The organism is Acidobacteriota bacterium, from assembly GCA_016712445.1.
Lineage (GTDB): Bacteria > Pseudomonadota > Alphaproteobacteria > Caulobacterales > Hyphomonadaceae > Hyphomonas.
Genome location: JADJRB010000001.1, coordinates 1,553,346 through 1,997,657, shown reverse-complemented (window position 1 = coordinate 1,997,657; position 444,312 = coordinate 1,553,346). Strand labels below are relative to the sequence as shown.

The 444,312-nt window shown below is 64.8% G+C and carries 438 protein-coding genes, 1 tRNA gene, 1 other RNA gene and 3 pseudogenes (2 of these 443 running past the window's edge); 173 read left to right on the top strand and 270 right to left on the bottom strand.

The window, feature by feature from the left end; genetic code table 11:
- On the bottom strand, positions 1 to 1,011 hold the 5' portion of the coding sequence (locus IPK75_10140; GenBank protein ID MBK8198721.1) for a dihydroorotase. Its footprint begins 330 nt before the window's first position; 1,011 of the gene's 1,341 nt are visible here — the first part of the coding sequence; it begins with the start codon at positions 1,009 to 1,011; the stop codon falls past the left edge of the window.
- 120 nt (positions 1,012 to 1,131) lie between these two features.
- On the opposite strand from IPK75_10140, the gene IPK75_10135 reads away from it, so the two are divergent.
- From IPK75_10135 to IPK75_10105, 7 genes are all read left to right on the top strand, one after another.
- The gene (locus tag IPK75_10135; protein ID MBK8198720.1) at positions 1,132 to 1,674 is read left to right on the top strand and encodes a biotin transporter BioY; all 543 of its coding nucleotides are present in this window, start codon (positions 1,132 to 1,134) and stop codon (positions 1,672 to 1,674) included.
- Positions 1,675 to 1,705: 31 nt separating this feature from the next.
- Positions 1,706 to 2,524 (top strand): folate-binding protein YgfZ, encoded by an 819-nt coding sequence (locus IPK75_10130; protein MBK8198719.1) that lies wholly within the window; start codon positions 1,706 to 1,708, stop codon positions 2,522 to 2,524.
- Complete coding sequence (locus IPK75_10125) at positions 2,517 to 3,098, top strand: DNA-3-methyladenine glycosylase I (protein MBK8198718.1); 582 nt, start codon at positions 2,517 to 2,519, stop codon at positions 3,096 to 3,098. Before IPK75_10130 ends, IPK75_10125 begins: the two co-directional genes overlap by 8 nt.
- Positions 3,095 to 3,304: a hypothetical protein gene (locus IPK75_10120; protein MBK8198717.1), complete on the top strand. Its 210-nt coding sequence runs from the start codon at positions 3,095 to 3,097 to the stop codon at positions 3,302 to 3,304. The genes IPK75_10125 and IPK75_10120 overlap by 4 nt, the downstream gene beginning before the upstream one ends.
- Positions 3,301 to 3,576 (top strand): hypothetical protein, encoded by a 276-nt coding sequence (locus IPK75_10115; protein MBK8198716.1) that lies wholly within the window; start codon positions 3,301 to 3,303, stop codon positions 3,574 to 3,576. The genes IPK75_10120 and IPK75_10115 overlap by 4 nt, the downstream gene beginning before the upstream one ends.
- A gap of 106 nt (positions 3,577 to 3,682) precedes the next feature.
- Complete coding sequence (locus tag IPK75_10110) at positions 3,683 to 4,804, top strand: beta-ketoacyl-ACP synthase III (GenBank protein MBK8198715.1); 1,122 nt, start codon at positions 3,683 to 3,685, stop codon at positions 4,802 to 4,804.
- A gap of 125 nt (positions 4,805 to 4,929) precedes the next feature.
- Entirely contained in the window at positions 4,930 to 6,687 is a 1,758-nt protein-coding gene (locus tag IPK75_10105) for a glycoside hydrolase family 9 protein (protein MBK8198714.1), read from the top strand.
- A 10-nt stretch (positions 6,688 to 6,697) separates the two neighbouring features.
- Here IPK75_10105 and IPK75_10100 read toward each other — a convergent pair whose 3' ends face one another.
- Complete coding sequence (locus IPK75_10100) at positions 6,698 to 6,847, bottom strand: hypothetical protein (protein MBK8198713.1); 150 nt, start codon at positions 6,845 to 6,847, stop codon at positions 6,698 to 6,700.
- A gap of 140 nt (positions 6,848 to 6,987) precedes the next feature.
- Here IPK75_10100 and IPK75_10095 point away from each other — a divergent pair, with 140 nt between their 5' ends.
- From IPK75_10095 to IPK75_10085, 3 genes are all read left to right on the top strand, one after another.
- Complete coding sequence (locus IPK75_10095; GenBank protein MBK8198712.1) at positions 6,988 to 7,626, top strand: HD family hydrolase; 639 nt, start codon at positions 6,988 to 6,990, stop codon at positions 7,624 to 7,626.
- Positions 7,623 to 8,570: an NAD regulator gene (locus IPK75_10090; protein MBK8198711.1), complete on the top strand. Its 948-nt coding sequence runs from the start codon at positions 7,623 to 7,625 to the stop codon at positions 8,568 to 8,570. The genes IPK75_10095 and IPK75_10090 overlap by 4 nt, the downstream gene beginning before the upstream one ends.
- A gap of 75 nt (positions 8,571 to 8,645) precedes the next feature.
- Positions 8,646 to 9,725 carry an alpha/beta hydrolase gene (locus tag IPK75_10085; GenBank protein MBK8198710.1) on the top strand — a complete coding sequence of 360 codons (1,080 nt, stop codon included), beginning with the start codon at positions 8,646 to 8,648 and terminating at the stop codon, positions 9,723 to 9,725.
- Between the two features lie 18 nt (positions 9,726 to 9,743).
- Here IPK75_10085 and IPK75_10080 read toward each other — a convergent pair whose 3' ends face one another.
- From IPK75_10080 to IPK75_10025, 12 genes are all read right to left on the bottom strand, one after another.
- Positions 9,744 to 11,159, bottom strand: a complete 1,416-nt coding sequence (locus IPK75_10080; protein MBK8198709.1) for an insulinase family protein — start codon at positions 11,157 to 11,159, stop codon at positions 9,744 to 9,746.
- Positions 11,159 to 12,508, bottom strand: a complete 1,350-nt coding sequence (locus tag IPK75_10075; GenBank protein MBK8198708.1) for an insulinase family protein — start codon at positions 12,506 to 12,508, stop codon at positions 11,159 to 11,161. The genes IPK75_10080 and IPK75_10075 overlap by 1 nt, the downstream gene beginning before the upstream one ends.
- A gap of 43 nt (positions 12,509 to 12,551) precedes the next feature.
- A complete protein-coding gene (locus IPK75_10070) occupies positions 12,552 to 13,046 on the bottom strand; it encodes a DUF3035 domain-containing protein (protein MBK8198707.1) in 495 nt (164 codons plus the stop codon).
- Positions 13,047 to 13,087: 41 nt separating this feature from the next.
- Positions 13,088 to 13,606 (bottom strand): signal peptidase II, encoded by a 519-nt coding sequence (gene lspA / locus IPK75_10065; GenBank protein MBK8198706.1) that lies wholly within the window; start codon positions 13,604 to 13,606, stop codon positions 13,088 to 13,090.
- Positions 13,607 to 13,663: 57 nt separating this feature from the next.
- Positions 13,664 to 16,642: an isoleucine--tRNA ligase gene (locus tag IPK75_10060; GenBank protein MBK8198705.1), complete on the bottom strand. Its 2,979-nt coding sequence runs from the start codon at positions 16,640 to 16,642 to the stop codon at positions 13,664 to 13,666.
- Between the two features lie 203 nt (positions 16,643 to 16,845).
- Positions 16,846 to 17,367 (bottom strand): YbjN domain-containing protein, encoded by a 522-nt coding sequence (locus tag IPK75_10055; GenBank protein ID MBK8198704.1) that lies wholly within the window; start codon positions 17,365 to 17,367, stop codon positions 16,846 to 16,848.
- A gap of 111 nt (positions 17,368 to 17,478) precedes the next feature.
- Entirely contained in the window at positions 17,479 to 18,405 is a 927-nt protein-coding gene (gene ribF / locus IPK75_10050; protein ID MBK8198703.1) for a riboflavin biosynthesis protein RibF, read from the bottom strand.
- The gene (locus IPK75_10045; GenBank protein ID MBK8198702.1) at positions 18,405 to 18,836 is read right to left on the bottom strand and encodes a MaoC family dehydratase; all 432 of its coding nucleotides are present in this window, start codon (positions 18,834 to 18,836) and stop codon (positions 18,405 to 18,407) included. The genes ribF and IPK75_10045 overlap by 1 nt, the downstream gene beginning before the upstream one ends.
- A 59-nt stretch (positions 18,837 to 18,895) precedes the next feature.
- Positions 18,896 to 19,747: a TIGR01459 family HAD-type hydrolase gene (locus tag IPK75_10040; protein MBK8198701.1), complete on the bottom strand. Its 852-nt coding sequence runs from the start codon at positions 19,745 to 19,747 to the stop codon at positions 18,896 to 18,898.
- A 33-nt stretch (positions 19,748 to 19,780) separates the two neighbouring features.
- Positions 19,781 to 20,344 carry a hypothetical protein gene (locus IPK75_10035; GenBank protein ID MBK8198700.1) on the bottom strand — a complete coding sequence of 188 codons (564 nt, stop codon included), beginning with the start codon at positions 20,342 to 20,344 and terminating at the stop codon, positions 19,781 to 19,783.
- Positions 20,345 to 20,413: 69 nt separating this feature from the next.
- Positions 20,414 to 21,808: an EAL domain-containing protein gene (locus tag IPK75_10030; protein MBK8198699.1), complete on the bottom strand. Its 1,395-nt coding sequence runs from the start codon at positions 21,806 to 21,808 to the stop codon at positions 20,414 to 20,416.
- A 156-nt stretch (positions 21,809 to 21,964) separates the two neighbouring features.
- The gene (locus tag IPK75_10025) at positions 21,965 to 22,798 is read right to left on the bottom strand and encodes a fumarylacetoacetate hydrolase family protein (GenBank protein MBK8198698.1); all 834 of its coding nucleotides are present in this window, start codon (positions 22,796 to 22,798) and stop codon (positions 21,965 to 21,967) included.
- Positions 22,799 to 22,909: 111 nt separating this feature from the next.
- Here IPK75_10025 and IPK75_10020 point away from each other — a divergent pair, with 111 nt between their 5' ends.
- Positions 22,910 to 24,565, top strand: coding sequence for a DUF262 domain-containing protein (locus IPK75_10020; GenBank protein ID MBK8198697.1), 1,656 nt, complete (start codon positions 22,910 to 22,912; stop codon positions 24,563 to 24,565).
- On the opposite strand, the gene IPK75_10015 is transcribed toward IPK75_10020, so the two are convergent.
- From IPK75_10015 to IPK75_10005, 3 genes are all read right to left on the bottom strand, one after another.
- Positions 24,562 to 25,938 (bottom strand): PepSY domain-containing protein, encoded by a 1,377-nt coding sequence (locus IPK75_10015; GenBank protein ID MBK8198696.1) that lies wholly within the window; start codon positions 25,936 to 25,938, stop codon positions 24,562 to 24,564. The genes IPK75_10020 and IPK75_10015 overlap by 4 nt on opposite strands.
- A 3-nt stretch (positions 25,939 to 25,941) precedes the next feature.
- Positions 25,942 to 27,948: a TonB-dependent receptor gene (locus IPK75_10010; protein ID MBK8198695.1), complete on the bottom strand. Its 2,007-nt coding sequence runs from the start codon at positions 27,946 to 27,948 to the stop codon at positions 25,942 to 25,944.
- A 75-nt stretch (positions 27,949 to 28,023) separates the two neighbouring features.
- On the bottom strand, positions 28,024 to 28,428 hold the full coding sequence (locus IPK75_10005) for a DUF2946 family protein (GenBank protein ID MBK8198694.1): 405 nt from the start codon (positions 28,426 to 28,428) through the stop codon (positions 28,024 to 28,026).
- 177 nt (positions 28,429 to 28,605) lie between these two features.
- Between IPK75_10005 and IPK75_10000 the strand changes: the two genes are divergently transcribed.
- The 6 genes from IPK75_10000 to IPK75_09975 all read left to right on the top strand — a co-directional run bounded on the left by IPK75_10000 (position 28,606) and on the right by IPK75_09975 (position 31,137).
- Positions 28,606 to 29,373 carry an SDR family oxidoreductase gene (locus IPK75_10000; protein ID MBK8198693.1) on the top strand — a complete coding sequence of 256 codons (768 nt, stop codon included), beginning with the start codon at positions 28,606 to 28,608 and terminating at the stop codon, positions 29,371 to 29,373.
- A complete protein-coding gene (locus IPK75_09995; GenBank protein MBK8198692.1) occupies positions 29,373 to 29,744 on the top strand; it encodes a tRNA-binding protein in 372 nt (123 codons plus the stop codon). The genes IPK75_10000 and IPK75_09995 overlap by 1 nt, the downstream gene beginning before the upstream one ends.
- Positions 29,741 to 29,887 (top strand): hypothetical protein, encoded by a 147-nt coding sequence (locus tag IPK75_09990; protein ID MBK8198691.1) that lies wholly within the window; start codon positions 29,741 to 29,743, stop codon positions 29,885 to 29,887. The genes IPK75_09995 and IPK75_09990 overlap by 4 nt, the downstream gene beginning before the upstream one ends.
- A complete protein-coding gene (locus IPK75_09985; protein MBK8198690.1) occupies positions 29,871 to 30,227 on the top strand; it encodes a PaaI family thioesterase in 357 nt (118 codons plus the stop codon). The genes IPK75_09990 and IPK75_09985 overlap by 17 nt, the downstream gene beginning before the upstream one ends.
- A gap of 64 nt (positions 30,228 to 30,291) precedes the next feature.
- Positions 30,292 to 30,669, top strand: coding sequence for a hypothetical protein (locus tag IPK75_09980; protein ID MBK8198689.1), 378 nt, complete (start codon positions 30,292 to 30,294; stop codon positions 30,667 to 30,669).
- A gap of 117 nt (positions 30,670 to 30,786) precedes the next feature.
- The gene (locus tag IPK75_09975; GenBank protein MBK8198688.1) at positions 30,787 to 31,137 is read left to right on the top strand and encodes a hypothetical protein; all 351 of its coding nucleotides are present in this window, start codon (positions 30,787 to 30,789) and stop codon (positions 31,135 to 31,137) included.
- On the opposite strand, the gene queA is transcribed toward IPK75_09975, so the two are convergent.
- The 6 genes from queA to ssb all read right to left on the bottom strand — a co-directional run bounded on the left by queA (position 31,131) and on the right by ssb (position 38,011).
- Positions 31,131 to 32,201 carry a tRNA preQ1(34) S-adenosylmethionine ribosyltransferase-isomerase QueA gene (gene queA / locus IPK75_09970; protein MBK8198687.1) on the bottom strand — a complete coding sequence of 357 codons (1,071 nt, stop codon included), beginning with the start codon at positions 32,199 to 32,201 and terminating at the stop codon, positions 31,131 to 31,133. The two genes, IPK75_09975 and queA, sit on opposite strands and share 7 nt — an antisense overlap.
- A gap of 50 nt (positions 32,202 to 32,251) precedes the next feature.
- Positions 32,252 to 33,133 (bottom strand): peptidylprolyl isomerase, encoded by an 882-nt coding sequence (locus IPK75_09965; GenBank protein MBK8198686.1) that lies wholly within the window; start codon positions 33,131 to 33,133, stop codon positions 32,252 to 32,254.
- A complete protein-coding gene (gene coaD, locus IPK75_09960) occupies positions 33,130 to 33,627 on the bottom strand; it encodes a pantetheine-phosphate adenylyltransferase (protein ID MBK8198685.1) in 498 nt (165 codons plus the stop codon). Before coaD ends, IPK75_09965 begins: the two co-directional genes overlap by 4 nt.
- 38 nt (positions 33,628 to 33,665) lie before the next feature.
- Entirely contained in the window at positions 33,666 to 36,467 is a 2,802-nt protein-coding gene (gyrA, locus tag IPK75_09955) for a DNA gyrase subunit A (protein ID MBK8198684.1), read from the bottom strand.
- Between the two features lie 175 nt (positions 36,468 to 36,642).
- Positions 36,643 to 37,500, bottom strand: coding sequence for a class D beta-lactamase (locus IPK75_09950; GenBank protein ID MBK8198683.1), 858 nt, complete (start codon positions 37,498 to 37,500; stop codon positions 36,643 to 36,645).
- Between the two features lie 28 nt (positions 37,501 to 37,528).
- Positions 37,529 to 38,011 carry a single-stranded DNA-binding protein gene (gene ssb, locus IPK75_09945; protein ID MBK8198682.1) on the bottom strand — a complete coding sequence of 161 codons (483 nt, stop codon included), beginning with the start codon at positions 38,009 to 38,011 and terminating at the stop codon, positions 37,529 to 37,531.
- Positions 38,012 to 38,234: 223 nt separating this feature from the next.
- Between ssb and uvrA the strand changes: the two genes are divergently transcribed.
- A complete protein-coding gene (uvrA, locus tag IPK75_09940; protein MBK8198681.1) occupies positions 38,235 to 41,195 on the top strand; it encodes an excinuclease ABC subunit UvrA in 2,961 nt (986 codons plus the stop codon).
- A gap of 9 nt (positions 41,196 to 41,204) precedes the next feature.
- Here the strand turns inward: uvrA and IPK75_09935 are convergent, their stop codons facing one another.
- Together IPK75_09935 and IPK75_09930 are read right to left on the bottom strand one after the other, a co-directional pair.
- Complete coding sequence (locus IPK75_09935) at positions 41,205 to 42,185, bottom strand: hypothetical protein (GenBank protein MBK8198680.1); 981 nt, start codon at positions 42,183 to 42,185, stop codon at positions 41,205 to 41,207.
- Between the two features lie 54 nt (positions 42,186 to 42,239).
- The gene (locus IPK75_09930) at positions 42,240 to 43,052 is read right to left on the bottom strand and encodes a hypothetical protein (GenBank protein MBK8198679.1); all 813 of its coding nucleotides are present in this window, start codon (positions 43,050 to 43,052) and stop codon (positions 42,240 to 42,242) included.
- An 81-nt stretch (positions 43,053 to 43,133) separates the two neighbouring features.
- Here IPK75_09930 and trmFO point away from each other — a divergent pair, with 81 nt between their 5' ends.
- Positions 43,134 to 44,561 (top strand): methylenetetrahydrofolate--tRNA-(uracil(54)-C(5))-methyltransferase (FADH(2)-oxidizing) TrmFO, encoded by a 1,428-nt coding sequence (gene trmFO / locus IPK75_09925; GenBank protein MBK8198678.1) that lies wholly within the window; start codon positions 43,134 to 43,136, stop codon positions 44,559 to 44,561.
- Here trmFO and IPK75_09920 read toward each other — a convergent pair.
- The 3 genes from IPK75_09920 to IPK75_09910 all read right to left on the bottom strand — a co-directional run bounded on the left by IPK75_09920 (position 44,548) and on the right by IPK75_09910 (position 47,245).
- The gene (locus IPK75_09920; protein ID MBK8198677.1) at positions 44,548 to 45,855 is read right to left on the bottom strand and encodes a sorbosone dehydrogenase family protein; all 1,308 of its coding nucleotides are present in this window, start codon (positions 45,853 to 45,855) and stop codon (positions 44,548 to 44,550) included. The genes trmFO and IPK75_09920 overlap by 14 nt on opposite strands.
- Positions 45,856 to 45,995: 140 nt before the next feature.
- Entirely contained in the window at positions 45,996 to 46,379 is a 384-nt protein-coding gene (locus tag IPK75_09915) for a hypothetical protein (protein MBK8198676.1), read from the bottom strand.
- A gap of 215 nt (positions 46,380 to 46,594) precedes the next feature.
- Positions 46,595 to 47,245 (bottom strand): squalene/phytoene synthase family protein, encoded by a 651-nt coding sequence (locus IPK75_09910; GenBank protein MBK8198675.1) that lies wholly within the window; start codon positions 47,243 to 47,245, stop codon positions 46,595 to 46,597.
- Positions 47,246 to 47,311: 66 nt separating this feature from the next.
- On the opposite strand from IPK75_09910, the gene IPK75_09905 reads away from it, so the two are divergent.
- Both IPK75_09905 and IPK75_09900 read left to right on the top strand, forming a co-directional pair.
- Positions 47,312 to 47,920 (top strand): superoxide dismutase, encoded by a 609-nt coding sequence (locus IPK75_09905; protein MBK8198674.1) that lies wholly within the window; start codon positions 47,312 to 47,314, stop codon positions 47,918 to 47,920.
- 36 nt (positions 47,921 to 47,956) lie between these two features.
- On the top strand, positions 47,957 to 48,652 hold the full coding sequence (locus IPK75_09900; protein ID MBK8198673.1) for a zinc ribbon domain-containing protein: 696 nt from the start codon (positions 47,957 to 47,959) through the stop codon (positions 48,650 to 48,652).
- 6 nt (positions 48,653 to 48,658) lie between these two features.
- Here IPK75_09900 and IPK75_09895 read toward each other — a convergent pair whose 3' ends face one another.
- Entirely contained in the window at positions 48,659 to 50,110 is a 1,452-nt protein-coding gene (locus IPK75_09895) for an SUMF1/EgtB/PvdO family nonheme iron enzyme (GenBank protein MBK8198672.1), read from the bottom strand.
- 279 nt (positions 50,111 to 50,389) lie between these two features.
- Here IPK75_09895 and IPK75_09890 point away from each other — a divergent pair, with 279 nt between their 5' ends.
- The 3 genes from IPK75_09890 to IPK75_09880 all read left to right on the top strand — a co-directional run bounded on the left by IPK75_09890 (position 50,390) and on the right by IPK75_09880 (position 53,314).
- The gene (locus IPK75_09890) at positions 50,390 to 52,060 is read left to right on the top strand and encodes a DEAD/DEAH box helicase (GenBank protein MBK8198671.1); all 1,671 of its coding nucleotides are present in this window, start codon (positions 50,390 to 50,392) and stop codon (positions 52,058 to 52,060) included.
- Positions 52,061 to 52,081: 21 nt separating this feature from the next.
- Entirely contained in the window at positions 52,082 to 52,855 is a 774-nt protein-coding gene (locus IPK75_09885) for a sterol desaturase family protein (protein ID MBK8198670.1), read from the top strand.
- Positions 52,856 to 52,927: 72 nt separating this feature from the next.
- The gene (locus IPK75_09880) at positions 52,928 to 53,314 is read left to right on the top strand and encodes a VOC family protein (protein MBK8198669.1); all 387 of its coding nucleotides are present in this window, start codon (positions 52,928 to 52,930) and stop codon (positions 53,312 to 53,314) included.
- Positions 53,315 to 53,359: 45 nt separating this feature from the next.
- Here IPK75_09880 and IPK75_09875 read toward each other — a convergent pair whose 3' ends face one another.
- Entirely contained in the window at positions 53,360 to 54,796 is a 1,437-nt protein-coding gene (locus IPK75_09875) for a coniferyl aldehyde dehydrogenase (protein ID MBK8198668.1), read from the bottom strand.
- A 167-nt stretch (positions 54,797 to 54,963) separates the two neighbouring features.
- Here IPK75_09875 and IPK75_09870 point away from each other — a divergent pair, with 167 nt between their 5' ends.
- Both IPK75_09870 and IPK75_09865 read left to right on the top strand, forming a co-directional pair.
- A complete protein-coding gene (locus IPK75_09870; GenBank protein MBK8198667.1) occupies positions 54,964 to 55,764 on the top strand; it encodes an enoyl-CoA hydratase/isomerase in 801 nt (266 codons plus the stop codon).
- Between the two features lie 95 nt (positions 55,765 to 55,859).
- Positions 55,860 to 56,348 carry a DUF3291 domain-containing protein gene (locus IPK75_09865; GenBank protein MBK8198666.1) on the top strand — a complete coding sequence of 163 codons (489 nt, stop codon included), beginning with the start codon at positions 55,860 to 55,862 and terminating at the stop codon, positions 56,346 to 56,348.
- Here IPK75_09865 and IPK75_09860 read toward each other — a convergent pair.
- Genes IPK75_09860 through IPK75_09840 form a run of 5 tightly spaced genes read right to left on the bottom strand, consistent with a single transcriptional unit; the run spans position 56,345 to position 59,974 of the window.
- Positions 56,345 to 56,719 (bottom strand): TfoX/Sxy family protein, encoded by a 375-nt coding sequence (locus IPK75_09860; protein ID MBK8198665.1) that lies wholly within the window; start codon positions 56,717 to 56,719, stop codon positions 56,345 to 56,347. The genes IPK75_09865 and IPK75_09860 overlap by 4 nt on opposite strands.
- Positions 56,719 to 56,985 (bottom strand): DUF3253 domain-containing protein, encoded by a 267-nt coding sequence (locus tag IPK75_09855; GenBank protein MBK8198664.1) that lies wholly within the window; start codon positions 56,983 to 56,985, stop codon positions 56,719 to 56,721. Before IPK75_09855 ends, IPK75_09860 begins: the two co-directional genes overlap by 1 nt.
- Entirely contained in the window at positions 56,969 to 57,577 is a 609-nt protein-coding gene (locus IPK75_09850; protein MBK8198663.1) for a hypothetical protein, read from the bottom strand. Before IPK75_09850 ends, IPK75_09855 begins: the two co-directional genes overlap by 17 nt.
- 1 nt (position 57,578) lies before the next feature.
- Positions 57,579 to 58,814 carry a beta-lactamase family protein gene (locus tag IPK75_09845; protein MBK8198662.1) on the bottom strand — a complete coding sequence of 412 codons (1,236 nt, stop codon included), beginning with the start codon at positions 58,812 to 58,814 and terminating at the stop codon, positions 57,579 to 57,581.
- Positions 58,814 to 59,974 (bottom strand): acyl-CoA dehydrogenase family protein, encoded by a 1,161-nt coding sequence (locus tag IPK75_09840; GenBank protein ID MBK8198661.1) that lies wholly within the window; start codon positions 59,972 to 59,974, stop codon positions 58,814 to 58,816. The genes IPK75_09845 and IPK75_09840 overlap by 1 nt, the downstream gene beginning before the upstream one ends.
- 113 nt (positions 59,975 to 60,087) lie before the next feature.
- Between IPK75_09840 and IPK75_09835 the strand changes: the two genes are divergently transcribed.
- Positions 60,088 to 60,516 (top strand): PaaI family thioesterase, encoded by a 429-nt coding sequence (locus IPK75_09835; protein MBK8198660.1) that lies wholly within the window; start codon positions 60,088 to 60,090, stop codon positions 60,514 to 60,516.
- A complete protein-coding gene (locus IPK75_09830) occupies positions 60,513 to 61,304 on the top strand; it encodes an SDR family oxidoreductase (protein MBK8198659.1) in 792 nt (263 codons plus the stop codon). The genes IPK75_09835 and IPK75_09830 overlap by 4 nt, the downstream gene beginning before the upstream one ends.
- Here IPK75_09830 and IPK75_09825 read toward each other — a convergent pair.
- From IPK75_09825 to IPK75_09810, 4 genes are all read right to left on the bottom strand, one after another.
- A complete protein-coding gene (locus IPK75_09825) occupies positions 61,301 to 63,943 on the bottom strand; it encodes a M1 family metallopeptidase (protein ID MBK8198658.1) in 2,643 nt (880 codons plus the stop codon). The two genes, IPK75_09830 and IPK75_09825, sit on opposite strands and share 4 nt — an antisense overlap.
- 42 nt (positions 63,944 to 63,985) lie before the next feature.
- The gene (locus IPK75_09820; GenBank protein MBK8198657.1) at positions 63,986 to 64,600 is read right to left on the bottom strand and encodes a glutathione S-transferase; all 615 of its coding nucleotides are present in this window, start codon (positions 64,598 to 64,600) and stop codon (positions 63,986 to 63,988) included.
- Between the two features lie 25 nt (positions 64,601 to 64,625).
- Positions 64,626 to 66,563: a TonB-dependent receptor gene (locus IPK75_09815; protein MBK8198656.1), complete on the bottom strand. Its 1,938-nt coding sequence runs from the start codon at positions 66,561 to 66,563 to the stop codon at positions 64,626 to 64,628.
- A gap of 185 nt (positions 66,564 to 66,748) precedes the next feature.
- A complete protein-coding gene (locus IPK75_09810) occupies positions 66,749 to 68,044 on the bottom strand; it encodes a nucleoside transporter (protein MBK8198655.1) in 1,296 nt (431 codons plus the stop codon).
- 204 nt (positions 68,045 to 68,248) lie between these two features.
- Here IPK75_09810 and IPK75_09805 point away from each other — a divergent pair, with 204 nt between their 5' ends.
- Together IPK75_09805 and IPK75_09800 are read left to right on the top strand one after the other, a co-directional pair.
- Positions 68,249 to 69,424, top strand: a complete 1,176-nt coding sequence (locus tag IPK75_09805; GenBank protein ID MBK8198654.1) for a hypothetical protein — start codon at positions 68,249 to 68,251, stop codon at positions 69,422 to 69,424.
- Positions 69,425 to 69,499: 75 nt separating this feature from the next.
- On the top strand, positions 69,500 to 71,041 hold the full coding sequence (locus IPK75_09800) for a peptidase S10 (protein ID MBK8198653.1): 1,542 nt from the start codon (positions 69,500 to 69,502) through the stop codon (positions 71,039 to 71,041).
- Between the two features lie 19 nt (positions 71,042 to 71,060).
- Here the strand turns inward: IPK75_09800 and IPK75_09795 are convergent, their stop codons facing one another.
- A complete protein-coding gene (locus tag IPK75_09795; GenBank protein ID MBK8198652.1) occupies positions 71,061 to 71,414 on the bottom strand; it encodes a GIY-YIG nuclease family protein in 354 nt (117 codons plus the stop codon).
- A gap of 318 nt (positions 71,415 to 71,732) precedes the next feature.
- Here IPK75_09795 and IPK75_09790 point away from each other — a divergent pair, with 318 nt between their 5' ends.
- Positions 71,733 to 72,302, top strand: coding sequence for a hypothetical protein (locus IPK75_09790; protein ID MBK8198651.1), 570 nt, complete (start codon positions 71,733 to 71,735; stop codon positions 72,300 to 72,302).
- Positions 72,303 to 72,370: 68 nt separating this feature from the next.
- On the opposite strand, the gene IPK75_09785 is transcribed toward IPK75_09790, so the two are convergent.
- Positions 72,371 to 72,739 carry a VOC family protein gene (locus tag IPK75_09785; GenBank protein MBK8198650.1) on the bottom strand — a complete coding sequence of 123 codons (369 nt, stop codon included), beginning with the start codon at positions 72,737 to 72,739 and terminating at the stop codon, positions 72,371 to 72,373.
- A 140-nt stretch (positions 72,740 to 72,879) separates the two neighbouring features.
- Between IPK75_09785 and IPK75_09780 the strand changes: the two genes are divergently transcribed.
- Both IPK75_09780 and IPK75_09775 read left to right on the top strand, forming a co-directional pair.
- Positions 72,880 to 73,803 carry an SDR family NAD(P)-dependent oxidoreductase gene (locus tag IPK75_09780; GenBank protein MBK8198649.1) on the top strand — a complete coding sequence of 308 codons (924 nt, stop codon included), beginning with the start codon at positions 72,880 to 72,882 and terminating at the stop codon, positions 73,801 to 73,803.
- A gap of 55 nt (positions 73,804 to 73,858) precedes the next feature.
- Positions 73,859 to 74,224: a Kazal domain-containing protein gene (locus tag IPK75_09775; protein MBK8198648.1), complete on the top strand. Its 366-nt coding sequence runs from the start codon at positions 73,859 to 73,861 to the stop codon at positions 74,222 to 74,224.
- Between the two features lie 36 nt (positions 74,225 to 74,260).
- Here IPK75_09775 and IPK75_09770 read toward each other — a convergent pair whose 3' ends face one another.
- The 32 genes from IPK75_09770 to IPK75_09615 all read right to left on the bottom strand — a co-directional run bounded on the left by IPK75_09770 (position 74,261) and on the right by IPK75_09615 (position 92,816).
- Entirely contained in the window at positions 74,261 to 74,470 is a 210-nt protein-coding gene (locus IPK75_09770) for a hypothetical protein (GenBank protein MBK8198647.1), read from the bottom strand.
- Between the two features lie 25 nt (positions 74,471 to 74,495).
- Positions 74,496 to 75,092, bottom strand: coding sequence for an HD domain-containing protein (locus tag IPK75_09765; protein ID MBK8198646.1), 597 nt, complete (start codon positions 75,090 to 75,092; stop codon positions 74,496 to 74,498).
- Positions 75,093 to 75,187: 95 nt separating this feature from the next.
- Positions 75,188 to 76,252: a hypothetical protein gene (locus IPK75_09760; protein MBK8198645.1), complete on the bottom strand. Its 1,065-nt coding sequence runs from the start codon at positions 76,250 to 76,252 to the stop codon at positions 75,188 to 75,190.
- A 256-nt stretch (positions 76,253 to 76,508) separates the two neighbouring features.
- Positions 76,509 to 77,720, bottom strand: coding sequence for an RtcB family protein (locus IPK75_09755; GenBank protein MBK8198644.1), 1,212 nt, complete (start codon positions 77,718 to 77,720; stop codon positions 76,509 to 76,511).
- Positions 77,721 to 78,086: 366 nt separating this feature from the next.
- Positions 78,087 to 78,506 (bottom strand): 50S ribosomal protein L17, encoded by a 420-nt coding sequence (gene rplQ / locus IPK75_09750; protein MBK8198643.1) that lies wholly within the window; start codon positions 78,504 to 78,506, stop codon positions 78,087 to 78,089.
- 44 nt (positions 78,507 to 78,550) lie between these two features.
- Complete coding sequence (locus IPK75_09745; protein MBK8198642.1) at positions 78,551 to 79,579, bottom strand: DNA-directed RNA polymerase subunit alpha; 1,029 nt, start codon at positions 79,577 to 79,579, stop codon at positions 78,551 to 78,553.
- Between the two features lie 60 nt (positions 79,580 to 79,639).
- On the bottom strand, positions 79,640 to 80,029 hold the full coding sequence (rpsK, locus tag IPK75_09740) for a 30S ribosomal protein S11 (GenBank protein ID MBK8198641.1): 390 nt from the start codon (positions 80,027 to 80,029) through the stop codon (positions 79,640 to 79,642).
- A 12-nt stretch (positions 80,030 to 80,041) separates the two neighbouring features.
- Positions 80,042 to 80,410 (bottom strand): 30S ribosomal protein S13, encoded by a 369-nt coding sequence (rpsM, locus tag IPK75_09735; GenBank protein MBK8198640.1) that lies wholly within the window; start codon positions 80,408 to 80,410, stop codon positions 80,042 to 80,044.
- A 148-nt stretch (positions 80,411 to 80,558) separates the two neighbouring features.
- Positions 80,559 to 81,128, bottom strand: a complete 570-nt coding sequence (locus IPK75_09730) for an adenylate kinase (protein ID MBK8198639.1) — start codon at positions 81,126 to 81,128, stop codon at positions 80,559 to 80,561.
- Positions 81,125 to 82,477, bottom strand: coding sequence for a preprotein translocase subunit SecY (gene secY / locus IPK75_09725; GenBank protein MBK8198638.1), 1,353 nt, complete (start codon positions 82,475 to 82,477; stop codon positions 81,125 to 81,127). Before secY ends, IPK75_09730 begins: the two co-directional genes overlap by 4 nt.
- 90 nt (positions 82,478 to 82,567) lie before the next feature.
- Positions 82,568 to 83,047, bottom strand: coding sequence for a 50S ribosomal protein L15 (locus tag IPK75_09720; protein ID MBK8198637.1), 480 nt, complete (start codon positions 83,045 to 83,047; stop codon positions 82,568 to 82,570).
- A gap of 51 nt (positions 83,048 to 83,098) precedes the next feature.
- Entirely contained in the window at positions 83,099 to 83,284 is a 186-nt protein-coding gene (rpmD, locus tag IPK75_09715) for a 50S ribosomal protein L30 (protein MBK8198636.1), read from the bottom strand.
- 16 nt (positions 83,285 to 83,300) lie between these two features.
- Positions 83,301 to 83,903 carry a 30S ribosomal protein S5 gene (rpsE, locus tag IPK75_09710; GenBank protein MBK8198635.1) on the bottom strand — a complete coding sequence of 201 codons (603 nt, stop codon included), beginning with the start codon at positions 83,901 to 83,903 and terminating at the stop codon, positions 83,301 to 83,303.
- Positions 83,904 to 83,916: 13 nt separating this feature from the next.
- Positions 83,917 to 84,279 (bottom strand): 50S ribosomal protein L18, encoded by a 363-nt coding sequence (gene rplR, locus IPK75_09705; GenBank protein MBK8198634.1) that lies wholly within the window; start codon positions 84,277 to 84,279, stop codon positions 83,917 to 83,919.
- A gap of 4 nt (positions 84,280 to 84,283) precedes the next feature.
- Complete coding sequence (gene rplF, locus IPK75_09700; GenBank protein MBK8198633.1) at positions 84,284 to 84,895, bottom strand: 50S ribosomal protein L6; 612 nt, start codon at positions 84,893 to 84,895, stop codon at positions 84,284 to 84,286.
- Between the two features lie 12 nt (positions 84,896 to 84,907).
- Entirely contained in the window at positions 84,908 to 85,303 is a 396-nt protein-coding gene (gene rpsH, locus IPK75_09695; protein ID MBK8198632.1) for a 30S ribosomal protein S8, read from the bottom strand.
- A 15-nt stretch (positions 85,304 to 85,318) separates the two neighbouring features.
- Positions 85,319 to 85,624, bottom strand: a complete 306-nt coding sequence (rpsN, locus tag IPK75_09690; protein ID MBK8198631.1) for a 30S ribosomal protein S14 — start codon at positions 85,622 to 85,624, stop codon at positions 85,319 to 85,321.
- A gap of 19 nt (positions 85,625 to 85,643) precedes the next feature.
- Positions 85,644 to 86,198, bottom strand: coding sequence for a 50S ribosomal protein L5 (gene rplE / locus IPK75_09685; protein MBK8198630.1), 555 nt, complete (start codon positions 86,196 to 86,198; stop codon positions 85,644 to 85,646).
- Positions 86,191 to 86,508 carry a 50S ribosomal protein L24 gene (rplX, locus tag IPK75_09680; GenBank protein ID MBK8198629.1) on the bottom strand — a complete coding sequence of 106 codons (318 nt, stop codon included), beginning with the start codon at positions 86,506 to 86,508 and terminating at the stop codon, positions 86,191 to 86,193. The genes rplE and rplX overlap by 8 nt, the downstream gene beginning before the upstream one ends.
- 2 nt (positions 86,509 to 86,510) lie before the next feature.
- Positions 86,511 to 86,879, bottom strand: a complete 369-nt coding sequence (rplN, locus tag IPK75_09675) for a 50S ribosomal protein L14 (GenBank protein MBK8198628.1) — start codon at positions 86,877 to 86,879, stop codon at positions 86,511 to 86,513.
- Positions 86,876 to 87,121: a 30S ribosomal protein S17 gene (gene rpsQ, locus IPK75_09670; protein ID MBK8198627.1), complete on the bottom strand. Its 246-nt coding sequence runs from the start codon at positions 87,119 to 87,121 to the stop codon at positions 86,876 to 86,878. Before rpsQ ends, rplN begins: the two co-directional genes overlap by 4 nt.
- Before the next feature lie 10 nt (positions 87,122 to 87,131).
- Entirely contained in the window at positions 87,132 to 87,332 is a 201-nt protein-coding gene (gene rpmC, locus IPK75_09665; GenBank protein MBK8198626.1) for a 50S ribosomal protein L29, read from the bottom strand.
- Between the two features lie 3 nt (positions 87,333 to 87,335).
- Positions 87,336 to 87,752 (bottom strand): 50S ribosomal protein L16, encoded by a 417-nt coding sequence (rplP, locus tag IPK75_09660; GenBank protein MBK8198625.1) that lies wholly within the window; start codon positions 87,750 to 87,752, stop codon positions 87,336 to 87,338.
- A 6-nt stretch (positions 87,753 to 87,758) separates the two neighbouring features.
- Positions 87,759 to 88,496 carry a 30S ribosomal protein S3 gene (gene rpsC, locus IPK75_09655; protein ID MBK8198624.1) on the bottom strand — a complete coding sequence of 246 codons (738 nt, stop codon included), beginning with the start codon at positions 88,494 to 88,496 and terminating at the stop codon, positions 87,759 to 87,761.
- Positions 88,496 to 88,885 (bottom strand): 50S ribosomal protein L22, encoded by a 390-nt coding sequence (gene rplV, locus IPK75_09650; GenBank protein ID MBK8198623.1) that lies wholly within the window; start codon positions 88,883 to 88,885, stop codon positions 88,496 to 88,498. Before rplV ends, rpsC begins: the two co-directional genes overlap by 1 nt.
- A gap of 2 nt (positions 88,886 to 88,887) precedes the next feature.
- Positions 88,888 to 89,166 carry a 30S ribosomal protein S19 gene (gene rpsS, locus IPK75_09645; protein MBK8198622.1) on the bottom strand — a complete coding sequence of 93 codons (279 nt, stop codon included), beginning with the start codon at positions 89,164 to 89,166 and terminating at the stop codon, positions 88,888 to 88,890.
- A gap of 15 nt (positions 89,167 to 89,181) precedes the next feature.
- Positions 89,182 to 90,012, bottom strand: coding sequence for a 50S ribosomal protein L2 (gene rplB, locus IPK75_09640; GenBank protein MBK8198621.1), 831 nt, complete (start codon positions 90,010 to 90,012; stop codon positions 89,182 to 89,184).
- Between the two features lie 18 nt (positions 90,013 to 90,030).
- Positions 90,031 to 90,330, bottom strand: coding sequence for a 50S ribosomal protein L23 (locus IPK75_09635; GenBank protein ID MBK8198620.1), 300 nt, complete (start codon positions 90,328 to 90,330; stop codon positions 90,031 to 90,033).
- A gap of 4 nt (positions 90,331 to 90,334) precedes the next feature.
- Entirely contained in the window at positions 90,335 to 90,982 is a 648-nt protein-coding gene (gene rplD / locus IPK75_09630; protein MBK8198619.1) for a 50S ribosomal protein L4, read from the bottom strand.
- Positions 90,982 to 91,740 (bottom strand): 50S ribosomal protein L3, encoded by a 759-nt coding sequence (rplC, locus tag IPK75_09625; protein ID MBK8198618.1) that lies wholly within the window; start codon positions 91,738 to 91,740, stop codon positions 90,982 to 90,984. The genes rplD and rplC overlap by 1 nt, the downstream gene beginning before the upstream one ends.
- Entirely contained in the window at positions 91,740 to 92,060 is a 321-nt protein-coding gene (gene rpsJ, locus IPK75_09620; GenBank protein ID MBK8198617.1) for a 30S ribosomal protein S10, read from the bottom strand. The genes rplC and rpsJ overlap by 1 nt, the downstream gene beginning before the upstream one ends.
- 219 nt (positions 92,061 to 92,279) lie before the next feature.
- Positions 92,280 to 92,816, bottom strand: a complete 537-nt coding sequence (locus tag IPK75_09615) for a DUF2059 domain-containing protein (GenBank protein MBK8198616.1) — start codon at positions 92,814 to 92,816, stop codon at positions 92,280 to 92,282.
- Positions 92,817 to 93,013: 197 nt separating this feature from the next.
- Here IPK75_09615 and IPK75_09610 point away from each other — a divergent pair, with 197 nt between their 5' ends.
- On the top strand, positions 93,014 to 93,541 hold the full coding sequence (locus IPK75_09610) for a VOC family protein (protein MBK8198615.1): 528 nt from the start codon (positions 93,014 to 93,016) through the stop codon (positions 93,539 to 93,541).
- Between the two features lie 81 nt (positions 93,542 to 93,622).
- Here the strand turns inward: IPK75_09610 and tuf are convergent, their stop codons facing one another.
- From tuf to IPK75_09545, 13 genes are all read right to left on the bottom strand, one after another.
- Positions 93,623 to 94,813: an elongation factor Tu gene (gene tuf, locus IPK75_09605; protein MBK8198614.1), complete on the bottom strand. Its 1,191-nt coding sequence runs from the start codon at positions 94,811 to 94,813 to the stop codon at positions 93,623 to 93,625.
- 36 nt (positions 94,814 to 94,849) lie between these two features.
- On the bottom strand, positions 94,850 to 96,976 hold the full coding sequence (fusA, locus tag IPK75_09600) for an elongation factor G (protein MBK8198613.1): 2,127 nt from the start codon (positions 96,974 to 96,976) through the stop codon (positions 94,850 to 94,852).
- Between the two features lie 86 nt (positions 96,977 to 97,062).
- A complete protein-coding gene (gene rpsG / locus IPK75_09595; GenBank protein MBK8198612.1) occupies positions 97,063 to 97,533 on the bottom strand; it encodes a 30S ribosomal protein S7 in 471 nt (156 codons plus the stop codon).
- Positions 97,534 to 97,548: 15 nt separating this feature from the next.
- Positions 97,549 to 97,920 carry a 30S ribosomal protein S12 gene (locus tag IPK75_09590; protein ID MBK8198611.1) on the bottom strand — a complete coding sequence of 124 codons (372 nt, stop codon included), beginning with the start codon at positions 97,918 to 97,920 and terminating at the stop codon, positions 97,549 to 97,551.
- A gap of 429 nt (positions 97,921 to 98,349) precedes the next feature.
- Positions 98,350 to 102,561, bottom strand: coding sequence for a DNA-directed RNA polymerase subunit beta' (gene rpoC, locus IPK75_09585; GenBank protein ID MBK8198610.1), 4,212 nt, complete (start codon positions 102,559 to 102,561; stop codon positions 98,350 to 98,352).
- A 125-nt stretch (positions 102,562 to 102,686) separates the two neighbouring features.
- On the bottom strand, positions 102,687 to 106,820 hold the full coding sequence (gene rpoB, locus IPK75_09580; protein ID MBK8198609.1) for a DNA-directed RNA polymerase subunit beta: 4,134 nt from the start codon (positions 106,818 to 106,820) through the stop codon (positions 102,687 to 102,689).
- A gap of 153 nt (positions 106,821 to 106,973) precedes the next feature.
- Positions 106,974 to 107,354 (bottom strand): 50S ribosomal protein L7/L12, encoded by a 381-nt coding sequence (rplL, locus tag IPK75_09575; protein MBK8198608.1) that lies wholly within the window; start codon positions 107,352 to 107,354, stop codon positions 106,974 to 106,976.
- A 60-nt stretch (positions 107,355 to 107,414) separates the two neighbouring features.
- On the bottom strand, positions 107,415 to 107,930 hold the full coding sequence (gene rplJ, locus IPK75_09570; GenBank protein ID MBK8198607.1) for a 50S ribosomal protein L10: 516 nt from the start codon (positions 107,928 to 107,930) through the stop codon (positions 107,415 to 107,417).
- A 394-nt stretch (positions 107,931 to 108,324) separates the two neighbouring features.
- Positions 108,325 to 109,017 (bottom strand): 50S ribosomal protein L1, encoded by a 693-nt coding sequence (rplA, locus tag IPK75_09565; GenBank protein ID MBK8198606.1) that lies wholly within the window; start codon positions 109,015 to 109,017, stop codon positions 108,325 to 108,327.
- 5 nt (positions 109,018 to 109,022) lie between these two features.
- On the bottom strand, positions 109,023 to 109,469 hold the full coding sequence (rplK, locus tag IPK75_09560) for a 50S ribosomal protein L11 (protein ID MBK8198605.1): 447 nt from the start codon (positions 109,467 to 109,469) through the stop codon (positions 109,023 to 109,025).
- A gap of 193 nt (positions 109,470 to 109,662) precedes the next feature.
- Complete coding sequence (locus IPK75_09555) at positions 109,663 to 110,526, bottom strand: M48 family metallopeptidase (protein MBK8198604.1); 864 nt, start codon at positions 110,524 to 110,526, stop codon at positions 109,663 to 109,665.
- A gap of 127 nt (positions 110,527 to 110,653) precedes the next feature.
- Positions 110,654 to 111,745, bottom strand: coding sequence for a hypothetical protein (locus IPK75_09550; GenBank protein MBK8198603.1), 1,092 nt, complete (start codon positions 111,743 to 111,745; stop codon positions 110,654 to 110,656).
- Positions 111,742 to 113,154: a hypothetical protein gene (locus tag IPK75_09545; protein ID MBK8198602.1), complete on the bottom strand. Its 1,413-nt coding sequence runs from the start codon at positions 113,152 to 113,154 to the stop codon at positions 111,742 to 111,744. The genes IPK75_09550 and IPK75_09545 overlap by 4 nt, the downstream gene beginning before the upstream one ends.
- Positions 113,155 to 113,250: 96 nt before the next feature.
- Between IPK75_09545 and IPK75_09540 the strand changes: the two genes are divergently transcribed.
- Genes IPK75_09540 through IPK75_09530 form a run of 3 tightly spaced genes read left to right on the top strand, consistent with a single transcriptional unit; the run spans position 113,251 to position 116,667 of the window.
- A complete protein-coding gene (locus tag IPK75_09540) occupies positions 113,251 to 114,069 on the top strand; it encodes an RNA methyltransferase (protein ID MBK8198601.1) in 819 nt (272 codons plus the stop codon).
- A complete protein-coding gene (locus IPK75_09535; GenBank protein ID MBK8198600.1) occupies positions 114,069 to 114,959 on the top strand; it encodes a class I SAM-dependent methyltransferase in 891 nt (296 codons plus the stop codon). The genes IPK75_09540 and IPK75_09535 overlap by 1 nt, the downstream gene beginning before the upstream one ends.
- A gap of 19 nt (positions 114,960 to 114,978) precedes the next feature.
- Complete coding sequence (locus tag IPK75_09530; GenBank protein MBK8198599.1) at positions 114,979 to 116,667, top strand: tetratricopeptide repeat protein; 1,689 nt, start codon at positions 114,979 to 114,981, stop codon at positions 116,665 to 116,667.
- Between the two features lie 63 nt (positions 116,668 to 116,730).
- Here IPK75_09530 and IPK75_09525 read toward each other — a convergent pair whose 3' ends face one another.
- Complete coding sequence (locus tag IPK75_09525) at positions 116,731 to 118,779, bottom strand: S9 family peptidase (GenBank protein MBK8198598.1); 2,049 nt, start codon at positions 118,777 to 118,779, stop codon at positions 116,731 to 116,733.
- Positions 118,780 to 118,903: 124 nt separating this feature from the next.
- Between IPK75_09525 and IPK75_09520 the strand changes: the two genes are divergently transcribed.
- Entirely contained in the window at positions 118,904 to 120,541 is a 1,638-nt protein-coding gene (locus IPK75_09520; protein ID MBK8198597.1) for a sulfotransferase, read from the top strand.
- A 182-nt stretch (positions 120,542 to 120,723) separates the two neighbouring features.
- On the opposite strand, the gene IPK75_09515 is transcribed toward IPK75_09520, so the two are convergent.
- A complete protein-coding gene (locus tag IPK75_09515; protein ID MBK8198596.1) occupies positions 120,724 to 123,921 on the bottom strand; it encodes a TonB-dependent receptor in 3,198 nt (1,065 codons plus the stop codon).
- 256 nt (positions 123,922 to 124,177) lie between these two features.
- On the opposite strand from IPK75_09515, the gene IPK75_09510 reads away from it, so the two are divergent.
- Entirely contained in the window at positions 124,178 to 124,729 is a 552-nt protein-coding gene (locus tag IPK75_09510) for a hypothetical protein (protein ID MBK8198595.1), read from the top strand.
- A 767-nt stretch (positions 124,730 to 125,496) separates the two neighbouring features.
- Here IPK75_09510 and IPK75_09505 read toward each other — a convergent pair.
- The 5 genes and pseudogenes from IPK75_09505 to IPK75_09485 all read right to left on the bottom strand — a co-directional run bounded on the left by IPK75_09505 (position 125,497) and on the right by IPK75_09485 (position 130,075).
- Positions 125,497 to 125,853: pseudogene (locus IPK75_09505) on the bottom strand (DUF3667 domain-containing protein).
- 24 nt (positions 125,854 to 125,877) lie between these two features.
- Complete coding sequence (locus IPK75_09500; GenBank protein MBK8198594.1) at positions 125,878 to 127,506, bottom strand: peptide ABC transporter substrate-binding protein; 1,629 nt, start codon at positions 127,504 to 127,506, stop codon at positions 125,878 to 125,880.
- 150 nt (positions 127,507 to 127,656) lie between these two features.
- Positions 127,657 to 128,568: an MBL fold metallo-hydrolase gene (locus tag IPK75_09495; GenBank protein MBK8198593.1), complete on the bottom strand. Its 912-nt coding sequence runs from the start codon at positions 128,566 to 128,568 to the stop codon at positions 127,657 to 127,659.
- Positions 128,569 to 128,605: 37 nt separating this feature from the next.
- Complete coding sequence (locus IPK75_09490; protein MBK8198592.1) at positions 128,606 to 129,544, bottom strand: hypothetical protein; 939 nt, start codon at positions 129,542 to 129,544, stop codon at positions 128,606 to 128,608.
- Between the two features lie 120 nt (positions 129,545 to 129,664).
- Complete coding sequence (locus tag IPK75_09485; protein ID MBK8198591.1) at positions 129,665 to 130,075, bottom strand: TIGR01244 family phosphatase; 411 nt, start codon at positions 130,073 to 130,075, stop codon at positions 129,665 to 129,667.
- Between the two features lie 140 nt (positions 130,076 to 130,215).
- On the opposite strand from IPK75_09485, the gene IPK75_09480 reads away from it, so the two are divergent.
- The 4 genes from IPK75_09480 (at position 130,216) to IPK75_09465 (ending at position 132,972) form a co-directional block, all read left to right on the top strand.
- Positions 130,216 to 131,181 carry an ABC transporter permease subunit gene (locus IPK75_09480; GenBank protein MBK8198590.1) on the top strand — a complete coding sequence of 322 codons (966 nt, stop codon included), beginning with the start codon at positions 130,216 to 130,218 and terminating at the stop codon, positions 131,179 to 131,181.
- Positions 131,181 to 132,092 carry an ABC transporter permease subunit gene (locus IPK75_09475; GenBank protein MBK8198589.1) on the top strand — a complete coding sequence of 304 codons (912 nt, stop codon included), beginning with the start codon at positions 131,181 to 131,183 and terminating at the stop codon, positions 132,090 to 132,092. The genes IPK75_09480 and IPK75_09475 overlap by 1 nt, the downstream gene beginning before the upstream one ends.
- Positions 132,093 to 132,160: 68 nt before the next feature.
- The gene (locus IPK75_09470) at positions 132,161 to 132,316 is read left to right on the top strand and encodes a hypothetical protein (protein MBK8198588.1); all 156 of its coding nucleotides are present in this window, start codon (positions 132,161 to 132,163) and stop codon (positions 132,314 to 132,316) included.
- A 251-nt stretch (positions 132,317 to 132,567) separates the two neighbouring features.
- Positions 132,568 to 132,972 carry a hypothetical protein gene (locus IPK75_09465; GenBank protein ID MBK8198587.1) on the top strand — a complete coding sequence of 135 codons (405 nt, stop codon included), beginning with the start codon at positions 132,568 to 132,570 and terminating at the stop codon, positions 132,970 to 132,972.
- 85 nt (positions 132,973 to 133,057) lie between these two features.
- Here the strand turns inward: IPK75_09465 and IPK75_09460 are convergent, their stop codons facing one another.
- Positions 133,058 to 133,456, bottom strand: a complete 399-nt coding sequence (locus IPK75_09460; protein ID MBK8198586.1) for a VOC family protein — start codon at positions 133,454 to 133,456, stop codon at positions 133,058 to 133,060.
- 167 nt (positions 133,457 to 133,623) lie between these two features.
- Here IPK75_09460 and IPK75_09455 point away from each other — a divergent pair, with 167 nt between their 5' ends.
- Positions 133,624 to 134,463 (top strand): neutral zinc metallopeptidase, encoded by an 840-nt coding sequence (locus IPK75_09455; protein ID MBK8198585.1) that lies wholly within the window; start codon positions 133,624 to 133,626, stop codon positions 134,461 to 134,463.
- A gap of 13 nt (positions 134,464 to 134,476) precedes the next feature.
- Here the strand turns inward: IPK75_09455 and pepF are convergent, their stop codons facing one another.
- The 5 genes from pepF to IPK75_09430 all read right to left on the bottom strand — a co-directional run bounded on the left by pepF (position 134,477) and on the right by IPK75_09430 (position 142,988).
- The gene (gene pepF / locus IPK75_09450; protein MBK8198584.1) at positions 134,477 to 136,420 is read right to left on the bottom strand and encodes an oligoendopeptidase F; all 1,944 of its coding nucleotides are present in this window, start codon (positions 136,418 to 136,420) and stop codon (positions 134,477 to 134,479) included.
- Between the two features lie 151 nt (positions 136,421 to 136,571).
- Positions 136,572 to 138,497 carry a hypothetical protein gene (locus tag IPK75_09445; protein ID MBK8198583.1) on the bottom strand — a complete coding sequence of 642 codons (1,926 nt, stop codon included), beginning with the start codon at positions 138,495 to 138,497 and terminating at the stop codon, positions 136,572 to 136,574.
- 22 nt (positions 138,498 to 138,519) lie between these two features.
- Positions 138,520 to 140,523: an RNA polymerase sigma factor RpoD gene (rpoD, locus tag IPK75_09440; protein MBK8198582.1), complete on the bottom strand. Its 2,004-nt coding sequence runs from the start codon at positions 140,521 to 140,523 to the stop codon at positions 138,520 to 138,522.
- Positions 140,524 to 140,592: 69 nt separating this feature from the next.
- Positions 140,593 to 142,458 carry a DNA primase gene (locus IPK75_09435; GenBank protein MBK8198581.1) on the bottom strand — a complete coding sequence of 622 codons (1,866 nt, stop codon included), beginning with the start codon at positions 142,456 to 142,458 and terminating at the stop codon, positions 140,593 to 140,595.
- 59 nt (positions 142,459 to 142,517) lie between these two features.
- Entirely contained in the window at positions 142,518 to 142,988 is a 471-nt protein-coding gene (locus IPK75_09430; protein ID MBK8198580.1) for a GatB/YqeY domain-containing protein, read from the bottom strand.
- Between the two features lie 185 nt (positions 142,989 to 143,173).
- On the opposite strand from IPK75_09430, the gene carA reads away from it, so the two are divergent.
- From carA to IPK75_09415, 3 genes are read left to right on the top strand one after another with little or no spacing between them, the layout of a single operon-like run.
- Positions 143,174 to 144,331, top strand: coding sequence for a glutamine-hydrolyzing carbamoyl-phosphate synthase small subunit (gene carA / locus IPK75_09425; protein ID MBK8198579.1), 1,158 nt, complete (start codon positions 143,174 to 143,176; stop codon positions 144,329 to 144,331).
- A gap of 8 nt (positions 144,332 to 144,339) precedes the next feature.
- A complete protein-coding gene (locus IPK75_09420) occupies positions 144,340 to 145,020 on the top strand; it encodes an SOS response-associated peptidase (protein MBK8198578.1) in 681 nt (226 codons plus the stop codon).
- Positions 144,968 to 145,540 carry a GNAT family N-acetyltransferase gene (locus IPK75_09415; GenBank protein ID MBK8198577.1) on the top strand — a complete coding sequence of 191 codons (573 nt, stop codon included), beginning with the start codon at positions 144,968 to 144,970 and terminating at the stop codon, positions 145,538 to 145,540. Before IPK75_09420 ends, IPK75_09415 begins: the two co-directional genes overlap by 53 nt.
- A 9-nt stretch (positions 145,541 to 145,549) precedes the next feature.
- Here the strand turns inward: IPK75_09415 and IPK75_09410 are convergent, their stop codons facing one another.
- Entirely contained in the window at positions 145,550 to 146,140 is a 591-nt protein-coding gene (locus IPK75_09410; protein ID MBK8198576.1) for a TetR family transcriptional regulator, read from the bottom strand.
- Positions 146,141 to 146,300: 160 nt separating this feature from the next.
- A complete protein-coding gene (locus IPK75_09405; protein MBK8198575.1) occupies positions 146,301 to 147,374 on the bottom strand; it encodes a radical SAM/SPASM domain-containing protein in 1,074 nt (357 codons plus the stop codon).
- Between the two features lie 212 nt (positions 147,375 to 147,586).
- Here IPK75_09405 and IPK75_09400 point away from each other — a divergent pair, with 212 nt between their 5' ends.
- Together IPK75_09400 and IPK75_09395 are read left to right on the top strand one after the other, a co-directional pair.
- Positions 147,587 to 148,849 carry a CHASE3 domain-containing protein gene (locus IPK75_09400; GenBank protein ID MBK8198574.1) on the top strand — a complete coding sequence of 421 codons (1,263 nt, stop codon included), beginning with the start codon at positions 147,587 to 147,589 and terminating at the stop codon, positions 148,847 to 148,849.
- Positions 148,850 to 148,862: 13 nt separating this feature from the next.
- On the top strand, positions 148,863 to 149,255 hold the full coding sequence (locus IPK75_09395; protein MBK8198573.1) for a response regulator: 393 nt from the start codon (positions 148,863 to 148,865) through the stop codon (positions 149,253 to 149,255).
- A 145-nt stretch (positions 149,256 to 149,400) separates the two neighbouring features.
- On the opposite strand, the gene IPK75_09390 is transcribed toward IPK75_09395, so the two are convergent.
- Positions 149,401 to 150,372: a M48 family metallopeptidase gene (locus IPK75_09390; GenBank protein ID MBK8198572.1), complete on the bottom strand. Its 972-nt coding sequence runs from the start codon at positions 150,370 to 150,372 to the stop codon at positions 149,401 to 149,403.
- 105 nt (positions 150,373 to 150,477) lie between these two features.
- Between IPK75_09390 and IPK75_09385 the strand changes: the two genes are divergently transcribed.
- The 5 genes from IPK75_09385 to IPK75_09365 all read left to right on the top strand — a co-directional run bounded on the left by IPK75_09385 (position 150,478) and on the right by IPK75_09365 (position 156,688).
- A complete protein-coding gene (locus IPK75_09385) occupies positions 150,478 to 151,212 on the top strand; it encodes an MBL fold metallo-hydrolase (protein ID MBK8198571.1) in 735 nt (244 codons plus the stop codon).
- A 74-nt stretch (positions 151,213 to 151,286) separates the two neighbouring features.
- Entirely contained in the window at positions 151,287 to 151,625 is a 339-nt protein-coding gene (locus IPK75_09380) for a hypothetical protein (GenBank protein ID MBK8198570.1), read from the top strand.
- A gap of 154 nt (positions 151,626 to 151,779) precedes the next feature.
- Positions 151,780 to 155,058, top strand: coding sequence for a carbamoyl-phosphate synthase large subunit (carB, locus tag IPK75_09375; protein ID MBK8198569.1), 3,279 nt, complete (start codon positions 151,780 to 151,782; stop codon positions 155,056 to 155,058).
- A gap of 71 nt (positions 155,059 to 155,129) precedes the next feature.
- On the top strand, positions 155,130 to 155,603 hold the full coding sequence (gene greA / locus IPK75_09370; protein MBK8198568.1) for a transcription elongation factor GreA: 474 nt from the start codon (positions 155,130 to 155,132) through the stop codon (positions 155,601 to 155,603).
- Positions 155,604 to 155,614: 11 nt separating this feature from the next.
- Positions 155,615 to 156,688 carry a mitochondrial fission ELM1 family protein gene (locus IPK75_09365; protein ID MBK8198567.1) on the top strand — a complete coding sequence of 358 codons (1,074 nt, stop codon included), beginning with the start codon at positions 155,615 to 155,617 and terminating at the stop codon, positions 156,686 to 156,688.
- A gap of 2 nt (positions 156,689 to 156,690) precedes the next feature.
- Here IPK75_09365 and IPK75_09360 read toward each other — a convergent pair whose 3' ends face one another.
- The 9 genes from IPK75_09360 to IPK75_09320 all read right to left on the bottom strand — a co-directional run bounded on the left by IPK75_09360 (position 156,691) and on the right by IPK75_09320 (position 165,107).
- Positions 156,691 to 157,524: a hypothetical protein gene (locus IPK75_09360; GenBank protein ID MBK8198566.1), complete on the bottom strand. Its 834-nt coding sequence runs from the start codon at positions 157,522 to 157,524 to the stop codon at positions 156,691 to 156,693.
- Between the two features lie 53 nt (positions 157,525 to 157,577).
- A complete protein-coding gene (gene mnmA, locus IPK75_09355) occupies positions 157,578 to 158,759 on the bottom strand; it encodes a tRNA 2-thiouridine(34) synthase MnmA (GenBank protein ID MBK8198565.1) in 1,182 nt (393 codons plus the stop codon).
- A gap of 88 nt (positions 158,760 to 158,847) precedes the next feature.
- Positions 158,848 to 159,690: a protein-glutamate O-methyltransferase CheR gene (locus IPK75_09350; GenBank protein MBK8198564.1), complete on the bottom strand. Its 843-nt coding sequence runs from the start codon at positions 159,688 to 159,690 to the stop codon at positions 158,848 to 158,850.
- 70 nt (positions 159,691 to 159,760) lie between these two features.
- Complete coding sequence (locus IPK75_09345) at positions 159,761 to 160,126, bottom strand: response regulator (GenBank protein MBK8198563.1); 366 nt, start codon at positions 160,124 to 160,126, stop codon at positions 159,761 to 159,763.
- A gap of 92 nt (positions 160,127 to 160,218) precedes the next feature.
- Complete coding sequence (locus IPK75_09340) at positions 160,219 to 160,896, bottom strand: hypothetical protein (protein MBK8198562.1); 678 nt, start codon at positions 160,894 to 160,896, stop codon at positions 160,219 to 160,221.
- 79 nt (positions 160,897 to 160,975) lie between these two features.
- Positions 160,976 to 161,209, bottom strand: coding sequence for a hypothetical protein (locus tag IPK75_09335; protein ID MBK8198561.1), 234 nt, complete (start codon positions 161,207 to 161,209; stop codon positions 160,976 to 160,978).
- Between the two features lie 44 nt (positions 161,210 to 161,253).
- Positions 161,254 to 161,601 (bottom strand): YdbL family protein, encoded by a 348-nt coding sequence (locus IPK75_09330; GenBank protein ID MBK8198560.1) that lies wholly within the window; start codon positions 161,599 to 161,601, stop codon positions 161,254 to 161,256.
- Positions 161,602 to 161,624: 23 nt separating this feature from the next.
- A complete protein-coding gene (locus tag IPK75_09325) occupies positions 161,625 to 161,816 on the bottom strand; it encodes a YnbE family lipoprotein (GenBank protein ID MBK8198559.1) in 192 nt (63 codons plus the stop codon).
- A gap of 75 nt (positions 161,817 to 161,891) precedes the next feature.
- Positions 161,892 to 165,107 (bottom strand): YdbH domain-containing protein, encoded by a 3,216-nt coding sequence (locus IPK75_09320; GenBank protein MBK8198558.1) that lies wholly within the window; start codon positions 165,105 to 165,107, stop codon positions 161,892 to 161,894.
- A 452-nt stretch (positions 165,108 to 165,559) separates the two neighbouring features.
- Between IPK75_09320 and IPK75_09315 the strand changes: the two genes are divergently transcribed.
- The gene (locus IPK75_09315; GenBank protein ID MBK8198557.1) at positions 165,560 to 166,822 is read left to right on the top strand and encodes a M23 family metallopeptidase; all 1,263 of its coding nucleotides are present in this window, start codon (positions 165,560 to 165,562) and stop codon (positions 166,820 to 166,822) included.
- Between the two features lie 113 nt (positions 166,823 to 166,935).
- A complete protein-coding gene (locus IPK75_09310; protein ID MBK8198556.1) occupies positions 166,936 to 168,309 on the top strand; it encodes a M23 family metallopeptidase in 1,374 nt (457 codons plus the stop codon).
- 9 nt (positions 168,310 to 168,318) lie between these two features.
- Here the strand turns inward: IPK75_09310 and clpB are convergent, their stop codons facing one another.
- From clpB to IPK75_09275, 7 genes are all read right to left on the bottom strand, one after another.
- Entirely contained in the window at positions 168,319 to 170,937 is a 2,619-nt protein-coding gene (gene clpB / locus IPK75_09305) for an ATP-dependent chaperone ClpB (protein MBK8198555.1), read from the bottom strand.
- A gap of 174 nt (positions 170,938 to 171,111) precedes the next feature.
- Positions 171,112 to 171,858 carry a DUF4167 domain-containing protein gene (locus IPK75_09300; protein ID MBK8198554.1) on the bottom strand — a complete coding sequence of 249 codons (747 nt, stop codon included), beginning with the start codon at positions 171,856 to 171,858 and terminating at the stop codon, positions 171,112 to 171,114.
- A 209-nt stretch (positions 171,859 to 172,067) separates the two neighbouring features.
- Complete coding sequence (gene prmC / locus IPK75_09295; protein ID MBK8198553.1) at positions 172,068 to 172,934, bottom strand: peptide chain release factor N(5)-glutamine methyltransferase; 867 nt, start codon at positions 172,932 to 172,934, stop codon at positions 172,068 to 172,070.
- Positions 172,931 to 173,779, bottom strand: coding sequence for an aspartyl protease family protein (locus IPK75_09290; GenBank protein ID MBK8198552.1), 849 nt, complete (start codon positions 173,777 to 173,779; stop codon positions 172,931 to 172,933). The genes prmC and IPK75_09290 overlap by 4 nt, the downstream gene beginning before the upstream one ends.
- A gap of 10 nt (positions 173,780 to 173,789) precedes the next feature.
- Positions 173,790 to 174,863 (bottom strand): peptide chain release factor 1, encoded by a 1,074-nt coding sequence (gene prfA, locus IPK75_09285; protein ID MBK8198551.1) that lies wholly within the window; start codon positions 174,861 to 174,863, stop codon positions 173,790 to 173,792.
- Positions 174,864 to 174,901: 38 nt separating this feature from the next.
- Entirely contained in the window at positions 174,902 to 175,345 is a 444-nt protein-coding gene (locus IPK75_09280) for an MAPEG family protein (protein MBK8198550.1), read from the bottom strand.
- A 36-nt stretch (positions 175,346 to 175,381) separates the two neighbouring features.
- On the bottom strand, positions 175,382 to 176,674 hold the full coding sequence (locus tag IPK75_09275) for a hypothetical protein (protein MBK8198549.1): 1,293 nt from the start codon (positions 176,672 to 176,674) through the stop codon (positions 175,382 to 175,384).
- A 110-nt stretch (positions 176,675 to 176,784) separates the two neighbouring features.
- On the opposite strand from IPK75_09275, the gene IPK75_09270 reads away from it, so the two are divergent.
- Both IPK75_09270 and IPK75_09265 read left to right on the top strand, forming a co-directional pair.
- A complete protein-coding gene (locus IPK75_09270; GenBank protein MBK8198548.1) occupies positions 176,785 to 177,384 on the top strand; it encodes a DUF1214 domain-containing protein in 600 nt (199 codons plus the stop codon).
- Entirely contained in the window at positions 177,384 to 177,917 is a 534-nt protein-coding gene (locus tag IPK75_09265; protein ID MBK8198547.1) for a DUF1254 domain-containing protein, read from the top strand. The genes IPK75_09270 and IPK75_09265 overlap by 1 nt, the downstream gene beginning before the upstream one ends.
- Positions 177,918 to 177,920: 3 nt before the next feature.
- On the opposite strand, the gene ispG is transcribed toward IPK75_09265, so the two are convergent.
- From ispG to IPK75_09245, 4 genes are all read right to left on the bottom strand, one after another.
- Positions 177,921 to 179,054 carry a flavodoxin-dependent (E)-4-hydroxy-3-methylbut-2-enyl-diphosphate synthase gene (ispG, locus tag IPK75_09260; GenBank protein ID MBK8198546.1) on the bottom strand — a complete coding sequence of 378 codons (1,134 nt, stop codon included), beginning with the start codon at positions 179,052 to 179,054 and terminating at the stop codon, positions 177,921 to 177,923.
- A gap of 68 nt (positions 179,055 to 179,122) precedes the next feature.
- Complete coding sequence (locus IPK75_09255) at positions 179,123 to 180,007, bottom strand: DUF4115 domain-containing protein (protein ID MBK8198545.1); 885 nt, start codon at positions 180,005 to 180,007, stop codon at positions 179,123 to 179,125.
- 191 nt (positions 180,008 to 180,198) lie between these two features.
- Positions 180,199 to 182,469 carry a phosphoenolpyruvate--protein phosphotransferase gene (gene ptsP / locus IPK75_09250; GenBank protein ID MBK8198544.1) on the bottom strand — a complete coding sequence of 757 codons (2,271 nt, stop codon included), beginning with the start codon at positions 182,467 to 182,469 and terminating at the stop codon, positions 180,199 to 180,201.
- Between the two features lie 23 nt (positions 182,470 to 182,492).
- Positions 182,493 to 183,740, bottom strand: a complete 1,248-nt coding sequence (locus IPK75_09245) for an aspartate kinase (protein ID MBK8198543.1) — start codon at positions 183,738 to 183,740, stop codon at positions 182,493 to 182,495.
- 93 nt (positions 183,741 to 183,833) lie between these two features.
- On the opposite strand from IPK75_09245, the gene ubiG reads away from it, so the two are divergent.
- Together ubiG and IPK75_09235 are read left to right on the top strand one after the other, a co-directional pair.
- Positions 183,834 to 184,610: a bifunctional 2-polyprenyl-6-hydroxyphenol methylase/3-demethylubiquinol 3-O-methyltransferase UbiG gene (gene ubiG, locus IPK75_09240; protein MBK8198542.1), complete on the top strand. Its 777-nt coding sequence runs from the start codon at positions 183,834 to 183,836 to the stop codon at positions 184,608 to 184,610.
- Positions 184,547 to 185,218 (top strand): DUF924 domain-containing protein, encoded by a 672-nt coding sequence (locus IPK75_09235; protein MBK8198541.1) that lies wholly within the window; start codon positions 184,547 to 184,549, stop codon positions 185,216 to 185,218. The genes ubiG and IPK75_09235 overlap by 64 nt, the downstream gene beginning before the upstream one ends.
- 11 nt (positions 185,219 to 185,229) lie before the next feature.
- Here the strand turns inward: IPK75_09235 and IPK75_09230 are convergent, their stop codons facing one another.
- A complete protein-coding gene (locus IPK75_09230) occupies positions 185,230 to 186,612 on the bottom strand; it encodes an MFS transporter (GenBank protein MBK8198540.1) in 1,383 nt (460 codons plus the stop codon).
- A gap of 121 nt (positions 186,613 to 186,733) precedes the next feature.
- Between IPK75_09230 and IPK75_09225 the strand changes: the two genes are divergently transcribed.
- Entirely contained in the window at positions 186,734 to 188,227 is a 1,494-nt protein-coding gene (locus IPK75_09225; GenBank protein ID MBK8198539.1) for a M20/M25/M40 family metallo-hydrolase, read from the top strand.
- A gap of 70 nt (positions 188,228 to 188,297) precedes the next feature.
- Here IPK75_09225 and IPK75_09220 read toward each other — a convergent pair whose 3' ends face one another.
- The 6 genes from IPK75_09220 to IPK75_09195 form a co-directional block, all read right to left on the bottom strand.
- Positions 188,298 to 188,699, bottom strand: a complete 402-nt coding sequence (locus tag IPK75_09220; protein ID MBK8198538.1) for a hypothetical protein — start codon at positions 188,697 to 188,699, stop codon at positions 188,298 to 188,300.
- A 239-nt stretch (positions 188,700 to 188,938) separates the two neighbouring features.
- Entirely contained in the window at positions 188,939 to 189,892 is a 954-nt protein-coding gene (locus tag IPK75_09215) for an Hsp33 family molecular chaperone HslO (protein ID MBK8198537.1), read from the bottom strand.
- 36 nt (positions 189,893 to 189,928) lie between these two features.
- Positions 189,929 to 190,864, bottom strand: coding sequence for a radical SAM protein (locus tag IPK75_09210; GenBank protein MBK8198536.1), 936 nt, complete (start codon positions 190,862 to 190,864; stop codon positions 189,929 to 189,931).
- Between the two features lie 67 nt (positions 190,865 to 190,931).
- Positions 190,932 to 191,858 (bottom strand): ornithine carbamoyltransferase, encoded by a 927-nt coding sequence (gene argF / locus IPK75_09205; GenBank protein ID MBK8198535.1) that lies wholly within the window; start codon positions 191,856 to 191,858, stop codon positions 190,932 to 190,934.
- A gap of 166 nt (positions 191,859 to 192,024) precedes the next feature.
- The gene (locus IPK75_09200; protein MBK8198534.1) at positions 192,025 to 192,279 is read right to left on the bottom strand and encodes a GlsB/YeaQ/YmgE family stress response membrane protein; all 255 of its coding nucleotides are present in this window, start codon (positions 192,277 to 192,279) and stop codon (positions 192,025 to 192,027) included.
- A gap of 80 nt (positions 192,280 to 192,359) precedes the next feature.
- Positions 192,360 to 192,680, bottom strand: coding sequence for an antibiotic biosynthesis monooxygenase (locus tag IPK75_09195; GenBank protein ID MBK8198533.1), 321 nt, complete (start codon positions 192,678 to 192,680; stop codon positions 192,360 to 192,362).
- A 140-nt stretch (positions 192,681 to 192,820) separates the two neighbouring features.
- On the opposite strand from IPK75_09195, the gene IPK75_09190 reads away from it, so the two are divergent.
- Genes IPK75_09190 through nspC form a run of 3 tightly spaced genes read left to right on the top strand, consistent with a single transcriptional unit; the run spans position 192,821 to position 195,675 of the window.
- Entirely contained in the window at positions 192,821 to 194,035 is a 1,215-nt protein-coding gene (locus tag IPK75_09190; GenBank protein ID MBK8198532.1) for a saccharopine dehydrogenase family protein, read from the top strand.
- Between the two features lie 6 nt (positions 194,036 to 194,041).
- A complete protein-coding gene (locus IPK75_09185; protein ID MBK8198531.1) occupies positions 194,042 to 194,551 on the top strand; it encodes a hypothetical protein in 510 nt (169 codons plus the stop codon).
- Complete coding sequence (gene nspC / locus IPK75_09180; GenBank protein ID MBK8198530.1) at positions 194,548 to 195,675, top strand: carboxynorspermidine decarboxylase; 1,128 nt, start codon at positions 194,548 to 194,550, stop codon at positions 195,673 to 195,675. The genes IPK75_09185 and nspC overlap by 4 nt, the downstream gene beginning before the upstream one ends.
- 12 nt (positions 195,676 to 195,687) lie before the next feature.
- Here the strand turns inward: nspC and IPK75_09175 are convergent.
- The 9 genes and pseudogenes from IPK75_09175 to IPK75_09135 form a co-directional block, all read right to left on the bottom strand.
- Positions 195,688 to 196,641: pseudogene (locus tag IPK75_09175) on the bottom strand (IS630 family transposase).
- Between the two features lie 76 nt (positions 196,642 to 196,717).
- On the bottom strand, positions 196,718 to 197,224 hold the full coding sequence (locus tag IPK75_09170) for a LuxR family transcriptional regulator (GenBank protein ID MBK8198529.1): 507 nt from the start codon (positions 197,222 to 197,224) through the stop codon (positions 196,718 to 196,720).
- A gap of 204 nt (positions 197,225 to 197,428) precedes the next feature.
- Complete coding sequence (locus tag IPK75_09165; protein ID MBK8198528.1) at positions 197,429 to 200,092, bottom strand: AAA family ATPase; 2,664 nt, start codon at positions 200,090 to 200,092, stop codon at positions 197,429 to 197,431.
- Positions 200,093 to 200,333: 241 nt separating this feature from the next.
- Positions 200,334 to 200,729 (bottom strand): GFA family protein, encoded by a 396-nt coding sequence (locus IPK75_09160; GenBank protein ID MBK8198527.1) that lies wholly within the window; start codon positions 200,727 to 200,729, stop codon positions 200,334 to 200,336.
- 3 nt (positions 200,730 to 200,732) lie between these two features.
- Complete coding sequence (locus IPK75_09155; protein ID MBK8198526.1) at positions 200,733 to 201,239, bottom strand: hypothetical protein; 507 nt, start codon at positions 201,237 to 201,239, stop codon at positions 200,733 to 200,735.
- A 221-nt stretch (positions 201,240 to 201,460) separates the two neighbouring features.
- On the bottom strand, positions 201,461 to 202,669 hold the full coding sequence (locus IPK75_09150; GenBank protein MBK8198525.1) for an aspartate aminotransferase family protein: 1,209 nt from the start codon (positions 202,667 to 202,669) through the stop codon (positions 201,461 to 201,463).
- A 415-nt stretch (positions 202,670 to 203,084) separates the two neighbouring features.
- Positions 203,085 to 203,816 carry an ATP phosphoribosyltransferase gene (locus IPK75_09145; protein MBK8198524.1) on the bottom strand — a complete coding sequence of 244 codons (732 nt, stop codon included), beginning with the start codon at positions 203,814 to 203,816 and terminating at the stop codon, positions 203,085 to 203,087.
- A complete protein-coding gene (locus tag IPK75_09140; GenBank protein MBK8198523.1) occupies positions 203,813 to 204,931 on the bottom strand; it encodes an ATP phosphoribosyltransferase regulatory subunit in 1,119 nt (372 codons plus the stop codon). Before IPK75_09140 ends, IPK75_09145 begins: the two co-directional genes overlap by 4 nt.
- Entirely contained in the window at positions 204,928 to 206,421 is a 1,494-nt protein-coding gene (locus IPK75_09135; protein ID MBK8198522.1) for a histidine--tRNA ligase, read from the bottom strand. The genes IPK75_09140 and IPK75_09135 overlap by 4 nt, the downstream gene beginning before the upstream one ends.
- A 408-nt stretch (positions 206,422 to 206,829) precedes the next feature.
- Here IPK75_09135 and chrA point away from each other — a divergent pair, with 408 nt between their 5' ends.
- The gene (gene chrA, locus IPK75_09130; GenBank protein MBK8198521.1) at positions 206,830 to 208,128 is read left to right on the top strand and encodes a chromate efflux transporter; all 1,299 of its coding nucleotides are present in this window, start codon (positions 206,830 to 206,832) and stop codon (positions 208,126 to 208,128) included.
- 137 nt (positions 208,129 to 208,265) lie between these two features.
- Complete coding sequence (locus IPK75_09125) at positions 208,266 to 209,315, top strand: TerC family protein (protein MBK8198520.1); 1,050 nt, start codon at positions 208,266 to 208,268, stop codon at positions 209,313 to 209,315.
- 135 nt (positions 209,316 to 209,450) lie between these two features.
- Here IPK75_09125 and IPK75_09120 read toward each other — a convergent pair whose 3' ends face one another.
- Positions 209,451 to 209,927 (bottom strand): PaaI family thioesterase, encoded by a 477-nt coding sequence (locus tag IPK75_09120; protein ID MBK8198519.1) that lies wholly within the window; start codon positions 209,925 to 209,927, stop codon positions 209,451 to 209,453.
- Between the two features lie 82 nt (positions 209,928 to 210,009).
- Between IPK75_09120 and IPK75_09115 the strand changes: the two genes are divergently transcribed.
- Positions 210,010 to 210,789 carry a hypothetical protein gene (locus tag IPK75_09115; protein ID MBK8198518.1) on the top strand — a complete coding sequence of 260 codons (780 nt, stop codon included), beginning with the start codon at positions 210,010 to 210,012 and terminating at the stop codon, positions 210,787 to 210,789.
- Positions 210,790 to 210,801: 12 nt separating this feature from the next.
- On the opposite strand, the gene IPK75_09110 is transcribed toward IPK75_09115, so the two are convergent.
- The 3 genes from IPK75_09110 to IPK75_09100 all read right to left on the bottom strand — a co-directional run bounded on the left by IPK75_09110 (position 210,802) and on the right by IPK75_09100 (position 212,586).
- Positions 210,802 to 211,674, bottom strand: coding sequence for a MaoC family dehydratase N-terminal domain-containing protein (locus IPK75_09110; protein MBK8198517.1), 873 nt, complete (start codon positions 211,672 to 211,674; stop codon positions 210,802 to 210,804).
- 82 nt (positions 211,675 to 211,756) lie between these two features.
- Positions 211,757 to 211,933 (bottom strand): rubredoxin, encoded by a 177-nt coding sequence (locus tag IPK75_09105; GenBank protein ID MBK8198516.1) that lies wholly within the window; start codon positions 211,931 to 211,933, stop codon positions 211,757 to 211,759.
- The gene (locus tag IPK75_09100; protein MBK8198515.1) at positions 211,930 to 212,586 is read right to left on the bottom strand and encodes a TetR/AcrR family transcriptional regulator; all 657 of its coding nucleotides are present in this window, start codon (positions 212,584 to 212,586) and stop codon (positions 211,930 to 211,932) included. Before IPK75_09100 ends, IPK75_09105 begins: the two co-directional genes overlap by 4 nt.
- Before the next feature lie 98 nt (positions 212,587 to 212,684).
- Here IPK75_09100 and IPK75_09095 point away from each other — a divergent pair, with 98 nt between their 5' ends.
- Positions 212,685 to 213,959, top strand: a complete 1,275-nt coding sequence (locus IPK75_09095; GenBank protein ID MBK8198514.1) for a cytochrome P450 — start codon at positions 212,685 to 212,687, stop codon at positions 213,957 to 213,959.
- Here the strand turns inward: IPK75_09095 and IPK75_09090 are convergent.
- A complete protein-coding gene (locus IPK75_09090; protein ID MBK8198513.1) occupies positions 213,937 to 214,644 on the bottom strand; it encodes a phosphatase PAP2 family protein in 708 nt (235 codons plus the stop codon). The two genes, IPK75_09095 and IPK75_09090, sit on opposite strands and share 23 nt — an antisense overlap.
- A complete protein-coding gene (locus IPK75_09085) occupies positions 214,641 to 216,005 on the bottom strand; it encodes an AarF/ABC1/UbiB kinase family protein (protein MBK8198512.1) in 1,365 nt (454 codons plus the stop codon). The genes IPK75_09090 and IPK75_09085 overlap by 4 nt, the downstream gene beginning before the upstream one ends.
- A 194-nt stretch (positions 216,006 to 216,199) precedes the next feature.
- Between IPK75_09085 and IPK75_09080 the strand changes: the two genes are divergently transcribed.
- The 6 genes from IPK75_09080 to recF all read left to right on the top strand — a co-directional run bounded on the left by IPK75_09080 (position 216,200) and on the right by recF (position 222,173).
- Positions 216,200 to 216,982, top strand: coding sequence for an enoyl-CoA hydratase (locus IPK75_09080; protein MBK8198511.1), 783 nt, complete (start codon positions 216,200 to 216,202; stop codon positions 216,980 to 216,982).
- A 118-nt stretch (positions 216,983 to 217,100) separates the two neighbouring features.
- Positions 217,101 to 217,364 (top strand): 30S ribosomal protein S20, encoded by a 264-nt coding sequence (gene rpsT / locus IPK75_09075; GenBank protein MBK8198510.1) that lies wholly within the window; start codon positions 217,101 to 217,103, stop codon positions 217,362 to 217,364.
- A gap of 525 nt (positions 217,365 to 217,889) precedes the next feature.
- Positions 217,890 to 219,323, top strand: coding sequence for a chromosomal replication initiator protein DnaA (locus tag IPK75_09070; protein MBK8198509.1), 1,434 nt, complete (start codon positions 217,890 to 217,892; stop codon positions 219,321 to 219,323).
- 194 nt (positions 219,324 to 219,517) lie between these two features.
- Complete coding sequence (locus IPK75_09065; GenBank protein MBK8198508.1) at positions 219,518 to 220,639, top strand: DNA polymerase III subunit beta; 1,122 nt, start codon at positions 219,518 to 219,520, stop codon at positions 220,637 to 220,639.
- Positions 220,640 to 220,734: 95 nt separating this feature from the next.
- Entirely contained in the window at positions 220,735 to 221,037 is a 303-nt protein-coding gene (locus tag IPK75_09060) for an antibiotic biosynthesis monooxygenase (protein MBK8198507.1), read from the top strand.
- 23 nt (positions 221,038 to 221,060) lie between these two features.
- Positions 221,061 to 222,173 (top strand): DNA replication/repair protein RecF, encoded by a 1,113-nt coding sequence (recF, locus tag IPK75_09055; protein ID MBK8198506.1) that lies wholly within the window; start codon positions 221,061 to 221,063, stop codon positions 222,171 to 222,173.
- On the opposite strand, the gene IPK75_09050 is transcribed toward recF, so the two are convergent.
- Genes IPK75_09050 through IPK75_09040 form a run of 3 tightly spaced genes read right to left on the bottom strand, consistent with a single transcriptional unit; the run spans position 222,082 to position 224,848 of the window.
- Complete coding sequence (locus IPK75_09050) at positions 222,082 to 223,203, bottom strand: alpha/beta hydrolase (GenBank protein MBK8198505.1); 1,122 nt, start codon at positions 223,201 to 223,203, stop codon at positions 222,082 to 222,084. The genes recF and IPK75_09050 overlap by 92 nt on opposite strands.
- Before the next feature lie 33 nt (positions 223,204 to 223,236).
- Positions 223,237 to 223,698 carry a MarR family transcriptional regulator gene (locus IPK75_09045; protein MBK8198504.1) on the bottom strand — a complete coding sequence of 154 codons (462 nt, stop codon included), beginning with the start codon at positions 223,696 to 223,698 and terminating at the stop codon, positions 223,237 to 223,239.
- A gap of 4 nt (positions 223,699 to 223,702) precedes the next feature.
- Positions 223,703 to 224,848, bottom strand: a complete 1,146-nt coding sequence (locus IPK75_09040; GenBank protein ID MBK8198503.1) for a twin-arginine translocation pathway signal protein — start codon at positions 224,846 to 224,848, stop codon at positions 223,703 to 223,705.
- A 122-nt stretch (positions 224,849 to 224,970) separates the two neighbouring features.
- Here IPK75_09040 and IPK75_09035 point away from each other — a divergent pair, with 122 nt between their 5' ends.
- From IPK75_09035 to IPK75_09020, 4 genes are read left to right on the top strand one after another with little or no spacing between them, the layout of a single operon-like run.
- On the top strand, positions 224,971 to 226,077 hold the full coding sequence (locus IPK75_09035; GenBank protein ID MBK8198502.1) for an S-(hydroxymethyl)glutathione dehydrogenase/class III alcohol dehydrogenase: 1,107 nt from the start codon (positions 224,971 to 224,973) through the stop codon (positions 226,075 to 226,077).
- Positions 226,077 to 226,544 carry a GFA family protein gene (locus IPK75_09030; protein ID MBK8198501.1) on the top strand — a complete coding sequence of 156 codons (468 nt, stop codon included), beginning with the start codon at positions 226,077 to 226,079 and terminating at the stop codon, positions 226,542 to 226,544. The genes IPK75_09035 and IPK75_09030 overlap by 1 nt, the downstream gene beginning before the upstream one ends.
- A gap of 30 nt (positions 226,545 to 226,574) precedes the next feature.
- Complete coding sequence (locus IPK75_09025; protein MBK8198500.1) at positions 226,575 to 226,952, top strand: VOC family protein; 378 nt, start codon at positions 226,575 to 226,577, stop codon at positions 226,950 to 226,952.
- On the top strand, positions 226,953 to 227,264 hold the full coding sequence (locus IPK75_09020) for a hypothetical protein (GenBank protein MBK8198499.1): 312 nt from the start codon (positions 226,953 to 226,955) through the stop codon (positions 227,262 to 227,264).
- On the opposite strand, the gene IPK75_09015 is transcribed toward IPK75_09020, so the two are convergent.
- Positions 227,265 to 228,356, bottom strand: coding sequence for a glutathione S-transferase (locus IPK75_09015; protein MBK8198498.1), 1,092 nt, complete (start codon positions 228,354 to 228,356; stop codon positions 227,265 to 227,267).
- A 132-nt stretch (positions 228,357 to 228,488) separates the two neighbouring features.
- Here IPK75_09015 and fghA point away from each other — a divergent pair, with 132 nt between their 5' ends.
- Together fghA and IPK75_09005 are read left to right on the top strand one after the other, a co-directional pair.
- On the top strand, positions 228,489 to 229,328 hold the full coding sequence (gene fghA / locus IPK75_09010) for an S-formylglutathione hydrolase (protein MBK8198497.1): 840 nt from the start codon (positions 228,489 to 228,491) through the stop codon (positions 229,326 to 229,328).
- A 5-nt stretch (positions 229,329 to 229,333) separates the two neighbouring features.
- Positions 229,334 to 229,855: a DsrE family protein gene (locus IPK75_09005; protein ID MBK8198496.1), complete on the top strand. Its 522-nt coding sequence runs from the start codon at positions 229,334 to 229,336 to the stop codon at positions 229,853 to 229,855.
- A gap of 3 nt (positions 229,856 to 229,858) precedes the next feature.
- Here the strand turns inward: IPK75_09005 and hemN are convergent, their stop codons facing one another.
- Positions 229,859 to 231,214 (bottom strand): oxygen-independent coproporphyrinogen III oxidase, encoded by a 1,356-nt coding sequence (hemN, locus tag IPK75_09000; GenBank protein MBK8198495.1) that lies wholly within the window; start codon positions 231,212 to 231,214, stop codon positions 229,859 to 229,861.
- A gap of 147 nt (positions 231,215 to 231,361) precedes the next feature.
- Here hemN and IPK75_08995 point away from each other — a divergent pair, with 147 nt between their 5' ends.
- Both IPK75_08995 and gyrB read left to right on the top strand, forming a co-directional pair.
- Entirely contained in the window at positions 231,362 to 233,422 is a 2,061-nt protein-coding gene (locus IPK75_08995) for a DEAD/DEAH box helicase (GenBank protein ID MBK8198494.1), read from the top strand.
- A 163-nt stretch (positions 233,423 to 233,585) separates the two neighbouring features.
- On the top strand, positions 233,586 to 236,030 hold the full coding sequence (gyrB, locus tag IPK75_08990; protein ID MBK8198493.1) for a DNA topoisomerase (ATP-hydrolyzing) subunit B: 2,445 nt from the start codon (positions 233,586 to 233,588) through the stop codon (positions 236,028 to 236,030).
- Between the two features lie 147 nt (positions 236,031 to 236,177).
- Here the strand turns inward: gyrB and IPK75_08985 are convergent, their stop codons facing one another.
- Positions 236,178 to 237,074, bottom strand: coding sequence for a VOC family protein (locus IPK75_08985; GenBank protein ID MBK8198492.1), 897 nt, complete (start codon positions 237,072 to 237,074; stop codon positions 236,178 to 236,180).
- Between IPK75_08985 and IPK75_08980 the strand changes: the two genes are divergently transcribed.
- Both IPK75_08980 and trxB read left to right on the top strand, forming a co-directional pair.
- Positions 237,012 to 237,977 (top strand): cation transporter, encoded by a 966-nt coding sequence (locus IPK75_08980; protein ID MBK8198491.1) that lies wholly within the window; start codon positions 237,012 to 237,014, stop codon positions 237,975 to 237,977. The genes IPK75_08985 and IPK75_08980 overlap by 63 nt on opposite strands.
- 129 nt (positions 237,978 to 238,106) lie before the next feature.
- Complete coding sequence (trxB, locus tag IPK75_08975) at positions 238,107 to 239,075, top strand: thioredoxin-disulfide reductase (GenBank protein ID MBK8198490.1); 969 nt, start codon at positions 238,107 to 238,109, stop codon at positions 239,073 to 239,075.
- Positions 239,076 to 239,261: 186 nt separating this feature from the next.
- Here the strand turns inward: trxB and IPK75_08970 are convergent, their stop codons facing one another.
- Positions 239,262 to 240,026, bottom strand: coding sequence for a hypothetical protein (locus IPK75_08970; GenBank protein MBK8198489.1), 765 nt, complete (start codon positions 240,024 to 240,026; stop codon positions 239,262 to 239,264).
- A gap of 70 nt (positions 240,027 to 240,096) precedes the next feature.
- Between IPK75_08970 and IPK75_08965 the strand changes: the two genes are divergently transcribed.
- Both IPK75_08965 and IPK75_08960 read left to right on the top strand, forming a co-directional pair.
- On the top strand, positions 240,097 to 241,224 hold the full coding sequence (locus IPK75_08965) for an NAD(P)/FAD-dependent oxidoreductase (GenBank protein MBK8198488.1): 1,128 nt from the start codon (positions 240,097 to 240,099) through the stop codon (positions 241,222 to 241,224).
- Positions 241,225 to 241,281: 57 nt separating this feature from the next.
- A tRNA-Met gene (locus tag IPK75_08960) sits at positions 241,282 to 241,358 on the top strand.
- 141 nt (positions 241,359 to 241,499) lie between these two features.
- On the opposite strand, the pseudogene IPK75_08955 reads toward IPK75_08960, so the two are convergent.
- Together IPK75_08955 and IPK75_08950 are read right to left on the bottom strand one after the other, a co-directional pair.
- Positions 241,500 to 242,507 (bottom strand): annotated as a pseudogene (locus tag IPK75_08955) (site-specific integrase).
- A gap of 420 nt (positions 242,508 to 242,927) precedes the next feature.
- The gene (locus IPK75_08950) at positions 242,928 to 243,395 is read right to left on the bottom strand and encodes a CopG family transcriptional regulator (GenBank protein ID MBK8198487.1); all 468 of its coding nucleotides are present in this window, start codon (positions 243,393 to 243,395) and stop codon (positions 242,928 to 242,930) included.
- Between IPK75_08950 and IPK75_08945 the strand changes: the two genes are divergently transcribed.
- A complete protein-coding gene (locus IPK75_08945) occupies positions 243,394 to 243,672 on the top strand; it encodes a hypothetical protein (GenBank protein MBK8198486.1) in 279 nt (92 codons plus the stop codon). The two genes, IPK75_08950 and IPK75_08945, sit on opposite strands and share 2 nt — an antisense overlap.
- 12 nt (positions 243,673 to 243,684) lie before the next feature.
- Here the strand turns inward: IPK75_08945 and IPK75_08940 are convergent, their stop codons facing one another.
- Entirely contained in the window at positions 243,685 to 245,313 is a 1,629-nt protein-coding gene (locus IPK75_08940; GenBank protein MBK8198485.1) for a DUF3363 domain-containing protein, read from the bottom strand.
- Between the two features lie 265 nt (positions 245,314 to 245,578).
- Positions 245,579 to 246,067: a DUF2840 domain-containing protein gene (locus tag IPK75_08935; protein MBK8198484.1), complete on the bottom strand. Its 489-nt coding sequence runs from the start codon at positions 246,065 to 246,067 to the stop codon at positions 245,579 to 245,581.
- A 479-nt stretch (positions 246,068 to 246,546) separates the two neighbouring features.
- Between IPK75_08935 and IPK75_08930 the strand changes: the two genes are divergently transcribed.
- Positions 246,547 to 246,981: an NUDIX domain-containing protein gene (locus tag IPK75_08930; protein MBK8198483.1), complete on the top strand. Its 435-nt coding sequence runs from the start codon at positions 246,547 to 246,549 to the stop codon at positions 246,979 to 246,981.
- A gap of 526 nt (positions 246,982 to 247,507) precedes the next feature.
- Here the strand turns inward: IPK75_08930 and IPK75_08925 are convergent.
- From IPK75_08925 to IPK75_08910, 4 genes are all read right to left on the bottom strand, one after another.
- On the bottom strand, positions 247,508 to 249,307 hold the full coding sequence (locus IPK75_08925; GenBank protein MBK8198482.1) for a hypothetical protein: 1,800 nt from the start codon (positions 249,305 to 249,307) through the stop codon (positions 247,508 to 247,510).
- Entirely contained in the window at positions 249,300 to 250,283 is a 984-nt protein-coding gene (locus IPK75_08920) for a hypothetical protein (GenBank protein ID MBK8198481.1), read from the bottom strand. Before IPK75_08920 ends, IPK75_08925 begins: the two co-directional genes overlap by 8 nt.
- Positions 250,284 to 250,984: 701 nt before the next feature.
- A complete protein-coding gene (locus tag IPK75_08915; protein MBK8198480.1) occupies positions 250,985 to 251,929 on the bottom strand; it encodes a nucleotidyl transferase AbiEii/AbiGii toxin family protein in 945 nt (314 codons plus the stop codon).
- The gene (locus tag IPK75_08910) at positions 251,926 to 252,531 is read right to left on the bottom strand and encodes a type IV toxin-antitoxin system AbiEi family antitoxin domain-containing protein (GenBank protein ID MBK8198479.1); all 606 of its coding nucleotides are present in this window, start codon (positions 252,529 to 252,531) and stop codon (positions 251,926 to 251,928) included. Before IPK75_08910 ends, IPK75_08915 begins: the two co-directional genes overlap by 4 nt.
- A gap of 586 nt (positions 252,532 to 253,117) precedes the next feature.
- Here IPK75_08910 and IPK75_08905 point away from each other — a divergent pair.
- The gene (locus tag IPK75_08905) at positions 253,118 to 255,346 is read left to right on the top strand and encodes a patatin-like phospholipase family protein (GenBank protein ID MBK8198478.1); all 2,229 of its coding nucleotides are present in this window, start codon (positions 253,118 to 253,120) and stop codon (positions 255,344 to 255,346) included.
- A gap of 96 nt (positions 255,347 to 255,442) precedes the next feature.
- On the opposite strand, the gene IPK75_08900 is transcribed toward IPK75_08905, so the two are convergent.
- From IPK75_08900 to IPK75_08885, 4 genes are all read right to left on the bottom strand, one after another.
- Positions 255,443 to 257,062: a response regulator gene (locus IPK75_08900; GenBank protein MBK8198477.1), complete on the bottom strand. Its 1,620-nt coding sequence runs from the start codon at positions 257,060 to 257,062 to the stop codon at positions 255,443 to 255,445.
- A gap of 91 nt (positions 257,063 to 257,153) precedes the next feature.
- Positions 257,154 to 257,756, bottom strand: a complete 603-nt coding sequence (locus IPK75_08895; protein ID MBK8198476.1) for an ATP-dependent Clp protease proteolytic subunit — start codon at positions 257,754 to 257,756, stop codon at positions 257,154 to 257,156.
- 127 nt (positions 257,757 to 257,883) lie between these two features.
- The gene (gene recQ / locus IPK75_08890; GenBank protein ID MBK8198475.1) at positions 257,884 to 259,719 is read right to left on the bottom strand and encodes a DNA helicase RecQ; all 1,836 of its coding nucleotides are present in this window, start codon (positions 259,717 to 259,719) and stop codon (positions 257,884 to 257,886) included.
- A gap of 49 nt (positions 259,720 to 259,768) precedes the next feature.
- On the bottom strand, positions 259,769 to 260,530 hold the full coding sequence (locus tag IPK75_08885) for a hypothetical protein (protein ID MBK8198474.1): 762 nt from the start codon (positions 260,528 to 260,530) through the stop codon (positions 259,769 to 259,771).
- A gap of 174 nt (positions 260,531 to 260,704) precedes the next feature.
- On the opposite strand from IPK75_08885, the gene IPK75_08880 reads away from it, so the two are divergent.
- Both IPK75_08880 and IPK75_08875 read left to right on the top strand, forming a co-directional pair.
- Positions 260,705 to 261,400 (top strand): pirin family protein, encoded by a 696-nt coding sequence (locus IPK75_08880; protein MBK8198473.1) that lies wholly within the window; start codon positions 260,705 to 260,707, stop codon positions 261,398 to 261,400.
- Positions 261,401 to 261,499: 99 nt separating this feature from the next.
- Positions 261,500 to 261,970 (top strand): hypothetical protein, encoded by a 471-nt coding sequence (locus tag IPK75_08875; GenBank protein ID MBK8198472.1) that lies wholly within the window; start codon positions 261,500 to 261,502, stop codon positions 261,968 to 261,970.
- Here IPK75_08875 and IPK75_08870 read toward each other — a convergent pair.
- The 6 genes from IPK75_08870 to queC all read right to left on the bottom strand — a co-directional run bounded on the left by IPK75_08870 (position 261,967) and on the right by queC (position 266,986).
- Positions 261,967 to 262,701 (bottom strand): DUF1211 domain-containing protein, encoded by a 735-nt coding sequence (locus tag IPK75_08870; protein MBK8198471.1) that lies wholly within the window; start codon positions 262,699 to 262,701, stop codon positions 261,967 to 261,969. The two genes, IPK75_08875 and IPK75_08870, sit on opposite strands and share 4 nt — an antisense overlap.
- Positions 262,698 to 264,020 carry a mechanosensitive ion channel gene (locus IPK75_08865; GenBank protein ID MBK8198470.1) on the bottom strand — a complete coding sequence of 441 codons (1,323 nt, stop codon included), beginning with the start codon at positions 264,018 to 264,020 and terminating at the stop codon, positions 262,698 to 262,700. The genes IPK75_08870 and IPK75_08865 overlap by 4 nt, the downstream gene beginning before the upstream one ends.
- Positions 264,021 to 264,120: 100 nt before the next feature.
- Positions 264,121 to 264,336 carry a hypothetical protein gene (locus IPK75_08860; protein ID MBK8198469.1) on the bottom strand — a complete coding sequence of 72 codons (216 nt, stop codon included), beginning with the start codon at positions 264,334 to 264,336 and terminating at the stop codon, positions 264,121 to 264,123.
- Between the two features lie 918 nt (positions 264,337 to 265,254).
- A complete protein-coding gene (locus IPK75_08855) occupies positions 265,255 to 265,680 on the bottom strand; it encodes a 6-pyruvoyl tetrahydropterin synthase family protein (GenBank protein MBK8198468.1) in 426 nt (141 codons plus the stop codon).
- A complete protein-coding gene (gene queE, locus IPK75_08850) occupies positions 265,635 to 266,282 on the bottom strand; it encodes a 7-carboxy-7-deazaguanine synthase (GenBank protein MBK8198467.1) in 648 nt (215 codons plus the stop codon). The genes IPK75_08855 and queE overlap by 46 nt, the downstream gene beginning before the upstream one ends.
- Positions 266,279 to 266,986, bottom strand: a complete 708-nt coding sequence (gene queC, locus IPK75_08845; protein ID MBK8198466.1) for a 7-cyano-7-deazaguanine synthase QueC — start codon at positions 266,984 to 266,986, stop codon at positions 266,279 to 266,281. Before queC ends, queE begins: the two co-directional genes overlap by 4 nt.
- A gap of 231 nt (positions 266,987 to 267,217) precedes the next feature.
- Here queC and IPK75_08840 point away from each other — a divergent pair, with 231 nt between their 5' ends.
- Together IPK75_08840 and IPK75_08835 are read left to right on the top strand one after the other, a co-directional pair.
- Positions 267,218 to 270,121: a TonB-dependent receptor gene (locus tag IPK75_08840; GenBank protein MBK8198465.1), complete on the top strand. Its 2,904-nt coding sequence runs from the start codon at positions 267,218 to 267,220 to the stop codon at positions 270,119 to 270,121.
- Between the two features lie 120 nt (positions 270,122 to 270,241).
- Positions 270,242 to 271,378, top strand: a complete 1,137-nt coding sequence (locus IPK75_08835; GenBank protein ID MBK8198464.1) for a PQQ-dependent sugar dehydrogenase — start codon at positions 270,242 to 270,244, stop codon at positions 271,376 to 271,378.
- 84 nt (positions 271,379 to 271,462) lie between these two features.
- On the opposite strand, the gene IPK75_08830 is transcribed toward IPK75_08835, so the two are convergent.
- Genes IPK75_08830 through IPK75_08810 form a run of 5 tightly spaced genes read right to left on the bottom strand, consistent with a single transcriptional unit; the run spans position 271,463 to position 275,059 of the window.
- Positions 271,463 to 271,876: a transcriptional repressor gene (locus tag IPK75_08830; protein ID MBK8198463.1), complete on the bottom strand. Its 414-nt coding sequence runs from the start codon at positions 271,874 to 271,876 to the stop codon at positions 271,463 to 271,465.
- A gap of 16 nt (positions 271,877 to 271,892) precedes the next feature.
- Positions 271,893 to 273,092 (bottom strand): YcaQ family DNA glycosylase, encoded by a 1,200-nt coding sequence (locus IPK75_08825; GenBank protein MBK8198462.1) that lies wholly within the window; start codon positions 273,090 to 273,092, stop codon positions 271,893 to 271,895.
- Complete coding sequence (locus tag IPK75_08820; GenBank protein ID MBK8198461.1) at positions 273,089 to 273,625, bottom strand: methylated-DNA--[protein]-cysteine S-methyltransferase; 537 nt, start codon at positions 273,623 to 273,625, stop codon at positions 273,089 to 273,091. Before IPK75_08820 ends, IPK75_08825 begins: the two co-directional genes overlap by 4 nt.
- A gap of 42 nt (positions 273,626 to 273,667) precedes the next feature.
- Entirely contained in the window at positions 273,668 to 274,555 is an 888-nt protein-coding gene (locus IPK75_08815) for a dienelactone hydrolase family protein (GenBank protein MBK8198460.1), read from the bottom strand.
- 48 nt (positions 274,556 to 274,603) lie between these two features.
- Positions 274,604 to 275,059, bottom strand: a complete 456-nt coding sequence (locus IPK75_08810) for a GNAT family N-acetyltransferase (GenBank protein MBK8198459.1) — start codon at positions 275,057 to 275,059, stop codon at positions 274,604 to 274,606.
- A gap of 95 nt (positions 275,060 to 275,154) precedes the next feature.
- On the opposite strand from IPK75_08810, the gene IPK75_08805 reads away from it, so the two are divergent.
- The gene (locus IPK75_08805) at positions 275,155 to 276,450 is read left to right on the top strand and encodes an Hsp70 family protein (protein MBK8198458.1); all 1,296 of its coding nucleotides are present in this window, start codon (positions 275,155 to 275,157) and stop codon (positions 276,448 to 276,450) included.
- An 82-nt stretch (positions 276,451 to 276,532) separates the two neighbouring features.
- On the opposite strand, the gene tsaB is transcribed toward IPK75_08805, so the two are convergent.
- The 9 genes from tsaB to IPK75_08760 all read right to left on the bottom strand — a co-directional run bounded on the left by tsaB (position 276,533) and on the right by IPK75_08760 (position 286,145).
- Positions 276,533 to 277,141, bottom strand: a complete 609-nt coding sequence (gene tsaB / locus IPK75_08800) for a tRNA (adenosine(37)-N6)-threonylcarbamoyltransferase complex dimerization subunit type 1 TsaB (protein ID MBK8198457.1) — start codon at positions 277,139 to 277,141, stop codon at positions 276,533 to 276,535.
- A 45-nt stretch (positions 277,142 to 277,186) separates the two neighbouring features.
- A complete protein-coding gene (locus tag IPK75_08795; GenBank protein MBK8198456.1) occupies positions 277,187 to 277,786 on the bottom strand; it encodes a malonic semialdehyde reductase in 600 nt (199 codons plus the stop codon).
- Positions 277,787 to 277,841: 55 nt separating this feature from the next.
- Positions 277,842 to 278,414, bottom strand: a complete 573-nt coding sequence (locus IPK75_08790) for a NifU family protein (protein MBK8198455.1) — start codon at positions 278,412 to 278,414, stop codon at positions 277,842 to 277,844.
- A 47-nt stretch (positions 278,415 to 278,461) separates the two neighbouring features.
- Positions 278,462 to 279,550 carry a hypothetical protein gene (locus tag IPK75_08785; protein MBK8198454.1) on the bottom strand — a complete coding sequence of 363 codons (1,089 nt, stop codon included), beginning with the start codon at positions 279,548 to 279,550 and terminating at the stop codon, positions 278,462 to 278,464.
- Between the two features lie 134 nt (positions 279,551 to 279,684).
- Positions 279,685 to 280,155: a copper chaperone PCu(A)C gene (locus IPK75_08780; GenBank protein MBK8198453.1), complete on the bottom strand. Its 471-nt coding sequence runs from the start codon at positions 280,153 to 280,155 to the stop codon at positions 279,685 to 279,687.
- An 80-nt stretch (positions 280,156 to 280,235) separates the two neighbouring features.
- Positions 280,236 to 281,270, bottom strand: coding sequence for a tryptophan--tRNA ligase (gene trpS, locus IPK75_08775; protein MBK8198452.1), 1,035 nt, complete (start codon positions 281,268 to 281,270; stop codon positions 280,236 to 280,238).
- Between the two features lie 25 nt (positions 281,271 to 281,295).
- Positions 281,296 to 282,852, bottom strand: a complete 1,557-nt coding sequence (gene murJ, locus IPK75_08770) for a murein biosynthesis integral membrane protein MurJ (protein MBK8198451.1) — start codon at positions 282,850 to 282,852, stop codon at positions 281,296 to 281,298.
- Between the two features lie 22 nt (positions 282,853 to 282,874).
- Positions 282,875 to 285,724, bottom strand: coding sequence for a [protein-PII] uridylyltransferase (locus IPK75_08765; GenBank protein MBK8198450.1), 2,850 nt, complete (start codon positions 285,722 to 285,724; stop codon positions 282,875 to 282,877).
- 52 nt (positions 285,725 to 285,776) lie between these two features.
- Positions 285,777 to 286,145, bottom strand: a complete 369-nt coding sequence (locus IPK75_08760) for an EthD domain-containing protein (protein ID MBK8198449.1) — start codon at positions 286,143 to 286,145, stop codon at positions 285,777 to 285,779.
- A gap of 104 nt (positions 286,146 to 286,249) precedes the next feature.
- Between IPK75_08760 and IPK75_08755 the strand changes: the two genes are divergently transcribed.
- Positions 286,250 to 286,456 (top strand): hypothetical protein, encoded by a 207-nt coding sequence (locus IPK75_08755; GenBank protein MBK8198448.1) that lies wholly within the window; start codon positions 286,250 to 286,252, stop codon positions 286,454 to 286,456.
- On the opposite strand, the gene IPK75_08750 is transcribed toward IPK75_08755, so the two are convergent.
- From IPK75_08750 to IPK75_08715, 8 genes are all read right to left on the bottom strand, one after another.
- Positions 286,453 to 287,688: an acyl-CoA dehydrogenase family protein gene (locus IPK75_08750; protein MBK8198447.1), complete on the bottom strand. Its 1,236-nt coding sequence runs from the start codon at positions 287,686 to 287,688 to the stop codon at positions 286,453 to 286,455. The genes IPK75_08755 and IPK75_08750 overlap by 4 nt on opposite strands.
- Positions 287,689 to 287,758: 70 nt before the next feature.
- Positions 287,759 to 288,499: a tRNA pseudouridine(38-40) synthase TruA gene (gene truA, locus IPK75_08745; GenBank protein ID MBK8198446.1), complete on the bottom strand. Its 741-nt coding sequence runs from the start codon at positions 288,497 to 288,499 to the stop codon at positions 287,759 to 287,761.
- A 31-nt stretch (positions 288,500 to 288,530) separates the two neighbouring features.
- Complete coding sequence (locus IPK75_08740; protein ID MBK8198445.1) at positions 288,531 to 288,803, bottom strand: hypothetical protein; 273 nt, start codon at positions 288,801 to 288,803, stop codon at positions 288,531 to 288,533.
- A 12-nt stretch (positions 288,804 to 288,815) separates the two neighbouring features.
- Positions 288,816 to 289,322, bottom strand: coding sequence for an N-acetyltransferase (locus IPK75_08735; GenBank protein MBK8198444.1), 507 nt, complete (start codon positions 289,320 to 289,322; stop codon positions 288,816 to 288,818).
- The gene (locus IPK75_08730) at positions 289,319 to 290,266 is read right to left on the bottom strand and encodes a methionyl-tRNA formyltransferase (protein MBK8198443.1); all 948 of its coding nucleotides are present in this window, start codon (positions 290,264 to 290,266) and stop codon (positions 289,319 to 289,321) included. The genes IPK75_08735 and IPK75_08730 overlap by 4 nt, the downstream gene beginning before the upstream one ends.
- A 42-nt stretch (positions 290,267 to 290,308) precedes the next feature.
- Complete coding sequence (locus IPK75_08725; protein ID MBK8198442.1) at positions 290,309 to 290,839, bottom strand: peptide deformylase; 531 nt, start codon at positions 290,837 to 290,839, stop codon at positions 290,309 to 290,311.
- A 43-nt stretch (positions 290,840 to 290,882) separates the two neighbouring features.
- The gene (rmuC, locus tag IPK75_08720; protein ID MBK8198441.1) at positions 290,883 to 292,220 is read right to left on the bottom strand and encodes a DNA recombination protein RmuC; all 1,338 of its coding nucleotides are present in this window, start codon (positions 292,218 to 292,220) and stop codon (positions 290,883 to 290,885) included.
- A 155-nt stretch (positions 292,221 to 292,375) separates the two neighbouring features.
- Positions 292,376 to 293,350: a nitronate monooxygenase gene (locus IPK75_08715; protein MBK8198440.1), complete on the bottom strand. Its 975-nt coding sequence runs from the start codon at positions 293,348 to 293,350 to the stop codon at positions 292,376 to 292,378.
- A 134-nt stretch (positions 293,351 to 293,484) separates the two neighbouring features.
- Here IPK75_08715 and IPK75_08710 point away from each other — a divergent pair, with 134 nt between their 5' ends.
- The 4 genes from IPK75_08710 to IPK75_08695 all read left to right on the top strand — a co-directional run bounded on the left by IPK75_08710 (position 293,485) and on the right by IPK75_08695 (position 296,326).
- The gene (locus IPK75_08710; protein ID MBK8198439.1) at positions 293,485 to 293,934 is read left to right on the top strand and encodes a MarR family transcriptional regulator; all 450 of its coding nucleotides are present in this window, start codon (positions 293,485 to 293,487) and stop codon (positions 293,932 to 293,934) included.
- On the top strand, positions 293,931 to 294,899 hold the full coding sequence (locus IPK75_08705; GenBank protein MBK8198438.1) for a nucleoside hydrolase: 969 nt from the start codon (positions 293,931 to 293,933) through the stop codon (positions 294,897 to 294,899). Before IPK75_08710 ends, IPK75_08705 begins: the two co-directional genes overlap by 4 nt.
- Positions 294,892 to 295,503, top strand: a complete 612-nt coding sequence (locus IPK75_08700; protein MBK8198437.1) for a class I SAM-dependent methyltransferase — start codon at positions 294,892 to 294,894, stop codon at positions 295,501 to 295,503. Before IPK75_08705 ends, IPK75_08700 begins: the two co-directional genes overlap by 8 nt.
- Positions 295,504 to 295,588: 85 nt before the next feature.
- Positions 295,589 to 296,326: an alpha/beta hydrolase gene (locus IPK75_08695; protein MBK8198436.1), complete on the top strand. Its 738-nt coding sequence runs from the start codon at positions 295,589 to 295,591 to the stop codon at positions 296,324 to 296,326.
- A gap of 57 nt (positions 296,327 to 296,383) precedes the next feature.
- Here IPK75_08695 and IPK75_08690 read toward each other — a convergent pair whose 3' ends face one another.
- On the bottom strand, positions 296,384 to 298,990 hold the full coding sequence (locus IPK75_08690; protein ID MBK8198435.1) for a response regulator: 2,607 nt from the start codon (positions 298,988 to 298,990) through the stop codon (positions 296,384 to 296,386).
- A 176-nt stretch (positions 298,991 to 299,166) separates the two neighbouring features.
- Between IPK75_08690 and IPK75_08685 the strand changes: the two genes are divergently transcribed.
- Together IPK75_08685 and IPK75_08680 are read left to right on the top strand one after the other, a co-directional pair.
- Positions 299,167 to 301,026, top strand: coding sequence for a DUF885 domain-containing protein (locus tag IPK75_08685; protein MBK8198434.1), 1,860 nt, complete (start codon positions 299,167 to 299,169; stop codon positions 301,024 to 301,026).
- Positions 301,027 to 301,055: 29 nt separating this feature from the next.
- Positions 301,056 to 301,676 (top strand): YceI family protein, encoded by a 621-nt coding sequence (locus tag IPK75_08680; GenBank protein ID MBK8198433.1) that lies wholly within the window; start codon positions 301,056 to 301,058, stop codon positions 301,674 to 301,676.
- Here the strand turns inward: IPK75_08680 and IPK75_08675 are convergent.
- Together IPK75_08675 and dksA are read right to left on the bottom strand one after the other, a co-directional pair.
- Positions 301,663 to 302,745: a FliM/FliN family flagellar motor switch protein gene (locus IPK75_08675; GenBank protein ID MBK8198432.1), complete on the bottom strand. Its 1,083-nt coding sequence runs from the start codon at positions 302,743 to 302,745 to the stop codon at positions 301,663 to 301,665. The genes IPK75_08680 and IPK75_08675 overlap by 14 nt on opposite strands.
- 282 nt (positions 302,746 to 303,027) lie before the next feature.
- Complete coding sequence (gene dksA, locus IPK75_08670) at positions 303,028 to 303,474, bottom strand: RNA polymerase-binding protein DksA (GenBank protein MBK8198431.1); 447 nt, start codon at positions 303,472 to 303,474, stop codon at positions 303,028 to 303,030.
- A 230-nt stretch (positions 303,475 to 303,704) separates the two neighbouring features.
- On the opposite strand from dksA, the gene IPK75_08665 reads away from it, so the two are divergent.
- Positions 303,705 to 305,060, top strand: a complete 1,356-nt coding sequence (locus tag IPK75_08665) for a hypothetical protein (GenBank protein MBK8198430.1) — start codon at positions 303,705 to 303,707, stop codon at positions 305,058 to 305,060.
- A 58-nt stretch (positions 305,061 to 305,118) separates the two neighbouring features.
- On the opposite strand, the gene IPK75_08660 is transcribed toward IPK75_08665, so the two are convergent.
- The 3 genes from IPK75_08660 to flbT are packed head-to-tail and all read right to left on the bottom strand — an operon-like array spanning position 305,119 to position 306,476.
- Positions 305,119 to 305,769 (bottom strand): MarC family protein, encoded by a 651-nt coding sequence (locus IPK75_08660; GenBank protein ID MBK8198429.1) that lies wholly within the window; start codon positions 305,767 to 305,769, stop codon positions 305,119 to 305,121.
- Between the two features lie 12 nt (positions 305,770 to 305,781).
- Positions 305,782 to 306,096, bottom strand: coding sequence for a hypothetical protein (locus IPK75_08655; protein ID MBK8198428.1), 315 nt, complete (start codon positions 306,094 to 306,096; stop codon positions 305,782 to 305,784).
- Entirely contained in the window at positions 306,096 to 306,476 is a 381-nt protein-coding gene (gene flbT / locus IPK75_08650; protein MBK8198427.1) for a flagellar biosynthesis repressor FlbT, read from the bottom strand. Before flbT ends, IPK75_08655 begins: the two co-directional genes overlap by 1 nt.
- A gap of 409 nt (positions 306,477 to 306,885) precedes the next feature.
- On the opposite strand from flbT, the gene IPK75_08645 reads away from it, so the two are divergent.
- Both IPK75_08645 and IPK75_08640 read left to right on the top strand, forming a co-directional pair.
- Positions 306,886 to 307,767 (top strand): MoxR family ATPase, encoded by an 882-nt coding sequence (locus IPK75_08645; protein MBK8198426.1) that lies wholly within the window; start codon positions 306,886 to 306,888, stop codon positions 307,765 to 307,767.
- 50 nt (positions 307,768 to 307,817) lie between these two features.
- On the top strand, positions 307,818 to 308,564 hold the full coding sequence (locus IPK75_08640) for a hypothetical protein (GenBank protein ID MBK8198425.1): 747 nt from the start codon (positions 307,818 to 307,820) through the stop codon (positions 308,562 to 308,564).
- Positions 308,565 to 308,571: 7 nt separating this feature from the next.
- On the opposite strand, the gene IPK75_08635 is transcribed toward IPK75_08640, so the two are convergent.
- Together IPK75_08635 and IPK75_08630 are read right to left on the bottom strand one after the other, a co-directional pair.
- Complete coding sequence (locus tag IPK75_08635; GenBank protein ID MBK8198424.1) at positions 308,572 to 309,324, bottom strand: DUF2270 domain-containing protein; 753 nt, start codon at positions 309,322 to 309,324, stop codon at positions 308,572 to 308,574.
- A 39-nt stretch (positions 309,325 to 309,363) separates the two neighbouring features.
- Positions 309,364 to 310,140 carry a hypothetical protein gene (locus tag IPK75_08630; GenBank protein MBK8198423.1) on the bottom strand — a complete coding sequence of 259 codons (777 nt, stop codon included), beginning with the start codon at positions 310,138 to 310,140 and terminating at the stop codon, positions 309,364 to 309,366.
- Between the two features lie 120 nt (positions 310,141 to 310,260).
- On the opposite strand from IPK75_08630, the gene IPK75_08625 reads away from it, so the two are divergent.
- From IPK75_08625 to IPK75_08615, 3 genes are read left to right on the top strand one after another with little or no spacing between them, the layout of a single operon-like run.
- The gene (locus IPK75_08625; GenBank protein MBK8198422.1) at positions 310,261 to 311,442 is read left to right on the top strand and encodes a VWA domain-containing protein; all 1,182 of its coding nucleotides are present in this window, start codon (positions 310,261 to 310,263) and stop codon (positions 311,440 to 311,442) included.
- A 49-nt stretch (positions 311,443 to 311,491) separates the two neighbouring features.
- Positions 311,492 to 312,394 carry an alpha/beta hydrolase gene (locus IPK75_08620; protein ID MBK8198421.1) on the top strand — a complete coding sequence of 301 codons (903 nt, stop codon included), beginning with the start codon at positions 311,492 to 311,494 and terminating at the stop codon, positions 312,392 to 312,394.
- A 17-nt stretch (positions 312,395 to 312,411) separates the two neighbouring features.
- Positions 312,412 to 313,197 (top strand): crotonase/enoyl-CoA hydratase family protein, encoded by a 786-nt coding sequence (locus IPK75_08615; GenBank protein MBK8198420.1) that lies wholly within the window; start codon positions 312,412 to 312,414, stop codon positions 313,195 to 313,197.
- A gap of 3 nt (positions 313,198 to 313,200) precedes the next feature.
- On the opposite strand, the gene IPK75_08610 is transcribed toward IPK75_08615, so the two are convergent.
- Genes IPK75_08610 through IPK75_08600 form a run of 3 tightly spaced genes read right to left on the bottom strand, consistent with a single transcriptional unit; the run spans position 313,201 to position 316,050 of the window.
- A complete protein-coding gene (locus IPK75_08610) occupies positions 313,201 to 314,910 on the bottom strand; it encodes a DUF2207 domain-containing protein (protein MBK8198419.1) in 1,710 nt (569 codons plus the stop codon).
- Positions 314,910 to 315,473, bottom strand: coding sequence for a LemA family protein (locus IPK75_08605; protein ID MBK8198418.1), 564 nt, complete (start codon positions 315,471 to 315,473; stop codon positions 314,910 to 314,912). The genes IPK75_08610 and IPK75_08605 overlap by 1 nt, the downstream gene beginning before the upstream one ends.
- A 52-nt stretch (positions 315,474 to 315,525) precedes the next feature.
- Positions 315,526 to 316,050 carry a GNAT family N-acetyltransferase gene (locus tag IPK75_08600; protein MBK8198417.1) on the bottom strand — a complete coding sequence of 175 codons (525 nt, stop codon included), beginning with the start codon at positions 316,048 to 316,050 and terminating at the stop codon, positions 315,526 to 315,528.
- A gap of 258 nt (positions 316,051 to 316,308) precedes the next feature.
- On the opposite strand from IPK75_08600, the gene IPK75_08595 reads away from it, so the two are divergent.
- Complete coding sequence (locus tag IPK75_08595; GenBank protein ID MBK8198416.1) at positions 316,309 to 317,562, top strand: TCR/Tet family MFS transporter; 1,254 nt, start codon at positions 316,309 to 316,311, stop codon at positions 317,560 to 317,562.
- Between the two features lie 61 nt (positions 317,563 to 317,623).
- Here the strand turns inward: IPK75_08595 and IPK75_08590 are convergent, their stop codons facing one another.
- On the bottom strand, positions 317,624 to 317,893 hold the full coding sequence (locus IPK75_08590) for a hypothetical protein (protein MBK8198415.1): 270 nt from the start codon (positions 317,891 to 317,893) through the stop codon (positions 317,624 to 317,626).
- Between the two features lie 140 nt (positions 317,894 to 318,033).
- Between IPK75_08590 and IPK75_08585 the strand changes: the two genes are divergently transcribed.
- Positions 318,034 to 318,564 (top strand): HAD family hydrolase, encoded by a 531-nt coding sequence (locus IPK75_08585; protein MBK8198414.1) that lies wholly within the window; start codon positions 318,034 to 318,036, stop codon positions 318,562 to 318,564.
- Between the two features lie 170 nt (positions 318,565 to 318,734).
- Entirely contained in the window at positions 318,735 to 319,094 is a 360-nt protein-coding gene (locus IPK75_08580; GenBank protein MBK8198413.1) for a hypothetical protein, read from the top strand.
- A gap of 4 nt (positions 319,095 to 319,098) precedes the next feature.
- Here the strand turns inward: IPK75_08580 and IPK75_08575 are convergent, their stop codons facing one another.
- The 8 genes from IPK75_08575 to IPK75_08540 form a co-directional block, all read right to left on the bottom strand.
- Positions 319,099 to 319,536 carry an EVE domain-containing protein gene (locus tag IPK75_08575; GenBank protein ID MBK8198412.1) on the bottom strand — a complete coding sequence of 146 codons (438 nt, stop codon included), beginning with the start codon at positions 319,534 to 319,536 and terminating at the stop codon, positions 319,099 to 319,101.
- Positions 319,536 to 320,234 carry a DUF533 domain-containing protein gene (locus tag IPK75_08570; protein ID MBK8198411.1) on the bottom strand — a complete coding sequence of 233 codons (699 nt, stop codon included), beginning with the start codon at positions 320,232 to 320,234 and terminating at the stop codon, positions 319,536 to 319,538. The genes IPK75_08575 and IPK75_08570 overlap by 1 nt, the downstream gene beginning before the upstream one ends.
- Before the next feature lie 63 nt (positions 320,235 to 320,297).
- Positions 320,298 to 321,119 (bottom strand): DUF3445 domain-containing protein, encoded by an 822-nt coding sequence (locus tag IPK75_08565; GenBank protein MBK8198410.1) that lies wholly within the window; start codon positions 321,117 to 321,119, stop codon positions 320,298 to 320,300.
- Positions 321,120 to 321,123: 4 nt separating this feature from the next.
- Entirely contained in the window at positions 321,124 to 321,750 is a 627-nt protein-coding gene (locus tag IPK75_08560; protein ID MBK8198409.1) for a class I SAM-dependent methyltransferase, read from the bottom strand.
- On the bottom strand, positions 321,750 to 322,469 hold the full coding sequence (locus IPK75_08555) for a hypothetical protein (GenBank protein ID MBK8198408.1): 720 nt from the start codon (positions 322,467 to 322,469) through the stop codon (positions 321,750 to 321,752). Before IPK75_08555 ends, IPK75_08560 begins: the two co-directional genes overlap by 1 nt.
- Positions 322,470 to 322,597: 128 nt before the next feature.
- The gene (locus tag IPK75_08550; GenBank protein ID MBK8198407.1) at positions 322,598 to 323,383 is read right to left on the bottom strand and encodes a sulfite exporter TauE/SafE family protein; all 786 of its coding nucleotides are present in this window, start codon (positions 323,381 to 323,383) and stop codon (positions 322,598 to 322,600) included.
- A gap of 10 nt (positions 323,384 to 323,393) precedes the next feature.
- The gene (locus tag IPK75_08545) at positions 323,394 to 323,711 is read right to left on the bottom strand and encodes a hypothetical protein (protein ID MBK8198406.1); all 318 of its coding nucleotides are present in this window, start codon (positions 323,709 to 323,711) and stop codon (positions 323,394 to 323,396) included.
- A complete protein-coding gene (locus IPK75_08540) occupies positions 323,708 to 324,031 on the bottom strand; it encodes a helix-turn-helix transcriptional regulator (protein MBK8198405.1) in 324 nt (107 codons plus the stop codon). The genes IPK75_08545 and IPK75_08540 overlap by 4 nt, the downstream gene beginning before the upstream one ends.
- A gap of 75 nt (positions 324,032 to 324,106) precedes the next feature.
- Between IPK75_08540 and IPK75_08535 the strand changes: the two genes are divergently transcribed.
- The 3 genes from IPK75_08535 to IPK75_08525 all read left to right on the top strand — a co-directional run bounded on the left by IPK75_08535 (position 324,107) and on the right by IPK75_08525 (position 326,665).
- Positions 324,107 to 324,973, top strand: coding sequence for an MBL fold metallo-hydrolase (locus IPK75_08535; GenBank protein MBK8198404.1), 867 nt, complete (start codon positions 324,107 to 324,109; stop codon positions 324,971 to 324,973).
- Between the two features lie 67 nt (positions 324,974 to 325,040).
- Entirely contained in the window at positions 325,041 to 325,943 is a 903-nt protein-coding gene (locus IPK75_08530) for a DMT family transporter (GenBank protein ID MBK8198403.1), read from the top strand.
- Positions 325,943 to 326,665, top strand: a complete 723-nt coding sequence (locus IPK75_08525; GenBank protein MBK8198402.1) for an N-acetylmuramoyl-L-alanine amidase — start codon at positions 325,943 to 325,945, stop codon at positions 326,663 to 326,665. Before IPK75_08530 ends, IPK75_08525 begins: the two co-directional genes overlap by 1 nt.
- Here the strand turns inward: IPK75_08525 and IPK75_08520 are convergent.
- Positions 326,635 to 327,495 carry a YihY/virulence factor BrkB family protein gene (locus IPK75_08520; protein MBK8198401.1) on the bottom strand — a complete coding sequence of 287 codons (861 nt, stop codon included), beginning with the start codon at positions 327,493 to 327,495 and terminating at the stop codon, positions 326,635 to 326,637. The genes IPK75_08525 and IPK75_08520 overlap by 31 nt on opposite strands.
- Before the next feature lie 359 nt (positions 327,496 to 327,854).
- Here IPK75_08520 and IPK75_08515 point away from each other — a divergent pair, with 359 nt between their 5' ends.
- The 4 genes from IPK75_08515 to IPK75_08500 all read left to right on the top strand — a co-directional run bounded on the left by IPK75_08515 (position 327,855) and on the right by IPK75_08500 (position 330,583).
- Positions 327,855 to 328,433, top strand: coding sequence for a hypothetical protein (locus IPK75_08515; protein ID MBK8198400.1), 579 nt, complete (start codon positions 327,855 to 327,857; stop codon positions 328,431 to 328,433).
- Positions 328,434 to 328,520: 87 nt separating this feature from the next.
- Positions 328,521 to 328,895, top strand: an RNA gene (gene rnpB, locus IPK75_08510) — RNase P RNA component class A.
- Between the two features lie 165 nt (positions 328,896 to 329,060).
- Positions 329,061 to 329,684, top strand: a complete 624-nt coding sequence (locus tag IPK75_08505; GenBank protein MBK8198399.1) for a TetR/AcrR family transcriptional regulator — start codon at positions 329,061 to 329,063, stop codon at positions 329,682 to 329,684.
- Positions 329,685 to 329,872: 188 nt separating this feature from the next.
- Positions 329,873 to 330,583 (top strand): TetR/AcrR family transcriptional regulator, encoded by a 711-nt coding sequence (locus IPK75_08500; protein ID MBK8198398.1) that lies wholly within the window; start codon positions 329,873 to 329,875, stop codon positions 330,581 to 330,583.
- On the opposite strand, the gene IPK75_08495 is transcribed toward IPK75_08500, so the two are convergent.
- From IPK75_08495 to hflK, 10 genes are all read right to left on the bottom strand, one after another.
- On the bottom strand, positions 330,496 to 331,512 hold the full coding sequence (locus tag IPK75_08495) for a threonine aldolase (protein ID MBK8198397.1): 1,017 nt from the start codon (positions 331,510 to 331,512) through the stop codon (positions 330,496 to 330,498). The two genes, IPK75_08500 and IPK75_08495, sit on opposite strands and share 88 nt — an antisense overlap.
- Before the next feature lie 9 nt (positions 331,513 to 331,521).
- Positions 331,522 to 332,274, bottom strand: coding sequence for an SDR family oxidoreductase (locus IPK75_08490; GenBank protein MBK8198396.1), 753 nt, complete (start codon positions 332,272 to 332,274; stop codon positions 331,522 to 331,524).
- Positions 332,271 to 333,260 carry a sodium:calcium antiporter gene (locus IPK75_08485; protein MBK8198395.1) on the bottom strand — a complete coding sequence of 330 codons (990 nt, stop codon included), beginning with the start codon at positions 333,258 to 333,260 and terminating at the stop codon, positions 332,271 to 332,273. The genes IPK75_08490 and IPK75_08485 overlap by 4 nt, the downstream gene beginning before the upstream one ends.
- Positions 333,261 to 333,472: 212 nt before the next feature.
- Complete coding sequence (locus tag IPK75_08480; GenBank protein ID MBK8198394.1) at positions 333,473 to 333,886, bottom strand: arsenate reductase ArsC; 414 nt, start codon at positions 333,884 to 333,886, stop codon at positions 333,473 to 333,475.
- A complete protein-coding gene (arsB, locus tag IPK75_08475; protein ID MBK8198393.1) occupies positions 333,883 to 334,920 on the bottom strand; it encodes an ACR3 family arsenite efflux transporter in 1,038 nt (345 codons plus the stop codon). Before arsB ends, IPK75_08480 begins: the two co-directional genes overlap by 4 nt.
- Positions 334,917 to 335,291 carry a helix-turn-helix transcriptional regulator gene (locus IPK75_08470; GenBank protein MBK8198392.1) on the bottom strand — a complete coding sequence of 125 codons (375 nt, stop codon included), beginning with the start codon at positions 335,289 to 335,291 and terminating at the stop codon, positions 334,917 to 334,919. Before IPK75_08470 ends, arsB begins: the two co-directional genes overlap by 4 nt.
- Before the next feature lie 67 nt (positions 335,292 to 335,358).
- The gene (locus IPK75_08465) at positions 335,359 to 336,810 is read right to left on the bottom strand and encodes a Do family serine endopeptidase (GenBank protein MBK8198391.1); all 1,452 of its coding nucleotides are present in this window, start codon (positions 336,808 to 336,810) and stop codon (positions 335,359 to 335,361) included.
- Between the two features lie 90 nt (positions 336,811 to 336,900).
- The gene (locus IPK75_08460; protein MBK8198390.1) at positions 336,901 to 337,101 is read right to left on the bottom strand and encodes a DUF2065 family protein; all 201 of its coding nucleotides are present in this window, start codon (positions 337,099 to 337,101) and stop codon (positions 336,901 to 336,903) included.
- 12 nt (positions 337,102 to 337,113) lie between these two features.
- Positions 337,114 to 338,010, bottom strand: a complete 897-nt coding sequence (locus IPK75_08455) for a protease modulator HflC (protein MBK8198389.1) — start codon at positions 338,008 to 338,010, stop codon at positions 337,114 to 337,116.
- Complete coding sequence (hflK, locus tag IPK75_08450) at positions 338,010 to 339,179, bottom strand: FtsH protease activity modulator HflK (protein MBK8198388.1); 1,170 nt, start codon at positions 339,177 to 339,179, stop codon at positions 338,010 to 338,012. Before hflK ends, IPK75_08455 begins: the two co-directional genes overlap by 1 nt.
- A gap of 189 nt (positions 339,180 to 339,368) precedes the next feature.
- On the opposite strand from hflK, the gene IPK75_08445 reads away from it, so the two are divergent.
- Positions 339,369 to 340,574: an Mrp/NBP35 family ATP-binding protein gene (locus IPK75_08445; GenBank protein ID MBK8198387.1), complete on the top strand. Its 1,206-nt coding sequence runs from the start codon at positions 339,369 to 339,371 to the stop codon at positions 340,572 to 340,574.
- 77 nt (positions 340,575 to 340,651) lie between these two features.
- On the opposite strand, the gene IPK75_08440 is transcribed toward IPK75_08445, so the two are convergent.
- Together IPK75_08440 and IPK75_08435 are read right to left on the bottom strand one after the other, a co-directional pair.
- The gene (locus IPK75_08440) at positions 340,652 to 341,572 is read right to left on the bottom strand and encodes an SMP-30/gluconolactonase/LRE family protein (protein MBK8198386.1); all 921 of its coding nucleotides are present in this window, start codon (positions 341,570 to 341,572) and stop codon (positions 340,652 to 340,654) included.
- 82 nt (positions 341,573 to 341,654) lie between these two features.
- Positions 341,655 to 342,185, bottom strand: coding sequence for a dihydrofolate reductase (locus IPK75_08435; protein MBK8198385.1), 531 nt, complete (start codon positions 342,183 to 342,185; stop codon positions 341,655 to 341,657).
- A 162-nt stretch (positions 342,186 to 342,347) separates the two neighbouring features.
- Here IPK75_08435 and IPK75_08430 point away from each other — a divergent pair, with 162 nt between their 5' ends.
- Positions 342,348 to 343,019: a hypothetical protein gene (locus IPK75_08430; GenBank protein ID MBK8198384.1), complete on the top strand. Its 672-nt coding sequence runs from the start codon at positions 342,348 to 342,350 to the stop codon at positions 343,017 to 343,019.
- A gap of 54 nt (positions 343,020 to 343,073) precedes the next feature.
- Here IPK75_08430 and aqpZ read toward each other — a convergent pair whose 3' ends face one another.
- A complete protein-coding gene (gene aqpZ / locus IPK75_08425) occupies positions 343,074 to 343,754 on the bottom strand; it encodes an aquaporin Z (GenBank protein MBK8198383.1) in 681 nt (226 codons plus the stop codon).
- Between the two features lie 163 nt (positions 343,755 to 343,917).
- On the opposite strand from aqpZ, the gene IPK75_08420 reads away from it, so the two are divergent.
- On the top strand, positions 343,918 to 344,490 hold the full coding sequence (locus tag IPK75_08420; GenBank protein ID MBK8198382.1) for a hypothetical protein: 573 nt from the start codon (positions 343,918 to 343,920) through the stop codon (positions 344,488 to 344,490).
- Between the two features lie 3 nt (positions 344,491 to 344,493).
- Here IPK75_08420 and IPK75_08415 read toward each other — a convergent pair whose 3' ends face one another.
- Positions 344,494 to 345,288: a thymidylate synthase gene (locus IPK75_08415; protein MBK8198381.1), complete on the bottom strand. Its 795-nt coding sequence runs from the start codon at positions 345,286 to 345,288 to the stop codon at positions 344,494 to 344,496.
- Positions 345,289 to 345,449: 161 nt separating this feature from the next.
- On the opposite strand from IPK75_08415, the gene IPK75_08410 reads away from it, so the two are divergent.
- The 4 genes from IPK75_08410 to IPK75_08395 all read left to right on the top strand — a co-directional run bounded on the left by IPK75_08410 (position 345,450) and on the right by IPK75_08395 (position 350,527).
- Positions 345,450 to 347,270, top strand: a complete 1,821-nt coding sequence (locus IPK75_08410) for a pilus assembly protein TadG (protein ID MBK8198380.1) — start codon at positions 345,450 to 345,452, stop codon at positions 347,268 to 347,270.
- 33 nt (positions 347,271 to 347,303) lie between these two features.
- Positions 347,304 to 348,839, top strand: coding sequence for a hypothetical protein (locus IPK75_08405; GenBank protein ID MBK8198379.1), 1,536 nt, complete (start codon positions 347,304 to 347,306; stop codon positions 348,837 to 348,839).
- A 49-nt stretch (positions 348,840 to 348,888) separates the two neighbouring features.
- Complete coding sequence (locus IPK75_08400) at positions 348,889 to 349,533, top strand: CDP-alcohol phosphatidyltransferase family protein (protein ID MBK8198378.1); 645 nt, start codon at positions 348,889 to 348,891, stop codon at positions 349,531 to 349,533.
- Between the two features lie 235 nt (positions 349,534 to 349,768).
- Positions 349,769 to 350,527: a murein L,D-transpeptidase gene (locus IPK75_08395; protein MBK8198377.1), complete on the top strand. Its 759-nt coding sequence runs from the start codon at positions 349,769 to 349,771 to the stop codon at positions 350,525 to 350,527.
- A 6-nt stretch (positions 350,528 to 350,533) separates the two neighbouring features.
- Here IPK75_08395 and IPK75_08390 read toward each other — a convergent pair whose 3' ends face one another.
- Together IPK75_08390 and serB are read right to left on the bottom strand one after the other, a co-directional pair.
- Complete coding sequence (locus IPK75_08390; GenBank protein ID MBK8198376.1) at positions 350,534 to 351,004, bottom strand: NUDIX domain-containing protein; 471 nt, start codon at positions 351,002 to 351,004, stop codon at positions 350,534 to 350,536.
- Positions 351,005 to 351,012: 8 nt separating this feature from the next.
- Positions 351,013 to 351,876 (bottom strand): phosphoserine phosphatase SerB, encoded by an 864-nt coding sequence (gene serB / locus IPK75_08385; protein ID MBK8198375.1) that lies wholly within the window; start codon positions 351,874 to 351,876, stop codon positions 351,013 to 351,015.
- A gap of 119 nt (positions 351,877 to 351,995) precedes the next feature.
- Here serB and miaA point away from each other — a divergent pair, with 119 nt between their 5' ends.
- The 7 genes from miaA (at position 351,996) to IPK75_08350 (ending at position 358,497) form a co-directional block, all read left to right on the top strand.
- Positions 351,996 to 352,946 carry a tRNA (adenosine(37)-N6)-dimethylallyltransferase MiaA gene (miaA, locus tag IPK75_08380; GenBank protein MBK8198374.1) on the top strand — a complete coding sequence of 317 codons (951 nt, stop codon included), beginning with the start codon at positions 351,996 to 351,998 and terminating at the stop codon, positions 352,944 to 352,946.
- A gap of 190 nt (positions 352,947 to 353,136) precedes the next feature.
- The gene (locus tag IPK75_08375; GenBank protein MBK8198373.1) at positions 353,137 to 354,930 is read left to right on the top strand and encodes an acetolactate synthase 3 large subunit; all 1,794 of its coding nucleotides are present in this window, start codon (positions 353,137 to 353,139) and stop codon (positions 354,928 to 354,930) included.
- Between the two features lie 37 nt (positions 354,931 to 354,967).
- Positions 354,968 to 355,657, top strand: a complete 690-nt coding sequence (locus IPK75_08370; GenBank protein MBK8198372.1) for a hypothetical protein — start codon at positions 354,968 to 354,970, stop codon at positions 355,655 to 355,657.
- Complete coding sequence (gene ilvN / locus IPK75_08365) at positions 355,654 to 356,223, top strand: acetolactate synthase small subunit (protein ID MBK8198371.1); 570 nt, start codon at positions 355,654 to 355,656, stop codon at positions 356,221 to 356,223. The genes IPK75_08370 and ilvN overlap by 4 nt, the downstream gene beginning before the upstream one ends.
- Positions 356,220 to 356,861, top strand: coding sequence for a hypothetical protein (locus IPK75_08360; GenBank protein MBK8198370.1), 642 nt, complete (start codon positions 356,220 to 356,222; stop codon positions 356,859 to 356,861). The genes ilvN and IPK75_08360 overlap by 4 nt, the downstream gene beginning before the upstream one ends.
- Before the next feature lie 56 nt (positions 356,862 to 356,917).
- Positions 356,918 to 357,937 carry a ketol-acid reductoisomerase gene (gene ilvC, locus IPK75_08355; protein MBK8198369.1) on the top strand — a complete coding sequence of 340 codons (1,020 nt, stop codon included), beginning with the start codon at positions 356,918 to 356,920 and terminating at the stop codon, positions 357,935 to 357,937.
- Between the two features lie 2 nt (positions 357,938 to 357,939).
- Entirely contained in the window at positions 357,940 to 358,497 is a 558-nt protein-coding gene (locus IPK75_08350) for a GNAT family N-acetyltransferase (protein ID MBK8198368.1), read from the top strand.
- Here IPK75_08350 and IPK75_08345 read toward each other — a convergent pair.
- A complete protein-coding gene (locus IPK75_08345) occupies positions 358,494 to 359,174 on the bottom strand; it encodes a lysozyme (protein MBK8198367.1) in 681 nt (226 codons plus the stop codon). The genes IPK75_08350 and IPK75_08345 overlap by 4 nt on opposite strands.
- Before the next feature lie 73 nt (positions 359,175 to 359,247).
- Here IPK75_08345 and IPK75_08340 point away from each other — a divergent pair, with 73 nt between their 5' ends.
- Positions 359,248 to 359,733 (top strand): polymer-forming cytoskeletal protein, encoded by a 486-nt coding sequence (locus IPK75_08340; GenBank protein ID MBK8198366.1) that lies wholly within the window; start codon positions 359,248 to 359,250, stop codon positions 359,731 to 359,733.
- A gap of 5 nt (positions 359,734 to 359,738) precedes the next feature.
- Here the strand turns inward: IPK75_08340 and IPK75_08335 are convergent, their stop codons facing one another.
- The gene (locus IPK75_08335) at positions 359,739 to 360,332 is read right to left on the bottom strand and encodes a sel1 repeat family protein (protein ID MBK8198365.1); all 594 of its coding nucleotides are present in this window, start codon (positions 360,330 to 360,332) and stop codon (positions 359,739 to 359,741) included.
- Positions 360,333 to 360,476: 144 nt separating this feature from the next.
- Between IPK75_08335 and IPK75_08330 the strand changes: the two genes are divergently transcribed.
- The 3 genes from IPK75_08330 to IPK75_08320 all read left to right on the top strand — a co-directional run bounded on the left by IPK75_08330 (position 360,477) and on the right by IPK75_08320 (position 363,947).
- On the top strand, positions 360,477 to 361,448 hold the full coding sequence (locus IPK75_08330; protein MBK8198364.1) for an SDR family NAD(P)-dependent oxidoreductase: 972 nt from the start codon (positions 360,477 to 360,479) through the stop codon (positions 361,446 to 361,448).
- Between the two features lie 59 nt (positions 361,449 to 361,507).
- Positions 361,508 to 362,251, top strand: coding sequence for a TVP38/TMEM64 family protein (locus IPK75_08325; protein ID MBK8198363.1), 744 nt, complete (start codon positions 361,508 to 361,510; stop codon positions 362,249 to 362,251).
- Positions 362,252 to 362,396: 145 nt separating this feature from the next.
- A complete protein-coding gene (locus IPK75_08320) occupies positions 362,397 to 363,947 on the top strand; it encodes a 2-isopropylmalate synthase (protein MBK8198362.1) in 1,551 nt (516 codons plus the stop codon).
- Positions 363,948 to 363,950: 3 nt separating this feature from the next.
- Here IPK75_08320 and IPK75_08315 read toward each other — a convergent pair whose 3' ends face one another.
- The 12 genes from IPK75_08315 to rpmI form a co-directional block, all read right to left on the bottom strand.
- Positions 363,951 to 364,238 (bottom strand): HPr family phosphocarrier protein, encoded by a 288-nt coding sequence (locus IPK75_08315; GenBank protein MBK8198361.1) that lies wholly within the window; start codon positions 364,236 to 364,238, stop codon positions 363,951 to 363,953.
- Positions 364,238 to 364,648 (bottom strand): PTS fructose transporter subunit IIA, encoded by a 411-nt coding sequence (locus IPK75_08310; protein MBK8198360.1) that lies wholly within the window; start codon positions 364,646 to 364,648, stop codon positions 364,238 to 364,240. Before IPK75_08310 ends, IPK75_08315 begins: the two co-directional genes overlap by 1 nt.
- 99 nt (positions 364,649 to 364,747) lie before the next feature.
- Complete coding sequence (locus IPK75_08305) at positions 364,748 to 365,578, bottom strand: 4-hydroxy-tetrahydrodipicolinate reductase (GenBank protein MBK8198359.1); 831 nt, start codon at positions 365,576 to 365,578, stop codon at positions 364,748 to 364,750.
- On the bottom strand, positions 365,575 to 366,348 hold the full coding sequence (locus IPK75_08300) for an ion transporter (GenBank protein MBK8198358.1): 774 nt from the start codon (positions 366,346 to 366,348) through the stop codon (positions 365,575 to 365,577). Before IPK75_08300 ends, IPK75_08305 begins: the two co-directional genes overlap by 4 nt.
- Positions 366,349 to 366,375: 27 nt before the next feature.
- Entirely contained in the window at positions 366,376 to 368,769 is a 2,394-nt protein-coding gene (locus IPK75_08295; GenBank protein MBK8198357.1) for a phenylalanine--tRNA ligase subunit beta, read from the bottom strand.
- Positions 368,766 to 369,305: an ASCH domain-containing protein gene (locus IPK75_08290; GenBank protein ID MBK8198356.1), complete on the bottom strand. Its 540-nt coding sequence runs from the start codon at positions 369,303 to 369,305 to the stop codon at positions 368,766 to 368,768. Before IPK75_08290 ends, IPK75_08295 begins: the two co-directional genes overlap by 4 nt.
- Positions 369,242 to 370,318: a phenylalanine--tRNA ligase subunit alpha gene (gene pheS, locus IPK75_08285; protein ID MBK8198355.1), complete on the bottom strand. Its 1,077-nt coding sequence runs from the start codon at positions 370,316 to 370,318 to the stop codon at positions 369,242 to 369,244. The genes IPK75_08290 and pheS overlap by 64 nt, the downstream gene beginning before the upstream one ends.
- A gap of 77 nt (positions 370,319 to 370,395) precedes the next feature.
- Positions 370,396 to 371,439, bottom strand: coding sequence for an SMI1/KNR4 family protein (locus tag IPK75_08280; GenBank protein ID MBK8198354.1), 1,044 nt, complete (start codon positions 371,437 to 371,439; stop codon positions 370,396 to 370,398).
- 86 nt (positions 371,440 to 371,525) lie between these two features.
- On the bottom strand, positions 371,526 to 372,275 hold the full coding sequence (locus IPK75_08275; protein MBK8198353.1) for a DUF4253 domain-containing protein: 750 nt from the start codon (positions 372,273 to 372,275) through the stop codon (positions 371,526 to 371,528).
- 172 nt (positions 372,276 to 372,447) lie between these two features.
- Positions 372,448 to 372,609, bottom strand: a complete 162-nt coding sequence (locus tag IPK75_08270; GenBank protein MBK8198352.1) for a hypothetical protein — start codon at positions 372,607 to 372,609, stop codon at positions 372,448 to 372,450.
- Positions 372,610 to 372,621: 12 nt separating this feature from the next.
- Positions 372,622 to 372,984, bottom strand: a complete 363-nt coding sequence (gene rplT / locus IPK75_08265; protein ID MBK8198351.1) for a 50S ribosomal protein L20 — start codon at positions 372,982 to 372,984, stop codon at positions 372,622 to 372,624.
- 44 nt (positions 372,985 to 373,028) lie between these two features.
- On the bottom strand, positions 373,029 to 373,229 hold the full coding sequence (rpmI, locus tag IPK75_08260) for a 50S ribosomal protein L35 (protein ID MBK8198350.1): 201 nt from the start codon (positions 373,227 to 373,229) through the stop codon (positions 373,029 to 373,031).
- Between the two features lie 577 nt (positions 373,230 to 373,806).
- Here rpmI and IPK75_08255 point away from each other — a divergent pair.
- Entirely contained in the window at positions 373,807 to 376,644 is a 2,838-nt protein-coding gene (locus IPK75_08255) for a class I SAM-dependent DNA methyltransferase (GenBank protein MBK8198349.1), read from the top strand.
- An 84-nt stretch (positions 376,645 to 376,728) separates the two neighbouring features.
- Here the strand turns inward: IPK75_08255 and IPK75_08250 are convergent, their stop codons facing one another.
- Positions 376,729 to 377,895: an acyl-CoA dehydrogenase gene (locus IPK75_08250; protein ID MBK8198348.1), complete on the bottom strand. Its 1,167-nt coding sequence runs from the start codon at positions 377,893 to 377,895 to the stop codon at positions 376,729 to 376,731.
- Positions 377,896 to 378,047: 152 nt separating this feature from the next.
- The gene (locus IPK75_08245; protein MBK8198347.1) at positions 378,048 to 378,590 is read right to left on the bottom strand and encodes a translation initiation factor IF-3; all 543 of its coding nucleotides are present in this window, start codon (positions 378,588 to 378,590) and stop codon (positions 378,048 to 378,050) included.
- 183 nt (positions 378,591 to 378,773) lie between these two features.
- Here IPK75_08245 and IPK75_08240 point away from each other — a divergent pair, with 183 nt between their 5' ends.
- Positions 378,774 to 381,275 (top strand): zinc-dependent metalloprotease, encoded by a 2,502-nt coding sequence (locus IPK75_08240; GenBank protein MBK8198346.1) that lies wholly within the window; start codon positions 378,774 to 378,776, stop codon positions 381,273 to 381,275.
- On the opposite strand, the gene IPK75_08235 is transcribed toward IPK75_08240, so the two are convergent.
- Complete coding sequence (locus IPK75_08235) at positions 381,272 to 381,922, bottom strand: TetR/AcrR family transcriptional regulator (protein ID MBK8198345.1); 651 nt, start codon at positions 381,920 to 381,922, stop codon at positions 381,272 to 381,274. The genes IPK75_08240 and IPK75_08235 overlap by 4 nt on opposite strands.
- 111 nt (positions 381,923 to 382,033) lie before the next feature.
- Here IPK75_08235 and IPK75_08230 point away from each other — a divergent pair, with 111 nt between their 5' ends.
- Complete coding sequence (locus IPK75_08230) at positions 382,034 to 383,263, top strand: HlyD family secretion protein (GenBank protein ID MBK8198344.1); 1,230 nt, start codon at positions 382,034 to 382,036, stop codon at positions 383,261 to 383,263.
- 1 nt (position 383,264) lies between these two features.
- Entirely contained in the window at positions 383,265 to 384,851 is a 1,587-nt protein-coding gene (locus IPK75_08225; GenBank protein ID MBK8198343.1) for a DHA2 family efflux MFS transporter permease subunit, read from the top strand.
- 12 nt (positions 384,852 to 384,863) lie between these two features.
- On the opposite strand, the gene IPK75_08220 is transcribed toward IPK75_08225, so the two are convergent.
- Positions 384,864 to 385,868, bottom strand: coding sequence for a glycosyltransferase family 9 protein (locus IPK75_08220; protein MBK8198342.1), 1,005 nt, complete (start codon positions 385,866 to 385,868; stop codon positions 384,864 to 384,866).
- Positions 385,869 to 385,915: 47 nt separating this feature from the next.
- On the bottom strand, positions 385,916 to 387,058 hold the full coding sequence (locus tag IPK75_08215) for a glycosyltransferase (protein MBK8198341.1): 1,143 nt from the start codon (positions 387,056 to 387,058) through the stop codon (positions 385,916 to 385,918).
- Positions 387,059 to 387,131: 73 nt separating this feature from the next.
- On the opposite strand from IPK75_08215, the gene IPK75_08210 reads away from it, so the two are divergent.
- A complete protein-coding gene (locus IPK75_08210) occupies positions 387,132 to 387,896 on the top strand; it encodes an alpha/beta hydrolase (protein MBK8198340.1) in 765 nt (254 codons plus the stop codon).
- A gap of 88 nt (positions 387,897 to 387,984) precedes the next feature.
- Positions 387,985 to 388,746 carry an FkbM family methyltransferase gene (locus IPK75_08205; protein ID MBK8198339.1) on the top strand — a complete coding sequence of 254 codons (762 nt, stop codon included), beginning with the start codon at positions 387,985 to 387,987 and terminating at the stop codon, positions 388,744 to 388,746.
- 12 nt (positions 388,747 to 388,758) lie between these two features.
- Here the strand turns inward: IPK75_08205 and IPK75_08200 are convergent, their stop codons facing one another.
- Genes IPK75_08200 through IPK75_08175 form a run of 6 tightly spaced genes read right to left on the bottom strand, consistent with a single transcriptional unit; the run spans position 388,759 to position 393,557 of the window.
- On the bottom strand, positions 388,759 to 389,574 hold the full coding sequence (locus IPK75_08200; protein MBK8198338.1) for a protein phosphatase 2C domain-containing protein: 816 nt from the start codon (positions 389,572 to 389,574) through the stop codon (positions 388,759 to 388,761).
- Positions 389,575 to 389,579: 5 nt separating this feature from the next.
- Positions 389,580 to 390,407, bottom strand: coding sequence for a 2,3,4,5-tetrahydropyridine-2,6-dicarboxylate N-succinyltransferase (gene dapD, locus IPK75_08195; GenBank protein MBK8198337.1), 828 nt, complete (start codon positions 390,405 to 390,407; stop codon positions 389,580 to 389,582).
- A gap of 4 nt (positions 390,408 to 390,411) precedes the next feature.
- Positions 390,412 to 391,158, bottom strand: a complete 747-nt coding sequence (locus IPK75_08190) for a pyrimidine 5'-nucleotidase (protein MBK8198336.1) — start codon at positions 391,156 to 391,158, stop codon at positions 390,412 to 390,414.
- A complete protein-coding gene (locus IPK75_08185; GenBank protein ID MBK8198335.1) occupies positions 391,148 to 392,182 on the bottom strand; it encodes a DUF1036 domain-containing protein in 1,035 nt (344 codons plus the stop codon). Before IPK75_08185 ends, IPK75_08190 begins: the two co-directional genes overlap by 11 nt.
- Positions 392,157 to 393,053: an acetylglutamate kinase gene (gene argB, locus IPK75_08180; protein ID MBK8198334.1), complete on the bottom strand. Its 897-nt coding sequence runs from the start codon at positions 393,051 to 393,053 to the stop codon at positions 392,157 to 392,159. The genes IPK75_08185 and argB overlap by 26 nt, the downstream gene beginning before the upstream one ends.
- Before the next feature lie 45 nt (positions 393,054 to 393,098).
- Positions 393,099 to 393,557, bottom strand: a complete 459-nt coding sequence (locus IPK75_08175) for a GNAT family N-acetyltransferase (protein ID MBK8198333.1) — start codon at positions 393,555 to 393,557, stop codon at positions 393,099 to 393,101.
- A gap of 174 nt (positions 393,558 to 393,731) precedes the next feature.
- Here IPK75_08175 and IPK75_08170 point away from each other — a divergent pair, with 174 nt between their 5' ends.
- Positions 393,732 to 395,849: an acylase gene (locus IPK75_08170; protein MBK8198332.1), complete on the top strand. Its 2,118-nt coding sequence runs from the start codon at positions 393,732 to 393,734 to the stop codon at positions 395,847 to 395,849.
- Positions 395,850 to 395,859: 10 nt separating this feature from the next.
- Here IPK75_08170 and IPK75_08165 read toward each other — a convergent pair whose 3' ends face one another.
- From IPK75_08165 to rpmH, 4 genes are read right to left on the bottom strand one after another with little or no spacing between them, the layout of a single operon-like run.
- Positions 395,860 to 396,498 carry a YihA family ribosome biogenesis GTP-binding protein gene (locus tag IPK75_08165; GenBank protein ID MBK8198331.1) on the bottom strand — a complete coding sequence of 213 codons (639 nt, stop codon included), beginning with the start codon at positions 396,496 to 396,498 and terminating at the stop codon, positions 395,860 to 395,862.
- Entirely contained in the window at positions 396,499 to 398,319 is a 1,821-nt protein-coding gene (gene yidC, locus IPK75_08160) for a membrane protein insertase YidC (GenBank protein ID MBK8198330.1), read from the bottom strand.
- A gap of 52 nt (positions 398,320 to 398,371) precedes the next feature.
- Positions 398,372 to 398,740, bottom strand: a complete 369-nt coding sequence (rnpA, locus tag IPK75_08155) for a ribonuclease P protein component (protein ID MBK8198329.1) — start codon at positions 398,738 to 398,740, stop codon at positions 398,372 to 398,374.
- 48 nt (positions 398,741 to 398,788) lie between these two features.
- Complete coding sequence (gene rpmH / locus IPK75_08150; GenBank protein ID MBK8198328.1) at positions 398,789 to 398,923, bottom strand: 50S ribosomal protein L34; 135 nt, start codon at positions 398,921 to 398,923, stop codon at positions 398,789 to 398,791.
- Positions 398,924 to 399,080: 157 nt separating this feature from the next.
- Here rpmH and IPK75_08145 point away from each other — a divergent pair, with 157 nt between their 5' ends.
- The 6 genes from IPK75_08145 to IPK75_08120 all read left to right on the top strand — a co-directional run bounded on the left by IPK75_08145 (position 399,081) and on the right by IPK75_08120 (position 404,681).
- On the top strand, positions 399,081 to 399,911 hold the full coding sequence (locus IPK75_08145; GenBank protein ID MBK8198327.1) for a DUF547 domain-containing protein: 831 nt from the start codon (positions 399,081 to 399,083) through the stop codon (positions 399,909 to 399,911).
- Positions 399,912 to 399,915: 4 nt separating this feature from the next.
- Positions 399,916 to 400,638, top strand: a complete 723-nt coding sequence (locus IPK75_08140; protein MBK8198326.1) for a TVP38/TMEM64 family protein — start codon at positions 399,916 to 399,918, stop codon at positions 400,636 to 400,638.
- Positions 400,631 to 402,064, top strand: a complete 1,434-nt coding sequence (locus tag IPK75_08135; GenBank protein ID MBK8198325.1) for an FAD-dependent oxidoreductase — start codon at positions 400,631 to 400,633, stop codon at positions 402,062 to 402,064. Before IPK75_08140 ends, IPK75_08135 begins: the two co-directional genes overlap by 8 nt.
- A gap of 58 nt (positions 402,065 to 402,122) precedes the next feature.
- Positions 402,123 to 403,541: a HAMP domain-containing histidine kinase gene (locus IPK75_08130; GenBank protein MBK8198324.1), complete on the top strand. Its 1,419-nt coding sequence runs from the start codon at positions 402,123 to 402,125 to the stop codon at positions 403,539 to 403,541.
- Positions 403,538 to 404,185, top strand: a complete 648-nt coding sequence (locus tag IPK75_08125) for an RNA pseudouridine synthase (GenBank protein MBK8198323.1) — start codon at positions 403,538 to 403,540, stop codon at positions 404,183 to 404,185. The genes IPK75_08130 and IPK75_08125 overlap by 4 nt, the downstream gene beginning before the upstream one ends.
- Before the next feature lie 67 nt (positions 404,186 to 404,252).
- Positions 404,253 to 404,681 (top strand): hypothetical protein, encoded by a 429-nt coding sequence (locus tag IPK75_08120; GenBank protein MBK8198322.1) that lies wholly within the window; start codon positions 404,253 to 404,255, stop codon positions 404,679 to 404,681.
- An 8-nt stretch (positions 404,682 to 404,689) separates the two neighbouring features.
- Here IPK75_08120 and dacB read toward each other — a convergent pair whose 3' ends face one another.
- The 3 genes from dacB to hrpB form a co-directional block, all read right to left on the bottom strand.
- Positions 404,690 to 406,084, bottom strand: coding sequence for a D-alanyl-D-alanine carboxypeptidase/D-alanyl-D-alanine-endopeptidase (dacB, locus tag IPK75_08115; GenBank protein MBK8198321.1), 1,395 nt, complete (start codon positions 406,082 to 406,084; stop codon positions 404,690 to 404,692).
- A gap of 125 nt (positions 406,085 to 406,209) precedes the next feature.
- Positions 406,210 to 407,352, bottom strand: a complete 1,143-nt coding sequence (locus IPK75_08110; protein ID MBK8198320.1) for an aspartyl/asparaginyl beta-hydroxylase domain-containing protein — start codon at positions 407,350 to 407,352, stop codon at positions 406,210 to 406,212.
- Between the two features lie 109 nt (positions 407,353 to 407,461).
- A complete protein-coding gene (gene hrpB, locus IPK75_08105; protein MBK8198319.1) occupies positions 407,462 to 409,903 on the bottom strand; it encodes an ATP-dependent helicase HrpB in 2,442 nt (813 codons plus the stop codon).
- 112 nt (positions 409,904 to 410,015) lie between these two features.
- Between hrpB and IPK75_08100 the strand changes: the two genes are divergently transcribed.
- A complete protein-coding gene (locus IPK75_08100) occupies positions 410,016 to 411,329 on the top strand; it encodes a dicarboxylate/amino acid:cation symporter (GenBank protein MBK8198318.1) in 1,314 nt (437 codons plus the stop codon).
- 4 nt (positions 411,330 to 411,333) lie between these two features.
- On the opposite strand, the gene IPK75_08095 is transcribed toward IPK75_08100, so the two are convergent.
- Complete coding sequence (locus IPK75_08095; protein MBK8198317.1) at positions 411,334 to 413,775, bottom strand: PAS-domain containing protein; 2,442 nt, start codon at positions 413,773 to 413,775, stop codon at positions 411,334 to 411,336.
- Positions 413,776 to 413,993: 218 nt separating this feature from the next.
- On the opposite strand from IPK75_08095, the gene IPK75_08090 reads away from it, so the two are divergent.
- Entirely contained in the window at positions 413,994 to 414,551 is a 558-nt protein-coding gene (locus tag IPK75_08090; protein MBK8198316.1) for a hypothetical protein, read from the top strand.
- A gap of 50 nt (positions 414,552 to 414,601) precedes the next feature.
- Positions 414,602 to 415,534: a UDP-N-acetylmuramate dehydrogenase gene (murB, locus tag IPK75_08085; protein ID MBK8198315.1), complete on the top strand. Its 933-nt coding sequence runs from the start codon at positions 414,602 to 414,604 to the stop codon at positions 415,532 to 415,534.
- On the opposite strand, the gene IPK75_08080 is transcribed toward murB, so the two are convergent.
- A complete protein-coding gene (locus tag IPK75_08080; protein ID MBK8198314.1) occupies positions 415,531 to 417,810 on the bottom strand; it encodes a TonB-dependent receptor plug domain-containing protein in 2,280 nt (759 codons plus the stop codon). The genes murB and IPK75_08080 overlap by 4 nt on opposite strands.
- A 41-nt stretch (positions 417,811 to 417,851) precedes the next feature.
- Here IPK75_08080 and IPK75_08075 point away from each other — a divergent pair, with 41 nt between their 5' ends.
- From IPK75_08075 to IPK75_08050, 6 genes are all read left to right on the top strand, one after another.
- Positions 417,852 to 418,760, top strand: a complete 909-nt coding sequence (locus IPK75_08075) for a D-alanine--D-alanine ligase (protein MBK8198313.1) — start codon at positions 417,852 to 417,854, stop codon at positions 418,758 to 418,760.
- Positions 418,761 to 418,804: 44 nt separating this feature from the next.
- Positions 418,805 to 419,632: a cell division protein FtsQ/DivIB gene (locus IPK75_08070; GenBank protein ID MBK8198312.1), complete on the top strand. Its 828-nt coding sequence runs from the start codon at positions 418,805 to 418,807 to the stop codon at positions 419,630 to 419,632.
- Complete coding sequence (ftsA, locus tag IPK75_08065) at positions 419,632 to 420,942, top strand: cell division protein FtsA (GenBank protein ID MBK8198311.1); 1,311 nt, start codon at positions 419,632 to 419,634, stop codon at positions 420,940 to 420,942. Before IPK75_08070 ends, ftsA begins: the two co-directional genes overlap by 1 nt.
- A gap of 97 nt (positions 420,943 to 421,039) precedes the next feature.
- Positions 421,040 to 422,455 (top strand): cell division protein FtsZ, encoded by a 1,416-nt coding sequence (gene ftsZ, locus IPK75_08060; GenBank protein MBK8198310.1) that lies wholly within the window; start codon positions 421,040 to 421,042, stop codon positions 422,453 to 422,455.
- A gap of 184 nt (positions 422,456 to 422,639) precedes the next feature.
- Positions 422,640 to 423,551 (top strand): UDP-3-O-acyl-N-acetylglucosamine deacetylase, encoded by a 912-nt coding sequence (locus IPK75_08055; protein ID MBK8198309.1) that lies wholly within the window; start codon positions 422,640 to 422,642, stop codon positions 423,549 to 423,551.
- 116 nt (positions 423,552 to 423,667) lie between these two features.
- Complete coding sequence (locus tag IPK75_08050; GenBank protein ID MBK8198308.1) at positions 423,668 to 424,501, top strand: outer membrane protein assembly factor BamD; 834 nt, start codon at positions 423,668 to 423,670, stop codon at positions 424,499 to 424,501.
- A 12-nt stretch (positions 424,502 to 424,513) separates the two neighbouring features.
- Here IPK75_08050 and ligA read toward each other — a convergent pair whose 3' ends face one another.
- Together ligA and IPK75_08040 are read right to left on the bottom strand one after the other, a co-directional pair.
- Positions 424,514 to 426,619: an NAD-dependent DNA ligase LigA gene (gene ligA, locus IPK75_08045; protein MBK8198307.1), complete on the bottom strand. Its 2,106-nt coding sequence runs from the start codon at positions 426,617 to 426,619 to the stop codon at positions 424,514 to 424,516.
- The gene (locus IPK75_08040) at positions 426,616 to 428,301 is read right to left on the bottom strand and encodes a DNA repair protein RecN (protein MBK8198306.1); all 1,686 of its coding nucleotides are present in this window, start codon (positions 428,299 to 428,301) and stop codon (positions 426,616 to 426,618) included. Before IPK75_08040 ends, ligA begins: the two co-directional genes overlap by 4 nt.
- Before the next feature lie 119 nt (positions 428,302 to 428,420).
- Here IPK75_08040 and IPK75_08035 point away from each other — a divergent pair, with 119 nt between their 5' ends.
- The 4 genes from IPK75_08035 to IPK75_08020 are packed head-to-tail and all read left to right on the top strand — an operon-like array spanning position 428,421 to position 431,261.
- Positions 428,421 to 429,122, top strand: coding sequence for a DUF2459 domain-containing protein (locus IPK75_08035; GenBank protein ID MBK8198305.1), 702 nt, complete (start codon positions 428,421 to 428,423; stop codon positions 429,120 to 429,122).
- Positions 429,115 to 430,239 (top strand): alpha-L-fucosidase, encoded by a 1,125-nt coding sequence (locus tag IPK75_08030; protein MBK8198304.1) that lies wholly within the window; start codon positions 429,115 to 429,117, stop codon positions 430,237 to 430,239. The genes IPK75_08035 and IPK75_08030 overlap by 8 nt, the downstream gene beginning before the upstream one ends.
- Entirely contained in the window at positions 430,236 to 430,469 is a 234-nt protein-coding gene (locus IPK75_08025) for a hypothetical protein (GenBank protein ID MBK8198303.1), read from the top strand. Before IPK75_08030 ends, IPK75_08025 begins: the two co-directional genes overlap by 4 nt.
- Positions 430,470 to 430,481: 12 nt before the next feature.
- Positions 430,482 to 431,261 carry an SDR family oxidoreductase gene (locus IPK75_08020; protein ID MBK8198302.1) on the top strand — a complete coding sequence of 260 codons (780 nt, stop codon included), beginning with the start codon at positions 430,482 to 430,484 and terminating at the stop codon, positions 431,259 to 431,261.
- Here the strand turns inward: IPK75_08020 and IPK75_08015 are convergent.
- Positions 431,258 to 433,069: an aminopeptidase P family protein gene (locus IPK75_08015; GenBank protein MBK8198301.1), complete on the bottom strand. Its 1,812-nt coding sequence runs from the start codon at positions 433,067 to 433,069 to the stop codon at positions 431,258 to 431,260. The genes IPK75_08020 and IPK75_08015 overlap by 4 nt on opposite strands.
- 167 nt (positions 433,070 to 433,236) lie before the next feature.
- Here IPK75_08015 and IPK75_08010 point away from each other — a divergent pair, with 167 nt between their 5' ends.
- Positions 433,237 to 433,413 carry a hypothetical protein gene (locus IPK75_08010; GenBank protein MBK8198300.1) on the top strand — a complete coding sequence of 59 codons (177 nt, stop codon included), beginning with the start codon at positions 433,237 to 433,239 and terminating at the stop codon, positions 433,411 to 433,413.
- Between the two features lie 123 nt (positions 433,414 to 433,536).
- Here IPK75_08010 and IPK75_08005 read toward each other — a convergent pair whose 3' ends face one another.
- A complete protein-coding gene (locus tag IPK75_08005) occupies positions 433,537 to 434,394 on the bottom strand; it encodes a 50S ribosomal protein L11 methyltransferase (GenBank protein ID MBK8198299.1) in 858 nt (285 codons plus the stop codon).
- A 137-nt stretch (positions 434,395 to 434,531) separates the two neighbouring features.
- On the opposite strand from IPK75_08005, the gene IPK75_08000 reads away from it, so the two are divergent.
- Positions 434,532 to 434,897: a PRC-barrel domain-containing protein gene (locus IPK75_08000; protein ID MBK8198298.1), complete on the top strand. Its 366-nt coding sequence runs from the start codon at positions 434,532 to 434,534 to the stop codon at positions 434,895 to 434,897.
- A 61-nt stretch (positions 434,898 to 434,958) separates the two neighbouring features.
- On the opposite strand, the gene IPK75_07995 is transcribed toward IPK75_08000, so the two are convergent.
- The 3 genes from IPK75_07995 to IPK75_07985 are packed head-to-tail and all read right to left on the bottom strand — an operon-like array spanning position 434,959 to position 437,590.
- Positions 434,959 to 436,182, bottom strand: a complete 1,224-nt coding sequence (locus IPK75_07995; GenBank protein ID MBK8198297.1) for an amino acid permease — start codon at positions 436,180 to 436,182, stop codon at positions 434,959 to 434,961.
- Positions 436,179 to 437,210 carry a Rieske 2Fe-2S domain-containing protein gene (locus tag IPK75_07990; GenBank protein MBK8198296.1) on the bottom strand — a complete coding sequence of 344 codons (1,032 nt, stop codon included), beginning with the start codon at positions 437,208 to 437,210 and terminating at the stop codon, positions 436,179 to 436,181. Before IPK75_07990 ends, IPK75_07995 begins: the two co-directional genes overlap by 4 nt.
- Complete coding sequence (locus tag IPK75_07985) at positions 437,210 to 437,590, bottom strand: DUF1330 domain-containing protein (protein MBK8198295.1); 381 nt, start codon at positions 437,588 to 437,590, stop codon at positions 437,210 to 437,212. The genes IPK75_07990 and IPK75_07985 overlap by 1 nt, the downstream gene beginning before the upstream one ends.
- Positions 437,591 to 437,780: 190 nt before the next feature.
- On the opposite strand from IPK75_07985, the gene IPK75_07980 reads away from it, so the two are divergent.
- The 5 genes from IPK75_07980 (at position 437,781) to IPK75_07960 (ending at position 439,838) form a co-directional block, all read left to right on the top strand.
- Entirely contained in the window at positions 437,781 to 438,062 is a 282-nt protein-coding gene (locus tag IPK75_07980) for a TM2 domain-containing protein (GenBank protein ID MBK8198294.1), read from the top strand.
- 58 nt (positions 438,063 to 438,120) lie between these two features.
- Positions 438,121 to 438,594 (top strand): VOC family protein, encoded by a 474-nt coding sequence (locus tag IPK75_07975; GenBank protein MBK8198293.1) that lies wholly within the window; start codon positions 438,121 to 438,123, stop codon positions 438,592 to 438,594.
- The gene (locus tag IPK75_07970; GenBank protein MBK8198292.1) at positions 438,591 to 438,926 is read left to right on the top strand and encodes a winged helix-turn-helix transcriptional regulator; all 336 of its coding nucleotides are present in this window, start codon (positions 438,591 to 438,593) and stop codon (positions 438,924 to 438,926) included. Before IPK75_07975 ends, IPK75_07970 begins: the two co-directional genes overlap by 4 nt.
- Complete coding sequence (locus IPK75_07965; protein ID MBK8198291.1) at positions 438,923 to 439,378, top strand: SRPBCC domain-containing protein; 456 nt, start codon at positions 438,923 to 438,925, stop codon at positions 439,376 to 439,378. Before IPK75_07970 ends, IPK75_07965 begins: the two co-directional genes overlap by 4 nt.
- An 82-nt stretch (positions 439,379 to 439,460) precedes the next feature.
- Positions 439,461 to 439,838: a DUF4345 family protein gene (locus IPK75_07960; protein ID MBK8198290.1), complete on the top strand. Its 378-nt coding sequence runs from the start codon at positions 439,461 to 439,463 to the stop codon at positions 439,836 to 439,838.
- Here IPK75_07960 and IPK75_07955 read toward each other — a convergent pair.
- Positions 439,820 to 440,317, bottom strand: coding sequence for a GFA family protein (locus IPK75_07955; GenBank protein MBK8198289.1), 498 nt, complete (start codon positions 440,315 to 440,317; stop codon positions 439,820 to 439,822). The two genes, IPK75_07960 and IPK75_07955, sit on opposite strands and share 19 nt — an antisense overlap.
- A gap of 115 nt (positions 440,318 to 440,432) precedes the next feature.
- Between IPK75_07955 and IPK75_07950 the strand changes: the two genes are divergently transcribed.
- The 5 genes from IPK75_07950 to IPK75_07930 form a co-directional block, all read left to right on the top strand.
- Positions 440,433 to 440,729: a hypothetical protein gene (locus IPK75_07950; protein ID MBK8198288.1), complete on the top strand. Its 297-nt coding sequence runs from the start codon at positions 440,433 to 440,435 to the stop codon at positions 440,727 to 440,729.
- Positions 440,730 to 440,775: 46 nt separating this feature from the next.
- Entirely contained in the window at positions 440,776 to 441,714 is a 939-nt protein-coding gene (locus IPK75_07945) for a peptidylprolyl isomerase (protein MBK8198287.1), read from the top strand.
- 6 nt (positions 441,715 to 441,720) lie between these two features.
- Complete coding sequence (locus IPK75_07940; protein ID MBK8198286.1) at positions 441,721 to 442,191, top strand: hypothetical protein; 471 nt, start codon at positions 441,721 to 441,723, stop codon at positions 442,189 to 442,191.
- A gap of 252 nt (positions 442,192 to 442,443) precedes the next feature.
- On the top strand, positions 442,444 to 443,748 hold the full coding sequence (locus IPK75_07935; GenBank protein MBK8198285.1) for a hypothetical protein: 1,305 nt from the start codon (positions 442,444 to 442,446) through the stop codon (positions 443,746 to 443,748).
- Positions 443,749 to 443,875: 127 nt separating this feature from the next.
- A protein-coding gene (locus tag IPK75_07930; protein ID MBK8198284.1) for a ribonucleotide-diphosphate reductase subunit beta crosses the window boundary here: on the top strand, positions 443,876 to 444,312 show its 5' portion. 598 nt of this gene lie beyond the right edge of the window; only the first 437 of its 1,035 coding nucleotides appear in the window; it begins with the start codon at positions 443,876 to 443,878; the stop codon falls past the right edge of the window.

Below are 444,312 nucleotides of genomic sequence, written 5' to 3'. Positions count from 1 at the left end.
CGTCAGCATCACCGGCACGAAGGTCTGCACGCCCGGCATGCCGGAGGGCGAGGCCGGATAGGGCCGCATCTTTTCTTCAATCGTGTGCGGCGCATGATCCGTAGCCAGAACATCAACGATGCCGGCATTCAGCGCGCGCCACAGCGCGTCCCGGTGGCGGGCCTCGCGCACGGGCGGGTTCTGCTGCGCGAAGCCCTTCAGCCGGTCATAGCAATCTGGCGCCGCAAGCGTCAGGTGGTTCGGCAACACTTCAACGCTGGCAACATCCTTGGCATTGACCAGCAGCTCCATTTCCTCGGCGGTGGAGATATGCAGCACATGGATGCGCTTGCCGGTCTTGCGCGCGAGGCGCAGCAGGCGGCGCGTCGACGAAACCGCCGCCTCGACATCGCGCACGACAATGTGGCTGTTCCAGTCACCGGTCACCGCCAGCGGGCGGCGCTCCTCAAGGCGGTACTCGTCCTCCGAGTGGAACGCGGCCCGGCGCTTGATGGCGCGCAGTACGGCTTCGACGCCGGCATCATCCTTGATCAGCAGGTCGCCCGTCGAAGCGCCCATGAACACCTTGACGCCGCAGCAGCCTTCCATGCGCTCCATCTCGGCCAGCAGGCCGACATTGTCGTGCGTGGCGCCGGCGTAGAAGGCATGGTCGGTGTCCATGCGCCCCTTCGCGCGGGCGAGCTTGTCGAGCATTGCGTCCGGCGTGATGGTCGAGGGGTTCGTGTTCGGCATCTCGAAGACGGCGACCACACCGCCGAGCGCAGCGGAGCGCGCTTCGGTTTCGAGATCGGCCTTGTATTCGAGGCCGGGCTCGCGGAAGTGGACCTGGCTGTCAATGACGCCGGGCAGGATATGCAGGCCAGCCGCTCCGTAGATTTCACCGGCGGCCGCCTTCGAGAGATCGCCGATGTGGGCAATGCGTTCGCCGATCACGCCGATATCGGTCTGGGCGGCGCCGCCGGGGGTCACAACCGTGCCGCCGCGCAGGATGAGATCAAATACCTGTGTCATGGGCGCCCTTATGCGCCGCACGGAGGCAGATGTCATCCGCAACCCGCCGTAGGCGCTGCACCGGGTTGACCGGCGGTTGGGAGGCGCACACAAGGAACCGCTACCAGACCGGAGCCTCCCATGTCCCAACTCGCCCGCCCGCTCAGCCACCCTGTCCTGCGCCCGGTCCTGATCGGCCTGTCAGGTATCGCCGTGCTGACGATGTCGTCCTACGTGGCACTGCCGATGGTGCCGGTTCCGGTGACGCTGCAGACGCTGGCCGTGGTGCTGATGGGCGCCGTCCTGGGCCCGCGCGCGGGCGCTGCCATCGTGCTCGCCTGGCTGGGCCTCGCACTCGCGGGCGCACCCGTGCTGGCGGGCGGCAAGGCCGGGCTCCTCGCCTTTACCGGGCCGACGGCGGGCTACCTGATCAGCTTCCCGGTGGCCGCCTTCCTTGCGGGCTACCTGCCGAAAGGCCAGACGCTGGCGGGCCATGGCCTGCGGTTCGCCGGGTTCATCGGCCTGCACGCGGTGATTCTGACCGCCGGCTGGGCCTGGCTCTCGAACTTCGTGGGACCGCAGGTGGCCATCGCGTCGGGCGTTGTGCCCTTCCTTGCCGGCACGCTGCTGAAGAGCGCCCTCGCGACAGCCGTGATCGCCGCAAAGGGCACGCTGAAGGGCTGACGCCGCACCGCGAAGCGCCTAGATAGGGCGCATGCCTTTCCCGAACCGCGCCATCCTTCGCCTGACCGGCCCCGACACGCTCGCCCTTCTGGAGCGGACGGTGACTCACAAGGTGGCCGACTGGCGCGAGGGCGAGATGCGCTATGGCGGTCTGCTGACGCCGCAGGGCAAGGTGATCGCCGACTACCTCGCCAAGCGGACGGCCGACGGCGTGTTGATCGATGTGCACGAGGAGGCCGCCGACGACCTGTTGAAGCGGCTGAAGATGTTCCGCCTGCGCTCGGCGGTCGAGATCGTCCGCGACGAGGGACTGGCGGCGGTTTCGGACAAGAGCGGCGATGATGATCCGCGCAGCCTGAAGCTGTTCTGGCGCGACATTGTCCCGGCGGGCTCCGTCAGCGGCGATGTGGATCCGGCAACCTGGAATGCAGCCCGCATCAAGGCCGGCGTGCCGGAATGGGGCGCGGATTACCGCGCGGCGGAAGTGTTCCCGACCGACATCAACATGGACCTGATGGCCGGCATCGACTACCGCAAGGGATGCTTCGTCGGACAGGAAGTCGCGAGCCGGATGAAGCGGCGCGGGAAAATCCGTAAGCGGACGGTACGCGTGACCGGAACGGGTCTTGCCAGGGGCGCGCCGCTCCTCGCGGCTGCGGAAGTCGGCACTGTAACAAGCGTTGACGCGACCGGCGAGCACGGGCTCGCGCTTGTTCGGCTCGACCGAGTGAAGCAGGCGATGGACCAGTCGCTCGCCTTCAACTGCGCCGGCAGCGCCGTCACATTTGATCTTGAACAATGGGCTCTCGACGAAATGTCGGCCCTCGCCAATGAGGGCGCCGATGACTGAAACGCCGTATTGCGGCTGGGCGCCGCTGAGCGACAAGCTCTACCGCGATTACCATGACGAGGAATGGGGCGTGCCCGAGCGCGACCCGCGCGCGCTCTGGGAGAAGCTGCAGCTCGACGGCATGCAAGCGGGCCTCAGCTGGATCACCATCCTGCGCAAGCGCGAAAGCATCCGCGCCGAGTTCGACGGATTCGATCCGGAACGCCTCGCCCGCTGGACGCCGAAACGCGCCGCCAAGGCACTGGAGAATCCTGGCATCATCCGAAGCCCCAAGAAGATCGAAGCCGTGATCGGCAACGCGCAGGCCTATCTCGACATGCACGCGGCCGGCGAAGATTTCTCTGAGTATTGCTGGAGCTGGGTGGGCGGCAAGCCTGTCATCGGCAAGTGGAAGAATTTCCGCGAGGCGCCAACCTTTACGGACTGGTCGGAGCGGATGTCCAAGGACCTGAAGAAACGCGGCTTCAAGTTCGTCGGTCCGACAATCGTGTACGCATGGGCGCAGGCAGTTGGCATGGTCAATGACCATGAGGTAAGCTGCCCCCGGCACAGGGAGTTGAGGGATCGCCGATGAAGAAGATGATGATGATCGCCGCCGTGGCGCTGATGGCGGCGACGGGCGCCTGCCGCACCAGCGAACCGGTCGCCGCTTACGCCAATCCGGTCGAGGCCTGCGAAGGCAAGGCGACGAAGGAAGCGCAGGACGAGTGCATGCAGAACATCGTTGCCGACGTACGCGCCTCGGTGAAGCGCGAAGCCGAGCGGAAGCCGCCGCGGTGATCCGCTTTCCGGCAGCGCTGGCCGCCCTGGCCGCCCTTGCAAGCCTTGGCGGTTGCCAGACCTGGAAAGACCAGGCCGATGCTGAAGCGCTGGCGGCCTGCGCCCGTATCGCCGATCCGGACAAGCGCGAGACCTGCCAGACCGAAGTGATGACAGCCTATGGCGACGCCGAACGCGACCGGGCGCGCAAGCAGAGCGAGGCGCAGCAGGCCGCCGAAGACCGCGAAGCGCTGCGCAAGGCGTACGGCATCCCGAAACGGGCGGTCCAATGACACGCGCGCGGTTCTTGGCGCCGGGCAGAACGCGGGCTAGTGGATAGTCACGGAAAAGATACAGGAACGCGCAGGCCCCAAACGGCGCGCGAACGGAGAAAAAACCTTGAGCAATCCCGTGATCTCGGCGACCGGCCTCTGGACCCCGCCCCATTCAATCTCCAACGCCGAACTGGTTGCCAGCTACAATGCCTGGGCTGACAGCTGGAACCGCGAGAACGAGGCGGAGATCAAGTCCGGCCTGATGGATCCGAAGATCCATTCCTCGGTGGAGTTCATCGAGAAGGCATCCGGCATCAAGTCTCGCTATGTCGTCGACAAGGAAGGCGTGGTCGATCCCGATGTGATGGCGCCCCGTATTCCGGAGCGGCCGAATGAGCAGATTTCAGTGCTTGCCGAAATGGCCGTGTTCGCGGCCCGGGATGCGATGAAGGCGGCTGGCCGTGCGCCGGAAGACATCGGCGCAGTGATCTGCGCGGCGTCAAACATGCAGCGCGCCTACCCCGCGATGGCGATCGAGGTGCAGGATGCACTCGGCATTGAGGGCTTCGCGTTCGACATGAACGTCGCCTGCTCGTCGGCGACCTTCGGCATCCAGACCGCCGCAGACTTCGTCCGCGCCGGGCATGCGAAATCGGTGCTGATGGTGAACCCGGAAATCTGTTCGGGCCACCTGAACTTCACCGACCGGGATAGCCATTTCATCTTCGGCGACGTTGCGACCGCCGTGCTGATCGAGGCCGAGGAGATTGCGCCCAAGGTGCACTGGCAAATCCTCGGCACGAAACTGAAAACCCAGTTCTCGAACAATATCCGCAACAATTTCGGCTTCCTGAACCGGACCGCGCCGGAGGGCATCAATGCACCAGACAAGTTGTTCGTGCAGGAGGGCCGCAAGGTGTTCAAGGAAGTGGTGCCCATGGTGGCCGAGATGATCGGCGAACACATGCAGGAACTCGGCCTGACGCCGGCCGGCGTGCGCCGCATGTGGCTGCACCAGGCGAACGCCAACATGAACCGGTTGATTGCCTCGAAAGTGCTTGGCCGCGAGGCAACGGAAGACGAGAGCCCGACCGTGCTCGACACCTACGCCAATACCTCGTCGGCGGGCTCGATCATCGCGTTCCACAAGCACGCCAGCGACATCAAGCCCGGCGAAAAGGGCCTCATCTGTTCGTTCGGCGCCGGGTACTCCGCAGGCACGGTGTTCGTGCAGCGCGCAGGATGACGCGGCGCGCCGCAAGCTTCGCAGTCCTCTGTCTTGCAGGTCTGACGGTCGCTTGCGGCAAGCCTCATTCTGACGCGGTTGTCCCGCCGCCCCGCCCAGCAGATGCGGTGCCGGCCGGGCCCATAGTGCTAGACCAGTTCGGCTACCGGCCCGGCGATCCCAAGACCGTCCGTGTGCGTGAACCGGTGCGCGGCTTTGATACCGCCTGGTCGTCAAAGCCCCGGCTGACCTATTATGTCCGCGATGCCGCCACGAACGAGCCGGTCCGTTCCTTTTCACTCGAGCCTGAAGAAGGCGACGCCGAGGACCAGCTGTCCGGCGACCGGGTGTGGACGCTCGACATCTCGCGCATTTCCGAGCCTGGCGAGTACATCGTCACATCCGGTGACGGCGCGCAGGCCTCTGCGGCTTTCTCGGTTCGGGACTCAGTCTACCGGCCGGTGTTTCGCGAAGCTTTCCGGACCTTCTTTTACCAGCGCGCCGGTTTCGCCAAGTCGTCGCCCGCCGCCGGTGAAGGCTGGACTGACGCGGCAAGCCATCTCGGCAAAGGGCAGGATGCCGAGGCGCGCCTCTACTCTGCGCCGGGAAACGCCGCCACTGAACGCGACCTGCATGGCGGGTGGTTCGACGCCGGAGATTATAATCAGTACACGAACTGGACAGCGGACCAATGCCGCACACTGCTGCTTTCATATGCGGAGAATCCCGGCGCCTGGGGCGATGATTTCGGCATTCCCGAAAGCGGCAATGCCGTGCCGGATGTTCTGGATGAAGTGAAGTGGGGGCTGGACTGGCTGCTGCGCATGCAGAATGAGGATGGCTCGGTTCTCTCGGTGCTCGGCCGCGATACGGCAAGCCCGCCCTCCGCCGCCAAGGGTCCAAGCCGGTATGGCCCGGCCAGCACATCGGCCACCCTGTCGGCCGCGGGCACCTTCGCCCTGGGGTCCCTGCTGCTGCGCGACAATCCTTCGCCTGCCCTCGCCGCCTACTCCCAAAGGCTCGAGAAGGGGGCGATTGCCGCCTGGCTGTGGGCCGAGGCCAATCCCGCCGTGACCTTCTACAACAACGACAAGTCCGCCGGTTCGGAAGGTCTTGGCGCCGGGCAGCAGGAAATCGATGCCGAATACCTGAATGGCAAGCGCTATGCCGCCGCCGCTTATCTCTCGGCCCTGACCGGAGACGAAGCCTACCTTCGCGAAATGGATGCGGCCTTCGCTGAAACGCAGATGGTGACCAGCGGGCTCGTCGATGCCTACCGTTATGAAGTGCAGGATGCCGCGCTGTTTGTGGCGCGCCAGCCCGGCATGCCGCCGGAGGTGCGCGCCTACTATGCCGAGATTTTCAGCCGCCGCCTCAGCGGCGATGCGGCGCCGGGCTACGGTGTGCCGGTCGACGCGCTCCATTGGGGCAGCAACGGCGTCATGGCGCGCACGGGCACGCTCTATCTCGACGCCGCGCGCCTGTCCGGAGACGCCGACCAAGCGGCGAGGCTGACCGCCCGGGCGCTCGACTATGTGCATTACCTGCACGGCGAGAACCCGCACGGCACGGCCTACCTGACCAATATGGGCGCGTTTGGCGCCGAGCGCTCAGTGATGAAGTTCTACAGAAGCTGGCACACCGAGACGCCGATCCCCGGCTTTGTCGTCGGCGGACCGAACCCGACCTATGACTGGGATGCCTGTTGCCCGGAAAGCTGCGGCAATGCGCAGCTCAACGCGGCCTGCGGAACGAGCCGGTTGTCACCGCCTCACGGGCAGCCGCCGCTGAAATCCTATCTCGAGTTTGATGACGGCTGGCCGCTGAATTCCTGGCAGATCTCGGAAAACTCGAACGCCTACCAGGCCGCCTACCTGCGCTTGCTCGCGAATTTCGTGGATTAGGCTGAAGCCTCTATTCCTCGAAGTCTTCGGTGAACATGTCGCCCCACAGGGCCCGGCGGCTGGCGCGCACGGCTTCCACCACCACGACCAGCGTACCGCAGGCCAGCATCAGCATGGCGAAGGTCTGGCCGGAAAAGAAGTGGAGGAAGGCTTCGGTCATGGGTATCGGGGCTCGCCTGTTGCGTGCGACCGTTATGCGCCAAACGCCTTAATGCGGCATTGGGGAATGGTGTCTGCAATGCGGCGAGTTTGTAAGCGGATCGCCGTGGTTTGTTTACCCGTGCTACCAATCCCTTAAAGATGCCCCGATGGAGACCCCACGTGAAGCGATCTGTTAAGCCGCCCCGCGTCTGGCAGCGGATGTTGTCTGGCCGGAGGCTGGACCTCGCCCATCCTTCGCCGATGGATATCGAGATCGAGGACATCGCGCACGGTCTTGCCCGTGTGGCGCGGTGGAACGGCCAGACGCGCGGCGAACATGCCTTTTCGGTGGCCGAGCATTCGGTGCTGGTCGAACGGCTGGTGCGCTGGCTGGAGCCCGGTCTCGGCCCTGCCGAATCGCTGACGGCCCTGCTGCATGACAGCCCGGAATACGTGATCGGCGACATGATCTCGCCGTTCAAGGCGATCCTTGGCGAAAGCTACAAGGGCGTCGAGGCGCGCCTTCAGGAAGCGGTGCATATCCGCTTCGGCCTGAAGCCGGTGACGCCGGCCACACTGAAGAAGGTGATCAAGCGCGCCGACAATATCTGCGCCTGGTTTGAAGCGGTGCAGCTCGCCGGGTTCACGCCGGCGGAGTCCGACGGCTTCTTCGGCAAGCCGCCGGAAGGGCTGGAGCTTGCCCTTACCCCCTTGCCGCCGACTGAGGCGCAGGCCTTGTTCCTGGCGCGGTTTGGCGACATCCAGTCGGCCCTGCTGCGCCATGAGGCTGCCCGATGAAGACGCCCCGCCTGTTGATCGGCCTGTCGGCCGTGATGGTTGCCCTGAAGGACGGCGAACCGCACGTGCTCGTGACGCGCCGGGCGGGCGGCGAGGACGCGCTGCCGTTCGGCCCGTTCGATCCGCTGAACCATCGCACGTTCGACCTTTCCCTGCGCGGCTGGGTGCGCGAGCAGACAGGTTTCGAAATCGGCTATGTCGAACAGCTCTACACGTTCGGCGACAAGGACCGCGAAACGCCGGAAGACAGCCTGACTGACATTCCGACCGACACGAGGGTGATCTCGATCGGCTACCTCGCCCTGACCCCGGAAGCGCGGCCGGCCGGCGCCGCATTCGGCGCGCGGTGGCAGGACTGGTACCATTATTTTCCGTGGGAGGATCACCGGGTGCGCCGGCCTGCCTTGCTTGAGGCCGAGATCGCGCCGCGCCTGCGGACCTGGGCAGCCGGTAACGCGCGGCGTCTCGACCGGGCGCGCACGGCGTTCGGCCTCGACGGCGCGCGCTGGATGGAAGAGCGGGTGCTGGAACGCTATGAGCTGCTCTACGAGGCGGGCCTTGTGGGGGAATGCGCGCGGGATGCGGGCTTGCCGGAAGGCGGCCTGAGGCTCGGCAGCATGATGGCGTCGGACCACCGGCGCATCCTCGCGACCGGCCTGTCGCGCCTGCGCAGCAAGATCAAGTATCGTCCCGTCGTCTTCGAACTGCTGCCGGACCGGTTCACCCTGTCCGCCCTGCAGCGCTCGGTGGAAGGCATCCTCGGCCTGCAGCTGCATACGCAGAATTTCCGGCGCGCACTCGACAAGGCGCAGCTTGTGGCCGGGACCGGCCAGATGGAGACCGGCACCGGCGGGCGGCCCGCCGAACTCTTCAGCTTCCGGCGCGACCATGCGAGCAGCATCTCGGCGCCGGGTCTCGCGACGCCGCGGAAGTCTGCGGACTGAGATTTTTCTCTCAAGGCTGTGCGCGCTGCATCCAGATGACCTGCCGGGTGCATCTTGAAGCGAAAGGGGACCTTCATGCGCGTCTTGAAATGGATTGCACGGGCGGTGCTGTCAGTGATGGCATTGGGCGCAGCCGTGGTCGCAGTACTGGCCTTCTGGCCGGTGACGCCGACCGTGTCAGCGATTGAGCCACGCGAGTCGACCCGGTACTGGACGATGCAGGGCGGTTACCGGATCGCCTACACGCACATTGTTTCTTCGGGCACGCAGCCGCCGATTGTATTTCTTCATGGCGGGCCTGGCGGTTACGTTCACTCGAGCATGATTGGCGAGCTGACGCGCCTGCGCGATCTCGGCCATGACGTTTATCTCTATGACCAGAGCGGGTCCGGCCTTTCGGACCGGCGGGCACGGCCGAAGGACACGACCTTCGACAGCCATGTATCGGACCTGGATGAAATCATCGCGCACCATGTGAACGCCGAGCGCGTGATCCTGATGGGTCATTCATTTGGCGGCACAATCGCGGCGCATTTTGCGGCGCGACATCCGGACCGGATTGCAGCGCTGATCCTGAGTTCGCCGGGCGACCTGAAGCCGAACCTCTATGACGACGAGGGGCGTTGGGTGAATGAAGTGCGCTACCCGCCGCCGCCGGAACTGAAGTTCATCGATACGTCAGCGACGCTGGATCACGATACCAGCCTGACGCGGTTGCCGTTCCGGGCAATCGTGTCGATGGCCCTCGCGCAAGCCTTCAATGTGAAGTTTGCGCCGGATTCCGAAGTGGACGCGGCGCTCAATACGATGGCCAGCAAGTTTACGCGAAGCATGGTCTGTGACGGCGCCAATGTGCAGCCCGAAGAGGGCGGCGCCGGTGCGTATAGCCGGATCGGCGTGAACTTCTTCCCGGACGATTTCCGCGATCCGCGTCAGGACATGCAGGGCATGCTGGCGCCTGTTCTGGTTCTCCACGGACAGTGCGACACGATTCCGTATGAGGCCGTGGCGGAATATGCGGCGCTCTTTCCGAACGCTGAGTATCAGATGATCGAGCGGGCGGGCCACGAGCTCTGGTGGGACCAGCCGGACGCTTACGAAGCCGCGTTGCGCCAGTTTCTCGTGAGGACGGACGGCGGCGCGGCGGGAGACTAGATCCGCCGCGCCCCGTACCTATTCTGCGAGCGCGGGCGCCGCGATGCCTTCGGGTTCACCGACGATGATGAAGGAATAGCGATCCGGGCTGAGATAGGCGTTCGCCACCCGGTTCACGTCTTCCAGCGTCACCGCCTTGATCAGGTCATTGCGGCGATCGAAGTAGTCGACCCCGAGATCGTCCTGGCGCACGTTCATCATCTGGCTGGCAATCTTGGCATTCGAGTCGAAGCCGAGCGGATACGAGCCGACAAGGTAGGCCTTGGCGTCGGACAATTCCTGCTCCGTCACGCCGCCATCGATGAAGGCCTGCAACTCATCCTTCACGCCAGCGACGAACTCGCCCGCGCTTTCGTTCTTGGTCTGGCCGCCGCCGGACCATGTGAGCAGCATCGGGTTCGGGTCGAGGCTCGTCGACACGCCGTAGGTGAGGCCTTTCTGCACGCGCAGCGTCTTCATCAGACGGCTCTCGAAACCGCCCCCGCCGAGCGTGTAGTTCAGGACGTAGGCGGGGAAGAAATCCGGATTGGTGCGGTCGATGCCAGGGCCGACAAAGCGCACGAGGCTTTGCGGCTGCGGCAGGTCGATCACGACTTCGGTCACCGGCGCAGCCGCAACGTCAACCGGCGCGACCTCCGGGATGGTCGCCGTTTCGGCGAGGCCAGCCGCGACTTCGTCGACCAGCGGTGCGAGTTCTTCCGGTGAGACGGCGCCCACGGCCGTGACGATCAGGCGATCACGGGTCATCAGTGTGCGCATGTGTTCGCGGGCAAGCGCCGGCGTGAGCGCCGCCAGGCTTTCAGCGGTCGTTTCGCGCGCGAACGGGTGGTCGGGATAAAGCGCCTGAGCGGTGGCGCGCCAGGCGAGGTAACCTGCGTTCGTCTCGCGTGTCTGGAGGCCGACTTCCTCCTCACGCAGGAAGCGCTGGAACGGGCCTTCGTCAAAGCGCGGCGCGGCGAAGGCGGTCGCGACCAGCGCCATCGCGTCGTCGGCATTGTCGGTCAGCGACGAGACAGAACAGCTGGTCCATTCGGCGCCAGCCGTGCAACCGAAGCTCATGTTGAGGTCTTCCATCGCAGTCTGGAATGCCAGCGAGTCCAGATCGCCCGCGCCTTCGTTCATGCTGTAGGCCACGACTTCGCCCAGTCCTTGCATGCCAGCCGGATCGGCCGCGGCGCCGCCCTTCCAGGCCATCTCGACCGCAAGGATCGGAATGGACGGCTCGGATACCAGCCACACCGAAACGCCGCCCGGCGTGACGAACTGCTGGATCGTGGCGAACTCGCCTTCATGCACTGTGACGGCCAGTCCGGGCTCCGCCGGCGCGGCCAGCTCAGCCGGTTCAGGCTTGCCCTGGAACCATCCGTGAACGGTCGAACAGCCGGAAAGCACCGAGAGGGCAACCGCCCCGAGAAGAAGTTTGGTCGTAGGCATCAGAGGTCTCCCTCAGCCGGCAGAAGGTGGGCTTCGATATAGTTCTTGTCCGGCGCGAACACGGCGCGAACCGCGGCAATGGCCTCCTCAGGCGTCACCGCCCGCACCTCGTCCGGATAGGCCAGCAGCTGGTCCACGGTGCCGCCGATCGCCAGCCATCCGCCGAACAGGTTCGCCATGCCGGACTGGCTGTCGCGGGCATAGATGGCATCCGCCGCCAGCTTGTTGCGGGCGCGCACGACTTCGGCCTCGGTGAAGCCTTCGGCCAGCACCTTCTCGACTTCCGTCATCAGCGCCGTCTCCAGCGTTTCCAGCGACACGCCCGGTGCCGGGCTGGCCGAAAGCACCGCGGGGCCTTCGTCGTGGAGGGACGTGTAGCCATAGGCATTCGCGGCGATGGCGACCTGCTGTTGCTCCACCAGCGACTGGTAAAGCCGGCTGGTCATGCCGCCGCCAAGGATCTCGAGCCCGACTTCCAGCGCCAGGGTTTCCTTCGGCTGGCGAAGCTGGGAATAGCCGAGATAGTAGCGGCTCCAGCTGGGCTGGCGCACTTTCGGGTCGGCATGTTCCAGTGTCAGCGTTTCGCTGAGCGGGGCGACCGCGCGCCACTTGCGCTCGGTCGGCGGCGTTCCGCTGCGGGGGATGACGCCGTAGTTCGCTTCAGCCAGCGCGCGCACCTCGTCCGGCGTCACATCGCCCGCGACCACCAGGATGGCATTCTCCGGGCTGTAATAGTGCTGGTAGAAATCGAGACCGTCCTGCGGGGTGAGCGCGGCAACCTCGTCCATCTTGCCGATGACCGTGATTTCGTAGGGGTGTCCCTTCCAGATCTGCGACAGCACCTGTTCCTGCAGGATCACGCCGGGATTGTTGTCGATGCGCTGGCGGCGCTCTTCCTTGACCACGTCGCGCTCGGAAATGAACGGGCCCTTGGGATCGTCGTTGATGATGAGGTTCACCATCCGCTCGGCTTCAAGTTCCATCATCTTGCCGAGCTGCGGCTTGGCTACGCGCTCGTAATAGGCCGTGTAGTCCCAGCTGGTGAAGGCGTTCAGCTGGCCGCCCGAGCGCTGCACGATGGACGTGAACTCTTCCGGGCCGATATTCTTGGTTTCCTTGAACATCACGTGTTCGAACAGGTGCGCGATGCCGGACTTGCCGGGCGCCTCATCGACCGCGCCGACCTTGTACCACACCATATGGGTGACGACGGGCGCGCGGTGATCGGGGATCACCACCACTTCCATGCCGTTGTCGAGCGTGAACGTCGAGGGAGTCCAGACTGCCTCCTCTGCGACTGCGTGGGAAGCAAACAGGGCGAATAGCCCGGCGGCGAGACTCCGTTTCATGGACGTTCTCCGGGTTGGTACGAAAGGCTTTAGTGTCGGACCCTCAGGTCCCGGGCAACCGGATACGCGGGCCGCCGCTGGTACGTTCGATGGTGACTGCCTGGTCGCCGGTGGCGTTGTCGGTGGCGGCCGAGGTGGCATCCTCCGCCTTGTCCTTGCGCCAGAAGAAGATGCGGTCCGAGACGGTCGATGACTTGCGGATCGACTTGGTCTCTTCGTAATCGACCTGCGCACGCACCGCAGAATTGGCGGCATTGGCGCCAGCAGCAGCCACGAGGGCCTTTTCCGACGCACTGGCATCCTGGCCATGGGTCGTGCCGAAAGCCGTCGTCACGCCGGTGGTGGCGGCTTCGACTTCAGCGGGTGTGGTGGTGCCCGCCGCCGGCGGGCGCAGGCTGTATTCCGGCGGCACGCTTAGCGGCGCCTTGGTGACCACGCGGAATTCGTTCGGGGTCGCGCCGCCGTTACCGGAGGACGTGCAGGCCGATGTCGCGGCCAGGGCGGCGCCAGCGGCGAGAATGAGGAGAGACTTCTTCATGGGCTGGGGCAGATCCGTTTCTGGAGGGCTGAGGGCCGGTCTTAGTGGCTGTTAGCCTGTTTTGGCCGGGAAAGTAAGAACTGGTCAACAAACAGAAGCACCGCGCCAACCGAGATGGCCGCATCTGCAATATTGAAGATCCAAGGGAAAAACAGGCCATTGGCATCGATGAAATCGACCACGGCGCCGAAGCGGACCCGGTCGATCAGGTTGCCGAAGGCCCCGCCGATGACGAGGGCGAGCGCCAGCCTCAGCCAGCGGCCTTCGGCCCGCAGCAGCCAGACGAGGAAGCCGATGGCGATGGCGAGCATGACGGCGGCGAGGATCCAGCGGCCGATTCCGTCCGACTGGAACAGGCCGTAGCTCATACCGCGGTTCCAGGTCATCGTGAAGTCGAGCGGCCCCGACAGAGGTATCCGGCCGCACATCTGCGGGTCTGCAAAGCACGCCGAAGAGTTGAAGCGTGGTTCTGCAAGCACGAGCCACTTGCTCACCTGGTCGGCCAGCACCACGAACGGCACCAGAATGTATGGCCAGGCGGATTGTATCGACAATTTCATGCGGCTGAGATTGCAGACCGGGCCGGGGGGATCAAGCGTTTGTGTGCAGGCATGGCCTCATCCCGCCGCCTTGTCCCAGGCCTTCACCGCCAGCGCATCGCGCGGGGTGATGTCCGGGAAGGCCGGATTGGCGGTGGCCGGGTCGAAATATTTCCAGCTGCGCCGGCATTTCACCCCCGAAGCCTTCTGCGGTAGGACCCAGATGCCGGGCGAATCGTCGAGCGCAAAGGCGCCCGCTGGCCCTGCGGCCGCCTGAACCAGTTCGGCCCCGGACGTGATGAACACGTCGCCGGCGTCCTCGCCTTCAAACGCTGCCACGAGCGCGGCGTCCGCGATCACCACCTTCGGCGCCGCTTCGAGCGAGGCGCCGATACGCTTCTCGCGGCGTTCGACTTCGAGGGCGCCGGTGACCACGCGGCGGACCTTGAAGATTTTCTCCCAGCGCGCGGCGAGCGCCGCATCGCGCCAGGCGGCGGGGGTTTCCGGAAAGAGCAGCAAGTGGACGGAAGGCGCCGAGCCTTTCAGGTGGCTTTCGCCAAAGGCTTCGTCGGTCGTGAACGGCATGACCGGGGCGAGCCAGCAGAGCAGCCGTTCCATGACAGCGGCCATCACCGTGCGGACCGCGCGGCGGCGATTTCCGTAGACGGAGGTTTCAGCGTCCCAGGCTTTCGCCGTGACGAAGGACGGGTCGCAATAGAGTGCGTCCTTGCGGATGTCGAAATAGACGGCCGAAAGCTCGACGTTCACGAAGTTCACGATCGCGGTCATCACGCGTTTGAAGTCGAACACCTTGAACGCGGCGCGCACCTCGCCGTCGAGTTCGGCGAGTCGGTGAAGGATAAAGCGTTCGAGGCCCGGCATGTCCTTGGCTTCTATGACTTCAGCGGGCGTATAGCCGTCCAGCGCGCCGAGCAGGTAGCGCAGCGTGTTGCGCAGCTTTCGGTAGGTCTCGATTGTGCCTTTGATGATCTCATCGGAGATGCGGGTATCGTCCCAATAGTCGGCAGAGGCCGTCCAGAGGCGGAGGATTTCGATGCCGTGCTGCTTCTGGAACTCGTCCGGCTCGATCGTGTTGCCGATCGACTTCGACATCTTCTTGCCTTCGGCGTCGACCACCATGCCGTGCGTGACGACCTTCCTGTAAGGCGCCATGCCGCGCGTGGCGCAGCTTTCCAGCAAGGACGACTGGAACCAGCCGCGGTGCTGGTCGGAGCCTTCCATGTAGACATCCGCCTGCCCGGTCGCGTTATCGATGATGCCCCGCTTGCGCAGCGCGAAAGCGTGCGTCGTGCCCGAGTCGAACCAGACGTCGAGCACGTCGGTGACCTTCTCCCAGCCATCTGGCGAGACGCCGGTGCCGGCGAAGAAGTCTGCGTCCGGTGTGGCGAACCATCCGTCCACGCCCGTCTTCTCAATCGCCGCCTTGATGTTCGCATTGAGCTTGTCGGCCTGGTCCCTCGACAAGGCCGCAGTGTGCGGCTCGCCCTTGGCGTTCACGAACAGCGTGATCGGCACGCCCCAGTTGCGCTGGCGCGAGATCAGCCAGTCCGGACGGCTCTCGACCATCGCGGAGAGACGGTTGCGTCCCGTCGCCGGGAAGAATTCCGTATCCGAGATCGCCTTCATCGCCAGTTCGCGCAGCGTCTTGCCGGCATGCACCGGCTTGTCCATCGCGATGAACCATTGCGGCGTGGCGCGGCGGATGACCGGCGCTTTCGAGCGCCAGGAGTGCGCATCGCGGATCGTCGTCATGCCGCGCGCGAGCAGGTTTCCGCTCTCGGCGAGGAGGCGGATCACCTCATTGTTCGCCTTGCCCGCCTCGCCGCGCTTCTTGCCAGAGGTGACGATGATGTCGAGACCGGCGAGGGGCGCAGGCACTTCATCCGTATAGCGACCATCCGGATCGACGATCTGGCGGATTTCCTGCGTCGTGTGACCCGTCGCCACCCAGACCTCGAAGTCATCCTCGCCGTGAGCCGGCGCCGTGTGCACGAAGCCTGTGCCGGCATCTTCCGTGACGTGGTCGCCGGCAAGCATCGGGATGCGATGGGCAAAGAAGGGCGCAAGGGCATGCAGCGGATGGCGCAGTCCCTCGCGCAAGTCGGCGGGGTTGATGTCGACCACCCGCGACCAAGCCTTGGCTTTTGCCGCCGTCAGCGCGTCCGCGGCCAGCTTGTCGGCGAAGATCACCTTGTCACCGCGCTTCACATACGGCGCAAAGCCAAGCTCTTCCTCCGACATCACATCAGTGACCTCATAGAGGCCATAAGAGATTGCCGGATTGAAGCTGACCGCTTGGTTGGCAGGGATCGTCCAGGGCGTGGTTGTCCAGATCACGACGCTGGCATCTGAATCGACGACCGGAAACTTCACCCACACCACGGGCACCTTGCGGTCGTGGTATTCCACTTCCGCTTCGGCGAGCGCCGTGCGTTCCACCGGCGACCACATGATCGGCTTGGCGCCGCGCACGAGGCCGCCTTTCATCGCCATGTCGAGGAATTCGGAGACGATCATCGCCTCGCTGTCGAACGCCATCGTGAGGTAGGGATCGTCCCATTCGCCTTCGATGCCGAGGGCGCGGAATTCCTTGCCCTGCACCTTCACCCAGTGTTCGGCATAGGCGCGGCAGGCCGCGCGGAACTCGTCGGCGGGAACCGAATCCTTCGGGCGGTTCTTGGAGCGGAACTCCTCCTCCACCTTCCATTCGATCGGCAGGCCATGGCAGTCCCAGCCCGGCAGGTAGGAGGCATCGAAGCCCTGCATCTGGTGCGAGCGGACGATGATGTCCTTGATGATCTTGTTGAGCGCCGTGCCGAGGTGGATGTGGCCGTTGGCGTAGGGCGGGCCGTCATGCAGGATGAAGGGCGCGCGGCCCTTGGCGGTCTCGCGGAGCTTGGCGTAGAGACCCATCGCGTCCCAGCGCTTGATCCATTCGGGCTCGGCCTTGGGCAGGCCAGCGCGCATCGGGAACTCGGTTTTGGGCAGGAACAGCGTGTCGCGGTAATCGCGTTCAGTCGCAGCAGTATCGGTCATCTTCGGTCAGGTCTTCGTCAGCGGATAACGGGAATGGGCGAGCGGCCTCAGGCCAAACGGGCTTACCCGGCCGCAGCTGAACAAAGGGTTCAGCCGGCAGCCGGGCCGCTAATTCGTATGGTCTGGATCGCCCGGGTCCGTGTCATCGGGCAGCGGTTACCACGCCGCCCCCGGCCCTGTCACCCCACCGGGGCGCGGCGCGGTTACCAGTCGTCGCCGTCCGGCGCATAGTCGCCGACTTCCCAGATATAGTCGGCCGCCTGCGGGGCGATCGCCAGCAAGTTGGCAAGGTTGTCCTTGATGTTGCGCACGGTCATGCCGCCATCCAGGATGACGTAGCGCGTGATGCCGACCGTCGGCGTCGCGCCGTCATAGCCATCCGGCGAATACCAGGCCGATGTTGCCGCCCACATCAGGTTCACGTCGTTGATCCGCTCCAGCGTCTCGGTGCCGTCCGCGTCGTAGCGAACCTGCATGTTGATGCCGAGGCAGCCATCGGTGCCCTCCACTTCGCAGGCCGTGCCGAGCAGGTTGAAGATCAGGCCGGTCTCGGCCTCATCGGTCGCCCGGATCGAAATGGCACCGTCATCGCCAGTGCTGTTGATGGTATAGCCTTCCTCGGCGAGGATGCGCTGCAGGTCGGCCAGCTTGACCGATTTGACGATGGCGTTGTCGTCCGCAAAGGCGGGCGTGGAGGCGGTGGCCAGGATGGCCAGAGTTGTCAGAAGGCGGCGCATGGATTCCCTCCCCTTGGGCTGCTCAATACCGCCAGCATCCTCCCGTTTTCCAGCCTTGTGAAGGGCGGCGAAGCGGTCAGATTGCGGAATTTTTATGTTTCAGCCGGGCGTTGCCAGGATTGCGCGCGCCTCGGCCGCATCCTTGTGCATCTGCTCCACCAGCAGGTCCAGGTTCGCAAACTTCAGTTCCGGCCGCAGGAACGCAACCAGCTGCACTTCCAGTTTCTTGCCGTAGATGTCGCCCGAAAAGTCGAAGATGTGGGTCTCGAGCAGCGGGTCGCGCAGGCCCGTCGTCGGCGTGCGCCCGAAATTGGCAACGCCCGGGCGCCAGTCCTTTTCGCCTTCAATCCGGGCGCGAACAGCATAGACGCCGTGTTTCGGATGGATCAGTTCGCCGAGTTGGAAGTTGGCCGTGGGAAAGCCGAGTTCGCGGCCGTTCTTCTCGCCGCCTTCCACCACGCCGTCAGCAATCCAGGGGCCGCCCAGCATCGCAGCCGCGATTTCGGGCTCGCCCGCCATCAGCGCCTGCCGGATCGCAGTAGAAGAAGCCTTGGCGCCGTACCCTTCGACCTCCTCGACAATCGTCACGCCGAACCCCAGCGCCCGGCCAAGGCTCGAGAGGCGCTGCGCATGGCCCATCCGGCCACGGCCGAACCGGAAGTCGAACCCGACCGATACGTGCGTCACCTTCAGCCCGTCGACCAGCACGGCCCGCACGAAGCCTTCATCAGTCATCGCCGCCATTTCGCCATTGAACGGCAGCTCGAACACCGTCTGCGCCCCGGCCGCCAGGATCGCCGCATTGCGCCGCTCTGGCCGGAAAATACGGAACGGAGGGTCGCCCGGCCTGAAGTAGGCGCGCGGCGGCGGCTCGAAGGTCGCCACCGAAAACCGGCCCTGCCCGGCGAGCCGGGCGGCTTCCATCACGGCGCGGTGGCCATCGTGCAGCCCGTCAAAATTGCCAAGCGCGATCGAGGCGCCCTGCGCGCCTTCCGGTAGTCCGCGGTAGTCGGCGTAGACCGCCATCACTTCCCTCGGCTTGGAGCCACCACTTCGGCCTCGCCGCTGATCACGCGCTTGCCCTCGACAATGCACTCGATCTTCAGCGTCACGCGGTTGCCCCGGTCCTGCTTCTCGGCCACTTCGGCCCGCACCGTCACGACATCCCCGATGTGGACCGGGCGCTTGAAGCGCATCGACAGGCCCACGAAGATGGCGCCCGGACCCGGCAGGTTGTTGCCCAGGATGCCGGAAATATAGCTGGCGGTCAGCGCGCCGTGGGCGATCCGCTTGCCGAAGATGGTGCCGGCGGCAAACTCGTCCGACATGTGCAGCGGATTGAAGTCGCCTGACACTTCCGCGAAGCGCTGGATGTCATTCTCGGTGATCGTGTGCACGGTCTCGTGCGACTGGCCGATCTGCAGGTCTTCATACTTGAAACCGCTGAACTGGGTCATGCCTTGAGGGCTCCTGAATTCTTGTCTGTTTTTTCCGTTACACGGCGCACCGCGCGGCGTCACCATCTGAGTCCTGTCATGGCGAAAGTGGCCTGTTCCCCGTAATCGGCGAGCAAATCCGTAACTTCTGCCTGAAAATTGGCCCCGTGCTGCTTCAGCCCCGTGCCGACATAGAGGCTGTCAAAGCCCTGCAGGCGCGCGCCGCGCACGTCGGTCGCCGGGCTATCGCCGATGCAGAGAATGCGCTGCGGGGCCCGGTTGAGCGCCGTCAGGCGCTGGATCGCCAGCTGGTAGATCGGCGCGTAGGGCTTGCCGGGATAGATCACCTGGCCGCCGAGGTCCTCATAGATCGCTGCCAGCGCGCCGGCGCACCAGTAGAGCTTGCCGCCTACGCGCACCTGCTTGTCCGGGTTGGCGCACAGCATCGGGATGCCTTTGGCGACCGCCGCGGCCAGCTCGGCCCGGTAGTCCTCCGGCTGGTCGTTCACCTGGTCGCGCAGGCCGATGCACAGCAAGAGGTCGGCCTTGTCATTGTCGATGAACCGGTGGCCCAGCCCCTCATACAGAAACCGGTCATGCTCCCAGCCCTCGTCACCGCCCATGCGCCAGACGCTCATGTCCGGCCGCGCGGCCAGTTCGGCCCGCGTTGCATCGCCCGACGAGACGCAGAGGTCGAAGGCGTCCATCGGCACGCCAAGCGGCTCGAAATAGCGAACGACCTGAGCGTCCGGCACCGGGGCGTTGGTGATCAGGCTCACCTGCCCGCCCCCGGCGCGGAACTTCACCAGCGCCTCGCACGCTTCGGCGAAGGCCGCGCGGCCGTTATGGATCACGCCCCAGACGTCGCAGAGGATCGTATCATAGCGGCTGGCGATGCCGGCAAGGCCGGCAGGAAAATCGGGTGCTGTCATGGCGCCGGGGCGTAGGCTGGCCGGCCCGCGCGGTCAATCACCCAGCCCGCAGGCGTCCGCCGGCAGCGGGTTCAGCACCCATTGCACGGCTGTCGGGATCGATACCGACTGCGGCAGGAAACATCCGCGCAGGCGGTAGACGACGCCCGGCGACTCGTCGGTCATCTCCGCCGGATCGTAGTCGCAGCTGAGCAGGTTTGCCGGGTGGTCCACCGGCGTGCCGAGGCGCACCGACATCAGCATGTGGTTCGAGCCCGTCGGCACCGACACTTCGCTCACGTCCACCGGACCGAACCCGCACTCGCCGACCGGCTCATACAGCCCGTCCGCGCCAACCGCGTTCAGCTGCAGCGGTGGGCGGATCGTCAGGTCGAGCAGCACCGGCACGCGGTCCATCAGCGGATCGAGCGCCGCCGGCGGCAGGTCGTTGCCTTCTTCCGGCAGCGTTCCGGTAATGCCGACATAAGCGATGCGCGCCTCGGCGACCGATATTGGCGAGGCCTGCGCGGGGGCGGCGAGCTCGGTACTGGCCGGGGCGATCACGCAGGCAGCCAGCAAACCGGCCAGTCCTGCGGCGACAAGGGTATAGGGTTTCATCGATGCGCATCCTCCCACTGGACGCGCTAAGCAGGCCTGCAAACTTTGGCTAAATCAAGCCGGCCCCGTTCAGCCGAACTTCGACAACCGGTCGATCAGTTCCTGCGGCGGGGCGGTGTCGTCCATCAGCGACGACTTGATCGGGCGCGGCGGACCGAAGATATGGCCCTGGCCATACGGCACTTCGAACTCGAGGATTTCCAGCACGCTCGCCTCATCCTCGATCTTCTCGGCAACAAGCGTGATCGCATAGCGAGACAGGACCGCGCTGACTTCCGTGCCTTCGATGCGGCGATTGATGTTCGACACCGGCCGCTGGCCATGCGGGTCGCGCAGCTGCTCGATCAGCATCGCGCAGTTCATCTTGACGAAGCGGACTCCGGCGCCCTGCAGGCGCGGCAGGTCGAGCGCGAGGCTTTCGACATGATCGACCGAGAAGCGGAAGCCGAGCGCCGCGAGCTTTTCCATGTTCGCGCGCATGGTCGGCGAGCGGATCTCGAACTTGTCGGCGGGCAGCTCGAAGATCACCGCGCCGGACAGGTCGCGGTTCTCGGTCATGTAGTCCAGCACGATGGGGAACAAGGCCGGGTCTTCGAGAGACGAGGCGGAAATGTTGCAGAACACGCCGACGCGGCGGTCACGCTCGGCCAGCTTGCGCACGATCTGCACGCAGCGGAACAGGGTCAGGTTGTCGATGATGCCCATCAGGTTGGCGCGCCGGCCGGCATCCAGGAAGTCAGCCGGCAGGATCAGCGACCCGTTGGCCCGGCGAAGGCGGGTCAGGCCTTCATAGAAAGTCACACGGCGCTGCGGCAGTGACACGATCGGCTGAAGGTGGAGGTCGACCCGGCCGTAGTGGAGTGCCTCGCGAACATCGCGCAGGATGGCATCGTCCACCGCATTGGCGTGTTTCTGCGCCGGGGTTTCGACCAGCTTGTTCTCGAAGCTGCGGGTCAGCCGGTCGATCAGGCCTTCCAGTTGTTTCATTTCCTTGACCAGCGCATCGCGGCGCTCGGTCAGCTCGATCTTCACGGTCTGCTCGACCGCATCCGTCCGCGCTTCGACCACGTTCACCGTGCGGATAACGTTGGTGAGGTCTTTTTCGATCGTGTTCAGGCGGTCATCGAGCTTTTTCGAGGAAGCACCGGCCCGCGCGAGGATATGGACCTGCCCGAGCACGGCCGTGGTGATGGCGCCGCCTGCGATCGAGAGCGGGAGTCCCACAGCGGTCAGGCTGAAGAGTCCATAGCCCACGCCCGCGCCGGCGGCGAGGTATACGAGGAACAGCAAGAACGTCATCAGACCAGCACCCGGAAACTTCTCATCAATCTTAAAATTATGGCCGAAATGGTTAACGAATTGCTCGGAAGTGGCTTGATTTGGCCCTGCCCGCAACCCGGTCACAAACCGTTGCCATAACGCAACACGCCGCCAATTCTTCTGCCGCCACGGCACATCCGGCATGGACCACAACGCCTACAGGCGATTAACAAAGGCTTAAGCCTCGTTAAGACGCGCCGGTCCGCGGCCACTATTGGCCGGAGCGGGGGCGTCTCGGGGGAGACAGGGGCCCTGTTCGCAAGGATGGGGCCCTGTCGTTCCTCCCCGGCCAGCAGCGCCTCAGCCGATACGCGCCGTCTGGGGTTCCTCCACAACTTTGTTTTCGATCTCCCCGATGCGGTCGATCTCGACCCGAACGGTGTCGCCCGCCTTCAGCCATTTCGGCGGCGTGTGGCCAGCGCCGACGCCCGCCGGGGTGCCGGTATAGATGACGTCGCCGGGTTCCAGCGTGAACGCCGCCGTCAGGTGCTCGATCTGGGCAGCAATGTCGTGGATCATCAGCGAGGGGGTCGCCGTCTGGCGCAGTTCGCCGTTCACGAAGGTGCGCAGCTGGAGGCCGGAGATGTCGCCCGCCTCATCCGGCGTCACCAGCGCCGGGCCGAACACGGCATGCGTATCGAACCCCTTGCCCATGATCATCGTCTGGCTCGCCCGTTGCCAGTCACGCACGGAATAGTCGCAGCCCACGCAATAGCCCGCCACGATCTCCATCGCGCGGGCACGGGGCACATGCCGGCCGTGCTTGCCGATCACCACCACGAGCTCACCTTCATAGTCGAGCTGGGACGAGACCTTCGGCAGGTGCACATCATCGAACGGGCCGTTGACCGCTGTGACCTGCTTGTTGAACCACTTCTGCACTTCGGGTTTCGACGCATCGACGAAGCTGACGCTTTCAGCCGCGTGGGCCGCATAGTTCACACCGATGCCGAGGATCTTGCCCGGCCGCGCCACCGGCGCCAGCAGGCGAACATCCGCCAGTGCCACCGGCGCGCCCGCCGGCGCGCCGGCGAGCGCCTCAGCCAGCGTATCGCCGGCCACCGGCCGGATCGTGTCGCCCTCGAGACGGCCATAGCCCGTCTTCCCGCCTTGCCTGAATCGCACCAGCCGCATGCGTTACTCTCCCGTCACACTCTACCGTGAATTACCTTGCCAACCGTTCATGTCTCGTTGTGATCGCGTTTGGCAAGGGCTAGGGAGAGGGCCTTGTAGAGGGGTAAAGGCATGCATCTCGGAGTCCGGGCGCAGGAAAGCTCTTTGAGCGACGTCTTCGCGCCGGGCGAGAAGCTGCGCATGCCGCCCTATCAGCGCAGCTATTCCTGGGGCGAACCCGAAGCGCTGGAACTGCTCGGTGACCTTCTGGAAGCGACCGAAGCCCAGATTCCGCACTTCATCGGCGCCGTCGTCTTCGTGCACGGCGACGAGCCCGGCATCCTTGAGATCGTCGACGGCCAGCAGCGACTGACCACCCTCACCATCCTGCTCTGCGTGTTGCGCGACCTCGAGAGCGACAAGGACCGCGCCAACGCGCTGAACGCCCTGATCGCCGACGAAGCCCGACCGATTCTCGGCGAAGGCGCCAACTGGCGCATCGCCCTCAACTACCAGGACGGCGCCTTCTTCCGCGACACGCTGCAACGGCCCGGCGCCACGCTCGCTCTGGATTCCGACCCCGGCGAAAGCGAAAGCCAGACGAGGATGCTGGCCAACGCCGCCGCCTTCCACAAGGAACTCGGCGAGATGACGCCGGAGCAGCGCCGCGCGCTTGCCGAGATCGTCACCAAGGGCTGTGCCCTCGTACGCGTCGTCGTCGACAACAAGGACCAGGGCTTCAAGGTATTCCGTGTGCTGAATACACGCGGCAAGGAGCCCGGCGCCCACGACATCATCAAGACCGAGCTCTTCCAGCGCGCAAGGTTTTCCTCCGCCGATGCCGCCCGCTACGCCGAACGCTGGGCAGAACACGAAGCCACGCTTGGCGGCAATGCATTCGACGACCTGCTGCGCCAGATCCGCACCATCTTCGACCGGGGCACCCGGGGCGACATCGTTGCCGCCTTCCAGAAAGGCGCGCTCGCAAAGATCGACGCCCGGAAGTTCCTCGACGAAATGCTGCCCGCCTATGTGCGCGCCTATCGTCAGATCGAGACGGCGCAGCTGGAGGAAGGCCCGCGTTCCGAAGCGATCGCCAACTCGCTCCACCAGATGCGTGCACTGGAACAGCACAATTGGCGCGCGCCGGCCCTGCATTTCCTGGCGGAACGCGGCGCGGACGACCCGGCCGCGCCCGAATTCTTCTCGAACCTCGAACGCCTCGCCTACGTCATGCAGCTGCTGGTGCACGACCGCGACCAGCGCAGCCGCCGTTTCGCGCGCGTCACCGAAGCCGTGCGCAACGACCGCGTGCTGCTGTCGAAGACGGGGCCGTTCGCCATTTCGCGCGACGAAGGCAAGAAGACACGCGAGCGCCTGATCGGCCGGTTCGCGACCTTCGGTCAGCGCCGGGCGATTGCGCTTCGCCTGTGCGCCGCGCTCGCAGGCGGCAAGACAATCCCGCCGGAATCGGATGCGACGGTGGAGCATGTCCTGCCCCGCACCATCCCGGAAGACAGCCACTGGCTGAACACCTGGCCTGACGTGACCAAGCGGCGCGAGCAATGCGACACGATCGGCAATTTCGTGCTGCTGACCACGAAAGTGAACCAGAAGGCGGACCGGCTGGACTACCGCGCCAAGAAGGAAATCTACTTCAATGGCGGCGGCGGCCAGGAGTTTGCCCTGACCCGCGACCTTATGGAACAGGACGCCTGGACCCCCGAGATTGTCCGTAAGCGGACGGAAAAGCTGGCCGGCATCCTCGCCGACGCCTGGGGCATCTAGGCGTTAGCTCGGCGCAGGCGCCCTGCTGCGTTGACGCCGGTGTCGACCAGCAGCGCAATCAGCAGCGTGAGACCGGCCATCGGCAGGAACACGGCCAGCACCGCAATCAGCACGACGACGCCCGCGGCGAGCTTGCGATCTGCCGGCAGGGGCGGCGTACCAAGCCGGCCTTTCGGTCGCCGGCGCCACCACATGATCCCGCCCGTCAGGCTCAGCAGGAGAACACCCAGCGCCGCGATGACACCGACCGCCTGGTTCAATGGCCCGAACAGGGCACCCTCGTGGAAGGCCGTACTCTGCGCAACGAAACGGTCGACCGGATTGTGGTCCGCAAACGAAATCCGCATGATCTCCGCACCGGTCCATTGATCATAATGCACCGTCACCCGGCCCGCGCGCGATGCGCCTATCGAGCGTAAGGTCCACACGCCATTCTCTCCGCGAGGCGGCTGTATCTCCACCGGCGGCTGATAAGCCTGCGGGCCCGCAATCTGCATCACCTGCTCGAGCGGCAGCCGCTGTACACGGCTACCCGGCATGCCTGACATAATGTCCGTGACCGGATCCTCGCCCCCTGTGCTCCAGAGCTCGCCGCCCGTCTGGTGCATCGAATGGTCCGCATGCGGATCGGAGGATTCGAGCGTCACGAACCACTCCTGCCCCGGTGCCTCGAGACCCGCGAACGCCTTCACCCGCTTGAACCCGTCGCCCCAGACCTGCGTCCACGGGAGTCCTGACAACAGGAGCGCAAGGATCAGCCCGCCGATCCAGGCGCCGCCCATCCCGTGCACCTTCCGCCATGTCTCGCGGCGGCCGTTCCGCGCCGAAAAATCGGGCACGAATACGCGCCACCATGGCAGCTGCCTCGGCCACCAGAGGTACACGCCTGTGACGATCAGGATCACGAACCAGCTCGCCATCGTCTCCACCACCAGCGAACCCCGGTCGCCGCCAAGGAGGGTGCCGTGGATGCGTTTGATGAAGTTCATGAACCGGTCCGGCGTGCGCGTCTGGTGAAGCACCTCGCCGGTCGACCGGTCAACCCAGAGCGTGTGCACCCCGTCGGCGCCCCGCAGGTCGAACTCGATCGTCGGGTCGCCCGCCGCCGACGGCGCGACCAGTTTCGCGAGACTTGCGCCGGGATAGGCTGCACGTGCAGCGTCCAGCAGCGTATCGGCCGCCAGAGGCGCGGCGGCCAAAGGCCCCGCCCGCGCATTGATGCGCGCCTCGACCGCGGCGTCGAATTGCGGCTTGAACAGATAGATCGCCCCGGTGATCGCGAGAATCACGGCGAACGGGATCACCACGAGCCCGGCAAAGAAGTGCCAGCGCCACACGCGGTGCTGGAGCGTGGAACGTGCGGCGCTGGCCATGGCTCAGAACCTCGCGCGGATACCGCCGAACACGCCGCGGCGTTCGACCGGATAATAGATCGCCGAAGCCGGCGATGCCACGATCACGGCCGACACGTCACCGGCGGCGTCTTCGTCAGTGAGGTTGCGGGCATCGAGGAAAAGGTCGATCTTGTCACTCGCCTTCCAGCTGGCGGTGAGGCCGAACAGTGTGTAACCGTCCGTCTGGACCGAGTTGACATAATCCGACCACGGACCCTCGGGCACCCATTCCAGGTTCGGCGCCAGCGTCAGGCGCGGCCCCGCATAGCGCAGTTCGGCGCGGTACACCTGCTCCGGAATGACCGGCAGCGTGTTGTCGCCATACTGGGCGTCGCCATCGAACTTGAAGTCCGAGTACTGGTAGACCTGGCGCAGGCTGATGCGGTCCGTGAGGTTGAGGCCGAGCGCCGCCTCGATGCCGTTATGGATGGTCTTGTCCGCATTGAAGGTCGAGGCCGGAATGTCCGGTCCCACTGTGAACTGCAGCATCTCGCCGTCGAGCTTCGCCGAGTAGAGCGACACATCCCACTCCGCGATGCCGGCCGCGCCGCGCGAACCGACTTCGGCCGTCCACGCCGTCTGCGCGTCCACCGGCACAAATGACGCGACCTGCGCGACTTCTCCGAAGCCGGGGAACTCCGCCGAACGGCTGTAGTTCGCATAGAACTGGATGTCCGGTGCCGCCTCATAGAGCAGCCCGAACTTCGGCGAGACTTCTTCGAAATCGGCCGTCCCGAAGGCGGCCGCCGGCAGCACCTGGGTCTGCTCGCGCTTGCCTTGCGCGGCAATCAGGCCGGCGATCAGGGTCATCTTTTCGGTCGCGCGCCAGCGGCCTTCCGCATAGACGTTCGCCGTCCAGGCTTCCTGATCGGCTTCGAAGGTCAGCGCCCCGCGTGCGCCGCTGAGGTTCACATATCGCTTCGCATCGGTCTCGCCCTCACGGGCATCGAAGCCGACCGTGGCGGCGAACCGCTCGCCGGCCCACTCATACCTCGCCCACGCACCGCGATCGAGCGACTGGTAGTCGATGACCTGGAAGATCGGGTGGTAGAGCTCCTTGGAGTTCACCCACACACCGACTGCCAGATCGCCTTCGCCGAGATCGAACCGCGTCTGGTTCTGCACACGGATCGAATTGATGTCGCGCGCCTGGTCGCCCGCGAAGTTGCCCTTCGTCGGATTGTTCACGGCGTCGGAAAGGTTCAGCGCGCCGGGCAGTTCCTGGTTGATGTTGTTGAGGCTGAGATAGAACCGGGTTTCAATGGCATCGGTCACGTCGTACCCGACATTGCCCTGAAAACGATAGGACTGGCGGCCCGCGTGATCCCGGTCGCCGCTCGACGTGTCGGCGCTGACGGCGCCCCACGCATCCCACTGGCCTTGTTCCATGCCGCCTGAAACCAGGCCGCGCAGCGTCTCGAAGCTGCCCACGTCCCCGCGCACATAGAGGCCCGGCGCTGTCTCGCCTGTCGGCGTCACGCCATTGATTGCGCCGCCGAGCGTGCCCGACCCGAACCGCAGCGCATTGGCGCCGCGATAGACTTCAAGGTGGTCGAAGAAGATCGGCTCGAGTTCCTGGAAGTCGCCATTGTCATCGGCGAGGTTGATCGGCGCGCCGTCCTGCAACAGCGTGAGCCCGCGCATGTGGAAGCCGCGGCTGAGACCCGAGCCGCGGATCGAGAGGCGCACTTCCTGGCCATAGCGAGGCTGCAGGTAGACACCCGGCGAGAAGGCCAGCGTGTCGCGCAAGGATACGAGAAAGCGGTCGGCATAGTCCTCGTGGGTCACGACGTCTGCACCGCCTGGGGTCGCGGCGACTTGCCGTTCGGCCTCGCTGGCGAGCGCCGTGGAGGTGACGATGATGGTGTCCTCAACGCGGACCTGGTCCTCGCCGGCCTCTTCCTGGGCAAGGGCCGGCTGGCCGAAGGCGAGTGAAAGGCTGAGGGCGGAAAGGCTCACCGCGGAGCCGGAAAAAAATTGCGATTTCATTGGGATAGCTTTTCGTGAACAGACTCCGGACGCGCAGCGTCCGGCCAATATCCTTCGGGCGAAGGACGGCTGGGATCAGGCGTTCACGAGGGCGGGCGGCGCGCGGGAGCCGACAGGCGGACCGCGCGGGACCTGCGCGAAGCGAACCTCGAAGCGCGGCGCAGTTTGGGCTGCGGCGCGGCCTTGAGGCGCTGTGAGGACCACCGGCTCGGGCAGCGTGGCCGAATGGGCGAGCACGCAGGCCGGGCAGTCGTGGTCCATGTCCGTGGAGTCGGACTGTTTCTTCTGGATGAGGCGGGCGAGATCAACGCCGACGCCTGAAACCGCGGCCATGTCCTGTTCGGGCATGGCGCACAGGATCGCGGCCATGTCGGGACGGCTGGTCGAGGCCGCAGCCATCGCGCCGGGCATCAGCGATTGCGTCGCCAGGGCGAGCAGCGCCAGCATGCGCGCAATCGGTTTTACAAGGCGTCCCCACATGCGCCCCTCCTACCACGGACAATCCCGCCCGGCAGTATCAAAGTTGCCGCAGGCGAATTCGGGCGCGAGAGTCGCCCCGCGAGCGGTCAAATTCCCCTCGCGGCACCCCTAGCCGATGCGTCCCGCCTCCCCTAGGGTCAGCGCTTGAGAATAATTAACTAAATCAGGGAGGGCCGCATGAGCCTGTTCGATCTCAAGGGAAAATCCGCCATCATCACCGGCTCGTCGCGCGGCATCGGCCGAGCCATCGCCGAAGCCATGGCCGACCAGGGCGCCCGCGTCGTGATCTCCTCGCGCAAGCCCGGCCCGTGCGAGGAAGTCGCCGCCGGCATCAACAAGAAGCATGGCGATGGCACCGCCATCGCCATCCCGGCCAACATCTCCTCGAAAGAAGACCTGCAGGCGATGGTCGACGAGACCAACAAGTCCTTCGGCAAGGTCGACATCGTCGTCTGCAACGCTGCCTCGAACCCCTATTACGGCCCGATGTCCGGCATCACGGACGACGCCTTCACCAAGATCCTCCAGAACAACATCATCTCGAACAACTGGCTGATCCAGATGTGCGCCCCGCAGATGCGCGAGCGCAAGGACGGCGCGGTGATCATCGTCTCGTCCATCGGCGGCCTGCGCGCCTCGCCCGTCATCGGCGCCTACAACATCTCGAAAGCGGCGGACTTCCAGCTCGCCCGAAACCTCGCCGCCGAATTCGGCGCCGACAATGTCCGCGTCAACTGCATCGCCCCCGGCCTGATCAAGACCGACTTCGCCAAGGCGCTCTGGGACAATCCGGAAACCCTGAAACGCTCCCTCGCGGGCACCCCGCTGAAGCGCATCGGCGACCCGGAAGAAATCGCCGGCGCCGCTGTTTATCTCGCTTCGAAAGCGGGGTCGTACATGACCGGCCAGATGCTCGTCGTCGATGGCGGCGCCACGGTCACCTGATGCATCTTGTCGATCCGCCGGAAAACCCTCCGGCGCTTGAAATCGCTTTCGAGGATTTCCGCCGCGTGGATATCCGTATAGGGACAGTGCGCGCCGCCGCCCCGCTCGAAGGCGCGCGCAAGCCGTCGATCCGCCTCGTCATCGATTTCGGCCCCGGCATCGGCGAGCGGAAAAGCTCCGCGCAGATCACCGCCCACTATGCGCCTGAGGCGCTGGTCGGCCGGCAGGTCGCTGCCGTCGTGAATTTCCCACCGCGCCAGATCGGCAAGTTCATGTCGGAAGTCCTCACCCTCGGCTTTGCCGACACTGCTGGCGAGATCGTCTTGTTCTCGCCCGACCAACCCGTTCCCAATGGAGCCCGCCTCGCATGAGCCGCACCGAACTTTCCGCCCAGCAGTCCGCCTTCTTCGAACGCCTGAAAGCCGGCACCTGGGATTTCCCGCCCGGTATCCGCAACATGGGCATCCGGCCGGACCTCTGGCTGAAGGAAGTCTCTTATGGCCGCGTCTTCTAACCAATGGCCCAATACCGGCGACCGCGACATCCAGACCGAACGCGTCTTCGGTGGCTGGGTCGCTGGCCTCTCGGACCATATCGTCTCGATGACGATGGCAAGCGCGCTCGACGATGGCGAATGGTTCACCACGATGGAACTGCAGACGCGCATCCTCCGGCCAGTGCCCCACGGCCTGATCAGCATCGAAGGCCGTCTCGTCAGCCGCGGCAAGACAACCGGTCTCGTGGAAGCCGACTGGCGCGACGAGAAAGGACGCCACCTTGCGCGCATCACGGCGGCCAAGGCGATCCGTTCGATGGCAAGAACTGCGCCCCGGCGGTTGAACTCGAAAACCTGACCGATTTTTAATGGAATGAAGCGTCACCGCTTGCGTTGATCGGATATCCGCAATGGAGGCGAATATGAAAAATCGCATCAAATATATTGCTGTAGCGGCCGCCACTGGCCTCGCGGCCTCGCTCGCGGCCCTGCCTGCCAGCGCCCAGCTGCGCGTTGGGGTCGGCCTGCCGGATGTCGATGTAGACGTCGGCGCTCGCACCGATGTGCGCACCGAAACCTACGTCTATGACGGCTATCAATCCGGCCATTGGCACACCCATGGCCGCGTTCACCGTGACCACTACTGGGACGCCCGCTATCGTGGCTATGATTGCTACGACGCTTTTCAGTACACGTACGAAGACGGCCGCCGCGTCCGTTATGACAGCACGTTCTGTTATGACGACCGCGGCCGCCCCTATGAGGTGCGCGATACGCGCGTGGTGGTCCGCGTCCGCTGAACCCCGCGCTCGGCTCCGCGCCTGGATCCCCGCGTCGCCCCCCCGGCGCGGGGATCAACCTGCCGCTAACACAAGAGCTGCCTTGACCCTGCCATTCACATCGCTAGGCAGATCGCCATGATCGAAGCACTGAACAATACGCCCGGTGTCAGGAACGCCCTGCTTGATATCGAAGACAAGTTGCGCGAACGCGGCTTTCTCGTGCGCCTCACCGCCGACCCGGAATCCGACGTCACGCTCCATTATGCGGAATGGGGCGAAGGCGATGAACGCGGCCCCTGGCTCGTCATCGCCGTCGACAGCCCGGCCGCGCCGGAGGGTATCGGTACCGAAGAGGCCGAGGAACTGTCCGACTATGTCAGCGACAAGGTTGCCGATGCGAGCTCCGATTGGCCGGCTGATGCCGTGGACCTGCTCGGCGCGGTGCTCGGACAGGTCGTTCTGGTCAACGGATTGAAAGTCTACTGACGCGGCGCCTGAGGCAGGAGCAGGCAGGCATCTCCGTAGGAATAGAACCGGTAGCCCTCGCGGATCGCGTGTGCATAGGCGGCCTGCATCACATCCGTTCCCATCAGTGTACAGACGAGCATGAACAGGCTCGATCCCGGCAAGTGGAAGTTCGTCACCAGCGCGTCCGTCGCGCGGATCCGGTCGCCGGGCTTCAGGAAAATCTCGGTCGGCCCGGTCGCCGCATGCACGCGGCCGTCAATTTCTGCGCAGCTTTCCAGCGTCCGCATGGCGGTGGTGCCCACCGGCACGATCCGGTGTCCGCTCGCCCGCACGGCGTTCAGCGCCTCCGCGGTCTCGGGCGTTACCCTGCGCCATTCCGCATGCAGACGGTTCTCTTCGATCTGGCGCTCCTCGAGCGGCTTGAATGTGCCGAGCCCCACATGCAGCCGCACCCGCTCGCAGAGGATACCGGCCTTGCTGATCTCGTCGAGCAGGCGCTGCGTGAAGTGAAGCCCGGCCGTCGGCGCCGCCACGCTGGCCGCTTCCTCACCGGCAAAGCACGTTTGGTAGGTTTCCCGGTCCTTCGCATCGGCGGGCCGGCGCCGGGCAATGTAGGGCGGCAGCGGCATCGCGCCATGCGCGTCCAGCGCCGCTTCCAGCGCGGCGCCCTCGCGGTCGAATGTCAGCTCGATCTCGCCGCCTTCCCGCCGCCCGGACAGCTCGGCTGCAAACCCGTCGGCGAAGCGGATGCCATCGCCTTCCTTCAGCCGCCGCCCCGGCCGCGCGAGCGCCAGCCAGCGCCGCCCGTCAAGCCGCTCGACCAAGTTCACGTCGACCTCGACATCCCGGCTCACCCCGTCGCGCGCCGGACGCACGCCTTTCAGCGCCGCCGGCAACACCCGCGTATCGTTGAAAACCAGCATGTCGCCGGCCGACAGGTAGCGCGGCAGGTCGCGCACATGCGCGTCTTCAAGCCGCCCGTCGCCGTGCACCACCAGCAGGCGCGCGGCATCCTGCGGCTCGGCCGGCCGCAGCGCGATCAGCGCTTCGGGCAAATCGAAATCGAAATCAGAAAGGTTCATCCCCGCGCTCATCGCGCGCGCGGGGCCTGTGCGTCAAGCGCCCGGCCCAGCTACTTCACGATTGCCGGAATCGCCGGCAGCTCGCACACGTCCACCTCACCCCGGGTCGCAAGCTCCGCCTTGAACGCATCCGTGTCCGTGCGCAGCACCCAGGCCTTCGGCCGGGACTTTTCCGGAATGTCGGCGGCAATCTTGATCGAGGTCAGAAGGTCGGGATCGGTCACCTCGCCGCTGCCCGGCGCGCCCTTCTTGAGCGCCTTCACGACCGCCTGCCCTTCGATCACCCGGCCCCAGGCCGTGTAGTTCTTGTCGAGATGCGGCGAGTGTTCGCGCATCAGGAAGAACTGCGTGTCCGCCGAATTCGGGTCATCTGTGCGCGCGGTCGACAGCACGCCCTTGCAGTGGGGAATGTAGGTTGAAACCAGTCCGTCCACGGACATTTCCGAGAAGAAGGCCGGCTGGCCCGACATCGGGAAACCTTTCATGTAGCCCGAACGGCCGGTATCTTCAGGCCCGATCACGGCATCCCAAGGCATCGCAGCCACATCGCGGCGGAACATGAATTCGCCCGGAATGCCCGGCCAGCCCGGATCCTTGCCCATCTTCGTCCACACGTCGCCGCCCTGCGCCATGAAGTCGTCGATCACGCGGTGGAAAGTCGTGCCGTCAAGGTCGCCCGACTGGATCAGTTTGGTGAACTGCGCGAAGTGCTTCGGCGCCGCTTCCGGCAGCGCCTCGACAAGGATGCGGCCCTTGGTCGTTTCCATCACGATCAGGTTTGCGGGGTCCACGGCGCGCCAGGCGGCGGCGTCCGGCGTTCCGGCGCCCGCATCGGCGGCCACTGTCCACGGCGCCGGCTCGGTGACTTCGCCGCATGCCGGCAGCACCAGCCCGAGAAGGCCGGCTGCAATTCCAAACGCTACACGTTTCATTTTCCGTACTTCTCCAACAGCGCCCGTTTCACGTCGGGCGTCACAAACGGTGTGATATTGCCGCCGAGGCTCGCGATTTCCTTCACGAGCCGGGAGGCCACCGCCTGATGGCGAACATCCGCCATAAGGAACACGGTTTCAATGTCGGGATTCAGTTGCTCGTTCATCGCGGTCATCTGGAACTCGTATTCGAAGTCCTGGACCGCGCGCAGGCCGCGCACGATGATCTGGGCGCCGCAGGCCTCGGCAAACTTCATCAGCAGGCCGTGCATCGGCATGACCTTGATTTCCGCCAGTCCCGGCCCGTTCAGGCGCGCGCATTCGGCCTTCACCATCGCCACCCGTTCGTCGAGCGTGAACAGCGGCTTCTTGGACTCGTTCACCGCCACACCGATGATCAACTCGTCGACCAGCTTCATGGCCCGGCCGAAGATGTCGATATGGCCATTGGTCGGCGGGTCGAAAGTTCCCGGGTAAAGTCCTACTCGGCGCAACTGCAGCCCTCCTGTGGCCTGTAATTTCCGTCGGCCTCTCAGCCCGGTGTGTCCTCGGCTTTATCCATACCGGCTTCGCTGTCTTCGACAAGCCGGGCGACCGAAACAACCTTCTCGTCGCCATTGGTGCGCAGCACCCAGACGCCGCCGGTCGATCGCCCGGCAATGCGGACCTGGTCCACTGGCGTGCGGATCAGCTGGCCCGCATTGGTCACCAGCATCACCTCGTCGCCGTCGCCCACCGGGAAGGATTGCGCGACCTTCTTGACCGGACCGCCCTTCTTGTCGCGGCCCCAGATGTTCTGCGCCACGAGCCCCTTTCCGCCGCGCCCGGTGACCCGGTAGTCGTAGGCGGACGAACGCTTGCCCATGCCGTCATCGGCGACGGTGAAAATGAATTCTTCGGCTGCGCCAAGCTCCGCGATGCGTTCCGGCGAAAGCGCCGCTTCCGCCACGGCTTCCTCCTCGTCCTCGGAGACCTCTTCCTCCTCGCCCGTTGCCGCCCGGCGCATCGCCGCTGCATGCTTCAGGTAGGCGCGCGCCTCTTCGGAGGTCACATCCATATGCCGCAGGATGCCCATCGAGATCACCTCGTCGCCGTCGGCGAGGCGGATGCCGCGCACGCCGGTCGAATCCCGGCCCGCGAACACGCGCACTTCGGTCACGTCGAACCGGATGCACTGGCCGAGCGCCGTCGTCAGCATCACGTCTTCCTTGTCGGAGCAGACCTGCACCGACACGATTCCGTCGCCGTCATCGAGCTTCATGGCGATCTTGCCGGCGCGGTTGACCCGCACGAAATCGGCCAGCTTGTTGCGGCGCACGTTGCCGGAGCGTGTGGCGAACATCACGTCCAGATGCTCGGCCGCCTTCTCGTCTTCCGGCAGCGGCAACACGCTTTCGATGCGCTCGTCTGCCGCCAGCGGGAAGATGTTGACCAGCGCCTTGCCGCGCGAAGTCGGCCCGCCCACCGGCAGGCGCCAGACCTTCTCCTTGTAGACAAGACCCGCCGACGAGAAGAACAGGATCTCCGTATGCGTCGTGGCGGTGAACACGCGGACGATGAAGTCCTCGTCCTTCATCGCCATGCCGGAGCGTCCCTTGCCGCCGCGGTTCTGCGTGCGGTAGGCGGCCAGCGGCGTGCGCTTGACGTAGCCGCCATGCGTCACGGTCACCACCATGTCCTCGACCTCGATGAGGTCTTCGTCGTCCATGTCGACGCCGCCCTCGGTGAAGGCAGACCGGCGCGGCACGGCAAACTTGGTCTTCACGTCGGTCAGCTCACCCTTGATGATCTCTAGGATCTTCGTCCGGGAGCGGAGGATCGACAGGTATTCGGCAATCTTCTCGGCGAGGCCCTTGGCCTCGTTGCCGATCTCGTCGCGGCCGAGGCCGGTGAGGCGGTGCAGCGGCAGGTTCAGGATCGCGCGGGCCTGTTCATCCGACAGGTAGATCGTGCCATCTTCAGGGCCGCGGCGCGTGCGCCGGTCAGCGATCAGGTCGATCAGCGGGCCCATGTCCTGCTGCGGCCAGGCCTTCTCGAGCAACCGCTCGCGCGCCGTCGCCGGGTCCGGCGAATGGCGGATGATGCGGATGATCTCGTCGATGTTGGCAACCGCCAGCGCCAGACCGACCAACACGTGCGCCCGGTCACGCGCCTTGCCCAGTTCGAACTTGGTGCGCCGGACGACCACTTCCTCGCGGAAGGCCACAAAATACTCGAGCACCTTGCGCAGGTTCATCAGCTCGGGCCGGCCGCCATTCAGCGCCAGCATGTTAACGGCAAACGAGCTCTGCATCTGGCTGAACCGGTAGAGCTGGTTCAGCACGACATCGGCGCTGGCATCCTTCTTCAGCTCGATGACCACGCGGATACCGTTGCGATCGGATTCGTCGCGCAGGTCGGAGATGCCTTCGATCTTCTTCTCGCGGACCAGTTCGGCGATCTTGGTGATCATCGCCGCCTTGTTGACCTGGTAGGGAATCTCCGAAACGATGATCGCTTCGCGGTTGTTCTTCGCCTTCTCGATCTCCGTCTTGGCACGAACAATCACGCTGCCGCGTCCCGTCAGCAGCGCCTTGCGGCTGCCCGACAGGCCCATGATGAGCCCGCCCGTCGGAAAGTCCGGCCCCGGAACAATGTCACACAGCGCGTCTTCGCTGATCGCCGGATCGGCAATCAGCGCGAGCGTCGCGTCAATGATTTCGCCGAGGTTGTGCGGCGGAATGTTCGTCGCCATGCCCACCGCGATGCCGCTGCCGCCATTGACCAGCAGGTTCGGGAACTGCGCCGGCAGCACCACCGGTTCCTTCTGCTGGCCGTCATAGTTCGGCTGGAAGTCGACCGTGTCCTTGTCGAGGTCTTCGAGCAGGTAGGTCGCCGGTTTCGACATCCGGCTTTCGGTGTAGCGCATTGCCGCCGGCGGATCGTTGTCGATCGAGCCGAAGTTGCCCTGGCCGTCGACCAGCATCACGCCCATCGAAAACGGCTGCGCCATGCGCACCAGCGCGTCATAGATCGCGCTGTCGCCGTGCGGGTGATAGTTACCCATCACGGCGCCGACGATGTTGGCGGATTTCTTGTACGGCTTGTCCGGCGTGTTGCCGCCCTCGTTCATCGCGTAGAGGATCCGCCGGTGCACCGGTTTCAGGCCGTCGCGCACATCCGGCAGCGCCCGGCTGACGATCACGCTCATGGCATAGTCGAGGTAGGAGGATTTCATCTCCGACTCGATGAAGATCGGCTCGATCCCGTCTTGCTGGCCTGGCGGATTGCCCGCACCGCCCGCACCATTCTCGGGGGTTTCCGGCTCGTCCGGAGGGGTCGTGGGGTCGCTCATGGGAAGGCCTTCTGCATGTCCCGGAGGCCGCCTCGAACGGGGGCTCCGAATCGCCATTTTTCGTTGCTTTCCAGCCTAGCAGCCGGGGGGCGCCGGGGCTACCGTCCGGGGTCCGAAAAATGCAGTAAACACGGGGCCTTTGCGACGATTTCCACAGGCCGCGCCAGCCACTTCGTCACGGCCCGGACAACCGCTCGGGCAGCGCCCCGATTTCGCGCAAGACCGCCTCGGCGCCGGCCCGCCGCTTCGGTGCATCCCCGGCACCGCCCGGCATGTCCATGTTCAGCGCGAACACGTAGGTGCCCGGCGCCTCGCCGCCCGCCTGCTCCACCCAGCCGACGAACCAGCCGATGTCCATCTCGCCCGCCACGCTCTTCCAGCCGGTCTTGCCGTACATCACCCAGCCCGGCCCGCCTTCCAGCTGCATCATCGGCACCGCCAGCTCATAGGTCCGCGCCGACAGCGGCAGGGTCCGCCGCGCCAGCCGCGACAGGAACGCCACCTGCTCAGCCGCCGAAATCGCCAGCGGACCGTCCAGCCAGTAGCGCGTCAGCGCCTCCGGTCCGCCGATCTCGGCATTGCCATAGTCGAACGCCTCAAGCCCCGCCGAGAGCCGCTCCGCGCCGATCCTCGGCACGACGATCTGGTAGACCCAGACGGCCGAGCGCTGGAAGGCCGTGGCAAAGTCCATGTCCTCGTTCCAGGTCGCGAGCCAGCGCTCCGTGCCGTCCCACTCGAACATGTCCTCGGGCCCGTTGACCGCGCCCGTCTCGAAGGCCAGCAGCGTGTGCGGCACTTTCGCGGTCGAAGCCGGCGTGAACCGCTGGCTAACTCTCGGCCCGCCGACGGTCCAGGTCTTGCCGTCCTCAAGCCGGTAGATCACCAGCGCCGCCGCCGACGGGTCGACGCCCTCGGCCGCCAGCACCCGCGCCAGCGGCGCCCCGGTCAACCCGGCATGCGGCACCGCGGTCACGCAGCCAGCCAGCACCAGCAGCAGGAGACCTGTGAGATAGCGGTAAAGGCGTCCAATCATGGCTGGCTCCGCCCGGTTTCAGGCCCTGCTAGAACGGGATCTCGTCGTCGAGATCCTGGTTGAAGCTTTCCTTCGGCCCGCTCATCTGACGGCTGGAGCCGCCACCGGAATAGCCCATGTCGCGGCCACCGCCGCCGCCGCCCGCGCCGCCGCCTTCGCCGCGACCGTCCAGCATCACCAGCGTCGCGTCAAAGCCCTGCAGCACGACTTCGGTCGTGTACCGGTCGTTGCCATCCTTGTCCTGCCACTTACGGGTCTGCAGCTTGCCCTCGATGTACACCTTCGAGCCCTTCTTGAGGTAGCTCTGGGCGACCTTCACCAAGCCTTCCGAGAAGATCGACACGGCGTGCCACTCGGTCTTTTCCTTGCGTTCGCCGCTCGCCTTGTCGCGCCAGGTCTCGGAGGTCGCGATCCGCAGGTTGCACACCTGCCCGCCATTCTGGAACTGCTTCACCTCAGGGTCCGCCCCGAGATTGCCGATCAGGATCACCTTGTTCACTGAGCCCGCCATGAGGACCTCCGTTTTCTGTTTCGCTATCGATTCGAACGCTTCTACGCTTTTGCCGTTGCCCTGTCGCCTCACGGGCGATGAATTCCACCGGCGCTTTCAGGTGCTGCGAAAAGCAGCTTGCCGCACATGTTCATATTTTGTTCTTGTCGTCAATCTGGACTCGCGCCACACATAGCGCCTAGCAATCCTTCCCAGCCTTTTCTCCCAGCGAGCAGAACGCCCCATGGCCGAATCCCCCTTCATCCGCGTGCGCGGCGCCAAGGAACACAACCTCAAGAACATCGACGTGGACATCCCGCGCGGTGAGCTTGTGGTGATGACCGGCCTGTCCGGCTCCGGCAAATCCTCGCTCGCCTTCGACACGATCTATGCCGAAGGCCAGCGCCGCTATGTCGAGTCGCTATCGGCCTATGCGCGCCAGTTCCTCGAGCTGATGCAGAAGCCGGATGTGGAATCCATCGAAGGCCTGTCGCCCGCCATCTCGATCGAGCAGAAGACCACCAGCCGCAACCCGCGCTCCACCGTCGGCACGGTCACCGAGATCTACGACTACATGCGCCTCCTCTGGGCGCGCGTCGGCGTGCCCTATTCGCCGGCCACCGGCCTGCCGATCGAAAGCCAGACCGTCAGCCAGATGGTCGACCGCACGCTGGAGCTGCCCGAAGGAACCCGCCTCTACCTGCTCGCCCCCATCGTCCGTGGACGGAAGGGTGAGTTCCGCAAGGAATTCGCAGAGCTTCTCAAGAACGGCTACCAGCGCGTCAAGGTCAACGGCGAGTTCCACGAACTGGAAGACCCGCCAAAGCTCGACAAGAAGTACAAGCACGACATCGACGTCGTGGTCGACCGGATCGTCGTCAAGGCCGGCATGGAACAGCGCCTCGCCGAAAGTTTCGAGACCGCGCTCTCCCTCGCGCAGGGTATCGCGGTGGCCGAATATGCCGACCTCGCCGCCGGCGAAACCGAGCCGAAGCGCGTCACCTTCAGCGCCAATTTCGCCTGCCCGGTCTCCGGCTTCTCGATTCCCGAAATCGAACCTCGCCTTTTCTCCTTCAACAATCCGTTCGGCGCCTGCCCGTCCTGTGACGGCCTCGGCGAGCAGCTGAAGATCGACGTGGCGATGGTCGTGCCCGACAAGGATCTCGGCCTGATGGACGGCGCCATCGCGCCCTGGGCGAAGACCACTTCGCCCTACCAGACGCAGACGCTGCAAGCCCTGGCCGCCCACTACAAGTTCGACCTGACGAAGCCGTGGAACAAGCTGCCCGAGAAGGTGCAGGACATCATCCTCTTCGGCACCGGAGATGAGGAAATCCAGTTCATCTATGATGACGGCATGCGCACCTACAAGACGAAGAAGACCTTCGAAGGCGTCATCCCGAATCTCGACCGGCGCTACCGCGAAACGGACTCGGCCTGGGTGCGCGAGGAAATCGCGCGCTTCCAGTCCGCCGCGCCTTGCCCGGCCTGCGGCGGCAAACGCCTGAAGCCGCAAGCGCTCGCGGTGAAGATCGCCGGCCTCGACATCTCGCAGGCCGGAGACTTCTCCATCCGCAAAGCGGGTGACTGGTTCGGCGGCGTCGCCAAGACGCTGACGAAACAGCAAAAAGAAATCGCCGCGCGCATCCTGAAGGAGATCAACGACCGCCTCATCTTCCTCAACGATGTCGGCCTCGATTACCTTTCGCTCGGACGCGCCTCCGGCACCTTGTCCGGCGGCGAAAGCCAGCGCATCCGGCTCGCCTCGCAGATCGGCTCCGGCCTCACCGGCGTGCTTTACGTGCTCGACGAGCCATCGATCGGCCTGCACCAGCGCGACAACGAGCGCCTGCTCGAAACGCTGAAACGCCTGCGCGATCTCGGTAACTCCGTCATCGTCGTCGAACACGATGAGGACGCGATCCTCACCGCCGACCACGTCATCGACATGGGACCCGCCGCCGGCGTGCATGGCGGCGAGATCATCGCCGAAGGCACGCCCGAAGAGATCCTGAAGAACCGCAAAAGTCTGACGGCGGACTATCTCAACGGCACGCGCGAAATCGCCATCCCGAAACGCCGTCCGGTCACCAAAGGCTCTCGCAGCCTCGTGCTGAAAGGCGCCACCGGCAACAACCTGAAGAACGTCACCGCCTCGATTCCGCTCGCCACGTTCACCTGCATCACCGGCGTCTCCGGCGGCGGCAAGTCGACGCTGATCATCGAAACGCTTTACAAGGCGCTCGCCCGCAAGCTCAACGGCTCATCGGATTCGCCGGCGCCGTATGAAAGCCTCGACGGCCTGCAGCATCTCGACAAGGTCATCGACATCGACCAGTCGCCGATCGGCCGCACGCCGCGCTCGAACCCCGCCACCTATACCGGCGCCTTCGGCCCGATCCGGGACTGGTATGCCGGCCTGCCCGAAGCGAAGGCCCGCGGCTACGCGCCCGGCCGGTTCAGCTTCAACGTCAAGGGCGGTCGCTGCGAAGCCTGCCAGGGCGACGGCGTGATCAAGATCGAGATGCACTTCCTGCCGGATGTCTACGTCACCTGCGAGACTTGCAAGGGCAAGCGCTACAACCGCGAGACACTGGAAGTCCTGTTCAAGGGCAAGTCGATTGCCGACGTGCTCGACATGACGGTCGAAGACGGCGCCAAGTTCTTCGTCGCCGTGCCCGCCATCGCGTCCAAGCTCGATACGCTGAACCAGGTCGGCCTCGGCTATGTGAAGGTCGGCCAGCAGGCGACCACGCTGTCCGGCGGCGAAGCCCAGCGCGTCAAGCTCGCCAAGGAACTCTCCAAGCGCGCCACGGGACGTACACTGTACATCCTCGACGAGCCGACCACCGGCCTCCACTTCGAGGACGTCAAGAAGCTGCTCGAAGTGCTGCATGAACTGGTCGATGCCGGCAACACCGTCGTCGTCATCGAGCACAATCTCGACGTGGTCAAAACCGCCGACTGGGTGCTCGACCTTGGCCCCGAAGGCGGCGATGGCGGCGGCAGGATGGTTGCTACCGGCACGCCGGAAGACATCGCCGCCAACAAGGAAAGCCATACCGGCCGCTTTCTCGCCGAAACCTTCCGCCGTCAGGACGAGCGCCGCGCCGCGCGCAACCGCCGCGAAAAACCGGCTGCCAAATCCGAGCCGTCCGAGAAGAAGCCTGCCCGCAAGTCCAAGGCGGGCGCCAGCGCGAAGTAACCGGGCGGGCTAGTCGAACGCGCCGACCTGTTCGGCCTCTTCGACGCCGCCGCGCGGGTCATGCCGCACGGCCAACGCCGCCGGTCCGCCAACAACGTGCTGCAGCAGGCCCTGCAGGAACAGCGCCACAAACATGTAAAAGCCCATCGGCACCATGAAGCCGGCGGAGAAAATCAGTGAACGGATATCTTCGCCGCGCTCGGCGGCATTGGAAAACGACGCCATCGCGGGCATCAACACCAACTGCGCCACACCCGAGATCACCTGGCCAATCAGGCTGCCGACCACAGCCAGGATCACATAGGCACCCAGGATCGGCCAGAACCGGCCGCGCGAGACATTCCAGGCATCGAAAAAGCGGATGCGCTTCTCTTTCAGCGTCAGCCCGAAGCAGGGCGCCAGCCGCGTCGCGAGGAACACATAAACCGGCAACATGACCAGCGTCACGCCGAACGCCCCCAACATCTGCATTGCCGCCCGGTTCGAGAATTCCGGCGAGTTCAGCACGTCCGGGTTGTTGATGTTGGCGAAGATTGACCAGAACGTGGATCCCACCACCAGAAACATCGGTATCGCCACAACCACAAACCCGATCAGACCGTAGAACAGGCCGACCACCATCATCCGCAGCTCGTCAGCGCCAAACCCCAGCGAAAAGCCTTCACCGCGGATGTAGCGCCGCTGCGAGGCCGTTTCGAACATCGCCCAGATGATCCAGCTCACCAGTCCGGACACCGCGGCCCAAGGCAAAAGGCGCGCAAAGCTTGCCATGATGGCGGCGAATTCCTCGTCCGGATCGGTCGAGCCTTCGATACGCTCGACCGTCGAAATCCAGGCCGTCATGTCGCCGGCGGCCAGGAAGCCGATCACGCCGAACACGGCGAGGAACAGGGCGGCATAAGCCAGGCCGAACAGCCAGGGAAAAGTCGCGATATGCGGCGCGTTGAATGGCCAGCTTAAGGCCCGCTCGAAAGTGAATCCCCGGATCACGCAGCATCCTCCGGCCAACCGTCCGGGAAGCCTAACCGCGTTTGCCCTGCCGCATCAATCCGCCATCGCGCCCGCCGCCTGCTCCGGCTTCAGGCGCCGGTAGGCGCCCACCGCCATTGCGTGCCCCGCGGCGAGGAAGGGCAGGAAGAGCAAGATCCCTGCCGCGCCTTCAATGAAGACGCCGGCCGGCGTGTCCGCCACCACCGACCGCAGCGCGAGGTTGGCGGCAAATCCCAGCGCGAATGGAACAAGATGCGTCGCCGCCGCTACAAGACCGAGCTTCGCCACATGGCCCTTCGTCCAGCCAAACGTGCGGAACACATGCGCCGTGCCCCGGTCGACGGTCGCAGCCCCCATCGTTGTCAGCCGCAGCGCAAACCAGGCGAGGCCGCCGAACGCCGCCAGGCAGGCCAGCACGAACGCGGCGCCATACATCGACGGCAACAGGTCCGCCGTAGCCGCCAGCACCTGTTCGGCGCCTGAGTCCTTGTCGAGTACGAACGTGCCCTTCGCCTGAATGAGGATCCCCTGAAGCAGGTTCAGGAAGGGACCGATGAACACGATCAACACAAAGAAGAAGAAATAAACGGCAAGGTTTGCATGCGCGAGCGCGAGGAAACCGCCCGGACGCGGTCCGAGCAGCGTCTGGTACATGCCGCGCGACAGCTGCACGCCTGCCAGGAACGCCGCGATCGCCAGCACCAGCGAGGCCCAGAACGCCGCCGTGCCCGGCCAGTGGAGGCTCACGCTATAAGCCCCGCCCGCCAGCGCGAACAGCACGGCCCACGGCCAGTTCGGCACCAGGACGCCGAGGCTCTGTCGCCAGCTTTCGAGCATGAGGGTGCGGGCAGGAATACGCGTCGTCATCGGCCAGACAGGTAAAGCCCTGCTGCCGCCGGGGCAAACGCCATCTTGACGCGCCCGGCTCCCGTGGCCCATGTCCCGGCCATGACCCTGAAACCCATCCACATCATCGGCGGCGGCATGGCCGGCTCCGAAGCCGCCTGGCAGATCGCCTCGGCCGGCGTACCCGTCGTCCTGCACGAGATGCGCGGCACGCGCGGCACCGATGCCCACCAGACCGACAAGCTCGCCGAACTCGTCTGTTCGAACTCCTTCCGCTCCGACGACCACACGTCCAACGCCGTCGGCGTGCTGCACGAGGAAATGCGCCGCGCCAACGGCCTGATCATCACCACCGCCAAGGCCCACCAGGTTCCCGCCGGCAGCGCGCTCGCGGTCGACCGCGAAGGCTTTGCCGAGGCCGTTACCGCGAAACTCGAAGCGCATCCGCTGGTCACGATCGTGCGTGAGGAAATCGCCGGCATTCCGCCCGAGGACTGGGACTCGGTTATCGTGGCGACCGGCCCGCTGACATCCATCGCGCTGGCCGAAGCGATCCGGGCGCACACCGGCGAAACCGACCTCGCCTTCTTCGACGCCATTGCGCCGATCGTGTATTTCGACTCGGTCGACATGACCAAGGCCTGGCGCCAGAGCCGGTATGACAAGGCCGGCCCGGGCGGCGACACGGCCGCCTACATCAATTGTCCGATGACGGAGGAAGAGTATAACCGCTTCCTCGATGCGCTCCTTGCCGCGCCCAAGACCGAGTTCCGGGACTGGGAAAAGAACACGCCGTATTTCGAAGGCTGCCTGCCCATCGAGGTGATGGCGGAGCGCGGCCGGGAGACGCTGCGCTTCGGGCCGATGAAGCCAATCGGGCTCACGGATGCACACAACCCGACGGTCAAGGCACATGCGGTCGTGCAACTGCGGCAAGACAATGCGCTCGGCACGCTGTGGAACATGGTCGGCTTCCAGACGAAGCTGAAATATGCCGCCCAGACGGAAATCTTCCGTATGATCCCCGGCCTTGAAAAGGCCGAGTTTGCCCGGCTCGGCGGAATCCATCGCAATACCTTCCTGAATTCCCCGAAGCTGCTGGACCGGCAGCTCCGTATGAAGACGATACCGCGCCTGCGGTTTGCCGGGCAGGTCACCGGTGTTGAAGGATATGTCGAGAGCGCCGCGATGGGCCTGCTCGCCGGACGCCTTGCTGCGGCCGAACGCCTTGGCCGCCGCCTCGATCCGCCGCCGCCGACCACCGCGATGGGCGCGCTTGTGGCGCATATCACGGGCGGCCACCTTGCCGACGGCCAGACCTTCCAGCCGATGAACGTCAACTTCGGCCTGTTCCCCGACATTGAGGACTATTCAAAGACCGGTCCGGACGGCAAACGCCTTAGGGGCAAGGACAAGGGCAAGGCAAAGAAGATGGCGCAGGCCGTCCGCTCACTGAGCGATTTCGATGCCTGGCTCGCCGGCGAGACCGTCAGCGCAGACGCTGCGTTCCAGGCCGTCAGTTCGGCGTGACCCTCCAGATCCGGTTGCCCACATCGTCCGCGACCAGCAGCCCGCCCCTCTGGTCGACTTTGACGCCGACCGGGCGGCCACGCGCTTGGTCTTCAACGAGGAAGCCGGTGAGCACCGGCTGCGGGTTGCCACTGGGGCCATCCGCGCCGAAGGGAACGAAGATCACTTCATAGCCGCTTCGCGGATCGCGGTTCCATGACCCGTGCTGGCCGATGAAGGCGCCGGCGCCGAAGCTGGACGCGAGGCCCGCGCCCTTGCCGTCGGTCACGTCGAGACCGAGCGAGGCGGTATGGGCGCCGAGGGCATAGTCCGGCGCGATGGCCGCGGCGACGAGCGAGGCATCCTGCGGTGCGACGCGCGTATCCACGTTTTGGCCGAAATAGCTGTAGGGCCAGCCATAGAAGGCGCCTTGCTTCACGGAAGTCAGGTAGTCGGGCACGAGGTTGTCACCGAGCTCGTCGCGTTCGTTGACGACGGTGTAGAGCAGGCCGTGGGAGTCGAAATCCATGCCGACCGGATTGCGCAGGCCGGATGCGTAGACCTTGCCTTCGCCGGACGCGAGATCGATTTCCCAGATTGCGGCGCGTCCTTCTTCGGCTTCCATGCCGTTTTCCGCGATGTTGCTGTTCGAGCCGACAGCGGCGTAGAGTTTTGTGCCATCCGCGCTCGCAACGATGTTCTTGGTCCAGTGATGGTTGATCGGTCCGCCCGGCAACTTGAACACCGTTTGCGGGGTGGCCGTGTTGACGTCTTCACCTTCCGTGTACGGAACGGAGACAATGGCATCGGCATTGGCGATGTAAAGCGTGTCGCCGACGAGCGCCATGCCGAAGGGCGACATGAGATTGGTGAGGTAGGCGGTATGCACGTCCGCGGCGCCGTCGCCATCCGTGTCGCGCAGGAGCGAGACACGGTCCGGGCTGGGCACGGCCGCGCCGGCTTTCGTCATCGCGCGCTTCATGAAGAAGCCCCGGATGCCGCCGCCATCTTCGGGGCGCGGCGGCGCGTTGGTTTCGGCGACGAGGATGTCGCCATTCGGCAGCTCATAAATCCAGCGCGGATGATCGAGACCTTCGGCGAAGGCCTTCACCGCGTAGCCCGGAGCGGCAACGGGCTTCTCGCCGTCTTTCCAGGCGCGCGCTTCTGCGACCTTCACGGTGGGAATGAGCTTGGACTGGGGCTCGGGCAACTGCGGCGCGGTGCCGAAAACGGTTGCGACGGGGGCAGGCTTTTCGAGCTGGCAGGCTGCGCTCAAGACGAGCAGCGCGGCGGCGCAGGGAAGCGCGAGTTTCATGCGCTCATTTCCTTTTGGTTGCCGCAACCAACGTGAGGAGCCGGAAAAGGTTGCCTGCGGCAGCACGGGCGTCCGGTCGCAGCGGAAGCTGGCCGGTGTCGGGACTGAATTCCGGAACCGGCGCTCGCCGGGCTGGTGCGCTAGGAGGAATCTGGATCGAGGCCGAGGCAGGCCGCCTCGGCGCGCGGCGAGGGATCACCTTCCGAAAGGTGCAAAGGCGTGCCGTGCGGCGCGCCCGGGCCGAGGCATGCGGGAACGGACGTGAACCAGACGGGATCGTCGAAGCGGGGGCGGACCAGCGCAAACGGGTCTGCGGTGGGCACTTCGATCCGGTCGCCGCGATACGCAATCGTGACACCGCCCCACCAGGTGACGGCGAGCAGGAAGCAGGTGAGTTTCTCACGCTGAAGGGCAAGCCAGGCGCGCTTCAGCTGCCAGTACAGGACCGGCCAGAAGAACGGATGCACGCGGTCGAAGAATCTTCGGAAGTGCACGTCGTTCCGGATGCGGAGGAAAGCCGACATCTGCGGAGGATAACCCCAGGCGTTGTCCCGCCGGATTGGTGATGCGGAAAAAAGTTCAAAGTGCCGGCCCTGCGGCGTGCGCCGGTGCGCTGCGACTGTTGCAGCGGCAGGAAAACAGGGCCGCAGGCAGACGCTGCAAAAATTCGGCGCAGGGCGCGCGAACACGTCCGGTTTTGTTGCACAAGGCGACGCGGGCGCAACCTTTTCCGGCGCGCTCAGACCTCGCCGGTGTTCATCGCCTTCATGATGGAAAAGCGTTTGGACAGCGGGTTCGGGCGCTTGCCTTCGCAATACAGTTTGCGCAGGCGGAAATGCGCGATTGCCGGGCGCAGCGGCTTGGGGGCGGGCGAGACATGCGGGCCGAAGGCATGCCCTGCCTGGCGCCGCACCGCGGCATAGGCGGCCGAGACGCCGCGGATCTCTTCCGCCCAGTTGTGCACGGGGATCAGGATATTGGCGGCGGTCAGCGCGATCCAGGCTTCCGGTTCCTTGGTGCGGTCCTGGTCCACGAAGGCGGACTGGTAGCCATCGACCAGTTTCTGCAGGGCGCCGGTCTTCAGGCGTCCGGCCGCCACTTCCTCGCCGATGGCCATGCACACGTCGTGGCTGCGCGCGGCGCGTCCGGCGTCGATCTCGCTGATGGCTTCGCGCCACCACTGGAAACGGATGAGGCCGAGCGTCTCCTCGCTCACCACTTCCTGCACGCGCGCCAGCTCGTAGTTCAGCGCGTAGAGCGCCACCAGGGCGCGGCGCTGGGAGGCGGGGGCAAACCGGCTGGAAATCCAGCGATCCTCGTCGACGCGGCGCACGCGCTTGTCGATCTCGTCCCAGGGAGTCTTGGTCAGGGGTCTGGTCTCGTTTGACATGGACCCCATATGTGCGAAACCGCTGCGAAGCGAAAGACATCAAAACCTGCGAAAGGACCTTTGCCCATGGCCTTCACCCTGCCCGACCTGCCCTATGCCCGCTCTGCCCTGGCGCCGCACATCTCCGAAGAGACGCTGAATTTCCACTACGGCAAGCACCATCAGGCCTATGTCACCAACCTGAACGGCCTCGTGAAGGACACCCCGCTCGAGAAAGCCTCGCTGGAAGAAGTCATCAAGGATTCCGCCGGTGACAAGGCGAAAGCCGGCATCTTCAACAACTCGGCGCAGGTCTGGAACCATACGTTCTACTGGCACTCGATGTCGCCGGATGGCGGCGGCAAGCCGAAGGGCAAGATTGCCGAGCTGATCGAGCGCGACCTCGGCGGCTATGACAATTTTGTAAAGGAGTTCAAACAGGCCGGTGCGACGCAGTTCGGTTCCGGCTGGGCCTGGCTGTCGCTGAAGAACGGCAAGCTCGTGATCAGCAAGACGCCGAACGCCGAGACGCCGCTGACTGAAGCCGGCACGACGCCGCTGCTGACCATGGATGTCTGGGAGCACGCCTACTACCTCGATTACCAGAACCGCCGCCCGGACTATATCGACACCTTCCTGTCGAGCCTCGTGAACTGGGATTTCGCGAACCAGAACCTGGCTGACGCCGGCGCCTGAAACGGTTAGGCTCCCCTCTCGGATTCGGAGAGGGGAGTGACCCGCATGTTCTGTACACAGTGCGGAAAAGAGGCGCGTCCGGAGCACATGTTCTGTGCCGGATGCGGCGCCGCGCTCGCGCGGGAGACGGCCGCGCCGATGGGGCTGACGGGCGCCGCGCCCGCGCCGCCGGCGGCGCCCGGCCCGCCGCTGGAAGACTGGCGCGAGACCACCAATTACCGCACCGTGCTGGCGCATCCCGACGTGAAGGCGCTGGTCGCCGAAGCCTCCAAGGCGAACCGCGCCGGCATGAGCGCCGACGAGTTCATGAAGCTCGCGCAGCCGATCCTGAATGCGGCCGGCTCCGGCGGCGTGCCGATGAAGCTGATCTCGGACATCGCCACCCCCATTTATGCGAAGATGGGCGTCAAGATCGGCAAGGACGCCAAGAACGGTTACTCGACCCCGTTCGGCCGCGTGCTGGCCGCGATCCTGTGTTCGATGGCCAGCCGCAGCCAGACACTGGTGTCGGTGCAGGAAGGCGCCGATGGCTGCGTGGTGCAGGCGGAGGTGCCGTCAAGCATCACTACCGGCAAGGGCAAGCTGACCCTCACGCTCGAGCGCAAGGCGGAAGGCACCCTTGTCACCAGCGCGGTCGTGTTCGAGGGCCAATCGTCCGACTGGGGACGATCCAAGCGCGTGCTCGACGAGCTACATCAGGACATCCTGAACTACCGCACGCTGCAGCCCTGAGCGCCGTCAGGGCTGGGCGGCGACGCGGAAACCCGTCACGTCGTCCCGCACCGCCGAATCGTTGCGGGCCCGCGCTGCGATGCGCAGCTCGGCGGGGCTGGACTTGTAAGACCCTCCGCGCAGCACCCGCAGCTTGCACGCGGCGACTTCCACCGCGCGGCCGTCCAGCGGCGCATTGGCGAACGTGTTCACATAGCAATCCTGCACCCATTCGCGCACGTTGCCGGAGACGCCGGTGAGACCGAGGGCGTTGGCGGGCAGATCTGTCACCGCGATCGGCGCATCGCCGGCGGCCGCCTTGTCAGCCTCATAGAGCGCGCCCCACCAGAAGGGTGTCCCGGTGCCGGCACGCGCGGCAAATTCCCACTCCGCCTCGCTCGGCAGCCGGTAGACGCGGCCTGTCTTCTGCGTCAGCCATTTGGTGTAGGCCTGCGCATCCTTCCACGACACTTTCGCCACGGGCTGGGCGCCGCGGCCCTGTGTGCCTGCGGTTGGCGAATACCCACTGCAGCCGCCATCGGCGACACAGGCGTCCCACTGGTCATAGGTGACCTCCGTGGACGCAATCGCATAGGGCGCCATCGCGACCTTGCGCTGCGGGCCTTCCCAGGCATTGCGCGCGAGCTCTTCATCCGGCGCGCCCATCAGGAACGTGCCGCCGGGTATGTTGATCATGTCCGGGCACATGTCGCATTCGCGGAATGTGACCGGCCCGGCTTCGGCGACCGGCTCGGCGACGGGTTCCACGGCGGCGGCCGGCGCTTGCTCCGCAGGCGGAGGAGGTGTTTCGGCAGCGGGCTGCTCGGCAACCTGGGTGGTCGTCGCTTCGGCGGACGAGTTGGACGCGGCGAGCGCCGAGAGCTGGTTCAGCACGGGGGCGACAAGGTCTGGCCTCAGAATGTAGATTCCGGCGGCACTGACCAGACCGAAGAGGAAAGTCAGTGTCACCGCCGTCAGCATGCCGCCGCCGGAGCGCTTTTCCTTGCGCTTGGCCGGCTTGATGCGCTTGCGGGATTTTGACGGCGCCGGGCCGCCGCGGCTTTCACTGCCCTTGGAAGGGGCGGGCGTGGCGGCGAGACGTTTCTTGATGACTTCGATGAAGTTGAGCCAGGCCGGATCGTTCCGGTCCCCGGCCCAGCCAGACAGGTCGGTTGTCTGGATCAGTTCGAACATGACCGGCCGGTCGCAGGCCTCGATCATCAGGGGGACGAGCGTGTTCTTGCGGGCGCCGATGGTCGCCTCGGCGCGCACCCAGCGCGACTTTACCGAGCGGCTGGACCAGAGCACGACCACGGCGCGCGCCTTGTGCAGGCGGTCTTCCGTGATTTCGTCGTAGTTTTCACCGGCCTGGAGGTTCATGTCCATCCAGACATCGAACCCCTCCGCGATCAGCCCATCGACGATGACCTGGGCCGTTTTCAGGTCCTCGCGGTTGTACGATACGAATATTTCCGACATAGGTCCCCACCTCGCCGGCTCCGTCCGGCGCGCAAGAAAGCGCCGGAATTTGCACGAGTGCAAGAGGCCGGTGCTTGTTTCTGCAATGGTAGTGCCTATTTCGCCTGAAGCGTGGGCTATACGGCACTCATAAAATGCAGTATGGGCCGCTTCTATGTTCCGGGCATGGGATTCGCCCGGCTGCAGTCCGTTGGGTCATGGGGACCTTAAGGACGCAGGACGAGCGCCGCCAATACGGGCGGCCAGGCAAATCAACCAGACATCCCGGAGACGACCCCTTTGACTCAGACTCAAGTGACTTTCGCTGATCTCGGCCTGGCCGAGAACATCCTCAAGGCCGTGACGGAATCCGGCTACACGATCCCGACCCCGATCCAGGCCGAAGCCATCCCGCACATCGCCATGGGCGGCGACGTGACCGGCATTGCGCAGACCGGCACCGGCAAGACGGCAGCCTTCGTGCTGCCGATGATCCAGCGCCTTTCCACCGGCCGCGCCCGCGCCCGGATGCCGCGCTGCCTGATCCTCTGCCCGACGCGCGAGCTTGCGGCGCAGGTTGCCGAGAACTTCGAGAAGTATGGCAAATACCTCAAGCTGACGATGGCGCTGCTGATCGGCGGTGTCAGCTTCAAGGAACAGGAAGTGCTGCTGCAACGCGGCGTGGACGTGCTGATCGCCACGCCCGGCCGCCTGATGGACCAGTTCGACCGCGGCAAGCTCCTCCTGATGGGCGTCGAGACGCTGATCATCGACGAAGCGGACCGGATGCTCGACATGGGCTTCATTCCCGACATCGAGAAGATCTGCTCGAAACTTCCGCCCGGCCGCCAGACGCTGCTGTTCTCGGCGACCTTCCCGAGCGATATCCAGCGCCTTGCGAAGACCTTCCAAAAAGATCCGAAGAAGATCGAAGTGGCGCGCCCGACCGACGCTGCCAAGACCATCACCCAGCACGTCGTTCATCTGCCTACGAACGATGGCAAAGCCCGCCGCACGGCGCTGCGCCGCGTGATCGAGTCCTGCAACGTGAAGAACGGCATCGTGTTCTGCAACCGCAAGGTTGAGGTGGACATCGTCGCCGCCTCGCTGACCAAGCACGGCCACGACGCCGCGCCGATCCACGGCGACCTGCCGCAATCCGTGCGCTCCGATACGCTGCAGCGCTTCCGCGATGGTTCGCTGAAACTGCTCGTCGCCTCGGACGTCGCCGCACGCGGCCTCGACATTCCGGATGTCGGCCATGTGTTCAACTTCGGCCCGCCGCCGAAAGACGAAGACTACATCCACCGCATCGGCCGCACCGGCCGCGCAGGCCGCAGCGGCGAAAGCTACACGCTGGTCTCGCCGGGCGATGAAAAATCCTGGGGCTTCGTGCTCAAGATGATCAAGCAGGACGTGAAGGAATTCATGCCCGAGGGCCTGCTCGAAGAACTGAAGGACCTTCCGCCGGAAGAAAAGCGCGACCGCGGCGACAAGCGCGGTGGACGTGAGCGCGACCGGGGCCGGGGTGGCCGCGGCGAACGCGGTGATCGCGGTGATCGCGGCCCGCGCCGCCGGGAGCGCAGCGAGGATGCGCCAGCCGCTGTGGAAGCCGTTGCCGCGGAAACCGTTGTCGCTGAATCGGACGAAGCCGTTGTTGCGGAGGCACCTGCTGCCCGCGAGGATGCACCGAAACGGGAACGCGGCCCGCGCGGCGGCAGACGCCGGGATCGCGGCGACGCACCGCGCGGTGAGCGCAGCGAGCAACCGCGCGCGGAGCGCCCCGAGCGCCCCGAGCGCTCTGATCGCACCACCGAGCGCACGGAACGCACCGACCGCGACCGCAGCGAAAAGCGCGACCGCCCGCAGCGCGACTTCAAGCGCAAGGACGACGACCTGATCCTCGAGCCGGCACCGGACCGCGTCAAAGGCTTCGGCTCGGACGTTCCCGGCTTCCTGAAGAAGCGCTGATCCACACGGGCGGCATATCGTTTGAGTTCCGAAACGATCCTCCGCCTTTGCCTGACGCTTGGCGGACTGAGCCTGTTCGCCCTGCTTGAAGCCGCTTTTCCTGCCCGGGCCCGCGTCCTGCCGCGCCTCGGGCGCTGGATCACCAACCTGTCACTCGGCGGCGTCTCGTCGCTGGCCGTGCGCCTGATGGGTCCGGCGACGGTGGCCGGCGCGGCGCTGGCGGCGGGCGAGGCGGGCTTTGGCCTGTTCAACCAGCTCACGCTGCCGGCCTGGCTTGTCGCCTCGCTCGTCCTTGTGCTGATGGACCTCGCCGTTTGGGCGCAGCACCTTGCCATGCACAAGGCGCCGCTGCTCTGGCGCCTGCACCGCGTGCACCATGCCGACCGCGACCTCGACGTGACCAGCGGCCTGCGCTTCCACCCGTTTGAGGCGGCCGTTTCGATGGCGTGGAAAGCGGCCGTGGTGTTCGCCCTCGGCGCGCCGGTAGCCGCAGCGCTCGGATACGAGATCCTGCTCGGCCTGATGGCCCTGTTCACGCACGCCAACGTCCGCCTGCCCGGCCGGCTTGAACGCGCCTTGCGGCTGGTGGTCGTGACGCCGGAGATGCACCGGACGCACCACTCCATCCTCCGTGCCGAGATGGACTCCAACTATGGCAATGCCCTGTCCCTCTGGGACCGCGTGTTCCGCACCTACACACCTGCCCCTCAAGGCCCGCTCGTGCTGGGCCTCGGCGGCGGACAGGATGCGCAAGGCGCGAGCCTGCGCGGCATGCTGTGGATGCCGCTCGCCTAGCGCGCGGCCGGGCGGTTGACGCCGCTACCGGAAAGGCAGTTGATGCGGGCGGATCAGCCAAGTGAGGTCGCGATGCCGGTATTGGGAATTGGGGGCGTGTTCTTCCGCGCCGAGAATCCGGAGGCGCTGGGCGCCTGGTATGACCAGCACCTTGCCGTGGGCGCCGGACACAACGGCACCGGCACCAAGGTCGCAGACGAGTGGTTCTGGCAAGTCGAATCCGGGCCGGTCGTGTTCGCGCCGTTCAAGGCGGCGACCGATTACTGGCCGGCGGGAAAGTCCTACATGCTGAACTTCCGCGTCAGCGGTCTCGACGCCCTGCTCGCCTCCCTGCGCGCAGCCGGTATCGCGGTCGAGACGCGCAAGGAATGGGACACGCCGGAGACCGGACGCTTCGCCCGCGTCCACGATCCCGAGGGCAACCCGATCGAGCTGTGGGAGCCCCCTTCCGGGGACTGACGGAATTTCGGGGCGGCGCCCTCCCGGGGGAGGGCGCCCTTCCGTCTACTTCTTCATCCGGCCTTTGACCTGCGCGCGGTACTTGTCGCCGTAAGGCGGACGCATCATCGCCAGCAACTCGCTGCCGGTCTGGGTGTAGATCGCCTTCTTGTGGCTGAACTCCAGGAAGCCGTCGCGGCCATGGTAAGAGCCCATACCGGCCGGGCCAACGCCGCCGAAAGGCAGGTCTTCCTGTGCCACGTGGAAAATCACGTCATTGACCGTCACGCCGCCGGACGTGGTGTTGTTCAGTACAAGGTCTTTCTCGGCGGCGTCCTCTCCGAAGTAATAGAGACCGAGCGGACGCGGATGGGCGTTGATGTAGGCGACCGCATCCTTGGCATCGTTGTAGGACTTGATCGGCAGGATCGGCCCGAAGATCTCGTCCTGCATCACCTTCATGTCGTCGGTCGGATCGACGATGATGTGCGGCGGAATCTTGTGGTGCGGCTGCTGGGCGAAATTCTCCGCCTTCGGATTGATCTCGATCACCTGCGCGCCCTTGGACCGCGCGTCTTCGAGATAGCCCTGGATCCGGTCGAAGTGGCGCTGGTTGATGACCGAGGTGTAGTCGTCATTGTCCTTCAGGCCGGAGGCATACATCGTCTCGACCGCGCGGGTTGCGGCGCCGACGAATTCCTGGGTCTTTTCCTTCGGCACGAAGGCATAGTCCGGCGCGAGGCAGATCTGGCCGGCGTTCAGCGTCTTGCCGGCCATGATGCGGTTGGCGGCTTTCTGCATGTCGGCCGAGCGGCCGAGGATGACCGGCGACTTGCCGCCAAGCTCAAGTGTGAGCGGCACGAGATTGTCGGCGGCGGCGCGCATGACATGATGTGCAATCGAAGTCGCGCCGGTGAACAGGATGTGGTCGAACGGCAGTTTGGTGAATTCCGCGCCCGCGTCCGGGCCGCCGGTGACGACGACGCATTCTTCCGGCGAATAGTATTTCGCGATCAGCTCCTTCATCAGCTGCGAGGTCGCCTCGGTGAATTCCGACGGCTTGATCATCGTGCGATTGCCTGCCGCGAAGATGCCGGCGAGCGGCGTGAAGGTCAGGTTGACCGGGAAGTTCCAAGGCGAGAGCACACCGATCACGCCCTTAGGCTGGTACTGCACTTCGGCCTTGGAGCCGAGCAGGCCGAGCGGGAACTCCACCTTGCGCTTCTCGGATTTCATCCACTGGGCCAGGTGTTTCTTCGCGTGTTTCAGCGCGCCGATGGAGCCGGCGATGTCGGTGAGGTTCGACTGGTCTTTCGAGCGGTGGCCAAAGTCCGCACACATCGCATCGTTGAACGCATCACCATGCGTGGCAAGCAGGTCGATCGACTTGTCGAGCCACTCGATCCGTTTGGCGACAGACGGAATGCCGTCGCGCAGGTGAGCGGCTTTCTGCTTGTCGAGCAACGCGCGCATTCCGGTGCCGGGGGTGCCGTCGAGGGCCATGACGAATCTCCAAGTGTGACGTGTGAACCTGTAGCGTTGTAAACAGTGTAGCGCCTGTTCAGCGTTTGCGCCATTCCCCCGGGCAAGCCTTGCCCCTGCGTGAGGCGTTCACGGGGTGGGTCAATCGCGGTAATTCAGGCCCAATTCGACACAAGGGAGACCGCCGGATGGCCAAGTACGAGAAGATTTCCTACGAGCGCGACGGCGACATCGCGGTCATCGCCTTTGATGACGACAAGACGCTGAACGCTTGCGGCGTCGATACGGCCATCGAACTGCTGCACGCCTTTGAAGTCGCGGCCGCCGAGGCGCGTTGCACGATCCTCACCGGCAAGGGCCGCGGCTTCTGCTCCGGCGCAAACCTCGGCGGCATGGGATCCGGCCCGTCGATCGCGCATCCTGATTCGCAGCCAGATGCCGGCAAGGCGCTCGATGCGTTCTACAATCCGCTGGTTACCGCCATCCGCGAACATCCCCATCCGGTGATCACTGCCGTGAACGGGGCCGCCGCCGGTGTCGGCTGCGCGATCGGCCTGATGGGCGATCTCGTGATCGCCGGGAAGAGCGCCTACTTCCTCCAGGCTTTCCGCCGCATCGGCCTCGTGCCGGATGGCGGCTCCAGCTACCTGCTCGCCAAGACGATCGGCCGCGTGCGCGCCATGGAGATGGCACTTCTGGGTGAAAAGCTGCCGGCCGAAACGGCGATGCAATGGGGCCTCGTCAACCGCGTGGTCGAGGATGCCAAGCTGATGGAGACGGCGAAGGAATTTGCCCAGAAGCTCGCTACCGGTCCGACCGTGGCGCTGTCGCTGGCGCGGCAGTGCATCTGGGACGCCTGCGACGACGATTTCGGCGCCGCCCTGCACAATGAGCGCATCGCCCAGCGCACGGCAGGGCGCACATCCGACTTCCGCGAAGGCGTTTCCGCCTTCCTGCAGAAGCGACCCGCCGAGTTCAAAGGCAAGTAACTTCAGATTGCAGGCCGGAATTTCGTTTCCCTTAAAGATTACGAAACTCATTTCAGGATACGGTTCGCCCCGGATGGATATTCGGGGCGGACGCCATGGACTACAGGCTGGTGCACTTCAATTGCGCGCGCCCAATGGGAAAGTTCGACTTCAGCAATGAATTCGTTCAGGTTTTTGTCGCGCTGCTGCCCCGCATTTTCAAGGACGGCGACGCGTTCGAGGGCCTCGTCCACCACGACCACGGCCTGCGCTGCCCGGATGGCAGCTGGCGCGGATTCACGAATGCGTTCCCGTATCCGCCGGAATGGCGCGCGCCGGACATCTCCACCCTCGCCGTCTGGCGCTCGATGGAAGACCTGAAGGCCTTCAGCCACAATGGCCGCACCCACCCGCCCGGCATGCGCCGCCTCGCCAACGAGATCGACCGCAGCGACGGCCCCGGCTTCGTGATGTGGTGGGCCCCGAAAGGGGAGCGCTTCACGCTCGAGGATGGCTGGCAACGCCTGCAGCACCTGCGCCAGCATGGCTCGTCCGAGTACGCCTTCTCGCTGGAGCAACCGGCCCGCCGGCCGGCGGTGGCCTAGACCTTTTTCCGCTTCCTTGGCGGCGGCGCCTTCAGCTTCGCTTCTCTCGCAACGCCGAGTGCCTTGCGTCCCCAGGTCACTGCTTCATCCGCGTCGTCGAGCGCCGAAGATGGCAGGCTGACATAGCCGAGATCGATCTGCTTGCTGTCGGAGGGACGCTCCCAGACGAACGGGTAGCTGCCTTCCTCGGTCAGCGCGGCGCGCAAGGCCGGGTCCGCCTTCAGGAAGATCGTGTCATCCGCCAGCAGCGCGAACATCACGCCGTCCTGCCAGACGCCGGCGCCGCCGAACATGCGCTTGATCGTGACCGGGCCGAGGCCGTGGAAGAGTTCGGCCACGAACTCGTGGAACGGGTCCGGCGCCTTTGCCATCAGGCCGGCAGGCCGAGCCGGTAAACGCCCTTGAACGTATCCGGGTCATCCACCGGTTTGCCTTTCCGGTAGATCGCGATGGCACCTGCCTTGTGCAGGCGGATCGCTTCGGCGCGCACATCCTTCAGCACACGCACGAAATTCTCCGGGCTGACCGCCTTGGCGGCGTCTTCCGGCGCAATCGTCTTGCCCGCGCCTTTGGCGGCGGTAAGCGAGAGGATTGCTTCCCGGACCGAGGCTGGCTTTGCTTCAGTCATTTTCTCCATACATCTCTCTCAGCGTCTGATCAATCAAGCTAAGTCTCTGCTTGTCCTCGGGAGACAACGAAAAGCGATACTTTAACTGCTGCACCTCTCCGCGGAGGACGGCTGCATGCAGAACCGGCGGGATAAGGGTACCAACGCAGCCTGCATAATCTTTCCAAGCTGCATCCCAAAAACGTTCATCAAGACCGGCCGATGACCCTCCGTATGGGTCGTTTTCAAGATAGGATTTGTGATACGTCAGCAGAAGATTCGTGGACCGCTCCAGATTATCCAGTGCGCTCGCGGGGTAGTGAAGCATTCGCGCGAGCACAACAATGTCGGTGCGAATGAGGAATTCGCGATAGCCGTCACCGTGCACATCAGGGCTGTTTCCCGAGAAGCCCGAATTGCAGCCAAAAAGGCATGGATCGCCATTCGGTCCAAGCTCGGCAAGGTAGTCTTTTTCGAAAGCTACAAATCCCGATCGGTCAAACTCCGCGATCAAATGATGATAGCGCGAGAGTAATTCTGGTTGCCTCAGCGCCTGTCCGTAAGCGGACAATGCTGCCGGTAGCATCGTCGTTATGCAGAGGAGAAACCGAAGCCAAGTCATCTCACCAGTCAATCGCCGCGTAGACGAGTTGCTGGAATTGCATCCGCATCGGATAGGTGGAGGATGGCATCAGCTGCGTGGCCTGGATGGCGATGATCTCTTCCTCGGAATCGATCCAGAAGAAGGTCGAGGCCAGCCCGCCCCAGCTGAACGTGCCATTGCTGCCCGGCTGGCGGGTCTGCACATAGTCCGTCACCACCGAACCCCCGATGCCGAAGCCGACGCCGTCGGCCATGACTTCGGTGAAGGCCGAGCGGCCCATGCTGCGCATCGTGTTGCCATCTGGCAGGTGATTCTGGTGCATGAACTCCCAGGTCTTGGGGCTGATGATGCGTGCGCCGTCCAGCGTGCCGCCGCGCATCAGCATCAGCGCAAAGCGGTGATAGTCCCGCATGGTGGAGACAAGTCCGCCGCCGGCGTTCAGCAGGTTCGGGCGTTTCGCATAGAGCTTGGAGGCCGCGCCGGCCGGATCGGCGAGGGTCGTCTCGCCGGTCTGCGCGTCTTTCTGGTAGCAGGCCATCAGGCGGTGGATCTTCTCGGGCGGCACCCAGAAGTCCGTGTCCTGCATGCCGAGCGGTCCGAAGATACGCTCCTTGAAGAATTCGTCGAGCGGCTGCCCGCTGACAATCTCGACAATCGCGCCGAGCACATCAATCGAATGGCTGTAGCGCCATTCCGTACCCGGAGAGAAGGCCAGCGGCAGCTGGCCGATCTGGCGCGCCATGTCCTGCAGCGTGTCTTTCGGGTGGCCGACCTTTTCGCGGCGGTAGATCTCGTCGGTTTCATCCTGGAACAGGAAGCCATAGGTGAGGCCGGAGGTGTGGGTGACGAGATCGAGCACCTGCATCTCGCGGTCGGGCTTGCGCAGTTTCGGCGCCGCGGCGGTGCCGCCGTCCCAGACCATCGCGTTCTTGTATTCGGGAATGTAGCGGCTGACCGGATGGTCGAGCCGCAGCTTGCATTCCTCGACCAGCATCATGATGGCGAGCGTCGTGATCGGCTTGGTCATCGAATAGATGCGGAAGATCGTGTCCGGACCAATCGGCTTGTCGCCGCCCATCTCGGTCGTGCCGGTATAACTCTCATGCGCAATCTCACCACCGCGCGAGACCAGCAGGCCCATGCAGGGCAGCTTGCCGGTGTCGATGTAGTTTTCCTTGAAATAGCCAGGCATCGCCGCGAGGCGGTCTGCATTGAGGCCGACTTCGTGCGGGTCTGTGGGGTCGTGTTCGAACATCAGAGGTTTCCTGTCTTTGCGGCCCGGGCCAGTTCCCGGGCAATGATGATCTGCTGTATCTGGCTGGTGCCTTCGTAGAGGCGGAAGATGCGGACGTCTCGGTAGAAGCGCTCGATGCCGTAATCGGTGACGTAGCCTGCGCCGCCGAAGATCTGCACGGCGCGGTCGGCCACACGGCCGCAGGCTTCGGTGGCGAAGAGCTTGGTGCACGAGGCAAGCATGGTGACATCCTCGCCCGCATCGCGGCGGCGGGCCGCGTCGAGGATCATGCATTCGGCGGCATAGGTTTCCGCCTGCGAATCCGCGATCAGCGCCTGCAGCATCTGATGCTCGAAGATCGGCTTGCCGAACTGTTTGCGCTCCAGTGAATAGTTCACCATCTCGCGGATCAGGCGCTTGGAGACGCCGGTGGCGACCGCCGAAATGTGCAGCCTGCCCTTGTCCAGCACGCTCATGGCGACCTTGAAACCTTCGCCTTCCTTGGCGATCATGTTGGCGGCAGGCACGCGGGCATTCTCGAAGATCACGTCGCAGATATGCGCGCCCTGCTGGCCCATCTTCTTCTCGGGCACACCGACCGACAGGCCCGGTGTGTTTCGTTCCACGATGAAGGCTGAGACGCCCTTGGCGCCCGGCTCGTTCGGGTTCGTCCGTGCCATGACGGTGAAGAGGTCCGCCTTGTTGGCATTGGTGATGTAGCGTTTGGTGCCGTTGAGAATGTAATGGTCGCCGTCGCGCGTGGCTTTCGTCTTCAGGCCTGCGGCGTCGGAGCCCGCTTCCGGCTCGGTCAGCGCGAAGCTGGCGATCAGGTCGCCCGAGGCGATGCCCGGCAGCCATTTCGATTTCTGCTCGTCCGTGCCGAACAGGATCAGCGCCTGGCTGCCGATGCCGATATTCGTGCCGGCCACCGAACGGAAAGCCGGGGAGGTCTTGCCGAGCTCGAACGCCACCAGGCATTCGGTTTCCATGTCGAGATCAAGCCCGCCATACTCCTCGGGCACGGCAATGCCGAACAGGCCGAGGGCCTTCATCTCGTCGATGACGTGCTGCGGCACCGCGTCTTCCTCGCCCACCTGCGCCTCGACCGGCACACAGGTCTCGGTCACGAAGCGGCGCACCTGTTCGATCAGCGCGGCGCGGGTTTCGGCGTCAAAGGCCATCGGTGTCGTCTCCCGGTTTTCGTTTCTGGCGCCCACTTTATGCCGCAACGGCACGCTTGTCGAAGGGGGCCGTAAGGGTATGGTTGCCGCAGCCAGAATGACAGGGAGTGAGCATGCCACCGGTGACCGTCGAAACAGGGGAATGGGCCGGCTGGGCCAACTGGCCAGACGAACCGTTCGAAGCTCAGACGGCCGGACCATTCTACTACAGGGTTGACGCGGCAGGACCGGTCGCCGCCTTTCGCGCCGAACGCAAGCATATGAACGGCGCCGGCGTGATGCATGGCGGCTGCCTGATGACGTTCGCCGACTTCGCGCTGTTCGCGATCGCCAACGACGTAATGAATGGCGGCTATGGCCTGACGGTCGCCTTCACTTCGGAATTCCTCGACGGCCCCAAGGAAGGCGAACTTGTCGAGGCGCGCGGCGAGGTTCTGCGAGCCGGTGGCTCGCTGGTCTTCGTCCGGGGTATCGTCACATCAGAAGGCCGCCCCTGCCTGAACTTCTCGGGCACACTTAAAAAACTGAGGAAACAGCCATGAGCCAACAGCCGCCCTATCAAGAACTTTCGCGCTCCATCAAAGGCAAGACCGCGCTGATCACCGGCGCAGCCAGCGGCATGGGCCGCGCGACCGCCCACCTGTTCGCCCGCGAAGGCGCGAATGTCGCCGTGACCGATCTCAAGCAGGAAAACGTCGACATCGTCGTCGAGGAAATCAAGGCGGCTGGCATCAAGCATGTGAAGGGCTGGGCCCTCGATGTGGGTGACGGCGCCGCGATCAAGCGCGTCGTCGACGAAGCAGCCGCGCACTTCGGCGGCATGGATATTCTCGTGAACAATGCCGGTTTCGCCATTCCCGGCCAGGTCGGCGAGGAAAGCTACGAGGACAGCTGGGGCCCGAGCATCAACGTGATGCTGACCTCGCACCAGCGCGCCATCCGCGCCGCCTTGCCGTACATGCGCAAGAATGGCTGGGGCCGCATCGTCAACATCGCCTCCACGGAAGGCCTTGGCGCAACGCCCGGCAACTCGCCCTATGTCGCCGCCAAGCACGGCGTCATCGGCCTGACACGCGGCCTCGCGGTGGACCTTGGCCGCGAAGGCATCACGGTCAACTGCATCTGCCCCGGCCCGATCAAGACCGGCATCACGGCGGGCATTCCGGACGAGCACAAGGAAATCTACGCCAAGCGCCGCGTGCCGCTGCGCCGGTATGGCATTCCGGAAGAGGTTGCCAACATGACGCTGTCGCTGGTGCTGCCAGCCGCGAGCTTCCTCAACGGCGTGCACATCCCGGTCGATGGCGGGCTGACGATCAAGAACGCCTAGCGCGCAAAGGCCGTGCGGGCAGCCTCCGCCTGCACGGCGCACAGCGACAGGTATTCCTTGGTCTCGGCGAGCGACTGCGCATGACCGGTTGCCAGCGCGGCATGCTCCGTAAACAGAGCGTCGAGTTCAGGAACGATGGCCGGGTCGCAGAAAACCCTGGCAAGGCGCGGCGTTGCCCGGCGAGACTGGGACGGGATCACCGCCAGGAAGGCCGGGAAGTCCGACTTGAGCCGCGCCCAGGTCTTCGCCCGGTGGAGCGGATTGGCCATCAGGCTTGAGGCGATCGAATAGCTGGCATTCGGCCCGAGTGTGCCGTCGATCATCAGGTCTTCGGCGCTGCGCGCGAGGTCCGGCTGCACCACAGCGCCGATCGCGTCCGCCACCGCCTGCGTGAACGCCGCATCGTCGATTTGCGGGCGCGCTTCGAGCACGGCGCCGAAAGCTTCCGCGCCGCCGTCGGCAAAAGCCACCCGCAGCGCCGGCAGGTATTCGTCGCTCGAAAGGCCGCCCGCGCCGCTCAGGAAAGTATCCAGCCGGCGCCGGAGCTCGCTGCGCGCCGCAGTGTCGTGCAACGTCAGGGCACGGAACGCTGCGAGACGTGCCTCAAGCTCGGCGCCGGTGGCCGCCATCTGCGTGTCCAGCCGCGCGGAGATCGCGGTGCGCAAGTCGCGCGCGGCGGGTGACATGCCAAGCTGACGCAACAAGTGTTCCGCGTCCGCAAAGGCCGCCGCGACGACCGCGGCATCGGGGTGCGAAAATGCCGGCATCAGGATCGCCAGCCACGCGTCCTTCTCCATCCCGCCCGCATTGAACGCGGCCTCGGCCGAGTCGAGCGCCGCCAGCGCCTCGGCCGCCGGCAGGCGCGTGAACGCTTCGCCGAGCGCCGACCAGCCCTCGGCCGGCAGGTTGAACCGGTAATAGCCGGCACCGTCCGCATTCGGAACAATCAAGGAAGGGCACATTGCGCCCTTGAGCCGCATCACATCGCTCGCCGTCTCCAGCAAGGTGCACGACCGGCCACTGTTGGCGCCGTCTTCCCACGCGACGCATACAGGGATCGTCCAGAGCGCAGCCGGGTCGATCCCGGATCCCAGCGGCTTGTAGCGGCTTTGCCGCAGCGCGATTTCCGGCCCGGTCGCCTTGCAGGTCAGGGCAGCTTCGACGACCGGCACGCCGGGCTTGGTCACGAAGCTCTCGAACACCCGGCCGATCGCCGGCTCACCCGTCGCCTCGCTGATCGCTTCGAAGAAATCCGCGCTGTCCGCATTGCCGTCCGCAAACCGGGCGATGTAGCGCCCGAGCGCCGGCCGGAAGCGTTCCGGCGTGAAATACTGGTCCACCATGCGGATCACCGCCTGGCCCTTCGAATAGGTGATCGCGTCATACGCGCTGCGGATATCCTCGTTGCGCAAGACCGGCCCGGCCACGGCGCGCGCACTGGCAAGACTGTCGGCGCTCATTGCGCTCAGCCCGTCAACGACCGAGCCGACGCCATTGTCGCCGTCCGGCATCAGCAAGGCCAGCACCGCCGACTCGCTCCACACCGCAAAGCTCTCCTTCAGCCAGAGATCATTCCACCAGGGCGGCGTCACGAGGTTGCCGAACCACATATGCGCAATCTCATGCACATGCAGTTCCGTCAGTGACCGGATGAAAGCCGGCCCCGCATTCGGCGGCTTCAGGATGCGGCTCTCGCGGTAGGTGATCGCCCCCGCCAGCTCGGTCGCGCCCGACGGCCACTCGGGCGCCGCGACGAGGTCCAGCTTCGGATAGGGATAGGGCTCGCCCAGCATCTCCTCGAACGCGCGCACCACCGATGGCGTCAGCGCCAGCGCATAGCCGAGCTCCTCGCCCTTGCCGGCCCGCGCATAGCCGGTCAGCGGAACTTCGCGCCGGCGCACACCGTTCGCCGGTATCGCCGGCCGCTCCACCCGGTCGAACTCGCCCACTGATGCCGAGAGCAGGTAGGTCGGCAGGGGCCGCGTCGGCGCGAACCGGATGGTCTCAAACCCCGCCCGCGCGGGCGCACGGCTCACTTCCGGCGTATTGGCAATCGCATGCATGCCGGCCGGCACGGTGATCGACAGTTCGAAAACGGCCTTGAACGCGGGCTCGTCAAAGCCGGGCAGGAACCGGCGCGCTTCGGTACTCTCGGATTTCGCCAGCGCATAGAACCGTCCCTGCGAGCCGACGCGGAACAGGCCGGCGAGGCTCGTGTTGAACGGCGCCTCATAGTCGACCGCCAGCGTCACGCGCCGCGCTTCAAGCCGCCTCGGAAACCCGACCCAGACGACGCCCATGCCCGGCATCTCGGTCCAGGTGGCCTCCACCGTCTCGCCGCCCGCCGTCGCGGTCACCGCGCTCACATGCAGCCCGTCGCCGTGCAGCCAGAGGCCGGTCGCCGCGCCCTGCATGCGGATGTCGATTTCGACATGCCCGCTGAAATGCGTCTCGCGCGGGTCCAGATCCAGCTCTGCGCGGTAGGCTTCAGGACGCGCGATGCCCGGTAGGCGTCCGGCCGGCGCGGTGAGGGCCAGTTGCTGCGGCGTCACATCGCGCACCGGCAGCGTCCAGGCCGAGCGCTGGGCGCAGGCTCCCAGCACGAGCGCGAGCAGGCCGGCGAGACAGGCACGCATCATCTGCCGTTTCCTCCGTCTGCGGACCAGCCGGACCGCACCGCCCTAGCCCGCGAATCCCCGCGCCGTCATCGCCTCATGCCACCGCCCGAGATTGGGAAGTTCCTTGTGCGGCGCCCATTTCATCACCCGCGTGAAGCCGCACGTGATGTAGAGCGTGATGTCGGCAATCGAGAACCGGTCGGCGGCCACGAAGTCGTGGCTCGCAAGGTGCTCGTCGAGCCGCTCTGCCATCTTGCGCGCCGCCTTCTCGCTCTTGGCCGCCGCTTCGGCGCTCTGCGGCACTTCCAGCGGCGCCATCGCCGGATGCGCGTTGCGGAACCAGCCGGCAAACTGGATGAAGAACATCAGCTCCACCCGCCGGTCCCACATCTCGATCAGGGCCTTCTCCTTCGGATCGCGCCCCATCAGGTTCGGCTCGGGGAAGATGCCTTCGAAATAAGTGCAGATCGCGCGGCTCTCGGTGATGTTGGTGCCGTCATCCATGATCAGCGCGGGCACCTGCGCATACGGCGACACTTCTCGGTAGCCTGACTGCTTGTGCTCCTGCTTCATGATCGAGATCTCTTCCAGCTCGACCGCATCCAGCTTGCCCTTGGCGCGCAGGAAATAGACGACGCGGTCCGGGTTCGGCGCCTGCGGGCTGTGATAAAGCTTCATCGTGTCCTCCTCGGAATTTTCTGGCTCAGAATTTCTTTTTGATGCCGAAGGTCGCGCTCAGCGGCTCTCCGGGGAAATAGCGCTCATTGCCGAAGGCCACATCGGCACGGTCGGCATAGGCCTCATCCGTCAGGTTACGGACGATCAGGTAGGCCTGAAGCGTATCCGACACATCCCAGCCCGCCCGCGCGCCAAGCACCGTATGACCGGGATAGGTCACCGTGTTGGCAGGGTCGGTGAAATATTCGCCCACATGTTCCAGCGTCAGCGACAGCTCCAGCGTTTCCAGCGCCTGCCAGTCAAGGCGCGCATCCGCCATCCATTCCGGCGCCGTGTCGATCCGGTTGCCGTCCACGATCCGCTCCAGCGCAGCCACTACCGGCCGGTTGAACGTGTAGGTCTGGTCGCTCCAGGCAACATTGCCGCCCACGCTCAGCGTCCGGGAAATCTTCAGGTCGGCCGCCGCCTCGATGCCCACATGCCGCGTTGATCCGTCCACCACGTTCAGACCGTCGGAATCCCGGAAGAAGAAGTTCTCCTTGTCCATCCAGTAGGCAGAGACCTCGTAGGAGAGGTGGTTGTACAGCGCGTCGCCGCGTATACCGATCTCGACGCTGTCCAGCGTTTCAGCCTTGATCTCGCCCGGCACCTGCAGGTTCTGCAGGCGGTAAAGGTCGGACACCTGCGGCGCACGCGCCCCGCGTGCATAGTTCGCATACAGACTGTAGGCGCCCCGGTCCCAGACCAGCCCCAGCTTGGGCGTCACGAAGCTGAAATCATCGGAGCGGTCTGCCGGCACATTGAACCGGCCATTGATGTCGGCCGGCGCGCGCGTGTCATAGGTATAGTCATGCGTCTCGCCGCGCAGGCCGGCGAGCAGGCGCAGGTCATCCGTCAACGCGATCTCGGCCTCGCTCCACAGCGCAAGCACCTGCGTATCCACAACATAGTTGTAGTGGACACCTTGAGGGAAGGCGGGGCTCGGATGCGGATTCGGCTGCACTTCCTTCAGGTAGCCCGAGGCAAAGTCCGTATCGGCGCCGAATCGCCAGTCGATGCGCCCGTCCGTGTCCAGATCATAGCGCACCATCAGGCCGCCGCCCGTATGGGCATTCTTCTCGACGCCGCCATAGGGCAGGAAGTGCTGCGAGAACACCATGCCCTGGCTGTGCAAGTTCGGCGTCAGCACCAGCCTGCCCGGCCCCAGCGCGCGCTCCAGCCGGAGAGCGGCGCGCGCCGACCAGGCATCGCGGTAGGCTTCCGGATTGGGATTCGTTTTCGCGAGGTCGCGGTCCTCATAGGCGCGCGGGCCCTGAATGAAACTTGCGGTCTCCTGGTTGAGGCTCGAGGCGGAGGCCCAGGCCGTGATGTCCCAGTCGCCCGCCGATTGGCGCGAGAGCAGGGACAGCTTCTGCTGCTGGCTGCCCGTCGCATCGCGCCAGCCCTTGTCGTCGAGCAGCGAAAGGTTCAGCCGCGTACTGTCTCCAAGGCCCACCGAGGCATCGCCGCGCCAGCGGTCCAGCGTGCTGTAGCTTCCCCGCACGAAGGCTTCGTCACCGGGCGAGGGCAGGATGACATTGACCAGTCCGTGTACGGCGTTCGAGCCATATTTCGCACTGCCCGGCCCGCGGATGATCTCGATGGCCTCGGCGATCTCCAGGTGCGGCTCGATCAGGCTGTTGACGTTGCCGAACGCAGGGGAGCGGACGGGGACACCGTTCTCGAGAATCAGGAAGCTTCCCTGCCCGGCCCCGCCGCTGAGCACCGGCGAGCGGATCGCGATCAGGTGCTCCTGCCCCGAATTCATCTGGATATTGACACCCGGCGCCTGGTTCAGAATTTCGGCGGGCCGGTCGGCCGCGGTGTCAGCGATCGTCGCGGCGTCCAGCACCGCCCGCGCGCCCGGGCTGCCCACCTTGCGATCCCCCCAGACCTCGACCGAATTCAGACGAAGATCTGCGATGATGATCGGTGCGTCCTGCGCCGTGCCCGGGCCGGGCGCGCAGCTGCCCGAACACGCGCAGGGCGGCGTCGTCACCGCTTCACATTGCGCCAGCTGGTCCTCCGTCTCCGGAACATCCTGCGCGGCGGCTGGCGGCGCAAGAGCCGCCAGGGCGGCGGCGAGCCCGAAGACCCAGTCAGCTCGCCTCACCCATGCACTCCTGCGAACAGCTGGTACGGCAACGCGCCGACGACCGCCGCCGAAAGGCACGTCGCCAGCGTGCCCGCAAGCAGCGTGCGCCAGGCGAGCGAGAGAAAGTCATCGCGCCGGTCAGGCTCCACGATCGACAGGCCGCCGATCAGGATGCCCATCGAGCCGAAATTGGCGAAGCCGCAAATGGCGTGCGCCGTGATGATCCGCGTGCGCGGGTCCATCGCATCGACCGGAATGTCCGCCAGCTGGATGAAGGCCACGAACTCGGTCAGCACGGTTTTCACGCCCATCAGCGAGCCGGACTTCGCCGCCTCGTCCCACGGCACGCCGACCATGTACATCAGCGGCGCGAAGATCCAGCCGAGGATGCGCTCGATCGACAGCGGCGCGCCGAGCACGTCCGGGAAAGCGCCGAGGCCGGCATTCACCAGCCAGAGCAGGGCAAGCGCCGCGATCAGCATGGTCGCAATGTTGAACACGATCTTCAGCCCGTCCGTCGCGCCGGTCGAGAACGCATCCATCGTCGAGGCATAATTGAAGTCCGGATTCTGCACGCGCTGGTCGGCCGGCGTCGTCTCCGGGATCATCGTCAGCGCCACGGCCACAGCGGCCGGCGCGGCCATGATCGAGGCCGTCAGCAGCTGGGCCAGCGGGTTGGCCATCTTGCCTTCCAGGAATGCTCCGTACACGACCAGCACCGAACCCGCGATGGTGGCAAAGCCCGCCGTCATCATGATCAGCAATTCAGACCGCGTCATGCCTTTCACATAGGGCCGGATCAGCACCGGCGCCTCGGTCATGCCCATGAACACGTTGGCCGACACTGCCAGCGAGGTCGCCCCGCCGAGGCCCATCGTGCGGCGGAACACCGCCGCGAAACCGTTGGTGATCCAGCGCAGGATGCGCCAGTGCCAGAGGATCGCCGACAGCGCCGCCACCACGATCACGATCGGCAGGATCTGGAAGAAGAACAGCGGCGGCGCAAACCCGCCGATCAGCTCACTCGCCGCCACGTTGTCGCCGACATAGCCGAACACGAATCCCGTGCCGGCGCGCGTCGCCGCCTGCAGGCCGCCGACCACGTCGTTCGCCTTGAACAGCACCTGGCGCACCACCGGAATGCCGAACAGGATGAGCGCGAAAGCAAACTGCATGAGCGTTGCGCCCAGCACGATCTTCCACGGGAACAGGCGCTTCTTCTCGGACAGCACCCAGCAGATCGCGTAGATCACCAGGATGCCGAGCAATGCGCGGCCATTGTCCCAACCCCATTCAAATCCTGCCGGCATCGTTCCCGCACCTCCCTGATGATGAGCGCCCGGCCAATGGCTTAGCCGCCGGGCTCCGGCTTGGAAAGCAGGCAATGCCTGCCCGCCGTCTTTCGCGCCGGGGCTGCATCACGGCGCCGCCCTAGCCCACCGGGCGAGTTGCGTTGACGCGGCGCAGGGATTGCAGGACGCCTCGTTCACCGGCTCTGGAAGGATCCCCACCCCATGCCACGGCGGGCCATATGGTTGACGGCAATCCTGCTCGCCGCCTGTTCGGCGGAAACCCCGCCCGTGCGCGCCGCGCTCGCCGGCGACCGCAGCGCCGAAACACCCGCCGCCGCGCCTGAGCGCGACCTCGCCGCCGAAGCGCGCTCTTTCTTCCTGGCCCAAGCCGAACTCCTCCTCGCCGGCGCTGACCCCGCCGCCGATCCGCACCTGTCTGACGCCCTGCGCGCCATGGGCCGCGACGACCTCGCTGGCCCCGGCGACGGCGCCCGCAACGCTTGCCCGCGCCAATGGGTCGATCCGGCCGAACTCGTCGCCCAGTCGGCCACCGGCAGCCGCATCCTCATCATCGAAAGCAACCGCCACGCCCCGGCCCAGACCGCTTTCCTCGAAACCCTCGTCCGCCGCCTCGCGCGCGATGGCTTCACCGCCTTCGCCGACGACGGGCTCACGCTCGGCCCCGCCGGGTCCGGCCATCCGGACGTGCTGCTTGTCTCCGAAGGCCTCGTCACCCGCGATCCCGGCCACGGCCGGCTGCTGCGCACCGTCAAGGCGCTCGACCTTCAGCTCGTCGATGCCGGCATCTGGTGGCGCAGCGCACGCGAGCTGTCGGAACTCCCGCCGGAGGTCCTCCTCTCGCAGCGCCAGACGGCCCTCGCCCTGCAGGTCAGCCGCCGCGCCTTCGAACGCAATCCGGATGCCCGCGTCATCATTCACACCGAACAGGCCGCCAGTCCCGACGCCGCCGCCGCCTTCAAGACCGCCGTCGCCTCGCTCACCGGGCACCACCCGCTGCTTATCGCCCTCACCGACTGCGCCTCGCCGGGCGCCGCCCCGGCCTTCCTTCCGGGCTTCGGCGACGGCGGTGGCCCCGGCGACGCCGCCGACCTCGTCTTCGCAGTGCCTCAGGCCCCCGACATCGGCGGCCGCCGCGCCGCCGGCCAGCTGCGGGCAGAGCGCCTCGTGGCGGTGCCGTCCGGCTTCCTGCCCGCCGGCCAGCCCGTGCTGGTCGAGGCGCGCCGCGACGGCGATCCCGCCCTCGCCATCCCGGAAGACCGGCTGATGCTGTTTCCCGGCGACCGGCTCCCGCTGGTGCTGCCGCCCGGAGACTACCGGATCGAAGCCTGGACCCGCGATGGCCCGCTCGCAGATCCGTTCGCGGTGGAAGTGACCTGACCGGTGTTTGACGTGCGCGCCCGACAGGGCATAGGTTTTACCTTGAAATTCAAACAACTGGAGACGGGGCAGCAAATGAAGATACGGGCAGGGATGCTGGCATTGGCCATGGCTTTCGCGCTACCGGCCTTCGCCGCGCCGGACGAGACGACGCCCGCCGCCGCCGAGAAACCCGACAAGCCGATCCCCGCGCCGCTGATGTTCCGCAGCACCCACACGGGCACCTTCGGCGGACAGAAGATCACCTACCGCGTCGAGGCCGGCGAAACCCAGATCAAGGGCGAGGACGACGAGCCCGCCGCGAGCCTCTTCACCATCTCCTACATCCGCGAGAACGCGCCCGGCCCCCGCCCCGTCTCGTTCGTGTTCAATGGCGGCCCCGGCTCGGCCTCCGTCTGGCTGCACCTCGGCCTGCTCGGCCCGAAGCGCGTCAAGGTCGCCAGCGACGCCGATGCCGATGATGGCGCCGCCCCCTATACGCTGCTCGACAACCCCCTCTCGATCCTCGACGTCACCGATCTCGTCTTCGTCGATCCCGTCGGCACCGGCTACAGCCGCACCATCGGCAAGGGCGAGGACGCGGATTACTGGAACGAAGACGGCGACGGCGCCTCGATCGCCGAACTGATCCGCATCTGGATCACCGACCACCAGCGCTGGAACGCGCCGAAATACCTGATCGGTGAAAGCTTCGGCACCACCCGCGCCGCCTATCTCGCCAACCGCATGGTCAACGGCGAAGTCGACATCGCGCTCAACGGCCTCGTTCTGATCTCGCAGGCGCTGGACTATGAAGGCTCGACCTCCGCGCACGACAACATCTATTCCTACATCACCTACCTGCCGAGCATGGCCGCCACCGCCCAGTATCACGGCAAGGCCGGCGCCGGCGTCGAGCAGGCCGCCTTCCTCGCGGACGCACGCGCCTTTGCCCGCGACGAATACGGCCCCGCCCTGATGAAAGGTGCGCAGCTGAAGCCCGCCGAACGGGCCCACATTGCGGAGCGCCTCGCCTACTTCACCGGGCTCGACCCCGCCTATATCGAGACGTCCGACCTGCGCATCCTGATGGACCGCTTCCAGAAACAGTTGCTGCGCGACAAGGGCGTCGCGCTTGGGCGGCTCGACGGGCGCTATCTCGGCGACGAGGCGGATGACGCCGCCGAAAGCCCGGCTTCCGACGTCTCCGGCTATGCCATCGGTTCGGCCTATTCGGCGTTGATGCACCACTACCTGTCCGCCGATCTCGGCGTGAAGATGGACCGACCCTACATCCTTTCCAGCGACGCGGCCGGCGAGGGCTGGAACTACCGCGACGTGCCGGAAGGCGAATACTGGGAGCCGCACTACCTCAATGTCGGGCGCCAGCTCAGCACCGCGATGCGCGTCAACACCGCGATGAAAGTCTTCGTCGCCAATGGCTTCTTCGACATGATCACGCCCTTCTTCGACGCGGAGATCACCTTCGCACGCTACGGCATCCCGCAGGACCGCGTGGCGATGACCTACTACCAGGCCGGCCACATGATGTACCTCAACGAAGGCGCCCTCTCCGCCCTCGCGGCCGACCTGCGCGCCTTCTATGCTGGCAAGCTGGAAGACTCCCGGCCAGACTAACCGGGCTTCGCCTCTCCGCTCATCCCGGCGAAAGCCGGGAACCAGGCTGGCTACGTTGCCAACGCGTCAGTTCTGTTTCTTCGGGCACCCATTCCATCATAGCGTCGAACAGGTCCTGCCAATGCGGGTTCTCGCGTTCGATCAGGACCAGCTTCCAGTTGCGCTTCCATTCCTTGATCTGACGCTCGCGCATGAAAGCCGAGTCGCGCGTATCGTGCGCCTCACACCAGACCAAACGGTTGCAGCCATACTTGCGCGCAAACCCGGGCAAGTGACCGCCGCGATGCTCCCACATACGGCGCGCAAGATCATCTGTGTGCCCCGTATAGAGCGTGCCGTTGCGCTTGTTCGTGATGATGTAGGTGTAGAACATGCGTTAGAACATATCATGAACATTGGGTGCGTAAACAAGTTTCTGGTTCCCGGCTTTCGCCGGGATGAGCGGGAAGTGAGCGCAGTCCCGTCGAAAATGAGGTGTATCCTTCGCCTTGGGTCCGCTCACCCCGGCGAAAGCCGGGAACCAGGCTGGCCCGCAAGGCTGTCCGGAGCGCTGAAACGCGTTGCACTCGTTCCGGCTTGCGCAACAGAATTGCTGCAGCCCGGAAACAAAATACCGAGCCGTATCAACACGTTGCAAAATAGTGCCGCGCCGCCAATCCGGCCGGGTCCGCAGCGGCGGTATTCTCTCCCGATGCTCCACGGCGGCCCCTCCCTCGACGAACTCTGGCGGCTGGCGGCCCGGCATCACGGCGCGCTGAAAGGCTTCGTGCTGCGCATGGCCGCCCGGTGGACCGACCCCGCCATCCGGCGCACCGCCAACCATGGCATCGCGGTCCTCACGGCAATGATCCGCCGCCTGCTCCACCTGCTCGCGCTCGAGGTCGACCTCGGCCCGCTCGCGCCCCGCGCCGCCTTGCCGCCCATCGCGCGCCTCGCGCCGCCGCGTGCGCGCCGACACAGGCTGCGTCTCGGCGATATTCCCCGCGATCGGTGCCGGCGTGACAGGAACCCTGCCGCCAACCCCGAGACGCCAGACTTCGCCCGCGCGCGTCTTCTCGAACGCCTCGCCGTGTTGGCAGACGCCTACCGCGCCCGCCACCGCATCGCCCGCCGTCTAGCGCGCCGCGCTCAGTCTGCCGCCTTGCGCCGGCGCGAACGCGCCTTGCCGCCTGCCCTCCATGTCCGCATCGCCAGCGGCTTCACGGACGTGCTGGACTATATAGATGAGGCCATCGCGTCGAAGGCGCGCGCCCCGCCATGAGCCAGGCCGCAAAGAAAATCCCTCCAGCCAGCGACCGGAGGGATCTTCGAGCTGACGGACGATCCGCCCTAGCCGAGCTTGCAGACGCAGATCTTGTTGCCGTCCGGATCACGGAAATACGCGCCGTAGAAGGTCGGCATCCGGTTGCCGGGCGCGCCTTCATCGGCGGCGCCGAGGCTGATCGCCTTGGCGTACACCTTGTCGACCGTTTCCTTGTCCTTCGCGGCCAGCGCCGGCATCACACCATTGCCGGCCGTCGCTGCGTTCTTGTCGTAGGCATCGCCGATCGCCAGCATCGGCTGGCCGGGTCCCACGCCGTAGAACTGCAGGCGGTCATTCGCGAAAAAGCGCTTGGCGCCCATTTCGCCGAGCACCGCATCATAGAATGCAAGCGCCTTCTCTTTATTGTTGGTACCGAGGGTCACATAAGCGAGCATGGTTTCCTCCCTTTTCGCTGGCGTCAGCAATCATGCCGCAGCCCGGCCAGCAAGAGGTGACGCAGCGGACATGCTTGACGTTGACGTGAACGTCTGGTGTGACACCGCCCAAATCGTCCAACCGACCCTAGGAGTTCCCCATGTCCGAGATCCGTTTTGACGGCCGCGTCGCCATCGTCACCGGCGCAGGTGGCGGCCTTGGCCGCGCCCACGCGCTTGAGCTCGCCCGTCGCGGCGCAAAAGTCGTGGTCAACGATCTCGGTGGCGCGCGCGATGGCTCCGGCGGAAGCTCGGCCGCCGCTGAAGCGGTGGTGAAGGAAATCGAAGCCTTCGGCGGCGAAGCCATCGCCAACGGCTCGTCGGTTTCGGACGTCGACGGCGTCAAGCGGATGATCGACGACACGATGGCCAAATGGGGCCGCATCGACATCCTCATCGCGAACGCCGGGATCCTGCGCGACAAGTCGTTCTCGAAAATGACGGTCGACGACATCGATCTCGTGCTCGCCGTTCACCTGCGCGGCTCGTTCCTGCCGATCCACGCCGCCTGGGACATCATGAAGGCCCAGAATTACGGCCGCATCGTCGTGACGACTTCTTCGACCGGCCTCTATGGCAACTTCGGCCAGGCCAACTATGGCGCCGCGAAACTCGGCGTGGTCGGCATGATGAATACGCTGAAAATCGAAGGCGCGAAAAACGACATCAAGATCAACGCCGTCTGCCCGATTGCTGCAACCCGCATGACCGAAGACATCATGAACGAGCAGATGCTGTCGGCGCTCAAGCCCGAATACGTGACGCCCGGCGTCATCAACCTGGTCAAGGAAGATGCCCCGACGGGCATGGTCCTGTCGGCGGGCGCAGGCGCCTTCTCGATGGCCCGCATTGTCGAAACCGCCGGCGTGTTTGTCGGTGCCGGCGACGCGCTGACGGCCGAGGCCGTTGCCGCGAAGTGGGACCAGATCACGGACGTCAATACCACCCGCCCCGCCTTCAAAGCTGGCGGCGAGCATGGCCAGAACATCTTCTCGGCCGTCGCCGCCGCGACCGCCAAGGGCTGAGGCTTGCCAAAATCGGGCGCGGGTCGCAGGCTGACCTGAAACTTGGAGGACCGCCATGCGACTCGCCCTGATTGCCCTTTCCCTGACGCTGCTTTCGGGCTGCGCCCTCTGGAAGAAGCCGGCTGAAACGGTGGAGGCCGACGCCGGAAACATCAGTCGTCCCGTCGCCGCCGCCGGCGAAATGTGTGGCGGGATAGCAGGCATCCAGTGCGCCGAAGGCCTCGCCTGCTATTTCGAGGAAGGTGCGTGCCACAAGATCGCCGATGCGGCGGGCAAATGCGCGGCTGCGCCCACAATCTGCACACGGGAATACATGCCGGTCTGCGGCTGTGACGGAGAGACCTACAGCAATCGCTGCGAAGCCCGCGCACGCGGGGCCAGTGTCGCTTATGTCGGAGAATGCCCCGAAAGCGGCAGCTGATTTTCCGAATGAAATCCGGGCGCTTGGGCCGGAAGCTCAGGAATTGCACGCTTCGCCATCGACCGGTTCGGGTTTGCGGCGACGTGTTTCGTCAGGCAGCCGGTCCAGCCTGCTCCGTTCGGTTGGCAAGATCGGACCGCCATCGTCATCATCCCGCCCGTCATCGCGCGGCGGAGGGCGGTTCCGGGTCGAAAACGCATAGAAGACCGCGGCGACAAGCAGGGCAAGGACGAGAAATTTCAGCATCGCGCCCTTGCCCGGTCACATCAGGTTATTTCTGCATTGCCTTGAGATACATCGAGTTCTTCGGCGCAGCGAACAGGCGCTCCACCATCGGGATGAAGAATTCGAGCGGCTCGCTCTCATAGTCCGGATCGAACGCCGCCTGGTCGTAGAGATGGCAGAACTGCGCGCAGTATTCGAAGTGCGGGCTGTCGCGGAACTGGTCGCGCATGTTCCGGTCGAGGCCGAGATGGTGGAAGAAGTAATAGCCCTGGAACGCGCCGTGATTGGCGACCATCCAGAGATTGGCCTCCGACACGAAGGGCTTCAGGATCGCGGCGGCCACATCCGGGTGATTGAAGCTGCCGAGCGTATCGCCAATATCGTGCAGCAGGGCGCAGACCACATATTCTTCATCCCGGCCATCTCGATGAGCGCGGGTCGCCGTTTGAAGCGAGTGGGTGAGCCGGTCGACCGGAAAACCACCGTAATCGCCATCAAGCAGCTTGAGGTGATCGATCACACGCTTGGCGAGCCCCTTGTTGAAGCCCTTGGCGTGCTCGGCGATGATGTCCCAGTCTTCCTTCGTGCCCTCCAGCATTTCCCGGAACTGTGCGTGTTCGCCAACCTTGTGACCGTCTGCCATGTCGTTTCCTCCGTTGCCGAAGAGACTAACGCGGAATGAAGGCGGTGCAAAGCAGGAGCCCCGGGGCAATGCCCCGGAGCTCCCCATCTTTGACGTCAGTCCCAGAGGTTTCCGAGACCGAGCTGCGAGCGCCAGCTGACCGGCTGGGCCGGTGCCACATTCGCCGGCGTGTCGTCGGCGCGGTCTTCGAGGCGCCGGTGGAGCCAGCCCCAGGATTCACCGGTGCGGACACCTGCTTCACGAACGGCCACGACAATTGCCATCAGGGCCTCGTCGCCGAGGTCAATGTTGTCGCGCCCACGCGCTTCGGCAAGTCGCCAACCGGCGGGGTCATGACGAAGTGCCACGGCGGCTGGTCCGCCTTCACCTCGCCAGATGAACACCGCCATCCGGCCCGAAGCGATGTCGACCACAAAGTCCCGCAGGCAGTTGCGGAACTCGAGGGCCGTCGCCGCGAGCAGGTTGAGGCGGCCAACCAACTGGAATGGCGGCGGCAGCATCGGCGCCGCCGGCGTGACGGCGAACGCTTTCGGCGCGATCACCTCGCGAGCCATTTCGAACAGCGCCGCCCGGCCGGGAGCCCGGCCAAAACGCTGTGCGAGTTCGCCGCTTGATGCCTCGCCCCGCACCCGAAGGGCGATTGCCCAGGCGGCTGCAAGGTCGGCCACGGCTGCTTCGTCCGCACCCAGATGGGTTACGATCGAAGCCTGGCGGAGCGGCGGCGGCAAGGCCGCCACAACCGCCAGCGTGGCGGGCTGCAAGGCTTTCATGTGCCGGATGAGGACGCAGGCCTCGGCCTCGCCAAACAGGGCGAGGAAGCGGCTGTAATCCTCCGCCGGCCACAGGACTTCGCCCATTCGGCCGAGGGCTTTCATCAAGCCGCCCGGCGCATCATGGCCGAAAAGTTCGGCCGCGAGGTCGCCGTCGCGGGCCCGTGCGACCATCCATTCGACATGCGCCGGCGAACTGTCCGGGCGGCTGGCGAGGATGGCGGCCGCATGGCGGCGTGCAGCCGGGAGCGCGAGGAATTCCCCGTGCGGCGCCGGCCAAAGGCGTGCAATTGCCTCCGCGTGCTCCCCTGCAAGGAAAGCAAGCAGCGGCGAAACCGGCTGTACACGAACTTTCCCGTGCATGGCCGGAAGGGTCATGGGCGTGCCCATGATCCACCTCCTTCTACTTTCATCAGGACGCGGAAGGCCAATGGCCGCGCGCCGCTCAGTTGCGATTCAGGATCGTCAGGCGGCGCCCGGCAAACGCGCGGGAGCCGCTGACAGCGCTCCCCGGTTTGAAGGGGAGCAGGTATGTATCTCGATACTCTGCTTCATCTTGTGTTCCATTGTTGGTCTGAAGGGCGATCCGTCTACGGATGGATCGCCCTTCAGCGAAGCGGCGTAATGCCGGAGGTGCGGCAAGTTGTCAACCTTTAACACAAACAACCTGTTTCAGCGTGTGGACGACGTCCACGAGATCCGCCTGCGCACCCATGACGGCGTCGATGTCCTTGTAGGCCATCGGCGTTTCGTCGATCACGCCTGCGTCCTTGCGGCATTCCACGCCCGCCGTGGCGGCGATGTGGTCGTCCAGCGTGAAGGTGCGCTTGGCTTCGGCGCGGCTCATCGTGCGCCCTGCCCCGTGGGAGCAGGAGCAGAACGAGTCTGCGTTGCCCTTCCCGCGCACGATGAAGGACTTCGCCCCCATCGAGCCCGGGATGATGCCAAACTCACCTTTGCCGGCGCGCACGGCGCCTTTCCGGGTGACCCAGACATCGGCGCCGAAGTGATGCTCCCGCTCCACATAGTTGTGGTGGCAGTTCACTGCGGACTTCTCCAGCGTGAAAGCCGGCAGCACCTCGCGCATGGCCATCAGCACACGGTCCATCATCACTTCGCGGTTGAGACGGGCATAGTCCTGCGCCCAGCCGACGGCTTCCACATAGTCCGTGAAGAGATCTTCGCCCTCCACGAAGAAGGCGAGATCCTTGTCCGGCACGTGGTAGCCGAGCACCCGCTTCTCCAGCGCCTCACGGGCTTCCTGGATGAAGTAGGTGCCGAGGATGTTGCCGGTTCCGCGCGAGCCCGAATGCAGCATCACCCAGACACGGGCCTCCTCGTCGAGGCAGAGCTCGATGAAGTGGTTGCCGCCGCCGAGCGTGCCGAGCTGCTTCGCGAACATCGTGCGCTGGATGCGCTTGTGTTTCGCGAGCACCTTGTCGAGACGCTCATGCAGCCCCGAATTGCGCAGCGCAGTCGCCGCGCGCGCCGGGGTGTCCTTGTGGTTGCCGCCCGGGCCGTTGCCCACCGGCACCTTGCGTTCGATCTGATCACGGACGGCCGCGAGGCTGTCCGGCAGGTCGTTAGCCGTGAGGCTGGTGCGCATTGCCATCATGCCGCAACCGATATCGACGCCGACCGCGGCCGGAATGATCGCGCCCCTGGTCGGGATCACCGAGCCCACAGTTGCGCCGCGCCCGAAATGAACATCCGGCATCACCGCAAGGTGCGAATGCACGAACGGCAGGCCGGCGACATTCTCCAGCTGCTCGCGCGCGGCCTCTTCGACGGCCACGCCCTTCACCCAGGCCTTGATGCGCCCGCCAGCAAAGGATTCGAAGGCTTCAAACTCTTCCATCGTATTCCAGCTTCCTCCCGGAAGCTCCTCCTGTTCAAGCCCTCCGCGCGGCCCCATCCGGTTTCCAGACATGAAAAAACCCTCCGGGCGAAACGCGCGGAGGGCGGCAAAAGACCCGTCAGGGCCCCGGGACTGATCGTCAGCCCCTATCCAGCAACCTCCATGCGGAAACGCGCACGACCTGTCTCGCAGGCCGCGCCTTTTCCTGGCTGAAATAGGTACCGGCAGGACATCTGCGGGCGCTCCGTTGCTGAATGGAGGCGCCGTATGATGGAAACGGATTCCGGCGTCAACCGGAAAAACGAAACGCCCCGGAGGATCTCTCCGGGGCGCACTGATTTCCTTGCGGAAAAATCCTTGGGCGGATTATTCGCCGGCTTCGAGCTCAGCCTCGTGGCGGGCCTTGTCGGCGGCGCCTTTGGCGGTCTCGTCGCGGTCGACCAGCTCGAGCACGGCGATCGGGGCGTTGTCGCCCTGACGGAAGCCGGCTTTCAGGACGCGGGTGTAGCCGCCATTGCGGTTCTTGTAACGGTCGCCCATCACGTCGAACAGCTTGCGGACAGCGTCCTCGTTGCGGACGGTCGAGATCGCCTGACGGCGTGCGGCCAGGTCGCCCTTCTTGGCCAGCGTGACGAGCTTGTCCATGATCGGCGCCATTTCCTTCGCTTTCGGAAGGGTGGTGACGATCTGCTCGTGCTCGATCAGGCTCGCCGCCATGTTGGCGAACATCGCCTTGCGGTGCGAGGTGGTCTTGTTGAGCTTGCGGTGTGCAACTTGGTGGCGCATGGCGGTTTCCTTCCGAGGTGGTCAAGCCCCGGTCATATACTGGGCTAGATGTGGTCGTCGTATTTCTTGGCGAGGCCTTCGATGTCTTCCGGCGGCCAGTCCGGCACTTCCATGCCGAGGTGCAGGCCCATGCCGGCGAGAACTTCCTTGATCTCGTTCAGCGACTTGCGGCCGAAGTTCGGGGTACGGAGCATTTCCGCTTCCGACTTCTGGATGAGGTCGCCGATGTAAACGATGTTATCGTTCTTCAGGCAGTTTGCCGAACGCACCGACAGCTCAAGCTCGTCGACCTTCTTGAGGAGAACCGGGTTGAAGCCCAGGTCCGTCTCGTCGGCCGAACCGCCGGTTTCGAGGGTCGGCTCTTCGAAGTTGATGAACAGCTGGAGCTGGTCCTGCAGGATGCGCGCGGCATAGGCCACGGCGTCTTCCGGCGAGACCGAACCATCGGTTTCAACGTCGAGGGTCAGCTTGTCATAGTCGAGCACGGTGCCTTCGCGCGTGTCTTCGACCTGGTAGCCGACGCGGCGGACCGGCGAATAGATCGCGTCGATTGGGATATAGCCGATGGGCGCGTCTTCCGGACGGTGCGAATCGGCGGCGACATAGCCCTTGCCGGTCGCGATGGTGAATTCCATGCGGACTTCGGCGCCGCCGTCCAGCGTGCAGATCACGTGGTCGGGGTTCAGGATCTTCACGTCGCCCGAGGTTTCGATCTGGCCGGCTTTGACTTCGCCCGGGCCTTTCGCGCGAAGCACCATGCGCTTCGGCGTTTCCGATTCCATGAAGATGGCGACCTGCTTCAGGTTCAGCACGATCGTCGTGACGTCTTCGCGAACGCCCGGAATGGCCGAGAATTCGTGGACGACGCCGTCGATCTGCACGCCGATGATGGCGGCGCCTTGCAGCGAGGACAGGAGAACGCGGCGCAGGGCGTTGCCCAGCGTCGTGCCGTAGCCGCGCTCGAGCGGCTCGACGACGAGCTTGGCCTTGCGCTTGGAGTCGTAGCCGGCCTGGACGACAGGGCGGTTCGGACGGATCAGCACTTTCCAGTTGCGGTCATTCACGTTGGTCATTCGGTTTCCTCGGAGGGAACGCCGCGCCATTGGAGGCGCAGCAAGGGGTATCGTTCGAAACTAGACGCGGCGGCGTTTCGGCGGGCGGCAGCCGTTGTGCGGGATCGGCGTCGTATCGTTGATGGCGGTGACGGTCAGGCCGGCAGCCTGCAGGGCACGCAGGGCGCTCTCACGGCCCGAACCCGGACCGCGCACGCGCACTTCAACCGTCTGGAGGCCATGCTCCTTGGCTTTCTTTGCAGCGTCTTCAGCAGCCATCTGGGCGGCGTAAGGCGTCGACTTGCGCGAGCCCTTGAAGTCCATGACGCCCGACGACGACCAGGAGATGGTGTTGCCTTGCGCGTCGGTGATGGTGACCATCGTGTTGTTGAAGCTCGAGTTGACGTGAACAACACCCGAGGTGATGTTCTTGCGCTCTCTGCGGCGGATACGGTTTGCTTCGCGGGCCATGGGGGTTCAGTCCTACTTCTTCTTGCCGGCGATCGGCTTGGCCGGGCCCTTGCGGGTGCGGGCGTTGGTGTGGGTACGCTGGCCGCGGACCGGGAGTTTCTTGCGGTGACGCAGGCCGCGGTAGCAGCCGAGGTCCATCAGGCGCTTGATGTTCATCGACGTCTCGCGGCGCAGGTCGCCCTCGACCATGTAGTCGGCATCGATCGTTTCACGGATCTTGATGACTTCTGCGTCGGTCAGCTGGTTGACCCGGCGCGATTCCTCGACGCCGACCTTGTCGCAGATCTCCTTGGCGAAGGCCGGGCCGATGCCATGGATGTAGCGCAGCGCGATGATGACGCGCTTGTTAGTCGGAATGTTTACGCCTGCAATACGGGCCAAAGCCGTTTCTCCTCAAGCGGATGATCAAACATGAAATGCGCGCCAGCCGGGTGAACTACCCGTCGCGCGCACCGGCGGTTAAGCCTGAAGCTAAGAAACGAGGCTTATAGCCGCGCTTTTTCGCCCGTCAACAGAAGAACTGTGCGGTTCAGGCCGATTGTTTCAGGGCCGCATCAATTGCTGCGGCGACCTCCTCGATTGACCCCATCCCGTCGACTTCAACGAGAACGCCGCGTTCCGCATAAAGCGGGACCAGCGGGGCCGTATCTTCGTAATATCGCTCGAGTCGGCGGGAAAAAGTGGCCGGATTGTCGTCCGCCCTTCCCTGTTCCTCGAAGCGTTTGGTGACTCGGGCGAGCAGACGTTCATCGTCCACCCGCATGCGGATCACCAGATTAACCTGTTCATCCCGCGATTGCAGCAGGCGGTCCAGGGCCTCGGCCTGCCCGATGGTGCGGGGAAAGCCGTCAAAAATGAAGCCCGGCGCGCCGGCGCGGGCTGTAAGCTGTTCGGCGATCAGGTCGATCACGATCTCGTCCGAGACCAGACCACCCTCGTCCATGATACGGGCGACCCGGGTGCCGAGCTCGGAGCCGGAGGCCCGGGCGGCGCGCAGCATGTCGCCGGTGGACAGCTGAACGAAACCGCGACCTTCAACAAGCCGCTTGGCCTGCGTTCCCTTGCCGGCCGCAGGCGGTCCAAACAGGATCAGATTCACTTACGCTTGCCCCCGAGCTTCGACTTCTTGATCATTCCCTCATACTGGTGGGCAATCAAGTGCGACTGAATCTGCGTGACCGTGTCCATGGTGACCGAAACCACGATCAGCAGCGAGGTGCCGCCGATGTAGAACGGGATCTGCGGGAAATAGCGGCGCAGCAGTTCCGGCAGGATACAGATGAAGAGCAGGTAGAGCGAACCGATGGTGGTGAGGCGGGTCAGCACGTAGTCGATGTAGGCGGCGGTATTGGAGCCCGGACGGATGCCCGGGATGAAACCGCCATACTTGCGCAGGTTGTCCGCAGTTTCCTGCGGATTGAACATAATCGACGTGTAGAAGAACGAGAAGAACAACACGAACACCGAATAGGTGATGATGTAGGCCCATGAGCCCGGCGAGAAGTTCGCCGCGAGCCAGCCGAGCGCGCCGGAGGCGACATTGGTGTTCTCTGCGGCGTTTCCGCCAAGGAAGCCGACGGCCGTGAGCGGCAGCATCAGCAGCGCGCTGGCGAAGATCGGGGGGATGACGCCTGCGGTGTTGATCTTCAGCGGCAGGAAGCTGCGCTGGCCCTGGGCAAAGCCCTGGCTCTGCTGGCGCTTGGGGTAATGGATGATCAGGCGGCGCTGCGAGCGTTCCATGAACACGATGAACACGATCAGGCCCAGCAGCATCACAACGATGGCGAGGATGAAACCGATGTCCACCGACGTGGTGCGCGCCTGCGCGACGAGGTTGTAGATCGCGCGCGGAAGCTCGGCGACGATGCCGGCGAAGATGATCAGCGAGATACCGTTGCCGATGCCGCGGGCGGTGATCTGCTCACCCATCCACATCAGCAGCATGGTGCCGCCGGTCAGCGTGACGACGCCGGTGAGGATGAAGAACCAGGAGGAAATGCCTTCAAGCCGGACCGCCGCGAGGCCGCCCGAGATGGCGAAGGACTGCACCAGCGCGAAAACCAGCGTCAGGTAGCGGGTGTACTGGTTGATCTGCTTGCGGCCGGCTTCGCCTTCCTTCTTGAGCTTTTCAAGCGTGGGCGAGGCGGTCGTCATCATCTGGATGATGATCGAGGCCGTGATGTAGGGCATGACGTTGAGGGCGAAGATGCCCATGCGCTCGACCGCGCCGCCGGCAAACAGGTTCATGGAGCCGAGAATGCCGCCCGCCTGGCTCTGGAAGAGGCTGGCGTACTGGGCCGGGTCGAGGCCCGGCAGCGGAATGAACGTGCCGAGACGGTAGAGGACCAGGATACCTAACGTGAAAAGGATCCGCGCCTGCAGGTCCTTGGCTTTCGCAAACGTCCCGAAATTGAGATTGCGGGCCATTTGTTCGGCAGCATTCGCCATCGGCTACACGAGCCTCCCTGAAAGACGTTCGCCGCCAAAGATCGGCGGCGAGGTATGGTTTGTGAAGGGGTGTCGAACAATACCCCCGGATTATTCCGCAGCTTCGTCTTTGCTCGGACCGGTCAGCGTGACCGACCCGCCTGCCTTTTCGACGGCTTCAACAGCAGCCTTGGAGGCGCCGGTGACCGTGATTTTCAGCTTTTCCGGGACATCGCCCTTGGCCAGAAGACGCACGCCATCGAGCGGCTTGCGCACGAGGCCGGCAGCCACGAGGCTCGCTTCGGTCACATCCGACGCGTCCAGCGTGCCGGCGTCGATCGCCTTGGCGATGCGGCCGAGGTTGACCCAGGCGTAGGATTTCGTGCCCGGCGCGGTGAAACCACGCTTCGGCAGGCGCATGTAGATCGGCATCTGGCCGCCTTCGAAGCCATTCACGGCCACGCCGGAACGGGCGTGCTGACCCTTGACGCCGCGACCGGCCGTCTTGCCCTTGCCGGAACCGACGCCGCGGCCAACGCGCATGCGCTTCTTGGTGGAGCCTTCAGCGGGAGAGAGGTCGTTGAGTTTCATGACACTGGACTTTCGAATGCGGTTTGGAAGGGCCGGAGCGCGCGGGACGCCTTATTCGCCGACGACTTCCACGAGATGGGAGACCTTGCGGATCATGCCGCGCACTTCGGGCGTGTCGACAAGTTCCTTGCTGCGGCCAATCTTGTTCAGGCCGAGGCCCTGCAGCGTCTGGCGCTGGTCAGGCTTGCGGCCGATCGGGCTGCCGATCTGGCGGACGGTGAGTTTCTTCTGAGCCATGTGACCCTAATCCTTCTCAGTTCGCCGAGTCGGCCATGCCGGCTTCGGATGCGCCGTCAGCGCGGCGGCCGACAACGTCCTGGACCTTGAGGCCGCGTTTCGAAGCCACCGAACGCGGGCTGGCCTGCGTCTTGAGGGCATCGAAGGTGGCGCGCACCATGTTGTACGGGTTCGACGAGCCGATCGACTTGCCGACGACGTCCTGGACGCCGAGCACTTCCATGACGGCGCGCATCGGACCACCGGCGATCACGCCCGTGCCCGGAGGGGCAGCGCGCAGGACCACCTTGCCGGCGCCGTGACGGCCGTTGCCGTCATGGTGCAGGGTGCGGCCTTCGCGAAGCGGGACGCGGACGAGGTTGCGCTTGGCTTCTTCGGTCGCCTTGCGGATCGCTTCGGGAACCTCACGGGCCTTGCCCTTGCCGAAGCCGGCGCGGCCCTTCTGGTCACCGACCACCACGAGGGCAGCAAAACCGAAGTTCTTGCCGCCTTTCACGGTTTTCGCGACGCGGTTGATACCAACCAGCTTGTCAACGAGTTCAGAGGCTTCCTCGTCACGTTCGCGCGGATTCTCGCGATCGCGGCGACGGCCCCTCTTCTCTCCTCTTTCCTCAGCCATCAGGCAAACTCCTTCAGAATTTGAGGCCGCCCTCACGGGCGGCGTCTGCCAAGGCTTTCACCCGGCCGTGGAACATGTAACCGCCGCGATCGAAGACAACGTCCTCGACACCGGCTTTCTTGGCGCGCTCTGCGATGGCCTTGCCGACCAGTGCGGCCGCGGCCATGTCGCCGCCCGTCTTCGACGAGCCGAGAACGTCTTTCTCAAGCGTCGAGGCCGAGGCGAGCGTGATGCCCTTCTCGTCGTCGATCAGCTGGACCGAGATGTTCTTGTGGCTGCGCGAGACCGACAGGCGCGGAAGGCCTTCGGCGACCTTGCGGAGTTTCGTGCGGACGCGCTGGGCGCGGCGTTGCATCTTATCGCGTGACGTCTTCATGGCGTTACTTCTTCTTGCCTTCCTTGCGGCGCACGTATTCGCCCTGCAGGCGGATACCCTTGCCTTTGTACGGCTCTGGCGGGCGGAACTTCTTGATCTCGGCAGCGACCTGGCCAACGGCCTGCTTGTCAGCGCCGGTGATCACGATCTCGGTCGGCTTGGCCGAGGCGAGCGTGATGCCCTTCGGCGCCTTGAAGATCACGTCGTGCGAATAGCCGAGCGCGAGTTTCAGGTCCGTGCCCTGCATCTGCGCGCGGTAACCGACGCCGACGAGTTCGAGCGTTTTCGAGTAGCCCTTGGTGACGCCTTCAACCAGGTTGTTGGCGCGGGCGCGGGCCGCGCCCCACTGGGTGCGGGCGTTCGGGTCGAGCGATTCGGCCAGCGTCGGGGCGCGTTTGCCCTTGGCTTTCGCCGCTTCGATCACGTCGTTCGCGGCCTTCATCAGGTCGGCGCGCGGCATGACCGAAAGCTCGTTGTTCTCGAACTTCGGCGTGATGACTTCCGGCAGCACGAGCTCAAGCTCGCCCTTCGGGCCTTTTGCCTTGATCTTCTGTCCACTGACCGAAACCGTAGCGCCGGCCGGAATGGTGATCGCAAGTTTTCCAATACGTGACATCGAACTTGCCTCCTAGAATACGCGGCAGAGCACTTCGCCGCCGACATTCTTGGCGCGCGCAGCGTTGTCCGACATGACGCCCTGCGAAGTCGACAGGATCGAGATGCCCAGACCATTGCGCACGAGCGGAATGTCAGAGACCGAAGAATAGACGCGGCGGCCGGGCTTCGAGATGCGCTTGATCTCGGAGATGACCGGCTGGCCTTCATAATACTTGAGTTCGATCTCGAGGGACTTGTGACCGTCCTTCTCGATTTCAGTGTACCCGCGGATGTAGCCCTCGAGCGCGAGCACATCGAGCACGCGGCCACGCAGCTTCGAGGCGGGGGTCACGACTTTCGTCATGCCGCGCATCTGGGCGTTGCGGATGCGGGTCAGCATATCACCGAGGGGATCAGAAATGTTCATGTCTTCCCTCCTCTCCTACCAGCTGGATTTCACGAGGCCGGGAACCTGGCCGCGCGAGCCGAGCTCACGCAGTGCAATCCGCGACATCTTAAGTTTACGATAGTACGCACGCGGACGACCGGTGACTTCGCAGCGGTTACGCACGCGGGTCGGCGCGGAGTTACGCGGCATCTGGGCGAGCTTGATGCGCGCCTTGAAGCGTTCTTCCAACGACAGGTTCTCGTCCATCGCGGCCGCTTTCAGGGCGGTGCGCTTGGCAGCGTAACGCTCGGCCATCGCCTTGCGCTTGTTGTTCTTCTCGACTGCGCTCTTCTTTGCCATCTAAGCAGATCTCCTGGCGCTAATTACGGAACGGGAAGCCGCACTCGGCGAGGAGTGCCTTGGCTTCTTCGTTCGTTTCGGCGGTGGTGCAGACAATGATGTCCATGCCGCGCACTTCATCCACCTCGTCATAGTTGATCTCCGGGAACACGATGTGTTCCTTCATGCCCATGGCGTAGTTGCCACGGCCATCGAAGCTCTTGCCGTTCAGACCACGGAAGTCTTTCACGCGCGGAAGCGCGATCGTGGTCAGGCGGTCGAGGAACTCATACATCCGGTCGCGGCGAAGCGTGACCTTTGCACCGATCAGCATGCCTTCGCGCAGCTTGAAGCCGGCGATCGACTTGCGGGCCTTGGTGGCCACAGGCTTCTGGCCCGCGATGCGCTCCAGCTCAGCCAGGGCCGACTTGATCTTCTTGGAGTCGGAGACGGCTTCGCCCACGCCCATGTTGATCACGACCTTGTCGAGCTTCGGAACCTTCATCGGGTTCGAGTAGTTGAACTGCTCCTGCAGCTTCGCCCGGATCTCTTCCCGGTACTTCCGCTTGAGGCGGGGTTCATATGCCTCAGACATCGATCGATTCCCCTGAGCGTTTTGCAAAGCGCGTCTTGCGGCCATGCTGGTCAATCTTGAACCCGACGCGGACGGCTTTGCCGTCGCGCGGGTCGACATGCGCAACGTTCGACACGTGGATGGCGGCTTCGAACGACTTCATGCCGCCCGGATCCATCTGCGTCGGTTTCTGGTGGCGTTTCACGACGCCGACGCCGCGCACCACAACCTTGTTCTCGTCGACGAGCACCTTGAGCACTTCGCCCTGGGTACCCTTGTCCTTGCCCGAGATGATGACGACGGTGTCGCCCTTCTTGATCTTCGCAGCCATGACTACAGCACCTCCGGTGCCATGTTGGCGATCTTCACCTGGTTCTTCGCGCGCAGTTCACGCGGAACAGGTCCGAACACGCGGGTGCCGATCGGCTCGCCGTTGTTGTTGATGAGGACGGCAGCGTTCGAGTCAAAGCGGATCGTCGAGCCGTCAGCGCGGTTGATGTCTTTCGACACGCGCACCACAACGGCCTTGCGGACGTCGCCTTTCTTGACGCGGCCCGTCGGGATCGCTTCCTTGATCGAAACGACGATGATGTCGCCCACCGAGGCGTAACGGCGGGCAGCGCCGCCGAGCACCTTGATGCACATCACGCGGCGGGCGCCCGAGTTATCGGCGACGCGCAGGTTTGTCTGCATCTGGATCATGCTTCGGTCCCTTCATCGGTGACGAGTTCCCAGCGCTTCAGCTTGGACTTCGGCGCGCACTCGCGGATGGTCACGGTCTGCCCTTCGACGGCAACATTGCCTTCGTCATGGGCGTGGTAGCGGTTCGACCGGCGAACGATCTTCTTCATCACCGGATGGGTGAAGGTACGTTCGATGCGGACGATGGCGGTCTTGTCCTGCTTCGCGGAAACAACGACGCCTTTCATGGTACGTTTGGGCATGGGTGTCTCCTTACGCCTTTCCAGCCTGGGCTTTTTCGCGAAGGATCGTCTTGATCCGTGCGATGTCGCGGCGGACTTCCGTCGCGCGGCCGGTCTTTTCCAGCTGGCCGGTGGCCGCCTGGAAACGCAGGTTGAACTGTTCTTTCTTCAGCTTCACGAGCTCTTCACCGAGCTGGTCAGCCGATTTGGCTCTCACGTCAGCAGCTTTCATGGCTCAGATCCCCTCGATGCGCTTGACGACTTTGGTCTTGATCGGAAGCTTGGCGGCTCCCAGCGACAGCGCCATGCGGGCGATGTCTTCCGGCACGCCGTCGATCTCGAACAGGATACGGCCCGGGGCGACGCGGGCGACCCAGCGGTCGACGCCGCCCTTGCCTTTACCCATACGCACTTCGATCGGCTTCGCGGTGACCGGAACATCCGGGAACACGCGGATCCAGACCTTGCCCTGACGCTTCATCTCGCGGGTGATGGCGCGGCGCGTGGCTTCGATCTGGCGCGCGGTGACGCGCTCCGGCTCAAGAGCCTTCAGGCCGAACTCACCGAAAGCCAGCGTGAAGCCGCCTTTCGATTGCCCGCTGATGCGGCCCTTGAAGGCCTTGCGGAATTTGGTTCGCTTCGGTTGACGCATGACTGGTTACGCTCCGGCAGCTTGCGCGCCCGAGGCCGGGCCGCGCTGGTTGGCGTTGGCGCGTGCGCGCGACTGGCCCGAGGTCTCAAGACGCTTGTCCTGGGCCATCGGATCGTGCTCGAGGATCTCGCCTTTGTAGACCCAGACCTTCACACCGATGATGCCATAGGTCGTCGACGCTTCGGCGGTGCCGTAGTCGATGTCGGCGCGCAGCGTGTGCAGCGGCACCGAACCTTCGGCGTACTTCTCGGTACGGGCAATCTCGGCGCCGCCAAGACGGCCCGAAACGACAACCTTCACGCCTTCCGCGCCGAGGCGCATGGCGGACTGGATCGAACGCTTCATGGCGCGGCGGAACGAGGCGCGGCGCTCGAGCTGGCGGGCGATGTCGTCGGCGATCAACGTGGCGTCGATTTCCGGCTTGCGGATTTCAACGAGGTTCACGCGGACTTCGTCCGTCGTCATCGAGGCGAGTTCCTTGCGGAGCACTTCGATGTCGCCGCCCTTCTTGCCGATCACCAGGCCCGGACGGGCGGTGTGGATCGTGATGAGGCATTTCTTGTGCGGACGCTCGATGATGATCTTCGAGATGCCGGCTTGCTTCAGCTTCTCGCGGATCGACTTGCGGATCGCGAGGTCTTCATGCAGCAGGCGGCCGAAGTCGGAGCTGTCAGCATACCAACGGCTGTCAGACGTACGGTTGATGCCCAGGCGAAAGCCGATCGGATTAACTTTCTGACCCATTATGCGGCCTCCGCAGTCTGGCTGACGTCCCGCAGGACGATGGTGAGTTGGGCGAACGGCTTCTGGATCGGCGCAGCGCGGCCTCGGGCGCGGGCCCGGATGCGCTTCATCACCAGGTTCTTGCCGACATGGGCTTCCGCAACGACCAGGCTGTCGATGTCGAGGCCGTGGTTGTTGTCAGCGTTCGCAATGGCGCTTTGCAGCAGCTTGCGAACGTCCTTGGCCGGACGTTTCGGCGAGAACTGCAGCTCGGCGAGCGCGCGCTCGACCTTCAGGCCGCGGATCTGCTGAGCCAGCAGGTTCAGCTTCTGCGGGCTGGAGCGGTACATACGCAGCACGGCGCGCGACTCGTTCGCGGCCTGCTTCGGAGGATTCTTGGCCTTTGCCATGACTACTTCCGCTTCGCTTTCTTGTCTGCGCCGTGGCCGTAGTAGGTACGGGTCGGAGCAAACTCGCCAAACTTGTGGCCGACCATCTCTTCCGAGACGGTGACCGGGATGAACTTGTTGCCGTTGTGGACCTGGAAGGTCAGGCCAACGAATTGCGGCAGGATTGTCGAACGGCGCGACCAGGTCTTGATCACGGCGCGCTTCTCGGACGAACGGGCGTCTTCTGCTTTCTTCAGCAGGTAGCCATCGACGAACGGGCCTTTCCAGACAGAACGGGGCATGTCTCGCGGCTCCTCTTAGCGTTTCGCGTTGCGGCGACGGATGATCAGACGATCCGTAGCCTTGTTGGTGCGGGTCTTGGGACCGCGGGTTTTCTTGCCCCACGGGGTGACCGGGTGACGGCCGCCCGAGGACTTGCCTTCACCACCGCCGTGCGGGTGGTCGACCGGGTTCATGACGACGCCGCGAACGGTCGGGCGAACGCCCTGGTTGCGGGTGCGGCCAGCTTTCGAGCTGACTTCGTTCATCTTGTCCGGGTTCGAGACGGCGCCGATCGTAGCCAGGCAGGTGTCGAGCACCATGCGCAGCTCGCCCGAGGCCAGCTTGATCTGGGCGTAACCGGAGTCGCGGCCGACGAGTTGGGCATAGGTGCCGGCGGAGCGGACCATCTGCGCGCCCTTCTGGGGCTTCAGCTCGATATTGTGGATGATCGTGCCGACCGGGATCGACTTCAGCGGGAGCGTATTGCCCGGCTTGATGTCGGCGGTGGCCGACGTGATCACGGTGTCGCCGACTTCAAGGCGCTGCGGCGCGATGATGTAGGACAGCTGGCCGTCTTCGTACTTGATCAGGGCGATGAAGGCCGTGCGGTTCGGGTCATACTCGAGGCGCTCGACAACCGCCGGGACGTCCCAGCGGTTACGCTTGAAGTCGACCTTGCGGTACAGGCGCTTCGCGCCGCCGCCCTGGTGGCGCACAGTGATGCGGCCCTGGTTGTTGCGGCCGCCCTTCTTGTTGAGACCCTCGGTGAGCGCCTTGACCGGATCGCCCTTGTGCAGGGTCGAGCGGTCGACCAGCACGAGCTGGCGGCGGCCGGGCGAAGTCGGGTTGAATGTCTTCAGTGCCATATGCTTCGTCCCTCTTCCTTACAGGCCCGTCGAAATGTCGACAGACTGGCCTTCAGCGAGCGTGACGATGGCTTTTTTCACGTCAGAGCGACGGCCGAGGAAACCCCGGAAGCGTTTCGTCTTGCCCTTCTGGACCAGGGTGTTGACCTTCGTGACGCTGACCTTGAACAGGGCTTCGACAGCTTCCTTGATCGCAGCCTTGTCCGCCGTCGGCGAGACTTCGAAGACGATCTTGTTCTGCTCAGCGACGAGCGTGGATTTCTCGGTGATCAGCGGACGGCGGATCACGTCGTAGTGGTGCGGTTTCACGTCAGCCATGGTCTCAGGCCTCCACTTCTTCCTGGACGCCGTCGAAGCGGGCTTTGATGCCCTCTGCGGCTTCCTTGGTGATCACGAGCGTGCGGCGACGCAGGATGTCATAGACGTTCAGGCCGGCGACCGGCAGCACGTCGATGTTCGGGATGTTGCGCGCGGCGCGGGCGAAATTCTCGTTCACTTCAGCGCCCGAGATGATCAGGGCGTTCTCGATGCCGAGCCCCTTGAACGCGTTGACCAGGTCTTTCGTCTTGCCGGCAGCCATCTCTGCCTTGTCGATGACCAGGATGTTGCTGTCCTTGGCTTTCGACGACAGGGCGTGCGCCAAGGCCATCTTGCGGATTTTCTTCGGCAGGTCGTGCGCATGGCTGCGAACGCGCGGGCCGTGGGCTGCACCACCACCGACGAAGATCGGGGCGTTGCGCGAGCCGTGGCGGGCGCCGCCCGAGCCTTTTTGCTTGATCGACTTTTTCGTCGTGCGGTTCACTTCCGAACGCGACTTGGCCTTGTGGGTACCGGCCTGACGGCGGGCGAGCTGCCAGCGCACGGTGCGCTGCAGGATGTCGCCGCGGATTTCGTCGATGCCGAAAATCGCGTCGTCCAGCTCGATCTTGCCGGCAGCCTTGCCGGCCAGGGTTTTAACTGAGAGTTCCATTAGCCTTCACCCCCGGCGGTCAGCTTTTCCGGTGCCTTGAACGAGCCGGCTTTCGGCGCGTCGGCGTGCAGCGGCTTTTTCACTGCATCACGGATTTCAACGAATGCATCGTCGTGACCCGGGACAGCGCCCTTCACGAGGATGAGGCCGCGCTCGACATCAATGCGCACAACCGTGAGGTTCTGCGTGGTGACGCGCTCGTCGCCCATATGGCCGGCCATTTTCTTGTTCTTGAACACGCGGCCCGGATCCTGGCGCATACCGGTCGAGCCGTGCGAACGGTGCGACAGCGACACGCCGTGGGTGGCGCGCAGGCCGCCGAAGTTCCAGCGCTTCATCGGACCGGCGAAGCCTTTACCGATGGTCATCGCGGTGACGTCGACCTTCTGGCCCTCGACGAAGTGGTCGGCGAGAACGGTCGAGCCCACTTCCGGCAGGTCGCCGGAGACGCGGAATTCCTTGAGCTTCAGCTTCGGCGCAACGCCGGCCTTGGCGAACTGGCCGCGCAGCGCTTTCGCGGTGCGCTTGGCTTTCTTTTCGCCGGTGCCGAGGATGACAGCCTTGTAGCCGTCGGTACGGGTGACTTCCCCGCCCTTCTTGGTGGTGACGGTGCGCGCCTCTTCAGTGCGCACGCCGACGACCTGGCAGCCGTCGAGCGACAGCACGGTCACCGGGATGTGACGGCCATCGGCGCCGAACACGCGGGTCATGCCGACCTTGCGTGCGAGGACGCCGGAACGTGCAGCTGGCTGAGCCATTAACGGCCTCCCTCGAGTTTGATCTCGATGCCGACGCCGGACGACAGGTCGAGCTTCATCAGCGCGTCCACGGTCTGCGGGGTCGGGTCAACGATATCCAGGATGCGGGTGTGCGTGCGGATTTCGAACTGGTCACGCGAAGCTTTGTCGATGTGCGGTGACCGGATGACCGTGAAGCGCTCAATGCGTGTGGGCAGCGGGACCGGACCGCGGACTTCAGCGCCGGTGCGCTTCGCCGTGTTCACGATTTCCTTTGCCGACATGTCGAGCGCGCGGTGATCAAAGGCTTTCAGCCTGATCCGGATATTTTGTTTTTCCATCTTGCTTCCGTCCGCGCAAAACACTTAGGCCCTGGGCGCGCAGCTCGTCAGCTTCGAGCGGCCCGGGGGCTTCGGTAGGGTTAAATTGTCAGTTTCGAGGGAGCGTTCGCTCTTCAAAGCGCAGCCTTCCCGGCGAAGTGGGGCTTCTAGTTGAGAGAATCGGCGGCGTCAACCGCCGTTAAGGGGGAATCTGCAGGGCTGGACCGGCCCGCCTGGCCGCTATTCTGACAGGAAGGTCCTGATCTCTGATTTGGTGGAGGAAAGCGTGCCGGCGGGCCATTCCTCGGCGGCGATTGCCGCATTCATGAGCCGGGCGGCTTCAGCCGCGATCGGGCCTGCGATGGTTTCGGCCAGTTTCGTGGTTTCGCGCGTCAGGGTGGGTTGCGCCTTAACCCATTCCTCTCCTGATGGGGTTTCGAGAAATGACCGGAAGTCCGCCAATCCCTGCGGGGACATCGAGTGCACGTAGGCGGATGCCATTTCTTCGCGCATGCCCTCCGTCAGCAAGGGAATCATTTCCGCGAACAGCATCGACCCCATCACCTCCGCCGCGTCTTCGCTCAGCAGCTTACCGGCTTTCGCCGCCTCGTTCTGGAAAGTTGCTACAGAAAGATCTGAAAGCGCCTCGAAGGCCGCTCTAAGAACGTCTTCCGTGACCGTGTATTCCACGATCGCCTGCGCATCCTCTCGCGGACCGGCCGAAGCCACAGGGACGGCAAAGGCGAACAAAAGTACCGGAGCTATCAGCGCGCGCATCGGGGTCCCCTCTCTCGATTCAGGCAAGCCTAGTGATCGCGCGAAACTATTGCAACTTCCCGGCCCCGCTTCCAAACCTGCCCTTTCGTTTTAGGTGGCGGGGACTCGACAAAGGCGTTCATAACTTGTGGACGGTTTGTGGAGTGCTTCGGGGGCCCTTCCGGGGCTCCCGGCGCAAGCAGGAGGGACGCAGCGTAATGAGCCGCATTTTCGGGAAAGTCTGCCAGAACGGCTATGTCGTGCGCGACATCGAGGCGGCCATGGACCACTGGATCCATGTGATGGGCGTCGGCCCGTGGTTCTACATCGAGGACGTCAAGACCGACTGGTTCCGGCACCGGGGCGCCCCGTCCGACGTGAAGATGAGCATTGCTCTGGCCAATTCGGGCGACCTGCAGATCGAACTCATCGAACAACGCAATGCAGCACCTTCAATGTACAAGGAATTCCTCGATTCGGGCCGGGAAGGCCTGCAGCATATGTCGTACTGGACCGAGGATTTCCAGAGGGTCTACGACAAGGCGCTCGGGCTTGGGTACCGGATTGGCCATGAAGGATGCATCGGCGGCGAGAAAGGCCGGTTCGCCTATTTCGACACCGAGGCCCATCCGGGCACCGTCGTGGAGATCTCCGACATCAGCGGCACCAAGGGGCGCACCTTCGCCCACATCCGGAAAGTGGCGGAAGGCTGGGATGGCAGCGATCCGATCCGGATCATCAAGTAACCCTTCCCCGCTCGCTTCTCCCCCCAAAGCAAAAAGGCCGCCCTTGTGGGGCGGCCTTTTCCGTTCGGCTTCTTGCGAAGCTTACTTCTTAATCTCGGAGACAACGCCGGCGCCGACGGTGCGGCCGCCTTCGCGGATGGCGAAGCGCAGGCCCTTGTCCATGGCGATCGGGTTGATCAGCTCGACGTCCATCTTCACGTTGTCGCCCGGCAGGACCATTTCCTTGTCGGCCGGCAGTTTCACGATGCCGGTGACGTCCGTGGTGCGGAAGTAGAATTGCGGACGGTAGTTGGTGAAGAACGGCGTGTGACGGCCGCCTTCTTCCTTCGTCAGGATGTAGGCCTCGGCTTCGAACACCGTGTGCGGCGTGATCGAGCCCGGCTTGCAAAGCACCTGGCCGCGTTCCACGCCTTCGCGCTCGACGCCGCGCAGCAGCGCGCCGATGTTGTCGCCGGCCTGGCCCTGGTCGAGCAGCTTGCGGAACATCTCGACGCCCGTGCAGGTTGTCTTGACGGTCGGGCGGATGCCGACGATCTCGATCTCTTCACCGACCTTGATGATGCCCTGCTCGACGCGGCCGGTCACAACCGTACCGCGGCCCGAGATCGAGAACACGTCTTCGACCGGCATCAGGAACGGCTTGTCCAGCGGACGCTCAGGCGTCGGGATGTAGGTGTCGACCGCTTCCATCAGCGCAAGAATCGCCTTCTCGCCGATTTCCGGATCGCGGCCTTCAACGGCGGCCAGCGCCGAGCCCTTGATGATCGGGATGTCGTCGCCCGGGAAGTTGTAGGACGAGAGCAGGTCGCGCACTTCCATCTCGACGAGCTCGAGCAGCTCGGCGTCGTCGACCATGTCGACCTTGTTGAGGAACACGACGAGGGCCGGCACGCCGACCTGGCGGGCAAGGAGGATGTGCTCGCGCGTCTGCGGCATCGGGCCGTCAGCTGCCGAACACACCAGGATGCCGCCGTCCATCTGGGCCGCGCCGGTGATCATGTTCTTCACATAGTCCGCGTGGCCGGGGCAGTCGACGTGCGCATAGTGACGGTTGGCCGTCTCGTACTCGACGTGCGCCGTGTTGATCGTGATGCCGCGCGCTTTCTCTTCCGGCGCCGCGTCGATGTCGGCGTAGTTCTTCGCCGTCGCACCGCCGGATTTCGCCAGGATGATCGTGATCGCTGCCGTCAGCGTCGTCTTGCCGTGGTCAACGTGGCCAATCGTGCCAATGTTCACGTGCGGCTTCGTACGCTCAAACTTTGCCTTGCCCATAGGGCCTCTCCTTTGTTCTGAACTTGAGGGACCCGGTTACGAGCCCGAGACTTCCTGGATGATTTTCTGCGCTTCGGCGCGCGGGACTTCGTCATAGTGATCGAACAGCATGGTGAACTGTGCGCGGCCTTGCGACATGCCCCGAAGGTTGGACACGTAGCCGAACATGTTGACCAGCGGCACCATCGCCGTGATGGCCGTGGCAATACCGCGGGCTTCCGAGCCCTGGATCTGGCCGCGGCGGGAGTTCAGGTCGCCGATCACGTCGCCCATGTAGTCTTCAGGCGTCACGACTTCGACCTTCATGATCGGCTCCATCAGGCGCGGATCACCCTTGCCTTTCAGCTCGCGGAATGCGCCGCGGGCCGCGATTTCGAATGCCAGCACGCTGGAGTCGACATCGTGGAAGGCGCCGTCAACGAGACGGGCGCGGAAGTCGGTCACCGGATAGCCGGCGAGCAGGCCGTTTTCCTTGGCCATTTCGAGGCCCTTGGACACGCCAGGGACGTATTCCTTCGGAACCGCACCGCCAACGATCGCGCTTTCGAACACGAAGCCCGAGCCGGGCTCCAGCGGTTCGAACTCGAGCTTGATACGCGCAAACTGGCCGGTACCGCCCGACTGTTTCTTGTGTGTGAAGTCGACGGTTGCGGCGCGGCCGAGCTTCTCACGGTAAGCCACCTGCGGCTGGCCGATATTGGCCTCGACCTTGAACTCGCGCTTCAGGCGGTCGATCAGGATGTCGAGGTGAAGCTCGCCCATGCCCTTCATGATCGTCTGGCCGGATTCGAAATCCGTCTCGACACGGAAGGACGGGTCTTCTGCAGCGAGGCGCTGCAGACCGACCGACATCTTTTCCTGGTCAGCCTTGGTTTTCGGCTCGACGGCGATTTCGATCACCGGCTGCGGGAAGGTCATCGTTTCGAGCACGACCGGCTGGGCCGGATCGCAGACCGTGTCACCGGTCGTGGTTTCCTTCAGGCCGGCGAGCGCCACGATGTCACCTGCGAAGGCTTCCGTGATCTCGTCCTGCTTGTTGGCGTGCATCATGACCATGCGGCCGACGCGCTCTTTCTTGCCTTTGGTGGCGTTCAGGAACGCATCGCCTTTCGACAGCTTGCCCGAATAGATCCGGGTAAACGTCAGCGTGCCCATGTAGGGGTCGTTCATGATCTTGAATGCCAAGCCGGCAAACGGCTGGTTGTCATCGGCCGAACGCGAGATGTTGCGCGTCTCGGTCTCGTCGCCGGGCTTGAAGCCCATGTAGGCCGGCACGTCGAGCGGGCTCGGCAGGTAGTCGACCACGCCGTTCAGCATCGGCTGGACGCCTTTGTTCTTGAACGCCGAGCCGCACAGGATCGGGACGAACTTGAGGCCAAGCGTTCCCTTGCGGATCAGGCTGCGGAGGGTCGGCACGTCCGGCTCGGAGCCATCCACGAGGAAGGCTTCCATGACCGCATCGTCCATCTCGACAGCGAGTTCGATGAGCTTCGCGCGCCATTCGTTGGCTTCGGCCTGCATGCTTTCGCGGATCGGCTTCAGAACCCAGCTCGCGCCGAGGTCTTCGCCTTCCCAGACCCATTCCTTCATGGTGATCAGGTCGATGTGGCCTTCGAGGCTGCTCTCGGAGCCGATCGGCAGCTGGATCGGCGCAGGCGTCGCGCCCGTGCGGTCGCGGATCATCGAGACGCAGTTGTAGAAATCGGCGCCGATCTTGTCCATCTTGTTGACGAACACGATCCGCGGCACGCCATAGCGGTCAGCCTGGCGCCAGACGGTTTCGGTCTGCGGCTCGACACCTGCGTTACCATCAAGCAGAACGACGGCGCCATCGAGCACGGCGAGCGAGCGCTCGACTTCGATGGTGAAGTCAACGTGTCCGGGCGTGTCGATGATGTTGAAGCGGAACTTCGGCGATTGCGCGGTGGAGCCGTCCTCGGTGCGTTCCCAGAACGTCGTGGTCGCAGCCGACGTGATCGTGATGCCGCGCTCCTGCTCCTGCTCCATCCAGTCCATGGTGGCAGCGCCGTCGTGGACTTCGCCAATCTTGTGCGACTTGCCGGTGTAATACAGGACGCGCTCTGTGGTCGTCGTCTTGCCGGCATCGATGTGGGCGATGATGCCGAAATTCCGGTAGCGCTCCAGCGGGTATTCGCGGGCCATGGGATAAACCTTCGTGTTCTGTGTTCCAGGAGTCGAGAGCAGCGCGCCCGGGCGAGTTGCTCATCCGCCCGGACGGTTGGTGCTGGTTACCAGCGGTAGTGGGCGAATGCCTTGTTGGCGTCCGCCATGCGGTGCGTGTCTTCGCGCTTCTTCACGGCGTTGCCGCGGCCTTGCGAAGCATCCATCAGCTCACCAGCAAGACGCTCACGCATCGTGTTCTCGTTGCGGCCCGCAGCTGCAGCGGCCAGCCAACGGATGGCGAGGGCCTGACGGCGCTCGGTGCGGACTTCGACCGGAACCTGATAGGTCGCACCACCGACCCGGCGCGAGCGCACTTCGACGGAAGGCGCTACAGCTTCGAGGGCATTGTGGAAGACCTCGATCGGGTTCTTCTTCGAACGGGTCTCGACCAGCTCGAACGCGCCATAAACGATGCGTTCGGCGACCGACTTTTTGCCGTCGCGCATGATCTGGTTCATGAATTTCGAGACCACGAGATCCTTGTATTTCGGATCCGCAAGGACTTCGCGCTTCTCGGCTTGGTGACGACGGGACATGAGCCTCTGGACCTCTTACTTCGGTTTCTTCGCGCCGTAGTGCGAGCGGCGTTGCTTACGGTTCTTGACGGGTTGGGTATCCAGGGCGCCGCGCACGATGTGGTAGCGCACGCCCGGAAGGTCTTTCACGCGGCCGCCGCGGATGAGCACGACCGAGTGCTCCTGCAGGTTGTGGCCTTCGCCCGGGATGTAGCACAGCGATTCAAATCCGGAGGTCATCCGCACCTTGGCCACTTTGCGAAGTGCCGAGTTCGGCTTCTTCGGGGTCGTGGTGTAGACGCGCGTACAGACACCGCGGCGCTGCGGGCAAGCCTTGAGGGCCGGAGTCTTCGTACGGGTGCGCTTGGGTTCGCGCGGATTGCGGATCAGCTGCTGGATTGTGGGCATTCGGGCCTACTGTCTCTTCATACGTTTGGCCCGGGGGCCGATAATGAAAACTGCCCCGAAGGCCTGAACTGGCTTCCGGGACGGCGGGAAATTGGGGGCCAGATTGACCGGTGCGTTGCGGCAGCCGGTGCGGTTTGCAGGCAAGGCGCCCGTTTACCTCTCTGACGATTTGCGGGCGTGTAGACTCGCGCGGGCGTCGCGTCAAGGGCGGCAGGCTGCAAACGGGCCCGCTGATTCACCCTTCAGAAGGGTAAAATTCCGCGCCAGCTGCGGAAACACATCCAGGCGATCAGGGCGATGGCCGCCGCGGCGCACCCTGCCCCGGCCAGGTCGGCTTTCGAGAAGTTCATCTGGACCCCTCCCGGGCATGAAAAAGCCTGCCAGAACTGGCAGGCTTTTCCGGTTTGTTCAAGCACGCGACGGGGCCGTTCAGGCGTCCGTCTTGTCCGGTGCCGGCAGGCCGGTGAGCACGAGGGTCTCTTCGGCCTTGGCCATCGCGGCAGCCCGTTTCGCTTTCAGCTTCGCATCGCGCTCGGCGGCCACACGGCGGTACTGGCGGATGCCACCACCGGTACCGGCCGGGATGAGGCGGCCGACAATGACGTTCTCCTTGAGGCCTTCGAGCGTGTCGACCTTGCCCTGGACGGCCGCTTCGGTCAGCACGCGTGTCGTTTCCTGGAACGAGGCGGCGGAGATGAAGCTCTTCGTCTGGAGCGAGGCCTTGGTGATGCCGAGCAGCAGCGGCGTTGCCGTCGCTTCCACCTGGTCCTTCTTGCGCGAACGGCGAACGGCCTCGTTGGCCTCCTCGAACTCGCTGACGTCGATGTGCTCGCCGACGATGAACGGCGTGTCACCGCCATCGACGATCTCGACCTTCTGCAGCATCTGGCGAACGATCACCTCGATGTGCTTGTCGTTGATCGGCACGCCTTGCAGGCGGTAAACCTTCTGCACTTCGTCGATCAGGTAGTTGGCGAGCGCTTCCACGCCGAGCGTCGACAGGATGTCCTGCGGCGCCGGGTTGCCGTCCATCAGGAATTCGCCGCGCTTGATGAAATCGCCATCCTGGACCGCAAGGTGCTTACCCTTCGGAACCAGGTAGTCGATCGGGGCACGCCCCTCTTCCAGCGGCACGATCGTGACCTTGCGCTTGTTCTTGTAGTCGCGGCCGTATTCGACGCGGCCATCAACGTCAGCGATGATGGCGTGGTCTTTCGGACGACGGGCTTCGAACAGTTCTGCCACGCGCGGCAGACCGCCCGTGATGTCGCCGGTCTTGGCACCGCCCGTGGTGACGCGCGCGAGCGTGTCGCCGGGCTCGATCTTGTCGCCGTCGGAGACGGAGAGGATCGCGCCGACCGAGAGCACGTAGGACGCGGTAGAGCCGTTCGGCAGCTTTACCGGCTTGCCGGACTTGTCGACGATCTGGATCGACGGCTTGAGGTCGTTGGCCTTGGAGGTCGAACGCGGGTCGATGACGACGCGGGCCGAGATGCCGGTCGCTTCGTCGGTCTCCTCGCGGACGGTGAGACCGTCCGACAGGTCGACGAAGCGGGCTTCACCGGCGACTTCCGAGACGATCGGCTGGGCGAACGGATCCCAGTCGGCCAGCAGCATGCCGGCCGTGACCTTCGCGCCGTCCTTGACCATCAGGCGCGTACCATAGGCCGGGCGGAACGACTGGCGCGTGCGCCCTTCGGCGTCCACGATCTCGACCTGCATGCGGCGGCCGACGACGATGATCGTCTTGTCCTTGCGGGTCACGAACTCGCCGTCCACGAAGCGGACCGTGCCGTCGAAGCTGGCTTCCAGCGACGACTGGTCGGCCACCTGGGCCGCGCCGCCGATGTGGAAGGTGCGCATCGTGAGCTGCGTGCCGGGTTCGCCGATCGACTGGGCGGCGATGACGCCGACCGCTTCACCGCGGTTGACCGGCGTGCCGCGGGCAAGGTCGCGGCCATAGCAGGCCACGCAGATGCCGTTCTTGGCTTCGCAGGTCAGGGCCGAGCGGGCCTTGACGCGGTCAACCGACGCCGCCTCGATGGCGGCCGCCACGTCTTCGTCGATATAGGTGTTGGCCGGGATGACGAGCTTGCCATCGGCGCCCTTGACGTCTTCGGCCGTGACGCGGCCGAGCACGCGCTCGCCGATCGAGACGATGACGTCGGCGCCTTCCATGACGGCGGCAATGTCGATGCCCTTGCTGGTGCCGCAATCATCCTCGTTGATGATGCAGTCCTGCGCGACGTCGACGAGGCGGCGGGTCAGGTAACCCGAGTTTGCCGTCTTGAGCGCCGTATCGGCCAGACCCTTGCGGGCACCGTGCGTCGAGTTGAAGTACTCGAGAACGGTGAGGCCTTCCTTGAAGTTCGAGATGATCGGCGTCTCGATGATCTCGCCCGATGGCTTGGCCATGAGGCCGCGCATACCGGCGAGCTGCTTCATCTGGTTCTTCGAACCACGAGCACCGGAATCGGCCATCATGTAGATCGAGTTGACCTGCGCCTTGCGGCCGGCCGTGGCGGCCTGGGCCTTGGAGGCCGAGTCCATCATGGCGTCGGCCACCTTGTCCGTACACGTGGACCAGGCATCGACGACCTTGTTGTACTTCTCGCCGCGCGTGATGAGGCCATCCGCATACTGACGCTCGTATTCGGACACGAGTTCCTTGGTCGCGTCGACCAGCTTCTTCTTCGCTTCCGGGATGACCATGTCATCTTTGCCGAAGGAGATACCAGCCTTGCAGGCTTCCTTGAAGCCAAGCTCCATGACCTTGTCACAGAAGATGACCGTCGCCTTCTGGCCGCACAGGCGGTAGACTTCGTCGATGATCTTGCCGATCGCCTTCTTGGTGAGGACGGTGTTGACGAGGTCCGGGCCGATGCCCAGCGCGCGCGGCAACAGGTTCGCCACCATGAAGCGGCCCGGCGTCGTGTCGATCACGTAGCGGCGCGGTTTGCCCTCGGCGTCGATGCCGTCATAGAGCGCCTTGATCTTCGTGTGCAGAGAGATCAGGCCGGCATCGAGCGCATGCTCCATTTCGGCGAGGTCGGCGAACTTCATGCCCTCCCCCGGCTCGCCCTTCTGGTCGAGCGAGAGGTAGTAGAGGCCGAGGATGATGTCCTGCGACGGCACGATGATCGGCTTGCCGTTGGCCGGCGAGAGGATGTTGTTGGTCGACATCATCAGCACACGGCATTCCAGCTGGGCCTCGAGGCTCAGCGGCACGTGCACGGCCATCTGGTCGCCGTCGAAGTCTGCGTTGAACGCGGCGCAGACGAGCGGGTGCAGCTGGATGGCCTTGCCTTCGATCAGCTTCGGCTCGAACGCCTGGATGCCGAGACGGTGCAGCGTCGGCGCGCGGTTGAGCAGCACCGGGTGCTCGCGGATGACCTCGTCGAGGATATCCCAGACTTCCGGCTTCTCTTTCTCAACGAGCTTCTTGGCAGCCTTGACGGTGCCGGCGAGACCTTTCGCGTCGAGGCGTGCATAGATGAACGGCTTGAACAGCTCGAGCGCCATCTTCTTCGGCAGGCCGCACTCATGCAGCTTGAGGTTCGGGCCGACCACGATGACCGAGCGGCCCGAATAGTCGACGCGCTTGCCGAGAAGGTTCTGGCGGAAGCGGCCCTGCTTGCCTTTCAGCATGTCGGAGATCGACTTCAGCGGACGCTTGTTGGTGCCGGTGATCGTGCGGCCGCGGCGGCCGTTGTCGAACAGGGCGTCCACCGACTCCTGCAGCATCCGCTTTTCGTTGCGGATGATGATGTCCGGCGCGCGAAGCTCCATCAGGCGCTTCAGGCGGTTGTTCCGGTTGATCACGCGGCGGTAGAGGTCGTTGAGGTCCGACGTCGCGAAGCGGCCGCCATCGAGCGGCACCAGCGGACGCAGGTCCGGCGGGATGACCGGGACGACCGTGAGGATCATCCATTCCGGCTTGGCTTTCGACTGCAGGAACGACTCGACCACTTTCAGGCGCTTGGAGGCCTTCTTCGTCTTCAGTTCCGAAGTCGATGCCTTGAGGTCGTCACGCAGCTGGTCTGCGAGGACCGGCAGGTCGAGCGACTTCAGGATCTCGCGGATGGCTTCAGCGCCGATCAGGGCGGTGAACGCGTCTTCCCCAAGACGGTCCTGGGCATCCATGTATTCTTCTTCGGTGAGCAGCTGTTTCGGCTCAAGCTCGGTGAGGCCCGGCTCGATGACGACATAGCTTTCAAAGTAGAGCACGCGCTCCACATCTTTCAGCGGCATGTCGACGAGCGTCGCGATCCGGGACGGCAGCGACTTCAGGAACCAGATGTGGGCGACCGGCGCGGCGAGGTCGATATGGCCCATGCGCTCGCGGCGAACGCGCGCCAGGGTGACTTCCACGCCGCACTTCTCGCAGACGATGCCGCGATACTTGATGCGTTTGTACTTGCCGCAAAGGCACTCGTAGTCCTTCGTCGGTCCGAAGATCCGGGCACAGAACAGGCCGTCACGCTCCGGCTTGAACGTGCGGTAGTTGATGGTCTCGGGCTTCTTGATCTCGCCGGAAGACCAGGACTTGATCTTCTCCGGGCTCGCAATCGAAATACGGATCGCCTCGAAAGTCGGGGCGGGCGTATTCTGGTTGAACATGTTGGCGACGTCCTGGCGCATCGGGGTCTGCTCCTTGGGGTGGGCGTTTGGAGGCTTCGGCCTCCTGCCCTGGTAAATCCGGTATCAGGCTCGGCCCCACTCGCAGATCCGGACTGCGGGCGGGGCCTTAACTCTAAGCGACGCGATTATTCGGCTGGCACCGATGCCTCGCTGTCGGCTTCTTCGCCATTCTCTTCGAGAAGTTCGACGTTGAGGCCGAGCGAGCGCATTTCCTTGACCAGCACGTTGAAGCTCTCCGGGATGCCGGCTTCGAAGGTATCGTCGCCGCGGACGATTGCTTCGTAGACCTTGGCGCGGCCGGCGGTGTCGTCCGACTTCACGGTGAGCATTTCCTGCAGCGTGTAGGCGGCGCCGTAAGCCTCGAGGGCCCAGACCTCCATCTCGCCGAAGCGTTGGCCACCGAACTGGGCCTTGCCGCCCAGCGGTTGCTGCGTGACGAGCGAGTAAGGGCCAGTCGAACGGGCGTGGATCTTCTCGTCCACGAGGTGGTGCAGCTTGAGAAGGTACTTGTAGCCAACCGTGACCGGACGCGTGAACGCGACACCGGTGCGGCCGTCGTAGAGGCGGACCTGACCCGACGTGTCGAGACCCGCGCGGGTCAGCATGTCGTTGATGTCTTCCTCACGGGCGCCGTCGAACACCGGCGTTGCCATCGGCACACCGTTGCGCAGGTTGCCGGCGAGTTCGACGATCTCTTCGTCCGTCTCCGGAAGTTCCTGATCCTTGCCATAAGCCGTCACGAGCGCCTTCTTGAGGCCCTTCATGTCCTGCTTCTGGTGGAACTCGTCGAGCGCCTTGTCGATGATCCGGCCGAGGCCGCGGCAGGCCCAGCCCGTGTGCGTCTCGAGGATCTGGCCAACGTTCATCCGCGACGGCACGCCGAGCGGGTTGAGCACGATGTCGACCGGGGTACCGTCCTCGAGGAACGGCATGTCTTCGCTCGGGTTGATCTTCGAGATCACACCCTTGTTGCCGTGACGGCCGGCCATCTTGTCGCCCGGCTGCAGCTTGCGCTTCACGGCCAGGAACACCTTGACGACTTTCATCACGCCCGGAGGCAGGTCGTCGCCGCGCTGGACCTTCTCGACCTTGTCGTTGAAGCGGGCTTCGAGTTCGCGGATCGACACGTCGAACTGTTCGCGCAGGGCTTTCAGTTCGGCCTGGGCCTTCTCCGATTTCAGCTCGATGTCCCACATCTGCTTCTCGGACAGCTCTTCAAGCGCGCCGGCCGTGATGCGGCCAGGCTTGAAGCCTTTCGGGCCGGCAGCGGCTTCCTTGCCGGCCAGCAGTTCGTGCAGGCGGGCATAGGTGTTGCGCTCGAGGATCGATTGCTCGTCCTCTTTGTCTTCCTGCAGCTGTTCGATCTGCTCACGCTCGATCTGGAGCGCGCGCTGGTCCTTGTCGATGCCGTGACGGTTGAAGATGCGGACATCCACGACCGTACCGGAATCACCCGGCGGCACGCGCAGCGACGTGTCGCGCACGTCGGAAGCCTTCTCACCGAAGATGGCGCGCAGGAGTTTTTCCTCCGGCGTCATCGGGCTTTCGCCCTTCGGCGTGACCTTGCCGACGAGGATGTCGCCCGCCTTCACTTCGGCGCCGACGGCAACGATGCCGGCTTCGTCGAGGTTGCGCAGGGCTTCTTCGCCAACGTTCGGGATGTCGCGCGTGATCTCTTCCGGACCAAGCTTCGTATCGCGGGCGGCGACTTCGAATTCCTCGATGTGGATCGAGGTGAACACGTCGTCTTTCACGATACGCTCGGAGATCAGGATCGAGTCTTCGAAGTTGTAGCCGTTCCACGGCATGAACGCGACGAGCACGTTGCGACCAAGAGCCAGCTCACCAAGATCCGTAGACGGACCATCGGCGATGATGTCCATCTTGGCAACCGTGTCGCCGACCTTCACGATCGGGCGCTGGTTGATGCACGAGTTCTGGTTCGAGCGGCGGAACTTCGCGAGACGGTAGATGTCGACGCCCGACTTCGAGCCGTCGAGGTCTTCCGTTGCGCGCACCACGATGCGCAGCGCGTCGACCTGCTCGACCACCCCTGCCCGGCGGGCAACGATGGCGGCGCGGCTGTCGCGGGCGACGACCGCTTCCATGCCGGTGCCGACGAACGGCGCTTCCGACTGGACGAGCGGCACAGCCTGACGCTGCATGTTCGAGCCCATGAGCGCGCGGTTGGCGTCATCGTTCTCGAGGTATGGGATCAGCGAGGCGGCGACCGAGACGACCTGTTTCGGCGAGACGTCCATGTACTGGATCTCGTCCTTCGAAACCATCGTCGCTTCGCCGGCAACCCGCGCGTTGACGAACTCGTTCTGCAGTTCGCCCTTGGCGTTCACGGTCGCGTTGGCCTGAGCGATCTTGTAGATCGATTCCTCCATCGCCGAGAGGTACACGACTTCGCTGGTCAGCTTTGCTTTCTGGACCTTGCGGTACGGGCTTTCGATGAAGCCGTACTTGTTCACGCGGGCATGCGTCGCCAGCGAGTTGATCAGGCCGATGTTCGGACCTTCCGGCGTTTCGATCGGGCAGATGCGGCCATAGTGCGTCGGGTGAACGTCGCGCACTTCGAAGCCGGCACGCTCGCGCGTCAGGCCGCCCGGGCCGAGGGCCGAGAGACGGCGCTTGTGGGTGATCTCGGAGAGCGGGTTGGTCTGGTCCATGAACTGCGACAGCTGCGAGGAGCCGAAGAATTCACGTACGGCGGCCACAACCGGTTTCGCGTTGATCAGGTCGTGCGGCATGACCGTGTCGATATCGACAGCGCCCATGCGTTCCTTGATCGCGCGCTCCATGCGCACGAGACCGATACGGTAGTTGTTTTCCATCAGCTCGCCGACCGAACGGACGCGGCGGTTGCCGAGGTTGTCGATGTCGTCGACTTCGCCTTTACCGTCTTTCAGGTCGAGGATGACCTTCATCACGCCGATGATGTCGTCGTTGCGCAGCACGCGCATCGAGTCTTCCGCCGACTCATATTCCTTCACGGCGACCGACAGGCGCATGTTCATTTTCACGCGGCCAACCGCCGAGAGGTCATAGCGCTCGGAATCGAAGAACAGCTGGCCGAACAGGGCGTCTGCGGCTTCCTGCGTCGGCGGCTCGCCGGGGCGCATGACGCGGTAGATGTCGGAGAGCGCTTCGAAGCGGTTCTCGTTCTTGTCGGCTTTCAGCGTGTTACGCAGCCAGGGGCCACGGCCGCCCGCGTCGATGTCGAGCACTTCGATCATCTTGAGGCCGTAATCGCGCATTTCGGCGATTGCCTCTTCCTCGAGCGTGTCACCGGCTTCGCCGAAGATCTCGCCGGTTTCGAGGTTCACGACATCGCGCGCCAGGAACTTGCCGATCAGGGCTTCCGACGGAACGAGGATCTCGTCCGTGCCGCCTTCGGAGATGCGCTTCGCCTTGAGCGCGGTGATCTTCTTGCCGGCTTCGGCGACAACCTTCTTCGACTTCGCGTCGACGAGGTCGTATTCCGGCTTCACGCCGCGCCAGGCATCCGGGCGGAAGCTCGTGATCCATCCCTTCTTGTCGAGGCGGAAGATCGAGCGGGTGTAGAACTCGTCGAGGATCTGCTCGGTGTTGAAGCCGAGCGCGTAGAGGATCGTCGTCGCCGGCAGCTTGCGCTTGCGGTCGATGCGGATGTTCAGGATGTCCTTCGCGTCGAACTCGAAGTCGAGCCACGAGCCGCGGTACGGGATGATGCGGGCCGCAAACAGCAGTTTGCCGGACGCGTGGGTCTTGCCCTTGTCATGGTCGAAGAAAACGCCCGGCGAACGGTGCATCTGCGAGACGATGACGCGCTCGGTGCCGTTGACGACGAACGTGCCCTTCTCGGTCATCAGCGGGATGTCGCCGAGATAGCATTCCTGCTCTTTCACTTCCTTGACGGAGCGTGCGCCGGTTTCCTCGTCCACGTCGAACACGACGAGCTGGAGACGGACCTTGAGCGGCGCCTGGTAGGTCAGGTCGCGCTGCATGCACTCTTCAACGTCGAACTTCGGCTGTTCGAATTCGTACGAAACGTATTCGAGGGTGGCGCGTTCGGAGAAGTCGGTGATCGGGAAGACCGATTTGAAAACGCCGCCGAGGCCATCATCCGTGCGGTTTTCGCGCGGGGTGTTCATCTGGAGGAACGCTTCGTAGGACTCGCGCTGAACCTCGATCAGGTTGGGCATTTCGATGGCTTCGGGAATGCGGCCGAAGTTTTTGCGGATACGTTTCTTTTCCGTGAAGGAGAGTGCCATCCCAAGTTCCCATTTTTTCGGCGCCGCCCGGTGGAAGCGGCAAGCCGGAGTTTGAAACGCGAGCACGCGGCGGCCCCACAAGGAGACCGCCGCGCTAATCCACTACAGACGGCGCCTCGCGCGAACACCGTCCGGATACACGCCCAAGGGCGCTTACTTCAGTTCGACTTTGGCGCCTGCGTCTTCGAACTTCTTCTTCATCGCTTCAGCGTCAGCTTTCGAGACGCCTTCTTTCACGGTCTTCGGAGCGCCTTCGACGAGGTCTTTGGCTTCTTTCAGGCCGAGCGCCGGAACGACTTCGCGCACCAGCTTGATGACTTCGATTTTCTTGCCACCAGCGTCGGTGAGCACGACATCGAACTCGGTTTTCTCTTCAGCAGCAGCAGCCGGGGCAGCACCGCCGCCAGCAGCGGCAACGGCGACCGGCGCAGCGGCCGAGACGCCCCACTTTTCTTCGAGCAGTTTCGCGAGTTCAGCCGCTTCGAGAACGGTCAGAGCCGAGAGGTCTTCGACAATCTTTTCGAGATTTGCCATGGTTGTATGTCCTGTTGTTTGGTTCGGTTGATAAGGTCGTTGGTTGCGAAAACGGGCGGATTAGGCAGCGTCTTTCGACGCGTAGGCCGCCACCACGCGGGCCAGCTGCGACGCCGGAGCCTGGATGACGCCAGCAACTTTCGTTGCCGGAGCCTGCAGGAGGCCGATGAGCTTGCCACGCAGTTGGTCGAGAGAGGGGAGTTTCGCGAGCGCTTCGACGCCTTTGGCGTCCAGCACTTGCTCACCCATCACCGCACCGATGATCACGAGTTTGGAATTTTCCTTCGCAAACTCGTCAGCCGCTTTCGCAGCCGACACCGGGTCCGGAGAATAGGCGATCGCCACAGGGCCCTGGAACAGGTCCAGTGCCTTGTCGCCACCCGTTCCGCCGAGGGCGATCTTCGCCAGGCGGTTCTTGACCACTTTGAAGTGCGCGCCGTCCTTGCGGAGCAGGCCACGCAGCTTCGTCATTTCCGCGACGGTCAGACCGGTATAGTGGGTCACGACGACCACACCCGACCCTTCGAACACCCCTTTCAGGGTATCGAGAGCCGCGCTTTTTCCAGCTTTATCCATTGCGGGTCTCCATTGAGGCGCCCGGACCATCCGGCCGCCCTAGGTGTTCGCCTTCTGCCTTGCGGCTTCCAGCGCCTGCCCAGGGATTGGCCTGCCCGATGCGCCCTTTCCCGGAAAAATCCAGAAAAAACCGAACCGTATCTACGCCTCACCCCGTCTGCATAGGTGGCCTTGCGGCCCTTGGCTTTCCAGGAAGGAATGGCCTATGGTCTGTGACAGGAAACGGGAGTCCCCCGAATGCACATCGGTGAACTCCCGTCAAGCGGCGGGCATTAACGCTTTTTCCACCGGGCCGCAACCCCCTCAGCGCTTTTTTATGCGGCAAGAAAAAACCCGGCCCGCGCAAGGCGCAGGCCGGGCTTCTTCAATGTGGTGCCGTTGCGGCAGCCCAGGCTCAGCCCTTGGCTTCAGCCAGGTCGATCGTCACGCCGCCGCCCATCGTGGACGAGAGCGAGATCTTGCGCACGAACGTGCCTTTCGCGCCCGACGGGCGGGCCTTGACCAGCGCCGAGAGGAACGCGTTGACGTTTTTCTCGATGTCGGCCTGCGAGAAGCTCGCCTTGCCGACGCCGGCATGCACGATGCCTGCCTTTTCGACCTTGAACTCGACGGCGCCGCCCTTGGCGTCCTTGACGGCCTGGGTGACGTTCGGGGTGACCGTGCCGACTTTCGGGTTCGGCATCAGGCCGCGCGGGCCGAGCACCTTACCGAGACGGCCGACGAGGCCCATCATGTCCGGCGTAGCGATGACGCGGTCGAAGTCCATGAAGCCGCCGTTGACCTTTTCGAACAGGTCGTCAGCACCGACGATGTCGGCGCCGGCTGCGAGGGCTTCCTCGGCCTTCTTGTCCTTGGCGAACACGGCGACGCGGACGTTCTTGCCGGTACCGGCCGGCAGGTTGACCACGCTGCGGACCTGCTGGTCAGCATATTTCGGGTCAACGCCGAGGTTCACGGCGAGTTCGATCGTCTCGTCGAATTTCGCCTTGGCGTTCGACTTCACGAGCTTGACGGCTTCGGCGATCGTGTAGGTCTTGGTGGCATCGATCGTCTGCTCGATGGCGCGGGTACGTTTTCCTTTGGCCATGGTGCTTACTCCTCAACCCGCAGGCCCATCGCGCGGGCAGAGCCGGCGATGATCTTCGAAGCGGCTTCGAGATCGTTGGCGTTGAGGTCGTTCATCTTGACCTTCGCGATTTCACGGACCTGGTCCATCGTGACCTTGCCGGTCGACTCGTGGCCCGGCTTTTTCGCGCCCGAGGCCGGTTTCTTGCCGAGTTTCAGGCCAGCGGCCTTTTTCAGCAGCACCGAGGCCGGCGGCGTCTTGGTGACGAAGGTGAACGACTTGTCCTGGTAATACTGGATCACGACCGGGATCGGGATGCCTTCTTCAAGACCTTGGGTCTTGGCGTTAAAGGCCTTGCAGAATTCCATGATGTTGATGCCGCGCTGGCCCAGGGCGGGGCCCACGGGCGGCGACGGGTTGGCCTTGCCGGCCGGAATCTGGAGCTTGATCTGCCCCAGCAGTTTCTTAGCCATTTTGTCCTCACAACGTTGGCGAAGGGGCGGTGGTCTTTCGATCCGCCCGGTTGAATCGAGGCTCCGCGGTACGGCTGGCGCCTCCCGCAGAAGCGGCGCGTATGGCCCAAAGCCCCCGCCCGGTCAAGCATCGCCATGAAAAACCCCGGACGGCGGGGCCATCCGGGGCAATTCGGGGTTTGCGGGGTGCAGCCTAGATCAGCGCATAGCCCTTGGCGTTGATGTAGTTGCGCAGCTCTTCGGCGCGCCGCACCGGATCCGGGTGGGTCGACATGAACTCGGGCGGGCGCTGGCCTTTCGACTGGGCGTCCATCAGCTCCCACAGCCGCACTGACTGTTTCACGTCATAGCCGGCGTTGTGCATGTAATCGACGCCGAGCTTGTCCGCCTGCAGTTCATGCTTGCGGCTGTAGGGCAGCACCACGCCGAACTGCACAGCGGCGCCGCCAAGGGCGCCGATCGTGGTGCCGTATTTCGAAAGCGTTTCCGACGAGGCGACGGCGATCTGGCCGGCCATCAGGCCAACCTGCGCGGCGGTCGACACCGACAGGCGCTCGGCGGCATGCTTGCCCACGACGTGACCCGTCTCGTGGCCAAGCACCGAGGAGAGCTGGTCGTCGTTCTCGGTCAGTTCGGTGATACCGCGATACACGCCCACACGGTTGCCCGGCATGACGAAGGCGTTGACGTCGTCGGTGTCGAACACGGCGACATCCCAGTTGTCATTCGGGTTGATGTGGCCCTGCGCGACGGCGCCCTTCACTGTGCGGTCCCACACATTGAGCACGCGGCTCTTGAGCTTGGAATTCGACGTCTGCGGCGTCTGGGTCTTCATGTCGGTCCAGGCGGTGGCCGCCATGCTGGCCACTTCGGCATCCCCGAAAAGCAGCAGCTGGCTGTCGCCCGTCGCCGCGTTGGTGGCGCAGCCCGTCACGAAGGGAAACACGCTGCCGGCGGCAAGGCCCATGATGATGCCGCGCCGCGACAGGTGCACACGCGGCGCATTTGCGAGCAACGCGCTGTCGAACTTTTCTCCGAACTCGATTTCACGCGACATGGGGTCCGTCTCCTGTGACCAGCTTCTGCGGCAAGCCTAACGCCTGCCATGGTAAATGCAAAGCGGCCTGCCGGGTTGCAACAAGGTTAGGACCCGGGGCGTGAACCCGTTCTGAATGGCGCCGGCCTCAGGCGTCGGCGGCTTCATCCACCAGCACGGCGGCCTGCTCCACCCAGCCCTCCCGCGTGATCCGGCCGGAAAAGCTCAGGTAGTCATCGACCCAGGCAACATTCTCAGGCGTCCAGTCTGCAATCTGATCAAAATGATAGATGCCGAGACTGTTCAGCACATCCTGAATCTTCGGACCGATTCCACCAATCAGCGTGAGGTCAGCCGCCGCGCCTTCTACCGGCCGCTCGAGCGCGACGGGGCGCACGCGCGCAATCTGCCCGGTAGCGGCCGCTTCGGCGCGCTCATCGGCTTCTTCCAGCTGATCGAGGATCGTCTCGGCGGCGCGCTTGGCAGGCGCGGCTTCACCGGAAGCTGGCGGCGCGTCCGCGTTGGCATCACCTTCGAAATAGGCGAGGCGACCTTCGAGGAACCGCACGCGCCAGCGCAGGCGCGCGATCTCTTCCTCCACCGGTCCGGTCGACTCCGCTGCAGCCGCTGGCGCCGGCGGCGCCTCGGCGACGGGCTCCGGCGCGGGGGCTGGAACAGCCGCCAGCTCAGCCTCGAGCCCCTTCACCCGCGTGCGCAGGTAATCCACTTCCCATTCAAGCTTGGCCGTATCGACCGGCGTCGCGACCTCCACAGGCGCCGCGACCGGTGCGGCGGGAACCTGCGCTTTCGCAAGTTCGGATTCGAGATGCACGACGCGGCTTTCCAGGTGGCGGTTGCGCCAGACCAGCGTCTCTTCGACCGGCGCGGCGGCAGCTGCAGCAGCCGGCGCGGCCGCAACCGGCGCAGCCGATTTCAGTGCGTCGATCTCAGCCGACTTGCGCGCCAGTTCGGCGGTCAGCGATTCAACCTTGCGGGCAAGGATCGGATCCGGCGCAGCCGGCGCCGGCGTGTCGCCGTTCGCGAGCTTGCGCTGCGCCGCGAACAGGCGCTCGATCTCGTCCTTCGCTTCGCCGAGTTCGACCTTCACCATATCGCGCTCGACCATGGCCTGGCGCATCTTGCCCGACAGCAACATGCCGCGAATCGACCAGCCGAGCAGCAGCGTCACGACCCCGGTCGCCGCCAGGGCAATCCACATATGTGCCAACAGCCACGTCATTGTGCACTCCGCTCCCGTACCGTGAATTCCGGCCGCCGGTCCGAAGGCCCGGCAGCCCGAATGTCCATACCCTCGACCGCCGCAAGGGAGCCATAGCCGATTGCAGCAATCCGGGGCCGCGCCATCCCTGCCCGCTCGATAAATCCTGCCAGAGCGGCAGCCCGCGCCTCGGCCAGCGCGTCGCCTTCCACATCAATGTCGAAGGCGCCGTTCGGCGCACACTCGCCCGCCATGCGCGCCAGCGCGTCGAGCCCTTTGGCGCTGTCGCGGCTGAACTCCGCGCGGCCCGGCACAAAGCTGATCGCCGGGCTCGCGAGCATCTCGTTGATCGCGTCGGCGCACCCGGCCGGCGTGGCCCACTCCGGCGCTGAAGGTGCAGCCGGCTCGGCGTTCGCCGCCAGCACGAACCGCCAACGCCCGGCCGCCCGCACCATGTCCTCGTGAAGGAATTGCAACGTGCTCGCCGGCGCCGTGCCTTCGAACGTGAAACCGTTGACCGCCGGGTCAAACGTCATCACGCCGTCGCTGAAGTCCGCAAGGTGGCCGAGCCCGGCCTTTGCGCCGTCGATCCAGCCTTCTGCCGGCGTATCCGCGGTGACCATTTCATCGCGCACCTCGCCGGCAAAATCTCGCCGCGCCGCGCTGATCAGAGACCGCCGTTCATTCTCGCCCGGCACGGAACCAGACAGCACGAGCGCGTCACCGGTCCGCGTGGCTAACCAGAGCGGCTGCCCCCGGATCAGCGCCACGCCCCGGAACGGTCCGGCGACGGCCGTCGTCGTCGCCGTCAGGCGCGCCCGCAGCGTATCGTCGCCGACGTTGCCGCGTACGGTCAGCACATGATCCATCAGCCTCGCATCGCCAGCGTCCAGCTCGGCAACCTGCCGGATCGCCAGTTGCGCGATGCCTTGCCAGTTACCCGGCGGCACACCGGTCGCCATCAGCATCCGGTCTTCCACCGCGCCGCCGGACACCGTCTCTGCTTCCGCCACCAGCGCGGTCCGCACAGCCTTCGAAGGCACATGTCCGCCCAGCACCAGGCCGCCCGTGGGCAGCTTCTCCACCGTCCAGCTGTAGGGCCGCACCGCGTCAGCCGGATGCACCCGCGTCTCGACCTGAGCCACCCCACCGAACAGCAGCCCGCCCTTGCCACTGCTGCGCAGCACCGTTCGGGCAGCATCTTCGACCGCATCTTCGGACGGTGCGGCGCCGCTCAGGATCGCCGTCTGGCCGTCCATCTCAACACGCGCCCAGTCAATGCCCTCGCTCAGCAACGCCTGCTGCGCCCTTGTTTCAAGGCGCTTTTCCAGGTCAGCGGCGCTATGGGGGGATTGGTTCACGCCCCACCACAGGATAAAGGGCAGCGCGAGGAGTGAAATAAGGCCCGTGAGGTAGTCAAGCAGGCGCACGACGTCGCTGACCTCCCGTAACCATTGTCCCTGTCCCGAGGGATGCCCTATCCGTTAACGCATCGCAAGACTCCAGCCCACAGGCGCCCGCCCCTGATGAAACGCCCGCCAGAAACCCTGACAAGCCCGTCAAACCCGCTCATCAAGGCCCTGAAAGGCCTCGAGCGGAAGAAAGAGCGCACGGAGACCGGCCTCTTCCTCGCCGAGGGCGCGCGGATCGTCGGCGAAGGCCTGGCGCGCGGCTGGACCGCCGAAACTGTCGTGATCGCTGCAGACATGGCCGAGCGGCCCCAGATCGCCGCGCTTGCCCGTGAGGCGGAGAAAGGCGGCGCCCGCGTGGTGCTCGCCCCGGAACGGCTGATGTCGAAGATCACCCAGAAGGACAACGCCCAGAGCGTCGTGGCGGCCTTCCACCAGCGTCATCTGGCCCCGGCCGACCTGCCCACCCCCAAGGCGGGCGCGCCGCTTTATGTGGCACTCTATGAAGTGCGCGACCCCGGCAATCTCGGCACCATCCTGCGCACAGCCGACTGCGCCGGCGCCAGCGGTGTCATCCTCATCGGCACCTGCTGCGACCCTTACAGTTTCGAGGCTGTCCGCGCCTCGATGGGCTCGCTGTTCGACATGCCGTTCGCGCATGCCTCGTTCGAGGCTTTCGAAACCTGGCGCCGCGCCCGGCGCCTCACCGTGTCGGCCGCTTCGGTCAACGGCACCGTGCGCCACGATGCAGCGCCCTTTCAGGGTCCGTCCGTCATCCTGATGGGCAACGAGCAGGCCGGCCTGCCCTCGGCGGTCGAAGCAACCTGCGACCAGCTCTGCCTGATCCCGATGCGCGGCGGCGCCGACAGCCTGAACCTCGCCCAGGCGACAGCCATCATGGTCTACGAAGCCTGGCGCCAGCGGGGTTATGCCTGATGAAAACCGAGACCCGCCTGCTGGTTGCCGACGACTGGGAAGACTACGCCCTGCTCGATTCCGGCCACCTGCAAAAGCTCGAACGCTTTGGCAGTCAGACCGTCATCCGCCCGGACCCGCAGGCCTTCTGGAACCCCGCCCGACCCGCGCAGGGCTGGAAAGCCGATGCGCGCTTCTCCGCGAAGGGGCCGGACGAAGATGGCGCCGGCCAATGGGAGGTGCTGAACGCGCGCGCGCCCGACACCTGGCCGATGCGCTGGAACGGTCTCACCTTCTCGACGCGCCGCACGGCCTTCCGCCACATGGGCGTGTTCCAGGAACACTCCGTACACTGGCGATTTGCGCAGGAGCGGATCCGCGCCGCGAAGCGACCGGTTAAGGTTCTGAACCTGTTCGGCTATACCGGCATGATGTCACTCGCTTGCGCGGCCGCAGGCGCTGAAGTCGTGCATCTCGACGCCAGCCCCAAGTCGAACGGCTTTGGCAAGGAGAACCAGTCGCTCTCAGGCCTCGACGACCGGACGATCCGCTGGATCGCCGATGACGCCATGAAGTTCGTCGCGCGCGAGCAGCGCCGCGGCAGCAAATATGACGCCGTCGTGCTTGACCCGCCGAAGTTCGGTCGCGGCACCAACAACGAGACCTGGCGTTTCGAGGAAGACCTGCCTGCCCTGCTCGACGGTGTACAGGCGCTGCTGAGCGACAACCCGCTGTTCGTCATCGCCACCGTCTATGCCGTTCGCCTGTCCTATCTCGCGCTGGCCCAGACCCTCGCCGATCGCATGTCGCCTTACGGCGGCATCATGGAACAGGGCGAGATGGCCTTGCCGCAAGCCGGATCGGAACGCCTGCTGCCGACCGCGCTTTATGCCCGCTGGCGGGCGGGCTGACCTGCGCTAGACTGACCCGATGTCCAACGCGCCCAGCCCGCTCGAACGCCAGGCTCTTGCCCGCCTCAAGGCAGGCGACGCCGCCGGTGCGGAAACGGAGATCGCGTCCCTGCTCGCAGGCGCGTCAGGACCGGCGCGCCAGCGTCTCACCGAAGCGCTCGCCGAAGCCCGCTTCGCGCAAGGCTACGCGCTCGAAGCTGCCCGCGCACTTGAGTCCGCCGGCAACGACCCGCGCGTCGCGCTCCGGCGCGCCTTCATGTTGGTGCAGGCCGGGAAGTTTCCGGCTGCCCTCGCTGCGCTGGCCGCCTTGCCCGCATCGGCCCGGCAAGGCTTCGACTTCTGGTCCCTGAAGGCTGACGCCTTGCGCCAGACAGGCCGGTGGCATGACGCCGCCGACGCGGCCGCGCGCGCGCTGAAGGCGAATCCGTCGAGCCGCAACATGACCCTGATCCGCGCCGCGGGGCTCGGCCATGGCGGCGAGTGGCGCGAGGCAGCGCCGCTGTTCGCGAAATATGCAGACTTTCCGCCTGCCATCGAAATGCACGCCGGCGCGCTGGTCGGTTCCGGACGGACAGCTGAGGCTCGCGCGCTGCTTTCGTCCGCCCTCGAACGGTTTCCGGCCGATGCCAGCCTGCACCGCGCCCTCGCGATGATCGCCTGGATGGCGGGCGAGAAGAAAACCTTCGCATCAGGCCTGATCGCCGCCTCCGATGCCCGCCCTCAGGACATAGGCCTCGGCATGGCGGCGGCGGACCTCCTGCGCCGCGCTGGCCAGCTCCCGGACGCGCTGGGCAGGCTCGACCGGCTGCGCGCCGCTTTCCCGATGCCTCATCTCGACAGCGCGGCAGCGATCGTACTGTCGGCGATGTCGCGCCATGCCGAAGCTGCTGCGCTGGCGCGCCGGTCCGCCGCGCAGGCACCTCGCGTGGACTGGATCCGCCGCAATGCAGCCTGCGTGCTGATGTCGGCCGGCGACCCGCTGGGCGCGCGCGCTCATTCGGAATGGGGACTGTCGCTCGATCCCGGCGATCAGGAATGGATCGCTATCGACGCGGTCGCGCGCCGGGCCAGCGGCGACCCTGCTTACCGCGTGCCTTACGACTACGACCGTTTCGTGCAGGCGTTCGATCTCGAGCCGCCGGAAGGCTATTCGACCACGGACGACTTTATTGCGGCGCTCGCCGCACGCCTGCGCGAGCTGCACGGGTTCAGCAACCATCCGCTCGACCAGTCGCTTCGGGGCGGGTCGCAACTGCAGCTGAACCCGGATGTGCCGCAGGACCCGCTGGTCGAGAAACTGTTCGACGCCTTGAAAGGGCCGATCAACCGCTACCTCGCCGCGCTGGGCCACGATGCTGGCCACCCGTTCCTTGCGCCGAACACAGGCAAGTGGCGGATGCAGGGCGCCTGGTCCGTGCGCCTCGTGCAGGGCGGCAGCCATGTGAACCACATCCACCCCGAGGGCTGGATATCAAGCGCATTCTACGTCGTCGTGCCCTCGTCGGTCCGCCCGGAGAGCAATTCGCAGGAGGGCTGGATCACATTCGGTGCGCCCTACTTCCCTGTCGAAGGACTGGCCGCCGAACACGCCGTCTGCCCGAAAGCTGGCAGGCTCGTTCTCTTCCCCTCCTACATGTGGCACGGCGTGAATGCCTTCAACGAAGACGCTGAACGTATCAGCGTCGCTTTCGACCTGGTGCCGGAATGAAAAGGCCCACCCGTCCGTAGGCGGAAGGTGGGCCCATTCAGTCAATCGTCGCAAATCGCCGGATCAGGGCGTCCAGCCGGGTCCGATGTTCCGGTCGAAGAAGTCCTTGCCCTTGGTCAGGACCACCTTCCAGTCATCGCCCTGGTCGGGGCGCAGGTAGTGGTCCATGTCCTCGATCTCGACATATTCGTAGGGCTTTTTCGCGCGCTTGAGCGCCGCCACCATGTCGCGCGACTGTTCGACTGGCACCGTATAGTCCAGTTCGCCATGCACGATCAGGATCGGCATGCCCACCTGGTCAGCGTGGCGCTTGGCCGAATACTTGTCGAGCTTGGCGGCGTCGGCGTTCGGATCGCCGATCGCTTCCGCCCAGTACTTGTAGCTGCTGCCTTGCTTGCCGCCCTGTTCCTTGCGCACCCAGGCCTGCATGTCGCGCAGGTCCGACACGCCGGCGCCGGCCAGCGAGCATTTGTAGAGGTCGGTGTCGCGGTAGCTGGCCGTGAAGGCGACATAACCGCCATGCGACCAGCCCGCGATGCAGATGCGGTTCGGATCGGCGATGCCCTTGGCGATCAGGTCCAGCGTGCCGTCATTGATGTCTTCCTGGATCAGCTGGCCCCACTGGCCCTGACCGGCTTCCACCCAGCCGCGACCGCTGCCCGAACCGCCGCGGAAGTGCGGTTGGAACACGGCATAGCCTTGCGAGGCCCAATAGCCCGCGAGCGGATCGAAGCCCCAGACATCACGCGACTCCGGCCCGCCGTGCGGCAGCACGATGGTCGGCAGGTTGCGCGTCTCGGAGGTCGCCCCCGGCGGCAGCCAGAGATAACCCCACATCGCTGTGCCATCCTTCGCCGCGTATTTGACGACGCTGGACGTCGGCATCAGCTCCGGACTGGCAACGGTACGCGCCGTCTGGAACAACTCAAGCGCACGGGTCTTGGTGTCGTAGATATAGAACGTGCCGGGGTCCTGCGGCCCATCCGTGCTCACCAGCAGGCTTCCATTGATGTTGCCACCAGGCTCCAGATACACATTGTGCCCTTCGCCGATCGCATCTTCGATTGCCAGCCAGTGCGATGCAAAGGTCTCGTCGCTCGGCAGGCAGCGGACCTTGTATTCGATATAGCAGGCGCCGATCACGGCCGACGTCGACGGATCCCGGATGACGGTGCTGACGTCCCACAGATCGTTCGTGTACAGCGCTTCGTCGAATTTTCCGGTGCTGGTGTCGTACACGTACAGGCCTGCCGTGTCGCGTTCCGGCGTGCGGGCGCGCACGATCGCGGTGTCGGGGCGCGGGCCGCGTCCGAGGCCCTGGAAATCGGCGCCGGAGTTTGCGTTGTCGGCGCCCATGTAGCGGGTGATCTCGATCCACTTGCCGGAGGCATCCCTGCGGAACCAGGCAGACCCCTTGCCGCTGGCCACCGAATCCACCCGCATCACCGGTTTCATGTTGCTGTCGACGAGCCAGCCCGACGTCTTGCTGCTGCCGGTTTCGACAAGCGTATAGGCTCCCGTGCGCACATTGACCTTGCGCAGCTGCGTCCCGCCGGTCGACGGCGTGCGCATCAACACGTGATCCTTGTCGTCAGGCAGGCTGTTGTCGATGCCGGCGCTCAGCCAGCGCGGAAACCCTTGCTCTGCCGCCGGATCGTAGAGTGAAACCAGTCCGGTGCCGTCGAGGTTGGATGCATAGACGCGAGAAACAAAACGAAAGCCTTCGTCGCTGTCTTCTTCCTTGACCGGAACGATGGTCGATTTGCCCTGAACGATTTCAAATTTCTGCTGAAGCACGAAGAGAAGCCGGTCATTGCCCTTGAATTGCACCGAGCTCAGCTCAAGGTTCTGATCCGCGCGGGCGCGCTGGATCGGCTTGGTGGTCCCGGTGGTCCGGTCATGGATGATCAGCAGGTCACCGTCCTTGTCGCGCAGCACGCCGGCGACATACCGCCCGTCCGGCGACAGGGTCGGTGCCCGGAACGTGTCATAGCCGACGAACATGTCGACCGTCGCGCGGGCCGGTTCTGCCTGGGCCGGCGCGACGATCGCCGCGCCCATGGCCAGGGTTGCGAGTGCAGCCATAGCTGCGCCAAGCCGTTTCACGTGCATGAGGATAGCTCCCGCTAGAGATAGATGTTTCAACGCCCTTTGAGGGTAGATAATCGGTCGCGTTCCCCTCCCGTCAAGGAGTTTTGGTAGTGACCCCGCCTGCCGCCTCCGCTAACACACCGGCATGAGCTTACCCCCCGGAACCCGCACCCTCGCCATCACGCCTGCAAATGCTGCAGCGGTGCTGAACGAAGGCCAGGCGCGCCTGCGCCGCGGCGACCTGCCGGGCGCAGCTGACATTGCGCAGGCCGTGCTGGCGGCCGCGCCGCGCCATCCGGATGCCTGGGTGCTGCTGTGTGCCGCCTTGATGCGCATGGGAAGCGGCGACGACGACCGCGCACTGGGCGATGCGCTGAGGGCGCTGCCGCCATCCAGCCCCGCCTACACGCTGCTGGCCATCGAGCGCTGCCGCGTGCTCGCAAACCGCGGCCGCTGCGGCGAGGCGGTTGAACTCGCCCGCCAGGTCAGCGGGAATGCTTCGCTGAGCCCGCGCCAGCACGATGTCCTGTCGAATGCCTACACCAGTTGCGGCCTCTACGAGGAGGCGCGCTCGCATGCCGACATTGCCGTTCGCCACATGCCGCAGGACGCCGCCGCACTTTACAACCGTGCGCTCGCGCAGCGGTACCTGGGTGATATCGACGACGCGATCTCCGGTTTCGAGCATCTGCTGACGCTCCATCCCGGCCATCCGCTCGCCCACTTCTCGCTGGCCGACTGCCGCAAGTGGACCGCCGAGCGGAACCATATCGACCAGCTGCAGGCGGCCCTGCGCGCGCCGGGCGGACACGACCTCGACCGCACGCGCCTGCTCTATTCGCTCTTCAAGGAAGCGCATGATGCCGGCGATCGCACCCTCGCCTGGTCGTCCCTGACAGAAGGCGCCCGGCTGGCCAACCTGGCTGCGCCCTTCCCGCTCGAAGACCGGCGCGCCTATGCCGAAGGCCTGATGCGGCAATTCACCGGCGGCCTCGATCAACGCACCGAACCGGCCGACGGGCTGATCCCGATCTTCATCGTCGGCCTGCCGCGTTCCGGCACCACGCTGGTCGAGCGCATCTTTTCGGCGCATCCGGAAGTCACCGATCTCGGCGAGACGCACGGCCTCGCACTGGCAATCCGCGATGCGCTGAACCTGCCGCGGTTCGGCGATCTCGACCTCGCCAGCGTCGGCAGCATGGACAATGTCGACTGGAACCGGGTCGCCCAGAACTACCTGCGCAGTTTCGAGTATCGGGGCGTAACCACCCGTTTCTTCACGGAAAAGCTGCCGCAGAACTACCACCTCGTGGGCGCCATGCGCCGGGCGTTTCCGCAGTCGCGCATCGTGCATCTGCGGCGCGCGCCGATGGATTCGCTGTTCGGCGCCTACAAGATCCTGTTCGGCGAGAGTTCCTACACCTGGTCCTACCGCTTCGAAGACCTCGCCGCCGCTTATGGTATCTACCGTCAGCTGACGGATCATTGGCGCCGCGAACTGGGCGATGTCTTCGTCGAGGTCACGCTTGAACGGTTGATCGCCGATCCGGACACCGAGATCCGCGCCCTGCTTGCAAAGTCGGGCCTGTCTTTCCACGAGGACTGCCTCGCACCCCACAAGGCCAAGGGCGGCGTGTCGACGGCGTCGAGCGCGCAGGTGCGCAATCCGATCAACAGCCAGGGCGTCGGCGCCTGGAAAACCTATCGCGACGAGTTCGAGCCTTTGCGCGCCCGTCTTGAGCAGGCCGGGTTCGTGGACGCTGCCGGCGATCCGGTCTGGTAGCCTTCCGAAGGCCCGCTCCGCGCTAGCCGGAGCACTGCATCTCCCCATCCCCGCACTGAGGCCGCGAGACGGCGCCCTCCGGCACGCCTTGCTGTGGCCTTGCCGGAGTCGAAGGCGACGTCCGGGCAAAGAAAAAGGGCGGCAGGTTTCCCTGCCGCCCCTCTGTCTGGATCGACTGAAGCTTAGAACTTCAGGCGGGCCTGGATCGAGAACGTCCGGCCGATGACCCACGGAGCGTAGAGCGCTGCGTCGGTGTTGGCCTGGTCGAACGTACCGGTGATCGTCTGCGGCGGGAACTCGTCCGTGATGTTCGAGATGTTGCCGACGAGACGGAAGCGGTCCGTGACGTCCCAGGCGATCGAGCCGTCGAAGTTCGACAGCGCCGGGGTGTCCGGAGCGCCGGTACCATCGAACGTACCACCCGGATAGTCCTGAGCCAGGCTCGGGACGTAGTTGTGACGGAGCTGGAAGGTCCAGTCGTCGAGGCGGTAGTCAACCGTGGTGATCGTCTTGTACTCCGGCGTGGCCGAACCGATACCGGCTTCCGTCGTGCCGACGAAGTCCGTGCCGTTGACTTCCCACGAGTCGGTGAGGGTCAGCAGCAGGTTGACACCAAGGGTACCCGGAAGCGTCGAGACAACTTCGTCAAGGCCGAGTTCGTAGTCGAGTTGGATATCCCAGCCCTTGATCTCCGTCTCGCCGAGCGAGTTGGTGAGCGAGGTGTTCACCGACGTGATCTGGCCGGTGGCCGGGTCACGGATGATCTGTTGGCAATCCGAAGCCGACTGCGGGGTGGCACCGAGGCCGCCGTAGCAGGAGTTCAGGATCGTCTGGGCACCACGCGACACGATCGCGTCCGTCAGCTTGATGTCGAAGTAGTCGACGGTCGAGCGGAAGGTACCAGCCGGCAGGAAGTCGGGCTCGAACACGAGACCGATCGTGGCCGTCTCACCGGTTTCAGGCGACAGGTTCGGGTTACCGAACGCGAAGGCCTGGACCTGAGAGCTGCTGGCGGCGAAGGTCGGCGCCACACCAACCGGGACGAAGCCGCCGCCGATGTTGCCGTTGCCGGTGCAGAAGGCGAGCAAGGCCGGGTTGCCGGCAGTCTGGCCCGAGCGGCAAGGCTCGACGAACGACGGGAAGCCCTGGTCACCGGCCTGGAAGGATTCCAGGGCCGAAGGAGCACGGGCTGCCTTGTTGTAGACGCCGCGGAAGCGGAGCCATTCAACCGGTGCGTAGCGGAAACCGTACTTGTACGATTCGATGCTGCCGACCGTCGAGTAGTCCGAAGTCCGGTAGCCGAGGTCGACCGAGAGCTCTTCAGCGCCCGGCAGGTCGGCGAGGATCGGGATCGAGACCTCGGTGTAGGCTTCGTAGACATCCAGGGCGCCATTGATGTCCTGAACGGCGTTGAAGCCGGCGATCTCACCGCGGCGCTGGGCATCGTCCACGCGCAGGCTCACGTCGTCCTGGCGGTATTCGACACCCACAACCGCTGCAACTTCACCAGCCGGCAGCTTGAACAGCGGACCGCGGATGAAGCCCGAAAGGGCGGTTTGCTCGATCGACTGCGACGTCTGCACGTTCGTGCGGATGAAGCTTGCCGATGCGGCGCTCGGCGTCAGTCCCGGCGGGCCGAAGATGTCGACGTTCACGCAGCCCGGCAGGCGAGCCGAAGCCGGCACGTTTGCGCAACCTGCAACGCCCTGGAGCAGTGCAACCGTGTTGACGTTGTTTTCCAGCGTCGCGTTGAACTGACCCTGGCCCCAACCGGCCGAGAAGTTCCACTCCCAGTCGTCGGTGATGTTGCCGTCGAAGGTGACGCGGCCGATCAGGTTCGAGTTGATGAACTCGCCGGTACGCGGACCGACGCCGTTCGAGCGCCAGGCGTAGGTGAAGTTCGCGCCGGGGGTCGGACGCGAGTTGAGGGCAGCCGACAGATCCGGGTGCGGATCGTCTGCGGTGCCCACGATGCCGTCAGCACCGGCGATGGCCGGGGACGAAACCGGGATCGACAGGCCGGTGACCGGCGTAGCAGCCAGCTGGACCTGCGTGATCGAGCGCACATAAGACAGGAAAGTCTTCATGTGGATCGAGTCGGTCACGTCATAGTTCCCGAACGTCTGAATGCCGAAGCGCTCAGCCGGAAGGTAGATGTAGTTGTCTGGCGCGTAGTTGTATCGCGAAGATCCGCCGTCGCGCAGCGGGACGGCACAGGGGCCTGAACCGAAGTAAGGCGTCAGCTGACCCTGGTCGTTGAACGAAAGGTTGGCGTTACCTGCAACAACCGCTCCGGCGGTGGCCGGGTTGCAATCCGTGTTTGCCGCGCCGAACTGGCCAGAAAGCACCGGGTTGAGGTTGAGGTTGTTCGGGTCACCAGCCTGCCAGCCGGTAACCAGCGGGTTTGCGTCAGCGCCACCGAACGGGTTCGAAGCGCTGTTGGAGATCGAACCCCAGGGCGGCGTTGCCGAACCACCACCGACGAACGTGCCGGCGAAGTTGACCTGGTTGGCGTTGGCCGGAACAGCCAGGAGCGCCGCGCGAGCTGCGAGGTACTCTTCGAGGCTGTCTGCCGCGATCACGCCGGTGTAACGGCCCGACGAGGTCGAGTAGTCGTACTGGTAGCCGTACACGAGGGCCTGAGCGACGCGCGAGTAGTCGTACTGGCTCTGGAACACGCCGTCGCGGTTGAAGTACGACGCGTAGGCAACCATGTTGCCTTTGCCGTTGTCGAAGTTGCCGCCGAACAGGAAGTCAGCGGTTTCGTACTGGGCGTTGCCATCGAAGCCGCCGCCGCCACCGATGGTGACTTGTGCGCCTTCGTAGTCGTCTTTCAGGATGAAGTTGACGACGCCGGCGATGGCGTCCGAACCGTACACGGCCGAGGCGCCGCCGGTCACGACTTCAACGCGGTCGACGAGGCCGGCCGGGATGGAGTTCAGGTCAACCACGCCAGTGGTCGAGGAACCCGGCACGCGCTCACCATCGACGAGCACGAGGGTACGTGCCGGGCCGAGGCCGCGAAGGTCGATGGTTGCGAAGTCTTCACCGCCCGAGTTGTTCGAGGTGACGGTGTTACCCGGGATCACCTGCGGCAGCTCGTTCAGCAGCGTTTCGAGGGTCAGGGTGGCGTTCAGTTCGATCGCTTCCGACGTCACCGACGTGACCGGGCTGATCGCCTGGAAGTCGGCGAGCGCAAGACGCGAACCCGTGACCGTAACTTTTTCCTGACGGGCTTCCGTCTCGTCTGCAGCCGGCGCAGTCGTTGCTACCGGCTCATCCTCTGTCTGTGCAATCGCCGGCAGTGCGGCAGACGCGATCAACGCACCCGCAAACACCGAAGACGTAAGAAGACGTGTCTTCCAGTTCTTCTCGCTCACCTGAAACCTCCAATGTGAAATAAAGAGTTCCCGCCCCTCGCGGGCAATCCGACTCCCCGGAGCCAGACCTTGCGTTTTAGTAACGATACCGGTCAGGGGGCCGTCAATGCCGGGATTCCGGAAAATGTGGCGAATTGGTGCAAGTGTGACACAAAGGCATCAGTCTTTGTTGCGATATGCGGCCCGATCGTGCATCGGCTTGCCTCTCGCGCTATGAAGGCCGGAAAACGTGACCAGATCCTGTCAGGAGCCAGCAATGAAATTTCCGCGTACCGCCGTTGGTCTTGCCATGTCTGCGGTGTTTTCTGCCTCGCTTGCCGCCAACGCGGAAACGAAGTCGCCGCGCCCCACCGATACGCTCTACGTCTGCGCAAGCGAGACCGACGACACCGCCCGCCTCGCCTGCTTCGACAAGGCCGTGGCGGACCTCAAGGCCGCTGAAAATGCAGGAAAAGTGAAGACAGTCGATGTCGCGTCGATCGAGAAGATCGAACGCGAATCGTTCGGCTTTTCGCTGCCCTCGCTGACCGAGGTGTTCCGCCGCGACCAGCCGGACGGCCAATCCCTGTCGCAGCCGGTCGACGAGGTCGAACTGGCGATTGCCTCAATTTCGGTCAACCGCGTCACGAAGAAGGCGCTGATCAAGCTGGAGAACGGCCAGGTCTGGGAACAGATCGATTCGACCGAGCTGCCGCGCTCGAAAGTGCGCAAGGCCAAGATGGCCGCCATCAAGAAGGCCTCGCTCGGCAGCTTCATGATGGTCATCGATGACAGCGGCGCCGGCATCCGCGTCCGCCGCATCGCCTGAAGCTGACCCTAGGTCAGGAAAAAGCTGAGGGCCACCAGCCCGGCGGCCAGCAGTGACAGCGCGACCAGGGCGGCGATCAGCAGCACGAAGGCGCGCAGAAATGACAGGATATGCCCGGTGTCATACGTGACCCGCAGCATCCGCATCAGGTAAATGAACACGATCACGAACGACAGCCCGCCCGCAAAGGGGGCGATGACCGGCCAGGCGACCGAGGCGAGAATCAGCACCGTCGCCAGGATGTGGACGTAAGTCTGGAAATGCAGGCCCGTGATCAGGTGATCGTAGAAATATCGCTTGCGGTGCCAGCCATAGGAAACCGCCAGCAGCATCGAGAAGATCGGCAGGAACAGCAGCGTGAACCGGGGCGCCCATTCCTTCAGCCTAGTGCCGAACCGCTCCTGGTTCTCGTAGAAGTTCGCGAACCGCTCGGCGGTCGCCTGCGCCGTGGCGAGCTGCGCCGGCGTCAATTCGGGGCTCGCCTCGGCGACCGAGGCGCGCAACGCTTCGCGGTCGACCGTGCCGTCTTCCCTGATCACCATCTGCGCGACCGAATCGGCGGTCTCGACCCCGTCGCGCACCTGTTCCAGCTGCGCCCGCCGTTCCGGCGTCAGGTCATCGCGCGCAAGTTCGGCTTCGAGCGCCGCGCGGTCCAGCTCGCCCGCAATCTTGAACCGCTGGTCGCCCATCACGACAAATTCGCCCTGCGGCTGGTCGCCGGGCGTGAACTTCATCTCCTTCAGCCACGGCTGGTGTTCCAGCGTTGTGAACAGCGTCAGGAAGAAGATCACCGACGACAGCAGGAACAGGCGGAACGGCGGCACGAACCGCGCCCGCTTTCCGTCGATGTACGCGCGCGTCATCCGGCCCGGCCGGAACATCAGGAGCGGCAGCGATTTCCACAGCCGCCCGTCGAGCGAAAACATATCCGCCACGCTCGAGCTGACGAGATCCCAGACCGGGCGATGGAAGTCCGTCCCCAGCTGGCCGCAGTTCGAGCAGAAGCGGACCTCGATCGGCGTTCCGCAGTTGCGGCACAACACACCCGCCTCAACCGGATGGTGCGTGCCGCCATCGAGCCCGCCTACCGAAGCCAGGCCACCAGCTTCGACCTCATGCTCCATGCTTCCCTCCCCCGGGAATGAAGATCAGGGGGACTTCATACCGTCCCGGCAGAGGAAACGCGAGCGGTGGTTATCCTTCGCATTGTCCACCCAACCGGTCAGCGTCGGGTCGACAAGGCTCTGCGTCACCTGCACCCACATCGGCGTGATCGGATACTCGTCGAGCATCAGCGCTTCAGCCTTCGCGAAGATCTCCGCGCGTTTGGCGATGTCGAGTTCCTGGTTCGAGGCGTTCAGCAGCGCGTCGTATTCGGGGTTGTTGTACTTGCCGTAGTTCTGCTGGCCGGTCGTCGACTGCAGCAGGTAGAGGTAGTTGATCGGATCGTCGAAATCCGCGAGCCAGGCCGCATCCGACACCTGGAAATCGGTCTGGCGCAGGCGGGCATACAGCACCTTCGTATCCTGCTTGACGATCACCGGCTGCACCCAGGGCGCAATCTCGGCCCAGTTCTGCTGCGCGACCGGCGCGACTTTCGGGTTGTCGCCGGTGGAGCGGTGGATGAATTCGAACTTCAGCGGCTTGGACGGGCCGAAGCCGGCTTCCTCGAGCAGGCGCTTGGCCTCCGCCATACGCTCGGCGCGCGGCGTGTCCTTGAACGACACTTGCGGGCGCGGCACGTCATAGTTCGATATGCCGGGCGGCACCAGCGCATAGGCCGGCTGGAAGCCCGGTGTCAGCACGTTGCGCACCATGAATTCGCGGTCGAGGGCGAGCGACAGCGCCTTGCGCACGCGCACGTCATCGAATGGCGGCTTGGTCTGGTTGAACGACCAGTAGGTCGTCAGCAGGCCCGGCGAGGTGTGCACCCAACCCGGGAACTTCACTTCCAGCTCCGCTTTGCGCGGGCCGGAGAAGACGTTGTTGATGTCGAGTTCACCGGCCGCGATCTTGTTCTCGTAGGCCGCTTCGTTCTCGATCTCGAAATAGGCGACCCGGTCGAAGCAGGCCTCTGCGGCGCCGAACCCGGTCGGGTTCTTGTCGGCGACAAGCTGGTCACCCGTGCGCCAGTAGGCGAGCTTGTAGGGACCGTTGACGACAATGTTCTCGGGCTGGATCCAGGCGTCGCCAAACTTCTCGACCGCCTGGCGCGGCACCGGGAAGGTCGTGTAGTGCGACAGCAGGCCCGGCAGGTAGGGCGCGGGATAGTTCAGCGTGATCTCGAGCGTCTTGTCGTCGATCGCGCGGATGCCGAGGTCTTCCGGCTTCATCGTGCCGTTGTTGACCGCTTCGGCATTCTTCACGAGCCAGAGCATCGAGGCGTATTGCGACGCGATCACCGGCTCCTGCAGGCGGCGGAAGGCGAAGACGAAGTCACCTGCCGTGACCGGGGCGCCGTCCGACCAGACGTAGTCGCCGAGATGGAAGGTCCAGACCGTACCGGTCGGGTCAGTCTCCCAGCTGGTCGCCATGCCGGGCACCGGCTTGCCGTCCGCGCCGTCGGTGGTCAGGCCGATGAACATGTCGCCGATGACGATGTTTTCCCATTGCGCCGAAGACTTGTGCGGGTCGAGCGTGTCCACCTTGGCCGAGATGCCCCGGCGAAGGGTCGGCACATCGCCCGGTTTTTCCTTCGCACCGCCGCCGCAGGCAGCAAGGGCGAGCGCGGCAAGGCCGAGCATGGACGCGGTGATCACCGAACGGCGTGTTCTCATGGGAAGCAAACTCCTGATCGCAAATGGCGCGGGGCTGAGTGAATTCAGCCCGCCTCGCCGGAAATGACGAAAATTCTGGCCCCTTGCTGCCAGAGGCGCGCAAGATTGCAAAGCCTTAAGACAGGCCGATGAACAGTGGCTGACTGCGGCTCAGGCGCGCGCCGTGACCAGTTCGAAGCGCGAGCGCACGGTCGGCGCGCTGTCGGGCGTCACCACCACGCCGCGCGAGATCAGGTCCAGCATGTGGCCCAGCACGCTCATTGCGGCGGCCGGGTGCAGCCGCAGGTCCACGTCCTTGTACATGCGCGCGACCATGGCCGGGATCGAGGTCTCGCCGCCGCGCAGCTCGGCCAGGATGGCCGCTTCGCGCGCTTTGCGGTGGGCGCCGTACTCGGTGATGAACGTGTCGACGAAGTCGCGCCCCCGAACGGGATCGCCATGGGTTGGCCAGAGGATGTCGAACTGGCGCGCGTGCACCTTGTCGAGGCTGCGCATGTAGTCGCCCATGTTGCCGTCCGGCGGCGCGACCACGGTCGTCGACCAGCCCATGATATGGTCGCCGGTGAAGCAGGCATTCTCTTCGCGCAGGCCGAAGCAGAGATGGTTCGCCGTGTGGCCCGGCGTCTCGATGACATCGAGCGTCCAGCCGGGACCGGACAGCACGTCCCCGTCCCCGACCCGCACATCCGGCGTGAAGCCGAGGTCGTCGGGGCTGCCGAGTTCGTCTTTCGCGGTGTGGATGCCGCAATCCTTCGCGTAGGTCTTGCAACCGGCCCATTCGGCGAGCGGCGCCGCGAGCGGAGAGTGGTCCGAGTGCCCGTGGGTGACCAGCACATGGGTGATGCGCTCACCCGCGAGCGCCGCCTTCAGCGCCTCGAAGTGTTCTGCCAGCATCGGGCCCGGATCGATCACCGCGACCTCTCCCTTGCCGACGATGTAGACACCGGTGCCAACATACGTGAACGGGCCGGGATTGTTGGCAATCACGCGGCGGATCAGCGGGGACACCTGGTCGACGCGGCCGTATTCGAACTCGATGCCGCGGACGTAAGGAATTGCCATGCGCTCAGAAACCTTCAGCTAACGGACGAGCGGCCTGCTATCGTTTCTTCGGCGCGAACGTTTCGGCGAAAGCCCGGGCCATGCGCCGCGTTGCCCGCAGCTTGCTTCCGAGTTTCAGGGCCACTGGCGGGCCCATGTCCGTCTTGTTCGCGTCGACGATGTAGATTCGTCCTGTCGACCGATCGCGTAGGACATCCACCCCGCCCCAGTCGAGCCCGATTTCAGCAGCGAAGGCCTCGATCACGCGTATTTCATCAGCGGAGTAGCAATTCTTGGGCTCGTCGAGCAAAACTTGGACATTCTCGTTGAGAAAGCGGCGCTCGAGCGGGCGGCGCTTGCGGAACACGATGATCGGGGTGCCGCCAACGAGGCAGCAACGCAAGTCTTCGACGAGGCCGCCGGCAATCTCGTTGTCGATCAGGCGCTGGTAGGCCTTGCCTTCGACCGGCTCGTCGAGCGGGCCTTCGATCACGCGGCCGTCATGCGCGGCATTCAGTTCCGACTTTTCCACCATCCGTCCGGCAAAGGTGCGCGGATTGACGGCGAGCGAATATCCGCTGGCGGCTTCGAAGGCTTCGGCGACCCGCGTCTTCGAGATGTCGGTACAGCCGAAATTGATCAGGCGTGCGCCGGGCTTGATCGACGGCGTGACGTGCGAGGCTTCGGTCGAATCGTCGAACTGCATCACGATGTCGGCCTGGGCGACATCGTCCACCAGCTTCGCGCCGGAAACGTGGAATACCGACCAGATGAAATACCAGGGCCGCGGCTTGTCGGGATGGAAGGCGATGGTCGGGCGCTTGTGCCCGGTGATCAGGCGCCAGGTGCGCCAGTTCTGGACGAAGAAGTAGAAGCAGAACCAGGTGAAGATGCTGTGCAGCAGGGCCAGGTCCGGCACGATGCGGGCGCCGGTTTTCTTGACCAGGATAACGCCTTGGTCGAGCTTGAAATCGCTGGTCCACAACCGGCCTGACATTCACACTCTCCCGTTATCCTGCCCTCGGCGGCCGGAAACTTTTTGCGCGCTGACGCGTTACACGCGTCACGCCCCCGTTCAAGTCAAGTTTTGCCGTGCAACTGTCACAGCGCCGCCGCCTTAGAGCAGTTCCCTGAGGCTGGAAAGATCGTAACCGGCCCCGGCGGCGGCGTCGATGATGTCCTCCCCGGCGCCCTGTCCGGCATGTACCAGCGCCCAGGCCGTGATCGAGCGCGTGCCGGTCCGGCAATAGGCCAGCACCGGCTGCGGCGCTTCGTTCAGGATATGTCCCATCCGCTCGACAATTTCGGGCGTCGGCGCGCCGGAAAACGGCAGGGCGGCGAATGTCAGGCCGAGGGATTCGGCTTTCGCGCGAATCTGGCCCATGCGCGGCTGGTCAACGCCGCCTTCCCCGTCCGGGCGGTTGGCGATCAGCGTCTTGAAGCCGGCTTTGGCGACGGCCTCGATATCCGCTTCTGAAAGCTGCGGGGCGACCGCGAAATCGGGCGTTACCTGACGGATGTCGGCCATGAGAGTCCTGTCCTTGTATGCAGCGTGTCGCTTGATCGCTTCTGTTCTCTAGCTAAGGAATGTATTGCTCCCTGCCAAGCGGGGCATGGCCGCCCGGCCAATCAACCTGCTGTGACCAGAGGCTTTTTCCTCACGTGATGATGCTGCAACGCGCATTCCGCCGGATTCCGTGGGGCTATACGCTCCGGCGGCTCCTGATCGCGATCCCCACGATGCTGGCGATCATCAGCGTCGCCTTCCTGATGATGCGCGCCGCGCCCGGCGGGCCCTTCGACGGCCAGCGCAAGCTGCCGCCCGAAACCGAGCGCGCGATCGCCGCGAAGTTCGGTTTGGACAAGCCGCTGCACGAACAATACCTCAATTATGTCGGCGGCGTGATCCATGGCGATTTCGGCCCCTCCTACAAAACCCTCGGCAAGAGCGTGAACGACCTGATCGCCGACGGCCTGCCGGTCTCGCTGACCATCGGCGTGCTGACCATGGTCATCTCGCTGATTGTCGGCACGCTGCTCGGCGTGTTCGCGGGGCTCAGGCAAAACTCGGCGACAGACTACGGCGTCATGGGCATCGCGATGGTCGGCATATCGGTGCCGAGTTTCGTCATCGGGCCGCTGCTGATCCTCGTCTTCGCGCTCGGCGCCGGCATCTTCGCCGTTGGCGGCCTCGGCACCTACCCGAACATCGGCATGACCTGGCACAACATGACCCTGCCGGTGCTCACCCTCACGCTCGCGCAGGTCGCCATCATCTCGCGCCTGATGCGCGCCTCGACCATCGAGACCATGCGCGCCAACCATATCCGCACCGCACGCGCCAAGGGCCTCAGCGAATGGCAGGTGATCACCCGCCACGCCCTGCCCTCCGCGCTGCTTCCGCTGATCTCGTATGCCGGCCCGGCAATGGCCCGCGTGATGACCGGCTCTGTGGTGATCGAGAAAATCTTCGGCCTGCCCGGCCTCGGCTCCTACTTCGTCGATGGCGCGCTGAACCGTGACTACACGCTCGTGATGGGCGCCATCATCGTCTATGCGGGCTTCATCATCATCCTCAATCTCGTGGCCGACATCCTGTACGCCATGCTCGATCCCAAAGTGAAATACGACTGATGGCGCACCTCGATCCGGTTCTTGATCCGACGGGCCGCGTCGAAGCGGTGACGCAGGCCATCCAGGGTGGCCGCTCGCTGTGGGACGACGCCCGCGCGCGCCTGTTGCGCAACAAGGCGGCGGTGTTCTCGATGATCCTGTTCGGACTCATCTCGCTGGTCGCCATCATCGGACCGATGGTCTGGGTGCACGACTACCGCACCATCTCGGACCTGCGCACCATCGCGCCGACCTTCGAGAACATGCACATCCTCGGCACTGACCTGCAGCGCCGCGACCTGTTCGCCCGCCTGCTGATCGGCCTTCGCATCTCGCTGCTGGTCGGCATCGTTGCCACCGCGGTCAGCCTGTTCATCGGCGTCACCTGGGGCGCCGTGGCCGGTTATCTCGGCGGCCGCATCGACAACTTCATGATGCGGATCGTGGACGTGCTCTACGCCCTGCCTTTCATCTTCTTCGTCATCCTCCTGCTGACGGTCTTCGAGCGCAACATCGTGCTGATCTTTGCTGCCATCGGCGCGATCGAATGGCTGACCATGAGCCGCATCGTGCGCGGCCAGACGCTGTCGATCAAAGGCAAGGAATTCATCGAAGCAGCCCGCGCCGCCGGCGTCTCGCGCCGCGACATCATCCTGCGCCACATCCTGCCGAACGTGATCGGCCCGGTCGCCGTGTATGTGACGCTGACCATCCCGGTGGTCATCCTTGCGGAGAGTTTCCTGTCCTTCCTCGGTCTTGGCGTGAACGAACCGCTGACCTCGCTCGGCGTGCTGATCTCCGACGGCGCCAAGCTGATGGAAGAAAAGCCGTGGATGCTGATCGCGCCTGCCGTCACCATGTCGGTGACGCTGCTCTGCCTCAACTTCATCGGCGACGGCCTGCGCGATGCGCTCGACCCGAAAGAGCGCTAGACCCGCGTTCACGGCGCATTCACCCGGCTGGGCGCATACGCCCGCTCCGGTCTGAAAGGAGGGCTCACATGGCGAATTTCAAACGCAAGGGCCCGAAATCGACCCGCGCCGGCTGCCTGTTGTGCAAACCGCACAAACGTCAGGGCGCCAAGTGCACCCACACCTTCCGCGACACCGCCAAGCGCACCTTCGCCGCCGAAGACATCCGCACTGGCGGCGACTGAGCGACGCGGCAGACCGAAGCCCATCCCGAGCTGAAAACCGTTGCGCAAGTTTCGCCTTGCGCAACAAAATCAGCCCGCTTCGCCCCGCCTCGAAATTTTATTTCCCGTGTCATCCCGGTGAAAGCCGGGACCCGGACCTGCTGTATCTGCTGACCATCGCGCGGATGCCGGCGCCCGGCAGTCGGACGCGCCCTTGAAAAACTTGCCCCCTCCCAATCCGGCGGGGTCCGTAGCGGATTTATACTCCGCCGATGTCCACCTTCCTCAGCATACGGAACTACGTGTACTTCCGGCATCTCTTCGATGCCGTGCACCCGTTCTTCTGGCCGGTCCTCTACTGGCAGCTGAAGGCGGCCTGGATTTCCCTCCAGCGCGAAAAGCTCACCGGCGTGATGCTCGCCGTCACCTGGTGGGGCGGCGTGCGCATCGTCTATCGCGGCGACCGGATCGAAACCCCGAAGCACGATCCCCTCGCGCCGCTCCGGCCACGCTTTGACGACCCCATCTGGTCCACCCGCCTCCCGGCCTGCCTCGACATTGAAGCAACCTGCAACGCCCCCCTCTCCCGCTTCTCGGGGGCTTGTCGGGACCAGCGATCGCACTGCGATCGCCCCGGCAAGGAATCATGGCCCCTTTTGTTCCCTAATACCTCGTAGGCCATGACGAAATCCCGCCTCACGCCATCCACGCCGGACAGCCCCGCTGCGCCGGACGCTTCTGCTGACTGAATCACGTGCGGCGCTAGCTCGTCTCTGCCACGCGCCACGGAGGGAACCGACGGTTTTGCCCCGCCACATAAAGACACACACGGTTGCCCGCCGGATCCCGGAACCAGGCTTCCGTCCAGCGCCAGTCTTTCCTCTCCGGCTCGCCGAGCGGATGGATGCCGTTCATGCAGCGCCCGCCCACCTCGATGAACACGTCCTTCACTTCGAAATAGACCGCAGGCCAATCGGTCGTCAGCGGCGCATCGACCTGATGGATCGACAGCGTGGCGGGCTCTTCGCCGTCCTCGGCCGGACATTCAAAACGCGCATAGCGCGGCGGCGAATCGACGATCAGCTTGAGGCCGAAGCGCTGCCACCAGCTGACGCTGGCGGCGTAGTCCGTGCACGGCAAGGTCACCTGGTTGAGGCGCATGGAACGTCTCCTGATCGCTCGGCGTTGTGATCTCGTATGCGAAAGGGGCTGATGGCAAGGCCTTCCGCAAATTCCTCCCGCGCAGAATGGCTGGCTCTTGCCGCCCCAATGGCGGTAAAAGGGTAAGGGCAACAGCGCAGGCGCGCCTGCTTTCAGGGAGACGACCGATGAAATGGCAAGGCGGACGCCGCGGCGGCAATGTTGAAGACCGGCGCGGGCTTGGCCCCGGCGCAGCGGCCGGCGGCGGCCTCGGCGTCGTGCTGGTCGCTCTGATCGGCTATTTCGTGTTCGGCATCGACCCGCAGCAGACCCAGTCGGTGCTCGGACAGGCCACCTCCTCCGAACAGCAGGCCGGTGTCGAAGGCACGCCGGAAGACCAGGCCGGCCTGTTCGTGGACGTCGTGGGCGCCAACATCAACGACGTGTGGAGCGCGTCGCTGCAAGGCTACACGCCGCCATCAGTCGTGCTTTACGAGCAGGGCACGAATACCGGCTGCGGCTTCGGTCAGGCCGCGATGGGGCCTTTCTACTGCCCCAACGACCAGACCGTGTATCTCGACCTCTCCTTCTGGCAGGAGATGGAAGACAAGCTCGGCGCCTCAAGCGCAGAATTTGCGAGGGCTTACGTGATCGCCCACGAGTTCGGCCACCATGTGCAGACGCTGACCGGCGCTTCGCAGCGGGTGCAGCAGGCGCAGCAATCCGCGCGCAGTCAGGAGGAGGCGAACCAGTATTCGATTGCGCTTGAACTGCAGGCCGACTGCTATGCCGGCGTCTGGGCCGCGCGCGCGTCCGACGCCTCCGGCGGGGCGGTGGCGCTCGAACGCGGCGACATGGAAGAAGGCCTGAAGACCGCGCAGGCAATCGGCGACGACATGATCCAGAAACGGATGCAGGGCAAAGTAACCCCCGAAGCCTTCACGCACGGCACGGCGGCGCAGCGGATGGAATGGCTCGGCCGCGGCTACCAGACCGGCGACCCGAACCAGTGCAACACGTTCAAGTAGCTGGACGGCGCCCCTACTCCTCGTCGAGCAGGGCTTCCATCCTGTCCATGATGTTGTTCATGCGGCGCACAACGGCCTGGTAGGCGTCGGGCTTGGTCATGTCGAGGCCGGCCTCGTTCATCAGGATGTTGTGCGGATAGTCGGAGCCGCCCGCCTTCAGCACGTTGATGAAGTTGTCGCGCACCTTGTCATCGCCGGCGAGGAACTGCTCGGAGAACCAGGCCGCGCCTGATACCGACGTGGCATACTGATAGACATAGAACTCGTAATAGAAGTGCGGAATGAAGGCCCATTCGACCGCATACGCATCATCGATGGTCATCACGCCTTCGGCTTCGCCGTGATACTTGCGCAGCAGTTCGCCATAGATCTCGGTGAGCTTGGCGCCGGTCAGCGGCTCGTCGCGCTCGGCGGCTTCGTGGATCGCCAGTTCGAATTCGCCGAACATTGTCTGGCGGTAGAACGTGCCGCGCAGGCTCTCGAGCGCGTAGCCGAGATAGTAGAGCTTCTCTTCCTTCGTCTGCGCATTTGCGATCATGTACTCTTCGAGCAGGATCTCGTTGATGGTCGAGGCCATCTCCGCGATGAAGGTCGAGTAGCCGGCATTCTCGAACGGCTGCTCGGACTTCGCGAGCATCGTGTGGACGGCGTGGCCCCACTCATGCGCGAAGGTCGACAGCGAGTCGTAGTCGTCATTGTGATTCAGCAGGACGTACGGGTGCACGTCATAGGCGGAGCCGGACATATAAGCCCCGGTTTCCTTGCCCTCCTGCGGATAGGCATGCATCCATTGCTCGGCGAGACCTTCCTTGAGGAGGCCGAGGTACTCGTCGCCGAAGGGCTTGAGGGCTTCGAGCGTGATCTCCGTCGAGCGCGGAATGTCGAAGGTGCCGGTGTCGGCCTCGATGATCGGCGGGTAGATGTCGTAATAGCGCAGGTCTTCCACGCCGAGCATCCGTCCACGGAGCTTCAGGTAGCGGTGGAACACCGGCAGGGCATCGTTCACCTGCGTCACGAGCTGCGTGTAGATTTCCGGCGGCAGCGCGTCGTCGTCCATGTTGCGTTCAAGGACAGACGTGTAGTTGCGCGCTTTGGCGCGGAAGATGGCGGACTGGACCTGCGCGTTCAGCGTTGCGCCCATGCCGTTCTCGTACTGCTCCCAGGCAGCCCAGAACGTGTCGAACACGGCCTTGCGATCGTCGCGGTTGGCCGCGCCGCGATAGCGCGAATAGCCCGCCTGGTTGAGCTTCACTTCGGTGCCGTCGGCGAGCGTCAGCGACGGCCACGGGATCGAGGCATTGGCAAACAGGCTGTAGATCTGGTTCGGCTGCGACAGGGCGAGCCCCGCCTGCGCGAGCAGCGCTTCGCCCTTGTCATCCAGCGTGTGCGGCGCGCTGCGCAGCGTGTCCTCGAGGCTGAACTTGAAATCGGCGAGCGCGGGCTCGGCTTTGAGATAGGCGTTCACCTTTTTCTCGCCGAGCTTCAGCACTTCGGGATCCATCCAGCTCGTCGCCTCCCCCAGCGACTGGAACAGGTTCTGCGCCTTGCCGAAGCGCTCCTGCGCGGTGGCGTCGCGTTGGTCCTCGTCATTCTTCAGCGACGCGTAGGTGTAGAGGCGGACGGCATCCTTCGCGACGTCCGAGGTCGTGCGGTACACCGTCGCCATCTGTTTCGCGCTCTTGCCGAGCGTGCCCTTGAAGGCAGGGATTTCCGCGATGCGGCCCTGCACGTCGGCATAGGCGGCGTCCCAGGCTTCCGGCGTTTCATAGAGGTCAGTCAGGTCCCAGACGACGGGTTCGCGCTCCACCGGCGCCGGCGCTTCGGCGACGATTTCTGCCGCGACAGGAACCTCTGCAACCGGCGGCGCTTCGGCCGGCGCAGTGGCGCAGGCGCCCAGCGCGATGAGGACGCCGGCAGCGGCCGTCGACTGCAGGAATCGGGAAAAATCACGGATCATGGCACCTGCCCCAACTTATCGTTTATCGAGAAACGGACAGGACCACGGAAAGCCCTTTTCCACAAGAGTGTTCCTCGGCAAACAGCCGCCTTCACCCTTGTTCGGTGTCCGCGTGAACCACTTGAATCCGGTACGCGACACCCGGAACCGGTCATCCCTTTGCTCGATCCCTGTTTCTGTGCATCCAATTCAACAGGGAACTTACCCAAGAAAGTTCGGCGCCCGTTTCGCCAGCGAGACCTCGGATTACATCGGCATTAGTCAGACAAAAACTCCACACCGCATTCAAAAGAGTGGACAGTTCCGTCACCGCCATCACACCGGGAGCACTGGTTACAACGGCATGAGAGACTATCGCGGCACCTGCGACACCTAGTGGGGTGGTAACCAGCTTGCCCATCGCAACGACGAGGTTGGTGTTCGCGCTCCGCGCAACATCCAAAGACCGTTCAGGGTGGCGGCCAGATCCAATGTCCTCTATCGCGTCGCTAAGTATTTCTTGGCTTTCTCGTTCAACGAGATTTTTTGCATCTTTGATAGCGAGAATGAACGCTCGAGCTTGAGATTTGTATTCCGCGACTTGCGCTTCAGTTTGATGGTATTCCCTAGACCTCGATACAAGGGTTCGTCCTCTTTCCGTGCCCATCACCATGGGGCCGTGAAGCGCGATCACACTGTCCAGAGCTTCGCCTATCATTATACCCTGATCGGGCAAGTCTCCGTTCCTAATGTCCCGATCTATACGGACCTTCGCGTTCTCCAACCTGACACCTTGCGCAAATACCTTATCAATTGAAACTGAATGCGATGAAACATCGATCGCGGAACGATACCGATCGACAATCTGTACAAGGAACTTAAACGCATTGGACCCTTCGCACGAATTTTTCAGATCATCCAACGCTTGTAGTAACGCTTCTTTTGATAGCTCGAATTCTTGTTGGTCGTGCGCACTCGGAGTACCACTATCGGCGATTTGAAACTTCGCACCAGGACCGGGCTCGAAGCTTAGCCCAGGGCTTTGGTCCGGAATAAGCTCTGCGATGTCTTGCTCGATGGAATCGCGACGGTCATGAGGATCAACCCACCTCCTATGCGCATAAACTCCTCTATCGATCCGTTGAATTCTTCCGTCAGCTGTCAATTCGTTCAATCGTCCGCGCACTGAGGGCACAACGACTGTAAAGCCATCAGCTTGAAGCGCATCTCTTACCTCTTGGATGGTCGCGGGTCGATCAATGTCCTCGAGGTAGTGTTCAATGTAGGACGCAAGCGAGCCAGTGTCTGGCTCGGTTATTGAAAGCAGGCTGGCAATGACACGATCTGGCTCGCCTACCCAAAAATCGTGGGGCTGTTTAACGATTTCCCCGTCAACCGCGCTTCCAAAAATGCTGCCTGATCTTCGCTTGCCGCCAGCTTGAAGGATGTCACGATACCAATTGATCCAAAACAACCAAGCTGTGTCATATTTTCTCATCGTAACTTCAAGATCGCGAAGCTGATGCTCCGCCTCTTGAAAATATGCCCAAGCCTCGGGACGCGACTTGTCTAGCCACAAAGGCAACGCCGCCAGCGACTGTGTAGATTCCTGATCAACTAGAAAACTTGCATCCCTTGCCATCTCTTCGAAAAGAGCTAGCGAACTAAATTCAGAGGGCACCGCTGATCTAGTGTATTCAAACAGGCGATCAATGTTGGCGAACTCTCGTTCAGCAATGTATTTAGACGCAAAGTAGAGTACGCCCCCGGCGGAATGGGGTAGTAATTCGGGACCAACATTTTTTCCAAATACGTCTGACGCTGCTTGGCTCAGTAAATCCGCAGCGTCTCGAAACTTTGTTCTTGCCACGCCACGCGAAACTTGGGTTTGGCGCCACAAGCAAATAGCAACGTGAAAGCACTGAAGCAAATATGCCTTCGCAAAACGTCCGTTCGGATCGTTCCTAGATTTCGCGCTGAAAGTCATAGGCAAGACACGTAATGCGTGCCTCGCAATCACAAAATTTGCCCGCTTCGGATCAGTTCCCGCGGCCCAAGTCACGAAATCGTTCGGCGAGGTGAAGTTGAATTCCGTCAAACTTCACCCCGTCGAAAAATAATCAGGTATCCAGGAAGCTGCGGAGCTTCCGCGAGCGGCTCGGGTGCTTCAGCTTGCGCAGCGCCTTCGCTTCGATCTGGCGGATACGTTCGCGGGTAACCGAGAACTGCTGGCCGACTTCTTCCAGCGTATGGTCCGTGTTCATGCCGATGCCGAAGCGCATACGCAGGACGCGTTCCTCGCGCGGCGTGAGCGAGGCGAGGACGCGGGTCGTCGTCTCGCGCAGGTTCGACTGGATCGCGGCGTCCACCGGAAGCAGGGCCATCTTGTCCTCGATGAAGTCGCCGAGGTTTGAATCCTCGTCGTCGCCGATCGGGGTCTCCAGCGAGATCGGTTCCTTGGCGATCTTGAGAACCTTGCGGATCTTCTCGAGCGGCAGGCCCAGCTTCTCGGCCAGTTCTTCCGGGGTCGGCTCGCGGCCAATCTCGTGCAGCATCTGTCGCTGTGTACGGATGATCTTGTTGATCGTCTCGATCATGTGCACCGGGATACGGATCGTGCGGGCCTGGTCCGCGATGGACCGGGTGATCGCCTGGCGGATCCACCAAGTGGCATAGGTCGAGAACTTGTAGCCGCGGCGGTACTCGAACTTGTCGACCGCTTTCATGAGGCCGATATTGCCCTCCTGGATGAGGTCCAGGAACTGCAGGCCACGGTTGGTGTATTTTTTCGCGATCGAGATCACGAGGCGGAGGTTGGCTTCCACCATCTCCTTCTTCGCGATGCGGGCTTCGCGCTCGCCTTTCTGCACCGTCTGCACGATGCGGCGGAAGTCGTCGATCGGGATGCCGATCTCGGTCGCGATCTCGGTGATCTCGCCGCGGACTTCTTCGATCTCGTCGCCCTTGCCGTCGATCAGGCGTTTCCACTTGGCGGAAATGCCGTGCACGCGCTCGGCCCAGTTCGGCTCAAGCTCGCAGCCGATATAGTTCTCGAGGAATTCCTTGCGCGGCACGCCGTGCGCGTCGGCAAGGCGCATCAGCTTGCCCTCAAGGCCCATCAGCTTCTTGTTGATGGCGTAGAGCTGCTCGACCAGCGCCTCGATACGGGCGTTGTTGATGTGGATCGTCTTGAGGTTCTCGACGATGATCAGCGACAGGTCGTCATACTCGTGCTGCGCCTTCGGCGTCAGGTCCTTGCCTTCGAGACGGCGACCGACGAGACGGTCCTGCAGCTTGCGGAAGCGTCCGAAGCTGTCAGCGATCTCGTCGAGCTTAGCGAGCACGCCTTCGCGCAGTTCGCCTTCCATCGCCGACATCGACATGGCGGCGGCGTCGTCTTCCTCTTCCTCTTCCTGCTGTTGCTGGCGCAGGCGTTCGGCTTCGACCTCGTCGATCTCTTCCTGGCTCTGGCGCTTCTTGCCCTTCACGGGCGGCGCAGGCTCGGGGGCTTTCTCCTCGATGACTTTCGGCTCCGGCGGCGGGTTTTCCGCGCCGTAAGTCGCTTCGAGATCGATGAGGTCGCGCAGGAGGATGCGCTCGTTCATCAGCTCGTCGCGCCACACCATCATGGCTTCGAAGGTCAGCGGGCTTTCGCAGAGGCCGCGGATCATCGCATCGCGGCCGGCTTCAATCCGTTTCGCAATGGCGATCTCGCCCTCGCGCGACAGGAGCTCGACGGCGCCCATCTCGCGCAGGTACATCCGCACAGGATCGTCGGTACGGTCGGAGCCGCGCGCGTTGCCTTTCTTGGCGAGGACTTTCTTGTCCTCGAGCTTTGTCAGGGCCTTGCCCTGCTCCTCGGCTTCTTCTTCCGTCTCGACGACGGCAATGCCCATCTCGGAGATCTGGGACATCACGTCCTCGATCTGATCCGAGCTCATGTCGGCATCGGGCAGCAGCTGGTTGATCTCGTCATGGGTGATGAAGCCGCGCTTCTGGGCGCGCTTCAGGACCTTCTTGACGTCTGTCGCATTGAAATCGACAAGCCCGCCTTCGGTTTCCTTGTCGTCTTCACCCTCACCGTCACCGGCCGTGTTTTTCTTCTTCTTGGTGGCTGTCGCCATATTTCAGTCTCTCCCTGACGAAGGGGGCCGCCTCTTGCCGCCCTGCGTCCGTTGCCTGTCGCCGTTCCGTCAGCTGTCGCCGCGCTTTCCTGCTGCCTCGTTCATGCGGGCCTTGAGGGCCCGTCGTTCCGCGACCATTTGGTGCCGTCTCCGCCAACCTGAAGGCGACGTCGAGGCTCCCCCGCTCGCATCATCCATGCCAGAGCCGGGGTTTTCCTGGCCGGGACGTCCATGTGCCACATACTGCTCGAGGGCGATCAGCCACTCCCGTGCCTCGGGCCCATCGGCCGCTATCTGAGACGTTACGGGATAATCTTTGAGCAAACTGGCAGCACGCATGTACCCAGTTTGCGTTAAATGGGCGGTCAGCCCTGCCCGGTCAATAGGCTTTCCCGCATTTGCGAAGTCGAGCAGCACATCGCGGATTTTGGCGACATCGGCGTCGGCCAGCGCACATTCCGCGAGCGTTTCGGTGCCGAGGGCCAGCAGGAAGGGGCTGTCGATGGCGCGCACGAGGGCGCCGAGGCCACGCAGCTTGGCGGGCGGGCCCTGTTTCAACTCGGCCTGGGCGGGCTCGCCTTCCGCGGGAACCTGTCCCGAACCGGGCCTGCCCTTCCTGTAGCTGTTACTACGCTTTGCGTCCCGCAGCGCCCACATGTGATCGCGCAGCCGGGCCTTCAGGTCGCGCTCATAGGCGGCTCTCACCGCGCCGTGGCGGATGTGGGCGCACGCGGCCATCAGGCGAGCTTCGAGGCCGGCCTGGCGCTCGGGCGTGTCGAGCGGTTCGGCTGCCAGTTCGCGCCGCCAGAGCAGCTCAGACAAGGGCAGCCGGTTCTGCAGCTGGTCGTGCATCGCCGCGGCGCCGCGCGCGCGAATCAGGTCGTCCGGGTCCATCCCGTCCGGCAGCAGCACGAAGAAGACCGACCGGCCCGGCTCGACGAACGGCAGCGCCCGGTCGAGCGCGCGGTAGGCAGCGCCGAGGCCGGCCTTGTCGCCGTCGAAGCACATCACCGGCTCGGGGCCGGCTTTCCAGATCAGCTGGAGTTGCTCCTCGGTGAGCGCCGTGCCGAGCGGCGCGACCGCCTGGCCAAAGCCGGCTTCAGCGAGCGCGATGGCGTCCATGTAGCCTTCGCAGACGATCAGGCCGCCGCCTTCGCCGCCGCCAAGCGCCTCGCGGGCAGCGCGGTAGCGGTAGAGAATGGTCGACTTGTGGAAGAGTTCGGTATCGCCCGAGTTCAGGTATTTCGGCTTGGCGTCCGGGGTCAGGCCCCTGCCCCCGAAAGCGATGACGGCGCCGCGCACATCGGTGATCGGGAACATCAACCGGCCGCGGAAGAAGTCGAACGGCTCGCCGCCCTTGTCGCTTTCGCGGATCAGGCCGGTCTCGATCAGTTCCTTGTCGGTGAAGCCCAGCTCATGCAGGTGCGCGCGGGTACGCCGCCAGTCGTCCGGCGCGTAGCCGAGGCGGTGGCGGCCCCAGGCGGCGGGATCGAGGCCGCGGGCATCGAGATAGGCGCGCGCCGCCGTGCCTTCGCTGGCGCGCAACCGGTCTTCGAACCAGCTGGCGGCGGCTTCGCAGGCGGCCACCAGACGCTTGCGGTGATCGTATTCCTCGGCGGCCTGCGGGCTCGCCTTGGGCAATTGCATCCCGGCTTCTTCGGCCAGTTTCTCGACGGCTTCCATGAAGGACAGCCGCTCGGTTTCCATGATGAAGTTGATGACGTCGCCGCCGGTACCGGAGGAGAAGCACTTGAAGATGCGCTTCTGGTCGTTGACGTAGAAGCTCGGCGTCTTCTCGTTGGTGAAGGGCGAGAGGCCCACCCACTCCTTGCCCTTCTTGGTGAGCTTCACCTTGCGGCCGATCACGTCCGATGGACGGATGCGCGCTTTCAGCTCCTCCACGAAGCCGTCAGGAATGCGGACGCCCTGGCTCATGAATTAACCTTAGCGCGGGCGTGGCCCACGCGGAACGGCTGAAATGTAGACGCGGCGGGTTACCGGGCCCGGGTGAGCATCGTGCGGACCGCCTTGCCGGCGCTCGCAGCCTCGATCAGTCCGGGATAACGCTCCTTGAGCGCCGTAACGGCGCGGCCAAGGTCTGTGAGCTTGGTGGCGCCGATGTCCTCGATCACCTGCTTCACCGCGATGTCCAGCGCCTTGCCGGCCAGAGGCTTGGGCAGGTATTGCTGGATGATCGCGATTTCCTCGCGCTCGCGGATGGCGTCTTCGATACGGCCTTCGTCGTCATGCTCGTCAGCGGAGGCTTCGCGCTGGGCGACCAGCGTTTCGAGCACGCGGCGCACGTCTTCGTCCGGACAGCCTGCCCCCTGGCCCCGGCCGCGCGCGCAGACGTCCCGATCACGGATCGCGCATTCGATCAGACGCAGGGTTGCCCGCTTCGTCTCGTCGCCGATGGATTCGGATTCGTCCTTGAGTGCCTGTAGAATGCGGGCCCTGAGCCCCATACATGCTGACACGTCTTCGCGGCCCATGCCGTCCTATGCCTTTCTACACCCGCATGCCCAGCACTTTGCTTGACGATGCAGAGACTCAGCCCCAATAAGCGGCCAAGTTTTAGCCAGACTGGTTAACGGCAAGTCAACCAGACTGAACGCGCTGAGGTAATCCTTCCGTGAGCAAGAATCAAGATATGGACTCAGCCACAGGCGCCCTTGCGCTGGCAGATGGAACCGTATTCGCCGGGCACGGCGCGGGCGCGGTCGGCATGCGCACCGGCGAGCTCTGCTTCAACACGGCAATGACCGGCTACCAGGAAATCCTGACCGACCCGTCCTATGCCCAGCAGCTGGTGCTGTTCACCTTCCCGCATATCGGGAATGTCGGCGCGAACCCCGAAGACAATGAAGACTCGACCGCCCCGGCCGCCGACGCCGCCCGCGGGGCGATCTTCCGGGAGCCGATCACGGCGCCATCCAACTGGCGCGCCACCGAGGATTTCGGCGTCTGGCTCGCCCGCAAGGGCATCGTGGGCCTCTCGGGCGTCGACACGCGCGCGCTGACCAAGCGCATCCGGGAACTGGGCATGCCGAAGGCTGCGATCTGCCACCAGCCAGAGGGCAAGATCGATTTCGACGCGCTGGTCGCCGCCGCCAAGGCCTGGGCCGGCCTAGACAATGCCGACCTTGCGGCGGACGTGGTGCAGGACGAGTCGTTCGAACACACCGAAGGCCTTTGGGCGCCGGGCGCCGGGCATGCCGCGATGGGTAATGCCGAGTTCCATGTGGTGCTGGTCGACTTCGGCGTGAAGAAGAACATCCTGCGCAATCTCGCCAGCGCCGGCATCCGCGCGACCGTGCTGAACGGCGACGCGAGCGCGGCGGACATTCTTGCCCTGAACCCCGATGGCGTGGTGCTTTCGAATGGCCCCGGCGATCCGGCGGCCACCTATGTGCGCTCCGGAGAAATGATCCGCACCCTGATCGCCAAGGGTATCCCGATCCTCGGCATCTGCCTCGGCCACCAGATGCTCGCCCTCGCGCTCGGCGCGAAGACGATGAAGATGGCGCAAGGCCATCACGGCGCGAACCACCCGGTGAAGGACCTCGCGACCGGCAAGGTCGAGATCGTCTCGATGAACCACGGCTTCACCGTGGATGTCGATACGCTGCCGCCGGGCGTGGCGGAGAGCCACCGGTCGCTGTTTGACGGCACGAACTCGGGCCTCGCCGTGGAAGGCAAGCCGATCATCTCGGTGCAGCACCACCCGGAAGCCTCACCCGGCCCGCAGGACAGCTTCTACCTGTTCGAGCGATTTGCCGGCCTGATGCGCCAGCACCGGGGCAAGTAGGCCCGCAGATGTGCGGCCGCTTCTTCCGCGAGGGTGTGACCTGGGCTGAATACTACGCCGCGCTCAACATCATGGACGAGCCACCGGAGGGCGTGGAGCCGCCGCCGGCCACCTACAATGCCGCGCCGACGCAGATCCATCCGATCGTGCGCCTGAACGAGGTGACTCGCGCGCGTGAAATGGTGCCGGCGCAATGGGGGCTGGTGCCGTCCTGGTGGACAAAGCCGCTGTCGGAGAAGAAGTTCACGACCATCAATGCGCAGTCCGAGACGGCGGCGGAGAAGCCGGTGTTCCGCGGCGCTTTCCGGCACAAGCGCTGCCTCGTACCGATCAGCGGCTATTACGAATGGTCCGTGAGCGGAAAGACCAAGACGCCATTTGCCTTCAAGCTGAAGAACCGCCGCTGGTTCTGTGTGGCGGGGTTGTGGGACGCTGCCCTGATCGATGGCTCGGAACTGCAGACCTTCACGATCCTGACGACGAAGCCGAATGACTTCACCGCCGGTATCCATGACCGGATGCCGGTGATCCTGTCGCCGGAAAACTATGGCTGGTGGCTTGATCCGGCGAAGGGCGATCCCACGCCCCTGTTCGAGCCCTTCCCCAACGAAGACATGATGGCCTGGCCGATCGGCAATGCGGTCGGCAACGTGCGCAACAATTATCCTGAACTCCTGGAAGAAGTCTGATCCCTTGCTCGAAATCCGGCCCGTCATCCATGGCGACCTGCCCGCCCTGTCGGCACTGGCCGCGCAGACCTTCAGCGAGACGTTCGCACATCTCTATTCTCCGGAAGACCTGAACGCATTTCTCGATGCATCGTATGCGCCTGAGAAGCTGGCAGCGGAAATGTCCGGCGACGGACAGTTCTGGCGCATCGCCTGGGACGGCAGCACACCGGTTGGCTACGTGCAGGCCTGCCCCGTCGGGCTGCCGCATGCGGAGGCTGATCCGTCCTGCCAGGGCGAACTGAAGCGCATCTATGTGACGGCCTCCCACCACGGACGCGGGCTTGGCGGCGAGTTGCTGGCACTGGCGCTCGATCACCTGTCCGCGCGCTACGGCGACGCGCCGCAATGGATCGGCGTGTGGAGCGAGAACCACCGGGCGCAGGCGATCTACAAGGCGCAAGGCTTCAAGAAGGTCGGCGAGTACGGGTTCAAGGTCGGCGCGACGACCGACCGCGAGTTCATCCTGCGCAAGGGCTGACGCCCGCTTTCAGTGAAGTCCGCGCAACAGGCGTTCGAAGGTTTCAAACGCCTGATCGGCGGTGATGACAGGGTGTTCGGCCGACATGGCAAACCCGGCGCCGTTCAGCGCCGACTGCAACATGATGCCGGCCGGCCGGGCAAGCTCGATCGGGAAATGCCCCTGTTTGGCGAGGAATTCCGTTCCCCGGGTCATGTTATCGCTGCCGAGCTCGAAATCGAGCCTGTGCCAGCGCTCCATGCCGAGAACGGCCGGGCCATCGACCAGTACAATCCGCTGGTAGTCCGGGCGGGCGCACCAGTCGAGATACACCCGGCAACCGGCCAGGAAGGCGGCATAGACGTCCGTGCGCGAGCGGCTGGCGACGGCCTTGACCCGTGCCTCGGCATCCATTTCGATCTGCAGCTGTCTCCAGACTTCGAGAAAGACCTCTTCCTTCGAGTCGAAGTGGTGGAAGAGCGCGCCCTTGGTTACCCCGGCCGCCTCGACAATCGCGGCGATGCTGGCGCCGGCATAGCCGTTTTCGGCAAACAGGCCGCGGGCCGCGGCGAGAATTGCCTCACGCGTTTCGGCAGCCTGTTCAGAGGTGCGTTTGGCCATGCATTTGCCCCTTGAGGCACTTTCATACCAGTGGTATGAAAAATGCGTAACTGCTTCTCTCGCAGGCACAGACAGCTTTTTTTCAGCTCACTTACAGGTTGCAGGCTGGGTGGGGCCCGTTCGCGGGACCGGACTGCACCGATAACCGCGCAAGCTGCCCTCAAGGCGCCGCTTGCGCGGTTTTCTTTTGTGCGAGCCGCGCGGTACGCAAGGCGGCGAGGTCGGCGGAGAGATGCTCCTCGAAATACCGGTCGCAGCCGAGACAGGGATTGGTGACCGTGCGGCCAGCGCCGTCGACCGAGGACGACTTCGCCCGGAACGCATCCCGGCTCCAGCCGCTGGCGAGGCCCATACCTTCAGGATCGCCCTCGTTGAGGGCGCGGATGGCCGGAAGGGCGGCGACACTGCCGAGGATGTCACCGAGGCGCTCTTCCGCAAGCGAGCCAAGAGGCGCTTTCGTCTTGAGGCAGCAGGGATAGATTGAACCGTCCGGCTCGACCGCGATTTCGCTGCCGGCCTCGTGCATCTTCAGGAAGTTTTTCGCGCCGGACCAGCGCGCGCAGAAGTTCGTCGAATACCCCGCATTCGACAGCCCGTTCGCCCAAGCCCGCCCACGCGGCCAGAGTTCGCCGATCCACAGATCTTCCTGCGCTCCGAAGAACAGGAAGGTCGGCTCGCCGCTGCGCGGGCGCGCGGCGGGATCGGGGGATTTGAGCTTGTCGCTCTTCGCGCCGCCCAGCGAGACCTCGCGCACGCCGCGCTCCGCCATCATCGCGCGGATACGATCCATGAAGCGGAACTTGCGCTCGCCCTTCATGCCGGAGTGATAGTCGTCGATCGAGGCGATCGCGATGGTGGTGACGCCGCGGGCGAGCATGTCGTCGAGATAGGCAAGTTGCAGCACGTCGCCGGTGGTCTGCATCGACAGGCGCGGCGGCGCCTCGGGCCAGCGCCGGCGGATCGCTTCGAGCACCGGATAGAACAGCTCCTCTCGCACCCCGTCGATCAACAGCTCCCCACCTGCCAGGATCAGGGTTGTGGGCTGGCGAACGCCCGCTGCGTCGGTCCAGGTCATGTCATCCGGGAGATTGGCGAGGATGGCGTCGTAGGCGCGCCTTCCTTCACCCACGACCGCGTCGAGCGCGCCCCGGACATAGGGACGGAAGCGATCATCATAGCAGTGCACGCATTTTCGGTGGCAGGCCCAGGTCAGCACCCAGTAGATCGATTGCATGCCATGTCCCCGTCGGCTCGGTGGCCATGCTACCGGGCGCCGCCGGCTTGTCGAGCGCAGGTCGCGCAATCGTGACGGCGCGGGCGTCCGGCTCAAACTCAAAAAAATCTTCCAATCGCCGGGAACCCTTCTGTTGCCGGCGCGTTGAGGCAGAAATTCGGGTCTACATGAAGTCACACGTTTCCCTTTTGGGCGCCTTGCTCCTGGCATGCTTGGCGGCCTTCACCGCGAGCGTGGTGATGGTGCTGCTTGCAGCGGGCGCAGAAGAGAGCCTGCGTGAGCAGTCGCTCAAATCGCGCGAGGTCCTGGCGGAACTCAGCCAGCTGCAGACCCAGGCCCTGGAAGCCGAAACGGGGCAGCGCGGCTACCTCCTGACCGGAGAAGACGTGTATTACCAAGGCTACCAGTCAGGCGTCGAAAACCTGCAGGCGCGGCTTGGCACATTTGAGGCGCTGATCGCGCCGCGCATCTCGCCGTCTCAGCAGGAGAACCTCGCCGCACTCAAACGCGTGTCGGAGGCCAAGACCTCCGAGCTCGCGCAAACCATCCAGCTGTTCCGCACAGGCGACGCGCAAGGCGCGCTCGAACTCGTGCGCACCAATTCCGGCGCCGCGCTCATGGCCGAGTTGCAGGCAGTTACGGCCCAACTGGTCGCCGAGGAAGAGACTATCCTGGCCACATCGCGGGCGAAGGCGCTCGAAATGCGCAAGATGCGGGCCTGGGCGATGTCGCTTCTGGCCGCTTTGGCGCTGGCCGGGTTCGGTCTCGCCTACCGCAACCTGCGCCGGGCGCAGAAGCTGGACCGGGTGGAACAGCATGCCCTCGAACTGGCAGATGAGCGCGAACGCACGGACCTGCTGGCGCGCGAACTCAGCCACCGCGTCAAGAACCTGTTCTCGATCGTTCAGTCGATCATCAGCGCCACGGCGCGTCAGGAAACCGATGTGCGCGTTGCCGCCGCGAAGATCCGCGAGCGGGTGCATGCCCTTTCGCGGGCCCATTCGCTGACGACCTCGCTGGACCTGCAGCAGCAGACCTCCGTGGAAGAACTGATCGCCATGATCGTTGCAGCGCAGGCGACCGGAACGAGCACCCTGACAGCGGAGGGCCCGCCGGTCATCGTGACCGCCCAGCATGTCACCCCACTCGGCATGATCCTGCACGAACTGACCACCAATGCGGTCAAGTACGGCGCCTGGTCGGCCGATGGTGGTCACATCAACGTGAACTGGGCTGTTGGCGACACTGTAAAGGGGCGCGAAATGACCCTGAAATGGAAGGAGATTTGCGTGGCGGACGCGAATCGCGGTCCTGTCGGCGAAGATGGCTTTGGCAGCCGTATGATCAATTTGTCGCTGGCCCAATTGTGCGGCAAAAGCGTTCGGGACTGGAACCCGGCAGGCCTGCAAATAAGTCTGGTACTGCCAATCGATAATCACGGTGCGTTGAAGGGCCGGAACGCACCCGAAGATTGATAGTTATGTCAGCATGCTCAAAGAAAAGAAAATCCTGATCGTCGAAGACGAAGCGCTGATCGCCTTTGATCTGGAAGATGTCGTGCTGAGCCGCGGCGCGCGCGCGTCCGTGTGCCTGGACCTCGAAACGGCCCTGGCGGAAGCCGAAGCCGGCGAATACGACGTTGCGATTCTCGACTATAACATCAGCGGCCGGACGGTCCTGCCGGTGGCGGACACCTTGCAGCGCAAGGGTATCCCGTTCGTGTTCAACACGGCGATGGCGGATTTCGTGAACCTCTCCGGCCGGTATGAGGGCGCTTATGTCTGCCGCAAGCCGGTCAACGAGAAGGAACTCGTAACCGCCCTGGAGGAGTTGATCACCACCCGGCCAGGCGGCACTCCACCGGAACACGCCGGCGCGTAACGGCACGGCCGTGCGGCGTTGCATGTTGTTCAGGTTCGCCCCGCTAGACCCCTTCCCAAGGGTGGGGGGCGCACGCGTCTCCCGATTCAGGGGAATGGCCCTTGAGCGGCCTCCGCGTCACCGCGGGGGCCGTTTTCCGTTCCGCTCAGCGTAGCGGACCGCAGCGGGATTCGTACTCGGCAATCGCGTCCGGCATCCACTTGCGGAAATTCTCGGCGCGCGTTGCTGAGGCGGGGTGGGTGCTCATCCATTCCGGCGGGCGCTGGCCGCCGCCGATTTCGCCCATCCGCTCCCAGAGCTCCGGCGCCTCGCGCGGGTCGTAACAGGCACGCACCAGCAGATCGAGGCCGATCTTGTCGGCCTGCGTCTCGTGCTCGCGCGAAAAGGCGAGGAAGCCGCCCTGCGCCGCTACACCAAAGGCCTGCATGACGACCTGCTGCTGCGTGGCGCTCATGTCGCCGAGGCCGACGGCGACTGCCATCTGGCCGACTTGCAAGACCTGCTGGGTGCTCATCCGCGCGGCGCCGTGGTGTGCAAGCGCGTGACCGATCTCATGGCCCATGACGACCGCGAGTTTGTCGACATCGCGCACATCGTCGAGCGTGACGCGGTTGTCGTAGTTGCCGGTGATGTCGAGGATGCCGGTATAGACGGCGACGTAGCCGCCGGGCAGGCAGAACGCATTCGGCGTCGCTGAGTCGACCACGTAATAAGTCCAGTCGAACTTCTTCACGACCTCAGGCATGTCGTAGCCCTGCGCGCGGTATTCGTTCTCGAGTTCGAGCGCTGCGGCCTGCAGGCGCGCACCGATCTCGCGCACCGTTTCGGTCAGCGTGCGCGAATCGCCGCGGCAACTGGCTTCGTCGGCGCACAGCACCGCGTTGCCCTGCCCCTGTTCCTGCTGGAGGATCTGAAGATAGGATTCGGCGCCGAGCTTGACCTCCTGGTCGATGGACAGGGTGTTCAGCTGTCGCTTGCCCGGGGCGAACGGCACGTCCTTCTGGTTGGCCTGCCAATAGATGAAGATGCCGGCCAGGGCGACCAGCAGGATGCCGAAGCGTCCGCCCAGAACGTCGCCAAGGCCGTTCGAACGAATGCGATCACCTGCACGGTCCATTCAAGTCTTTCCCGGCGCCCTCGCCCAAGCGGATTTGATAACCGAGCGGCAGGAGGAGGGAAAGCGGGTTTGCGAACGGCCGCCGGCGTCGCTATGTCTGGACGCATGAGCGAACAGACCCCTGCCGCGAAACTCGAAATCCGGATCATTCCGGTGACGCCGCTGCAACAGAACACATCGATGATCTGGTCGAGCGAGACGAAGGAAGGCGTGTTCGTCGATCCGGGCGGCGACATTGACCGGTTGATGGGCGCGGCCGAACATTTCGGCGTGAAGATTGTCGCCGTATGGCTGACGCACGGGCATCTTGATCACGCGGGCGCGGCCACCCAGGTGGCCGAACGTACCGGTTGCCCGATCATCGGCCCCCACAAGGACGACCAGTGGCTGCTCGACGAGATCGAAGCGCAGGGTGCGCGCTATGGCATCACCGACGGCAAGAACGTGACGCCTGACCGCTATCTGGAGGACGGCGACGTGCTCGAACTCGCCGGCAACAAATTCGGCGTGGCGCATTGCCCCGGCCATACGCCCGGCCATGTCGTGATCTACAATCAGGAAGGCGCCCTGGCCTTCGTGGGTGATGTGCTGTTCCGGGGCTCGGTCGGGCGCACCGATTTTCCGCGCGGCAATCACCAGCAGCTGATCGATTCCATCACCGGCAAGCTCTGGCCGCTGGGCGACCAGATGCGCTTCGTTCCCGGGCATGGTCCGATGTCCACCTTTGGTCAGGAACGTCAGGACAATCCCTTCGTCGCAGACGTGGTGACCGGCTATGCAGGAACGGCGCGCGATGACGTTGACATGATCAGTCAACGATTGGCCAAGCGCTGGACCTGACAACCTTGCAATAGACCGGAACCGCCTTTGCGGCCGGACGTTTCTTTCCCACGAACAGAGGAAAGGAGCGACCCATGTTGGTTTACCTCAAGATTGCCGCCGTTGGCGCAACTGCGCTTGTTCTGGGCGCGTGTACGTCCACAGGCGTGACCGAACGCAATGCCGCCTATGGCGCCGCTGGCGGCGCGATTGCCGGCGCCGTGATCGGCAACAATGTCGGCGACGGTGATGCCGGACAGGGCGCTGCGATCGGCGCCGTTCTCGGCGGCGCGGCCGGTGCAGCCAAAGGCTGCTCGGAATCGGAAGACTGCGACCTTCCGGGCGTGAAGGACCAGGAAGACGAACGCGACTCGGATGGTGACGGCTACGCCAACGCCTATGACCGCTACCCCTACGACAGCCGCCGCTGGTAACCCCCACTTTCCAGCAGGGCTGTGAGTGTCCCCGCTTGCTCCGGCAGGCGGGGACATTTCTTTTGACGCAGGTCGCTGGCCAGTCCAGCGCTTGCCCCCGGCCCCGACTCCCCGCTATACGCCAGCCGTTTGACCGCCCCGAGGAGAGAGCCCCATGCCGAAGCGCACAGATATCTCCTCGATCCTCGTTATTGGCGCCGGCCCGATCATCATCGGGCAAGCCTGCGAGTTCGACTATTCCGGCGTGCAGGCGGTCAAGGCGCTGCGCGCCGAGGGCTACCGCGTCATCCTGGTGAACTCGAACCCGGCAACGATCATGACCGATCCGGAGCTGGCGGACGCGACCTATATCGAGCCGATCCTGCCGGAGATCGTCGAGAAGATCATCGCCATCGAAAAGCCCGACGCGCTGCTGCCGACGATGGGCGGACAGACCGCGCTGAACTGCGCGCTCGACCTCCACCATGCGGGCATTCTCGAGAAATACGGCGTCGAGCTGATCGGCGCGAAAGCGGAAGCCATCGAGATGGCCGAAGACCGCAAGCTGTTCCGCGAGGCGATGGACCGGATCGGCCTCGAAAACCCGCGCGCCGCAATCGTCGCCTCGCCGGAGATCCGCGGGCCCGACGGTCGCATCAAGGGCTATGACCGGATCAGCGGCCTGAAGGCTGCGATGGACGCACTCGACTCGGTCGGCCTGCCGGCCATCATCCGCCCCGCCTTCACGCTCGGCGGCACCGGCGGTGGCATCGCGTACAATGTCGAGGAATATGAAGAGATCTGCCGCTCCGGCCTCGCCGCGTCGCCGAACGCGCAGATCCTCGTCGACGAGAGCTTGCTGGGCTGGAAGGAATACGAGATGGAAGTGGTCCGCGACACGGCGGACAACTGCATCATCATCTGCTCCATCGAGAACATCGACCCGATGGGTGTGCACACCGGCGATTCGATCACCGTGGCGCCGGCGCTGACGCTCACCGACAAGGAATACCAGGTGATGCGCAACGCCTCGATCGCGGTGCTTCGCGAGATCGGCGTGGAAACCGGCGGCTCCAACGTGCAGTTTGCCGTGAACCCGAAGGACGGGCGCCTGATCGTCATCGAGATGAACCCGCGCGTTTCGCGGTCGTCGGCGCTGGCATCGAAGGCGACCGGGTTCCCGATTGCCAAAGTCGCCGCGAAACTGGCGGTCGGGTACACGCTGGACGAACTCGACAACGACATCACCGGCGTGACCCCGGCGTCGTTCGAACCGACGATCGACTATGTCGTCACCAAGATCCCGCGCTTCGCCTTCGAGAAATACAAGGGCGCCGAGCCGGTGCTGACGACCGCGATGAAATCGGTCGGCGAAGCCATGGCCATCGGGCGCAGCTTCCAGGAAAGCCTGCAGAAGGCGCTCTGCTCCCTCGAGACGGGGCTCTCGGGCCTCAACGACATGCCGTTCGAGACCGAATCCGCGCTGCGTCAGGCGCTGGGTGTTCAGTCCCCGGACCGTTTGCGCGTGATCGCCGAAGCCTTCCGCATGGGCCTGAGCGTTGAGGACGTGCAGGCCGTGACCTCGTTTGACCCCTGGTTCCTGCGCCAGATCGAGGACATCGTGAAAACCGAAGCCCGGATCAAGGCGAACGGCCTGCCGCGCGACAAGGCCGAGCTGATCGAGCTCAAATCGAAGGGGTTCTCCGACAAGCGGCTTGGCGAACTGGTCGGGCAAGCCGAAGGCTGGGTGCGGGGCCTGCGCCATTCGCTCGGCGTGCGCCCGGTCTACAAGCGGATTGATACGTGTGCGGCCGAGTTTGCCGCCAAGACGCCCTACCTCTATTCCACGTACGAACACGCCGCCTTCGGCCAGTCCGCGCCCGACTGCGAGGCGAAGCCCTCGACGCGCCAGAAGGCCATGATCCTCGGCGGCGGCCCGAACCGGATCGGCCAGGGTATCGAGTTCGACTATTGCTGCTGCCACGCCGCCTTTGCGATGGATGACCTCGGCATCGAGTCGATCATGGTCAACTGCAACCCCGAAACGGTGTCGACGGACTATGATACGTCCGACCGCCTCTATTTCGAACCCCTGACCATCGAGCACGTGCTCGAGATCGTGCATGTCGAACAATCGGCCGGCGAGCTGCTCGGGCTGATCGTGCAGTTCGGCGGGCAGACGCCGCTGAAACTTGCTGGCCCGCTCTATGGCGAGAAGGTTCCGATCCTCGGCACGACGCCTTCGTCGATTGATCTCGCCGAGGACCGCGAGCAGTTTGCGCGCCTGCTCGATGATCTCGGCATCCAGCAGGCGCCGTCGCGCACCGCGCGCAGCGTCGAGGAAGCCGAAGTGAAGGCCAACGAGATCGGCTACCCGGTCATGCTGCGCCCCTCCTTCGTGCTCGGCGGCCGGGCCATGGAGATCGCCCGCACCGACGAGGACCTGCGCAAGTTCGCCGCCGAAGCGCTGCTGGTTTCCGGCGACCAGTCGCTGTTCATCGACCGCTACCTGTCGGACGCCATCGAGGTGGATGTCGATGCCATCTGTGACGGCCGCGACGTGCATGTGGCCGGCATCATGGAACATATCGAGGAAGCCGGCGTGCACTCGGGCGATTCGGCCTGCGCGCTGCCGCCGTTCACGCTGAGCCCCAGCCTGCAGGGCCGGCTTGCCGAGCAGACCATTGCCCTCGCCCGCGCCCTGAATGTCCGCGGCCTGATCAACATCCAGTTCGCGGTGAAGGGTGAGGAGATCTACGTCCTCGAAGCCAACCCGCGCGCCAGCCGGACCGTGCCCTTCGTGGCAAAGGCGGTCGGCGCACCGATTGCCGCGATTGCCGCCAAGGTGATGGCCGGCCGTCCGCTGACGGACTTTGACCTGCGCAACGCAAACCCGCGCCGCATCGCGATCAAGGAAGCCGTGTTCCCGTTCGCCCGGTTCCCCGGCGTCGATCCCCAGCTTGGCCCGGAAATGCGCTCGACCGGCGAGGTCATGGGCTGGGACGACGATTTCGGCATGGCCTTCCTGAAGAGCCAGCTCGGCGGCGGCATCCGCCTGCCGTCGGAAGGTACCGTGTTCATCTCGGTGCGCGACGACGACAAGCCGGGCGCGGTGGAAGCCGCCCGAAACCTTTCCGACATGGGTTTCACCATCCTGGCGACCAGCGGCACGGCCGCGCACCTGGAAGCCGAGGGCATTCCCGTGAAGCGGGTCAACAAGGTGCTGGAAGGCCAGCCACATATCGTTGATGCGATGATCAACGGCGACGTACAGCTGGTGTTCAACACGACCGAAGGCGCCGCCTCGCTCGCCGATTCCGGGTCCATCCGGCGCACGGCCGTGGCCCGTAAAATCCCTTATTTCACAACGCTTGCCGCTTCGATTGCCTCGGTTCAGGCGATCGCCAGCATGAAAACACAGGAAATCTCGGTTCGCGCCTTGCAAACCACCTGAGACAGCCCCACTTGACGCGATTGTTTTTTGAAACCACGCTTTTTAGCCGCGCAAGATGAGGGAAACTCACGATGGAACGCATACCGATGACTGCCGAGGGGCATGCCGCGCTTCAGGCTGAGCTGAAGGTGCTCAAGTCTGTCGAGCGTCCGACCATCATTGCGGCCATTTCAGAAGCGCGTTCGCACGGCGACCTGTCAGAGAACGCTGAGTACCACGCCGCGAAAGAGAAGCAGAGCTTCATCGAGGGCCGCATCAGCGAGCTCGACGACAAGCTTGCGCGCGCTGACATCATCGATGTCACCAAACTCGGCGGCAAGAAGATCCGTTTCGGCGCGACCGTCACGATCATCGACGTCGATTCCGAAGAGAAAGCCACGTACAAGATCGTCGGCGAAGACGAGGCGAACGTGAAAGAGGGCAAGATCTCGGTGACCTCGCCGCTGGCCCGCGCCATGATCGGCAAGGAAGAAGGCGATGAAGCCGAAGTCTCGGCGCCGTCCGGCGCACGGGCCTACGAGATCGCGAAAGTCGTTTATAAGTAAGGAGCACGCCCATGGGGCTGCCCACGAGGACGCTCGGGCCTTCCATCTGGGCGGTCTCGGATGGCCGCGCCGGCAATGCGTCGCAGGTGCGCGCGCTGGTCCAGGCGCTCGGCGAACCCGGCCGCTGGCTGCGGATTGCGCACATCACCGGCGCCGCACACCGCGCCGAGCCGATCGTGCTGAGCCCGCGCGCACCTTGGACCTGGCTGCCGGCGGACCGCTGGCCCGCGCCGCTCGCGTCTCTCCCCGCGCCGCAGCGCGGGCTTCTTTCGCCGCCCTGGCCGACAGTCTGGATCGCAGCGGGCCGGCGCTCGGCTGCCTTCACCAAACTCGTCCGTGAACGGTCGGGTGGCCAGACCTTCACCGTACAGATCCTGGATCCCTATATCGACGCCTCCAACTTCGACATGCTGGTGGTGCCCGAGCATGACGGGCTGCGCGGCCCGAATGTCGTGACGACCGTCGGCTCGCCCGCCTATTTCGGCGAGGACATGCTGGAGACGGCCGGCCAGGCCTTCGCGCCGCTGGCAGACGAAACCCGCCCGACCGCGATTGTGGTACTCGGCGGAAATTCCAAGGTGCACACCTTCACGCCCGCCGCCGCAGACCGTCTCGACGCCCAGTTGCGTGCGCTCGCCGCGCAGGGCTGGCGCCTTCGGCTGACAACGTCCCGCCGTACACCGATCGAGATCGTCGCACAGTTCCGGAAAATGGCGGATGAAACAGGCAGCGAATTCTGGTCCGGCCCCCAGGATGGGCCGAACCCCTATCTCGCCTGGCTGATGTTCTCCAAGGCTGCCATCGTCACGGAAGACAGCGCCAACATGCTGTCGGAAGCGGCCTGGCATGGCCTGCCCGTCCACATCGCACCGCTCGAAGGCAAGGGCGCGAAGTTCACCCAGCTGCATGACAGCCTCATCAAGCACGGCGCCGCGCGCCACTTCACCGGCGCGCTCGATCAGTGGACGTACGAACCGCTGCGCGAGGCCGACAGGGTGGCCGACCTCATCGTCGCGAAGCTGCTGGAGCGCTTTCCCGCCCCGGCCTTTAGCGGCGGCGCTGTAGCGCCGGACTGGCTGGATTAGGGTCAGCCTTTCAGCAGCTCGCTGCGGATCTCTTCAAGCAGGGCAAGTTCCTCGGCGCGCACGTCGCCGTCGGCGAGCATCACCTCATTGCACGCCGCGAGCACATCCAGCTGCGCCTGCGCCGGGCGAGCGTTCACGTCGTCGATCGAGGCCCTGATTTGCTCCGGCGTGGGCCGCAGGCGGCGGATGAAGCCCTGCAGCATGTGCAGGCGGTGCGCGTCGATGTCGATGCCGTAGGTCGTCGCGCGTTGGCGCGCATAGGCCACGATCGCTTCGGATTCGGTGAGCGAGACCTGCCCGTCGCTCTCCGACATCGCGACCAGCAGGGTCAGCTCATGCCGCAGCTGTTCCCGGAGGAGGCTGTAGGTCTGGTCGGCAGGCGGCCAGGTGGCGATGACGGTTGTTCCCTCCGACGCGAGCAGCCGGGCATCGACGGGGTCCAGCCCGAAGATTTCCGCCAGGAAGGTCGCCGGCGGCTCGTGCCTGTCGCCGTTGATGTCGACACAATAGCGGATCCGGTCGGCCTGGAATCCCATCATCTTGCGCGTTTCGGCGCACCGCGCGACCAGCAGGATGCGCAGGTCGGACGTGCGCTTGAGCGCGCGCATGACGATGCGCCGCGAACTATGGACGCCCTGCGAGTTGGTGTACCCGATCACGAAGGTCTGCCCTTCCGAATTGGCGCTTTCCGACAGGGCATCGGCGGCGTCATGCGGCTCGTCCGCATCGAGGATGCGGGTCGGAAGGTCCGGCTCGAACCGCACGTCCAGCACGGGCGCGCCCTGCGCCTCTGCCTTGCGCAGCAGGAATTCCGACAATTGCGAACTCAGGCCCATGGTTACCCCCGCACTGCTCGGCCGGACGCTACCCAGCGAAGCTGCAGCGTCAACTAAATTCCCGCCACCCGCTCATCCGCCGGCAGCGCCTGCGCGATGAAACCGCCGCCGAGGATGCGTGTGCCGCCGTCCGGGTCATACAGCACGGCCGCCTGGCCGCGCGCGACACCTTCTTCCGGCACATCGAAAAACACCGCAGGCTGGCCGCTTTCATAGCCGAGATGGCCGGGCACGGGCGGACGGGTCGAGCGAACGCGCACCAGCACGCGCGCGCCGGCGCCGGCCGCGGCGAGCAGGTCGCCCTTCCCCAGCCAGTTGAGTTCTTCGAGCAGCAGGCCGCGCGTCATCAGCGCCTCGCGCGGGCCGACAAGCACACGCCGCTTCGGCGCGTCGATCTTCACCACGAACAGCGGATCGCCCACGGCGACGCCGAGACCGCGTCGCTGGCCGATCGTGTAATTGATGACGCCTTCATGGGTGCCCAGAACGCGCCCGTCGAGATGCACGATCTCGCCTGCGCGGCCTGAACCGGGGCGCAGTTTCTCGACGACCTTGGCGTAGGAGCCTTCCGGCACGAAGCAGATGTCCTGGCTGTCCGGCTTGGCAGCGACCGGCAGCGCAAACCTTTCGGCGAGCGCGCGAACCTCCGTCTTCGGAAGGTCGCCGAGCGGAAAGCGGATATAGTCCAGCTGCGCGCGCGTCGTCGCGAACAGGAAATAGGACTGGTCGCGGCTCGCATCGCGGGCGCGGTGAAGTTCCGGGCCATGCGGCCCCTCTGCGCGGCGAATGTAGTGCCCCGTGGCGAGGCAATCGGCGCCGAGCTCCTTCGCGGTGCGCAGGAGGTCCGAGAACTTGACGGTCTGGTTGCATCGGATGCACGGGATCGGCGTTGAGCCTGCGAGGTAGGTGTCGGCAAAGTCTTCCATCACCTGCTCGCGAAAGCGCGACTCGTAGTCGAGCACATAGTGCGGGATGCCGATCTGGTCGGCGACGTTGCGCGCGTCGTGGATGTCCTGCCCGGCGCAGCAGGCGCCCTTCTTCTCGATCGCGGCGCCATGGTCATAGAGCTGCAGCGTGATGCCGATCACGTCATAGCCTTCCGCTTTGAGCATCGCGGCAACCACGGACGAATCCACGCCGCCGGACATGGCAGCGACCACGCGGGTCATGTGGGGCGGCTTGGCAAACCCAAGCGAGTTCAGGCGGCCTTCAGGCCACGTCGTATCGGTCGTCATCTCTCACTCCCACCGGGTTCAAGGCCCGGAGCAGCTGGCTGGAAGCGGCGCATATAGGGGATATTGTGCGCGAACGCGAGAGCAGGCCTCAGGCGGCGCTGGCCTTGGCGTTGGCAGTGCCGGCAGCGACCCAGCCGAGGCGCACGTCGCTCGCCGGCTCGAGACGGTCGGTGAGGCTGAACAGGCTCTCGCCGTCGCCGAGCACGATCAGACCGCCGGGCGCGAGCTGGTTGGCAAGGCTTTCGGCAACCCGGGCGCGCGCTGACCGCGCCATGCCGGAAAGGACATTGCGGCAGAGAATGATATCGAACTTGCCGAGACCGCCGGCCGGTTCAAGCAGGTTGTGCTGGCGGAAACTGGTACGCGTCCGCAGCGCTTCGGACGCCTGCCAGTCGCCGGAATCAAGGCGCGTGAAGTGTTTCAGCAGCCGCTGGATCGAGAGGCCGCGCTGGACTTCGTAGTGATTGAAGGTGCCGACACGGGCCTTCTCGGTCGCCTGCTTGCACAGGTCGGTCGACAGGATTTCGATCTTGGCACCGGTGAGTCCGACCGGAAGGTCGTCCTCCAGCAGCATCGCCAGCGAATAGGCTTCCTGCCCCGTGCTGCCGCCGGCGCACCAGAGCCGGATGCGGCCCGTAGGCGAGGCGGTCACGCGCTCCGGCAACTTGCTGCGCACGAGGGACTCCAGAGACCCCTGCTCGCGGAAAAACCAGGTGTCGCGCGACAGCAGCGCAGAGGCCACTTCGGCGCGGAAAACAGGATTTTGCCGGGACTCGAGGCAGTGGACGAGATCGTCAAGGCTGCCGAAGCCTTCGCGGCGGGCAATGCCGGCGAGGCGGGCCTCCATGAGGTAGGCTTTCGACGCCGGAATCGCCTGGCCTGAGGCGTTCAGGGCCAGGTCCGCGAGGGCGTTGAATACGGTGTCCTGCATACGCTGCTCCGGCGGGAGGCTGCGGGCGCCTCAAAAGTTACCGTTAGGCCGCCCAATGTTAAGAAAGGCTTCAAATGAGGCCGACTTCGGCAAATTTGCTTTCCAGGATATCGGCATCGAACGGCTTCATGATGAACTCGTCAGCGCCCGAGCGCAGGGCTTCCTGGATGTGGCCGGCGTCGTTCTCTATCGAACAGAAGACAACGCGCGGCGCCTTGCCGCCGTCTTCCCGGCGCAGCGCCTTGACGAAGTCGATGCCGTTCATCACCGGCATGTTCCAGTCGAGTATGACGGCGTCCGGCATGGATTCCCGGCACATTTTCAGCGCCTCAGAGCCTTCGGCCGCTTCGGTCACTACAAAGCCGAGGTCGCGGACAATCCTCGACGCAACCTTCCTGACAACCCGCGAGTCGTCCACGATGAGGCACGTCTTCATGGGGCGAATATCCGCTGGACCTGAGTTTCCTACACCCTGAGGGGTGCCTCAGAGATATTAACAAACCCTGACCGGAATGTTTACGTTTTGGCTCAGGAAGACTGCTGGCGCAGGCCCGTAGCCATGAAAACGACGCCGTCCGGCGTGGTTTTGGCATGCAGAGTGCCGCCAAGCCCGTCGCAGGTCAGTTTCGTGAACAGCGGCTGGATATTTTCCGGGCGCCAGCCGTTTTCGGGCTCCTCGCCGGCGAGGCCCTTGGCCACGTCTTCCTTCAGAACCACCCGGTCTCCCTTGCAGGTGACCACGACATTCTTCACGCCGCCTTCCTCGCGCACCCGGATATGGATGACGCCGCCGCGCACCGTGGCGGTCAGACCAACCAGGACAAGGTTCATGATCAGCCGGGCATGGCCATAGCCAAGCTCGGTCGTGGCAAGGTCCCACTCGAGGCTCGGCTTCTGGAAGCGGACATAGTCGTCGGTGAGCTTCTTGAACTGATGGGCATCGGCGGTGCCGGGCTGCAGGCCCATCGAGCCGAAGGCATAGCGCAGGAACTGCAGCGTGGCCGCGACGCTCTGGGCGCCTTCCCGCAGCGTGCGCTCGCTGTGCGCCTTTTCTTCCGGGCTGCCGGGGCTGTCGAGCATCTCCAGCGACAGCGACATGGTCGCCGCCGGCGAGACGATGTCATGACATAGGCGTGCGGCGAGGTATGCCGCGAAGCGCGCGTGATCGAGGTTCATCGGTTTCAGCCCGTCTTTGGATCCAGCCATGCCTCAGAATCGGGTGCTCCGCCCGGCGTGTCAATCAAGCCTGAGTGACAGGATGTTAACAGACCCGCCGAAACGCTGGTCAGCTGCCCGGCGGCGGGTCGATATCGTCGTGCCCGTGGCGGGAGCTGTAGAAGCTGAGGGCGAACAGGCCGACCGAGAGGCCGAGGGTCAGGACGCCGCCGAGGATGTAGGCAAACCAGCCATGGCCGGACAGGCTGGAGCCGATGCCGCCCCAAAACTGCGTCGCGCCCCAAAGGAGCGCCCCGAGGGCCACGAAGGCCGCGAATATCCAGAAGATGTGTGTGCGTGTCATGCGCCCGCCAAGCTAAGGCCCGGCGGGCGCGACACAAGCCAAAATTACTTCTGAGCCCAGACGCCCGAAGCGTCCATGAAGTACTCACCGGGCTGCAGCTTCGCGATCTGCTTCTCGCCGGCCAGCTGGGCGACGATCTGCACGGTCGTGTTGTTCTCGCTGGCGGTCTTTTCATAGACCGCGCGGCGGCGGTTGTTGATGTCCTGCACCTTGCGGGTGACAGCAGCGTCGGCCGAGCTAACCACACCGAGGTAGCCGTCGATGCGCTCGCCGACCTGGCCGGCCGAGATGGCGGCGTCGATCTGCGGATCGCCGGCCGAGGCGGTCGGGGCGAAGGCAAAGGCCGCAAAGGCCAGGCTGATACTGATGAGAAGGGTGCGAATGGCGGTCATTGGATGTCTCCCCGGCGTCGCGGTCAGAACAGGTCTGGGTTGGACGAAATCAGGTCTTCAACCTCGCGGTCGAGCTGAATTCGCACGGTCTGGTCGATCTTCACATTGAGATCGATCTTGATCGGCTTGTCGGATGGCTCGATCCGCACGGTAGGCGTGCAGGCCGCCAGAGCGGCGGCGCTTGCCGCGACAAGCAGGATGCGTTGGTAGGCCATGACGGCAGACTCCTGTTTTCCAGACGAGACAATGACACGGCCCGGCTTAACGTCAATCGACCGGCCTGTTGCCCGTCATTCAGCTGGCGGGTCCTGAGCGGTTTTCGCCTCCTCGGCGCGCTGGGTATTCAGCAGTTCGATCGTGGCATCGATGACATCCTGCTGGCTGACGAGGCCGAGATTGTTCTCGATCAACTTTCCGATCGGAAGGTCGAAGCCCATCGCGAACTCGAACGCCTGCCCGGCGGGCAACGTCATCTTGTTGCCGAGCGGCAGCGGCTTGATGTTCTCGCCGGCCAGCAGCAGGTCGGCGCGCATGTCGCCGGCGAGGTCGCCGCTGATGCCGATCTCGAGCACGTTGAATTTCAGGTCGCGCAGCGCGTCGAAAGCGAGGCTGGCATTCGCGTCCTGCCCGGCTGCGGCGTCCACGGCGCCGCCGGTATAGGACAGCCGGCCGCCAGGGTCGTCGGCTTTCAGGCGCGCATCCTTGATCAGCACACGGTTGGCCTTGAACTCGATCGGGAACGAGCCGCTGACCGTACCGGTCGCCGTCGTGTCCGGCACCTTCAAGACCTCGACCAGCTGCGACAAATCAATCTTGTCTGCTGTCACGCTGACAGTCTGCTCGTTCAGGCCGCCGGCCAGCGCCCAGTCGAACGGCGCGATCGCGAGCTTGCCGCCGCCGAACGGGAAAGTCACCGTATCGAGGTGCAAGGTCTCGCCTTCGCGCAGGTCGAACACGATCCGTCCGTTCGTGAGCGGAATACCCGGATTGACGCTCGCCAGCCTGAACTCCTGCGCGGGCGACGTGCTGAGCCCCATCAGGTCTTCGAAATAGACGCGCCCGTTGACGCCCGTCACCCGGCCGAGGCGCGTAGTCTGGAATCCGAAATCGCGCACCTGTACGACAGCCGTCCCTGCAATGTCGCCGCCCTCGATGACGAAACGCGCATCGGTGGCGAGACTGCCGGATGCTTCGGTGAAAAGACCCGTGAGCCGCCCCGAGATCATGTCGGGCTGCAGCGCGCCGGGCCGGAAGTTGATGGCGCGCGAAATCACCGAGGCCGTGCCGTCCAGCTTGATGATGTCGAGATCGACCGCCGCATCGGCGAGCGGCACCGACTGCGCCTTCAGCACAAGTGGGCCGGTCATCCTGAGCCGGTTGTCGCCGATCGTGCCGGCGAATTCAGACGTGATCGGTGCATAGATCGGGTCTTCATTGAGATCCGTGATCAGCACGCCGGTACCGGATACCTTGCCCTCGACACCCGAGGCCGCGCTGACCCCGTCGAACGAGAATGCGCTGGCCGACACGTTGGCCGGGATGAGGGTGCCGCCGAATTGTGTCTTGCCGAGGCGGGCCGCGATGGCGGCGGGCCCAGACCCGGTGCGGATGTCGATGCGCGGCGAGCCGCCGGCAATCGTCAGTGTACGTTCGCCCAGCGTCAGCGGCAGGTCGAGCCCTTCGGCGCGCACTGTCAGATCGAATCCCTTGGCCGCCGACCAGTCGATCGCGGCGCCCGCGAGGTTCAACGTTCCGGCGCCCGATTCCATGGTGAACGGCAAGGACACAGCGCCGAGCACGGCCGATCCGCCGGGAACGGGCCCCTGCCGCATGAACCGTCCGTTCACGGGACAGACGCTGAAATCGGCCGGCGCCAGCGCAATGGCACCCAGCGTCAGGCCTTGCGTGTTGATGGCGAGACACGGCGCTCCGGCAGACTGCACGCGCCAACCGGTATCGTCGCGCGCAGCGTCCAAGCCGCCCTTCAGCGTCGTGCGGGCGAGATTTACGCCGCCGACTTCACCGGCAAACGACAACTGCCCTTCCCCGGTAAGCACGAGTTCAGCCGGCACGTTCTCAAGCCGGATGCCGCGCAGTCGCGCGGCGAGCGTCCGTCCGCCCACAGACCAGCTGTCCAGATCAAAAGCATCGGCCTGCAGCGTGACGCTGCCCGGCGCGGCCCTGAACGCCGCCACATCCAGCGCGACCGACGGCGCGCCACCGCCGCTGAGGGCGATTTCGCCTTGCGCCAGCAGTTGTTTCGGCGTCACCCGCACCCATGGCGTGCCGGTATCCGGCGTCACCGTCAGGCGAAGGCCCGACGCTGCCTGCAGCGTGGCGGCATCCTTCGCGGAAACGGAGACAAACTTGCCGTCCGTCTCCGCGAGGATGGCCACCTCGGCATCAAACTTCGACAAGGCCCGGTCCAGCGCGGCGCGCAGCGATCCAACGTGTGCGGACAATACGCCCGGCAGGCTGAACGCCTCGCCCGCACGCGCCCGCAAGTCGGCGTCCAGCGCGGCGCCGGTAACCGACAGCTGGCCGTCGAAAGCGGCCGCGCCGGACGCCTGACGTGACATCTCGCCGGCCAGCGCGATCGAGGTGGCCGATCCGGCCGGCCCGGTCGCGATGCCGGTCTCCGCGATCAGCGGACCCGAGACGACGCCTTCCCTGCCGGACAGCTGCCCGTTGAAGCGAGCCTGGTCAAACGTGTAACCGCCAACGGTCAGGCTCGCAGCATCCCCTTCAAACAGTGCGCCCGCCAATTCGGTGAGAAGGCTGGCCGGTTCGCTCCCCGGAAGCGATGTGAAATCGACGCTGCCATTGGTGCGGATGTCCGTCGCCCGCAGGTCCGGGGACGCAATGCGCGCGGCGCGCACGGACCATTCGAAGGCCGCCGGCTGGCTGGCATCTTCGTTCAGGTCGCCGCGCGCAATCAGGTCGAATCCGTCGAGGCTGTAATCGGACACCGACGCCTGGTTCACCGTGAGGCCGAGTTCGGCCTGCACGACGCCGTTGACCGCCCGGACGTCCAGCCGCCCGCCGGCAATGTCTGCCCGCGCGAAGGGGTTGGAAAGCTCGCCGGCGTCCAGTTTGACCGAGAGGGACCCGTCGCGCGGCAGCGTACCCGTGAAATCCAGCGTCGCGCCCGTGCGACCGGCCGGCGTGTCGAGTTCGATCCGGGCACCGCGAATGTCGACCGGCGGCGCCGGGCCGCCGCCTCCGCCAGACTGCGCGAGGCTCTCAAGCCCGCCAAATTTCAGCCCGCGCGCATCCAGTGTGCCGCGCAGGGCGAGGCCGTTAACCGTGATGCCCGTGACTTCAGGCGTGAACAATCCGGTCCAGCGCAGCGTGGCGTGCACATCGCTCGCCTCGGCCGGCACCGCGCTACCAGCCGATACCTTGAGCGCCGTGACCGAGATGCCGGAGGCGTCCAGTTCGGTGAATTTTGCGTCACACTGCAGGTCGCGCTCGGCGCACCAGGCCGCCAGGGCCTGCTCCGCCACGGGTTTGCGCAGGAACCAGAGCAGCGCCGATCCGCCCAGAAAAACAAAGAGGAATCCGCCAAAAACATACCAGCCGCGACCCGCACGGCGCCTCGTCGCAGGCTCCGCGGGCGTCGCCTGCTCAGGAGTGTCCTCATGCGTCACTGGATCGACCGGCTTGCTTCTTGCTTTTACTAACGCATAAAGTCCTAACTTGGCACCTGACTCTTACGCCTTGAATTCTTGAATCCTTAAGCGGGACGCGAGACGATAGGGCGTGAAGTCAGCGCGTCTGCCCATCGGCCGGGGGGCGTCAGAAGGACAGGAACCCATCTGTGACTCCCTATGAGACGCCTGACAGCGCTGAACCCGAAGCCGGCGCCGCCGCCGCGAAAACGGGCCTGTCGCAAGGCGTGAAAAGCCTGATCGTGCTGGGCGTGCTCGGCAGCGCCTCGGCCATTGCCGGCCTGGTGATGGCGGGCCGCAGCAACGTTCCGTTCGTCGAAACCGCGAGCGCAGCCACCCCCATTCCGCTCGCCGCCCGCCTCGTCTCGGCATGGGATGTCGTGGACGAAAACCCGCTGCAGCACGTCTCCGGAAAGCTTGAACGCAACGAAACCCTCACCGGTCTGCTCACCCGGCTCGGCGCCGATGCGCGCGATGCCAACGCTGCCCTTCACACGCTCAACGGTTCCGACATCCTCGACAGCCGCCGCCTCCTGCCCGGCAAGACACAGGCGGAAGCCTGGTTCGACGGCGCCGAACTCTCGGCCGTCTCCGTGCGCGCCGGCGCCGACAGCAGCCTTCTGATCACCCGCAACGGTGAGGACGGCTGGTCTGCCACGCCGCTCTACGCCAAGCTCACGCCCGGCTATAAACGCGTCGAGGCAGAGATCGACACGTCGATTTATTCCGCCGCCCTCGCGCTCGGCGCCGAAGACCAGCAGGTCGCCGATTTCGCCGCTGCCTTCGCCTACGACATCGACTTCCAGCGCGAGATCTATCCGGGCGACCGCTTCGAAATCCTGTTCGAAACCGCCTATGACGAGCGCGGCAACCGCGTGCGCAATGGCGAAGTGCTTTACGCAGCGCTGAACGGCAAGGCCCTGAAGCGCGGCTTTTATCGCTTCACGCCTTCGGACGACGACGTCGCCGACTATTTCGACGAGAAGGGCGAAAGCGCGACCAAGTTCCTGATGAAGACGCCGATCAACGGCGCGCGCATCTCGTCCAGCTTCGGCAAGCGCAAGCACCCGATTTCCGGCTATACCAAGCTGCACAAGGGCACCGACTTTGCCGCCCCGACCGGCACCCCGGTCTACGCCGCCGGCAACGGCACGGTCGAGCGCGCCAGCCGCTATGGCGGCTATGGCAATTACGTGAAAATCAAGCATTCCGGCGGCTACCAGACCGCCTACGCCCACCTCTCGCGCTACGGCAAGGGCATAAAGGCCGGCAAGAAGGTGAAGCAGGGCGACATCATCGGCTATGTCGGCTCGACCGGCGCCTCAACCGGGCCGCACCTGCACTACGAAGTCTACGTCAAGGGCGAGCCGGTCAACGTCATGTCGCTGAAGCTGCCCAACGGCCGCAAGCTGACCGAAGACCCGGCCATGCTCGCCGAATTCATGGCCTACAAGGCCAAGGTTGACGCGCTGCGGGCCGCCGAAGGCGCCGAAATCACCCCGGCCCTGCTTGTATCAAACTCTGACGTTGCGGCCCCGACCACGCCGTAGAACCGCGCCTGCAGCGCGAGAATCCCCAGTGCCCTCGCCAGTGAGGGGAATCTGGCCCCGAACTTGCTCAGCCCGTGCTTGAAGGCCTGGTCTTCACGCAACGAGGTTAATGCATGGCCCAGCAAAAGCCGCAGACCCCCGCCGCCGTGCGCCGCCTCGAGTCGCCCTACCGGTGGCTTGAGCGCTTCGGCGCGCTAGCCGTGATCGCCGTGATGGCCGGCCTGTTCCTGATGGTGCGGGCAGAGCCTTCGCCGGACTCCGGGTCATCCGCATTCGCCGTGACCGATTTCCGCATGGATGCCCCGGCCGATGTGACGTCGGCACGCACCGGGCGGATCACGGCCAACGTCGCGACCGCCGATGCGCTGGAAGTGCTGGGCGCCTCGGCCGCCGATGCTTCGGCTGCCGCAGCCGCCCTGCGCGAGGCCGCGCCGACGCGGAACGCACGCCTGCGGCCCGGCTCCAACTTCATCGCCTATTTTGACGATTCGACGGGTGAACAGCCGCCTATCCTCGCCGGGGTCAGCATACGGATCGATCCGAAAACCACCCTCGCCGCCACGCGCCGCGAGGATGGCACCTTCTTCGCGAGCCTCCTGGCAGCGAAGACCACGACGGCGCTGCATCGCATTTCCGGCGTCATCGACACCAACCTCGCGGACGCCATTCACGCCGAAGGCGGCACGCGCGGCCACGCAGAGACATTCGCCAGCCTGTTCCCGGAAGACCCCGAGCTCGCCCATGGCGGCCGCAAGGGCGAGCGGTTCGATGTCGTGATCGAGATGATCGCCGACGAGCGCGGCAATTTCCTCGAAGCCGGCGATCTCGTGTTCGCCGCCTTCAACGGCCAGAAAGCCGCAGGCAGCTGGTACCGTTTCACGCCCGAGGATTCCGGCATGCCGGAATTCTTCAACCGCAACGGCGTAGCCGGCGACGAATTCCTGGTGCGCGATCCCGTCCGCGGCGCCGAGATCAGCTCTGGATTCGGCAACCGCATCCACCCGATCACCGGCGACATGCTGCTGCATGCTGGCGTCGACTTCCGCGCGCCGGTCGGCACGCCGATCCGCGCCGCAGGATCCGGCCTTATCACCGACATGCGCTGGGGCGACGGCTATGGCTGGTTCGTCCGCATACAGCATGAACGCGGCTTCGAGACGGTGTATGCCCACATGTCGGCCTTCGCCGACGGCCTGACGCCCGGGCGCACCGTGATGCGCGGCGATGTGATCGGCTATGTCGGCTCGACCGGCTCCAGCACCGGCGCCCACCTTCACTACGAAGTGCTGCGCAATGGCAGCTATGTGAACCCGATGACGCTGGAACTGCCTACGGGACGCGATCTCTCCCGCAACGCGTCGCTCTTCGCAGCCTTCAAGGTGCAGCGCGATGCCATCGACGCAGTCCGCGGCGCCGCGCGTGAGGAAATCCAGCTGGCAGAACAGCGGGCGGACATTGCTGCCCGCCCGCCTGCTCGCCTTCCTTGAACAAAGGGATCAGTTCAAGGCCGACTTGCCCTTGGCAAACGAATTCGGCACGCCGTTGATCGACAGCGCGTCGCCCTCGACGCCGACATGGATCGTCTCGCCGTCGAGGATGCGCCCTTCCAGCAGCAGCCGCGCGAGCGGATCCTGCAGCTCCTTCTGGATCACCCGCTTGAGCGGGCGCGCGCCGTAGACCGGATCGTACCCGCGGGCAGCCAGCCAGTTGCGTGCTGCCAGCGTAAGGTCGAGCTTCATCTTCCGGTCACGGAGCAAGCCTTCGAGGCGGCCCATCTGAATATCCACGATATGGTCGATCTCGCCGCGGCCGAGCCGTTTGAAGAAGACGATCTCGTCGATCCGGTTGATGAACTCCGGACGGAAATGCCGGCGGATGGCTGACATCACGTGTTCGCGCACCGATTCAGACACGTCGCCTTCCTCGCCGCTCGCCAGCGCATCCGCGCCCAGGTTCGACGTCATGATGATGATCGTGTTCTTGAAGTCGACCGTACGCCCCTGTCCGTCCGTGAGGCGGCCATCATCCAGCACCTGCAACAGCGTGTTGAATAGATCCGGATGCGCCTTCTCGACCTCGTCGAACAGCACGACCTGGTAGGGCCGGCGCCGGATCGATTCCGTCAGTACACCGCCCTCATCATAGCCGACATAGCCCGGAGGCGCGCCGATCAGGCGGGCGACCGAATGCTTCTCGGAAAACTCCGACATGTCGAGCCGCAGGATGGCGGTGTCGTCGTCAAACATGAATTCAGCGAGCGCCTTGGTCAGCTCCGTCTTGCCGACACCGGTCGGGCCGACGAACAGGAACGAGCCGATCGGACGGTTCGGATCCTGCAGACCTGCCCGCGCGCGGCGCACCGCGTTCGAGACAGCCAGCAAGGCATCATCCTGCCCGACCACGCGCTTCATCAGCGACTCTTCCATCCGCAGCAGCTTGTCGCGCTCGCCTTCCATCATCTTGTCGACCGGGATGCCGGTCCACTTGGAGACAACCGCCGCGATATGCTCAGGCCGGACAACTTCGGAGACGAGACCGCCATCGGCGTCGCCCTTGCCTTCGACTTCGGCGATCAACTTTTCCAGTTGCGGGATGGTCGAGAACTTCAGCTCGGACGCCTTCGCGAGGTCGCCCTGGCGCTGCGCTTCGGCCATGTCGGAGTAAGCCCGGTCGAGCTTTTCCTTCGCCGAGGCCGCGCCTTTCAGCTTGTCCTTCTCGGCGCCCCAGGCGGTCGAGAGTTCACGCGAGCGCGTATCCAGTTCGGCAATTTCGCCCTCAAGGTTCTTCAGCCGGTCCTGCGACGCGGCGTCCTTCTCCTTCTTCAGGGCTTCCGCCTCGATGCGAAGCTGCAGGAGGCGCCGGTCGATCTCGTCGAGTTCTTCCGGTTTCGAGTCGACCTGCATGCGCAGGCGTGCGGCAGCCTCGTCCATCAGGTCGATGGCCTTGTCCGGCAGGAAACGGTCCGTGATGTAGCGGTTCGACAGGCCCGCGGCCGAGACGATCGCCGCATCCGAGATCCGCACGCCGTGGTGCGCCTCGTAGCGGCCCTTCAGGCCACGGAGGATCGAGATCGTGTCTTCGACTGTCGGCTCATCGACATAGACCGCCATGAACCGCCGGGCGAGCGCCGGGTCGCCTTCCACATGCTTGCGGTACTCGTCCAGCGTGGTTGCGCCAACGCAGTGGAGTTCGCCGCGTGCAAGGGCCGGCTTCAGAAGGTTCGACGCATCCATCGCGCCTTCGGATTTGCCGGCGCCGACCAGCGTGTGCATCTCGTCGATGAACAGGATGACGCCGCCTTCGGCCTGCGTGACTTCGGTCAGGACGGCTTTCAGCCGCTCCTCGAACTCGCCGCGGAATTTCGCGCCCGCAATCAAGGCGCCCATGTCGAGCGCGAGCAGGCGCTTGCCCTTCAGGCTTTCCGGCACGTCGCCGTTGACGATGCGCAGCGCGAGGCCCTCGGCAATCGCCGTCTTGCCGACGCCGGGCTCGCCGATCAGCACGGGGTTGTTCTTCGAACGGCGCGACAGCACCTGGATTGCGCGGCGGATTTCCTCGTCGCGGCCGATGACCGGATCAAGCTTGCCTTCCCGCGCATCCTTGGTCAGGTCGCGCGCATATTTCTTCAGGGCCTCATAGCCTTCCTCGGCATTCTGGCTGTCGGCGGTGCGGCCCTGGCGCAGCTGCGCGATGGCGCCTTCGAGCGATTTCGGGGTCACCCCGGCATTCTTCAGCGCTTCGGCCGCGGGATCGCCCGAAAGGCCGGCAATCGCCAGCAGCAGCCGCTCGACGGTCACGAAGGCGTCGCCAGCTTTCTTGGCGCCCGCTTCAGCCTCCTGGAAAAGTTTCGCGCCCGCCTGTTCAAGCCGCAGGCCGCCTGCCCCGGCGCCGGAAACCTTCGGCAATTTCGCCAGCGCCGCATCGACGCCCTGCACCGCCAGCTCCGGCCGCCCGCCGCTCGCGCGGACAAGGTTCGCGGCCAGCTGGTCGCGGTCGTCAAAAAGGGCCTTCAGTATGTGGGCAGGCGTCAGCACCTGGTGGCCGCCGGCGAGCGCCTGTGTCTGCGCCGCCTGGATCAGGCTGCGCGCACGTTCTGTGTACTGTTCGATATTCATGTGTGTCTCCCCTTTGAAAGGCAGATGGATGTGATGGACCGGGCCCCGCTCAGCGGCAGCCCTCATGTTGCAACGGATTTGGGGAGGCGGCCGCCCGCGCGCAAGTTACCTTGCGCAAATGAAACGCCCCGCCGGTGAGGGCGGGGCGCTATCACTGCGTCGCAGGAAAACTACCTAATCGGTGGTCTCGGCGGGTGTGCCCTCTTCCGGGGCCGACTTGCGCCGTCCGCGGGCGAGCGTCTTCATCACGCCGTCTGTCTCCGAAACGGCCTCGACCGGCTCGCGCGGCGGGCGCGGTTCGCGGGCGGGGCGATCCTCGCGCGGCGCACGCTCCTCGCGGGGCGCTGCACCTTCCTCGCGCGGACGGTAGGGCTTGCGGCCGCGCCGGCCACGATCGCCGCGCGCTTCGGCGGGCGCCGATTCGCTGGCTTCGGCTTCTTCGCGGTCATCGTCATTGTCGATCACGCGCAGCGAATCGCCGTCGTCATCATCGTTACGGCGCGCCGGCGCGGTGGTGACAACTTCGGCTTCACCCGAATCGCTGTCCACCGTTGCGGCATCGTCATTGCCGCCGCCGCGCGGATCGCGGTCCGGGCCGCCGCGATTGTCGCGGTCATCGCGCGGGCCATTGCCGTTGCGGTTCTGTTGTTGCTGCCCGCCCTGTTGCTGGTTGCGCGCCTCGTTCTGCTTGGCCACGATGCGCTGGTAATGTTCCGCATACTGGAAATAGGCTTCCGACAGCACCCGGTCGCCGCTCGTATGCGCATCGCGCGCGTATTGCTGGTATTTCTCGAGAACCTGCTGGGCCGAACCGCGGATCTTCACGTCCGGGCCGACACTCTCGAAGTGGCGGTTCGGGTTGTTGAAGGCGTTCTGCTGATTGCCGCCTGGGCGCCTGTTGCGACCGCGTGAGCGTTTCATATGGATCTTGTGTCCTGTGTTCGTAAACCAGCTGTCACCGGCAAGCCAAGTTTCGAATGGTCATTTTGCTTGCAGGCGGGATTGGGGATTGGACGCTGCCGTTTCCACCGAACCCGAACGAAGGCAGCGTTAATTATCCGCCTCTTCGGCAGACTGCCCCTCGCTGGAAATTGTTCTACTGTGTATCGCGCGGCCCGCCAAGCGGAAAATCAGCCAACCGGGCCCGGCGCGCGGCCCCATACACAGCGATCATTCCCTCCCAGATCAAGGCTGTGTGCCAGATCGGCAAAGCCTTCCGCCGCGAGCATGCCCAGCACGGCCGCCCGCTGGTCATGGCCGATCTCGAGCACCAGCGGCGCCTCCGGTCGCATGCCAGCCGCCGCCAGCCGGATGATCTCGCGGTAGGCGTCCAGCCCGTCCGGGCCGCCGTCCAGCGCCGCCGCCGGGTCGTGCGCCCGCACTTCCGGCTCGAGCGCGGCGATTTCGGCCCGCGCGATATAAGGCGGGTTGGAAACGATCAGGTCCGCCTCGCCCCATCCGGTCCAGGCCGTCCAGCTTCCCTCGAACACGTCGGCGCGCGCCGTGAGCCCGAGCGCAGCGAAATTCTCCCGGGCGAGGCTCGCCGCGCCCGGGCTTGCCTCGACACCGACCCCGCGCGCCAGCGGACGCTGGGACAGGATCGCCGCGAGCAGGCAGCCGGTGCCGGTCCCGAGATCGGCGACGCGAACCGCTTCGCCTTCCGGCAAGAGGTCCAGCGCCGTCTCGACAATCAGTTCGCTGTCCGGCCGCGGGATCAGCGCGCGGGGATCGGTCAGGATTTCGAGACCGTAGAAGCCTGTACTGCCCGTGATGTGCTGCAGCGGTTCGCGCGCGAGACGCCGCGCGACTCCCGCCTCGAACACATCCTGCACCGCTCTCGGCACGGGCGAAGCGCCCGCCGAAATCAGCGCCGCGCGCGTGTCACCAAACGCGCCAAGCATCAGCAGCATCGCATTCTGGCGCGGTTCCGAAATGCCGGCTTCACGAAAGCGGGCAGCCGCATCCCGGAGCAGGTCGTCGAAGGTCGGCGCCGTCACAGCGGCTCGAGCCAGAGCTTGTTCTGTGCGAAATCGATGGTCATGCGGAAATCGCGAAGGATGGATAGGCCGACATTCGCCTGCGCCCCCTCGTCCTTCGGATTGACCGCAGCGGTGACGCCCGTCAGCGTGCGTCCACCGATCTTCAGCATCCCGACACGGACGATCGTGCGCTCGACCGGTCCGCCGATGCCGCCGCCCTCCTTCGTGCCGATCACCCTCGCAGGATCCAGCAGGCCGGCTGCTTGCGCAAAGGGCCGGCTCAACAATACCTCGTTCCCGTTGCCGAGGTCGAAATCCGCCATCACCTTGCGGCCATCGATCTCCACCTCGAACTGCTTGATGCCATCTGCGTCGGTGAGCGGCATCTCGGCGCCGGCCGGTTCGATATCGCGCGAGACCTGCTTCAGCGATCGGCGCGCCACGTCAAGTTCGAACCGTCCGGCATCGAACAGTTCTCGCCCGAGCACCATTGCCACCGGCTGGCCAACCACACGCTCTGAAATATCCGTCAGGTCGAGGATGGCAACGGCTTCGGGCTGCAAGGTCTGACCCGCGGCCTCGATCGTGACGCCTTCGGCAAACTGCACGGACTGTGTCCCGGCACCGCTGCCCTTCATTTCGTCGGCGCCGAAGGCGGCCAGGCGCGCGTCGGCGGCAAGCCGGGTGTCGATCAGCGACATTTCCGCGCCGGAATCGAGCAGCGCCTCGCTCGCCGTACCGTTGACCGTCACCGGAAGGAACATCCGGTTTCCATCAACGCGCAATCCGGGCGCCGCCTCGGGCGCGCTGGCGCAGGCCGCGAGCAGCAGGGCTGCGCCGAGGGAAACAAGACGTGCCCGCATAAAGGCCTCCTCAGCCCGCCTCCATCGCCGCAAGCTTGCGCGACTGGTCTTCCGTGATCAGAGCTTCAACCACATCATTCAGCTTGTCGCCGGACACGATCCGGTCGAGCGAGTAGAGCGTGAGACCGATCCGGTGATCGGTCACGCGGTTTTCGGGATAGTTGTAGGTGCGCACCTTCTGGCTGCGATCGCCCGTGCCGACCATGCTGGCGCGGGCCTCGGCGCGCGCGCTGTCGCGCTCGTGGCGCAGCTTTTCGTAGAGGCGGATCTTCAACTGGTCCATCGCCTTCTCGCGGTTCACGTGCTGCGATTTCTCGGAGCTCGTCACCACGATGCCGGACGGAAAGTGCGTGATGCGCACCGCCGAGTCTGTCTTGTTGACGTGCTGGCCGCCAGCGCCGGAAGCGCGCATTGTATCGATACGGATGTCTTCGGCCTTGATGTCGATCTCGATATTGTCCGGCGCGGGCAACACGGCCACCGTCGCCGCGGAGGTGTGGATGCGCCCCTGCGTCTCGGTCGCCGGCACACGCTGCACCCGGTGCACGCCGCTCTCCCATTTCATCCGTCCGAACACGCCGTCGCCCGACACGTTCGCGATGATCTCCTTGTAGCCCCCCGCTTCGCCTTCGGAGACGTCGACGATCTCCACCTTCCAGCCGTTCAGCTGCGCGTAGCGCATGTACATGCGGTAGAGGTCGCCCGCGAACAGCGCGGCCTCGTCGCCGCCTGTGCCGGCGCGCACCTCAAGCACCACGTTGGCGGCGTCATCGACATCCTTGGGCAGGAGGAGGATCTGCATTTCCTGTTCGAGCACCGGCAGGCGCGCCTTCAGGTCGTCGACCTCCATCTGCGCCAGGTCGGCCATCTCGGCATCCCCGGATGAAGCCAGTGCCAGCGCCTCGTCCAGCCCCCGCCGGGCGGACATCAGTTCGCGCGCCTTCGCCACGATCGGGCGAAGCTCGGAATGCTCCTTGGACAGGGTGATGATTTCCTTGGAGTCGGAGGTCGCGCCCATTCGGGCCTCGACCTCCTCGTACCGGTCGATCACCTGCTGGAGGCGTGTCAGGGAGAGGGAGGCCATGGCCGCCCTTTAATCCGGTTTTACGCCGCTTGGAAGCCTCAGTTCAGCGGTGGCATCGCGAGCACGCGCAGCGCTTCCTTGCCGGCGAGGAAGAAGAGGCAGAACGATGCGGCCGCGAAAACGAGGAAACGCAGCGCCACTTTGCCGATCACCACCTGCACGATCGAGTGGAGCACCCGCAGCCCAACATAGATCCAGGCCACCAGCCCCGCCACGTTGTCGTTGCCCCCGGTCAGCGCCATGAAGAACATCAGGGCGTAGAAGATCACCGGCTGCTCGTGCAGGTGATTGTAGTTGTCGGCCGCAGATCGCACATGCGCCGGCAGCTTGTCGCCATACGTGCCGGGATGGCGCGCATCGTCCGGGTTGATCCCCGCCTTCGCGAACGCCGGCAGGCGCAGGGCATACATCCAGACCCACATCACGCAGGTCCACAGGACCAGCGCCAGCACGGGCTTCAGGAAATTCACGTCGATCGTCATGGCTCAGCCTCCCAACTGATTGTTGCCGGGAAAGGTCTATCGGGAGGTGCCCGTGGCTTGCAACTCGCCTTCGAGCGCCGCCGAGGCCGGCGCGCCGCGCACCTCGAGGAACCGGATGAAGGCGTCGATGTCTTCCTCGACGATGCCGTGCCCGCCGGGCCGCAGCCACCAGCTGATCCCTGCGGACGGGTCAAAGCTGCGCATCCCCTCCCCGTCGAGGCCTTCCACACCGTAAGCCTCCCACATCGCGCTCGCCGCCTTGGCAGCCCGGTAGCTCGAATTGGGATCGGACCAGACATCCCGGCGTCCATTGCCGAGGAACAGGTGACGCGGCGCGACCAGGGCGAGCAGGAGGTGCTGGTCATACGGCAGCAGTGACGGATTGACGGCATATTTCTGCGCGCCGGGCGCCAGCCAGTGCGGATAGGTCTTTGCCATCCGCGCCAGCGTCTCACCCGAACCGGACCGAGACAGCGACGCGCCGGCAAATCCGGACTGGTGCGCCACCACCGCCTCAATGCGCGGATCCCACGCCGTCGCCAGCAAGGCTGACTTGCCGTGCCGCGAATGTCCCATCACCGACGTGTGCGAGGTATCGACACGCGGATCATGCTCCAGCACATCCATCGCCGCCGAGAAGGCGAAGGCCCAGGCCATCAGCGTGCTGGTCGGGTTCACGTCGCCGCCGAGGTTCGCCATCGCCTGCGGCGCGCGCCCAGCGCTGTCGGGAATGAAGTCGCCGGCATGGAAGCTCGCATACACGAAGCCCGCATCGAAATACCGGTCGACCGGCACCTCGGCGATATACTCGCCGAACAGGTTCGTGATGAGGAAATTCGCCATCGGCCCGATCTCCCGCGCCGTACACGGATCACCATCCTCGCTGGTCACCGCCTCACCGGGGAACGACGCGCAATTCGAACTGAACGTCTGGCTGATCACCAGCGGATTGGCCATCGCCGCCGCCGGGAACGCCGCCACCAGCTGGAAGGTCCGCGCGCCCGGCCCGTCGCCGATCGTCACATCAATCTCCTCCAGCGAGCCGCGTCCGCCCAGGAAATCCGGATTGATGATGCGCCAGTCGCCCGCCGACACCTTGAGCCCCTCGGGCCACGGGCCGTAGAGCGTGTCCTCCAGCACCTGCATCGCCTCGGCGCGGCCCTCGGGCGTCATCAGGCGGTCGATGTCAAGTTCGGGCACCGGCGCCGGTTTGTTGTCGGTCTCGAGGCTCGCATAATTCAGCCCCAGCATGGTGCAGCTGGACGCGATCAGCAGCATGAAGCCCGCCAGCAAGGTCAGGCCTGTCCATTTCAATACCCGCAAGATCATCGTGTTCGCCCGCTTCCTCGCTGCGGCCCAGTGCTAACGGGTTCTGGCCGCCGCGCCCAGCCCCGTTCGGGGCGTCTTGCGTCTTCTGCGGCTCACGATAGCGTGTAGCCATGAAGCTTGTCAGCGCCCTCGTCGGTCTTGTCCTTGGCGGCCTTTGCGGCCTTGCCGCGGCGCTCTACGCCGCCGGCATGCTTGGCCCGGGCGCTGCTTTCGGGGGCCAGATAAATGCCAGCGGCTGGCACAGCGACTGGACCATCGGGTCGTCCGCGGCCAATCCCTGGACCCGGGCCCGAGTCGCGCGCCACGGCCTGCTTGCCCTCACCAAGGCCGAAGCCGTCTATTTCACCCGCAACACCGATTCCGCCGGCGCGCGCCTCGAGGAAGCCTGCACCTACCGCGTCTCGGGCGGCGCCCTGCCCGCCCAATGGTGGTCCGTCACCCTCTACAACGCCGAGAGTTTCCTGCCGGACAATACCGACAATGCCCTTTCCTATGACCAGACGGATGCAGCCGCCGCCGGCTCTGCGGACGGCTGGTCTTTCACCATCGCCGCTTCGCCCGCCAAGGGCGGCTGGGTATCGAGCCGCAATGCCGGACAGTTCGACCTGACGCTGCGCCTCTACAAGCCCACCGCAGAACTGATTGAAGCGCCGGAAACCGTGCTCAAGCCTCCGGTGATCGAGAAACTGTCCTGCGGGGAGGCCGGCTGATGCGCATACCCTTCATCGGCCTTGGCGCGTTCCTCGCCGGTTTCCTCGCCGTCCACTTTCTGTTGCTCGGCGCCCTGCCCGGCAAGATCATGTCGAAGGCGCGTGACCGCATGGGCGGCGCCGGTGTCGAACTCCACCAATGGCGCATGAACCCGCGCGTCACGCCGCAAACCCAGACCATCGTGCGCCCGTCGCCGGATCTCGCCTACGCGATCTGCCTGATCGACGTGTCGCAAGGCCCCGTCACGATCGCCGTTCCGACCTGGCCGGAATATGGCTCGCTCTCGGTGTTTGATGCGGACACGGACAATGTCTACGCCGGCTCGCTGGACGCCCGTCTGCCGGGCGCGGCCGGGGTGCGAACCCTCGTCGTGGCCCTCGACGGACAGGAGGTCGCCGTGCCGGAGGGCGCCGATCTCGTCACCCTTGAAAAGCCCGAAGCCCTTGCCTTGATCAGGCGTCTAGCGCCCACGCAGGGCCTGTATGATGCTGCCGCCGCTCTAATGCCGGCCAGCACCTGCGGCCCGGCCTGACGCCTATTCCGCAGGAACTTGCTCGGCCTCGCGCTGCGCCTTCATCCGCGCAGCCTTTTCCTCGACCAGCTGGACGATATGCTCGACCATGTCGGCGTTCGACACGTTGTGGTCAGCCCGTCCGTTCACGAACATCTTGCCGCTTTCCTTGCCGCCGCCGGTGAACCCGAGATCGGTCATCGCTGCCTCGCCGGGACCGTTGACCACGCAGCCAATGATCGACAGCGAGATCGGTTCGGAAATATGCGCCAGCCGCTTCTCCAGCGTGTCGACCGTCGTGATCACGTCGAAACCCTGCCGCGCGCAGGACGGGCACGCGATGATGTTGACGCCCCGCGTGCGCAGGCCGAGCGACTTCAGCATCTCGTAGCCGACCTTCACTTCCTCAACCGGGTCGGCCGACAGCGACACGCGGATCGTGTCGCCAATGCCGGCCCAGAGCAGCGAGCCCATGCCGATGGACGACTTGACGGTGCCGGTGCGCAGGCCGCCCGCCTCCGTGATGCCGAGATGCAGCGGCGCGTCGGTCGCCTCCGCCAGCAACTGGTAGGCCGCCACCGTCATGAACATGTCGGAGGCTTTCACCGAGATCTTGTACTCGTGGAAGCCGAGGTCATCGAGGATGCGCGCATGGTCCAGCGCGCTTTCCACCATCGCATCCGGACACGGCTCGCCATACTTCTCCAGCAGGTGGCGCTCGAGGCTGCCACCATTCACGCCGATGCGCATCGAACATCCGTTCGCCCGCGCCGCCGCAACGACTTCCTTCACCCGCGCCTCAGACCCGATATTGCCCGGATTGATCCGCAGGCACGCAGCGCCGGCATCTGCCGCCTCGATCCCGCGCTTATAATGGAAATGGATGTCCGCGACGATCGGCACCGGGCTCGCCTTGCAGATCGCCTTCATCGCCGCCGTCGATTCCGGCGTCGGGCAAGAGACGCGCACGATATCGGCGCCGGCTTCCGCCGCCCGCAGGATCTGCGCGATGGTGGCGTCCGCGTCCTCGGTCGGCGTGTTGGTCATGGTCTGCACCGCAATCGGTGCATCCCCGCCGATCAGCACATTGCCGACGCGGATCTGGCGGGATTTGCGCCGGTCGATGTTGCGCCAGGGGCGGATCGGATTGTGGCTCATGGCGTCAGGCGCCCTCGCGGCTGGTGTTCCGCCCTCATGTGGCGCCCCCGCGCCCCCGCGTAAAGGGTTCAGCGCGTGGCGTTGCCGTTTGCCGCAGCCGTTTCGGCCACGGTCGGGGCAGCCATTTCAGCGGCATGGGCCAGCTGGTCATCTACGCTCATCGAGAAGACCTGCGCTCCGTCCGGGCCGAGCGGGCCCACGACCACGTCGCCGACGCGCCATTCGAACGCGCCGCCATTGCGGGCCGAAACGGTCCAGCCCGCCTTCAGGCGCGGGAAGTAATTCTCGCCCTCGGCCATAGTGCGACTGAGGAAGATGGTGCCATCGGCGCCGCGCACTTCCAGCCAGGCCTGGCGCACCGCCACGATTTCCAGCGGCAGGTCGGCCGGCGCGGCTTTCACCGTTCCGACATCGGCAAACAGGCTGTCGCGCGCGCCGCTGACGGCCACGACGCTGGGCGAGACGACCTCTTCCGGCCCTTTGCTCATCATCAGGGCGACGGTCACACCGCCGGCCACGAACACCAGCACCGCGCCGAGCGCCGCCGCCAGGATCGGTAACCGGCTCTTGGTCTTCTGGATCTGGCCGATTTTCGGCACCGGCGCCGAGGTCTTCACTTCGTCGACCGCGCCGCACTCCTTGGTGTAGCGCTGGACGACCTCCTGTTCCGGCAGGCCGAGAAATTTCGAATAGGCGATCAGGTAGGGCACGAGATAGCCCTTGGCGATGGTCTGCAGTTCCATCCGCTCGATGGCCATCAGGAAGTTCTCGCGGATGCGAGACTCCCGGGCGATGTCACCGAGGTCAAGCTGAAGAGCCTCGCGGACCCGGCGCAGCACCTGCCCCATGCGGAGCGCTTCGCCTTCATATTCGCCCGAACGGAAGATCGCATCGGCCCGGTCCCGGCGCCCATAGGCATCGAGCTGTTTTGCCGCCTCTGGCGAGATCGGCATTACATTCGAACGGTTCGTTCCGTTATCTTCCACCCGCGTCTCTTTCTCGGGTTGTCCGTTTTCCGGCTCAGGCGAAACATGTTGTGCCATAGTCTACCAGTCTCACTGACCAAAGATGCCACCAAATGAAATCGGGGCAAGTTCCGGTCCAAACCCTACGTAAGACCGGCCCGCGACCGCCGCAACTCGCTTTAGCTGTCGGCGGTGTCGATCCCATGCTCCGCCGCAAGTGCTAACACTTGGTTACGGAACGAACCGTTCGGTTTGTCCATGCAGGCAAAAAGCCGGGTCCGGAAGGCGTTGAGGTCGACCGTGCGCAGGGCCTGCTTGACCGGTCCGATGGCAGAGGCCGCCATCGACAGGCTGGTATAGCCGAGCGCCGCAAAACACAGCGCCACGGGCGGCGACGCGGTCGCCTCGCCGCAGACCGACAGGCGCGTGCCCTGCGCCTTGCAGACTTCTGCCACCATTTTCAGGTAGCGCAGCGCCGCCGGGCTGACGAGATCGTAGCGTTCACTGACCGACGGCGTCATCCGGTCGGCCGCGAAGAAGAACTGCAACAGGTCGTTGGTGCCAACCGACAGGAAGTCTACCTCGCCCGCCAGGTCCTGCATCGAGAAGCCCAGCGCCGGGGTTTCCAGCATCACGCCGACTTCCAGCTTCGAGGGCTGCTTGCCGGTCTTTTCGGCGGTCCAGGCGACTTCGCTCAGCAGCAGCGCCTTCGCCTGCCGGTATTCCTCCGGCACCGTCACCATCGGGAACATCACCGTCAGCGGTCCTTCGCCAGCCGCCCGCACGAGCGCTCTCAGCTGGCGCCGGAACAGGCCTTTCTGGTCGAGCGCAAAGCGGATCGACCGCCAGCCGAGCGCCGGGTTCTCCTCGCGCTGCAGGTTCAGCGCCGGCAGCACCTTGTCCCCGCCGAGATCCAGCGTCCGGAACACGACCGGCCGCCCGGCAGCCCTGTCCAGCACCCGCTTGTAAAGCGCGATCTGGTCATCCAGCGGCGGCAAGGTTTCGGAAACAAGGAACTGGAACTCGGTCCGGAACAGGCCCACACCGTCGGCCCCGGCCTGGTCCAGCATGTCGAGATCGAGGTCGAGACCCGCGTTCAGCATCAGCGCGACGGTCGTGCCGTCCAGCGTTTTCGCCGGCAGGCCCTTCAGCTTGGCATATGCCGCCTGCCGCTCGGACCGCAGCCCGACCCGCGCCTTGTAGGCGTCATAGACCACATCGTCCGGGCGGATATGAACGCTGCCATCTTCCGCATCGACGATGAGATAGTCGCCCTGCTCGATCATGGTGGTAACGTTGTCGATACCGCCGATCGCCGGGATGCCCAGCGCCCGCGCCACGATCGCCGCGTGCGAGGAAGCCGCCGCTTCCTCCATCAGGATGCCCTTCAGGCCGGCCTGCGCATATTCCAGCAGTTCCGCCGGACCCAGCCGGCGCGCCACGAGGATGCTTTGCTCGCCGGCTTCCTTCGGCTTGCCCTCTTCCCCGCCGAGCACGCGCAGCAGCCGGTTGTCGAGGTCTTCAAGGTCGTGCAGCCGCTCGCGCAGGTAGGGATCGCGCGCACTCTGCATCCGTGCCCGGTGTTCGCGCCGCGCGCGGTCGACCGAAGCTTCCGCCGAAAGGCCGGACCGGATGCCTTCATGCAGTTTCTCGGCCCAGGACGTGTCATAAGCCAGCAGCCGGTAGGCTTCCATCACGTCGCGCGGGTCCTCGCCGAGCGCGGCGCCGTCGATCAGCATCATCCGGTCGATCGAGGCCCGCAGGTCCTTGAGGCCGGTGTTCAGCCGGTCGGCTTCGGCCGCCTGGTCCGCCGCAAAGAACTTCGCTGCCGGCACGACCGGATCGTGCAGCAGCGCACGGCCATATCCCAGCCCCTCGCAGAAGATGCGGCCCTTGAGATTCCCCCCGGCCGCCGCACGCGACCGCCGGTCGCTGCTGGCCTGCTGCGCCGGCTGCAGCGTCAGGGTATGGACAATCTCCGCCAGCACCATCGCGATGGTCTGCAGCGTGTCGACTTCTTCCTCGCGGTAAGTCCGCTCGGTCTGGTTCTGCACGACCAGCACGCCGGTCACTCCGCCGGTGCGCAGGATCGGCACGCCGAGGAAAGCGTGGAACGGGTCCTCCCCCGTCTCCGGACGGTAGGAAAACGACGGATGGCGCGGCGCATCCTCGATCGCGATCGGCTCGGCCGTTCGGGCCACGAAGCCGACGAGGCCTTCGTGCGCCTCAAGCCGCGTCTTGCCGACCGCTTCCGGCTTCAGGCCTTCGGTGGCGATCAGCAGCAGCGCGCCGCCTGGCTCGCGCTGGTAGATCGAGCACACGTCGGCGACCATCGTCGTCGCGATGAGGCGCACCACGTGATCCAGCCGCGAACGTGTGTCCCCGTCCTCCGCCATCACCTGGCGAAGGTTGTTCATGAGCACACGGGTGGCCGGCATATTGTAAGGCATGATCTCCCGGATGGGATGGCGGATCATTCCGCGTCGAGACCGAAGGCCGTATGAAGGGCCCGGACGGCCAGTTCTGTATAGGGCGCGGCGATCAGGACGGAAATCTTGATCTCGGAAGTTGAGATGACATCAATGTTGATGCCCTTTTCCGACAGGGCCGTGAACATTTTCTCGGCAACCCCGGTATGGCTCTTCATGCCGACGCCGATGATCGAAATCTTGGAGACATCACGCACGACTTCCAGCCGCTCGAAGCCGACGTCGGCCTTCAGCTTGCCGAGGGTTTCCTGCGCGAACGGGCTGTCGCGCTCCGTGCAGGTGAAAACGAGGTTCGCCTTCGAGGCTTCGCGCGAGCTGGCCTGCACGATCATATCGACATTGACGCCGGCCTTGGCCAGCGCCGAGAAGATCTTCGCCGACGAGCCCGGCTTGTCGGGCACGCCGTAGAGCGTGACCTTGGCTTCGTCCCGCGAATAGGCAACGCCGCTGACAACCTGCTTTTCCACGATTTCTTCCTCTGCACAGACAAGCGTTCCGGGGGATTCCTCGCCGGGCTTCACGAAGCTCGACAGCACCCGGACCGGAACATTGTGGTTCATCGCCAGTTCGACCGACCGCGTCTGCAGCACCTTGGCGCCGAGCGAAGCCATCTCCAGCATCTCTTCATATGAAATCTTGTCGATCCGGCGCGCCTTCGGCACCATCCGCGGATCGGTCGTGTAGACGCCGTCGACATCCGTATAGATGTCGCACACCTTGGCGCCGAGCGCGGCCGCGACTGCCACGGCGCTCGTGTCCGAGCCGCCCCGGCCGAGCGTGGTCACACGGAAATCATCGGTCACGCCTTGGAAGCCGGCCACCACGGCGATCTCGCCGGCGTCCACCGAGTCCGGCAGCGAGGAATCGTCAAACCCCATGATCCTGGCGCGGCCATGGCTGTCATCGGTCTTCAGGCGCAGTTGCCAGCCCAGCCAGCTGCGTGCCTTCAGGCCCCGCCGGCGCAGCGCCAGCGCCAGCAAGCCTGCCGTCACCTGCTCGCCGGACGCCACGACCACGTCATACTCGTCGTCATAGAGATGCCGCGGCAGATCCTTGCCGGCCGCGCCGTCGGCCAGGGCGACCAGCTTGTTGGTCTCGCCCGACATCGCCGAGACGATCACGGCCATGCGTTCGCCCTTGGCAGCCCGCGCCGCCACGATTTCCGCAACGTTGGCAATCCGGTCCAGGTCGCCGACCGACGTGCCGCCGAATTTCAGTACCGTGCGCGCCATTTCGCCCCAACCGACTATGTGCCCCGCCCGGGGCGTCCTATATCGGCCCCTCTAGAAGAAAGTTCGGCGCGGATCAAACAGGATTGCTAAACGATGGCTGGAACAATTGACGCGCCCGGCGGGCCGCCTGTCACCCCGAGCATCGATCCGGCCGAGGTCGCCAAGTTCTCGGCCATGGCCGCGGACTGGTGGAACCCGCACGGCAAGTTCAAACCGCTGCACCGGTTCAACCCGGTGCGCCTGAAATTCATCCGCGAAACGGCCGAGCGGCATTTCGGCCTCACGGCCGGCCAGCGCACGCCGCTCGCCGGCCTGCGCCTGCTCGACATCGGCTGCGGCGGCGGCCTCGTCTGCGAACCGATGACCCGGCTCGGCGCCTCGGTCACCGGCGTCGATGCATCGGAGGCGAACATCAAGACCGCCCTCACCCACGCGTCCGAACAGGGCCTCGGGATCGACTACCGCGCCGGCACCGCCGAAGGCCTGCTTGCCGCGGGCGAAGCGCCGTTCGACATCGTGCTGAACCTCGAAGTGGTCGAACACGTCGCCGACCCCGCGCAGTTCCTCGCCGACACCGCCCGCCTCGTGAAACCTGGCGGGCTGATGATCGTCGCAACCTTGAACAAGACGGCCAAGGCGCTCGCCACGGCCGTCATCGGCGCCGAGTATATCCTCGGCTGGTTGCCGCGCGGCACGCATGACTGGTCGAAGTTCCTCGACCCGGAAGATGTCCGCCGTCCGCTCGCCGGCGCGGGCATGGACATCGTGGACACTATCGGCGTCGTGTTCCAGCCGCTGTCCGGCCAATGGAAACTCGCAGGCGACACGTCGGTCAACTACATGGTCGTCGCCCGGAGGCCGGCAGCGTGAGCGCTCTGCCCTCCCCGGAAGCGGTGCTCGATTTCTGGTTCGCAGATGCCGCCCGAACGCCGGAAGGCCTCGCTGCGCAGAACAAGTTGTGGTTTCGCGGCGGTGAAGCATTCGACCGTGAACTGACGGAAAAATTCCTCCCTTTGCTGGAAGCGCTTGCCGGCGGCCCGCTCGCGGAAGACTGGGCGGCACGCGGCCAGCACGGACGCCTCGCAGCCATCATCGTGCTCGACCAGATGAGCCGGAACATCTTCCGCGGCACCGCGCGCGCCTTTGCGCAGGATCCGCTGGCGCTGCAGCTTTGCCGTGAGGGCCTTGAACTGCGCGAAGACAATCACCTGTCCGAAGCCGAACGCGTCTTCTTCTACCTGCCGCTCGAACATTCCGAAGACCCGGCCGACCAGGCCCGTTCCGTCGCCATGTTCACCGCCATCGCTGAAGATGCGCGACCGGGCTTTGACGGCTTCGCCAAAACCACGCTCGATTATGCCCGCGAGCATGCCAAGGCGATCGAGGACTTCGGACGCTTCCCTCACCGCAACAAGATTCTCGGCCGTGCGAGCACGCCGGCGGAACTCGAATGGCTCGCCGAAGGCGGCGGTTTCTGAACCGATTGGCGTCAGATGATCGGCACGTCGTCGGGAACGACCTTGAGTTCCGGATCGAGCTTGCGCGCCGTTTCGGCCTGCACTTCGCGGGTCAGCGGATAGCCCCGGGCGAGCTGGCCGGCGATCACGTACAGGATTCCCGGCAGGAGCCCGAAGATCAGGACCAGTCCGAAAATGGCGCTGTCGGTATTTTCCTCCCCCGGACGGAACCGGGCGAGCTGGCCGACGAGCAGGTAACCAACGCCGAAGGCGAGACTTGAGCCGACCTTGTTGAGGCTGGTCAGCAAGGCGTAGTAGAGCCCGGCCCGGCTCTCGCCCGACTCGGCTGCCTTCATCTCGATGATATCCGCCGTCATGGCACGCGCCAGAAAGATCGGTGCGCTGAAGGGAATGCCCGCGACCAGCGAAGCGATCAGGAAAGACGTGAAATTGCCGGCCGGCGCCAGCGGAATGAAGGCGATGAAGCAGATGCCCGACATCGTCACCGCCGCGAAATACGCCGTGCGCTTTTCCGTCTTGCGCGCCAACCAGAGCCAGAAGGGCAAGGCCAGCACCGCCATCACGAAGAACAGCATCAGCGCGAGACTCGTCTGCGCATCGTTTGCGCCAAAGGCATATTCGGCGACGAAGAGGTAGTTGGACGCGGTCACCGCAATCGCCGTCGCGCCGATCAGCTCCATGCTCAGCAGCCGCGCGAAGACCGGCTGGCGTAGCGCGTCGACGATCGGTTTCAGCTCGAACTTCTCGATGACATGCGACTCCCCGCGCATCGGCGGATCGGGCACGAAGACGCAGGCGAGCACGGCCACAACCGGCAAGGCGATGATGAGAATCCAGCCCATGACGGCGACCTGCCCGAACCTGTCCGTGTGCACACCGAGAACCGACAGCAGCAGCGGCACCGCGAGCAGGAAGAGCATGGCAACGACCGAGATGATCTCCGGCCACAGGAATAGGCGCGAGCGGTCGTCGTAATCGGCCGCGAGCGCCGGGACCCAGGCCGCGCGTGACGTCTGCAGGATCGTGAAGCCGACATAGAAGATCAGCATCCAGATGATGAAATAAGCGGGGCCCGCCCCTTCCGGCGGCATGTAGACGAAGAAGGTCGACAGGCCGAGCACGGGAACGGCGAGCAGGATCCAGTGGCGCACGCGGCCGAGCGGACTGCGATACCGGTCGACGAGATAGCCCATGATCGGATCGGTCAGGATGTCCCAGAACCGCAGGAGCATGAACAGAAGGCCGGTCAGCGCCAGGCCGAGGCCGACTTCGTTGGCGTAGAGCGGCGCGAGGTAGACGCCTACCGGCAGGCCAACCCCCGCAATCGGGATGCTGAGCGACGAGAAGGCGAGCACTCGCGGAAAGGAAAGGCGCGGCGAAGGAGGCTGGGGCATGGCGGCACACTGCCCTCAGCGAAGTTGACGGCCAAGTCATTTATTTGATCCCTGATCGCTTGACGGCGGCGCAATCGCGCGCCCACGATCTGGCAACAACAAATCGGGAGGCCGGGGGAACATGGTCCGGAATATCATCATCGGCGTCGTGGCGGCGCTCGTCCTGTTCATCGGGGTGATCCTGTACAACACCTTCAACTACGGCGCCGATCCGGTCGGCGGCCGCGTCGACCTGCCAGAGCCGCCCGCCATCTCGGCGGACACCGGCGCGCAGCACCTCGCCGAGGCCATCCGGTTCAAGACCGTGACGCTGGCGAGCGGTGATCCCCGCCCCGGTCAGGAAGGCGAATGGCTGGCGCTTCATGCCTGGCTGGAAACGACCTATCCGGCCGCGCATGCGGCGATGAAGAAGGAACTGGTGCCGGATACGCTGACGCTGCTTTACACCTGGGAGGGTTCGGATCCGTCGCTGAAACCGCTGCTGCTGATGGCGCACCAGGATGTCGTGCCGGTGAACATCGGCACCGAAGGCGACTGGACCGGCGGGCCGTTCGATGGCGAGATCATCGACGGCTATGTGTATGGCCGCGGCGCGATCGACGACAAGGGATCGCTGGTCGGCCTGATGGAAGCGGCTGAAGCGCTGGCCGCCTCCGGCTTCAAGCCGAAGCGTACCGTGCTGTTCATGTTCGGGCATGACGAGGAAGTCTCCGGGTCCGGCGCGGAAGCCGGCGTGGCGTTGCTGAAGGCGCGCGGCGTCGAGCCCGAGTTTGCGCTGGATGAAGGGTTCATGGTGATCAATCCGTCGCCCCTTTCGGGCAAGCCGATGGGATTCATCGGGATCGCCGAAAAAGGGTATGTGACGCTGGATGTCGTGGCGACCGGCGCAGGCGGGCATTCCTCGACGCCGCCGCGCGATTCGGCGGCGGTGCGCCTTGCCCGTGCAGTCGTGGCACTCGACGAACACCAGATGCCGTCCGACCTGTCGAAGCCTCCGATCTCGGACATGTTCAAGGCGGCGGGCAAGGACATGCCGTTTGCGCAGCGCATGGCATTTGCCAATCTCTGGCTGTTCAAGGGCCTCATCGATGACCAGCTGGCCGGCGTCGCGGCCGGCAATGCGATGATCCGTACAACGACGGCACCGACCATGCTCACCGGTTCGGCCAAGGAGAACGTGCTGGCGCAGCGTGCGACGGCAACGGTGAACTTCCGTATCCACCCCAATGATTCCGAAGAGGCGATCATCCAGCATGTGAAGGACGTGACGAAGGACATCGACGGCATTGAAGTGGAAGTCGGCAAGAACGGGATCCGCGGCAAGGGCGCCTCGAATGTTTCGCCGACCGACAACCGTGCCTATTCGGTGCTGGCCAGTGTGGCCGAGGCCACCCTGCCCGGCGCGCCGGCGGCGCCCGGGCTGGTGCTGGGCGCGACCGATGGACGGTATGCCGAGGCGATCACGCCGAACGTCTACCGCTTCGCGCCATCGGTGCTGACGCCGGATGAGCTGACCGGTTTCCACGGCACCAACGAGCGCACGAGCGTGGAGAACATGGGACACCTGGCGCGCGGCTATGCGCAGATCATCCTGGCAATGGACGCGCCGGAGTAGCACCAGCGGCCGGCGCAGCGGGGCTGGCCGGTGTTAGAGGATGGTGTTGCAGGGCGGGGTTCACCTCGGCCTACGGGGGACGGGCGTCGAGGTTGGGGCGTGTGATCAAGCCCCCCACCGTCACGCGCTGCGCGCGCGCCACCTCCCCCGCGTTGCGGGAGAGGGGTGCGTTGCAGGTTGCTTCGATGTCCAGACAGGCCGGGAGGCGGGTGGACCAGATGGGGTCGTCGAAGCGTGGCTTGAGCGGGGCAAGGGGGTCGTGCTTTGGGGTTTCGATCCGGTCGCCGCGATAGACGATGCGCACGCCGCCCCACCAGGTGACGGCGAGCATCACGCTGGTGAGCTTCTCGCGCTGGAGGGAAATCCACGCGGCTTTCAGCTGCCAGTAGAGCACCGGCCAGAAGAACGGGTGCACGGCATCGAAGAGATGCCGGAAATACACGTAGTTCCGTATGCTGAGGAAGGTGGACATCGGCGGAGTATAGATCCGGTGCGAGCCCCGCCGGATTGGATTGGCTGAAAATAGTTCTGGTGTGGACGGTCGTGTAGACGTCCATGCGTGCGCGCGTGCGAAAAATTGCAAGCAGGAACAAGGAAGTCTGGGTCCCGGCTTTCGCCGGGATGACACGGGAAAAAGTTCCGGATCAAATGCGGGCGGGCCCGGATTTTGTCGCACAAGGCGAAACTTGTGCAACGTTCCCGCAGGCGGGATCAGTTCACCGGGCCGGTCACTTCGGCGATGCCGATGGTGTAGTGGCGGGCGCAGAACTGGCAGTCGATGGACAGCGTGCCATCCGGTTCCACGAGATCGCGCAGCGATTCGTCCGGCATTTGGCGCAGCGTGCTGACGAGACGTTCCTGGTTGCAGGTGCAGCGGTCGGCGACCGGCATCGCGCCTTCGAGGGTTACGCCCTGCTCGTGGAACAGCCGGTAGAGCAGTTCCGTCACCGGCAGGCCGGTGTCGGTCAGTTCGCCGGCGGTCAGGGTGGCGAACAGGGCTTCGGCCTCGCGCCAGCCTTCGTCGGTTTCGCCGCGCGCGTCGTCGCCGGCGATGCGCTGGATCAGCATGCCGCCGGCGACCCATTCGTCGCCCGACTTGTCGATGGCAAGGTTGATGCGCGAGGGCACCTGTTCGGACATGGCAAAGTAATCCTCCGCACACTGAGCGAGGGTTGCCTTGTTCAGCGGCACGATGCCCTGGTAGGGCTGGATGTCCGGATTGTCCTGCACGAGGATCAGCCCGAGCCGGCCGGTGCGGCCGAACAGCTGCGGCATGTGCGGCTCGCCGCCCTTGTTGACGCGTTCGAGATTGGCCCAGCCTTCGGCATTGTAGCGGGCATAGCCGCGCACATTGCCGTTGGTGTTGTATTCGCCGACCAGCATGGTCACCGGGCCGTCGCCTTCGGCCTGCACGAGGATCTTGCCCTCGAATTTCAGGGACGCGCCGACCAGCGCCGCCAGCATCACCGCTTCGCCGAGGATATGGGCGAGGTGGGGCGGATAGTCGTGCCGCGCCAGGATCGGCGCGAGGCTGCCGGCGCCCATGCGCACCACGCGGCCACGGATGGGGCGGCCTTCGATCTGGAAGGTGGCGGCGAAATCGCCGGTTTCGTGGGCAGGTCGGGTCATGGGGCGGGCCTCAGGGGGGCTTTCAAGTGGCCCCATGTGGCAATGAAGCCGCGGCAGGGCAAGGGCCTGCGGTCAGGCCGAGCAGCTGGCGCCGCCGAGCACGCAGAAGCTGGCGCACCAGGGATGGTTGAGCTTGACCGGCGCGGCGGTGGCTTCGGCGAGCGTGCCGCCGAGGTCGAAGGCGGGGTCGTCCACGAGCAGGGTGCAGGCCAGCACGCGCGGCCCCGGCGCGCCCTTGCGGCGCACGACCATGCGCTGGCTGGCGCACATGATGCTATCGGGCGCCTTGTTCAGGATACCCCAGCAGGCGGTGGTGATTTCCGGCGGATCGGCGCGGGCGATCATCTCCGGGAAGAGGACGAGCTGTTTCGGATCGGCGGCGTCGAGCGCGAGGCTCAGGGCGGCGATGAGGGCGCGGTAGCCCTGACGGGCGGCGGGCTCGTCCTCGTGCAGGGCCTTGCGGCCCGCGAGCGCGAGAGGGATGTTGTTGGCGGCCAGCCAGCGGAGGCCCTCGCAGGCCTCGGCGAAGGCCCCCTGCCCGCGTTCGGCATCGTGGACGACGGCGTCGTGCGAGTCGAGCGAGACGCGGATGGTCATCTTGCCGGGAAACCGGACGGCGAGGTCTGCGAGGCCGGCCTGCACGCGCGGGCGCATCATCGGGCGCATGGCATTGGTCAGCACAAGGAGCGTGTGGCCGCGCGACAGAGCAGCTTCGAGGATGGCGATGATCTCGGGCGCCATGAACGGCTCGCCGCCGGTGATGCCGATTTCGGCGGGGGCAGTGAGTTCGCCGAGATAGGACTCGACGTCCGCGCGGGTCAGGTAGACCAGCCGGTCGTTGGTCGGGCTGCTTTCGATGTAGCAGTTGGCGCAGGTGATGTTGCAGAGCGTGCCGGTGTTGAACCAGAGCGTCTTCAGGCCGGACCAGGCGACACTGGCGCGGGTTTCTCCCTTTGCCGTGATGTCGGGATCGGAGAATTTCTGGGTCGGGATCAGGGTATCGGCCATGCCGCAAGCCTAGGCGGACGCGGCGGCGCCGCCAAGGGGCGCGCGGGAATGTGAACGGCCGGCGGGCTTACTTGCCCAGGCACCAGCGCAGGATCGCCTTCTGGGCGTGCAGGCGGTTTTCCGCTTCGTCCCAGACGAGGCTGGCCGGGCCGTCGATGACTTCGGCGTCGACTTCCTCGCCCCGGTGGGCGGGCAGGCAATGAAGGAATTTTGCCCCGCCATTGGCGAGTTCCATCAGCTCGTCGGTGACGGCGAAGGGTTCGAGAATTTCGAGGCGGCGTTCGGCGTCAAGGTCGCCCATCGAGACAAACGTGTCGGCAATGACGACATCGGCGCCGGCGACGGCTTCTTCAGCAGTCTCGAACAGCTCGATGCGGCCTTGCAGCTCGGTGGCGATCTCGAGGTCGTCCTCATCGGGCGCGTAGCGGGCGGGTGTGCCGATGGCGAGCGAGAAGCCGAACTTGGCGGCGGCATGGATGAAGCTGGCGCAGACATTGTTGCCGTCGCCGACCCAGGCGAGGCGGGCGCCGCGCAGGGTGAGGCCGTGCTCTTCCAGCGTCATCAGGTCCGCCATGATCTGGCAGGGGTGCGAGCGGTCGGACAGGCCATTGATGACCGGGATGGACGAAGCTTCGGCGAAGGATTCGATGTCGGTATGGTCGTTGGCGCGGATCATCACGGCGTCGACATAGCGCGACAGCACGCGGGCGGTGTCCTCAACGGTCTCACCCCGGCCGAGCTGCATGTCGCCGGCGGATGTGGTGATCGAGGAGCCGCCGAGCTGGCGCATGGCCATGTCGAAGGAGAAGCGGGTGCGGGTGGAGGCCTTCTCGAAGATCATCGCGAGGGTATGCCCGTCGAGCGGGGCGCCGGCATCGATACGGCCCTTGGTCCAGCCCGCGCGGGCTTTCTTCATGGCATGGGCCTGGTCGAGGATGGCGCGGAGTTCGGCGCTCTCCAGGGGCCAGAGATCGAGGAAATGGCGGATCGTCATGGGCGGGGCCCCCGCAAAAACAAGCGGGCGACATAGCCTGATACGCCGCGCCTGTCATTATGTTGCTTAGCGGGAGGGGAATCGGGGTGCCTCCACCCGCTCCGCCGCGCTGGCACCGGGAAGGAATCGCCGCGCAGGGAGGGGTGGAGGTCTTGGGCCGGATGGCTCAGGCGCGTTTGACGACGCGGATGATCAGGAGCAGCACGATGGCGCCGAGCGTGGCGTAGAGGATCGAGCCGAGGATACCGCCGCCGATGCCTAGGCCGATGGCCGGGAACAGCAAGCTGGCGATGAAGGCGCCGAGGATACCGACGATGATGTTGCCGACCAGGCCAAAGCCATAGCCTTTGACGACGACACCGGCGAGCCAGCCGGCAATGGCGCCGACAAGCAGGATGATGAGAAGGGCTTCGACTGTCATGTGTGTCTACTCCGTTGGGGATCAGTTACGATCCTGAAACGCGCGACACGCGATTTGGATGCAGGACGGCGCCTGCCGCGTCAGAAGCCGTAGGCCCGTTCGATGCGCACAATGCGGATATGGTAGGCCGAATACCAGGTCTCGCGGCCCCGGCGCTGGGCTTCCAGGTGCTCGGCATTCTGTTTCCAGGCGCGGATGTTCTCGTCGCTGTCCCAGTAGCAGATGGTGATCTCGGCATTGCCGTCGGCCTGGGCGCTTTCATAGCCGAGGAAGCCCGGCTGCTGGTGGGCGAGTTCGACCATGCGCATGGCCATGGACTCGTAGGTGTCGACCTCCTTGCCGCTCTGCACGGCCGTGAAGATGACGGCCCAGTAGGGCGGCGCGGGTGTCTTGGCGATCACTGGACGGTCTCCCCCGGAAATGAAGCTGTCATTGTGTCATGGCAGGGCAGGTCCTATCTAGCCCCCCTTCTAGAACCCCCGGCCAAACTGTCCTAAGGGAGGCCAACCCTTTCAACGCTTTCCCGGAGTTTCGCCCAGTCATGGACAATGTGCTTATCATCGGTGCCGGCGCAGCCGGCTCAGTCGTCGCCAAGAAATGCGCGATGGACCGCGAGACGTTCAAGCACATCACCCTCGCCTCGCGCCGCATCGAGAGCTGCGAGAAGGTGGCGAAGGATTGCGTGACGCCGATCGAGATCGCGCAGGTGGACGCCGATGACGTGGCTGCGACCGTGGCGCTCATCAAGAAGGTGAAGCCGGACCTCGTGATCAACATGGCCCTGCCCTACCAGGACCTGCCGATCATGGATGCCTGCCTTGAGGCCGGCGTCTCCTACATGGATACCGCGAACTATGAGCCGCGCGACGTGGCCAAGTTCGAATACTCCTGGCAGTGGGCCTATCAGGACAAGTTCAAGAAGGCGGGCCTGACGGCCATTCTCGGCTGCGGCTTCGATCCGGGCGTCTCCAACATCTGGTGCGCCTACGCGCAGGAACACCTGTTCGACGAGATCGAGTATATCGACATCGTGGACTGCAATGCCGGCGACCACGGCAAGACGTTTGCCACGAACTTCAATCCGGAGATCAACCTGCGGGAAGTGACGCAGGACGGGAAGTACTGGAAGAACGGCAAGTGGATCGAGATCCCCGCGCTCTCCATCAAGACGATGGTGGACTATCCGGAAGTCGGCCCGCGCGCCTCTTACCTTATCTACCATGAGGAAGAGGAAAGCCTGGTGAAGAACATCAAGGGCCTGAAGCAGATCCGCTTCTGGATGACCTTTGGCGAGGCCTACATCAAGCACCTCGAAGTGTTCAAATCGATCGGGCTGATCAGCCTCGAGCCGATCAAGCACAAGGGCATGGACATCATCCCGATGGAGTTCCTGCGCGACCTGCTGCCGGCGCCTTCGTCGCTGGCCGAGAACTATACCGGCAAGACCTCCATCGGAGTGATCGTCCGTGGCCGGAAGGATGGCAAGCCGGTGTCCAAGATGCTCTACAACGTCTGCGACCATGCCGAGACCAACAAGGAAGTCGGCGCACAGGCCGTGTCCTACACCACGGGCGTGCCGCCGGTTTCCGGCGCCGCCATGTTCTTCCGCGGAATCTGGAAAGGCCCCGGCGTATTCAACGTGGAACAGTTCCCGTCAAAGCCGTTCCTCGATGATGTGGCGACGCGGGGATTGCCGACGACGATCATGGACATCGAGGCCGGCGATCAGGACGAATTGTTTGAGGTGGTGACTTAGGACGCGATGCCCGAAAGCGACGAAGAGAATCGCAAGAACCACTCACGAGGCGCGTACTTCTTTGTGCTTCTTCTCGGAGCGCTATTTGTATTCTCTGGCAATTCTTATCTGAATTCGGCGGCAAAGCCCGTCTCAGGTATTGAGCGAAGTGGCACGCTAGTTGGCGCTAATAATTCTCAGGGTTCGCGCGGAATGCACAACAATACGACATTGGTGATCCAATCGCGCTATGGGAAGCGAGAACAGTTTGAAGTGAAATCATCGATGCGACTGCGTGAAGTAAGTCGAATTCGCGCCAAGGCTAGGGACCTGATAGGCAGCAAGATCATCTACACTGTTGCGCCTTATGGAAACGAGCTTCTTGCCGCACGCACGATAGATGGCGTCGAAATCGTATCACGTTCGCACACGACCGAAGCCAAGCAATTTACCGGCTGGGGAATGGCTGTTGGGGGCTTCGGATTGATGATTTTGAGCGTACTTGGATTGGCGAACCTTGACCGGAAGAAGACATGACAAAAATCAACACCCCCTGCTTCGTCCTCGACACCGCTCGCCTCCGGAAGAACCTGGAGACGGCGAAGCGTGTGCGCGAGGAGGCGGGCTGCAAGGTGCTTCTGGCCACCAAGGCTTTCGCCATGCCGGCGACGTTCCCGCTGATGCGGGACTATCTCGATGGCACCACCGCTTCCGGCGAGCATGAGGCGATCATGGGCGCCGAGGAGTTCGGTAAGGAAGTCCACGTCTACTCGCCCGCCTATACCGAAGACGAAGTGCGGCGCCTGACCAAGGTGGCGCAGCACATCTACTTCAATTCGTCCGAACAGCTCGCCCGATTCGGCGACATTGCGCGCGACGCCGGTTGCAAGGTCGGCCTGCGGGTAAACCCCGGCTACTCCAATGCCACGCTGGGCGGCGACCTTTACAATCCATGCGCGCCCGGCAGCCGGTTCGGCGAAGTGTCGGCGATGCTCGACAGCGTCGACTGGTCAGGCGTCGACATCTTCCATGTCCACGCGCTGTGCGAGAGCCTGCATGAAGGCTCGGTCGGGCTGATCGAGTTCGTGGCCGAGCATTTCGGCAAATATATCGGGCAAGTGTCGGCGGTGAACTTCGGCGGCGGGCATTTCCTCAACAAGCCCGGCTATGACGTTGCCAAGCTGATTGCGGCGATCAAGGCGTTCAAGGCCCGCTTCAAGGTCGAGGTCGTGCTGGAGCCGGGCGCGGGTCTCGTCGTGAATACCGGTGAGCTTCATTCCACCGTGCTGGCGCTGCACCACAATGACGTGCACCTCGCGATCATGGACGCCTCCGCCTCGACCCACATGCCGGACGTACTGGAAGTGCCCTATCGTCCCGACATTACCGGCGCGGGCATGCCGGGCGAGTTCGCCCACACCTACCGGCTTGGCGGCAAGACCTGCATGACCGGTGACGTGATCGGCGACTATTCCTTCCCCGAGCCTCTGAAGCCCGGCGACCGCGTCACCTTCACCGACCAGATGCACTACAGCTTCGTGAAGACGAACACGTTCAACGGTACACCGCTGGCAAACCTTGCGGTGCGCTGGGAAGATGGGCGCGTCGAGATGCTGTCGGACTTCGGGTACGAGGAGTTCCGGCGGCGGCTGGGGCGCTAGAGCATCGCGCTTTCATTTGGACGCATAGCCCGCGGCTTTGAAGAAGTTCCAGCATTCGGCTGGTGTGAAGAGCTTGCAGATATCACCGATGGCGTCATTGAGGTCCTCAAAGGTTCGGGCGGCGGCGGCGCGGAGATGGGCTTTCAGCTTTGAGAAAGCCATCTCGATCGGGTTGAGGTCGGGAGAGTATTTCGGCAGGTAGAGGAACCACGCGCCACGTTCAGCGAGGGCGTCTTCGGCGCGCTGGCTGTAGTGGACGCTGAGATTGTCGAGGATGACGACATCGCCGGGTGAGAGTGTCGGGGCGAGCTGGGTCTCGATGTAAACTTCGAACGCAGACCGGTTCATGGCGCCTTCGACGACCCAGGGCGCCGTGAGTTCACCACAGCGCAGGCCTGCAATGAACGTCTGTGTACCCCATTTCCCGAATGGCGCCGTTGCTTTCAGACGCTTCCCGCACAGAGACCGTCCGCGAAGACGGCACATGTTAGTCTTCACGGATGTTTCGTCGATGAAGACCAGACGACCGGGTTCGGCCTGCATCGCGGGCTGACGGTAGTGCTTCCAGTCCGCCCGGGCGGCTTTCACATCAGCGCGTTCTTGCTCCGCTGCCAGAAGCGCTTTTTTTATATGTGAACCCGGCCTGGCAGAGCACCCGGGAGAGCGATGCCGGTGCCGCCGTCACCCCGTGCTCCGACGCCAGCCGGCGCGCCAATTCCGGCATCGTCCGTCCGGCTGCGCCTCAACCTCGCCAATCAAGAAATCCAGATATGGCGCCAGCTTGGCGTGCCGCCGGCCACCCACAGGGCGAGGCGTGACGCTCCCCGTCTCCTGCCACAACTTCAGCAGCTTCACCGCAAAGCTGGGGCTTACCCCAAACTGACGTGCCGCGGCCTGCCGTGAGTTGCCCCGCTCAACAAACGCCACCACTCGGCGACGAAGATCCTTCGAATATGCCTCAGCCATGAGCCACCTCCTGAAAGAAGTGAATCACAACCCGCTCAAACTGGGAATCTTTGATTCTGCGTGACCGCGCGACGCTCTAAGGCTCCAGGTCCGGCAGCAGGTCCTCGAGAAAATACGCCGACAGTTCGTTGCGGCCGGCGAGATCGCCCTTGCGGTAGATGGCGCGCGCCTGTTCGCGGACGGTGCGCTCGCTGGTCTTGCGCAGGTCTGCAATATGCTGGAGCGACAGCCCCTTCAGAAGCAGCAGGCCGACCTCGGCTTCGGCGTCCGACAGGCCCCAGGCCGAGAATTGCTGATGGATGGCGGCGCCGAGCCCTTTGACCAAGGTGCGGTTCTGATCGCGCCAGTGGCTGGCGTCGGCCCGGGCTTGCCTGAGCGCCCTGCGCAGGCGCCGGGTACGCCAGATCATCACGCCGAAACCGATCAGCGCGGTTAACAGGATGGCCGCTTCCACCACAAGATGACTGAGCTGCGCGCCCTCGTGGGTGTCCATCACGATATCGGTCGCGATGAGCACCGAAATCGCGCCGAAAATCGTGGCTGCGCCGAAGGCGCCGAGCCGGCTGCCTACGTCATCCGACATGAAACAACCTCCTGTTCCGGCAGTTTCGGAGACCCGTCATAAGACGTATGGACCCCCCGGCCCATTGCCTAGATCACCGCACCTGCCGGCTGGCAGTCCGATATGGCGGCACTCCGCGTTACCCAGCGCGCGAGCGTCCCCCCCCTTTCCAGGGTCGTGTCCCCTATTTAGAAGATCCTGGAAGCGGACTGCCCGCCCGGCACGCTAGCCGGCGTCCGGCCCGAGCAGCCAGGGCTCAGTCTGCAGGCGCAGCATGACCGCCATCCGGTTCGGCGCATTCAGCTTGGCGAGAACCGAGGAGACATGGTGCTCGACCGTGCGCGGCGAGCGCGCGAGGGCGTCCGAGATTTCCCGGTTGGTAAATCCCTTCACCAACAGGCGCAGCACGTCCTGTTCGCGGCGCGTGAGGCCGAGTGGATGGTCGCGCGCCGCCGTCGAGGCGCCGCGGCGCGGACGCGGCAAGGCAGCGGCGAGACCGCGCTCTGCCGCCCGCCGGCGACCATGCGCCGCCGCCGCTTGGGCGCCCATGGCCTCCAGCTCGCGCACCGCAGCGCCGAGTTCTGAGGGGTCGCTGCTCTGCAGGCGCACCAGCGCTGCGGCATAGGGCATCGAGAGCGCTTCCCAGGCGGCGGCCGCGCCGGCAATGTCGCCGTCCAGTTCGCGCCGGAAAGGCTCCGGCAGGTCGTTATGGCGCACCGCGCCGGCATCGGTGCCGTAGCGGCGAGCCCAGACGGCGCGCTCGCCGAGGTTCCAGGCATGGCGGTCATCTTCGGACAGCGCCAGCAAGGCGGCTAGGTGTTCCCGGCCCGCATCAAGGTCGTCGGCGAGCCAGGCCTGTTCTATGAGCGTCAGGCGGGCGGGCACGATATGCTGCAGCTCGTCCGTGGCGAGCGCGCTGGCGAAGGTTTCGTCCACCAGCGCGCCGGCATCCGGCGCCCCCATGCGCATCCGGGCACGCGACAGCACGTGCAGGGCCGGCAGGCGCATGACGAGGGTCTGGTCCTTCCGGTCAAGCGCGCCGCGCGAGATCGTCTCGGCATCGTTGAGGCGTCCCTGCTCCAGACGCAGCAGCGCCTGCCGGCCGGAGAGGTAATAGGTCCAGGAGTCCAGATCGTGCTCGACGTCGAAGGCGATGCCTTCGGAGAGGACACGTTCGGCCAGATCGAAACGCCGGAACTCCACCGCATATTCGGACAGGTTGGTGTAGGCGCGGGCGGCATGTTCGTGGAGGCCGTTGGCGAGCGACACCCGCAGGCTTTCGGCCAGCAGGGCCTCGCCTTCGGTGCGTCCGCGGAAGACCAGCGCCGTGCCGATATTGTTCAGCGCATGGGCGCGCAGTTCCGGGTTCGGGAACTCTGCCTCGAGGTCAAGCGCGCGTTGCCCCCAGGCGACCGCGTCGTCCATCTGGTCGTTCAGCATGTGCAGCTGGGAGCGCAGCGAATAGGCCATTGCCTGCTCGGCCGAGGGCGGCATGTTCTCGAGGACACGGATGGCCTGGTCGGCGAGGCGGGCCGCTTCCGGCGCTTCGCCCCGGTACCAGTGGAGGCGCGACAGCCAGCGCAGGTTTTCGCCGACCTTGTCTGGACGGCCCAGAAGGCGCCAGAGCGTGATCGCATGGCGGCGTGCATCGAGCACGTCATCGTCAATGCGGGCCGCAAGGCCGCTTTCATACGCCCAGCTTTCGTAGAGCGTCGCAGCGGTTTCGGGGCCGGCCTCGTCGACGAACCTGAGCGCTGTGGCGAGGTGGGCCGCCGCTTCGCGGTGCGCGCCGCTGGCGGCCGCGCGGGCGGCGGCTTCCGGTGCGATCGCGAGCACCGCTGGGCCGTCCAGCGCGCCGGCAGCGTGGTGGACCATCTGGTCGAGATGCGCTGCGCCGCCGAGCGCGCGCAACGCTTCGAGGATGCGCGCATGGTGCGCCCGCCGGGCGGTCGCTGGCACGCGGTCAAGCGTCGCCTGACGGGCAATCTCGTGACGAAAGCGCAAGTCACCTGACGCGGACGCTTTCAGGATGCCGCGACCGGTCAGGTCGTCAATCAGGTTGGCCGCCTGGCCGGGCACGAGCTGGTGGACGAGCTCGGCGGGTACGGCGGCCGGCACGACGCTGATCAGTTCGAGAAGCTCGCGGGCGGACGCCTCCAGCCGCGACTGGCGCAGGGTGACGGCTTCGCGCACCGAACCCGGCGGCCGGTCGGCGGCGGCGGCGCGCGCGGCCAGCATCTCGCTCACCTTGAAGGGGTTGCCGGCGGTCGCGTCAAACAGCCAGTCGCCGGCGAAGCCTGCTTCGCGCGCGAGATTGGCCACGGTCTTGGACGACAGGGGCGACAAGGGAATTTGCGCGACGTTGCCGGCGGGCAGGTCCCGGATCGCGGCGGTCAGGGGATGGGTCTCGCCGGTTTCGTTGCCCCGGAAGGTGACGACCAGCAGAACGGGCAACAGTGCGACGCGCCGGCCGAGGAAGCGCAACAGGTCGAGCGTGGCGTGGTCGGCCCAGTGGAGGTCTTCCCAGACCAGAAGGGTGGGACGGCCGGCATCGCTGAGCGCGTCGAGCACGGCCGCGTTGAGGGACTGACGGTCACCGCCGCTGTGCAGCAGCGCCTCGACGGCAGGTCCGAGCTGGCCGGCCATGTCCTGCAGGGGACCGAGCGGGCGGGGCGTGAACAAAGCATCGCAGCCGCCGCTGCCCGCCCGCCAGGGGGCCGGCAGCGATGCCTGGAATCGCCGCACGAGCGTGGTCTTGCCGATCCCCGCTTCACCCGACACAAGGGCGACGTGGCCGCGCCCGCTGCTGGCCGAAGCCGCCAGCGCCGCCAGCCGGGAGAGCTGCTTGTCGCGCTCGATCCGCCCAATCCTTTCCGCCTGAAGCCGCATTTGAAGCTGCGCTGCCGGTGCCGATGCACCTGCCTCGAGGCAACTTAGGTCACCAAATCCTTGAGGAAACCCCGAAATTTGGAAATCCATGACCTCAAATTTAGGTAAGATCACGGAAGCGCAGTCGTTTCAACCTGAGTAGGTTCAGGCTGCGGGTGAAGGGACGCACGCGCTACATCACGGGGGCAGGCTCAGCTCTCTGCCTGCCCCCGCTCTTTCCAGGGGCAAACCGACACGCACATCAAGCTTCGCGGGGGCCGGGCCAGGCGTCCCGCGCATCGTCAGGTTTCAGGCTCATGCCCTTGCCTTCGGCTTGGCGGACTACAATCCCGGCGGGGTCAAAGCCGTGCAGGCAGTTGACGTTGATCCCATAGTGATCCGGCATCGCGCGCTTCTTGTGGAACGGATAGATGCCGCATCTCGAGCAGAAGAAATGCCGGGCCACGCGGGTGTTCCAGTTGTACTCGCTGAGCACGTCGGCGCCGGTCAGCAGTTTGAACCGGTCCTCATGCACACTGGTCATCAGCGCGTTCTTCATGCGGCAGAGCGAACAGTCGCAGCGATAGAGGTCCGTCATCTCGGCCGTGATCCGGAACGTCACGGCGCCGCAGTGGCAGGAGCCTTCGAGGACGCGCATGGCTTAGACCAGTTGCGGCGGCAGAAGGTCTTCAAGGAAGTAGGCGGCCAGCTCATTGCGGCCGGCCAGACCGCTCTTGCGATAGACCGAACGCGCCTGTTCGCGCACCGTGCGTTCGCTCGTCTTGCGCAGGTTCGCAACCTCCTGCAGCGAAAGGCCCTTGAGCAGAAGCAGGCCGATTTCGCCTTCAGCATCCGACAGGCCCCAGGCCTGGAACTGGCGCGAAATCGCAGCGCCGAGCCCCTGCACCAGCGACCGGTTTTCTTCCTGCCAGCGCCGGGCATCCTGGCGGGCCTCGTTCAGGGCCTTGCTGAGGTGCGTGATGCGCCAGGCGCCGAAGCCGAGGCCGAGGAAGGACATCACCAGCTTTATGGCTTCGACGAAAAGGTGACCCGGCGTCTGGCCACTTACAATATTGAACGCCATGTCGAGCACGACGAGGGCCGCGATCACGCCGAACAGGAAAATCGTGGCCCAGGAGCTCCTGCGCTCGTTTCCATCCACTGTCATGTCAGGCTCAAACCTCCCGAAAACCGCCGCCCGCAAAAAGGGCAACGATAGCTTGCAACCCGAGTCACAACCGAACCGTGACCCGGCCAATGGCCGGGTGCTCCGCTCAAGTCGGAGGTGTCTCCCATCCGCGCCTGATCCAGCACCGTACGCCCGTCCGTTTCAGACGAGCGCCCCACAGGCACTGGCGGCGGGGCGGCGCAGCCCCGCACGCAATTCCTTCAACCCGGCGCCCACTCCGTCAAGGCAGCATCGAGCACATTGATCGCTTCACGCACGTGACCATCCTCGATGACCAGCGGCGGCGCGAGGCGCAGCACGTTTGCACCGGCCACGCCGACCAGCAGGTTGGCATCGCGGCAAAGGCCCTGCAGGCTTTTCGGGTCCGCCTTCAGCTTGATGCCCGTCAGGAGGCCCTTGCCTGTGACCGCCTCGACCTTGTCGGGATGCGTGTCGGCGAGGCTTTTCAGGCCCTGCGCCAGCACACCCGAGACGCGGCGGACTTCAGCCAGGAATTTCTCGTCGGAGATGATGTCCCAGACGACATTGCCGACCGCCATGGCGAGCGGGTTGCCGCCATAGGTCGAGCCGTGGCTGCCGGGCTGCATCGGTTCGCCGACGGCCTCGGTCATCAGGCAGGCGCCGAACGGAAAGCCACCGCCAATGCCCTTGGCGGCGCAGAGGATGTCCGGCTCGACACCGTCCGCCCACTGATAACCCCAGAGCTTGCCGGTGCGGCCCATGCCGCATTGCACTTCGTCAAAGATCAGGAGGATGCCGTGTTCGTCGCACAGCTGGCGCAGGCCCTTGATGCAGGCTTCCGGCATGGCGCGCACGCCGCCTTCGCCTTGCACGACCTCGACGAAGATCGCGGCAGCGGTCGGCGCAGCAGCGGCTTTCTTCAGCGCGTCATGGTCGCCCCATTCGAGGTGCACGAAGTTTGGCAGTTTCGGGCCGAAGCCTTCCAGGTATTTCGGGTTGCCGCCGGCGTTGATCGCGCCGATCGAGCGGCCGTGGAAGGCGCCGGTGAAGGTGATGATGTCGAGGCGATCGGGATTGCCCTGCGACCAGTGGAACTTGCGCGCCGACTTGATGGCGCACTCGACTGCCTCGGTGCCCGAGTTGGTGAAGAAGACCCGGTCGGCGAAGGTGTCGCGGCAGATCTTGTCGGCGAGTTCTTCCTGGCCGCGCACGCGGAACATGTTGGAGGTGTGCCAGAGCTTGCCGGCCTGGTCGCGCAGGGCTTCCACGAGCTGCGGGTGCGCGTGGCCGAGCGCGGTGACAGCGATGCCGGCGATGAAATCGAGGTAGCGGCGACCGTCTTCGGTGAAGAGGTAGGCGCCCTGGCCCTCCACAAACACTTCCTCGGGCGGACGGTAGACCGGCAGGATGTGCTGGCGGGGGTCCTCGTGGAAATTGTCCTCTGGCATCGGCGCGGCTCCGGAAATCCTTGGGGTGCGGGAAGCGGCCACGCTTGGGGCGCTACGGCAACCAAGTCAACTCAGGCCACAGGATTACGTCGAATTAATCGAATCCATGATCGAATAACAATAAAATGTATTGACGTTTTTCGATATGGTCTTATTGTTAATCGTGAAGCCGGGTTCTGGACGCCAAGATCCTCCAACGCCCCTCGACTCCCCTGAAGTCTTGACCAACGGAACCCGGCCTTTCCCACACGGCAGGCCGAACCGGGGATTTTTCCGGATAACGTCTCGCGATGTCAGGGAAGCCGGAATGAAAAAGAGGCGCAGCGCCGTAGCCGGCTAGCTGCGCCCCTCCACCGTTTGCAGCGTTTCCTCCCAGAAACTTGCCTACCCATACGGCAACGAATCCCGAGTTGTGTCAAGAATGTGTCGAAACATTTTTTCGGAAATCGTGATCGCCCTGCGACAATGCGCCGGTCAGAACTGCCCGTGCAGCTTCTGCAGAAGGGCTGAAATGTGCCCGAACGGACGTGGCAAACGCCGCTTCACTGGTCAATATAAGGCCGTCACGCAGAATTTTTAGCGCATTTGCCTTCAAAGTTGCGCCGGTGGTCGTGATGTCAACGATCACGTCCGCGGTGCCGGTCGAAGGGGCTGCTTCCGTGGCCCCCGCGCTTTCGACGAGCCGGTATTCCCCGACCGATTTCTGGGCGAAAAAGCGCCGGGTCAGGCGCAGGTATTTCGTCGCGACGCGCAACCGGCGGCCATGCGCCTTGCGGAAGGCGGCGCCGGCAGCTTCGAGGTCGGCCATGGTGTCGACATCGAACCAAGCCTGCGGCACGGCGACGACCACATCTGCGCCGCCGAAGCCAAGACGCCTGAGGACGCGGAAATCCTCCGGGCCATCCGGGGAGAGGTCGTTCAGCAAGTCTTCGCCGGTGACGCCGAAGTGCAGGCTGCCATCGATCAGGCCTTCGGCGATCTCGCGGGCGGACAGGAGCCGCACCTCGGCGTCCAGCCCTTCGATCTCGGCCGTGTAGCCACGCTCGCCGCCAATCTGGCGGAGCGGATGGCCGAGGCCGGCGAGCCAGGCTTCGGTCTGTTCCTTGAGGCGCCCCTTGGAAGGGATCGCAATCGTCAGCCGGGTCATTCCCCTGCCCTCCGCACACGCACCATCCGGTCCGGTCGCACGACACCGCCGATGCCAGTGGCTGAAACCTTCCCGCCTGAGAGACCGGCGATCAAACCGTCATAGCGACCACCTGCGGCGACCGGTTGTGCGGGCGAAAGCCCTTCCGCCAGCACTTCAAAGACGAAGCCGTCATAATAGGTGAAGCGCCGCCCGAACCCGGCGCGGAATGTCGCCGTGCGCCGGTCACCGGGCACGAGCGCGAGGATCTTTTCGACCCGCGCCGCGAAGGCCGAGAGCGCGGCGTCTGCGCCGCTGAGGCCATGCGCGCCGGCGAGCGCCGTGAGTGCGGCGGGGGCGTCCGCGAGCGGGCAATCCACCTCGCGCAGCCCGAGCAGGACCGCGCGGGCCGCCACCGGCAAGCCGCCCGCCTCGATGGCGGCGCGCCGGGCCCGCAGGCCATCGGCGATTTCGGCGAGGCTGCGGGCGCCGATCAGCGGCACATCGCGCGCGGCGAGCACGGTGCCGAGCGCGGCTTCGGCATCCGGCGCGTCGAGGGCGGAGAGAATGTCCGTATCCAGAGGACGAGAGGCGGCGTCCAGCACCGCGCGCACGCCGCCTTCCTGACGGAAGGCACGCTTCAGGAGGTCGGTCGTGACCGGCGGCAGACCGAGCGCATCGATGAAGGCGGGAAAGACCGCGAGGTCGCCGGTGACGATGGCGCTGGGACGGACGCCGCAGGCCTCAACTGCGCGGTGCACCAGCGCGAAGAGTTCGGCGTCGGCGGCGGGATCGGCCGGATAGCCAAACCGCTCGAGACCGACCTGCGTGAACTCGAACGGGTCGTCCGGCGCGGCCGGCAGGCGGAAGGCGCGCGCCGCATAGGTATAGGTCTTGGCGGACGGGCCGCCTTCCAGCCGCACCGCTTCGCGCTGCGCCACCGGCAGCGTCAGGTCCGGCCGCATCGCCATTTCCGCGCCGCGATTGTCAGTGAAGACACAGAGACGCGCGCGCACGGCCTCGCCGGAGAGCTCCAGCGGAATGTCCGCAGGCAGAACATAATCGGGGTCGACCGGCGTGCCACCTGCGGCTTCGAACACCGCGCGGGCGACCGCCACAAGCGCGTCATGGTTCATGTCTGGGCCTCGACGATGGCGCGCACGGCGGCAACCATCCCGGCACGCGGCACTTCGATCTGGCCGGGGCGCGCCTCGCGGTATTCTTCGTTGGATGAGATGGCCTTCGCCTTCAGCGCGCCCATCTCGAGATCCTTGATCGTGACGGTGCCCTTGGCGACTTCGTCGCCGCCGACGATGACCACGGCGGGCGAATTGCGGCGGTCGGCGTATTTCATCTGCGGGCGCATGCCGGAGGCGCCCATGTAGGCTTCTGCGCGGATGCCGGCGCGGCGCAGTTCGGCGGCAAGGCCGAGCGCAAGGCCGGGATTGTCCTTGTCCAGATTGAGCACGACGACCGGGCCATCGAGCTTCGCGCCCTCCCCCATGATGGCAAGCGCGGCGGCGAGCCGCGAGATGCCGATGGAGAAGCCGGTCGCGGGCACGGTCTCACCTGTGAAGCGCGCGACGAGATCGTCATAGCGCCCGCCGCCACCGATGGAGCCGATGCGGTAGGTCTTGCCGTCGTCGCCGGTGACTTCGCGCAGCAATTCGGCTTCGAAGACCGGGCCGGTGTAATATTCCAGTCCTCTGACCACGGACGGATCGATCTTCACATCGTCTTCCGGCGCACCGAGCGCTTCCAGGGCGACGGCTATGGCTTCCAGTTCGGCGAGGCCTGCCTTTCCTTCCTCGGTGAAGCCGGCGGCTTTCGCGAGATTCGCAAGCGTGACCGCGCGCGTTGCGGCGCCTGCTTCGGCGAAGGCGAGAACGCGCTTGACCTCTTCCGCGCCAAGGCCTGCGCCCTTGGTGAAGTCGCCGCTCTCGTCCTTGCGGCCCGCGCCGAGCAGGTCCGCGACGCCGGAGGCGCCGAGCCGGTCGAGCTTGTCGAGCGCGCGCAGGATGGTCAGTCGCGCGGAAGGGCTTTCCGCGCCGACCGAGTCGAGCACGCCATTGAGCAAGCGCCGCGTATTCACACGCACCACGAACTCGCCGTCCCTCATGCCGATGGCGCGCAGCGCTTCAGCGCCCATCGCGATCATCTCGGCATCGGCATGGAAGCCGGGCGCGCCGACGGTATCCGCGTCGCATTGCCAGAATTCGCGGAAACGGCCGGGGCCGGGTTTCTCGTTGCGCCAGACCGGACCGGCGGCATAACGCCGAAATGGGCGGCCGAGCGACTGGCCTGCCTCTGCCACGAAGCGGGCGAGCGGGGCTGTCAGGTCATAGCGCAGTGCCATCCACTGTTCGTCATCGTCCTGCAGGGCGAAGACGCCGGCGTTCGGGCGGTCATCATCGGGGAGGAACTTGCCGAGGGCGTCGGCATATTCGAAGGCGCTTGAGTCAAAGGCCTCGAAGCCCCACTGGCGATAGACACCCGTGACGGTTTCCACGAGCCGGGCCTGAGCATGGATCAGCCCTTCCCGCTTGTCGGGAAAGCCGCGCGGTTTGCGGGCGAGATCCTTGCCGGTGAGGGGCGCGGGGGCGGGCGGGTTGGCCTTGTCGCTCATGGTCTTTGCAGGTCCTGTGTCAGGCTGAGCCCGCTTAGACGGCGCGGGCCGGAATGGGAAGGCGGCGCGTCGATGCGGCGCGGGACCGGGTTTCGGCCTGCCTCATCTGGATCGGTTCTGGAAGGGGAACACTAATCAGAGGCGCAGCCGGACCGGTTCGCGCCTCGACGGCGCGTTAGGCGTGATGGTGGGCGTGGTGCGAGCTCGTGTTCATTGGCCGCGCGGATACGCAGCCAGAGCGGCAAAGTCAACCATAGCCGAATTAACCGGACGCTTCAGCCGCAGCGCTTGCGAACGCCGCGGTTCCGGCTAGATATCGGCCCTGCGGGCTTCGTGGGCGCCCGGTCAGGCGCCTGCGCCCAAGCCCCACTCGATGGCCTGTCGGCCGTGAGTGTGGAGACTTGAAAGATGACGACCCCCGCCCCTTCCTTGCGCGAGCTTACTGCCGCCAGCTTCCGGATCGGATGCCTCGGCTTCGGCGGGCCCGCCGGACAGATCGCGCTGATGCACCGCATCTTCGTCGACGAGAAGAAGTGGCTCAGCGAGGCGGAATACCTGCACGCTCTCAATTACTGCATGCTGCTGCCGGGGCCGGAAGCGCAGCAACTGGCGACCTATGCCGGCTGGCGGCTGCACGGCGTGCGCGGCGGCGTGATTGCCGGAGCGCTGTTCGTTCTGCCGGGGGCGCTGGTCGTGTTCGGGCTGACTTGGCTCTATGCGACGCTCGGCACCACGCCGATCGTCAGCGCGCTGTTTTACGGCATCAAGGCGGCCGTGATCGGTTTCATCCTCGAGGCGCTTTGGAAGGTCGGCAAGCGGGCGCTGAAGACGCCCGGCGATGTGGCGCTGGCGCTGCTGGCTTTCTTCGCCCTGTTCCTGTTCGCGCTGCCGTTTCCACTGGTGATCGCCGCGGCGGCCGCGATTGGCCTTGCACGGAGTTTCGGCGCGCCGATCAGGCCGGCGTCGGAGGCGACTGGCGCCGCGCCCAAAGCCGGACGTGCTTTCGCCACGGCACTCGGTTGGGCGGCCGTCTGGGCCGCGCCGGTGCTGGCCGCGTTCGCCCTGCTCGGGCCGGACCATGTCCTGACCCGCGTGGGCATCCTGTTCTCGAAACTGGCGCTGGTCACTTTCGGGGGCGCCTACACGGTGCTGGCCTATCTGCAGCAACAGGCCGTAGAAGCGGAGGGCTGGCTGACGGCGCCGCAGATGATCGACGGGCTGGGACTTGCCGAGACAACGCCGGGGCCCCTGGTGCTGGTCAACCAGTTCGTTGGCTTCATGGCTGGTTGGCAAGCCGAAGGCGGCGGGCTCGGGCTCGCGGCGCTGGCCGCGCTGATGGCGAGCTGGTGCACCTTCGCCCCCTCGTTTGTCTGGATTTTCGCGGGCGCGCCATTCTCCGAAACCCTGCGCCGCAGCCGGTTCGCGGCGGGCATGTTGTCGGCGATCACGGCCGCCGTGTTCGGGATCATCGCCAAGATCGCGCTGGTGTTCGGGTTCGCCGTGCTTTTCCGGGAACAAGGCGCAATGCACCTTCCCGGCGGCGGGTCCATCATGCTGCCAGAGCTTGTGACGCTTGACCTGCTGGCGGCAGCCATTGCGACCGCCGCCGCCATCGCGCTGATCCGCTTCAAGGCCAACATCCTGGCCGTGATCCTGACCTGCGCGATCGCGGGACTTGTTCGCCTCGCCCTGCCCCCGGGTGCTTGACGCCGCCGGGGGCAAGCCTATCTTCCGAGGCGCACTTGGAACCGGGCCCCTCTGGTACCTGCGGCGGCAGGTATGATGTCGGATCCCTCACGGATATTGCGCTGACGCGGCGCGCCTTTCCGGACACCTGCGAACCCATGCCTGAATTCCTGACGGTTGCGTATGCCGGCCAACCCCTTTGGCTATGGCTGGCTTTTCTTTCACTGATCTGCGCCCTTCTCTGGGTCGACCTTGGCCTTCTGAACCGCAAGGACGCGGTCGTCTCGCCGGCGAAAAGCGCCATCATGTGGGCCTGCTTTGCCTCGCTGGCCGTGGCCTTTGGCGCCTACATCTACTTCGCTTATGAGCCTGACCCTGCATTCTACAACGACCCTGAAAACCTGAACCTTCAGGCGACAGTGCAATTCGCCACCGGCTACCTGCTCGAGACGGCGCTGGCCTTCGACAACATCTTCGTCATCGGTCTCGTGTTCACGTTCTTCGCGGTGCCCCGCGAGTACCAGCACCGGGTGCTGTTCTGGGGCATCCTTGGCGCGATCGTCTTCCGGGGCATTTTCATCTCGCTGGGCGCTGCGGTGGTGAACGAGTTCACCTGGGTGCTGTATTTCTTCGCGGCCTTCCTCGTGTTTACCGGCGGCAAGATGCTGCTCTCGGGCGGCGGCGATGACGACGAGATGGATCTCAACGACAATGCGGTGCTGAAATTCCTGCGCAAGCGGATGCGGGTGACCGACACGATCGAGAACCACAATTTCCTGGTCCGCAAGCCGCACCCGGTTACCGGCAAGGCCGTGGTCTGGGCGACGCCGTTGTTCCTGTGCCTGCTCATGGTGGAAGCCGTCGACATCATCTTTGCGGTCGACTCTGTGCCTGCAATCTTTGCCGTCACCCGTGATCCGTTCATCGTCTACACGTCGAACATCTTCGCGATCCTCGGCCTTCGCTCGATGTATTTCATGCTGTCGGCGGCCGTGGAGCGGTTCAAGTACCTGAAGTACGGCCTGTCGCTCGTGCTGGTGCTGATCGGCCTCAAGATCTTCTGGAACTTCCTGCTCTACAAGGAACTGCACGTCGTGCCCTACCTTGAGCCGCAATGGTCGCTGATCCTGACGGTTGCCCTGCTCGGCGGCGCGATCCTGTTCTCGCTGTGGAAGACCGGCGGGCAAGAGAAAGCGCCGCTGGGCTGAGCCCCCCTCCGTCAGTCCGCTTTGCGGCCTGCCACCTCCCCCGCTTCGCGGTGGAGGATAAGGGGGGCTTGATGCCTCGTCATCCTCCCCCGTTTACGGGGGAGGTGTCCGCGAAGCGGACGGAGGGGGAAGTCCCTAGGCCTTCGCCTTCGCGGCTGCCGCTTCGCGCATCGGGGCGCCGTCGCGGCGCGGGATGATCTTGAAGATGCCGGTGCCGCGCATGATCGTCTTGTCGCCGGTCCAGATACGGCCTTCGACGGTGATGACATCGTCCTGCTGGCCGACCACGACCCCGTCGCCCTCGACGAAACTGCCGAGCGGGGCGCCGGCGAGGAAGTCGCACAGGAGGCGGACGGTGACCCACCAGGTGTCCTCGTCATTCTCGACGGCGCCGCCCCAGGCCATGTCGGCGAAGGTCATCAGCATGCCGCCATGCGCGTTGAGCATGCCATTGGTGTGATACTCCTCGACCCGGAAGGCGCGGGTCAGGCGGCCGTTCTCGCGCTTCTCGAACAGGGGGCCAATCTGGCGGCCGAAGCCGCGGTGCCAGGCGAGTTGGGTATAGCCGGGCGGCAGTTCGGTGGTTTGGTATCGGTTGAAATCATCGGTCATGCCGGGCGGGATAAACCCGTCCGCAGGCAGACTGCAAGGGATGCCTTGAATTTGCCATCTGAGATCGCGAAGCATTGTCGCCATGATCCGGGGACTCATCGCTACGCTATTCGCTGCCGGCCTGCTTGCCGCAACCGCCTCGGCCCAGGTCCGGGCGCGCGACAACGCGGTGGTTTCCGCCTCGGTACTGGGCGCGCGGGAAGCGCTGGACGCCTGCGGCGGGCGCGACCTGCTGGACGTGATCGTGCCGGACGGCCCGTTCCTTGACGCCTGCAAGTTCCACGACGCCTGTTACCGCTCCGGGGCCCTCGACCAGGGCGTGTGCGACGCCGACTTCCTGGCCGACATGCGCGAGGCCTGCGACGCCCACTATGACAAGGCTTCGGCAAGCGGCAAGCACGCGGCCTGCGAGATGGCGGCTTACACCTACTATCGGGCGGTGAATTCCCGGTTCGGTTCGATGCTCTATCCGCGCGGCGTTACCGAGGGCCAGTTCGGCGCCGTGACGCAGACAGTCAGCGCCGGGCTGAACGGCACGCATCACCTCGAAGCCTGCGCCGAGGCGCGCAATGCGTCGAACCGCAAGCTGCGCTTCTTCATGACGCTGCACGACGCGAAGGGCAAATGGGTAGCCACCGCGCCCGGCGTCTCTTCGCTGTCCCTGCAGCCCGGCGAGTCAAAGACGCTGTGCGCCGGCACCTCGCTGTCCTGGTTCCGCAGCGCCGACAATATCGGCGCGGCCTATGCGCTAACCCTGAAGGTCGACGACCCGTCGACGCTGAACCCGTTCGGCGACCTGATCGATGTTGACCGGATGGACTGCGAGACCGACAGCGGAACCTGCCGGCGCGTCACACGCTAGGCGCCCGGCGCCTCAAGCAGCGTACTCGACCCCGCCATTGTTCAGCACGATGCGTCCGTCGCCCGCGACGGTCTGGAAGATCGCCTTGCCTGCGCCGTCCTTCCAGACGCGGATCGTCAGCACTTCGCCCGGCAGCACTGGCGACGAAAAGCGGCCTTCCATTGCCTTGAAGCGCGCGGGCTCATTGCCGCACAGCGCCGATAGCAAGGCGCGGCCCGTGAAGCCATAGGTACACAGCCCGTGCAGGATCGGCCTCGGGAATCCTCCGACATCGGAGAATTGCTTGTCCGAATGGAGGGGATTGCGGTCGCCGCTCAAACGGTAGAGCAGCGCCTGGTCTGGCCGGGTCTGGTAGGTGACCGACACGTCCGGCTCGCGTGCCGGCGCCTCGTTGGTTTTGGCGGACGGGCCGCGGTCTCCGCCGAAACCGCCCTCACCCGTGATGAACACCGCCGAGGTCAGCTCGAACAACGGCTTGCCATCCGCCACGAGGGTCGCCTCTGCCTTGGTCGCGATCACCGCGCCCTTGCCCTTGTCGTAGATGCCGGTGATCTCATCGACGAGCGAGATTTCGCCGGCGACCGGAATGGGCCGGTGCAGACGCAGTCCCTGCTCGCCGTGGACCAGCATGCGCGGATCGTAGGTGCCGGCATTCGACACGGCGCTCTTGCCGCCATCGGCATTGAAGCTGGACAGCACGCAGAAGGTCGGCAGGACTTTCTGGTCGACGCCCATCGTGTTCTCGGTCGTGAATTCGAGCTCCGATCCGACGGGGTCGGCCACGCCGCAGCCCACGCCGAGCGCATAGAGGAGCGCGTCGCGCGAATCCCAGGCCCACTTGCGGGGCGTTCCTTTAGATCCGACGGCGGCGGGATTGACGGGCATGGGCTTCCTCCTGCGGTTTTTCTGGTTTGCGCCATTCAACAGGACGAGGCAGGCGCCGACAATCGCAAAGGCCGCCTGCGCGTCAGATTTCGATCATGTCGAACTCGGCCTTCGGCGTGCCGCAGAGCGGACAGATCCAGGTGTCCGGGATGTCAGCCCAGCGCGTACCGGGCGCGAGGCCTTCGTTCGGGTCGCCATGTTCCTCTTCGTAAATGTAGCCACAGGTCCTGCATTGCCAGGTCTTGTAGGGATCGCTCATCGGGCCGTCTTCCGTGTCGTGGTGGAGAGGTGTTCGCGTAGCGACTCGACCAGCGCGTCGCGGACGGGGCCCGGATCGAAGCCGGGATCGATCAGGCACTGCATGCGCAGCCCGAGCAGGCTGCAGCCCGTCATCAGCGCTTCGGCGTCCGCGTCGACGGCCGCCCGGATGTGGCCGCTCGCCTGTCCCCGTTCGATGAAGCCGCGAATGAGGACACGCTCGACTTCGTGCGATTCCGCAAAGGCAGGCCGCGTGTCCTGCCGGTCGGCGACGGACGCGGACAGGAGCATGAAATAGGCATCGGCCTCCGGCGATGCGCGCAGGCTTTCGCAATGCAGGCGGATGAAGGCGACGAGCGCGGTCAGGCCGTCCATGTCCGCAACATGCACCGCTTCCAGGATTTCGGTCTGCCAGTCGTGCAGGTAAGCGATGACCGCACGGATAAGCCCGTCCTTCGACCCGAATCGCTGCGTGACGAGGCCGCGGGAAAAGCCAGCACGCTTGCCGATCGTTTCGAACGTCGCCGCCGCAACGCCTTCCTGGGCCACAACCTGTATCGCCGCCGACAGGAGTTCGCGCTCCGACCGGTCGCGGCGTTCGGCCTGTGTGAGGCGCGCGCCCGTGCTGTCACCGGAAGGCTTTACGGTCGTCATGTCGCACACCTAACATAGTTGTTGGCTGTATAGCAAGTTTGTAGTATCGATCTCCGCAAGCGGCCCGAAGATGGACCGCTCCATCTGGGAGGACTGACGTGACCATACCTGCCGAGATCGCCCGCGATGTGATCGACCCGAAAGCCTATGCTGACTGGGACCGCTCGCACGCCGCCTTTGCCTGGCTGCGCAAGAATGCACCGCTCGATGTGGCCGAAGTCGAAGGCTTCGATCCGTTCTGGGTGGTCTCGCGGCATGCCGACATCCTCACGGTCGAGCGTCAGAACGATCTCTTCCACAACGAGGACCGCTCGGCGACCCTGACCACGATCGAATCCGACAAGCGCGTCCGCGAAATGATGGGAGGATCTCCTAACCTGCTGCGATCGCTGGTTCAGATGGATAATCCGGACCATGCGCAGTATCGCCGGCTGACGCAGGCTTGGTTCATGCCGCAGAACCTGCGCAAGCTGGAAGACCGTATCCGCGAGATTGCGCGCGGTTTCATCGACAAGATGGCATCGCACGGCACCGAATGCGACTTCGCACGCGACGTGGCGTTCCTGTATCCGCTGCACGTGATCATGGAAGTGCTCGGCGTGCCGCCAGCCGACGAGCCGCGCATGCTGAAGCTGACGCAGGAGCTGTTCGGCACGCAGGATCCTGACGTGAACCGCTCGGGCAAGGAAATGGATGATGCCGCCGAAGCGCTGAACATGATCAACGCGACGGTGCTCGACTTCATGACCTATTTTAACGCGATGACTGAAGACCGCCGCAAGAACCCGCGCGAGGACCTCGCGAGTGTCATCGCCAACGGCGCCGTCTACGGCCAACCGCTAGGCCATCTGGAAGCGATGAGCTATTACATCATCGCGGCGACCGCCGGACATGACACCACATCGAACACGACGGCCGGAACGCTCTGGGCGCTCGCGGAAAACCCGGCGGAGTTCAGGAAAGTGAAGGACGACCCGTCTCTGATCCCGAGCCTGATCGAGGAGTCGATCCGTTGGGAGACGCCGGTGAAGCACTTCATGCGCACAGCGACCGCCGACACGGAAGTTGCTGGACGCAAGATCCGGAAGAATGACTGGCTTTTCCTGTCCTATCCTTCCGGCAACCGGGATGAAGCGGTGTTCGACGATCCGTTCTCCTTCAAGGCTGATCGCTCGCCGAACAAGCACGTCGCCTTCGGGTATGGCGCACACGTCTGCCTCGGCCAGCACCTCGGCCGCATGGAGATGCGCGTGTTGTGGGAAGAACTCCTGCCGCGCCTTCAATCGGTCGAGCTGAACGGCACGCCGCGCCGCACGCAGGCAAACTTCGTCGCCGGCCCGAAGGAAGTGCCTATCCGGTTCCGGATGACTTGACCTGCGGCGCGCCAATGCGGCGCAGCACCAACCACCATATCGCCGCCCAGGCGGCGCCGAGGCACCAGCCGGCGAGCACATCGGTCGGCCAGTGGACGCCGAGATAGACGCGGCTGATGCCGACCAGCAGCGTGAGCAGGATCGCGCCGCCAAGGACAAAGGCCTTGATCCGGCGGTCCGGCTGCGCCCGCGCCATAAGCGCACCCAGCGTCAGGAACGCGATCGCGGCCTGCGTGGCATGGCCGCTCGGAAAACTTGAACTGGCTGCGTGGGTGAGATGATCGACAAGGTCCGGCCGCGCCCGGTCGAACCCCCACTTCAGCAGGCTGGTCAGCAGCGCGCCGGATCCGACGGCGGCCACGACGATACCCGCCGTGACATAATCCTTGAGGACGATCCGGTAGATCGCGGCGCCGAGCGTCAGCAGCGTGAGGACGGTATAGCCGCCGAGTGCCGTGATATCGATCATCGAATTGAGCAGCCAGTCCGGCCCGATCGGCGTTGCCGGATTGTCGGGCAGGCGCAGCCAGGTCAGCACGGCATGGTCGAAGGCGTGTGTCTCGTTCTCGGCCACCTCATCTGCGATACTGGCAAAGCCCCAGAGGCCGAACGCGATGACACCGAGCAAGGCGATCGGGCCGACTTCGCGCAGCGAAGCGAGCGAAAGCCAGGCCGGGCGCTTCATGCGAGTCCGGCTGCATTCAGCGCGGCGGCCTGGCGGGCTGCGACCGCTTCAATCGAGAACCCGTCGAGGCTATCCTCAAACAGGCGATGGAAATTGAGCTCCGCGCCGAGGCGCAGATAGGCGGCGCCCAGACCGATGGCGGCGCGGTCCATGAAGACGAACTCGCGGGGGATCTTCACCGGCCCCTTCTCCTTGAGGAGCTGGCGGACACGGAAGGCTTCCTTACGCCCGTATTCACCGGCGGTGACGCCGTCTGCGACCGTGCGAACGCGGTCGTCGATGATCGGGCCATAGATGAAGCGCGCCCAGACGTTGAGCACCTCGACAAGATCGCGCGACAGGTTCTGGAAGCCCCAGGTTTCATAGGCAGCATACGCGGCATCGAAGTCATCGTTCCGCATGGCGCGGTAAAGATCGACCACGCCGCCGACGAACTTCGCCGGAAAGATGCGCACGCAGCCGAAATCAAGCAGGTTGATGCCGGTGCCGCCGCCGGTGACCTGATAGTTGCCGAGATGCGGGTCGCCGTGGATGACAGCGTAGGAGTTCATCGGTCCCCACCAGGTCCAGAACAGCATTTCGGCAATCCGGTTGCGGGTCTCCTGGGGCGCGGTTTCGAACTTGTCGAGCTTGTCACCGCTGAGCCAGCTCATGGTCAGCAACCGCTCCGTGGACAATTCGGGCACCGGCGCCGGACAGGTGACAAAGTCCTTGTCCGCAAGCATGGCCCGGTAGAGCGCCATGTGCTTCGCCTCGCGCGCATAGTCGAGTTCCTCGCGCAACCGGTCGGTGATCTCGTCGACCATCGCGTCAGGGTCGATGGAGCCGTCCATGCGCTTGAACATGCCGAGCAAGGTGCGCAGCTGGCTCACATCGGACTCCACCGCGCTGGCCATGTCCGGGTATTGCAGCTTGCAGGCGACATCGCGGCCATCATGCAGCGTCGCACGGTGGACCTGGCCCAGCGAAGCGGCATGAGAGGCCTCCTTGCCGAAGCTTGCGAACCGGGTCTCCCAGCCCGCCCCCAGCTCGGCCCGCATCCGGCGCTTCACGAACGGCCAGCCCATGGCGGGCGCCTCGGCCTGCAGCTGTGCGAACTCGGCCGCGTATTCGGCGGGCAGCAAGTCGGGCACGGTGGACAGGAGCTGCGCGACTTTCATCAGCGGGCCCTTCGACTTGCCAAGGGCAGCAGCCAGGGCTTTTGCGATGCGCTGATCGCCTTCATCGCCGCCAAACAATGACTGGGCGGCGAAGGCGAGCCCGGCGCCGGAGAGGTTGGCGCCGACCTTGGCAGTGCGCGCGAGGCGGCCGGTGAGGCGGTTGCGTTCGGGGTCGGCCGGCTGGGAGGGCTTGTCGGTCATGCTGCGGATATAGAGTGGGGCCAGCAGCTTGCACAGGCTGCGGCGGCGGACCGCGTGACTCCGGTTCCGGGTTGGCGTATAGCGCCGCGAGTTTGCCACATTTACCGAGGCCTGCCCTGCTCCATCGCCGTTGTTCGCACCTGCCGGACCCTTCGCGTTAACGCAGCTCCCTCACCTCCCCCCGGAAAGCGCCCATGTCTTACAAGACCCTGATCACCGAGACCGACGCGGAAGACGGCTTTGCCGTCATCCAGATGAACCGGCCAGAAAGCCTGAACGCGCTCAGCGAGGAGTTGATGTCCGAGTTGTCTGCGGCCTTCGACAGGTTCGAGGCCGATGACAGCGTGCAGTGCATGATCCTGACGGGTTCGAAGAAGGCCTTCTCCGGCGGCGCCGATGTCAAGGAAATCCAGGCGAAGACCTTCCCGCAGTCCTACTACGAGGACTTCATCACGCGGAACTGGGAACGCGCGGCGCGCACCCGCAAGCCGCTGATCGCGGCGGTGGCCGGCTACGCCATCGGCGGCGGCTGCGAACTGGCGATGATGTGCGACATTATCCTCGCCGCGGACAATGCCCGTTTCGGCCAGCCGGAGATCCGGCTCGGCGTGATGCCGGGCGCAGGCGCTACCCAGCGCCTGACGCGGGCGATCGGCAAGTCGAAAGCGATGGAACTGTGCCTCACAGGGCGAATGATGGAAGCCGTCGAGGCTGAGCGCTGCGGCCTGATCAGCCGGATCGTGCCGGCCGACGACCTGATGGAAGAAGCGCGCGACCTCGCCCGCACCATCGCCCTGATGCCGCGCGCCGCCGCGATGATGACTAAAGAGGCGGTGAACGCCGCCTACGAAACCCCGTTGTCACAGGGCATCCAGTTCGAGCGGCGCCTGTTCCAGTCGCTGTTTGCCACCGATGACCAAAAAGAAGGCATGAAAGCCTACATCGAGAAGCGGACGGCGCACTTCAAGGATCGCTGAAATACCCCGCCGAACGGCTGCGTTTGGGCGATTATCGCGGTTGACGCCTACCCGCCGTTTATGTATCTCCCCGCCTTCGGCCTGACGGGGGACTTTCCCGGGGCTCCAGGAGTTTACCATGGCGAATACCAAGTCAGCCAAGAAGATGGTGCGCAAGATTGAAGCGCGCACCGAGGTCAACAAAGCCCGCCGCTCGCGCGTGCGCACCTATGTCCGCAAGGTCGAAGAGGCCATTGAATCGGGAGACAAGGCTGCTGCTGCCGAGGCCCTGAAGGCTGCACAGCCGGAAATCATGCGCGCCGTGACCAAGGGCATCGCCCACAAGAACACGGCCTCCCGCAAGGTTTCGCGCCTTTCGGCCCGCGTCAAGGCAATGGCCTGAACGACATTTCTGCCCCGCTTTGGCGGAGGAAGCGCAGAGCCCGCCGGGACATCCCAGCGGGCTTTGTTTTTTTGTCCAAGGCGTCAATTTTTATGACCCGGTTGGCCGCGGCCAACGCGCGCGAATTCCTACCTAAGGATGAGAGCAGGTTCGTCAAAAAGTGACGCTGTGGCCTGGCTGCAAAGGTGCCATTAAAAACCGAGTTTTCCACAGGCGAATATGGATGTTTGCGGTTGACAGAACTTCTGCGAACAAAAGCGATCAGGCGCTCACAAAAAGAATTTTTTGGGGTCCAAGCGCATGAATTTCCTGCGCATTTTTTTGGTCAACACGGTAATTGCGGCGTTCAAAAAAAAGAGGGACTTGTAATGAATTTCTGTGCCGAATACCTTCTCCCTCGCCAGCTAATTTCGTCCCGGTAAAGAGTATTTTAGAGTTGCAGGCGGGGGCCTGCCGGGAACGTCGAGTGCGAGTTGGAAAGAGCGATCAAAACTAGAAACGGGGTCGGTGATGGACCGAAAGAGATTGTTTGCTTCTCGCGTTAATCAGGGAACACAGGAACCACCCGGCGGCGGTACGCCGGGCCAGCGCGTCTGGGAAGACGTGCAGACCGTTCTTGAAACCAGAATTCCGCAGGAAGAATTTGTCCGCTGGATCGCGGACCTGCGCCTCGTGGCCGAAGTCGACGGTGAAATGCTGCTCGCAGCGCGTGATCCCGTTGCGCTTGACCGCGTTGATACGCGCCACAAGCGCGAGATCGAACGCCTGTGGGCTTCGATGGACCCGCATGCGCGCACGATCAAGTTGATCTGTTGGCGGACGGCTCCGGCGGAGCTGCGCGACCTGATCGGCGACCCGTGGTCTGAGACAGCGGACGTCGAAGCTGATGCTTCGGTTGATGCGGCCGCTCCGGCTGCAGGCCCTGCGCTGACATTCGACAACCTTGTGGTCGGCGCATCCAACCAGATTGCTGCGGAAGTTGCGAAACGGATCGCTGCGGGCTTGCCCACCGGCACGCCGATCACGCTGATCTACGGGCCGCAGGGCGTGGGCAAGACGCACACCGTGCTCGGGCTGAAAGCGGAAGTCGCGAAACGTGACCCGAAGCGCAAGGTTGTCTACCTGACCGCCGAAGAGTTCATGTCGGCCTATCTGGACGGCGTGAAGGCGCGCGACACCAGTGGCCTGAAACGCCGGCTGCGCACGGCGTCGATCCTGATCGTGGATGACCTGCACCGCATCGCCGGCAAGCCGGGCACCGAGAACGAGCTCTACCAGAACATCCGCGAAGTCACCGGCAATGGCGGCCAGGTGGTGCTGGTGGGCGACGCCGCGCCGGGCGAGACCGTAGGTTTCGGGCAGCGCATGCGCAGTGAGATCAAGGGCGCGACCGCGGTCGAGATCGGCTTGCCGGATGCCAACATGCGCCGCGAAATCCTTACGCGGCTGGCCACCCACATCACGGCCAGCCACCCTGAATTCCTGCTTGGGGATGACATGATCCAGAAACTCAACGCCGGCATCCGCGGCCCGGGCCGTGAACTCACCGGCGCCGTGTGGAGCCTCTTCACCGAAGCGGGCTTCGGTGAAGAGACGCCGACCATGGACATGCTGGAGCGCGTCATCCGCCGCCATGCGGGCGAACAGCGCGAGCCGACGATCGACGTGATCAAGAAGGCGACGCTGAAAGTGTTCCCGATTGCGCGCGCCGACCTCGAAGGTCCGAGCAAGATGCAGGCTTATGTCTATCCGCGTCAGGTGGCGATGTACCTGTGCCGCACGATGACCCGGAAGTCGTTCCCGCAAATCGGCCGCGCCTTCGGCAAGCGTGACCACACGACCGTTCTGTATGCGTTCCGGCGCATCAAGCAGACGCTCGAAAGCGACACGCGGCTGGTTGATGACATCGCGCGCGTCGAGGCGACCGTGCTCGACATGCTCGACGCCGGTCAGACCTGAGGCAGCCGCCGGTGCGGATCGCCCGCCGCGCGCGACCCGCTTGGCTTTTGCCTGAACTTGTTTAAGGGTCTCCAGCCCGCTTCCGGAAGGAGGCGGGCTGATTCCCCGCTCGCGCTGGGAACAGGCTTTCGCGGAAACTAGAAAAACAGGATTGGGGAAGCTGGCTGACAGCTTCCGTGATGGACGGACCCGACATGAAACTGACAATCGAACGCGGTGCCCTTCTCGATGCGTTGAGCCACGTGCAGAATATTGTCGAGCGCCGCACGACCATCCCCATCCTTTCGAACGTGCTGCTGCAGGCGACCAAGGGTGCGCTGCGCCTGACCGCCACCGACCTCGATATCGAGGCGATCGACTCCGCCGATGCGAAGGTGTCGCGCGAAGGCTCGGTGACCGCACCAGCCGGCACGCTGTTCGACGTCGTCCGCAAGCTGCCCTCGGGCGCTGAAGTGATGATGGAGCTGAATGCCGAAACCCAGCGCCTGGTGCTGACCGCCGGGCGCTCGCAGTTTGAGCTGCCGACGCTGCCCGCCGCCGATTTCCAGACCATGACGAGCGACGAAGGCGGCGTTCAGTTCAGCCTCGCGGCGGCCGACCTCGCGCGGCTCATCGACAAGACACGTTTCGCGATCTCGACCGAAGAGACGCGGTATTACCTCAACGGCGTGTTCCTGCATGCCGCCAAGAATGACGCCGGCAAGCCGGTGCTGCGCTCGGTGGCCACGGACGGTCACCGCCTCGCCCTCGCCGAACTCAAGGCGCCGAAGGGCAGCGAAAAGCTGACGGGGGTGATCGTGCCGCGCAAGACGGTCAACGAGATCCGCCGCCTGATCGACGGTCGCCCCGATGATGTCGCGGTCGAAATTTCCGACACCAAGATCGTCGTGCGCGCCGGCCGCGCGGTGCTCACCTCCAAGCTGATCGATGGTTCGTTCCCGGACTATGCGCGTGTCATCCCGAAGGGCAACGACAAGAAGCTCACGGTCGACAACAAGGCCTTTGAAGCCGCTGTCGACCGCGTCTCGACCGTCTCTGCAGAGCGCTCGCGTTCGGTGAAGATGAGCCTCGCAGATGGCCGCCTCACGCTGGCTGTGAACCATGCCGAAACCGGCGCGGGCAACGAGGAAATCGAGGCCGACTACGCGTCCGACCCGATGGAGATCGGCTTCAACGCAAAGTACCTGCTCGACATCGCAGGCCAGATCGAGGCGGACGCCGCCGAGTTCATGTTCAATGACCCCGCTTCCCCGGCGCTGGTGCTCGACCCATCCGACGAGTCGGCGCGCTATGTGCTGATGCCGCTGCGCGTCTAGGCGTGACACCGGACCGGCGCACGTTCATCGGTTCGTCATTGGCCTTTGCGGCGCTCGCGGGTGCGCCTGCCTGCGGACAGACCAAGGAGACCGCAATGTACGGCTTGATCGGAAAGTTCACGGCAGCGGACGGCAGACGAGACGAACTCATCGGATACCTGCTCGAAGGCCTGCGCGATATGCCCGGCTGTCTCAGCTACATCGTCGCGCGCGACCCGGCCGATGGCAATGCGATCTGGGTCACCGAAGCCTGGCAGGATGCCGAGAGCCATGCGGCGAGCCTGTCCCTTCCTTCCGTGCAGGAGGCGATCCGCAAGGCGCGTCCGTTGATTGCGGGCATGGAAAGCATTGCCGAAACCCAGCCGGTCGGGGGTCACGGCCTCTCCGCCGAAGGCTGACGGCTTCAACCGGCGAGCCGCCCATGACCGCCCTTACCCGTCTGGTCCTGACCGATTTCCGCAACTACCAGAGCCTCGCGCTGAAGCTGGATACGCGCCCTGTATGCCTCTACGGCCCGAACGGTGCGGGCAAGACGAACCTGCTTGAGGCGGTCAGCCAGCTCGGCCCTGGCCGCGGCCTGCGCACGGCGCAGCTTGGAGAGATGACCCGGCACGGCGCACCGGGTGGCTGGACGATTTCCGCCACCCTCGACGACGAACAGAAGATCGGCATCACGCTCGACAGCGCCGGCCCGGCCAAGCGCAGCGTGCGGATCGACGGCGCGCCGGCGAGCCCTGGCGACCTTGCCGAACGCCTCAGGCTGATCTGGCTGACGCCGGCGATGGACGGCGTCTTCCGGGGCGGCGCGTCCGACCGGCGGCGCTTTTTCGACCGGCTCGTGATGGCGCATCAGCCGTCGCATGGTACCGCGTCCTCGCGCTACGAGAAAGCGCTCGCCGAACGCAACGCGCTGTTGGAACGCGGGCATGTCGATCCAGCCTGGGCCGATGCGATCGAAGCGCGCCTCGCCGAAGCGGGCGCCGAGATCGCGGTGAACCGGGCGCTCGTGCTCACCGACCTGCAGGCCGCCATCGATGCGCGGCCGGAAGGGCATTTTCCGAAGGCGGACCTCGCCTTGCTCGGCGATGCGGAAGCGGCCGCGCTGAAAGGCGAGGATTTCCGTACCATCTTCGACCTGCTGGTGGACGCCTACCGCGCCGGACGACGACGCGACATCGGTGCCAAGCGTACACTCAGCGGCCCGCACCGCTCTGACCTCGCCGTCATCCACCGTCCGTCCGGCTCACCGGCGGGCGAGGCTTCCACGGGCCAGCAGAAAGCCCTGCTGATCGGCCTGGTTCTGGCGTCCGCGGAAGCACTGTCATCAAGCGGCGCAGGCCCTGCCCCGCTCCTACTGCTCGACGAAGCGGCAGCTCATCTCGATCCCGACCGGCGCGCCGCCTTGTTCGCAGAACTCGCCGCGATGAATGGCCAGGCCTGGCTCACGGGCACCGACGCGTTCTTATTCGAGACATTCGGCACGGCTGCCCAGTTGGTACGCGTGGAACTAAATTCGGCGGATGTTCAACCTTGAAATTGCGAATGTCGTCGTCGACTTCGGCGGCGGCGGTGCCGTCATCTTCCGGCACCGGTGCGGCGGCCGGTTCGGGTTCGGGCTCGAACCAGGCAGCTTCCTGCTCGAACCAGCCGGTGAGCACCGGGTTCACGTCTAGATGCCGCTTGTAGTTGAGGCCGTGATCGCCGCCTTCAATGATCTGGATCTTGGCCGAAGGAATGGCGGCCCGGAGCGCATCGGCGCTTGACAGGAGGACCGTCGGGTCGGCGTCGCCGAACACGGCGGCGACCGGCAGGCCCGTGCGCCCCAGCGCGGCGTAAGTGTCTTCGCGGCCCTGCATCGGGAAGTTACGGAATGTGGAAAGCAATGCGCGACCGTAGCCGCGGTATTTCATCTGCTCACGGACATCTCCCTGAAGCCGGTTTTCTGGCTCCAGGCCTGCTTCGTCATACTGGGGGTCGCCGGCAATCGCATTCATTGCAACAAGCCGCCACAGCCAGTCGCCCAGGACCGGCGTGCGCAACAGCGATGCCTGGAAGCCGTCGGTCCCGGCCACGTCAAAACCGGCCGGCACGAACAGGAACACGCGGGCCACCCGTTCGGGATGACGCACCGCGAACTCTGCGACGATCGGGCCGCCCATCGACAGGCCGACCAGCCCGACCGGCTCCTTCACGTTGAGGGCATCGAGCAATGCGAGGAGTTCCCAATCGTAGAAGTCCACATCGTAGCGCGAATCCGGGCGGTCGGACCAACCCCGGCCTAGATGGTCGAACTGCAGCACACGAAAGCCCGCATCGCGCAGCGCCGCCGCATTCTGGTCGAAGATGAAACCCGGCGTGGAATAGCCATGCACCAGCACGACCAGCGGCGCCCCTTCCCGCCCACTGAACCGGTAGTGTATCTGCGCGCCAGGCAACTGCACGAATTGTCCGGGCGCGCGGGCGCGTTCAATGTCGTCAAGCGGTTTCAGGTCACGCCCGGCCCAGGACCAGCTCGCCCACATGGCGAACGCAAGAATGCCCAGCCCCCACAATACCCACTTCATCCCGCCCTCCCTGATGGCGCAAGAATGAAAGGATCAGCGGTGCGTGTCGAGCCAGTTCCTCAGGTGCGCGAGTGCCGGGAGGATTTCGCGCGCGAGCGCAGGCGGAAAGCCTTCCGGCAGGCCGGCCAGTTCGGGCCCCAGCGCCTTCAGGGATGCCTCACGCGCGGCGCGCCCTTCCGCCGACAGGAACACGCGCTTCGAGCGGCCATCCGCCGTATCCGGATCAATCCGCAGGAAGCCCTTGGCCTCAAGCTTCTGCAGGGTGCTGGTCATCGTGCCCTTGGTTACCTGGAAGGCCGTTGCCAGCCGCGCCGGGGTCCAGCCATCCCCGAGCCGGACGCAATGATTGAGCAGCGAAAACTGTGCGACCGTCAGTCCATGTGGCAACACGCGCTGGAACCGGCTGGCCGAAAGCTGAGCGATGATGCCGATCTCGTTGAACAGCTGGAAGTAGAGGGCGTCCGTGTCGGTCGGCGGCGTCGGCTTGGCGGGCATGCATTCAATCCATCAGGAGCGGTTCGAGACCGCGTCGGGGCGCGGCGATGACTGGTTTGGCATAACCGGTACGTACCAGCATCTGAAGCCGCTTTCCGCCCCCGATCAGATCGTGGACTTCGGCGAACAGGCCGGCCATCTCTGGATATTCCTGCAGCGACTGGCTCCACGGATGAATGGCAAGGCCAAGCGCCGGTGCCTGCAGGGTGAGGCGCATGTACGCCCGCCCGGCTGCCAGCTCATCCTCGCGCGCCTGGCCATCATTCGTGAGCCATACGAACGCGCGTGCAGACGCGGCCCGTGCGCGAAACATGTCGAGGCCTTGCCGGAAAGCTGCAGACGTCGGGTCCGCCAGCGCCTCACGGCTCATCATTCCGGTCAGCTTCCCTGCGGCGAACAGCGGACCTTCGAACGACAGTCCGTCGCGATGCGCTTCCACCTCCCGCGCGCCGATGCGCATCACGTCGATGCTTTCCTGCATGGTGGCTGGGGTGAGGGACTCCGCTTCGTGGGCGCGCCACGTGAGGCTGCGCAGCTTGGCCGCAAGTTCGTCGTTGCCGCAGGCATGCGCCGCCGCGCCGAACACGGTGCCGGCCGCCACCAGCGCGGCAAGCTTTTCCGGTTCGACATCGCGCGCCGCGTAGACTTCGCGGTTGGTGTGCCGGGCAAGCACGCCGCGGAACAACGCGTCCGGGACGGCAGCGTCAGGCGTGAATTCCACCTTGGCGACCGGGCGCGCATCGAGCCGGCCTGCCACCGCGGGCGAGCCTTCGGGAAAGGGCGTGATGTCGGCGCGGTAGCCGTCTTCGGCCGCCGCGAGGCTCAGGAGCTCGAGGAACGTGCCGAAGCCAATCGTGATTTGCCGGTCAAAGGGATCGGTTGCCGGCAAGCGGCGATCGAGGTCGCAAAACAGGGTGAGGCTGTTCGTCCCGTCGAGCCGGACGAGCCAGGGCTGCCGGTTGTGCGGGTTTGGCGCCAGCAGGGCATAGGACAGGAACCGCCGGCGGAATTCTTCCGGTTGGCCTGCCTCGCGCCAGGCCTGGCGCGCCGCGTGCGACGGCTGGTTGGCCGCCACGAAGCCGCCGGCGCCCGCCGCCGCGAGCACCACGCCGCCCCCGATCAGTTTCAAAATTCCGCGACGGTTTGCCATTGGCACACTCCAAGGTCGTTTGATGCCAAACTATTTAGTTTGATGTCAAACCTTTGTCAACCCGGCGGGTGGACCCCCGCCCCGGAGCGGACTAGGTAAGGCGCAAAGCAAGGAGTCCGCCCATGAAAACCCGCGCCGCCGTAGCCTTTGAAGCCAAGAAGCCGCTCGAGATTGTCGAGCTGGACCTTGAAGGACCGAAGGCCGGCGAAGTGCTGGTGGAAATCATGGCGACGGGCATCTGCCACACCGACGCCTACACGCTCGACGGGCTCGACAGCGAAGGCATCTTCCCGTCGATCCTCGGCCATGAGGGCGCCGGCATCGTGCGCGAGGTGGGCGCAGGCGTCACCAGCGTGAAGCCGGGCGACCACGTCATCCCGCTCTACACACCGGAATGCCGCCAGTGCAAAAGCTGCCTCTCCGGCAAGACGAACCTCTGCACCGCGATCCGCGCCACGCAGGGCAAGGGCCTGATGCCGGACGGCACGAGCCGGTTCTCCTACAAGGGCCAGACGATCTACCACTACATGGGTTGTTCGACTTTCTCGAACTTCACCGTGCTGCCGGAAATCGCCGTCGCAAAGATCCGCGAAGACGCGCCATTCGAGAAAGCCTGCTATGTCGGCTGCGGCGTGACGACCGGCGTGGGCGCGGTGGTGAACACGGCGAAGGTGCAGGTCGGCGAGAATGTCGTCGTCTTCGGGCTCGGCGGCATTGGTCTCAATGTGATCCAGGGCGCACGCATGGCCGGCGCCGACAAGATTGTGGGTGTCGACATCAATCCGTCCAAGGAAGAATGGGGCCGCCGCTTCGGCATGACCCACTTCGTCAACCCGAAGGAGGTGAAGGACGTCGTCGCCCATCTCGTCGAGCTGACCGACGGCGGCGCGGACTATTCCTTCGACTGCACCGGCAACACGACCGTGATGCGCCAGGCCCTCGAATGCTGCCATCGCGGCTGGGGCACGTCTGTCATCATCGGCGTGGCGGAAGCGGGCAAGGAAATCTCCACCCGCCCCTTCCAGCTGGTCACCGGGCGCAACTGGCGCGGCACGGCCTTCGGCGGCGCCAAGGGCCGCACGGATGTGCCGAAGATTGTCGACTGGTACATGAGCGGCAAGATCGAGATCGACCCGATGATCACGCACGTGATGACCCTCGACAAGATCAACGACGCGTTCGACCTGATGCACGAGGGCAAGAGCATTCGGAGCGTAGTGGTGTTTTGATGGACGAGTGGCGCCTTCCCTGGACTGCCAGCTGCCTTTGCGGGCAGGTGAAGATGCGTGTCACGAAGGCACCACTGGTGTCGATGGCTTGCCATTGCACCGGCTGCCAAAAACTGACGAGCGGACCGTATTCTCTATCGCTACTATTGCCCGCGGATGGCTTCGAGGTGACCGAAGGTGAGCCCGTCACCGGCGGGCTGCATACCGAGAACCAGCAGATGTTCTGTCCGCACTGCAAGAACTGGCTGTTCACCCGGATGCCGAACCTGCCTTTCGTGAACTTCCGCCCGAGCATGCTGGACGGCGGCAACTGGACGCGCCCGATTATCGAAACGATGACCCGCGACCGCCTTCCCTTCGCGACAACCGGCGCCGAATTCAGCTTTGACGGCTTCCCTGCGCCGGAAGACTATGCGCCTGCTATGGCGGCCTTCGCCGATCACGGCTCCCGGCCGCCTGCCCCCTGACTTTCTGAACAACAACTGGAGGAAACGAAAATGTACAGCCATATGATGGTGGGATCGAACGACATCGACCGATCCAAGAAATTCTATGATGCCCTGTTCACGTCTGTCGGCGGAAATGCCGGCATTACGGACCCCAAGGGCCGCCTCGTCTACATCCACAATGGCGGGATCTTTCTCGTCACCCCGCCGATCGACGGGAAGTCGGCGACCAGCGGCAATGGCATGACCATCGGCTTTGCCATGAACGACACCGCGCAGGCTGATGCCTGGCACAAGGCCGGCGTCGCAGCCGGCGGCACCGCCATCGAAGACCCGCCGGGCTGGCGCGAAAACCCCGGCTCGCGCCTCTACCTCGCCTACCTGCGCGATCCGGACGGCAACAAGCTCTGCGCCTTGCACCGCGGCTAGGTGCCGGAATGGCGTGACTCCGATGCACCGCCGGACCTTTCGGCGGTGCATTCGGCGCCCATCCGCTGGGTGATCGAGCAGGCGCTGGCCGAAGGCAACCGCCTCGTCTCGCTCGCCCCGTGGACCAAGGCGCTCGTCGCCCATATGCACGGCGCGCTGACACCGGAGCTCAAACAGCGCGCGCTTGAGAGCTGGCGAGGCCTCGAATGGTACGAAGACGCCGGCTCGCCGCACAACCAGCCGGACGAGGGCTTCACTGATAACGGCTTCGCCGTTTCCTTCCCGCGCCCCTGGCCTGCCTCCCGGCCTTGATCAGGCGAGCGCAAGCCGGTTGCTGGTCCGCGTCAGCCGCTTGGGCAGGCGGAACGATTTGAGCGGCAGCCCGCGAACCCTTTCCAGCAAGGCATCCGCCCGGGCCCTCGCGCCCGCATCCATCGCATCATAGGCGTCCGTCACGGCCTGCATGCGCAGCAGCGGGAAGGTGCGTGCCTGCGCAGGTCCGCGCCGGTCCTCGATGTCGATCCAGATCTCGCCGAGCGAGCGCGGCACGAACGCGCCGGGCGTGACTGTATCGGCCCAGGCGCCAAACAGTTTCACGGTCTCTTCGAGCGCGGGAAATTGCTCCTTCATCTGGCGCGCCAGGATCGGCTCCAGCGTTTCAGGCACGGCGTCACCGGCGAGCAGTTCGCCGCCGCCCTTCCCGCCCGCCTGCATCCGCTCCACCCAGTCCGCCACCCTTGGCGCGACGCACTTCATCAGCTCGCCGGACGTAGGGTCGCGGTAGAGATGCGCATAGAGCGGTCCGTAGAGCGCGAAGTCCGCAAGACAGGGCCGGCCACCGAGCGCGTAGGGGTGCACCTCCAGATGGCGCGAGAAGTCCGCAAGGAAACGCTCGTAGGAAAGTTCAATGCCCGGGATGGTCTCCTCGCTGACTCCCAGCACCGGCAGTGCGCCCTTGAAACGCTGGCCGTTCTTTTTGCCGATCTCATACTGCTCGGGCTGGCTGGCCTCCGGCGCCGACAACGCCCCGAATTCGGCATAGGCCCAATCTTCATTGAAACTCCAGCGATAGTGCATCGCCGGAATCACCAGCCACTCGTCGGCGTAGAGGTGCAGGAGTTCGGCCACGAAACGTTGCAGGGGCGTCTGCGGGATCGCAGGCGGCGCGAGCCTTTCAGCGTGCTCCACGTAGTCGATGATCTCGGCGCTGTCCTGCACGATCGTGCCGTCCGGCGCCTTCACAACCGGAATGACGGGCCAGCCGACATTCGGCAGGATGATGTCGCGGTAGGCGGCCTGGGTCGCCACCTGCTCGGCGAAAGGTACGCCTCGCCAGGCGAGATAGGCACGCACCTTGCCGGTGAAATAACTCACTTCTGCGCCGTACAGCGTGTATTCGCCCATGCCTTGCTCCGATCCCTCCGGATTTTCCCCCGTCATGCGAAAAGCACACGCCGGGCGCAAGCCCACTTCCTTGACTTCGCTGCCGCCGCGGGGTCAGAAACGCGCCTCCCCGCCGCAGACTGGAGCGCCGCCATGTCCCTCACCCTCGTCTCAGCCTGGAAATCATTCGGCGGAAAATTGTCCGTACACGACCATGAGAGCGCGCTGCTCGGCTGCACCATGCGCTTTGCCGTCTATACGCCGCCGCAGGCCGCGCATGGACCCGTGCCGGTGCTGTGGTATCTGTCGGGGCTCACCTGCACCTGGGCGAACATGATGGAGAAATCCGGCGTGCAGGAGCATGCTGCCCGCCACGGCCTGATGATCATCGCGCCCGACACCTCCCCGCGCGGCGAGCATGTACCCAACGACGACGCCTACGATCTCGGCCAGGGCGCGGGCTTCTACCTCACCGCCACGCAGGACCCATGGGCGAAGCACTACAGGATGGACCAGTACATCACGGACGAACTGCCGGGCCTGATTGTTGCAAACTTCCCTGCCGACTTGACGCGCCAGGGCATCTTCGGCCACTCGATGGGCGGCCACGGCGCGATCACGCTGCATCTCAAGAATCAGGATACCTACAAGTCCTGCTCGGCCTTCTCGCCGATCACATCGCCTGCCCGCGTGCCCTGGGGCGAGAAGGCGTTCTCCGCCTACCTGGGACCGCCCTCGATCGCATGGGAGCAGTACGATTCCACCGAGCTCGTGAAGGAGCGCCAGTCCAAGGCGCTGATCCTCATCGACACCGGTACGGCAGATACATTCCTCGAGCGCGAACTGAAGCCGGCGATCTTCATCGACGCCTGCGAGACGAACGGCCAGCGCCTCGATTACCGTCTGCGAGAAGGCTATGGCCACGACTACTATTTCATCGCCACATACATGGACGAACACATCGCCCACCACGCCGCCGCCCTGAAGGAATGACCCCGATGAAGAACGCTGTCTGTGCCTTTGCTGCCCTCCTGCTTTGCCTGCCAGCATTCGCCGGGCCGGAAGATTTCATTCCGGGGCCGCGCGTTCCTTCCTATGGCAAGACGGCCATCGTGCCGGGCGCGGCGCTGCCAGCCGGTGCGCGGTTCAAGGTGGCTTTCGACGTTTCCGCTGCGAGCGAAGCGGGCGAAGTCAACCGAAGCCTCGACAGCGCCGCCCGCTTTCTCAACATGCACGCCCTTGCCGGTGTGTCCTCCGAAGATGTCTCCGTCGCCATCGTCGTGCACGGACCGGCGGCCATGGACCTCGTAAACGACGCGAAACGGGGCGAGCCGAATCCCAATGCCGCGTTGATCTCGGAGCTCCTCGCAGCCGGCGCCACGCTCCAGCTCTGCGGGCAGACGGCGGCCGCACGCGGCATCACCCAGGACGACCTGCTGCCGGGCGTCACGCTCGCGCTGTCGGCGATGACCGCGCACGCCCTGCTGCAACAGGACGGCTACACCCTGAACCCGTTCTAGCGATCAGACCGCCTTGGCATGACGCGCCGCGCCGCCGGTCACCGGCGTTCGCCCGTCAAAGCACTGCGCCACGGTGCGCAGGAAATGCCGCGCAGCGGGCGGCACGCTGACGCGCTGGCCATCAACTTGGCAAAGCCCGGCAGGCACCAGCGCGCGGGCTTTGGCCAGCGCAGCGTCAAGGCTACCCTGCGGCGCGCCCGTCTCGCGGCACACCTCGCCGGCATCCACCGACATCTGGCACATCAGCACTTCGATTGCGCGCCCGCGAAGCCGGTCGTCGCCCGTGATCGCCACGCCGCGTTCCACCGGCAGCCTGCCGGCGGCAACCGCTTCGCCCCACGCCCTGCGGTCTTTCAGGTTCTGGACAAATCCCTCGCGGAACTGCGAGATCGACGTTGCCCCCAGCCCGATCAGCGTCGCATGCGGATCATCCGTGTACCCTTGAAAATTGCGGCGCAATTGTCCGTTGCGGGCAGCAACCGCCAACGGGTCATCGGCACGGGCGAAGTGATCAAGCCCGATCTGCAGGTAGCCCGCCGCGCGAAGGACCGCCGCCGCAGCGTCCGCCTGCTCGAACCGGGCCTCAAGTCCGGGCAGCGCCGCGTCGTCGATCGCCTTCTGGTGCTTGGCGAACCACGGCACGTGCGCATAGCCGAATACGGAAATGCGGGCAGCACCGGCTCCGGCGGCGAAGCGCGCGGCGGTGACGACGTCCTCCGTCGTCTGGTGCGGGAGGCCGTACATCAGATCCATGTTGATTGAACCGATCCCGGCGGCGCGCAAGTCGCGCACGAGGCGGGCCACCATGTCCGGCGGCTGGATACGGTTGACCGCAGCCTGCACCGCCGGCGCGAGCGTCTGCACGCCCAGGCTCGCGCGCGTGACGCCCGCCGCCGCCAGTGCCTCGACCTGCCCCTCGTGCATCGTGCGCGGGTCAAGTTCGACCGCGATCTCCGCATCTGGCCGCAAGCCGAAACTGCCGCGCAGCGCCGTCACGATCGCGGCAAAGTCGGCCGCGTTGAGCGCATTCGGCGATCCCCCGCCGAAATGCAGGTGACCGATACCGGCATGCGGCCCGAGCGACCGGGCCCACAGCTCGATCTCCGCTTTCAGGCGGCCGGCATATTCACCGACCCGGCGATAGCCGTTCGGCACGCTGGTCGCGCAGCCGCAATACCAGCACAGCGTTTCGCAGAACGGGATGTGCACATAGGCCGAAATCGCCTCGCCGGGCGCCACAGAGCCAGCCCAGGCGCGCGCTTCCGCTTCGCCCGTTTCGGGCGTGAAGTCCGCCGCGGTCGGATAGCTCGTATAGCGCGGAACGGCGCGGGCGGCGTGGGAAAGCCAGTTCGGGTTCATGCTCGCCCGCTTACACGTCCCGGTGCGGGAAAGGGCTACGCACATTTCCCTATTCGCGCCGCGAATGCCTGTTGCAGCGGCAGGTTGGGCATAGCCGCCCGGCTTCAAACGTGCCAATAGGCCCGCTTGACGCCCGAAAGCCCCTGAATGACCCTTCCCGATACGATCCCCGCCGCGCTCGCAGGCGCGCTGTCCGCACGCGGATATACCACCCTTACCCAAGTCCAGGCCGCCGTGCTCGCGTCGCACCTTGCCGGCAAGGACCTGCTCGTGTCTGCCCAGACCGGTTCTGGCAAGACCGTGGCCTTCGGCCTCGCAATGGCGGATGACCTGCTTGCCGGCGAAGACACGCTGATGCCGGCCTCCTCGCCGCTCGCGATCATCGTGGCGCCGACACGCGAGCTGGCCATGCAGGTCGCACGCGAACTCGGATGGCTCTACGGCAATGCCGGCGCCCGTCTGGCCACCTGTGTCGGCGGCATGGACATGCGCGACGAACGCCGCGCGTTGGAACGCGGTGCCCATATCGTCATCGGCACGCCGGGGCGCCTCGGCGACCACATCAAGCGCGGCTCGCTGGTCACCGGCGGCGTGCGCGTTGTCGTGCTCGACGAAGCCGACGAGATGCTTGACATGGGATTCCGCGAGGAACTCGAGCTGATCCTGCAGGACACGCCGGACGAGCGCCGTACACTGATGTTTTCCGCAACAGTGCCGAAAGGTATTGCCGCCCTCGCCGCGCGCTACCAGAAGAACGCCGAGCGCGTCACCACAGACGCCGAGAAGAGCCAGCACGTCGACATCGAATACAAGGCCATGCTCGTCGCCCCCGGCGATGAAGAGAATGCCATCGTCAACATCGTGCGCCATTCGGATTCCGAAAGCGCGCTGGTCTTCTGTTCCACCCGTGCCGCCGTCAACAAGCTGATGAGCCGCATGGGCAACCGGGGCTTCCCGGTCGTCGCCCTGTCGGGCGAACTGAGCCAGAAGGAACGCTCCAACGCGCTGCAGGCCCTGCGCGACGGGCGCGCCCGCGTCTGTATTGCCACCGACGTTGCCGCCCGCGGGCTCGACCTCAAGAATCTCGGCCTCGTGATCCACGCGGACTTGCCGCGCGATCCGGCCACCTTGCTTCACCGCTCCGGCCGCACCGGGCGCGCGGGCCGCAAGGGTGTCAGCGCCATGCTGGTGGCGCCCAAGGCCCGCCGCCGCGTCGAACGACTGCTGCAGGACGCGAAGATCTCCGCCAGCTGGGGCAAGCCGCCCTCCGCCGACGAGATCGCGCGCCAGGATGATGCCCGCCTCCTCGCGGACCCCGCCCTGTCTGATCCGGCCAACGACAACGAAGCGGCCCTCGTCGAGCAACTGCTGGCCCAGCATGGCGCCGCGGCGGTGGCCGCCGCCTTCATCCGCGCCAAGCGCGAAGGCCGTTCGGCGCCGGAAGACCTGCGCGAGGTCGACGACCGCGCCAGTGACCGCCGCGAGCGCGCGCCCCGCGCCGACTGGGACCGCCCTGAACGTGGCGAGCGGCCTGAGCGCGCCCCGCGCCCTGACCGGGAGGACCGCCCGCCGCGCGAGAAACGTCCGCGTACGGAGCGCGCCGACATTCCGGGCGCTGTCTGGATCGCTATCAACGTGGGCCGCAAGAAGAATGCTGATCCGAAATGGTTGCTGCCGATGCTGTGCAAGGCAGGCGGCCTTGAGCGGGACGATATCGGCCAGATCCGTATCAATTCCGGCAACACGCATGTGGAGCTGACACAAGCGGGCGCCGAGCGCCTGTTCACGAAGACCGGCGAGTCCGGCCGCCTTGAAGGCAGCCTTCAGGCCTTCCCGCTGCCTGGCATCCCGGAACCCGAACCTTTCTCGTCCGATGCTCCGCCGCGCCGCGAACGCCGTGAGGAGGCGCCGCGCGCGCCCTACCGCAAGGAACGCCCCGCCCGCGCGGACCGCCCGCCGCGCGAACGCGGCCACGACGAAACCCCGCCGCCGCGCGCCTTTGCGCCGTCGGACTATGTCGAGGACGACCGCTCGAAAGGCGGCAAGCCGGGCAAACCCTATCCGAAAACGGGCGGCGGCAAGGGCGGATTCAAGGGCAAGCCAGCCCACGCCAAGGGCCCGAAACCGGCTTACAAGGCCGGCCCCAAATCGGGCAAGAAACCCGGCGGAAAACCTGTCAAATACAAGCCGGCAGGCGGCCCGGGCTGAGCAGGCTCGATCGGGCCTGAGATTTACCGCGTAAAGTACTGATAAAAAAGGCTTTTTGTAGAGCCTTTGCGCACTGTAAAATAGCCGGCCTGTCCGTTCCCTTGGGGACGAAAATCCCCTATATTCCGGGTACTTCTGAGAATCACCCGAGAAAGAATTTCCCATGGCGGATGACACGGTCCCCGAGGCCCCCGAAGAGGGCGGCGAAGGCGCATATGGCGCCGATTCCATCAAGGTCCTGAAAGGCCTCGACGCCGTGCGCAAACGCCCCGGCATGTACATCGGCGACACCGATGACGGCTCGGGCCTCCACCACATGATCTACGAGGTGGTCGACAATGCGATCGACGAAGCCCTCGCCGGCCATGCCGACCGCGTCACGGTCACGCTCTACCCGGACGGTTCTGCCGAGATCACCGACAACGGACGCGGCATCCCCGTCGGCCTGCACGCCTCGGAGGGCGTTTCCGCCGCCGAAGTGATCATGACCCAGCTGCACGCCGGCGGTAAGTTCGACCAGAACTCCTACAAGGTGTCCGGCGGCCTTCACGGCGTCGGCGTGTCCGTCGTCAACGCCCTGTCCGACTGGCTGGACCTGACCATCCACCGCGAAGGCTATGAGCACTTCGTCCGTTTCGTCGATGGTGGGCGTGTCGAGGCACCGCTGGTCAAGCGCGGCAAGTCGCCCAAGCGAGAGAACGGCAAGGACTATACCGGCACCGCCGTGCGCTTCCTTGCGTCGACGTCGACCTTCACGATGACCGACTATGACCGCAAGACGCTGGAACACCGTCTGCGCGAACTCGCCTTCCTGAACTCCGGCGTGAAGATCATCTTCCGCGACGAGCGCGAAGCCGAGTCCTACGAGATCATCCTGCAATACGAAGGCGGCGTGAAGGCCTTCGTCCAGCATATCGACCGCCAGAAGACCTCGCTGATTGGCGAACCGGTCTATGTGATCGGCGAAAAGGACGGCATCACGGTCGAAGCCGCGCTCGAATGGACCGACAGCTATCACGAGTCCGTCCTCTGTTTCACCAACAACATCCCCCAGCGCGACGGCGGCACCCACCTGGCCGGCTTCCGCGGCGCGCTGACACGCATCATCAACAAGTATGCCAACGAAACCGGCATTGCGAAGAAGTCGAAGGTCGAAATCTCCGGCGATGACGCGCGTGAAGGACTGACCTGCGTACTGTCGGTGAAGGTGCCGGACCCGAAATTCAGCTCACAGACGAAGGACAAGCTCGTCTCGTCCGAAGTGCGCCCCGTAGTCGAAAGCCTGATCGGCGAGAAGCTTGGCGAATGGTTCGAGGAGAACCCGAAAAAAGCCGTGCAGATCATGGAGAAGATCGTCGAAGCCGCCGCCGCGCGCGAAGCCGCCCGCAAGGCGCGCGAACTGACGCGCCGCAAGTCGGCGCTCGACATCACCTCCCTGCCCGGCAAGCTGGCTGACTGCCAGGAGAAAGACCCGGCGAAATCCGAGATCTTCATCGTCGAGGGTGACTCGGCCGGCGGCTCCGCCAAACAGGGCCGCAGCCGCGACAACCAGGCGATCCTTCCGCTGCGCGGCAAGATCCTCAACGTCGAGCGTGCGCGCTTCGACAAGATGCTCTCGTCCGATCAGGTCGGTACACTGATCATGGCGCTCGGCGCCGGGATCGGGCGCGACGAGTTCGACATCAACAAGCTGCGCTATCACAAGATCATCATCATGACCGATGCTGACGTGGACGGCGCGCACATCCGCACGCTGCTGCTGACCTTCTTCTATCGCCAGATGCCCGAGATCATCGAGCGCGGCTTCCTCTACATCGCCCAGCCGCCGCTCTACAAGGTCACGCGGGGGCGTTCCGAGCGCTACGTGAAGGACGATGCGGAGCTTGAAGCCTATCTGATCGAGGAAGGCACCAGCGGCGAAACGCTGATCCTTTCGGACGGCACCCAGATCGGCGGCGAAGACCTGCGCGACCGCGTGCGCCAGGCCGCAAACTTCCGCGCCAGCCTCAAACGCCTCGCCCTTCGCGCCCCGGCAGAGCTGATCGAGCACGCGGCCCTCGCCGGAGCGCTCGCCCCGAACGCCGACGCCGCCGAAGCGAAGCTGACGGCCGAGCGCCTGAACCGTCTCGCCGAGGAAGGCGAAGACACCTGGGAAGGCCGCTTCGTGGAAGGCGCCCTCGTTCTCCAGCGCACCGTGCGCGGCGTCGACGAGACCGCTGTGCTGCCGCCCTCGCTGATCGCCAGCCAGGATGCCATCCGCCTCGCCGAGCGCGCTGCCGGCCTTGCCGACCTCTATGGCCAGCCGGCCATCCTGCGTCAGGAGAAGGGCGGCGAAATCACCGTACACGGACCAGCCAGCCTGCTCGGCGCGGTGCTGGAATCCGGCCGCAAGGGCCTGAAGGTCCAGCGCTACAAGGGCCTCGGCGAAATGAACGCCGACCAGCTCTGGGAAACCACGCTCGATTCCAACGCGCGCACATTGCTGCAGGTGAGGGTCGACCATGCCGACGAGGCAGACGAACTGTTCACCAAACTGATGGGCGACGTGGTGGAACCCCGCCGCGAGTTCATCGAGGAGTTCGCGCTGGAAGCCGAGGTGGACGTCTAGCTTCAAGCCCCTCACCTCCCACCGCTTCGCGGTGGGCCCCTCCTCTCACGGAGGGAGAGGGGTGAGGACGGTCGCGCTTCGCCTCTTGCCCCTCTCCCGCCACGCGGGAGAGGAGGGAGCGCCCGCAGGGCGCGGAAGGTGAGGGGCTTACTTCCCGAGCACCAAACCCACGCCGCCCACGGTCGCGGTATGCCCCGCCACATCACATCCCGCCGCCGTCGCCCGCGCCAGTGCCGCGCCCACATCCGGCACGCTCACGACAAACTGCACAATCCGCTCCTCCGTCCCCTGACGGAATTCCAGCACCGCGTCCTCGAGAGTCACCACGCCAAGCTTCGCCTTCACACCCAGCGCCTCGGCCCAGCGCGACGCCATCAATTCCGGCTCGGCGCAGGCGATCACCGCGCCGGTCAGCTTGCCGCCCGAGGCGCGCTTCTCCCAATCCGGCCCGCCCCAGCGCCAGCTGCCCGCCGGGCGCGCCTCGTCAATCGAAACAATCGCCGCGCCCACATCCGCCGGGTGCAGATGGCTTGCGGAAATATCCGGCAGGTCGATGTTCCAGACGCGGCGTATCTTCAGCGCGTCCGCCCGCGCCCGCGCCGCGGCGAGATCGTCCGTCTGGAAGATCGCCATATAGCCGCCCTCCCCGCCGCGTCCGAGGAAGCGCCCGGCCGGCGCCGTTAGCGCGGTTGGCACCACCACTTCGAGGAACTGGTCGCCGATCGCGAACACGCGGTTGACCAGCCCGAACTCGCCCACCCCGGGATCAATGAACGGCTCGCCCAGCCCCAGCACGTCCGACAGCGTCTGCGCCACATCCAGCGTATGCGCGGCAATCACCAGCTGCCGCAGGCGAACCTTGGCCATGTTTTCCTCCCGGGCACTGTTGTCCGTGCCTCGGCGGCGAGCATAAGCGCAGTTGCTGCGTAATGCTATCACGCCCCGGTTGACCTTCGCGTGCCGGCGCGGCACCCCGGCCCGATGCACGATCACACCCATGCCCCGCACGACCACGATCACGACCATGACCACGATCATGGCCATACGCACAGCCATGACGCCGACATGTCCAGCGCTGACGCCCGCCGCCGCGTTGTCCTGGCTGCGCTGCTGACCGGCGGTTTCATGCTGGCCGAGGTGATCGGTGGCCTCGTCTCCGGCTCGCTCGCGCTGCTGGCCGATGCCGCCCACATGCTGACCGACGCCGGCTCGCTGATGCTCGCCTGGCTTGGCTACAAGCTTGCCGCCCGGCCGGCCGACCCCGGCCGCAGCTTCGGCTTCGCCCGCATGAAGGTGCTGGCCGCCTTCACCAACGGCGTACTGCTCATCCTGCTGGCGCTCTGGATCGTCTGGGAGGCTGTCGCCCGCCTGCTCGCGCCGGTGGAGGTTGCCGCACCCCTGATGCTCGGCGTCGCCGTGCTTGGCCTCGTGGTCAACGTGATGGCCTTCGCCATCCTGCACGGCGGCAACCACAAGGACGACCTCAACCTGCGCGGCGCGCTCTGGCATGTCGCCGGCGACCTCCTCGGCTCGGTCGCCGCCATCGTCGCGGCAGGCCTGATCCTGTGGCAGGGCTGGACCATCGCCGACCCCCTGCTCTCGATCCTCGTCGCCGGTCTCGCCCTGTTCGGCGGTGTGCGCATCGCCCGCGAAGCCGGCCATATCCTCATCGAGGGAACGCCCACCGGCCTGGAAGCCGGAAAAATCATCGCGGACCTGAAAGCCCATGTGCCGGGCGTTGCGGACGTGTCGCATGTCCACGCCTGGGCGCTCACCGAATCGCGCCCGCTGGTGACGCTTGAAGTCGTCCCTGCCCCGGGCGCCGACGCCGAATCGGTGCGCCGTGCGGTGAAGGCGCGCCTGGCCGCCGCCTTCGGCGCGTCCCACGCCACCGTCGAACTGCTCACAGCGGGCGCCGCAGAGCCTTCAAATTGCACCGATTCCTGAGCGCCGCCGCGCCGGGATGCCGCAATAGCCCTGCTTCACGTTGATATGAGCCGCGCGGCGCTTTAAGCCTCCCGCAGACGGCCCCATATGGCCCTCCGATACACGAGACACGCGGCGCGGGAGCTCCACATGACCGACACACGGCACGCAGAAATCCTGATCATCGGCTCAGGCCCCGCCGGCTGGACCGCGGCCATCTACGCCGCCCGCGCGCTGCGCGATACGCTGGTCGTCACCGGCGCGCAGCCGGGCGGCCAGCTGACGATTACCACCGAGGTGGAAAACTATCCGGGCTTCGCAGAAATCCAGGGCCCCGAGCTCATGGTGAAGATGCAGGAGCACGCTGAAAAAATGGGCGCCAAGGTCGCCAGCGACCATATCGCCAGTGTCGACTTCGACGTGCGCCCCTTCCGCGCCGTCGGCGACAGCGGCACGGTCTACACCGCCGACGCCGTGATCATTTCGACCGGCGCGCAGGCGAAGTGGCTCGACCTTCCGTCCGAGCAGAAATTCAAGGGCTTCGGCGTCTCCGCCTGCGCCACCTGCGACGGCTTCTTCTACCGGGGCCGCGAAGTGATGGTCATCGGCGGCGGCAATACCGCCGTGGAGGAAGCGCTGTTCCTCACCAACTTTGCCTCCAAGGTAACGGTCGTCCACCGCCGCGACCATTTCCGCGCCGAGAAGATCCTGCAGGACCGCCTGTTCAAGAATCCCAAGGTCGAAGTTATCTGGGACACCGCGCTGGAAGACGTGCTCGGCGACGAGCAACCGCTGGGCGTCACCGCTGCGCGCATCAAAAACGTCAAGACCGGCGCCACGCGCGACATTCCCGTCCACGGCATCTTCATCGCCATCGGCCATGCGCCGTCTACGGAGCTTTTCGTGGGCAAGCTGCCGATGCGCGCCAACGGCTACCTGATCACCGAACCCGGCTCGCCCCGCACGGCCATCCCCGGCGTCTTCGCCGCCGGCGACGTCACCGACGAAACCTACCGCCAGGCCGTCACCGCCGCCGGCATGGGCTGCCAGGCCGCCCTCGACGCCGAACGCTGGCTGACGGAACAGGCGGCGCATGCAGAGGCCGTCGCGGCGGAGTAGCGGCGTAGGGCGGGTTTATCCCGCCACCACCTATCCCACAATGCGCCCTCATCCTGAGCGAAGTCGAAGGATGGGCGAAGCAGAACAGCACCTCGGCCCGGCTCGTCCTTCGACTTCGCTCAGGATGAGCCGTCCAAACCGGTGCTGACGATGCGCCAGCTCGCTACGGCGGGATTTCATCCCGCCCTACAGCATTCCCAGCGCCGTCTTCTCGATCTCACGCGCCTTCGCGGTCTGCACAACGTCCAGCAGCGCGGCCGCCCGGCCTTGCATCACGCGGTCAAGCTCCGTCTGCGGATCAATCGCCAGAGCCGCCTGCAGCTCGGCCTCGATCTCCCTTTGGTACTTCTTCGCGTCGAATGCGGCGAGCGCCCGCGCCCACTGCCAGCGCAGGCCCGGATCGGCCGGCGCAATCTTGACCGCTTTGGCATAATCCGTCCGCGCGGCCTTGAGGCTCGCGCCGACGATCGCCGCGCCGAGCGAGCCCGCGCGCCGGTGCACCTCGACATGCCACACCGCCAGGAAGCCCAGCGCATAATGGTTGTCCGGATCGTCCTCCAGCACACCTTCAGCCAGCGCCTTGGCCTTTGGTCCGTACCCGGACTCGTTTGCCTCGCTGAGGCTCATCGGCCGGGTCAGCAGCGACAGCGCAATCGCCTTCTGCAGCCGCCCCTCGACATGCCCGGCGTCCAGCGTGATCGCCGCGTCGGCCGCCGCCAGCGCTGCCTTGATCGTGGAGGTGTCCGGCTCGCCCGCGCCACACACTGTCTTCGCCAGCAGGGTGCGCGCGCGCAGCGCCTGCGCGTCCGCCGTCAGCGTACTGGCGGTCTCGGCCAACACCGCGTCATACCGCCCGTCCCGGAACGCGGCATTGGCCCGCGCCATGTCCGCGAACGCTGCCAGGGGCGAGCACGCGAGAAAAGCGACGAGAATCAAGCTGCGCCGTGTCATGCGCCCTGATAATAGACCGGCAAGGTGCTTCCGGCGAGAGTGTTGGCGGAAGATATGAGAGCAGGCCCTCATGGCGGACAGTTTTGAAGCAGATGTGGTGGTCATCGGCGCCGGCGTGATCGGCCTTGCCGCCGCCCGCGCCCTCGCCCGGGCGGGGCGCGAGGTCATCGTGCTGGAGGCAGAAGACCAGATCGCGATGCACACGTCGTCCCGCAATTCGGAAGTCATCCATGCGGGGCTCTATTATGCCAAGGGCAGCCTTAAGGCCCGCCACTGCGTGCAGGGCCGCCGGATGCTCTACGCCTATCTCGATGCGCACGGTGTCACGGTGAAGCGCTGCGGCAAGCTGGTCGTCGGCGTCGGCGACGAAGCTGAGGGCCTGCCAGCGATCATCGCCCGCGCCGAGGAAAACGGCGTGGAGGAGCTACGCCTGCTCGACGGCGCCGGTGCCCGCAAGGTCGAGCCGGCGCTCAGTGCCAACGTCAAAGGCGCCATCCAGTCGCCGGTCTCCGGCATCTTCGACAGCCACGCCTATTTCCTCGCCCTGCAAGGCGAACTGGAGGACGCCGGCGGCTCCATCGCGTTCGGCACGCCGCTCCTCTCCGGCGCGGTCGAGACCGGCCATGTCCGGCTCGAAACCGGGGGCGCGACGCCCGCCACCATCCTTGCCCGCACGGTCGTCAACGCCGCCGGCCATTTTGCCATCCGCGTCGCCTCGCTGATCGAAGGCCCGCACACGGCTCACCTGCCTGAGCCGCACTATGTCAAAGGCAGCTATTTCACGATCCAGGGCCACACGCCGTTCAGCCGCCTGATCTACCCGATGCCGACCGCCTCCAGCCTCGGCCTGCACCTGACGATCGACCTCGCCGGGCGCGGCAAGCTGGGTCCGGATGCCGAATGGCTCCCGGACGACGCTCGCCCGCCCTTCGACTACCGGGTCGATCCCGCCCGCGCCAAGCTCTTCCATGCCGAAATCACCCGCTTCTGGCCAGGCCTCACGCTGGAGCGCCTCAGCCCGGATTATGCCGGGGTGCGGCCCAAACTGGTGCCCAGGGGCGCCCCCTCCGGCGATTTCCGCATCGAAGGGCCCGAAACCCATGCCAGCCCCGGCCTGATCAACCTTCTCGGCATCGAAAGCCCCGGCCTGACCTCATCCCTGTCGATTGCCGAACATGTCGCGGAGCTGGCCGCCTAGGGCGCTTGCACCGGCCCGTTTCCCTGTGTATCAGGCGCCTTCGCTGACGCGGCGAACGGTTCGGTAGCTCAGCTGGTTAGAGCGCGCGACTCATAATCGCGAGGTCGAGAGTTCAAGTCTCTCCCGAACCACCACCCACCGACTTGATTTTCTTGATCTTTTATCCGCTCGATCAAGAACTCGGAGATCGAACTAACACGCAACTGACACGCAACGCGCTGCAGGAAGTCGTCGATTGCTGCGGTCGATTTGAAAAGATACGTCGGATCGAACGGTGCGTAGATCTCGGTCGTGCTGACATCGGGACTCCTGTGGCCGAGCTGCGCGGCGACTTCCCAGGCCGGAACGCTGCTCTTGCGCAGCCAGCGCGCCATCGTGTGCCGGATGCCATAGGGCTGAACCTGATCGTCCATTTCCAGCTTCGCCCGAACCGTGCGCCAGGCCGTGCGAATGCTCGCCACGGGCGCACCCCGAAACTCGATGACGCGGCCGGACCGCGACCGCCTCGACTGTGCCTGGAGCCACGGCTTCAGACTCGGCGGCAGCTTGATCGTCGGACGGAACTTCAGGGTCTGTTCCCGCTTGTCCGGATTAAGGTGGATCAGGTCGTTGGCAAAATCGACCTGATCGAAGGTCAGGCCGAGGACCGCCTCGTTCCTGCCCGTCGTTGCGATCATCAGGATGATGAAAGCCTGAAGGTGATACTCCGACGCTTCGATCAGCCGCGCGACTTCGGGAACATCGAGGGGTCGCCCCTTTGGCGGCGGCTTCGGCACCTTGATCAGTTCGATATAAGGCACAGACGCAATCTCTCCGCGTTTCCACGTCCAGTTCAGCGCCGCCTTGCCGATCGTGAGCACCTGCCGCCTTGTGCTGGGCCCAAGACGGCGGTCGCTGCGCAGGTACTTCTGAAAGGCTTGCTGGCGAGGCATCTGGCAGGCCTCTTCGACCGTCGCAGCGCCGTGAAAGTCGAGCCAGAAACTCAAAGCGCGTTGGATGTTTCCGCTGCTCCGGATTGTTGAACCATAGTGTTCGAAGTATCGCGCGAAAACTTCTGCCAGCGTCGCGTCGGCCGGCTTTTCATCCTTCTTGGCGTGGTTCAGCACGAACCAGTCGGTCAGCGCCTGACGGGCTTCGTTATGATCCGTTGTGCCGAGGCTAACGCGCTTTGTCTGTCGATCCTCGAGATCAAACCAGGTGCGGCACCAAGCTTGGGAGCCGCGCCGTTTGGAAAGCCAGAAGTCTCCGAGCTGGAATTCCCGGTCATTTGAGTATCGGGGCATGATTTTTCCTCCACGGCCTGCAGCAGGAAATCGATGAGCTGATAGCCGAAAAATCCGATCTTGCGGGGCGAGATACGGACAAAGGCGATGCGCCTATCTGCACGCAAACGCCGCAAAGACACAAGCGACGTGTTCAAGGTGGCGGCCGCATCGGTTTCGGAATAACGACCAAAAAGCGAAATGCCGTGCGCCTCAGCAATCGCTTTGTGGAACTCCGAAAAAACCGGCGGCTCGCTCATCTGATCTTCAAGCGCCCTTCCCCGCGTATCCCGGAGCCGCATCGCTCCCGAAGGATGAGCCTGGACGGCGGGTCTGGCAAGGGACGCCCCGGCTTCTGCCCTTGCCAGACCCGCCGTCCAGGATCAGGGGCGCGCAAGGAGGCGGCGCCGGAAACGCGTTTCACGGTGGGCGGAGCAACCTTCAACGACTTGTCCCCGGAACGACTTCTGTCTGCGCCGATTTCGGCTTTGCAAAATCATCCTCGCTGAAGATTGCATCGGCGAGCGCCTCGCCGAGAAGCTTGCGTCCCGGTGCGAGACGGCGTTCGAGCTGGCTTCGATAGAACTCGAATGCGGGCGTAGTCTCGACGACGGCCTGGTTCATCGCGGCTGGCGAGAGCCGTGGCCCGTAGGCGATCTGATAGCGCATCGCGAGATCGCAGAGCTCCATCAGCGACTGCTGGTCGCGCTCCATGCGCGCGAGGCGCCGGTTCATGTCATCGAGGCGCTTGATGAGCAGCGCATCGCGCTCATGCTCGATGGCAGAGGAGAAGAAGTATTTGAGCGCCGCTTCGATGACGGCGGATTTTGACCAGCCTTTCTTGGCCCCGGCTGCAGAGACCTTGGCGTCAAGCGTGGCATCGAGATAGCAGATCGCGCGGGACTTCATGAAGCGCCTTTCTGGCGATGGACGCCATCAGGAAATGCGCGTCTTCACGGCTTGTCAAATCAGCGCCGCGCGAGTGGCAACGACCATTTTCGCGCGCCGTGACTGTCAAGTGTGCGTGCAGGCCATTGCCAGCAAGGCCGTGCATTTCGCGGCGCAATCCGGCGTTTCGTTCTCGCTGAAGATTTTTTTGACTGCTTTGGCCTTCAATGCGCAGCGGGTCGCAAAAGGTCTCAGATTTCGAGAACGCAGGCGAAATCGGGCGTGCGATCTCGCCTGAGAGGCGCCGCTGTCAGCGGCCAAGACCGAGGCTGCGCTGACTCATGCGGCTGATCGACAAGTCACGTTCGATGGTCATCGCAATTTGAGTGTAGCGCCGGTGTTCGAACTCCGGCTTCCAGGGCACAAGCGAAAACTCCAGGTCTCGCTCCACGACGGCGAAGCGCCCGGCCTGGCTCGTGAACTCGCGTTCGAAGTAACCCTCAAGTTCCTCTCCCGGCTTCGCAGGCCGATAGGCCATGCCCATCTCTGCCGCGATGCGGGCGCCTTCGGTGTGCATGGCTTCCCAATCGAGCTTCGCGAGCAATTGCGCGTCCGGAAGCTCGCGAGGCTGAACGAGCCCGCGCCGGACAAGGTCGGCGTGGCGGTCACGGGCGGCTGACAAGAACTCCGCCCCGAGGCCTGCGCGTGAGGCGTCGAACGTTTGCTTTCCGGCTAGCCACTCATCGAGCATCGTTCGCCCGGCTGCTTTGACCTGCTCGCCGAGCGGTGGGACCGAACCCAGCCGTCCGATCGAGTCGGGTTTGATCCTCACCCATTCGCCGGACTTCAGATCCTTGTCACCAGCGAGCTGGAAATGATGCACACGGCCATCGAGACCATCGACCAGCGCGTAGACGCTGCCGGTGTGTTCATTGGCGAGGCCCATCGCAAACACCCGGCCCACGACATCCCGGCGCTTCGCCTGCGCATCAAAATTGAAACCTTCGGCGCGGTTCGGGCCCACTTCGCGCAGATGCACCCGGATGCGCGCCTGCGCGACGTCCTGCTGCTCCAGTCTCGAGAGGGAATCGATGAGGTCGGGTTTGAGCTGCCAGCGCCCAGCGCCTGCGCGCTCGGCGAGGCCAAGTCGTTCCAGAACTTGCAGCCTGGCGCGATAGTGCATCCGGCGGCGCCAAACATCGGCGAGGTCAAGCGTGCTGCTGGCGCGGCTCTGGCGCATCATTTGCCGGTCGAGATTTGTCACGCGCCGGGCCGGGATCGCGCGGTTGATCTTGAACTCGATCTCCTCGGCGGTTTCGAGGCCAAGTTCGCGGGTCAGGATTTGGCTGGCGCGGGCCCGGATGCCGGACGAGATGTAGTCCCGGTCCATGACCAGGTCGCGGCCATCGTCCCGCACGCCGCGCATCAGGATATGGGAGTGCGGATGATCGGTATTGTGATGATCGACCGCGATCCAGTCGAGCCGTGTGCCAAGATCGGATTCCATCTCCCTTACCAGCGAACGGATAAAGGGCTTGAGGTCTGACAGCTGATCGCCATCTTCCGCCGAAACGATGAAGCGGAAATGGTGGCGATCCTCAGCGCCGGCCTTGAGCCAGTCCTTGCCATCCACGCCGTCGCTTGACCCATTGTAGAAATCAGCGCGTTCGCCGCGCTCGCCGGCACCCTCGCGCTGCAGGTAGCCGAGATGCGCACGCTGGAGAGCCAGCCCCTTGCCACTAAGGCCCACAACGCGCGCCTTGATGACGGCGCGGCGCGTGCCCTGCCACGCTTGGAACTTCGGCGTAGACCTTCGGCGCAATGACCCGCCGGATTTGCCGATCCGGCGCAGCTGTGATGCGAGGCTGCGCGGCGGCGCCGCATTGTCCCGGGCAATGCGGCCAAGCCTTGGCCGGAACTCATCGTTTGTTTCGCTCAACTCGCGCCTGCCTTTCCTGCTGCAGGGACATTGAAAGGCGGCACGGCGCAACGCAACAGGGCGCCAATGCGCCAAGCCAAACGACTCGCGCGTGTTCTGCAGTATCTGCCGTGCAAAGAATTTTTTCGGCGACTCGCGCCGAGGTCGTCAACGACTCGCACGGTCCTGAAGCGGCGTCACCAGAAAGCGAGCCCGCAGGGCCCAACTTCTTTATCTTGCATTAAGCCGCTTCTCTTTCCGCACCCCTGACACCGCCTTTGACGCCTCAGAGGCCAGAGCGCAGTTCCTGTGCGATGCGCAACGCTTTGAAGCCCGCCGCATCATAAGCATCGGGCTCGATATTCTGCTCAATGCAGAGGTGCAAATGCCGCCAGTAATCGGGGGCGATATCTGGCAATTCCTGCTGCTTCTTGAGGCCGCCGATCATAGTCAGAGCGCGCACCACCCGGGTCTTTCCGAAGGCATGGAGGAGCAAAGCCGCCGCCGGTTCGACGCCCGGAATCTTCGTTATTTCAGTGCCCGTGTCGGCCGCTTGGCAGACCACAATCCGCCAGGTCTGCGTGCCATATCCATCACCGCGCCAGCGCACAAAGCCGAAAACCTGACCCGGAACGAAGCAGACAAGCTCACAGCCCGGCGCAAACGGGAACCGTTTTACTGGCACGCCAAACACCAGCCGGTCACGCGCCTTGAGCTTTGCTTCTCGCAGGCGAACGCGCGTCAAAGGGCACGACGGAACAGGGCCGGTTTCCATGTGGGGCGGTGTGCAAGTCTTGAGCCGTTGCACGAGCAATTCAGGCCCCTAAAAGTTCGGCAGTTGGAAGCGCCACCCTTCTTTGCTGCAAGACTTCCGGGGAGATGGGGTAAGGTCGCCATCCGAAAATGGCCGGTCAATTGACGCCACCTGAGGCGGATCTGCCCCAGTATTTGAAGGCGGCCACAGCGGTCCCTCCTCCGGCGCCGCCGTCAAACTCTGGTGCCAACCGATGTGCATCCCTGCCCGCCCGCCGAACGGCCGTTGTTGAGACCGCGAATGGCACGACTCTGGTGACCGTCTACGACTGTCGTTGGCTAAACGGACATCCTGACCGTAAGCGTCCGACCTTCGCCGTCGAGAAATGTACGAGTCAGGAGTTGCTCTGATCGTGCAGGGTTTCACGACTGCGCTTCGATATTATAAGCGGCAATCAGCCTCCTCTAACACGATGCGGAGGCGCCCGAGGAGACAATGTGATGGGTGCAGTTGTAGAGGTGGCTGTTGGCATTTTAGTCGATGAGACTGGTCGGGTTCTTCTCGGCCTAAGATCGCCTCAAAAGGCGGCTTGGCCCAACTGCTGGGACGCGATCGGGGGGCGGCTTGAAACAGGTGAAAGCCCGGCTTTAGCGTTGGCTAGGGAGTTAGAAGAGGAAATAGGCATCTTGCCTACGATCACGAAATTCCTAGGATCAAGCGATGAACCAAGTACAGGCGGGAATTCCTTGCTGCGGCGCCACATCTTCGCTGTTGCTGAATGGCTCGGTGGCGATCCGAAGAATGTCTGTGATGAGCACACGGAATTGAGGTGGTTTTCCAACTCTGATATGAATTTGGAGGAAAACCTCGCCTTCAATAGTATTATTGGCGATGCCGGACGCGCGGTTGCTTTTTCTCGGTCTCGGCGATCATGAATAATCTTAGATCGTGGCGTCTCCATTCCCAGTGTTTTCGCCAAATCGTTCAATCACGTCATCGATGACGCAACCCATCTCCACGGAAGCAGTTCATCGATCCGGTTGATGGGATGTGACCTGAGCCCTGATCGGTCCCTCATTCAAGCCGAGGATGTGGCGGCAATCCGTCGTTCGGCCAGATGCGGCCTATGACCGTTATCGGCGATGTCCCGCCTGGCGGCGCTGAGTCGGTCGGACGACAGGATTGGATCGACCTTGCCAGTCGCCCTCAGAGCGATCAGAGCTATCGTGGCCTTAAACCGCCGGTCGCGACGCAATGAGACTTTGGCCCGACATTCACGAGGCAGATCACTTTCTCTCCGCCACAACTGCGGCTTCATGTTTTTTCTGGTTTGTCGAAGTCGAACTTGTCGCCAATCAGTTTGAAGCTTACCCTGAAAATTCAGGATCTGCCCGGTTCGTCCGTTCCTGAAGCGAGTGTTCTCCGAACACGCCCCTTAAGGGGCCGCTAAAGCGGCTTACTTTATGCCTGAAACGAGTCTTGTCCCGAGGCAGCGGGGCAAGGCTCACCCATTAGTGTCTTTAGTCGTTCGAATGCTTCGATACGCAACGGGATTGATTTGGCCCGGTTGATCTCAATGATGGCGAGGGTTTCAGAGTATTTGGTTTCATGACGGCGCTCGATTAGAGATTGGCGCACAAAGCCATTGGGGCCGTCGGAGTCGAAATCTAGGGAACGTAAGTCGGACATCGACTTGGCCATTCTGATCGAAACTCTGATAGGAATATGAAGATCGCCGATTTGCCTGCAAACTACATAATGGGACGTATCTCTGAACGGATTTGCGGCATCGCCAATGCTGCGATTTCGGAACCTCTCAATCCTGTCAGAGTAGAGCCAGTAGCGGCCAGGTTCCAACCATAAACCATGGTGTGTATATGCCTCGAATTTAAACGATCCCATCGCATTTGAAGCTTGGGAGGCAAGTTTCTCAAAGATGTCGTCGGAGCTTTCTATTGGCGCCGAGAAATGAACGGAATCGATGTTTACGTAGCAAATGCGAATTCCTTCTCCCAGAGCGAGGATTTTTTCCATAAGTTCCAGCAGCATTATGCGACCTCGAGCGACGATCCTTTGGCCAAGCACAAAGCACGATGATCTGTCGTCTGGAAGTGTGGCGCTGACTTCGACCCCATTTAGCGAGTGCGTTACTGCCACTCCTCTGTTTCGTCCCATCCATTGTTCGGTTGCTGCGTGAGGTTCATCTGCTAACGGAGCAATACCATAGGAGTCTTTGAGGAAAGCGATTGCTTCCAAATTGTCGCTAAAGCGAACGGTTTGTCGCTCCGGCCTGCTAGAACATGATGACAAAAGAGTCGCGCAGAATTTCTCTCGATCTGCAAGTGGCTTGTTGCCATGGCTACGGTAAGACTGGCGCTTCGCAAATAGCCTGCGAGCTTCTTTAGCCAGCGGATGCGAGACCACTTCGTCGCCGATTACCGCGTCAACCAAATAAACGTGGTCGAAGTGGCGAGCAAAATACCGAACCTCGAATTCGTTCAGATCGACATCTACCGACTCCTCAAGGGATGCTCGAAGTCTCCGTCCACAGAAGAAAGTTCTGAATGGGTTGTGGTCTTTGATGAAGCTCGAGTTAGGCCCGCTCAATCGACAACGATAAAGCCCACACGAAAGCTGCTCGCCCGGCATGTAAGCGCGATCAATCACCTCGTGTCTAAGCGATGAGGGATTGGGAAAACCTTCCTGCATGCAGGCGGGGTACATGGCATTGATGTCGATTGCGATCACGCGACGATTGGCGTGGCGTTCCTCCAATACAAACACATCTTGAATCGGCACATGCCAGGCAAAGTAAAAGCGCGAATCCAGTGAGCTTTTCTGCCTCAGCGAATTACATATCGTGTTCCACCGCCTGTCACAGTATGCAGCCGCGGGTTCGAGAGTTGGGCCGTACTTTCTTTGGATTTCTTTCAGGCTCGCAAAACCGATTCTGGAATCGGGGACATAGGATCTACTCGGAAGCCAAGGGTACTCATCCTCAAGAACAGCAGGTGGGCGCACCCCAGGGTTTGCGAGTGCCATGTTGTCAGCTTCACGCCTCGTCAGGGTGACATAAGATCTCTCGGGCATATCGCGGAAGGCTTCGATAGGACGCGTGCCGTTTGCATCAGTAATTGTAGTCTCGTCGGCGGCAATAAGGTGATGCTGAGTTGTTTCGCGATGCTTGCGCTTTCGCAGAAGGGTCAGTCCCGGCGAAACTCTGTCCTGTACCGGTCCATGGAAGCGGTATACCCTACTCACGGCTCGTTCTCAGCGTTCGCTCAGCAGCATACCGGTACGCCGTTCGCCGCATGAGCAGCACACCGCAATGCGCAAGTGCCAGCTCATTTAGGGCGGTTTCACGGGTTAGCTCTTTGTTCAGCCCAAAGTGGCTGATACCACGTTCAAGGCCATAACGTATTGCAATCGGAAACAACTCCGTGAGCGGCCGAAGATGGCGCAGCCGCCAGTTGCGAATTAAGCGACGGCTCGTCGAATGACTCAAAGTTTCTTCAGCCTTTCTAGCTTTGGAGTATGCGGCAGAAAGCTCCGACAGCGCGGTGAACGAGTTGAGCTGAATCTCAGCTACCGAGAAATGCAATCGAGACAAAGATAGGATCAAACGGGTTGCCTCACGGTCGAGGGGTTGCGCCGTAGCGTGTTCAGCGTCCCTGCGAGCGATCTCGTGAAGCAGCGACTGAACCATTCCGGCGCGTCGATAAGCCGTATCGCCCTTTAAGCTGGCAGCTGCTTGCAAGACGTCTTCAATCTGCTTGTTATACTGTTGCGGTTTCCGGATGCCTTGCCCGCTCAGGTATTGATAAAGCAGAGCTTTCAAACCTAACGGAAGGCTTGCGGTTTGCGCAGAAGGGATTGGGACGCCCTCCCAGCGTGCATATCGAATTATTGCATACCGTCGACCTAGTGACAGGAGCGCTCTGACCAACAGTGCTTCGAGTTCCTGATTCGAGGTATACGTGTTCAAAGCAGTCCCAGCCTGCCGCAAGGCCCACTGCCACTCGCCGGGTTCAACCCCTCTTTGCTCAAGCGAACCTGGAGAGACGGCCTTACCATCGAATAGCGCTAGTTCGCCTATCGCATCGAAATCTGCTCGACGCCTTCTTGCCTCTTCTTCCCGACTCCACTCGTCGTTGATCGCGCCGAAATCGACGTAGTCATCCAGATCACCAACCCAGATCAGATCGCCACTCATTATGCGATCATCGATATTACTCATCGGATGGCGCTATCCAGATTGCACACAGGCAAATCATTCAATCCTCAAAGACGTTTATGGCCTCTAGGTAGGGGCAAGCTGACAACATACTGTGTTATTGTCGACGCCTTCTGGGCTGTCCAGAAATACCTTGATTTGGCAAGAACAAGCCGTCGTGAGTGGCATGCGAAGATCCAGCGGAGTGATGTCAGCGGAACCGGGTCTTGAGGCGGCGGACCAAGGTCGCTAGCCTTGGAAATGCGCAAGAACCCATTCCGCTACTTCAAGACCTCGCCCGAGATCAGTCTAGTTTGCGGCGATGATTTGGGTCCTTGTTCCGCTATCGCTAACTGCGCCGAATAATTAAATGATTGTGGCGGCGAACGTCTGATTCCGGCGATGAATTGCCTGATAGCGAAAACCAGCGTCTGACTGCCCTCCCCCCGATATCAGCCATTGGACAGGTTGGATTATCGGCCAGCTCCTACCTGGCGGCGGTGACGCGCCCGAATGATCGGAGCCGACTTGGCCAGATCTCTGCCTTCGCAATCATCCAAATTCCGTCGGCGAGCTGTCGCCAGTCCGAAGATTCGGATGCGAGTTCGACTGAGTCAGATATCGCATCCCTTTCAAGGGGGATGATCCCCAAAGGCGGTGATCCGGAGAACGCTGCTGAACACTGTGTCCGGCCTCATCGAACGGACTTCCCCAGTTCATTCTCTCTAAGCGTCTTTCGCAGGACCTGTCGGCTTCGTCCAAGGGCCACCTTGCGGCCATTGCTGTGAAGACATGGTGGTGGTGGCGTCCGGCGAAAGCAACGGCGTCACGAATGTCGCTATGAAGCCGACCAGCTCAGGAAACGGCGCGGGCGGCACTGCAATCGCCGTGCGTTTCAAAAACGCATTCCACTGGGTTTGCTTGCTCGCGTCCAGCGAAAATCCGTCGGTGAGCGCGAATGGCGTCTCCCCGGAAAGCGCAGACTTCCGCCGCGAAAACGTCGCCGCAACGGCTGCAGAAAGCGTTGCGCCATCGAAAGCAAAAGTTTTGGCGATTACCCAGAGATCGAAGAAGTCCTTCATGCGGGTGTTGCGCACACCGAGCGTTACCAGCGCTTCCAGCTTTTCGGCGACAACCGTTTCCGGTGGATAGGCCTTCACGACGGCTGACGGGAAGTCCAGCAGCGACGGGTACGTCACCTCGGTAGCCTGCGGCGTGACGGCGTCGCCGAAACCGATGTCGATCTGGATTGGGAGGCGTGCGTTCGCTATCATTGCGGTCAGCGTGACACGTACGCCGCGATAGTCTTCTTCATCGCGGGCGCTTTCGGCGCGAACGCTGGCGGCTTCGTAGGTCACGCCATCGCCCGCCACGGCGAGATCGCAGAGCGTCTTGAATATCGTGGCCATGCGTTCGGGTGCGGGTTCGCCCTGGCCAAGCAGGTCGAGATCGCCGGTGCTGCGATACGGCACCGGCGCCCAGAGCGAAAACAGCATCGCGCCTTTGAGAATGAACTGGTCGCGGTAGCCCGATTGCGCAAGACGATAGATCAGGCGTTCGATAGCGAAGCGCGTCATCAGAAGCTGCGCGTTCTCGCCGCGCTGGCGCGCATAGTCGGTCAGTCGGGCGCGCACCGAAGCGCCCACGTTCTTGAGCGGCGGCCGCGTCATGGCAGGTTTTCCAGATAGGGACGCATAACCGTCGCGACTCGGTCAGCCACGGCGCAGCGCCATATCTCATCGGTTGTGGCGCGCTTGCGACGCAGCGCGTCGCGGAGCGCTTCGAGCGCGACATCGAGCCCCACTTTCGAGCGATGCTTGAAACAATCGGCCACCGTTTTGGCGGGCGTCGTGATCGGCACAGATACGCCGTCGATGCGATGATGCTTGATGCCGGCGGTGAGCGCCTCGCCACTGGCGCGTATGATCTTGAGGCGCACCGGCGGCTTTGTCGGCGCCCAAGCCTTAGACGGCATTAGCATCCAGACGGCATGCGGCGTCTGCGTGGTGAGCCCATGGAACTGGAGCGCGGAGAGAAGCGCAACAACGCCGGACGGTGCGGCCTTTGCGGCTTCGGCCAGACTGTGTTCGGCGGAGTGTTCGGCATTGGCGAGTTGGTAAAGTCCGCGCGAAGGCTGCGTCAGCGCGCCCTCCTCCACCAGACGGCGCAGCGTCATCCGTGGAATGCCCTGGGCCTCGAAGTCGCGCGCACGCCCGACCCCCTGCTCCTGAGCAAGGGCAATTGCGCGATCCTTGTTCGACTTAGCGGCCATGGCGAGCATGTTACAATTTCTAGGTACTCTCATGCAAGCGCCTAGTTTTTGTAACGACGCCTACGCGCGAGAGACGATTGAAGAAGGAAAAACCGACTTCTGAACTTCGACGAAAGCGCCTCGTTGGGATCGCAGGGCGGTCACCCTCAAAGCACGACTTATGAGCGATGAAACCTGACCGCGAGTATGCTCGGAAACTAACACGCAACTAACACGCAAACCTGCCAGAATCGGCGCCAAATTCGTGTTTTTGCCCGACCTCGCGATTCATCAATCTCGCGCCAAACTAACACGCAACTAACACGCAAACCCTGATTTTGAGCGGTTTTGCGTGTTAGTTTGTGATCACGAGCGGCGTCCAACGCTTTGTTTTTATTCTTCTTTATCTTCTGCAGTTTTGTCTTTTTCAGACTCATAATCGCGAGGTCGAGAGTTCAAGTCTCTCCCGAACCACCAACAGCCGTTGGCGCCCCTTTCAAACCCGTATTCGCGCCGCTTTACAGTGCGGTAACGCCGCCTTAGCCGCCGCGCCGTATCTTTCCATGTCCGGCGCTTCCTGCTTTCTGGCGGGCCTGAGGAGAGTTTCATGCCCCTGTTCCCTGTCCGCCGTTCCGCCCTCCTCCTGCTGGGCCTGGTCACACTTGGCCTGATGCCGGCAGCGCTGGCGCAGGAAGCCCTCCTTCCCGAGGAGGCGCCGCGCCCGCCGAAGATCGCCCTCGTCCTCTCCGGCGGCGGCGCGCTTGGCATTGCCCATGTCGGCGCGATCCAGGAACTGGAACGCCTCGGCATCCGGCCGGATATGATTGTCGGCACCTCGATGGGCGCCGTCATCGGCGGCCTCTACGCCTCCGGCATGGACGGGGCGGAACTCGAAGCGGCCGTCAAGGACGTCAACTGGGCCGGCGTCTTCACGCCCCAGACCGACCGGGACAAGCTGACCTTTCGCCAGAAGCAACAGCAGGCAGATTTTCCGGGCACCGCGAGCCTTGGCGTCTCCGCCGCCGGCATCCTGCTGCCAACTGGCGCCGTGCCGGATCAGGCCCTGATGAAGGAACTGCGGCGCCTCACGCCTGCCCGCACCAGCCTCGAGAATTTCGACAGCCTCGAAATTCCCTTCCGCGCGGTCGCCACCGACATCGCCACCGGCGAAGCCGTCGTACTCGGCTCCGGCGAGCTGCCTATGGCGATGCGCGCCTCCATCTCGCTGCCCGGCGTCTTTCCGGCGGTGCGCCATGAAGGCAAGCTGCTGGTCGATGGGGGCCTTGCCGCCAACGTACCGATCAAGGTGGCGCGCGACATGGGCGCCGATATCGTCATCGCGGTCTGGACACCCAGCGAGCTCATCCCGGAGGAGAAGATCGGCTCGGTCGTCGACGTGCTTGCCCAGACCGTCAGCCTGCTGATCCTCACCAATGAACGCGCCGAGATCGCCTCGCTCACGGACAAGGACCTCCTTGTACAGATCAATACAGCCGGCTTCAATCCGACTGCCTTCACCCGCAGCGGAGAGCTGATCGAGGCCGGGCGTACCGCTATGCAGGCCGAGACCGGCCGCCTTGAAACGCTGGCCGCCAGCCGGCCCGCCATCGCCTATGCCGACAAGGGCGCGTCCGACAGGCCGGTCATCGGGTTCCTCCGCATCGAGAATTCCTCGCGCCTCGACCAGTCCCTGCTCGAGGGCAAGGTGATGGACCTCGTCGGCAAGCCCGCCGACACTGCCGAGATCGACGAAGCCCTGGACCGCATTTACGCGCTCGGCCCGTTCGAGCGGGTCGACTATGCCTTCGAGGAGAAGGATGGCCAGACCGGCCTCGTCGTGCGCGCGGAGGACGTCGTGCCGGATGCGGGCCGCGTGCGTTTCGGCCTGATCGTCGAGAATGATTTCAACACCGAGTCCGACGCGGCAATCTCGCTCGATTTCCGCTCCCCGGCACTCGATTCCTATGGCTCCGAAATCCAGGCGCGCGCCACCCTCGGCGATTTCAACGAGATTGCGGCGGAGTATTTCCGCCTGCTCGATTCGCGCCAGAACTGGTTTGCCTCGGTGCGCGGCGAGGTCCAGAACCGGCCGGTGAACGTCTATTCGTCACGCGGCTTCAAGGAAGCGGGCTACGACCTGACCTACGGCCTCGCCGGTGTCGATACGGGCTACCAGTTCGGCAATGTCGGCGAGTTGCGCCTCGGCGTCGAGGTGGGCGCGGGCCGCGCCAAGCTGAACGAAGGCTTCGCGCCCCTGGCGGAGATCGATATCGAAATCGGCCGCCTCATCGCTTCCGGTGCCTATGACACGCTGGACGATCCCTTCTTCCCCCGCGAAGGCTTCCGCGCAGGCGCGCGCTATGTGCAAGGCTTGGAAGCCATCGGCGACTCTGCGGACTTCCAGACTGTCAGCGCCTCGGCGCTCACCGCGCGCAGCTTCGGGCCCAACACTCTGATCGCCTCGCTCGCCGCCGGCCAGCGGATCGACGGCGACGCACCGCTCGACGCACTCTACCGCGTCGGCGGTCTGTTCAGCCTATCGGGCTATCGCAAGGAGGAACTCGCGGGCGAGAATTACTTCGCCTCGCAGCTGATCTATCGCCGCCGCCTGATGGGCGATTCCGAACAACTCTTCGGTGTGCCGCTCTATATCGGCGGCTCGGCTGAGCTTGGCGATGTCTGGCAACAGGACCGCGATTTCGAAACAGGCGAGTTGCGTTTCGGTGGCAGCGTTTTCCTTGCTGCAAGTACAGCCTTCGGCCCGATCTACCTCGCCTTCGGACGCTCCGAGGGCGGACGGCAATCAGCCTATCTGCTCATTGGACGGACGTTCTAGAGCAAGCGATCTGACGGAATCAAATCGCTTGCTCTAGTTTTTTGATTTGTCGCAAATTCTTGCGCTCAACCGGTGCCCACTTGAGCGGAAATTGCTCTAGGCCCCTGCTGCCCGCTTCGGCTGGCCGCTGGAGATCAGGATGTCGGCCAGCGTCGCCACCAGCGGGCGGGGGCGGATCGGCTTCTCGATCAAGCCCGAGAATCCGGCGCGGTCACAAGCGGCGCGACGTTCGGGGCTCGCGTCGGCCGTCACGGCCACAACCGGCGTCAGCATGTTGATACCATTACCCATCCGCGCGGCGCGCAGCACGGCTTCGCCGCCGCCATGCGGCATGTGCACGTCGGTCAGGATCACCTGGTAGCGCCGCTGGCCCACGCGCGTCACCGCCGCCGCCGCATCCACCACCGTCTCGACGCGCCAGCCGGCGGCGATCAGCGCCTCGCGGATTACGAAGGCGCTCGCCTCATGGTCTTCCGCCAGCAGCACTTCGCCGAGATCGAACCGCGCCGCGTTACCTTCCGGCTTGTTCTCGACCGCAAGACGCGGACCGGCCTTGATCACCGGCAGCGCGACGGTGAACACGCAGCCGCCGCCCGGATTGTCGGAGAGGATTATTTCGCCGCCGAGGCGGCGTGCCAGGCTGCGCGCAATCGCGAGGCCGAGGCCGCTTCCGGAGAAGGCGTCTGCGCTTTCGGATTGCTCGAAGGCCTCGAACAGGCGCGCTTTGTCAGCGTCGGAAATGCCTCGCCCGGTATCGGCGACGCGCATGGTCAGCATCAGACCGTCCGGGGACGGAGAGGTTGCCAGCGTGACGGTCACCTGGCCGCGATCGGTGAACTTCATCGCATTGCTGACGAGGTTGAACAGGATCTGGCGCAGGCGCCCGGCATCGCTTTCGATACGCGGCTCGGCGCCGGTGGCGACGCCGATGCGCAGGCTGACGCGCTTCTCGTCGAACTGCGGCAGCCAGAGGTCGCGTGTCTCGACGGCGAACTGACGCAGCTCGATCGGATGTTTTGTGATCGCGAGCTTGCCTGCGTCGATGCGCGAGAGATCGAGCAGGTCCGTCAGCAGGCGCTCGAGGTGCTGGCCGCTCTGCGAGATGGTCTTGGCGAGGCGTTTCGGCTCGCCCGGCGGCAGCTGGGTATCGAGCAGGTCAGCGACACCCATTATGCCGGTCAGCGGGGTGCGGATCTCGTGGCCGATGAAGGCGAGCGTGCGGGCGCGCGATTCCGAGAGGCGGGTCAGCTGGCGCTGAATCTCGTCCATCTTGCGCTGGGCATTCTGCTGGGCGCGGGCGCGCTGGGCGTTCTCTTCCGCCACGGCCTTGAGCAGCATGGCCGGCGAGACGATGCCGGCATAGGCCCCCTGCTCCATCACGATCACGCCCTCGGTCAGCGCGCTGGTCGACTGCTCGGCCGCGCTCTTGGCGATCAGCGCGGCGGGTGTGTTCCCCTGCGCGACGACCGGCTGCGCACCGACAAGGTGGGTGACCGAGCGGGCGGCATACACATCACGCCCGTTTGGCCCGGCCAGCGCCTCGGTCAGACGGAGCCGCGTAACGAGGCCGTAGGTTGCCTCGTCGCCTTCGGCGAGACGCACGGGGATCGCGAACAGGGCCGCATCGGACAGGAACAGGGAAAACGCGGCAGCCGCCGTCGTCGCTGGCGTGACCGGGGTCACCGGCAGCGCAATATCCTTCAGGCGTACAGGCATGAATGTGCAGGCACCCGGTTATGGTTAAGGGTGAAGCATCACCCATAAACCTTACCGGGAGGCAAACATTACCCGCGCGGGGGATGCGCCGTCAGGTGATCTCGCTGCGATGGCGGACGATCTTGCCGACGAGACCGTAGGCCATGGCCTCTTCCGCGCTCATCCAGAAGTCACGGTCCGTGTCCTTCTTGATCTGCTCGAGGCTCTTGCCGGTGGCGTCTGCGAAGATCTGGTTCAGGCGCTGGCGCATCTTGATGATCTCACGGGCCTGGATTTCCACATCCGTGGCCTGGCCGCCGACGCCGCCGCGCGGTTCGTGCAGCAGGAAACGGGTGTTCGGAAGCGCGAAACGGTTCTCTTTCTTCGCGGCCGAGTAGATCAGCGCGCCGGCCGAGGCGACCCAGCCGGTCCCGAGGATTTTCACAGGCGCCTGCACAAACTTGATCATGTCATGGATCATGTCGCCGCTCTCGACATGGCCGCCGGGCGAGGACAGGACCAGCAGGATCGGGTCCTGGCTTTCGGAGGAGAGGGCTAGCAGGCGTTCGGAAATGCGCTGGGCCTGCTTGAAGTCGATGCCGCCCGTCAGCAGGACGGTGCGGGCCTTGAACAAGGCAGCCTCAAGGAAGGCGTTCGGCTCCGTGGTCGGGCCTTTTTCTTTGTCATCTTCGTCGTCGAGGCGGAAAGGGGTCATGCGGGCTCCGGAGAGGGGAATCTGTCCATTGGAGCCTATAGGTGCGGTGCCACGGGCTGCGGGTCAAGGCGCGCCCCGCACTATTCCCCAGCCGCCGCGCGCGCAGGGGTTAACGCAGGGTCAGCCGTCAGGCCGCTTCCTTGATTATTCGGGCGACATCGCCGGCATAGGCCTGTGCCTTCTTCTCGCCCACGCCGCTGATCTCGCGCAGCGCTTCGGCGCTCAGCGGCTTTTCGCGGGCGATCTCGGCCAGCGTGCGATCGTGGAAAATCACATAGGGCGGCACGCCGCGCGTCTTGGCGAGGTCCGTCCGCCACTGGCGCAGCGCGTCGAACACAGACTGGTCACGCGCCGAAAGGTCCGCCATGACGGCGGCGCGGGCCGCGCCCTTCGTTTTGGTGTGCTTGCGGGGCGCGCCGACATCCTCCCGCAGGCTGACCGTGCGCTCGCCCCGGAACAGGGATTTCGCCTCCTCCGCATCCGGAACAATCACCACGGGGCGCATCGCCTCGCCGCCTTCGGCGATGAGGCCCTCGAACATCAACGCATCGAACACCCTGTTCCAGCCGGGCTTGGGCAGGTCCTTGCCGATGCCGAAGGTGGAGAGTTTCGACAGCTCCGTATCGAAATCATCCTTCGCCTCGCCGAGCAGGTGCTGCACAAGTCGCCCGCGCCCGATGCGCTGGCCGCAGCGCAGCACGGCGGACACCGCCATCTGCGCCCAGCGCGTCGCATCATGGCTGGCGCCAAGTTCTCCCCGGCAGGCATCGCAGACGCCGCATGGGTCGACTTTCTCCTCACCGAAATAGCGGCGCACGGCGCCCCGGCGGCATTCGTCACTGTTGAAAAAGGCGAACAACTGGCGCGTCTTTGTTAGCTGGACGCGTTTCACTTCGTCGGGTGCATCGCTCGAATACGTCCATTGCAGCGAGCGGTTCATGTCAGCGGGGCCGAACAGCGCGACACCTTCGGCCGGCTCGCCGTCGCGGCCCGCCCGGCCGACTTCCTGCCAGTAGGCTTCCAGCGTCTTCGGCGGATCGGCATGGATGACGAAACGCACGTCGGGCTTGTCGACGCCCATGCCGAAGGCGACGGTCGCGCACATAACGCGCCCTTCCTCCAGCAGGAACTGTCGCTGGCGCGCGGCGCGGATACTGGCATCAAGCCCGGCATGATAGGCGAGCGAGGGTACGCCGGCCCTCTCCAGCGCCTCGGCAACATCTTCGACAGCGCTGCGGGTGGCGGCATAGACGATGCCGCTCGATCCGGCGCGCGCCTTGACCAGCTGCACCACGCGCTGCGTGCGATTGCCCGCCTTCGGTTCGGCGGAGAGGGTGAGGTTCGGGCGGTCGAAACTTGCGACGTGTACGGACGGGTCGGTGAGGTCCAGCTGCGCCAGGATATCTTCCCGCGTGCGGGCGTCGGCGGTCGCCGTCACGGCGAGGCGCGGAACGCCCCGGAACAGGCCCTTGAGGCGGCCCAGCGCGCGGTAGTCCGGGCGGAAATCGTGGCCCCACTGGCTGACGCAGTGCGCCTCGTCCACCGCGATCAGCGAGATGTTCATCTGAGCCAGCCGGTCGGCGAGATTGGTGCCTAGGCCTTCCGGCGAGACATAGAGCAGGTCCATCTCGCCGCGCTCGGCCGCGCTCAGCGCGGCGCTACGGGCGTTGAAGTCCATCGAACTGTCGAGCCGTTCGGCGCGCACGCCGACCTGTTTCAGCGCGTCCACCTGGTCAGCCATCAGCGCAATCAATGGTGAGACGACGAGGCCGCAGCCCTCGCGCAGTAGCGCCGGGATCTGGTAGCAGAGCGACTTGCCCCCCCCTGTGGGCAGCACCGCCAGTCCGTCACGGCCCGCCAGCACATCCGCAATCACGTTCTCCTGCAGGCCGCGGAACGCATCATAGCCATAGACGCGCTTCAGCAGCGCGCGGGCATCTTTCAGGGTGGGGGCGGCAGGCATCGGGGTGTTGTGAAGGGGTGCGTGAGTCGCGGCAAGGGGCCGCCTGCGCCTAGTCCACGAAGTCGATGCGGTTGGGGTGGATCACGTAACTCCAGGTGCGCGCCTGCCGGCGCTGGGTTTCGGCGGCGACGAACTGCACAATGTCATCACGTTCTGCGAGCGGGCGGCCGGTCTCGCTTTCCCATTTCTCCGGTGTCGGTACGTCGATGCTGAAGTGCACGCCGCCGCCGCACATCTCGTGATAGAATTTGAGGCGGAGGCTGCCTTCGATGTAGATGATCGTGCCGGCCCGGACGTTGCCCTCGAATTCGAGGCGGCGGGTGAAGCGCGCGGTGAGCTTTTCCAGCGCTTTGGCGCGCAGCTGGAGATCGTGGTTCGGAAGCACCTTGCCGCTGCCATCGCGGTAGACGATCGGCTGGCCATCGGATTTCGGGACCGGCGGCGGCTCCGGCGCGGGCGGGGCGACGCCCTCCTCCAGCTTCGTCAGGCTGAGTTCGTGCGACCAGCCTTCGCGGTGGGTGATCTCGACGAAATAGTCCCCCGGCAGCCAGGGATGCGTGTCGATCAGGATCTGCACGCGGCCGTTGAGGCGGCTGGTCAGCTCGGCTTCCTCCACCCGTCCGCCGGCCGGGCCCCGGATGCGGAAGGTGCGGTAGCCACTGTGTCCGTCCTGCGGCAGCCAAAGGATCAGCTGCTGACTGCCCGGATAGTGAACGAATTTCGCGGTCAGGAGCGGCGTGCCTGCCGGCGCCGCCCGGTTCACCGGGGCGCCGAGCACGATCTGGCCTTCATGACCGATGCTGTCCGACATGTCCCCTCCGCGCCGAGCACCCCGGGATACCAGTTCGTGCGCCGTTTGTCGCCGTATCGGCCTTTCGCCATTCATGCGCAGCCTGCATGAATGTCATCGCTTCAGCGCCCTTCTCTGCCAGGCCTTGCCTGCGCATATACCGCTCAACAGCAACCCTTCCGATGGAGGCCTTCGATGATTGACATTCGTCCGTTCGACAAGCTGGGCCGGTTCCGCAATGACTGGCTCAATGCCCACTACCATTTCTCGTTCTCGCAATTCTACGATCCCGCCCGCATCCAGCACGGCGCCCTGCGCGTCTGGAATGATGACGAGATCGAGCCGCGCACCGGCTTTCCGCCGCATGGCCACGACTCGATGGAGATCATCACCTATGTCCGCAAGGGCGCGATCACGCACAAGGACTCGCTCGGCAATACCGGCCGCACCGAGGCCGGTGACGTGCAGGTAATGAGCGCGGGTTCCGGCATCCAGCATTCCGAGTGGAATGCCGAGGATATCAAGACCGAGCTGTTCCAGCTCTGGATCCTGCCGCGCAATCGCGGCGGCAAGCCGAACTGGGGCGCGCGTAAGTTCCCGAAGGGCGACCGGTCCGGAAACTGGGCCGTGCTGGCCTCGGGTGACGGCGACGGCGATAGCCTGCCGATCAACCAGGACGCCAAGGTGCTCGGCGCCACAATCAAGGCCGGCGAGACGCTGACCTATACGCTGCCCGAGGGCCGGTATGGCTATCTCGTGGTCGCGGACGGCGAAGTGACACTCAACGGCAACCGGCTCGGAACCCGTGACGGCGCCGCCATTTCGGGCGGTGAGACGCTGACCCTTGAGGGCATTAACTCGGCCGAGCTGGTGCTGGTCGATACGATCTGAGATGGGTCCTCACGCGCCCGTGACTTCTTCCTGCGGCCGATCACTGGTAGAGTCCGGTGGTCGGCTGGCTCAGTCCCAGTCCTGAACAGGAGTGATGCGATGAGACATTTTCTGGCAGCAGCCCTGCTTGTTGCGGTCGCGGCGCCGGTCGCGGCAGCGGCGGAAATCAATGTGGCCTACGCTCCGGAGTTTTCCGAGAAGCTCGCCGATGACTATGGCGAGCGCGAAGGCGTGTATCTCAGCGAGCGGGTCCGCGAGGACCTGGAGCGTGCGCTGACGAAATCCGGCGTGGACGTGGCGCGCATCGACGTGACCATCCTCGATGCCAAGCCTTCGCGCCCGACGTTCAAGCAGGCCGGCGACGAGCCGGGCCTAGACCTGCACCGCTCGGTCAGCGTCGGCGGAATGAAGCTGTCGGCGGTGACCTATGACGCGGCCGGCAATGCCTCCGAGCCATTTGAGTACAAGTGGTTCGAGACCGACATCACGCAGGCGGGCCTCACAACGTGGCATGACGCGCGCCGCGCCTCGAGCCGGTTTGCCTCGCGCTACGCCAAGTCCCTCGACTAGTCATTCGCCGCTTCGGCCTCGCTGCCTTTCGGCAGCGGGGTGAGCGCGGTGGCAATCATGGCGAACGGCCAGATCAGGCCGAGGCCGAAACCGGCAAAGCCGTTGAGCGCCGTGAAGCCTGCCAGCAAGAAGACCAGCAGTGATGCGGCGATGCGCGCGAAGTGGACATACAGCGTCCGGCGCGTCAGCACCTTTTCTTTTGGCGACAGGCCGATCTCGGCGGCGAGACTGAGGACGCGCGCGTACATCAGGGCGATGGTCAGGTAGATCGCACCGAAGCCGGCGGCGAAAAAGGCGAGGATGATGCCGGACTCGCGGTAGCCGACCTCCATCTCGACGATCCGCTCCATCTGTCCCGCCTGCAGGAGGACGAAGCCGAAGAGGCTATCGAACACGAATCGCAGCGGATAAGCGATGTAGAGGATGAGCAGCAGCAGCGCCGTGTTCAGCACGATGATGCGGCCGTCGGCGACGGCGTAGCGGCGGAAGAATATAAAGTGGTCGTTCCAGATCGAGACCAGCATCGCGAAGCCGGCGGCGATCGGGATGATGGAGATGAGATAGCCGGTCAGGTCGTCGAAGGTGCGGATATTGCTGCTCGCCGAGACGAGGATGCCGAGCGCGAGGGCGAAAATGATGTCGGAGAGGTTCTCGATCCGGAGAACCTCGGTGGTGCGCCAGGTAAACTGCGGGTCATGGTCGCGCGTCTGGACAATCTGCTCACGGATCATTTTTCCGCGTCCCCTTCCGCCTCGCCCTTCTCGATCCGCACGGTGAGGGTTTCGGCCGATTTCAGGAACAGGTCGCGCTGCGGATGCGGGACCTTGATCTCGTGGCGCTCCAGCGCCGAATGGACTTCCCAGACATAGTCCGCCATCACCCTCTGCGGCTTCAGCACGGCCTCGTCCGTGAGCCAGACGATCAGCTCGAAATCGAGACGGAACTCGCCGAAGCGCACGAGCCAGACCTGCGGCTTGCGCTCGCCCTGGTCATCGAAAGTCCAGGGCAGCCGGGCGGCGGCCTCGAGGCCGGCCTTTTCCACCAGTTCCTTGGACGTGCCATAGGCCACGCCGAAAGGCACATGGATGCGGCGCTTGGCATCGGCATGCGTCCAGTTGATCAGCTGGTTCTTGATGAAGGCTTCGTTGGGGACGATGATGTCGATATTGTCGTTGGTGGTAAGCACCGTCGAGCGGAAGTTGATCTCCTTCACGAGGCCCGAGAGCCCGCCCTGCAGTTCGATGAAGTCGCCGACCTTCAGCGTCTTTTCCATCAACAGGATGACGCCGGAGATGAAGTTCGAGAAGATCGACTGAAGGCCGAAGCCGATGCCGACGCCGAGGGCGCCGGAGAAGAAGGTGAGCGCGCCGAGGTTCACGCCGACAAGGTTCAGCGCCACGATGAAGGCGATGATGATGGCGACGCCCTTCAGCGTCTGCCCGAGCAGGCCGCCGACCGAGGGCGGCAGGTTCGGCGAACTGCGCATCTGCGACTGGGCGAGGTTGCCAATCAGCCAGCCGAGCCAGAGCGCGAAGGCGGCCAGCGCGAGACTCGTCAGCAGGCGGAGCAGCGTGATCTCGGCGGTGCCGAAATGCAGCACGACCGATTCGAGCCCTGCCCCGACCGGGCCGAGCCAGCCGACGATATAGAGCGCCGCGATGATCCAGAGGCAGAGGGCGATGGTCTTCGAGACGAAGCCGCGCCGCATGCTGGCGGTGGCGATCTGCACGGCCATCCAGGCCGTCAGCAGGCTGATGGCGATGTGCAGCGAGCGGCTGCCCATGCCAGAGGCCTCGAACGCCGCCGTAACGCCGACCAGGAGCAGCGCCGTGAAGGCCGGCCAGAGCATACGCAGGACGGCGACGAGCGCGAGGAGGACGAAGTCGATACGTCCGCGCGCCTCGGCAGCCGCCATCAGGCGCTTGCGCGGGAAGCGCGAGATCACGTAGGCGAGCCCCGCGGCGATGACGATGGCGATCAGCTGCCAGATCGTGTCCGGCGAGGCGAGATCGGCCAGCGCTTCGCGGCTCCAGCCGCTGACCACGCGCATCAGCCGCTCCAATGCCGGGACGGCGGCCGGGAATGGCGCGGAAAGCTCCTGGAACAAACGGCCCTCGCAAGTCTGGGGGATTCGGCGGTGTGGCCTGACCTTACCGGGCGCCTTTCTTCGCGCAACCCTTGGCGGGCCGTGAGGCGGGCGCGCGGCGGCGCGGATCCAGAAGCGCGTCAATGGCAGCGGGGGTGCGGGCGCGTTCGAGGCGGGCGCGGACGTGCTTTGGCACGCGCAGAAAGCGCAGCATCCACAGATGGATGCTGGGGTCCATCCGGCTGAGGGAGAAGCGGCGGGCGTAGCGGCGGTGGGGCATTGGGGGTGGTCCTTTTTGTATTCGAGATGGTCTTGTGCCTCGCCCCACCCTAGCCCTCCCCAAAATGGGGAGGGGACCTGTCGCATTCGGGGCGAGTGAGCTTTGTCCGAGTTGCAACCGGTCCCCTCCCCATTTTGGGGAGGGCTAGGGTGGGGCCGAGGCAAGCACCAACATCCGGGCCGGCAGAGCCGTCCGGGTACGGAGAGAGTGGAGCCGTGCGCGGCGGACGCGGCCTTGCGTCCGGGAAGAGAAAGAAGGGTGGCATTGGACGCAACACGTCCGCCGCGCCCGCTCCGGGTTTCGGGCAGTTCTCGGGATGACTTCGGCGCCGCCAGGTCTTGACAGCTTACCCGTGCGGACCTCGGCAACCGAGGTGGTCAGACGGGATTCTCTACCGGCTTTTGGACCGGCTCACCTGGATCGACGTCCCTAGAGGCCGTGCACGCCGTTACCTCGTGCGCAGCCCCAAACCGGGGCGGTCTGCCTGGCCAACCGGACGGTACGGTGCGGCTCCTGCCGGGCAGATGAGGGGGAGATTACGCTGGCCGGGGATGCAGCAGGGTTCGTTTCCTGTGAAAAAATCCTCGCGCTTGTCATCCCGGCGAAAGCCGGGACCCAGAGGGGTTTGTTTTGCTTGAAGTTATGGGTCCCGGCTTTCGCCGGGATGACAGGGAAAAAGATGGTGCGAATGGGGGCTGAGGGGCGCGAGATGTAGGCGTAAGCGGAAATCTACGCCTACGTCTCCCCTGTTTCCCGGCTCTAAGTTTACAGCGTCACCCTCGACCGGCGCAGCCGGTCTGAGGGCCTATCCCGGGAACGCCCCTCATCTGCAACAGCCGTCGCGAATGTTGAGAGGGTTGGAGATGGGCCCTCAGATGGCCTGCGGCCATCGAGGGTGACGCATAAGGGAGTGGTGGTTCAGGGTTTCAGGACCAGTTCGCAGCGCTCGTTGAGGCTTGGCCTTGCGATGGCGACGCGGGCGAGGCCCGGGAGGTGGGGACGCAAATCGGCGGCGGCCCAGAGGCAGAGGCGTTCGAGGGTCGGGACTTCGAGGCCCTCGATCTCGTTGAGGAGGCGGTGGTCGAGCTTGGCGGCGGTTGCCTCGAGGCAGGTGGTGAGATGGGCGAAGTCTTCGACCCATTGCTCGCCGGGTTTCACGATGCCGGCGACGGTGGCTTCCAGGCGGAAGGAATGGCCATGGATCGAGCGGTAAGGATGGCCCTCGGGCTTGCCGCCCATGTAGTGCGCGGCCTCGAAGGTGACCGCCTTCGAGATCTCGAACACCTGACCTTCGGCGCTCAAGGCAGACCGGTCAGTTTGTGGGTTTGCAAGCTCAGTCGCCATCTTGGATTCTTCAAGCAATAGTCCGCGGTTGCCGCAACGTGAGACACGCCCGGCCCGTCGTCCCTCGGTTGGAGGAAAAAGTGCTGGAAGTCCAGTGATACAAAGCGATCCGGCTGCGCTTCGGGCTCGTCCTGGGGATAGATCAGCTTCAGTTCGCTGCCGGAGGTCAGCGCGAGCGGGGCGTTGGCCTTGGGGCTGACGCAGATCCAGTCGATGGAGGCAGGGGCCGGGAGCGTGCCATTAGTCTCGATAGCGATTTCGAACCCAGCCTCGTGGAGCGCGTCGATCAAGGGTTCATCGAGCTGCATCAGCGGCTCGCCGCCGGTGCAGACGACATAGGGTTTGCCGCCGGGGGCGGCGTTGGCGGTCCAGAGGGCGGCGACATGCGCGGCGAGCGTGGGCGCCTCACGGAACTTGCCGCCGCCCTCCCCGTTCGTGCCGACGAAATCGGTGTCGCAGAAGCGGCAGACGGCGGCGGCGCGGTCGCGCTCGAGGCCGCTCCAGAGATTGCAGCCGGCAAAGCGCAGGAAGACAGCGGCGCGGCCCGTGTGGGCGCCTTCGCCCTGCAAGGTATAGAAGGCTTCCTTGACCGAGTAGGTCATCGCGCGGCCTGCCAACGGTCCCAGCCGCTGGCGCGCAGCTCGCAGGCGGGACACGTGCCGCAGCCATAGCCCCAGGCGTGGCGGTGGGTGCGGTCGCCAAGATAGCAGGTGTGGGTGTGTTCGGTGACCAGGCGGACGAGCGTGTCGCCGCCGAGCGATTCGGCGAGGGCCCAGGTGCCGGCCTTGTCGATGTACATGAGGGGGGCCTCGATGATGAGGTCGCACTCAAGGCCGAGCTGCAGGGTCTTTTCCTGCGCTTTCAGCGTCACCGCGCGGCAGTCGGGGTAGCCGGAATAGTCGGTCTCGCACATGCCGCCGATCAGGACGGAGGCGCTGCGGCGCAGGGCGAGGACGCCGGCCAGGGTGAAGAAGAGGAGGTTGCGGCCGGGCACGAAGGTGGAGGGGAGGCCATTGGCCTGCATCTCGATCTCGACCTCCTCTGTCATCGCGGTCTGGCCGAGGGATTTGAGGACGCCTGCGTCGAGCAGGTGGTCCGGGCCCAGACGGGCGGCCCAGCCGGGGAATGCGGCGGTCAGGCGCTCGCGGAACACATCCCGGCAGGCGAGTTCGACCCGGTGGCGCTGGCCATAATCGAAACCGACCGTCTCGACATGGGCAAACCGCTGCAGCGCCCAGGCGAGGCAGGTGGCGGAATCCTGGCATCCGGAAAAGAGGACCAGCGCGGTTTCGGGCGTTTCGGGCATCTGCGGCGTCTAACAGGCCCTCCGGGGGCGGCCAAGCCATCCCGGCGGAAGCCGTCACATTTTTGACACCCCGGCAAAGTGTTTGCCCCCTCCCCCGGCGAGACCAATTGACACGGCCCGGTTCCTGCACTTGTGTTGCCATTGAAGCGGTCCCACCAAAGAGGACGGCTCGTATAATCATCAACAGAATCGGTGACCTGCACACAGCGGCCCGAGGGGAGGAAAATTAAAATGACCCGGAACTTTAACTCGAAATCCGTCTTGCTGGCAGGCGCCTCCGCGCTTGTCCTCACGATGTTTGGGCCGATGGCGGTCGCCCAGGAAGAGACTGCGCCCGATGAATCGCGGCGCCTCAACACCGTTACGGTGACCACGCAGAAAACCGAACAGTCCATCCAGGACGTTCCGATCGCCGTTTCGGCGTTCGACGAAGAATCGCTGAACAAGCTTCAGCTGGCCGGCGGCCCTGACCTTGTGAAGTCGATTCCGAACGTCTCGTTCACCAAAGGCAACTTCGAGGGCTACAACTTCAAGATCCGCGGCATCGGCAACGACGCTGTGGCCACGTCAGGTGATGCCGGCGTCGGTGTTCACCAGAACGACGTGCCGCTGACATCGAACGCCCTGTTTGAAGCCGAATTCTACGACATGGAACGTATCGAGGTCCTGCGCGGACCGCAGGGTACGCTCTACGGCCGCAACGCGACCGGCGGTGTGTTCAACGCGATTACCGCCAAACCGGTGATGGAAGAGTTCCAGGCCAACGTTTCTGCAACGGTCGGCAACTACGACACCGCCAAGTTCCAGGGTATGATCAACGTGCCAATCGGCGACAAGATCGCTGTCCGCCTCGCGGGCAGCAGCCTCGAGCGCAGCGGTTATGCCACCAACACGGTGACTGGCAATGACATGGATGACCGCTCGCTGTACGGCATCCGTGCCTCGGTTGCGTTCGAGCCGACAGACCGGCTTCGCGCACTGCTGATTTATGATCACTTCGAAGAAGATGACAGTCGCATCCGTTCGGGCAAACAACTCTGCAAAAAGGACCCTCTGAAAACCTCGTTTGCCGGCATTGGGATCACGCCCCTTGACCAGCTGGTGACCTCGCTGGGTTGCCAGGAAGCGCCGCTTGACGAGATGAACGACCGGGTGAACTCGGTTGCCACGCTCGGCGGCGGTCTCGGCATCATCGCAGGCCTGCTGAACGGCGACGCCTTCCCGGCGCCGGTCAATCCGAACCTGCGCGAAATCGAATCGGCGTTCGACCCGCAGTACCAGGCCGAACAGACACTAATCACCGGCAAGCTCGAATTCGACCTGACCGACTCACTGCTGCTGACCTATCTCGGCAGCTATAGCGAGAACTCGGTGCTGTCGTTTGAGGACTATAACAAGGTCGCGCCGACAATTGCGTTCAATACGACGCCAGGCCCCTTCTACGTTTTTGGTGGCACCCCATTGGCGCCGCTGTACGGGGCCCTTTTCCCGGGCGGCGTGGTGAGCGATCCACAACTTGGCGCTGCAAATATCTTCCGCACGTTCGATGTCTCGGGCGGCGAGTCCGAGCAGACCTCGCACGAACTGCGCCTCCAGTCAGCCTGGGACGGCCCGTTCAACTTCAACCTCGGCGCCATTGCCGTCGACCTTGAAGTGTCCGACCCGGCCGGTCCGGGCGACGGGTACTACGTGCTCTCAAACTCGCTGACGTCTCTGGCTCAGCTCAACAATGCGGCCCTCCAGGCCAGCGGCGGCGCTGCCAGCATCTTCGGCGGACCTGTCGTGGTCGACGATGGCACGGGCGGTATCCCGGCCTTCGGCGGCTCGCTGGTCGGCGATGGCGGCAACTACTTCCGCTCGCTCTCGCCTTACCGCCTCGAATCTTTCGCCGTGTTCGGTGAAGGCTATTATGACATCTCCGACTCGTTGAAAGCGACCGTCGGCCTGCGCTATACGAGCGACAAGAAGGAACAGGACATTGTTCCGTCCATCCTGTTTGGTCCCGGCGCCACGCTTGGGGCGACGGGCCTCCAGGAAGCGGAATTCGAAGAAGTTACCGGCCGCGCCGGCTTCGACTGGTCGCCGGATCTGAGCTTCTCCGAAGACACGCTGCTCTACGCCTTCTACTCACGCGGCTATAAGGGCGGCGGTATCAACCCGCCCCAGCCGACTGGTGCGAACCTCTTCCCGCTGACTTTCGAACCGGAGTTCATCAACTCCTACGAAATCGGTGCGAAGAACTCGCTGGCAGGCGGCGCGCTGCAACTCAACGCAACGGGCTTCCTCTATGACTATAAAGGCTACCAGATCACGCAGATCGTGAACCGGGCCTCGGCGAACTTCAACATCGATACCCAACTGAAGGGCTTCGAGTTTGAATCGATCTGGAACCCGGTCTCAACCTTTGTGGTCAATGCCAATATCGGCCTGCTCGACTCCGAGATCCAGGACACCTGGAGCATCGACGTGCTCGACCGCACGAACGGCCGCGCGGACCTGGTCACGCTGAAGAACGCTTCGACCTACTCGAGCTGCGTTGTTTCGGCTCAGGGCTATGCGACCGTTCTCGGCGCCATCGCTCTCGGCGCCCTGCCGGATGGCTCGACCCGCGGCATCTGTAACGGCGCCCTGGCGGCCGGTGCAGGCGGCACGGCAAACCTCGAAGCCCTTCTCGGTTTGACGGGCCAAACGGTCTCCGTGACGAATATCGACGGCTCGACCAGCACCGTTTCACTGCTGACGACCACGGACGGCGATGCCAAGGATCTGGACGGCAACTCGATGCCGGGTGCTCCGGAATCGACCATCAACTTCGGTGCCGAATACACCTGGGAGCCGGGCGCGTTCGGTAACTGGGGCCTGACTGCCCGCGCTGACTATTACCGTCAGTCGGACAGCTTCAGCCGCGTCTACAATACCGGCCGTGACGAGCTGTCCTCGTGGGACAATCTCAACGTCTCGATCACTCTCTTCAACGACGAGAACGGTGTGCGGGTTGAGGCGTTCGGCAAGAACGTTGCCAACGAGCAGGTCATCACCGGCGCCTATCTGACGGACGACTCCTCGGGACTGTACACCAACATCTTCCTGACCGAGCCGCGCACCTACGGCGTGTCGGTGTCGAAGACCTGGTAACAGACGCTTCAGCGTCACATCATCAGGGGGCGGCCTTTCGGGGCCGCCCCTTTTTCATTGGCGAGGGACGCGGGACGCATTATGCCTGTGGCCATTCCCGCCCTGAACCGGAGCTGCGCCATGAGATTCACGACCCGCCTGCCCCTGATTGCCCTGATCGCGTCGGTCGCGGCCTGCACCGAACCGGTGGAGCCTTCGGTGCCCATCGCCGTCAGCGAAACCAAGGTGAAGCTCGAGCCGGTGGTCAGCGCAGAGCAGCCCTGGGGCATGACTTTCCTCGCCGATGGCGGCCTGCTGTTCACCGAGAAGGAAGGCGGCCTGAAATACCTCGCGCCCGGCGCGGCGGCCTCTGCGCCGGTGACCGGCCTGCCGCAGGCACTGACGGCCGACCAGGCCGGCTATCTCGGCATCGCGCTCGACCCGGACTTTGCCGCCAGCCGGCTGGTCTATGTCTCGCTCTCGTCCGGCACGCCGGAAGCCAACTCCACGCTCGTGGTGCGCGGCCGCCTCAGTGATGACCATACGGCCATCGAGAATGTCGAGGAGCTGTTCCGCGGCGACCTGCGCGATACGACCTATCACTATGGCTCGCGCCTTGCCTTTGGGAATGACGGCACGTTGTTCGTGACCATTGGCGAAGGCTTCAAGTATATGGAGCTCGCGCAGGACCCGAAGACGACGCATGGCAAGATCATCCGGATCAATCCGGACGGCTCGATCCCGGCAGACAATCCGTTTGCGGACGGCACCGCCGGCAATCCGGCGGTCTGGTCCTATGGCCACCGCAACATGCAGGGCATGTATTATGACACGGTGTCCGGCACGCTGTGGGAAACCGAGCATGGCCCGAAGGGCGGCGATGAACTGAACATCATCACCAAGGGCGCAAACTATGGCTGGCCGAAGATCACCTATGGCGTGAACTATGACGGCACGGTGATCACCGACAAGACCGAAGCCGAAGGCATGCAGCAGCCAGAGACCTACTGGGTGCCGTCGATCGCCTCCTCGGGCCTGACGATGCTGACCAGCGATGTCTATCCGGGCTGGAAGGGCGACCTTTTTACCGGCGGCATGAACGGGCCGGGCGGACTCGTCCTTGTACGGATCGATCTGGAAGGCGGCAAGGTCGTCGGCAAGGAAGACCTGCTGAAGGACGAATATTCGATCCGCGACGTAGTGCAGGGTCCTGACGGTTATCTCTATATCGCAAGCAAGGATTTCGACGGCATCTTCAAAGTGGTGCCGGAGGAATAAGCCGAGCCGCTTGTGAATGCGGAAACGCCGCGCCGGGGGAAACCTGGCGCGGCGTTTTCATGTCCGGCAACGGAAAAGGCGGGGCTACTCGCCATCCTTGAGGGGAATGCCGTAAAGCTCGAGCCGGTGATCGACGAGGCGGTAGCCGAGTTTGCGGGCGATTTCTTCCTGCAGCTTCTCGATCTCGGCCGAGTGGAACTCGACGACGTCGCCGGTCTTCACGTTGATCAGGTGATCGTGGTGTTCTTCCGGAACTTCCTCGTAGCGCGCGCGGCCATCGCGGAAATCATGCGCCTGGATGATGCCGGCATCCTCGAAGAGCTTCACGGTGCGATAGACCGTGGCGAGCGAGATGGAGGCGTCCAGCGAGTTGGCGCGGCGGTGCAGTTCTTCGGCGTCGGGATGGTCATCGGCGACGGAGAGGACGCGCGCGATGACGCGGCGCGGCTCCGTCATGCGGAGGCCTTTTTCGATGCAGAGCTTTTCCAAACGGTCCATGGCGGGTGTTTTGCCCTCACCTTCCCCGAATGTCCATATTGGCGCCGTCTATCCAGACGATATCGGTGACATTCGCCAACCGGGCGAACCGGGCAAGCTCGGCCTCGAGCTTTGCTTCGCGCGGGCCCGTCCAGGCGATGCCGGGCTCCAGCCAGAGTTTGTCGATGGTGAGTGTGCCTGCGGCGCGGTCCGCTTTCGCGCAGAGGCGGCCGATCATCCGGTCGCCTTCCAACAGCGGGAACACGTAATAGCCCCAGATGCGCTTTTCGGCGGGCACGAAGATCTCGATGCGGTAGTCGAAGCCGAACAGGCGCTTCAGGCGCGCGCGGTCGCGGATGACGGGATCGAAGGGGCTGAGGATGCGCAGGCGTGAAGTGGGCGCCTCGGCGGCGTCGAGACGGACTTCGATATCGGCCGGGGCAAGCGCGCGCGACCAGGCGCCGTCGGCCGATTCGATCTCGACGGGGACGAGGTCTTTCTGCGCGGCGGTCCAGGCCTTCACCTCTTCGAGGTCGGCCGCAGCCCAGAAGCGCTGGATGTCGCCCTCTGTGCCAAAGGCGAGGCGGCGGATCGCTTCGCGGCAGAGCCAGTCAACCTGTTTGGCATCCGGCGGCTCTTTCGCCTTCAGGTGCGGGTGCGGGATGACGCGCTCGGTGAGGTCGTAGAACTTGGTGAAGTTCTCGCGGTGGGACGTCGAGAGCTCGCCAGCATACCACATGTAATCGAGCGAGAGCTTGTGCGGCGGGCGGCGCCACATCTCGCGCTTGCCGATGACCTTGGTGTCGAAGGCGTGCGAGGAGAGCGGGCCTTCGGCGCGTATGCGTTCGCGGATTTCGGCGCGGCCTTCAGGGCCGTGATAGCCGGCGTGCCAGTCCCAGCCTTTCACGCGCGCTTCCATGCGGCGGAACTGGCGGCGCCAGTTGGGATAGAACTCGATCGGAATGACCGAGGCGTCGTGCGTGAAGTGTTCGAAGACGGCGCGCTGGTCTTTCAGGAGTTTGACGAGCATCGGCTCGCGGTAGTTCTGGTTGCGGCTCCAGAGGATATGGTCGTGGGCGCGGGCGACGACGCGGATGGAGTCGAGCTGCACGAAACCGAGCTTGTGGATGGTGGCGGCGAGATCGAGCGGGCCGGTGGGCGTGGCGGCGAGGCCCTGGGCATCAAGCCAGAGGCGCCGCGCATCGCGGTTGCGGATTTTCAGCGGTGCGCCCGTCATTCGAAGAGGGCCAGCTGGCCACCATCGAGGTGGACGCCTTCGCGGGCGAGCAGCGCGGTCTTGGTGCGCGGCCCGCCTGGCGCGGAGAAGCCGCCGAGCTTGCCGTCTGAGGTGAGCACGCGGTGGCAGGGCACGATGAGGGGCCAGGGATTGCGGCCCATCGCCATGCCGACCGCGCGGGCGGCGCCGGTGTCCGCGCCAATGCGGCGGGCGAGGTCGCCATAGGAGACGGTTTCGCCCCAGGGGACGTCGCGCAGGGCGCGGTAAAGGGCGGCCTCGAAATCCGAGATCCCGGCAAAATCGAGGCCGACGTCGTCGAAGCGGACGGCCTCGCCTCCGAGGAAGGCGCGCAGGGCGGCGATGGTCGCCTTGATGTGGGCAGGCGCATCGGATTCGGGGACAAGCGCGGCGCCGGGCTGCACGGCCTTCGCGGGGCTTTCCGCGAAGGGGCGCACGCGAGTCAGGCCCGCCGCCGTCCAGCCGAGGCCGCAGAGTCCGGCGGGCGTGTCGAAGGTGGTGGCCGACTCGAACATTTGGGGAACATCTGCCAGATTCCCCCGCCTGTCCAGAGGGGATCAGGCGAAATGCTTGGCGAAGAAATCGAGCGTGCGGCCCCACGCTAAAGCGGCGCCTTCGGGGTTGTAGCGGGGCGTCGTGTCATTGTGAAAGCCGTGCTCGACGCCCTCGTACATGTGGACCTCGTAGGTCTTGCCGGCGGCGTCGAGCGCAGCCTTGTAGGGCGGCCAGCCGTCGTTCACCCGCGTGTCGTTGCCCGCGAGGTGGATTTGCAGGGGCACTTCAGCCTTCGCGGCCTCTTCGGCTGTGGGCCAGCCGCCATAGTAAGGCACGGAGGCCTTCAGCCAGGGCTGGTGGACGGCCATCAGGTTGGTGATGGCGCCGCCGAAGCAGAAGCCGGTAGAGGCAATCTTGCCATTCGTGTACGGATGATCTCGCAGGAATTCGGCGGCGGCCATGAAGTCCGCGAACATCTCGGGATTCTTGCGCTGGGCCTGCAGGGCGCGGCCGTCATCATCATTGCCGGGATAGCCGCCGAGGGGATAGAGCGCGTCCGGGCCGAAGGCGACATAGCCGGCCTTGGCGGCGCGGCGCACGACATCGCGGATGTGCGGATTGAGGCCGCGGTTCTCGTGGACGACGACGATGCCCGCGAGCTTGCCCTTGGCCTTTGCGGGGCGGACGAGATAGCCGGACATCTCCCCTGCCCCGTTCGGAGACTTGTAGGTGACGGTTTCCTCGATGAGGTCGGTCTCGCCTTCGGCGGTCTGGGCGCGGCCATAGTCCGGCATCACGCAGGCAGCGAGCATCGAGACGGTGAGGCCGCCGACGGCGTAGGTCGAGAGCTTGGAGAAGAAGGCGCGGCGCGACAGGTCGCCGTGGCAATAGGCGTCGTAGAGCGTGAAGACTTCCTGCGGGATTTCGATTTTCTGCTCGGTGTCGGCCATTTGGGTCTCCCTCGTTTCGGGAGAGTATAGCCCGGCTTGCGCGCGCGGCTACCCGGAGAGGAAGCGCGACATCAGCAGGGCATCGACCGGGGCTGCGCGGCCAGCCGCGTAATAGCCCTTGCGGCGGCCATCGAGGGTGAAGGCGAGCCGGGCGTAGAGGTGGCGGGCGGGGGCGTTGTCTTCGGCGACCTCGAGCAGGAGGCGCGTATTGCCTGCGGCGGTGAGCGGGGCGAGCGCGGCCTCGATGAGGCGGCGGCCATGGCCCGCGCCGCGCCGGGCGGGATCGGTGGCAATGGTGAGGAGTTCGGTGTCGCCGGCGGCGGACTGGAACAGGGCGAAGGCGATCAGGGCGCCCGCGTCCTCGATGCCGAGGGCGAGCCCATTCGGGGCGATGATCTGCGAAGCGATGGAAGCCGCGCTCCAGGGGTCCGGAAAGCCCTGAGCATGCAGCGCCGCGGCGGCGGCGGCATCGCTTTCAACAAGGGCGCGCGGGGCGAGGGTCATCAGCATCCGGAGTCAAAAGGCGTCGGTGCGGGGTTGATCCGCACCCCGCGCGCCTGCTAGTTCGCCTGCCCTTTCCTCCCGCACAAGTCCCCAACATGACCCAGGCCACTTCCACGCTCGGCCTCGACTTCGGCACGACCAACAGTGTTGCCTCGCTGGCGCGGCCGGATGGCAGCGCCGAGGCGATGACCTTCAGCCATGGCGGCGAAAGTTTTTCGGCCTGCCGGTCGGTACTGTGCTTCTGGAAGGACGAAGAGGCGAGCGGGCGCGCGATGATGGAGATCGGCCCTTGGGCCATCGACCAGTTCCTCGAACTCGGCGGGGATTGCCGCTTCATCCAGTCGTTCAAGACCTTTGCAGCGAGCCCCTTCTTCCAGTCGACCACGATCCACAACAAGGCCTGGTATTTCGAAGACCTGCTGGCGGCCTATCTGCGGCGCCTGTCGGAACGAGCGGGCGCGCGTTGGCCCAAACAGGTCGTGATGGGGCGCCCCGTGCAGTTTGCGGGCGCGCAGCCGGACGAGGCGCTGGCGCGCACGCGCTACGAGACGGCGCTGAAGCGGCTCGGTTTCGAGACGGTCCATCACGTTTACGAGCCGGTGGCGGCGGCCTTCTTCTATGCGCAGCGCCTGACCGCGCCCGCGACCATCCTGGTGGCGGATTTCGGCGGTGGCACGAGCGACTTCTCGATCATCCGGTTTGACCCGCGCGGCGGCAAGCTGCGCGCCGAGGCGTTGTCGCATGCTGGCATCGGCATTGCGGGCGATGCGTTCGACCAGAAGATCATCGAGCATGTGGTGGCGCCGCTGTTCGGCAAAGACTCGACCTTCCGAAGCGGCGACAAGACGCTTCCCGTACCGGTGTCGTTCTACACGCGGTTTGCGCAATGGAACCAGTTGTCGATCATGCGGCACACGAAGGATTTTGCGGATCTGGTGAAACTTGAGACAGTGTCGAACGCGCCGCGGCTGATCCGCGCCTTCATCGACTTTCTGGAGGCGGACGCGAGCTACCTGCTCTACCGGGCGGTGGCGCAGGTGAAGATGCAGCTGTCGCAGGGCGCAGACGGGCGGTTCCTGTTGGAGGCAGGCAGGCTGAACCTCGACCGCACGATCACGCGCGCCGAGTTCGATGGCTGGATTGGGGATGATGTGCGCGCGATCCAGTCCTCCGTAGACGAAGCATTGGCGCGCGCGAACCTGAAAGAAGCCGGCATCGACCGCGTGTTCCTGACCGGGGGAACCTCCTATGTGCCGACGCTGCGCGAGAGTTTCGAGGCGCGGTTCAGCGACGGAAAAATCGAGACCGGAGACCAGTTTGTGTCGATTGCGCATGGTCTGGCGCTGATTGCGCAGCAGGATGACATTGATCCGTGGCTCGCGCGGGGATGAGTTGGGGTCGGGCCGCGTTCGCTTAGGTTGGCCCATCCTTCGACTTCTCTCAGGATGAGCTGTGTTGTTTGGCGAGCGGAATTCAGGCTTTTGGAGGGGGCAGCGCCGCGTCCGGCGCGCGGGCGTAGACCGGCGCTGGGGGGTGTTTGTCCGGGTCGAAGAGGCTGGCCTTGATTGCGGCGGTGACGGCGCTGGGCTGCATCGGGCGCAGGTCGAGTTTGTCGGCGAGGTCCCCAAGGGCTTCGTGGCTGTCCATGAAGACGGGGGCGTGGAAGCCGGTGAGCATGGGGAGAAGCTCCGTGAGCGGAACTTCGATCACGTCGGCGATCCCCTCCCCGCCCGAGATGCCCTGCACCCACCAGGTCTGGTCCGGCGGGCGGCGCTGGGCGGCGAGGCAACCGAGGGCGGCGCCTTCGAGACCGGCCGGAATGGCCGCTTCGAGACTGGTGATGCCGACAGCCTTGGCGCCGGTGACGAGGGCGAGGCCGCGCGCATAGGCCACGCCGATGCGCAAGCCGGTGAAGCTGCCGGGGCCGGCGACGACGCCGATGCGGGTCAGCTGGGCGAGCGTGACGCCTGCTTCGGCGCATAGCTCCGCGACGAGGCCCGGCAGGCGGCGCTCCTGTCCGCGCGGCATGGCCTCGCGGCGGTCAGCGAGGATCTCGCCGTCCTGCACGAGGGCGGCTTCCATCGTACTGAAAGCAGTGTTGAGGCCGAGGACTAACATCGCTCGCGGTTAGAGGATGCGGCAGGCCTCGTCAAACTCGAGGCGCGGGCTGCGGTCGAAGATCTTGGTCTTGTCGCCATAGCCGATGTTGCAGATGAAGTTGGCGCGCCAGTGCTTCATCTCGCCTTCTTCGTTCTCGAAGAACTCGCGGTTGACACCGGCCATGTCGAAGCCGCTCATCGGGCCGCAATCAAGGCCGATGGCGCGCGCCGCGATCATCAGGTAGGCGCCTTGCAGCGTGCCGTTCCGGAAGGCTGTCTCGTCGCGGTTGCTGTTGAACCAGTCCTTCGCGCCGGGCGCGTGGGGGAAGAGTTTCGGGATTTTTTCCTGGAAGGCGAGATCGTGCGCGATGATCACGGTCCACGGGGCGGCGGCGGTCTTCTCGCGGTTGCCGGCGCTCATCAGGGGCAGAAGGCGTTCCTTGCCGGCGGCCGAGTGGACGAAGACGAAACGGGCGGGCGAACAGTTGGCGCTCGTCGGGCCCATCTTGGTGAGGTCATAGACCGCGCGAACGAGAATTTCGGGAACGTCCTTGTCGACAAAGCCGTTCTGGCTGCGCGCATCGCGGAAGATGACATCGAGGGCATGGTCGTTGACGGGATGGGCCATGGCCGGGAGGTCCTTGTGAAGGGAGAATGGGTAATCCGGGTACGGACGGAACGCGCTAGAGCACGGCCTCGACGGCGGTGACTTCCGGCACATAGGTGCGCAGCATGTTCTCGATGCCGGATTTCAGCGTCATCGTGGAGGACGGGCACCCGGCGCAGGCGCCGCGCATGTTGAGATGGACGACGCCGGTGGCGGCATCGAAGCTGCGGAAGGTGATGTCGCCGCCATCCTGCGCCACGGCGGGGCGCACGCGCGTTTCGATCAGTTCCTTGATCTCGGCAACGATCTCGGCCGTTTCGCCTTCGTAGACGGGTTCATCATCGCTGGCGGCGAGGCCGTTTTCGTCAACGACGGGCAGGCCGGCCATGTAATGGTCCATGATGGCGGCCAGCACCATCGGCTTCACGTGTTTCCAGTCTTTCGCGGCGGCCTTGCTGATCGAGACGAAGTCGGCGCCGAGGAAGACGCGCTCCACGCCGTCGACCTGGAACAGGGCGCGGGCCAGAAGGCTGGCGCGGGCGCTGGCGGCGTCAGGGTAGTCGAACGGCCCATGAAAGCCGGCGACCGGCAATCCGGGCAGGAATTTCACGGTATCGGGGTTCGGTGTCGCTTCAGTCTGGATGAACATGGCGCCTCGCTGTCTGAGGCCAGAGATGGCCTACAAGGCGCGTCAGTTCAAGGGACAGCGACTTCTTCGGCTGCCGCATCTGCCGCCTGGGCGGCCTCTGCCGTCTCCGCAACCACAGGGGCCGGCGGGGCCAGAACGGCCGCCAGGCCAGCAGACGCCTCGTGGGCTTCGTAGAGATAGAAGGCCATGCTGGCGAGGGGGTTGGGCAACAGGGCGGCCGATCCGTCCTGGTTCGAGACGAAGACGGGCTTCAGTTCGGCGGCGCGTTTCCAGGAGGCTTCGGCGCGGGCGAGGCGGGCGGCGACCTGCGAATCTCCGGTCAGGCCATAGGCGCGGGCCTTGCTGGCGAGGATCAGCTCATGCGCGAGATGGGCGCGGGCCTTGGCGGCGTAGAAGGCGGCGATGTCTTCCTTGCTGGCGAGCCAGGCATCCTGCTCGGCATTGATGCGGTCCGACAGGGCGGCGAGGTCCGTTTCGGCCCATGTGGCGAAGAGGGCCATCTCGAGCGGCAGGGTCTCTTCCGGCGCCGGGCGCAGAGCCAGGCCGCGCGAGGCGCGCGTGTCAAACCGGTTGAGAGCCTCGGCGGCGGCGGTGAGGCGCGGGCGCATGTCTTCGCCCGGCACCGCCATCAGCAGGCGCGAGGCGGCGGCGAGGTCTCCGTCCGGACCATCCGAGGTGGCGGCGACTTCGGAGAGGAGCTTGACGTGTTCGGAGAGACCTGCGGCGGTGGCCTCCTGCCAGGCGGGCAGCGCGGTGAGGCGGGCCTGCGGGTGCCAGCTGTCGCGGTCCGAGGCCCAGCCGGCGCCGGCAAGTTCGCGCGCGACCTTGTGGATAGCGACACCCACGCCGGGCACGGACCAGCTTTCGTTGGGCGGGAAGACGACCGGGCTGTCATCGATATGGCTGGAGAGGACGACGGCGGCCGGATAGGCGCCGATGACGGCAACGATCAGGGCCAGCCGGAACAGGCCGACAATTCCCTTCCAGGTTTTCTGGGCACCCAGCATGAGCGGGCTTGGCTGCGCGTTCTCGAGCGAGATGAAGTGCTCCGGCGGAATCGGCGCGGGCCGCGGCTTGGCGCGAAGGTCTTCCTCATAGGCTTTGGGAAGCTTCGCGGCAGCAGAGCGTGAGGGCATGGGTTTGCGCCTGTCCTGAGCGGGTGGCCGGGGAGGTGTCATATGCCCCGACTATGATGGCATCAGGATGGCAATAACAGGGCGGGACTGCATGAAATTTCAGATAACCGCCCGTATTGCCTACAGGATCGGCATTAACCAGCCGGGGGAACGACCTCGGCCTGGGTAACGATATCCTGTTCCGCGCCTGATTCGTCTGTGAACGTCAGAACCACGTCGACCTGGTCGCCGACCTGGAGAGGCTGGACGCCAAACATCATCAGGTGATTGCCGCCGCGCTCCAGCACGAGGGGCTGGTCCTCGGAGACCGGGAAGCTCTCGACCTTGCGCATCTGCATCATGTCGTTCTCCATCGACATCGTGTGCAGCTCGACCGTGCCGGCAATGTCGGTAGCGGCGCGGACCAGCGTGACCGGGCCGCCGGTGACGCTGACATGCAGGCCGCCGCCGGTGATGTCGCGGCCCTCGGGCGGCTGGACGATGAAGGCGTCGCGCACTTCGATGACCGGACCGTCGGTGGCGGCCGTTTCGGTACCGGTGGCGGGCGCGCCGCAGGCGCCGAGGATCAGGGCGGCGGGCAGGATCAGGTTGGTCAGCAGGCGCACGGGGTCAGTCCTCCATTGGCTTTGCCAGAAGATGGCGTGTGTCTGCCGGAGTGACAACCGGGCCAGCGGTCGCAGGCAGATCAGGGACGCCAGAATCCGACGACGCGGCGGACCTCGTCCATGATCGGCGCGGCCACGGCATTGGCGCGCTGCGCGCCGTCGGCGAGGACACGGTCGATGCCCGCAGGATCAGCGAGGATTTCGCGGAAGCGAGTCGTGATCGGCGCCATGTGGGCGACGGTGACATCGGCCAGCGCGGGCTTGAAGACGCCGAATCCCTTGCCTTCGAACTCGGCGAGGACGCTCTCGACGGTGCGACCGGAGAGGGCCGCATAGATGCCGACGAGGTTTTCGACTTCGGGACGGCTTTTCAGCTCCTCCGGGGTGGCAGGGATGACGCCGGTATCGGTGGTCGCCTTCTTGATCTTCTTCGAGATCGCGTCGGCATCGTCCACGAGTGTGATGCGGCTGAGGTCGGACGGGTCCGACTTCGACATCTTCTTCGTGCCGTCCTTCAACGACATGATCCGCGCGCCGGGGCCCTTTATCATCGGCTCAGGCAGCGGGAAAAATCCGGGTACGCCGTATTCGCGGTTGAAGCGGTCCGCGATGTCACGGCTGAGCTCGAGGTGCTGCTTCTGGTCTTCGCCGACCGGCACATGGGTTGCCTTGTAGGCGAGAATGTCGGCGGCCTGCAGCACAGGATAGGTGAAGAGGCCGACGGAGGCGCGTTCGGCATCCTTGCCGGCCTTGTCCTTGAACTGGGTCATCCGCTCGACCCAGCCCATGCGGGCGACGCAGTTGAATATCCAGGCGAGCTCCACATGCGCGAGCACGGAGGACTGGGCGAAGATCACCGACTTTGCCGGGTCCACACCGGCGGCCATGAAGGCGGCGGCGATCTGGCGGGTCTGGTCGATCAGGGCGCCGCGCTCGACCGGCATGGTGATGGCGTGCAGGTCCACGACGCAGAAGATGCAGTCATGCCCTTCGGCCTGAAGGTCTGCGAACTTCTTCAGCGCGCCGAGATAGTTGCCAAGATGGAGGTTTCCCGTCGGCTGGATGCCGGAGAATACGCGTTTCGGGCCGGTATAGGCTTGGGTCGTGTCGGTCATGATCCGGGGCGTTTAGCCTGTTTGATCAGCGGCGCAAAGCCTGCCGGAGGTCGCTGATCCTGACAGCGCCGGTGATCAGGGCGGCCAGGCCATAAATGACGGCGGCGGCGGTGACCGTGGCGGCGGCGGCGAGCGCGTGGGAGCCGCCCACGGCCGTGATGATGGCGGGCTGCTGCCAGAGCATCAGCAGGATGCCGGCGGTGAGGATGGCGGTGGCGAGGCCCGCCCGGATCAGGCCGCCGGCGAGCTTCGGCCCCGGCGTATACCATCCGCGCCGGGTGAGCGTGATCCAAAGCAGGAAGGTGTTGACCCAGGCGGCCGTACTGGTGGCGATGGCGAGACCGGGGAAGCCGTCCTGGCCGATCTGCTTCAGCCAGAAGAACAGCCCTGCCCCGAGCAGAGTGTTGACCACGACCGAGACGAGCGCGAAGCGCATCGGCGTTTTCGTGTCTTCCCGCGCGAAGAAGGGCGGGGCGAGCACCTTGATGAGCACGAAGGCGGGCACGCCCCAGGCGAAGTGGAAGAGCGCGGCGCCGGCGGCGGCCGCGTCCGACGGCAGGAAGGCGCCGCGCACGAAGAAGGCGTCGATCAGGTAGACAGGCGCGGCCATCAGGCCGGCAGCGGCCGGAAAGGTGAGCGCCATCGCGAGGCCGAGGCCTTCATCCATTGTGCGGGCGCCGGCATCGGAGTCCCCTGCCCGCGCGGCGCGGCTGAGGCGCGGCAGGATGGCAACGCCGACCGCGACACCCACGAGGCCGAGCGGCAGCTGGTAGAGCCGGTCAGCGGCGTAGAGCCAGCTCTTGGCACCGACCTCGAAGCTGGCGAGCGACTGGCTGACGATGATGTTGATCTGCGTGCCGGAGGCCGCGATCGTACCGGGCACGGCGAGCATCAGCACCTTTTTGACGGCGGGCGTCAGGCGCGGCCAGCCGATCAGGCTGAGCTTCACCTTCTGGTGCGAGATACCCCACCAGAGCGCGCCCGCCTGCAGGAGACCGGCGATGAAGAAAGCGATGGCGGCATAGGTGGCGGTCAGCTGCGGCGTGGTGCCGAGCAGGCCGGCGGGGATCAGGCAGAGGTTCAGCAGCGTCGGCGCGCCGGCCGAGAGGATGAACCGCTCCAGCGAGTTCAGGACGCCGGAGAAGAGCGCGGCGATGGCCATGAAGGTGAGGTAAGGCATCGTGATGCGGGTGAGCAGCACGGCGAGATTGTAGTTCTCGGTATCGCCGGCCTGGCCGCCATGGATGACCAGCAGGACCCAGGGCATGAAGATCTGGGCAAGGATCGTCAGCGCGGCGGTGGCGGCAAAGAGGACCTTGAGGGCATCTTCGGCCACCGCGCGAGCAGCTTCGGGGCCTTCGGCCTCCAGGGTGCGCGCATAGGTTGGCACGAAGGCCGAGGCGAAGGCGCCTTCGGCGAAAATGCGGCGGAAGAGATTCGGGAACTGCTGGGCCGTGGCCCAGGCATCGCCCACCGGCCCGGCGCCGATCTTGGCGGCGAGGATGATGTCGCGCGCAAAGCCGAGGATGCGGCTGGCGAAGGTCAGAGACGCCTGAACGGCGGTGTTGCGAACCAGGCTCATGTTGTCCGCTTTTCCTGAATTCTCAGAAGCTGTCCACGGCGCGTGAACGTTTCAGTTTACGGGCGGGCGTTTGCGGGCCCTCCGGTTCCTCGCGCGACAAGACGGCCATAAGACGGTCTTTCAAGGCCTCTTTGCGGGCTTTCGAGAGGTGGCCGTCGCCGGTTGTCTCGGACTGGACATAGAAGGCGTCAAACACGCGCTCGCCATACGAGCCGACATGCGCGGAGTGGATCGACAGTTTCAGCTCGGCCAGCACTTCGGCGACTTCGTGCAGCAGGCCCGGGCGGTCTCGCGCAGCGATATCAACTACAGTGTAGTCGGCCGAGATCTCGTCATGGATCTGCACTGAGGGCTGGACGAGGAAAGCCGCCTCGCGTCGCCCGGTGCGGGACTTGACGCCGCCCTGGGCCGGGTTGCCGTCCAGCGCGGCCGTGATCGCCTTCTCCAGCGCCTTGAGACGGTGCGGATCGCCCTCCCCGAATGGCAGGCCGCGAATGTCCTGCAGCATGAACACGTCGACGATACGTCCACCGCGCGAGGTGAAGACCTGCGCGGCGACGATGTTGGCGCCGAGGCGGGCAAGCGTGCCGGCTAGATCGGCGAAGAGGCCCGGGCGGTCCTTGCCGGAGACGAGCAGCGCGACCGCGCCGCCTTCCGGCGCCATGCGCGTGGTAACGACATCGCCGCCTTTGGCGAGCGCGCTGGCATGCCAGGCGATGTCGCTCTCGTCGAAGCCGGTCCAGTAGGCGGTTTCGAGTTCGAGCAGCAGCGGCGGGAGTGCGCCGAGACGGTCGTTGAGCGCGGCGCGGCGGTCTTCGGCACGGCGTTCCAGCTCGCCCTGCACGCCGGCTTCATCCGTACGCCCCCCGCGCAGCGCGGCGGCGGTGTTATGGTAGAGATCCGCGAGAAGCTGGCCCTTCCAGGCATTCCAGACAGCGGGGCCGACGGCTTTGATGTCGGCGACCGTGAGGATGTAGAGGAGGCGCAGGCGTTCGAGCGAGCCGACGAGGCGGGCGAACTTTGCCACTGTGCGCGGATCAGTAATGTCGCGTTTCTGCGCGGTCTCGCTCATCTCGAGATGGTGGCCGACGAGCCAGACGACGATGTCCGTTTCCTCGTCCGGCAGGCCAAGGCGTTCGCAGGCCTTGCGCGAGGTACGCATGCCAGCTTCCTGCTGGTCACCCTTTCCCTTGCCGGTATCGTGCAGCAGCATTGCGAGATAGAGCGCGCGGCGGTTTTCGATCTGGCTGAACAGTTCATGGGCGAGCGGGGCGACATCGCCGCGGCCATGCTCGAGATCGGCAATCGTTTCCACGGCGCGCAGCGTGTGCTCATCGACCGTGTAATGATGATACATGTTGAACTGCGTCTGCGCGACGATGGATCCGAACTCCGGGATCGCACGGCCGAGTACGCCGGCCTCGTTCATGCGCCTCAGCGTCGGGCCGGGTTCCTTGCCGCCAAGGATGGCGTCGAGGATGAGCTCGCGCGCTTCCGGCGTCTCGCGCACCGTTTCCGAGAAGCGGCGCAGGTTGCGCGTCAGCGCGGTGAGCGCCGTCGGGTGGATGTCCTTCTGCTCGCGCCGGGCGATTGTGAAGAGGCGGATCATGTTAAGCGGATCGGCGCCCATCACCTCGTCGCCCGTGGTGTTTATACGGCCCGTATCCACCATGAACCCGGCCTCCGGTAGCGGCTGCGGCGTCCGCACGGGCAGGAAACGGCGCAGGCCCTCGGGCTTCTTCTTGTGATCGGCTTCGAGCTTCGCAGCGAGGATGCGCGTCAGCCCGCCAACATCCTTGGCGACGAGGAAATAGCGCTTCATGAACCGCTCGACGCCCTGCTGGCCCTCGCGGTCGCGGTAGCCCATGCGGGCGGCGATCTCGGGCTGCAGGTCGAAGCTGAGGCGGTCTTCGGGGCGGCCGGTGACGAAGTGGATGTGACAGCGCACGGTCCAAAGGAACCGCGCGGCGCGGATGAAGACGGCGTACTCATGATCCGTGAACGGACCAGCCTTCATCACCTCTTCGAGGGACGTACCGCCATACATGTGCTTGACGATCCAGTAGAGCGTCTGCAGGTCGCGCAGGCCGCCCTTCCCTTCTTTCAGGTTCGGTTCGACGACATAACGCGCATCACCCGTGCGGGCGTGGCGCGCGTCGCGCTCGGCCAACTTGTCGGCGATGAACTGGGCGTCCTTGCCCTTGATCGATTCACGCTGGAACAGCGCCATCATGTCTTCGGCCAGCGCCTGGTCGCCGCAAATGAAGCGCGCGTCCAGCATGCTAGTCTTGATGGTGACATCGTCCTGCGCGAGCTTCACGCAGTCGATCGGCGCACGGAAAGCGTTGCCGACCTTCAGGCCCATGTCCCACAGGGCATAGAGCATGTATTCGACCACACTCTCCGTATGCGGACTGGCCTTGTAGGCGCGCAGGAAGAGGAGGTCGGTATCCGAGGACGGCGCCATGACGCCCCGGCCATAACCGCCGGTGGCGACGATCGCGAGCCGCTCGGCCTCGGTGGGGTTGGAGGCGCGGTGGACGTGGGTGACCGTAAAATCGTAGAGCGCATGGATCACCTCGTCCTGCACGGCGGCGAGGAGGCGCGCGGTGTCCAGCCCGTCGGCGCCCTGCTGCAGGCGCTCCTGCGCAATCAGGCGGCCCCGGAACATCGCCCCGTGCAGCAGGTTCAGCGCCTGCTTGCGCGCGACCTGCGGGCTGTTCATGTTGTCCAGTGCCGCAGCGGTCAGCTTCACACGCAGGGCGCGGCCATCGATGATATCGGCAATGCGCCATTTGCCCGGCCGCCGGGAAACCGGGGTCCGGACCGAACGGTTAAGCAGGGTGGGCGGAGGCTTGGGCGGGGAGGTCATCGGCCCTCAAGATAGCAGGTTTGGAAGCTTCGCCTATGGGCGCAGCGCTGCATTAGCCCACAATCGTGTGCACCCGGTTGAACCAGAGGGGCGAGTTTTCAAGGTCGATGAACTTGCGCTCGTCTTCCAGCAGGTCCCGTGCAGCCTCTGCGGCACCAGGGTTCTGTCCGGCAGCGGCCATGGCGGCTTCGCTTTCGAACCAGATCTCGGCGATACCGTCATAGGGCTCCGGCGCATTGCGCGAGGCCCGGATGCCGGCGCTCATCTCGTCAAAGCCGCCATGCACCTGCTCATACTTCACGATGCCGAGCGTCTTTGCACGGGCCGCGACGAGGGGCGCATGCGTCTCGCGCCAGTAGCGCTGGAATTCCTCGCGGCTGAGATGCGGCAGTCGGCGCAGGCAGAATGTGAGCTTGATCATGGGTGAAAGGCTAGGCCCGTCGCGGGGTGCTGTCCAGATTGACGCCGGGGCTCGCCGCGCCTGCCGCCTTGCGCCATATTGGAACAACAACAGGGAGGCCGGACATGGGCGGAAGTTTCACGAAGGAGATCATGCGCTGGCTGCATATCACCGGCGGAATGATCCTGTTCGCTTACGTTTACACACCGCTGGTGGAGAACCCGTTCTTCGCGGATGCGACGAAGTACGTGATCTTCCCCGGCCTCGCGCTGACCGGCCTCGTGATGTGGCAGTGGCCGATCTTCCGCGGCCTGTTCCGCAAGAAAAATTAGAGCAGGTCTCCGCCCGCCGCGGCGGCCGTGGTGCCATCCTTCTTGAAGGCGCGGATGACGTTCTTGCCGGTGATCCACTTGTGCACTTCGTCCGGCCCGTCGACGAGGCGCTGGGAACGGATATGCGTGTACCAGGCGGCGAGCGGCGTATCGAGCGAATAGCCGAGCGCGCCGTGTAGCTGGATCGCAGTGTCGACCACGTCATGCACCATGTTGGCGAGGTAGACCTTGGCAATGCCGTTCTCCTGGCGGATGTCCATGCCGTTCTCGGCCTTGTAGGCAATGTGCATCAGCATCAGGCGCGCGATGTAGATCTTGCTGGCGCAGTCGGCGAGCATGAACTGGACGCCCTGGCGATCCTCGAGACCTTTGCCGAAGGTGGTACGCTTGGTCACATGTTCCGTAGCCAGATCAAGTGCGCGCTGGGCCATGGCCACATTGTGCATGCCGTGGCGCAGACGGCCATAGGCGAGCCGGTGCTGGCCCATCGCGAAGCCCATCCCTTCCCCGCCGAGCAGGTTTTCTTCCGGCACGATCAGGTTTTCGATGGCGACTTCGGCATGGCCGCCGCCCATCTCGGTGTAATGTTTTCCGTGCACGGCCATCGTCGGGATGTCGCGGATGATGCGGTAGCCGGGGTTTGGCAGCTCGACGATGAAGGTCGAGTATTGCTGGTGGCGCGGGGCTTCTGGATTGGTCTTCGCCATTACGACGGCGATGTCGGCGGCGGTCGCGGCGGACGAGAACCACTTCTCACCGTTCAGCACATAGTTGCCCTTGCCATCCTTCACGGCGGTTGTCTGCATGCCGGTGGCGTCAGCGCCGGCTGCTTTTTCCGTCATCGAATAGCAGATGCGTTTCTCGCCATTGATCAAAGGCTTCAGGTATTTCTCTTTCTGGAAGTCCGTGCCGTGGGCGAGCAGCGTGAGCATGGTCGCATCGTCCGGACCCTGAGAATTCATCGATAGCGCGCCGAGATGGCTGTGACCGAGTTCCATCTGCACAAGGGCGTTGGCGAGTGGGCCGAGGCCCATGCCGCCATGCTCGACCGGGAAAAAGGGAAGCCAGAGGCCCTGCTTGCGGGCTTTCGTGCGCAGCTCCTTGAGCACGGTCTTGTAGGGCTTGCCGGCCGCCATTTCCTTCTCGGCGGGGATGCACTCATTCTGTACCCAGAGGCGCACGCGCTCGCGCACTTCCTTGGCGTCGTCCGGAATCGTGAAATCGATGGCCATTATTTCTCTCCCTGTTCGTTTGACCGGGAGGCTAACCCCGAAGACCGGGGCCGCAAAGATTGCCTTCGCGTCAGGCGGGATAGTCCACGCGCACCAGGAACAACCCGTCGCTTGGGGCAACGGGGCCGCAGGCCGTACGGTCGGCCGCGTGCAGGATCTCGCGGATCCATTCCGGCCGATGGAAACCGCGTCCGACCTCGACGACGCTGCCGACCATCGAGCGGACCTGGCGGTGCAGGAAGCTGCGCGCGGAGAGGGTGAACTCGATCCGGTCGCCGAAACGGGCAACATCAAACCGGTCGAGCGTTTTCTCCGGGCTCGCCGCCTGGCAGCCCGTGTCCCGGAAAGTCGTGAAATCGTGGTGACCGAGCAGAAGCTGCGCGGCTTCGTGCATTGCGGCCGCATCGAGCTTCGCGGGCACACGCCAGGCGAGGCCGCGCTCCAGCGCAAGGTCGGCGCGGCGGTTGACGATGACATAGCGGTAGTGGCGCGACGCGGCGGAGAAGCGGGCATGGAAATCATCCGCCGCGCGTTCCGCCTTCAGCACGGCGATGGGGTGCGGGCGCAGGTGGAAGTTCATCGCGTCGGCCACCTTGTCCGGGCGATCCTGTGCGAGGTCCATGTGGGCCACCTGCCCCGTGGCATGCACGCCGGCGTCCGTGCGCCCGGCGCCAACCACCTCAACCGGACCGCCATCCAGCTTTGCTGCGGCCTCTTCCAGCGCGCCCTGCACGGTGGGGATTCCGGGCAGCCTCATCCAGCCCTGGTAGGGCCCGCCATGGTATTCGATCAGGAGCTTATAGCGCGGCATGGAATGGCGCTGCCAGCCCGGCGGGCTTTGGTCAACCTGGCTCGCCCGAGTGGCGCAGCTTGAGCCAGATGATCGACGCGCACATCAGCAGGGACACGCCGTTCCAGAAGATGATGCTGGGGGCGCTTTCCAGCCAGCCATAGGCGCCCCACAAGAGGCCGCCGGTCATGGCAAAGAGATAGGTTACAAGCGACACGTCGCGCGCCTGCCGGGTCTGGATAATCTTGAGCGCCTGCGGCGCGGCGGCGAACGTGCCGAAGAACCCGGCGACGAGCCCAAGAAGTTCGATGGGCGTGATCTGCATGAAGATGGCCTTTCAGCCTGAGAATGCGCGTGAATAGGTCAGCGTGCCGGACGCCGGGCCGCCTTCGGCGAGGCGGATGGCCATGAAATGCGGGCCGGACCAAGGCGACGTGAAGGGCCTGGCCGTCTCGGTGTCGAAGCCGAAGCGCGGATAGTAGGTGTCGTGGCCAAGGACGAAGACGATGGACTCACCGAGCGTGTCGAGTTCTTCGAGACCGGTCCTCACGAGATAGCTGCCGATGCCGGTTTTCTGCAGGCCTGGCTTTGCACTCATCGGCCCGAGGCCGGCGGCAACCGGTTGGCCATCAATCAGGATTCGGAAGAATTCGATATGCCCGACGATCCGGCCATCATCCGTTTCAGCCACGAGCGACAGGAGGCTGTCGCCGTCTGCATGCAGTTGGCGGATGAGGCGGCTTTCATCTCTGGAGTTGAAGGCGAGACCGAATGCCTCGTCGCTGAGCGCCGCGATGGCGTCCATGTCGGCGGAAGTGGCGGCGCGGGTGAAGAAGCCGATCATGTGATCAACGTCCCCGCGGCAAGCGGCGTGCCCGCGAGGAAGTCGCGCGCGTCCAGCGGTTTGCCGCCGGGTTTCTGAAGGCGCAGGAGGCGGACCGCGCGGCCATCGCCGCAGGCGACGGCGAGGCCATCATTGAGCAGAGTGCCGGGCGGGGCCGGATTCCAGAGGTCCGTCAGTTCACTGAACAGAAGCTTCAGGCGCACTGGTCCCTGCCCGAGATCGGCCTCGCACCAAGCGCCGGGCGCGGGCGACAGGCCGCGTACCCGGCAATCGACCTCGGCGGCCGGGCGCGTCCAGTCGATGCGCTGGTCCTCGGCGGTGATCTTGGCGGCGTAGGTCATGCCGTCTTCGGATTGGGCGACTGGCTTAAGGCTGCCGTCCGAAATGCCCGCGAGAGCGCGGGGGGCAAGGTCGGCGGCGAGCACCGCGAGCCGGTCGTGCAGCGTGCCGGCGGTATCCTCGCTTGTGATCGGTGTACGGACGGACGCGAGTACCGGCCCGGTATCGAGACCCGCCTCCATCATCATCGCGTCGACACCGGTTTCGGTATCGCCCGCCATGATCGCGCGCTGGATCGGCGCGGCGCCCCGCCAGCGCGGCAAGATGGAGGCGTGCAGGTTGAGGCAGCCGAGGCGCGGCGCATCGAGGATCGGCTGCGGCAGGATCAGGCCGTAGGCAACGACGACCGCTGCATCGAGATCCAGCGCCGCAAAGGCAGCCTGCTCCTCCGGCTTCTTCAGCGATCTTGGCGTGCGCACTTCCAGGCCGCGTGCTTCGGCGAAGGCGTGCACGGCGGTTGGCGTCAGCTTCTGGCCGCGGCCTGCGGGACGCGGCGGCTGGGAATAGACGCAGGCAATCTCATGGCCAGCAGCGATCAGCGCCTCGAGCACGCCGAGCGCAATGCCCGGGCTTCCCATGAAGGCGATGCGGAGACGGTTTGTCATGGGCGCCGATCTATCGGCAATCGCGCGGCTTGGAAAGCGAGCCTAGTTTGCGTCTTCGCGGATGGCGCGGAGTTTTGCCTTCTTCACCTTGTCGATGGCGCGCTGGCGTTTCAGGCGCGACAGGTGGTCGATGAAAAGCGTGCCGTTCAGGTGGTCCATCTCGTGCTGGATGCAGACGGCGTAAAGGTCTTCCGCCCATTCGTCGACGGCGTTGCCGTTATAGTCGAGGTAGCGCAGGCGGCAGCGGACCGGGCGCTCCACCTCGTCGAAGATGTCCGGTACCGAAAGGCAGCCCTCTTCATAGGGCCGGGTCTCTTCGACCGTCTCCAGGATTTCCGGGTTCACGAAATAGCGCGGCGCCTTTTCCTCATCCTCGCGGGCAAGGTCCATCACGATGATGCGCAGTGGCACGCCGATCTGGATGGCGGCCAGGCCGATGCCCGGCGCGTCGTACATGGTTTCCAGCATGTCATCCATCAGCGCCCGGTGCGCGTCGGTAACGCCGCCTTCAACGGGCTTCGACACCTCTTTCAGGCGCGGATCGGGGACAGTGAGGATTTCGCGGATGGCCATGGCGGTCAGATATGCATGCCTTACGTCAGCGTCAACGGGTGGATTACTCCGCCGGCAGCTTCCGGGCTGGCTCCAGCGGCAACTGGCCGGTATCGGCCGGATTGGCTCGGGCCTCGATCAACCGGGGCTCTGGCGGCACCTTTCCGGGCGGGGCGATCTGCATGTCCTCGAACTTGCGTAGCGTGGGCATGACGCGCTTGTCGATGGATCCGAGCAGGCTGTTATAATGGTCCACGGAAGCGTTTAACGCCTTTCCGAGCTTGTCCGAATGGCCGAGCAGGACACCCATGCGGGTATACAGTTCAGCGCCCAGTTCGGCAGCGGCCTGCGCATTCTCGTTCATCTCGTGCTGACGCCAGAGGTGGGCGACCGTGCGGGCGAGGGCGATCAGCGTGGTCGGTGTGGTGACGATCACCGAACGGCTCATCGCCTTCTCGATCAGGTCCGGTGCATGTTCCAGTGCAGCGGCAAAGAAGTTCTCGCCCGGAATGAACATGGCGACATAGTCGAACCGATTGCCGAGATTTGACTGATAGTCCTTGGAAGCGAGCGTGTTGATGTGGCGCTGCACGCTGGTGGCGTGGGCCTTGAGGTGGGCGACGCGCTCGACAGGGTCTTCGGTATTCGTAGCCGCCATGTAGGACGCCAGCGAGACCTTGGAATCGATCACGATCTGGCGGTCTCCCGGCAGGCGGATGATGGCGTCCGGTCGCTGGCGCCCCTCCTCCGTTTCGTCATGAACCTGTTCGTTGAAGTCGCAGCGTGCCGACAGGCCGGCCTGTTCCATGACATTGCGAAGCGTCATTTCGCCCCAACGCCCGCCGCCTTTCGGCGCCGTGAGGGCGTTCACCAGCTTGCCCGTTTCGGCGGTATTGCGGTGAAGGCTTTCACCGATGGCTTTCACCTGTTCGGAAAGCAGGGACTTGTCTTCGGTGCGCACCTTCTCGATCGCTTCGACCTTCTGTCGGAAGGTTTCGAAATTCTCGCCGATCGGTTTCATTAGTTCCTTCAGTTCGCCCTGGGCTCCTTCCCTGTGGCGTTTGAAGGTTTCATCGGCGCGCTCCAGGAACAGGGCATTCGCCTGGGAGAGGACGCCTTGCGCCAGCTGCGCGAATTTCTGCTCGTCCTCGGCAGAGCGCGCCTGAAGGGCTGCGAGCTTCAGCTCGGCCTCCCGCAGCATGGCCTCCAGGGTCTGCTCCCGCTGGCGCAGCTGGGCGACGGCTGCCCGCTCGAAATCAAGATCGCGCGCGACCAGTTCGTTGCGTGCTGCGCGGCTCTGGCGGCCTTGCCAGAGGTAAACGGCGAGCCCGATCAGGGCCAGCGCGAGCGCGACATGCACGATGTCGAACCCCGCCGAGCCGATCACGATAACTGGGGTCATGGCGCGTCCTTCCGGATAGGTCGCCAGAACATAATTGGAACGCGGGGCCGCTGTCTACACCTGAGGGGCGAGCGCCCTGCCCCCGGCTGGGGAATTCCACAGCCCGGAAAAGCAAGGGTTAACAGCCGTGATCAGACCGGGAACGCCAGCCGAAATCAGGCAATCGTGCGCGCCAGCCGCTTCGAAATGATCTCCTCGGCCTGGGCCATGATCCGGTCGATCAGTTCCTTGCAGGTCGGGATATCGTAGATCAGGCCCGCCACCATGCCGCACGACCAGGCCCCGGCATCCATTTGCCCGTCGAGCATGATCTTCGGATAGACGCCAGCCACTTCCTCGATGATGTCCTCGAACTTGAGGGCCGCGCCGAGCTCCTTTTCCTTTTTCAGGAGACGCTCCACGGCGGGGTTGGTCAGCACGCGCTCGGTATTGCGCAGGGGGCGCATCACGAGGCGGGTGTCGAGTTCGGAAGCGGCGACGAGCGCCTGCTTCACGTTCTCGTGGACCGGGGCTTCTTTCGTCGCGATGAAGCGCGTGCCCATGTTCATGCCCTCGGCGCCGAGCGCCATAGCGGCGACCAGCGAGCGGCCATCGGCCATGCCGCCGGAGGCGATGAAGGGAATGTCGAGTTCGTCCATTGCGCGCGGCAGGAGGATGAAGTTCGGCACATCATCTTCGCCGGGGTGGCCGCCGCATTCAAAGCCGTCGACCGAGACAGCGTCGCAACCGATTTTCTGGGCCTTCAGGGCGTGGCGCACCGCGGTGCATTTGTGGATGACCTTGATGCCGTTTTCTTTCAGCACGGGCAGCACCTGGACCGGGTTGTTGCCGGCCGTCTCGACGACCTTCACGCCGCCTTCGATGATCGACTTGATATAGCCCGGATAGTCCGGCTGGTTGACCGAAGGCAGGAAGGTCAGGTTCACGCCGATCGGCTTGTCCGTCATGTCGCGGCAGCGGGCGATCTCGTTGGCGAGGTCTTTGGGGGTGCGCTGGGTGAGCGCCGTGATAATGCCGAGCCCGCCGGCATTGGAGACCGCCGCTGCCATTTCGGCAAAGCCGACAAAGTGCATGCCGCCCTGCACGATGGGGTGCTGGATGCCGAGCATTTCAGTGATCCGGGTTTTCATGTTTGCGTCCTCGGGTTTGCCTGCAGGCAGCTTTGGCGAAAGCACGCCGACGCTGCAAGTGTTACGAAAGGGAAGGCCATCCTGGGAATTCTGGGGGGGCTTGAATTTGACAACCAAGTTGTTAAACTGCCCACATGATTCAGCCGGATATGCTCATTGAACTTGTTGATCGCCTGTCGAAGTTCTTTTTCGTCGCCAAACGATATGGAGACGCTTTGCATGACAATATCGGCCTGACGACAGGCGAACGGGCGCTCCTGACAAGCATCTCCGCGGGTGGCGAAACCGTGCCCCGACTGGCAGACGCGCGGAGCATCAGTCGTCAGGCGATACAGAAGACGGTCGATCTTTTGGAAGCCAAGGGCCTCATTCGCAAAGTGGCACCGGAAACAGACCGGCGCAGCCGACTGCTCGAAACAACTGCCGAAGGGCGGCGGCTCCTCGAGCGTGTGCGCCAGCGCGAACGTCTGGCCGCTGCAATGCCCGTCACCGGTCTTTCAGCAGCGGATCTTGCCGCGACCGGCCGCGTCCTCGACGCGCTTGAAGCAGAACTGGCCCGGCGAACGGAAGACTTAAAGCCGTGAATCGATTTGTTCGCCTGCTGACGATACTTGGATGGCTTGCAGTGATACTGCCCGCGCAAGCGCAGTCCATATGGCTGGACGCAGATGCAGGATGTGCAGGCGCCAGAAGGACCGATCCGGATGATTGCCTCGCGCTCTACGCACTGGGCGCTTCCGGCGCAAACCTGGTAGGGATCTCCGCAACCGCCGGCAACTCCGATGCCGCGACCAGCGCTGGACTTCTGGCCGCGCTGACCACATCGATGCGAGCCTCCAAATTGCGCGTTCCTCCTCCTGTGGTGGCCGGAAAAGCGGCGGCGGAAATCTGCAAAGCGGCCGCGCGCGACAGATTGACGGTTCTGGCGACAGGCCCGCTCACCAACATCGCCTCGGCAGCCTTGGCCTGCCCCGCCGATTTCGCGGACATTGAGCGGATCATCTTCGTGGGCGGAAAGAAGGCAGGACATGTCTTTCATCCTGCAGAAGACAACATGCGCAAGGCCGCTTTTGGTCATGGCCCCATCTTCCGCGACCTGAACGTGGAACTGGACCCGAAAGCCGTCGAAACCGTGCTCGCGACGGGGGTTGCCATTCAACTAGTGACCTATGAGGCGGCCCGAGGCGTAGAACTGACTACAGGCTGGCTGGATGTGCTGGCGTCGCGCGATGCTGCTGGCGATTGGCTCGCGCAGCGTGCACGGCCCTGGCTCGCGTGGTGGCAGAGCGATATCGGAAGGGAAGGCTTCTATCCGTTTGATCTTGTGGCCGCCGCCGCGATCCTGACGCCGGAAGCCCTTGCTTGCCAAAGCGTCGAGGCCCGGGTTGCGCGCGATTCAAAGATCAGCCCCTTCGCGGGACCGATGAGCCTTTTGATCGTGTCAGCCGAGACCGGCAACACGACCGCGTGCTTGTCCCTCGCACCCGGCGGCAGCAAGCGGATCCTGAATCTGCTGGCGAGTAGCCAGGAGCCTCGCCGCCATGACTGACAAAGGACTGCCTCTCGCCATGCGTCCCGATGGCCCCCTTGGCCGCTCGTTCGGTTGGGTGATGGAGAGAATGAACGCACCGGTTTACCGCCAGATGCTTGACGCATTGGCCCTAGAAAAGGCTGAGGCGATTCTGGAGATCGGGTTTGGCACCGGTGCATTTCTCGAACTTTGCGCCCGGGCCACCCGCCCTCGCCTTCTGGCAGGCGTCGATCCAGCCCGAACGATGCTCGAAGTTGCTCAGGAACGCCTGCGCCGGTTTGAGCCGGATACGCTGATCGACCTTCGACTGGGCACCGACAACGGGCTCGATTGGCCGGAGGCGACGTTCGACAGCGTGATCGCGCTCCATTCCTTTCAGTTCTGGGAAGACCCCGCACAGACACTGCGCACCATCGGGAAACGGATGGCTCCCGGTGGTCGGCTTGGCCTGTGCTTACGCAATCATGGGGACAATCCGCCGGACTGGCTACCCAATCCCCTGAGCCGTGCTCCTGGCGAGACCGGCGCGACGGTCGAGCTTCTCCAAGAGGTCGGTTTCGCCAGCATCAGGGCGCGATCACTTGGAAGCCATTCCACGCTGGTTCTGGCTGAGCGCGGGTAAATAGCATCAACGTCTCAAGGCGAACTTCGCCACTGCTACGCCTTTGCTACAGCGAACGGTCGCGCTAAAGTGGCAAGGGGGAGAAATCATCATGATCCTTTTTGTTCACGGAGTCCCGGACACCGCGATCCTGTGGGATCCACTTATAGCCGCGCTCAGCCTGCAGCCGGATTCCTATCGCGCGCTGTCCCTGCCGGGCTTCGGCAATCCGGTTCCGGCCGGTTTCAGCTGCACCAAGGATGCCTATGCCGACTGGCTCGTGCAGCAGATGGCAGCGGCCGGCGAGCCGGTGCACATCGTCGGGCATGACTGGGGCGCGTTGCTGGTGCTGCGCGCTGCCTCGCTCCGGCCGGATCTCGTCTCCAGCTGGTGCGTGACCAACGCGCTGATCGACAAGGAATACTCCGGCCATCGCACCGCTCGCATGTGGGCGACGCCTCTGCTCGGCGAACTCGTGATGCTCGGTATGCGGAACAAGGAAAGGCTGGAAGCAAGCCTCATCGAAGGCGGCATGCCGGCGAGCCTCGCGAAGGCGGAAGTCCCGCACATCGACAAAACGATGCGCCAGTCGATCCTCAAGCTCTACCGCTCGGCGCTCGGCCTCAATTTCCGAGGGGCCTGGGTGGATGATCTCGCGAACCTGCCGAAACGCGGCCAGCTGTTCTGGGGCGAGACCGATCCCTTCGTGGACATCTCGGTCGCAGAGCGCTTCTCGAAGATGTGGGGCACGCCGCTGCATGTAGCACGCGGCGCCGGCCACTGGGCCTGCCATGAACGCGCGCCGGAATTTGCCGGGCTGCTCGCAGCGCACTGGTCGCGCTGAAGCGTCGCTGCGAAAAGCGGGGACTGGTTTTCGGGCGAGCGCCGCGACGCTTTTAATCTAAGCGGCAACTTGTTGAGGCGTGCCGATCTCGCGTTTCACAAGCTCCGACAACTGACGAACCGAGAAGGGCTTCGGCAGGAACGAGACCGCACGGTCGTCGAGCTGCTTGGCGAGTTCCTGTTCGGCATAGCCGGAGATGAAGATGACACGCGCATGGCCGAGCTTTTCGCGGGCCTGCTTGATAAGCGTCGGGCCGTTCATGCCAGGCATCACCACGTCGGAAATCACGAGGTCGAAATGGCCCGGCTTGGCGTTGATGATTTCCAGCGCCTCCTCGCCGTCCTCGGCCTCCTCCACCTCGTAGCCGCGCGAGCGCAGCACGGAGACGGCGATGTCGCGCACGCCGGCCTCGTCCTCGATGACGAGGATTCGGCCACGGCCGGACAGATCCACCGGGCGCTGCGCCGCGCGCTGCTCGATCGCCGGATCAGCCGCCTGCGGAATTTCCTCCGCTGCAAGGGCTGGCAGGTAGACATGGAAATTGGTGCCTTTGCCCATCGCGGAGACCGGCTCGATATAGCCGCCGGACTGCTTGATGATGCCGAACACGGTCGCAAGGCCGAGGCCCGTGCCGCTGCCCTTTTCCTTGGTGGTGAAGAAGGGATGGAAGATCTTGTCTTTCAGTTCCTTCGGAATGCCGCCGCCGGTGTCTTCCACCTCGATCAGGAGGTATTCGCCATCCTCGACATAGTCGAAGCCCTTGGCGCGCGCGTCGCGGCCCGTGGAGCGGCTGGTGCGGATTGTCAGCTTGCCTCCGTCGCGGTGCGACAGCATCGCATCGCGCGCATTGGTGACGAGGTTTATGATCGCCGTTTCCAGCTGGCCCTTGTCGGCGCGAATCCATGGCACGTCGCGGCCATGGTTGACCTCGAAAGTGATACGCTCGTCGACTGCGCCGCGCAGGAGCAGCGAGAAGTGCGTCAGGAAGTCGGTCGTGTTGAACACTTCACGCTTGAACGTCTGCTCGCGCGCATAGGCGAGCAGGCCGCGAACGAGATCTGCCGAGCGCACGGTCGACTCATGGATGGCCTTCAGGTTGTCATAGGACGGATCGCCGATGGGATGGCGGTTCATCAGGAATTCGCAGTTGCCGCTGGTCACCTGCAGCATGTTGTTGATCTCGTGCGCGATGCGGCCAGCAATGTTGCCGATGGCCTGCATCTTCTCGCCATGCGCGAGGCGGTGCTCGAGCAGCCGGTGCTCGGAAATGTCCACGACATAGGCGACCGAAGGCCGGCCTTGCGCGTTCAGCGTGACGAACACGTTGGCATGCTTGACCTTGTCCTCGCTGACCGCGCCGGTGAGCTTCAGCGCCACTGGCTTGTCGACGGCATGGATCAGCGCTTGGGCCACCGCGTCCGGGCCTTCCTCGTCGGACTCGAACAGGTCCGAGAAACGCGATCCGGGCGTCGCGCGCCCGCCGGTCAGTTCCATCAGTGCCCGGTTGGCATCGAGGATGATCGCGCCGTCCACACGGTCGCCGTCGAGGCGCACCGCGCCGAAGGGCGCATCATCGAACATCGGGTCGCCGTCGGGACGTACCGGACGCGAGGCGCCCTGCAGGGCAAAGCGGTCGCCCTCTCCGTTCAGCACCTGCGGGCTCGGCAGCAGGATCACGCGGCCATGGGCGTCCGCGCCCTTGCCCGACCAGGTGGTGATCGCGGTCACCGGCTGTTCCACGCCGTCGCGCGCGCGCAGCTGGATGTCAGCCCGGCCCGGTGCGCCCGTCTTGCGATCACGGCCAAGCATCTTGACGAATTCGGGGCGCATGATGTCGTCGAGGCGCACATTCTTCGCCGTTTCCGGCAGGCCCAGCATCTCGCGCAGGTAATTGTTCGCGTAGGTGATCGTGCCGTCCGGGCGCGCGGCGAAGAAGCCCATCGGGGCGTCTTCGACGTACAGCGATTTCATGTCGGCCGCACCGGTCGCTTCCAGCTGGCCGGCGATGCGGCGGATACGCCACAGCACGCGCCCCCGCGGCAGCGGCGCGACGGTGATTTCGAACTGCGCCGGCACCTGTTCCGGGCCAAGCGTCACCACCGGCAACAGCTCGCGGCGGCGGATGCCGGCCTTGGCGGCTTTGGAAAGGCGGTAGATCGGTGCGGTGAGGCCGTGGATGGCGCCGAACAGGCGGTCAACCGTAACCGGGCCGGACTCACTCGGCCCCGTGATCAGCGTCTGCGAGGCCAGCTCACCATAGGCCTCATTGGCGGCAACCGGGGCGCCGCCCGGATCGGTGACGAGAACGGCTTCCTCGAGCGCATCAATCCAGGGGAAACGCGGCGCGCCGGCATTGGCGATCCGGGCCGCAGCGCCTCGCTCAGGAAACAGGCCGATGAAGCGGCCAGCCCCGCGCACGGTCCACAGCAGGAAAACGAGACCGCCGGATGCCATGGTGATCAGCAGGATCGACCCCGTGGCCCCGGACGCATGCGGGCGCACCAGAGAGACACTGGCAGCAGCAATCGACAGGAGGAGACAGGCCCAGAAGCCCAGCTGAAGCAGGTCCACCTTGCGGCCTGCGACACCTGTGGCGGTGGTCTCCGCCTCCTCGGCCGTGCCGAGGATGTGGGCCAGATCAAGGGTTTCGTTGTCTTTTTTCATTTTCTACCGCCAATTCACCCGGCCTGCCGCCGGAAGCGCGACTTTCCCGGCGCAGACGGAGGTCCGCGCACGGTATTTTCATGGTTACTTCGTTCTCGCACGTCAAAGGTTAACGAATCCGAAAATACCGTTAAGACAAGTTCAAACAATTGCCCAAACAGAACAGGATTCGGCTCATGACGATAATGCGCTCCGCCTTCGCGCTCGCTCTCCTCGGAACGGTGGCAGCCTGCGGCACCCCGCCCCGCGCGGAGGCCCCGGTTGCCGCGTTCTCGCAAGAGGCTATTGCTGCCGAATCGGTGCGCCTGAACGAATGGTTCGAGACGAAGTTCGACGAGGCCGTCGCCCGCGATCCGATGCGCCAGACCTATCTGGGCATCAAGGACCGTTACGGCGAGTGGACCGACGCGTCCGAGGCGTTTGAGCTGGCCGAACTGGAAATCCAGCGCGCCGAAGTGGCCGAGATGAAAGCCAACTTCGACTTCAACAAGCTGGACCACCAGACCCAGCTGTCCTGGCGCCTGGCGGAGTACCAGCTGGAGCGGGCCGAAGCGGCGTTCCCTTACCGGGGTCACAGCTACACCTTCAACCAGATGTTCGGCGTCCAGTCCGGCATCCCGGCCTTCCTGATCAACCAGCACAAGGTGACCAGCGCTTCGGATGCCGAGGCCTACATTTCCCGCCTGAAAGGCGTGCCCGCCTATCTCGGCCAGAACGTCGCCAATGCGAAGGAAGCCTCGGACAAGGGCATCCAGCCGCCGGCCTTCGTGTACGACTACGTCCTCTCGGATTCGCAAGGCATGATCACCGGCTATCCGTTCACAGGCACAGGCGATGGCACGGATGACAGCCCGCTGATGGCGGACATCCGCGGCAAGGTCACCGCGCTGGCCGACAACAGCACGATCACCGAGGAAGCCGCCGCCGACCTGATCGGCCGCGCCGCCGACGCGCTGAAAACCGCCGTCGGCCCGGCCTATGAGGCCGCCATCGCCGAACTCAAGCGCCAGCAATCCATCGCCACCACCGAAGACGGTGCCTGGAAGCTCCCCGACGGCGCGGCCTATTACAATGCCCAGCTTGCCCAGATGACAACGACTGATCTGACGGCGGATGAAATCCACCAGATCGGTCTCGACGAGGTGGCCCGCATCCACGGCGAGATGCAGGCAATCATGGCGCAGGTCGGCTTCACCGGTACGCTGCAGGAATTCTTCGAATTCATGCGCACCGACCCGCAATTCTACAAACCGGAAACGGAAGAAGGCAAAGCCGAGTATCTCGCCGAAGCCGTCGCCGCGATCGAGACGATGAAGGGCGACCTGCCGAAACTCTTCAACACCTTTCCGAAGGCCGACATGGAAGTGAAAGCGGTTGAAGCCTTCCGCGAGAAATCCGCCGGCAAGGCCTTCTATTCGCGCCCCGCGCCGGATGGCAGCCGCCCAGGCATCTATTACGCGAACCTCTATTCGATGGCCGACATGCCGACCTACCAGCTGGAAGCGCTCGCCTTCCATGAAGGCATCCCCGGCCACCACATGCAGATTGCCATCGCGCAGGAGCTGGAAGGCATTCCGAGCTTCCGCAAGTATGGCGGCTATACCGCCTATTCGGAAGGCTGGGGCCTCTACTCGGAACTCGTGCCGAAAGAGCTCGGCTACTATTCCGATCCGTACTCGGACTTTGGCCGCCTCGCGATGGAAATCTGGCGCGCCGCCCGCCTCGTCGTGGATACAGGCCTGCATGACAAGCAATGGACCCGCGAACAGGCGATCCAGTACCTGATGGACAATACGCCGAACCCGCAGGGCGACTGCGAAAAGGCAATCGAGCGCTATATCGTGATGCCGGGCCAGGCGACCGCCTACAAGATCGGCATGCTGAAGATCGTCGAGCTGCGCGAACGCGCCCGCACCCAGCTGGGCGACCAGTTCGACATCCGGGAGTTCCATGACATCGTATTGAGAGACGGCGCCGTGCCCCTCGCGGTGCTTGAGGAGACGGTGGACGCATGGCTCGAGAGCAAGAAGGCGTAAGACCTATCACACAGGGGCGAAAGGCGGCCGTGCTCGGCCTCCTACTGCCCCTGATGTCGCTGGCCGGCTGCAACACGCTGGCCGCGACCTTCCTGAAGCCCGATGTGCAGGTTGCCCCGGCCAGCGTGCCGGCGGGCGACTACACGCTCGATCCGGCGCACGCCTCGCTCTTCTTCCGGATCAACCATCTCGGCTATTCGACCTATGTCGGCCGTTTCGAGCGTTTCGAGGCGAGCCTGACGGGAGATCCCGCCGCTCCGGAATCGGCGATCGTCACCGCCATCGTCGACATGACCTCGCTGAACATCGCCAATCCCGAGTTCGCCGCCGAACTGATGGGGCCCGACTGGTTCGATGCCGCCGCGTTTCCGCAGGCGAGCTTCAAGACCTATGGCCTCAAGATCACCGGCGAGAACGAGGCCGATATCAGCGGCGACCTGACCCTGAAGGGCAAGACGCAGGCTGTCGTCCTCAAGGCAAAGCTGAACGGCAGCGGCTATGACCGGCTGCGCGGCGCGGACGTTGTCGGCTTCTCGGCCACGCTGCCGATCAGCCGCGCGGCGTTCGGAATCGACAGGTTCTCCGGCCTGCTGGCGGACGAGGTCGAAATCCAAATCGAGGCTGAGTTCGTGAAGGCTAAGCCCGGTTGAGCGGGCCGAGTGCCGGGCCGCGCCGCGTGATGCGCAGCGCAATGCGCCCGCCCCGGCGACCGATCTCGGCTTCGGCGGCGAGCACGCCGCCCTCCCCGCCCGAGATGAGTTCGACCGGCTGATCCGCTGGTACGCCTAGCAGCAGAGTCGCGCCCGGCTTCAGGCCGGAAAGCTTCGACAGCGGCACCGCCAGGCTCGCCACCCGCACCGTCAGCGTCGCCGACAGCGCGCCCTGCGCCGGGTGTGCGTTGACCACTGCCGGCCCCTGTCCGGCTTCCGGCTTAGGCGGCGAGGCAATGGCGCCCGCCACGATCAGCTGTGCACGGAAGGTTTCCGTCTGCATGCGCATCGAGAATTCGGTGACGAGCGCTTCGCTCGGCGGCGCAATCGCGGCTGCGAAGGCAAGCTCGGTTTCGAGGCCGGAGAAGCTCAGTTCCGAAGCCACGCCCTGCGCCAGCGGGCGCACGAGCGCTTCCAGCAGCGCCAGATCAATCGGGCTGAGCGGCCGCGCGGCCCCGCCCCGTTCGCGCGCGCCGCAGGCCGTCTCGATCAGTAGCTGCGCCAGGCCCGGCGAAAGGACAAGCATCGCGCCGATATCGCCGCCGGGTGTCGCAAAGCAGGCAATCGCCTGGCCGCGGTCCTCATCCGACTGGCGCACGGCGGCATCGAACGGCCCCCGCCCGATCCCGGTGACCGCCGCGGCAATGGGCAGGCCGCAGCTTTCGCGCATCGCCATTGACAGGCGTGCTGCAAACCGGCGGGCGGTATCATGGTCCTCATGACGCTGCTGGACGGGCGCGCCGAACTCCTCGACCGGCCGCGTGGACGCGGCGACAGGCGCAGGCTCAGGCGGCAGGTCGGACAGGTCCGGACGCAGCAGCGCTTCGATCTCGGCGGGGCTCAGCAATCCGCGTGCGGTCATCAGGGGTCTGTCCGGTTCGGCCGCCTCGAAACTTCGCGGCATGTCCGCCATCACCTGCCCTTGCCGGCGGGGCGGCATGTCCCAGCCGTCATCGGCGCTGTCTGGCAGCGCCGGCGCAGGTCGGGGCGCGGCAGAGTTCCGGGTCATCCCCCTTAATCGCCCGGATCAGGTTAACGACCCGTTAGGGAAATCCCGCCGGCCAAGGGTGTTAAGCGCAGCGCCCTGTGGATTCAGCTTAATCCGGCAAATTTAACCCGCCGGTCAGGGCTTGGTAAGGCGCGATTCGGAAGTTGGGCGCATTGTGTCTTCATTGCTGAAGGGGAAACCTTGAGAGTTCCGCCAAGGCGTTTGGGTGAGTGGTAGAATTAAAAAAGGCGGTGCTCCTTCCCGGGAGCGCCGCCTTTCAGGTTTTGGATCTGGAGCGGGGCTCTAGTCGTCGCGCAGGGTGCGTTCCTTGCGCTCGTGACGCTCCTGCGCCTCGAGGCTCAGCGTGGCGGTCGGACGCGCTTCGAGGCGGCGCAGGCCGATCGGCTCGCCGGTGGCTTCGCAATAGCCGTAGGTGCCATCCTCGATGCGGCGCAGGGCGGAGTCGATCTTGGAGATCAGCTTGCGCTGGCGATCCCGCGTGCGCAGCTCGAGAGCCTTGTCACTTTCGGCCGAGGCGCGGTCGACGATGTCCGGCAGCGAGCCCGATTCGTCCTGGAGATTGTGGATGGTCTGCTTGGCGCCGTTGAGGATGTCGGCTTTCCAGTCTTCCAGCAGGCGCCGGAAATAAGCGCGCTGGCGTTCATTCATGAACTCTTCGCCGTCGGACGGACGATAGTCGTCTGAAAGATCGATGCTCACCGCAGGCTCCTTCACGCGTTTCCGTGCCATATAGATCGACCCTCGATTCGGCGCAATCGCGCGCGCTGTTAACTTATTTCCAACATAATCAAGTCCTTACACCAAAAATACGACATTTCCACGAAACTTTCGAGCCTTTTGGTGCAGTAGGGCGCGCGCTGCAGTGCAAGTTGCACACCGGCACTTGATCTTTGGGACCCCGGCAGTCTCTATGGCGCACGTCCCCCCACCGCTGCGCTTTCCACGGTTTCCCCACCTGAATGGCCAAACAACGCAAACAACCGACCAAGCAGGCTGGCTGGATGCTGGCGGTGATGTTCAACTCATTGTTGATCCTCCTGCCGGTGATTGCGGCAAACACCGTCAAGCAGGCTTACGAGGGGGTCGGGGTCGCCGAGCAGCCCACCATCGATGCGATCATCCAGACCAAGGACAGGATTGATGACGCGTTCGAGGATCTTTCGCCGAAAGAAGCGAGCCGCAAGCTCCCCTTCTGGCAGGACAAGGTCCAGCGCGCACTCGAGGACAAGGACGTCGACGCATTGCGCGGCTATCTGATCGCCGCTCCGTCGATGCTCGGCAACGATCTCGGCAAGCAGGTGCGCGCGCGCGCTGAGGCAGAGACCAAAGGCACCGCCGACGAGCGCATGATCCGCGCCGCCTTGCAGAAGATGCCGGAGAGCGTCGCCCGAGCTATCGAATACGAGATCGGCCTGCCGCAGACACCGATCATACCGCCTGAGCCCGAAGCCGCACCGGTTGTTGCAGCGGCGTCCGATGCAGCGCCCGGCGCCGCGGCTGCCGGCAGAGAAACAGGCGCCGCACCGGATGCGGCCGCCGTGCCCGCTGAAGTCCGCTCGGACGAGGAAGAAATCGGCGAAGTGCTGGAGGCCGGCGTGCGTCCGGAACTCGACTGGCGCTTCCGCTTGCTCGGCAACTATGGCGACCTCGCCGCCATGTCCCAGCGCTGGATCGGCGGCGACTTGTCCGATGGTATCGTCTTCAAGCTCACCGGCATCGGCCTCGTGCAGCAGGGCATCAGCGACGGCCTGTCGGACGCCAACATCCGCGCCGTCTCCATCGTCAAATCCGCCAGCCGCTCCAAGCGCCTGACACCGGAGTTCACCGCCTATCTCGATGAGCGCACCGGCGCCGCCGTCCCGCGCGAGGTGCTGACCCCGGCGCTGGAAGCCGCGCTGAAGGATCTCGCCACCACCGACGTGCGCGGCGCCCGCGTGCGCGACGCGTTCGAGAAATCCATCGACCCCGCCGGCCTGATCCGGCTGGAAACCGACCTCGAACAGATCGACAAGATCGCGACGCTCACCAGCCCTACCGCCGCGCTGACCCTGCTGTCTTATGTCGAGGACGGCACCGACCTGCGCCGCGCGCGCATGCTGGCCGAAGCCGGCGGCATGCAGGCGGTTGCGCTCGTCAAGGAACGCGGCACAGAAGCCCTGCGCGTCGCCGATGCGGGCGTGCGCTGGGACAATTCGATGGTGCTGGAAATCATGAGCCTCACCGCCGCTGGCATGCTGCTCTTCTGGGTCGCCCTGTCGACGATCCGGATCTACTTCCCCAAGCGCAAGCCGAAGGCCGAACTGATCGGCGCCTGAATTTTTCAATTTGCGCGGCGTTTTCCCGAAAACGGATACCACTTTTCGGAACGCCGCTTCAGCCCAGACTGAACGCGCCCCGGATTCCATCGATCAGCAGCTGCGCTGACAGGGCCGCCAGGATGACACCGAGGATACGCGTGATGGCCCCGGCCACGCTCGCGCCGATCAGGCGCACGATGGGTCCGGCAAGCAGGAAGATTACCAGCGTGATCAGAAGGTTCAGGCCGATGGCGGCCAGCACCACGCCCTGCTCCTGCCAATTTGCTGCTTCCGACATATAGAACATCGCCGTGGCAATCGAGCCCGGCCCGGCAATCATCGGAATACCCATCGGAAAGACCGAGATATCATCCGGCTGCGGAAGGTTCTTATGCTCTTCCAGAACTTCTTCGGCCCGGTTCTCGCGCCGCTCGGTGCGCTTCTCGAAAACCATGTCGAGCGCGATCAGGAACAGCAGCGCGCCGCCGGCAATCCGGAAGGCGTCGAGCGAAATGTGCATCGCCCCGAGCAGCCAGGCGCCGCCGAACGCAAAGAACAGCATGATCAGCGAGGCAACGAAGACGGATTTGTAGGCCATCTTCCGGCGGTGCGTGGCCGGCGTGCCCGCGGTCAGCGTCGCAAAGATCGGCGCCACGCCCGGCGCGTCGATCAGCACGAAGAATGTGACGAAGGCCGCGGTGAAGAGGGAAATGAGTTCAGGGGTCATGCGCGCAGCGCCTTAAGGCTTGCGCGTCGCCGCGTCGAGGATTTCCCGCACAGCCGGGGCCACCGTCACTTCGGTGGCCGGCGGCTTGAGCCGTGACAGGTCGCCGCCGTCCTTTGACAGGGCGGTCAGCATCTTGTGGCCGCGCAGGCGCTGCAGCAAGCCGTCGGTGCCGCGCGGCGTGTCGGCCGAGGCAAAGCGCCCGCCGCCAAGATCAACCCGAAGGCCTTCGCCCTTGCCTGCTTCCAGCAGCCGGATGGCCTCGTCGAGGCCCACCGCCGGAGGTGTATTCAGCGACAGAGAGGCGCGTAGTGTATTGCCCTCGGCCATCACGCCTCCTCCGTCTGGACCGACGGCATCAGTTTGCGGCAGCGGCTCAACGCGCGGTAAAGGTCGCCCGCCACCACATCGGCGGAAATCTGCAGCACGTCGTCGTGCGCATCCGGCATCTCGGCCAGGAGGCCCGCCAGCGCATCCGCCGTCTGCGTGTAAAGCGGCCCATCGACCTCGCCGAGCAAGTACATCTGCATCACGGCAAAATAGGCGCGCCCTGCGGGGGTCGCGGCATCGGCGGGCTTCAGGATGTCCTTTTCGCGGAGGACACGCGCCTGCGTCTCGAGCAGCAGCACGCCACGCCGGTCGCCGTTGCGCACAACGGCGCCGTTCACCACGAAGGTTTCGCCGGGCTTGAGGGAGAGTTTGAGTGGCATACTGCGCTGAACCTCGTCCTGCGGACTGATCCAAGTTCGCACACAGGCGTTAACGCTTGATTGCCATCAATTTACCAACCCGAAGGGCCCCCGCGGGAACCATCCGCGGGCATCGAAAGCAGGGGCCGGGGAGGCTGCCATGCGCCCGTCTCAGGAGGGCGTTGGATCATAAGTCCTGCACAATCCCGGGCACCCCGACATGAAGCCGGATCGATCGGGGAAGGTGCGGCGCGTGTCTGAAGCTTGAGCCTCTGTGGCGCAGCGCATGGCCATTCCTGTTTACCACAATCACCCCCTTCCCTTAAGTGAATTCGATGTTGCATTGCAGCGCTTTCCTATAGGTCAGCGCTTGCCCGGTGGCGGGCGGGCTTTATGGTGAAGCGGTAAGATTTCAGAGGGATCAGGGCCGATGCGCTTCGAAGGAACCAGCAATTATGTGGCAACAGACGACCTGCGGGTGGCCGTCAACGCGGCGATCTCGCTGGAGCGTCCGCTCCTGGTCAAGGGCGAGCCGGGCACCGGCAAGACCGTGCTGGCGATCGAAGTTGCGAAGTCTCTCGGCCTCGAGCTGATCGAGTGGCACATCAAGTCGACCACCAAGGCCAACCAGGGCCTCTACGAGTATGACGCGGTCTCGCGTCTCCGCGACGGCCAGATGGGCGAAGAGCGCGCCAAGGACGTCAAGAACTACATCAAGAAGGGCAAGCTCTGGGAGGCCTTCACCTCGAAGAAGCGCCCCGTGCTGCTGATCGACGAGATCGACAAGGCCGACATCGAATTCCCGAACGACCTCCTGCAGGAACTCGACCGGATGGAGTTCTATGTCTACGAGACCAATGAGGTCGTGAAGGCGAAGGTCCGCCCGATCGTCATCATCACCTCCAACAACGAGAAAGAATTGCCGGACGCTTTCCTGCGCCGCTGCTTCTTCCACTTCATCAAGTTCCCGGACGAGCCGACGATGCGCGCCATTATCGACGTCCACTTCCCCGGCATCAAGAAGAAGCTTGTCGGCGATGCGCTCTCGACTTTCTACGCCATGCGCGAACTGCCGGGCGTGAAGAAGAAGCCTTCGACCTCCGAATTGCTCGACTGGCTGAAGCTCTTGATGAACGAGGACATCGACCTCGAGACGATGCGCGAGAAGAACCCCGAAGCGCTGACCCCGCCCCTTCACGGCGCCCTGCTCAAGAACGAACAGGACGTTGCCCTGTTCGAACGCCTCGCCTTCCTCTCCCGCCGCACGGACGGCGGAAATTCGGGCGGCGGACGGCGCGGCCCGGCGGGCTAGACACTTGATCGCGGCTCCTGCAATCTCGGAGAGAAAGCAGGAGACCCGTGATGCGCTACCGAAACCTTAGACTGGCATTGGCATCCGGGGCACTCGCTCTGGTCTGCGCCGCCTGCGCGTCCACTCCGGAGAGTGAGGACGTCACGATTTATGTAAACTCGGACACCGGGCTTTACAGCACAGACGCCAACGCTTCGCCCGAGGCGAAAGCCATCGTCGACATGATGAACAAGACGCTGCCACCGAAAGAGCCGGCCGCAGCACTTTCGGATGCCGAGATCTTGAAAGCCGACGATGCTGGCAACCTCACTCACGTCCAGTCAGGTCTTATGTGCCCAGCCGAATGGACGGGGTTTTCGCGCACGGATGCACACATCTACGAGAGCGACGGACAGAATGTTGGCTGCACCTACTTGCAGGGCGACTCGCTGATGTCGTTCTACGCCTACCGCAATGGCGGCACGGTCGCGGATGAGGTGGACTTGGTGATGGAGCAAGTGGTGAAAGGCCGGCATCCCGTGCACACGCCCGCAACAATCGAGACCTTCGAAAACGCACCGCCGCCCGGCGCTTTTGCCTACGGCGTAATCGGCTACACAGACAGCAATGGCGTGGCGATGAAGTCCGGCGTCCTGATCAAACAGATCTCAGGCTGGCGGATGAAACTGCGGTTTACGTATCCGGCGTCGGAATCTTCCCGCGACGAAGCCTTCATCGTTGCATCTTCCATGGGACAGCAGGACGCGATCCAGAGCCTTGCTAAAGCAAACAAGCCGGGCTCCGGCAACACGATCTGAGCCCGGACTACCCCAGCGCCGTCTCGTGCGGGTTGACGGCCTGGCCGTAGTTCACGTCGTCGCGGCTCTTCAGGAAGTCGGCCATCTTCGTCTTGTCGGTGCGCTCGTCCCACCAGGTCTTCCAGGCGATGAAGCCCCAGGCGGCGTGGAAGCCGAGACCTGCCGCGATCGACAGCCAGCCGGGGATCGGCCCGATATGCGCGCGGCGCATGAAGTGGTCCCACGAGGTGACATCGACCGGGTGAATCGCGATCTTCGCAAAGTAGGCCGCGCCGAGGATCGCAAAGATATAGCCGTAGTTGCGCCGCAGGCGACGGCCGACGCAGCGGATCATCGAGATGCGGTATTGCGGCTTCTCGTAATCGTCCGACAGCGCCGTGCCGCGGTCGAGCTGGATCTTAGCGCCCTCCCCGCGCAGGATCGGCACCATGAAGGCGATTTCCATCACGCGCGCCCTGAAGCGCCAGACATAGAAGAAGCGATAACGGCGCGCCTCCAGCATCAGGAAGACGATGCACAGCATGCCCACCAGCACGATCGGGAACGGCGAGGCGCGCTCGTTCGCAAAGGCAACCGAGAGGCCGATGCCTGTCGAGATCACCGCCCAGTTGGTCGTCTGGTCCAGCCGCTGGCGCCAGACCGTCGAGCGGTAGACTTCGGCCCGGTAGAGGTGTGACAGCGCCGTCACTTCAGCCGGGCCGCACTGGCCTTCGGCTGGCAGGGGAACCATGTCCGCATCGGTTTCATCGAGCGTGTCCATGTATCCGCTATGACTCAAAGATGGCGGGCGGGAAAGGCTTTACGCCTGTTTCGTGCAATAGCCGAGCGACACCAGGGGCGCGATGCCCTCCAGCGCCTGGCGCACATGGCTGGTGTCGCCGGCGGCGTCACCGGCGCGGATATCCTGCGCCAACGCCCCGGCATTGCCGGTGATGCGCGCGCGCCAGAGCTTGTAGCGCAGCGCGTCGGGCGCCGCCGTCAGCGCCACGGCGCGGTCGAAACCGGCGAGTTTGCAGTCTCGCATCATCCTCTCCGCCAGCACATGACCGAAATCGGCGCGCTCGAAGGCGTCGAGGCGGATGCCGCTGACCTGCCGGCCGTCCGGCGTGCCCGCCAGCGCGAACATCAGCTCGATCAGCCGCGCCCGCTGCTTGCTGTCCGGCGCGAACTCGGCCGCTGCCGCCATGATCTCCGGCCGGCCCATCTGCAGCGGCGCGGCGCCTTCACGGGCGCGCTGCAGGAAACCTTCCCATCCATATTCACGCACGGCCGTCTCGGCGGTGCGGCGTACGTAATCCTCTTCGGCCATGTCGACCGGCACATCGCCGAGCCGACGGTCCCAGCTCGCCCGCGCTGCCTTGTCCTTAAGCTGCAAGGCCAGCGGCGCGAACAGCGGCTTCACCCGCTCCAGTTTCTCGGGCGGCAGCAGCAAGGCCGATGTCCAGGCGGCGTCCAGCAGGCAGGCCGCTTCGCCGGCCGGCAGGCACGCGGTTGCCAGAGGCTGGGCCGGTTTCGCCAGCGCCGGCGCGCCGAGGCTCATGGCCGTCATCAGGAGGAGGATTGCCGCTCGCTTCATGCCGGCTCCCTAGCCCGGCGCCGGTGAATGCAGCATGACCGGTCAGTTTTCGCTACGTCAGCTTGGACAGCGCGTCCCATGCGCGCTATCCTCAATTCCGAAACAGTACGGATATGGCCGATGTTCCTGAATTTCTTCAACGAACTGCGCGAAGCAAAAGTCCCGGTGACGCTGAAAGAATACCTGACCCTCATGGAGGCGATGGACAAGCAGGTCATCGCGATGGACGTCGAGGATTTCTACTATCTCTCGCGCGCCGCGCTGGTGAAGGACGAGCGCAACATCGACAAGTTCGACCGCGTTTTCAGCCATGTCTTCAAGGGCCTCGACACGCTCGCAGATGCGGTGAACGTGAAGGACCTGCCGGAAGAATGGCTCCGCAAGATGAGCGAGAAATTCCTGACGCCGGAAGAGATGGCCGAGATCGAGGCCATGGGCGGCTTCGAGAAGCTCATGGAGACGCTGAAACAGCGGCTTGAGGAACAGAAGAAGCGCCACGAAGGCGGCAACAAGATGATCGGCACCGGCGGCACCTCGCCTTTCGGCGCCAATGGCTACAATCCGGAAGGCGTGCGCATCGGGCAGGAGAAATCCCGCCACCGCAAGGCCGTGAAGGTCTGGGACAAGCGCGAGTTCAAGAATTACGACGACAAGGTCGAACTCGGTACACGGAACATCAAGGTCGCCATGAAGCGCCTGCGCAAATGGGCCCGCAAGGGCGCGCAGGACGAGCTGGACCTTGACCAGACCATCCGCAACACGGCCCGCAAGGGCTATCTCGACATCGAGATGCGCGCCGAGAAGCGCAACACCGTTTCCGTGCTCCTGTTGCTGGATGTCGGCGGCTCGATGGACCCCTATGTGCGGATCATGGAGGAGCTGTTCTCCGCCGCGAAATCCGAGATCAAGAACCTCGAATACTACTACTTCCACAACTGCCCCTATGAGGGCCTCTGGAAGGACAACCGCCGCCGGATGAATGCCCGCATCCCGACCTGGGATGTGCTCAACAAGTATCCGTCGGAGTACAAGGTCATCGTCGTCGGCGACGCCACGATGAGCCCCTACGAGATCACCTATCCGGGCGGCTCGGTCGAGCACTGGAACGAAGAGGCCGGCGGCCTCTGGATCCAGCGCTTCGTTGAACGCTACCCTCACTTCGTCTGGCTGAACCCGACCAAGGAAGGCGCCTGGGAATATACCGGCTCGATCAAGCTCATCCGTGAACTGATCGGGGAGCACCGCATGTTCGAAATGACACTGGGCGGGCTCGACGAGGCGATGAAGGAATTGAGCCGCTAGGTCCTGTCCTTCTTCGCGACACCACAGAAAAGCGACGGGAGGACTACACATGGCACGGATCGCGGCCAACGGCATCGAGATCGAATACAGGGAATACGGATCGAAGGACGATCCGTTGATGCTGCTGGTCATGGGCTTCTCGGCCCAGATGACGGCCTGGCCTGAAAGCCTCGCGGAAGGCCTTGCCGACGCTGGCCGCCGGGTTGTCGTGTTCGACAACCGGGATATCGGCCTCTCGACGGAATTTGCCGGCAAGACGGCGCCCTCGCCGCGCGACATCGTGAAAGGCATCGCCGCCGGCGAGCCGATGCACGCCAAGGTGCCCTACCTCCTCGAAGACATGGCCGCCGATGCCGCCGCCCTCATCACCGCGCTCGGCGCGGACAAGGCCGACATCATGGGCGCCTCTATGGGCGGCATGATCGTACAGCTGATGGCCCTGAACCATCCGGAGCGCGTGCGCACGCTGATCCCGGTGATGACGACCTCCGGTGACCCGTCCTTGCCGCCCTCCTCGCCGGAAGCTGCAGCCGCCCTGACCGCCGTTCCCGCCAAGCGGACGCCGGAGGCGATTGCCGAGATCGCGGTCCAGGGACGCGCCGTCTACGGATCGCACCCGGATATCCGGAATTCCGATGATGACATCCGCGCAAGTGCCGTGGCCGCCATGGCGCGTTCCGACCGGCCGGGGGGCGTTGCCCGTCAGTATGCGGCCATTCTCGCCCAGCCGCGCTGGCACGACCGGCTCGCAACGTTGGGCATGCCGACCCTGGTGCTGCACGGCGCTGCCGACACGCTCATCCGGCCTGCGGCGGGCGAAGACATCGCCCGGCGTATCTCCGGCGCCGAAATCGAGATCATCGACAAGTGGGGTCACGATTTCCCGGAGGCCGTTGTCCCGGTCCTGCTGAACCGTATCGTGCCCTTCCTCGGGCGCAACGCGCCGCGCTGAGTGGCGAGGACGTTCCCATGAGCACATCCCCTTCCCCCATCCGTACAAGGACGGAGGGCAACATCTTCATTGTGTCGATTGCCCGCCCGGCCGCGCGCAACGCGGTCGATCATGACACGGCCCTCGCGCTCTACGGCGCCTTCAAGGCCTTCGACGCTGACGAGGCGCTTTCCGTCGCCATCCTCACGGGCGAAGGCGGAAACTTCTGCGCAGGTGCAGATCTCAAAGCCGTCGCCACAGGCAAGGGCAATCCCACCCATACCGGCGGCGATCTCGGCCCGATGGGTCCCTCGCGCTTGCAGCTTTCCAAACCTGTGATCGCTGCGGTCGACGGATATGCCGTCGCAGGCGGGCTTGAACTCGCGCTCTGGTGCGACCTCCGGGTCGCCTCGTCCTCCGCCCGTTTCGGCGTGTTCTGCCGCCGCTTCGGTGTGCCGCTGATCGATGGCGGCACCGTGCGCCTGCCTCGCCTGATCGGCGCCTCGCGCGCGATGGACCTGATCCTCACTGGCCGCGAAGTCGGCCCGGGCGAAGCGCACGCCATCGGCCTCGCCAATTATCTGACGACGGAGGAAACCGCCCTGCCCCGCGCGCTGGAACTCGCGCGCGACATCGCCGCATTTCCGCAACTTTGCCTGCGCAAGGACCGCCTGTCGGCCATCGCGCAATGGAGCCTTAGTGAGGAAGAAGCGCTCGCGGCCGAATTTGAAGGCGGCTTCGATGTGCTGAGAGCCGGCAGCGCGCGCGACGGCGCCGCGCGGTTTGCGTCCGGAGAGGGACGCGGCGGAAAATTCGGGGACTGACGCCTACCAGCCGCCCCCGCCGCCGCCGCCGCCTCCACCGCCCGACGAGCCGCCCCCGCCGCTGCCTGACGAACTCGAGCTCTGCGGCAGTGAACTGCTGACCCCTGTGTTCATGCTCGACAGGATCGCATCGTTCATGCCGCCGACACTTCCAAACGACCGGTTGCCGAAATGGCCCCACGCCGGACTGTAGTGCTCAGCGATCTCGGGCAGCTGCTTCTCGAAATACTTCGTCCACGGCTTTTCGACATCCAGCGCCATCGCATAGGGCAGGAAGGCCTCGTAGCGCTCAAGGCTCATCGGTGGCGGCTGGCCGCTGCCGACCTTCACGGAATTCATCTGCAGCTTCTCGGCTGTCTCGAGATACAGCCGGAAGCCGGCGATCTCCGCGCGCACGTCCTGGCCTTTCGGCGTCGGTGCCGGCATCAGGTACATGAAGAGGCCATTGACGCCTGCAAAGGCAAGCACGATCAGCGTGTGCCACCCCGTCCAGTTCACGGCCTGCGAGATCGCGAACGCGACCGCGAGCGCGGTCATCAGGCCGGCAGCAAGGGTGTAGCCGACATTCCAGCGGAAATAATCCTTGCCGTACTTCTTGGCGACCGCCTGCTGGAAGGCGAGGTAGGCCTTGGTGAAATCCTCGTTGACCTTCTCGCCGAGCTTGAGGGAGGCGCTCCCCGAAAACAGGCTCGATTCGAGCCCGGCATCTTCCGGTGCCAGGATGCCCTTGTCCGAAGCCTTCCGTGTCAGGACGGTTGACTTCTTGTCGGAGGCGTCAATGTCGACAAGCCCCTTCACGCCCATGTTCATCAGTGTGGACACGAGCGCGGTGTGTCCCCGGAATCCGCGATAGTAGATGTGGTGGGCGGCCGCCGGCGAATAGCCCTTCGGCGGCTCGTAGCGCGGGAACAGTGGCGGCTTCGGCGGGTCCTGCCCCACTTTCTGGAAACTGCTCAACAGGAACAACAGCACACCCGCAAAGCTGGCGAGCAAGACGGCGAGCGCGCCATGACGGAACCACCAGAGAGTCCCCTTGTCACCCAGCGAGGGCGGGGCAATCACGCCCTTCGCCAGGCTGAGAGACACCGTCAGCCCCTCCTGCGAGCCGAGCGCGCGCGTCGTGCGCACCTCGTAGGCGCCGTCCGTTTCGCGCGCGGTGTAGTCGCTGCCCGCTTCCCCGATCCGTCCGGTATAGGCCGACTGCCCGGTGACCCGCGCACCGTCCGGCAGCGTGATGCGCACGGAAGCCTCGTCGATCGGCAGCAGCCAGTAGTTTCCGGTGACGTTCCAATAAAGTTCGTCGTGATCCTCGAAATACCGGATCTGGTTCTTCACCTCATACTCGATCTCGTAGGTATGCGCGCCATAGGTGATGTAAACGTCCGGGTCGCCGATACGTATACGGAAGGCATTGCCGTCGGTCTCGGTCTCATAGGGCTCACGCTCGCCGTCGCGCCGCACACGCTTCACATCGTACTGGTAGGGCAACTTGTCGCCTTCGTGGGCGTCGTCGGCATAGTAGCGTGGCAAGTCACGGAAGATGCCCCGCTGGATCGCCGATCCTTCTGAGAAAACCTCAAGCGTCTCCGAAACTATGATGTCCCCGTCCGCCTGAACCCTGATGGCGACGTCGAAGGAGCTGACCTTCTCTTCCGCCGCCGCTGTCAGCGCGAAGCAGCAGGCCGCAAGGGCCGCAAGCAGCGCGCGCACCATCAGCTGCTCCGCCCCAGATCGATTTTCGGCACGGCCCTGTCGGCCATGTCGATCTCGAAATAACTCCGCGCCCTGAACCCGAACAGGCCCGCGAAAAGGTTCGCCGGAAAGCTCTGCACGGCCGTGTTCAGCTCGCGCACCGCGCCATTGTAGAAGCGTCGGGCCATCTCGATCTTGGTCTCTGTATCTGACAGTTCCTTCTGGAGATCGGCGAAATTGCCGCTCGCCTTCAGCTCCGGATAATCTTCCGCAATCGCCATCATCCGGGCCACCGGTTGCGACAGCGCGCTTTCGGCGTCCGCCCGGCTGGCGGGGTCGTCGCCGGCGGCCATTGCTTTTGCCCGCTTCTCCGCCACGTCCGCAAACAGCGCGCGCTCGTGCGCGGCATAGCCCTGCACCGTGGTCACGAGCTGCGGGATCAGGTTCGCCCGCCGCTTCAGCTGCACGTCAATATCCGACCAGCCATTGCTGGCCATCTGCGCTTTCTGCACGAGCGTGTTGTAAGTGAGGATCACCCCGACGAGGACCAGCACCAGACCGGCGCCGAACAGGTAGACCAGCATGGATGCATCCTTCCGCGATCACACGCAGTCTAACCCGCCGCAACCCGTTCTGTTAAGGCGTTTCCGCCCGGGCCTGCCAGTCCGCACGGGTCATCTCCCAGACGAGGCTCGCCCGGGTCGAGCCGTCCGGCCGTGTGCTGACAACCTCGCCCATCCGCGTGAAACCCAGCCCGTCCAGCATCCGCTGCGTGGCGACGTTCTCAAGGCTGGCTGTCTCGCAGATCAGCTCGAGCCCTAACTCGTCGAACATCCAGCCGAAACTCGCCGCCGCCCCGCGCCCGCCTGTTCCCTGCCCATGCAACGACCGATGCAGCGCGCCGCCGAGTTCGCCCGCCCCCCACTGCGGCCAGACCTGCACGTCCGAATAACCCATCACCCTGCCCCCGTCGCCTTCGCGGACGAACAGCAAGCCGATACCGGTCTCCCGCTCGGCGAGATGGGTATCGATGAAGGCGGCCACGGTCTCCTGCGTGAGGGGACGCGGCAGTGTATAGATCGGGGCGTGGACCGCCGGATCGGACAGCAGCGCCAGCAAGGCTGGCGCGTCTTCAGTTCGCGCGAGACGGCTGTCGCCCATCCGGGTTGTCCGGCGCACCGCCGCGCGAATGGACTCGGCCTTCTCCGGTGAAACCGCGTGCCGCGTAAGGGGTATCTCGCCTGCCATCGGCGCCATATTCCGCGCTTGCACCCGCTGCATCAAGCCCCGTACCCAACCAGCCAGCGATCATTCATCGGCCGGCAGGCTTTTATTTTTCATTTTTGATAAATATTTTGACTTCGGACAATCAATATCGGAGATTGACCTCGCAAGCTGCCGCGCCGAAAGATGCCGCCGATGACCGATTCAGCCCCCGCGCGCGCCCACGGCAAGAATGCCTTTCTGTTCGTGGTTGTGGCGGTGACGCTGAACATGCTCGCCTTCGGCATCGTCATGCCAATCATGCCGTCTCTGCTGGCAGAACTCACCGGTCTGCCGGTCGAACTCGCCGCCCGCGAAAACGGCTGGCTGGCAATGACCTATGCCATTGCCAACTTCATCGCGATGCCTTTCCTCGGCGCGCTGTCGGACCGTTTCGGCCGCCGGCCGGTGCTGCTGGTCTCGATCGCGATGCTCGGGGTGGACATGGTGATCATGGGCCTCGCGCCTTCCGTCGCCGTCCTGTTCCTCGGGCGCGCGCTCGCCGGCTTCTTCTCGGCCACCGTCTCGGTCGCCAACGCCTATGTCGCCGACGTCACCGAACCGCGCGACCGGGGCCGCGCCTTCGGCATGCTCGGCGCCGCCTTCGGACTCGGCTTCATCCTCGGTCCGGTTTTCGGCGGGCTGCTCGGAGAGATCCACATCCGCCTGCCCTTCTTCGTCGCCGCCGTTTGTGCAGGCCTCAACTTCCTCTACGGCCTGTTCGTCATGCCGGAGAGCCTTGCCCCGGAAAACCGCCGCCCGCTGAGTCTCGCGCGGGCCAATCCGTTCGGCGCCGTGAAGCACTTCTCGAAGCTGCCTCGGGTCTACTGGTTCATCATCACGATCGGCGTGTTCCAGGTCGGACACGCGGTCTATCCCTCCACCTGGAACTATTACGGCGCCGCGCGCTACGGCTGGTCGGAATGGCAAATCGGCCTGTCGCTCGGCGCAGTCGGCATCGGCTCTGCGCTGTCGCAGGCCCTGCTCACCGGCATCATCATCAAGCGTCTCGGCGCCATGCGCGCGGCGGTTTTCGGCCTCGCGATGAATGCCGCCGCCATGGCGCTGTTCGCCTTCGCCTCGCAGGGCTGGATGGTCTACGCGATCCTCTTTGTGTCCGCGCTCGGCGGTGTCGCCATGCCGTCGATCAACACGATCACGTCCAATCTCACGCCGCCCAATGCGCAAGGCGAGCTGCAAGGCGCGCAATCAAGCCTGATGGCCTTCACCCTGATCTTCAGCCCGGTGCTGATGACGCAGGTGTTTGCAGAGTTTGCCGGGCCGGCCGCCCCGGTGCACATCCCCGGTGCCGCGTTCCTGCTGGCCGCCAGCTTCACGCTGCTGGCATTGTTGCCGCTGTATCAAGGCATCCGCGCAAACCGCGCCGCGCTGACCGAGGCCGACATCTAGTCCGGCGGACGGGCGCAGGCGGCCGGATGATCGTCCGCCTGCGCACCAATCCTCTGCCGGATCAGCTCTTCTTCATCACGAGGCTGGCAAGCGCCGCCAGCACCCCGCCGCCGATGCCGCCTTCTAGGAAGCTCTGGACATGCGCCATCAGGGCCGAGTCGCCCAGCAAAGGGCCGATGCCGGCTGCATTCGCGCCGTAATGGGCCGCCACACCGCCGAGCAGGCCGCCCAGCACGCCGCCGACACCGCTGCCACCGGCAAGGCGCGCGACCAGCGGGCCCAGCACCGTGCCGCCGAGGGCACTGACAATCAGGGGAATGTATTGTTCCATGGATTTCCTCCTTGTTTCCTCCCGTGAGGGCTCTTCGTCCCTTCACGGGCGCGACCTTCGCGCTGCGTCAAGCCGCCGTCCAGACGGTTCGCCATTCCGGCGAGGTTGCGGCGCGCGTCCAAGTCAGCCAAGAGGGGCGCATGAAGACCCATCGGCCCGCCCTTTTCCTTGACCGCGACGGCGTCATCAACGTCGACAAGGGCTATGTCAGCCGGGTCGAGGACTTTGAATTCGTGGAGGGCGCCGCCGAGACAATCGCCGCCTTCAATGCGCGCGGCTGGTATGTGTTCGTGGTCACCAACCAGTCGGGTATTGCCCGCAATTACTACACCGAAGCCGATATGCAGGCCCTGCACCACTGGATGGAAGCACGCCTCGCCGAGGCTGGCGCGCGGATCGACCGGATCTACCATTGCCCCTACCACGAAGAAGGCGAGAACCCGCGCTACCGGCGCGACAGCTTCGACCGCAAGCCGAAGCCCGGCATGCTGCTGCGCGCGATGGCAGATTTTCCCGTGAGGCGCGAGCAGAGCTTCCTGATCGGCGACAAGGACGCCGACATCGAAGCCGCCCGCGCGGCCGGTGTCGCCGGCTTCCTGTTCACCGGCGGCAACCTCGCCCAATTCGCAGAATGGACCCTCGCCGGATTTGAGGATGGGCACAGGGGGTGAACTTTAGTGAGCGACACGGCCGCACCTGCCTTTCGGCACTTCTCGAAAAGCGCGCACTGTGTTGGGATCGTCGTCTGATTTCCTGTCAGGAGTAACTTGTGGTTCGTTGTATTTCTGGCGCCGCCGCGCTTGCTCTGGTCGGCTCAATCGCCTCAGCCCAGCCCTATCAATTGAACGGCGGAAAGTGGGAAGGAACGCGCGTCACGGGCGCGATCGACTTCTTTGATGAGCAAGCCACGAGCGACTGCCTTGCAGGGGAGTCGGTCACAATCTCGAACGATCAGATCGCCGGCATGATCGAACCGCATGGGTCCTGCCAGCTCGGGGAACCCTCATCAGCAGCCAGCGGCGCAGATTTTGGCCTTACCTGCACAGGCGGCGAGATCGTTTCAGGCGACGTTCAAGTTGAAGCGACCGCAGAAAAGATCGAGATAAATGCGGAAGTCGAGTTCCCACTCGAGGACGGATCGACTTTGGACGGATACATCCTCTTGTCGCTGGAACGTACGGGCGTCTGCTCGCCCGGCTAGAAGTTCAAACCGCCCTCAGTGTCTTGGGATCAAGCCCGCCCATCCTGCAGACTTCTTTCCACTCCGCCAGCAACACTGGCTGCACCGAAAGGCGGAATGACGCCACGAGGCTCATCTCGGCGAGTTTCGGATTCTCCTTCACCGCCTTCAGCGTCACCGGCTTCGGCACCGGTGCCAGCGCCCGCACCGTCACGCAGTCCCAGCGCACATCGTCCGTGGTCGGATCAGGCGCCGACAGCGCGCACACCTCGACCACCCCGACGATCGCGAGCCCTTCATTGGAATGGTAGAAGAACGCCCGGTCGCCCAGCTTCATCGCGCGCATGTTGTTGCGCGCGGTGTAGTTGCGCACGCCGGACCACATCTCGCCCTCGGCGCCCTTCGCCACCTGCTGGTCCCAGCTCCACGCGTCGGGCTCGGACTTGAACAGCCAGTACTGCATCAGCCTTTCACTTCCTTGCGGATCGCTTCAGCATGCGCGTCTGCAATGCCGAGCTTGCCCGCCAGCCGCGTGAGGAAGGCCGCCTCGTCGCTGGTCGTATCCCCGGTCACGATGCACGCCGCCGTGTAGAGCTGCGCGGCATGGTTCGGCGAGAGCGCGCCCGCGGCAATCTTCGCCAGCGTTTCGGCCTCCGGCCGGTCATTCGCGAGAATGGCGCGGTCGCCCTTGCCGAGGCCGGCTTCCTTCAGCGCGCCTTCGATCACCACCTTCTCAGCCTCGTCCAGCACGCCGTCGGCCCAGGCCGCCGCCACGATCGTGCGCACCAGCGCTTCGGCAAATTCCGGCTCCGCGGTCTTCGCCGTCACGAAGCCAAGTTGCGCCGGCTTCACATCGGCGTCGGGCTTGCGGCCCTGCGACTTCATCCAGGCATGATAGGCCAGCGCGCCAAGGCCCGCCACGGCGCCGGTCTTCACCGTGCCGCCGATGAAGCGGCGCCCGCCTTTCGTGCCCAGCATCATTGCCGCGATCAGCGCGCCCGCGCCGGCTGCGGCGACCTGCGTATTGCGGTCCGTCTTCAGCCGCTCCAGCGCGGCCTCGCCGAGATCCTTGCCTTTCTTGACCTTGCCTTCGAGGTCGTATTCCTTCGCCGCTTGCTTGGCCTGCTTCTGCAGGTCGAGAAGGATTTGCTGGAAGTCCATGGCATGTCTCCGGTGGCTGATCGTCTGGTGGGGATGTAGGCCAAACCCGCCGCGCAGGAAAGCTCAAGCCGCCTGCCGCAACGCCGCGCGCACCAGCCGGTCGTAATGCGGCCAACCCTTGTAGTCCGCGAGCACCGGATCCACGCCTTCCCATGAGGACCGGAACGCTTCCACATGCACCGCGTCGGGCAGCGCCGCGCGCAGCGGATCCAGCACCGGCCGGATCGTGAACACCACCGCGCCCGTGCCCGGCAGTTTCGAGATCGTCTGGCGCTCCACACGCAGCCACAAGGCGTCGAGCGCGCCCTCGTCGGCAAGGCTCGCCGCGATCTGCTTGAACGGCGTCTGGCTGGGCGTGAACCGCGCGGTGCCCGGCTGGACCGTCCAGTTGAACCGCTCGAGCACCTGTCCGGGCTGGATTGCATCGAACATCCGGTGGATGCGCGAGACCAGCCCCGGATTCGCGCCCGGCACCGGCCCGTGCAGGCCGCCCAGCGGCTCGCCGAGCTTGTCCGCCAGCCGCCAGAAGGTCGGCGCACACAGGCTGGCGGCCTCAAGGCGCCACAGGCCTTCGCTGTCCTTGATCAGTACACAGAGGTCATCCGAAACTGCACTCGCCGCGCCTTCCAGCGCGCTCGCCCAGATCCCCTCGCCCGGCCCGGCAGCGGCCCGCACGGCGACGGCCAGCTCGTCCGTCGCCGCCTCACTGCCGGCGCGCGCACCATAGACTTCGTCGCGATGGCGCTGCATCACCGTGCGCTTCTCCGCGAGCCAGCCAGCAGCCTCGGTGTCCGGCACCAGCCAGGTTGCCGGATCGATAGGCTTCAGTCCGGGCGCCAGGCTCAGCGGTCCGTTCAGGAAAGGCAGGAAAGGCGGCCGGCGCATCGGGTCAGACGCGGCGCGCCGAACCCCAGCTGACATAGCCGGCAATCTTCGGCGTGTTCGGCAGGTACATGGTTTCGGCGTCATCGCTTTCGAAGCCGCCTTCGCGCAGCAGGCCCAGCGTGTCGCGCGTCAGGTGGCAGCCGCCTGCCAGCGGCTTCCAGACGGGCTCGACCCGGCGCTGCCATTTCGCAATCCCGGCGTCCGGCGCCAGCCCATGCTCGGAGAACAGGATGCGCCCGCCGGGCTTCAGCACGCGCCGCGTCTCCGCCAGCGCGCTCTTCCAGTCCGGTATCGTGCACAGCACAAAGGTGATCACCGCCGTGTCAACCGATCCGTCCGCCAGCGGAACATGTTCGGCGCCGCATTCCAGGAACTCGATACTCTTGCCGATTCCCAGCTCGCCCGCCGTGCGCTTTGCTTTCACCACCATGCCGGGCGCCGGTTCCAGCGCGTAGAGCTTCTCGACCTTACCGGCATCGTACATCGCGAAATTGGTGCCCGACCCGCAGCCGAGTTCCAGCACAACGCCTTCCGCCTTTGGAACAACCTTGGCGCGCTGCTTCATGATCGGCCGCGTCGAACACGCACAGGCGATCAGGTTCGGAACGACATAGCGCTCCCAGGGATTCATCAGTTTGATCCGTTGATCGGCTTGAAGCCAGGATAGGCCTGGTCCTGGATCTTCAGCTTGGTCGCCTCGTTCGGCCGCGCAATCAGCGCGTCCTGCGTAATCGAGACTTCGTACTCGAACCCGTCGCCCATCGGCTGATAGGTGGCTGAGCCATATTCCGCATCGATCCCGAAGTTCGAGCCATACTTGGCGGCGAGGCCGCCCACATCGATGCCGGGTTCGGTCTCGACAATCTTCAGCCCGTCAATCTTGCCTTCAGTGACGACGTCGGACGAGAACTGCATGTTGTCCAGCGAGCGCATATGCTCGAGCCGATAGATCGAGTCATATCCGAGGATGTTAGCCATCGGTTTGAACTTGATGACCTTCGCGCCGATCTGCCATTCGTTGCCGTGGAACACCGGCGCAGTGCCATCCGCCTGCAAAAGTGTCTGACCGTCGGAGAAGACCACGTCGGCGCGGTAGGCATTGGCCTGGTCCGGCAGGGCGGTGAACTTCACGGTCGCCACCGGGCGCTCATAGGTGAGGCGCTTGTAGGTCTGGATGTTCAGGCCCGCGAAGGCGATCACCCCGGCCAGGCCTAGGAAGCCCGAACCGAAGGCGAGGCGCGCGACGCCCGCGAACGGCTTCAGCCCGGCCATCTTCGCAAAGCCCGCAAACAGCAGGATCAGGCCCAGCACGCCGGCGACCGACGGCAGAATCCACCAGATCAAGCTCATCAGATGTCTCCCAACTGACCGCGCGCCCTGCGCTGCGGCTTGCCAACCCACACCGGGCTTATATCAGCCCTCTTTCCCGGATTTTAGCAACCTTTCGCAGGTCTGCTGTGATTGGTTCAACGCCCCGGTCAAAGCGCCGTTCCGGCTTTCCACCCGACATAGAGGGCGACCGCCACGATCAGGACCGCGAAAGCCGTGCGGGCCAGACGCACCCGGCTCGCGAGGGCGCGCGAGACGAGGATGCCAAGGCCGCCGCCCGCCGCTCCGCCCGCCAACAAGAGGCCCGCGAGCCTGAGGTCGATTTCGCCGTGCAAGCCGTAGTTCATCGCGGTCGCGGCGCCAAACACCGCGACCGAGACCAGTGACGACGCCGTCGCATTCGCCAGCGTCATGCCGGTCGCCGCCATCAGGCCCGGCACGATCAGGAAGCCGCCGCCGATCCCGAAAAATCCCGCCGCCCCGCCGACACCCAGTCCGAGCGGCGCAATGCGTCCGACGAGGCGCGGCGTCAGGTGCACGGACGGATCGCCTTCCGTCTTCGGCTTGCGCAGCATCGACAGGCCGATCGCCGCCATCGCGGCGGCGAAGCCAACCAGCAGCCAGTCGCCCGGCACCCGCAGCGCCAGCGTCGAGCCGGCGAGCGAACCGAGGAATCCCGAGATCGCAAACACGGTCGCACACGGCCATTTCACGCGCCCCTCGCGCCAGTGACCAGCCAGGCTGACAAGCGCAATCGCGGCCACCGCTGCGGCTGATGTGCCGATCGCGACATGCGGTTCGGTAACGCCCACGATATAGATCAGCAGCGGCGCCGCGAGCACCGATCCCCCGCCCCCGAACGTGCCGAGGAACAGCCCGATCAGCGCGCCGCTGAGCAGCGCCGCCACAATGACCGAAGGCACGAGCTCGATCATGTCCGGCCGCTCAGCCCACCACCGGCAGTCCGGCTTGTTTCCAGCCTTCGATGCCGCCGTCGAGGATCAGCGCCGGACCATCGACGCGCGCCTCGAGGCGTCCGCAATGGGTCTGGGTGCGCATGCCCGACTTGCAATGGAACACGGCCGTGCGCCCGGCCTCCAGCCGCAGGTCGGCGGCTTCCAGGCCCGACAGCGGCAGCGAGATCGCGCCGGGAATGTGCTCGCGCGCATACTCGTCCGCCTCGCGGATATCGATCAGGTGATAGCGCCCCGCCTTCACGCCTTCGGCTGCGCTGCGGGGGTCAATACGGGTCAGGTTGCTCATGGCATCACTTCCTTCGGACAGAATATCCCGGCCAAGGTCTCGATGATCTGCACCGCCGCCGGGTCGGCGATGCGGTAATGGATGCTCTGCCCTTCCCGCCGGGTCGCCACGAGGCCGTCCTCCCTCAGCACCGCCAGGTGCTGCGACAGGGCGGACTGCGACAGCGTCGTCCCGGCCAGCAACTCACCGGCCGGCATCTCCCCGCCGCCGAGGCGGCAGAGGATCATCAGGCGGTGCTCGTTGGACATCGTGCGCAGCAGCCTTGCGGCTTCACCGGCGCGTTCCCGGAACAGGGCGGGGTCGAGGGTCATCGCTTTCATGTCGCCAATATATTAGGTCTTGCTAATTTAGCAATAGATAATATATCTTCGTCACAACATGAAAGGAGACGCCCCATGGCGAACCTCAAGGCCTTCTTCGATACGGCGACAAATACCGTCACCTACCTAGTCTGGGACCCGGCAACGCGCGCCGCGGCCATCATCGATCCCGTGCTCGACTTCGAACCGAATGCGGCCGGCCTCACCACCGGTTCCGCCGATGCCGTGCTGGCCGCTGCCGCCGGGCTAGACCTGCACATCGACTGGATCCTCGACACCCACGCGCATGCCGACCACCTCTCCGGCGCCGACTACCTGCGCCGCCGCACCGGCGCGAAGATCGGCATCGGCGCCCACATCACCGAAGTGCAGGACGCCTTCCGCCCGATGTTCGGCGCCGCGTCCGACACCCCCGGCGCCGGCGTGTTCGACGTGCTGCTCCAGGACGGCGACACGCTCCCGCTCGGCGAGCGCACGATTTCTGTCCTCCACACGCCCGGCCACACGCCCGCCTGCGTCACCTATGTGATCGACGGCATGGCCTTCGTCGGCGACACGCTGTTCATGCCGGACTATGGCACCGCCCGCGCCGACTTCCCGGGCGGCGACGCGGCCACCCTCTACCGCTCGATCCAGAAGATCCTCGCGCTGCCGCCCGAAACCCGCATCTTCGTCGGCCACGACTACCTGCCCGCCGGGCGCGACACCTTCGTCTGGGAAACCACCGTCGCCGAGGAACGCGCCCGCAACGTGCATGTCCATGACGGCATCAGCGAGGCCGATTTCGTCGCCCTGCGCCGGGCCCGCGACAAGACGCTCGCCGCCCCGCGCCTGATCCTGCCTTCGTTGCAGGTGAACATCCGCGCCGGCGCCCTCCCGCCGCCGGAAGGCGACGGCAAGGTCTACCTCAAGCTGCCGGTGAACCGTCTCGGCGCTGTCTGATTCTGTCACGAAAGTTCACCCCGCGTCCCCCCTGCACGGGCCGGGAAAAGACTGATAGGGCGGGCCGATGTCCTTGCGCGACTTCGGCCTGCTCTTTCTTGTCTGCTTCGTCTGGGGCGTGAACCTCGTGATGACCCGGTGGGTCGTCGCCGACTTCCACGTCCCGCCGCTCTTCTTCGCCGCCGTGCGTTTCCTCGGCGTGGCGGTCGTGCTGATCCCGTTCCTGCGCCCGGTGCCGAAGAACCTCGTCACGCTGTTCATCATCGCGATGCTGATCGGCTGCCTCAACTTCGCGCTGCTGTTCGTCGGCCTCGCCAATGCGGATGTCTCCGCCGCCGCCGTCACCGGCCAGCTCGGTGTGCCGATGTCGACCATCATGAGCATGATCTTCCTCGGCGAGCGCATCCGCTGGCGCCGCGGCCTCGGCATCGCCCTCGCCTTTGCCGGTGTCGTCGTCATCGCCTTCGACCCGAACTCCTTCAGCCTCAGCTACGGCCTGTTCCTGATCTTCTGCGCCGCCGTGCTTGGCTCGGCGGGCGGCATCGTGATGAAGCGCATGCCCCCGATGGGCGCCTTCAACCTGCAGGCCTGGGTCGGCCTCTTCAGCTTCGCGCCGCTGTTCGCCATTTCGGCCCTGCTCGAAACCGGCCAGGTCTCCGCCTACCTCGCCGGCGGCTGGCCGGTCTGGCTCGCCAGCGCCTTCGCGGTGCTCGGCGTGTCGGTCTTCGCACACTCCGCCTTCTACACGCTGGTCAAGCGCTACGAAGTCTCGATGCTTTCGCCCCTCACCCTGATGACCCCCCTCTGGGGCGTCCTGTTCGGCGTCAAGCTGCTGCACGAGCCCTTCACCTGGAAACTCGTCATCGGCGGCGCCGTTTCCCTCGCCGGGGTCTTCCTCATCGCCATCAGGCCGAATACGATGCTGCCGGAAGCGGCCCTCGGCAAGAAACTCGGGGCCGGGGATTCCTGATGCAGATCGAAGACGCGCCGAGCCCCAACCATGACACGCGCCGCCATGCGGTCGACATGCTCGTCCTGCACTATACCGGCATGCAATCCGGCGAAGCCGCCCTCGCCCGCATGCGCGATCCCGAGGCCAAGGTCTCGGCACACTACATGGTCTGGGAAGACGGCCGCATCTCCCGCCTCGTGCCAGAGTCCGAGCGCGCCTGGCATGCCGGCCTGTCGACCTGGCAGGGCGACGACGATCTCAACTCCCGCTCCGTCGGCATCGAGATCGTCAATGGCGGCCACGATTTCCCGCTCCCCGGCGGTGCGCTGCCGCCCTATCCGGATGTGCAGGTGACCGCCGTGATCGCGCTCGCCCGCGAGATTGTCGAACATCACCGCATCAGGCCGGACCGGATCGTCGCGCACTCGGACATCGCCCCGAAGCGCAAGATCGATCCCGGCGAGCATTTTCCGTGGGCGCGTCTTGCCGGCGCCGGCCTCGGCCTCTGGCCGCCCGAGGAAGCCGGCGCCGGCTGCGTCTGGATGGGCGGCGATCCCGGCGGCCTCAACCGCCAGCTCGCTGCCATCGGCTACGATATCTCGGACGTGCCCGCCACCTTGCGCGCGTTCCAGCGCCGCTTCCTGCCGGACGCCGTCACCGGCATGGCAGACGCACGCACCCTGCGCCGGCTGGCGCAGGTGGCCGATGCCTATTCCGCAGCGTCCTCGCCCCAGGCCTGAGACCATTCGACCGCCAGCGCGGCACCGAGCAGCAGCGCGTTCACCGAAGCCGACAGCCAGATGAAGCCCAGGATCACCGACGCCAGCGCGCCGTAGAGTGTTCCGAGTACGGAATAATGCAGGTAGAGCTGGAACAGGAACGTGGCCAGCATGAAGGCGACCGTCGCCGCCGCCGCCCCGGCGGCAATCGCGCGCGAGCCCTTCTCGATATGCCCGCGCAGGCTGAGCACGAGGATGACGTAGAAAACGGCAAACCCGCCGATGCCCTTCGTAATCCACAAGGTGTCGGCCAGCACCGCAATGTTGTGCGCGAACGTGCCCATCGCCGCCCCGCCCGCCTGCGCGATGACCGTCACCACCAGCTGCAGCGCGCCGAGCAGCCACACCATCAGCACCAGCGCGCCGGTCAGCAGCAATGACACGCCCTGGAAGCGCGCGAAGCGTGTCCGCCCCTGCGTGCCGGCAATCATCCGTATGCCGGTGATCGCCGCCTTGGCGCCGGAATTTGCGGTCAGCATCACGAGGATCACCGCCACGAAGGCGCGAAGGCTGAGGCCCACCGGCGTCATGTCGCGGATCGTCTGGATCTCGCTGCCCGTCAGGGGCTCGACCGACTCGGTGAAGAAGTTGCTGATCGGCGTCGCCAGCTGCGTCGCCAGTTCCGGCGGCAGGAACACGCGCAGCAAGGTCAGCGTCAGGTAGATCAGCGGGAAAATCGAGAACAGCGCGTAGAAGGCGATGCCGCCCGTGACGATGCGCACATCCGGCCGGAACAGGCGCACGACCGCACGCCGGGCAGGAAGGATCACATCGCTGCGCCAGCTTTCCATGAAGGTCGCCTTTCCTTCCGCGGCCGGCACCCGAATGCCGGGCAACCTGCGTACGTCCGAACGTTCTACGCAGATGAAGTTTCCGGGCACTTACCTTTTCGTTAATCGCGCCGCATCAGCGCAAAGCGGCCGGTTTTGTTGCACAAGTTCGCGCGAACGCAGCGATGCCTGCCGTGGGCGAAGGCGCCGCGCCAGCGAGGTGCAGGCGTGCGGGCCGCGCGCGAAGCTGTCAGATTCCCTGCCGCAACAGGGCTCAGGCAGGGGCCGTGCGGGAGCGGTAAGCCGATACCGGACGCGCCGCGAGATTTTTTTTAGCCGTTTGAATCCGGCAGGGTCCGCAGCGGATTTAGGATGTCCGTATGCACATGGCCGTCCTGCCGCTTCCAGATCTGTGGCGCCTCTTCGTGCGCCATCACGGCGCGCTGTGCGGCTTTGCCCGCGCGCACCAGTCGCTGTGGACGCCGGAAATCCGCCGCATGGCGCTGCACGCCCTCGCGTTCATTTCCGCGATGCTCCGCAGGCTGATCCATCTCGAGGCAATGGAGATCACGGTCCTTCCCTGCCCGCCGCGTGACCCAGCCGCCAGGCTGTCGCCCCTTGGCGCCTCGGCGCCGGCGCGTCCGCCCTTGAGGTTCCGGCTGACCGAGACACCCCGCCGGCGCGCGCGCCCGGCCGCAATCGGCGGGCGGGCTCCCGATTCGCCGGACCTCAGCCATGCCCTGTTTCTCGAACGCCTCGGCCGGCTCGCATCGGTCTACCGCGCCCGTCACCGGATCGCACGGCGTCTGGCCCGCCGGGTCCGGTCCGGCTGCGCCCCGTTGAGGCGCCCCGCCTTGCCGGCCCGCATCCACCGGCGCGCGCCGCAGATCTTCATCGAAGAGCTCGCAGCCCTCGATCGAAGGATCGCAACTAGGGATAGTCCCCTATGTTCTGCGTAATAGTACGCATCCATTATGTCTTGGCGGCCATCAGGAGGCGTCCCGTGCTTTTCCCGAACGACAATTCGGCCTATAAGCCTGCCCGGACCAGAAAGCCGGGCAGCCGCTGGCACGTGGGTAACTGCGTGCTGGAGGAAAGTCCGGGCTCCAGAAAGACAGGGCGACGGCTAACGGCCGCCCGGCGCAAGCCGAGGGAAAGTGCCACAGAAAGCAAACCGCCTTGCGGCTTCGGCCAAGAGGTAAGGGTGAAAGGGTGGGGTAAGAGCCCACCGCAGGCCTGGCAACAGGGCTGGCAAGGCAAACCCCGCCCGGAGCAAGACCAAGTAGGGGGCACACATGGGTTGTCTGACACCCGTGCCCCGGGTGTGTCGCGTGAGGCGTTCAGCGATGAACGTCCCAGAGGAATGGCTGCCAGACCCCGCAAGGGGCGAACAGAACCCGGCTTACAGGCTTTCTGGTCCATTTTTTCTCGAACTTTTTATGCCTTGTACCGCAACTGCGTGACAGTCAGCGTTGACCAATACAATAGGCGTTTCCCCTAAAGAGAGAAAATGGATTCATTTTTTCTCCTATAGCGGACCCTTTATCTCAAGTTCATCCAAGAGTTGAATTTTTCGGAGTCTTACAATGTCCAGACCAGCCGGTGCTCGCAACCACGATTTCGACGAGAAACGTAGCGCGCTGCTCAACACGCTGACCGACTACGGCTTGAACGCCGCACTGACCCGCCCCTCGCTGCGCCAATTCGCGATCGCGGCCGGCCAATCTGAGCCGACCCTTCGTCATTATTTCGGTGACCGTCAGCACTTGGTCATCGAGATCGTCGAGGAGATTGCTAGGCGCGCAAGTGCCGTCTGGAGTGAGGTTGCCAAACCTGCCGCCGGGCCGGTCCCCGCCGTGCGCGAATATCTCGCTTTCGCCGAAAAAGGCATGATGAATGGCGCCTCCACGCGTGCCCATGCCTTCGGCTTGATTGAGGGTTTCGCAGATCCCGTCGTTGGCAGGGTTTATCTGGATGTAATGCTCCAGCCATCACTCGAGGCCTTCAGTGAAAAACTGCAGGCGACACCGGGCACGCCGACCGATCCGTCGGAGCTTCACGCCGCAACGCTTGTGGCGACGGCACCGATCATCCTGATCGGACTTCTCCAGGTCGTGCTCGGGGGCGGCGAACTCCCGATGCACGTCGGCGCGACTTTCGAGCATCTGCAGGATCTGCTGTCGCGCGCCTTCTCGGCGCCGGCCGAGTAGCCGGACTGATTTCGCTGAGCGTTCGAATGATGCCCCTGACAAATTTGGCGTGACATTCGGATAGGGTGACCTAATTCAAAACAAGAGTCATCTAGACGACACAACTCAAGGCAAGACTCCGACCAGAAATTCTACTTATAATTGTATTCTATATAGAAGACAATACGAAATCAACGGAGAATTGAACCTTGCCAAGACGAGCCGGAGCCCGAAATCAGGATTTCGGGGAGAAGCGGGCTGACCTGCTCGACGCTCTCACCGACTACGCAATCGCCGCGTCGCTGACGCGGCCTTCGCTGCGTCAGTTTGCAATGGCGGCTGGTCAGTCGGAGCCAACGCTTCGCCACTACTTCGGCGATCGCCAAGGGCTTGTGATCGAAATCATTGAGAACATTTCGGTGCGGACGGCCGACACTTGGCAAGAATTGCGCGTGCCAGCCGAAAGCCTGCAGTTTGCAATCAGGGACTTTCTGGATGCTTCAGAGTCCGGCCTGAACGACGGCCTGTTCATTCGCGCGCACGCCTTCGGAATTATTGAAGGGTTCGCAGATCCGGTCGTCGGGCGTGTGTATCTCCACAAGATGCTGGAACCATCGCTCTCGAACCTGCAAATCAAACTGCGGTCATCTCCCGGAGGTCAGCGCGACGAAATCGAACTGCGCGCCGCGTCGCTCCTCGCAACCGCGCCGCTTTATGTGATCTCGGCGCACCAGTATTTGCTAGGTGGCAAGGAAGATTTGCCGATCGAGGTTTCCGCTGTCTACCGTCATTTTCAGAAACTTCTGGGCGCCGCATTCGCCAACGAAAATGATCAGAGCACGGCAAGAAGTTCGGCGACTTCGCTCCCGCTCGTGGACCAAGACGCAACAAACCGCGAAGATCCCCCTGGCCAGGGATAGAACACGGCGCCGGCCGTCTTCAATTTCTGTACGGCGTCCGGCGGCAGCAAGGCGAAAACTTCATTGCCCTCGCGTGGAAAAGCCAGTTTGAACCCTTTCCGCTCAAGGCCTTCGGCAAGGATTCCCGCCATCCGGTTCGCGTGACCCGCAAGTTTCAGCCAGAGGCCGTCGGTCAACATCGCTTCAGCCTGCGCCGCCAGGAAACGCATTTTAGGCGGCATGTGGCCGGACCGCTTCGCCCTCACCCGCAACTCCGCCGCCTTCGTTCGGGCGGCGCCAAACAGAAGGATCACTTCGCAGCCCGCCGCACCTGTCTTCGTCAAGCCAAGCGTCAGGACATCGACACCCGCACGCCAGCTGAGTTCGGCTGCGGAATTCGCGGTCCCCGCAATCGCATTGGCGAAGCGCGCGCCGTCGACGTGAAAAGCAAGCCGCGCATCTTTCGCCGCCTGTCCGAACGCCGACACTTCCTCCCGGCGGTAAGCCATGCCGCACTCGGTGAGATTGGTGAGGGAAAGCACGTGAACCGGCGTTTCGTGAACAAAGGCCGGATCATTGCCCCGGACCGCATCGGTAAAGGCGCCGGGATCGATCTTCGCGCCGAAGCCGGGCAGCAAGCGGAGCTTGCCCCCGCCGGAAAAGAATTCCGGGGCGCCGCGTTCGTCGCGCTCGATGTGCGCTTCCTCATGGCAGAGGATCGCGCCGGTCGGCGGGCAGAAACAGGAAAGCGCGAGGGCGTTGGATGCGGTGCCAGAGGCGGTCAGCCAGAAATCGAAATCCTCGGTGTCAAATGTCCGTGCAAGGACTTCCCGGAGGCGGGCGGTGACAGTGTCCGCACCGTAACTGGCCTCGGCCCCTGAATTGGCGCGGACCATGGCCTCAAGAACAAGCGGATGCGCCGGCGCAATCGTGTCGGATGCAAAGTTCAAGGGAGTGCCTCAGAGTTGGGTATCAGGGGTTTGCCACATCAGGTGCTGTCCCCCGTCGGCCGCAATCATCTGACCGGTGACGCTGGCGGCGGAAATGAAATAGCGCAAGGCGCGTACGATCTCGTCCGGACTGGAGCCCTCGCCGGTCAGCGTGGCGGCCTTCTCGGCGGCAAATTCCGCCGCAGACTGATGAATGCTCTGCAGCGTCGGGCCGGGGCCGATGGCGTTGACACGGATATCAGGCGCCAGCGCCTGCGCGAGCGTCTGGGTCGCTTGCCAGAGCGCCGATTTGGAAAGGGTATAGGTGAAGAACTGCGGTGTAAGTTTCCAGACGCGCTGGTCGATCAGGTTGACCACGAGGCCCTTCCCGCCCGCCGGAAGCGCGCGGGCCAATTGCTGGGCCAGGTGAATCGGCGCGCGCAGGTTGGGCTCGAAATGATGGTCCCAGTCGGCGCGCGAATGATCGCTTGCCGTATCATCCGCGAAGGTCGACGCCGAGTTGACGAGCAAGGTGATTGGCCGGCCGATCAGGCGCGCTGCTTCGGCGACGAGTCCGCTGCGGGCGTTTTCGTCGGACAGGTCGCAGTTGATCGACTGCGCCTTGCCGCCCGCCTGGCGGATGGCGGCGCAGGTCTCCTCGGCGCCCGTCCGGGAGCCGCGAAAATGGACGGCAACGTTCCAGCCATCGGCGCCCAGCGCTTCGGCCATCGCCTTGCCAAGCCGCGCACCGGCACCGGTGACGAGGGCGCCGCCGGGCGTCATCCGCGCACGGCTTCGAACAGGCCGAGGAGGCTGACGCCGTTCACGAGGCCATAAAGATAGACCGCATACAGAAGAAGCAGGAACACGCCGAGCAAGCGGCCGATGCGTGCCCGCGTCAGGATCAGGAGTGCAAGTATGATGGCAGAAAGGCCCATGACCCAATGGTCGTAACGTTTGAACAGCTCTGCGATCTCGACCGTGCCGCTCATCGCAACGATACCGCCGGCGCCAAGGATGTTGATGACGTTCGAGCCGAGGATATTGCCGACCAGCACATCGCCGCGCTTGCGGAAGGCGGCGGCGAGCGAAGCGCCGATCTCGGGCAGCGACGTGCCGACCGCAAGCAGCGTGAGGCCGATATATTCTTCCGGCACTTCGATCCGCCGGGCCAGACTTTCCGCATTGGTGACGATCAGGCCCGAGGCGAACCCGAGCAGGATGACGCTGGCCGGCAGGTACACCAGCGCGCGCCAGAGCGGCGGCCCGACAGATTCATGGTCGCGCACGCCGGTCGGCTTGCCCGCCACTTCGTCCCGGCGCGCGGCGAACAGGCTGAGGCCGGTATAACCGATCAGGATGAGGAGGAAGCAGATGCCGACCAAGGGCGAGAGCGGCATGATGGCCGTCATCCCGATCCAGAGCGCGGTTGCCAGAAGGGCGGCGAACAGGGCGCGCCCCTGCCCCGGCCCGCCGGCGGTGATCGGGAAGATCAGGGCGGGAACGGCGAGGACGAGGAACACGTTCGCGATGCTGGAGCCGACGATATTGCCGACCGCCAGGCCCGGATTGCCGCTGAACGCGGCGCTGACGGACACCAGGATTTCAGGCAGCGACGTGCCGAGCGCGACGATGAAGATGCCTGCGATGAGCGGGGTTGCCCCAAGGGCGCGGCCGGTTCGCACGGCGCCGCGAACCAAAAGGTCGCCGCCAAGGGCCAAAAGGACGAGACCGCCAATCAGCGACGCGACCTGGATCAGGTCGGGCATGGGCAGCGCCCTCCCGGGATTAATCGATTCGCTTGAACTCGATCAGGTTCAGGATGCCGAAAACCAGCACAAGCGCGCCGATGGCGATGAGCGAAGGATGGATCATGACGTGTCTCTCAGCCCCGAATAAGTCTCGATTTGGCCCGCTCTTAGCGTGCGCCGCGCGCCTTGGCGAGCCCAAACGGCACTTTTGCGACAGCCGCGGACGGGTTTCAGGCCGGCAATCCGGCCCGGAAAGTCAGAAGGCGTGCCTCAATTGCGTCCCGGGCCGCGGCGAAACGGGCGCGGAAAGCCTCCGGCGTGATCGCGGGATCATCGCTGGCGGGATCATCGACCGGCCAATGCAGGCGGCGGGTCTTTCCCGGCAGGTAGGGACAGATTTCTTCGGCGCACAGGGTGATGACGTAGTCGAAGGCGGCCGCGTCAAGTGAGTCGAAGGATTTCGAAGTGTGGGCGGAAATGTCTATGCCCCGGTCTGCCATGGCCGCAATCGCCCATGGGTTCGGCGAGGTCGGGCGCGAGCCGGCACTCGTCACCTCGGCAGCATCGCCGAAAAGATGCCGGGCGAGGCCTTCCGCCATCTGGCTGCGCGCGGAATTGGCGACACAAAGGAACAGGATTTTCATGCTGGCTCCGTTTCGAACGGTTCGAATTTCTGACGCGTCCGGTTGGCGAAGGCCACGAGCGACAACATCACTGGAACTTCGACCAAGACACCAACCACTGTGGCCAGCGCCGCGCCGGAGTTGAGGCCGAACAGGCTGATTGCGACGGCAACGGCGAGCTCGAAGAAGTTGGATGTGCCGATGAGGGCGCAGGGCGCGGCGATCCGGTGCGGCACTTTCCAGGCGAAGGCCGCTGCGTAGGCGACGGCGAAGATGCCGTAGGACTGCAGGATGATCGGCGCGGCGATCAGCGCGATCACCATCGGGCTGGAGAGGATGAGACCGCCCTGGAACCCGAAAAGCAGGACGACCGTGGCTAGCAGGCCGATCATGGAGGCGGGTTTCATTCGGGTGATGAAAGCGTCTACCGCGCCCTGCCCGCCGCGCGCGACGAGGAAGCGGCGCGCGGCGATGCCGGCGAGGAGCGGGATGACGACATACAGGCCGACCGAGAGGAGCAAAGTCTGCCAGGGGACGGAAATTTCGGCGACGCCCAGCAGCAGCGCAACGATCGGGGCGAAGGCGATGACCATGATGGCATCGTTCACGCCGACCTGCGCAAGCGTATAGGCCGGATCGCCGCGCACGAGCTGGGACCAGACGAAGACCATGGCCGTGCACGGCGCAGCGCCGAGGAGGATGAGGCCTGCGATATAGGCCTTCGCATCGCCGGGCGGGATCTGATCGGCGAAGACATGCTCGAAGAAGATGACGCCAAGCAGGGCCATCGAGAAGGGTTTGATCAGCCAGTTGACGACCAGCGTGATGATCAGGCCTTTCGGCCGGACGAAGGCGCCGCGGATGCCTTCGAACTCAACGCCGATCATCATCGGCCAGACCATGGCCCAGATCAGGAGGGCAACCGCGAAATTGACGTTCGCATACTCGAATGCCGCCAGCGCGGCGAAGATGCCCGGGAAGACCTGGCCGAGCGCGAGACCGGCAACCAGGGCAAGCGCAACCCAGAGCGACAGGTATCTTTCGAAACGGCTCATGCGCGGAGAGTTTTGCGCGCCACGGCTTTGGAGGGCGGGCAGCAAGCCGCACGGGCAGCTTCCTGAACCGGAAGGCAGATGTCAGGACGGCCGTCGCAGCAATCTTCCATCAGAAAGACGATCAGCTCACTGATCGCTTCGGTCCTTGCAGCATAGCGGATCGACCGGCCGTCACGCGCCCCGGAAATCAGGCCGGCGGCGACGAGGATGTTGAGCTGCGCCGAGAGCGTGTTGGGCGCCAGACCGAGCTTCTGTGCGATGTCGCCTGCGGGCACGGCATCCGGCGCCGAGCGGACAAGGAGGCGAAAGACTGCCAGCCGGCCTGGCTGGGCAAGGGCGGAGAGGCGGTCGATGGCAGCACTTGATTCCATATTTCAACGAATGTCGAATTATAGGCGCGAAGTCAAGCGGGCGTGCAAGCACCCTGACTTTGGCCGCCTATTTCTTGATTTCGACCGAGACGAACTGGTCGAACCAGGCGCCGGTGTCGCCGCGGCGCTTGACGCGGATGAGGATCGGCTGGTTCGGCGTCGCGAGCGCGGCCTTGACCTTGGCGAGCGCGTCGGTGACCGAGGAGACGGCCTGGAAGTTTACTTCGGTGATGACATCGCCGCGCTGGAGCTTTCCGGCGGCGCGGCCGCGCAGGCTGACGGAGGTGACGACCACGCCGGAAATGTCCTTCGGAATCGAATAGCGTCGGCGGGCATCGTCGTCGATCGGGGCGAGTTCGGCACCGAGGTCGTTGGAGCTGGCGGCGGTGTCGGGCGCGGCTGGCGCGGCGGTGTCGTCGTCTTCCTCGAGTTCAGTCAGGGTGACGTTCACATCGCGGGCGCGCCCGTCGCGCACGATCGACAGTTTCACCGGTTTGCCGATCGGCTTCTCCGACAAGGTGCGGGTCATCTCGCGCACGCTGACGACCGACTTGCCATCGATGGTGAGGATCAGGTCGCCGACTTCAAGCTTGGCGGCGGCGGCCGGGCTACCGTCACTGATCCGTGTAATGATCACGCCGCTGGCGCCCTTGGCCCGGTAGGCCTTGATCAGGCTGGCATCGGCGTCCTGCACATTGACCCCGAGCCAGGGCCGGCGCACGCGGCCTTCCTTGATCAGCGCCGAGGAGATGCGCTTGACGGTATTCGACGGCACCGAGAAGCCGAGGCCGATGGAGCCGCCGGACTGCGAGATGATGGCCGTGTTCACGCCGACGACCTGACCGGCGAGGTTGAACAGCGGCCCGCCCGAGTTGCCCTGGTTGATGGCGGCGTCGGTCTGGATGTAATTGTCGGACCGGCCCGTGTTCAGGTCGCGGCCGGTCGCCGAGATGATGCCGGCGGAGACCGAGCCGCCGAAGCCGAGCGGGTTGCCGATGGCGATGACCCAGTCACCGACGACGGCCGCGTCGCTGTTGGCGAGTTCAACGAAGGGGAGCGGCTTGGCGGCGGCGACCTTCAGCACGGCGAGATCGGAATCGCGGTCCCGCCCGACGAGTTTCGCCTGCAGCTCCTTGCCGTCCGAGAAGGTGATAGTGATCGTATCGGCCTTGTCGATCACGTGGTTGTTGGTGACGATATAGCCATCGGCGCTGATGACGAAGCCGGAGCCGAGCGAGCCCTGGCGCTGGAAGCCGTCATTGTCGCGGCCGAAATATTCGTTGAACCGCTCGGCCGGCGAGCCTTGCGGGAAGGACGGCATGCCGGACGCGATGACCTGTTCGGTCGAGATGTTGACGACGGCCGGCATCAGCCGCTTGGCGAGCGCGCTGAAACTGGACGGCGCAGACTGCATGTCCACACTGGCGGCCGGCTTCGACAGGCTGCCTTGCGCGAGCGCCGGGACCGCCACCAGAGGCAGGGACAGAAGGATCAGCGCCGCAGCGGCGTTTCGGGTCATGGCAGCGTTTGCTCCGGTCAGCTTCGGCTCTGGCTTGTGAGGTCCGATTGCCGCCTGAGTATGGCGCTTTGGAGGCCGAGTGCAACCGCCTCAGGCGGTGCGAACTGCAAGCGTCAGGACGGCGGCGCCGGCGGTCGCGGCGCCAAGCCCCATGAAGACGAGATGCTGCGCCGGCAGCTCCGTCAGGCGCTCGCCCATTCGGCGGACGAGGTCCGGCGCGAGGGCGCAGAGCGCGCCCTCGGCCAGGAACCAGATGCCGACGCCGGCCGCGAGGATGGTCAGGACGCTCACGCGGGCGGCGTTCTAACGGTTGCCGCCGGCGGCGCGCGCGGACTCGAAGAACTGGTCGCAGATGCCGAGGGAATCCGGGCCGACAATGACCTGGGTGCCTTCGGTGATCGCTTCTTCGCAGGCGATCAGGGCGCGCTGGAACCGGAAGAACTCCGGGTCCTTGTTGTAGGCCGACGCATAGATGTCGGTCGCCTTGGCATCGCCTTCACCGCGGATCTTCGAGGACTGTTCGCGGGCCTGCGCCTCGATGACGGTCTTCTCACGTTCGGCCGAGGCGCGGATGAGGCGCGAGCGCTCCTCCCCTTCCGACCGGATGCGCTGGGCTTCCTGCAGACGGGCCGTCCGCATACGGTTGTAGACACCTTCGGCGACTTCCGTCGGCAGGTCGGCCTGGCGGATGCGCACGTCGATGATGTCGATACCGTCGGCCGCGAGACCATCGTTGACGCTTTTCCGGATGCGTCCCATCAGCTGGGCGCGCTGGCCGGAGACGATTTCCGGCACCGGCACATCGCCGAGCACTTCGCGGATCGCGGAGGTGGTGATGCGGTTCAGCTGCGACTCGGCGGCCGATTCGGTGCGGAAACGCTGGTAATAGCGCAGCGGATCGTTGATCCGCCAACGGACGAAGGCGTCAACACGCAGGCGGCGCTGGTCGGCCGCGAGGACCTGGATGCCCTCGATGTCGATGCCGAGGTTGCGTTTCTCGATGATTTCGACCTGCTGGTAGATCGGGATCTTCATGTGCAGGCCGGCTTCATCCTTGCCGGGCTCGTTGACGAGGCGGACCGGACGGCCAACCTGCAACACGATGGCCTGCTGGGACTGGCCAACCACATAGAAGACGTTCGAGGCGACGATCAGTCCGAGCACGGACAGGATCAGCACAAGCCATCCGAAAGCACGCATTACTGGTCTCCTCCACCATTGGCAGGGGCCGGGCGGCGGGTCCGCTCAATCGGCAGGTATGGGACGGCGCCAGATTCCTGGTCGAGGATCATCTTGTCGGTCTTGCCGAGCACGCGTTCCATCGTCTCGAGATACATCCGCTCGCGCGTGACGCGGGGCGCCTTGCGGTATTCCTCGTAGATCTGGTCGAAGCGGGCGGCTTCACCGCCGGCATCGGCGATGACGCGGTCGCGGTAGGCTTCGGCTTCCTGCAGGAGGCGCTGGGCGGTACCGCGCGCCTGCGGCACGATCTGGTTGGCGAACTGGGTGGCCTGGTTGGTCAGCGTTTCGGCATCCTGTTCGGCGACGTTCACATCGTTGAAGGCCTCGATAACCTGCTGCGGCGGATCGGACTGGCCGATCTGCACGGACAGGACTTCGACCCCGGCGCGGTATTCGGTCAGCAGGGCCTGCGTCTGGGCGGCGACTTCGGTCTGCACCTTGTCGCGCTCGGTGGTGATGATGCTTTGCAGCTTCGTCTTGCCGACGACCTCGCGCATCACCGATTCGGCGACGACGGCGACGGCGTTTTCCGGATCGCGCACGTTGAGCACGAAGTCTTCCGGGTTGGCGGTGTCGATCTTCCAGAAGACCGTGAACTGAATGTCGACGATGTTCTCGTCCTGGGTCAGCATCAGGCTTTCTTCGGGATTGGTGCCGATGCGGGTTTCGTTACGCGTCTCGACGTTGAGGAGGCGGTGGCTTTCGATCGGCGATGGCAGGTGGAAGTGCAGGCCGGGGCCGAAATTGGTTTGCCATTTGCCGAAGCGGAAAACGGACGCCTGCTGCGTCGGGTCGACGATGACGATGCCGGTCGACAGCCACGAAAGCACGACGACGCCAATGATGACGAGCATGCCGAGCGGGCCGAGGTTCGGGAGCTGGCTGCCGGCGCCGCCCCGGCGACGGCCACCGCCGCCGCCCCCACCGCCGCCGCGGCGCTGGCGGAAACGGTCCTGCATCCGGCGCATCTGTTCTTCGAGGTCGGGCTGGTCCTTGTCGGCGCCGCCCTTGCCATTGTCCTTGCCGCCGGACGGGCGGTTCCAGGGCGAGCCGCCTTCGCCGCCGCCCGATCCGCTGCCACCGCCGCCCCAGGGGCCGGAGCCTTTAGTCTTGTCGTCCCAGGGCAATAAAGCCTCCTGAATTCTTCGAGCCGGGCCTGTATCTGGCCTATATAGGGGCTTTACAGACGTGTGCACGTCGAATCGGCCCGTTCCGGCGGCGAAAATGACGCAACTTCGTCACCAGAAGCTTGCAGTTTCGCCCCCGGCGCGAGTAGGCCGCAGAGGAAGAAGTTTAAGGACCGGGCGCAGAAAGCAATGTTTGGGTCAAAACAGAAGACGCGCGAGAAGCTGGCGGCGGCGATCACCGAGGCGCTGGGCGGCGCGGCGTGGCTGGAATCCGTCACCGTGGATGACAATGGCCGGGCCTTGCTGGTGATCCGCGCGGACGAGGGCGGCGCCGACATTGCCGAGCATCGCCGGATCGAGGCGGAAAACTATGCCGGGCGCATTCCGGGGATCACGGGCGTGCGCAGCGTGGTGACGGCGGAGCGGACGGCGGCGCCCCGGCATGACCATGACCGCGACCATGTCCACGCCCACGGGGCCGCGCCCGGACTGCCGCTGACGCCGTCGCCGCGGCGGGTGACCAAGGGCGCGCGGCTCTCAGACGAGGCGATGAACCAGGGCGCCCCTGCCCCCGCGCCGGCGCTGAAGAAGGTGCCCGGCATCGACCGCATCCTGGTGGTGGCGAGCGCCAAGGGCGGCGTCGGCAAGTCCACGGTGGCGGTGAACCTCGCCGCCGCAATGGCGAAGGCGGGCATGCGCGTGGGCCTGATGGACGCCGATATTTACGGGCCGTCGATCCCGACGATGCTGGGCACCGTAAGCTCCGAGCCCGGAACATCGGCGGCGAAGAAGCTGGTGCCGGTCGAGGCGCACGGGATGAAGACCTTGTCGATCGGCTACCTGTCAGACCCTGACGCGCCGATGATCTGGCGCGGGCCGATTGTCATGTCGGCGATTACGCAGCTCCTGAACGATGCCGAATGGGGCACAGCGGAAGAACCGCTCGACATTCTCATCATCGACACGCCGCCGGGCACGGGCGATGCGCAGCTGGCGATCGCGCAGAAGGTGCCGGTGACGGCGGCGATCATCGTGACGACACCGCAGGAAGTGGCGCTGGCGGATGTGCGGCGCGGGGCGGCGATGTTTGCCAAGACGCATGTGCCGGTGATCGGGCTTTGCGAGACGATGAGCTGGTTCGAGGATGCGGCGGGCAACCGCAATTACCTGATGGGCGAAGGCGGCGGACGGAGGATGGCTGCCGCGCTCGGCTTGCCGCTGCTGGCGGAAATCCCGATGCTGCAGGCGATCCGCGAAGGCGGCGATGCCGGCGTGCCGGCGGCGCTGGGCAATGGTCCGGGCGCGGACATTTTCATGAAGCTGGCGCGGAGCGTGGCGATTGCGCTTGACCAGCTGGTGACGAAGCCGGCGCCGGAGATCGTGTTCGAGGATTAGGGCTTCAAGCCCCTCACCTCCCATCGCTTTGCGATGGGCCCCTCCTCTCCCGCCATGCGGGAGAGGGGTCAGGGGCTTCAGGCGTTGAAGTTGAGCTTCAGGCCTGCCTCGGGCCAGCGGGTCTTGAGCAGTTTGCCCGTGCCGGAGGCGCAGATCCAGGCGTCGTGCATGTCCTTGCCGCCGAAGGCGATGTTGGTGACGAAGGGATCCGGGATCTCGATGAAGCTGTAGCCGCCGTCCGGGCGGATGGTGGTGATGCCGCCCATGCCGCCATTCTTGAGGATGGTTGCTACACAGACGTTTCCGGACGCGGCGACGGCGAGCGAGTCGAAATAGCACAGCTCCGTCTGGCCGGTGATGACGCGGCCGCGCAGGAAGGGCGGCTTGTGGGGCGTGTATTCGCCGGGGCCGGTGAGCGCGAAGGCCCAGAGGCGGGCGGTCATGGTGTCGGCGAAGTAGAGCGTGTGGCCGTCCGGCGAGAGGCCGCAGCCGTTCGGCGAGATGTGGTGGTAGTCGACTTCCTTGATCAACGAGCCGTCGGGCTTCGCGTAATAGACGCCGCCATGATCGCGGTTGCGGTTGAAGCCCTTGCCGAGGTCGGTGAAGTAGAAGCCACCCGACTTGTCGAAGACGATGTCGTTCGGCCCGCGCAGCTTGTTGCCGTCCACCTCGTCATAGAGGCGCTCGACCTTGCCTGTGGAGAGGTCGATCCGCTCGATGCGGCCGCCGGAATAGTCGGGCGGGCAGTTGCCGGGGATCGTGAGGCCGCCGACCTCGTGGTATTCGAAACCGCCATTGTTGCAGCAATAGAGCGCGCCGTCCGGACCGATGGCGAGGCCGTTGGGGCCGCCGCCGGGCGTGGCGATGACTTCGTGCTTGCCGTTCCAGAGACGGCTGATGCAGCCTTTCTGGATCTCGACGAGGATGATGGACCCGTCTTCCATCACCACAGGGCCTTCGGGAAAACCAAGGCCCGATCCGACGACTTCAAAGTCCATGACATTCCTCCCGGAGATTTTGCCGGGAGGCTACGCCTGACAGGGGGGAGCGTCCACCGCTCCCGCCGGGTCAGGCCAAAGTTCAGGCGGGCGCGGTCACGCGGTCGAGCACCTTGATGGTGAAGGCGTGGTCATTGCCGTCGCCCACCTCGAAGCGGGTTTGCGACCGGGTGGACCAGAGCGCCTGTCCGATCTCCGGGAAGAAGGCGTCACCCTCTGGCGCGGCGTCGACTTCGGTCAGGTAGATGCGGTCCGCGAGCGGCAGGGCGGCTTCGTAGATCGCCGCGCCGCCGATTACGAAGACTTCGGTCTGACCGGCGCGCAGGGCCATCGCCTTGGCGGCATTGATGGCGGGGGCGACGCTCGAATAGACGCGCGCTTCGGCCGCGTCGTAGTTCCAGTCGCGGCTGATGACGATATTCGGGCGGCCCGGCAGCGGACGTTTCGGCAGGCTTTCCCAGGTCTTGCGGCCCATGATGACCGGCGCGCCCATCGTCGTGCGCTTGAAATGGGCAAGGTCGTCTTTGAGGCGCCATGGCAATTGCCCTGCTACCCCGATCACTCTATTTCGGGCTTGGGCGACGATGAGGCTTAGGCGGATGGGTTCGGTCATGGGCGGGACTTCCTGCGGCCTCGGGACGGCAAATCGGGCTGCCGATGCGGGCGCTGTTAACTATCTGGGTGCGAGGTGTGGCGTCATGCGCCCGCTCGCAAGGCCGGAGCAACACGATAACGCAGCTTTTGCTGCGTTTGCGAAGACGGCGGGGTAAGGGGCATGACTTTCGACCTCGCGTCGATCCTGACGAATGGCCATGCGGCGCTGCTGATTCCGGCGCTTGTGGCACTCGGGCTGACAATAGCAGCGATCTGGCTGCTGCAGGGCCGGGCCTGGGCGCTGCTGTATGTGGTGCTGATCCCGTTCCTCAACTGGAGCTTCGGGGTGATCCCGGAATTCAAGGTGCTGGACCCCGGCGTGAACGCGATGTTCTCGCATGGCGTGTCGCTGCACCCGATGACGATCGTGACCGGCATGGTGTTCGTGATCCGCGATTTCGTGCAGCGGGAGATGGGCCACAGGGTGCTGATCCTGATGGGGATCGCGGTGGCCTGGTCGTTCTTCTATGCCTGGCCGGTGATCGCGCTTGCGAGCGGGATTGCCTTCGCGATTTCGGAAGGGGTCGACTGGCTGCTCTTCACCTTCTCGAAATACCGGCTGTCGACGCGCATCCTGCTGTCGAGCGCGTTGGCGGCGCCGGTGGACACGACGGTGTTCCTGTACGGCGCGGACCTCGCCAAGCAGATGGAACTGGGGCTGGAGCCCGGCAACTCGCTGCACATCTGGAACTGGATCGTGTTCGTGATCGGCAAGATGGTGGGCGCGGTGATCGTGTCGTACATCATCCGCCGGCGCGAGGAGGCCGGACTGACGAACCCGCACGAGGCATAGGCGCGTCGAAGGCCGGGTCCCTCCCCCGCCGGGCGGGAGAGGGCCGGGTGGGGGCTATTCGGTTTCGAGCAGTTTCTGCCTGAACAGGTAGCCTGCAATGGCGGCGCCGATCAGCGGGGCAATCAGGAACAACCAGAGCTGGCTGAGCGCCTGTCCGCCGACGATCACGGCCGGACCGAAGCTGCGGGCGGGGTTGACCGAGACGCCGGTGACCTGGATGCCGACGATGTGGATGACCGTGAGGGTCAGGCCGATCGCGAGGCCGGCAACCATTCCGGGAGCGGACTTCTGGGTGGAGCCGAGGATCACCACCAGGAACAGGAAGGTCGCGACGACTTCGAACACGAGGGCGGCGGTGAGATTGTATTCGCCGAGATAGCCGGGGCCCCAGCCATTGGCGCCGAGGCCGGTGCCGTCGAGCGTGTAGCCGGCATTGCCGCTGGCGATCAGGTAGAGCACGCCGGCGCCGAGCGCCGCGCCGATGAACTGCGCGGCCCAGTACTGGAACATGGCATTCATTGGCAGGCGGCCGGCGACGAAGGCGCCGAAGCTGACGGCCGGGTTGACGTGGCAACCCGAGACCGGGCCGATGCCATAGGCCATGGCGACGATGGCGAGACCGAACGCGAAGGCGATGCCCAGCTGGCCGACCTGGTCGCCTGCGAGCACGGCCGATCCGCACCCCAGCAACACGAGCGCAAACGTGCCGATGAGCTCGGCGATAAAGACTTTCATGACTTCCTCCCTTGCACACCCCGAGGGGCACGCCGGCCGCGATCGGCTCGGCGGTTCAGCATGTCCGGCTTCGGGACGCCCGGCAAGCAGTTCCAAATCTTGCCATCCGGGCCCATTGCGGCAACACAAGGCAGGCGAAGACACACCGCTGGAGACTGACCGTATGAAGACCGTGCGCGACCTTGCCCTGGCCACACTTGCTGCTGCGCTGCTTGGCGGCTGCGGCACGCTGCCTTCGAGCGCCGAGACCGACACGGCGGCCCCGGCGCGCGAGGCGGCGAGCGAGACGCCGGCGCGGGCGCGGGCGACCGGCACGCCTTCAGAGACGCGGCTTGAAAGCCGGATCGTCAGCCTGCCTTTCCGGGTGGACATCACGTTCAGCGACGCGGCGCTGGCCAAGCTGCGCGAGACCGGCGCGTCGCTGGGCGTGTCGGCCGACTATTATGGCGCGCCGCTGGACCCGTCGGCGCCGGGCCTCGATCCGCAGCTCGGCGTCTGGCTCGGCGGCGAGGTGGAGACGATCGATCCCGGTGCCCGTTCGCTGACCATGAAGGGGCAGGTCGACGCCGCGCGGGTCGAGCGCGAAGTGCGCGGCGATGCGCGCGTCAAGGTGATGGTGTTCCCGGTGCGGGCCTATGCGGCGCAGGCGTTGATCACGTGCAGCGAGTTCGACGACTACCTGTCGCTGGCGGTGGAGACCGGCGGCATGGTGCATTGCGAACTGGCAGGCAAATAGGCCTCAGACCGCGACGGCCGCCTTGATGTGCGGATGCGGATTGTAATTGTCGATCCGGAAGTCCTCGTAGGTCCAGCCGAAGAGGTCGGTCTTGTCCGGGTTCATCCAGAGCGTGGGCAGCGCGCGCGGCTCGCGGGTGAGCTGCAGCTCGGCCTGTTCGAGATGGTTAAGGTAGAGGTGCGTATCGCCAAAGGTGTGCACGAACTCGCCGGGCTGCAGGCCGGTGGCGCGGGCCATCATGTGGGTGAGCAGTGCATAGGAGGCGATGTTGAACGGCACGCCCAGGAAAACATCCGCCGAGCGCTGGTAGAGCTGGCAGTTGAGCTTGCCGTCCGCGACGTTGAACTGGAACAGGCAGTGGCAAGGCGGCAGGGCCATGTCGTTGACGTCTGCCGGGTTCCAGGCCGAGACGATCAGGCGGCGGGAATTGGGGTTGGTGCGGATCTCATCCAGCACCCACTGGATCTGGTCGATCGTGCGCCCGTCCGGGGCGGCCCAGCTGCGCCATTGCTTGCCGTAAACCGGGCCCAGATCGCCATTGGCATCGGCCCAATCATCCCAGATGGAGACGCCGTTTTCCTTGAGCCAGGCAATATTTGTTTCGCCGCGAAGGAACCAAAGCAGCTCGATGATAATAGAGCGAATGTGCAGGCGCTTGGTGGTCAGCAGCGGAAACCCTTCGGCGAGGTCGAAGCGCAGCTGGCGGCCGAAAACGCCGCGCGTGCCGACGCCGGTACGGTCGCCGCGCTCGTGGCCGTTCTGTAGTATGTCCTGCAGGAGGGCGTGATACTGCTGCATTCCCGTTTCCTCGCGAGGGGGGCGAATCGCGAAATTATAGGTTAACCAGACCCTGCCGCGCCAGTTACAATTCGGCGCAATGCGGAAACCGTCCCGCAAGCCAGACCTGATACACACAGCCATCGTATTGCGCGGGATTCCGCCAAAAGGACGCATGGGCTATGGGCTGGCTGGTATCAATCAAAGAGCGTTCGCGCGGGCTTGTCCGCAGCGATTCGGGCAACGTCGCGATGCTGTTCGCGCTGGCCTGTCTCGTGATCTTCCCGGTCGTGGGCTTTGCCATCGACTTCTCGCGGGTGATCGTCGAGAAGCAGAAGCTCCAACAGGCGACCGATGCGGCCGCGCTGGCGGCGGCGCACGATGCCTTTATGACCGAAGACCAGCGCCGCGCCGTGGTCGACGCGCACCTTGACGCCCTGTCGGAGGACCTCGGCCGCGATGTCACCTACGAATTCGCGATGGATTCCGAGGGCCGCATTTCGCTGGTCACCCATATCTCCGTCAACACGACGATCGCCAAGATCACCGGACGCGATGAAGTGGCGGTCACGGTGCGCTCCGACGCGCTGGAAGGCGGCTCGGATATCGAAGTCGCGATGATCCTCGACATCACGGGCTCGATGTCTGGCAGCCGGATCACGGCGCTGAAACAAGCCTCGAAAGACCTCGTCGACATCGTCGTCGATGATGTTCAGACCCCGTACTATTCCAAGGCATCGATGGTGCCCTACTCCGTGGCCGTGAACGTCGGCTCGTATGCCGCGACGGTGCGCGGCCCGGTCACGTCGGGCAAGAGCATCACCAACGCGGTCTGGAAGTCCGGTTCGGCTAAGAATATTTCCGGCATCACCAAGGCGAACCCTGCGGTTGTCACATCCAACGGACATGGCTTCAGCAATGGTGACACGGTCTGGATCACTGGCGTCAAAGGCATGAAACAAGTGAACGACAAGTCGTTCACCGTCGCCGGCGCTACGACCAACACGTTCCAGCTTTCGGGCATCAAAAGCACGAGCTATTCGACCTATACGAGCAGCGGCACAGTCCAGAAATGCGTCAACGCGGACTGTGAGGTCACGGTGACTTCGAATGGCCACGGACTGTCGAACAACGACCATGTCGTGATCAAGAGCGTCAACGGCATGACGGAAATCAATACCGGCACGAACGCAACCTGGCAGGTTCACAATGTGACCGCCAACTCCTACGTGCTGGAAGGCTCGGCCGGCGGCAACTATTCGGCCTACACCAACAGCGGCACGGGCTATTGCACCGTCGCCGGGTGCCAGTATTTCCGCTTCAACAACGCCTATAACGGCTCGCAGCGCGTGCACGAGATCAGCACATGCGCGACCGAGCGGACCGGCACCGAGGCGTACACGGATGCCGCCGCTTCGACGGCGTATGTCGGGCTCGGCTATACGTCCACGGCGAACGACTGCCCAACCAACGAGATCGTGCCGCTGACCAGCGACAAGACTGCGCTGAAGGATGCGGTCGATGATCTGTCCATCGGCGGATCGACGGCCGGCCACCTCGGCGCGGCCTGGGGCTTCTACACACTGTCGCCGAACTTCGGCGCGATCTTCCCGGCGAGCAGCCAACCGGCAACCTATGGCCGTCCGAAGCTGCACAAGTTCGCCGTGTTCATGACCGACGGTGACTTCAACTCGTCGTTCTGCCAGGGCGTGCTGTCCCGGACCTCGACGTCCGGCTCCGGTTCGACGCAGGACCAGATCAACTGCAACTCGGAGAACGGCAACTCCTTCTCGCAGGCGCAGGAGTATTGCACGGCGATGAAAGATTCCGGGATCACGGTCTACACGGTCGGCTTTGAAGTGCCGAGCCAGACGCTGCGTGACGCGCTGACCTCGTGCGCCTCGAGCGCCCAGTATGCCTACTTCGCGACCGGCTCCGCCGAACTCGTCTCCGTGTTCCAGCAGATCGGCCGGTCCATCAACGAAGTCCGCCTCGTCCATTAAAGCCGGTTCGCATACGGCGTCAGAAGGCCCGTCATGAACACGAAGCTCAAGACCCTGACCGGCGCCCTCGGCGCTTCCCGGCGCGGCAACGTTGCCATGCTGACCGCGTTCCTGATCCCTGCAATCCTGGCCCTCGTCGGCATTGCGGTGGATACCCAGAACACGGTGCGCCAGAAATCCAAGGTGCAGGCGGCAGTCGACTCCGCCGTGCTGGCCGGCGCCCTGCAGCGCCAGCGCGGGATGAACGAGGAGGCCGTGCGCGCCGACGTCCGGAGCTATGCGCAGTCGATGTTCGACCAGCAGGGCGGCGGGCTGGCGTGCGAGCCGCTGACGGTGTCGTTCGATGCGGAGAGCCAGGACATTGCCGGCTCGGTGCGCTGCGAGCAGCCAACCTACCTGACCCAGCTGATGGGCTTCGACGAAATGACGTTCAAGGTCGAGGCGACCTCGACGTATGGCATCGGCGTGGTCGATGTCTCGTTCATCTTCGACGTGTCGGGTTCGATGAACAGCTATGACCGCCTGCCGCAGCTGAAGACGGCCGCCTCCGCCGCGTTCGACGAGCTGCTGCCCGATGACCGCGAACGCGACGGTTCGGTGCGCATCGCGATTGCGAGCTACAACAACTCGCTGAATGCGGGCCCCTACCTCAACGCCGTGACCGACAGCCGGCTGATGAGCGCGGACAGTTCCAATTCGGCGGCGCTGGCCAACTACAATTCGTACAATGACCGCCGGATGACGGATTCCGCTACCGGCAAGCGGTTCTTCTATTACCAGCGCGGCACCTGCACGAGCGGGGGCACCTGCGGGCGCACCTCGTCCTACACCTGGAACACGCGGCGCTATTTCTTCGAGGACACGGGCCTCACCGACAGCTGCGTTTACGAGCGCACTGGCGCCTATGCCGCCTCGGATGCGGTGCCGACCTCCGGGCGCTGGCTGGGCGCGGGCAATCCGCGCTGGAATTTCTCGGCGAGCTCGACCAGCAAGTATGACGGCTGGCGGGACGTGGAGACGAGCGGCGCGACCGGCTACGGCGTCGGCGCGTATGAAGGCCGCCACGGCCTCTGCCAGCCGAGCGGTCCGGTGCCGCTGACCGATGACAAGGACGCCCTGAAGGCGCACGTCAACGCGCTGGTCGCCGAAGGCGGCACGGCGGGGCACCTGGGCATTGCCTGGGGCTGGTATCTCCTGTCGCCGAACTGGTCGTCGATCTGGCCCTCGGAGTCGGCCCCCCGGCAGTATGGTGCGACGCGTACCTCGAAGTTCATGATCCTGATGACCGACGGTGACTTCAACATCCAGCACCCGACCGCGACGCGCAGCTCGTTCCAGCAGTCGATGGACCTTTGCGACCAGATGAAATCGCTGCCGAGCAATATCCAGATCTTCACGGTGGGCTTTCAGGTGCCCTCGAACGTGCAGCGCACCGGCGACGGGCGCACCATCCTCGAATATTGCGCCACCTCCCCCGGCCACGCTTTCAGCGCCGACAACGGCGACGAGCTGATCGAAGTCTACCGGACGATTGCCCGGTCGATCTCGGACCTGCGCCTGAAACACTGACGCCCGGCGCTTGCCGCCGGTGCCCCGGGCTGGCTATGGCTGTCGGCAGATGCTGGCCTGGATCCCGAATGCCCTGACGATTTCGCGCTGCGTATTCGCAGTGCTGGTCCTGTATGGCGCGCTGAATGCCGCCGAAGCCGGCGCGGCGCTGGGCGAAGCGAGCGGCGACGAGGCGCTGCGGCTGGCGACGATGGAACAGCTCTGGCACCAGTTTGCGCTGCTGGCCTTCCTGTCCGGCGCGCTGACGGATTTCCTGGATGGCTGGGCGGCGCGCCAGTTCAAGGCGGAAAGCCGGTTCGGTGTCTGGTTGGACCCGATCGCCGACAAGCTGCTGGTGGGCCTGGCGCTGCTGGGCGTGGCGATGACGCTGAAGACCTGGCTGGTCTATGTTCCCGCCGCCCTGATCATCGCGCGGGACGTGTTCATGACCTGGCTTCGCACGCGCCCCGAAGCGGCCGGGGTGGTGGCGCCGAGCCATCTTGCCAAGGTGAAGACAGCGGTGGAGATGCTGGCGATTGCCGGCCTGATGTTGCCCTTTGCGCTGGCCCCGACTCTGGTGGTGGAAAGCGGCGCGCGTGCGAGCTGGCCGGCGATCGGGTTCGCGGGTGTGCTGGTCGGCCTGCTATGGCTGGCGGCGCTGCTATCCCTCTACACGGCCGCCGGATATGTACGCGCCGTGCGCCGCGCCGGATAAGCAGACGCCGGCACCCTGGGAGATGCCGGCGTACGGCGGAAACGCCGGGGACCGTGGAGGGAGACGGGTGCGTTCCGCCTGATGTCAGGTGTGACGTGGAGGGCCGTCACGGAAAGAGTGTCGCCCAGATCACTCAACAAACGGTAAAGTTTGCATACGGAAAATTTAAGCTGCGCCGCGTGGCCGGCCCGGTCTTGCCTGATCATCGCCATGATTTGCCCGGAACAGTTCAGCCATGCGCCACCTGCCGGAGAAGAAGCCGAACATCCTTGCGCCCTTGCTGGCGGCGGTGGCCTTCCTTTTGCTTCCCGCGCTGCTCGCCTTTGCGCAGGCGGGTACCGTCCCGACCACGCTGCGCTCGGAGCGGGCCTATGCGGACACGAAACCGCAGATCGAAGCCGACCTCGCCGCGAAGGGCCTGGCCCTCGGCAGCCCGGTCTACCTGCGCCTGACGAAAGCGCCGGCGCAGCTGACGGCCTATGTGCAGGGCACGGACGGAAAGTACGAAGCGTTCCGTACCTGGCCGGTCTGTTCGGTATCGGGCGGACTAGGACCCAAGCTGCGCGAGGGCGACGGCCAGGCGCCGGAGGGATTCTATGCCATCCAGCCGACCCAGATGAACCCGTCGTCCAGCTATCACCTGTCGTTCAATCTCGGCTTCCCGAATGCGTATGACCGCGCCAATGGACGGACGGGAAGCTTCCTGATGGTGCATGGCAGCTGCGTCTCGATCGGCTGTTTCGCGATGACCGATCCGGTGATCGAGGAAATCTGGACGCTGATGCAGGCTGCCTTCGAGAACGGGCAGACGTCCGTGCCCGTCCACATCTTCCCCTTCCCGATGACCGAGGCGAACCTGAAGACGCATGCGACCGACCCGAACGCAGCCTTCTGGCGCGAGATCGCGCCGGCCTGGACGACGTTCGAGACGACCCGCAAGGTGCCGGCTGTTTCAGTGAGCGGCAAATCCTACGTCGTGGGCGTTCAGGGCTAGCGGCGGTCAGTCCTTCGGCACCCACCAGGGCGAAACCGGGGCGCCGTGATATATTTCGCCAAAGCGCAGGCGATTGCCGCGCGTGATGCCGTCCGGCAAGGCGTGCGGATCGACCCAGGCCGTCTCCGCAATTTCCCCGGCGCTGGTGGCCGCGACTTGCTCCCAGCTACCGTAGGGCACGCGGTAGAGGACGACGTGGTCGTTCCGGAAGCTGTGATGGTTCGAATAGAAGCCGAAGATCTCCGGATCACGCAGCAGCTGGATGCCGCCTTCCTCGACGAGTTCCCGGCGCAGCGCTTCGAGCGCTGGCTCGCCATGCTCGACGCCGCCGCCGGGCATGAACCAGCCGTTGATGTAGGTGTGGCGGACCATGAAGACGTGGCCATCGGCGTTTTCGACCGCCGCGCGCACGCCGAGGGTCATCGGGCGGCTGACCCGGAACCAGGCCTGGAAGGCGAGCGTGCGCAGGGAGGGCATCGGCAGGATTATCCGTGTACGAATTCGTCGGCGGTGTAGCCCTGGAAGAACAGCGCGGCGGTCAGATCGGTGTGCCGGATCGAGGCGGCCGCCTCGGCAGCGACCACCGGCTTCGCCTTGTAGGCCACGCCGAGGCCGCCGGCGCGGATCATGTCGAGGTCGTTGGCGCCGTCGCCCATCGCCAGCGCGTCTTCAGGCGAAGCGCCGATTGCGGCGACCGCATCCAGCAGAGCGGTGCGCTTGGCTTCGCGCCCGAGGATCGGACGGCCGACCTCGCCAGTGAGCGCGGCGCCGTCATCGATCAGCGTGTTGCCCTGATGGCCGGCAAAGCCCGCCATCTCCGCGACCCGCGAGGTGAAATAGGTGAAACCGCCGGAGACGAGGAGCGTGGCGGCGCCGTGCGCCTTCATCGTGGCGATCAGCGTGCGCGCGCCGGGGTTCAGCGTGATGCGTTCTTCCAGCGTGCGGGCGAGTTCGCCAAGCGGCAGGCCTTTCAGCATCGCGACGCGTTCGGTGAGGGCAGCTTCAAAGTCCAGCTCGCCGCGCATCGCGCGTTCGGTGATCTTCGAGATCCGGGCCTTCAGGCCGACGGCATCTGCCAGTTCGTCGATACATTCCTGGCCGATGATGGTGGAGTCCATGTCGGAAATGAGCAGGCGCTTGCGGCCGAAACGGGCGCGCGGCAGCACGGCAATATCGGCTTCCAGCTCCGCTTCGAGCCTGGTACGCAGGCCAGTAGGCAGGCAGCCGGGCGGCATTTCGAAGGGGTAGTAGCCGGCCTTCACAGGACCATCATCGCACAGGGCCCGGCCTTCGCCGGCAGCGCCGCCGCACGCATTGATGCCGGCCAGCAAGGCGTGGGCGCCTTTCATGCCGCCGCTATGCGAGGCGGCAATCACAACCCATTCGGTCGACATCCAGAACTCCGGTTTGAGGCAGGCCTGTCTCTAGGTGGCTTTCCTCGCGGCGGGCAAGCCTTTAGTCTCCGAAGATGCATCCTGCGATCCTGATCCACGGTCCCACGGCCAGCGGCAAGTCCGCCCTTGCCATCGAAGTCGCCCGCCGCCTGGGGGGCGAGGTAATCAATGCCGACTCGATGCAGGTTTACGATGGCATGCAGGTAATTTCTGCCCGCCCGACCGAGGAAGAGATGGCCGGCGTGCCCCATCACCTGTTCGGCTATGTTGACCCCGCCACGCGCTATTCGACCGGCGAATGGCTGGAAGCGGCGCGCGGCGTGATCAAGCAGCTGGCGCGGCAGAACAAGCGCGCAGTGTTCGTGGGCGGCACAGGGCTCTACCTGCTGGCGCTGACGCAGGGCCTGTCCGACATTCCGCCCGTGCCAGACGAAATCCGCGCCGACGTGCGCGCGATCAGCGAGGCGGAGGGCGCGGACGGCCTGCGCGCCCGGCTGATGCCGCACGATCCGGAACTCGCCGAACGCCTTGGCACCGGCGACCGGCAACGCCTCGCGCGCGCGTATGAAGTGTGGCTCGCGACCGGGCGGTCGCTGTCGGATTTCCAGACCGAGCGCCAGCCGCCGGTGCTGGAGCCGGGCGAGTGGACGGGCTTTGCGCTGACCCCGCCGCGCGCTGCCCTCTACAAGAAGATCGACCGGCGGTTCGAGGGCATGCTGATGCAGGGCGCGATGAACGAGGCGCGTGACCTGGTGGCGCGCGGGCTGGACCCGGAACTGCCGGTGATGAAGGCGTGCGGCATGCCGTGGCTGACAGCGTTTGCCCGCGGCGAGATGAGCCCGGAGGAAGCCGCCGAAAATGCAAAGCGCGACACGCGGCGCTATGCAAAAAGGCAATTCACCTGGATCGGGCGCCAGTTTCCGTTCTGGACGCGCATTCCCTCGCCCGAAATGGCGAACCGCTTGAGGGTCATTTTTGCCCTTTACAGGGAGATTGACACCGTCCAAGCGGAAGATTATGCCTGAGCGCACGAATTCGAGGAAACGCCCCTTGCGCAAAATGACCGTAGTAAACCTTCGGCGCCCGTAGCTGCCTGATCTTTCAGGTGGTTGCGGGTGCGCACAGAAAAGGGCTTCCTCAGGGGGCCCTTTTTTGTTTGGCCGAAGCCCCCACGCCCTTCCCTTCACCCACGCCTCCCAAAGCCCGAGCCCTGCCATGACAACCAAGACCAAGGCCAAGCCCGCCGATGCCGCTGCTGCGACCGGCCCCCGCACCCTGACCGGCGCGCAGATCGTCGTGGAAGCGCTCCGGGAACAAGGCGTATCGGTGATGTTTGGTTATCCGGGCGGCGCAGTGCTGCCGATCTATGATGCGCTCTACGGTCAGGACGCGATCCGCCACGTGCTGGTGCGCCATGAACAGGGCGCTGGCCATGCTGCCGAAGGCTATGCGCGCTCCACCGGCAAATGCGGCGTGGCGCTGGTCACGTCCGGTCCGGGAGCAACCAACATGGTGACGCCGATCACCGACGCGCTGATGGATTCGATCCCGATGGTGGTGATCACCGGTCAGGTGCCGACGCACCTGATCGGCACGGACGCCTTCCAGGAATGCGACACGACCGGGATCACGCGCACCTGCGCCAAGCACAACTATCTCGTCACCGACATCAACCAGCTCGCGCGGATCATGCACGAGGCCTTCTATGTGGCGACCACGGGCCGGCCGGGGCCGGTCGTGATCGACATCCCGAAGGACATCCAGTTCGCCAGCGGGCCCTATGTCGGCAAGGAAGGCATCACCAAGCCCACTTATGTTCCGCAGCGCACGCCGAACCGCGACGCGATCCGCGCGGCGGCCGATCTGATCACCAAGGCGACGCGGCCGATCTTCTATACCGGCGGCGGCGTCATCAATTCCGGCCCGGCCGCTTCGGCGAAGCTGCGCGAGCTGCAGGAGCTGACCGGCGTGCCGGTCACGTCGACGCTGATGGGGCTCGGCGCCTTCCCGGCCTCGCACCCGGACTGGCTGGGCATGGTCGGCATGCACGGCAGTTTCGAAGCCAACAATGCCATGCATGACAGCGACCTGATGGTCTGTATCGGCGCGCGCTTCGACGACCGGGTGACCGGCCGCGTCGACATGTTCGCGCCGAAGTCCAAGAAGATCCACATCGACATCGACCCCTCCTCGATCAACAAGATCGTGCGCGTGGACGTGCCGGTGGTGGCCGATTGCGCCGAGGCGCTGGACGCACTGATCACCGAGATCAAGGCGCTGAAGCGCAAGCTGCCGGACCTCGCACCCTGGCGTGACCAGATCGATACCTGGCGCGCGCGCCGCTGCTTCAGCTATGCGAACTCCGGCGAGGTGATCAAACCGCAATACGCCATCGAGCGGCTGTATGCGCTGACCAAGGACCGCAAGACCTACATCACAACCGAAGTAGGCCAGCACCAGATGTGGGCGGCGCAGTTCTACCATTTCGACGAGCCGAACCGGTGGATGACTTCCGGCGGCCTCGGCACGATGGGCTACGGCCTGCCGGCGGCGGTGGGCGTGCAATGCGCGCACCCCGACGCGCTGGTGGTCGACATTGCGGGCGAAGCCTCGATCCAGATGATGATGCAGGAGCTGTCGACGGCGGTTCAGCACAAGCTGCCGGTGAAGGTGTTCATCCTCAACAATGAGTGGATGGGCATGGTGCGCCAATGGCAGGAATTGCTGCACGGCGAGCGGTACTCGCACTCCTATTCGGAAAGCCTGCCGGATTTCGTGCTGCTCGCGCAGGCCCTCGGTGGGCACGGCATCCGCTGTGACAAGCCGGACGAGCTGGACGCCAAGATCCTTGAAATGATTGACTATCCGGGTCCTGTATTGTTCGACTGCCGGGTCGAGCGGGCCGAAAACTGCCTGCCGATGATCCCGGCCGGTTCTGCGCACAACCAGATGATCCTCGGCGAGATAACTGGTAACGAGATCGGCGAGGCGGGCCGCAAGCTCGTTTGAGAAAACAAGGCCGTGAACGGTTAGCGTGGGGGAAAAGATGGATTTCGGCAGCCTGCTGGAAATGGGCCGGGAAAACGCCGACGTGCTTGTGGCGATCGGGTCGGCGTTCGTTGCGGCGATCAGCGCCCTGATCGCGCGGGGCGAGACCCGCCGCCAGCGCAAGCTGCAGACCGAGCGCCTGCGCCAGAGCATCGACGCCGCCAGCCTCGACTGGGGCAACTCCGCCATCGACACGCTGGCGCGCGCCGCCATGTTCGCCCGCACGCGCGGCATGCAGGCGAATGATGGCGCCTTCCTCGGCAACAAGGCGAACCTGCTGGTGCAGATATCGACGCTGGTCGACCGCGGCCGGATGTTCTTTCCGAACCTCAGCCCGGACCACAAGGGCGCCGAGAAGGAAGGCGCCTATCGCGGCAGCCGGCCGCCGATCCTCGACGCGCTGATGTGGAGCTATCACGAACTGGAAGCGATGAGCCGCGAAGGCGGCCCGGCGCCGGAAGACTGCGCCCGCTACATCGATGAATGCCGGCGGCTGCTGGTGTCCGAACTGCAGGCCTATCTCGATCCGCGCCGCAAGGACGAAGTGGTCGAACGCTATGACGACCAGTCCGGCAGCGACCGCAATGATGCGATCTCCAAGTCGCAGGCCCTGAAGGGCAAGCTCGAAACCCGCCGGCCGGGCTTCAAGTTCGGCAATGACGCGGCTGCCCCCGAGAGAACGGCATGAACGACAAGACCACACCCGCCAACGGCAACGGGCCGAAGTCCGCTTACTTCCTCTCGCACGAGGATCAAGCGGTCGAGCGGCGCACACTGGCCGTGCTAGTCGACAACGAGCCGGGCGTGCTGGCGCGGGTGGTCGGCCTGTTCTCAGGCCGCGGTTACAACATTGATTCCCTTACTGTTGCCGAGGTGGACGCCAGCCAGCACCGCTCGCGCATCACGATCGTCACCCAGGGCACGCCGCATATCCTCGAGCAGATCGAGGCCCAGCTGCTGCGCATCGTGCCGGTCGCCGAAGTCATCGACATCACCAATTCGAAGACCGGTATCGAGCGCGAACTGGCGCTCGTGAAAGTGGCAGGCAGCGGCGAAAAGCGCGTCGAGGCGCTTCGTATCGCTGAGATTTTCCGCGCACATGTGATAGATACGACCAACGAGAGCTTTATTTTCGAGGTGACGGGCGCCTCCGAGAAGCTGACGCAGTTTGTCGACCTGATGCGCCCGCTGGGCCTGGTCGAGGTCAGCCGGACGGGGGTCCTGTCGATCAAACGGGGAAAGGAGAAAGGATGAAACCCTCTCTCTGGCGCGCCGGGCTTGCTGCCCTCGCCGCCTGTTTCCTGCCGATGGTGGCAGCGGCGCAGGCTGACAATTGCGCGAGCGACCTGTTGAATGCCGCCTTCCTGTCGGACACCTCACCCGACACGGCGAAGCTGAACTGCGACCTCGACCGGGCGGCGAAGATCCGCGATCGCGCGCGCCTGTTCTACGGTCCGCGCTCAGATGCGATCATCGAGATCACCGACACCGCCTCCCCCAGCGGCGCCGCTTACCTCTATGACGTGATGACCGACGGCGCCGGCGTGCGCCTCGATGCGCGCTCGGTACCGGACGGCAAGGGTCCGCACTGCCGGCTGCAGACCAAGCTGCCCGACGACACGGCCAACGCCATGACGATCCTGCTCGGCCAGGTGTCGGATGCCTCGGTACCTTCCTATGGGCCGCGCGAGGAAGTGACGGTCAATGCAGACGGCTCGCGCACCGTGCGGCTGGTCATCGAGAGCCACGACATCATTACCCGCACGCAGACTGAAAACGGCGTGCGCCAATTCTCCCGCCATGCCGGATCCGACGATCCGGTGACGCGGCTCAATAACCTCGTCATCGGCGTCGCCAATGTCAGCCCCAACTGGGTCTGCAAGGCGCCCTGACGGTTCCTCCCATCGCTGTTTCCCACCTTACCCCTTAGCGGAGCTTCCGAACGCACATGAAAATCTATTACGAAAAAGACGCCGACATCTCGCTGATCCAGAAGAAGAAGGTCGCGGTGGTCGGCTATGGCAGCCAGGGGCACGCACACGCTCTGAACCTCAAGGATTCGGGCGTGAAGAACATCAAAGTGGCGCTGCAGGAAGGCTCCGCCTCGCGCAAGAAGGCAACGGACGCCGGCCTTGAAGTGATCTCGGTGGCCGAGGCGGCGAAATGGGCCGACGTGCTGATGATCCTCGTGCCGGACGAAAAGCAGGCGGTGCTGTTCGCCAACGAGATCGAGCCGCACCTGCGCGCCGGCCAGCACATCATGTTCGGGCACGGCTTCAACATCCATTACAATCTCATCCGCCCACGGAAGGATGTGGACGTGTCGCTCTCCGCGCCGAAAGGCCCCGGCCATACGCTGCGCAACCAGTACCAGATGGGCTTCGGCCTGCCGGGCCTGATCGCCATCCACCAGGATGCGACCGGCACGGCCCAGGCGGTTGCCCTCTCCTATTCGAAAGCCATCGGCAATACCCGCGCCGGCGTCATCGAGACGAGCTTCCGCGAAGAGACCGAGACGGACCTCTTCGGCGAACAGGCCGTGCTGTGCGGCGGCATCGTGGAACTGATCAAGGCCGGCTACGAGACGCTGGTCGAGGCCGGTTATGCGCCGGAAATGGCCTATTTCGAATGCCTCCACGAGACCAAGCTGATCGTCGACCTGATCTATGAAGGCGGCATCGCCAACATGAACTACTCGATCTCGAACACGGCCGAATACGGGGAGTACGTGACCGGTCCGCGCGTCGTGAACAGCGCGACCAAGGCCGAGATGAAGAAGGTTCTGGAAGACATCCAGAACGGCACCTTCGCCCGCAACTGGGTGCTGGAGAACCAGGCCGGCGCGCCGGGCTTCCACGCCATGCGCCAGCGGATGAGCAACCATCCGATCGAGGCGGTGGGCGAGAAACTGCGCGGCATGATGCACTGGGCCCAGAACGACCGCCTGGTGGACAAGAGCCGCAACTAGGCATGTCCGCGCCCCGTCTTGAGGGGTTCATCCACCGCGCGGCGGTGCCGGCCGACGAGGACGGCATTGCCGCGCTGATGGAGCTGGCGATCAGCGCGCTGCTGCCGCAGTTCCTGACGCCGCAGCAGGTTGCCCTGTCGCGCTCGATCATGGGCCTCGACCGGCAGCTGATTGCGGACGGGACCTATTTCGTCGTGCTGGACGAGGCGACCGGCCAGCTGGCCGCGAGCGGCGGTTGGAGCAACCGCGCGACCCTGTATGGCGGAGACCATTCGACGGCGCAGCGCAATGCCGCGCTTCTGAAGATGGGCGTCGACGCCGCCCGCATCCGCGCCATGTACACGCATCCTGAGTTCACGCGGCGCGGCCTCGGGCGGTATGTGCTCGAGATCTGCGAAGGCGCGGCCCGCGCGGCCGGCTTTCACCGCGTCGAACTGATGGCGACGCTTGGCGGCGAACCACTTTACCGCGCATGCGGATATGAGGAGATCGAGCGCATGATCAGTGCGTCCGCCGGCGGGGTGGACGTGCCGGGGCTGAGGATGGGCAAGGCGATCTAGTCGGCCGCCCGGTTGAGGTCGACCGGGCCTTCGATGCCGGGCGCCTTGCCTTTCATGGTGTACTGCCAGATCGCGTGGTCCAATGACGGCTTGCCTTCGAGCGACCGGATCCAGAGCGGGTAGCGGTCGAAACCCTCCCCCGCCAGCCATTCGGTGTGGAAGGCGGGTGTGGTGTAGATCACCGGCACCTGGCCGTATTCATCCTCCAGCGCCGCGAGGAAGGTGCGCAGCTGATCAAGCGTAGCCGCCCGCCCGGCGCGCGCCGGGCAATTGTGGGCATGCTCAAGGTCAACGGCCGGCGGGAGGGTGCCGGCGCGCACCTCGACCTGGCGGATGAAGTTCTCCGCCTGCGGGGCGCCTTCGCGGCAAAGCAGGAAGAAGTGATAGGCGCCCACCTGCCAGCCGAGACGGGTCGCCGAGGTCCAGTTCTGCAGGAATTGCTGGTCGACATGGTCGGTGCCTTCGGTCGCCTTGAGATAGACGAACTGGAAAGGCCCGGTGCCGAGGCGGCCCCAGTCGACCGGGCCATTATGGTGCGACAGGTCGATGCCCTCCGCGCCGGGCGGAAGCAGCGGCGCCGGACCAGGCGGCCGGGCCGGTCGGGCGGGCTCGCTGCACCCCGCCAGGAACAGGGCAAATCCGGCCCAAAGTGTAGTCCGCACAATTCTTGCAAGCATCCGGACGGGACCCTTCTTCTTCGGTTAACAATAGGTTAACCTGTGGAAAAGGGCAGGAAAAAGGACCCGCGTGATGGCTGCGACCCCTCCGAAATCAGACACGCCGGCAAAGCCGGCCCGCAACGGACTTGGCAACGCGATTGCCGCCGGCGGCAAGTTTGAAGGCAAGTTCCAGTTTGTCGGACCGGTCATCATCGGCGCGCACCTGCGCGGCGAGATCGAGACCGACGACATGATCCTGGTGGAAGCCAGCGGCAAGATCGAAGGACGTGTGCGCGCGGCGACGCTGATCGTTCACGGGTCGGTCAGCGGAGATATCGAAGCCAGCCGTGCGCTGGAAGTGTGCAGCGGCGGACGCCTCGAAGGCGTCGCCTTCTCGCCGTCGATGCGGGTTGAAGAGCGCACGTTTGTCAGCGCCGACCTGCTGATCGCACCCGAACGCACCGTAGCCCACATCAACAAGGCCGCCTCCGTGCCCGACCTGTCGAACGTCGCGCCGCTGTCGCCGGGCCGCACGGATGCGCCTGAAGTGGCTACCGCCAAGTCTGCAGCAGGCTGAGCCGGCTAGCCGCGGATATCCTTGAGCCGATCGAACGCGTTGTCGTCGGTGTCGTAGACGCCGAGGTCGCGCATGCGGGTGCAGGCCCATTCATAGTCGCGGTCACATGCGCTGGTCAGGGCCTGCGTGCCGGCCACCGTGTCCTTGCGGCCGCCAAGGCCCGTGAAGGCCATGTTGCCGTAAGCGGCGCAGCCACTGACATCGCCATAGTCACAGGCCTTCTTGTAGAGCGCGCGCCCTTCGGCCTGGTTCTCGGTCACGCCGCGGCCTTTGACCGTCAGGTAGGCGAGGCCCGCGCAACCGCGCCCGTCACGGGCATCGCACATGATCTTGTAGGACTTCGCGGCGGCTTTCAGGTCCTGCGCGCCGCCTGAGCCGGTACGCTGCATGTCGGCAAGCTTGAAACAGCCTTCCATATTCTGAGCGGCGCAGGCGGCTTCGGCGGCTTCGCGCGCTGCTTTCTGCTTGGCCTGGCGGGTTTCGGCCTGTTCCAATGCGATTTCGGCCTGCGACCGCTCGACCTTGCCGAACTGGGCAGAGGCGGGAAAGGCGATGGCGCAGCTGAGGACGATCGCTGCCAGCGTCAGGGGTAGTTTCATGGGTCAGCACTCCATACTCAGGTGACAAGCTAGGGGCAGAATTGGGCGATGCGGGGGCAAACCCGCCAACAGATTGCAGTAGCGAGGGCCCTCTCCCCCCGCTACGCTGCTTCTCAACAAGACACCAGAGGAAGGAAACACGCCATGGCTGCACAGGACCAGAACCCGATCAGATCCGGTTTCCACGCCAAGAGTACGGCGCGTGAAGTGGTGGGCGGGATCGACCTCTCGGGCAAAAATGTCATCGTGACGGGCGGCTATTCGGGCATCGGCCTTGAAACCGTGCGCGCACTCGCAGGCGCCGGCGCGCGGGTGACGGTGCCGGCCCGGCGACCGGACGTCGCCGCGACCGCGCTCGCCGACGTCGCCGGCGAGATCGAGATTGCAGACATGGACCTCGGCGATATCGCGAGCGTGCGCCGGTTTGCCGACCATTACCTCGACTCCAAGCGCCCGCTGGACATCCTGATCAACAATGCCGGCATCATGGCGACGCCGTTCGGCCGTGTCGGTAAGGGATGGGAAACCCAGTTCGGCACCAACCATCTCGGCCACATGGCGCTGGCGATGAAACTCGCCCCGGCGCTGCAGGAGGCGCAGGGCGCGCGGATCGTCGCGCTCTCCTCCATCGGGCATGTCCGTTCTGACGTGATCTGGGACGACCCGAACTACGAGAAGCGCCCGTATGACAAATGGGAGGCCTATGGCCAGGCGAAGTCTGCCAATGCCCTGTTCGCTCTGGGGGTCGACCTGCTCGGCCGCGAAGTCGGCGTGCGGGCCTTTTCCGTGCACCCGGGCGGCATCTTCACGCCGCTGCAACGCCACCTCGATGACGAGGAAATGGCCGCGCTTGGCTGGAAGAACCCGGACGGCACAATCCCCGACGCCGTGAAGGCCGCGTTCAAGACGCCGGAACAGGGCGCCTCCACGACGGTCTGGGCAGCGACCTCGCCGAAGCTCGCCGGCAAGGGCGGCGTTTACTGCGAGAATTGCGACATCGCGCGGATGGCCGGCCCCGACAGCCAGCGGTTCGAACATGCCCGCGAATGGATTGCGGATGACGCGCGCGCCCGGCGGCTGTGGGAGATGAGCGAGAAGATGCTGGCCGACGCCTGACAGCAGACCTGCCTCGCCGAGATTGACGCAGCGGCGCACCTGTCGCACCTGATCGCGCCATGACGAGCGAGCCCACCGCCCCTGCCCCTTCATCGCGCCGCGCCCTGTATGTCGGGCTCGGCCTGCTGGTCGCCGTGCTGGGCGTGTTCGCGCTCGGAAAGATGGGCCAGCTGCCGGGCCTCGAAGAAGCAGAAGACTGGTTGCGCGCGCTGGCCGACAGCCATTGGGGCCTGCCCGCAGTCATTCTCGTGTTCTGCGTCGCAGCCTTCATCGGCGTGCCGCAGTTTGCGCTGATCGCCGCGGCGGTTGCCGTGTTCGGGCCGGTGATGGGCGCGGTCTATGGCTGGGTGGCGAACATGTTGTCGGGCGCGCTGACCTTCTGGATCGGCCGGGCCGGCGGCGAGGCCGCTGTGCGCCGGTATGCCGGGCCGCGGGCGCGCCGGCTGTCAGACCTGATCGGGCGCAACGCCTTCCTCGCGAGCGCCATCGTGCGCAGCGTGCCGGCCGGGCCGTTCCTGATCGTCAACATGGTGTTCGGGGCAAGCTCGGCGAAGTTCCGCGACTACTGGGCCGGGATGGCGCTCGGCATCCTGCCGAAGATCCTGCTGGTCGCCGTTGGCTGGAATACCATCGTGGCCGCTTTTACCGGCAACCCCGTCACCGCCGTCACCTTCGGCCTGATCGGCGCGGCGCTATATGCCGGGATCGCCTATTTCATCGTTCGCCAGGCCCGTAAGAGCTGGCAAAATGTTCCTGAAACAACGGTTGAATCGGTTGACACTGGGCAAGCGCGCAGCGAATAGTGCCGCGATGCGCAAAGTCTTGCCCCTCCTGCTACTTCTTACCGGCCCCTGGCCGGTGCTGGCTGCCTCGGCCTGAGGCGGACCCGCGGCCAGGGGATGTTTTGAGACTTCGCCCCCAAACCCCAGTTTCGACAGAGCCGCCGACATGACCTCCCCGACCAAGACCGCGAAAAAACCGCGTGTAATGATTTTTGACACCACGATGCGTGATGGCGAGCAGTCGCCGGGCGCATCGATGACGCACAATGAGAAGCTGGAACTGGCCACCCTTCTCGAAGACATGGGCGTCGACATCATCGAGGCCGGCTTCCCGGCGGCTTCGGACGGTGATTTCGCCGCCGTCAGCGCGATTGCCGCGCAATCGAAATCCGCCATCATCTGCGGCCTCGCCCGCTCCACCCCGCAGGACATCGACCGCTGCGGCGAAGCCGTGCGCAAGGCCGCGCGCCCGCGCATCCACACATTCATCTCGACCAGCCCCGTGCACATGAAGCATAAGCTGAAGATGGGCCCGAACGCCGTGCTGGAAGCGGTGGGCCGCTCGGTGTCGCAGGCGCGCAACCTGGTGGATGATGTCGAATGGAGCGCCGAAGACGCGACGCGCACCGAGTTCGATTTCCTCTGCAAATGCATCGACGCGGCCATCGCCTCTGGCGCCACGACGATCAACGTGCCGGACACCGTGGGCTATTCGCACCCCGACGAGTATGGCGCGCTGATCCGCAGGCTGATCGAAAATGTTCCGAACTCGGACAAGGTGATCTGGTCGACGCATTGCCACAACGATCTCGGGCTTGCGGTGGCAAACTCGCTGGCGGGCATGGCCAATGGCGCGCGCCAGATCGAATGCACGATCAACGGGCTTGGCGAGCGCGCGGGCAACGCGGCGCTGGAAGAGATCGTGATGGCGATGAAAGTGCGCGGCGACACGCTGCCTTACGAGACCGGCATTGACGCAAGCTATCTCGCCCGCGCCTCCGCAATGGTGAGCCGGATCACCGGCTTCCCGGTCCAGTACAACAAGGCAATCGTCGGCAAGAACGCCTTCGCGCACGAAAGCGGCATCCACCAGGATGGCATGCTGAAGAACTCCGAGACCTACGAGATCATGAAGCCGGAGGATGTCGGCGTCGCGAAAACCTCGCTGGTGATGGGCAAGTTGTCGGGCCGCAATGCCTTCCGCGACAAGCTGGAATCGATGGGCTACTTCATCGAGGGCGAGGCGCTGAACGATGCCTTCAAGCGCTTCAAGGACCTCGCCGACCGCAAGAAGCATGTGTTCGATGACGACATCATCGCGCTGGTGGACGAGCAGCTGGCGGCCGAAGGCGAGCGTATCGCGTTCAAGCGCCTGCGCGTCGTGGCCGGCACGGATGGTCCGCAGACGGCGGAAATCGATCTCGTGGTCGACGGCGAAGAGAAATACGCCATCGCGCGCGGCAATGGCCCGGTCGATGCGGTGTTCAATGCGATCCGGCTGATCGTGCCGCACCAGGCGGTGCTGGAGCTCTACCAGGTGCACGCCGTGACCGGCGGCACGGACGCGCAGGCCACCGTCTCGGTGCGCCTCAATGGCGACGGCATCATGGCTACAGGCCGCTCGTCCGATCCCGACACGCTGGTCGCCAGCGCGCGCGCCTACCTGCACGCCCTCAACAAGCTGGAAGTGCGCAAGGCGAAGCGGAAGGCGGCTTAGGGCCTAGCTGTCCGTCTCGCCGAAGCCGTCCTCGATGAGGGCGGCAATGGCGTCCACGGCGGCATCGGCTTGGGCGCCCCTGCCCTTGATCTCCACCGTGCACCCGGTGTGGGCGACGAGCATCAGCAGGTCCATGATCGAGCGGGCGTCCGCTGTCTCGCTCTCATGGCTGACGAAGACCTGCGCGTCGTATTCACCGGCGAGACGGGCCACCTTGGCCGAGGCCCGCGCGTGCAAGCCCTTTCGGTTGATGATGGTTGCGCGCCGGACGGCCGGAAAAGCGTCAGACATCAGCAGGACGGCAACTTTGCGAGGACGTCGGAAGCGATGGTGATGTACTTGCGGCCACCTTCGGCGGCGTCGGAGGCGCATTCATCAAGGCTGAGCACGTCGCGCGTCTGGGCGAGCTTGATCAGCATGGGAAGGTTGGCGCCGGAGACGATTTCCATCTTGGCCCGGCTGCGCAGCGAGAGGACGAGGTTCGAGGGCGTGCCGCCGAACATGTCCGTAAGCACGATAACGCCGCGCCCGGCTTCACAGGCCTTTATTGCTTCCAGGATGGCGTCGCGCTTCAGGTCGAGGTCTTCGTCGGCATCGATCGACACCGCGCGCGTACGCCGCAACCGGCCGACCACGTGTTCCGCGGCCGCGACCAGTTCGTGGGCAAGTCTGCCATGGCTAACGACAACAATGCCGATCATGGTGCCTTCAAAACGCGCTTCGTATCTTTACAGGACCGTCACGTTGTCACGATGCTGCGGCGCGTCAAGGCGCATTCAGCCGACGGCGCGCGCGTTTCCTCAGCCGGTGTGGCCGAGACCCAACACCTCATCCATGCCGTAAAGACCGGGGGGCTGGCGGGCGGCCCAGACGGCGGCGTGCAGGGCGCCATCGGCAAAAACCGCCCGGTCGAGCGCCATGTGCGACAGGCGCAGCACTTCGCGCGGTGAGGCCATCATCACTTCGTGTTCACCATAAATACCCCCGGCGCGGCGCACGGCCATGCCGATTTCGCCTTCCTTGCGGGGCGCATCCGGACCGAGATAGGGCGGCGCCAGCACGTCCTTCAGGGAGACGCCCCGGCCGGCCGCAGCGGCCTCGCCCAGCATCAGGGCAGTGCCGGACGGCGCGTCGACCTTCAGGCGGTGGTGGGACTCGAGGATCTCAATGTCCCAGTCCGCCCCGAGACGCGATGCCGCAAGGCGCGTGAGGCCTTGCAGCAGGTTGATGCCGAGCGAAAAGTTGCCGGACTTGACGATGGCGAAGCGCTTGGCGGCGGTGCGGATAGCGCCGTCCTGCGCCGCGCTGAGGCCGGTCGTGCCGATGACGACCGCGCGCACGCTGGTGGCTTGCAGCGCGTCCAGAGCAGCGAGGGTCGCGTCCGGCCGGGTGAAGTCGATCCAGATGTCGGCGCCGCCGGCTGCTTCGGCGACGTCCGGTGACGGCCAGGCACCCACCGGCTTGCGGCCGGCCAGTACACCGATGTCTTCATCGAACACGCCGGCAGCGGCTATTTCACTTGCGCCGGACAGGACGAGGCCCCGATCGAGCGCCATGGCCGCGATCTGGCGGCCCATGCGGCCGGCAACCCCCGCGACGGCGACTTTCAGGGCGGGTGCGGATGTGGTCATTCGGTCGGTCCCCGCTCGCGGCGTTCCCTCAGTTCATCGGAAAAGGCGCTGGCGAACACACCGGCCGGCAGCGCGACCACACCGATACCGGCAATCGCGATGATCGCCGAGAAGAATCTCCCGAGCGGCGTGACCGGATAGACATCGCCGTAGCCGACCGTGGTCAGGGTGGCGACCGCCCACCAGATGGCGCGGGGGATCGAGGCAAACTGTTCCTGATGTTCGCCGCCGACACCTTCAACGAAATAGAGCAGCACCGCGGCGACATAGACCAGCGTCAGCGCCACGGCGAGGCTGGTCAGGAGCTGCGAGCTCGACCGGCGAAGCGCCGCGCCGAGCGCATCGAAGGCCGGCACGAAACGCGCAATCTTGACGAGGCGGGCAAGGCGCAGGACCCGCAGGACCAGCAGCGATCCGCCGCCGCCCGCCGCCATGACGATCAGTTCCGGCGCGAAGGCCAGGAAGTCCGCGATGGAATAGAAGCGGGTCATGTACTTCAGCCGCCCGCCGATGCCGCGGAATTGCGGGTCGACACCTGCCACCCAGATCCTCGCGATGTACTCGATGCTGAATATTCCGAGGACGGACAGGTTGAAGATTTCAAACGCGCGCATCCAGCGGGGATCGGTGTTGAGCGTGGGCTCGGTTTCCAGCGCGAGGAAAAGGAACGAGGCCAGCACCACGCCGACGATGAACAGGTTGAGCCTCGAGATACCCGATGCGCGCGCCTCCGGCACCAGTTGCTGGTAGAGCGATGTCTTCAAGCTCATGCGGCCCCCTTCGCGCGGGCGCCCGCGCTATCCGCGCAGCACGCCGCCCGTTCCTTTTGACACGGAAGCGATGATCCGGTCCATGATCGCCTGGATCTGCTCGTCCTTGAGCGCCTCGCGCGGCTGGATTGTCACTTCGAACGCCACCGACTTCTTGCCTTCCGGCACGCCCTGCCCCTGGTAGACGTCGAACACGTCGACCTTCGAAACAAGCAGCTTCTCGGCCGCCTGCGCATGCTTGACGAGCTCGCCTGCCGCCACGCCCTCGTCCACGACAAAGGCAAGGTCACGCCGGATCGGGGTGAGGTCGGCGCGCTCGAGCACCGGCTTCGTCTTGGTCGACTTCGCCTTCATCACCGGCAATGCATTGAGGTTCAGTTCGAACGCATAGACCGGCCCATCGACGCCGAGCGCCTTCAGCACGCCGGGATGCAGCGCACCGAAATTGGCCACGGTCATCTTCGGACCGAGCTTGAGGCTCGCCGACTGGCCGGGATGCCAGTGCGACTGCGTGGCGGGCGCCACCTGGAACTTCTCGCCTGGCTGGCCGAGCGCCGCGAGCAGGGCGAACAGGTCGGACTTGGCCGCGAACGCGTCATAGGCAGGCGGCGTGCCCTGCCAGTGGCGCTGCGGCGAAGGCTGGACGAGACCAGCGATGACGGTGCGCTGGTCTTTTGGACCGTCGCCCAGATAGACAGGGCCGGCTTCGAACAAGCGGATGTTGCGCTCGCCGCGATTGGCGGACGCCTGCGCTGCGCGTGCGAGATTTCCGAGTACGGACGGACGCATGTAGTTCAGTTCGCTGGCGACCGGGTTCGCCACCGTCATCGCATCTTCGGTCTTGACGAAAAGCGCCGCGTGCTCCTTCGCCATGAAGCTCCAGGTCACGGCCTCCAGGAAGCCGCGCGCCGCCATGGCACGGCGTGCGATCGCCACGCGGCCTTGGCGCGCAGAAGCTGCGCTCTGCTTCATGCCGGCGCGCATCGGCAGAGAGGTTGTCGGCAACTGGTCGTAGCCGACGAGCCGCGCGACCTCCTCCACGATGTCGGCCGAGCGATCAATGTCGAACCGGTGCGAGGGCGGCATCAGGTACCAGGCATCACCGGCATCCTCGATGTCGATCTCGAGATCCTTCAGGATACGTTTCATCTCGGCCGGCTTCACGACGAGGCCGGTCAGGCGCTCGACGTCGCTATGGTAGAAGGTGACCTTTTGCAGACGGGCCGGGATTGATCCTGCGATGCGCGCCTTGGTCGCTGCGCCGCCGCCATATTCAAGGATCAGCGCGAGGGCGAGGTTCAATCCGTCCACGCAGCTTTGCGGGTCCACGCCGCGCTCGAACCGGTAGCGGGCGTCCGAATGGATTCCCGTTGCGCGGCCGGTGCGCGCCGTGCGCAGCGGGTCGAACCAGGCGCTCTCGATGAAGACATCGACCGTCTCCACGGAGACGCCCGTCGGCTCACCGCCCATCACCCCGCCCAGTCCGATGACGCCGGAATTGTCGGCGATGACGCACATGTCATCGGAGACCTGGTAGGTCTTGCCGTCGAGGGCGAGGAAGCTTTCGCCCGCCTTTCCAAGCCGGGCCACGACAGGCCCGGACAGCTTCGCCGCGTCATAGACGTGCAACGGGCGGGCGCGGTCCAGCGAGATATAGTTGGTGACGTCAACCAGCAACGAGCGCGGCTGCAGGCCTGCTGCCTTGAGGCGCGCCTGCATCCAGTCCGGGGACGGACCATTGGTGACGCCGCGCACCAGCGCGCCGGCAAACATCGGGCACGCCTCCGGAGCTTCGAGCCGGATCTCGACCGGGCAGTCGCCGCTGCCAGGCACCTTCTTCGCATCGTTGCGCAGGAAGCGGCCCGCGCCGGCGGCGGCGAGATCGCGCGCGATGCCCTGCACGCCCAGCCAGTCCGGGCGGTTCGGCGTCACCTCGAAATCGATGACCGCATCGGTGGCGCCCAGCGCTTCGGCCGCCGGCATGCCGAGCGGCAGGTCGCCCGAGAGATCGAGGATGCCGTCATGGTCATCGCCGATTTCCAGCTCGCGCGAGGAGCACATCATGCCATGGCTTTCGACGCCGCGAATGGCGCGCGGCTTCTTGTCGAGCGCCATGTCGAGGCCCGGTATCCAGGCGCCGAGCGGCGCATAGATCGCTGTCATGCCTGCACGCGCATTAGGAGCGCCGCAGACGATCTGCTTGACGCCGTCGATCGTCTCGACCTTGCAGACACGCAGCTTGTCCGCCTGCGGATGAGGCTCGGCCTCGAGCACCTTGCACACGGAGAACGCGGCCAGCGCCTTCTTCGGGTCAACAACGTGCTCAACCTCAAGCCCCGCCTTGCCCATGAAGCCGAGGATCTCGTCGAGCGACGCTTTGGACACGAGATGGTCGCTAAGCCAGGAGAGGGTGAATTTCATGAGTCTGCTCCAAGAGCGGTGTATCCGGCAGCCAGCGCCTTTGCGCGCTCAACTTTCAGGTATTCGGGCGCGCGGGCAGCAAAACCGCTATCAAGCACATCGACGAGACGAAACTTCTCGAAGATCACTTTCATGTCCGGCGCATAGGTGCCTTCGCGTTGAAAATAAGCTTTGTGCGCATCAAACCAGTAGGCGTAACTCAGATCGCCCTCGCCTTCGCAAGCGGCCTGCGCAGGCGTCACCGCATCCAAATGCAAAACGTCGAACGAGAGCGTTTCTATGACAGCCACAGGACGTCCTTGCCCGCAGAGCACAACTTGACGCTCGCCGATCTCCGCCTCGAATCCGTGAACCTCCGCCGAGCAGGTCGCGGTCTTTACGCCCACGACAACCAGCGCCGCGAGACGATCAGCCAGTTCGGGGCTGTCGCCAAAGCGGAACTGCTTCAAGCTTGACCAATCCGATTTCGACGTCACGACAACCCTCCGCTGACGGACGGCGTCAACCAGGGCGAGAAGCCGTAGTGGCGCGACCATTGCGGGTCAGCCTCGAAGAAGGGGCGAAGGTCCGGCATGCCGTATTTCAGCATGGCGAGACGGTCGACGCCCATGCCGAAGGCAAAGCCCTGGTGGACCGCCGGGTCGAGCCCGCAATTGCGCAGCACGTTGGGATGCACCATCCCGCAGCCGAGAATCTCGAGCCAGTCCGTGCCTTTGCCGATCTCGACCACGCCGCCGGCGCGGTGGCATTGTACGTCGACTTCCGCCGAAGGCTCCGTGAACGGAAAGAAGTGCGGGCGGAAGCGCGTCGTCGCATTGTCGACCTCGAAGAAGGCCTTCAGGAAGTCTTCCAGGCAACCCTTGAGGTGGCCCATGTGGATGCCTTCCTCGATGACCAGACCTTCGACCTGGTGGAACATCGGCGTGTGGGTCGCGTCCCAGTCATTGCGGAACACGCGGCCCGGCACGATGATCCGGATCGGCGGCTTCTCGGTCATCATCGTGCGCACCTGAACCGGGCTCGTATGGGTACGGAGCACCTTGGGAAGGTTGCCCTGCCCCTGCTTCAGGAAAAACGTGTCGTGCGTCTCGCGGGCCGGGTGGCCTTCCGGGAAGTTCAGCGCGGTGAAGTTGTGCCAGTCGTCTTCGATGTCCGGGCCTTCGGCTACGCGGAAACCCATGTCGCCGAAGATGGCAGCGATTTCCTCGAACACCTGCATCACCGGGTGCAGCGCCCCTTCCCCGGCTGTGGGCGCGCCGGGCAGCGTCAGGTCAACCTTCTCGCGCACCAGCTGGGCTTCAAGCGCGGCCGACTCGAGCACGCCCTTGCGGGCGCGCACAGCGTCTTCGATACGCCCCTTCAGGGCGTTCAGGGCCGGGCCCTTTTCCTTGCGCTCTTCGGGCGCCATGGCGCCGAGCGTGCCCATCAGGCCGGAGACCCGGCCCTTCTTTCCAAGCTCGGCCACGCGCACGGCGTCCAGCGCGTCGAGGCTGGCCGCGCCCTTGATGGCGGCCAGCGCTTCCTGCTCGATGGATGTGATGTCGGACATGGAAATGCCCCTTCCAGAAAACCAAGCCGGGTGTTTAGCGATGTCCGTGCCCGGCGCCAACCCCGCGGGAAGGCCGGTCAGGCTGGCTCATAATGGCGCAAGGCGGCGAAAAAGGCGTCGAAGTCCTTCCACCACAGAATGGGTTCCGGCTTTCCGTCGACGTCAAAGCGACCGAAATCGCCATATCCGACGCGCGGGGGGCCCGGCCGCGTATAGTCGAGGAACAGAAGCTCGAGGTTCCACTGGGCGAGCACGATGCGCGCCCGGTCGTCCGGCCCGCGCACATCGACGCCGACCTCCCAGTCGATGTTCTGCGGAGCCGCCAGCGCGTCCCAGGCCGTCTCGAGGGCCGCCGAGGCGTTCAGCTGGCTGTCGATGCCGAATGGCAGGAGCACGTCGTCGATATGGTCCGGCGCGGTGACGCCGGGGCGCAAGGTGCAGAGGCCGTTGACGAGGCCGCCGTCGCGCTGGTGGTAGAGCGCGATGAGCAGGTCCGGCAGCGCGCGGCCAAGGCGGGCCTCCAGCCGGGTGATGTCGTCGTCGCCAAGGCACACCGGCGTGCCGGTACGCGTCTCGCGGCCCGGATAGCCCGCCTCGACCAGCACATCGGCAAAGAACGTCTCGACCCGCACCGGTTCGCCGGACACGATGATGCGGCCTTCCTCCTGGGGTTCATCCTGATCGAGACCGAGTTCCGAGGCCCAGAGCGGGAAATAACTCGATGGCTTGCCTTCGATCCGGTCGATGTAGAGGCCCAGCAGTGCGCCGAGGGCGCCCGCCGCCAGGGGCCAGATGGCGTCGCCGGGTGCAAAGGCAGCGACGTTCACATCCCCTTGGAACAGCGCGCTGAGGCCGAAGCCGATCAGGTAGACTGCCGAACAGAGCAACAACTGCACGCCGAAGTCTGCGGGCAGCTGCAACCAGTAGAGGCCAAGCTTTCCGGTCTCGCGCGCGTGACGCCAGGTGCGCAGCTGGCCGAACTGGAACGCGGCCGTGAAACCGGCAGCAAGGAAAGGCAGGATCCAGGGCGAACGCTGCATCAGGCCGGTCGCCAGCGCGAAAACAACGAGGCCAAGGCCAAGCACGATGCGCAGGCGGGAGACGCGCGCGGTGTTCGCCATGACAAAGCCTCCGGGGACAGGGTTCCAAGGAGGCTTAATTCAGCCGCCCGCCCTGTGCCAGCCGGCGTATCAGCTTTCTGGCCGGATCAGTCCCACCAGAAGTACCAGGACGTGGCATCAATCAGCGATGCAGCAAGGTTTTCGAGCGTGCCCTCGCCCTGGTCGACGATGTCGCTGCAATAGGCGTACTGGAGCGCCGCGACTTCCAGCGCTTCCTCGCGCGTGCGGATCGGCCGGGTAATCTGCAACTCGATCACGTCGAAGGCCATCGTCACCAGGCGGGCGCCGTATTTTTCGGCCCAAATCCGGTGCAGCAGCACATGCACCGCGGGATCCGGACAATCGTTCCAGCCGCCGAACCGCAGGTGTGCGGAGGTTTCCCACCACTGTGCCACGGGCGCCGGACTGAGCGCCACAACCACTTCCGGCAGGTGCTGGCCGGTGAGGATGTCGCGCACGCCCATGAAGCCGCGCTGGGGATCGGCCGCGTCCGGCCAGGGTCCACGTTCCGGGCCCGGGACGTCGCCGGCAAGGTCGGGGTGCGCCTGCTCGAAGCGGGCTTGCATCGCGGCCTTTTCCGCCAGCCAACTCTCAACGGTCAGCCCGGCGGCGCGGGCCAGCGAGAGATCGGCGGGCGGCATATCGGCGAACACTTCGAATTGAGTGACGAGGTTGTCCGGCGCCGCGAGGATGACGGCGTGGGCATCCGGATGGGTGCGGTGCATCCGGAAGACGAAATCGAGCGCTGCGCTGCCGGGCACCATCGCGAAGGGGACCGGAATTTCGACGCCCGCGCAGGGTGTGCCGGCAGCGTGAAAGTCAGGCAGGGGCGGCATGGGCCGGTCCGGCCGCTTGAGGAGACGGTCTAGCCAGGATCGCCGGTCATCAGTCATCCGCTTCCCTTTCGCGCGTCCGGAAAGGATCAGGGGAAGCGGCACGGCGCGCAACCCGAAAAAGAAAAGCCCGGCCGCCGGGGCCGGGCTTTCAGGCTGCCATATGGCAGAAAAACTAGGCGCGGGCCGCCTTCTTGCGGGCATTGCGGGCCTTCTTCGTGTTGCCGAAGATGCCGAGATTTGCACGCTTGGACAGGTTTGCGGTCCATTTCGAGTTGCGGCGCTTGACGCGCGGCTTCTTGCTCGGGTGCAGGACGCTGCTGGGGGACTTGCTCATGTGTCGGGTTCCTTAAGCGAGGGCAGCTTTGGCCTGGGAGACGAGGGCGCCGAACGCTTCCGGTTCGCGCACCGCGAGGTCGGCCATGACCTTGCGGTCAACTTCGATGCCGGCCTTGGTCAAGCCATTGATAAAGCTGGAATATGTCAGGTCTTCGTCATGGATGCGGACAGCCGCGTTGATGCGCTGGATCCAGAGCGAGCGGAACTGGCGTTTCTTCACCTTGCGGCCGACATAGGCATACTCGCCGGCTTTCCAGACGGCGGCGGCGGCGTTGGTGAAGGTATTCTTGCGGCGACCGCGGAAGCCCTTGGCCTGCTTCAGGATCTTCTTGTGGCGGGCGTGGGCGGGTACTTTGGCGCGTGAACGGGGCATCGGGGCCTCCTGTCAATTCGTGTTCAAGATCAATGGGTTGGAAGTTACAGGCCGTACGGCAGGTACTTCTTGACGCGGGACTCGTCCGCCTTGGCGCCGACGGAGGTGCCGCGGTTCTGACGGATGTATTTCGAGTTGTGGCTGATCAGGCGGTGGCGTTTGCCGGCCACGCCGTGCTTCAGTTTTCCGGTCGCGGTGATCTTGAACCGCTTTGCAGCGGCCTTCTTGGTCTTCATCTTCGGCATGTTTTTCTCCTCAAACTGTAGAGCTCACACCAGTTCTGGCGGCCCGGAATACACGGACTGGGGGCAATGCCGTCGCCCCGGAGTCCGGCAAGAGGCGGCTTATGACGGAGCGGCGCGCAGGAATCAAGGGGGGTGCTGATGCGGGCCGCGCGCCTGTGGAAAACCGGCCCTGACACACTCCACAACTACTCCAGAAATCGGGTGTAGAGGATGGAGTGTTTTCGCGTGTCGGGGGAATTCAAGGAAGCACCTCTCAAGGCCTGAAAATGGCCTTCAGGCGGGCTTCTGCCTCCTCGGCGGCGGCACGGTAAGCGTCGGCTTCCACCGCAGTATGCGCGTCCGGGAACGCGCTGCGGGTTACAAGAATAATTGTGCGCTTGTTCACTCACTTGAGTGCTGGTCTGAAATTTTGGTGCGATGAAGGCTGAGGTAGATTTGCGGACCCGGGAAACCGGGCCCGACGACGTCCCGGGGGTGATGTGGGTCGCTGGGGGCATTGGAGGTTTGAGTGGGACGGTTGCCAACGCAAGGGTGATCGCGCAAGCAGGTGTCAGACGCCAAACTGGAGCGAGCGACCTTGCGACTGAGCTGGAATGAAATTCGGGCGCGGGCGGCAAATTTCGCGCGCGAGTTTGCGGATGAGACCTACGAAAAGGGCGGCACCCAGACTTTTTACAATGCCTTCTTCCAGATTTTCGGCGTGAAGCGACGCTCCGTCGCCGTGTACGAGCGGCGCGTGCAGAAGCTGTCCGGCAATACCGGCTTCATCGACCTGTTCTGGCCGCAGGTGCTGCTGGTGGAGCAGAAAAGTGCAGGACGAAACCTGTCAGCAGCGCGTGTGCAGGCTGAAGACTACTTCCTGACACTGAAAGAGAACGAGCGACCGCGCTACCTCCTCGCCTGCGACTTCCAGACCTTTGACCTGCACGACCTTTCGGAGCGCACCTCTGTAAGCTTCAAGCTGGAGGACCTGCCCGATCATGTGGAGCGCTTCGGCTTCATCATGGGCGTGCAGAAAGTTGCCTTCAAGGACCAGGACCCGGTCAACGTCCGCGCCGCCGAACTGGTGGGCGAGCTGCATGACAAGCTGGAAGAGGCCGGCTTCAAGGGCACCGACCTTGAGAAGTTCCTTGTGCGGATCGTGTTCTGCCTGTTTGCGGACGATACAGGCGTGTTCCAGCCGAGGAACCTTTTCCTCGACTGGCTGGAAGAACGGACGGCAGACGACGGCCACGATCTTGGCGCCAAGCTCGCCGAACTGTTCCAGACGCTGGATACGCCGGAAGACGCGCGCGGCGCGCTGCTGGACGAGGACCTAGCTGCCTTCCCCTATGTGAACGGCGACCTATTCAAGGGCGCAACCCGGATACCCGCGTTCAATGCCGAAATGCGGGAGGCGCTTCTGGCGTCCAGCCGGTTTGATTGGTCGCCGATCAGCCCGGCGATTTTCGGCAGCCTGTTCCAGTCGGTGATGAACAAGGAAGAGCGCCGCAAGGCGGGCGCGCATTACACGACCGAGAAGAACATTTTGAAAGTGATCAACCCGCTGTTCATGGACGGGCTGCGGGCGGAGTTCGCTCGGATCAACAATCTCAAGCGCGGACGGGACGCAGAATTGCTTGCCTTCCAGTCGCGGCTTGCATCGCTGAACTTCCTCGATCCCGCGTGCGGGTGCGGAAATTTCCTGATCATTGCTTACCGCGAACTACGGCTTCTCGAAATTGAGTTGGTAAAAGCGCTGTATACTGACGTGTTTAACCGCCCCGGATTGACGCGCTCCGACTACCAATTTAGCGCAGCCAGCCTGTCCAAGGTGGATGTGGACCAATTTCATGGAATTGAGATCGGTGAATTTCCGGCGGAAATCGCCAGTGCCGCGATGTGGATGATGGACCACATTATGAACAATGAATTGAGCCGCACCTTCGGCCAGAACTACGCCCGCATTCCGCTGAAGAAATCCGCCAATATCGTGCACGGGGATGCGCTGGAACTTGAGTGGGCGGATGTTATTGCGCCGGACAAGTGCGACTATGTGATGGGGAATCCGCCGTTTATCGGCGCGAAAATGCAGTCACAGCTACAACGCGAACAAGTGCGCGACACCGCGCGGCTGGGCGGCAGCGGGGGCACACTGGATTTCGTGGCGGCATGGTTCCTGAAGGCGGGCGAGTTCGTGAATGCCGCGCCACGCCCAAGAGGCATTGCTTTCGTCGCCACCAATTCGATCACGCAGGGCGAACAGGTGGCGCAACTCTGGCCGCTACTCTTCGAGCGCTTTGGACTTGAGATTGCATTTGCGCATCGGACCTTCGCATGGGGATCGGACGCGCGCGGCAAGGCGCATGTTCATGTGGTGGTCCTTGGGCTGACGAAGCAGTTGGACGAACCAGAAGTGAAACGACTGTTCTCCTATTCAGATGTCAATGGTGAGCCAGGGGAAACGGAACACGTTGCGATCAGTGCCTACCTCGTCGGACTTTCAAGCAAGACGAATAGGCAAGTGGTTATCGCGGAGACGAATGCCCCAATTTGCGAAGCGCCAAAAGTCATTATTGGCTCTAAACCGATCGACGGTGGATATCTGATTCTCGAAAATGAGTCAGAAATAGAATCGCTCAATCTATCAGAGTTGCAAAAGAGCCGAATGGTTCGGCCATACGTCGGTGCGCAAGAATTTTTGCAAGGCAAGTCCCGATGGATATTAGCGCTCCAAGACATTGAACCAGCCGAACTACGTGACGCCCCAAAGGTAAAAGAGCGCGTAGCATTGGTGCGGCGCTATCGACTGGGAGAGATTGGGCATAAGCAAAGATCGTCGAACAACAAGCAAGAGCCCGGCATTTCGTCTGCTGCATTGGCCCAAACACCAACTCAGTTTCACGTAACAGTTATTCCGACCACGCCATTCCTTGCTTTGCCAGAAGTTAGTTCAGAGCGACGACAGTATGCTCCTTTCGGCTGGTTAAAACCGCCAATCATTCCATCAAACAAATTGAAAGTGACAGAGCACGCAGAGCTTTTTCATTTCAGCACGTTGCAAAGCAGCATGCACATGGCTTGGATGCGGGCGGTAACCGGACGCATGAAATCAGACTACATGTACTCCGTAGGCGTCGTTTACAACACTTTCCCCTGGCCCGACCTCGACGACAAGGCGAAGGCGCTGCTCAATAAAGCCGGGCAAGACATCCTTGATGCGCGCGCGAACCATCCTGGCGCGACGCTGGCGGATCTGTATGATCCCGATGCCATGCCGCCGGACCTGCGCAAGGCGCACCGGGCGAATGACCTGGCGGTGGATCGGCTCTACCGGAAGAAACCTTTCGAGAGCGAGCGCGAGCGGGTGGAGTTCCTGTTTGCCCGCTATGAGGCGCTGCGCGCGCCGCTGATGGCGAAGAAGGGGAAGAAGTAAGGGGGGCGTTCCATTTCGCCAGCCCCCTCCGTCTGCTTCGCAGCCACCTCCCCCGCAAGCGGGGGAGGATGAAGGCGTAGCGGGTCAATGGCCGAGCGTCTCTTTCTTGATCTTCTTGGCGAGGGACCATTTGTGGACCTCGGTGGGGCCGTCATAGATTCGGAAGGCGCGGACTTCGCGGAAGAGTTGCTCGACGATGGTGTTGCGGGTGACGCCCTGGCCGCCCATCACCTGCACGCAGCGGTCGGCCACGCGGAACAGCGCCTCGGAGACGGCGACTTTCGCCATCGAGCTTTCGACGTTTCCATTCTCGCCGCGGTCGAGCGCGTCGGCGCACCAGTCGATCATCAGCTCGGCCTGTTTGAGGTCGATCTGGTTTTCGGCGAGCATGAAACCGACGCCTTCATGGTCGATCAGCAGCTTGCCGAAAGCGTGGCGCTTGCATGCATAGGCCGTGGCGATTTCCTGCGCGCGGGTGGCGACGCCGTGCCAGCGCATGCAGTGCGAGAGGCGCGCGGGCGCTAGGCGGATCTGCGCGAAGCGGAACCCCTTCCCCGGCTTGCCGAGCATGTCGGCGGCGGGCACGCGGAGGTTATCGATCAGCACCTGTGCATGGCCGCCGGGCATGGAGGAATCGATCGTGTCGAGCAGGAACTCGATCTTGATGGCGGGGTTCGGCAGCTCGACGAGGAACATGCAGGCGCCCTCCTCAGCCTTTGCCATGACGATGCCGACGCCGGCGCCGTCTGCGCCGGTGATGAAGGTCTTGCGGCCATTGATGACCCAATGATCGCCGTCGCGGACAGCGGTCGTCTTCATCATCGAGGGATCAGAGCCGGCGCCGTCTTCTTCGGCGGGCTCGGTCATGAAGAAGGCGGAGCGCGCTTCGCCGGAGACGAGCGGCTCGAGGAAGCGGGCGCGCTGGGCATCGGTGGCGACCTTGCCGAGCAGGAACATGTTGCCTTCGTCCGGCGCGCCGGTGTTGCAGGCGACGGGGCCGAGCGGCGAGAGGCCGGATTTCTTCAGGACGTGCGCGGTGGCGCGCTGGGTGAGGTGGCTGCCATCGGCGAGGATGTGAGGCGTCATCACGCCGGCCGCGCGGGCCTTGGTGCGCAGTTCCTTCACGAGGTCCGGCGAGGGGCCGTGGTCTTCGAGGCGGGGATCGCGTTCGTAAGTTGCAACGACGTCGCGCACGAACCGCTCGACGCGCTCGCCGATCTCGATTGCCTTTGCCTGATCGGGGTATGCCATGCCGCGCTCGCCTCTTGTCCGCTTTTGCCGGGCGCACCTATGGCACCGGATCGGTCAGGAGGCACCTGTCGAATTGCGGAGGTGACGCGGCGTCCGGCAAACAAAAACCCCGGCGCGGAGGCCGGGGTTTCGTGTCTGGTCAGCGGATGCGCTCAACGCGGCGCCAGCACCATCGTCATCTGCTTGCCTTCGAGCTTGGGCTCGAGTTCCACTTTCGCGGCTTCGGCAAAGTCCGTCTTCATCTTCTCGAGCAGTTCCATGCCGAGATGCTGGTGAGCCATCTCACGGCCACGGAAGCGCAGCGTGATCTTCACCTTGTCGCCCTCTTCAAAGAAGCGGGTGATGGCGCGGGCCTTCACTTCGTAATCGTGCGTGTCGATGTTCGGCCGGATCTTGATTTCCTTCAGCTCGGACGACTTCTGCTTCTTCCGGGCGGCGGCCTTCTTCTTGCGTTCCTCGAAACGCAGCTTGCCGTAATCGAGAATCTTGACGACCGGCACTTCCTGGTCGCCGGAAACTTCCACAAGGTCGAGAGAGGCTTCGCGCGCGGCATCCAGCGCAGCGGCGAGGGGCATGACGCCCTGCTTTTCGCCCTTTTCGTCGATCAGCAGCACGCGAACGGCGCGGATCTCTTCATTGATACGGGGGCCGACCTGCTTTTTGGCGGGGGCTTCGGCTTCTGGTCTGCGAGCTATGGGACGTCTCCTGGGATTGTTGATAGCGGCGTGAATATGCCCGTGTTTGGGCGCATCTTCAAGGCGGGATGCTTTGGCGCGGGCCGCGCGGCAAGGCAACCGGCAATCTCGGGCCAGCCTGCGTTGCCCTTCGGCGAGGGATGGGCTTTGGTAGGCGCTTTACAGCATTTCCGGGGGCCGGCCATGAGACTTTTCGCAATCCTTGCTGCAGTTTGCCTGTGGCTCAGCCCGGCCGCCCTGGCGAAGGACGAGGCGGCGAGGCCGAAGTCACTGGCCGAGCGGGTCGAGGGGCTGCAGGCCGTGCCCGGCTTCCTTGACCTCTATGTCGACCCCGACACCGCCCATGTTTATGCCGCCCTGCCCGCGCCCGGCGCGGACGGGGTGAGCGTGCGGTTCATCTACACGACCGGGCTGACGGCCGGGCTGGGGTCCAATCCGATCGGGCTTGACCGGGGTAATGCCTCGGGCGGCGACATCGTCCGCTTCCGGAAAATCGGCGACCGGGTGATCGCGGAGCAGGAGAACTGGCGCTACCGGGCCTCGTCGGGCCGGGCCGCTGAAGAGAAATCCGTCAAGCAGAGCTTTGCGACCTCGTTCCTCTGGTCGACCGGCATCGAGGCGAAGGGCGCAGACGGCCGCCTGCTGGTGGACCTGACCGGGTTCCTGACGCGTGACGCGGCTGACCTGGGCGCGGCGATGGCCTTCGGCAAGGACGCCGGCAGCTACAGCCTCGCCGCCGACCGGTCGCTGCCGGATCCGGCCAGCGTATTGTCGTTTCCTGACAATAGCGAGATCGATGCATTCCTGACTTTCGAGACATCGCGGCCGAACGCACAGACGCGGGCGACCGCGGCCGACGCCCGCGCGGTGACGCTGGTGCTGCACCATTCATTCGTGCGCCTGCCCGAGGAAGGCTATACGCCGCGCGAATTTGATCAGCGTACGGCCAGTATCGGAATGGGGTACTACGACTTCTCCAATCCGTTGGGCGATTCCATCGTGTCTCGGCTGGCGCCGCGCTTCCGCCTGCAGCGGGTCGACCCGGCGGCCACGTCCGGCCCGGTCACGAAGCCGATCGTGTTCTATGTCGACAATGGCGCGCCGCCGGAAATCCGCGATGCGCTGATCGAGGGCGCGAGCTGGTGGGCGAAGGGGTTCGAGGCGGCGGGCTTCGAGAATGCCTACCGGGTGGAAGTGCTGCCGGAGGACGCGCATCCGCTGGACGTACGCTATAATGTGATCAACTGGGTGCACCGGCAGACGCGCGGCTGGTCGTATGGCGGAAGCGTGCAGGACCCCCGCACGGGCGAAATCCTGAAGGCGAACGTCATCCTCGGCTCGCAGCGTGTGCGCCAGGACCGGATGATCTTCGAGGGGCTGGTCGGCGCCGGTGCGACGGGTACCGGCAGCGCGGACGATCCGATCACGGTGTCGCTGGCGCGCATCCGCCAGCTGGCCGCGCACGAAGTGGGCCATACGCTGGGCTTTGCACACAATTTTGCGGCGAGCACAAACGGGCGCGCCTCGGTGATGGACTACCCTGCCCCGTGGGTGCACCCGAAGGCGGACGGCACGCTGGATTTCTCCGATGCGTACGGCGTGGGCCTCGGCGCCTGGGACCTGTTCACGGTGAAATGGCTGTACACGGAGTTCCCGGGCGGCGGCGATGACCGCGCGGCGCTGGATGCGATGGTGGACGCGGCGTATGGCGCCGGCCTGCGCTTCGTCTCGGACGATCACGCGCGCTCGGTGGAGACCGGCCATCCGTTCGGATCGGTGTGGGACAATGGCGCGGACCCCGTGGCGGCGCTCGACGAGACGATGGCGGTGCGGCGCATTGCGCTGAAGAATTTCGGGCCGGGCGCGCTCGCTAAGGGCCGGCCGACCTCGGACCTGAATGCGGTAATCGTGCCGATCTATCTTTACCACCGCTACCAGGTGGAGGCAGCGGCGAAGTTCATCGGCGGGCTGGATTTCCGGTACGCGGTGACCGGGGATGGTGACGCGGCCGCCCGGCCGGTGGCGCCGGACGAGCAGCGGCGCGCGCTGGCGGCATTGGTGCGCACGCTTGCGCCGGGCGATCTGGACCTGCCCGACCGGGTGCTGAACGTCCTGACGCCGGGCGATGTCGGCTATGCGGGCGGCGGCGTTGAGCAGGAAGTGTTCCCCGGCCAGACGGGGCCGGTGTTCGACCTGGCGGTAGCGGCCGATACCGCCGCGTCGCTGACGCTCGGCGCGGTGCTGGAGCCGTCGCGCGCCAACCGGGTGATGGCCTATGCGCAGCGCAGCAGCGCGGCGATGGGCCTGCGCGAGGTGCTGGATACGCTGGACGAAGGCGTGTTCGCGCCCGCCGGCGATGCGCGGCTGGCACCGCTTGCCCGGATCGTGCAGGCGCGCCTCGTGGCGCAGATGATCTCGCTCGCCCGCAGCGAGATGGCCTCTCCCGGGGTCGGCGCGGTGGTCGACGCGAAACTTGCGGCCATGCGCGACCGCTTTGCCAAGAAAGACCGCTCACGGACGGATGAGGAGGCAGCGCACCTGGCTGCGCTCGGCGCGCAGATCACGCGGCACCTGTCGGGCGCGGAGCTCGCGCCACCGATTGCCCGGGCCGTGCCTGAGGCCCCGCCGGGCAGCCCGATCGGCGCGATGGGGCAGTCGGAGGAATGCTGGTTCTGCGCGAACTAGCGCGGCTGCAAGCCGTAGAGGAAGATGTTGACGGCGGTGCGCACCGACACCTTCACTTCGTCCGGTCCCGGACGGAACTCCGGATTGAGCAAGGCGCGCGTGACGAGGCCCGAGCGGGCGAGCGAGATGAACAGGTAGGCAGCCTCGAACGGGTCCTCGAGCTGGATCTCGCCAGCGGCCGCGCGGTCGGCGAGGTATTGCGCGAGCGCCGAGCTGACCCGGTCCGGCCCGGCCTTCTGGAAAGCGACCGCGACTTCGCCGTGCTTGGCGCCGAGGCCGATCAGCAGGCGGTAGAGCTCCAGCGATTGCGGCTCGAGCAGCTTGGTGACGAACTGTTCCGCGATGCGGGTCAAACCGCTTTCGATCGGGGTGTGGGCGGACAACTCCACCATCATGGAGTCTGACAGCGACTGGGTGCGCTCGCGGATCATGGCGAGGAAGAGGCCCTGCTTGTCGCCAAACTGGTTGTAGAGCGTGGTGAGCGACCCGCCGGCGCGGTTGACAATTTCGGCCATGCTGGCGGCGTCATAGCCCTGCTCGAGGAACACCTCGAGCGCCGCCTTCAGGAAGGCTTCGCGCCGCAGGTCGCCCCGGCTTTTCGGCGGCTCAGGCGCCGACTCAAGCGTGTGAACAGGCTGTTTAGACATTTCCGCCTTCCAGTAATTGACATTACACTTTTACTAGCTAAGTGTAATCAGAATTACAAGCCCTCGTACGAGTGGTGGAGCCTCCCCGTGAAACACGCCCCTAACATAAAAATGTTGAACCGGCAGCCGGTCGAGCCCCCCACCGAAACCACGAATGAGCCGGCAGCGGCGCCCGCTGAGACCGCTTCCTCCCCGGTCCTGGCTGCCATTGGATCGTACCGGCCTGACCGCCGGACGTTGCTGATGGCGCTGGGCGCCCTGCTGGCCATCTTCGCCCTCTGGAAAGCCATCGACTGGTGGACGACCGGACGCTTCGAAGTGAGCACCAACAACGCCTATGTGCGCGCCGAGATCACGTCGATCTCGCCGCGTATCCAGGGATATGTCTCCAAGATCGCGGTCACCGACAACCAGGCCGTGAGGGCGGGTGACTTGCTGATCGTGCTCGAGAATGCGGACGGTGCGGCGAAACTCGCCGAGGCCGAAGCCGCGCTGGCCCAGGCGAAATCCGATGCGGCGCAGGCGCGGGCCCAGCTGGCGGCCCAGCGCAACCTGCTCGTCTCGGCGCAGACGCAGCTGCAGGCTCAGTCCAACAAGCTGAATGAATTTGCGGCAGGTAAGGAAGCCGCAGCGGCGGATGCCAAGCTGGCGCAGGACGAACTTGAGCGTGACCGCGACCTAGCCGCCAAGGGCCACTATCCGCAGGCGCGCGTAACGACCGCAGAAACCCAGACCGAGGCCGCAAAAGCGGCGCTCGACCAGGCCAGTGCCGCCGTCGTTTCACAGCGCAGCCAGATTGCGCTCGCCCGCGCCGGCATCAGCCGCGCGGAGAGCGATGTGATGGCGGCTGAAGCCGCCGTTTCGAGCGCCGATGCACGTGTCGCGGCTGCCGAGGCGCGCGTGGCGTCTGCCAAGCTGGACACCAACCGCGCCGAAATCCGCGCGCCGATTGCCGGGATCGTCGCGAACAAGACGGTGTCGGAAGGCCAGTTGCTGAACCCCGGCCAGCAGACGATGGCGATCGTGCCGGTCGAGAAGGCCTATGTGGTGGCAAACTTCAAGGAGACGCAGGTGGCGCGCATGCATGCGGGTCAGCCGGTTGAACTGACGGTCGATGCCTATCGCGGCCTGAAGGTGCACGGCACGGTCGATTCGATTGCGCCAGCCTCCGGCGCGCAATTCAGCCTGATCCCGCAGGACACCGCGACCGGCAACTTCACCAAGATCGTGCAACGCATTCCGGTGCGCATTGCCCTGTCGCCGGATGCGCTCGAGACCGGCCTAATGCGGCCCGGCCTGTCGGTCGAAGCGACCGTTTCGGTCAAGCCGGCGCGCGGCTGACATGAGCGACGCGACGTCCGTCTCAGGCGCCGTGCCTGGCACGGACGCGGACCAGAAGGTTCCGATCACACTTCACATCGGCTTCTTCGCGATGGTGATCGGCATGTTCATGTCGATCCTCGACGTGCAGATCGTTGCCAGCTCCATCCACGAAATCCAGGCCGGCGTGTCGGCCAGCGGCGACGAGATCGCCTGGGTGCAGACCGCCTACCTGATTGCCGAAGTCGTCGGCATTCCCCTGTCCGGTTTCCTCAACCGCGTGTTCGGCATGCGGCGGCTGTTCCTGATGTCGGCCGCCGGGTTCACGGCAGCGAGCGTACTCTGCGCCGTGTCGTGGGACCTGCAATCGCTGATCGTGTTCCGCTGCCTGCAGGGCTTCATCGGCGCGGCCATGGTGCCGACGACGATGGCGGCGGCGTTCACGCTGTTCCCCGGCGGCCGGTCGATGACGCAGCAGGTGATGGTCGGGATGGTGGCGACACTGGCACCGTCCATCGGGCCGACGCTGGGCGGCTGGGTGACCGAACACATGAGCTGGCACTGGCTGTTCCTGCTCAACGTGCTGCCGGGCATCGCCTCGCTGGTGCTCGTCTACATGTTCATCCCGCGCAAGAATGGCGACCTCGCGCTGCTGAAGCGCATCGACCTGCTGAGCCTCGCCGGCATGGCCCTGATGCTCGGGTCGCTGGAATGGGTGGTCGAGGAGGGCCCGAAACAATCCTGGTTCGAAAGCCGCGAGATCATCGCAGGCACGATTGTCTGCTTCTTCTCGGCGGTGATCTTTTTCCATCGCTCGCTGAACAGCGACACGCCTGTGGTGGACCTGAAAGTGTTCCGTGACCGGAACTTTGCATCAGGCGCGCTCGTGGGCGCGGTGATGGGGATCGGGCTCTACGGCTCAATCTACATCCTGCCTCTGTTCCTCGGCCAGGCGCGCGGATTGTCGTCGCTGCAGATCGGCCAGATCATGAGCGTGTCGGGCGTTGCCATGTTCTTTGGCGGGCCCATCGCCGGCGCGCTGACACGCCGGTTCGACCCGCGCTATGTGGTAACGGCCGGGTTGCTGCTGATCGGGACGGGCACGTTCCTGAACTCGCAGATGACCGCACAGACCGGCTTCAGCGAGCTGTTCCTGCCGCAAGTGATGCGCGGCATGGGGCTGATCATGACGATGGTGCCGACGACGACGCTGGCAATCGGCATGTTGAAGCCCGAACTGGTGGCGAATGCGTCGGGCATATTCACCTCGATCCGCAATCTCGGCGGCGCCATCGGTATTGCGCTGCTGAACACGCTGATGCTGCACTTCAAGTCGCTGCACGAGCAGGAACTGGCGGCCGGCATGGACCCGTCGCGGCCAGAGGTTCAGGAATACCTGCGCGGCACGACCGCAGCGATGGAGGCGGCAGGCGCCAGCGATCCGCAGGGTCTCGCGATTGCGCAGCTGGTCCTCAGGATGCGGCATGAGGCGCTGATCATGACGTTCAACAACCTGTTCTTCTGGATGGCGATGTCGTTCGTGCTGGTGCTTGGCGCGGTCATGCTGCTGCGCAAGCCGGTGAACATGGCGACCGGGCCCGCGCACTGAACGGCCGCGGCGTCAGCCTTTCACGAAACCCAGTGCACGGATCGATTGCCACACGTCGTCGACGCTGAGCTCCTGCAGCGTCGGAGCGCTGTTGACGATTACAGGCTTGGGCCCGCGCGGGGCGGACTGGTCGGGATTGCTTTCGGTCGTCGCGAACAACGCGATGCCGGGCGCGCCCGCGAGCGTGGCCATATGCATCGGGCCGGTATCGTTGCCGACGACGAACTCGGCCGTTTCGGCAAGCGTGACGATCTGGAAAAGGTCCGTACGCGTCACAAGGCTCTTGGCGCGCGGTTCGCGCCGGACGATCTCGTGCGCGATCTGGCCTTCGGCGGTGCCGCCGATGATGGCCGGCTGGATGCCGGTATCAGCGATGCGCTTGGCGAGCGCGGCGTAGTTCTCCACTGGCCAGCGCTTGGCCTCACGGTGTTCGGACGCGCCGGGGATCAGCAGCATGTAAGGCTGCGTGAGATTGAAATAGGCCGGGTTCAGGCGCGGTGTGTTGCCGAGCTTGGGGCGCACCCAGCCGAGATCCGGGAACGGCGCGCTCTTGCCGAGCCAGCGGCCTTGCGGGGCGACGCCGGCGACTTCCAGCTGCTCGGCGAGCCGGTCGATCGAGTGCATCGAGGCACGGGCGGGGTTGTCGTGGAAGAAGGCCGCCTTCTCGTGGTGGCCGGACCAGAGCGGCGCCTTGCCGCCGCGCTGCAGCGCGGTGAAGTAGTTCTTGGTGCGTCCGCTGGTCTGGAAATCGTAGATGACGTCGTAGCGGGCCTTCTTGATGCGCTGGATCAGGGCGGCGGTTGGCTTCAGGCCTTCCGGCCGGCCATCCGTCTCAACCGCGTCGACATACGGGCAGACCTTGGCGAATTCCTCGAAGGGCGGGGTGGTGAGCAGCGTTATGCGGGCGGAAGGATGGAACTCGCGCACCGCCCGCATGGCCCCGAGGGCGAGCACGAAGTCGCCGAGCGCGCTGAGCTTGATGACCAGCACTTCCTTCGCCTGGGCGCCCGGGTTCACCGGGCTGGAGGTTTTCGTCCGCGCGCTGGTCAATTCCTCAAATTCCCCTACTCCAGCAAGCGCTTATAGACGCCAAGCGTCGCCGCCTGAAGCCCCCTTTTCGAGAAGTGGCTGGCAACATAGGCGCGGCCCTCGCGGCCCATGGAGGCGCGGGCGACCGGACCCAAGGATAGCATGGCCCGGATAGCCCCGGCGAGAGCGGCTGCGCTGCCGGGCTCGGCGCGGGTCCCGGTGACGTATTCGACCACCGTTTCGCGCGCGCCGCCATGATCTGAAACGATCACCGGCCGGGCCATGGCAGAGGCTTCGGCGGCGACCCGGCCGAAGGCCTCCGGGCGGGTGGACGGGGCGAGCACGAGGCCGGCGGCGAGGTAGGCGGCGGGCATGTCGGTAACGTGCGGGACGATGCGCGCCGATCCCGTGAGTCCGAGGGCGGCGATCTGGTGCTCGAGTTCGGAGACGTAGTCGTCGCGGCCCTGGGCATCGCCGGCGAGAATGAGCACCAGCCCGGCGCGCTCTTCGGGGGCCAACAGGCCGAGCGCCTGCAGGGCGAGGCCCTGCCCTTTCCAGCTGGTCAGGCGGCCCGGCAGCAGCAAGACGAGACGGGCGTCGCCCTCAAGGCCCCAGGCCTGGCGCAGCGCCTCGATGCGCGCCGGTGCAACAGCCTCCGGCGCGAAGGCCTCGAGGTCGACCCCCCGCGGGATGGTGACGATGCGGGCGGGGTCGATCTCATGGACCTCTGCAACATGCGCCGCGATCCATTGCGAATTGGCAATCACGAGGTCGCCCTTCGCCATGACCGAATTGTAAGCCTTCTTGAGGCCGGACGTGCCTGAATAGGCACCGTGATAGGTGGTGACGAAGGGCACGCCTTCCGCCTTGGCCGCGGCCCAGGCGGACCAGGCCGGGGCACGCGAGCGAGCATGGACCAGACTGACGCCCTGCTCGCGGATGATCTGGCGAAGCTTGCCTTCGTTCAGCTTGATCGTCACCGGGTTGCGGCTCTTGGCATCCATGCGCAGCAGCTCGCCGCCCAGGCGCGCGAGCTCCGGTTCCAGACGGCCACCCTTGCTGGCGACGAGAGCGCGTCCGCCGGCCTCGACGATCGCCTCGGTGACTTCGAGGACCGTGCGTTCCACGCCGCCCGCCGAAAGTTCGGGGGCGACCTGGAGGATGGTTCGCCCGGTCAGATCTGGTAATTCGCCCAATACGCGGCCCGCCTACTCGCTTGACAGGCGAGACAGATGGCGGAAGGCAACCTCCATGACAACGGACTTTTTCACTTCCCCCGAGGGACGCCGCCTCGCCTTCCGCAAGACCGCTGCGCCCGCAGGTGGCGTGACGTTCGTGTGGCTGTCGGGCTTCAAGTCGGACATGAGCGGCGGCAAGGCGATGGCCGTGGAGGCCTGGGCCAAGGCGGCGGGGCACGGCACGCTGCTGTTCGACTATTCCGGACACGGCCTGTCCGACGGCGCCTTCGAGGATGGAACGATCAGCGCCTGGCGCGCCGACGCGCTGGCGGCGATTGATACGCAAACGGACGGCCGGTTGGTGCTGGTCGGATCCAGCATGGGCGGGTGGATGGCGCTGCTGGCGGCGCTGGCGCGGCCGCAGCGCGTGAAGGGGCTGGTGTTGATCGCGCCGGCGCCGGACTTCACCGAGAAGCTTATGTGGCCGGAATTCACGCCGGCGCAGCAAGCGGAGATCATGGGAGAGGGTTTCACGCTGCGTCCGTCCGACTACGGAGAACCCTACCGGATCACCCGCGCCCTGATCGAGGATGGGCGAGCCTGGTCGATCCTCGACGGCAACATAGAGTTCGATGGCCCGGTGCGCATCCTTCAGGGCATGCGGGACCCTGATGTGCCATGGGGCCACGCGCTGGCGCTCGCGTCAGCGCTGACGACCGGGCAATTGTTGTTGACCCTCGTCAAGGACGGCGACCACCGCTTGTCGCGCGACAAGGACATCGCGCGCCTGCTGGCAGCTTGCGAAGAAGTCGCAAGCGGAACCGCTCCCGTAGCCTGACTCGAAATTAAATCTGCGAAGTGAACAGCACCGTTGCAATTTGCGCAGCTTCAGGTGAAGTGAGCCCGGTCTCAGGGGTGAGCTATATATGATCGGTGCGGACGACGCATTGTTGCCGAGCGGGCGAAAGACCGCCTTCGAAAAACTATTCAAGTCAGTGTTTCACCCGGTCCGGGCCGAAATGAACGACGGCGCAGCGGAACTGGGCATGCTGCAATGCCTGATCCCGCCCGGGAGCACGACCATTGATGTGGGCGCCAATGTCGGTGATTTCACGCGCCGGCTGGCCGAGTTGTCAAAAGGCGGCCTCGTGATTGCCTTCGAACCGCAATCGCTGCCCAGACTGGTACTGTCCGTCACTTCCTTCGTACGCCGCCGCGCCAACATCATTGTCCTGCCGTTTGCGCTCGGCGCACCGAACGGATCAGGTGATGGACTCGTGGTCCTGAAGGTGCCTGTCAAATCCAACCGGAACATCGGCATAGGTCTGGCGCATATCGGCGACGAAGCCGATCTGGCAAACAGGTTTCAGATCAAGCGAGAGCTTGTGTCGCTCCATGCGCTCGATACGATCATGGCGCATATCAACTGCGCGCCGGTTTCGCTGATCAAGATTGATGTCGAAGGCGGCGAACTGGATGTGTTGCGGGGAGCGGAAGGACTGCTGCGCCAGCACAAGCCGGCGATCCTGTGCGAAATTGACAATCGGGAAGGCCGATTCGGGATCGGCAAGCATGAGCTCGCAGAATTCCTGAAAGCGCTTGGTTACGTGCCGCGCCGGATCTCTGATCTGTCGGAATTGCCGTGGTCGGCGCTTGACAAGAACACAGTCTTTACACTGAGCGAATAGCCGGATCCAAAATCAGAACCTGACCAGCACAGCCGCCGCATCGTCGCGCGCCTTGAGGCGGACACTGTGCGGCGCGGTCTCGTGCTGCCGAAGCGCGCTGACTGAGGTCGCCAGACCGTCCCGCAGGGCGCGGGCCAGCAGGCTTTCGGGCGTATCGAGTGCGTAGGGTTCAACAAACCGGAAGAAGCCGTCGGTCATCAGCAGGACATGCGCGCCGGGCGGAAGTTGCACCCGCCGGACATGCAGGTGCGCGGCGGCAGCCGGGTTCAGCGAGATCAGTCCGCGCTCGGGCGCATTGGCAGCACGGCGCTGGGCCTGCAGCGTGCGCCAGCGCTCGTCTCCCGACATCGCCAGCATGCGGGCGGCCTCGCGCGTTTCGTCGCCCGCCTTCTCGGCTGTACCGATGAGCTGCGTGCCGCCGGCGCCGGTCTGCGCGATCGCGAAACAGTCTCCCGCCCAGACGAATTCGCATTCGTCCGCGATGCGGCGAATCCACATGGCTGAGGCAATCGGCAACGCCTCGCCGGGCAAGCTGGTAAGCGGCAGCTTCGACTGGCGAGCAGCATCGGCCGCAACATCCGTCAGCACACGGCCGAAATAGTCTTTCGCGCCTTCGCCGGCACCTGGCCCCTCCATCAGGCGCTGCGACACGGTTTGCGCGAGCCAGGCGGCGCCGCTCTCGCCCGGGAAGGGCTTCAGGTCCGTTGCGTCGGTTGCGCCATCAATCACCCAGGCGCGGCCGGCTGCCGCGTCATGCCCGAAGCGGTCGTCTCCGGTCTTGCCGGGCGTGCCGGGATCATTGATCCAGTCGAGCACTTCGATGGGCATGAGGCCTAGTCGCGCAGGAGTTCGTTGACGCCGGTCTTGGAGCGGGTTTGCGCATCCACCGTCTTGACGATGACAGCGCAGGCAAGCGAGGGGCCGCCTTTGGGATCGGGCAGTGTGCCCGGCACGATGACGGAGAAGGGCGGCACCTTGCCATAGATGATCTCGCCGGTCTGGCGGTTCACGATCTTTGTCGACTGAGTGATGAACACGCCCATCGCGAGGACCGAGCCTTCGCCCACGACAACGCCTTCGACGACTTCCGAACGCGCGCCGATGAAGCAGTTGTCTTCGATGATGGTGGGGTTCGCCTGCAGCGGCTCCAGCACGCCGCCGATGCCGGTGCCGGCGGAGATGTGGCAGTTGGCGCCGACCTGCGCGCAGGAGCCGACCGAGGCCCAGGTGTCGACCATCGTGCCTTCACCGACATAAGCGCCGATGTTGACGTAGGACGGCATCAGGACCGCGTTCTTCGCAATGTAGGCGCCGCGGCGCACGGCAGCCGGCGGCACGGCGCGGAAGCCGGCGGCCTTGAATTCGGTGGCGCCCCAGCCTTCGAATTTCGACGGCACCTTGTCCCACCAGTTGCCACCGCCCGGCGTGCCGCCGATGGCGCCGTTGGCATTCAGCCGAAACGACAGGAGCACGGCTTTCTTCAGCCACTGGTGCACGGTCCAGGTGCCATCCGGCCCGCGCGTCGCAACGCGTGCTTCGCCCGCGTCGAGCAGGTTGATCGAGGCATCGACGGCGTCGCGGACTTCACCCTTGGTATCCGTCGAAAGCGTGTCGCGTGCCTCCCAGGCAGCATCGATTACACGGGCAAGGGCGTCAGTCATCGCGTCAGTCTTTCTCTATCGGGCCGGGCCTGGGCCGCGCCGAGTCGAGAAACCCGGCGAGGTCGCCGGTGATGTAGTCGATGTGGTCTGCTCCGTCACCCCCGAACACGTCCCCTGCCCCGGCGGGACGCGCCTCAATCGGCTCGTGGCTCCAGTCCTTTTCGGAGTGCACCAGCACGGTCGTGAAACCGAGCGACTTGGCCGGCAGGAGATTGCGCGCGAGATCCTCGAAGAAGGCAGCGCCCTGCGGCTCGACCTTGTGGAGCTTGCAGAACCCCTCATAGGCGGAGAGGTGCGGCTTCGGGGTGAACGCGCTCTCCTCGATGCCGAAACTGTCGTTGAACAGATGCGCGAGGCCCATCTTTTCGGTCACGCGCTCGGCGTGCCGGCGCGGGCCGTTGGTGTAGATGAACTTGCGGCCCGGCAACGCCTCGATCGCTGCGCGGAGCGCCGGCAGGTCCGGAAGCGGCGACAGGTCGATCTCGTGCACGTAGTGAAGGAATTCTGCGGGATCGAGACCATGCTCGGTCATCAGGCCCGAGAGCGTCGTGCCGTAGGTGGCATAGTAGTGCTTCTGCAGCTTGCGCGCCTCGAGGCGCTCAAGCCCGGTAAGGCGGGCGACAAAATCGGTCATCCGCGTGTCGATCTCGGCGAACAGGTCGCACTCGGCGGGATAGAGCGTGTTGTCGAGGTCGAAGACCCAGTCTGCAACGTGGGCCATCTGCGGGGTGGGCAGCAGTTTAATCGCCATTCGCGGCCGCGTCTGTGAAATCGCGCTCGAAGAACTCGTAGACGAGTTTGCGCTCGGTCGGTGCCGGTGTGCGGGCGAACAGGGCTGTCCGGTAGGAGCTGCTTTCGCAATTGTCGCGACCCGGAATGGCAAACTTGGCGCGGCCGACGCAGAAGGCTTCAGAGGCGCGTGACAGGGTGCGCAGGCCGGTCGGCTCTTCCATTTCGGCATAGACGAAGTGTTCCGAACCCCGCAGCGGCCGGTCCACGACGCGGGCGCAGCCGCCTGCCTCAATGCGCCACCAGCCACGGCTTTCCCAGCCCTCGGTGCTGCGCCGGGCAATGGCACTCCAGATGCGGTTCTTGGTGCGGTTGCACAGCGTGAAGCCGACGCTGCGGCTGCGCTCGTCGGCGGCCTGTTCGAGATAGTCGATCAGATCGGCGTCGGTCGTGTCGGCGGGCAGGCCCTTGAGCTTCAGGAAGTCGTTGATCGCCGAGCGGGTGCGCCCGCCGATGAAGCCGTCGATATTGCCCGAGACGATGCCCGCCTCATCGAGCAGGCGCTGGAGGCCGGCGTTGCGGGCATTGTCGAGCGACCAGTTTTCGATCTCGGTGAAATTGTTCGACCATTTGGCCGCCTTGATGTCGACCGGCCGGAAACCCTGCGCCTCGAGTCCCATGGCCGCGCAGTCCGGCGGGCTTTCCAGCGAGAAACCGCCGGTCGGGTCGACGCACAGTTCGTGCTGGCCGCCCCATTCGCGCCCGCCGCCCTGGTGGGCGGAGGAGCCCCGGCCGTAGAGGTAATGGATGCCGGGCGTCAGCGGGCCCGGAAGGGCATTCTTGCAGGTGCCGGGGGGCAGCTTGGTCCAGCCATCCACCGACACGCCCGTGCCTTGGGCGTGACCGACTGCGGCTTCGATGATGTAGCTGGTGCGGTTGCACAGCTCCCACCCGTCTTCGGCCTGAGCACGGGCCGGCAATGCCAGCGCCGTGAGGGTGGCAACCACGAGGGCTGCGGTCCTAAGAAACAAGCGTTCCAGCGCCATGTTCAGTGAACAGCTCCATGAGCAGGGCGTGCGGCGCACGCCCATCGAGGATTACCGCCGCCCCGACGCCATGAATCACGGAATGTGCTGCCGTTTCAAGTTTTGGAATCATACCACCTGCAGCTGTGCCGTCCGCGATCAGGCCCGGGATGTCCTTCACGGCGATCTCGCGGATCAGGTTTTTCTGCTTGTCGAGCACACCTGCGACATCGGTCAGCAGCAGGAGACGGCTGGCGCCGAGGGCTGCGGCGACCGCGCCGGCGGCCGTATCGGCGTTGATGTTATAGCGGGCGCCGTCTTCGCCGATGCCGACCGGGGCGACGACCGGAATGAGGTCTGCATCGGAATCGCGCAGCGCCTTGAGGACCGCGACATCGACATGTTCGGGCTCGCCGACATAGCCGAGATCGACGATGCTCTCGATGTTGCTGTCGGGATCCTTGGTCGTCTTGGTGGCCTTGCGGGCGCGGATCAGGTTGCCGTCTGCGCCGGACAGGCCGACCGCCTTGCCACCGGCCGCGTTTATGGCTCGCACGATGGATTTGTTGATCGGGCCGGAGAGGACCATTTCGACGACTTCCATAGTGGCATCGTCGGTGACGCGCAGGCCGTCCTTGAACTCGGACTTTATGGCGAGCTTGGCGAGCATCGCGCCGATCTGGGGGCCGCCGCCATGGACGACGACCGGGTGGACACCGAGCAGCTTCAGCAGGACCACATCGCGGGCGAAGGCCTTGGCGAGTTCCGGATCGACCATGGCATGGCCGCCGTATTTGATCACGATGGTCTGATTGTCATAGCGCTGCAGGTAGGGCAGCGCCTCGGACAGGGTGCGGGCCGTCAGCTGGGCCTGAGACTGGGCGTCGGTCATGGGGCCGGTGTCTAAAGCGTTTTGGCAGCGCCGCGCAATGCCCGATCAGCCGAGGGCAAGACGCATGAACACGCTGTGCGGATCCTCGACATAGTCGCCGAACGGGCCGCAGGTTTCGAAGCCGTGGGCGGCATAGAGCGTTCGCGCCGGGATGAAGGCGTCCATCGAGCCGGTTTCCAGATACAGCGCGGAATAGTTGCGGCGCCGCGCTTCGGCGAGGATGTGCGCGAGAATCTGGCGGCCGAGCCCCCTGCCCCTAAGGGCCTGGCGGGTGTGCATCGACTTGATCTCGCCCGTGCCGTCGCCGAGGTCCTTCAGCGCGCCGCAGCCGAGTAGCGCGCCGTCGTCCCAGATGCTCCACACCGACACGGACGGCTGGCGCAGGCCGTCGATCGGCAGGAAATGGCAGCTCTCGGGCGGCGAGGCAGCGAGCATGGTGCCGGCATGGATGGCAATTAGATCGGCGATCTCGGCGCCGGTCAGGTCATCGGGGCGTATTTCGATCATTGGGCGCAGCCTGTCAGGAACGCTCTGGCTAGACGAGCCGCGGGCGGTGTTCAAGCAGGCCCGCCGCGTGCAGGCGACAAGCGCCGCATGAGCCGGTAGAGATGACGGAAAACAAGGCAGAGGGGCAGGACATGAAACGCATTATGGGCATCTTGGGCGCCGTGCTCCTGCTTGGGCTGGCCGGGCTGGGCGCATGGCTCTGGCATCCGCTGGGCGGTCAGCCCCCCGGCAGCCTCCCTCGCGGCCGCTGCGGCCAATTATGATGCCGAGATCATCCGCGACAGTTTCGGTGTGCCGCACATCTACGGCGCGCGCGACGCCGACACCGCGTTTGGCCTCGCCTATGCGCATGCGGAGGACGATTTCGAGACGATCCAGGAGACCGTTGCGGCAGCGCGCGGTGTGCTGGCGCGCTACCGCGGCAAGGACGCGGCGCCGATTGACTATATCGCCTCCCTGCTGGGCGTGTGGGAGACGGTTGATGCCCGGTATGACGCTGACGTGCCGGCGGATGTGAAGGCCATGGCAGAGGGTTATGTGGCCGGCCTCAACCTCTACGCCTCGGAGCATCCGGAACAGACATGGGCGGGCCTCGCCCCGTTCCGGGCGGAAGACGTTGTCGCGGGCTTCATGTTCAAGACGCCGTTCTTCTATGGCCTGGACGACACGCTGCTGAAGCTGTTCGGCGAAGACTATACGCAATCCATTGCGCTGGATCCCGCCGGCCCGAAGAAGGCGTTTCTCCTGGCGCCGCGCTCGGCCAGCGAACGGGGGTCAAACGCCTTTGCCGTTTCGCCGGCAAGGTCCGGCGACGGTGTCACGCGCCTGGTGATCAACTCTCACCAACCCCTCACCGGACCGGTCGCCTGGTATGAGGCGCAGGTCACGTCCGGCGAGGGGCTCGACATCACGGGCGGGCTGTTCCCGGGTACGCCGGTGATCCTGCACGGGTTCAACAAGAACCTCGGCTGGGCCAACACCGTAAGCGCGCAGGACCTCGTAGACACGTTCGTGCTGACGATCAATCCCGACAACAAGAACCAGTACTGGCTGGACGGGAAGTGGACCGATTTCGAGATCACGCAGGCGCGCATCAACGTGAAACTGGCAGGCCCGTTCGCGTTCCCGGCGACGCGGGCGGTCAAGCGATCCGTGCACGGACCGGTGATCGAGGGACCAACCGGCACCTATGCCATCCGCTATGCGGGCATGGGAGAGATCCGGCAGCTGGAACAATACTACCGGCTGGGCAAGTCTGCGGACATGAACCAGTTCATGGGCGCCATGGCGATGAATGCCCTTCCTTCGATCAATTACGTCTACGGCGACAAGGACGGCAACATCGCCTTCATCCATAATGCACAGTACCCGGATCGCAACGACGCTTGGGACTGGGCGGGCGACCTGCCGGGCGACCGCTCAGATATCATTTGGCAGGGATACCGCGCATGGGACGCGGTGCCGAAACTCATCAACCCCGCCTCGGGCTTCATCTTCAACTCGAACAATACGCCCTATTCGGCGACGGACGGCCCCGACAACCTGAAGCCGGAAGACTTTCCGCAATCGATGGGCTTGCAGACGAACCAGACCAATCGCTCACTGCGCGTCATGGAACTGACGGGCGACGGCGACCCCATCGACGAGGCGCGCCTGCTGGCGATCAAGTTTGACAACAGGTATGCGCAAGGCTCGGAAGCGGACGCGGTGGTCAAGGCCGTGCTGGCGGCCGACTGGTCAGGTGAACCCGAAATGGCCGAGGCGGCCGCGCTGCTGGCAAGCTGGGATTATGGCACGGACGCCTCCAGCCGGACAGCGGCGCTGGGCAGCCTGACCACGCAGCGCGCGATCACGGAGAAGTACACGCACGTCAAGGCGCCGCCACCCGAGACAGCCTTCCGCGAAGCGGTTGCCTGGCTGAAACTGCACCACGGCCGGATCGATCCGGAATGGGGCGAGGTGAACCGGCTGGTGCGCGGCGCCGTGAGCCTGGCGATCAGCGGCGGACCGGACACGCTTCGGGCCGTGTACCCGAAGGAGATACGCGACGACGGAGAGCTGCACATGTCGGCGGGCGACACCTGGATTGCGCTGGTCGCGTGGGACGCCGAGGGCCGGCAGACGGCCCGCGTGATCAGTCCTTTCGGCAGCGCAACGCTGGACGCCTCGTCGCCGCACTATGCCGATCAGGCACCGTTATTCGCCCATGAAGACTGGCGCACGGCGCTTCTGACAAAGGCTGGTGTCATGGCGGATGCGACGCGCACATATCATCCGGGCAAGGACTGACGCAGCGGGATCAGAGAAAGGACGAAATCTCGGCGCGCAGCTCGGGAATGCCCCAGCCTTTTTCCGAGGAGGTCTGCAGCACGACCGGGTGGGCGGCGCCGCGCTTTTTCAGGCGCGCGGCAACGCCGGCAGCTGTCTTCTCGACCTCGGCCTTTGGAACCTTGTCGACCTTGGTCAGGACGATCTGGTAGTTGACTGCCGCGCTGTCGAGCAGGTCCATGATCTCGTTGTCTGTTTCCATCAGGCCGCGGCGGGCATCGACGAGAAAGAACACGCGGCGCAGGCTCGGCCGGCCGCGCAGGTAAGACTTGATCAGTTTCTGCCAGGCCGCGACCTGCGTCTTCGACACCTGCGCATAACCGAAGCCCGGAAGGTCGACTAGGAAAAGGCGCCCGTCCCCGATGTCGAAATAGTTCAGCTCGCGGGTGCGTCCCGGCTCCGCGGACGAGCGGGCGAGCTTGGCGCGGCCGGTGAGCGCATTGATCAGGCTCGACTTGCCGACATTCGAACGGCCCGCGAAGCAGACCTCGAGGCGATCAGCCGGCGGCAGGCCTTTCAGGTCGACCACGCCCATCACGAAGTTGGCCGATCCTGAGAACAGGAGGCGGCCCGCTTCGATCTGGTCGTCGGAGAAGGACGGCGTGTCCACTTATTCCGCCGGTGCCTTGCGGCGCCCGAGCAGGCCGGCAACAAATTTTCCGACCTCGGTCTCGGCGCCGTTGAGGCGCATGATGGTGTACTGCTGGATGAACGTCAGCACGTTCGACCAGACCCAGTAGAGCACGAGACCGGCGGCAAATCCTCCGAACACGAACATGAACACCAGCGGCATCGCCATGATGATGCGGGCCTGCATCTTGTCGGGCGGCGGCGGCGACAGCGACTGCAGGGTCGCCATGGTGGCACCGTAGAGCAGCGGCAGGAGGCCGATGCCGATGATGATGCCGACGACCGGGATCGCCTTGATGTCGCTGGCGGCCCAGGGCAGCAGGCCGAACAGGTTGCCGATGGCGGTCGGGTCCGGCGCCGACAGGTCCTTCATGTACCAGAAGGGCTCATGGCGCATGTCGAGCGTCACGTAGAGCGTCTTGTAGAGCGCGTAGAAGATCGGGATGGTGACAAGGATGGGAAGGCAGCCGCCGATCGGGTTGGCGCCGGTCTCCTTGTAGAGCTTCATCATTTCCTGCTGGCGGCGCTGCGGGTCGGCGGCGAAGCGCTCGTTGATATCCTTCATCGGTTCCTGCAGCTTCTTCAGCTTGGCCATCGACTTGAAGCTGGCATTGTAGAGCGGAACGAGCGGCAGCTTCACCAGAACGGTGAAGGCAAGGATTGCCCAGCCGAATGAGCCTACATGGCCGTGCAGCCAGTGCAGGATGTAGAAGAAGGGTTTGGTGAGGAAGTAGGCCCAGCCCCAGTCGATCGCGTCGATCATCATCGGGATGCCGGCGGATTTTTCGTAGTCACGCAGCACTTCGAACTTTTTTGCGCCGGCGAACACGCGGTTCTCGATGGTCGTCGCCGCGCCGGGTGCGAGCGTGATGTCGGCGCCCTCGGTGCGCACTTCCAGCGGGCCGCCGCGCGACAGGCTTGAGCGGTTGACCGAGGCGGCGAAGGCGCTTGCCTGGTCGGGCACCAGTGCGCTCATCCAGTACATGTCGGACAGGCCCCACCAGCCGCCCTTTGTGGACGGAAAGATGCCGTCGGCGGCTTCGCCCTTGATCTTCTTGGACGCCATGAGCGGCTTGTACTTCTGCAGGCGGAGCGTCGCGTCCGTGACGCCCATCAGGCCCATGTGGGCAAGGCCGCTATTGCCGGCGGAGGCCGGATCGGTGGCCTTGACGAAGCTCTGCCAGTCGCCTTCCCGCTCGATCGACCCGATGGGGCGGAGCGTCTTGGCAGCGCCGGATGTGTTGGTGACAGTATCCCGGAAGGTGAAGAGGTAGTTGTCGTCGACCGAAACCTGCCGGTCGATGGTGACGCCGTCGGTCTCAAGGCGGAGTGTCACCGGCGAGGCGGCGCTGAGCGTGCCGTCGCCGACCTGCGTCCAGGGCGAGTTGCGCCCGGCGACCAGCGTGTTGCCATCCGCCCAGTAGAAAGTGGTGAAATAGCCGAACTCGGTTTCTTCGGGCCGGAAAAGGTGGATCTCTTCCTGCTTTTCGACGGTCACATAATAGTTCTTGAGGCGCAGGTCATCGATGCGCGCACCGGCGAGGCGCAGCGACCCGTCGAGCGCTGGCGCGTCGATCTTGACGCGTGGCGATGCGGCGAGCGCCTCGGGCAGGTCCTTGGGCTTGACGGCTTCGGCAGCGGCGGTGTCGACGGTGGCGGTCTGTTCCAGCGCCGCCTTGGCGGCCTGCTCGGCCTGGAATTTCTTCTGCGCCGGCTCCATCACGAACATCTGATAGAGAAAGACGAACGCAATCATTGCGGCCATGGCCAGCAGGAAGTTGCGTTGTTCTTCTTTTTCCATGGGGGAGATTCCGCAGATTTGTGGGACTTTGGCCCGGTTCAGGCAGGGCGTTTCAGACGCGCGCGAGGCTTATCAGCGCGCTTTCCATATCGTCAAGCAATCGGGACCAGCCAACATCCAGCGTCGCTTCGCGCGCGATGAAGACGTAGTCCCAACCGGGGCGCCCATAGCGGGCCAGAAGGCGCCGGGACGCCTCGCGCAGGCGCCGTTTTGCCCGGTTGCGCTGGACCGCGCCGCCGATCTTCTTCGTCGCGGTGAAGCCCTCGCCGACATGGAGCCCAGGATCGCCGCCGGCGCGGGCGCGGGCCTGCACCACGACGGACTTGCGCCGCTCGGTGATACCATCACGGGCAAACGTGAATTCGCGCCGCTTCTTGAGGCGGCGCGTTTCGGGAAGGTCTGTTTTTTCGGGGCCGGACATGATCGGCCTCCCGGTCGGCAGGCCCTGACCGGGCCCGGCTGGGAAGGATCAGGCCGAAAGGGTCTTGCGGCCCTTGGCGCGGCGGCGTGCCAGCACCTTGCGGCCGCTCTTGGTGGCCATGCGCTCACGGAAGCCATGGGTGCGCTTGCGGCGGAGGTTGCTCGGCTGGAAAGTGCGTTTCATGGAACTGCTCTGAGGCTTGGAACTTGGAAAACGGGGGCAATACAGGCGGGCGCGGACGCGGTCAAGCCGGAACAAGCGCAAAAAAGCGGTCGCAGGGCGAGGTTAATTCACCGTGTCGTGATATGCCCCGCCGCGTGAGACCGTCTATGCCGCTCGCATGACACGTTTCGACCTGATCAAGTTCGGCCGCCGTTCGGCGCTTGGCCTGCTTGCCCTTGCGGCCGCCCTTTCGCCGGCGGCGGCTTTCGCTGATATCTCGCCAGCGCCTGCTGCGGAGACGACAATGCCTGCCCAACACGCCGACTGGACACGGCTGCTCAAGCTCTACGTCAAGCCCGGAAGCGACGGGATCGCTTATTTCGACTATGCCGGCCTCGCCGCCTCGCAGGCCGACCGGGCGGCGCTGGACGCCTATATTGCCCGGTTTGCCGAGACAGACCTTTCTGCCCGCACCGACGCCAATTTCGCGGCCTGGGCCAACCTCTACAATGCCGTGACGGTGCGCCACATCGTCGAGCGCTATCCGGTCAAGTCGATCAAGGACGGCTACCTGACGGGTCCCTGGAAGGACGTGAAGGTCCGTGCCGGCGGCAGCGAAGTGTCGCTGGATGCCATCGAGCACAAGATCCTACGCAAGGTGTGGGGGACACCGGAAGTTCACTATTCGATCAATTGCGCCTCCTACAGCTGCCCGAACCTGCGCGTGAAGGCATGGGAAGCGGCAACGCTCAAGAAAGACCTTGCCGACGCGGCCCGCGCCTACATCAACCAGAAGCGCGGCGTGACGGTTACATCAAAAGGCCTTGTCCTGTCGTCAATCTATGACTGGTTCGAGGCTGATTTCGGTGGCTCGAAGGAAGCTGTGATCGACCACCTGCTGCAATATGCCGAACCGGACCTTGCCGAGAAGATCCGCGCCAAGCCGAAGATAGTTCGATACACCTATGACTGGTCGCTCAATGATGCGGCCAGACTCAAGAAACGCTGAAATCATGACCCAAAACCGAACTCCCCTTTGGCGCCGGCTATGGCCGGTCGCCCTCATCCTGGCGGCGCTTGCCGCAGCCTGGGCGAGCGGCGTGCACCGCTACCTGTCCCTGGAGACATTGCGAGATCAGCAGGCCGTTCTGAGTGGGTTCGTCGCCGAACACACTGTGCTGGCCTTTGCAATTTATGTCGCGGTTTATGCCGCCGCGACTGTGCTGATGTTGCCGGGCGCGTTGTGGATCACGATCGCGGGCGGGTTCCTTTTCGGACTCTGGGGCGGAACACCGGCGACGATCGCCGGCGCGACCCTCGGCGCGAGCACGTTGTTCCTTGCCGCCAAGTCATCGGTAGGCGCCGCGCTGCGCGAGCGGGCCGGACCGTTCGTGCAGAAACTGGAGAAGGGCTTCCAGGAGGATGCCGTCTCCTACATGTTTGCGTTGCGCTTCCTGCCGGTGGTCCCCTTCCCGGTGGCGAACATCGCACCGGCCATATTTGGCGCGAAGTTCCGGGACTATGTGATCACGACCGCGCTGGGGATCATTCCGGGCGTGCTGGCCTACACGTGGATCGGGGCGGGCCTCGGCGCGACGTTCGCAGCGGGCGAAGACCCCGACCTTGCAAGCGTCGCCGGAAACCTGATCCCCGCGTTCATCGCGCTCGGCGTCGTTTCGTTGCTGCCGGTGGCTTTCAAGAAGCTGTTTCCGAAAAAGGTACCCGCCGATGCCTGAGCTCCGCACACTGAAGGCTGACCTCTGCGTGATCGGCGCGGGCTCTGGCGGGCTATCGGCTGCCGCTGGCGCGGCCATGCTTGGCCTGAAAGTGGTCCTTTTTGAAAAGCACGAGATGGGCGGCGACTGCCTGAACTACGGCTGTGTGCCATCCAAGGCACTGCTATCGGCAGCGAAAGCCGCGCACGCGCCTGACGAAGCCGCCAGATACGGCGTGCAGATCGCCCCGGCGCGCGTGGACTGGGAAGGCGTGAAAGCGCATGTGCGCAAGACCATCGAGACAATCGCCCCGGTCGACAGCCAGGAACGGTTCGAAGGCCTCGGCTGCACCGTGATCCGCGAAGCCGCACGGTTTGCAGACCGCAACACGGTCGTGTCGGACTCTGTTCGCGTGAAGGCGCGCCGGATCATCGTCGCCAGCGGTAGCCGCGCCTTCGTACCGCCGATTCCCGGACTGGCGGATGTGCCCTACCTGATCAACGAAACGATCTTTTCGATGCCTGCGCTTCCTTCGCACCTCGTGGTGCTCGGCGGCGGTCCGATCGGCCTTGAGCTGGCACAGGCTTTCAGCCGCCTTGGCGCGAAGGTGACCGTGATCGAAATGGACCGCGCCCTGGCGCGGGCGGATGCGGCGCATGCCGCGCTGGCGGTGGACGCGCTGCGCAGCGAAGGCGTGACGATCCTCGAGCATCACAAGGCGGTGCGGGTATCGGGCGGCATAGGCGCAGTGGCGGTCCATGCGCTGGGACCGAAGGGCGAAACCTCCGTACAGGGATCTCACCTGTTGGTGGCACTGGGACGGCGCGCGGTGCTCGATGGTCTCGACCTCGACAAAGGCGGCGTCGACCACTCGCCAGGCGGCATCACAGTGGGGGACACCCTTCGCTCGAAGAGCAATCCGCGCGTATGGGCGCTGGGCGATGCGGCCGGGCGCGAACAGTTCACGCATGTGGCGGGCTGGCACGCCTCGGTCTTCATCCGGCGCGCCTTCTTCAAGCAGGCTAGCACGGCGGCAAGCCTGCCCGTCCCGGCGGTCACCTACACTTCACCCGAAATCGCCCAGATCGGCCTGACCGAAGCGGAGGCGCGCACAAAGTATGGCGACGGGGTCAAGACATCGGCCTTCCCCTTCCATGACAACGACCGGGCGATTGCGGAAGGCAAGACGGCCGGCGAGGCCAAGCTTGTGTTGCACAAGGGCAAGCTGATCGGCGCCTCGATCGCTGGCGACGGCGCCGGCGACATCCTGCAGCTTGTCTCGGTGGCGATGTCCAACGGATTGAAACTGACAGCGCTTACCAATTTCATCTCGCCCTACCCCACCCGGGCCGAAGTCGTGAAGCGGGCGGCCTCTGCCTATTTCACCCCCAGCGTGTTCGGAAAGCCGGCCCGTACGCTGGTTGGCATCCTGCAACGAATTCCCTGAAGGCGAACGCGGGAACCCGTTCCTTTTCCGGCAGATTTCGCTTAAGCGTCAGCCGGTGATGACGCCGCCACCTGCTTCCAAACCGATGTCGGCGCCAGGCCTGCGGCGTTTCGCCGAAGGCCTGTCCGGACGCCTCTTTGCCTTGACGCTGGGCGCCATACTTTTCACCGAATTCCTGATCTTCATTCCTTCGGTCAGCGGACTGCGAACGCAGTGGCTGGAAGAACGTGTCGCCGCGGCCCGTATTGCGGCGCTGGCATTGGATGCCGCGCCGATGCGCGAAGTGTCGACCGAACTTTCGCAGAGCCTCCTGACGAAAGCCGAGGTGCTCGCGGTCGCGGAGATCGAAGACGACATGCACATCCAGCTGCTGGCCCCGGCGGTCGACATCACAGGACCAGCCCGCACGATCGATTTGCGGGCAACGACGATGATGGGCCGCTCGGCGGCGGCGCTGTCAGAGTATTTCGCACCGGCAAACCAGATCCTGATCGTCATGGCCGAAGGCTCCGGCGAGGGGCGCGTGCTGGAGGTCGTGCTGCCGCAGGCGCCGCTCAAGGCCGCCATGGTCGCTTTCGCCTGGCGCGTTGCCGGTCTGTCGCTGCTGATCGCGCTGGTGGCTGCGGTCCTCATCTATGCCGTACTGGACGTGCTGGTCGTGCGACCGATGAAGCGGGTGACAGTCAGTGTGGAGCAGTTCAGCCAGGATCCGGGCAGCTGGACGCAGCGGCTTTCCCCAACCACGCGGCGCGACGAAATCGGCCGCGCGCAGAATGCGCTGTCCGGCATGGAGGAAGCGGTCGCAGACGCCTTCCGGCAACGCGCCCATCTGGCCGAGCTTGGCAGCGCGGTCGCCAAGATAAACCACGACCTTCGAAACTCTCTCGCCTCGGCGCAGCTGGTGTCAGACGTGCTGGCGAAATCCGAAGACCCCCGCGTGATCCGCGCCGCACCGCGTCTTGAGCGGGCGCTGGAGCGGGCCATTGAACTCGCCACAGCGACCCTGGACTATGGCAAGGCCGCGCCGCGCCCGCCGCGCATGCAGACCGTCAGCCTGCGTACGATCCTTCGGGAAGCGGCTGATGAAGCGCTGAACGGCAGCGGGACCACGATGGAAACAGACATCCCGCTAGACTTCGCATTTTCCAGCGATCCCGATCACTTGCACCGCATAGCGTCGAACCTGATGCGCAACGCCGCCGAAGCGATGAGACAGGCGAACACGCCAGCAGCGCGGATCCAGGTCGAACTTGTCGACGGCGGCCTGGTGTTCAGGGACAACGGGCCCGGCCTGCCAGAGCGTGCGCGCGAGAACCTGTTCAAACCCTTTGCCGGCTCCACCCGCACCAACGGGACGGGATTGGGGCTGGTGATCGCCCGGGAACTCGCCGAGGCACTGGGCGGCCGCCTTGAGCTGGTCGCGACCGGCGAGACCGGAACATCGTTCCGCCTGACCCTGCCGGGACTGGCGCCTTGAACGTGTATTCACCGCCCAAGGCCGCGCTCGCGATCGTGCATGCCGATGACTCGCTGGTGGTGATTGACAAGCCAGCGGGCCTTTTGTCCGTACCCGGACGGGGAGAAGACAAGGCAGATTGCGCGGTATCACGCGTGCAGGCGGAATTTTCCGATGCGCTGACGGTGCACCGGCTCGACATGGCGACAAGCGGCTTGTTGCTGTTTGCGCGCGGCAAGGACATGCAGCGCGCCTTGTCAGGACTTTTCGAGCGGGGTGAAATGTCCAAGCGATACATCGCTGATGTCTGGGGCGCGCCCGAGCCGGCTGCCGGCGAGATCAACTTGCCCCTGATCACGGACTGGCCCCGTCGGCCGCTCCAGAAGGTGGACACGGACATCGGCAAGCCGAGCCGGACGCGTTACGAAACGCTCGAGAGATGGCACGGCGCTTCGCGGCTTGCCCTGACGCCGCTGACGGGGCGCTCGCACCAGCTGCGTGTGCATCTGGCCGCAACCGGGCATCCGATCCTCGGGGATGAATTCTACGCGGAGGGCGACGCGCGCGCTGCCCGGCCGCGCCTTGCCCTGCATGCCGAGCGGCTGGCGTTTTGCCATCCCGCCACCGGAGCGCCCATCACGCTGGAAGCGGCTTGCCCCTTCTGATCCAGGTTGACGCGGGCCGCCCAGACATATATTGAAAAACGATAAATCGCTTGAAGGGGTTTCCGCCATGCATGCCGAGCTGGTTCGCGTCACGCTGCACGAGGTCGACATCAAGGTCGTCGCAGGTCAGCGCATGCACGTGTTGCAATGGCGCCGCAACCTCTTGTGGGACGAAGTGCTGCTTGACGGCAAACGTCAGGCATCGAGCCACGGCTTGTGGGGGCGCGAGAAGGTCTACGGGCTGGTGTTCGGGCGCGACGACGAGGGACGCGGCGGTCACCAGGTGATGCTGGTCCTTGATCCCGCACAATCCATGGAATGGTCCAACGGCGCGCAGCGCATTCGGGGCGTCCGTCTTGAAGGCGTCGACGGACCGCTCGTTTCCTTCGGAACGCTGGACGCCAAGGCTTTGCTCAAGCCCAATACGTTTTCGGACTGGATGAAGAAATCTATGGGCCTCGAATGGGGCCAGGAAAACGAACGCCGGCCAAACTGACGGACGGGTCAGTTCGCCGCCGCGATCTCGAGCAACAGCGCATCGATCAGCGGCACGACGGCATCCGCGCCGACGGGCCGGTCGTTTGCCATGACCGAAAAGACCAGTGTCTCACCGCTCGCGGCAACGAGGAAACCTGACAGCGCATTCACGCCTTGTACCGTGCCGGTTTTCGCGAAGATGCGCCCATCGAGCGCGGTACCTCTGAAGCGGCGTGCGAGCGATCCGGATTGGCCGCCAACCGGCAGAGCCTTGCGAAAACTGTCACCCCAGGGCTGGACCGCTGTCCAGCTGAGGAAGCGGACCGTCGAAAGCGGCGTGATCCGGTTGTAGGGCGACAGGCCAGAGCCGTCGAAAATCTCCACGCCGCTGCTGTCTATGCCTGCCTGCACTAGCATAGCGTTGACGGCATCGATCCCATCGTCAGCGCCCTGCCCGCCGGTTGCACGCGCAACATGGCGCAGCAGCAGCTCTGCCGAAAGGTTGTCGCTGTCTTCGAGGACATCGACGACACTGTCGAGAAGAGGCGGCGGGGAAAGGCGCGCCAATTCCTGCGTTGGTTCAGGGTCGCTCCGTGTGCGGACTTTGGCGGCGCCGACCACCTCGACGCCGCGCGCCGAGAGGAGGCGTACAAGCCGCTCCGCCGCCGCCAGTGGCGCGTCCGGTACGCTGAGGAAGTAGTTGCGCGGCGAGGTGCCCGCCGGCAGCGTGCCGGTCAGGTGAACCTCATCGCTGCCCGGCCAGCGCAGGACGCTCAGCTCCAGTTCACTGCCCGGGGCGCTGGTGACCGCCTCGTTGCGCACCCGGAGCAGGTCTTCCCCGGCCAGCCAGGCCGCGTCCACGGAATCCCCTTCAGTCGCGCCTGGCGCGATGCGGAGGGCCGCCGCATTGCCATTCACCGTCAGCGCCGAGACAGGCGCGCCGAAATAGAATGGCAGGTTGTTCCAGCTCCATCCCATCCCGAAGGGCTCGAACGGAAACGCAGTATCGTCGCCATACACATCTGCGACGCGCGTGATCCCCGCGGCGACCACTGCATCCGCGAGTTCGCGCAGGCAGTTGATCACGCACGTGTCATCATCGCGCACGGTCGCATCCCCTTCGCCCTTCAGCACCAGAGAGGGCGGCGCTGCGGCGTCGCCCGGCACCAGCAGCAGGCGGGTTGCCAGGGCGGGGTCGGGCTGGTCGACCCCTTCGATGTAATGGAAAGCGGCAGCAGCCGTGAAAATCTTGGTATTCGAAGCCGGGATGAACCGGTCACCGGCATGATCGGCGAAGACCGGCTTGCCATCGAGCGCGGCCACATAGACGCCGAGGCGTACCCCGGAAATTTCGGGCGCAGTGACCGCGGGCGGCGCAGGCGTGGCAGCGCAGGCCGCACTGGCAAGCAAGGCGCCCGCCATCAACAGACGAGCAAGAGGGCGACGGGGCAAGGCGGCGAGCATGTTCATCACCCGAATCCGGTAACACACCCCTCGCCGGAACGGGAGCGCCCAAGACGGCTCACCGGGTTACAGTTTCTGCAGTCTCAGAGATGGACCTGCCGGATCCATTCACGCTCAGCGCCGGTGACTTCCGGATGCAGGAAATCAATCAATAGAATGACGCGCAGGCCGTCCGTGTCGTTAACCGCCCGGTGTTCGTATGACGAATCGAACACAGTGAATTCATTCTCGCGCCAGAGCCTGCGCTCGCCCGCCACTTCGATGAACCCGCCTGGCGGCACACGCAGTCCGAGATGGGCTGTGAGGTAGATATTGCCCACATCACGGTGAGGGGTGATCACGCCGCCCGGCTCGAGAATCGAGAACATGGCATCCCGGAACACCGGATAGCCGGGTACCGACTTCAGCAACTTTGCGGTGACCGGACAGGCCGCAAGGTTGTCCTCATACGGCTCATGGCGGGCCACCAGCTTGAAGGCTTTCCACATGTCGCCTTCGAGGCCCGGATAGTTGTAGATGCTGATCTTCCCGGCGTGCAGTTTCAGCACCGCCTCTGCCTCAGCACGGATTGCGTCGGCATTCTGCTCGAAAGCTCGCATCCATTCGAAACTTGCCGGCTCGTGAAAGGGGCGTGAGGTCAGACCAGCGAGGTTGAAGCCCTGTGGCCCGGGGCGGACATTGGTCGATGCGCGCCCCATCTCGTTGGCGAACGATACCCTGACACGCTCCAGGCCGTTCGTGTCCGGACTTTTCTCCGCCAGCACCCGCTCGATCTCGGCGGCGCCTCGCCTCATGGCGATGTATCGCCGGATGCCGTTCAGGGAGAGAATAGCCAGCGCACCAAGCGGAGCGGCGTAGGCAAGAGCTTCCACTGAAGCTAGCCAGAACGTGTTGAAAGTCGCGACGCGCTCGATTGCGAACGCAAGCACGAAGAGCGCCAATCCAGCCCAGAGCGCCGGGAACACGATGCGTTGCATGCGCATTTTGGCATTGATGCTCCAGAGCAGCTCAATCGGCTCTGACATGACTTTCAGGTTGGCAAAGACGAGCAACAGCAAACCGAGCGGCAGTGCCAGCAAGACGATCGCGGAATCCATCAAATCCGTGTGAAGCCCGGACAATGTCATGTGGAGCGACAAGGTGGCGGCCGCAGCCAGGACCACAAGCTGCATGACCATGACGATCAGGATGCGCCGGCATCCGGGCAATCCAACCATCGCATCCATTTTCGACCCTATTTCCAATACTATTGGAAACTTTCCGAACAGAGTGTTCTACTTCGAGAACGAAGCATATCCGCATTGGTCGTCTTGCGCCACCAGATTCCCCCCGGGATCAGAGGCGCTTCTTTGTGCGTCCTTCATGAGCGCGCGCCGACGCAGGATCGTCCGGCCAGTCATGCTTTGGGTACCGGCCGCGCATGTCCTTCGCCATGTCCTTGTAGCCAGCGCTCCAGAAACGCACGAGATCCTGCGTCGTGGCCGCCGGCTTCATGCCGGGTGAAAGCAATTCCACGGTGACGGGCACGCGGCCTGACGCAATCTTCGGATGTTCAGACAGCCCGTAGAACGCCTGCGCGCGGGCCGAAACGAGCGGAGCGCGCGGATCAATCCAGTCGACGCGGGCTACCTGCCCGGATGGCAGTTCCAGCGAAAGCGGCGCGTGCTGGCGCAGGGCTTCCTGCACTGGCCAGTCGAATGACTGGATCAGTGCATCGCGCACCTCGCTGGCATTGGGCACCACGGCTCCCCTGCGGCGCAGGAGCGGCAGCAACCAATCGTCTGCCTTGTCGACGAGGCGTTGTGGTAAGGGCGGTTCATCCTGCAAAAGGGACGCGGCAAACAGGATTCGCAGGCGGGCCAACGTTTCTTCGATTGTCTCCGACGCGCCGATTGCGCCAAAACCGCTTTGACGGACGGCTTCAAGCATGGCGGCAGCGGCTGCCTCCGCCGAAGGTTTCGGCAAGGGCGCTTCGGACAGCGTGATCGCGCCGAGTGACTTCACGCGCCGGGCCGTGAATTTCCCGGTTGCCGGATCGAAGGCCGCCCGGTCTTCCGATACGACAGGCTGGCTCTTCAGCGCTTCGGCTTCAGGCAGAGGTACCGCAAGCGCAATGCGGGGTTCCCTTGCCGCGCCTCCGACATCGACGACGACCAGCCACTCAGATCGCGCGAGACCATCTGTAGCCGGAAGACTGACCGCCCGGCCGGACGTCATGAGGAAAGCCGTGTCAGAGCCCGGACGCCGGCGAGCCACCTGATCTGGCCAGCCATTTGCGAGCAGCGTGGCGAGGTCGCCCCCTGGCTTTGCGCCGCCACCCCAGCCGGCCGCCTGGGCCTTCAGGCTGCGCGCACGGGCACTGCCATCCGCGCGAAACCGCTGCAGCCGGTCACGAAGGTCGACCGACTCCCCGCCCATGCCGCGTTCTCCAACCAGCGCGGCTACTTCCGCAGCCAGCGCCTTTTCGCTGGGCGTCGGCGCCGAGGCAATCAATGCGGCAAGGCGCGGCGCCATCGGCAGCCGCGACATTTCTTTTCCCTTGGCCGTCAGGACGCCGTCCTCCGCGAGCGCGCCGAGCGCCCGAAGCTGGGACACCGCCGCTCGGAACTTTCCCGGTGGCGGCGGATCGAGCCATGTTAGCCTGGCCGGATCACGTGCGCCCCACTCCGCGAGCGACATGACCAGGCCTGACAGGTCGCTCGACTGGATCTCCGGTATGGGCGCGGCGACAAGGCCGCGCGTCGCGGCTTCGTCCCACAGGCGGTAACAGACACCCGGCGCCGTACGCCCTGCCCTGCCCCGCCGCTGGTCCACCGAGGCCCGGGACGCGCGCACGGTCGACAGACGAGTGCCAAGCCCCCCGGACTCATCTTCCGCGACGCGCGCCAGACCGGAATCGATCACGATACGGACGCCTTCGATCGTCAGCGCGCTTTCGGCCAGGTCGGTAGCAAGCACGACCTTTCTTTTGCCGGGCGGTGACGGCGACACGGCCGCATCCTGTTCAGCCGGCGAAAGCGCGCCAAAAAGCGGCGCAACAATCACATCCGGTCCGAGGTCCGTCAGCGCCTCGGCGGTACGATGTATTTCGCGGGCGCCGGGCAGAAAAGCCAGTACTGATCCTTCCTGCTCGCGCAGAGCCTGCCTGACAGCCTTCGGCATCCGGTCCTCGATGCGATCATCCGAGCGGCCGACGTATCGCGTTTCGACGTCATATTGCCTCCCGGCGCTTTCGATGACCGGCGCGCCAATGGCGCCGGCAACGGCGGCCGTGTCGAGCGTCGCCGACATGATCAGCAGGCGGAGGTCTTCGCGCAGCGCGCCTTGCGCTTCGAGGGCGAGCGCAAGTCCAAGGTCGGAGTTCAGCCTCCGCTCGTGAAATTCGTCGAACAGCACGGCGCCCACGCCATCGAGCCCCGGATCATTGAGGATGCGGCGCGTGAACAAGCCGTCCGTGATCACTTCAATCCGGGTTGACCCCGAGACCTTGCGGTCCACACGGGTTGTGAGGCCGATGGTCTGGCCAAGCTTCTCGCCCAACGTCGCAGCCATGCGTTCGGCCGCCATGCGGGCAGCGATGCGCCTGGGCTCGAGCATGAGGATACGGCCCGTCACGACCGGTTCCTCGTCGAGGAGTCCGGCAAGTGCCAACGGTACGCGGGTCGTCTTGCCCGCGCCCGGGGGCGCCGCGAGCACGAGCCGGTTGCCCGCGGCGAACGCTTTCAGGATCGCCGGCAGGACATCATCGATCGGCAGGGGCGCGCGCGGTGCAGACATCGCCCACGGGATAAGGCCACGCCGCGCCACATGGCAAGACGCGCGCGGCGGAGGTTGCCTTCCGGGTCACCGCCCCCTACCGTCCCGGCCGGGCTGAATGAGGATGCGGCGTATGAAGGCTTGGTTTGCGATCGATCTGTGGAAGCGGGTGATGCTCGGGCTGGTTCTCGGCGCAATCACGGGCCTCGTGTTGCGCCAGGTCCTTGGCAACGACGAAGCGGCGGCCAATGTCACAGCCTGGGCAAAGCCGATCGGCGACGCCTTTATCAGCCTCATCAAGATGCTGGTCGTGCCGCTGATTTTCACGACGCTTGTGTCGGGCGTTCTGGCGATGGGCGACCCCAAGAAGCTGGGCAGCCTCGGCGGCCGGGCGTTGGCGATGTACATGGGCACCACTGTGATCGCGATCTGCTTCGGGCTGCTGATGGGCACGATCGTCCAGCCGGGCGCCGGGTTCGACACGAGCATGGCGACGCCCGCCGACCTCGAAGCCACGCGGGAGAAGCTCGCCGCGAACCCGCCCGCAGGATCGGTCGGCGAACAGCTGATGCGGACGCTCTTGTCGATCATTCCGGACAACCCGGTTTCGGCACTCGCCCGCGCCGATGTGCTGCAGATCATCTTTTTCGCGATCCTACTCGGCGTCGGCATCCTGATGTCAGGCGACGCGGGCAAGCCTCTGCACAAGCTGTTCGACAGCGCCGCTGAAGCGATGATGAAACTCACGTTGATCGTCATGGAGACCGCGCCGATCGGCGTCTTCGCGCTGATGGCCTGGGTGCTCGGCCAGTACGGATTCTCGGTACTGACCGTGCTCGGCAAAATGACGCTGGCGCACTATGCGGCCTGCACGCTGCATATGCTGATCACCTACGGCCTGATCGTGCGAGGGGTCGTGCGGCTGCCGCTCCTGCCCTTCTATCGCGGCGTGGTTGATGCGCAGGCGCTGGCCTTCTCGACTTCTTCGTCGAACGCGACGCTGCCGATGACCATTTCCTGCGCCACCAAGAACCTCGGCATCGGCAAGCCCGTCGCCTCGTCTGTGCTGCCGCTTGGCGCCACCATCAACATGGACGGCACCGCGCTCTATCAGGGCCTGATCGCTTTGTTCGCGGTGCAGGCGCTCGGCATTCCGGTGACCTTCTCGACCTATCTGACGATCATCCTGATGGCGACGCTGGTGTCGATTGGCACCGCGGGCGTGCCGTCCGTAAGCCTACTTCTGGCCACCACCACACTGGGCATCGTCGGCGCCACACCGGACCAGACCGTGCTGATCATCGCGCTGCTGTTCCCGTTCGACCGCATCCTCGACATGATGCGCACAGTGACCAACATCACCGGCGACCTTGCCGTGGCGACGGCGGTTGCGAAATGGGAAGGCGAGCTCGACGAGGATGTCTACAGGGCAAGCGATCCGGTGTAAAACCCTAGAGCGTCGCGGCTTCCTGCGTATGGGCTGCGGCCTGCACCGCCGCCGACACCTGTGCCGGTAGCCAGCAGGTCACTTCAAGGCCGCCGCCGTCCACCGGCTTCATGCCGACGGTACCGCCATGCAGGTGAATGAAGTGCTTGACGAGCGCCAGGCCAAGGCCTGCACCGCGCTGGTCACCGGACACGAAGCTGTCGAAACTGGTCGCGCGCTTGTCAGCTTCCAGGCCAACGCCGTTATCCCGTACGCTGAGCATCACCATGTCGCCGGCGCGCTGCGCGGACACCACGACTTCGCCACCCGCTTCGGTGAAGCGCAGTGAGTTGGATACGAGATTGAACAGAACCTGCTTGATGCGGCGCGCGTCGCCCCGGATGGTTCCGAGCTTGCCGATGATCTCGGAGCGGACCGTGACTTCCGTGTCTTCGGCCTTCGACACGACCATCTCGATTCCCTCGGCGACGAGATCTTCAAGATTGACGGTATCGAGATCGAGATCCATCCGGCCAGCTTCAATCAAGGCCAGATCGAGGATGTTCTCGATCAGCTTGTTGAGATGGTCGGACGCGGACAGGATCGCCCGCACGTGATCGGCCTGGCGCTCGGTCAGGGCGCCGTTGCGCTGGGTCTCCAGCAATTCGGCGTAACCGAAGATGGTCGTCAGCGGGGAGCGCAGCTGGTAGCTGACATTGCGCACGAATTCAGTCTTCAGCCGGTCGGCGGCCTCGAAAGCTTCAGCCCGGTCGCGCAGCGCCGACTCCACACGCCGGGTCGCGGTTACGTCGGCAAAGGCGGTCAGCGTATTGCCGTCCGGAAGCGGGTTGGTGATGTAGGTCAGCAGCGAGCCATCCGACCGGCGCATCTCGCCGGTGGTCGCCTGGCGCGCCGCGGCTGACGGATCGGTGATGTGGACCTTGATCGCGTCCCAGATTTCCGCGTCATGGAACATCGGCACGCAGGCCTTGATCACGTCATCATAGTCGGGCGAATCCTTCAGCATCTCCGCCGGGAGGTCCCACACACGCTCAAAAGCGCGGTTGTGCAGCTTCAGGCGCCCGTCGCTGCCAAACACGGCCACGGCTTCGTGCAGGTTGTCGAGCGTCGAGCGCTGGGTCTTGATCAGGGCATTGAAGCGCGTCTGCAAGTCCAGCTGGATCGTGATGTCCTTGAACAGCAGCAGCAAGCCGCCCATCGGGTGACGCTGGCGCGTCACGGACAGGGTGCGCCCGTCGGGCAAGGACCACTTGTCTTCCTTCACGCCGTCCAGATCGAGATAGTAGGAAATTTCCTCGGCGCGCCATTCGGCATAGTTCGGCCGGCCGGGCAGCTTGCGGCGCTCGCGCAGGCGGTCCAGCAGCTGGCCATGGTTCGGCCGGTCGAGAAGGAATGCCTCTTCCAGGTCCCACATGTCGCGGAAAGCCTTGTTGTAGAAGGTCAGCTTGCGATCCGAACTAAAGATCGCGACCGCGTCGGCGACATGGTTCAGCGTTTCGTCGTGCGCGCGCACGTGCCGGTTCAGCTCTTCGCGCGCGTTCTCCTGCATCGTGACGTCAAACGCCATCGCCCCTGCCCCGCCCGAAAGCGGGAAGGTCAGCACACGCATCGACCGGCGATCACCCTTGATCACGATATGACGCGTCTCGTCGTGCTCCTGGCCGTCCGAAATGGTCTTGCGGGCCTGCTCGGCCACGGCCTGGTCAAGCATCGTCTGCTCTTCGAGCAGCCGGTCGAGGCTCGAGGAATCCACGGCGGCGAGATAGGCGGGGTTGGCCCATTGGAGGCGGCCCATGCCGGAAACCCGCCAAGCGGGGAACGGCGCCTTGCGCAGCATGTCGAGGAAGGCGGTCGGGTCGCGCGCGATGACTTGCCGGGCTTCCTCGAATTTTCCGCGGGCGGAGCTTTCTTCGAGGCCCTTGATGGTCGAGTCGGTTACCCAGACGACCGCGCGCGCGCCGGCGGTCCGGCCGTCCGCTTCCAGGAAGCGGCCGGATGGTCCGATGATGGTCAGCGAAAATGGATGGCCCTGCTCGCGCAGTTCGCGCAGGCGGATTCGCAGCGTCGTGTCCTGCCCGGCAGAATCGCGCGCTTCCAGATCGGCGATGCCTTCCACGATCCGGACCGTGGGGTTTTCCGAAATGGCCGCATCGGTGAAACTGAGCAGTCCAGCCAACGCCACCGACGATCCGAATACGTCCGGCGGCGTGATCTCGTCGCCTTCGACCTCCAATGCATCGCCCTGCCAGACAAGGATGACACCTGGGTGCGCGCCGAGAACCGATTTCAGCGCCGCATTTTCCGTTTCGCGCTCTCCAGCTAGGTCGCGGTAGCGCTTGGCGGCGCCGCGGGCGCCGTCCGATACGCGCAAGGCCCAAAGCAGCGCTCCGAGCGCCAGCATTGCGGTGCCGACGGCCATGATGATGGGCACTTGATCTGCGTTCATCGCCGGAGTCGCCTTTCCAAGCCCGGTTTCGCGCGCCTGAAAGGCACGACTCGGACAAGTTTATACTGGTTAACGATTGGCCCCGCGAGCGTTAAGGCGGGGTTAATTCAGACCCTGCGAGGCTGCTTCCAGAGGCGCTGGGGCGCTGTAACCGCCTGTTGCAAAAACAGCACACCCGCCTAGGGTAACCATCGCCAAGCCTGAGGAGTCACCGATCCATGCGCCGCAAAATCCTGCCCCTGCTGCTGGCATCTGCCCTGCTGACGTGCCTTCCTGTATTCGCACAGGCTGAAGTTGACGGAGACGACCTGGTCCGCCTGCCCGGCCAGGGACTGGTCAAGCCGGACGCGATCCAGTCACACCGCGATATTGGCCGACTGGTGCCCGGGGGCGGCCTGTTTGCGAGCTTCGATGCGGATGGCGATGGCCGGATTTCCTCAGCTGAGCTGGCAGAAGGCACCCGCGCCGCATTCGTGCTGGCCGATGCCAATGGCGACGGCCAGCTCGTTGCGCTGGAACAGCAGGACTGGGCTGCAAACCTGCCAACCCGCGACGATACGTTGACCAATCCGGTCAGGTTTGATCCCAACCTCGACCGGGTGGTCACCTTCGAAGAATTCGAGGCGGTGATCAGCCAGCTCGCCGAGAACTACCAGGACGACAACGGCGTGATCGAGATTGCAAAACTCTCGGCGCCCGACCCGAAGCCTGAGCGCGGCGAACGGCGCCCGCCCAGCGGCGGCGCGCCTGACCGCATCGGCGCACAGGGCAACTGATCGCGCGCGCGCTTGACAGCCCCCTCCAGTCAGGCGACCCGCTGGTCGCCATGACCTCCGCTTCCCTTCCGCCGGTCCGCGGCAAACTGATCGAAGGCGCCGAACTCGCGCCCTACACCTGGTTCCGCGTTGGCGGACCGGCAGATGCTTTGTTCCTGCCGGAGGATGAGGCAGACCTCTCAAGCTTTCTCGCAGCGCTCGATCCGTCCCTGCCGGTCACGGCTTTGGGGGTCGGGTCGAACCTGATCGTGCGCGACGGCGGGATCGCGGGCGTCGTGATCCGTCTGATGGGACGGACCTGGGGCGAAGTCGTGAAGACCGGCGATCTTGAGCTGACGGCTGGCGCGGGCGCGCTCGATCTCGCGGTCGCCAAGACCGCCGCCAGACATGGGATGACGGGGCTCGAGTTCCTGTCCGGCATTCCCGGCTCGCTGGGCGGCGCGACCCGTACGAACGCCGGCTGTTATGGGCGCGAGTTGAAAGACGTGTTGGTCCGCCTGGAAGGCATCGACCGCCGCGGCGCGCGGGTCACCTATGGCGACGGTCACACGCCTTTGCACTTCAGCTATCGCCACAGCAGCTTGCCGGAAGACTTTATCGTCACGCGGCTCGTGCTCCGTGCGGCCGGAACTGCCGAGCCCGCGGAGATTTCAGCCGCTATCGAAGCCCTGCAGGCCAAGCGGGCCGAAACCCAGCCGATCCGGGAGAAGACTTCCGGCTCAACGTTCGCCAATCCGGACCCTCCCGGCACGCCGGACCAGCGCTCAGCCTGGAAGCTGATCGACGCTGCCGGCTGCCGCGGCCTGAAGGTGGGCGGCGCGCAGGTCTCCCCGATGCACTGCAACTTTCTGATCAATACGGGCGACGCCACGGCCGCCGATCTTGAAGCGCTCGGCGAGTTGGTGCGGGCACGCGTGCTTGACGCATCCGGCGTCAGCCTGCGCTGGGAAGTCCGCCGCATCGGACGGACGCAGAAGGCCTAGAACTTTCCCTTCAGCTCGAAGGTAATGATCGGGCCGAACCCGCGCGCATAGTCTTCCGATCGCACGAGCGTGCCGCTGCGATCGGGCGCGTAGACCTGGCGCCAGTAGACATCGCGCTGGTTGAACAGGTTGCCGAAAGCGGCCCGCGCGGTCATGCCGGCCACATCCTTGTGTTCGACATAGGCGAACGAGAACACCGGCATGTTGGCGCGGTAAGCAACCTCCGTGAATTGGTATGCAGGCTCCTGCTTGAACCCTTCGATGATCAATCCCCACGCCCAGTCCGTATCCGGAATATCGTGACGCAGTTCGGTCGTGTAGTCATAGATGAGGTGGCCGTTGATGGACCGGCGCTCACCGGTGACCGGGTCATCGACCTCCGTGTCGTAGTAACGCCCGTTGAATGTGAGCTCTGCACCCTTGAAACCAAGCTTGCCGAGCTTCAGCGTGGAGTCGGTCTCGATCGCGACGGCCATGCCGCTGTCGATGTTTCCCGGCCCGGCCCCTGTGCCAATCGGAATCTGGTCAATCACATCCTCAAGGTCGACATAGATCAACCGGACGGTTGAGGCGCCCCAGTCTTTGAAATCCTTCTGTGCCTCCAGCGTGTAGCGCCATGACTGATTCGGGACGATCTCGGGATTCCCGTCGACGCCGTTTTCCTGTTCGAGGTTCACGGACGAGATGAAATCGAAGAAGTTCAATTGCCCAACGCGCCGCTCGACCTTACCCACCAGCTTCAGCGTGTCACTCTGTTGCCAGGAAAGGCTTGCCTGACCTTTGGGCCGGGTGAACGTGCGCTTGTTCTCGGCATCACCTGTCTGGGAAAGCTCGGAATACTCCGCGCCCGCAGATGCCTGCAAGCTGAGCTTCGGCGTAAGTTGGCGGCCATGCGTGAAGATCACTTCGCCGCGGCGTTCCTCGACGCGCGAGTTCGCGAGGCCCAGCGGAATTTCGACTAGGGGCAAGCCGCCGGAGGCCTCAAACAGCGCGGCTTCGGATTCGAGGAAGTTGAAAGCGCCTTCGGCCGAAACCTGCCAGTCGACCCCCTCGCCTGTCGATAGCGCATACTCGCTGCGCAGGATGTACTCACCTTCATCAACAGTCTGTTCGAACAGCTGCTCAAACTGACCGGACCCATCAAGGTTTCCTACCACAAACCGATCCGTAAACGGACTATGCTCATGCCGGGCAAGACTGATAAGTTTCAAACGGCCCGGACCGGCATCGAATTCAAGGTCACCGCCGAGCTCGCCATTCCATTCGTCCTCGGACGACACAAAGAAACGGCGGCCTTCTTCTCCGCCAACCGGGAAGGTCTTGGATATCTGCTTCTGGTCGGCTTGGAAAACCTGGCCTTTGGCGTTGAGATTCGCGATCACACCGCTCGGCGGTTTCCACGAGACCGAGCCCGACAGCGTGACGTTATCCTCAACCGATGTGAAGTCCTCGTCTCGCCGCTCGATCAGGGTACCCGATCCGTCCCAGATGTTGCGCCAGCCGGCATCCGCGCCCCTTCCCGGCTGACCGCTGGCCTCCAGCGACCAGCTGAGCGAATCCTTGGCGCCAGAAAGGCTTAGATTGAACTCGTCGAATGACGGGGGAAGGTTCTCGCGAATTCGCGTCTTCCAGCGCCAGCTGCCGTCCAGCGTGCTCTCGCCGTCGGTGACGACATTGACGACCTTGCCGGACAGGCCCGGAATATCCAGCTGGTTGCCATCCAGCACTTCAAGGCGAACAATGCGGGCCACCGCGATCCGGCCTAGCGCCGATTCTGCGCCGTTGGATTTGGCGGAGACACGCTGTCCGTCGATGAGCACGTTTCCGCGCGCCTGGCCAAAGCCCCGGTTGCCGCTGTCATCTGACTGGATGGCAAACCCTGGCACCCGGCGCACCATGTCGAGGGCCGTCACCGGCGCGTACTGGGCAAAATCGGCAGGCATATAAACGGTACGATTCATGTCGATTGCCAGCTCGGCAGCCTTGACCTGCGCGCGCGCGCCGGTTTGGCCGGTCATCGCCATCGCCACGGCTGTAGACAGCAGGAACTTGGAAATCGGCATGAAAATTCTCCCCGGGGGCACGCAACTCGGATGAGGAAAGCCCCGAGGTATTTGCCGTTTTTCGTTATCGATTTCATGCTTATCAATAATGACTATATGTGTAGTCAACCCCTCTTGAGAATGGCTCACATGATTTTTCTGTAATCCGGAGATTTCGCGCCGGACAGGTGCCGCGCTCTTCCCTTTAAGCTGCTGTTCACCGCAGCGGCCCATCACGGGTGTGACGTGCGGCTGGCGCGATCGAGGGAGAATTCATGAAGCGGGTAGCGGTAATCTATGGCGGCTGGTCGTCCGAGCGCCCGGTGTCCTTGTCCTCCGGCCGGCAGATGGCCGAAGCCGCCCGGACTGCCGGATACGACGTCACCGAGATTGACGCGACGCGCGAACTTGCACGCCAGCTGACAGACGCCCGGCCCGACGCGGTTTTGAACGGCTTACATGGCCCCTGGGGAGAAGACGGCTCGGTCCAGGGCCTGCTGGAAATCATGGGCCTGCCCTATTCCCACTCCGGCGTGCTGGCGTCGGCTTTGGCGATGGACAAGCTGAAGTCAAAGGCCGTCTACCGCCAGGCCGGCCTCGATGTCGCCGCCGACAAGCGGGTCACGCGGGCCGAAGCGGCAGCAGCGCATGCCTTGAAACCACCCTATGTGATCAAGCCGGTCAACGAAGGGTCCAGTTTCGGCGTGCTGATCGTGCGCGAAGGCACCAACAGTCCGCCGCAGGAACTCACCGGCGAAGGCTGGCGCTACGGCGACTACCTGATGGCCGAAGAATACATTCCGGGCCGCGAACTCACCGTTGCTGTGCTTGGCGACCGCGCCCTCGCCGTGACCGAGATCACGACCTTAAGGGACTATTACGATTTCGATGCAAAATACGCGGCTGGTGGATCGCAGCATGTGATCCCCGCGAATTTGCCGGCGCACGTGACCCAGGCAGCGATGGACGCATCGCTGAAGGCGCACCTCGCCCTTGGCTGCCGCGGGGCGACGCGCTCGGACTTCCGATACGATGAAAAGAAGGACCGGCTCGTGATCCTCGAAACCAACACCCAGCCCGGCATGACGCCGACCTCGCTCGTACCCGAGCAGGCCGCCCATGTGGGCATGAGTTTCGTGGAACTCGTCGCCTGGATGATCGAGGACGCCTCATGCCAAAGATAGAGCGAAACCAGACTGTCCCTTCGGGCCGCCGCCGCCCGGCCACTTTGATCGATGAAACAACGGGCGAAGAAGTCCGCGTATCTTCGGTGATCTTCGGCGTCGTGATGCTGGTCGCCATCCTGGTCGCAACGGCCGCCTGGATGGGTGGGTCGATGTCGCAGATCGGCCAGCGCTTTGGCGGTTTCATGGATGACGGCGCGCGCCTGGTCGGTATCGATGTGAAGGACGTCTCGGTGCTTGGGCTCGCCGACAATCCGGCGCTTGCCGAAGAAGTGCGGGCCGCGGCAATGATCGAACCCGGCGAGAACATGTTCCGCGCCGATCCGCACCTGATCAAGAGCCGTGTTGAAGGCACCCACAAGGTCCTGAACGTGCGTGTGCATCGTCTCTGGCCAGGCCAGATCGTGATCTTTGCCGATGCGGCCGACCCGGTTGCGCTCTGGCATGACGGCCGCCAGTGGCAGGTGGTAGATGGCCTCGGGCGTATCCTGCCGGGCGCACGCCCCGAAGACCATCCGGGCCTGCTGCGTCTCGCCGGGCAAGGCGCACCGGAAGCCGCTCCGCAGCTCACCGCCGCACTCGCAGCGGCACCCGACATCAATGGCCGCGTGGCTGTCGCGACCCGCATTGGCGACCGCCGTTGGGACATGCGCTTCATCAACGGCATGACCGTTCGCCTGCCCGAAGACACCGCCCTGGAGCCCGCGATTGCGCGGCTCGCCAAATTGCAGGTGCGCACCGCGCTCACCCAGCGCCCGATCCAGACGATAGACCTACGCAGCAGCGGCGGCCGCGTCTACCTTCGCCTTGCCGACGCCCCGGCACCGGCCGCCTCCCCTTCTGAAAGCCGCGAGGCTGCCGAGAGAACCTGATGTCCGAACTCTCCGCCAAGCGCCTTGCCCGCCTCAACGGCCGCCCGAGCGGCGCCGTGGCCGCGCTGGATATCGGATGTTCGAAGACCACATGCCTGATCGCCCGTCCGGATACGGACAATCCGAGACGCATGGCAATCCTCGGCGGCGGCCGCCAGCAGACGCGCGGCTTCTCGGGCGGCAACATTACCGACATGGAGGGCCTCGAGCGCTCGATCCGGCTCGCGGTTGAAGACGCCGAGCGTGAAGCAGGCGAGCCGATCACCGAAGTCATTCTCGGCATCACCGGCCCCAAACTGACCTCGCGCCTCGTCTCAGCGACCATCGACATCGGTGAGCGGGCGATAACCGCCAAGGACGTTCGCCGCCTGCACGGACAGGTACTGGCCCGCGCCGCACAATCGCAATCCAGCCGTCAGGACGAAATCCTCTCCGCATGGCCGGTGGTCTACACGATCGACCGCGCGGCCGGGCGCGTGCGCCAGCCTGTCGGCATGATCGCCGGCTCGCTCAGCGTGAAGATGTCGATCGTCTCGGCGCCGCGCGCGATCGTCAAGAACCTGGTGGAATGCGTCGGCCGTGCGCATCTCGGTGTGCGCCAGCTCGTGCCATCGGCAATCGCCAGCGGCGCCGGAACGCTTATCGAGGATGAGATCGAAAACGGCGCCGTCTGCATCGATCTCGGCTCGGGCGTCACCGCCGTCTCGGTCTACCTGCATGGCTCTCCGGCCTGGCTCGGCCTCGTTCCCGCGGGCGGCACCCACGTCACCGCCGACATCGCCCAGGGCATCGGCACGACCTTTGCGGCTGCTGAACGGCTGAAGAACGTCTACGGCACGGCAGACCTCGACGGCCCCGGGCTGGCCGAGCGAATCGAAGCGCCGCGTCTTGGCGATGACGGACGCCTGCATGCCTCGCGCATCGAGCGCGCCGAAATTGCCCGCATCATTGCCCCCCGCATCGAGGAAATCTTCGAGCTGACGCAGGCTGCCCTGGCCCGCAGCGACGTCAAATCGGTGCTTCCGCAACGCGTCGTGCTGACGGGCGGCGCCAGCCAGCTCCCCGGCGTGCGCGAAGTTGCGGCCCGCGTGCTCGGCGCACCCATCCGCCTCGGCCGGCCGGTGCTTGCCGAAACTTTAGGCGAGCAGCTGGCAACACCAGCTTTTTCAACGGCTTCCGGCCTGCTACTGTACCCGGAATTGGGGTTCACAGACGCCGCGCGGGCTGGCGTGTCGTCATTGGAAGCAGAAGCCGGAGGTGGTCGCGGCTGGATGAACACGGTGCTGTACTGGCTGAAGGAAAATTTCTGACGCCGCCTGCAGTCACTTAAGCGTTTTTTAGCCGCAGCAGGCCATTCTTGCGGCTCAGCCAGCCCCCGGCCGACGCAGACGTAGATTGAGGCGCGCCATGACCCAGGAACTTAAGCCGCGGATCCTCGTGTTCGGCGTGGGCGGCGCGGGCGGCAATGCCGTCAACAACATGATCGAAGCCAACTTGCAGGGCGTCGAGTTCATCGTGGCCAATACGGATGCTCAGGCGTTGTCGCGGTCGCGCGCCGACAACCACCTGCAACTTGGCCTTGGCACCACTGCCGGCCTCGGCGCAGGCGCCCGCCCGGAAGTCGGCGCGAAAGCCGCCGAAGAATCGATCGACGAGATCCGCGCCCGGCTCGAAGGCGCGCACATGGTGTTCATCGCCGCCGGCATGGGCGGCGGCACCGGCACGGGTGCGGCGCCGATCATCGCGCGCACCGCCCAGGAAATGGGCATCCTGACGATCGCGGTCATCACCAAGCCGTTCGGCTTCGAAGGCGCGCACCGCATGCGCCTCGCCGAGGAAGGCCTCGCCAAGATCCGCGGCCATGTCGACACGATGATCGTCGTGCCGAACCAGAACCTGTTCCGCATCGCGAATGACAAGACGACGTTCGCCGACGCCTTCCGCATGGCCGATGACGTGCTCTATTCCGGCGTGCGTGGGATCACCGACCTGATCGTCATGCCGGGCCTGATCAACCTCGACTTCGCCGACGTCAGCGCCATCATGCGCGGCATGGGCACCGCACTGATGGGCATGGGCGAGGCATCCGGCGAAGCACGCGCGCTGGAAGCCGCCAAACGCGCCATCGACAACCCGTTGCTCGACGATGTCACGATCAAGGGCGCCAAGGGCGTGCTCGTGAACATCACCGGCGGCTACGACATGACCTTGTTCGAACTCGACGAAGCAGCGAACGAGATCCGCCGCGAAGTCGACCCGAACGCCAACATCATCCTGGGCTCGGCCTTCGACGCGAGCCTGGAAGGCCGTATCCGCGTCTCGGTGGTTGCAGCAGGCCTCGACGCCGCCTCTCGCCGCTTGCCGGCCGCCCAGCCGATCACCCCGGCCGCGATCGCGGCAGCCGCTGCGCAGCCCGTTGCCGAGCCTGAAGACATTGCCGAAGAACCGGAAGACGAACTCGCCGTCAGCGAAGAACAGGAGGTCGATGCCTATTCGGACGACTACGACGTCACCGGCCGCCCCCGCATCGTGACACCGCCCCGGACGCCGGCGGCACCTGCGCCGGCCGTCTTCTCCGAACGCACTGATGAGCCTGCGCCGGACCGTTCCGCACGTGAGGGCGCCCCGGCCGCGTCGGGTTTTGCGAACCTGTTCGGCTGGCGCCGCCCCGCCCCTCAAGGCCAGAACGACGCTGGCCCGACACCGCGCAGTACAGCGTCGGCGCCGATCATTTCCTCGCCGGACGATCATCCCGAACCGGCGGCTTTCGACGACGCCGATCTGGAAATCCCCGCCTTCCTTCGCCGGTCGGCCAATCATTAGATCGGCGGTGTGTCCTTCGGGCGACACAAATGTTTCAACATAAAATCCATTTGATTCAGTTACTTAAGTCTGGATTCGTCCTCGCGCTGTAATACGGCGAAACATCCCGTGTTTTGAGTGAACGAGGTGGACAGGCCATCTAGGCTGCATGGTTTTACCAATCGGTCTGAGGGCCTCTCGCAGCATGGCAAGTGAACGGCAAACGACGATATCGCGCACGGTGAGCTGCGCCGGCGTCGGCGTTCACTCAGGTGTGCGCGCCCGCCTGACGCTGTTGCCTGCGCCTGCCAATTCCGGCGTACGCTTCGTTCGTACCGACGTGGCGCCCGGCACCGGTGAGATCCTGGCGCACGCTGAGTCCGTTTCCGATACGCAACTTGGCACCACGCTTGCCAACGAGCATGGCGTCACCGTTGCGGTGGTTGAGCACCTGCTGGCGGCGGTCGCCGGCGTCGGAATCGATAACTTGCGCGTCGAGATCGACGGACCGGAAGTGCCCATCATGGATGGCTCGTCGTCAGTGTTCTACGAACTGCTGATGATGGCAGGCTCGAAGACGCAGGGCGCTGCGCGCCGCCGCATTCGCATCCTTGAGCGCATTGAAGTGCGCGACGGCCCGAAACACGCAACGCTGTCGCCCTCCAAGGGCGATGTGCTGACGCTGCGGGCGCGCATCGAATACGACGACCAGCATATCGGCGTACAGCAGATGGCCATGCGCCTCGCGCCCGGCATGTTTGCGCGCGACCTTGCCTTCGCCCGCACCTACGGGTTCGCGCGGGACGTTGAAATGCTGCAATCCATGGGCCTTGCCCGCGGCGGCTCGCTCGAGAATGCCGTGGTCATCGGCGATGACGGCGTGATGAACCCGGAAGGGCTGCGCAGCGAAGACGAGTTCGTGCGTCACAAGATGCTCGACGCCGTGGGCGACCTGATGCTCGCCGGCGCGCCGATTGCCGGAGACTACGACGCGGTCCAGCCCGGCCACGGGCTGAACAACAAACTGGTGCGCGCCCTGCTCGCTTCGCCTTCGGCCTGGTGCTGGGAAGATGCCGGCGCGCCGGGTCGTGTTGAAGACGCGCGCGCCGCCGTTTGAGACGGCGCGTCAGCCGTCGCCCGCAGTCCTGACATTCGGCCCTTGGAAAGGCAGCTCTATTCGGGCTAAGCAATCAGCCTGAACCGATCCAAGCCGCTAGAGACAGGCCGCGCCTCATGTCGAGACTGACCCCCCTTCCCCTCGCGATTGCCGCCTGCGTCCTGGCGCTCAGTGCCTGCCAGTCCACGAAGCGCAACGCCGAGCTTGCCTACGTCGAGCGGCCGGTCGAGCAACTTTACAACCAGGCCGCCGGCGAGCTGGACGACCGGAACTACCAGGACGCCATCCTGCTGTTCGGCGAAGTCGAGCGCCAGCACCCCTATTCCGAGTGGGCCCGCAAATCGATGGTGATGTCGGCCTACGCATCTTACAAGACGCACGACTACACGACCGCGCTGGCCGCCACGGAGCGCTATCTCGCCCTGCACCCCGGCGGCTCCGAAGCCGAATATGCCTATTACCTGACGGCGCTGTGCTACTTCGACCAGATCGTCGATGTCGGCCGCGACCAGGCTACAACAGAGCGCGCTCGCGACGCCCTGAACGACATCGTGCGCCGGTTCCCGCAGAGCGAATATGCCAAGGACGCGCGCATCAAGCTCGACATGGTCAACGATCAGCTGGCCGGCAAGGAAATGACCGTCGGCCGGTGGTACCTGCGGACAAACCAGACGCTGTCCGCCGTGAACCGTTTCCGCAGCGTCGTCGAAAATTACCAGACGACCGGCCACGCGCCCGAAGCCTTGCATCGCCTCGTCGAAGCCTACCTGACGCTTGGCCTCAAGGACCAGGCGCTCGCGGCCGGCGCCACGCTCGGGTACAACTACCCGGACAGCGACTGGTACAAGATGAGCTACCGGCTCCTGACCAGTGAGGGCGTCGATCTCGACGCAGTCAGCGCCTCGGAAAAACGCACCCTGATCCAGCGCCTCATTCCCGGCGGAAAATAGTCCGTCTGCGGATCAGGCGTCTCCGATCAGCGCCAGCCACTCGGCCTCGGTCATCGTCCGCACACCCAGGCCTTCCGCCTTGGCGAGTTTCGATCCCGCGCCCGGCCCCGCGACGAGTATATCGGTCTTGGCAGAAACAGAGCCGGCGACCTTGGCGCCTAGCGCCGTTGCCCGCGCCTTGGCTTCATCGCGCGTCATCTTCTCCAGCGTGCCGGTGAACACGACCGTCTTGCCGGCAACCGGACTGTCGGTGGCGGCGGGCACTTCATCCTCGATGACTATCTCGGCGAGCAGCGCCGCCAGCATTTCGCGGTTGTGCGGTTCGGACTCGAACTGGATCAGCGCCTCGGCGGCCGCCGCGCCGATACCGTCGATGCCGGTCAGTTCTTCGTAGGCTTCACTCCCCGCGCCCTCAGCGGCCGCGCGTGTAACAGCATCCCAGAACGCAGGCCAGCTGAGGAACCCGCGCGCGTACAGGCCCGACGTCGTCTGTCCGACATGCCTGATTCCAAGACCGTTCAGGAAACGCGCGAAAGGCACGCTGCGGCGCGCGTCAATCGACGCATAGAGTTTCTTCGCGGACGCCGCGCCAAAGCCATCCCACTCCTCAAGCGCCGGCAGGCCAGCGGCCTCGATATTCGTCTTCAGGCGGAAGATGTCCTGCGGCGCGCGCATGACGCCCTTTTCAAAAAACAATTCGATCTGCCGTGCGCCGAGACCGTCGATGTCGAGCGCCTTGCGCGAGACGAAATGTTTCAGTCGCTCTACCGCCTGTGCAGGGCAGATGAGGCCCCCGGTGCAGCGGCGGCGAACATCGGTCTCACCTGCTTCATCAACTTCGCGGACGGCCGCCGAGCCGCAGGCCGGACACGTCTGCGGCATGGTCCAGGCGGGGCCCTTCCCGGCTGTGACAACGCGGAGAACTTGCGGGATCACGTCGCCGGCGCGCTGAATTTCGACGACGTCTCCCGGCTTCACGCCGAGGCGCGCGATCTCGTCCTCGTTGTGCAGCGTTGCATTGGAGACGACGACTCCGCCGACGGTAACGGGCTCAAGTCGCGCCACCGGCGTCAAGGAGCCCGTACGGCCGACCTGAATATCAATGCCGAGGAGGCGTGTGGTTGCCTTCTCAGCCGGAAACTTGTGCGCGATCGCCCAACGCGGCGCCCGGCTGACGAAGCCGAGCCGTTGCTGCCAGTCGAGCCGGTCCACCTTGTAGACGACGCCGTCGATGTCATACGCGAGACCAGCGCGCTCTGCCTCGATCCGGCGATAGTAGCCAAGCACCTCGTCAACTGTCTCTATACGGACCATAAGCGGATTGGTGACGAATCCCCATTGCCCGAAAGCTTCGACCGCGCCAGCCTGGGTTTGCGCAAACGGCTCGCTCGCCGCGCCCCAGGCGTAGGCGAAAAAGCGAAGCGGCCGGGATTTCGTTATCTCCACATCCAGCTGCCGGAGGCTGCCGGCGGCCGCATTGCGCGGGTTTGCAAACGTCTTGCGGCCCGCTGCACCCTCGCGGGCATTGAGGGCGGCGAAGTCACTCTTCGCCATGTAGATCTCTCCGCGGATCTCGATCTCGGCGGGCCAGCCCTTGCCCGACAATTTCGCGGGAATGTCGCTGAGGGTGCGCGCATTCGCCGTCACGTCTTCGCCGGTCTGGCCATCGCCGCGCGTGGCGGCGCGAACCAGCCTGCCCTTCTCGTAGGTGAGGCTCAGCGACAGACCATCAATCTTCGGCTCGGCGGTGAAGGCAAGCTCTGCCTCGGCGTCGAGGCCAAGAAACCGCCGGATGCGGGTTGCGAAATCGGCGACGTCCTCGTCATCGAAAGCATTCTCGAGCGACAGCATCGGGGTGCCGTGACGCACTTTGGCAAAGCCGTCTCCTGCCTCGGCGCCGACGCGCTCCGCAGGACTGTCTTCACGTTTCAGATGGGGAAAGGCTGCTTCGATTTCGGCATTACGCCGGCGCAGCGCGTCATAGTCGGCATCGGTCAGCGTCGGCGCATCATTCTGGTAATAGGCGGCGTCCGCGTCAGAGATCTCGCGCGCAAGCCGCGCGAGTTCGGCTGCCGCTTCCGGCTCGCTCAGGGCGCTCGCAGCTTTTCCGGCGCTCATGCATCCTCCAACAACCTCCCGGCCGCGGCCCGCGCTTCGTCAGTGATTTCGGCGCCGGACAACATGCGGGCAATTTCTTCCTGCCTTGTCCCCGCATCTAGCGTGGTCAGCCGCGTCCCGCCAGCCTTCGCAGATTTCTCCACAAGCCAGTGCGCGTCTGCCGCCGCTGCGACCTGAGGGCTGTGTGTGACAGCCAGCACCTGCCGCGCGCCAGACAGGCGGACCAGCCTCTCCCCAATGGCAGCCGCTACTGCGCCGCCGACGCCCTGGTCCGCTTCGTCGAATATGAGCGTCCCCGCGCTGCCCGCTTCGGCAAGCGCGCACTTGAGGGCCAGAGAAACCCGGGCGAGTTCGCCGCCGGACGCCACCTTGCGCAGCGGCCCGAACCCGGCGCCGCTGTTCGTCTCGGCTTCGAATTCCGCCCGCTCGGCGCCGCCCGCACCTGCCTCTGCCTCCGGCAAAGGGATGAGCGCCACCCGAATGGTGGCGCGCCCTAGCTTCAGGGGCGCCAACTCGGCCGCGATCGCTGCTTCCAGCCGTGACGCAGCTGCGCGGCGCGCGGCGGTCAACGCATGCGCCGCACTGTGCCAGCGCGCCTCGGCCGCCCGTTCCACCTTGCGCGCCGCTTCAATGCCCGCTTCGCCCGCCTCGATCAGGTCCAGCCTCTCGGCCAGATCATTGCGCTGCACGTCCAGAAGGTCTGGATCGCAATTCAGTTTCCGCCCCATCGCCCGCAGCGCAAAAAGGCGCGCTTCCACGCCTTCGAGGTCGCCCGCCTCAAGCGGCAAGCGTTCCAGCCGCGCCACGGCGCTCTCGACCTCACGCACTTCGATCAAGGCCCGCTCGATGGCGTCGCAGGCGCCTTTGGCGGCCTCCGCCAAAACGCCTTCCCCATTCTCGAATCCCGGCAGCCGCAGGATGCGCTCGGCAGCGCGCGACGCCTTGGATAGTGCAGCATCAATACCTGCGCCTGCCAACACGTCAGCGGCCTCTGCAACGGCTTCCAGCACCCTTTCGGACTGCATCAGCTGGGCCCGCTGCCCGGCCAGCAGGGTCGCTTCACCGCCCTGCGGCGCCAGCCTGTTCAATTCGTCGACCGTCTCGCGCAGCCAGGCTTGTGTTTCGGCGGCCGATTGCGCTTCGGCTTCGAGGCGGGCCCGCGCATCGCGTGCCTCGATGCGCGCCGCATGGGTCGCCGCGCAGGCTGCGAGCAAGGCTTCATTCCCGGCAAACTGGTCGAGCAGCCTGCGGTGGGCCGCCGGCCGCAGTAAGCTCGACGCCGCATGCTGGCCGTGCACTTCGACCAGGAGCTCACCCGCGTCCGCCAGCAGCGCGGCACCCACTGGTTGTTCATTGATGAAAGCCCTTGCGGGACCTTCGGCGCGCACAAGGCGCTTCAGGGTCAGCGACTCGCCCTGCGTCGCCTCGACCCCCTGAGCGGCAAGCAGTTCCCAGACCGGGTGGCTGGCAGGCGGCGCAAATTCCGCCGTCACACTCGCCTGCGCGGCGCCGTGCCGGATCACGGATCGGTCAGCCGGACCGCCCAACGCCAGCGACAGGGCGTCGAGGATGATTGACTTGCCCGCCCCGGTTTCCCCGGTGAGCGCGGTGAAGCCTTCTCCCGGCGAAAGATCGAGCCGGGAGATGAGCACGAAATCACGAATGGAAAGCGACAGCATCATGGGCTGGGGAATTATCACAAGAACAAAAACGGAACAAACGGAATCTCGCTTGCGCGCTGCAATCGCTTGCTTTCATCTGCATTCCAGCCGCCGAGGGAGACGGGGTGGACGCGCGGAACATGTTTTTCACCGGACTACGCTGGAGTGGCCTCGCCCTCCTCGCATCCGGTGTGTGCGCGTTCTGGTACGTGGGGGCGGCCTGGCTTGCCGGCGCGTTTCACACGGGCGGCAAGCTCGGCCAGGTGCCCCCGGGCAAGCCGGCTGCCTTCATTTGCGAGGCCGCCTTCCATACCGACATCGCGCTGCCGCTGGACGGCGAGATCATCAACTGGCGCAAGGAACTGCGCGGCTATATTCCTGACTATTTGCCGCGCGACACCTATCTCCTGTTCGGCTGGGGCGATTCGGTCTTCTTCACGAAAGTTCTGTATCCGGAAGATCTCACGATCGGCCGGGGGCTTTCCGCCCTCGCGGGCATGAACCCGGTCGCCATGCGCATCGTGCCCGTCTACGGATCGGATGTGCGCGAAGTCTGCGAGCCCTTGCCCGGCGGCCAGGCGGCGAAGCGCGTCCTGATCGATGAAATACTGGGCAGCCTCAAGCGCGACAGCGAAGGCGCCTATCGCCAGATCGACACGACCGTTCCCGGAGAGCTGCTGCTGCTCGCCAAGGGCCGTTACAGCCCGTTCAACACCTGCAACCAATGGACCGCCAGCGCCCTCGGCAAGGCCGGCCTGCCGCGCGCATTGTTCGCCCCGTTCGCGTGGAGCGTTACGAAGCCCCTGAAAAACACCAATCGCAAGGAAGAAACTGATGGCTGACGGCGAGGCGCGCCCCTGCCCGGACTGGTACGCAAAGCCCCAGCTCGGCATCTTTATCCACTGGGGCATCTTCACGATTCCCGCCTGGGCCCCGCGCGGCCGCGCCATTCACGAACTGGTGGGCGATGATTTCGACATGAGCGCCGTGCTGACGCCGTATTCGGAATGGTATGAGAACGCGATGCGCGTGGAAGGCAGCGCCACGCGCGAGCGCCACCGGCGCCTCTACGGCGACAAGGCCTTTACCGACTTCCGGCCCGAATTCGATACGGCAGCTGCAGCTTTCGACGCGGACGCCTGGGCCGACTTCTTCGTCGAGGCCGGCGCGAAGTACGTCGTCTTCGTCACGAAGCACCATGACGGCTATTGCCTCTGGCCGACCGGCGTGCGCAATCCGCACCGCCCCGGATGGAACACGGAGCGCGACTTCGTCGGCGAACTTGCAGACGCCGTCCGCGCCCGCGGCCTGCGCTTTGGCGTCTACTATTCCGGCGGCCTCGACTGGACCTTCCGCAACTCGCCGATCGCCAATATCGGCGACATGTTCGCCTGCGTGCCCACCGAGGACGACTACCGCGCCTACGCCCTCGCGCAGGCGAAGGAGCTGATCGACCGCTACAAGCCGTCTGTCTTCTGGAACGACATCTGCTGGCCGGACATCGACGGCGTCGTCGAACTCCACAAATATTACTATGCCGCTGTGCCCGACGGCGTCACCAACGACCGCTGGCTCGCCGCGACCGACTTCTTCAATTCCTTGCGCGACCCCGAAACGCGCGCCAGCTTCAATGCGATGCTGAAAGCGCGTACCGCCGGCGGGCAACAGGAAGAAACCCCTGCCCCTTTCGGCGACTTCCGCTGCGTGGAGTTCGGCCTCGGCGCGATCCCGAAAGAGCAGAAATGGGAATCCTGCCGCGGCCTCGGTCTCGGCTTCGGGTACAATTCGGATGAACTGCCATCCGACTACATGAGCGCCGACGAGCTCGTCGCGCTCTACAGGGACGTTACCGGAAAGCGCGGCAACCTCCTCATCAATATCGGCCCGATGGCCGACGCCTCGATCCCCGACATCCAGGCCGCGCCGCTCCGGGCGCTGGGCAAGGTGCTGCGCGAATGACAACGCTGCAGCGCTTTCTGCTCCTGCTCCTGCCAAAACGCCTTCGCGCGGCAGCAGAGCAGGAGTCGAAGGACTGGAAAGCCGTTTGCGCCGCCTGCGGCCACGCCCGCTCAGTCTGGGACCTCGGCGGGGTGCGCTGGAAAGGCAAGGGACGCCCGACCACGCGTGTGCGCTGCCCGGCGTGCCAAGTCCGCGGCTTGCACCGGATCGAAAAACGACTGTCAGCCTGAAAGAGGAAATCGATGATCGAGTACAAGGACAAGGTGGCACTCGTCACCGGCGGCGCATCGGGCATCGGCAAAGCGCTGGCGGAAGGTCTGGCCGCACGCGGCGCACATGTCATCATCGCCGATCGCCAGGCCGACCTCGCGCAGTCGGTCGCCGCCGATCTCGGCGGCCTTGCCATCGTGAGTGACCTCTCCGACCCAGCTGCGCCTGCCGCCCTGGTCACCGAGGCCTGGGCCTGGAAAGGCGGCCTTGATCTCGTCTGTGCCAATGCGGGCACCGGCCTGCGCAGACCGGTCCTCAAGGAAAGCTTTGGTCCGGACACGGACCGCCTGTTCGCCGTCAACATGCACGCGCCGATCCGGATGGCGCAGGCTTACGCCGCCCACCTGATCGCCGCCGGAAAGCGCGGACGCCTGATGATTACGAGCTCGGAAAATGCGCTCAGCCTTCCCGCCGGTGTGCGCCGCAGCCGTATCAGCGCCTATGCCGCGTCCAAGCACGGCGTGCTGATCCTCGCCGAATGGCTGCGCGAGGAGCTGGCCGGAGAGACGATGGACCTGCACGTCCTCCTTCCAGGCGCGGTCTATACGCCGCTGATCGCCGCCGGCGTGCCGGACTTCGACGCCGCGCCGAAGGAACTCGCCCTTATCCGCCCGGAACGCTGCGCCGAGATCGCCCTGAAAGGTCTCGACCTCGGCCTGTTCTACATCCCCACCCACGCCCATATCGCGGACGACATGCGCCCGCGTACGGAAGGCGTGGCGGAAAGCCTGAGAAAGCTTGGCCTGACCTAGATCCGCGCCGTCGCGGCCTTCAGCCAGTCTTTCACTTCGCCGTCGAGCTTGCGGTTCAGCAGTTTCCAGACGCGCTTATGATAGTCGTTGACGTACTTGCGCTCGTCCTTGGTCAGCAGCTTCACATCGATGAGCCTGCGCGCCAGCGGCGCGAAGGTCAGGCATTCGAAGCCCAGCATCGGGATCTCGCCGCCCGGGATTTCCTCCGCAGGCGTCACGTATTGCAGGTTCTCGATCCGGATGCCGTATTCGCCCGCCTTGTAGAAGCCCGGCTCATTCGAGACGATCATGCCGGGCATCAGCGGAGTGGCGTTCCAGGGCTTCGCGATGCGGTGCGGGCCTTCATGCACGCCGAGATACACCCCGACGCCGTGCCCCGTGCCGTGCTGGTAGTCGAGGCCAGCCTGCCAGAGCGCATGGCGCGCGAGGACATCAAGATGCGTCCCCGTCGTGCCGGCCGGGAAGCGCACGGTGGCAAGCGCAATATGTCCCTTCAGCACCAGGGTGTAGTGCTTGATCATGTCCTCCGTGGGCTGACCGATCGGAACCGTGCGGGTCACGTCAGTCGTACCGTCCAGATACTGCCCGCCGCTATCTATCAGGAACAGCGAACCGCGCGCGAGCTTGCGGTTCGAGGCGGTCGATACGCGGTAGTGCGGCAGCGCGCCGTTCGGACCCGCGCCCGAAATCGACGGAAACGAAAGGTCGGCCATCGACCCGAGGTCTTCGCGGAAACCCTCGAGCACCTCGACGGTCTGGATTTCAGTGACCTCGCCGCTCTGCGCCTCGGTATCGAGCCAGTGCAGGAACCGGGTGAGGGCGACACCGTCGCGCGCGTGCGCGGCGGTCGTGCCTTTGATCTCCGCCGCATTCTTGCAGGCGCGCGGCAGCGAGACCGGATCGCGCTGGCGCAGCACTTTCGCACCGGCGGCGCCCAGCTGGTCGAAGAACCAGGCCGAAGCGACATCCGGATCGAGGCTGACCGTCTTGCCGGAAAGCGCAGCAAGCCCTTCTTCGAGCTTAGACAGGGGCCGAAGCGTGACCGTGTTTCCGAGATGCCGGCGAAGCACCGCGTCGGTCTTGGGTTCGTCGATGAAGAGTTCGGCCGACCCGTCAGCCCGCAGGATGGCGCGGCCCAGCGGAAGCGGCGTGCAGCTGACATCGCCGCCGCGAATGTTGAACGCCCAGGCAATCGAAGCGGGCGATGTCAGTACGGCCGCGTCGGCGCCGTCGCGGGCGAGTTGCGCACCTACTGCTTCCAGCTTGTCGGTGTGGGCCGCGCCGGCATGTTTGACCGCATGCGCAACAACCTTCGCCATCGGCTGGGGCGGGCGGCCTTTCCAGGCCTTGTCGATCGGGTTTTCGGCAACGGCAACCAGTTCGCAGCCAGCCTTCTTTGCCGCAGTGCTGAGCGCGGCCACATCGTTGGGGCTCATCAGGCGCGGATCGTAGCCGACCTTCTTGCCCTTTAGAGATTGCATCGCCAGCCAGCCGAATGCGCCCGGATCGGGGATGCCCTGCACCTCGACCAACGCCGGATCGGTCTGGTCTGCGGCCTGAAGGGTGTAGCGACCATCGGCGAACAGCACGGCCTTGTCCGTGAAAACGAAAGCCGAGCCGAACGATCCGGTGAACCCGGTCGCCCAGGCAAGGCGCTCGTTGGCGTCCGGCAGGTATTCGTTCTGGTACTCGTCGTCGTGCGGCACGTAGAGGCCATCGAGGCCCTGTGCTTCGAGTTCACGGCGAAGAAGCGGAAGGTGGGCGCGGCCGTCTTGCGGACCGCCCTTGATGTCGAATGTCTGTCTCATGGTGTCCGTCTTAACGCGGCCCGCGTCTGCCGCCTAGCAAGTGAGCTATGCAATCTTTCATGGCAAATTCCATGTTGCCATACTGTTTTGTTTATCTTGCTTCCTATATAGGCCGCCTACGGAACAATGTTGCGCTGCAACAATTCAAGGTAAACAAAGAGTTAACAATGAAATTCGACTTCAACATCCGCCCCGCCCGTGAAGTGACGGCTGCAGAGATCCTGCGCCCACAGCCGGTCAACGAACTGGTGCCGGCCCGCCGGGAGGACGACGCCTTCGAACCGGCGCGCCTGAACCTCGTCGCCCGCCGCCAGACGCGCCTCGCGCGCCGCGCCGTCCGCTAGGCGCCGCTCCCCTTCGCAGTCCGCGCGCGTCCCCTCCCATCCAGCGCCAGCCTGCGACTCCCTCGCCGCCCATCCCTCCTCCAGGGATGCGGCGGGGAGGGTCATCTCTCCCGGAATTGCCGCTCAGTCCGCCTTGCGGAAGACCAGGGTCGACCAGCCGTCGCGCTTGATCTTGCGCTGGAACAGCAGCCCATGTCCCTCGTATGCCGCGCGAACCGGGGCAGCCTGATGGTGAAGAAGCCCTGACAGGATGATCGCCGCGCCCGGCGCCGAGAGCCGTTCGATTTCCGGCGCCAGCCCGATCAGCGGCTTCATCAGGATGTTTGCAAAGACGGTGTCGTAGGGCCCTGCCTGACGGATGGCCGGCGCATTGGCGCCGCGCACATGATGGCAGAAGAACCGCGAGACATTGTTCTTGCGCGCGTTCTCCCGCGCCACAAACACCGAGTCCCGGTCAATGTCCGTGCCGTGGGCCAATTCCGCGCCCACCTTCAGCGCCGCGATCGCCAGCACACCGCTGCCCGTGCCGAGGTCAAGCACCCGGCCGACCTTCCGCCGGCTGCGCACGTCGGCAAGCGCCAGCAGGCAGCCAAGTGTCGTACCGTGGTGCCCCGTGCCGAACGCCGGGCCCGCTTCGATCAGGACCGGCGTCTTGCCGGGCGCAACGCCGGCCAGCGCATGGCTGCCAACCACGACAAAGCGGCCGGCATTCACCGGCGGCAGGCCTTCCAGTGACAGGGTCACCCAGTCGCGCTCGACAATCTCCTCGATGCGCGCGGTCAGCTCCGGCGCGGCTTCGTGAATGATCGCAACGCATTCATCGGCGTCTTCCTGCGACTCTGCGAACGCATCGAGCCGCCAGGCCGTGCGACCGTCTTCCTTGCAATCAACCGCGCCTGCCGGCGAGGGGTCGGCCCAGGCGAGCGCGTTCCAGGCAATCTCGATTGGCCCGCGCGGGCCTTTGGCGGTGATCTGGTACATGGGCGTGCCCGTTAGCAGGCCGGCCAGCCGATGGAAAGCTCCGCGTGACGCCGCTGCATGAGGGCAAATTAACCGGAACTCTCGGTGCCCCACCCCGTTGTTGAGGCATGTTCAACCAAGCAATGGAGCGTAAAGCCATGCCTACCCCCTCAGGCCATACCACCGCCATCCGCGCCAGCCGTGCGCTGGGCACCAGCGTCTACAACCAGGCCGGCGACAAGATCGGCAAGGTCGAAGACGTTGTGCTCGACAAACTCGACAACTCCGTGATGTTCGCCGTCGTCGGTTTCGGCGGCTTCCTCGGCATGGGTGAGAAATATCACCCCGTCCCGTGGTCGGCGCTCGACTACAGCAAGGAAAAGGACGGCTATGTTGTGCCGTACACGAAGGAACAGCTGAAAGCTGCACCGGCCGATGCGATCGAAGAGCTGACGCGCAACGATGGCCACGCCACCCGCGACAGCACCTACAGCTATTACAAGGTCCAGCCGTACTGGCAGTAATGCCGGCCCACGGATGGGAAGCAGGCGGCGGGAGCATATGCTCCCGCCGTTTGTCTTGGCGCTAAGCAGTCATGGCCGCGTAGGCGACCCATGCCGCCGCTGCGGCGCCGGACAGACCGAGTGCGCGCGCCGTCCACTTGAGCCGAGCAATCGGAATCGCGGATGAAAACTTCACGAGCGCCAGCGCGCACAGCACATAGACCAGCAGGGTCAGGTAGACGGTGAAATCCGAAATCAGACGGAACTGCTTCACAAGGTCGGGTGAGACGGTGAGCAGCGCGACAAGGCTCATCAAGACGCCCATCAACAGGACATCCCGCACCGGCGCCGACCCGGCCCCCGAACTGGAAACCTGCTTTGGCAGGAAGCCGCGGCGCCCGCCGGCCTGTCCGGTTTCCCCTGCCACCAGGATCCAGCTGGCCGTGCAACCCACGGTCCGCGCGAACGCCGCAAACGCGACCAGCACACCGGCCACTGGACCCGCAACGGAGCCGATGACATCTGCAAACGGCGCGGTAGAAGCTGCGAGCTGTTGTGCAGGCATCAGCCCGAACAGGGCCGTCGTGGCCAGCGCGTAAACGACAGCGGCCAGCGCCACGCCGCCCGCAGCGGCGATGGCGATATTGCGCTTCGGATGCCGGACCCGGCCAGCGATCGCGTTCGCGCTCTCCAGCCCGAGGAACGCCCAGAAGATCGAGATCAGCGTCGGCGGCAGGGCCGTGCCCAGCGGCGCGCCGGAAACATTCCAGGACGCAGCGAACGTTTCCCCGTCGAAACCCGAAAAGCCTATGACGATGGCCGCGAGGATCGGCGCGAGGCCGAGCACCAGCGTCGCGGACGAGAGGCGTCCGACGAAGCGTGGCCCGATCAGCGCGCAACCGACGAGAGCCCAGAGCAGCGCGAGGATCGCGACAAGGCGCGGGATGGCGTCAAGCTTGATGCCGAAGATGGCCGCACCGTAGCCGACGGCCACGACGGCGATACCCACAATGCCCACGAAGCAGCTCGCCCAATACGCCGCCCAGGCCACGAAACCGAACGCGGGATGAAAGGCCGTACCCGGATATTCGGTGAGCGATTCCGTCCCATCCCTCAAACCGCCAAGCATAGCGAACACCAGGGCCAGCACGATGGCAACGACCGCCGCCGCGCCCCAGGCGATCAGGCTGGCGGAGCCGACCGATGCCAGCACCGCCGGCAACAGGAAAACGCCAGATCCGATCATGTTGCCCGCAACGATTGCCATCGCGAGGCCGGGGCCGATCTGCTTCGCCCCGCCGCTCATGCCGGATATCCGGCGTCACGGCGCAGCCTCGCCTGGAACCAGGCGACCGCCCCTTCATGGCGCGGCGACAACGGCCCTGCCTTGTAGACGCCGCCGGTGATGTTGCGGTGAACCGTCTCGCACATCCTGAGGTCTTCGTCCGTGACCGCGTCAGAGAGGGCCAGCATGTTTGCCAGCTCCCTTCCCCGGCCCGGATCGAAGAAATAGAGATAGTCCAGACGTGTCTCTTCGGGGCCTACCGGAGAAATCCGCTCCATCATCACGCCGTGTTCATAGACATTGATGCCCAGCCACGGCCAGGCCCAGGCCCAATATCCGGAATAGACATTTTCGCCCCCACGCGGCGGCGCACGGTGCACCGCGATCTCGCCTTCCATGTGTACCGTGTACTTTGAGGAATCGATTTCCGCATCGAGGCCGGGATGGATCAGGGGCACGTGGTACCCTTCGAGATAGTTCTCGACATAAGCCTTCCAGTCGCACCGGATGGTGTGCGACCGCCGGAGCGCGAAAGGCTGGACCGTTTCATCCGTCCACGATGCATCGACCGGCGCCATGACATCGCCAACGGGCGGCGCATCAGCGCTCAGCGTCACGAACAGGAAGCCACGCCAGGTCTCCAGCCGCACGGCCGAGAGCCCGTGATCCCGCGGATCAAATCCTTCAGCGGCGCCGAAATCCCGTGCTGATTGCAGGCGCCCTTCAAAGGTGAATCGCCAGCCATGATACTGGCAGGTGATTGCGCCGTCGCAGCGCCCCTGTGCATCGGTCGCCAGCGGACCGGCCCGATGAGGGCACACATTGTGGAAGGCGCGCACGACGCCGTCCTTGCCCCGGACGGCCATCACCGAACGGCCGGCAATCTCGTCTGTCACGTAGTCGCTAGGCAGCGGCAGCATGTTCTCATGCCCGATCAGTCGCCAGGACTTCGCGAACACCCGCGCGCGCTCCAGCGCGAAAATCTCCGGTCTGCCGTAGAGCGACGGGTCGAGCGCGCGCACCGGTCCGCTGGCAGGCCCGCCCGGCATCAGGGCCCCGTGCCTTCGACGATCATCACCCGCGAAACCGCATTGTCCGTCCGCAGATGAACGATGGCCGCATATTCCGGCGAATCGTTGAACGCCTGCGCCGCTTCGAAGCTGGGAAATTCGAGCACCACGATGCGCCCGGCTGGTTCGGCGCCTTCACGCGATTGCGTCTGGCCCCCGCGAACGAGATACCTGCCGCCGAAGGCCGCGACCATCGGGCCGACAGCAGCCTTGTACGCCTCGTAAGGCTCTGGATGGGTGACCGCGATCTCGGCGATCACATACCCCTTTGGCGCCTGCGCCTGCTCCGCTCCGGGTGTTGCGCAAGCTGCGAACACCAATACGGCAATCGCTGCCTCCGCCGCCGTTCGCCGAACCATCCGAAACTTCATGCTGCCCCCTCCGGACGTTTTCGCCCTTTGCCAGAAAGCAAAGCCTGAAGCGTGCCCCTTGGCAAGAAAATGCGCCGGAATTGACAAAAGTCCTTGGAGTCGGGCCTCTGGCATACTATCTGTTTATCGATAAATCGAAGGGAGCCCAGACGGGACGACGATGTACACCACTGAAGACATGATCCTGATCGAAAGCCGTGTCGCCAACGAGCGCAAGAGCGCTGGCGCCGCGTATTTCCTCTGGTTCTTCCTCGGCTGCATCTCGGCGCACCGCTTCTATCTGGGCAAGCCGCTCACGGCAGTGCTGCAGATCCTCAGCTATTTCGTTCTCGTCGGCTTCGTCTGGTGGATCGTCGACATCTTTCTGATCCCGTCGATCATCGAGGACAGGATGCAGGACGCCCGCAGCCGCTATGCGCGCGACCTGCGCCGCTACGGTGGATCGCGCTACGCTTTCTGAGTTGACTAATTAGTTTTATAAAAGTAGAAATATTCTTCCAAACCGGAAGGATATGCAGATGGCTGATTACTACCGCCCCAAAGGCCTCGCCAGCGCGCTGTGCTATGTTGATCCGAACGCTGCCTTCAAATGGCTGGAGGAAGCCTTCGGTTTCGAGCCGTTCATGGTTCTCCTCGATGAGAACGACCGGATCGCGCATTCCGAAATGACCTTCGGCGACAGCTTCATCATGGTCGGCTCCGAATGGTCGGAAAACCACAAGAGCCCGAAAAACCTCGGTCTCAGGAATACCCAGACCGTGCATGTCCAGCTCGCAAAAGGCGACGATATCGACGCCCACTGCGAAGCCGCGCGCAAGGCCGGCGCCGAAATCCTGCAGGAACCCGACACGCAGTTCTACGGCGACCGCACCTACCGCGCCCGCGACCCTGAAGGCCACATCTGGACCTTCGGCGTAACGGTCAACGAGATGGCGCCCGCCGATTGGGACAAGGCGTCCGGCGGCTCCCTGCGCACTCGGACCCGCCTGTGAGCGCCGCTGCCCGGCTTGATGCCACGCTGACCGCCCTTGCGGATCCCGACCGGCGCCGCGCCATCGAATTGCTGGGACGCGCCCCTCGCCGCGCCGGCGAACTCGCCGACGCGCTTGGCCTGCCCGCGCCGGCGATGAGCCGTCACCTGCGTATCCTCAAACAAGGCGGCCTTGTTGAGGAAACGCATCCCGAGTTCGACGCCCGTGTGCGCATCTACACGCTGAAGGAGGGCGCCATGGCTGATCTGAAGCTCTGGCTCGCCGAGACCGAGAAGATGTGGGCGGCCCAGCTGACCGCCTTCAAGGACCACATGGAGAAGAAGCGCAAGTGAGCGCGGTCATCGTCGCCCTGCGCGTGCCGGCCACGCCGGACGAAGCGTTCGATGCGTTCACGGATGAAATCGGCCTCTGGTGGCAACCGAGCGAACTCTTCGCAATCACCCCGCGCGGCGATGGCAAGTTGAGCTTCGAAGACAGGGCGCGCCTCATCACGACGCTGCCCAATGGCAAGGTCTTCGAGATCGGCCGCGTCACAGCCTGGGAGCGCCCGTCCCGCCTCGCCTTCTCGTGGCGCCTCGCCTCCTTCGCGCCCGATCAGGTCACCCAGGTCGAAGTCACCTTTGAGGCATCCGGCGGCCTGACCCGCGTCACGGTCACCCATCGCGGCTGGGACACGATCCCGCAGGACCACGTCGCCCGCCACGGCTTCCCGCTCACGGCGACCCAGATGCGCCAGATGGAGCAATGGCGCGCCGCGCTCGCTGCCTTCGCCGCCAGGCTTTGACTCCCATTGCCGCCAAGGCAGCGATTGCCAGCCTTCGCCGCTTCTGGCAGCCCTGATGCCAGCATCATTCGGGGAGGTTTTGATGGTCTGGATTGCTCGTATCGGTGTCGGCCTCGTCGGCCTCTTTTCCACCCTGATGGCGCTTATCGCCCTGTCATCGCCGCCGAGGATCGCCGCCGCGCTCGGCATCATCACCGACGCCCCGCTCGGCCTCAACACGATCCGCGCCGATGTCGGCGCCTTCTTCCTCGTCGCCGCCCTCGCCTGCGCCGGCGCGCTCCTGCGCGGCAAGCGCAGCTGGCTGCTCGCGCCGCTCGCGCTCTATGGCATCGCCGCTTGCGGCCGCGTCCTCGGCATCGCGCTCGACGGTCCGCCGGAAGGCGTCGCCCAGGCGATCATCGTCGAGGTCACCTGCGTTGCGCTTGCCGCGCTCGGCCTGCGCTACCTGCCCGCCAAGTAGATCTCGCTGAACCGCTCCCAAAGCGCTGCCCGCGTCGTCTGGAACTGTTCCACAGCGATCGCATCCTCCGCCGCCACGGCATCCGGCGCGGCCTGTTCGATGAAGATGTGCGAGGTCGGGATAGCCCAGCTCGGGTCGTCGAGCGTGCCCGCGCACAAGATCACAAGATCCGGCGCTACGTCCGGCAAGTGCCACATCCGCGTGCCGCACGCCGCGCAGCGCTCGATGCTGATCTGGTTGCCGCTGCCGCCCGTGCGCCGGAACGTGTCGCGCGGGCCGCCCGAAATCTCGAGTGCTGCCTTATCCACATGCAGGTACAGCCCGAACGTTGCGCCCGAGAGCCGCTTGCAGTCATCGCAGTGGCAGGCATTCACCGCCAGCGGCCGGGCAGTGATCCGGTAGCGCACGGCCCCGCAATGGCAGCCGCCATCCAGCGGCAGCGCGGGGATGGGCAGGCGATCGAAATGGGCACGTTTCATGCCGACCTTGATGCCTCCTCTTCCGTAGGCGCACAACCGGCAGACTTGCATGCCTCAATTGTGCCCGGAAACGCTGCCAGCTTCGCCGCGCTGGGGAAACAAGGAGTGCGCCGCCATGGCCACGCCCGGAACGTCAGGCGGCCCGCCCGCGCCCCGCAGCGCCGTCGATCAGCTGATCGCGCGCAGCCCGCACCTCATCCACAAGCTCAGCGCAACCTACACCACAGGTCGGCGCGCCTATTACTTCGTCTATATCCCGGCCAACCGGGAGGCCGCCTTCACCGAAGCCCTGAAGCAGCCACAGACGATCCAGCTGGAGGACTACGGCAAGGTAATCGCCTCCTGCTACGGCGACGCGCCCACCGAAGAGATCCGCCAGTTCCTGAAGGACAAATACGGCTTCGACGTTTGATCCGCCGCCATTGACGCCGCCCGCCCGCTTGCCCAAGGTTTTCCGCATGACCCGTCCGATCCTGCTCGCCGCCCTCGCCCTTGCCGCCTGCGCCAGCGCGCCGCCGCCTCCCGCTGAAACGTTGGCGGCAGAAACGCCGCCCGCCGCAGACGTTCCCGCCTGGCGCCCGGTCGATCCGGAAAACCTCGTGATCATGGAATTGCCGACCGGGACCGTCGCCATCGAACTCTTCCCCGAGGCCGCGCCGGCCCATGTGGCCCAGCTGCGCGAAATGCTCGCCGAAGGCTTTTTCGACAACGAGTACTTTTACCGCGTCATCGAAGGCCACGTTGCGCAGGCGGGCCGCGAATTCCCGATGGCCTCCAAGGCGTGGCCCAACCTGCCCCTGGAGGCAGAACGCGCCGTCGGCGCCGACGGCTTCACCCCTCACGGCAACGCGGACCTGTTCGCTCCCGAGGTCGGCCACCGCGCAGGTTTCGCCGTCGGGCGCGACGAGACGCAGGAATGGCTGCTCAACTGCCCCGGCGCCCTCGGCATGGCGCGCGACGAGGCGCCTGACACCGGCAACACCGAAATCTTCTTCCCGCTCCAGCCGCGCCGCTACCTCGACCGCAACTATACGGTCTTCGGCCGCGTCATTGACGGCATGCAGCATATCCACCGCCTCCCCCGCGTCGATCCGTTCACGGAGGAAGAGGCGGGCGCCCTGTTTGGCGAGGACGAGCCGCTGGCCCAGCAGTTGATGCAATACCGCCGCTCCAAGCTCGGTGAAAACTACATCGTCTCGGCCAAACTCGCCGCCTCCATCCCGGAAGCCGAACGTCCGGTCTACGAAGTGATGGACACTGCGTCGGCGGACTGGGACGCCCTCAAGACGTCCAAGCGGGACTATTCCGGCATTGCGGCGTTCATCGCGCCGCCGGTCAACATGCTCGACGTCTGCACGCTCCCCGTCCCGGTCCGCAAGGTTGGCGGTGACGACTAGTTAGCGATGAAACGCCTGTTTCGCGGATTCATTTCAGTAGCAATCATCGCTGCCGCTGGTTGTGAAGCGCCAGTTCCGCCGTCGTCGGCACCTCAAGCGCCGGATGCAGCGATGGAAGTATTTTTTGTCCAATGGGATGTCCTGACGCGAATGAGATACCTTCGTGACGACCTCACAAGAGCCACCGGAAATACCGCGCACGTTTGTCTGTCAGATCGCCAGGCGGCGGAGGCGATGCTCGCATTGATCGGCAACCCGGCTACCTGGGACGGACAAATTGCAGAAAGCGAGATGGACCTTCGTCTGCTCGCGCGGGTCGAAACTGCGCGCAACGGGGCTGATGTGTTCTATGCAGACCGCTTTCGAATATGCGCCGAGTCAAACGGCGCCTGCCGCGACCTGACTGATGAGGATCGCGCGGGTGTTGAACGGCTTGTGGAGAACCTCGCTTCCGACGGAAACTATTCCTGCTCATAGAAGCGCCGTTGCGACCCCGTCCGCCAGTACAACCTTACGCATTTATAATCTGGCCCATTCCCTACAGGATTCAGGGCTCTAGTGCTCGCCCGCCCGCTGGCGCGCCGAAACCCGCCAGACCCCGCCTTGCCAGTTTCAAGGCGCCATAGTTTCGTCATTTTCAAGCAGCGGCAGGCATGGGCGCCTGCACGCGCGACACGGGCCGGGTCTGATGGTGGCGGATCCGAACGGAAGGCAACGGGGCAAGTGACAATGGCGTTTGAAGGCAAGACACAGGTTGCGGAGAAACCCGCAGAGTTCGAGGCGCGCCAGACCGGCCGACGCTGTTTCGTCATCCTCCCCTATGCCGCGCCGACCGGCCCCGACCAGCCGAACATCGATTTCGATACCGTCTTCCACGAGATCATCCAGCCGGTCGCCGAAGACCTCGACCTCGACTGCATCCGCTCCGACCGGGTCAGCCGTTCAGGCCTCATCCACCGCGAGATGGTCGAGAACATCATCGACGCCGACGTCGTCATCGCCGACATCTCGCTCGGCTCACCGGACATCTTCTTCGAACTCGGCATCCGCCAGGCTGCCCGCCGCGCCGGCACCGTCGTCATGTGCCACGCCGGCACTGCAGAAGACTTCAACATCACCGGCGTGCGCGCGCTCGACTATGAGCTGCCCCCCGAAGGCGCCCCCGCCCGCGCGCAGATCCTCGCCGACTGCCGCGCCCTGCTGCGCACCCACATCAAGAACAGCCTCGACAACCGCGCGACCGACTCGATCGTCCACTCGCTGATCCCCGGCATCAATATCCGCCTGCCGGACCGGCCCCTGCCCGAACGGCGCTACCACATCTACAAGCTCGGACTCGCCGGCATGACCGGCCCCAAGGCCGCCCGCCAGATCGAGATCGTCACGGGCGACATCTCGGATGTCGACGACATGGACGTCTGGGTGAACCCCGAGAACACCCGCATGGAGCTCGCGCGCCTGCACGACTCCTCTGTCTCGGCCACCATCCGATATCTGGGCTCCCGCCGCGACCGGCATGGCTTCGTCCGCGACGATGCGATCACGCGCCTCCTGCGCAGCAAGGTCGGCGCCAACCACCGCACCGGCATTGAACCGGCCACCACCATGATCACCCGCCCCGGCGCCCTCGCAAAGACCAACAAGGTCAAGCTGCTCGTCCACGTCGCCGCACACCAGGGCGAGCCCGGCCGCGGCTACCAGCTGATCGGCGCTTACCGCAAATGCGTCACCAACGCGCTCGCCGCCGTTGACCAGTACAACACCCAGTTCGGCGCCAAGCTGAACGCCAAGTCCGCCCTGCGCTCGGTCCTGATCCCGCTCTTTGGCGCCCGCTCGCCGGGCGAATCCCCGCACGAGCGCGTGCAGGGGCTGATCCACGCCGCGCATCAGTACCTGCTGCATTCCGCCGACACCAAGATCGAACGCGTCGGCTTCCTTGCGTGGACGCAGGTCGACCTCGAACTCTGCCAGGCCGCCCTCCACCGCCTCGGCCTCAAGCCCGCAGGCGTCCCCCGAGGCCCCGGAAAAGCCTGACCTTTCGCGCCTCAGGCGAGATCAACTTGTGGATTTCCGCTCGCACATGTTGCGTCGTTAACACTTTTTAAGCACAAGATGTGGTGTTTGATACCCATATTGATGACTTGCCCAAGGAGCCCTTTTCATGGCTGACGGAAATCCCAGCGTGCCTGGCCTGCTCACCCCGAGCCATGCGTACAAGCCGTTCCGCTATCCTTGGGCCTATGAGTTCTGGAAGAAGCAGCAGCAGGTCCACTGGATGCCCGAGGAAGTTCCCCTCGGCGAGGATTGCAAGGACTGGGCGGTCAAGCTCTCGGACGCCGAGCGCAACCTGCTGACCCAGATCTTCCGCTTCTTCACCCAGTCGGACGTCGAGGTCGGCGCCAACTACATGAAGAACTACATGCCGCTGTTCCGGCCTGTGGAAGTCTCGATGATGCTGTCGTCCTTCTCCAACATGGAGACGATCCACATCGCGGCCTATGCCCTGCTGCTCGAGACGATCGGCATGCCGGATTCCGAATTCTCCGCCTTCATGGAATACCAGGAGATGGCGGCCAAGCACGACTATCTCGGCCAGTT

What these genes read in the sequence shown, in the direction of transcription:
- IPK75_08465 (MBK8198391.1), bottom strand. Translation starts at nt 336,810, where the DNA reads ATGACCCGAAACGCCGCTGCGGCGCTGATCCTTCTGTCCCTGCCTCTG.
- IPK75_09155 (MBK8198526.1), bottom strand. Translation starts at nt 201,239, where the DNA reads ATGACAGTGGATGGAAACGAGCGCAGGAGCTCCTGGGCCACGATTTTC.
- IPK75_09435 (MBK8198581.1), bottom strand. Translation starts at nt 142,458, where the DNA reads ATGAGCCAGGGCGTCCGCATTCCTGACGGCTTCGTGGAGGAGCTGAAA.
- IPK75_09540 (MBK8198601.1), top strand. Translation starts at nt 113,251, where the DNA reads ATGAAACGCCCGCCAGAAACCCTGACAAGCCCGTCAAACCCGCTCATC.
- uvrA (MBK8198681.1), top strand. Translation starts at nt 38,235, where the DNA reads ATGGCCGAATCCCCCTTCATCCGCGTGCGCGGCGCCAAGGAACACAAC.
- IPK75_09810 (MBK8198655.1), bottom strand. Translation starts at nt 68,044, where the DNA reads ATGCCGGCAGGATTTGAATGGGGTTGGGACAATGGCCGCGCATTGCTC.
- rpoC (MBK8198610.1), bottom strand. Translation starts at nt 102,561, where the DNA reads ATGCGCCAGGACGTCGCCAACATGTTCAACCAGAATACGCCCGCCCCG.
- IPK75_08795 (MBK8198456.1), bottom strand. Translation starts at nt 277,786, where the DNA reads ATGGCCCATCCCGTCAACGACCATGCCCTCGATGTCATCTTCCGCGAT.
- IPK75_09460 (MBK8198586.1), bottom strand. Translation starts at nt 133,456, where the DNA reads ATGCGCCTCAACCAGGTGACCTTGCCGTGCACGGACTACGCCGCCAGC.
- IPK75_09225 (MBK8198539.1), top strand. Translation starts at nt 186,734, where the DNA reads ATGGTCCGGAATATCATCATCGGCGTCGTGGCGGCGCTCGTCCTGTTC.
- IPK75_09495 (MBK8198593.1), bottom strand. Translation starts at nt 128,568, where the DNA reads ATGGCAATTCCTTACGTCCGCGGCATCGAGTTCGAATACGGCCGCGTC.
- IPK75_08205 (MBK8198339.1), top strand. Translation starts at nt 387,985, where the DNA reads ATGATCGGTGCGGACGACGCATTGTTGCCGAGCGGGCGAAAGACCGCC.
- rpsT (MBK8198510.1), top strand. Translation starts at nt 217,101, where the DNA reads ATGGCGAATACCAAGTCAGCCAAGAAGATGGTGCGCAAGATTGAAGCG.
- trxB (MBK8198490.1), top strand. Translation starts at nt 238,107, where the DNA reads ATGACCGACACACGGCACGCAGAAATCCTGATCATCGGCTCAGGCCCC.
- flbT (MBK8198427.1), bottom strand. Translation starts at nt 306,476, where the DNA reads ATGCCACTCAAACTCTCCCTCAAGCCCGGCGAAACCTTCGTGGTGAAC.
- IPK75_08435 (MBK8198385.1), bottom strand. Translation starts at nt 342,185, where the DNA reads ATGACCGAACCCATCCGCCTAAGCCTCATCGTCGCCCAAGCCCGAAAT.
- IPK75_09255 (MBK8198545.1), bottom strand. Translation starts at nt 180,007, where the DNA reads ATGCCGATCTCGCCAGAGGCGGCAAAACAGCTCGATGCCTATGGGCGC.
- IPK75_09795 (MBK8198652.1), bottom strand. Translation starts at nt 71,414, where the DNA reads ATGTTCTACACCTACATCATCACGAACAAGCGCAACGGCACGCTCTAT.
- rplL (MBK8198608.1), bottom strand. Translation starts at nt 107,354, where the DNA reads ATGGCAAATCTCGAAAAGATTGTCGAAGACCTCTCGGCTCTGACCGTT.
- rpsQ (MBK8198627.1), bottom strand. Translation starts at nt 87,121, where the DNA reads ATGCCCAAACGTACCATGAAAGGCGTCGTTGTTTCCGCGAAGCAGGAC.
- IPK75_08860 (MBK8198469.1), bottom strand. Translation starts at nt 264,336, where the DNA reads ATGCCCCACCGCCGCTACGCCCGCCGCTTCTCCCTCAGCCGGATGGAC.
- IPK75_08420 (MBK8198382.1), top strand. Translation starts at nt 343,918, where the DNA reads ATGAAGACCGTGCGCGACCTTGCCCTGGCCACACTTGCTGCTGCGCTG.
- IPK75_09080 (MBK8198511.1), top strand. Translation starts at nt 216,200, where the DNA reads ATGTCTTACAAGACCCTGATCACCGAGACCGACGCGGAAGACGGCTTT.
- IPK75_08600 (MBK8198417.1), bottom strand. Translation starts at nt 316,050, where the DNA reads ATGGGCGACAGCCGTCTCGCGCGAACTGAAGACGCGCCAGCCTTGCTG.
- IPK75_08565 (MBK8198410.1), bottom strand. Translation starts at nt 321,119, where the DNA reads ATGCGCCGGCCGCCTTTCCTGCCTTTCCTGAACGGACCGCTGAGCCTG.
- IPK75_09760 (MBK8198645.1), bottom strand. Translation starts at nt 76,252, where the DNA reads ATGGGCACGCCCATGACCCTTCCGGCCATGCACGGGAAAGTTCGTGTA.
- IPK75_09160 (MBK8198527.1), bottom strand. Translation starts at nt 200,729, where the DNA reads ATGCGCGTCCTCGAAGGCTCCTGCCACTGCGGCGCCGTGACGTTCCGG.
- IPK75_09500 (MBK8198594.1), bottom strand. Translation starts at nt 127,506, where the DNA reads ATGAGAACACGCCGTTCGGTGATCACCGCGTCCATGCTCGGCCTTGCC.
- IPK75_10120 (MBK8198717.1), top strand. Translation starts at nt 3,095, where the DNA reads ATGAAGAAGATGATGATGATCGCCGCCGTGGCGCTGATGGCGGCGACG.
- IPK75_09315 (MBK8198557.1), top strand. Translation starts at nt 165,560, where the DNA reads ATGGCGGGCCGCAGCAACGTTCCGTTCGTCGAAACCGCGAGCGCAGCC.
- IPK75_08280 (MBK8198354.1), bottom strand. Translation starts at nt 371,439, where the DNA reads ATGGCGAACACCGCGCGCGTCTCCCGCCTGCGCATCGTGCTTGGCCTT.
- IPK75_08130 (MBK8198324.1), top strand. Translation starts at nt 402,123, where the DNA reads ATGACGCCGCCACCTGCTTCCAAACCGATGTCGGCGCCAGGCCTGCGG.
- IPK75_09170 (MBK8198529.1), bottom strand. Translation starts at nt 197,224, where the DNA reads ATGTCGGATGACGTAGGCAGCCGGCTCGGCGCCTTCGGCGCAGCCACG.
- IPK75_08790 (MBK8198455.1), bottom strand. Translation starts at nt 278,414, where the DNA reads ATGTTCATCCAGACTGAAGCGACACCGAACCCCGATACCGTGAAATTC.
- IPK75_09950 (MBK8198683.1), bottom strand. Translation starts at nt 37,500, where the DNA reads ATGATTGGACGCCTTTACCGCTATCTCACAGGTCTCCTGCTGCTGGTG.
- IPK75_08760 (MBK8198449.1), bottom strand. Translation starts at nt 286,145, where the DNA reads ATGATCAAGCTCACATTCTGCCTGCGCCGACTGCCGCATCTCAGCCGC.
- IPK75_10100 (MBK8198713.1), bottom strand. Translation starts at nt 6,847, where the DNA reads ATGACCGAAGCCTTCCTCCACTTCTTTTCCGGCCAGACCTTCGCCATG.
- IPK75_08010 (MBK8198300.1), top strand. Translation starts at nt 433,237, where the DNA reads ATGAAATTCGACTTCAACATCCGCCCCGCCCGTGAAGTGACGGCTGCA.
- dacB (MBK8198321.1), bottom strand. Translation starts at nt 406,084, where the DNA reads ATGGCGGGCGCCTTGCTTGCCAGTGCGGCCTGCGCTGCCACGCCTGCG.
- IPK75_10005 (MBK8198694.1), bottom strand. Translation starts at nt 28,428, where the DNA reads ATGTGGGGACGCCTTGTAAAACCGATTGCGCGCATGCTGGCGCTGCTC.
- IPK75_08585 (MBK8198414.1), top strand. Translation starts at nt 318,034, where the DNA reads ATGAAGACCCATCGGCCCGCCCTTTTCCTTGACCGCGACGGCGTCATC.
- IPK75_09465 (MBK8198587.1), top strand. Translation starts at nt 132,568, where the DNA reads ATGTCCACCTTCCTCAGCATACGGAACTACGTGTACTTCCGGCATCTC.
- IPK75_09590 (MBK8198611.1), bottom strand. Translation starts at nt 97,920, where the DNA reads ATGCCCACAATCCAGCAGCTGATCCGCAATCCGCGCGAACCCAAGCGC.
- IPK75_09350 (MBK8198564.1), bottom strand. Translation starts at nt 159,690, where the DNA reads ATGCAGGACACCGTATTCAACGCCCTCGCGGACCTGGCCCTGAACGCC.
- IPK75_08980 (MBK8198491.1), top strand. Translation starts at nt 237,012, where the DNA reads ATGCACGATCACACCCATGCCCCGCACGACCACGATCACGACCATGAC.
- queC (MBK8198466.1), bottom strand. Translation starts at nt 266,986, where the DNA reads ATGCCCGAAACGCCCGAAACCGCGCTGGTCCTCTTTTCCGGATGCCAG.
- IPK75_08540 (MBK8198405.1), bottom strand. Translation starts at nt 324,031, where the DNA reads ATGAAAGCGATGACCCTCGACCCCGCCCTGTTCCGGGAACGCGCCGGT.
- rplC (MBK8198618.1), bottom strand. Translation starts at nt 91,740, where the DNA reads ATGGCTCAGCCAGCTGCACGTTCCGGCGTCCTCGCACGCAAGGTCGGC.
- IPK75_09470 (MBK8198588.1), top strand. Translation starts at nt 132,161, where the DNA reads ATGGCGAATTTCAAACGCAAGGGCCCGAAATCGACCCGCGCCGGCTGC.
- IPK75_09330 (MBK8198560.1), bottom strand. Translation starts at nt 161,601, where the DNA reads ATGACCGCCATTCGCACCCTTCTCATCAGTATCAGCCTGGCCTTTGCG.
- rplT (MBK8198351.1), bottom strand. Translation starts at nt 372,984, where the DNA reads ATGCCCCGTTCACGCGCCAAAGTACCCGCCCACGCCCGCCACAAGAAG.
- IPK75_08025 (MBK8198303.1), top strand. Translation starts at nt 430,236, where the DNA reads ATGACAACGCTGCAGCGCTTTCTGCTCCTGCTCCTGCCAAAACGCCTT.
- IPK75_08635 (MBK8198424.1), bottom strand. Translation starts at nt 309,324, where the DNA reads ATGGACACGCTCGATGAAACCGATGCGGACATGGTTCCCCTGCCAGCC.
- IPK75_09755 (MBK8198644.1), bottom strand. Translation starts at nt 77,720, where the DNA reads ATGGAAGAGTTTGAAGCCTTCGAATCCTTTGCTGGCGGGCGCATCAAG.
- trpS (MBK8198452.1), bottom strand. Translation starts at nt 281,270, where the DNA reads ATGACCGACACGACCCAAGCCTATACCGGCCCGAAACGCGTATTCTCC.
- IPK75_09915 (MBK8198676.1), bottom strand. Translation starts at nt 46,379, where the DNA reads ATGTCGGCTTTCCTCCGCATCCGGAACGACGTGCACTTCCGAAGATTC.
- IPK75_09965 (MBK8198686.1), bottom strand. Translation starts at nt 33,133, where the DNA reads ATGAAACGTGTAGCGTTTGGAATTGCAGCCGGCCTTCTCGGGCTGGTG.
- IPK75_07980 (MBK8198294.1), top strand. Translation starts at nt 437,781, where the DNA reads ATGATCCTGATCGAAAGCCGTGTCGCCAACGAGCGCAAGAGCGCTGGC.
- IPK75_09230 (MBK8198540.1), bottom strand. Translation starts at nt 186,612, where the DNA reads ATGCCCCAGCCTCCTTCGCCGCGCCTTTCCTTTCCGCGAGTGCTCGCC.
- rplX (MBK8198629.1), bottom strand. Translation starts at nt 86,508, where the DNA reads ATGGCTGCGAAGATCAAGAAGGGCGACACCGTCGTCATCATCTCGGGC.
- dksA (MBK8198431.1), bottom strand. Translation starts at nt 303,474, where the DNA reads ATGGCACGGAAACGCGTGAAGGAGCCTGCGGTGAGCATCGATCTTTCA.
- IPK75_08505 (MBK8198399.1), top strand. Translation starts at nt 329,061, where the DNA reads ATGTCCAGACCAGCCGGTGCTCGCAACCACGATTTCGACGAGAAACGT.
- IPK75_08710 (MBK8198439.1), top strand. Translation starts at nt 293,485, where the DNA reads ATGATTCAGCCGGATATGCTCATTGAACTTGTTGATCGCCTGTCGAAG.
- IPK75_08885 (MBK8198474.1), bottom strand. Translation starts at nt 260,530, where the DNA reads ATGTCGGACAGCATCGGTCATGAAGGCCAGATCGTGCTCGGCGCCCCG.
- rpmD (MBK8198636.1), bottom strand. Translation starts at nt 83,284, where the DNA reads ATGGCTCAGAAGAAACTCACCGTCCGCCAGATCGGCAGCCCGATCGGC.
- IPK75_09100 (MBK8198515.1), bottom strand. Translation starts at nt 212,586, where the DNA reads ATGACGACCGTAAAGCCTTCCGGTGACAGCACGGGCGCGCGCCTCACA.
- IPK75_08915 (MBK8198480.1), bottom strand. Translation starts at nt 251,929, where the DNA reads ATGACGCGGCCGCCGCTCAAGAACGTGGGCGCTTCGGTGCGCGCCCGA.
- IPK75_08185 (MBK8198335.1), bottom strand. Translation starts at nt 392,182, where the DNA reads ATGGCGCTGGAACGCTTGTTTCTTAGGACCGCAGCCCTCGTGGTTGCC.
- IPK75_08295 (MBK8198357.1), bottom strand. Translation starts at nt 368,769, where the DNA reads ATGAAATTCACCCTCTCCTGGCTTAGCGACCATCTCGTGTCCAAAGCG.
- IPK75_10045 (MBK8198702.1), bottom strand. Translation starts at nt 18,836, where the DNA reads ATGACCCAGTTCAGCGGTTTCAAGTATGAAGACCTGCAGATCGGCCAG.
- argF (MBK8198535.1), bottom strand. Translation starts at nt 191,858, where the DNA reads ATGACGATCCGCCATTTCCTCGATCTCTGGCCCCTGGAGAGCGCCGAA.
- ptsP (MBK8198544.1), bottom strand. Translation starts at nt 182,469, where the DNA reads ATGCCTTACAATATGCCGGCCACCCGTGTGCTCATGAACAACCTTCGC.
- IPK75_10095 (MBK8198712.1), top strand. Translation starts at nt 6,988, where the DNA reads ATGCCCCGATGGAGACCCCACGTGAAGCGATCTGTTAAGCCGCCCCGC.
- IPK75_08400 (MBK8198378.1), top strand. Translation starts at nt 348,889, where the DNA reads ATGCTGGCCTGGATCCCGAATGCCCTGACGATTTCGCGCTGCGTATTC.
- IPK75_08375 (MBK8198373.1), top strand. Translation starts at nt 353,137, where the DNA reads ATGACAACCAAGACCAAGGCCAAGCCCGCCGATGCCGCTGCTGCGACC.
- IPK75_08200 (MBK8198338.1), bottom strand. Translation starts at nt 389,574, where the DNA reads ATGCCCATCGAAGTGCTCGACTGGATCAATGATCCCGGCACGCCCGGC.
- IPK75_08735 (MBK8198444.1), bottom strand. Translation starts at nt 289,322, where the DNA reads ATGATCGGCTTCTTCACCCGCGCCGCCACTTCCGCCGACATGGACGCC.
- IPK75_08805 (MBK8198458.1), top strand. Translation starts at nt 275,155, where the DNA reads ATGACCCAGGCCACTTCCACGCTCGGCCTCGACTTCGGCACGACCAAC.
- IPK75_09530 (MBK8198599.1), top strand. Translation starts at nt 114,979, where the DNA reads ATGTCCAACGCGCCCAGCCCGCTCGAACGCCAGGCTCTTGCCCGCCTC.
- IPK75_09775 (MBK8198648.1), top strand. Translation starts at nt 73,859, where the DNA reads ATGCGACTCGCCCTGATTGCCCTTTCCCTGACGCTGCTTTCGGGCTGC.
- IPK75_09555 (MBK8198604.1), bottom strand. Translation starts at nt 110,526, where the DNA reads ATGTCGCGTGAAATCGAGTTCGGAGAAAAGTTCGACAGCGCGTTGCTC.
- greA (MBK8198568.1), top strand. Translation starts at nt 155,130, where the DNA reads ATGGAACGCATACCGATGACTGCCGAGGGGCATGCCGCGCTTCAGGCT.
- IPK75_09840 (MBK8198661.1), bottom strand. Translation starts at nt 59,974, where the DNA reads ATGGCCTTTGACGCCGAAACCCGCGCCGCGCTGATCGAACAGGTGCGC.
- arsB (MBK8198393.1), bottom strand. Translation starts at nt 334,920, where the DNA reads ATGAGCCGTTTCGAAAGATACCTGTCGCTCTGGGTTGCGCTTGCCCTG.
- IPK75_08230 (MBK8198344.1), top strand. Translation starts at nt 382,034, where the DNA reads ATGTTGAACCGGCAGCCGGTCGAGCCCCCCACCGAAACCACGAATGAG.
- IPK75_09185 (MBK8198531.1), top strand. Translation starts at nt 194,042, where the DNA reads ATGCCCGAAAGCGACGAAGAGAATCGCAAGAACCACTCACGAGGCGCG.
- IPK75_08615 (MBK8198420.1), top strand. Translation starts at nt 312,412, where the DNA reads ATGAGCACATCCCCTTCCCCCATCCGTACAAGGACGGAGGGCAACATC.
- ubiG (MBK8198542.1), top strand. Translation starts at nt 183,834, where the DNA reads ATGGCTGGAACAATTGACGCGCCCGGCGGGCCGCCTGTCACCCCGAGC.
- murJ (MBK8198451.1), bottom strand. Translation starts at nt 282,852, where the DNA reads ATGAGCCTGGTTCGCAACACCGCCGTTCAGGCGTCTCTGACCTTCGCC.
- IPK75_09110 (MBK8198517.1), bottom strand. Translation starts at nt 211,674, where the DNA reads ATGCCCGTCAATCCCGCCGCCGTCGGATCTAAAGGAACGCCCCGCAAG.
- IPK75_09060 (MBK8198507.1), top strand. Translation starts at nt 220,735, where the DNA reads ATGTACGGCTTGATCGGAAAGTTCACGGCAGCGGACGGCAGACGAGAC.
- IPK75_09865 (MBK8198666.1), top strand. Translation starts at nt 55,860, where the DNA reads ATGGACTACAGGCTGGTGCACTTCAATTGCGCGCGCCCAATGGGAAAG.
- IPK75_08985 (MBK8198492.1), bottom strand. Translation starts at nt 237,074, where the DNA reads ATGGCCATGATCGTGGTCATGGTCGTGATCGTGGTCGTGCGGGGCATG.
- rplN (MBK8198628.1), bottom strand. Translation starts at nt 86,879, where the DNA reads ATGATCCAGATGCAGACAAACCTGCGCGTCGCCGATAACTCGGGCGCC.
- IPK75_09635 (MBK8198620.1), bottom strand. Translation starts at nt 90,330, where the DNA reads ATGGCTGACGTGAAACCGCACCACTACGACGTGATCCGCCGTCCGCTG.
- rplV (MBK8198623.1), bottom strand. Translation starts at nt 88,885, where the DNA reads ATGGCAAAGGCCAAGAATCCTCCGAAGCAGGCCGCGAACGAGTCGCGC.
- IPK75_09745 (MBK8198642.1), bottom strand. Translation starts at nt 79,579, where the DNA reads ATGACCAACGTGAATGACCGCAACTGGAAAGTGCTGATCCGTCCGAAC.
- IPK75_09905 (MBK8198674.1), top strand. Translation starts at nt 47,312, where the DNA reads ATGGCCTTCACCCTGCCCGACCTGCCCTATGCCCGCTCTGCCCTGGCG.
- IPK75_08545 (MBK8198406.1), bottom strand. Translation starts at nt 323,711, where the DNA reads ATGAGCAACCTGACCCGTATTGACCCCCGCAGCGCAGCCGAAGGCGTG.
- queE (MBK8198467.1), bottom strand. Translation starts at nt 266,282, where the DNA reads ATGACCTACTCGGTCAAGGAAGCCTTCTATACCTTGCAGGGCGAAGGC.
- IPK75_08605 (MBK8198418.1), bottom strand. Translation starts at nt 315,473, where the DNA reads ATGCTGGTCTACCTGTTCGGCGCCGGTCTGGTGCTGGTCCTCGTCGGG.
- IPK75_08445 (MBK8198387.1), top strand. Translation starts at nt 339,369, where the DNA reads ATGTTTGGGTCAAAACAGAAGACGCGCGAGAAGCTGGCGGCGGCGATC.
- IPK75_09290 (MBK8198552.1), bottom strand. Translation starts at nt 173,779, where the DNA reads ATGCGGGCACGTCTTGTTTCCCTCGGCGCAGCCCTGCTGCTCGCGGCC.
- rpsH (MBK8198632.1), bottom strand. Translation starts at nt 85,303, where the DNA reads ATGAACATTTCTGATCCCCTCGGTGATATGCTGACCCGCATCCGCAAC.
- miaA (MBK8198374.1), top strand. Translation starts at nt 351,996, where the DNA reads ATGCATCCTGCGATCCTGATCCACGGTCCCACGGCCAGCGGCAAGTCC.
- IPK75_09115 (MBK8198518.1), top strand. Translation starts at nt 210,010, where the DNA reads ATGATCCGGGGACTCATCGCTACGCTATTCGCTGCCGGCCTGCTTGCC.
- IPK75_10075 (MBK8198708.1), bottom strand. Translation starts at nt 12,508, where the DNA reads ATGAAACGGAGTCTCGCCGCCGGGCTATTCGCCCTGTTTGCTTCCCAC.
- IPK75_10015 (MBK8198696.1), bottom strand. Translation starts at nt 25,938, where the DNA reads ATGGCCAGCGCCGCACGTTCCACGCTCCAGCACCGCGTGTGGCGCTGG.
- yidC (MBK8198330.1), bottom strand. Translation starts at nt 398,319, where the DNA reads ATGGAAAAAGAAGAACAACGCAACTTCCTGCTGGCCATGGCCGCAATG.
- IPK75_08575 (MBK8198412.1), bottom strand. Translation starts at nt 319,536, where the DNA reads ATGCAGTACTGGCTGTTCAAGTCCGAGCCCGACGCGTGGAGCTGGGAC.
- IPK75_09835 (MBK8198660.1), top strand. Translation starts at nt 60,088, where the DNA reads ATGCCACCGGTGACCGTCGAAACAGGGGAATGGGCCGGCTGGGCCAAC.
- IPK75_09220 (MBK8198538.1), bottom strand. Translation starts at nt 188,699, where the DNA reads ATGTCCACCTTCCTCAGCATACGGAACTACGTGTATTTCCGGCATCTC.
- IPK75_08430 (MBK8198384.1), top strand. Translation starts at nt 342,348, where the DNA reads ATGACTTTCGACCTCGCGTCGATCCTGACGAATGGCCATGCGGCGCTG.
- IPK75_09090 (MBK8198513.1), bottom strand. Translation starts at nt 214,644, where the DNA reads ATGAAGCGCCCGGCCTGGCTTTCGCTCGCTTCGCTGCGCGAAGTCGGC.
- IPK75_07935 (MBK8198285.1), top strand. Translation starts at nt 442,444, where the DNA reads ATGGCGTTTGAAGGCAAGACACAGGTTGCGGAGAAACCCGCAGAGTTC.
- IPK75_09860 (MBK8198665.1), bottom strand. Translation starts at nt 56,719, where the DNA reads ATGGCAAAGGCGCCGGACCCGTTCCACGAGTTCGTGGCCGAACTCTTC.
- IPK75_07975 (MBK8198293.1), top strand. Translation starts at nt 438,121, where the DNA reads ATGGCTGATTACTACCGCCCCAAAGGCCTCGCCAGCGCGCTGTGCTAT.
- IPK75_09335 (MBK8198561.1), bottom strand. Translation starts at nt 161,209, where the DNA reads ATGACACGCACACACATCTTCTGGATATTCGCGGCCTTCGTGGCCCTC.
- IPK75_09165 (MBK8198528.1), bottom strand. Translation starts at nt 200,092, where the DNA reads ATGCGGCTTCAGGCGGAAAGGATTGGGCGGATCGAGCGCGACAAGCAG.
- IPK75_09385 (MBK8198571.1), top strand. Translation starts at nt 150,478, where the DNA reads ATGAGCGAACAGACCCCTGCCGCGAAACTCGAAATCCGGATCATTCCG.
- IPK75_07955 (MBK8198289.1), bottom strand. Translation starts at nt 440,317, where the DNA reads ATGAAACGTGCCCATTTCGATCGCCTGCCCATCCCCGCGCTGCCGCTG.
- IPK75_08820 (MBK8198461.1), bottom strand. Translation starts at nt 273,625, where the DNA reads ATGTTCGAGTCGGCCACCACCTTCGACACGCCCGCCGGACTCTGCGGC.
- IPK75_09855 (MBK8198664.1), bottom strand. Translation starts at nt 56,985, where the DNA reads ATGGAGAAAATGACTGAAGCAAAGCCAGCCTCGGTCCGGGAAGCAATC.
- IPK75_08965 (MBK8198488.1), top strand. Translation starts at nt 240,097, where the DNA reads ATGGCGGACAGTTTTGAAGCAGATGTGGTGGTCATCGGCGCCGGCGTG.
- rmuC (MBK8198441.1), bottom strand. Translation starts at nt 292,220, where the DNA reads ATGACCCCAGTTATCGTGATCGGCTCGGCGGGGTTCGACATCGTGCAT.
- IPK75_08055 (MBK8198309.1), top strand. Translation starts at nt 422,640, where the DNA reads ATGGCAAGTGAACGGCAAACGACGATATCGCGCACGGTGAGCTGCGCC.
- carB (MBK8198569.1), top strand. Translation starts at nt 151,780, where the DNA reads ATGCCGAAGCGCACAGATATCTCCTCGATCCTCGTTATTGGCGCCGGC.
- IPK75_08000 (MBK8198298.1), top strand. Translation starts at nt 434,532, where the DNA reads ATGCCTACCCCCTCAGGCCATACCACCGCCATCCGCGCCAGCCGTGCG.
- IPK75_09475 (MBK8198589.1), top strand. Translation starts at nt 131,181, where the DNA reads ATGGCGCACCTCGATCCGGTTCTTGATCCGACGGGCCGCGTCGAAGCG.
- IPK75_10010 (MBK8198695.1), bottom strand. Translation starts at nt 27,948, where the DNA reads ATGAAATCGCAATTTTTTTCCGGCTCCGCGGTGAGCCTTTCCGCCCTC.
- IPK75_08210 (MBK8198340.1), top strand. Translation starts at nt 387,132, where the DNA reads ATGACAACGGACTTTTTCACTTCCCCCGAGGGACGCCGCCTCGCCTTC.
- IPK75_10060 (MBK8198705.1), bottom strand. Translation starts at nt 16,642, where the DNA reads ATGACCGATACTGCTGCGACTGAACGCGATTACCGCGACACGCTGTTC.
- IPK75_09035 (MBK8198502.1), top strand. Translation starts at nt 224,971, where the DNA reads ATGAAAACCCGCGCCGCCGTAGCCTTTGAAGCCAAGAAGCCGCTCGAG.
- IPK75_08995 (MBK8198494.1), top strand. Translation starts at nt 231,362, where the DNA reads ATGACCCTTCCCGATACGATCCCCGCCGCGCTCGCAGGCGCGCTGTCC.
- rpoB (MBK8198609.1), bottom strand. Translation starts at nt 106,820, where the DNA reads ATGGCACTCTCCTTCACGGAAAAGAAACGTATCCGCAAAAACTTCGGC.
- IPK75_09490 (MBK8198592.1), bottom strand. Translation starts at nt 129,544, where the DNA reads ATGTCAGGCCGGTTGTGGACCAGCGATTTCAAGCTCGACCAAGGCGTT.
- queA (MBK8198687.1), bottom strand. Translation starts at nt 32,201, where the DNA reads ATGAACCTTTCTGATTTCGATTTCGATTTGCCCGAAGCGCTGATCGCG.
- IPK75_08945 (MBK8198486.1), top strand. Translation starts at nt 243,394, where the DNA reads ATGAAGCGCCTTTCTGGCGATGGACGCCATCAGGAAATGCGCGTCTTC.
- IPK75_09805 (MBK8198654.1), top strand. Translation starts at nt 68,249, where the DNA reads ATGCCACGGCGGGCCATATGGTTGACGGCAATCCTGCTCGCCGCCTGT.
- rpsS (MBK8198622.1), bottom strand. Translation starts at nt 89,166, where the DNA reads ATGCCCCGTTCTGTCTGGAAAGGCCCGTTCGTCGATGGCTACCTGCTG.
- chrA (MBK8198521.1), top strand. Translation starts at nt 206,830, where the DNA reads ATGACGACCCCCGCCCCTTCCTTGCGCGAGCTTACTGCCGCCAGCTTC.
- IPK75_08035 (MBK8198305.1), top strand. Translation starts at nt 428,421, where the DNA reads ATGTTTTTCACCGGACTACGCTGGAGTGGCCTCGCCCTCCTCGCATCC.
- IPK75_08620 (MBK8198421.1), top strand. Translation starts at nt 311,492, where the DNA reads ATGGCACGGATCGCGGCCAACGGCATCGAGATCGAATACAGGGAATAC.
- IPK75_09360 (MBK8198566.1), bottom strand. Translation starts at nt 157,524, where the DNA reads ATGGGCCTGAGTTCGCAATTGTCGGAATTCCTGCTGCGCAAGGCAGAG.
- IPK75_09415 (MBK8198577.1), top strand. Translation starts at nt 144,968, where the DNA reads ATGCGGTCGGCAACGTGCGCAACAATTATCCTGAACTCCTGGAAGAAG.
- IPK75_09120 (MBK8198519.1), bottom strand. Translation starts at nt 209,927, where the DNA reads ATGACCGATGATTTCAACCGATACCAAACCACCGAACTGCCGCCCGGC.
- ilvN (MBK8198371.1), top strand. Translation starts at nt 355,654, where the DNA reads ATGAACGACAAGACCACACCCGCCAACGGCAACGGGCCGAAGTCCGCT.
- IPK75_08015 (MBK8198301.1), bottom strand. Translation starts at nt 433,069, where the DNA reads ATGAGACAGACATTCGACATCAAGGGCGGTCCGCAAGACGGCCGCGCC.
- IPK75_09895 (MBK8198672.1), bottom strand. Translation starts at nt 50,110, where the DNA reads ATGTCGGAAATATTCGTATCGTACAACCGCGAGGACCTGAAAACGGCC.
- IPK75_08455 (MBK8198389.1), bottom strand. Translation starts at nt 338,010, where the DNA reads ATGCGTGCTTTCGGATGGCTTGTGCTGATCCTGTCCGTGCTCGGACTG.
- IPK75_08910 (MBK8198479.1), bottom strand. Translation starts at nt 252,531, where the DNA reads ATGGCCGCTAAGTCGAACAAGGATCGCGCAATTGCCCTTGCTCAGGAG.
- IPK75_08610 (MBK8198419.1), bottom strand. Translation starts at nt 314,910, where the DNA reads ATGGTGCGCGCGCTGCTTGCGGCCCTTGCGGCCTGCTGCTTCGCGCTG.
- IPK75_08970 (MBK8198489.1), bottom strand. Translation starts at nt 240,026, where the DNA reads ATGACACGGCGCAGCTTGATTCTCGTCGCTTTTCTCGCGTGCTCGCCC.
- IPK75_08275 (MBK8198353.1), bottom strand. Translation starts at nt 372,275, where the DNA reads ATGCCGCCCCTGCCTGACTTTCACGCTGCCGGCACACCCTGCGCGGGC.
- IPK75_09340 (MBK8198562.1), bottom strand. Translation starts at nt 160,896, where the DNA reads ATGGCTGGATCCAAAGACGGGCTGAAACCGATGAACCTCGATCACGCG.
- IPK75_09190 (MBK8198532.1), top strand. Translation starts at nt 192,821, where the DNA reads ATGGACAATGTGCTTATCATCGGTGCCGGCGCAGCCGGCTCAGTCGTC.
- rpmC (MBK8198626.1), bottom strand. Translation starts at nt 87,332, where the DNA reads ATGAAAGCTGCTGACGTGAGAGCCAAATCGGCTGACCAGCTCGGTGAA.
- IPK75_08730 (MBK8198443.1), bottom strand. Translation starts at nt 290,266, where the DNA reads ATGACAAACCGTCTCCGCATCGCCTTCATGGGAAGCCCGGGCATTGCG.
- IPK75_09300 (MBK8198554.1), bottom strand. Translation starts at nt 171,858, where the DNA reads ATGAAACGCTCACGCGGTCGCAACAGGCGCCCAGGCGGCAATCAGCAG.
- IPK75_10135 (MBK8198720.1), top strand. Translation starts at nt 1,132, where the DNA reads ATGTCCCAACTCGCCCGCCCGCTCAGCCACCCTGTCCTGCGCCCGGTC.
- hrpB (MBK8198319.1), bottom strand. Translation starts at nt 409,903, where the DNA reads ATGTCTGCACCGCGCGCGCCCCTGCCGATCGATGATGTCCTGCCGGCG.
- IPK75_08715 (MBK8198440.1), bottom strand. Translation starts at nt 293,350, where the DNA reads ATGAAAACCCGGATCACTGAAATGCTCGGCATCCAGCACCCCATCGTG.
- IPK75_08040 (MBK8198306.1), bottom strand. Translation starts at nt 428,301, where the DNA reads ATGATGCTGTCGCTTTCCATTCGTGATTTCGTGCTCATCTCCCGGCTC.
- IPK75_09610 (MBK8198615.1), top strand. Translation starts at nt 93,014, where the DNA reads ATGAGCCGCATTTTCGGGAAAGTCTGCCAGAACGGCTATGTCGTGCGC.
- IPK75_08080 (MBK8198314.1), bottom strand. Translation starts at nt 417,810, where the DNA reads ATGGGCCGCTGCGGTGAACAGCAGCTTAAAGGGAAGAGCGCGGCACCT.
- IPK75_09485 (MBK8198591.1), bottom strand. Translation starts at nt 130,075, where the DNA reads ATGGCCGACATCCGTCAGGTAACGCCCGATTTCGCGGTCGCCCCGCAG.
- IPK75_08320 (MBK8198362.1), top strand. Translation starts at nt 362,397, where the DNA reads ATGACCTCCCCGACCAAGACCGCGAAAAAACCGCGTGTAATGATTTTT.
- IPK75_08535 (MBK8198404.1), top strand. Translation starts at nt 324,107, where the DNA reads ATGGCGAACCTCAAGGCCTTCTTCGATACGGCGACAAATACCGTCACC.
- IPK75_08300 (MBK8198358.1), bottom strand. Translation starts at nt 366,348, where the DNA reads ATGAGCTTGAAGACATCGCTCTACCAGCAACTGGTGCCGGAGGCGCGC.
- IPK75_08345 (MBK8198367.1), bottom strand. Translation starts at nt 359,174, where the DNA reads ATGCTTGCAAGAATTGTGCGGACTACACTTTGGGCCGGATTTGCCCTG.
- IPK75_09525 (MBK8198598.1), bottom strand. Translation starts at nt 118,779, where the DNA reads ATGCACGTGAAACGGCTTGGCGCAGCTATGGCTGCACTCGCAACCCTG.
- IPK75_08250 (MBK8198348.1), bottom strand. Translation starts at nt 377,895, where the DNA reads ATGGCATACCCCGATCAGGCAAAGGCAATCGAGATCGGCGAGCGCGTC.
- IPK75_09390 (MBK8198572.1), bottom strand. Translation starts at nt 150,372, where the DNA reads ATGGACCGTGCAGGTGATCGCATTCGTTCGAACGGCCTTGGCGACGTT.
- IPK75_08135 (MBK8198325.1), top strand. Translation starts at nt 400,631, where the DNA reads ATGCCTGAGCTCCGCACACTGAAGGCTGACCTCTGCGTGATCGGCGCG.
- IPK75_07950 (MBK8198288.1), top strand. Translation starts at nt 440,433, where the DNA reads ATGGCCACGCCCGGAACGTCAGGCGGCCCGCCCGCGCCCCGCAGCGCC.
- lspA (MBK8198706.1), bottom strand. Translation starts at nt 13,606, where the DNA reads ATGAAATTGTCGATACAATCCGCCTGGCCATACATTCTGGTGCCGTTC.
- rplR (MBK8198634.1), bottom strand. Translation starts at nt 84,279, where the DNA reads ATGAAGACGTCACGCGATAAGATGCAACGCCGCGCCCAGCGCGTCCGC.
- rpsE (MBK8198635.1), bottom strand. Translation starts at nt 83,903, where the DNA reads ATGGCTGAGGAAAGAGGAGAGAAGAGGGGCCGTCGCCGCGATCGCGAG.
- IPK75_10030 (MBK8198699.1), bottom strand. Translation starts at nt 21,808, where the DNA reads ATGCCGGATGTGCCGTGGCGGCAGAAGAATTGGCGGCGTGTTGCGTTA.
- ispG (MBK8198546.1), bottom strand. Translation starts at nt 179,054, where the DNA reads ATGAGCCACAATCCGATCCGCCCCTGGCGCAACATCGACCGGCGCAAA.
- IPK75_09510 (MBK8198595.1), top strand. Translation starts at nt 124,178, where the DNA reads ATGAAATTTCCGCGTACCGCCGTTGGTCTTGCCATGTCTGCGGTGTTT.
- IPK75_08485 (MBK8198395.1), bottom strand. Translation starts at nt 333,260, where the DNA reads ATGCCCGACCTGATCCAGGTCGCGTCGCTGATTGGCGGTCTCGTCCTT.
- IPK75_10090 (MBK8198711.1), top strand. Translation starts at nt 7,623, where the DNA reads ATGAAGACGCCCCGCCTGTTGATCGGCCTGTCGGCCGTGATGGTTGCC.
- IPK75_09975 (MBK8198688.1), top strand. Translation starts at nt 30,787, where the DNA reads ATGATCGAAGCACTGAACAATACGCCCGGTGTCAGGAACGCCCTGCTT.
- mnmA (MBK8198565.1), bottom strand. Translation starts at nt 158,759, where the DNA reads ATGACGACCGATACGACGTGGCCTGAAGGCCGCCTGAACTCGCTTGGG.
- IPK75_07940 (MBK8198286.1), top strand. Translation starts at nt 441,721, where the DNA reads ATGAAACGCCTGTTTCGCGGATTCATTTCAGTAGCAATCATCGCTGCC.
- IPK75_09275 (MBK8198549.1), bottom strand. Translation starts at nt 176,674, where the DNA reads ATGATCTTGCGGGTATTGAAATGGACAGGCCTGACCTTGCTGGCGGGC.
- IPK75_08050 (MBK8198308.1), top strand. Translation starts at nt 423,668, where the DNA reads ATGTCGAGACTGACCCCCCTTCCCCTCGCGATTGCCGCCTGCGTCCTG.
- IPK75_08855 (MBK8198468.1), bottom strand. Translation starts at nt 265,680, where the DNA reads ATGGCGACTGAGCTTGCAAACCCACAAACTGACCGGTCTGCCTTGAGC.
- IPK75_08785 (MBK8198454.1), bottom strand. Translation starts at nt 279,550, where the DNA reads ATGCCCTCACGCTCTGCTGCCGCGAAGCTTCCCAAAGCCTATGAGGAA.
- IPK75_09050 (MBK8198505.1), bottom strand. Translation starts at nt 223,203, where the DNA reads ATGAAGTGGGTATTGTGGGGGCTGGGCATTCTTGCGTTCGCCATGTGG.
- IPK75_09790 (MBK8198651.1), top strand. Translation starts at nt 71,733, where the DNA reads ATGCTCCACGGCGGCCCCTCCCTCGACGAACTCTGGCGGCTGGCGGCC.
- IPK75_08895 (MBK8198476.1), bottom strand. Translation starts at nt 257,756, where the DNA reads ATGACCCCTTTCCGCCTCGACGACGAAGATGACAAAGAAAAAGGCCCG.
- IPK75_08935 (MBK8198484.1), bottom strand. Translation starts at nt 246,067, where the DNA reads ATGGAAACCGGCCCTGTTCCGTCGTGCCCTTTGACGCGCGTTCGCCTG.
- IPK75_07960 (MBK8198290.1), top strand. Translation starts at nt 439,461, where the DNA reads ATGGTCTGGATTGCTCGTATCGGTGTCGGCCTCGTCGGCCTCTTTTCC.
- IPK75_10025 (MBK8198698.1), bottom strand. Translation starts at nt 22,798, where the DNA reads ATGCGGCTGGTGCGATTCAGGCAAGGCGGGAAGACGGGCTATGGCCGT.
- IPK75_08865 (MBK8198470.1), bottom strand. Translation starts at nt 264,020, where the DNA reads ATGCGCGTGGTCAGCGGCTGGAGCCGCGAAGCGCTGGCCGATCTCGCC.
- IPK75_08685 (MBK8198434.1), top strand. Translation starts at nt 299,167, where the DNA reads ATGACGATAATGCGCTCCGCCTTCGCGCTCGCTCTCCTCGGAACGGTG.
- IPK75_09780 (MBK8198649.1), top strand. Translation starts at nt 72,880, where the DNA reads ATGTCCGAGATCCGTTTTGACGGCCGCGTCGCCATCGTCACCGGCGCA.
- murB (MBK8198315.1), top strand. Translation starts at nt 414,602, where the DNA reads ATGACCTCCGCTTCCCTTCCGCCGGTCCGCGGCAAACTGATCGAAGGC.
- IPK75_10020 (MBK8198697.1), top strand. Translation starts at nt 22,910, where the DNA reads ATGCATCTCGGAGTCCGGGCGCAGGAAAGCTCTTTGAGCGACGTCTTC.
- IPK75_09985 (MBK8198690.1), top strand. Translation starts at nt 29,871, where the DNA reads ATGGCCGCGTCTTCTAACCAATGGCCCAATACCGGCGACCGCGACATC.
- IPK75_09065 (MBK8198508.1), top strand. Translation starts at nt 219,518, where the DNA reads ATGAAACTGACAATCGAACGCGGTGCCCTTCTCGATGCGTTGAGCCAC.
- IPK75_08810 (MBK8198459.1), bottom strand. Translation starts at nt 275,059, where the DNA reads ATGACCCTCGCCCCGCGCGCCCTTGTTGAAAGCGATGCCGCCGCCGCC.
- IPK75_09765 (MBK8198646.1), bottom strand. Translation starts at nt 75,092, where the DNA reads ATGGCAGACGGTCACAAGGTTGGCGAACACGCACAGTTCCGGGAAATG.
- IPK75_08570 (MBK8198411.1), bottom strand. Translation starts at nt 320,234, where the DNA reads ATGGACTTCCAGCAAATCCTTCTCGACCTGCAGAAGCAGGCCAAGCAA.
- rnpA (MBK8198329.1), bottom strand. Translation starts at nt 398,740, where the DNA reads ATGTCCGGCCCCGAAAAAACAGACCTTCCCGAAACGCGCCGCCTCAAG.
- IPK75_08870 (MBK8198471.1), bottom strand. Translation starts at nt 262,701, where the DNA reads ATGATCCGTGAGCAGATTGTCCAGACGCGCGACCATGACCCGCAGTTT.
- IPK75_09480 (MBK8198590.1), top strand. Translation starts at nt 130,216, where the DNA reads ATGCTGCAACGCGCATTCCGCCGGATTCCGTGGGGCTATACGCTCCGG.
- IPK75_09145 (MBK8198524.1), bottom strand. Translation starts at nt 203,816, where the DNA reads ATGACCCGGCTGACGATTGCGATCCCTTCCAAGGGGCGCCTCAAGGAA.
- IPK75_08880 (MBK8198473.1), top strand. Translation starts at nt 260,705, where the DNA reads ATGATTGACATTCGTCCGTTCGACAAGCTGGGCCGGTTCCGCAATGAC.
- rplA (MBK8198606.1), bottom strand. Translation starts at nt 109,017, where the DNA reads ATGGCCAAAGGAAAACGTACCCGCGCCATCGAGCAGACGATCGATGCC.
- ftsA (MBK8198311.1), top strand. Translation starts at nt 419,632, where the DNA reads ATGTCCGAACTCTCCGCCAAGCGCCTTGCCCGCCTCAACGGCCGCCCG.
- IPK75_09520 (MBK8198597.1), top strand. Translation starts at nt 118,904, where the DNA reads ATGAGCTTACCCCCCGGAACCCGCACCCTCGCCATCACGCCTGCAAAT.
- ftsZ (MBK8198310.1), top strand. Translation starts at nt 421,040, where the DNA reads ATGACCCAGGAACTTAAGCCGCGGATCCTCGTGTTCGGCGTGGGCGGC.
- IPK75_08875 (MBK8198472.1), top strand. Translation starts at nt 261,500, where the DNA reads ATGAGACATTTTCTGGCAGCAGCCCTGCTTGTTGCGGTCGCGGCGCCG.
- IPK75_08550 (MBK8198407.1), bottom strand. Translation starts at nt 323,383, where the DNA reads ATGATCGAGCTCGTGCCTTCGGTCATTGTGGCGGCGCTGCTCAGCGGC.
- IPK75_09615 (MBK8198616.1), bottom strand. Translation starts at nt 92,816, where the DNA reads ATGCGCGCGCTGATAGCTCCGGTACTTTTGTTCGCCTTTGCCGTCCCT.
- IPK75_08470 (MBK8198392.1), bottom strand. Translation starts at nt 335,291, where the DNA reads ATGGAATCAAGTGCTGCCATCGACCGCCTCTCCGCCCTTGCCCAGCCA.
- IPK75_08315 (MBK8198361.1), bottom strand. Translation starts at nt 364,238, where the DNA reads ATGTCTGACGCTTTTCCGGCCGTCCGGCGCGCAACCATCATCAACCGA.
- IPK75_09910 (MBK8198675.1), bottom strand. Translation starts at nt 47,245, where the DNA reads ATGTCAAACGAGACCAGACCCCTGACCAAGACTCCCTGGGACGAGATC.
- IPK75_08030 (MBK8198304.1), top strand. Translation starts at nt 429,115, where the DNA reads ATGGCTGACGGCGAGGCGCGCCCCTGCCCGGACTGGTACGCAAAGCCC.
- IPK75_08240 (MBK8198346.1), top strand. Translation starts at nt 378,774, where the DNA reads ATGAGACTTTTCGCAATCCTTGCTGCAGTTTGCCTGTGGCTCAGCCCG.
- IPK75_08905 (MBK8198478.1), top strand. Translation starts at nt 253,118, where the DNA reads ATGCCCCTGTTCCCTGTCCGCCGTTCCGCCCTCCTCCTGCTGGGCCTG.
- fghA (MBK8198497.1), top strand. Translation starts at nt 228,489, where the DNA reads ATGTCCCTCACCCTCGTCTCAGCCTGGAAATCATTCGGCGGAAAATTG.
- IPK75_08310 (MBK8198360.1), bottom strand. Translation starts at nt 364,648, where the DNA reads ATGATCGGCATTGTTGTCGTTAGCCATGGCAGACTTGCCCACGAACTG.
- IPK75_08140 (MBK8198326.1), top strand. Translation starts at nt 399,916, where the DNA reads ATGACCCAAAACCGAACTCCCCTTTGGCGCCGGCTATGGCCGGTCGCC.
- IPK75_08750 (MBK8198447.1), bottom strand. Translation starts at nt 287,688, where the DNA reads ATGGCCATCGATTTCACGATTCCGGACGACGCCAAGGAAGTGCGCGAG.
- rpoD (MBK8198582.1), bottom strand. Translation starts at nt 140,523, where the DNA reads ATGGCGACAGCCACCAAGAAGAAGAAAAACACGGCCGGTGACGGTGAG.
- IPK75_08490 (MBK8198396.1), bottom strand. Translation starts at nt 332,274, where the DNA reads ATGACGCCCGGCGGCGCCCTCGTCACCGGTGCCGGTGCGCGGCTTGGC.
- IPK75_09920 (MBK8198677.1), bottom strand. Translation starts at nt 45,855, where the DNA reads ATGAAACTCGCGCTTCCCTGCGCCGCCGCGCTGCTCGTCTTGAGCGCA.
- ligA (MBK8198307.1), bottom strand. Translation starts at nt 426,619, where the DNA reads ATGAGCGCCGGAAAAGCTGCGAGCGCCCTGAGCGAGCCGGAAGCGGCA.
- IPK75_08755 (MBK8198448.1), top strand. Translation starts at nt 286,250, where the DNA reads ATGGGCGGAAGTTTCACGAAGGAGATCATGCGCTGGCTGCATATCACC.
- IPK75_09210 (MBK8198536.1), bottom strand. Translation starts at nt 190,864, where the DNA reads ATGGCCGATACCCTGATCCCGACCCAGAAATTCTCCGATCCCGACATC.
- IPK75_09045 (MBK8198504.1), bottom strand. Translation starts at nt 223,698, where the DNA reads ATGCCCGCCAAGCCGACGCCGCCGACCGACACGGACGCCCTCTACTTC.
- rplF (MBK8198633.1), bottom strand. Translation starts at nt 84,895, where the DNA reads ATGTCACGTATTGGAAAACTTGCGATCACCATTCCGGCCGGCGCTACG.
- IPK75_09140 (MBK8198523.1), bottom strand. Translation starts at nt 204,931, where the DNA reads ATGAACCATGACGCGCTTGTGGCGGTCGCCCGCGCGGTGTTCGAAGCC.
- IPK75_09845 (MBK8198662.1), bottom strand. Translation starts at nt 58,814, where the DNA reads ATGTTCGAACACGACCCCACAGACCCGCACGAAGTCGGCCTCAATGCA.
- IPK75_09215 (MBK8198537.1), bottom strand. Translation starts at nt 189,892, where the DNA reads ATGGGGCCACTTGAAAGCCCCCCTGAGGCCCGCCCCATGACCCGACCT.
- IPK75_10085 (MBK8198710.1), top strand. Translation starts at nt 8,646, where the DNA reads ATGCGCGTCTTGAAATGGATTGCACGGGCGGTGCTGTCAGTGATGGCA.
- IPK75_08830 (MBK8198463.1), bottom strand. Translation starts at nt 271,876, where the DNA reads ATGGACCGTTTGGAAAAGCTCTGCATCGAAAAAGGCCTCCGCATGACG.
- IPK75_09245 (MBK8198543.1), bottom strand. Translation starts at nt 183,740, where the DNA reads ATGGCGCGCACGGTACTGAAATTCGGCGGCACGTCGGTCGGCGACCTG.
- IPK75_09270 (MBK8198548.1), top strand. Translation starts at nt 176,785, where the DNA reads ATGAAGCTTGTCAGCGCCCTCGTCGGTCTTGTCCTTGGCGGCCTTTGC.
- IPK75_09200 (MBK8198534.1), bottom strand. Translation starts at nt 192,279, where the DNA reads ATGACAGTCGAAGCCCTTCTCATCATCCTGCTTGTCGGCGCCATTGCC.
- IPK75_09135 (MBK8198522.1), bottom strand. Translation starts at nt 206,421, where the DNA reads ATGAGCGACAAGGCCAACCCGCCCGCCCCCGCGCCCCTCACCGGCAAG.
- IPK75_09015 (MBK8198498.1), bottom strand. Translation starts at nt 228,356, where the DNA reads ATGGGCGAATACACGCTGTACGGCGCAGAAGTGAGTTATTTCACCGGC.
- IPK75_08325 (MBK8198363.1), top strand. Translation starts at nt 361,508, where the DNA reads ATGACGAGCGAGCCCACCGCCCCTGCCCCTTCATCGCGCCGCGCCCTG.
- IPK75_09085 (MBK8198512.1), bottom strand. Translation starts at nt 216,005, where the DNA reads ATGACCGACAAGCCCTCCCAGCCGGCCGACCCCGAACGCAACCGCCTC.
- IPK75_08525 (MBK8198402.1), top strand. Translation starts at nt 325,943, where the DNA reads ATGCAGATCGAAGACGCGCCGAGCCCCAACCATGACACGCGCCGCCAT.
- IPK75_10080 (MBK8198709.1), bottom strand. Translation starts at nt 11,159, where the DNA reads ATGCCTACGACCAAACTTCTTCTCGGGGCGGTTGCCCTCTCGGTGCTT.
- IPK75_08145 (MBK8198327.1), top strand. Translation starts at nt 399,081, where the DNA reads ATGACACGTTTCGACCTGATCAAGTTCGGCCGCCGTTCGGCGCTTGGC.
- rpsK (MBK8198641.1), bottom strand. Translation starts at nt 80,029, where the DNA reads ATGGCCCGCGAAGCAAACCGTATCCGCCGCAGAGAGCGCAAGAACATC.
- recQ (MBK8198475.1), bottom strand. Translation starts at nt 259,719, where the DNA reads ATGCCTGCCGCCCCCACCCTGAAAGATGCCCGCGCGCTGCTGAAGCGC.
- IPK75_08360 (MBK8198370.1), top strand. Translation starts at nt 356,220, where the DNA reads ATGAAACCCTCTCTCTGGCGCGCCGGGCTTGCTGCCCTCGCCGCCTGT.
- IPK75_09825 (MBK8198658.1), bottom strand. Translation starts at nt 63,943, where the DNA reads ATGATGCGTGCCTGTCTCGCCGGCCTGCTCGCGCTCGTGCTGGGAGCC.
- dapD (MBK8198337.1), bottom strand. Translation starts at nt 390,407, where the DNA reads ATGACTGACGCCCTTGCCCGTGTAATCGATGCTGCCTGGGAGGCACGC.
- IPK75_08075 (MBK8198313.1), top strand. Translation starts at nt 417,852, where the DNA reads ATGAAGCGGGTAGCGGTAATCTATGGCGGCTGGTCGTCCGAGCGCCCG.
- IPK75_08340 (MBK8198366.1), top strand. Translation starts at nt 359,248, where the DNA reads ATGGCTGCGACCCCTCCGAAATCAGACACGCCGGCAAAGCCGGCCCGC.
- IPK75_09820 (MBK8198657.1), bottom strand. Translation starts at nt 64,600, where the DNA reads ATGAAGCTTTATCACAGCCCGCAGGCGCCGAACCCGGACCGCGTCGTC.
- clpB (MBK8198555.1), bottom strand. Translation starts at nt 170,937, where the DNA reads ATGAATATCGAACAGTACACAGAACGTGCGCGCAGCCTGATCCAGGCG.
- IPK75_08225 (MBK8198343.1), top strand. Translation starts at nt 383,265, where the DNA reads ATGAGCGACGCGACGTCCGTCTCAGGCGCCGTGCCTGGCACGGACGCG.
- IPK75_08920 (MBK8198481.1), bottom strand. Translation starts at nt 250,283, where the DNA reads ATGAGTAATATCGATGATCGCATAATGAGTGGCGATCTGATCTGGGTT.
- rplK (MBK8198605.1), bottom strand. Translation starts at nt 109,469, where the DNA reads ATGGCTAAGAAACTGCTGGGGCAGATCAAGCTCCAGATTCCGGCCGGC.
- IPK75_09265 (MBK8198547.1), top strand. Translation starts at nt 177,384, where the DNA reads ATGCGCATACCCTTCATCGGCCTTGGCGCGTTCCTCGCCGGTTTCCTC.
- tsaB (MBK8198457.1), bottom strand. Translation starts at nt 277,141, where the DNA reads ATGGAAGCCGCCCTCGTGCAGGACGGCGAGATCCTCGCTGACCGCCGC.
- IPK75_08630 (MBK8198423.1), bottom strand. Translation starts at nt 310,140, where the DNA reads ATGAAGCGAGCGGCAATCCTCCTCCTGATGACGGCCATGAGCCTCGGC.
- IPK75_09235 (MBK8198541.1), top strand. Translation starts at nt 184,547, where the DNA reads ATGGAAACTCGCAGGCGACACGTCGGTCAACTACATGGTCGTCGCCCG.
- IPK75_09870 (MBK8198667.1), top strand. Translation starts at nt 54,964, where the DNA reads ATGGCCAAGTACGAGAAGATTTCCTACGAGCGCGACGGCGACATCGCG.
- IPK75_09550 (MBK8198603.1), bottom strand. Translation starts at nt 111,745, where the DNA reads ATGACGTGGCTGTTGGCACATATGTGGATTGCCCTGGCGGCGACCGGG.
- pepF (MBK8198584.1), bottom strand. Translation starts at nt 136,420, where the DNA reads ATGATCCGTGATTTTTCCCGATTCCTGCAGTCGACGGCCGCTGCCGGC.
- IPK75_08900 (MBK8198477.1), bottom strand. Translation starts at nt 257,062, where the DNA reads ATGCCTGTACGCCTGAAGGATATTGCGCTGCCGGTGACCCCGGTCACG.
- IPK75_09380 (MBK8198570.1), top strand. Translation starts at nt 151,287, where the DNA reads ATGTTGGTTTACCTCAAGATTGCCGCCGTTGGCGCAACTGCGCTTGTT.
- gyrA (MBK8198684.1), bottom strand. Translation starts at nt 36,467, where the DNA reads ATGAGCGACCCCACGACCCCTCCGGACGAGCCGGAAACCCCCGAGAAT.
- IPK75_09005 (MBK8198496.1), top strand. Translation starts at nt 229,334, where the DNA reads ATGAAGAACGCTGTCTGTGCCTTTGCTGCCCTCCTGCTTTGCCTGCCA.
- IPK75_08765 (MBK8198450.1), bottom strand. Translation starts at nt 285,724, where the DNA reads ATGACCTCCCCGCCCAAGCCTCCGCCCACCCTGCTTAACCGTTCGGTC.
- IPK75_09995 (MBK8198692.1), top strand. Translation starts at nt 29,373, where the DNA reads ATGCATCTTGTCGATCCGCCGGAAAACCCTCCGGCGCTTGAAATCGCT.
- IPK75_08655 (MBK8198428.1), bottom strand. Translation starts at nt 306,096, where the DNA reads ATGGCCGAGGGCAATACACTACGCGCCTCTCTGTCGCTGAATACACCT.
- IPK75_10125 (MBK8198718.1), top strand. Translation starts at nt 2,517, where the DNA reads ATGACTGAAACGCCGTATTGCGGCTGGGCGCCGCTGAGCGACAAGCTC.
- rpmI (MBK8198350.1), bottom strand. Translation starts at nt 373,229, where the DNA reads ATGCCGAAGATGAAGACCAAGAAGGCCGCTGCAAAGCGGTTCAAGATC.
- IPK75_09850 (MBK8198663.1), bottom strand. Translation starts at nt 57,577, where the DNA reads ATGACTTGGCTTCGGTTTCTCCTCTGCATAACGACGATGCTACCGGCA.
- IPK75_09535 (MBK8198600.1), top strand. Translation starts at nt 114,069, where the DNA reads ATGAAAACCGAGACCCGCCTGCTGGTTGCCGACGACTGGGAAGACTAC.
- IPK75_08235 (MBK8198345.1), bottom strand. Translation starts at nt 381,922, where the DNA reads ATGTCTAAACAGCCTGTTCACACGCTTGAGTCGGCGCCTGAGCCGCCG.
- IPK75_09105 (MBK8198516.1), bottom strand. Translation starts at nt 211,933, where the DNA reads ATGAGCGATCCCTACAAGACCTGGCAATGCAGGACCTGTGGCTACATT.
- IPK75_09030 (MBK8198501.1), top strand. Translation starts at nt 226,077, where the DNA reads ATGGACGAGTGGCGCCTTCCCTGGACTGCCAGCTGCCTTTGCGGGCAG.
- IPK75_09720 (MBK8198637.1), bottom strand. Translation starts at nt 83,047, where the DNA reads ATGAAACTCAACGACCTCTCTCCCGCTGAAGGCTCCACCAAGAAGCGC.
- IPK75_10130 (MBK8198719.1), top strand. Translation starts at nt 1,706, where the DNA reads ATGCCTTTCCCGAACCGCGCCATCCTTCGCCTGACCGGCCCCGACACG.
- IPK75_09025 (MBK8198500.1), top strand. Translation starts at nt 226,575, where the DNA reads ATGTACAGCCATATGATGGTGGGATCGAACGACATCGACCGATCCAAG.
- IPK75_08625 (MBK8198422.1), top strand. Translation starts at nt 310,261, where the DNA reads ATGTTCCTGAATTTCTTCAACGAACTGCGCGAAGCAAAAGTCCCGGTG.
- IPK75_08690 (MBK8198435.1), bottom strand. Translation starts at nt 298,990, where the DNA reads ATGAAAAAAGACAACGAAACCCTTGATCTGGCCCACATCCTCGGCACG.
- IPK75_08700 (MBK8198437.1), top strand. Translation starts at nt 294,892, where the DNA reads ATGACTGACAAAGGACTGCCTCTCGCCATGCGTCCCGATGGCCCCCTT.
- pheS (MBK8198355.1), bottom strand. Translation starts at nt 370,318, where the DNA reads ATGTCCGACATCACATCCATCGAGCAGGAAGCGCTGGCCGCCATCAAG.
- IPK75_08665 (MBK8198430.1), top strand. Translation starts at nt 303,705, where the DNA reads ATGGCCAAACAACGCAAACAACCGACCAAGCAGGCTGGCTGGATGCTG.
- IPK75_08835 (MBK8198464.1), top strand. Translation starts at nt 270,242, where the DNA reads ATGAGATTCACGACCCGCCTGCCCCTGATTGCCCTGATCGCGTCGGTC.
- IPK75_09040 (MBK8198503.1), bottom strand. Translation starts at nt 224,848, where the DNA reads ATGGCAAACCGTCGCGGAATTTTGAAACTGATCGGGGGCGGCGTGGTG.
- IPK75_09405 (MBK8198575.1), bottom strand. Translation starts at nt 147,374, where the DNA reads ATGCAATCGATCTACTGGGTGCTGACCTGGGCCTGCCACCGAAAATGC.
- IPK75_10035 (MBK8198700.1), bottom strand. Translation starts at nt 20,344, where the DNA reads ATGAAACCCTATACCCTTGTCGCCGCAGGACTGGCCGGTTTGCTGGCT.
- IPK75_08560 (MBK8198409.1), bottom strand. Translation starts at nt 321,750, where the DNA reads ATGAATCCCTGGGAGCGCTATGTCGTTCCGAACCTGATCGCCTGTGCG.
- IPK75_08020 (MBK8198302.1), top strand. Translation starts at nt 430,482, where the DNA reads ATGATCGAGTACAAGGACAAGGTGGCACTCGTCACCGGCGGCGCATCG.
- IPK75_08645 (MBK8198426.1), top strand. Translation starts at nt 306,886, where the DNA reads ATGCGCTTCGAAGGAACCAGCAATTATGTGGCAACAGACGACCTGCGG.
- IPK75_09800 (MBK8198653.1), top strand. Translation starts at nt 69,500, where the DNA reads ATGAAGATACGGGCAGGGATGCTGGCATTGGCCATGGCTTTCGCGCTA.
- IPK75_08675 (MBK8198432.1), bottom strand. Translation starts at nt 302,745, where the DNA reads ATGACCCGGAACTCTGCCGCGCCCCGACCTGCGCCGGCGCTGCCAGAC.
- carA (MBK8198579.1), top strand. Translation starts at nt 143,174, where the DNA reads ATGGACTCAGCCACAGGCGCCCTTGCGCTGGCAGATGGAACCGTATTC.
- IPK75_08740 (MBK8198445.1), bottom strand. Translation starts at nt 288,803, where the DNA reads ATGCAGATCACGCCCATCGAACTTCTTGGGCTCGTCGCCGGGTTCTTC.
- IPK75_09410 (MBK8198576.1), bottom strand. Translation starts at nt 146,140, where the DNA reads ATGGCCAAACGCACCTCTGAACAGGCTGCCGAAACGCGTGAGGCAATT.
- IPK75_07985 (MBK8198295.1), bottom strand. Translation starts at nt 437,590, where the DNA reads ATGGTTCGGCGAACGGCGGCGGAGGCAGCGATTGCCGTATTGGTGTTC.
- IPK75_08930 (MBK8198483.1), top strand. Translation starts at nt 246,547, where the DNA reads ATGGGTGCAGTTGTAGAGGTGGCTGTTGGCATTTTAGTCGATGAGACT.
- IPK75_09150 (MBK8198525.1), bottom strand. Translation starts at nt 202,669, where the DNA reads ATGCCAGAGGACAATTTCCACGAGGACCCCCGCCAGCACATCCTGCCG.
- IPK75_08270 (MBK8198352.1), bottom strand. Translation starts at nt 372,609, where the DNA reads ATGAGCAAGTCCCCCAGCAGCGTCCTGCACCCGAGCAAGAAGCCGCGC.
- rplB (MBK8198621.1), bottom strand. Translation starts at nt 90,012, where the DNA reads ATGGCACTGAAGACATTCAACCCGACTTCGCCCGGCCGCCGCCAGCTC.
- IPK75_08305 (MBK8198359.1), bottom strand. Translation starts at nt 365,578, where the DNA reads ATGACCACATCCGCACCCGCCCTGAAAGTCGCCGTCGCGGGGGTTGCC.
- IPK75_07995 (MBK8198297.1), bottom strand. Translation starts at nt 436,182, where the DNA reads ATGAGCGGCGGGGCGAAGCAGATCGGCCCCGGCCTCGCGATGGCAATC.
- rplE (MBK8198630.1), bottom strand. Translation starts at nt 86,198, where the DNA reads ATGTCTGAGGCATATGAACCCCGCCTCAAGCGGAAGTACCGGGAAGAG.
- nspC (MBK8198530.1), top strand. Translation starts at nt 194,548, where the DNA reads ATGACAAAAATCAACACCCCCTGCTTCGTCCTCGACACCGCTCGCCTC.
- ilvC (MBK8198369.1), top strand. Translation starts at nt 356,918, where the DNA reads ATGAAAATCTATTACGAAAAAGACGCCGACATCTCGCTGATCCAGAAG.
- IPK75_08840 (MBK8198465.1), top strand. Translation starts at nt 267,218, where the DNA reads ATGACCCGGAACTTTAACTCGAAATCCGTCTTGCTGGCAGGCGCCTCC.
- IPK75_10000 (MBK8198693.1), top strand. Translation starts at nt 28,606, where the DNA reads ATGAGCCTGTTCGATCTCAAGGGAAAATCCGCCATCATCACCGGCTCG.
- argB (MBK8198334.1), bottom strand. Translation starts at nt 393,053, where the DNA reads ATGACCGACGCCCAGTCTCAGGCCCAGCTGACGGCCCGCACCCTGTCC.
- rpsN (MBK8198631.1), bottom strand. Translation starts at nt 85,624, where the DNA reads ATGGCAAAGAAGAGCGCAGTCGAGAAGAACAACAAGCGCAAGGCGATG.
- IPK75_09420 (MBK8198578.1), top strand. Translation starts at nt 144,340, where the DNA reads ATGTGCGGCCGCTTCTTCCGCGAGGGTGTGACCTGGGCTGAATACTAC.
- IPK75_08110 (MBK8198320.1), bottom strand. Translation starts at nt 407,352, where the DNA reads ATGGATGCGATGGTTGGATTGCCCGGATGCCGGCGCATCCTGATCGTC.
- IPK75_07945 (MBK8198287.1), top strand. Translation starts at nt 440,776, where the DNA reads ATGACCCGTCCGATCCTGCTCGCCGCCCTCGCCCTTGCCGCCTGCGCC.
- IPK75_08350 (MBK8198368.1), top strand. Translation starts at nt 357,940, where the DNA reads ATGTCCGCGCCCCGTCTTGAGGGGTTCATCCACCGCGCGGCGGTGCCG.
- IPK75_08440 (MBK8198386.1), bottom strand. Translation starts at nt 341,572, where the DNA reads ATGGACTTTGAAGTCGTCGGATCGGGCCTTGGTTTTCCCGAAGGCCCT.
- prfA (MBK8198551.1), bottom strand. Translation starts at nt 174,863, where the DNA reads ATGGCCTCCCTCTCCCTGACACGCCTCCAGCAGGTGATCGACCGGTAC.
- IPK75_08415 (MBK8198381.1), bottom strand. Translation starts at nt 345,288, where the DNA reads ATGCAGCAGTATCACGCCCTCCTGCAGGACATACTACAGAACGGCCAC.
- IPK75_08555 (MBK8198408.1), bottom strand. Translation starts at nt 322,469, where the DNA reads ATGAGCTTGATCTGGTGGATTCTGCCGTCGGTCGCCGGCGTGCTGGGC.
- IPK75_08005 (MBK8198299.1), bottom strand. Translation starts at nt 434,394, where the DNA reads ATGTACCAGATCACCGCCAAAGGCCCGCGCGGGCCAATCGAGATTGCC.
- IPK75_10040 (MBK8198701.1), bottom strand. Translation starts at nt 19,747, where the DNA reads ATGACAGCACCCGATTTTCCTGCCGGCCTTGCCGGCATCGCCAGCCGC.
- IPK75_09875 (MBK8198668.1), bottom strand. Translation starts at nt 54,796, where the DNA reads ATGGCCCTCGACGGCACCCCCGGCACCGGAATGCGCGCGTTGCTCGAC.
- IPK75_10070 (MBK8198707.1), bottom strand. Translation starts at nt 13,046, where the DNA reads ATGAAGAAGTCTCTCCTCATTCTCGCCGCTGGCGCCGCCCTGGCCGCG.
- IPK75_08815 (MBK8198460.1), bottom strand. Translation starts at nt 274,555, where the DNA reads ATGGCCGACACCGAGCAGAAAATCGAAATCCCGCAGGAAGTCTTCACG.
- hemN (MBK8198495.1), bottom strand. Translation starts at nt 231,214, where the DNA reads ATGAACCCGAACTGGCTTTCCCACGCCGCCCGCGCCGTTCCGCGCTAT.
- IPK75_09430 (MBK8198580.1), bottom strand. Translation starts at nt 142,988, where the DNA reads ATGGGGCTCAGGGCCCGCATTCTACAGGCACTCAAGGACGAATCCGAA.
- gyrB (MBK8198493.1), top strand. Translation starts at nt 233,586, where the DNA reads ATGGCGGATGACACGGTCCCCGAGGCCCCCGAAGAGGGCGGCGAAGGC.
- IPK75_09770 (MBK8198647.1), bottom strand. Translation starts at nt 74,470, where the DNA reads ATGCTGAAATTTCTCGTCCTTGCCCTGCTTGTCGCCGCGGTCTTCTAT.
- rpsC (MBK8198624.1), bottom strand. Translation starts at nt 88,496, where the DNA reads ATGGGTCAGAAAGTTAATCCGATCGGCTTTCGCCTGGGCATCAACCGT.
- IPK75_08290 (MBK8198356.1), bottom strand. Translation starts at nt 369,305, where the DNA reads ATGGTCGCGCCACTACGGCTTCTCGCCCTGGTTGACGCCGTCCGTCAG.
- IPK75_08825 (MBK8198462.1), bottom strand. Translation starts at nt 273,092, where the DNA reads ATGACGGGCGCACCGCTGAAAATCCGCAACCGCGATGCGCGGCGCCTC.
- IPK75_08120 (MBK8198322.1), top strand. Translation starts at nt 404,253, where the DNA reads ATGCATGCCGAGCTGGTTCGCGTCACGCTGCACGAGGTCGACATCAAG.
- rpmH (MBK8198328.1), bottom strand. Translation starts at nt 398,923, where the DNA reads ATGAAACGCACTTTCCAGCCGAGCAACCTCCGCCGCAAGCGCACCCAT.
- IPK75_08335 (MBK8198365.1), bottom strand. Translation starts at nt 360,332, where the DNA reads ATGAAACTACCCCTGACGCTGGCAGCGATCGTCCTCAGCTGCGCCATC.
- rplJ (MBK8198607.1), bottom strand. Translation starts at nt 107,930, where the DNA reads ATGGATAAAGCTGGAAAAAGCGCGGCTCTCGATACCCTGAAAGGGGTG.
- rpsG (MBK8198612.1), bottom strand. Translation starts at nt 97,533, where the DNA reads ATGTCCCGTCGTCACCAAGCCGAGAAGCGCGAAGTCCTTGCGGATCCG.
- IPK75_09990 (MBK8198691.1), top strand. Translation starts at nt 29,741, where the DNA reads ATGAGCCGCACCGAACTTTCCGCCCAGCAGTCCGCCTTCTTCGAACGC.
- IPK75_07990 (MBK8198296.1), bottom strand. Translation starts at nt 437,210, where the DNA reads ATGCCGGGCGGGCCTGCCAGCGGACCGGTGCGCGCGCTCGACCCGTCG.
- IPK75_09310 (MBK8198556.1), top strand. Translation starts at nt 166,936, where the DNA reads ATGGCCCAGCAAAAGCCGCAGACCCCCGCCGCCGTGCGCCGCCTCGAG.
- IPK75_08725 (MBK8198442.1), bottom strand. Translation starts at nt 290,839, where the DNA reads ATGGCCATCCGCGAAATCCTCACTGTCCCCGATCCGCGCCTGAAAGAG.
- IPK75_09280 (MBK8198550.1), bottom strand. Translation starts at nt 175,345, where the DNA reads ATGACGATCGACGTGAATTTCCTGAAGCCCGTGCTGGCGCTGGTCCTG.
- IPK75_08660 (MBK8198429.1), bottom strand. Translation starts at nt 305,769, where the DNA reads ATGACCCCTGAACTCATTTCCCTCTTCACCGCGGCCTTCGTCACATTC.
- IPK75_08640 (MBK8198425.1), top strand. Translation starts at nt 307,818, where the DNA reads ATGCGCTACCGAAACCTTAGACTGGCATTGGCATCCGGGGCACTCGCT.
- IPK75_09830 (MBK8198659.1), top strand. Translation starts at nt 60,513, where the DNA reads ATGAGCCAACAGCCGCCCTATCAAGAACTTTCGCGCTCCATCAAAGGC.
- secY (MBK8198638.1), bottom strand. Translation starts at nt 82,477, where the DNA reads ATGGCGAATGCTGCCGAACAAATGGCCCGCAATCTCAATTTCGGGACG.
- ssb (MBK8198682.1), bottom strand. Translation starts at nt 38,011, where the DNA reads ATGGCGGGCTCAGTGAACAAGGTGATCCTGATCGGCAATCTCGGGGCG.
- IPK75_08095 (MBK8198317.1), bottom strand. Translation starts at nt 413,775, where the DNA reads ATGAACGCAGATCAAGTGCCCATCATCATGGCCGTCGGCACCGCAATG.
- IPK75_08950 (MBK8198487.1), bottom strand. Translation starts at nt 243,395, where the DNA reads ATGAAGTCCCGCGCGATCTGCTATCTCGATGCCACGCTTGACGCCAAG.
- tuf (MBK8198614.1), bottom strand. Translation starts at nt 94,813, where the DNA reads ATGGGCAAGGCAAAGTTTGAGCGTACGAAGCCGCACGTGAACATTGGC.
- IPK75_08410 (MBK8198380.1), top strand. Translation starts at nt 345,450, where the DNA reads ATGGGCTGGCTGGTATCAATCAAAGAGCGTTCGCGCGGGCTTGTCCGC.
- fusA (MBK8198613.1), bottom strand. Translation starts at nt 96,976, where the DNA reads ATGGCCCGCGAATACCCGCTGGAGCGCTACCGGAATTTCGGCATCATC.
- IPK75_08395 (MBK8198377.1), top strand. Translation starts at nt 349,769, where the DNA reads ATGCGCCACCTGCCGGAGAAGAAGCCGAACATCCTTGCGCCCTTGCTG.
- IPK75_08090 (MBK8198316.1), top strand. Translation starts at nt 413,994, where the DNA reads ATGCGCCGCAAAATCCTGCCCCTGCTGCTGGCATCTGCCCTGCTGACG.
- IPK75_08595 (MBK8198416.1), top strand. Translation starts at nt 316,309, where the DNA reads ATGACCGATTCAGCCCCCGCGCGCGCCCACGGCAAGAATGCCTTTCTG.
- rplQ (MBK8198643.1), bottom strand. Translation starts at nt 78,506, where the DNA reads ATGCGCCACCAAGTTGCACACCGCAAGCTCAACAAGACCACCTCGCAC.
- truA (MBK8198446.1), bottom strand. Translation starts at nt 288,499, where the DNA reads ATGCCGCGCTATAAGCTCCTGATCGAATACCATGGCGGGCCCTACCAG.
- IPK75_08590 (MBK8198415.1), bottom strand. Translation starts at nt 317,893, where the DNA reads ATGGAACAATACATTCCCCTGATTGTCAGTGCCCTCGGCGGCACGGTG.
- IPK75_08390 (MBK8198376.1), bottom strand. Translation starts at nt 351,004, where the DNA reads ATGCCCTCCCTGCGCACGCTCGCCTTCCAGGCCTGGTTCCGGGTCAGC.
- IPK75_09930 (MBK8198679.1), bottom strand. Translation starts at nt 43,052, where the DNA reads ATGACGACGCGTATTCCTGCCCGCACCCTCATGCTCGAAAGCTGGCGA.
- IPK75_09325 (MBK8198559.1), bottom strand. Translation starts at nt 161,816, where the DNA reads ATGGCCTACCAACGCATCCTGCTTGTCGCGGCAAGCGCCGCCGCTCTG.
- serB (MBK8198375.1), bottom strand. Translation starts at nt 351,876, where the DNA reads ATGAAAGGCGCCCACGCCTTGCTGGCCGGCATCAATGCGTGCGGCGGC.
- IPK75_08100 (MBK8198318.1), top strand. Translation starts at nt 410,016, where the DNA reads ATGAAGGCTTGGTTTGCGATCGATCTGTGGAAGCGGGTGATGCTCGGG.
- rplP (MBK8198625.1), bottom strand. Translation starts at nt 87,752, where the DNA reads ATGCGTCAACCGAAGCGAACCAAATTCCGCAAGGCCTTCAAGGGCCGC.
- IPK75_09125 (MBK8198520.1), top strand. Translation starts at nt 208,266, where the DNA reads ATGCCTGAATTCCTGACGGTTGCGTATGCCGGCCAACCCCTTTGGCTA.
- IPK75_09345 (MBK8198563.1), bottom strand. Translation starts at nt 160,126, where the DNA reads ATGAAGACGTGCCTCATCGTGGACGACTCGCGGGTTGTCAGGAAGGTT.
- rpsJ (MBK8198617.1), bottom strand. Translation starts at nt 92,060, where the DNA reads ATGGAAAAACAAAATATCCGGATCAGGCTGAAAGCCTTTGATCACCGC.
- IPK75_09365 (MBK8198567.1), top strand. Translation starts at nt 155,615, where the DNA reads ATGGGGCTGCCCACGAGGACGCTCGGGCCTTCCATCTGGGCGGTCTCG.
- IPK75_08530 (MBK8198403.1), top strand. Translation starts at nt 325,041, where the DNA reads ATGTCCTTGCGCGACTTCGGCCTGCTCTTTCTTGTCTGCTTCGTCTGG.
- recF (MBK8198506.1), top strand. Translation starts at nt 221,061, where the DNA reads ATGACCGCCCTTACCCGTCTGGTCCTGACCGATTTCCGCAACTACCAG.
- IPK75_08370 (MBK8198372.1), top strand. Translation starts at nt 354,968, where the DNA reads ATGGATTTCGGCAGCCTGCTGGAAATGGGCCGGGAAAACGCCGACGTG.
- IPK75_09980 (MBK8198689.1), top strand. Translation starts at nt 30,292, where the DNA reads ATGAAAAATCGCATCAAATATATTGCTGTAGCGGCCGCCACTGGCCTC.
- rplD (MBK8198619.1), bottom strand. Translation starts at nt 90,982, where the DNA reads ATGGAACTCTCAGTTAAAACCCTGGCCGGCAAGGCTGCCGGCAAGATC.
- ribF (MBK8198703.1), bottom strand. Translation starts at nt 18,405, where the DNA reads ATGGCGGTCTACGCCGACTACCGCGGACTACCGGAAGGCGCGCAGGGC.
- IPK75_08405 (MBK8198379.1), top strand. Translation starts at nt 347,304, where the DNA reads ATGAACACGAAGCTCAAGACCCTGACCGGCGCCCTCGGCGCTTCCCGG.
- IPK75_09455 (MBK8198585.1), top strand. Translation starts at nt 133,624, where the DNA reads ATGAAATGGCAAGGCGGACGCCGCGGCGGCAATGTTGAAGACCGGCGC.
- IPK75_08515 (MBK8198400.1), top strand. Translation starts at nt 327,855, where the DNA reads ATGCACATGGCCGTCCTGCCGCTTCCAGATCTGTGGCGCCTCTTCGTG.
- IPK75_08520 (MBK8198401.1), bottom strand. Translation starts at nt 327,495, where the DNA reads ATGGAAAGCTGGCGCAGCGATGTGATCCTTCCTGCCCGGCGTGCGGTC.
- IPK75_08480 (MBK8198394.1), bottom strand. Translation starts at nt 333,886, where the DNA reads ATGAAAATCCTGTTCCTTTGTGTCGCCAATTCCGCGCGCAGCCAGATG.
- IPK75_09785 (MBK8198650.1), bottom strand. Translation starts at nt 72,739, where the DNA reads ATGCTCGCTTATGTGACCCTCGGTACCAACAATAAAGAGAAGGCGCTT.
- trmFO (MBK8198678.1), top strand. Translation starts at nt 43,134, where the DNA reads ATGACCCTGAAACCCATCCACATCATCGGCGGCGGCATGGCCGGCTCC.
- IPK75_09395 (MBK8198573.1), top strand. Translation starts at nt 148,863, where the DNA reads ATGCTCAAAGAAAAGAAAATCCTGATCGTCGAAGACGAAGCGCTGATC.
- IPK75_08190 (MBK8198336.1), bottom strand. Translation starts at nt 391,158, where the DNA reads ATGGCGATTAAACTGCTGCCCACCCCGCAGATGGCCCACGTTGCAGAC.
- IPK75_08330 (MBK8198364.1), top strand. Translation starts at nt 360,477, where the DNA reads ATGGCTGCACAGGACCAGAACCCGATCAGATCCGGTTTCCACGCCAAG.
- aqpZ (MBK8198383.1), bottom strand. Translation starts at nt 343,754, where the DNA reads ATGAAAGTCTTTATCGCCGAGCTCATCGGCACGTTTGCGCTCGTGTTG.
- IPK75_09880 (MBK8198669.1), top strand. Translation starts at nt 52,928, where the DNA reads ATGCCGGTATTGGGAATTGGGGGCGTGTTCTTCCGCGCCGAGAATCCG.